Source organism: Enterococcus saccharolyticus subsp. saccharolyticus (genome assembly GCF_029023825.1).
GTDB lineage: Bacteria > Bacillota > Bacilli > Lactobacillales > Enterococcaceae > Enterococcus_F > Enterococcus_F saccharolyticus.
In genome coordinates, this window is record NZ_CP118957.1 from 1,332,213 (window position 1) to 1,793,585 (window position 461,373).

Below are 461,373 nucleotides of genomic sequence, written 5' to 3' on the forward strand. Positions count from 1 at the left end.
CAACATACAGCAAAAAAATCATTATCTCTTTCATTAATTGAAGAAATAGGGATTGAAATTCAACCAAAAATTGCCCCTCGTATCCCCTATTTGGATGCTGTAAGCCACTATTTACAAGAAAAGGAGAAAATTTAGCTATGGCAAATCAACAAAATTCTCGTGTTTCACGCCATAAAACCAAGGCATCTAAACCTAGCAAGCGGAAAACACCAAAACAAAAGAACAAACGATCGATTGGTTCCATTATCTTAAAAGTTATCATGGTTCTGGTCTTTCTGGCTTGTATCGGTATCCTGTCAGGAATGGGACTATTTTGGTATTATGCCAAAGACGCGCCTAAATTAAATGATAAAGAACTTGAATCAGCAAACTCCATTCAATTTTTCGCAGCTAATGGCGAAGCCTTTCAAGATTTTGACATTGAACGACGTGAAACCATCTCTGCAACGGAAATTCCTAAAAAATTAGAAGATGCTATTGTATCTGTGGAAGATCGTCGTTTCTATAACCACATTGGAGTTGATCCTGTTCGTATCCTTGGTTCGGCAGTGTCTAACTTGATGAGTGGCGGCAAACAAGGTGGGAGTACCTTAACGCAACAATTAATCAAACTTTCTTACTTCTCGACTAAAGTGGAAGATCAAAATTTACGTCGAAAAGCCCAAGAAGCTTGGATGGCTGTTCAATTAGAACAAGAAAAATCAAAACAAGAAATTTTAACGTACTACATCAATAAAGTCTATATGTCTAATGGGGTTTACGGTATGGAGACAGCTTCGGAAATCTTCTATGGAAAACCATTGGATGAACTTTCAACTGCCCAGACAGCTTTAATTGCTGGACTACCAAATGCTCCCAATTATTATGATCCATATGTCAATAAAGATGCGGCAAAACAGCGTCGTGATACGGTCTTAATGACCATGCTAGATAATGAAAAAATCTCGCAAAAAGAATACGATGAAGCTGTGGCAACACCGATTGATGACGGCTTACAAGAATTAAACGATACGGAAAACGATTGGCGTTATTACGACAACTACTTAAAAGAAGTACTGGCTGAAGTTGAAGCGAAAGTCGGGAAAGATAGTATGCAAAACGGTTTAGATATTTACACAAACATTGATTTAGCTGCTCAAAAACGTTTGTACGACATCGTGAATAGCGATCAATATGTCCAATATCCTGATGACGAAATGCAAGTTGCTGCTACGCTAATTGATACCAATACAGGGAAAGTAACTGCCCAACTTGGAAAACGTAATGTGGAAGAAGATGTCGTTTGGGGATCAAATTACGCAGTAAATACTGGTCGTGACTTCGGATCGACAGTTAAACCACTCGTTGATTATGGGCCTGCTTTTGAATACTTAAATTATTCAACTGGAAAAACAATTGTTGATGAGCCTTACAAATATGAAGGCACTGATATTAATATCAACAACTGGGACAATCAATACATGGGAACCATGACTTTACGCAAAGCTTTAGCATTATCTCGTAACGTTCCAGCTGCGAAACTTTTTGCAGAAGTTGGTGCTGAAAATATTGAAAAGTTCTTAGAAGGTGTTGGTATTCAATACGACACCCTTGAACAATCGAATGCTATTTCTAGTAACACAAGTGTCCAAGAAGGTACAAAATATGGCGTATCTAGTCTGAAAATGGCTGCTGCTTATGCGGCATTTTCAAATGGTGGAACCTATTATGAACCACAATATGTCAATAAAATTGTCTATCAAGACGGTACTGAAGAAGTTGACGCCTTCCATCCAGAAGGGTCACAAGCGATGAAAGATACCACTGCTTATATGATTACGGATATCCTAAAAGATGTTATTACTGATGGAACAGGAACCAATGCAACTATTTCAGGTCTTTATCAAGCTGGAAAAACTGGCACATCAAACTATACCGATAGTGAAATTGCACAATTAGGTCCGGTAAACTCTCCAGCTCCAGATATTAGTTTTGTTGGGTATACCCCACACTATTCTTTAGCAGTCTGGACAGGCTATGAAAATAAATTAACACCTGTAACTAGTGAATCTTCACATGTTGCCACAGATGTCTATCGTAACTTAATGCAGTTTGTCTCTGCTTCCGTTGAAAATGAAGATTGGGAAATGCCGGATGGATTAGTTCGTGTTGGAAATGAGTTATACTTAAAAGATGAAGTAGAAGCAAAACCGACACCATCTTCTTCTATCAGAACAACACCATCCTCTAAAGAAGTCATTGAAATACCAGAAGTGGAAGAAAAAGAATCTGTTCCATCCACTGAAAGCTCAAAAGAAGTCGAACCGAGTGTTTCATCTGAAACTGTGGAGGAATCAACCTCTTCGACAGTCGATCCGACACCGGAGCCGGAACCGAGTGAAAGTAGTACACCAATAGAAACAATACCGGAGACTACGCCAACAGTCGATCCAGAACCGGAGCCGACGACACCATCGGTACCATCTTCAGAAGCACCACCTGTGTCATCGGTACCACAGGAAACAACACCACCGGTATCTTCTACACCTACTGAAACCCCTGTAACAAGCCAATAAAAATAAAACCAATCGACTTATCTATTATTTGTAAGATAAGTCGATTGGTTTTTATTTTTTCTTCATGCGGGTTTTTCCTTCTTGGCACATATCTAATAATGGACAAACATCACATTTCGGTGCACGCGCTGTACAATGATACCGTCCAAAGAAAATCATGGTATGGTGTGTTTTGACCCACAATTCTTTCGGGACTTTTTTCATTAAGGTTGCTTCAACTTCAGAAACATTTGCATCTAATTTACAAATCCGTAAACGTTTGGCAATACGCTCAACATGCGTATCTACTGCAAAAGCAGGAATCCCAAACGCTTCACCCAAAACTACATTGGCTGTTTTGCGACCAACACCTGGTAAAGTAACTAATTCCTCTCTTGTCTGAGGAACTTCTCCACCAAAGCGTTCTAAAATTTGTTCTGCACAGGCTTTAATATTTTTCGCTTTCATGCGGTATAAACCAATAGTACGAATTTTCTCAATAATATCTTCTATCGGTGCCGCCGCTAAAGCTTCTGGTGTAGGAAAAGCCGCAAATAAACCTGGCGTGGCTTTATTCACCGAAACATCCGTAGCTTGCGCACTCAAGGCAACAGCGACTACTAGTTGAAAGGGCGTGTCGTAATTTAACTCACAATGAGCATCGGGAAACATTTCGTACATTCGATTTAATGCAATCATCGTTTTCTCTTTGCTAATCATGTCTACTCCTCTTCCAGCCAATTATGCATCGATACACGTGGTAGTTGACGTGTCGATGTTGGCGCTTCTTTTTGTAACATCTGTCTTTTACGACGTTTCTGTTCTTCTTCCACTTGTACTTTTGATGTAATATTTTTGCGTTCCCATGAAAGTAAAATTCGATCGATATAATTCAAACTATACGCTTGATTGAGCACAGCTTCTTTTAAAGCGAATTGAATTAACTCAGGGTGATAATGATCTTCTTCAATCCATTGACCAATCCGTTGGTATTCAATCGGTGAAAGTGCCCGTCCGAATTCTGATTCAAACATGCGATAAAGCGATTGAACTTGTTGTTCAAAATTTTGTGTTTCAGTCTGCTTCTCTTGTTGTTTTTGTAACAGTTCAAGCTTCTCAAACACACTATTAAATTCGTAATAATCATTCATACGTCCATTCAAATCTTTTTTAGAGTCAATGATTAATAACTTTTTTTGAACTAATTGGTTGAGCAAGAGATACAATTCATTTTGTGAATACCCCATATTTGCTGCAATGGGTGCCAAATCTGGAAAGACATCGCCAGCTTCATGGTAACGATATAATTGAAGCCACAATAAAAATTCGTCGTTAGACATTCCTAAACGGCGATAATTATCCATTAATAGATTAGACAGTGTCGTTTGTCCACTCTTTAAATAATCTTGTAATGAAAGCATGTAAATTCCCTTCTTTTTAACTAAATTTTCACATAAAAAAGCTGTCTCTACAAATAGAAACAGCTTCTTGCACTTACGCTTCAGTAACAGAAGCAATAATTTCGATTTCTACTAATACATCTTTTGGAAGACGTGCTACTTCGACTGCTGAGCGAGCAGGCAAAGCCTCATTAAATAAAGTGCTATACACTTCATTAAATGCCACAAAGTCATCCATGTTTTTTAAAAAGCAAGTCGTTTTCACAATATGATCCGCAGTAATGCCTGCCTCTTCTAAAATTGCCGAGATATTTTTTACTACTTGAGTCGTTTGTTCTTGAATTGTTGTCCCCACAACTTCACCAGTCTCTGGACTTAATGGTACTTGACCAGACGCAAATAAAAAGCCATTGGCAATTCGCCCTTGTACATAGGGTCCAATCGCTTGCGGTGCTTTTTCAGTTTGAATGATACGCATAATTAATTATTTCCTCCTTTTTGACAATCCGGACACACCCCATAAACTTCTAAGCGATGTGAACTAATTGTATAACCAGTTAATTGTTGAGCGGCCATCTCAACATCTTCAAGTCCTGGATAATGAAAATCTGCAATTTTTCCGCATTGTTTACAAATAGCATGATAATGAGGATCTGTATGAAAATCAAAACGACTAGAAGCGTCACCATAATTCATTTCTTTGACAAAACCAATCTCGGTAAATAATCGCAAATTATTATAAACCGTTGCAACGCTCATACCTGGAAATTTCACAGCAATTGCTCGGTAAATATCTTCTGCAGTTGGATGAGTTTTGGCATTTGCTAAAAATTCTAAAATGGCAATCCGTTGTGGTGTGATGCGGATGTTTTCTTCTCTTAAATGGTTCAATGCATCATCAAACGTCGTCACAGGATTCCCTCCATTCTTCTATCTTTTTTTATCATACTATGACTTCCCCTTTTTTTCTAGCAATTTATATCAAAAAAACGCTATTCTTGCACAAACAAGACTAGCGTTTTTAAAGGTTTAACAATTAGGCTTCATCAAACTGATATAGAGCCGTTGATAAGTAACGTTCTCCATTATCTGGAGCTATCGTTAAGACTTTTTTTCCTGCACCTAATGTTTGTGCTACACGTAGGGCTGCATTGATCGCGGCGCCTGACGAAATACCGACAAGAATGCCTTCTTTTACACCAACTTCACGTGCAGTCGCCATCGCATCTTCACTAGATACTGCTAACACTTCATCAAAAATTTCAACGTCTAAAACAGCAGGTACAAATCCTGTACCAATCCCTTGAATTTTGTGTGGACCTGGTTGATTCCCACTTAAGATAGCCGATTCAGCTGGTTCAACGCCATAAATTTTAATTTCTTCATACGCCTTTTTCAAGGCACGTCCAGCGCCTGTAATCGTTCCACCTGTTCCAATTCCAGCAACAAATGCATCTAATCCTTGATCACCAAAGGCTTGTACAATTTCTTGGCCCGTTGTCTTTTCATGAATCGCTGGATTTGCTGGATTATCAAATTGTAACGGCATAAAGTATTCATTTTCTGCCGCTAGCTCTTTCGCTTTATTAATGGAACCAGAAATACCTTCTGTTCCTGGGGTAAGCACTAATTCGGCACCGTATGCTTGCATCAGTTTACGACGTTCAATACTCATGGTCTCAGGCATAACAAGTACCACACGATATCCTTTTGCAGCACCAATCATTGCTAAGCCAATGCCTGTATTTCCAGAAGTTGGTTCAATAATCGTATCGCCTGCTTTTAAAAGTCCCTCTTTTTCAGCCTGTTCAATCATACTTAATGAAATTCGATCTTTCACACTACTCCCTGGGTTAAAAGCTTCCAATTTCAAATAAACATCGGCCGCTCCTTCAGGTACAATATTGTTTAATTTTACGATAGGGGTGTTGCCAACAAGTTCTGTAATCGATTGATAAATCTCGCTCATTTCGACTCTCCTCCTTTATTTACAGCTTATTGTAGCGAATTCGTCTCTTGATAGCAAATTCTTTTCAGAATAATTGAGGCGAAATCCTGTTATTTCTCTCATGTGATAGTCAATATCTATCATTTTCTAATCGTATCAACTAAACAAAAAAGCAATTTAAGAGAATTAAAAGTAATCCTCTTAAATTGCTATGATTGTTTTTATTATTCACCTATATTAAATGACTAACTGTTGACCTGCGACAATAAAACCATCTGTCAAACCATTATTTACCATTAATTGATCGACAGAAATCCCATATGCACTTGCAATTCCCCATAACGTATCTCCTGCAACGACAGTATATGTGCCACCACTTGTATAAGCTGTTTCAGTATACGTTGTTTCTGCTACTGTTTCTGTTGCATTGCTTGTTGGTTCAGGTTCTGTATAAGCTGGCGTCACTTGTGATGGTGTGTCATAACGCGTCAACCCATACGTTTCAATCAACCAGTTTAATTTTTGATTATATGTTGGATCTGTCGCGTAACGTCCAGTTAAATAAGCTGTTGCATCATAAAAACTAGTTGTTTGACTCTTCCATGTACCACCATAATTTGCAACACCTGTCGAATAACTTGTGCTTCTTAATAATGCTGCATGGTCTTGTAACGACTCCCAATAAGAACCGTAAACTCTGAACGGCTCATTCATTGATACCCATTGCCCATTAATAAATTCTTGTGTACCCAACCAAATAGATGGTTCAGAACCATACGCTTTGATACCAAACAAGTTATAATGTGGTGCTGAAGATAATAGTGATGTGCCATTGCCACTTTCTAATAAAGCTTGTGCAATCATGACAGATGCATACAAATCATTGCTTGCTGCAATTTGTTGCGCCGTTGCCCCGATGTGATTAATTAGTCCTTGTGCACCACTTTCAGCGACATATTCTTGCGCTTCCACTTGCTGAGGAACCATTGCCATAGTAGTCGGAGCTAACACCAAACCTGTGCCAAATAAAGGTAATACTGCTTTGCGATTTAATGTATATTTCCTTTGATTTTTTTGATGGCGCTCACTACGTGTTTTGTAAGTCATAACATCCTCCTAAAAAGCTTTTCGAAAACCATATGTAACTAACATACAATTTAATGCTAGGGACATTGTATGATAAAACACCAATGAAAACAATTTTTTTGTTTAAGTCTTTTAAAAAAAGTAAGCATCGTTTTTTGTTAGATAAGGCTTTTCAGCACTTAAAGTTTTTAAAAAAACTTTAAAAAAACCGATTTTTTCTCTTTTAAAACAAAAAAAGAGGGCCATTTGCCCTCTCAGACTGTAGACAAATAGAATGAATAATCCTAAAAAATAGTGATTATTCATTCTATTTTTGTTTTTTCTTAAAAATAAGCGAAAAAAAAAGAAAGGCTTTCTGCCTTTATCTAACCATGTAGCTAATTTTTTTAGATTCATGGCAGCAAACGTAAGCATCGTGTGTACGGCAACTTTTTCTAAGGAGCGATACTTGGTCCACCGTAACCCATGCTTTTCTTTCGCATCTGCAAAGACACGTTCAATTGTTTCTTTCCGCCGTTTATAAATCTGACGATTTATAGCTGTGTGACGTAAGTGTTCTACTTGATCCAGATAGTCCTGCCATATATGCCGAGTGACAACTTTTTGATAGGATTGACTCGTGGTACATTGCGGACGTAAGGGACAGTTCTGGCAAATGACAGGCGTTGATTTGTATTCACGATATCCTTTTCGATTAATAGTGGAGAAATGTAAAGGTTGGTTTTGAGGGCATAAATAACAATCAAAAAATTCATCATAGACAAACTCATTTTTCCGAAACAACTGTTTATCTCCACGAGGTCTGGTATAAGGTAAAACTGGACGTAAATGATTGGTGAACAAGTAGCGAACAATGGCTGGAGTTTTATAGGCAGCATCTGCAGCAACCGTTTGACTATCAGGAAACGCTTCGCGTATCTTGTCTAAGAGTGGAATCGCTACTTGACTGTCATGAATATTGCCAGGAGTAACAATCGTTCCTAAAATAAAGCCGTGGTCGTCGCACACGGTGTGTGCGGAGTAAGCAAATTGTTTTTCTCGTTCGCCCTTTACATAATACCCACTTTCGGGATCAGATGGACTCATTTTTCGTTCTCTCAACTCACTTTCCATGTCCCATATAAAAGGGCGTTTTCCTGCTTTGATACGTTCTTCATTAATTTCGTTCTCTAATTCTTTCTGATAAGCTTGCGCTTCAATATGTGTTAATGTTTTATTGAACTTATGTTTATTCGCATTTGCTTTTATATGTGTCGAATCCATGTATAAGTGATTTTCTGTCACCAATCCCGCTTTGACTGCTTGTTCTAAAATATAAGTAAAGATTTCCTCAAATAAAGTGGTTTCTCGAAAACGACGGGCATAGTTTTTTCCAAAGGTAGAAAAATGGGGCACTTTTTCTGTCAAATCTAATCCTAAAAACCAGCGGTAAGCGATATTCATGTCCACTTCTTTGATTGTTTGTCTCATGGATCGAATACCAAATAAGTATTGAAGGAAAACTAATTTAATCAAAATAACTGGGTCAATACTTGGACGACCAAGGGTTGAATAAGTGGATTCTACGATTGGATAGATAAAATCAAATGAGATGGCTTGATCAATTTTTCGGACTAAGTGATCTTGGGGAACTAATTCGTCAATACTAATGACAGTGGATTGCGTACGACCTTCCATTGAATGTTTGGACATCATGTCTCCTCACTCCTTTGTATTCGTTTTCAATTCTTATTATAAAAGAAAAGACTGTAGATTGCATCCAATTTCTTGGACTTTGTCTACAGTCTGAGAGGGCCATTTGCCCTCTTTAACTTTAAATAGATTTGAATGTATTTACAACATTTTCAACAGTGAAACCAAATTCAGCTAAGACTTTGTCACCAGGAGCAGATGCACCAAAATGATCAATCGTAATTGTCTTACCATGACATTTCACATATTTTGCCCAACCAAATGAAGAACCTGCTTCAATTGCCACGCGTTTTTTCACACCAGGAACTAAGACAGATGCTTTGTATTCAGGTGATTGTGCTTCAAATAAATCAAAGCTTGGTAAAGAAACAACAGATACGTCAATACCTTCTTCAGCCAATGCTTTTTGTGCTTCAACAGCCAAGTTCACTTCTGAACCTGTTGCAATTAAGATTCCTTCCGGTTTGTCCCCTTTTTGAGCCGAAATCACATATCCGCCTTTGGCAACATTTTCATCCGCATGTTCTTTGGTACCTTCAATCACTGGTAAGTTTTGACGGCTTAATACCAAAACAGTTGGTTTGTTTTGTGTCGTTAACGCTAATTTCCAAGCCGCACGTGTTTCATTTCCATCTGCTGGACGAATCACTTGGACATTTGGCATGCTGCGTAAGCTTGATAATTGTTCCACAGGTTCATGCGTTGGACCATCTTCACCAACCGCTACTGAATCATGTGTTAAGACATACGTCACTGGAATGTTTTGAATAGCAGATAAACGGACTGCTGGACGTAGGTAATCTACGAAAACGAAGAAGGTTCCACCATAGACACGTGTTCCACCATGTAATTGAATCCCGTTCATCGCTGCTGCCATTGCAAATTCACGAACACCGAACCAAATATTTCGTCCTTCGTATTGTCCTGGTTCGAAATCTTTTTCCGCTGCAACCATTGTGTTGTTTGAAGCTGATAAATCGGCTGACCCACCCCATAGACTAGGAACAGCTTTAGATAACGCTTGAATCATTTCTTTACTTGATACACGGCTTGCTTGACTTGAACCCACTTCATACGTTGGTAATTCTGCCTCCCAGTTTTCTGGAAGTTCGCCAGCAAACGCTTGTTTAAATTGGCTGGCTAATTCTGGATAAGCTGTTTCATATTCTGCAAATAAAGCATTCCAAGCTTCCTCTGCTTGCGCACCTTTATCGACCATTGTTTCTTTAAAGCGTGTAGCCACTTCTTCAGGAACAGCGAATTCAGGATAGTCCCATCCGTACGCTTTTTTCGCTGCTTGAATGCCTTCTGCTCCTAATGGCGCGCCATGTACAGAAGAGGTACCCGCATTTGGTGCACCGAAACCAATCACTGTTTTCACTTCAATCAATGTTGGTTTGTCTGTTTCAGCTTGTGCTTCTTCAATTGCTTTTGAAATAGCTACTAAATCGGTTCCTTCTGTTACAAGGATATGTTGCCAACCATATGCTTCAAAACGTTGACCAACGTTTTCTGTGAAAGCTTTTGAAGTTGGACCATCTAAAGAAATATCATTTGAATCATATAAAACAATTAATTTTCCTAATTTCAAATGACCGGCCATTGAAGCTGCTTCTTGAGAAACACCTTCCATTAAATCGCCATCACCACATAAACTATATGTGTAGTGGTCTACAACATTAAAGTTCTCACGGTTATATGTCGCAGAAAGGTGTGCTTCAGCCATTGCCATCCCTACAGCCATCGCAATCCCTTGTCCTAACGGTCCAGTTGTTGCTTCGACACCATCTGTATGCCCCACTTCTGGATGCCCTGGTGTACGGCTTTCCCATTGACGGAAGTTTTTCAAGTCGTCCGTTGTGACATCGTATCCTGCACAATGCAATAAGCTATATAATAACGCCGAACCATGTCCTGCAGAAAGTACAAAACGGTCACGATCGACCCAATTACGAGAAGTTTTTGGATTCACTTTCAAATATTTCGTCCATAATGCATAGGCCATTGGAGCAGCACCCATCGGTAATCCTGGATGTCCAGAATTCGCTTTTTGTACAGCATCAATACTTAATGTACGTAAGGTATCTACACCAAGTTGATCAATTTTATCAAACAATACTAACGCCTCCTATTTAGGTTTTTTTTACCTATATTACACACCTATTATAAAAGATACCTTTGCAATTATCAACACTTTTTGCATCGGTATCTTTTATTTTACTTTCTATTGTGTAATCCTTTAGCTTTTTGAATTTGTTTTAATTTCTCAGGAGTCACATCATTACCTTCTGGATCAACCACTTTCATCCCTTCAATATGATGCTTCATCCCACCACGAAAGGCCTTAATATATTCTTGTCTTAAAGCCTGTTGTTCGTTTTGTTCGTCTTCTGTTAGACCTTCTGCTTTTTTCTTTCTGGCTAACTCATTAATTCGCTCGATTTTTTCTTTGGATAACATGATTTCAAGCCCCTTTCTTCTCCATCTTATACAAAAGAACCGAAAAATACAATCAAAACAGAAAGCGAACGTTTGTTTGATTTTTTTTTTACCCTATGTTACACTACGTTTAAGAAAACTAGTCATATTTTTCATTTTGATAAATGATTTAAATAAAGGAAAGAAGGTGTTCGTTTTGGCAAAACGTACAGAAAACCGACAACTTGAAGTGTTAAAATTTATTCATACTCGTGTCAGTGAAAAAGGATACCCTCCTACCGTGAGAGAGATTGGCGAAGCTGTTCAACTTTCCTCTACCTCAACTGTTCATGGACATCTATCACGTTTAGAGAAAAAAGGCTTAATTTTAAGAGACCCTACAAAACCACGTGCAATAGAATTAACTCCACTTGGATTAGAAACAATTGGTGCACAACAGCAACAAATTCCTTTATTAGGGGTGGTGACCGCTGGAGAGCCCATCTTAGCAGTTGAAGATGCTTCTGATTTCTTCCCAATCCCACCAAATTTAATGGAAGACAATGGGCAATTATTCATGTTAACCATACGTGGTGAAAGCATGATAAATGCTGGTATCTTAGATGGTGACCAAGTGATTGTCAGAAAACAAGACATCGCTGGCAATGGCGATATCGTTATTGCGATGACCGATGAAGATGAAGCAACATGCAAAAGATTTTATAAAGAAAAAACACATATTCGTTTACAACCAGAAAATGATTATATGGACCCCATTATTTTACCAAGTGTTAAAATCTTAGGGTTAGTTGTTGGTTTGTATCGTCATTTTTAAAAGTTAGATAAAAAATATCCAAACGAGATTCTCGTTCGGATATTTTTTTCTTATTTCAACGAATACCATAACCGTTTTTGTTTAGTTTGAAAGAATTTCTGCGACCAAACCACTGATAAAATCAGGATGCGTATTGGGCATATTTAAACGGCCATATATACCGCCTAATTCTTCAACTAATTCTTTACATTCGATGTCATTGTCATATAGCGTTTCTAAATTATCGGCAACAAAACCAAATGGTAGATAAATAATTTCTTCATAGCCCTCTTTCAATAATTCTTCGGTTACATCTTCTACTCGAGGTCCAATCCATTTATCCGCAGTCCGTCCTGCACTTTGCCACGCATGCCCAAAGTCTAATACACCATGAACACGGCCAGCAATGGCTTTTGCTGCATTCGTAATTTCATCGACATAAGGATCGCCATTTAACAACAAACGTTCTGGTAAACTATGCGCGGTAAACAAGAATTTTTGTTTTTTCTCTGTATCTAGTGCCGCTTGAATTTGATCTGACCAAAAAACTTGAAAACCATCTTGTTGCCAAAAATGACGATGTGCAGTGTATGAAATTTCTGGATACGCCGTCAATTCTTTTTCTACGCGATCATGATATTGCTTGATAAAACTAGAGTCATGTGGTGCTAGTACCATTCCATGAATCACTGTAAATCCTTGGTTCACAATTTCTTTGACTGTATCTTCAATAAATGGCTGAATATGACGTAATCCAGTAAATACGCGATACTCTACCTCACCTATTTCGTTCAATTTTTCTTCAACAGCAAGACGTTGTGCTTCAGTAATTTGAGCTAATGGAGAAACACCCCCAATTTCTTCGTAACGTCCAGCTAATTCATCGTAAAGTTCTTGTGAAGGTTCTTTTCCATGACGAATATGGGTATAATACTCCCAAATTTCTTCTGTATTATTTGGTGTTCCGTAACTCATTAGTAAAACTGCTTGCTTTTGCATGACAACTTATGCCTTCTTTCTCATATAAAAAATAAAAATCAGTGTAACAACCATTAAACCAAGTAACATTTGTGAAAATCCTAGTGAGCCTGTCGCATGTGCTAAAACACCAATTAAGGTAATACCAATTGTCATTCCTAATTTTTTACAGACAGACAATAAGCTCAACGAAGCATTGCGATCTCTAGGTGAAGCTTCAACAACAAGCACTTGTAAAGGAACTGTCATTAATGAACCAATTGCAATCCCAAAGAATAATAACGCAAATAAGAAAACTTTAAACGATGTAACTGAAAAATACATCACAACCAAGCTGATAAAAACGAGCCCCATCGTTCCGATAGTGGAATGGCTTGCTCCTTTTCTATCTGTCCAAATACCAGCAATCTTAGAACCAAGAAAGGTACCAACTGCCATAACAGTCATTAACGAACCCGCTTTTCTAGCATCTAAATGGAATGTCATTTCAATAAAAGATGGTAAAAAGGCAAATAAAGACATGACTAATCCTGTAGTGATTCCTCCAATTAAACTTGTACGATACGCAGGAACTTGCCATAAATTTCGTGAAAATAATACAGCTAATTGGTCCTTTTCTCTTGCTGCTTCAACTTTCATAAATAATGTAGCTGAAATGATAAGAATCGCTGCATATACGACTAATTCTACAATATGTCCACGAGAAAACCCTCTAGTCAATAATAAATTAAAGGCTACTAGTGCTAAAACAAATAAACTATTTCCTTTGATATCAAAGGATTTCGCCTCTGAGTTTGTTACTTTTGGCACAATAAAGAATGCAAGTAAGAAAATAATCGCAATTAAACATGCCATAACGAAATAAATATTGCGCCAATCGTGTGTTTTAGCCAAGCTAATAACACTGATAATCGGTGCGAAAATTGTTGATAAAGCAATCAAAGCACCAATATTTCCCACTCTGCCACCAATTTTTCTTTCTGTGTTAGCAAAAACCAATGAAAGTGTCAATGTTAATAATGAACTACTACCGAATGCTTGTAAGGCACGAAAAACTAATAGCATTGGAAATGTTTGACTTAAAGCGATTCCTAACACACCGACAAAATAAAAAGCCAACTCTGTTAAAAAGACCATGCGATAACCAAAACGATCAATCATACTACCCATCACAGGTGTGGCAAATAATAATCCTAATGTATAAATAGACACAATCCAACTTTTTTCAGCTGGTGTTAACATTAATCCTCTAGCCATTGAAGATAAGTTTGTACTAATAATTCCCGAATCTAATTGTGTAATAAATAAACTAATCACTAATAATGGTGCAAACCATTTTTCTGACTTTGTGGCACGTAACTCCATTGAATAAATCCCCCTAAAGCAATCCTAAATATGTTTGTAATTGTTGTGTTGTGTTTAATGACGTGCCGACCATAAAATATGGAAAATCAGAATAGACACTACTTGCTTCTGAAAAACGCATTTCATAAATAATTTTTTTGAATTCTAATGGATCTTCTGCAAACAATGTTACGCCCCATTCATGATCATCAAAACCGATTGATCCTGTAATAAATTGACGAATTTCCCCTGCATATTTCCGACCAATTAATCCATGTTCTTTCATTAATTCCCGTCTTTTTTCATAAGATAATGTATACCAATTCACCTCACCTGAGCGCACTTTATTCATTGGATAAAAACAAATGTAGTCCTCTTTTGGTAACTCTGGATAAAGATTTTTATTTGTTCTTGCCCAAGCCGTTTCTGTTTTCGGCATCCCACTGTAGGTACCTAGCTCAATAACCGAAACATAACTATGAACCGGAGTTAGGTATTGATAGATTGCTAAAGTATGCCATACGTTCTCTGCAATATTTAACTCTTTTAGTTCTGGGCGCAAAAGCATAAAGCCAAAATCACCTTTATGACCCGTGATATTCCACAAATAGTGGCTACCTTTTTGTGATTTTTCTACTTCTTGCCAATCTGTCAATAACTCAGACAATTCATTGAACATTGCTTGTTTGGTTTCTGCAGATTCTTTTTGCCATGCAGCCCAATCCATTCGAAAAACGAGATGCAAACAATACCAGCCATCTAAGGTTTCCACCTTTTCTGTAATCATGTGTATCCTCCCTTAAGTTTAATTATAATTATTACCGTTATTCGTTATATCATATTCAATAAAATTAAGTAGAGATTTTGCTTGTGAAATTTTAAAAGGGCATAAAATGAATAATAGTGACCATAAAAAAACAGGATGTACCACAAAGGGACATCCTATTTTCTATCTCGTTGATTCTTTTAACAGTAAGTATAAAAAGTATGGTGCGCCAATGATTGCCACAACCGTCCCTGCAGGAATCTCGCCGCTTCCTGGTGATAAGCGCCCTATTGTATCACTAATTAATAACAAGACACTACCTATTGCTGCAGCCACTGGTAAAAGTTGCCAATGTTTTTTAAAACCCAATCGACGCGTAATATGGGGAGTAATTAACCCTAGAAAACCAATGCCTCCTGTCACAGATACCGCCGCACCAGTTAAAGCGACTGCTGCAATAATTAATTTTATCCGTTCTCTTTGAATGTTCACACCTAAAGAAATTGCTGCGGCACCGCCAAATTGTAAGATATCCAATTCGCGATGTTTAAACAATAACCACGGAATCAAAACAAGCATCCACGGTAACAAAGCCAAAACAAAAAACCAATTACTGCCCCAAATGCTCCCAGCGTGCCACATCGTCACAAATCGATAATTTTCACTATCAATTTTGGTAATCAATAGCAAGGTTAACGCCGAAATCCCTGTGCTAACCACGACCCCTGTTAACACTAAACGCACAGGAATAATGCCCACTCTTTTTTTGTAAGCAAAAACAAAAATAATGACCGCAGTCAATAATGCTCCTGCTAAAATGGCTAAAACAATTCGTGGTAGTCGAAAATTAAATAAAAGTAAACGTTTCGCAGAAGTTCCCCCACCATTCACGATTTCCCAAATTTCACTCCAGCTTAAAGCTAATTTTCCATGAGTCAAAGCAAAGGATACCAGTAGAACAAGCACGACCAACAACACCGGAAAAATGGTTTATTTTCTCATAAACGTAGCCCACCTTTTCTTGAAAGATAAATAAAAAATGGAATACCAATTAATGCCGTAATAATTCCAAAAGGTGTCTCAAATGGTGGATTAATCGAAAGAGCGACTAGATCTGCCCAAACGACTAACAACGCACCGCCTAATCCAGTCAAAGGAATTAAATAGCGGTAATTTTCTCCAACAAAATGGCGTAATAAATGAGGGACAATCAATCCGACAAAACTTATCGAACCAACTACTGCTACAGATAAACCGGATAACACTAGCACAATAATTGCAGCAATCATACGTGTTTGTTGCGGTTTCTTTCCTAGACTAATTGCCGTGTCATCGCCAAATCGTAAAATCGTAATCGCTGGACTATTGATGATTGCTGCTATTAAAGCGACAGCAAAAAACGGCACAATCAAACGCAATTGACTCCAAGAAATCGTACTAATTCCACCAATTGACCAAAATGTAATGTCTTGACTAAGATGAAACTGTAAAGCTATTGCTTGGCTCCCAGCAATAAACAACGAGCTAATAGCTGCTCCAATAAAACATGCCAACAAGATAAACCAATAACTCGCATCAGAAAAAAAAAGCAAACATCTTGAAAAACATAGGACACCAAATTCATTAAGTCTTGATTTCCAATATTCTTAACATCCACTCCACCAAGGGTTGCTTGCCCATTGGTTACGGAACCAAACGCGCAATGGTTGTTTTCCCTGCACCAGATTCGCCCACTAGTGCAGTTAAAGTGCCTTCTTTTACTTCAAATGTGATATTTTTCAATACCTCTCGTTCTTCGTTGTAAGCAAAAGAAACCTGTTGAAATGCAATTGTTGCGCCTTGCGGTTGTAATGTATAGAGCAGTTGAACTAACTCTGCTTCATCTAGCATTGCCGTAATTTTGCGCGTCACACCTGCTAAACGAAACGACATTTGGCCATTGGAACGAAATGCTTTAATTAATGTATTGCCAATACCAATCGTCAACATGATAAATAAAACAAATAACGATAATGAAATTTCTTCCATACTATACAACCAAACGCCCATTGGAATCACTATTAATAATGGCATTTGAGCAAGCGCTACAAAATTGTTTTTCCTTCAAGCGTCTCTTTTTCAATCTCCACACTTAAATCTGCGGCTTTTTGAACGATCGTAGCATATTCTTCAAAAGCTTTTTCCGATTGCGAAAAAACACGTATAACTTTCATACCATAAATGTAACGCAAAACAGCGATTGGAATTAAACCACCGACTTCTATTTGTCTTGGAACTAATGGCTTCATCTTTTTCATAACATTCGTATAAAATAAACCTAATAATGGAATGATTAATAAAGCCGCAATCGCCATGCGCCAGTCTAATAGAAACATTGCTAAAAATGTCAAGATTGGAATTGAAAATCCGGTAGTAATATCAGGAATTAGATGGGCAATTCCTTCTTCTAATTGCTCGACATCTTCGTTCATTGATACTTTAATTTTCCCAGTATCATGTGTATCAAAATAACCTAAAGGTAGTTTTGTTAATTGTTCGGCTAGGGCAATGCGAATATCGTATAAGATATCAAACGCTGCTTGATGTGCAAAATCACTTGATAATTTATAACAAATTCCTTTTAACACAATCGCCAAAAATGCAATCCCCGCATATAAAATAAAAATATTTGGATTATCTGTCGGTCGCTCTAAAATTTCGATACTAAATAAATAAACAATACCGTATGGCACTAAGCCAAAAAGTGCTGCTAAGACAGACATCACCATCGAACTGTAAATAAACAATTTGCGCTTCCCTAAAAAAGGCTGCAATTTCTTCAATACAGAAGGTTGTTTTTCTTTTTGCTCATAATCTCGCTCCTTCCAAATGAGAATGATTCTCAGTACCGATTATAGCTGTTCGTTAAAGAAAAGCAATATCTTTAAAATATTTTATCTTTTGACATCTTTAGGATAACCACTTCTATTTTATTTAGGAACATTTTGTGAAAACCCTCTTGACTATCCTTTGAAGATATACTATCATTTGATACACTTAGAAAAATCAAAATTTTCTGAATATTACTCACTAAGAGCAGAAGAAAATGTTAGTTAAGGAAGGATTGGATTACATGAGTCAAGATAAATACATTTCATGGACAGGTGCCCCTACGCAAGAGGCCGTTGATTTACTAAAAAGCGGAGGCAAAGTTGTGGTTTGTCCAACAAAAGTTGGTTACATCATCACTGTAGCGGATAAAGAAGGATTAGAAAGAAAATTCTCTGCAAAAAATCGTAAAAGAAATAAACCTGGAGTCGTATTATGTGGCTCACTTGAACAACTTTTTGAACTAGCAGATATGAATGAAGAAATGGCTGCAGTTTACAAAAAATGTTGGGAAGAAGATGTCTTATTTGGTGCCATTCTTCCTTGGAAAGAATCTGGAAAACAATACATTCCTAACGACGGATCAGATGAATTGATGACAGATACGCGTGGAACAAGTTGTTTTGTATTAAAATTCGGTACACCTGGTGAACAAATTGCACAATCACTTTGGGCAGATGACAAAACACTATTATTCGCAAGCTCTGCAAACCCTTCTGGTAAAGGAAATCGCGGACTTGTTGAAGGTATTGGTGAACAAATTGAAAACGAAGCAGATTTAATTATTGAAGGTAACGATTATGTTGCTTCTATTCAGCCAGACAAAACAATTGAAACACGTTACGAACAAGGCGTTATGGTTTCATTTGTTGATAAAGAAGGAAATTTAGTACCAGAACAAGGAACAGAGCGTTCAATCTCTCCTGCGCCAGTCGTTATTCGTAAAGGTCTTGATATTGATAAAATTATGATGTATTTAGCAGACCAATTCAATTCTTGGGATTACCGTCACGGAGAATACTATTAAAAAAGACAAACAAAAGCTCGATTACGTAACTGTAGTCGAGTTTTTTTATCTGTCAGTAATTATCTATTGATAAATTCCATCAACACTCGATATTATAGACACATAGAGTCTGTAATTGAAAATGAGGGCATATTTATGAAATATTCAAAAGCAACTGATTATGCATTACACACGATGGTTTTATTAGGAGAAAAACATCAAGAACCGCCCATTAGTGTCGTTGAATTAACAGAAAGCCAAAACATCTCACCTACTTATCTTTCAAAAATATTAACCAAATTATCCAAAGAAGGACTGGTAAAAGCAACTTCAGGAACAAATGGTGGGTATTCGATTCGAAATGATTGGGAAATGATTTCTTTTCTGGATATTATTCAAGCAATCGAGGGGAAACAATCCATTTTTGAATGTTATGTGCACGACAATCCAAAATGTGTCGTTAAAAAAATTATGTTCGAAGCCGAATATTTGATGGAAAACTATCTCAAAAACCAACGTTTCGATGCTGCCGTTCGACAAAAGAGAGCGGTTTTCGGATAAACAAAAAGAGAAACGCAAATGTTTCTCTTTCTTTTATCACTTTATTAAGGATATAAACTATCTTTAATCACTCTTTTTGACAATTATTTTTAGATAGTGAGGTGTAAATGAATGATTATGTATCTAATAGGTATCCTCTTTTTAGGTTTTTGTGTTGGCCTTGTTTCAGGTATGTTTGGTTTAGGTGGCGGTGGACTGATTGTTCCAGCTCTTTTATTTTTACTACCAATGATTCAAGTTCCCTCTTCTCATATCATGTTTATGACAATGGGCACAGCTTTTGCAACCATGATTATTAGCACGAGTGCTTCCGCATATACGCATTATAAAAATCAGAACATTGATTTTAAACGAGTTCGTTTTTTCTTATCGATTTTGTTACTCACAACGTTATTCATTAGCCAATTTGTCACATCGATAAATCCTAATTTTTTAAAATTTGCCTTTTCAACTTTTTTAATTTATTTAGGGATAAAATTGCTCTTTCAATCAGACAGCTCAACCATTGTCAGTCCAAAAACAATCAATAAAACAAAAGATACAATGTATGCTTTTTTGATTGGAACTATTGCAACTTTAGGTAGCATTTCGGGAGCAGGGTTAATCATTACTTATTTAAAAAAAACGGGTATGTCTTAAAAAAAAGCCATTGGTACAGCTTCTTTTTGCGGTGTATTCTTAACAACTTTTGCTTCAATAGGTTTTATTGTTAGTGGTTTTTTTCAACCTAATTTACCGTCTTATTCCTTAGGTTATATTCATGTCCCCACTGTGTTTGTGTTAGCCTTGTTATCGATTCCTATGTCAAAAATTGGCGTGCAAGTGATGTTAAAATTACCTGAGCGCAAAGTCAAACTGCTATTTGCCCTCTTTTTAATTAGTTTAAGTCTTTACATGTTATTCAATAGTCTACAAGCTATTTTTTAATTTAATACTAAAGGAGAATGTTACTATGTTATATGATTGTATTGTAGTTGGTGGCGGTCCTGCAGGGGCCAATGCTGCCTTAGTTTTAGGTAGAGCAAAGTTAAACGTCTTGCTCATTGATGATGACCAAGCGCGTAACAAAGTGACACATGAATCACACGGATTTATCACAAATGATCGTTTATCACCTACTGAAATAAAAAAACGTGCCTTCAATGATTTATTGAAATATCCAACCATTCATTAATGGATCACGTTGAAACCATTGAAGATCAAGGAGAATTTTTCACGGTCAAAACAACAACTCAGGAATTTTCGGCTACACGGATTGTTTTAGCAATTGGGTTAAAAGAAACGTTACCAGATATTCCTGGATTATCGTCTTTGTATGGACAGTCCTTTTTTAATTGTTCGTTCTGTGACGGCTGGGAAATGAAAGATAAAAAATTAGGAGTAATTATTGAGCAAGAGGAATTTATTTTACATTTTGTGCCTATGATTTTTCATTGGAATCAGACAATCACCGTTTTGACTAACGGAATATCGGTGAATAAAGAAATCAAGCAGCGCTTAAATGAAAAAAAAATCTCTTTGATTGAACAGCCGATTCAAAAAATAACCAATCAAGGAGTTTACTTTATATCTGACACGAAAAAAATAATTGATGGTGGATTTGTCATGCCGACATTCAGTGTCAATACATCTTTTATTCAAGGATTTTCCTTATCCTTAAATGAATGGTCGTATCGCTACGGACGACTTCGGACAGACTTCCTATCCACGTATTTATGCAGCTTGCGATAGCCATGCAGCCTTTGCAGAACAATTGGTACACGCCGCTAGCTCAGGTAGTAAAGTAGCTTCTGGAATCGTGCGAGAAATTGCCTTTGCGAACTTCGGCTCCTTCGAGTAAAATAGAACTGTACTTCTTAGAAAGAAAGGAGCGTGGAGAATGAAAAAATTAGTTGGCTTTCTCTTAGGTTTTCTTGCATTAATTAGTTGCAATGCGTATGTATTATCGAATAAAACCGAAGCAATGCCTGAACAACTAATCTATGCTAAAGAAATAGAAAAAGAACCTACTGTCACGACGACTTCCACAGATACGACCACTACAGAAGAAACAAAAGAAGCAGCGCCTACAAAAACACTGAAACAAGAAGCAAAAATTGATTGGCGCGCCCCTTCAGAAGATAAAGCCTATCCTGCTTTACGCAGTAGTGATGTTTTATTAGTCGATACACAAAAACAACGCGTCTTCATCCAACGAGAGGACAAAACAATTTATACCATGTATTGTTCAACTGGTGCTGAAGAAACACCGACTCCTAAAGGCGAATTTGTGATTGAGCCAGAAAAAGGAGAAACATTTTTCAATGCAGATTCTGGTGAAGGTGCAAATTATTATGTTTCTTTTAAAGATCATGGCGTTTACTTATTCCATAGTGTACCTGTCGACAAATCCGGTGAATACATTGTAGAAGAAGCTGAAGAACTAGGGCATAAAGCCAATTCGCATGGTTGTGTACGCCTTTCAGTTCCTGATGCAGAGTGGTTTTATGAAAACTCCATCGTTGGCATGAAAGTAATCATCGTCTAACGTATAGAAAAAACTGGGCAACTAATAGCTAGTTGTCCAGTTTTTTTGATTGTTAGTTTATAAAAAGACACCAATAATTTGGGTCGCTAACACAATCGTAATAAGTGCAATTGGGTACGTAGAAGCATAGGGTACCGCCACTTCATCTGTTCCAGAAGAAGAAATTAACACGCCTAACGCTGGTGTGCTAGTTAACCCACCACATACTGCACCTAATGCTAAAAGCAAGTCTAACTTAAAGACTTTACGTGCAATCACATAGCCCACAACAATTGGAACTAACGTCATAATTGCGCCTAATAAGAATAAGACGACACCATATTTTTGAAGCGTTTCGACAAACCCAACACCTGCACTAGCACCTGCTCCCATTAAAAAGAGCACTAAACCAAATTCACGCATTACATTCAACGTATCTTGAGGAACGAGGATCGAGACACGTCCTACAAAACGGAAATGTCCTAAAATCAACCCAGCTAACAAAGGGCCTCCTGAAATACCTAATGAAAATTCTGCGCCTCCAGGTAAAGGTATCGATACGGAAGCAATCAACAGCCCCAACAAAATGGCTAGCGAGAAAGAGAAGAAGCCAATTCGATCAATCGTAATGAACTTGCGATTTTCGCGTCTTGTTTCTTTTGGTGCAGTCAGACCTTCTGTTAATTTTTCTCGTTCGACCTTCATATCAGCTCCTAAAATTTTAGGAATCATTTGAATCGCAATTACTTTTCCAACTACTGCAAAGGGGTACGCAATCCCATAACCAATGGATGCTAAATTATCACCAGTCGCTTCTAATGCGGCTGCTAAACCTGGTGTACTGGTAATCGCTCCTGTATATAGCCCTAAAGCTAATGCAGTAGGAAGGTTGAATAATTGTAAAAATGCCAAACAACTTAAGACACCCGCTAAAACGGTCAATACGCCTAATAAAATATATACCCAAGCTTTTTGTTTAAAATTTCTAAAAAAGACGGGACCTGCCGTATACCCTACTGAAGTTACAAAAAAGATTAAACCAATGTTACGAATAATTTCTGAAATCTCAAAACCAAAATGACCGAAAACCAAAGCAATCAGCAAGACACCAGAGCTTCCCAAACGGATACCCCAAAAGTTAATACTGCCGAGCCCATAGCCTAACACTAAAATGCTAAAAATAGTAAATAATTCTTCCATCGTCTCTCTCCTATTATCGATTGAGTCATGCAAACTGGCTCAATTTTTAACGTACCATCACAAAAACAACATAAATCTCCCCATCTATTAAAAGACGAGAAGATTCTGTTTTTGAATCATACTATGATTTAGTTTAACCCAAATGAGTAATGAGTCAATCGTTTATTTCAAAACACTTAAAACAAGTGCTTCAAAATATTTCACTGCTGGAAATAATGCAGTGTCATCCACTCTAAATTTTGGATGATGTAGTTCATAAGGACCTCCTGAACCAATCATCACAAAAGAGCCTGGAATTTTTTCTTGATAGTATGCAAAATCTTCACCGATTGCTGATTCTTTAACGATTCGTGTTTCATAACCAACTGCTTGGGCTGCTTCTAAAGAAACAGTCGTCCATTTTTCATCATTGGTGACTGAAGGACAGCTCGCATGCCAAATTAAGTCAATCTCAATCTCATTTGCTAAAGCAATTCCTTCTAAAATTTTACGAATCCGTTGTTCAACTTTTTGGCGATTCTCTGCACTAAAATTACGAACAGTCCCTTCTAAATAGGCACTTTCGGGAATAACATTCCACGTTTCACCACTGTGTACTTGGGTAATGCTTAAAACTGCATGTGAATCAGGGGCTAAATTACGACTAACAATAGGTTGAAACGCTTGAATAATCTGTGCTAAAACGATGAGTGGATCAACCCCTTCATGAGGTTTCGCGCCATGCGCCCCTTCCGCTTTTACGATAATTTCAAATCGATCGACTGCCGCTGTTAATTCGCCAACTTTGGTTCCTAATGTACCAACAGGTAAGGATGGGTCATTGTGGAAGCCAAAAATTGCTTCGACATTTTCCAAAACACCCGTTTCTAGCACTTTCCCTGCACCTTGAGCCACTTCTTCAGCAGCTTGAAAAATAACTAGTACCGTTCCTTTTAACTTATCTCGTTGTTGATTCAATAAAATAGTTGCTCCTAAGACAACTGATGTATGAAAATCATGTCCACAAGCGTGCATGGCACCTTCGTTTTCAGAAACAAATTCAACGCCTGACTGTTCAACAATTGGTAAAGCATCAATGTCTGCGCGCAAAGCAATTGTTGGCCCTGTTTCTGCACCGGTTATTTGGGCAATTAGTCCTGTTTCTAATGGTGTATCAACAATCGTCACTCCATGAGAGAGTAATAATTGACGAATATTTTCAGTTGTTTGATATTCTTGATGTGATAATTCAGGATAACGATGCATATTGCGTCGATATTCAATTAAAAAAGTTTCTAGTTCTTGTAAATCTACCACGTTATCGCTCCCTTAGTTAATACTCTTTAAAAATTGATTCATTCGTGCATTAGTTGTCGATGAAAGAACTTCTTCCGGTGTTCCTTCATGTAAGATTTTGCCGTCTTCCATAAAAACGACACGATTGGCCACTTCTTTCGCAAATTGCATTTCATGTGTCACAATCACCATGGTCGTTTCTTGTTTAGCCAATTCACGAATGACTTGTAATACTTCTCCAACCAATTCTGGATCTAAAGCAGAAGTTGGTTCATCAAATAATAAGGCATGTGGCTCAACTGCTAATGCTCGAGCAATACTCACACGTTGTTGTTGTCCGCCTGATAGCGTAACTGGGTATTGTTTAGCTTGTGCTGACAATCCAACTCTATTTAACAAAGCTAAACCATACGTTTCCGCTTCTTTTTTAGACATCTTCTTATTCGCTACCAGTGATTCTGTTACATTTTCTAACGCTGTTTTATTTCGGAACAGATTATAGTTTTGAAAAACCATCGCTGTTTGTTGGCGCAATTGATATTCTTCTTTTTTCGTATATTTGCTCGTATCCAGTGTGACCTCGCCAATCGTAATCACTCCTGAATCAGGTTCTTCCAAAAGTGGAAAAAAGAACAGCACTGGGATGCCCTCTGACATTTCCATGCGTGTCATCCATATCTAATAAATGTGCTTGAAAGCCATTGTATAAAGCAGAAAATGATGAACTTGCTGTCCTCTCATCACCAATTAGTACACAATCGCCTACTAATTGTTCGGAATATGCCTTTTTTAATTGATGTAACTCAGGTGAGTCTCGTGCCCATAGAGAAGCCGACACATAATCGAGTAAAGCAAGTTTCGCTTTTGGCATCGCTTCTTTTGAAACTTCGACATCTAAAAAATGTTGAACAAATTGCTGTGACTTCACCCTTTCACCTCCATTGAATCAAAAAGTCCTTCCAGAAATTGCTTTCTGGAAGGACGAAATAATCGCGGTACCACCTTCATTATTCTTTGATTTATCAAAGAATCACTCGAATATTCATATGACATGAATCGATGGGATAACGGACATCTCCGTTGACTGCTCGTTTGTCAACTCACAACCAAAAGCTCCAAGACCATTTTCCATGTTTTATCATTCCTCTTTTTCACCGACCAGAGTTCTCTATCTAAATGATGCATGCATGTACTTATCTTATCTACGCAACGTCTATTTCTTAATTAGCAAAAGAATAGCTTTCCTGTAGGGTAAAGTCAACGAATGTTGCGATAGAAATTTCTAATCACTTCTAGTCACTTTCAAAAAATAAGTCAATTAAAATTAAAGAAAACACGATAAAAACACATCATTTTCTAATTTTATAACCATAGATAAAAACGTTCACGATTTGTTTTATTCAGAGTATTCAGAAAAATAATTGCTTTCATTTTTATCATGAGAAATTATTTTTTTCACAATTCTATCAGGACGCTTCCTATTTATAATTAGTTTAATTTAAATGACAAACAAATTATCTAAACGAGAATAACTTCTGCTAAACACTTTAGAATTATCAAATATTTCAGTATTAAAATTGAAGTGAGTACCTTCCTAGTTTATAATTATTATAAACTAGGAGGTAATTACATGACAAAAAATTATTTAACCACTGCTCAGGGTGCTCCTGTTGCAGATAATCAAAATTCTTTAACGGCAGGTCAAAATGGCCCCGTTTTAATACAAGATGTTCACTTATTAGAAAAACTTGCACACTTTAATCGTGAACGTGTCCCTGAACGAGTGGTTCATGCCAAAGGAGCTGGCGCACATGGTGTTTTTAAAGTGACTAATGATGTCTCTGCGTATACAAAAGCCGATTTTTTATCAGAAATTGGAAAAGAAACACCTGTATTCACGCGATTCTCAACTGTTGCCGGTGAATTAGGTTCTGCAGATACATTACGTGACCCACGCGGTTTTGCTGTTAAATTCTATACAGAAACTGGAAACTATGACATTGTAGGCAATAATACACCTATTTTCTTTATTCGAGATGCAATCAAATTTCCAGATTTTATTCATACTCAAAAACGTGATCCTCGAACACATTTAAAAAATCCTAATGCTGTCTGGGATTTTTGGTCCCTTTCGCCAGAGTCACTACATCAAATTACTATTTTAATGAGTGATCGTGGTATTCCAGCAACCTATCGCCACATGCACGGCTACGGTAGTCATACTTTTTTATGGGTCAATAATAATGATGAGCAATTTTGGGTAAAATATCATTTTAGAACCAATCAAGGCGTGAAAAATTTGTTAGCAGATGTTGCCACAAAAATTGCTGGTGAAAATCCTGATTATCATACAGAAGATTTGTATCATGCGATTGAAAATGGAGATACGCCTTCTTGGACCTTACATGTACAACTTATTCCATTTGAAGAAGGCTTAGAAATGAAAGAATTATTATTTGATGTCACTAAAACCATTTCTCAAAAGAAATATCCATTAATCGAAGTTGGAACGATGACATTAAATCGTAACCCAGAAAATTATTTTGCTGAGGTGGAACAAGTAACCTTTAGTCCTGGTAATTTTGTCCCTGGTATCGAAGCTTCTCCTGACAAATTGTTACAAGGACGTTTATTCGCTTATGGTGATGCTCATCGTTATCGAGTGGGCGCAAACAGTTCACAATTACCAATCAACGCACCAAAAGTAGCTGTACGAAATAATCAAAAAGATGGTGCCATGCGCATGGATAACGGAACGAGTAGTGTGAACTACGAACCAAATAGTTTTAATAGCGTGAAAGAACAAGCTGCTGCCAAAATTTCACGTTATGCGATTGAGGGATCAATTGGAAATTACACATACGACGACAATTACTACAGCCAAGCAGGTGATTTGTATCGTTTGTTACCTATCGATGAACAACAACGATTAGTTGAAAATATCGTTGCATCGTTAAGTCAAGTCACTTACCCTGAAATTCAACAAAGACAATTACTACATTTTTATCAAGCAGATGAAGCCTATGGACAAGCAGTTGCCGATGGTCTAGGTCTTACTGTAAAAAACAAGTAGAAAAAATAGCCGGACGATCGTAAAAATTCGTCCGGCTATTTTGCTATTACAGAGACTGAAGTTACAGCCATTTTTTATCATTCGACATACACTTTACGAAATCCTCTAACACCTTCTGTAAATCCTACACTTTCATAAAATTGATGGGCAGCTTTACGATAACCAGAAGATACTAAAACAGCATATGCGCAATTATTCTTCGTAGCAAAGTCATCAAGCGCCATCATTAATTGACGTCCAACGCCTTTCCCGCGAGTTTTTTCTTTAACAATCACATCTTCAATCACTAAAAAAGGAACGGTCACTGTTTGACAACAAATTCCTAGAGCAGTCCCTACTATCTCTTGATTTTCTTTAGCAACTGCTAAAAAATAAGTTTCATCGCGAATCATTTTTGCTGTTGTTTGTTTAGCCTCAACTAACGTCATTTCAAAAGGAAGTAGTTCTTGATATAAAGTTAATAGTTCTGGAACATCGGTTAATTCCGCTTGTTTAATTATCATTATCTGTTCACCTCTTGCTGACATTGTAACATAGTCAGTACGGCTCGTTAGCAGTCTAATTTAGTATTTCTACAACTATTACATTTGCGATAATAGTTGCGGAAATAAAAAAATTCTTCCAAATGATACGCAACCATTTGGAAGAACCAGATATTATGCACGATTTTTTTTGAAATATACCATACTTTGTAAAAAGATAACGAGTAATAAAATGAGTAACACGACCATCGCTATTTGTGAGCCTTTGATAGTGGAATCAATGATATTGGTTCCATTTTGTTGGACTAAACTAATGATTGTTGCCACAACAGCAGTTGACACGGCACCCGCAAATTGCTGCAACGTATTAAAAATCGTATTGCCATCGCCATATTCTCTTTGTTTTAATTGGTTCATTCCAGTAGTCATCATATTACTATAACATAAACCAATCCCAATCATATAAACCACGTGACCTGCGATTAAAGTCACTAACAAAGGTTGTTTCAACAAGATGGTTAATCCTGTCCAGCCAATAATCGCCAATGTTAGTCCGATTAAAATAGGCTTTTTACTACCAAATCGATCCAATAAATTACCTGAAATCGGTGCTAAGACTGCACCAACTGTTGCCCCTGGTAACATTAATAACCCTGCAACAAACGCATCTTTTCCTAAAACAATTTGAACAAAATTCGGTAAAACAAATGACACACCTAATAACAATGCCTGACAAACTAAAAAACCAAATAAAAAGACTCGAAATTGCTTTTGTTTCAAAATATCTAAATGAACGAGCGGCTCTTTCGCATGTTTCGATTGATAATAAAATAAAACTAATCCAGCGATCCCAACAACCAACCAAATGAGTGCTTGCCATTGATGAATCTGATTTAAAAACATTAAAAATCCAGTAAATAGTAACGTTACTCCAAGTAATCCTAAGACGTCCAATCGACTATTTCCTTGTGGGCTGGTTTCAGGAATAGCGATAACCCCCATCACCAATGAAACCAGTAATATCGGAATCAATAATAAAAAGATATAATGCCATGATAAATGCGCCGTTAAAATCCCTCCATACGTGGGTCCTAAAGCTGGAGCAATCGAAGTAGTCATTGTGCCAATTCCCATCATGGTTCCTCGCTTTTCAGGGGAACTAAATGTCAAAATAATGTGGAACATCAACGGTAAAGCAATCCCTGTACTCACGCCTTGTAAAAAACGTCCAACTAGTAATATCGGAAAATTAATCGCAAAAAAATCAATTAATAGACCCAAGATAAAAAAGAGATTGGCGATTGCAAATAATTTGCGAATCGAGAAATTTTTTAACAAATAGTTTGAAAAAGGAACAAATATCGAAATAACTAATAAATAAATAGTCGTTACCCACTGGACTTGCCCAGTTGTGATTCCGAATTCGTTAATTAAAGTTGGAAAAGTCACGTTCATTGCGGTTTCAATCAAGACACCTGCAAACGACATCATTCCCGTAGCAATAATTGCTGGTAATAGTTTGATATTTTTTTCTTGCATGTACTCTCTCTCCTCCAATTTCATCGAAAAAAAAAGAGAGACAGTTTCTAAATGAATAGAAACCGCCTCTCTTTCGACACACCTACCAAAGTAAATGTGTTATCTGTACGATTTATTGAACTTAATCATAAAATAGAACTCTTTTTTCGTCAAGTATCTCTAACGATTTTTTTCAAAAAAGTCAAATCCTTGTTTTTGCAAGAAATCTGTTACTTCTGGACGACGGTTTATTTTAAAATGTTCTTGAATTTTTTGACTCCATGTTGCTTGCTGTGTATTATTCGACCGTTGTTGATAGTAGGTTTGCATGACAGCATCATAATTATCAAGAGTCACTTCCTCCATCTCTTGATAACCATCAATCTGAACAATTACATCTTGAAATAGCCGTGGTTTCACTTCATTTTTTTCGTTTGGATACCCCACAATCATTCCAAAAAGCGGCACTGTGAGCTGAGGTAAATTGAACATTTCTGCTACACGAAAAATATCGTTACGAATTCCCCCGATATAACAAATACCCAAATCTTGTGATTCTGCATAAACTGTCATATTTTGAGCCGCAATTGTTGTATCCACAACAGATACCAAGAAAGATTCCATTGATGCAAAAGCAGCTAAGTCACGATTGGCACGTTTTGCAATTTGATAGTTACGATTCAAGTCTGCTACAAAAAGATAAAAGACACCATGTTCTGCACCATAGCCAGAAAAATTAGCAATTGTTGCGATTTCTGCTAATTTTTCCGGGTTTTTCACTTCAATAATCGAGTAGGCTTGAACAAAATTTGAGGAAGAACCACTTTGCGCAGCTTGTATTAATTGTTGTTTCAATTGTTCTGACAGTGCTTTCTCACGGAAAGAACGAGCTGAGGTGTGACTGGTCAATTGCTCTAGAAAATCCATTGTTTCTCCTCCTTCCCATAATTAGAAACCATTCTACCGTCAATTGCTTCCTTTTTCAAATAACAAGTATTACTGAAATGCACCTAAATGTATTTTTTGATTTTCTACTCGTTGTTTTCCATCTAAATCAGCCGTGCCTCCCCACTGATTAACGATTCCTTGATTGCGAGCTGGAGATTGAGTCGACAAATGAAAATCACCTGTTTCTTCATCAACAAAAATTGGGTCTCCTATAAAATTCATTGTTTGTTCAATAGCTGTCAGGTCTCCTTCATAAGGCTCTCCTTGATAAAGAATATTATTGACAATTTCGTTTGAAGGAACTTGGGCATGTTCTTGTACTAAAATATGAACCAAGTTGTTTACTAATGTATTATTGTAAATTTTAATCGCAGAGGCACTTCCCCGCTCGTGATCATAGCCACCAAAAGCAATGCCCGCAATTTCTTTACAGTCGTAAATCAAATTATTCCGAATCACAATCTGCTGTGTTGCTTTTTTGTAATGTTCACTTGCTGCTTCAATTTCAATATCTGATTGCCAAATAGTATTTTATTGAATCACAATATCGCGACCACCATCGACATAAATACTTGCCGATGATGCTTCTTGGTAGGAAGGATTGCGCGTGGTCGAATTATTCCAAAGTTCATTTTGTTCACAAATGCCTTCTCTGACAAAGTCATTTTTAGGCGCTGTGCCTTCAAAACCAATCATATCAATCCCAATATTGTCATTGTCACGAATTTTATTTTTAGCAATTGTAAATTTTTTGACGTTACCATTTAACACTAGCGCTTCACTCAAACCTAAACTATTTTGAAAAAGATCACAGTTCGTAATGTCCAAATGATAGATTGGCACTTCCTGATCACCATACACAGCTAAAGCATGGGTATTGGCTTGTTTAGCATTCGGATTTTTGGTTTGAATGTGTGAAATCTGGCAATCGTTGATTAAGATGTCATGACTTTTCCCTGTAATAAGTAAACCAGTGGGAACATCGTCATTGTTTGAAGAAAAATTTTGAAAGCGTAATCCCTCAATCCTAAGATATGCTTTATCAGCAATAACTAATAGACTATCCAGTTCAGTAGTTGTCTTTTGCCGACTGCCATCAATGATAACTGTTTCGGTTATTTAGTTTATATCCATCAGTTGTTTAACCTAGCTAAAGCGAGGTCACAACTGATGCCGATTCATCCTATGATTGAAATCACGGGTGTTCTAGGCTAATCCATAAAAAATACAAGGTTACACCACAAAGACCGACAATCGATAAAATCAGCTCTCTCCGCCAGCCTGTCCAACGAAAACGTTTAAATACTAAAAGTGACAATGCTATCAAACCAATAAAAAAACGACAAAATAAAATTTCAATGGGCGAAAAATCACTTAATAATAATTTTGTTGACACAAACGTGGTTCCCCAAATAAAAATCGTCAGCATTGCTAAGACATGACCTTTTACTTCTTCATTCATCTGTGTCCCTTACCACCCTTTCGAAACATCAATCCATTCCGTAACATTCGCGTATTTTTCTAACTCGTCTAATGTTAACTCAACAGCACTATGGTCATTACCAGCTGCAGGATACACTACGTCAAAGCGTTTTAGAGATTCATCTAAATAAACCGCCACATTTTCATTAATCGCAAATGGACAAACCCCTCCTGGTTGATGACCGATAGCAGCTTCTACTAAATCTCTAGCCAGCATTTTCGCACGTGTTCCAAAAACAGACTTATATTTTTTATTATCGACTTTTGCATCGCCAGCCATCACTATTAAAATAGGATTTTCTTCTGTCACGGCAAAAGACATTGTTTTCGCAATTTTTTCCGGTAAACAACCTAATGCGTGCGCTGCATCTTCCACTGTTGCACTTGAATTCTCTAATATTTTAATTTTGTCTGCTAACCCTAAAGTTGAAAAATAAGCTTGAACATTTTCTAATGACATAAAATACCTCCTGTTGTTTCTGTTTAAAAAGTAGTCCATAGTAAATGATAAAATAATTAAAATTAATCTTTCTTATAAATAGATAAGAGGTGCTTATACAATGAACCGATTCATTGCGTTACAAAAAATTGTAGAGACTGGCAGTTTCACAAAAGCTGCGCAAAGTTTAGGATATACACAACCTGCTATCAGCCAAATGATTGCCTCTCTTGAAGAAGAATTTTCAATCCAATTATTGTATCGAACACGTGCAGGTATCCAATTAACGTTAGAAGGAGAAAAGCTCTTTCCTTTTATTCAAAATACAATTTTACATCAACAACTTTTAGAAGAAGCGGTTGAAGAAATCAAAGGATTAAAAACTGGTGTCATTCGTATCGGAACAATTTCTAGTGTCTCTTCACAATGGCTACCTTCATTAATCAAACAATTCCAACAACACTATCCAAATGTCGAATTCATTTTATATCAAGCGGATTACACGACAATTCCTGAATTGATTAATAAAGGCGAAATTGATTTTGGTTTTATTAATCCAGATGCTGTCCCTCACCAAGATACTATTTTTTTAAAAGAAGGCGAATTAAAAGCGGTTCTTCCTTGCAATCATCTATTAGCGACACTTCCTAGTGTCACTTTAGAAGAATTGTCAAAAGAACCTTTTCTACTACTCGAAGAAGGCAGTTTAAGTGAGCCATTGGAAGCTTTCAAGAAAAAAGATTTACAACCAGATATCCGTCTGAGGGTTCATGATGATTATTCAATTTTAGCTATGATTGAAGAAGGATTAGGCGTAAGTATTTTACCAGAACTGGTATTGAAAAGAACCAATTACCAGGTCACTATTTTGCCAATCACACCTACAATTACACGAAAAATTGGGATTTTATCTAAAGAAAAACAAATGATTCCTCTAGCAAGTAAATATTTTATTCAATTTATTCTAGATCATATTGATTTATTATCTTAAATAACCCCCACATGTCTATCAATAGACATATGGGGGTTATTGACTAATCTAAACTAAAATCAATTATTGGCCCTTTCGATACGATGCCTGTTGGATTAATAAATTTATGAGACCTATAATAATGTTGTTTGATATGATTCATATTGACCGTTTGAGCAATTTTTGGCCAATGATAGAGTTCTCTCGTATAACGCCATAAATGTTTATACTCTCTAATTTGGCGCAAATTACATTTGAAATGCCCCACATATACCGCATCAAAACGCACCAATGTTGGAAATAAACGCCAATCAGCTTCTGTCGGTTTATCCCCAATTAAAAAGCGACGTTGTCCTAAAATCTCTTCAATTTCATCCAACCGTTTAAATAACTGCGTTACTGCTTCTTCATAAACTGGTTGTTTGGTCGCAAAACCAGCTTTATAGACACCATTATTGATATCATGATAAATTTTTTCATTCCATTCATCAATTTCGGATAACTTGTCTTTTGGTAAATAATTAGTTGCATTCGCTCCTACTTCATTAAATGCGTCATTAAACATGCGAATAATATCTGATGATTCATTACTAACAATTTTATTTTGTTTTTTATCGTATAGCACTGGTACAGTCACACGTCCACTGTACTCCTCATCAACATGGGTATAAATTTCATAAAGATACTTCGCATGAATAACAGGATCAGGAATCACGCCATCAGCTTCTTCAAAAGTCCAACCATTATCAAGCATTAAGGGATTGACAACCGAAAACGAAATGCTTGTTTCTAATCCTTTTAAACTTCGCATCATTAATGCGCGGGATGCCCAAGGACACGCATATGAAACATATAAATGATAACGATTCGCTTCCGCCTTAAATCCACCTTCTCCTGTCGGCCCTGCATGACCGTCCGGTGTAATCCAATTACGAAATTGCGAATCTTTACGAACAAATTCTCCCTTATCATTGGCATATTGACTATCTGGATACCATTGTCCTTTTAGTAAAATTCCCATTTATACTCCACCTTTCTGATTAAAATGACTCAATATTATTTAATACATAGGCAACCCCATGTTCGTCGTTTGACGGAACTACATGGGTACAAAAATCTTTCACTTGCTCACTTGCATTTCCCACAGCAAACGACACATCTGCAACGGCCATCATCGGTAAATCATTAGGACTATCGCCAATCGCTACTTTTCTAGTATCAGAAAGATGAAAATAATCCAACATTAAGTCATAGGTTTTACCTTTATCCACGCCTAAAGGTAATAGTTCATAATCACTCAATCCAGAAGATGTCATCGGTAATTGAAATTCTGTTTTGATTGTCTGATAGAATTGGCGACTCAGCTCACTTTCTGGTAGATAAATAGCTAATTTGTATACTTCTAACTCCTCATCATCCAATAATCCTGGTTGATAAAGTTCAGAATCGGTACTTTTTTCATACGCACGCAGATACGTTAAATTATTTTGTTCTCGTTCTTGATTGGCAGCTTCACCATATTTTTGAAAAAAATCTTGCATGCATTCGATAAAATTCGGGGCATTGTAATTGCCTTTATTCGTAAACAATTTAAACGGCAGCTTTTCAATATGTTGGAACATCGCGCGTATTTCTCTATTTGTAAACGGATTCGAAAAAATTTTCGTATCACCATCTAAAATAAGTGAACCATTCAATGAGGCAACTGGAATCTGCAAATTACTTCGTTTTAAAATAGTACGAATATCAAACGAATCTCTTCCTGAACAAATATACACTAAATCCTGTTTAGCACGTTGCTTGATTGCATCGATATTTTCCTGGGAGATTTGCTGTTGCTCGTTCAATAACGTGCCATCCATATCAATTGCAATTATATTTTTTGTCATATTTTTCTCCTTTCTTTATAAGTATAACATGACAAACAAGCATGTAACATTTAGCCAATACCTTTCATTTTAAATATACTCATTCTAACCTATAAAAAAATGCTAGATGGATTATCCAGCTAGCATCTACAAACAGTCATTCGTTTTATTTATTATAAATCTTTGGACCTTTGCGCATGTTTTTACGATCATTTTTTGGCGTTTCCATCTGTTTTGATCTTCCGCCACCTTGTTTCTTTTTAATTAATTCGAGCATTTTTTCTTTTGAATTCATTATTTCCACCGCCTTTATTTACACGACTACTTAAATAGCACGCTTCCCATCATAACGTTCAACGTCATTTTTTTCAAGAATTCTTTTCTTTCAATCTACAAAATAATCTCTAATTAATGAAATACCTAATCTATTATGGGTTCCTATTTTGATACACTCAAGTATAGTATTGTGAAAATCAAAAATAATCCTGTAAAATATACAGCAGAATAACTGAACAATAAATCAAAACGTGTGATTTTCCCTATTACACTCATGATTCGATAGAAAGGAAAAAGTATGTCTAAAACTGAAGTCGAAAATTTTTTATACGCCAAAAATATTCCATTTGAATCTTATTTATTTTCCGAAGAACGCAATCAAACAACTACACCTATTTTTAAAACATTAGTTTTAAAAGGAAATAAAACAGGTCCCATCATTGCACTAGTCCCCCTAAATAACCGATTAGATTATAAGAAAACAGCAAAGCTTACAAAAAATCGCAAAATAGGATTGCCACCTATCGAAATAGCTTTTGAACTAACTGGTTATCCTCATGGCGCCAATACGCCCGTTGGTATCTTTTTACATCATCCCGATTATCTCTTCTTATTTGATGCTACTATCTATCAGTTTAATAAAATTGCTATTTCTGCTGGTGAGCGTTATAAAGGCATCATCATTGCTGTAGACGAATTAATTAAATTAATTCAGCCCATAGTTGCGGACTTATTACAAAGTGAATAAATGAAAAAGAGGCTAACTATGCCTCTTTTTCATTTATTAAGAATATTTAAAATCAAACAAAATATGTAAGAATTTAGCAATGTTTGCGTCTAATAAATAGGGGGTGAAAAAGTGACAGAGCTTGAAAAAATATATAATGATTATTTTGGTGATATTTATCGCTTTTTATATCGCCTCTGCGGAAACAAACATCTTGCAGAAGACCTAACATCGGAAACTTTTTTTAAAGCGATACAATCAATTGATTCCTTCAAAGGGGAAAGCGACATTAAAACTTGGCTCTTTCAAATTGCTAAAAATACTTATTTTTCTTATACCCGTAAAAATAAAATTTTTGTCAATATTGCAGACATTCAAACAGAAGCCAATATTAACATTGAGAAAACAATACTACAAAAAGAATCCTCTGAACAAATTATTCAAATACTTCATCATTTTCCAGAAACTTATAAAGAAGTCTTTTATTTACGGGTCTTTGGTGAATTAGATTTCCAACAAATTGGACAATTATTTGGTAGAACAAATAATTGGGCTTGCGTCACTTTCCATCGTGCTAGAAAAAAATTAATAAACGAAATGAGGGAACAATAATGACACTTACTTGTAATGTCATAAAAGATTTATTACCTTTGTATGTAGAAGACTTGTTAAACGAAGATTCTATAGTATTTGTAGAACAGCACCTTCAATCTTGTAAGGAATGTCGTCACGAATTAGAGTTAGTAAGACAGTCCGTTATATTACCTATAGAAACGAATCCTGCTCCTTTCATCACCATTCAAAAAAATATTCAAAAGAAAAAACGACAAATCGGGATTTTTTCTTGTTTACTTACGTTGATTTTAACGCTTGTAATTGGAGGATTTCTAACCGCTCCCAATTATTTACCTTACCAGCAGGAAAATGTTCAATTGAACACTACAGAAAACGGCTTAGTTGTTGCACAATTTTCTGATACAGTAGCAAATTTTCAAGTTGAAAAACAACTAACAAAAGACGGTTTAAATTATATCTATCACATCACAGCATGGAATAATTCTTGGAATCAATTATTCCCGTCCAAACAAAGGAAAAACACGATATTGAACCCCAATAGTGAAAAAATTAAAGCTGTTTATTATTACCCTGGAAACGATTATCAAGATCAATTAATTTATGGAGATACACCTTATCTTGATGGCAGTGTGACTACTTTACCTCGATTAGTTTTAGCTTATTATTTAGTAGGCGCTTTTTTATTGATGATTATCAATGGTATTCTAGCAATTGTTTTACGAGATAAAAAATGGGCAACTATTTTCAAACATATCTTTCTGATATCTGTCAGTTATCTTTTGAGTCATCTACTCATAAAAGGACTATCGACCACTTCTTATAGTGCAGCGCGTGATTTTTATCTCATATGTTTACTCACAGGGGTATTATATGGTGGGTATCTCTTGCTAAATCAATTATTTTCAACTAAAAAAACCTAAGGGCATGCTAATTGCTTCCCTTAGGTTTTTGACTAATTTAACTGCCCTATATTGCCTCCTATTTTCAAATAATTATTCTATTGCACCACGCCAGGCAGACATCCCACCCATTACGTTGATGACTTGATAACCTTGGCTACTCAATAGTTGACACGCACGTTCAGAACGAGCGCCTGCTTGACATAGGACATAGTGTTTTTCTTGCTTAGGTAAGGTTTGTTCATTTATTCCTAGCTCGCTCAAAGGATAATTAACTGCCTGTGGAAGATGTCCATTTTGAAATTCTTCTGCTTCACGAACATCAAGAACCGATACTTGCTTTTGTTTGATTATTTGTTCAAACTCAGCCATCCCAATTGAATTATACATAAACAATCGCCTCCGGTCTGACCATTTGATAAAGTGCAAATGCACCATCTAAATTTTTCACTTGAATATTCGCTTGTTTTAAAATCCGTTCAGCAATATAACTACGTAGCCCACTATGACAACTGACAATATATTCTTTATCAGCATCTAATTGAGTAATATTTTGACGCAAATCGTTTAATGGCAAATGATAAGCTTCTTTAAATTTGCCACGAGTCAGTTCTTCGTCTGTACGAACATCTAGCAAAACTTTTCCATTCGCCAGTTCTGTTTCCAATTCATACCATTGAATCGACTCACTTAATCCTTCAGCAAGATTCATGGCGGCATACCCTAACATATTTACTGGATCTTTCGCAGAACCAAACGGTGGTGCATACGTCAATTCTAACTCAGGTAAGTCAAAAATGGTTAATTTCCCTTTAATCGCAGTCGCTAAGATATCAATTCGTTTGTCAACACCTTTGGCACCAATTCCTTGTGCACCATAAATTTCGCCCGTCTCTGCGTTAAATATTAGTTTCAAAGTGATATCTGTTGCACCAGGAAAATATCCAGCATGATCTTTTCCCGTAATATGCACCACAGATACAGGTAATTGCGCTAATTTTGCGGTGCGTTCACTTAATCCTGTAGTCGCCGCAGTAACATCAAATACACGTACAATTGCGGTTCCAATACTTCCTTGATTTTTTCTATCTAATCCTGCAATGACATCTGCGACTTGTCTGCCTTGACGATTTGCTGGAGAAGCAAGCGAAATCAATGCCTCTGTATCAGTGATTTGTTGACGAACGACAATTGCATCGCCTACAGCATAGATATCTGGATGACTCGTTTGATAGTGCTCATTCACCAAAATTCCTCCACGCAATCCGGTATCTAATCCTGCTTCTAACGCCAAGTGATTTTCTGGTGCTACACCTACAGATAATAACGTCAAATCTGAAATTAATTCTTGACCATTTTCTAAAATAATTTTTTTACCAACCTCTTCAAACCGAACTGCTGATTGTGCAGTAATTACCGTGACTCCTTGTTTGCGTAATTCTGCTTCGACAAATGCTGCCATCTCTTCATCTAATGATGGTAATACTTGTGGCGCCTTTTCAACAATCGTCACTTCTAAACCACGTTTTCTCAAATTTTCAGCCATTTCCAAACCAATGAATCCTGCACCAATGACTACTGCATGTTTTGTCTGACTCGTAATCCCTGCCATAATTTGATCTACGTCAGGAATGCTTCTCAAACTGTATATATTTGACGCTTCATGCAAGCCTTCAATTGTAGGGACAAAGGGTTTTGCTCCCGGCGATAAAATTAATTTATCGTAAGATTCTGTTTGCTCTTGGCCATTTGTCCGTATCGTTACTGTATGAGATTCTGGAGAGATAGCAATAACTTCATGAAAAGGGCGCACATCAATATTAAAACGATTTTTCAACGCTTCTGGCGTTTGCACAACTAGTTGTTCACGTTCTGCAATTTCTCCAGACACATAATAAGGCAAACCACAATTCGCAAAAGAAACAACTGGTCCCTTTTCTAATACAATAATTTCTGCCTTTTCCATTAGACGACGTAAACGTGTTGCTGCCGACATTCCACCAGCAACGCCTCCAATAATAATCACTTTCATCTTATTTTCCTCCTCGTATTTTCCCTGTCCATTGATTCATTCCTCCACGAACATTAATTGCTTCATAGCCTTTTTTACGTAATTTTTTAGTCGCTTGTCGACTGCGTACTCCCGATTGGCAAATAATATATATTGTTCCTACTTGCTCGTTATATCGATCAATTTTGTTTAAAGGAACATTTTTAGCCATAGGTATATGCCCTCCACCGTATTCACTTGATGTCCGTACATCCAAAATGGTAATTTCTTTTGATATACGACTATTTAGCTCATTAACACTAATTGAAGGTATCCGATCCATTAGCCAATTAAACATTTTTATCACCTCACAAACATACCTTATGGGGTATATTAAACTATCGATTAAACACTTTGTCAAGCTATTTTTATACAATTCAACATTTGACTAACATACCCATAAGAGGTATATTGAAAATAAATAGATTTTAAAGGTAGGGGTTACTATGGAAGAAAATAAAAAAAAAGTCATTCATCGGTTACGACGAACAGAAGGACAAATCCGAGGTATTCAGAAAATGATTGAAGACGAAAAAGAGTGTATCGACGTCATCACACAATTGAGCGCCGTTCGTTCTAGCATTGACCGCGTGATGGGGATGATTGTGGCAGAAAACCTTAAAAATTGTTTTGTTTCCCCTGATGATGATCCTGAAGAACAAGAAAAAAAACTAACACAAGCTATCAACATGATTATAAAAAAATAATTACACCATAAAAAAATGCAAGAAACTTTGATAACAAAAGCTTCTTGCATTTTTATCGATTAATTTTGGGTATTCTCTCCATACAGCTGATTGCCTAACATTTCTAATGTGTCAAAAATTCGCACACCGTAATCCATAAAATCATCATATGTCGTTGTATAAACGCAGCTTTCTTACTTGTAAATCAACGCTATTGATAATTTTTTTTGCCCCTAAAAAGATTTCGAATTTTTCAACTGTTAAATCCATCCTGCTCTCCTTTATTCTTTAAATTGATAATTTTTACGAATAATAATAAATGCAAAAAATGGCGCACCAACAATCGCTGTAAAAATCCCAATCGGCAACTCATTGTTTTCAATCATCGTTCGAGCAAGAATATCTACTGCTGCTAAAAAGGTGCTACCGATTAAAATAGCCACCGGAATCAATTTCCGATGATCTTGGCCCTACAAGTGCTCGCGCAATATGTGGAATAACTAGACCAACAAAACCAATAATGCCACACGTTGCCACCAAAATCCCTGTTAAAAAAGCTACCAGTAAAGTATAAATTTTGCGATAAAAATTTAATCGAATCCCTAATGTGATAGCAATTTCTTCACCTTGTAACATCGCATTTAATGTCCGATATTGCGTTAAAAAATACGCTGTAACAGTACCAACCGCAATCGTTGGTAACAATAAATTATCCCATTTAGCTGAAGATAAGGAGCCCATTGTCCAGTAGGTCACACGAGCAATCGTATTATCTGTTCCAGAAAAAACAATAATAAAATTGGCAATCGCTGTAAATAACGCATTCGCAATCGTTCCCGATAAAATTAATTTCGTCGTGGTAATGCTACTACGAAAAGAAGAGAGAAATAGCACACAAACAGCAGCACTCAATGCGCCTAAAAACGCCGTAAAGGCTAAACCTAACCCACTCACTAATCCAAGTACCCCACTACCTAAATACCCGCCAGCAGAAATTCCTAATAAAAAGGGTTCCGCTAATGGATTTTGAACGACCGCTTGCATAACAATGCCACATAGGGATAAACCGGCACCGACAACAACGCCCATTAGCACACGCGGCATACGAATTTTCCAAAGAACACCGGAATATGTTACATTTGATGGTTCTAAATCCAACAACTTTTCAACAAAGATAGTATATGTTTGCTCAAAAGGAATTCTCAATGTTCCTACACTCACCCCAATAATAATGGTGAAGAATAGTAAAATAATTAATCCGATTAATACAACATAAAGGTTTATTTTTTCATCTTTTTCCCTAACATTCATGGTTAGCATTCATAGATGTTTTATTTTGACCCTTTCTTTTTTTATTTTTTTGTATTACAATTTCAATTAAGAATGATTCTCATTATCAAACATACATGCAAGAAATTCTTTTTATCAAGGGTAAATTTAAATCTAGTGACATTGGAGGAATTCGCTTGCTACAAATTAGAACAGAAATCATTCATGATTATCCAGTGACAATCGTCTTACCTACGGGATACGATACATCGAAAAAATATGCCACTATTTATATGCATGATGGTGGTAATGCAGCTAAACAAGCCTTAAATTATATTGACCATCTCGTAATTACTAAGCAAATCGAACCAATTATTATTGTGGGTATTACACCGATTGACCGGAATGATGACTACACGCCGTGGGAGACTCCGCCTCTTTTTCCAAACCAACCAACACCAAGTGGCAAAGCGGAAGAATATCTACATATTCTCGTTCATAAAATCAAACCCTTTATTGATGCAACTTATGCAACCAATCCCTCACCAGAGCATACAGCTATTGCTGGTTGTTCCTTTGGTGGATTAGTTTCCATCTTTGCTTCTTATTACTATCCAGAAATTTTTCATAAATACATTATTTTATCGGCCTCTTTTTGGTATGAAGATGTTGTCCCATACATGCAAGGAGAAACTATCATTCGTTTCGGAAAAACATATCAAAAACCACAAATTGATCGTGATAAGCATCAGATGTATCTTTATGTTGGCGCATTAGAAGGTATTTATCGTGAGACGGCACAAAAAGAGATGGTTACGTACACTAAGCAAGCATATACTGCCTTACAGCAAGAAGGTTTCTCACCTTCTCAATTGTTATTTGAAACACATCCTGAAGGCACACACGATGTTTACTTTTTTAGCCCCCATTTTATCCATGCGCTTCGTTGGCATTATGGAAAAGAACAATAAAAGGAGAAACACAAATGCAAATTTATTGGACAAAAATCAAACAAATTATTGAAGAAACCCCTGAAGTTAAAACATTCTTATTGGATTGCCCAGTAGATTACACTTGGAAAGAAGGCTCGCATCTTCATCTAGCATTAAAAGGATTTAATACTGGAGAAAAACCCAATCGTAGCCTTGTCCGTCATATGTCAATTTCTACTTTGCCAAACGAAGAAGCAGTAGGGATTACCACACGGATAAAAGAACAATCCTCTGAATTTAAAACTATTTTGAAAAATATGGGGATTGGTGAAGAAGTCGCCCTTTTTAAAACACATACACACGTCCCTCTAAAACGAGAGGATAAAACGATTTATCTCCTTTCAGCGGGTGTTGGTTTAGCTACTTTCCGTACACTTGTCTTAGAGTATTTTGAACGTACAGACGGCGTTCAAAATATTCATTCGTTAAATATTGATTCTTCAGGAGACTATTTATTTACGGATATTTTTACTTCAACAGCAGAGAAAAATTTCACTGCCCAATTCGTGAATAATCGCCCTGCGTATTACGAACAAGTCAAAGATCTAGCCACTGATAAAAATGGTCTGTATTATGTTGTAGGTAGCGATGAATTTTTGATTCAAACAATTACTGTCTTACGCGAGCAAAATATTCAACCAGAACAAATAATGTTAGATAAACATGCGCATCAATTACTTGATTTTTTACCAATTGCTGAAAAATAAAAGAGTTTGGAAGAGCTCCCTTTCTTCCAAACTCTTTTATTTTGATTACGTACCTTTGCAAGTTTATAAACTATCTTTTTCTAACTATTGAACAATGAAAACGTCCCAACAAGTGAAACCCTTTCATTTTTAAACATTACGACATCAATTTTTAGCCATTCTGTAACATATAAATAAAAAATTTCCGTTATAATTATCCTGTACTCGGCGGAAAACAAGTGCAGTCAATAGGCGTACTCAGTGGTCGAGTACGCCTTCTTTTTATCGTTATTTTACTTTTCGCATGACCAAAGTGGCATTATGTCCACCAAAGCCAAAACCATTACTCATGACAATACTAGTATTTTTAGCTATTTTTTCATTTGGTATATAGAATAAATCACATTCTTCATCAGGTTCATCTAAATTAATCGTTGGTGGTAAAATATTATTTTCTAATGCTTTCAAACAAATGATTGATTCTATTCCGCCTGCTGCACCCAATAAATGACCCGTCATGGATTTCGTGGCGCTAATAGGTAGTTCTTTGGCGTATTCACCAAATACTGCTTTAATTGCTTTGGTTTCACCAATATCACCTACACCCGTACTTGTTGCATGTGCATTTAAATAATTAACTTCATTAGGCGCTAGTTGTGCCATCTCCAATGCCAAACGCATTGCGCGAATGGCTCCTTCTGAACTCGGAGCAGTCATATGATACGCATCAGAAGTCATGCCATAACCGACGATTTCTCCTAAAATGGTTGCACCACGTTTCATAGCATGTTCGAATTCTTCTAAAAATAAAACACCGGCACCTTCAGACATAACAAAACCATCTCTTTTTTTATCAAAAGGTCTCGAAGCTTGTTCAGGTTGCTCATTATTGGTCGACATTGCCTTCATATTACTAAAACCAGCATACGCTAACGGTGTAATCGAAGCTTCTGTCCCTCCTGCCAAAATAGCATCGCTCAAGCCATATTTAATATTTAAAAAAGCTTCTCCAATAGCTTGATTACCAGTTGCACAAGCAGAAATTGGACACATGGTCGCTCCTTTAAACCCTGTTTTGATGGAAACAAACCCAGCTGCCATATTCGCAATCATTTTAGGAACAACTAAAGGTGAGACACGACGACTCCCTTTTGCATCCAAAATATGTTGATTTTCTATTAAAGAATTAATCCCACCGATTCCTGTACCGATAAATACACCACAACGATTCAAGTCAAAATCTGCTTCTTTAAATTGTGCTTGTTCTAAAGCTTGTAGACTACTGATAGCTGCAAAATGTGTAAAGCGATCGGTTTTCTTGCTTTCTTTTTTGTCTAAATACGCATCAATATCATACTCTTTAATTACGCCACCTAGTTTTGTTGGCGAATCGTCAAAGTTTGAATCCGTTAATGCCTGAATCCCACTTTTGCCTTGTGTCATATTCTCCCATAATTCTTCAGAATTTTTCCCGCTAGATGAAATTGTGCCATAACCAGTTATAACTACTCTTTTCATGTTCTTTCCACCTCATTAATTTCTTTTTTTACTCTTTCCAAAATCGTTTGCTCAAATGGAATTGCTAGCGTTCGATTATAAATACGTGCACCTTTGATACTTGCTAAATGCGCTTGTGCCAATATTTGGGCTTGTTCTAAATCCATTTTTCTAGCTAAAATTTGGACATACGTATGATACTCGACTTCGGCTAATTCAATGACCTTTTTTTGTAAGGCTTCATCGTATTTATTTAAATCAGATTGTAAGCTGACTGCTGGACAAATTTCTCCGTCAGATAAAAAAGCAATGCGTTTTTCAAGTGATTGATATGCCGATAATTCTGAATGCTGCTCAAAATAAAGTTGTTGCTGCTTAAACGTTTCTTCTAAATGTTCACAGATAGCAATGCCTAAATCAGTTTTGTTTTTAAAGTAATAATGAATCGCTGCTTTGGTAATGTTTAATTGTTCCGCTAAATAACCAAAACTAAGTTCTTGAAAGCTATATTTTTTTATAAAAGAAATAGCTAATTGAATGATTTCTTCTCTTTTATTCATCAACACACTCCTTACTTACCTGAAAGTAAGTTTATAAGAATTCCCATTATTTAGCAAGCTTTTATCAAATAAAAAGTTGTGACTTAAATGACAGACCTCCATCGAAACGATATACTAGACCTATAAACAATCAAGAACAGGAGCAAAAACATGCAGAATATTGTGGTGACTGGTGGCAATCGTGGATTAGGTTATGAAATTGCACAAGCTTTATCCGATCAACAAAATCATATAATTATCGCCTGTCGAGATGTGGCACATGGCAATGCAGTTGCCAAAAACTTCGCAGGCAGTTCGGAAGTTCTTGAGCTGAATTTGTGTTCAGAACAATCCATTACTTCTTTTTCAGAATATTTAGCACATCATTACTCGCAAATTGACGTATTAATGAATAATGCCGGAATCTTTGATAATTCTGGACAGCAACTTCCTTTTATGGGGCAACACTTTAGTAATGTATGGGTCACGAACACACTAGGACCATATTTATTAACCAAACAACTGACTCCTTTATTAGAGCGTGCGCAACAGCCTAAATGTGTTTTTATGAGTAGTGTTGTAGGTCATCACAAACGGTTGAATCTCCAAGCAGTCACAGAACAAGGACATTCAGAAATGTATGGACAAAGTAAATATGCAGATTTATTACTAACTGAGTTATTTTCGAAAAAACAACCAAATTGGCAAGTTCTGGCAGCTCATCCGGGTTATTCTAACACAGCCATTTTTGATGGTAGAATTTCTGGATGGAAAAAACAAATCATCCGTCACCTCACAAATCGACTGGGTCAATCGCCTAAAAAAGGAGCACAATCAGCTATTTTAGCCATCAAACAAGATTTGCCCTCTGGTAGCTATATTGGACCCAAATATTTAAATGAATTATACGGACCGCCTCGTGTGCAACACATTCAAAACTATATTCATCAAGAAGATTTGCCTTTACTCAACCAATTTCTTAATGAATTAAGTAAATAAACAAAAAAAGAATTTCTTGGTTATGAACATCCAAGAAATTCTTTTTCATTTACTAGCGATTACACAGAATATACCTTCACACAATTTCTTCCAGAATTTTTAGCAAGATACAACGCTTCGTCAGCTTGATGGATGGATTGATGAATGGCAGTGACATTCGCTAGTTTAGTCATCCCTATCGATATCGTAACGGTGACGGTCTCACCATGTTCATCCTGTAAGTTCGTATTTATTTGTTGTACAGATTGCCGAATAGTTTCCATTAAATCATAAGTCTCATCGCATGAACATTCTTCGACTAAACAAGCAAATTCTTCTCCACCGATGCGATAAAATCTAATTTTTGCAGATTCTTGCTGATGAAATAGTAGAGAAATTTTCTTTAATAGATCATCACCAGATTGATGTCCAAATGAGTCATTGATTTTTTTAAAGAAGTCAATATCAAGTATACACAAGTAATAGTCTTTTTCTTCTTTCAGTCTCGCAATATCTAAGTAAAATTTCCGACTATTTTTTAATTGTGTCAAAAAATCCAATTCTGATTCTTCGCGAATGTTTTGAATTTTTTGGATAATCCATAAGAAAATACCAATCATCATACAACTTGAAATAATTAAAATGAGGTACATTTGACTATCTTTAAAAAAATTGCCATGTACAATTAAATTGATACTTGCGCCAACAAATAATGTGTAAAAAACCAGCAGTAATAGATGGACAAAATCATTTGAAAACTTTTTTAATACTCGGCTTACACTAGAAATTGTTAAAACTAAAATAGTCCCATATAACAATGACGTACATGCCGCAATACCCGTTCCCCAAAAGAAGCGCACCATACTAATAATGACTATACTCGGTAATGCGACTTTTGGTCCAATATATTTAATCGTCAATGCGTACAGTAGAAATCGGTAATCATAACGTGCACCTTGTACCACTACTGAAAATTGAAGCAACAACATTCCTACAATTACGACAAAAAATATATATTGTAGTCGTTCTCTAGGAGAGTCTTCAATATAATCTGTTTCTCCACTTTTTATCAGAAAGAAAAATAAAACAGCTATCAGTAAGACTGATAAATCTGCCAATATACTTACTTCCATTTTCCTAGCCCTCCAATTAGACAATAACAACATTCCTTTGTTACCTATCAATCATCTCTACTCTTATACTAACCATAACAAAATAAGTGTGCTTTGGAAGAGGAGGAATATTTCGTTTCGGCTTAGTAAAATTACGCATCCCTCCAATTGAACGAGTATTCCCTGTTTATTCCTTACTCGCAGGTAAAGAATCGCCGTGTTTCACCTGCGACATTGTAATAAATGCTAAGAAAGCAAAAAACGTTACATATGGAAATAAGATTTTATACCCCAAATAATCAAAAAGTATTCCAGATAAAATTGGCGGAATAATTTGAGCCAACAGCGCAAAAGTAAAATACAATCCAGTATATTTACCAATATTTTTACTATCAGACATCTCCAATATCATGGGCAATGAGTTCACATTGATTGCTGCCCAAGCTAAACCAGCCAACAGAAAATTAATGTACATGAGTGGACTAAATTGCTGATAAAAAAACGTTGTAAAAAAAAATAAACGTCAATAGCGCAACACCTAATTGTATCGTAAATTTACGTCCAAACTTAGAAGAAAAAATCCCGATTGGAATAAACGAGACAATTGCTCCTAGATTGGCAACCAATAAAATAGCGGAAGATTGTACTCCAGTTAAACCAATTTGAATTGTAGCATAACGTGAAAAAGCGGACATTATTGCATTATATCCCATAAACCACAGAGCGACTGAAATTAAAAGAAAAAGAAGCGAACGTTTTACAGTTCGAGGAAGTTTCTGTGTGCGGATTTTCTTTAATTTCTACCACATGATACCTCGATGTATCTTCTAACATTTGTTTGGTCCATTGAGGTTCTTTCACAGTCAGTATCATCACCACAAGACCTACGAACATCATTCCTGAAATCAACATAAAAATGGGAAAATATCCCAATATTACAGGATTAAGCAGCGTTAAACCAATCAACGACACCACACCGCCAACTGCGCCCAAGAGATTGATAATAGCATTTCCTTTTGAACGCAATGGCTTAATTGTGATATCTGGCATTAAAGCAACTGCCGGTGTACGATAAACAGACATAAAAAACAACACAATCCCTAAAGCAATAACAAATAGCACTAGATGATGGGTTCTGACAGCCTAGGGTAATAATAACATCCCAGTTGATACAGCTAATGTGCCTACAATAATAAAAGGCATACGTTTTCCAATTTTTGTTGTCGTTCGATCAGAAAGTGTACCGAAAAAGGCAACATGACTAACGCTAACAAGTTATCAAGTGACATGGCAATTCCTGAAAATGTATTCGGCATATGGAATTCTTGGTACAACATCAAAGGTATGGCAAAATCATACAATTGCCAAAACGCTGAAATTGTCATAAATGAGATTCCGACAAGTAGTGTTCTTTTTACATTTAATTTCATTTTCTCTCTCCGTACTTAATGTATTTTAGCACACATCATTAAAATAAAATTAAAAAAAAGTGTGAATTATCTGTAAATATTTTGAAGGACAACAATAAAATATTGCTGATTCAATAAAAAATCTCAAGACAAAAACGTTTGTCTTGAGATTCCTTCTTGTTCTAATTAAATTTTCTTTCAAATGTACCATAAATGCGTACTTCTTGATTTTCTACCATAGTTTGCCCTTTCGCAATAACCGTGTCAATCGCTAGCGATTTTTGATGTAACAAACAAAAATCAGCGTCTTTTCCAACAGCGATATGACCTTTATTGGGAAGCTTTAAAATATCTGCTGGATTTTTGGTAATGGCACGAAGCGCAATCTCTAATGGAATCTGTTCTTTCAACACAGCTTCTTGAATATTGATTAACAATGATTTTGAACTGCCTACACCTAATCCAATAAATTCTCGCTTTTCATTGAAATACGGTAAACTACCTTGTCCATCGGAGGTCATTGTAAAACAATCCTGCGAAACACCTTCTTCTAACAAACGTTTTAGTCCTTTACTAAAACGAACTTCACCGTCTGTTTCTTCCCAAAAGTCGGGGTCTTCACTACCAGTAAAATCAATATAACCACCACGTTTCGCATACGCAACACACGCCTCAAATACTTCTGGCGTCCGATTGGCATGTGTTGGCCAAAACTGAGTCATAGGAATTTCAGTAGTAGCAATCGTTTCTTCAATCAATTTCAAGCGATCTTTGCCGTCACCTAGATGGACATTCATAATCCCTGCTTTTCCTGAAAGCATCCCACCCACTCGAGCATCAGCAACTGCTCGGGTAAATTCTTCAAAAGAAGGTTGCGAAGAACGATGATCAGAAATTGCAATCTCACCAATCCCAATGATTTTATCAATCGTTAGAAAATCTTTGATGATCGAACCAGTAACAGTTTTAACCGGTAATCGGTAAGATCCTACATAGACATACGTGGAAATCCCTTCTGCTTCTAATCCACGTGCTTTACTGATTAGAGCAGTCATATCTCGACCTTCACCATCGGTTCCTAAACAACCCACAACCGATGTCACGCCTGCTGTCGTTAGGTTCGTTAAGGTCACTTCAGGTGTTCGATTTTGAAAACCACCTTCACCGCCACCGCCTAAAATGTGAAAATGACCATCAATAAATCCCGGTGTCAACAGTTTATTTTGACCATCGATTTCCTCGATGTCACAACCTGTTATTTGTAGTTCGATATGATCCTCAATAGCCAAAATTTTATTTTCTGTGTAGAGTACATCCTTAATTCCTAAATCATCTGGCGCATACACATGCGCTTGACGTATGATTTTTAACATAAAACCGCTCCTTACTGTAAGCCAATCATCACTGCAATGACAATGAAGATGGTTCCTAACATAAATAAGAATCCTTGCATCTTAATTTGGAATCTTGCCCATTTAATCCAGTCAATACGTGCAACCCCTAAAACACCAATCAAACTTGCTGAAACTGGCGTAAAGGCATCCATAAATCCAGAACCTAATTGATACGCTAAAACAGCAATTTGACGAGAAATGCCTAATAAATCCGCTAATGGTGCCATAATCGGCATCGTTAAGGCTGCTTGCCCAGAGTTTGAAGTAACGACTAAATTAAATAAACTTTGGAAAATATACATCGCCCATGCACCTACGACTGCTGGAACACCTGATAACGCCGAACCAATACTATGCAAGACCGTATTTAAGGTAGAATATTGACTAGCATCTGCACCACCTAAGACTAATAAAATTCCTTTGGCCATTCCTACCACAACTGCTGTACCAGCCAAATCGGCAGCACCACTTTGGAAAGAAGTCGCAATATCGTTAATTCCCATGTCATTTACTTTAAAGATAACTGCAAAAATCCCCGCCAATAAGCCCATAACAAAGAATTGTGAGGCAATTTCTGGGATATAATATCCTTTTTGTGTCACGCCCCAAACAATCCAAATTAAAACCAGAAACATTTCCACTAAAATAACTTTATGTCCTAATTTAAATTCCTTACTTTCATTAACATTGTTCTCAATATGTTTACGGAAATAAGCATCCGATTTGTAAACAATCGAAGACTCAGGATTTTTGCGAATCCGTTCTGCATAAACCATCATGTAAGCTGCAGCTAAAGCCGTCACAACCACCCACATAATCAAACGGAACGTCGCACCAGATAAAACCGGAATTCCGGCAATCCCCTGCGCTACCGCAACACTAAATGGGCTCATCCAAGAAGTTGCATTTCCGACTTGCGAGGCTACATAAGTCACCGTTACAGCAACAATCGAGTCATATCCCAACGCAATAACAAAAGGGACCATAATCATTGAAAATGGAATTACTTCTTCGGCCATCCCAAATGTTGCTCCTCCAAAGGAAAACGCAAAAAAGAGCAATGGTAATGCAAGACGTTCCAAACCTTTTGTACGATTAATAAATGCATAGATGCCTGCATCAATTGCTCCAGTTCGCATGATAACTCCAAATGCTCCACCAACTACTAAAATCAACGCAACAATTCCAACTGCGGAACCATATTTGTCACCTGAAACTAATCCTTCAAAAATGAAGTTTAAAAAACCAAAACCACCGAAATCATCTGTCCCCCAAATTTTAGCAGTATTGTGCAATTTTTCTGATGTATCATAAATTGCCTCTCCATATTCTGCATAGAGCACATCGTCAGTTAACGCAATTTCATCGAGCGTTTTTTGTGAAAGATTCTTTTCACCATCTGCTAAAACAGCTGCCAAACTTTCTTTTTCTACCCCTAATGAATCTAATGTCTTTTGATTGTCTACCAATTCTTCTAACTGATCAAAAACAAACGCCTGATCGAGATTGTAAGCATAACGAAAAGAGTCTTGTTCTAAAACGGTGCGCGAAGCAACGCCTCCGTTTGCATCTTCATATTGAATTTCTTTTGTGCTGAATTTTCCAGCAGGAACTAAAAACGTCAATAACCATGCAAAAATAACGACACAAAAAATAATGACATATGTATGTGGCGTTTTTAGTTTTGTTAAATCTTTGCCTTTCTTCATTTTTTACCCTCCTATTGTTCTATGAATAAATAATCATAAACGAATAACATTATACATTAAACACACACAATTTACACCCTGAATGAAAGATTTTTTAGATAAGAGAAGACGTTTGTTGAATATTTTTTCAGAGCAGCTGACTGTTTGTAATAAAAAAACTTTAAGAAGAGCTTGTACTCTCTCAAAGTTTATCTACGTATTAATCGATCGATTATCAAACTTGATTGTAATTGTAATATAGTAGAGTGCTTATTCCTCATATACGCTTTCTACTAATTCTATAAAGGCATCTGTATCTAAAAATACTAAGTCAATTCCCTTAATATAAATTTTTAAATCTTCAGCTGATAGTTTCTTATTTTGTGATACGACATATATCGTTTTTCCTAAAGAACTTGCAATACCTAGTTCTAGATAACTCCATTCATCTAAATCTCCGATAGTAAAAACAATTTTCGCTGTTTGAAGTGCCTGCTTTATATCTTCCAAGCTGTTGTACATTCCTGTTTGAATACAATTAGTAGCTATGGAAACAGCAGTTACTTTGCCTTCATCGTCTTCAAGAAGAGCGGGATTTACCAAAGAGGGACTGTTAATAATGGGATTCGTTGTTATTCGGTACGAAAAGACAGTTGACATAGTTTTCCTCCTAATTAGTGACCTGTACTATAAGTATAACATCTAACAAACACGCCAAGAAAAGATAGTGAACCTAACTTTTCTTGGCGTGTTTGTTCTTAATTTCTTGTAATCACTAGCTCCTTAAAAAAGCCTTCCGTCCCAATATCGACAAATAATCCGATGGCGCCTTTATTATTTGCACCGTGTTTCAAATCGTTCACCACTAATACAGGTTGTGGAGCATAATTAAGATATAATTTTGCACAACTTTCTTCAACCACAATTTTCATATCAATCCATTCATTTAAAGTAATATCTGCATAGCTTTCGTATTCACCAGGATTGGTTTCTCTTGAATGAAAATATTTAAAATTGGGATAGGAAAAATATTGTGTGGTACGATTTCTTCGTAATTGAACGTCACATCGGCTATTTGTTGGTCGAATATAAAAAGATTCAAATGCATGATTGTCCTCGCTCACTCTAAATGTTACACCTATAAATCCTCTTGCATGCTCTGGGGCAGTTGCTAAAAGTCTGCTTAATACTTTTAAATCAATTATCCCATCTTGAAATTCAATACCAGCTAATTTCGCAAAAGTTGCTTCATCTTCGCCATCAATCACAGGATCTTTTATCACTCTTAAAACAGTTTCCCCATTCATTTCGACATCTTTCATAAAAACATCGACTTCTTCAAAAGCTTGTGCCTTAACATCTATATATTGCTGCTTTTCTGTCATGTACTCATCTCCTTAAATATGTTTTATGCTTTAAACATATTTTACTTGCAGAGACAACCAATAGAAAGTAGGTACTTTTTTATTAGGTAGTTACTTAATGGTAACTATTGAAGGTAGCTTACTTTTTATTATCCAAATTTTTGTGTAGATATTCTATTCCCCACACATCGGGCGCAAACTGTTTCCTAATTCACTTAATGAATATTCGACTTTAGGAGGAACCTCTGCAAAAACTGTTCGAGTAACAATACCGTCTTCTTCCATTTTTCTCAAGTTTTGTGTTAATACTTTTTGACTAATTCCATCGATTGCACGATGCATCTCATTAAACCGTTTTGTTCCCCCTAATAACTCACGCAGAATTAACAGTTTCCACTTATTTCCGATTAAATCAACTGTTGTAGCAACAGGGCAAAAAGGTAATTCTTCTTTGGTTAACATTCTTCCACATCTCTCCTAACATCAATTATTATTTCTTTCCAATCTAAATGATCCGCTTTCATATCTTTCACAACTATGATAAAATCGTTTTCATAAGGAGGGATTTTATTGACTAGAAAAGTCGTTGTAGGAACCCAAGTTACTTCATCCGGTCCCTATTCGCACGCTGTAGATTCAGGTGAATATGTCTTTTTTCAGGACAGACCGCGTATAATGCACTGGACTATATGGGAGAAAAATTAGATATCACTGAACAAACAAAAAAATGTTTTGCCCATTTGCAAAATGTCATGGACGAAACAGAACTAACTTTTGACGATCTTGTTAAAGTAAATGTTTATTTAACGAGCATGCAACATTTTAAAGCGATGAATGCTGTTTATGAACAAGCCTTCGCTGCTCCTTACCCTGCTAGAACTTGTGTTGCTGTTCTTGAATTACCTTTAGACGCTGACGTTGAGATTGAATGTATCGCGAAAAAATCGTAAGAGTAAACATTTTCAATTACTTTTAAATCATTTATAAAAAACCTTGTAAATTCGATCGAAATTACAAGGTTTTTTAGTATGTCTCTTTATTCAGTTACCAACCAAATCACTTGTTGTATGTTTTGTAAAAATTCATCAATAATCAAACGTTCTTGTAATTCATGCCCATTTTCGCCACCAGCAGCTAATACAATCGCATCAATACCATTAAAGGTCAATCCACTCACATCGGTGCCGCCGCGCATTACGATACCTTGATAATCAAGATCATGACGTGCACACATTGCTTTAAAACGTTTGATGACAGGGTTGTCATCGGTATGATGATATGCAAAGAGACTTTGATTTACATCATATTCCAATGTTGCACCAAATTTAACCACTGCTTTTTCTAGTTCTTCGATAATATGATTTAATTGTCGTTTACCACTTTCACGATCCAGACTACGCACTTCCATCGCAAAGGTGGTAACTTCTGGAACAACATTGGTTGGGTAGTTACAAATAACTTTCCCAATATTGGTCGTTGTATTTTCGTCGATTTTTAAAAGTGTCATATTAGAAATCGCTTCTGACATCACTTGTATCGATGAGATTCCTGTATCTGGAGACACGCCAGCATGCGCCGCTTTTCCGATAATTTTACCAGTGATGTCATAATAATCGGGACCGCCAATAATTGCCGTTCCAGGACCACCACCTCCATCTAACACGAAAGCAATTTTTCCTTGCAATAAATCAGTATCTACTGCAAAAGCCCCTAATATTCCAACTTCTTCTCCAATGGTAAATAAGAACTCTAATGGTGGATGGTCTAAATTATTTTCGCGAAGAACTGCCTCAACCTCAAGGATTTGAGCAATGCCTGCTTTGTCATCTGCACCTAAAATCGTTGAGCCATCGGAAACAACATATTTACCGTCTGCAGTAATCGAAGGCTTTACGCCATTTCCTGGTTCAACCGTATCCATATGGGCTTCAAGAATCAGCGTCTCTTGATGCGCCAACGTTCCTTTTCCAGGTAGTTTCACGATAACATTTCCTGCGTTTGCTAATGGGACTTTTTCGTTTGATCCTTTATCTTCAAGAACTTCATACCCTAAATCCGTAAAGTAATGAATTAAATAATCTGCCATTTCTCGCTCATTGTAACTCACACTATCAATTTGAACCAGTTCCAAAAATTTGCTAATAGCACGTTCTTTATTTACCATATTATCCCTCCTACATCTAGTCGTCTAAATTAATTTCAAGCAACAGCGGCGTATGATCTTGTCTCACGCCTGAATCAATCATTTCAGAAGCGACTACTTTATCTGCTCCACGATCACTCACCAACCAGTAATCGATTCTCCATCCAGAATTGTTTTGTTTACTTGTTCGTACACGCTGATTCCACCAACTATACTTCCCTGTGACTTCACCATGCAAGTAGCGGAATGTATCTGTAAATCCAGATGCTAAAAGATTGGTAAAACCTTGACGTTCTTCATCGGTAAAACCAGCTGAAAGATGATTTCTATCCGGATGTGCCAAATCAATTTCTTGATGCGCCACGTTAAAATCCCCTGTTGCTAAAACAAGCTTTTTATTATCTAAAGAAGTTAAATAGGCTGCATATTTTTCATCCCAAAGTTGACGTTCTTTCAAACGAACCAGCTCATTTCCAGAATTAGGTGTATATACTTGCGTTAAATAAAATTTCTCAAATTCCAAAGTTAAAATTCGCCCTTCTGCATCCATGGTACTTGGGGCACCAATTTCAGGGAAGGAAATCTCTGGTGTCAAATGATTTTTATATAAAAACATCGTTCCCGCATAACTTTTTCTAGCCGGTTCGTGTGAACTATTCCATGCCACGTTATATTCAGGAAATTTTTCGTTTAAAATTTCGATATGTTTTTTTGTGGGACCTTTCGCAGATAATTTCGTTTCTTGAATGGCGATGACTTCTGGGTCAAGCGCGATAATTGTCTCAATCACCTCTCGTGATAACACTGCTCTCGCAGAATCACTGGTTAAAGCTGCATTTAATGAATCAATATTCCATGAAATAAATTTCACTGTCATTCTCCTCGTCATATAAAATAGTTATTGCTCCTACTAACAATACGTTAATAATAGTTTTTCTACAAATTTTCTACACCAAACTTAATCGTCCTCTATCATTGCAACCGCTCGGACAGGAGAGCCATCTCCTGCTTGTATCTTTAACGGAAATCCATAGAACATAAAGCTTTTTTCTCTCGACAAACTTTCTAAATTAACTAATCCGGTATACGTAATGATTTTTTTACCTAACAAAGTCCGTTCCAATTCTTCCGTAATATTTCCACCGACAAATTTCGGTTGTGAAGCGATAATTCGAGAGGCTTCTTCTATACCCACTTCGTCGATAAAAAACAATCCCGTTTTCTGAGGCCACAGCTGGTTTATCGTCACCACTTGTGCTGTTCCACAAAAGTTTTCAAGTGGCATAGCATCTAAATTTTCAGCTCCCTGATGCATATGGGAAAAAGCATCCACATGTGTCCCTGTGTGTGACCCCATACTTAGATGTCGTAATTCCCACGTTTCCTTGTCATGCGTATGTATGACTTCAATTTTTACTACTGGATCTCCTGGAAAAACATTCATATCTGTAAATAATGGCGTGGATAAATCAATGATTTTCATACTAACACCTACTTTTTTGAGAGATAGGGTTATTATACTAAATTCTTTTCTTTTTCATAAACCTGAACGCAACATTTCCTATTTCACTATCTAATTATACAGCCAATAACACTAAGTTAAAAATCATCATTTAATTCGTTTTTTTCGTATTTCACTACTCGTTGCTCATACCCATCGATTTTCTTATCAAGACGATCCAATACTTCCTGCATACTAGCGATACGTTCAGCAAGTTCTTTTCTTTGTTCTAGAAGCAATTCCTTTCTTGTGGGAATAGTTTGAATTCCTTGTTGGAATAAAGTCACATATTCAATTAAAGTCTCAATCGACATCCCAGCATCTCGCATTGATTTAATATAAAAAATCCAATTTTCATCATACTCTGAATATACGCGATACCCACTATTGTTTCTTTGAACTTTAGGTAATAATCCAATTCTTTCATAGTATCGAAGTGTATTAATTGTGATAGCATATTTTTCACTCACTTCTTTAATCGTTAATGTATTTGCAGTTGCGCTCAATTTTCTACCTCCTCAATTCTTCTACAAACTAATTATAAACCCTAGAGTTAAGACAGAGGCAAGAAAAAATGAAAAAAAGTTCTTGCACTGAAGTGAACTCCATAGTTTATGCTAAGAGTAGATTATAAAGATTGGAGAGAAAAAAATGAAGAAAAGAACTTTAGGTCACACAAACATTGAAGTTTCGGCAATTGGTTTAGGAACGATGGGGATGGATCATGCTTATGGTCCTCAAAAAGACCGGAAAGAAATGGTTGCGCTTTTACGCAAGGCTGTCGAATTAGGCTGTAATTTCTTTGATACTGCGGTTGTGTATGGTGAGGAGAATGAAATGTTATTAGGTGAATCCTTTGAACCTATTCGCGAGCAAGTTGTTCTAGCAACTAAATTTGGGATTGTTGGGCAAGAAATTGTAGATGATAAACCTCAAAATATCTTAAACAGTCAACCAGAATCAATCCGCGAGCAATTGGAAGGTTCATTAAAACGTTTGCGTACAGATGTCATTGATTTGTATTATCAACATCGTGTTGATCCAAATGTGGAGCCAGAAACCGTCGCTGAAACGATGAAAGAATTAATTGAAGAAGGAAAAATTAAAGCTTGGGGACTATCTAATGCACCAATTGATTACATTCGCCGTGCCCATGCTGTTTGTCCTCTATCTGCCATCGAAAATCAATATTCAATGGTTTGGCGCGAACCAGAAAAAGAATTATTTGCTTTATGTGAAGAATTAGGAATGTCCTTTGTCGCTTACAGTCCTCTCGGTAATGGATTCTTGACAGGGAAATATACTAAGGATACAAAATTCCCTGAAGGAGATTTTAGAAACTTTATGGGTCGTTTCAAACCTGAAGTTCTAGATCATAACCAAGCTCTATTAGATGTCATTGCTGATGTAGCAAAACGCAAAGATGCCACTTCTGCTCAGATTGTATTTGCTTGGGAGTTAGTTCAAGAACCATTCATTATTCCAATTCCTGGTACAACAAAACTACATCGCTTAGAAGAAAATTTAGGAGGAGCAGCAATTGAACTCAGCGATTCAGAATTAAAAGAAATCAATGACGCATTAGATAAAATTGGTGTTGATGAAACTCATTTTTAATATTTAGAAAAAATAAAGGGACTTATGTCACAGCCCCAATCCATAAAACAAATGAAACAAAACTTTTTCAGAGTGCGTACTGCTACTGTAATCAGCGTTTTCTAAAAGTTCTTTTGTTGTTCTAAAACTGTTTTTCGAACGAGAAATCGATTGAACTCTTTGTCTACAATAATGACTGTATTTTGTAAAATTTTCTCTATTGTTCCAGTTACATATGCTTCATTTGAATCTTTCGCTTCAATGAATTTTCCAATTTTTATTTCTGTCATAGATTCTCTCCTCTTTCTGTTCCTACTTCAACAATTATTTACTCGCAGTTTAACATATTCTTCATCTCTGAAACTGTTTATTGCACAAACGTTGCTTTTTCTGTCCCAAACGTCGATAAGGTGAGATAACAGGGATTTTATTCTTATTAAGAACACGAATAATCTACTCATATTGTCTAAAATTAATCAAAACCTCCAGTGTGAACTGGAGGTTTGTTCTTCGGCTGAAAGCCTCTTTTACCGGCCATAGCCTAAAAGGCTTCCTGAACGGTTTCCCACTTGCACCACTTTTACTCACTGATCCTTAAAGAATCTCTTTCACTTCTTCTTGTTTTTTTGTCCTGTAAACGGATCATACTCTTCAAACAATGTTAGCTGATCTGCTACATAATCTTCTTGTACTTGATTCCGAATGTATTCTTCGATCTGCTTCTTATTTCTTCCTACTGTATCCACGTAATACCCTCTACACCAAAATTTTCGGTTCCCATACCGATACTTCAAATTCGCATGTCTGTCAAAAATCATTAAGCTACTCTTGCCTTTTAAATAGCCTACAAAACCTGATACACTATATTTTGGTGGGATACTTACGAGTAAGTGGATATGATCTTTGCACGCATTTGCTTCGATGATCTCCACTCCTTTTCTTTCACATAATGTTCGGATGATCTCACCTATACTTTTCTTATACTTTCCATAAATCACTTGTCGTCTATATTTTGGTGCAAAAACAATGTGGTACTTACATTTCCATGTCGTGTGTGATAAACTTTCATTAGCCTTTTTCATAATAGGCACCTCCTAAATTGATGGATGTGGTGGTCGGGAAACCAATTTCATCTTATCATTTTTGGGAGGCTTTTTTAATACCTCGCTGGAAGCTCTTTGGAACCCCCGGCTTAGCCAGGGGTTTTCAATACACATAAAAAAACTGAACCAACTTTCTCATAAGTTGGTTCAGTTAAAAATGTCGTTTCAAATTTATACAGTTTTTTTTATTTCACTTCAAATTCAGTTTGCCATTCATTTGTCATTGAGAAGTAAGTCCTAAAACTCCTGACTCAATAGTCAAATCTCTAAAGTCTGGATTAGCATAATGCTCTTTCCACATTCGATAGCGATTCGTGTACATTGTCCCTCTAAACTAAATAGCCTAGCTACAAATACAGTAGAACATACAATTGGTCAATAAGAAAAAATTTATTCTCGTTTATTTATTAATTCATACTTCTTTTAAATACTGTTCTAATTTATCAAAAAATACTTCATTTTGAATATGTTCCAACTCATCTAGAATTCCTTCCATTTCTTCTTCAGAACACTTTAGACTATTTTCAAGAAAACAACTCAATAGCATTTGTTTTTTATTTAGATAAGTAATATATCTAACCCCTTTTTCAGTAAGGTAGACCCCTTGATAAGGTACATATTTGACAAAATTTTCTTTCGATAATTTTTGAAGCATCTCTGTTACAGATGATTTAGTAATCGATAATTTTTTTGCTAAATGTCCTGTTCGAGCTATACCATTTTGGTTTTGATAATGACTAATCAACTTTAAGTATTCTTCTTTTTCTGCTGAAAAAGTCCCCATTGGCTAACCTTCTTTCACCTTTATTCAAGAATTATATTTCTTCTAACTGTCCATTACTAATATTGTCAAATAAAGGAATTACCAAATTTTAATACCAAATAATTCCTTAATACCTGATAAGATAAGTGTTGGTAAAGCGGGAAGAAACAACACCAATAGATAGATATTCATTGTCAATGGTGCTGTTCCCATAACAACGTTGAAAAATGGAATAATTGTAACTAAAAATGAAGAAATACCTGCGAATATTACTGCAGCAACTAAATATTTATTCTCAAAAGGATTTCTACGGAATAATGTTTTGGCACTACGCGCATCAAACACATGCCACAATTGACCATAAACCAACGTTAAAAATGCGACCGTTTGCGCTTGATTACTACTCAAACCTTGATAAGCTGCCCAAAGGAAGGCGAAATACACCAACACCCCCATAAAGATTCCTCGGATTAACACTCTTGACCAAGTATAGTTCGCTAATACTGACTCATTTGGATTTCTAGGCTTTTCTTTCATAATATCCGATTCAGAGACATCATATCCTAATGCAAATGATGGGACAGCATCACTAATCATATTCACCCATAAAACCATTAATGCAGTTAGTGTTGGCGTCGCAGCAGAAACATTTCCAACAGATTGTGTAAAGAAAATCAATCCAATAAGTAAAGCTAACACTTCAGCTACATTCGTTGTAAGTTCGTGACGCATAAAATTCTTGATATTCGCATAAATGGTTCTACCACCTTGAACTGATTGCTCGATAGTTGTAAATTTGTCATCTAACAAAATCAAATCTGCAGAATCTTTTGTCACTTCTGTACCAGCAATCCCCATTGCAATACCAATATCTGCTGCTCTAAGTGCTGGTGCATCATTCACACCATCTCCAGTCATTGCAACAATTTGTCCATGTTTTTGTAATTGCTTTACAATTCGTTGTTTATGTTCAGGAGAAACTCTAGCATAAATATTTGTCGTTTTTACATTACGAAACAACTCATCATCAGTCATTTCTTCAATTTCTATCCCTTTAATTACTGGAGCCGTTACTTGTTCTACAATACCCAAATCTAGTGCAATTGCTTTGGCTGTTTTTTCATGATCCCCTGTAATCATGACTACTTCAACATTTGCTTGTTTCAGTGTTTGTACAGACTCTTTTACTTCTTCACGAGCAGGATCAATGATGCCTGCAACACCTGTGATCACTAAATCTTGTTCCAAGTCTTCTATAGTGCCGTTATCTGCTTCATCTTTTGTTAATTCTCGATACCCCACAGCTAGCGTTCGAAGCGCCTGCTCGGCATATGTTTCGACAGTGCGTGTAAATTGATTTTTAATTTTCACCTCACTATTTATCTGATTATCAATTAGAACTCCTCGACTTTTTTCAATTAAAACATCAGGTGCACCTTTTGTATAAAGTGTATAGATATTATTTTCTTTAACAATGACACTCATCATTTTGCGGCTACTAGTAAATGGCAGTGTGCGAACAATTTCTTTGTTATCCAACATTTCTTCTTTACGAATACCAGCTTTCAATCCAAGAACAGTTAATGCAACCTCAGTAGGATTCCCTAAAGGTTTGTAGCTACCTTGCACTTCTTGAATTTTGGCATCATTACATAAAACTGCACCTGTCAAAAACTCATTTATACTAACTTCTTTCGAGTGTTCTATTGGCTCAATTGTACCAACAGGCTCATATCCTAATCCCGAAACATTATAGTAATAGCCATTACTATAGAATTTAACCACTGTCATTTCATTTTTTGTTAATGTTCCGGTTTTGTCGGAGCAAATATAAGAAGTAGCTCCTAATGTTTCAACACTTGAAAGGGATTTAATTAGCCCATTATTTTTAGCCATTTTAGTAGCGCCAATCGTTAGCACAATTGATAAAACAGCAGGAAGTGCATCTGGAATCGATGCTACTGCAAGTGCAATAGAAGTTGATAAAACTGAGCCAATAGATTCAAAGCTAAGATCGCCTGCTTGAATAATTCCTGTGATAAATGTAAATACAATAACACCGGCTGAAATTAACATTAATGTTTTTGTTAATTTATTAACAGTATTTTGTAATGGCGAAGGTTTAGATGCAACTGACTGAATCAATTGAGCAATATTTCCCAACTCTGTTTCAGAACCTACTGCTACAACCAGACCGATACCTTGTCCATTCGAAACTGTTGAACCAGAGAATCCCATATTTTTCCGATCACCGACTTCAACATTCTCTAAAATAGTCTTGGTATTTTTTTGAATCGCATCTGCTTCACCTGTTAAATGAGATTCAATCACCTGTAATTCATCTGTAGTTATCCAACGAACATCCGCTTCCACAAAATCTCCTACAATAACCTTAACTAAATCACCTACAACAACATCCGTTACATCTACTTTTTGCCAGTCTCCATTTCGTAAAACCATGGCTTGTCTACTATTCATTTCTTTTAAAGAATTTAGGCTTTTCCGTGCACTAATTTCTTGCCAAAATCCCAAACACGCATTGACGATAATTAAAATAATTACTGCTGCTGCTTCGTATAACGATTCTCTCCCATGTTTTAAATCCCCTTGAATTTGAATCGAATAAAACGCACTTAATAATGATAAAACAACTGCACCCATCAATACAATGACAATCGGCTCCTTAAAGTTCTTCAAAAATACTTTCCAATAAGGATCTTCCTTGTCTTCTGGTAATCGATTTTCTCCATATTTTTCTCTCAAACTAGCTACTTTAGTATCTGTAAGACCATTCTCTAAGTCTACTTGGTACTTTTCGATTAATTCCTTTTTTCCTTTTTGATAAAACTTCATGCATCTCCATCCTTTCTTTTTCTCATAAAAACGCAAAAAAGGCATAAGCAATCAAGACTTTCCTCACCCTTGGAAAGTATGTCTTGAAAGCTTACGCCCAACCTGTCTATTTATGGAATTAATAATAATGTACCAAATAGATATTCTTTTGTCTACCTTTAATTTTAAAAATATGAGTTGGATAGGCTACAATAAACTAGACAGAAAAGATAAGGTGTGTAAACTATCAGAAAACACACTGGAAGAATCATTTCATGTCGCAAAGAAGAGAACGCAGAACCTACATGCAAGAATTTAAACAACAAATGGTCGACTCATTAAATTCGGGGGAAACCAAGAGCCGACATCATCAGAGAATATGAACTAACACCATCGTCCTTTGACAGAGGTCGTGCTATTGCACGTTCTAATCTGGTTGGAGGACATGCAGGAGGTTTGGCAGGTATTGAAGGAGTGAATACACATGATAGCCAATCAAAAACGAACGAAAAAGGAATTTCATGAATACAATGACTATCATGATCGTCCATTTGCTTTAAAATGGGGCACAGCTTTTGCAATGGAAGAGTTGATGACCAATATTCATACAAACGAAGAATTTGCTGTAAAGGACAATCAACCTTTTGAACAAATGTCTCAAGAAGAGATTGACTTGTTGTTAGTTGAATCATTCACCTATTCGAAAGAAGTGGAGATTCAGCTAAATAGCAGGGATGGATTTGGTCGTCTTGTAGACAATGTTACGGGTTTCTTTTTAGGTGAAGTGTCTGACGATTATCTTATTATAGATAATCAAAAAATTTTTTGGGAAGATATTCGGCATATTAACATTAAAAATCCAAAAAAATGGTTTGAAGTTGACGTATTTACAAATGATTCTCAAAAGAAAGAAGTCTTAACTACAGAATACGTAGAATATATTGTTGATGATAGCTATCAGCCTTTTTTTGAAGAACTTGATTAAATAGTGTGATAAGTTTTTTTTAACCATTTATACTTACTGAAAATTCTGTTTAATTGGGAAACAAAGATAAATCCAAATAAAAGGTTATATGTACATAGCCTCTTATTTGGATTTATTATTCGGACTGGTATATCCCATGTAAGTATAAATAGATTCTTTTAGAGAAATCTTCACTTCTATCCGTGCTATCTAAGTATGCTGCCATCAATATAAATAATTGACTTACTGCAAAATCAATATCCACTGAATGTTGTAGATGATTTTTATTTTCTTGTAGTAGCTGGATAAACGGAGATTTATAAGATTTTAAAAACAATTGATACAGTTTCATAGAAGTTTCTTTAGATACTGTATGCTGTATATCATGCATCATTACAAATAAATTAAAAGGATGCTTAGCTTTTAAAAATTCAACCATCTCTAATAATTTTATCTCTAAGGCAGAATTTGACGCGTTTGCAATTTTTTTTAAGTTAATCTCTACGTCATTTGATAAACGCAACATAACTTGATAGTAAATATCTTCCTTCTTTTTAAAATGATAGTAAATTGTCGGTTGTGTTACGCCCAAAATTTGTGTGATTTGTCTGGTAGATGTAGCTTGATATCCTTGAGTCATGAATAGCTGTTCGGCTACATCTAAAATTTCTTCATACATAAAATCACCTGAATTCTTAATTTTACATGTTTCTTTTTAATGCATGAATTAACTCAATTTTTCTACGAGTACTAACCACGTGTTTCTTTTCATAAATATTATAGTGGTTTCTTCTAATTTCAGGGAGTAATTCTTTGTAAATCATAAGTGCACTTAAGAGTGCGTGACGTGCGTCATTTGCAATAAAAGGAATCATTTCTAAGGATTCATTATACAGTTTTTCTGCTTTTTTTGCTAGTGCTTCCCAAAGATTAATAAAATTGTCTGATATAATTTGTTTTTCTAAATGTGTTGTTGTAATTTGGTAACGAAGCATATCTTCTTTCGGAAGATAAATTCTACCTAAACGATAATCTTCTCCAATATCTCGCAAAATATTCGTCAACTGCATTGCTTCGCCTAATTTTTTTGCAGGTGTGATAATTTTAGTTGGGGTAGGAGATAGCACAGGTAGAAGCATTAACCCTACACTACCAGCTACATAATAGGCATAATCTAATAGTTCTTGTTGTGTTTTTGGCTGTTGAAAATTCAAATCCATTCGTTGTCCTATTAACATATCATAAAAGGGGCGGATATCCATTGGAAATTCACTAAAAACGGCCTCTAAGGCTAGCCACATTGGATGATTGGGAACTGATCCTGCTTCAAATAATTCTAATTCTTGAAAAAGTTGTTGTAATTTTTGAGCATCTTTCTCTTCGTCTACTATATCATCAGCTACTCGACAGAATGTATAAATTGCATAAATACTTTGAGCTTTCTTTTTTGGTAGTTGAGAAAAAGCTGCATAGAAAGACTTTGAATGTTGTTTGATAGTTTGTTCGCAAATTTTAAATGCTTGTTTGCGATCTTCAAAAATATTTTGCTGATTAATTTTCATCTCTAACTAACTCCTCTACTGCCAGTTTTGCACTTTGCATAACAATGGGAACACCGGCTCCTGGATGGGTACTACTACCACAAAAATAAAGATTGTTAGCATAATTAAACTTGTTATGCGGACGATAGTAATTACTTTGAGCTAATGTTGGTTTTAAACCAAATGTTGCACCATAATAGGCATTGAAATTTTTTTCAAACTCTTTTGGCGTATAATAAGTTTCCATGACAATATGCTCATCAATGTCTTTAAATACCGAACGCTCCTTAATTAATTCAATGATTCGATTACGGAATAATTGTATACTATCTTCTGACCAGTTTTGATATTTAGATAATTCTGGCACTGGTACTAAAACATATAATCCTTCTTGATTTTCTGGAGCTAACGTATCATCCATTAAAGATGGTCGATACAAATAAAATGATGGGTCATCGGGTAAGACGCCATCTTCAAATAAATCATCAATATTTTTTTTGAAATCATCTGCAAAATAGATACTATGCAATGTATTGTCGGGATACTTCTTATCCAACCCTAAGTAAAGCAAAAAGCAGGAGCAAGAATAATCCATATTAGCAATTTTTTTATTCGTATATTTTCCGCGTTGCTTTTCATTTGGAATCAAATGTTGCATAGCGTAAGGAAAATCAGCACCGCAAACGATGGAATCTGCTTCAATAAACTGGCCAGCCACTTTAACTCCTATTGCTGTTTTATTTTCAATAACTATCTCATCAACAGGTTCCCCATAGTGACAAACACCTCCAAGTTTTTTAAATAATTGGTTCATTGAAGTTGCTAAGGTATACATACCACCCTTAATAAAATAAACTCCATAAAATAACTCAATCATAGGAATAATTGTATATAAAGAGGGACCTTGGTAAGGTGAAACACCAATATATAAAGTTTGAAACGCCAAAGTTTTTCTTAAACGCTCGTCTTTAACAAATTTTGAAATAGACGAATAAGCATCACTAAATGTTTTCAAGCGTAAACCTGCATATAACGACTTTGGATTGTAAAAATCCCAAAAATTTCGAAAGGACCTTGTAATAAAATGCTTTTTGGCAATCAAATATCTTTGATAAATACTTGCTAAAAAAGCAAAGTAACCTTTTGCGTCCTCCTCGGATATAGATTCTAATGATTGTGTTAATTCTACTAAATCGTTAGAAAAAGCTAATGGATCTTCATTGCGAAAGAATAATTTTAACATAGGATCTACTTTTTCCATTGGAATGTAGTGATCGGGATTTTCTCCGCAAAATTCAAAAATTTCGCGATAAATTTCAGGCATCATCACAATGGTTGGCCCAACATCAAACGTAAAACCACCTTGTTTGATTTGATTCATTTTCCCACCAGGTTGATGCTCTTTTTCGTATAGATGAACATTGTATCCTAATTTTTGTAAACGAACTGCAGCTGAGAGCCCTGCTACGCCAGCTCCTATAACGATTATTTTTTTCATAGTTTTTCCCTTCTAGTCAATATACCATCTTTCATAATAAACACACGGTCACAAAAATCAGTCATTCTTAAATCATGAGTGACCATGATGGTGGCTTTTTGTTTTTGTTTCGTTTCATTCGCCAGTATTTCTACTACTTCGTATGCTTTTTCTGTATCCAAACTGGCTGTGGGTTCATCTGCTAAGATAATAGACGGATCATGATACAGCGCACGAGCGATGGCCACTCGTTGCCGTTCACCTCCAGATAATTCTTCAGGATATTTATTAACTAATTTTTCAATACCTAAATCTTGAAACAATTGATTTTCTATATGTTTTTTTTTGCGAACCTTGTCCACTAAAACTAATTGATCTTGTACGGTTAAAAAAGGTATCAAGTTTGAAGCTTGTAAAATAAAACCAATTTCTTTAAATCGTATTTTTGCACGTTCTTTTTCTTTTTTATCACTAAAAGATTGATTGTTAATTAATACTCGTCCTTTACTAGGAGATTGTAATCCGCCCGCAATCGTTAGAAAAGTACTTTTTCCAGATCCTGATGGACCAATTATTGCAACAAATTCACCTTTCTCGACAGAAAAATTGGTTTCTTTTAAGGCTTCGATTGTATTTGCCCCATCTTTAAAAATTTTTTTCACTTGCTGAAATTCAATTGCACTCATATTTTTCACTCCTATCCAATAGCCTTTAAAGGATCAATTTTTACTACTGCTCGTACAGAAAAAAATGCACCTAAGATAGCAAAGAGTACCATCAAACTACTAATTGCTGCTAAAAAACTACTATTTGTTTCAAAAGGTACTTGAGCTGGTAGGAGATAAGACGTGCCAGTAGCAGCCAATAATCCTATTCCTACACCTAAAAATGCTAATATAAAGGTCTGTGAAATGACTGATCTAGCAATATAATTACTCGAAATTCCTTGTGCTTTCATCACCCCAAAAATGTCAGTTTTTTGCATCGTTAAAACATAAATAAAAATGCCGATTACAATGGCAGCAATGATAATTAAAAAACCAATCATAAAACCAAATGTTAGCACTTGTGCGTTATAACCAGGCAAATTATTGATAAATGTAGCAATAGATATTTTCTCTAAGTTATCAGGCAGATTACTGACTTTACCTTTCGTTACAATTGCGTTAATTGATACATCTTCGGGCTGATTTACGCTTTCAAAACGAATTTCTTGGTATGTCTCCATAGAAATATAGAAGACTGGTGCAACATTGAATTTAGCATTTTCTATAAACCCAACTATTGTTATTTCTGTATTACTTCCAGATACCTTTAATTGATCGCCAATTTGTAAACCATATTGATTTCTTAGACTATCATCAACGACTGATTCATTTTTTGTTTCAAACATTCTTCCTGTTTCAATTTTAGGAACTAAAAATTGATCAGGTGAAATGCCAAAAAAGATAGCGTTAATTGTCTCTTTTGTTCCTTTTTTTGAAACAACAGCAGGGAGTTGCGCAAGAATCGCTTTTTCTTCTGCGTTGACTTCCTCATAAGTTTTAATAGGAAACATTGACATATTTAAATTATCGTTAGCGTCTTCGGCAATTAAAATATTATCTGCTTTCCACTGATCTACTGCGTTTCGATTATCTTGTGCTAATCCGTATGCTAAGCCAGTCAAAAAAAAGACAAGATAGGCGATTAGAAACATGACACCTATCACTAAAAAATAACGTAACTTAGAATGTTTAATTTCTCTTATAGCTAAAAACATAAAATTCTCCTTTTTACTTATCAGTTGATAAGTAAATTCTAGCACAAATATAATTAGATATTAAATTATCTGCTTTTTATTATAAAATTTGCGATTTGTTATTTTATATTTTTATTCGTAAAAACAAAAAAAGACGCTCTGAAATGAACGTCTTTCTCCCATATATATAATTCAATTTTTTGTATTCCCACTTACTAGGTCGACCATACAGAAACTCTGTAGTGGTCTTTAAGCACTTTATTTCTTATTTTTCCACCTTCAGAAGTGAAATTAATATACTTGTAAAACAGCTTGAAATAAAGGATTTCTAAAAGTTTTTCTTTTGTAGCAACGTAATAGTCTCGACGTGTGTTGAGAAACCCACGTATCTGTCGAAAATTAGAAGGCTGAATATTTTTATGAGACATTCCCTTTGAGGAAACATATCCAAGATTGAACCTTGTATGTATTCATTACATAATACCTTTGATCAAGTGCTTAAGTGATGACAAGCATGGGAGCGAATGGATGTTAAAAGCCAAAAATAGCATTACAAAGAAGGATATCAAAATTCTTTGGCGTATGTATGGTCGAACAATTGAGTTCCTTGGCGTGCGTGCTGAACGGCGCTTCAGTATCAACTTCACTTTGATTTTCTTGGCAATATTTAAAGGCCGCCCTTTTGTAATTTTAGGCATTTTATGCCCAAACTTATCTTACAAAAGTTTGGCCGTAACTAGATCTATACGGATATTCACAGACTTTTACAAAACTAAATCTCAATTGCGTTTCATAGAAGCTGTAAGTAGTATATAATCATTTCGTAAAAAATAACACAGAAAACATTGTTTGCGCACGTACCTTCGTCCTAATTTACTCTACTCTAAATGGCGAAATGGAACTAAGTATTAAAGTACATTATCAACAAAAGTATAAAGATAATCATTCAACGACTTCTACTATACAGACTTAACTGATTCGCCACTTTAAATTTTTTTTACTTGGGATTTTAGTACTTCATATCCTAATTTATCAATAGAATTTTCGATATCTTTTATCGATACTTTTTCATCGTCAAATTCTGCTCTTACCTTGCTTGAATTAAATAGTACCTTTACGCTCTCTTTATTTACCCCTTCTAAGGATTTCACACCGTTTTCTATTTTTTGCATACAAGATGGACAAGTTAATGTTTCTAATTGAATCGTTGCTTTTTGCATATTTCATTTCTCCTTTGATATATTTATCTATTTTAAATTGATTTAGATTAAAAATTTTACGAAAATTTTATTTTCATAATTTATAGCGAAGAAGTCTCATAGCATTTAGAATTACTACTAATATACTCGCTTCGTGTACTAACATACCGATTGACATATTCATCCATTCACTAAAGAATACGCTGGCAAGCAGGACTAATACAACTCCTACTGCAATAATTATATTTTGAAGCATATTATTAGCTGTTGCTTTTGTTAAACCTAGTGCATGTGGCAAGCGGCTGAAATCAGAGTTCATTAAAACAACATCTGAAGTTTCAATGGCTACATCTGTTCCACTTCCCATAGCAATTCCTATTTGTGCTAGAGCTAGTGAAGGACTATCATTTACTCCGTCCCCAACAAATGCAACAATTTGACCTCTTTCTTGCAGTGCTTTAATATATGCTGATTTATCTTCCGGCAACATGTGCCCGTGGGCTTCGGTGAGTCCAAGTTCACGCGCCACCAAATCCACGGTTCCTTGATTATCACCTGAAAGAACGACTAGATTTTTAACACCAAGTTTTTTCAGCTGTTGAAGATTTTCTTTGACACCAGGACGAATTTGATCACGAATTCCTATCAATGCCTTTAATTCACCATCAACGGATGTTAGAACCAGTGAATTTCCATTCTCCTCGAATCTGGCAATATCTCCTCGAACTTTTTCACTTAAAAGAACATTTTCTTGTTCCATCAATGCGACATTCCCGACCGCAACTCTATGACCTTCTACATGAGCTACAATTCCTCCGCCTTTGACAACCACCGTTTTTTCAACGGTATATGATTTTGTATCTCCAATATATTCCACAACCGCTTTTGCTAATGGATGATCGGATTCCTTTTCAACACTTGACAGATAAGCTAATACTTCGTCTACATTATCTGCATAAATTTCTTTATCCGCTACTTTAGGATTTCCTATTGTTAATGTTCCAGTTTTGTCAAATACCATGGTGTCTAGTCTGCTAAAATCACTAATTACCTCGCTACCTTTTAGAAGAACACTATGACGTGCTCCATTACCAATACCTGCAACATTTGAAACAGGGACACCGATTACCAATGCTCCTGGGCATCCTAAAACTAATATCGTGATTGCAAGTTCAATATCCCTTGAAATGAGCCCTACAATAAAAGAGAGACCTAAAACAGTAGGGGTATAATATTTAGAGAATCTATCAATAAAGCGTTCTGCCTCTGATTTTGAATCCTGTGCTTCTTCCACTAACTCAATGATTTTACCAAAAGTAGTGTCTTCACCTACACGGTCAGCTGTGATTTGCAGTGTGCCATTTTCTAAAATTGTTCCAGCATATACTCCTGAATCTTTCTTTTTGCTTACTGGAACTGCTTCACCTGTAATACTTGCTTCATTAATATGCCCTTCTCCTGTCAACACTGTACCATCAACTGGAATTTTTGCGCCCGTTTTAACAAGTAAAATATCACCGACATCAACCTCTTCTATTTCGACTTCTTCAAACTCACCATTTTTCAGTTGCTTTAGAGCAACTTCTGGCGCCATTTCAGTTAATTCTTTTATTGCAGAACGTGTTTTATTAAGTGTCCTTTGTTCTAAATAAGCTCCAAATAGAAATAAGAACGTAACGATTGCCGATTCTTCATAGTTCTTGATTATAAAAGCTCCGATAACTGCAATAGTAACTAAAACATCGATACTGACAACTTTGACCTTCAATGCTTGATACGCTTGGATAGCAATCGGTATAACTCCTAAAACGGAGGCAATTATTAGTGACCATATAGCTATAGGTTCGTTTTGAAATCCTAATTTACTAACATATGCAATTATTATTAAAATTGCACTTACTATTGTAATATGATTCTTTCTTCCTAAAATTAATTTTTGCATATACATACTCCTTCCTATTATGATTTTTATTAATTGTATCACTTGTTTCTTTTATGATTCATATGCTTTATCTAATTCTGCCAACAGGTTATATACAGCTTCATAGCTTTCACAAACATCATCTGGAACTGTATAATTGTCTGTAATTTTACGTAACTTTGCAAATTCATCTACTAAATCAGGTTTTCCACTTCCTGTATCTTTTAATTTTTTTGCAAGCTTATCATATACTTCACGAACTTGGTGAAATTCTGGATGATTGCCGCCATGAACTCTTGCTACAATTGGTACATACTGTGCCAATGTTTCTAAATCTGTTTCCTTGACTTGATTAAAATCTAATTTTTTCGACATGCTTTTTCCTTCTTTCTTTTTCTTTGGGTTGATTACATTATATAAGGGATTAAAAGATATTAACTTGATCTACATCAAGTTTGTTCTTTTTACGCAGAAAAATAGAACAGTTAGTATTTTTAACTTAATACCAACTGTTCTATTTTTTATTTTAAGATTATCTGCTATATCAGCAACAAACCATCTAAATCTAAAATCTCAATCTTTCTGTTTCTTTTTTGCTTTATATAACCTGCATCTTCAAAATCAACCAACGTTCTACTGATCGTTTCTGGCGTCGTTCCTAAATAAGAGGCTAAATCCTTTTTACTCATCGGTAATTCAATTTCTATTGGACTAACTCCGCCATCTGTACACTCTCCAAGAAACAACGCTAATCTAGCCGCCACTTTTTCGGTGACAAATCTGGTTGTTTGTTTTTCTGATATTTCCAGTCGGTTAGAAAACTCAGCTAAGATCTTCAAAGATATCGTAGGGTACTTTAATAAAAATTCTTGTAAGTCATTTTTGCTAATCACACATACATTGGTATCAATCATTGCTTCTGCATACGCTTCATGGATTGATTCACGAAACAGAGCTAATTCTCCTGTAAAATCTCCTGGATTTAAAATTCTCAATAATTGCTCTTTTCCAGACTCAGATAAACGGTAGATTCTAATTTTACCCTTACTTACAACATATAAGACATTAGATGTATCTCCTTCTCGATAAAGCACTTCACCTTTTTTATATGAAATGGACTTCATGACTTTCATTATTTCTTCCATCTGCTCTGCTTCAAGATGATTAAAGATTGGTACAACACAGATACATGAATTCTTTGAATTTGGCTCATGTCTGTGATGATGAATGTGTGAGGAAGTATTATGAGAACATTTCCTGATATCTTGTTTGCAATCCTTCTTCGACATTCAGATACTCCTTTCATAACATATTTTGGGACTTGTTTATTTATTTCCAAGTATATAATCAAAACAAGTCGTAGAATAATCAAGTGTAAGAAACTTACCGTTCTTCTTTAATAAACTTTCTATTAAATTTGCTATCTCTGCAAGTTTTTCATCTGTACTCATATTATTGAATGATGCTTGTCGGTTTGATATCTCAATAAACTTTTGATTGATTGAATCATCTATATCAACAGTTTACTAATATCATGTTTATGATAATCTGATTTAATAAAACCTTTATTTCTGATACTTCTATCTAACAAATATCTTATTGCAAATAAAAGATTTGTTTTTCCCGAATCGTTCATCCCGAATATCACATTTTTATTTGATAAGTCAATTTCAATAGAACTAAAATTACGAAAGTTTTCAATTACTAACTTTTTAAATTCCATAGTTACTCTCCAGCAAATTCTTATTATTCAGTTTAACTAACCGTTCCCGACCTAACTTCAACATCTCCTCCTCGACCTTACTCCATTCTCCGAAGAGGCAGTCTTGAAGAACTTCTGCTGCGGAATCTTTATCAGTTTCAGAATCATAGATACAAGCCCTATCTCTTTGGTAAATTTGAATTTGTTCAAAGAGTTTCTCACTTTCTAACTCCCTCAAGTTATCAACCAAGTTCTCAACAATCCCATCGTGGTGTTCTTTTGGTGTTGCTCTGGCCTGATTGGGATCGATGGCATAAAGTTCTTCGTAACGAATCAAGGTGCTGAGATAAGAAAGCTCTGATTTGGTACCAATTACAGCTAAAGAAACTTGGTAACCTTTAGAAGCTAATAATTGAGCAGTCTGACGAGGAACTTGAGTGGTACGCAAAGTCCCTTCAATCAGCAAATGATAGCCTTGCGTGCTGAGTTCATCAACCAACTGTTCTACCATTTTTCCTGCAAATCCCTTGGTATAGTCCACGCTGTCCTTGCCATACTTTTCTTGCAGGGCTAAGTAATTGGGATGCTGAGAACGGTAGCTGTCACCATCGATGATAATGATATTACCTTGAAATTCCTTCTGCTTGATACGATGTATCGTTGTCTTACCTGCCCCGCTTTGTCCACCAAGCAAGATAGCTTTCGGTTGACCTGGAATCGTCTTTCCTCGGGTTAAGGCCCGAATGGTTCGCTGCAAGGCCTTCTGAAACTCTTCCTCACTAAATTCTTCCAATCTCATTAAGCCACCACCCGATGATGCACCATGTCTAACATTCGCTCTATACCGTCTAAATAGCCATTGTAACGCTCAATTTCATCGAAGGTGTCAACTAAATAAATTTTCGTATTGATTAATTCAGCCAAATCATCACTCATGAGAATCCAAGGGTTGGCTTCATCATCAAAAGCAATATCCTGACTATCTTGATATCGATAGAGCTGCGATAAAATGGCTGCTCCACGTTCTTTTATCACTTCTACTTTTAAAGTCAATTGATAATCTTCAACAGGTGTTAACATCTTGTCCTCCCCTACAATATCGATATAAGAGACATTAAATTTCTGACAAATACGGTCGATAAGCTCTGTTGAAACCGTACTGGTCCCATTTTCATAACGACTCAGGCTATTGCGTGAAATCCCGACCATTTTCGCAAATTCTGGTTGTGTTAAATCGTGTGTATGGCGTAGTGATTTGATATTGTCTCCAATCATAGATAAAGACCTCCTCATATTTAATTTCATTATACCATAAAAAACGGATAACGCACCAAATATGGTGCGTTATCCGTTTTTAGGTTTCTTCGATTGCTTAAACTGCTCTATTCGCTTCTCAAACTGCTCAGTATTCAGTTTATTTTTCACTTCCTGGATTGACTTATCAAGACTTTGTTCCTCATCGGTTATAACGCTTTGAGATATTTCAACTCTCCTATCAGGCTTGAAATCTGGATCAAAAAACACATCTAGGAGTTTCTCTACTTTAGTTAGTTCAATATCTGACATGTATGCTTGTTTGCATCAATCACTTGTCTTTTCGTCCGAATATCAGCGCTGCTTGCTTTAAAATATCATTCTCCATCTCAAGTTGTTGGTTTCGTTTGCGTAAGGCTATAAGCTCTTTTTTCGTTGGGGTCAGATTATCGGCTTCTTTGAATGAACCTGTCTTTTTTGCCTGACGGACCCATTTGTCAAAAGACGATGGTGTTAGTTCATATTCTCTGATGATGTCGGCCCTTGGTTTTCCAGAGTTTAGTAAATCGACCATTTGTTGTTTAAATTCTTGCGTATATGTTCTGCGTTCTCTTCTTTGCGACATAACATGATTCCTCCAGTGTGTTTTCTTATAGTTTACACACCTTATCTTTTCTGTCTAGTTTATTGTAGCCTATCCAATATATTCTTCACGAATCTGAGACAGAGTTTTTCCAGTTTCTTTATGTACAGCAAAAACATAAGTCTGAACACTAGACCATCCATAAATCTCTTTCAACCATGCTTGCATAGACTTTTCTTCTCCGTTGACCATTACATTGCCATTGGAAAGAAGCCGCCCCTCATCTTCCCTCCCTTTAGCAACTATAATGTCTCCTTCTTTAACAACACCCCATTCAAGCATTAAATCTATTTTCGGTAGAGACCTACGTATAATTTTCTTTTCTCCAGATGCTGTTGCAATGAGCGATTTATCCATAAGATTCACATAATAATCATCATAATTAGTAACTGGGAGTAGCTTTTCTACATAGAAAAATAAATCTTCATTCAGCTTATACGGTGTTAGTCTATAACAACTCATATCAACATTGTTACTATTTAGCCAAGCAACTGCAGACAACGTTTGTTCATCAAAATCAGATGCCACCAGAATAATTCTTTGCTTTTCATTGAAATTTTTCTGTGCATCATTGACCTGAAGGAATTCATTCAACTTACGAATACCAAGTTCAAATGAAGTTAACTCTCCAAGTTCAAACTCACTTCTATATTTTTCAATGTATGGAGCATAAACTTTTTTTACTAAATCGTCGGTCTTTTCAATTGTTGCATAGCTCGCAGCATATCTTATTGCCTGAAACTCAAAAGCTTCTCTGCGATGCTCAATATCCTTGCGATCTCTCTTAATTTCAATAAGCACAATATTTCCGCTGTTATCTACCGCAGTCAAATCACTTCTTCCGTTCTTTTCATTTCTAACTTGCCTGCCAACAATAAGCATAGATTCCTCTTCATCACAGATCATATCAATGCTGTTTCTTAAAATTTCTTCTATGTCATTTTCTGTCATATTTAGTTCTGAAAAAGTGACCGGTTCTATTCTAGCGGCTTGCTTACCTTTAATACTGTACATGATCTCCCCCTCCTTAAAGTTCTATTTCATTCAGTAAATCCCTTAGTTTCTTAAGTTCGTCTGCACTTAAGGTTACACCCTTGCCCATCTTCTCATGTTCAGGTGCCCAATCTCTGATGTCATATTTAGGTTCCCTGTCATTCCAGCTGATTAAATTCAGTTCCTTTGACCAGCCCTTATTGTTTTCTGAAAGAGTGCCCACAGTTTCTTTAATTTCGTATTTTATTTCTGCCATATAATTCCCTCCGTTAATTATAGTTCTGTGTACTTCTTCGAATTTCCAAAGCTCTTTTCAACTGGATACTTCTGGTTGTTTTTTCCCAATTTATTTATGACCGCTTCATCCAAATTTATATTCATACTTCTGCACAGACTAATAAGATAAGTATAAATATCAGCTATTTCATCTGCAACAGCTTGTGTATCATTCGTATCAATCATATCATCTATCTCTTTATCAGTTTTCCATTGGAAGCACTCAAGGAGTTCACCTACTTCTGCACCTATTGCAATTGATAAATTTTTTGGAGTATGAAATTGCTCCCAATTTCTCTCTTTAATAAATTCAATAATTTGATCTTCAACTCTTTTATTCATAGAACCTCCATTAGATGGCACAATTTTTAATAATACGTTTTTTACTCCACATTTAGCAATCCATTAACAATATAATTTTGAGGTCTAAGACATAATTTGTTACTTAAATGACCTTTAATGTAATAAAACTTCCCTTGATTTTTTTCTTTATTAAATTCATAAACTCTGTAGAGATAGTAATTTGAATCTTGTAGCCCAGAAAATTCTAGTTCACTATCTGTAATATTAAAAGGAGTGTCACTATCACCTGTTGTAGTTTTAACTTCAATATGTTTCTCTCGGCCATCTAGCTCATATGATAAAATATCGTAACCTGCTCCATCACCTTCATCTTCAGAAATATGTTTTACTTTTTGTGCTAGATCTGCTCTACCATTCTTATTTAATAAATCAAATTCATAATTTAAAACCATTAATTCACCAGCATAACCAAGTTTCTTTTGATTTTTTGCCTTCTTTAAAAAATCGGTTTTTTTAGCAACAAATTCTCTTGGTTTTTGGTCTTTTGCAACAAAAGATGTTGGACACTCTTCTCTTTCAAGCAATGACTTAGTATAGTTTTCAATACTGCTTTCAATACCATCTAAATCATCTGCATCTTCTACTTTTTCAAATAGTCCCAGATCGGAGTTTACTATCAAATAGTCGTTTGTTTTTTCGATTGAGGATTCTCTTAATCTACCTTTTAATTCTCTATATACACCCAGTAATTTCTGCAAGTCCTGAATCAATTCTTTATCACTTAGTATATCATTAATATCATAAAATTTTCCGCAAATATGGCCCAATTCGTATCCTTCTGCCAAATTATTGTTTTTAATTCTAAGATCAATCGAATCATAGGAAAAATCAGTTAATGTCGATGATAATATATTTTTCCATGCACTTGATACCTGCTCAATCTTTTTTCGTCCCTCTTTAATTCCATATTTTTCTTTGAAATACGTCCAGCCCTGATTAAGTGAAATATATACGCCACTCATATCGGCACAAAATAGATACACAATGTCATAACCTTTGGTTGCAGTCATTGTAATGTCTTTATCAAAAATAGCAATCCACGGAATATCCGCCCAATTGCCTTTTCCAGGAGATCCTTCAACTTTGTATTTTAAAGTATCAATAGACGCTTCCTTTTCAATAATTTGACCAGAATTGACTCTTAGGTAATTTGCTAATTGATGCGCCTTAAATGATTCTTTTTTTGCACTATTGTACTCATCTAATATTTTTAATAATAGTTCTCTCAAAACCCATTCCTCCTAACCTTAGTTTAAAGGTTTATCACTACCTATAATGTTCAATCCTTTCATCAATCCGTTGTGAATTTCCCAGGCTCTTCTGCAACTCTGTCGGACCAGATAACTTCTTCATAAACATTTCCAGCCATTTTCTCTGCTTGCCTCATGACAATATTCATCGCTTTTAATGCTTGATCTGGTGGATAGTCATACTTGCTAAGAAGCCTCTTAATTACACGTCTCATGCTCGCTCTTGCACTTTTTCGAACACTCCAATCAATGGTGATATTATTTCTTATAGCCAAAGTTAATTCATGAGCGATTTTCCTAAGCGTTTCATCTTCCATGAGTTCTTTAACGATATCATCCGCTGTCAGTGCATCATAAAAAGCAATTTCATCGTCGCTTAGACCCAGTTCTGCCTCTTCCTCACGCATTTTTTTAATGTCATGGGCCATTCGTATAAGCTCTTCAATGACTTCAGCATTTGTAAGTGCTTGATTTCGATACTTGTTTAGAGCCTTCGTCAGCCTTTCAGAGAATTTTTCGGACTTCACAAGATTTCTCTTTTCCATGGTTTTGATGTTACCTTCTAATAGTTTCTTCAGCATTTCCACTGCTAAGTTTTTCTGTTTCATTTCCTGAACTTCTTTTAAGAACTCTTCAGAAAGGATTGAAATCTCAGGCCTCTTGATTCCCATAGCATCAAATACATCAATAACATCTTCTGAGATGATGGAGCGTTCCAGCATTTGATGAAGTCTTGCTTCCACTTCTCTTTTTGATAGGGGTGTATTTTCTTTTTCCTTTAGTTTTACAAGGCTGGCTTTAACTGCTTTAAAATAGCTGATTTCAAGAGCCTTTTCTTTCCCTTTATCAGTTGCAGCACATAGTGCATGAGCCTTTCCTAATTCAAGAGCTGTCTTTTTAAATTCCTTTTGGTCTTCTTCTTTCTTCCCAAGTATAAAGTCCATACCACCCACAATAGTTCTCATTCTTTCCACTTGAGAGTTGCCCATATATTTTGAGTAATCATAGCCATGCATCATGTCTCTTAATATTTCCAGTTTTTCAAGCATAACAGCAACCGCAACATCGGTATCAATACCGGTATTTTGACGATCCGTATTGGTGTATTGTTTTAAGGCGCTCTTTAAACTTTCTAAAATCCCGATATAGTCAACCACTACACCGCCTGATTTCTCTTTAAAGACGCGATTAACCCTTGCAATTGCTTGCATCAGGTTATGCCCCTTCATTGGCTTGTCAATATACATGGTATGCATAGATGGCACATCAAATCCAGTGAGCCACATGTCACGAACTATCACTATTTTAAGTTCGTCACTATTGTCCTTCATACGTTTGGCCAATAAATCCCTACGCTGTTTACCTCCTAGATGCTTCTGTAGCTTTTCATTATCTGCAGCACTACCAGTCATAACAACTTTTATTTTCCCTTTATCAATATCATCATGATGCCAATCAGGTCTCAGTGCTGTTATCGCCTCATAAAGCTCAACACAGATTCTTCGACTCATACAAACAACCATGGCTTTACCATCGATGCTCTTTGCTTTTTCTTCGTAATGATTGACGATATCTTCAGCAAGCTTTTTGACTCTGTTTGGAGAACCCACAATGGATTCCATTCTGGACCATTTGGCTCTGTTTTTATCCTTCTCAAATTCTTCCTGACCTTCTGTGATCTCTTCAAACTCATCATCAATTTTTGTCAGCTCTTCTTCATCTGTTTCCAGTTTAATAATGCGGTTTTCATAATAAATCCGAACCGTTGCTTCATCTTCTACCGCCTGGGTCATGTCATATGTATCGATGGTATGACCAAATATGGCTACAGTAGATCGATCTTCAAGATCAATCGGTGTCCCTGTAAAGCCGATAAAAGACGCATTAGGTAGTGCATCTCTTAAGTATTTAGCATAACCATAATTCACTTCACCGGTTTTAGAATCCACTTTGGCCTCTAATCCGTATTGGCTTCTGTGGGCTTCATCTGCGATGATGATGACATTCTTACGATCAGTGAGTACTAGCATCTCGCCATCTTCTGGTTTGAACTTTTGAATGGTGGTGAAGATAATCCCACCAGACTCTCTATCATTTAAAAGGTCATAAAGCCCATTAACCTCAGTGCTATTACCACCCACATAATTCGTTCTCTGGCTATCTGAAAGTTTTCTTACTGTTGCTTGTTTTGGAGTCTGACGCAGGATATCTTTTGATTTAGAGAAGGTTGTGAAAAGCTGATCGTCCAGGTCATTTCTATCAGTTATAACCACGATGGTTGGATTATTCAGTTCTCTCACAAGTCCACCGGTATAAAACACCATAGAAAAGCTCTTTCCCGAACCTTGTGTATGCCAAACAACACCGATCTTACGATCGCCGTCTTCCTTTGTCGCTTCTTTTGTTTTTTCAATCGCTTTCTTAACAGCAAAGTACTGATGATAGGCTGCTAGAATTTTAATGATGGATTTTTTATCCCCTATTCTCTTGCCTTCAAAATCCTTCTCCGCTTCTTTCGACTCCTGGAAAAGAATGAAGTTTTGAATAATATCTAATAATCTTTCTCTTTGGAACATGCCACCCAACAGCACTTCATACTGAGGCTCAGATAAAGGTGCAATATTCTCGCCATCAACGGTTCTCCAGTTCATGAACCACTCTTCATTGGAAGTAATAGTTCCAGCTTTTGCATTGATTCCATCTGAGATTACACAAAAAGCATTGTAATTAAATAGCGAAGGAATATCTCTCTTGTAAGTCTGAATCTGATTATAGGCACCCTCAATCCCTACATTTTCATCACTCGCAGACTTTAACTCAATGACCACAAGTGGCAGTCCATTCACAAAGACGATAAGGTCCGGTCTTCTTTCTTCATTTTCTATAATAGTAAATTGATTAACGACCACGAATTCATTATTGCTCATATTTTCAAAGTCTATAATATAGGCTCTTTTGGTGCGAATGTGGCCACCTTCATTAAAGGATACTTCTATCCCTTCTGTCATTAACTGATGAAAATATCGATTGTTTTCTTCCAGCATTGGGCTGTTGAATGTGATCAGTTGACGATAAGCATCATCAAGTGCTTCCCTTGGAATATCACGATTGATCTTAAAGAGTGCATCTTTAACTCTATGTGAAAGGATCACCTCACGATAATCTTTTCGCTCCTCATAATCCCCACCTAAAGAGATGTCTGGACCGAAGGCATAATCGTAGCCAAGACTTTCTAATATTTCAATAGCTGCTTCTTCAAGCATCGCCTCTGTAAAAATACCATTTACACTACTCATCACTACCACCTCCCAGACAATCTTTCATTTCAATTTGCATTTCCAATGCAGTTATTTGATTTATTTCTATTGTTTTATTAATCACCCCGCACCTCCACTTCTCCATTCATCTAACTAATCTTTAATGCGTACTATTTGAACAGCTTTTTTAGTGTCTTGAATATATCAAAGGATGTCCGATTGTATACTTTGTTGTAAACTGCTTTCTTAGGATTCCTCAGAAATCTATATCCCCTAGGCATCTTTATTCCTGCTCGGTGCACAACCTGTCTTTTGATGCTGGTTCTTGCAGAGATTCTTCTCTTTAAACTAGGTTTTCTAAAGCCAAACTTCATGATACGTCACCTTCCTCATTAAGTGGAACCCTGATTTCTCCGGACATAAGTTTGGGGAGGAGAGAGTCCCTTATTTTTATCAAGCTTTCTGTTTCTTCCTGCTTATTATTAATAAGTTCATACATATCGATAAACTTCTTTTCAAAATTTTTAAATATCTCTCTATTCGTTGGAAAAACTAGCTTTAGTTTCTTCACTTCGTCAAGAGTTACATATTCTTGTACAGAAGCTTTTTTTATCCCATGATACTGAGATTGAAAAAAATCTGACTTCAAAGTAAAATAAAAAAATTGAAATGATACATCTTTAGTTTTAAAGTTTATAAAATTGTAGTGTACTGCAATTGGTAAATCTCGTTTGCGAATCACAGCAACTAGACCGAGTGTTCCAATTCTTGATATAAGAACATCATTTTCTTCTGGCACCCAGCTCTTATGAACATTTTCAAAATCTTCTTTTGAAATATATTTCACATCTGTAACATCAATATGCCCCTTATTGATATTCCTTACATTCAAGAATGGAATTCCAAGATCAATTCTTTTAGGTTGATAGTTCGTACCTGGTTTTATATGTCTACACAACGAATCTATTTGCACTACTTCCCACCCCTTAGGAATCATCCCAAGCTCACTTTCAACCATCTCGCCGCCACTAGACTTATATGGTTCTCCGTCTTCATTGGGAAATTCGAAATCTACGAACCATTGCTTGAAAATTGTCTGTGCCATATTCTCAAGGGTTCTGTTTATTTGGTTGTTGACTTCGATTTTATCGTCCAGAGTTGAGAGGATATGGGCGATGGCTTTTTGTTCTTCTAATGGCGGCAAAACCATTCTTATACTATTTAGATTTGCTTTATTTAATTTTGGTTGTGCCGAACCAGTGATATACCCTGATAAATCCGATTTGTTCAAGAAATACTTAATATATCTGATATCTGAATTCTCATTTGATCTAAGTATATGAGCATGATTATTCACCCAAAATTGTTCTTGGTTTTTAGTCAATCGTGCAATATCTTCGTTTCTTGTCTCCAAGTTTGCTCCGTCTTCAGCAACTAATAAATACTGCCCTTCAAAAATAAACTTATCAATAAAATCTATTACTCCTTGGGCTCCATAATATGGATACTTACCTTGCCTTAATTCTCTTTCTTTACTTGATAGTGGTACCCGTTTTGAATTGTAATTTATGGTTACATCTTCTAGTTTATACTCTCTCCATTCACTAAAACTCATAGCCAATACCTCCAAGATTCTTTCTGATCTCATCTTCTAACTTTCGGGATTTAGCAAAGAGTTCTGCCAACTCAGCTGTCATATTTTCCATTTTTTCATCAAATGGGATGCCGTCATCTTCCACATCTTCAATTCCAACATATCTTCCTGGGGTTAACACATATTCATGCTCTCTGATGTCTTCGATACTAGCGGACTTACAGAAACCCTTGATATCTTCATACTCCCCATCGATATTTCGCCATTCATGATAGGTTTCAGAAATCTTACTAATATCTTCCTCTGTTAGCTCTCTGTGTCTTCTATCTATCATTTCTCCCAATTGTCGTGCATCAATAAAGAGGACTTCGTGTTCTCTTGATCTGTACTTCGGATTATCCTTCTTGTTTCTGTTAAGTATCCATAGCGATACGGGAATACCTGTAGAATAGAACAGTTTATCGGGAAGAGCTACTATAGCATCGACCATATCCCCTTCCAATAAATTCTTCCGAATTTCACCTTCGTTTGAAGTGTTCGTGCTTAGTGATCCATTAGCAAGAACAATTCCTGCGCTACCATTAGGTGCAAGATGATAAACCATATGCTGAAGCCATGCATAGTTGGCATTTCCTGCAGGTGGAATACCAAATTTCCATCTCACATCATCTGTAAGTTGATTGCCACCCCAATCACTAATATTAAATGGCGGATTAGCAAGGATGAAGTCTGCTTTTAATGTTTTATGGAGATCGTGATGGAAAGTATCATCATGGTGTGGTCCTAGATTTGCATCAAGTCCTCTGATAGCTAGGTTCATCTTGCAAAGCTTCCATGTGGTTGAATTCATTTCCTGACCATAGATGGATAGGTTTTCAACCCTCCCTTGATGATCTTCCACAAACTTTTCACTTTGCACAAACATACCACCCGAACCACAGCAAGGGTCATAAACTCTGCCTTGGTATGGCTCAATCATGTCAACCAAGGTCTTAACAACGCTAGTAGGGGTGTAGAATTCTCCACCGCCTTTTCCTTCAACACTGGCAAACTGTCCAAGGAAGTACTCATACACTCTACCCAGTAAGTCCTTTTCTCCATTTTGATGAAGCTTTATCGTTGAAATTAAGTCAATCAGTTCTCCCAGTCTTCTCTTATCAATTTCGGGTCTTGCATAACGCTTATCCAGTACACCCTTTAGGGATGTATTCTCTTTTTCAATAAGAATCATGGCATCATCAATAAACTGACCGATTTTGGGATCTTTTGCATTATCCTTGATAAAAGACCATCTCGCTTCTTTAGGAACCCAGAAGATGTTCTCTGCTTCGTATTCATCTCGGTCTTCTTCAAAGCCTGCACCTTCTTCAATAAGTGCGTCAAATTTTGTTTCGAATTTATCGGATATGTACTTCAAGAAGATAAGCCCCAGTACCACGTGTTTATATTCACTGGCATCCATACTGCCTCTTAATTTATCAGCCGCTTTCCAAAGCGTTTCTTCAAATCCAATGTTTCCTGTGTTCTCAGTCATTAATATTCCCTCCAAATGTTTAATAGTTATGATCATCAAAGACTTCAAATATTTCACCTTCAAAGCCTTCTTGTTCTGGTTCGCTACTTACCCAATCAGGTAAGACTTCGTAATAGTGTGCCAACGCTTCAATCGTTTTGTGTAAAACAGATTCATGCTGGACTTTTTCAAGTAGTTCTACGATGAGTTTATAGGTCTCTAAGTATGGATTATTATCTACTATATCCATTGCGGCCTTAAATCTTGATACCAATTTCGCTTTTTCAATATCTCGTTCGATGGCATTCATTTCTTCTTTATCGTAAATGGGAACTTCAACGAGATCATTCATCTCACCCAAAGAAAACTGCTGCTCTTGCCTTTTGATTACAGGCTTAAGCTCTCTTTTCAGCTTTTCCTTCTGAATCTCCAACTGATCAATTTCTGTAAGCTCACGTCCAAAATAGGACTGATCAATTCCAAAAAGTTCTTCTAAAATCGGTAGATATTTTTTTGGAATGTTCTGTCGCCCTTTCACCCACATGTTTATATTTTGTTTTTTAATACCAAGTTTTTCTGCAAGTTCTATATGCTGAAGATTAAAGAGGTTTAAAATGTACTCTAATCCAATCAAGTGCTCACCTCCTGGTGCAGGGCAATGTTCCAACTTAATATTTATTATAATTCATTTTATTGACTGGGTCAATAACTAATGTAAATGTTTTCTATTCTTTTGACACTAATTCTATCCACTCATTACATTTTTGACATCTATTTTGTCAACTCACAAGCCCTAAAGTAAATCTAACCAATCAACCCTACACTTTGCTAGTTTTAGATAAGTTCCCACATAATAAAAAACCGTGATTCTCCTCCAGCTTAAAGCCAGATTTCAAATCACGGAAAGTGCTTATTTACACACGTTTCTGTACTTTTACTTTTCTATCCTTGACATCAATACTACCGTCTCAACATGCGTCGTTTGAGGGAATAAATCTACTGGTTGTACGGTATCAGTCGTATAACCTAATTCTGCAAAGTGTGTTAAGTCACGCGCCATTGTAGCTGGGTTACAAGAGATATAAACGATTTTTTCTGGTTTCATATCGCAAGCTGCTTGGATGAAAGTTTGATCTAAGCCTTTACGTGGTGGATCTACAAAGATAACATTTGGTGCGATGTCTTCTTTTGCCCATTGTGGCATCACTTTTTCTGCACGTCCAACTAGATAGGTCGCATTGTCAATAGCATTTAATTTGGCATTATCACGTGCATCATCGACTGCTTCGCTAATTGTTTCCATTCCATACACGTGGTCTACTTTATCGGCAATTGATAAACCAATGGTGCCGATTCCAGCATAAGCGTCAATCACTACGTCTGTTGCTTTTAAATCAGCTAATTCAATTGCTTTTTGGTAAAGAACTTCTGTTTGTTTCGTGTTTACTTGGTAGAAAGATTTAGCAGAAATATGGAATTTTTTCCCTAATAATTCATCTTCAATATACCCTTTTCCAAATAAAACTTTTTCTTCTTTCCCTAAAATCACGTTTGTTTTTTCTTCATTAACATTTTGGACAACTGAAACAACTTCTGGTAATTCGTCATGAATGACTTGAGCGATTTCTTTTCCTTTAAAGAATTTAGCTTTTCGCGTTACCAAAACAACCATCATTTCATGAGAATAGTGACCACGACGAATCACGATATGTCGCATAAATCCTTCGTTAAATTCTTCGTTATACGCTTTGATATTGAAGCGTTGTAAAATGTTGCGAACAGTAACTATCGCCGCATCAATTGCTGGGTCTTGGATAAAAAAGTCTTCGATTGGAACTAATTGATGACTGTTTTTACGATAAAAGCCTGTAGCTAATTGACCATCGATTTTACGAACTGGAATTTGTGCTTTATTGCGATAAGCATAAGGTGCTTCCATTCCTAAAGTTGGTAAAACAGTAATTTCAGGCATTTTAGCGACTTTAGTTAACACATTTTGGACTTGTTGTTGTTTAAATTCTAATTGTTTTTCATAACGTAAATGACTTAATGGTGCAATCCCTGTTCGTAGCAAATCCTCATTTTCAACTGTTTGACGATCTGGACTAGGCTTTAAAATTTCCATGACTTTACCAAAACCAAATTTATTGCCAACTTTTAAAATTTTTACTCGCACTTCTTCTTCTGGCAAGGCATTTTCAATAAAAATAGGATAGCCGTCAACTTTTGCGATGCCCATTCCCTCATGTGATAAATCGATGATTGTTGCTTCGATTTGTTGATTTTTCGTTACTGGATATTGTTTCATTCTTTTTCTCCTTCATATTTAAGCTTTTCTACACTTACTCACAACTTTAAAAAACTAGAACATTCTAAAAAACGTTCTAGTTTTAAAGTTTATCATCTATTCTTTTTCATCTGCGATCTGGCCATCACCGTCAATATCTTCGTCGTTTAAACGTTCAACTTCAAGAATTAATTCTTTACTAATCACGTCAAATGGATCGATTGCACCGGTCACAGATTCATCTGGGATTTGATCGACATTGGCATAAAACTCGATATGCTGATGAAGATTTTCAAATTGCATGGGTGCATCACCACCATATTCACCATCTAAATTAATCATTAAACGTTCATTCGTATCCGATGTTGACACTTCTAAGAACGAGGTTTTGGTATAAATAATTCTGGGATCATTGACGTGTTTCCCTTTATTCAACATTAAACCAACTAGATGAACAATTTCAAAAATATTTGCTGTTTTAACAATAATTAATGAAAATTTACCATCATCTAATTTTGCATCTGGAACAATTTGTTCAAAACCACCCACAGAATTCGTTAAACCAAGGAAAAACATAGACGCATTGCCATTGTATTCACCAGTATCGTATTTAAAATGCATATTAATTGGTTTAATACGTGGTAATAATTCGGCACCTTTAGCTAAATATGCTAAATAGCCAAAAATACTTTTTAGCTCAGAAGGAACATCATAAGTCAGTTCAGTCAAATGCCCACCAGCTGCGATATTAATAAAATACGAGTTTGGTGTCTTACCAATGTCCATTTTAACTGTCTGGTTTTTCAAAATAACTTCTGTCGCAGCTTTAATATTATCGCGCGGTATCTTTAATGCCCGGGCATAATCATTGGTCGTACCACCAGGAATAATGGCCATTTTAGGACGTTTTTCCAAAGGAGCAATACCATTAACTACTTCGTTAATGGTACCGTCTCCTCCAGCAGCGACGACCAAATCAAAACCAGCTTCTCCAGCTCTTCTTGCTTCGTCTCTAGCAGAAAATGGAGTGGGGGTTGTTGCAAATGCACTTGCCTCATAACCAGCTTTTTCTAAAACATCTAATATATCTGCTAGACTTTTTTTCACCAATTCTTTTCCTGAAGTGGGGTTATAAATGACGCGTGCTCTTTTCATTACATTCCCTCTTATCGTTTTGCTAATTCTTCTTTTAACAATTTATTCACAACGCCTGGGTTCGCTTGTCCTTTAGTTGCTTTCATAATTTGACCAACTAAGAAACCAACTGCACGATCTTTTCCGTTTTTAAAGTCATCAACGGATTGTTGGTTATTATCCAACACTTCATTAATGATTGGTAATAACTGTGCAGGATCAGATAATTGAACCAAACCTTTTGCTTCAACTACTTCTTTTGCATCGCCACCATTTGTAATTAACTCACGGAAAACTTTTTTCGCAATTTTAGAACTAATCGTTCCATCAGCGACTAATGTAATCATACCAGCTAAATTACTTGGCGTTAATTTTGTTTCAGGTAATTCTAATTTTTCGCTATTTAAGTAGGCTGATACTTCGCCCATTAACCAGTTTGATGCTTGTTTTGCATCAGCACCTGCAGCAACTGTTTGATCAAAGAAATCAGACATTTCTTTGGTTAACGTCAAGACCATGGCATCGTATTCTGGTAAACCTAAATCGTTCATATAACGTGCACGACGAGATTGTGGCATTTCTGGTAATGTTTCACGAACACGTTCAATCCATTCGTCATCAATCGCAAAACGAGGAATATCTGGTTCTGGGAAGTAACGATAGTCAGATGAACCCTCTTTCACACGCATTAAAGCTGTTTTGTTCGTTGTTTCATCAAAACGACGTGTTTCTTGTTGGATTTCGCCACCTGAAAGCAAGACTTTTGCTTGACGTTTTTCTTCAAAAGCCAAACCTTTTTTAACAAAGTTCATCGAGTTTAAGTTTTTCAACTCTGTTTTTGTTCCGAATTCTTCTTGCCCATAAGGACGCAAAGAGATATTTGCGTCACAACGCATAGAGCCTTCTTCCATCTTCACATCAGAAACTTCTGTAAACAAGATAATTGAACGTAGGGCTTCTAAATACGCATACGCTTCTTCTGGTGAACGCATATCGGCTTCAGAAACGATTTCGATTAGCGGTGTGCCTTGACGGTTCAAGTCAACATGTGAATAGCCACCAATTCCGTGCATGTTTTTACCAGCATCTTCTTCTAAATGAACACGTTCGATACGGATTTTTTTCTTTTTACCTTCTACTTCAATTTCAATCCAACCGTCATGACCAATTGGTTGATCGAATTGAGAAATTTGGTAAGCTTTTGGATTATCTGGATAGAAGTAGTTTTTACGGTCAAAATGGGTATCTTTTGAGATTTCACAGTTTAATGCAAGAGCTGCTTTCATACCAAATTCTAACGCTGTTTGATTCATTACTGGTAACACACCTGGATAACCCCAGTCAATAATATGTGTGTTGCTATTTGGTTCTGCTCCAAAATGTGCTGGAGCAGGCGAGAAAATTTTTGAGTTTGTTTTTAATTCTACGTGGACTTCAAGCCCAATGACTGTTTCGAAGTTCATTAGCTATTTCCTCCTAAAATCACTGGTTTTTTCGTATGGAAGTCAGTCGCTTGCTCAAACGCATACGCTGCTTTATACATTGTATTTTCATCAAAATGTTTACCAATTAATTGTAACCCAATTGGTAGACCTTCTGAGAAGCCAGCTGGTAATGACATACCTGGTAAGCCAGCTAAGTTTACTGGAATCGTTAAAATGTCACTCATGTACATTTTAATTGGATCATTGATATTTTCACCAATACCGTAAGCGACGTTTGGTGAAGATGGACCCATGATTAAGTCATAATCTGCAAAGACTTTATCAAAGTCTTGTTTAATCAACGTACGTACTTGACCAGCTTTTTTGAAGTAAGCATCATAATAACCAGCACTTAGTGAGAATGTTCCTAACATAATACGACGTTTTACTTCCGTACCGAAACCTTCACTACGAGAGTTTACATAAACATCATCTAAGCTATTCACATTTTCTGAACGGTATCCATAACGAATGCCATCAAAACGTTGTAAGTTTGAGCTTGCTTCAGAAGAGGCAATAATATAATAAACAGCAACGCCATATTTTGAATGTGGTAAGCTGACTTCTTCAACAGTTGCACCTAATTCACGGAATGTATCTGCTGCTTTAAGAATCGCTGCTTTAACATCCTCATCGACACCTTCACCTAAATATTCTTTTGGTAAGGCAATCTTCATTCCTTTGATATCGCCAGTTAAGCCCGCTGTAAAATCAGGAACACTCACGCCTGCTGATGTTCCATCTTTTGGATCATAACCACTAATTGCATTTAATGCTAAAGCATTGTCTTTAACGTTACGTGTCAATGGTCCAATTTGATCTAATGACGAAGCAAATGCAATTAAACCAAAACGTGACACACGTCCATAAGTTGGTTTCATCCCAACAATCCCATTAAATGAAGCTGGTTGGCGAATGGAACCACCTGTATCTGTACCTAAAGCAACCGGTACTTGCCCTGAAGCAACTGCTGCTGCTGAACCACCTGATGATCCACCAGGAACTTTTGTATGATCCCAAGCATTTTTTGTTTTCTTAAAGTAAGAAGTTTCAGAACTTCCACCCATCGCAAATTCATCCATGTTTAATTTACCAACTGGAATCATATCTGCTTGATAAACTTTATCCATGACCGTTGCATCATAAATTGGATCAAAGTTGTAAAGCATTTTTGATGCCGCAGTTGTTAAAATATCACGTGTTACGATGTTATCTTTAATCCCAATTGGAATACCTGATAAAGTCGCTTCCTCTGTTACGCCTTTCAAATCAATCGCTTTTGCTAATTCTAAAGCTTTTTCTTCGCTAATTGTAATAAATGAGTCTACTTGAGGTTCTGTTTCTTTAATGCGATCTAATGTCGCATGCGTTAAGTCAGTCGCAGTGATTTCTTTAGAAACTAATAAAGAATGTAATTCTTCTAGACTTTTATCGTATAATTTTGTCATTATGCTCCTGCCTCCCCGTTGTCGATGATTGCAGGTACTTTAATAAAGCCATTTTCTGATTCTGGTACATTGCGCATTAATTCTTCACGATTCCATCCTTCAGCCGCTTCATCTTTTCTTAATACATTGATTGTATCTACAACATTTGAAGTAAATGGGACACCTTCTGTATCCACTTCTCCTAATGTTTCCACCATATCAATAATTTTACCTAATTGTACGGTAAAGTCTTGAAGCTCATCATCTGAAAAAGATAATTTTGCTAACTTGGCAACATGTTTTACTTGTTCTTCACTAATCGCCATAATGTCCTCCTTTTAGTTTCCATGCATTTATTGCGCATGTTGTTTTCACTGTATTGTATCACTTTATTGAAAATCAATAAATAACTATCATGAATGTTTTCCGATTAATTGTAAACATATAAAATAATCGGTTTCTGTCTTACTATATTGGCAAGCGTGTCGAATTGTCAACGGTTGTCGCTTATTCTTCTAGATTGCTTTATGAGCTTCCTTCAATGGCTTCCACCATTTGTGCTTCGTCCCACACAGTTACACCTAAACTTTCGGCTTTCACCAGTTTACTGCCCGCTTCTTCACCAGCAACCACAATATCCGTTTTCTTAGATACACTTCCTGTGACTTTCCCACCAAGATTTTCAATTTTCTCTTTGGCCTCTTGACGAGTATATGTCGTTAATTTCCCTGTCAATACAACTGTTTTATCTTTAAACGGAGATTTAACAGCTGCAATTTGACTCGTTGTACGACCTAAATAATTAAAATTAACGCCAGCTGCTTCTAATTCATCAAGCAATTCATGTACCTCTTGATTTTCGAAGTAAGTGACTAGACTATCCGCAATCGTACTACCCATGCTGTGTAAATTTAAAATTTCTTCTTCCGTTGCTTGACTAAGCGCGCGAATCGTTTCAAAATGCTCCATTAAAATTTTAGCCGCCTTCGCCCCTACATGGCGTATGCCCAAGCCAAACACTAAACGTTCTGCAGAATTTTTCTTACTCGCTTCGATGGCGGTCAAAATATTATTGGCTGATTTTTCTTTAATCTTGTCTAAGGTTAGTAATTCTTCCTCTTTTAAAAAGTATAAATCAGCCACATCTTTGACTAATTCGTTATCATACATTTGTGCTAAGACACGTGGTCCTAATCCTTCGATATTCATCGCATTTCGTGACACAAAATGACTAAGTCCTTCTTTCATTTGCGCTGGACATTTTGGATTAATACAACGCAAAGCGACTTCTTCATCTAAATGAATCAATTCACTCGCACAGATAGGACAATGACTTGGAATTTCATATGGCACGCTTTCTTCCGGTCGTTTTTCAAGAACAACTTGAGCGACTTCTGGAATAATGTCACCGGCTTTATAAATAATCACAGTGTCTTGCAAACGAATATCTTTCATTTTGATGTAATCACTATTATGCAAACTCGCTCGACTGACTGTCGTACCCGCAACACGAACTGGAGTCATCACCGCAGTCGGCGTTACAACTCCCGTACGACCAATTGTCCATTCAATGTCTTCAATCATGGTTTGTGCTTCTTCAGGAGGAAATTTATACGCCGCTGCCCAACGTGGTGCTTTGACTGTAAAACCTAGTTCTTCTTGTAAGTGAAACTCATTGACTTTAATCACAACACCATCAATCTCATACGGTAACTCCATGCGATGTTCATGTAATTCTTCAATATAGGACCAAACTTCCTCAATTGTTTCACACAAACGACTTTCTGTATTGATTCTAAAACCGAGTTGATCCAATTCTGTCAGCATATCATATTGCGTCTCAGCTTCTAATGGTGCCACATCTGCCACAGCATATAAAAAGGTGCTTAAATTACGTTTCGCTGTCACACCAGAATCTAACTGGCGCAAACTACCTGCCGCAGCATTTCGCGGATTTGCGAAAACATCTAAGCCTGCTTCTTCGCGTTCTTGATTCAAACGTAAAAACGAAGCTTTGGGCATATAGCATTCTCCACGAACTTCAATCGTGATTGGCTCACGTAGTGTCATGGGAATAGATTTCACTGTTTTTAAATTTTCAGTGATATTTTCACCGACACTACCATCGCCCCGTGTCGCCCCGCGGACAAATTTCCCCTCTTCATAACGTAAAGAGATAGAGAGACCATCAATTTTCAATTCACATGTATACGTAACTGGATGACCCACTGCTTTTTGAACACGTTGGTCAAACGCCAAAATTTCTGCTTGGCTAAAAACATCATTTAAGCTATACAATGGAATGTCGTGAACGGCTTTTTCAAAACCTTCCAAAATAATCCCTCCGACACGTTGCGTCGGAGAATCTTCAGTAATCAAGTCAGGATGTTTCGTTTCTAATTCAATTAATTCTCGGTAAAGAGCATCGTACACGTGATCTTCCACAGTTGGTTGGTCTTTCACATAGTACTCATATGCATATTGGTTTAATTGTGTTTTTAATTCTTCTATTCTTTGCGCAACTAAAACTTCTGCCATTTTATTGTGCTCCTTTACTTATATTTTTTCGATTGGTGCAAATGCCGCTAGGAGACGTTTCACTCCTTGTTGTGCAAAGGCTACATCTAATTCCATATCTTTGGCTTTTCCACTGACACGTACTACAGTTCCTGTGCCCCATTTTTTATGACTGACTTTATCGCCAGCTTTCCAATCACTCGTATCGCCACCCGTTTCTTTTTTTGTAGAAACAGCTGGTTTTGCAGACTGTGCTTGTTGGTAAACAGGTTTAAATACTTTAGGATTAAACGTACCACGTGACGTATTTGATTGGATTGGTTGTGCTGGTCGTGCACTAGTTCCTTCCAATAAATCGGACTCGATTTCAGCTACAAAACGAGAAGCTTGGTTGTATTGCGTACGTCCATATAATGTACGAGAAAAAGCATTCGTAAAGTATAACTTTTCTTCTGCTCGAGTAATTCCTACATACGCCAAACGTCGTTCTTCTTCCAATTCACTTTCCTCCATTAAAGAACGAGAAAGTGGAAACAAGTTTTCTTCCATTCCAACTAAAAAGACTACTGGAAACTCAAGACCTTTGGCTGCATGCAATGTCATCAAGGTGACTTGCGTGGTTTCTTCTTCATAGTTATCCAAATCGGAAAAGAGCGCAAGATCATTTAAGAAAATCGACAATTTATCCTCTGGTGCATCGCCTTCTTCTTCTGAACGATTGGCGTATTGCTTATCAAATTCTTTGGTAACCGTCAAGAACTCTTCCAAGTTCTCCAAACGTGCTTGCGATTCAAGGGTATTTTGAATCCGTAATTCCTCTTTATAACCACTTTTTTCTAAAACTTCTTCTGTTAATTCAGTAATCGTTAAATATGGAATCATTTGATGGAATTCCGCCATAATTTGACCGAATTTGCCAAGTTCTTTGGCCGCTTTTCCGGTTACATTGCTTAACTCAATGTTTTGAGCAGCTTCCAATAGTGGAAACCCGTGTAATTCTGCAAATTGACGTAATTTATCCAACGATCCGGGACCAACACCACGTTTTGGCACATTAATAATTCGCTCTAAGCTGATGGAATCATCTGGATTCGCAATCGCACTTAGATACGCCAAAATGTCTTTAATTTCTTTTCGATCGTAGAATTTATGTCCACCAACCATTGTATAAGGAATATTCGACTTCACTAAAATATCTTCGACAGCACGTGATTGCGCATTGGTTCGATAAAGTACCGCAAAATCACCATAATCGCGTCCTTCATTAGCAATTTGATTTTGAATTTCGCGAACCACAAATTGTCCCTCATCACGCTCTGTTTGCCCACGATAATATTTAATCCGTGGCCCTTCATGATTTTCTGTCCATAAACTTTTGTCACGACGATTACGATTATTTTGAATCACTTGGTTCGCCGCTTCTAAAATAGTTTTGGTTGAACGATAATTTTGTTCTAATAAAATCACTTCGGCTTCGGGATAATCTTTCTCAAAATCCAAAATATTTTGCATGTCTGCTCCACGCCAACCATAAATACTTTGATCGGCATCACCCACGACACATAAATTTTTAAAACGAGCAGCTAACATGTTGACCAACGTATATTGTGCATGGTTCGTATCTTGGTATTCATCCACGTGAATATACTGAAATTTATTTTGATAAAATGCCAATGCTTCAGGATTTTCTTTAAACAAGCGAATCGTATTCATAATTAAATCATCAAAATCCATACATTGATTTTGGCGTAATTCTTTTTGATAGATTTCATAACAACGCCCCACAATTTGTGTGAAAAAATCACCTTGTGTTTCTTGATAGTCTGCAGGAGTTAATAATCCATTTTTTGCATTGGAAATAGCACCTAAGATTGAGCGTGGATCATATTTTTTAGGATCAATATTCAGCTCTTTTAGTACCCGCTTCATTAACGTTAATTGTTCCGATGAATCAATAATCGTAAAATTACGAGAATAGCCAATATGATCGACATCGCGTCGTAAAATACGAACACACATCGAGTGAAAAGTGGATACCCAGACATCTTCGCCTTCAATCCCCATTAATCCTTTCACACGTTCTTTCATTTCCTTTGCTGCTTTATTGGTAAAGGTAATGGCTAAAATATTCCAAGGATTGATTCCTTTTTCTTCAATTAAATACGCAATGCGATGAGTTAATACACGCGTTTTTCCACTTCCGGCACCAGCCATTAATAAGAGCGGGCCTTCTGTACAGACAACCGCTTCTTTTTGTTTGGGATTCATTCCATTTAATAGTCTTTCTTTGGATGACATTCGACAAACATCCTTTCTTTATCAATCCTCTCAATTATAGCATTATCCACGATTTCATAAAACCGAACAACATGATTTACAAGAAAATTTACAAAAAAACTGACTATTTCTTAGGAAAATAGTCAGCTTCTAGTTATTGCCATTGTTTGGCAACTTCTTCTTGTACATAGACAGACACTTGTCCATCATTTACTGGAAAGACACCTTTCCCATTTTTATCTAACACTACTTTTGTTTCGTTGTTTCCTAATATATCCACAAATGTTTTATCGCGATGAATCGCACTGACGGTCATTTCTTTTTCGCCGCCTTTGCCATTTGTCATCACAACAGCCACTCCCGAATTCGGATCTTCAAAATCACCTGTCAAGACCCAACCGATACAATCAGGATTATCAAAATAATCAATTTGATTTCCAAAATCTGTTTGGTTACGTAATTTTAATAACGCGTGTAAATCATCGCCTACAGGTTGAACCTCTTGTTTCGGAATACCGTATAAATCACCCCAGAAAACAACAGGAATCCCTTGTTTACGAAGTAACGTTAATGTATAGGCATGGACTTTAAACCAGCCGTCAATCCATGATTCTAAACTTTGTCCTTTTTGCGTGTCATGGTTATCAACAAATGTTACAGCAAAATCCTCGCGTGAATCAACCAACGTATTGGCAAAAATCTGCGTCATGTCAAATTCACCATTCGAATTAGCTGCTTCATAAAAATTAAAATGCAACGGTACATCGAATAAATAAATCAAATTACCAGATGAATCTAAATACGTTTCTAATTTTTCCAACTCATTTGACCAGTACTCGCCCACAACAAACAAACTTTTTCCTTTTTCTTCACGACGATTGATTAACCAATCAACGTAGTAATCAAATTGAATATGTTTGACTGCATCCAAACGATACCCATCTACTTCTGTCAATTCTTGGTACCATTTTCCCCACTTATCTAATTGCTCAACTGTTTCAGGATTTTCCATATCTAAGTCGCAACCCATTAAATAGTCAAAATTGCCATCTTCTTTATCTACTTCTTGGTCCCAACCTTTGTCTGCAAAATTAAAAATTGCGTGTTCTTTGGTACGCGCATCATAATCAACACCAGAAAAGTTTTTCCATGTCCAAATATAATCATTATACTGTCCGTTTCGTCCAGGATACGTAAATTTCGTCCATGCTTCAATTTCTTCTTCGCCACTGACAGCTTCTGTTCGATCATCTGCATTGTACTGAACGGCAGGTACCGTTTCTGTTTCGTCCGCTCCCATCAAATGATTAAAAACAATATCTGCATACACTTCTAATTCATTGTCATGCAAAGCTTGAATCGCTTGAATGTAGTCATCTTTGGTGCCGTATTTGGTAGGAACAGTTCCTTTTTGATCAAATTCGCCTAAATCATAATGATCATAAACACCATAGCCGACATCTTCAATACCTGAGGATGCTTTATAGGCTGGTGGTAACCACACCGCAGTAAATCCTAAATCATGTAATTCTTTTGCTTTTTGTTGCATCGTTTGCCAATGCGTTGCATCAGCAGGTAAATCCCATTCGAAACCTTGTAAAATTGTTTTGTTTTTCATCTGATGACCTCCCTTATCTTCATTAAGCAAATTTTCGCTTTATTTGTCAAATGATAGCTTACTTGCAGGAAATGATTTATTTTGACAGATTTCTACTGTTTTTGATTGATTTAAGAAAATAGGCATGTTAAAATACTCGATGAAGAGGTGAATGAAAATGCTTACAGAAGAGAGATATCAACATATCTTGACGAAAGTGGAAGAAAATGAAATCGTCACGATTAATGAACTTCTGCTCACCCTCAAAGCATCGGAATCTACCATTCGTCGAGATTTACAAAATCTGGAAAATCAAGGATTGCTCACTCGCATACATGGTGGTGCTAAAAAACGGCCACGGCTGAATTTTGAAGCCACGATGAATGAGAAACAGCAACAGTTTCACGCGGAGAAAATTGCTATCGCAAAAGCGGCAGCAAACTTGATTACCAAAGAAGATGTGATTTATTTAGATGCTGGCACAACAACGATTGAAATGATTCCATTTATTCCAAATGATTTATCCATTAAAGTTGTGACAAATTCTGTAAAACATGCGTCTCTTTTGGTTGATCGAGAAATCGAAACGATTATTCTTGGCGGTGCGATTAAACTTTCGACAAATGCAACACTAGGACATGAAACATTGCGTCAATTGCAACAATTTCATTTTAGTAAAGCGTTTATGGGAATGAATGCCGCACATTTAGAAGCTGGTTTTACTACTCCTGATCCAGAAGAGGCTGTCGTTAAGAAACTTGCTATGTCACAAAGTCAAACTGCTTTTGTTTTGTTGGATTGCTCCAAATTTCAACAGACAACCTTTACTCAAGTTGCACCATTAAAAGCAGCTGAAATTATTACGAATAAATGTCCACGAGATATTTATCGAAAATTTCAACTGCAAACAAAAATTATGGAGGTACAATCATGATCTACACAATGACTTTAAATCCGTCTATTGACTACATCGTTCATGTGAAGGATTTAAAAATGGGTGATGTCAATCGTATGTCACAAGACTTCAAACTTCCTGGTGGAAAAGGAATCAACGTTTCTCGTATTTTACAACGAATTGATTCTACTTCTACAGCCCTTGGATTTTTAGGAGGATTTACTGGTTCTTTTATCGAAAATTGGATGAAAGAAGAAGGCATTGATTGCCAATTCACACCTGTAAAAGAAGATACACGTATTAACGTCAAACTAAAAGCAGAAGAAGAAACAGAAATCAATGGCTTAGGCCCTGCCCTTTCTGACGAAGAAATTCAACACTTGAAAGATGCTCTTTCAGTCGTTTCTTCTGGCGATATTGTCGTTCTTTCAGGAAGCACTCCAGCAGGCTTGCGCAAAGGTTTTTACCAAGAATTAATTCAGTTAATTGAAGAAAAAGGCGCAGAATTTGTGATTGATACAACAGGAGATGATTTATTACAAGCATTGAGTCATCATCCATTATTGGTAAAACCAAACAACCATGAATTAGCTGATTTATACCATACGACATTTGAAACAATGGATGACATTATTGAACATGGTAAAAAATTATTAGCAGATGGCGCTAAAAATGTTTTAATTTCAATGGCTGGCGATGGTGCCCTACTGATTACCGAAAATGGTACGTATCAGTCAAACGTTTTAAAACGTGAATTGAAAAATTCGGTTGGTGCTGGTGATTCTATGATTGCAGGTTTTATCGGACAGTATGCGAAAACACAAGATCCAGTTGAAGCATTCAAATGGGGTGTTGCTTGCGGAAGCGCTACTGCTTTTTCTGATGACTTAGCTGAAGCAGCCTTTATTCAGGAACTACTTCCAGAAGTAGAAATCACAAAATTATAGGAGGTCTATAACATGCAAATCAATGACTTATTGATCAAAGACGCGATGATCATGGATTTACAAGCAACTGATAAAAAAGGTGCTATCGATGAAATGATCCAAAAAATGTACGACGCTGGCAGAATTACAGATATTGAAACTTATAAAGAAGGAATTCTGGCTCGTGAAGCACAAACTTCAACAGGTTTAGGCGATGGTATCGCAATGCCTCACGCAAAAAATGCTGCTGTTAAAGAAGCAACTGTATTATTTGCAAAAAGTAACAAAGGGGTCGATTATGAAGCATTAGATGGTCAACCAACTTATCTATTCTTTATGATTGCTGCTCCAGAAGGCGCTAACGACACACATTTACAAGCTTTAGCAGCTTTATCTCGCCAATTAATCAATCCTGATTTCGTTGCGAAGCTAAAAACAGCAACAACACCTGAAGAAGTGCAAGCAACTTTTGCTGAAGCTGAAAAAGCAGAGGCAGAAGAAAAAGCGGCAGAACAAGCTGCTGAAGAGGTTGCAGTTGAAACAACAAGCGATCGTCCATTTATCGTAGCTGTGACAGCCTGCCCGACTGGTATTGCCCATACTTACATGGCAGAAGATTCATTGAAGAAAAAAGCCAAAGAATTAGGTATTGATATTAAAGTTGAAACAAATGGTTCTGAAGGTATCAAAAATCGTTTAACGACACAAGATATTGAACGTGCAGCTGGGGTTATCGTTGCTGCGGATAAAAAAGTTGAAATGGCTCGTTTTGATGGCAAACATTTAGTGAATCGCCCTGTTGGTGACGGTATCCGTAAAACAGAGGAGCTAATCAATCTTGCTTTAAGTGGTTCTGCACCAATTTATCATGGTGACGGTAGTGCTTCTTCAGAAGAATCTAGCGAAAAAGGTTCTGTTGGACAAGAAATCTACAAAAACTTAATGAATGGTGTTTCTCATATGTTACCATTCGTTATTGCTGGTGGTATTTTAATCGCCATTGCCTTCATGGTAGATAACTTCTTAGGTGTTCCTCAAACGCAAGAAGCGTTATCTCAACTAGGTAGTTATAATGAAGCAGCAAGTTGGTTTAAACAAATTGGTGATGCTGCCTTTGGATTTATGTTACCTGTCTTAGCTGGTTTCATTGCAATGAGTATTGGTGATCGACCTGGTTTAGTTGCCGGTTTTGCAGCTGGTGCTTTAGCAAATGCTGGTGGCGCTGGATTCTTAGGTGCCCTACTTGGTGGTTTCATCGCCGGTTACGTGATTGTCTTCTTACGTAAAGCCTTAAAAGGTTTACCAAAATCATTAGACGGTATTAAAACTATCTTGTTCTATCCTTTCTTTGGTTTATTAATTACTGGATTTATCATGTTATTAGTAAACGTACCAATGAAAGCTATCAATGATGGCTTAAATGGTTTCTTACAAAGTTTAGATGGCGCAAATGCTGCCTTATTAGGTGCTTTATTAGCTGGTATGATGGCTGCCGATTTAGGTGGACCAATCAACAAAGCTGCTTATGTATTTGGTACAGGTACAATCGCTGCAACTGTTGCTCAAGGTGGTAGTGTCGTAATGGCCGCTGTTATGGCGGGTGGTATGGTTCCACCATTGGCAATCTTTGTTGCAACTCGTTTATTCAAAAACAAATTTACTAAACAAGAAAATGAAGCTGGTTTAACAAACATTATCATGGGTCTATCTTTCGTAACAGAAGGTGCAATTCCATTTGCTGCCGCTGACCCATTACGTGCCATTCCAAGTTTCGTTGTTGGTTCAGCATTAACTGGTGGTCTAGTTGGTGCATTCGGTATCCGCTTAATGGCTCCTCACGGTGGTATCTTCGTTGTTCCATTGTTATCAAATCCTTTATTATACTTAGGATTTGTTGTCGTTGGTGCGATTGTGTCTGGTATCTTATTAGGATTCTTAAGAAAACCAATCGAAAAATAACAACAAATAAAAGCGTCGCGTTCATGATGAATGCGACGCTTTTTCTATGGGATAAATTGAACTAAGAGGTAAAAATTCTACTTGAAGTTGAACTCCTCCCTTTTTTACAGAACAAACGCTTTTTTTCCTCCCTACTTTCTCTTTACTGAATAATACATCTGACATACGTTCTTTAAGTTTAACCAAAGGAATGCGAATCACATATTCATCAGGCAAGAAAAAAATCACAACCGGCGTATATTGTTGGTATTTTTTATCCTGCACATCAATGGCTAAATACTGGCGCAAATAAAATTCATACGCATCCAATCCTTCATCAATTGTCTGATCTACAAATAATGTAATCACCGTCTTCATTTTTCGTTGCCGTTCATTAATTAAAGGGAAATAAGCTTGTGTGTTTAGGGTTCCTTTGATTCGTTCAACTTGCTCTTCTTCCGTCACTGGATTATACATACGTGTCACAAAATGAGTTGCTTGACTTTTAGGTACGGGTTGCAAATAATCATTTTGGTATTGAATGATTTGCAATGTATTAAAAGACGTACGATATTCCACGTAAGGTTCGCGCAAAACGCCGACACCAGTTAACCAACTCAATTGATCGATACCTAATTGGTTCCGAAACATACGTTGAAAATGCAAGTTCGCAGGGGAATTCCAACGATATGGATCTGGATACAATTCCACAAAAATAGTGCCATTTTCTAATTCCACTACTCTCTCAACTTGTTGCACTTCTTTAATCAGATTCAATGGCAAAATCACACGATACGCTGAGCTAAAATACATCCGCCAACAAGACGTTAAACAAAAACCGGCATGGAAAATATCAAATCCGGCAAAATAATTGCCATCAATGATTACTTCACCTTGAGAATTTCTCTTTTTAGGATAGTCAATCATTTCTTCTTCTGGTTCAATCATTTTTCGATAATTTGGTTGTTCTAAATTATGATATAAAAATTCATCGTAGGAACGAATATAAGCGAATGTCGCTTGCTCCATACGAATAGTTATATAGTCAAACAGCAATGCTCTATTTTGTTCAAATTGCTCTTTCGTAAAATAATGCCGTTCAAAAAGAATCCCATTATGACATTGAATCACCGTTTCACTCCATTGATCATGCATCCGCAACATAAAATTTTCAGTTATCGGTAAAGTTTCAAGTATCTTTTCTTGAATAGCAACTGAAAATGGTAAAATTTGCTGATTGAATTCCATATATAATGGATCAAATACAATCCGACCTAAAGATAATCCATCTCTTATCCAATCCTGATACCGCTTTCCTTTTTGTGGTACAGTTTGTATATAGCAATAAATTTTTTCTGTCCATTGCATCTGATCACCCCCTGAATGGTTCTTTTATATTTATTGTAACATATGTCTATATGAAAAAGATTTTTTACGTGTATCTTGCAACGTTTCATGCTAAACTTTCTGTAGTGGAGGTGACTATTATGAGTTTAAAATTCCAACGAGACGATTCTTTAGATAAAAAATTTGAAGAATTCGCGTTTTTTCCTGATGAGAAAAAAGAAGAGAAACCCGATATTGAGCGTTTCTTAAACCCAACACCAAAGAAAAAAGAGTCTGATAAAGAAGATAAATAAAAAAGAAGTGTTACAAACAGATTTTTCTGCATGTAACACTTCTTTATTTGATTGCTGCTTCAATCGCTTGCCAAGCTTCTTCTTTTCCTTGTTTTGTAACAGAAGAAAAGAGAATAAACTGATCTGTTTGTTCAAAATGCAATGCTTTTTTGATGACACTCTCATGTTTGTTCCATTTACCACGTGGAATTTTATCTGCTTTAGTCGCTACCACAATAACAGGAATCTCATAATATTTCAAAAATTGATACATCTGGATGTCTTCTTGTGTGGGTGCATGACGTAAATCAATTAGCGAAACAACTGCTCGTAATTGCTCACGTTGGGTTAAATAGGTTTCAATCATTTTTCCCCATTTCACACGTTCCGTTTTCGATACTTTCGCATACCCATACCCAGGGACATCGACAAAATGTAACGCATCTTCAATTAAATAAAAATTCAACGTTTGCGTCTTTCCCGGTTTTGAAGAAGTCCGCGCTAAATTTTTCCGATTAATTAATGTGTTAATGAAAGAAGATTTCCCTACATTTGAACGACCAGCTAAGGCAATTTCAGGTAAATCTGTTTCTGGATATTGTGCTGGTGCAACGGCACTGATCACAATATCAGCTGAATGAACTTTCATAGTGTTCTTCCTTGTATATTATATTTAAGGTTTTAATCTTCCGATTTTTAGAGGAGAACCTTAGGAACCTTTTGTTATTTTTTTATTTGGTATTTACTCAATTATTTGAGAAAATATACTTAATGGATTGAGAGGTAGATTGTTTCTTCCTTGAGTTTTCAAACTCGTAATCGAAAGACTAATCCCTCTCTCTGTTAAGCTGTTTACGAATGAGTTAGATGTTGAAGGCACATGCCTTACTCCGTATCTAGAACAAGGTAGTGACGCTTTTCAGTTGAGTGGCCATCAATCCAAATTTTGTAAAGAAGGTGTGCTTATGTTTTATCTAGGTATTGATATTGGCAAACGAACACACGTCGCTTCCGTCATGAATGACGAAGGAAAAGTCCTACTTAAAGGTTTCTCTTTTGTGAATTCTTTGGACGGTACTCACGCTCTTTTAGAACGACTTACTTCTTTCTCTGATTCCACAGAGGACTTTCTTGTTGGTATGGAATCCACCGGACACTATTGGTTAGCCCTTTTCTCATTTCTTGATGAACAACAGTTTCTTGTTCACGTCATCAATCCCATTCAAACAGATGGCTGGAGAAAAGGAACTGAAATTCGTAAACGAAAAAATGATAGTATCGACTCAGTATTAATTGCTGACTTAATTCGCTACGGTTCATTCAACGAAACAGCTTTAGCGGACGAAACCATGTTCTCCTTACGTCAATTGACTCGTTATCGTTCATATCTTGTTGGCACAGCTGGCGACTTTAAACGAAAAGTCATTGCCATACTAGACCAAATCTTTCCTGAGTACGAAAAGGTGTTTTCAAAAGTTGGCATTTTTGGCAAGGCCTCCAAAGCCGTCCTATCTGAGTTTTCGTCTCCTGATGAATTCAATCAAGTTTCTGCCGAAACATTAGCTGAAACACTCCGTGTAGCGAGTCGAAGTCGTGTTGGACAAAGCAAGGCAGAGGCACTGAAAACAGCCGCCGCTCATTCTTTTGGTGTTCGTTTTGCTCAAGATGCCTTTGTTTTTCAATTACGTTCTATGATTGATCAACTCAGCTTTTTAGAAGAACAAATTAAACGAACAGAAGAAGAAATTGCACAATTAATGGCTTCTCTTCATTCGGTCATAGAAACCGTTCCTGGTATTGGAACTGTCCTTGGTGCGACGATTTTAGGTGAAATTGGCGATATTCAGAAATTTTCTACGCCTAAAAAACTAGTAGCTTACGCAGGAATCGATGCGTCTGTCTCAAAATCTGGTGAATATGAAGCCACTCACAACGTGATGAGTAAACGTGGCTCTCCCTACTTAAGAAAAGCACTGTTTCAAGCAGCACTCATTGCGTCCAGATATGATCCAGTTTTCAAAGCCTTTTATGATAAGAAACGAGCAGAAGGAAAACACCATCTTACAGCGATTGGCGCTGTTTCAAGAAAGCTATGCTCTATTATTCATGCCATTCTAACAAAGAATGAACCGTATGAAATTCGTCAGTAGTGAAAAAAATAATCTTTCTGAGGTTTATTTGTGATGCACTTATTCGTTATTTTTCAATCAGAAGATTTTATTTATTTTCACTTGACTTTATATAGTTAGTCTTTCTTAAAAACAGGAAACCGGATAGGAAAATCACTATCCGGTTTATGACACTACCCTGCTTTTTTTTCTTCTTTATAACTGATTACAGGTTCGGCTTCCCCTTTGGCTGCTTCTTCAGTAATCGTTACTTTCTCAATTTCTGCTTTTGATGGTGCTTCAAACATAACATCCATCATAATATCTTCAATAATTGAACGTAAACCACGCGCACCTGTATTGCGTTCGATGGCTTTTTGAGCAATGGCTTTTAGAGCACCTTCTTCAAATTCAAGTTCAGTATCATCTAATGACATTAGTTTTTTGTATTGTTTGACTAAAGCATTTTTAGGTTCTGTTAAGATATGAACCAAATCATCAGCCGTTAATTTATCTAATGCTGCCATGACTGGTAAGCGTCCAATAAATTCTGGGATTAAACCGAATTTCAATAAATCTTCTGGAATGATATGTTTCATCACACTCTCATCGTCAGCAATTTTTTGATTGTTTGATCCAAAACCGATTGTTTTTTCACCCATACGGTTTTTAACAATTGTTTCAATCCCATCAAATGCGCCACCAACAATAAAGAGAATATTTGTTGTATCAATCTGAATCATTTCTTGATGTGGATGTTTACGTCCACCTTGAGGAGGAACGCTTGCTGTTGTTCCTTCTAAAATTTTAAGTAAGGCTTGTTGCACACCTTCACCAGAAACATCACGCGTAATTGAAACATTTTCGCTCTTACGGGCGATTTTATCAATTTCATCAATATAAATGATCCCTTTTTCAGCGCGCTCTACATTATAATCCGCTGCTTGCAATAATTTCAACAGAATGTTTTCAACATCCTCACCTACATAACCAGCTTCTGTTAAGCTTGTCGCATCCGCAATCGCAAATGGAACATTTAAACTTCTTGCTAATGTTTGGGCTAAGAATGTTTTACCAGATCCTGTTGGTCCGATAAGACAAATATTACTTTTTTGTAGTTCCACATCGTCTTCTTCTGTTTTTTCTACGTTTACGCGTTTATAATGATTGTAAACGGCAACGGCTAAGGCACGTTTTGCACGGTCTTGTCCAATCACATATTCATTTAAGACATCAAGAATTTCTTTTGGTTTTGGTACTTCCATAAATTCACGAATCGCTTCTTCGTAGAACTCTTCGTCAATGATTTCTTTACATAATTCAATGCATTCATCACAAATGTAGACACCAGGACCAGCTACGATCTTCTTCACTTCTTCTTGGGCTTTTCCGCAAAAAGAACAGCGTATCGGTTCATTTCCGTTAGTATTGTCGTACATGGTGTTCACCCCTTGATTTTTCTTTCCGACTGGAAAAAAACATTTCTGACTTTAACAGTCTTTAACCATTTTAGCATAGTTCGCTAGAAAGAAAAAGCCTTTAAGCCTTGAGAAGTAAGGTTTCTTAAAGTAAAAATTTTCTGATAATAATTGCGTATGACAAAAAAAAATCGAAGACATATTTCTACGCCTTCGATTTTTATTAATTTGTAATCCAGACTTCGTTCACACCATTTCCTTTTGCTGAACCGTCCGTTAATACTAAACGAGAAGTAAATGATGTATAACCATAGAACACTTGGCTACCACCTTTCTCCCAAGTAATCGTTATGCGAACATTTGGATGGACTGTCTTTGTTGCGGGCATTTTCGTTGGGTTTTGTTCATTGGTTTCATAACTCAAGACATCGCCACTATAACTTTCAACAGTTGCCTTTCCAGTTTGTGACCCCTTAGATACTTTACCGTCTACGCCAATCGTTAATACCGATTGGCCTTGCCCTTCTGCGAAATAAACACCGTATCCCGTTGCCCATTGTGCAAATTCACCAACGAATACTGGGTCTGTTGGTTCTTTTTTCTCCGCTTTTGCTTTCTTCTCTTGCTCTTCTTTGGCTTTACGTTCTTGTTCGGCTTTGGCTTTTTGTTCCTCTTCCACCTTTTTTTGTTCAGCTTCAGCTTTCGCTCTTTCCGCTTCCATCGCTGGTTGGTTCTGAGCATGAATTTCATCAACGATTTTTTTCACTGACGCATATTCTGGACGAGCCAAGACATCTTCTGGAATCGTACTTAATTCTAGTTCAGATTCTGAATAATTTCCTTCATTGGCAAAACGTTTGGCATTTTCAATAATGTCATCATATTTAGCAGTAACTGGTTCTTCTGAACTAGAAGCAATGGTTTGTGCTGTCGTTTCAGCAGTCGTCATACTTGTTGTTTCAACAACTGCTGATGTATCGGTTCCTTCAGTCACACTGGCTTCTGGTTTGGTAGTAAAGACCGACATTAAAAACCAGACAGCTAAAAAGATGCCACAAATAATTAAAATCAACGTAATCACTAAAGGATTAGGACGCTTCTTTTTCGTTTTTTCTGATCGCTCCGCTTTTACTGGAGAAATCTTCTTGGCGACTACTGGTTTTTTCGGAGTTTCTTGAGATATTTCTTTTGTCTCTTCTTTGGGAATTTCTTTCTCTATTTTTATTCCACATTCACCACAAAAATTTGCCCCTTCAAGTAATTCCTTGCCACAATTCGGACAATATTTCATTGTTTACACTTCCTTTTATTTTTACTCTAATTCATCGTTTTTCATCAATCAGAATTTCCAGTTAAACTGTATTGTCAGCGTCAAGTAGAATTGAACAGTTAACGCCAATTAATTTTGAACACTTTCGCTCACAAACATGCTCTGGCGATGTTTCATACGGTAGCTAGCTTCATTCATGTGAACGACCTCCGCTCGATGCAGAATACGGTCTAAGATAGCCATTGCGACTCCCTCATCGCCCAATAATTCTCCCCATTGGTCGGGGCTCTTATTGGAGGTCAAGATGATTGAACTCCGTTCATATAGATGATTGATCAAATGAAAAAACAGGGTAGCTTCCCTTTGATCCATTGCCATATACATCAAATCATCAATAATCACTAAATCAGATGCTCGGATCCGATTGAGCTGGACCTGCGATTTCCGCGTGAATTCTTCAGTTTTCAGAAGGGAGAGTAGTTCTCCCATTGTCACGAATGTTACCTGAAACCCCTTCTGGATGGCCTCCATGCCTAAGGCAATGGACAAGTGCGTTTTCCCCACACCGCTCGGACCCAAAAAGATGAGATTATACTGCTGCTCAAGCCAAGTAAGCTCTTGGAGCTGGGTAAGCTGCCGTTTGCTCAGAGAAGTCTGATCTGATAGGTCGAATTCCGTCAGTGTTTTGTGGTACGGGAACTTAGCCCATTTCAATCGTTTCTGAACACTTTTTTCCTCGCGCTTCCTTAATTCGAAGCACACAATCTCCTGCACCAGTTCCCGGTAGGTCCAGGAGGCTTGTTCGGCTTTACGTAACAGCTCGGGCAACTCGCTCGCAGTTTCCACCAACCGCAACTGTCTGAACTGGCTTTGCAGCGCGTCCATGCTATCATTCATGAGGCGGCACCTCCCAGAATTTCCGTATAGGTACTCATCGGATGCGTCTCCACGTTGATATCAGCGCAATCCGCTCGGACTGCTTGTACGGGTGGAACAGGCGGCGTCTCTTTCCGAGGGGCAGCCAAGTATTTAGCCACATCCGTAAAGTCATTCGCACTCATCAGATGTTCAGACATACACTTCTGTAGGGCCTCATCAATGACAGTGGGGTATTCGAGGGCCGCTTTCTGTAGAACGGCCAGTTGGTCTCTTTTATAGCGCGGATACTTCTCCATCAAGATATCAATGTATCGTGAGGAAAGCTCCAAATCTTTGAACTGCTGCGCAACGGTTTCCTTATAGCTTTGAATGCCCTTCGAACGATCGCGCCCATGGTTTTTATTTTTGATTAGTTTGCCTGTTGAAGTTTCCAGAGGATGGTTCGCCAGAATTTCCCCATCGGGCTGTTTTCTGATAATAAGCCGTTGTTGATTGTTCGTATCTTCCTTGATTTCAATAGCCACTGTATTCAGGCCTTTCGGTCTGTAAGTGCCTAGTGGCACGGAATAACGGTTTGATTTATAAAAAACTGTATTGTCCTTGTTTACCGTTCTTGTTATACTTGAACCGGTGATACTCTCGGTTGAGAGTAGTTTAGAGACTGGTTTTAAGTGTTGCTTTTCGAGGAGAAACACTTCTACCGGTCTCTTTTTTGTTGTTCCATGAACCCTTCGGTTGCCCGTTCTTTCCAACCAGGCTAAACAGCGCTCATTCCAGTTCTCGATTGTCGTATAAATCCGGCTATCGGCGAAATTTCGTTTCACATACTTTACCGTACTCTCCACTTTTCCTTTGGATTCGGGGTCGGCTTTGCGGCATAAATGGACTCTGAACTTCCGTTGCTGTTTGTACGCTTGAAATTCAGCGGTCAGAATCATGTCTCCAGCGTGCTCACTCACAGTGATGAGGTGGTCCTGATCATAAACGATTTCTTCCGGCATGCCACCAAAGAATTCAAAGGCATTCTCGTGGCTTCGAATGGCATCACGAGTCGTAAAGGGGCGATTTTGCCATTCCACATAGCGGTAGCGTGAATGGGAAAGTAAGAAACAAATGCAGTATAATTTGATTTCTCTTTGATCCTGTGTCTTTTGACGCGTTTCGCCCCAATCGACTTGCACCTGTTTTCCCATCGGTTGTTCTTCGACCGCCTCGTATTGCCTCACAACTTTAGTTTTAGCTATCTGATATTCTTCGCGTATTTGATTCACATATAACCGCATCGTACTTTCACCAACGGTGAAGTCGGGGAATTTCTCAAGCAGCCAATCCTGTATTTGAGACGCATTCAGATGCGGATACTCTTGAAGCCAAGCAACAATCCAATCCTTGTATGGGTCCAATTTCTTCTTCCTCGAACCTAATGAATTGACCCATTCGAAAGCTTCTTCCGGTGTCTTCTCCATGTAGTTATAAACCGTTGTGCGGGATACCTTCAACTGCTTTGCGATTTGTTGGATGGAAAAGCCCCGCCCCTTCATCTGTTGAATTTCCAAATATAACATTAACTTCTTCTTCACCTTTCGTCCTCCAATAACCTAAGATACCTTTAAAAGTATACAGGATTGGAGTATTTTTTGGCGAAAGTGTTCAATCTTGTTCATCGAAAACTGTTCAATTTAGTTTAGCACTGACATGTATACACCTCTTGATGTATCTTCTTTATGCTCCATACATCTACTAAAAAATCATTCGCCTTGAATTATACCGTAAAAAAACAATGAAAAGCAATGTGTTCTCTCGTTTTGTAAAAACAAAGAAATATTCCTACGTATTCATGTAATAGTCTTGCGTTTTACACATTCCGATTATTTATCGCTAAAAACGACAAAAAAAGCCATTGAAAGACCTTTGTACTCTTTCAATGACTCAAACGATTATTCTGATTCTTCTACATAGGCAGCATCAAATTCAAGCCAGTCGCCTTTGATTTCTGAACCATCTTTCTTTGAAAATAGTCGTATATATTGATCGTCTTCTTGAACAAGAATATATTCATCTGTCGCTGTCACAAAAACAGCATGTTCACTCAACAAATGACCAAAGCGATCAAATACAGTGAACACTGTTGTCTCAGAATCGGAAGAGGTAGCAATCAGAATGTAGTCTCTTGGATAATCTTGACTCCCACCATAACTTTCTCTTCTTAATAGTTCTTCACCCTCTTGGTTATATAAGAATGTTTCATCTTCGGTCTGTAGTAAATAAACCTCCGTCTCTCCTAAACGATTAAAATAATTATAGGTGCTAGAAGATGGGGCATTGTCTTGAAAGAGATAATTTCCCTCTAAATCCATCACACCAAATTCATTATTTATCATGTATGTTAGATATCCGTCTTTATCAGGTAGACTTAAATTAGTATATCCATTAGAAACAATCTCTTCTCCTGAACGATTATACAGCATTTCTTCCCCGTTATCATCATTAAATACAACGAAATATTTTCCATCCTCAGATGCTATCGGAATTGCTTGGAACACATTATCAATCACTACATTCAGTTTAGCGTCTAACACGCTATATTTTCCGTTCAAATTTTGGATAGCAAAATCACCACTAGCTAAATTATAAAAGCCGGTTCCAGAAATATCCTCCTGAATTTCTTCACCTTTAGCATTTATAACCTGAAATTGACGGCTTTCGTGAGAAGTTTTTACTACAAACGTATTCTCATTCACAATCACAATTTGGTCATAAATCGGTTCAATAATTGTTTCGCCATTTTCTGATAAAACACCCATTTTTTCGCGGCTAGTGTTATAGAAGGAGGTGACTTTTTTTCCTGAGAAAGGATAAATGTGAATCGGGCTCGCTTCCCTCACTACCTCCCCTTTAGAATTAATTAATCCTGTATCTGAATCGTCATTTGTAAAATCAAACACACCATTTTCTGACTGCAGACTTTCTATCGAGTTCGTTCCTCCATTGACAGAAAATGTTCCTATTGATGAATACTCATCTGAAATAATGTCCCCTTTTTCATCAATTAAAAAAACAGACGTTCCTTCCTCACCATAATTGTAGGCTATAGCTACCCCATGCTTGTTAAATTTAGTGACATTTCTTCCAACTGTTTCCTGCACAATTTCAAATTTGTCGTTCATCAATCCAACATAATCCCCATTTTTAAAAGGCATGACATTTTGTTTTACTTGATCAATTTTTGTTGCTTTCGCTTTGGAACTATTAGAAGCGCTCATGTTAAACAAAACATCTTTTTTTAAGAACACGAAACCACCAATCAGCAAAACAACAGCAATGATACTTACAATCACGACTTTTGATTTTGAATTTGTTTGCACCTGCGTTCTTACTTGCTCGACCGGCTGACTTGAATGATTTGTCTCACTTTCTTCTTGTTTCGTTCCACACTTTGGACAAAATTTAACTCCCTGATTTAATTCTGTTCCACAATTTCCACAAAATTTCATTCTTTTCCTCCTATTTCACTCGTCTCATTCGCTGCATTAAAGGCTGCTGAGGCAAACTCACCAATAGCCTCTCGCATCTGTTGAGGCACCTTCACACCATTAGATAAAACCACTATGACAAATGGCTCTTTCGCAAAAACAATACCAACATCGTTTTCTACAGTATCTAACTCCCCTGTTTTATTTGCTACTTCAATAGTTTCAGGCAATTGACTAGGAATTTTAGTTTGAATAGTTTGTCCTTTAAGAATTGTCAACATTGCTTGATTCACTAATTGATCTTTATGTTCATAAAGTTTTTTTAAGTAACTTACACAATCATCTAAAGATGTATAATTTTCTAATCCTTGACTACGAGCTGTTTCATCTAACATTAACCGTTGTAACTGAGTGTCTGAATATCCACTTTTTTGAAAATACGCATTCAATGTGTCCATACTGAAATAATTAATTAACACATTCGTTGCTTGATTATCACTTAGCTGAATCATTCGCTTCGTTAAAGCATCCAGCGACTCTCCTTCAATACTTGCTTCCATGGTAATGGATCCCTGTGCTACCAAGTGATAAATATAATCCATAATAAACAACTTAATCACACTTGCTGCAGGTGTTGCCACAGAATTCTGACTAGAAACATGTCGCTTAGAATCAAGAAAATAAACTTCATAATATAGATCAACAGCATGCGCTTGTAATTTTGACGTATCCAATTCTAAAGGTTCTGATACAAGTTCGACCGCATCACTGCTACTCTCAGTTGTAGTAGTCAAACTTTCTTCTATTGCCGTTGTTGTCATTGTTGTTGTCATCGTTACATCTGTGCTTATGTCTGTCTCTTCTTTATTGTTCTCTTTCTGCTTCACGAGAAAAAACAAGAGTATGCTTAATACCCCAATGATGCCTAGTAATAAACCCATCCACTTATTTTTCAATGACCCGTCATTCCTTTATGCACTTCAGCTAAAATATCAGAAATCATTGGTACTGCTACTGCTTGTGCCTCTTTATTGTTTGAACCAGTGTGAGCTGTCATAATAGCAATACCATACTTCACATCATCTGTTTCAATAATTGCAAAAACATTGTAAGCAGCACCGATTCCTTGTCCACGATGTGCATACGTTTTTACATTTGCTGGTAATACAATACCATCTTTTGTTAAATCCCAATTCATATTTTTATAGCCATCATTATCATAAATGTCTCGCAAAATTTTTGCAGAATCAACCGCACTCGTATAATTTTCATTACCAGCTTCACTTGCTTTGACATCACCGAATTTCCGATTAAAGGTTGTTTGTGTGTATCCTTGATCGCTTAAGGCATCCGTTACACTAGACAGACCACCAAATTCATCAATTAAAGTATTCCCCGCGTCATTATCCATTGTTTTCATCATCTGATCTGCAACATCCTGGTCAACGGTTGATGCTACCGTATAAATAGGCGCATAAAAACCAGAAGCGACATAAGATTGGCGGGCATTTCCTACTCGAAATTCAACATTTGTCTTTAAATCAACTATTGCTACGGCTACATTTTCAACATCAGTTTTTGCTTCAATAATATCTAAAATGTTACGATTATCTATTGCAGCAATATTATCTTGAGGCATATATTCCAATTTGGCTTGCCCATTAAATGCACTTTTTTTAGCTGCTGAAACACTCACGGTATAATATTGGTCTAATTTATCATTGGCTTTTGAAGTGTACGTCACCTTGTATAGGTCTTTTTGTTGGCTATAAATATCTTCATAAATATCTAATAACACGGTCGAAAGGTCTTCCACTTCTGCTGAATAATAATCTCCATTACAAGAAGCCGTAAATGACTCCAAATAAGCAGCATTAATATCCGAACCAATACCAATAATATACACTGGAATCCCCGTTTGTTTTGACAACTCAATTACTTCATTTTCTGAATGTAAACTAGCATTCTCATCTCCATCTGTGAATGCAATAACAAAGCGAGCCCCCGTAGTTTGATTGGTTTGAATAAGCGCGTCATATAACGCATCGTACAAAGCCGTTTGGTCGCCTAACTCAATGGAATCAATCGCTTGCTTTAGTTTTTGATTATCTGATGAAAAAGCTTGCACATTATGGACATAACTATCAAAAGATGTAATTTCGACATGGTTATTCTGGTTACTTAAAATCTCATCTATAAATTTACTGGCCGCTACTTTTGCATTATTAATTTTATTATCTTCGTCCATACTTCCGGACTGATCCAATACCAAATTAATATTCATTTCAGTTGATTCTTCAACTGGCAATATATCTTTAATGGCCAAGTTTTGCTCTTTGCCATCAGGACCAATTTCTTTTACCTCAAAGGTATCCTTTTTAATATCTGCGATTGTTTGGTTGTTTCGGTCTTTAATTTGTGTATATAACGTCATTGTTGGAAATGCGCTATTGTCAATTTGAGAAATTTGCATGCGCAATGCTTGTTTGTTTTTGACCGTCTTCGTATCATTTTTTTCTTCTATTTCTTCAGTCGACTCTTTTGTCGGTTTTTTCTTCGCTTTTTCTTGCGTTTCTTCTCGAGACGTTTCCTCAGATTCTTCGACCAAATTGAAAGATTCCCCTTCTGTCTTCGATGACATTGGAGACTTATCTTGCGATTGGAAATACCAAATTCCACCAGCAGAGAAACATACAACTAAAATCAGTGCACTGATTACTATAGGTCGTGACTTTTTATTCCCTGTTTTTGTTGTGGGTGTCACGGGTGGGGGGGCCTGGTTCAAGCTCTGAGTAGTAGGTTCGTCTTGCATTGGTTTCCCACAATCTTCACAAAATTTCGCATGCTCATCATTTTTATGACCACAATTTGTACAAAACATGTTTTTCCTCCTTATAAACCATTTTTATAAAAAAATAGTGCAACACCTACTCAAGGTTTTACACTACTTTTCTCACTAAACTATTGGCGACTAAACATTAATTGCTCATCTTCAGAACTTTGATTTAAAGGTCTGATTACTAATTGATCTTGCTTTGTGACGTACATACGAATATTAGTGAACTCTTCTTCAAATGTAGACAGATCAACCCCTCCTAAGTTGGGCATAGGAAAATCTCGTAACTGAGTCTCCAAATTACGTATTTGTTCCATTGTTACATCTATTTTGATGCGATTGTCAGTAATTTTGACCATCTTACGAGCAACGGTTGTCGGTATTCCTTCGCTTTCTAATTCTCCAAATAGATAATCATCTAGATACTCCTCGAAGGAAGATGCATCAGAATACTCTAGGAATTCTGCTATCGCGTTCTCTGAAAAGTCAATCGTTACAGCCATTTTTTCTAACTGTAAATTATAATTTTGTTTATTTTCTTCAATTTTCCCAAAAAACTCAGCATTGTAACTTACTTCTTCATAATCATCATAGCCATATACCATGAACTCAAATAAATTATTTTTCTTAATATTTAATGTAAAATCAACATCATCTGTTTGATAATCATCCGCTAATGTCCATTGTCCAGCAAATGGACTTTGGTTTGACAGAAAATAAAACATTCCCAAAACAATCACTGCTATCACTGTCCCGAACACAATCAACTTTTTCTTTTGTGCATTCATCCCTGTTTTGGGTGCATCTGCTAAAACAGAGGTTTCTTGTTGAACTTTCGTCCCACACTTCCCACAAAAAAGGACATTTGGTGCAAGTTCTTCCCCACAATTTCTACAAAATTTCATACTCTACTCCTTTATGTTCCACTTAAGAAAGTAGTTGAATAATAACAAAATCGACTAATCCAATAAGGGCTAACGTTAACGTAACACTATAAAAAGGTGTCCAGTTCGTTGTTTCTAAATAATTTTCACGTTTAGCAATCATGAAAATAATCGCTATGACAGTGACAAAAAAACCAGCACCTAACGCAATAGCACTTAACCAAGCTGGTGTTAAGTCAATCAATGCGCCCATCGAAATAACGAACGAAATAATAATAATACCTGAAAAGACCGTAGCAAATTTATTCATAAAATCATTCAAAGAAACATTGATTTTCAACACATAATTAACCACAAAAAAGGTTACGCCTAAGCTGACAGCCAAGAATAACAGCGCATAAATAAAAATTCTTAAAAAGTCTGCTAACCCCAAACTATAAAAGTTACCTGAAGATGGTAAAGTAAGTGCTAAAATTGAATCAAACACACTGCTCCAACGCTTCATTTCTGAAAAAATCACTAACGTTTGAGTTAAAGCAAATAAGAGCATCGTAACATAACCAAAATAATTGCTTGCTTGATCGATGGTTAATGTTGGTTTTCCTAATTTTTCTACAAAGTAGCTCGCATAGTTTTTCCCAGCTGAAATTGTTTGTTGCACGGTATCATTAGTCATCACTGACTGAGTTTGATCTTGTCCACACTTTGGACAAAAACGTGCCTCCTCTTTCATTTCATTTCCACATTTCACACAATATTTCACTATTAATACGCCTCTCTTTCTGACACTTCTTCAAAATTATCTGCCCCACCTAAGTCACGAATGAATAATTTTTCATTATCGTCTAACACAAATGTTGCTTTTTTATATCTAAAATACTGATCTTTATTCGCTGTATCATTGTTGTATACTGTATAATAATTAACAATATATTTAACCTCATAAATATTTGATCCTACACGTTTAACTGATTCCACTTTGCTTAACGATGTAGAAATATATTCTTTTGTTTCGCTTGCTCTAGCTGGCAAAATATAATTATCTTTAAAGTCAACAAATTCATGATTTGCATCGCCATTTTCAAAGTAACTTTCTAGAGTAATTATTTCACTGTTTCCAAAGCTGTAGTCTTCGTCTGTATAGTCAGTTACATGATTATACAATTCATTTAAGAAGCTCGAAATATCATATTCTTCAATTTCTGTTGGAAATTCTAAATAAACATCTTGATAGCCATCATATCTTTCATAATCAAATATTTCTGAATTTAGTTCACTACCATCTTCAAATTTTTGTTTTGCTTGTAGCTTCAATGGCTGTTCAGTGATAACAAATGTTAAATGGTTTAATCGACCATCTGATAATTTACCGATAGAGTGGTCATTCACATAAACATCCCCTGATGAAACATTAGACGAAATACTAAAGTCATGGATTGGAATATACATTTTTGAATGTTCTGTGGAATAGTTTTCTGCTAAGTAATCTTCTGGATAAAAATCAAGTGGTTCAGAGATTAATTCAAGCTCTCCATATTTTTGCTTAATTTGCAATTTTGCATCATCACGCCAAATCAATTCTAATGGTGTGACTTTGCCACTATCCAATGACTCAACCGTATGACCATCGACTAAAACTTCCCCTTCAGAAAGCTCACTAACAATATCCATCTTAATTTTAGTCAATTCAAAAGAAAGATTGCGAGTGTTTTTTCCGTTAATGTCAACTCGATCAACTTGTTCAATTGATTGACTAATAGTGTTTTCTTTATCATTATAGTCAAAACTTCCAATAAACTCATATGCTCCTGGAGACAAGGGGCCTATTTTCCAAGTATATTTTTCACTATCTGACACAGCTTTTTCTACTTGTTTATTTATAGCTATCTCCATGCCAGAAGTATTTGTAGAAATATTGAAATATACTGGCTGAATCATTAAATCATACTTGTCATATAAAAAGAACTTTTTGCCATTTTTTTTGATATATATATCATTTTTAGAGGCATTAGAAAAAGGTAATTTATCTACCATGTTAGTAAGATATGCTTTATTGTCTTTTAAATATTTACTATAAACTTGAATATTTTCTTTCGTCACTTTAAAATGGCTATCTGTAGAGCTTAAAACATTTGCTATTCTTTCACCATCTGTGGATAATAACGCTTCTTGATAGCGCTTAATCTGATTATTTTTAGAATAATAACTCTCCCCCAATTTATATGTCCCAAACAATGTCATTAACACAACGATGATGACACTTGTTATGATAAAGTATTTCTTTTTATCTTTTGCAAAAATGCTTTTTTGGAGATTTCCTGATTCATTAGAGGCTATGTCTATACCAAATTCATGGCCACACCCTTCACAAAATTCCCCGGAAATTTCTTGCTTTAATCCACAAGCTTCACAAAAAATAGATTCTTTCATACTTCTTTCTTGATCCTCCTCTGATGTTACAGAATCAGATTTATCTGTTGAAACCAACGAAATACCACAATCTTCACAAAAATGATGCCTATCTTCATATTCTTTGGTACATTTTGGACACCTCTTCATTTCTTTTCCTCCTAAAACCAAAATTCAACACCTACACTAATTCACTACCAACTAGTATTGTTCTCCTTTCCGATTTATAATCTATTTTATGTAATCCAGTAGTTATAGTAATAGTGTACCTGTACTAAAAATATTTGACAACTCTTTTTTTAAGTACATTTCTTTCATATTAAACCGCGAATTTTATAATCAAGTTAGCCACTTGAAAAATAAAAAAACATCATAGTGAAAAATCATGTATTATTAGGGTTCCGACACCAACTAATAAGGAGATTTTCACTATGACGTATTCAAATTTTACCACAACTCGTTTAAAAGGTCAGCACCTAACAGCCATTGAACGTGGAAAAATTGCCGCTTGGCATAGCGAAGGAATATCCAATCGGCAAATTGCCAAAAGGTTAGGTGTGGTTCCTCAAACAATTAACAATGAGTTGAAACGTGGGAAATTGAAACAAGTGAAAAAGAGCAATGGGAAATGTCATTATTTCTTCAAGTATAATGCAGAATTTGCTCAAAATCGGTATAGAAACAACCGACAACGATGCCATCGGAAAGAAAAATTTTTTCAAGTCCGTACCTTTTTGGCGTACTTTATCGAACTGTTTAAAACAAAGAGCTATTCTCCAGATGCAACGGTTGGTTTTGCACGAGTCCATCGACTCTTTTCTCCAGCTGAAATGGTTTGTACGACCACCCTCTATAAGTATATTGACAAGCAACGTCTTGAAATCAAAAACATTGATTTACTGATGAAAACAACACGTAAACCAGCACAAACCAAGCAGGTAAAAAATCGAAAAGTTCTTGGAAAGAGTATCGAAGCACGACCGACAAGTGTTGAAACACGTGAAGAATTTGGTCACTTTGAAATTGATACAGTCATTGGTAAACGGAATGGTTCAGAAACAGCGCTCTTAACTTTAACGGAACGAAAAACACGTTTTGAAATCATTCGTGTGCTTGATGCCAAAGATGCAGACTCTGTCAGTTATGCCATCAACCGATTAGCTAAAGAATATGGGAACAATTTTTCCGCTGTATTTCGTTCGATTACAGCTGATAATGGTTCGGAGTTCGCTCAGTTGTCAGAAACGTTAAATGGATTGACAGAAATTTATTTTACCCATCCGTATACTTCTTGCGAACGTGGAACGAACGAGAATCACAATGGCATCATTCGTAGATATATTCCCAAAGGCGAAAGTATGGACAGCTATCATCGAAAGGAAATCGAGCAAATTGCCAATAAAATGAATCAACTACCCAGAAAGATCTTAAACTATGCGACACCCCAGTCTTGTTTTGAACAAGAACTAAATAAAGTAGTTCGTTGATTTGACAACGAGCCTCTTGCGCCATGGGTATCGTCTGGGCAAGCTGGCATAGCAGCCCGTCAAATCAGACTACCATGCCGCAACTCATTATCAAATCAACATCGGAACTTACAGATAACACATGATTTTCACGTTTTTCAAAAAGTGGCTAACTTGTTCTTGAAATTTGGGCATATTAATAAACTAAAATAAATTGTTTATATATCGAATAAAATAAATGAAAAACACCCCACAAGAAAGATTTTTAATCACCTCTCTTGTCGGGTTTTTCTTATATTTTGGAAAATTATTTTTAAGCTTCAACAGCAGTAGAAGTAATTACATCTACAGCTTTCTTCATGTTGATGTCATGTTTTAACATGTCTTCTGTAAGTACACGACGTACTTGAGCTTCTGGCATGTTGTAGCTTTCTGCTAACTCTTTGATTTCTGCTTCAACTTCTTCTTCAGTAGCTTCCAAGCCTTCAGCAGCAACGATAGCTTCAATTACAAGGTTTGTTTTCACGCGAGTATCTGCTTCGCCTTCAAATTGTTTATGCAAGTCAGCTTCAGTAGAACCAGTTAATTGATAGTACATTTCTGGGTTAATCCCTTGACGTTGCATATTGTTTAAGAATTCATCCATTGCACGGTGAACTTCATCGTGAACCATTACGTGTGGTAATTCAACGATTTCAGCATTTTCAACCGCTTGACGAATTGCTGCTTCTTCAACTGCTTCTTTTGCAGCTTTTTCTTTATTTTCTTGGATTTCAGCACGGAATTTTTCTTTTAATTCTGCTAAAGTTTCAACGCTATCGTCAACATCTTTTGCAAATTCATCGTCTAATTCTGGTACTTCTTTACCTTTTACTTCATGAACAGTTACTTTGAAGACAGCTTCTTTGCCAGCTAAATCTTCTGCTTGGTAATCTTCTGGGAAAGTCACAGTTACTTCTGTGTTGTCGCCAGCTTTTTTACCAACTAATTGTTCTTCAAATCCTGGAATGAATGAACCAGAACCTAATTCAAGTGAATAGTTTTCGCCTTTTCCACCTTCAAAAGCTTCATCGCCTAAGAAACCTTCAAAGTCAATCACTACTGTATCACCTTCAACAGCAGCATCTTCTTTGATTACTAATTCAGCTTGTTGTTCTTGTTCGCGTTTTAGACGAGCATCTACGTCTGCGTCTGTTACTTCGCGGTCTTGTTTTTCAACAGTTAGGTTTTTGTATTCACCTAATTTTACTTCTGGTTTAACTGTTACTTCAGCTTTAATTACCCAATCTTTACCTTTTTCCATGCTTTCAACATCGATTTTAGGTTGTGCAACTGGATCAATGCCAGCTTCTTTTACAGCTGCTTCATAAGCTTCTGGTAAGACAGCGTTTAAAGCATCTTCATATAATGCTTCTTCACCGTACATACGGTTAAATACTGTACGAGATACTTTCCCTTTACGGAACCCTGGTACGTTAAGGTTTCCTTTCACACGATTAAAGGCTGTAGTTAAACCTTTTTGAATTTCTTCTTGAGCAATTGAAAAAGTTAATACACCATCATTGGTGCCTGTTTTTTCCCATTTTGCAGTCATGTATTTCCCTCCGAGTTAACAAATAAATTTACATATGAAATAGTTTCATGCATACCTTTAAATAGTACACTATGCCTTGAAAAATGTAAACATTTTGAATGCAAACTTCCAATTTTTCTACATCAATTTTTGATAAATTTGTCTAAGCACTTGTTTTCTTTGTTGAATCGCACCATAATGTTGTAATTTTTCACCAGCTGCTTCATCTCCAAATAATTGTTGGTATTCTAATAAATAACTCTCTATCCATGCAGATATTTCCTCTTCATTTGGTAGAAATGGATACATCAATGCAAAGTGCGCATCTATTTCGGCTGTGATCATTTCTTCTAATTGAACATCTTTTAATTGCTGGTGTTGGATACATTCATGGGCACGTCGAAGTGCGGCGGTTTCTTCAAGCAAAGTCAATTCTGATAAATGAACGGTTTTTCCTTGAATGATTACTTCACCAGTCGCACCTACTTTTACTAATTCTTCTACTAATTTTGGCAAAAGAAATGGATTTTTAGCCGTAGGAAGAAATTCTTGTGCTAACTGCAAAAATTCTGTCAATGAGCTATTTTTCAACCAATTATTCCATGCTTTCTGGGGCACAGGATGATTCGTCTGATCCCATTGTTGCAACTGGTTCTTTTTAATAACCCGTTCATTGGCACCAATTAACGCTTGAGCATACTCTAGTTTTTGTAAATCTTGTTGGATTTGCTCAAAAGAACGGGAAGTTTGTTGTAACCAACGATGCACAGCTAAATATTGTCCATCTAGCATTAATAGACGCAAATACATTTCAAAACTAGTTGGCTCATTTAAAAAATCATCTAAATAATCTTCTGCTACTTCAAGCGCTTGTGGAAATTCACCTAAGTCTTGTAATATTTGGACTAATTTTTGACAATGCTGAAAGTTGGGCTCTAAACGATATAGTTGTTCAAACAATTGTTTCGCTGCTAAAAATTCTTGTTCTGCTAATTTTTTATTTCCATTTGCCCACAGGCGCTCGGCCTCATTAGGAAATGACAAAATATCTGACATCGATTTCCCTTCTTTCTAAAAAATTAGGTCTGGAAAATTTCCAGACCTTACACTTGAACCTGCTTATTAAAAGCTTTAATCATATTTAACGTTACCACACTCGTATCCGTTAAATAATCTCCTGCATGCTGTTTTCGTTTGGTAAAGGCAGTCGGCAAATAGCCTACATACAAAAATGGATTGGCTTGTAAAGCAAAACGACAAGCCACTTCGCGGACTAACACGGTTTGCCATGATAATTCTTCTTCATTTAATCCAATGACACGAATACCAAAAATCATCTTACCGATTGTTTGACCACGATTTAACTTTGTTAGCAAGGTAAAATACGCTAAATAAATACTGATACTCAATAAACCATACACGCTAAATAGTTCAGGAGACATGGAGAGATTCAGTGCGCGAAAACCTACGTCTAGTAAAATTTTGGTAATTGCTGTAATACAAAGCATATCAATTAAAAACGCCCAAAAGCGAATCCAAAATCCTGCGTAAAAATAGGTCGGAAAATCATTCACGACGCTTTTTTTCATTGGCTCTTCAAATCGCTGCCATGCGGCTTGTTTTTGTTCAATTTCTTCCTCTGTATAGTCTTTGTCTTTAAAAGAAGTCAGCACTTGTTGGTAAAAATCATCTGGATGATAGTGTGTCGGCTGTTTATCTTTCAATGGTTCACTCATCTTACTCACCTCCATAATAATACAAAGGTTTCGGTGCATCTGGTGTCCCAATACTTTCAAGAATAGTTAAGACACGTGTGCTTTCTGATGGTTTCAATCCTTGAACTTCGGCTAACTTTGAACCAAACCACGTATTGGCAAAGCCTGTTGCTGACAAATCATATTCAATTAATTCGGCATTATCTAAGTCTTGCTCTGTACGTAGTGCGGTTAACGCATCTTCTGGAAATCCTAATTCATCCACTAAGCCATTATCCAATGCTTGTTGGCCATCATAAATACGACCATCAGCAATTTTTCGTACTTGTTCTTCTGGCATTTGACGACCATCAGAAACAATTTTGACAAAACGATCATACGAATTATTAACGAATGTCTGTAACACTTCTTTATCACCTGCTGTTGGTTTTCTGGCACCAGACCCAACATCTTTTAAGGCACCACTTTTATACGTAGCATCTTCAATTCCTAATTTTTCAAATAATCCCGCATAATTAATGCCACTCATAATCACACCGATTGAGCCTGTCACCGTTTCCTCGGTTGCAAAAATTTTATCCGCCGATGCCGAAATATAATACCCGCCACTGGCAGCCATTTGCGTCATCGTGACATAAATCGGCACTTCTAACTCTTGAATTTTGCGAATTTCTTTGGCGATTTCGGCACTTTGATAAACCCCACCACCTGGTGAATTCACTTCTAATAAAACACCAGCAATCGTTGGATCATTTTGGATCTGTTTTAATTCTTCCAAGAACATTTGATGATTGTATCCTTCTGTTGCAAATAAACTACTCCCTGTATCAGAAATTTCTCCTTCTACATATAGATGTACAATTCGGCGCTGTTCATCTCCAGGTTCAACCACAAATTCGGCTAGTTCATTTGTGCCGTAAAGTAATGCATTTAACCCACTTAATGTATCCGTCTCTTCTTGTTTGGGTTGTATCAACGCAGCAATTCCTGAAAAAATAAATAATCCAACAGCAATCGCAACCGCTACCCATCTTCTTGTATTCATAGACGCTCTCCTTCAATTAATATAAGTTTTCAATCACAATTACATTTTCAACTGGTCCATCGGCATTCATTTTTTCTGCTTTGTCCACCAACGCATACCCACCAAAAAATTCTTCTGTTAAAACGTCTTGCACTTGAAAAGCACGTGCTTCTTTCACTTGAATAGATGCTGGTAAAATTTCTTGTAAACTATCCCAACCAGTATCTAACATTACTTTTGTATCATCTGACACATTTGCCTTTTCTAACTTTCGGACGACTTCTTTTAATTCTTTAAAAGTCATTGCTTGAACTTCTGACATATTATCCCCTCTTTCTCTTCCATTGTATCGAATCCAACAAAAATTTGACAGAAAAAACTTGTTTTTCTATACTTTCCAACCGTTTTCGTTAGACCAATTTAATTTTATTTATTTTTTTGTTGACTTATAACGTTTTTATGTATATGATTACCAATGTATTTCTAAACTAAGCAACACACAAGATAAACTATACCAATTTAAAGCGCCAGATCTATTGAGACTACTTCAAATAGATGACGAGGACAGAGCTTATCGAATATTCGGCGGGTGGCTCTAGGGTCTGCACTCTACAGACAAGGACAAAACAAGACTGTGAGGTCTACACAAAACACTTGTCATGCAGTTAGAAATACATAATGACAAACAGAAAGAAAGTAGGAAACTCATTATGTGCGGAATCGTAGGAATCGTAGGAAAAGAAAATGCAGAAAAAATTATTATCAACGGATTGGAACGTTTAGAATATCGTGGTTATGACTCAGCGGGTCTATTTGTTTCTGATAAACAAAACCATCATTTGATTAAAGCGCAAGGTCGCATTAAAAATTTAGAGGAAAAAATGACAGATGATGTCAACGGAACTATTGGTATTGGCCATACACGTTGGGCAACACATGGCAAACCATCTGAAGAAAATGCTCATCCTCACACTTCTCAAAATGGTCGTCTAGTTCTTGTTCATAACGGCGTCATTGAAAACTTTGAAGAAATTCGTCAAATGTACTTAACAGATGACACTTTTTATGGTGAAACAGATACGGAAATCGCTGTTCATTTAGTTGCAGCTTTAATGGAAAACGAACAACTTTCAACAAAAGAAGCATTCCAAAAAGCATTGACAATCATTCAAGGTTCATATGCTTTTGCTTTAGTCGATAAAGAAGATGGCGAAACAATCTATGTTGCCAAAAATAAAAGCCCACTATTAATTGGTCTTGGTGATGGCTTCAATGTTATTTGTAGCGATGCTTTAGCAATGCTAGATCAAACAAGTCATTTTGTTGAAATCGTTGATGGTGAAATGGTTACTGTAACTGCTGAGGGCATTCAAATTGAAGACGAAAAAGGCAACAATGTTTATCGCGAATCTTATGAAGCACAATTGGATTTAACAGATATTGAAAAAGGAACTTACCCTTATTACATGTTGAAAGAAATTGACGAACAACCGGCTGTTATGCGTCGTCTTGTCCAAGAATATCAAGCAGAAAATGGTGCAATCAAATTAGATCAAGAACTAGTTGATGAGGTCATCACCAGCGATCGTATTTACATCGTTGCTTGCGGTACAAGTTACAATGCTGGTTTAGCTGCCAAACAACTGATTGAAAAAACAACAGAAATCCCTGTTGAAGTACATTTATCAAGTGAGTTTGGTTACAATATGCCTTTGTTATCACAAAAACCATTCTTTATTTTCTTAACGCAAAGTGGTGAAACAGCAGACAGTCGTCAAGTATTAGTTCAAATTAACCGTTTAAATCACCCCTCATTAACTATCACAAACGTGGCAGGATCAACACTTTCACGTGAAGCAAAATATACATTATTATTACATGCAGGTCCAGAAATCGCAGTTGCTTCAACCAAAGCGTATACTGCACAAATCGCTGTTTTAGCTTTATTCGCTAAAGGAATTGGTGAAGTCAAACAAATTGCTGCAGCCAAAGACTTTGATGTTTTCCATGAATTAGCATTAGTTGCTTCTGCTATGGAGACAATGATTAGTGAAAAAGCAGTCATCTCTCAATTAACAGAAGATTATTTGACAGGCACACGTAATGCTTTTTATATCGGACGTGGCAATGATTACTATGTTTCTTGCGAAGCTTCATTGAAATTAAAAGAAATTTCATATATCCAAGCAGAAGGTTTTGCTGCCGGTGAATTAAAACATGGAACAATCGCTTTGATTGAAGATGGTACACCAGTCATCGGTGTGATTACTGAAGCTCATACTGGCGCACATACACGTGGAAACTTAAAAGAAGTTGAAAGTCGTGGTGCAAAAACAGTCGTGATTGTTAGCGAAGAACTAGCACGCCCAACTGACCAGTTGGTTTTACCAAATGTCCATCCACTCCTAACTTCATTAGTTTCTGTTATTCCAACACAACTAATTGCTTACTTTGCTACATTACAACGCGGTTATGATGTTGATAAACCACGTAACTTAGCAAAATCTGTCACTGTAGAATAACAAAAAAGCTTGTCGGCAAATATGCCGACAAGCTTTTTTTCACTTAAAACAACCATCCACGACGGTATTGTTTGGGCGCTGCAATCTCTGTTCGTAATTCTTTCGCTGCTTGATAAGGCCAATAAGGATCACGCAACAATTCTCTTCCTAAGAAGATCAAATCTGCACGCTCGTTTTTTAAAATTTCTTCGGCTTGAATACCGGTATGAATTAAACCAACTGCTCCAGTGGGTACACTTGCTTCTTGACGAATCAATTCAGCAAAAGGTACTTGATAGCCTGGATAAACATCAATAGGTGCTGTAACAACTGCTCCTGAACTAACATCAATTACATCTACGTCTTGTGCTTTTAGCCATTCTGCTACAGGAACATAATCGGCTGGTGTCATCCCACCTTCTGTATAATCATGCGCAGAAATACGTACAAACACTGCTTTGTCCCACACTTCTCGAACAGCAGATACTACTTCTTTTAACAGACGATAACGATTTTCTAAAGAACCTCCGTAGCCATCTTGACGATGATTCGCTAATGGCGATAAAAATTCATTAATTAAATAACCATGTGCCGCATGAATTTCAATCATATCAAAGTTTGCTTGTTGCGCACGGACGGCAGCTTGCTGAAAAGCAGCAATCACTTCTTGTATATCCGCTAAGGTCATTTCTTGTGGTGTCTTTGATTGTTCATCAAAAGCAATTGCAGAAGGTGCAAAAATTTCTTCTGGTACCTCTGCTTTTCTCCCAGCATGAGCAAGTTGAATGCCGACCGCTGCGCCACTTTGTTTCACAAGACTAGTAATGTTCTGTAAACCTTCAATGTGTTCATCTGACCAAATACCTAAGTCGTTCACACTAATACGACCTTCTGGTTTGACCGCTGTTGCTTCTAAAATAATCAAACCAACTTGCCCAACTGCTCGCGAATGATAATGTGTCACATGCCATGGCGTCACTTTTCCGTCTTCTGCGGCTGAATACATACACATTGGTGACATCACAATTCGGTTTTTTAATGTCAAATTGCGAATCGTCATCGATTCAAATAATTTTTTTACCATTTTAATTCCTCCCAGTGATGGAAAAACACTCCCCGTATCGTTTGTAGGAAGTGTTCGATTGTTTATTTTTCTTTCAAGCTTGTACCATTTGTTTCAATTACTTCTTTATACCAATTGAAACTCTTCTTTTTATAACGATCTAGTGAACCTGAACCATCGTCGTTACGGTCAACATAAATAAATCCATAACGTTTCGACATTTGTGCTGTCGATGCACTGACTAAGTCAATACAACCCCAAGACGTATAGCCCATTACTTCAACACCGTCTTCAATTGCTTTACCAACTTGAACCAAGTGGTCATTCATGTAATCAATACGGTAATCATCAATAACCGTTAATTCGCCATCATCGCCTTCAACTAGTTTATCCACCGCACCTAAACCATTTTCAACGATGAACAATGGTATTTGATAACGGTCATAAAACTCATTTAAGACAATATATAAACCTTTTGGATCGATTTGCCAGCCCCATTCAGAAGCTTCTAAATATGGATTTGGGAAGCCACCTAAGATGTTTCCACGTCCACGTTCATATTTTTCAGGTGTTGCAGTTTCAGTTGTACTCATATAGTAACTAAATGAAATGAAATCTACTGTGTGTTCTGCTAATAATTCAGCATCGCCTTCTGCAAACTGAATCTCAATATTATTGTCGGCAAAATATTTTTTAATATAGCTTGGATATTTTCCACGCACATGAATATCTGAAAATAGATAGTTTTGACGATCTGCTTCTAATTTCGCAACCACATCATCTGGATTAGGTGTCATTGGATAGGTTGGCATTGCTAACACCATACAACCAATTTGGAAATCAGGATTGATTTCATGACCAATTTTCGTTGCTAATGCACTAGCTACTAATTCATGATGAATGGCTTGATATAAATCTTGTTTTGATAGTTTTTCAGGTGGTGTAGCAATCCCCCCACTCATAAATGGTGCGTGTAAAACAGAGTTAATTTCGTTAAATGTTAACCAGTATTTTACTTTATCTTTATAACGTGTAAATAAAGTACGCACATAATTTTCATAAAAATCAATTAATTGACGATTTGTCCAACCATCGTATTCACGTGCTAAATGAAGTGGTGTTTCATAATGAGAAATTGTAATTAACGGCTCAATTCCATATTTTAAACACTCATCAAAGACCTTATCATAAAAGGCTAAACCCGCTTCATTTGGTTCACTTTCGTCTCCTTTTGGAAAAATACGAGACCATGCGATAGACGTACGGTAAACCTTAAAACCCATTTCTGCAAATAATTTAATATCTTCTTTATAGCGATTGTAAAAATCAATCCCTACTAATTTTAAATTATCTTCTGTTGGTTCCTCTGTAACAACACCAAAACCACCTTTAGGCGTTACATCTTGAACTGACCAACCTTTTCCATCTGCGTCATACGCACCTTCATATTGGTTAGCCGCAGTTGCGCCACCCCATAAGAAGTTTTCTGGAAATTTTTTAACCACATTTTTCACGTCCTTTCAAAATTCGACACATTGTAAACACATTCATTATAACTATTTTCTAATAAATATTCAAAATTATTTTTTCCTTCTCCCTTTCCTATAATGTGTTAAGATATTTGATATAAAGATGCCAAAAAAATGCTACATAAGGAGAGAGTGATATGGAATCTATTACAAATTTTCGTGATTTAGGTGGCTTAAAAAACCGACATGGACAAACAATTATCCCTAAAAAATTATTGCGTTCAGGTGAATTATCACGCGTTTCTTTACATGATTAAGAACGCTTACTGAATGATTATCACCTAGAAACAATTGTCGATTTACGTTCATTGGATGAAGTGAGTGAACGTCCCGACAAAGTTTTTAATAACACTTATTATGTTCATATTGATATTTTCAAAAGTATTCATGATGAAGGTGCAGGTTTGGAAGATTTCATTAAAATCGGTTCTGCAAAACGTGCACGCGCATACATGCATGACATTTACTATACAATGACAATCAATCCCGGCGCACAGGCCGGCTTTACCAAAATGATTGAAACTGCCTTAAGTGTCTCAGAAAAAAATAGTTTCTTATTTCATTGTTTTGTCGGAAAAGATCGTACAGGTATCTCTGCTGCCTTATTATTAGAAATTTTAAACATCCCAAAAGAAACGATTTATCAAGATTATTTAGCAACCAATCAATTACGGGTGCAAGAAAACCAAGAAATACTCCAATTAGCAAAGGACAATGGTGCGACACAAGAAATTACCGAAACCTTACAAATTGCCTTAAATGTTGAATCAGAATTCCTAGATACTTTCTATCAAACAGTAACGAAAGAATTTGGCAACATCGATGCTTACTTAACCAATGTCTTGCATATTTCACCAAGGATGCAACAAGATTTACGCACGTTATTGCTTGATTGATTTATTGTATAACCTCCTACACGCTACTTTATAACGAAGAGAATTTTTTTAGACTATCTGTTTATGTGATAGTCTTTTTTTCACGATAAACAAAAACTATCATCGGGTTAAAAAGCCTAATACTGACCGGTGAATGCGTTGACACGTCGTTGGGCCTTTGCTATGATTCAAATCAAATCAACAAACACGTTGATAAAGAGAGTACCACCTATTATTTTTCTAACAGAGAGTCTCGGTAGCTGAGAAGAGATGAAAAGATAGGTGCGAAGATGGCTTTTGAGTGATTGCGATGACTCTATATAGACAGTCGCAAGCGGGTGCTTCCGTTATCGAGTAGAAGTAACACGATTACTTCATGAGGTGCGTTATTGTGAAAAACGCATAAATCAAGGTGGTAACATGTCTCGTACATCCTTAGAAGAATAGACTCTTCTAGGGATTTTTTTATTACACAAGGAGGAATTTGAATGAAAAAATCAGTGTTAAGTGGTGTCATTGGGTTAGTTGGTGCGGTCTTGTTACTAGCAGGATGCGGCAAATCAAACGAAGCGGAAAATACAACCATTCGGGTAGGAACTTCGCCGGGACCTTATAGCGAATTATTTTTAGAAGGAATTAAACCCATTTTGGAAAAAGAAGGATACACAGTCACAGAAACGGCTTTTGATGCCCTTTTACAAGCCGATGTTGCCTTAAATGAAGGAGAAGTTGATGTCAATGTTGATCAACATACCGCTTATTTAGAAAATTTCAACGAAAATAGTGATGCTAATTTAGTTGGATTAGTTTCAATCCCGACTGTTCCAGCTGGTATTTTTGGCGGACGCAAAGACAGTTTAAAACAAGTTGAAGAAGGCGATACTATCGCAATTCCTGAAGATGCGTCCAATACAGCTCGTGCGTTGTTGCTGTTAGAAAAAGTGGGTTGGATTAAATTAGATGAAAAAGTAGAACCTATTGCAGCCACTACGAGTAATATCGTTGAAAATCCATTGAACTTGGACGTAGTCGCAATGGATTCTGCACAAATCCCACGCAGTCTTCAAGACATTGATTTTGGGGTCATTCCAGGTAGTATCGTCTACAGCGCAAATATTCCAGCTGAAGATAGTTTATTAAGCGAAGATATTTTAAAACAATATGAACTTGTGGTCACTGTTGATAAGAAAAATGCCGAGCAACAATGGGCAAAAGATATTGTTGCCGCTTATAAATCTGATGAATTTGCAGAATTTTTAAAAGGAAAAAATAAAAATAATTACTGGTTCATTCCAGCTGATTTACAAAAGTAAGGAGCCTAAATAATGGTAGTTGACACAGCTTTTTTTGACAAATTAACCGCTATTCGTCATCATCTCCATCGATATCCTGAACTATCTGGACAAGAATTTGAGACGACAGCTTTTATTAAGAAAATCCTTCAAGAGCATCATATCTCTATTGTTGAGACAACATTAAAAACTGGAGTCATTGCTGAAATTGGAACAAAAGAAGAAGTCATCATTGGTTTACGAGCGGATATCGATGCTCTACCAATTCTTGAAGCAACCAATTTAGATTACGCATCAGTAAATGCTGGCGCAATGCATGCATGTGGGCACGATTTCCATACAACTTCTTTGTTAGGTGCAGCCATTTTACTCAAACAATACGAAGACCAATTACCAGGGAAAATTTATTTGATTTTCCAACCTGCCGAAGAAATTTTCCAAGGTGCCAAAGAAGTCATCGACGTGCTTGATTTTAGTCATTGGTCAGGATTAGTTGGTTTCCATAATGCTCCTGACTTACCTTTAGGTGCGATTTCCGCTCGCCTTTCACGTCAAATGGCGAGCGTAGATCGTTTCCATGTAATTATTCACGGTACAGGAACGCATGCCGCACATCCAGATCAAGGAAACGATCCAATTGTCACAGGTTCACAAATTATCACCAATTTACAAGCAATTATTAGTCGTCATGTACCCGCAAGTGAACAAGCAGTTCTATCGATTACTCATGTGGAAGCTGGCAGTACTTGGAATGTGATTCCAGATACATTCCAATTTGAAGGCACCATTCGTACTTTTGACGAAACCGTTCGTGAAACCATCATCCAACAAACGAAAAAAATCATTCAAAACACTGCCGACAATTACAACCAAACAGTGACGATTGATTGGATTACTGGACCAGGCCCCGTCAACAATGATGAAGCATTATATCAATTGATAACACCTGCTGTGACTTCTATTGGAACAGAATTTATTGCAGCCAAAAGTAATTTGGGTGGCGAAGATTTTGCCTTTTATCAAGAACATGTCGCAACTTATTTTGCATCAATTGGTACTGGCAAAGGAATCCCCTTGCATCACCCGGCCTTTTTAATTGATGACCATGCCTTAACGTATAGTGTGCACTATTATTTAAAAGCCGTCGAAACACTATTACAAATCAATTTAGGTGTAATTTAAGTAGAATTTTTAAACATTATTGGATACAATAAAACTATTCCAATAAAGATTGAAGGTTTTATCATGTCTACCAAACGTTTTGTTCAATTATTTGTTTGCTACTTTCTTTCCATTGTTATTGCTATTGGATTAGCAAATTTATTTCCTATTACCAATCAATGGATCTATCTCTTGGTAGTGAGCATAATTGGTTATGTCGTATTAACCATTCCGCTAACTATCATGACAATCATGAAGAAAAAATAAAAAGAAGCTCTTCCGAATTCATTTTCGAAAGAGCTTCTTTGTTTATTTCACTTCTAAAATATCTTCCACACAGGCTTTCATATCACCGGATGCAATGACACGATTATGACGAATTGGTGCGTCATCCAATTCTGTCACAGCAGTTGGAATTGTAACGTTTGATAATTCATTCAATTCATGAACTAATTCAAAATCGTCTTTATCGGTTTCAGTATTCGTTAAGGCTTCTACGACCACACGCGGGAATTTATATGGACTTGCAGTAGAAACAACAAGTGACGGTAAATCTGATTGTGCTTGATATTTTTCTAACACACTTGCAGCAACAGCAGTATGTGGATCAATCACATAATTTGCTTCTTTGTATACTTTTTCAATCGCTTGTTTCGTTTCTTCTTCTGTTGCGAAATCACCATAAAAATCAGCTAATTTTGCTTTCATCTCTGGTGTAATTTCATAGCTACCTGCTGAACTTAATTGTTCCATCAATGTTTTTGTTTGAGCAACATCATCGCCTGTTAGATGGAAAATCAAGCGCTCTAAGTTACTTGAAATTAAAATATCCATTGATGGTGAAGAAGTCACATAAAACGGACGATTACGATCATACACACCTGTTTGGAAGAAATCAGTTAACACTTTATTTGGATTCGATGCACAAATTAATTGATTAAATGGTACACCCAATTGTTTTGCGTAATAACCCGCTAAAATATTTCCAAAGTTTCCAGTTGGCACGGACACATTAATTGAATCACCATTGTTAATTTCACCTGCTTTTACCAATTGTGCGTAAGCATACACATAATAAACAACTTGTGGAATCAAACGACCAATATTAATGGAATTAGCAGAAGAAAATTGCTTGCCGTTTTCTGCTAATTTTTGTTTTAACGCATCATCATTGAATAATGCTTTTACTGTTGATTGGGCATCATCGAAGTTTCCATCAATCGCAACAACATACGTGTTCTCACCTTTTTGTGTCACCATTTGTTTTTCTTGAATTTTGCTGACGCCATCTCTTGGATAAAAGACAATAATTTTTGTTCCAGGAACATCTGCAAAACCAGCCATCGCTGCTTTTCCAGTATCACCAGATGTTGCAGTTAAAATAACGATTTCTGAATCAACGCCATTTTTTTTCGCAGAAGTTGTCATCAAATACGGTAAAATAGATAATGCCATATCTTTAAAAGCAATCGTTGAACCATGGAATAATTCTAGGTAATAGTCATTGCCTTTTTTCACAACTGGCGCAATCGCTGCATCATCAAACTTATCATCATAGGCTGAATCGATACAGTGACGCAATTCTGCTTCTGTAAAATCAGGATAAAATGCACTCATAATTGTAAATGCGACTTCTTGGTAGCTTTGTGTCGCTAATTCATCAAAATCTAATGTAAGTTTTGGTAATTCTGTTGGTACATACAAACCGCCATCTGTCGCTAATCCTTGTAGAATTGCTTGCGAAGCTGATACGATGTTTTGTGCGTCTCGTGTACTCTTATATAGTAAAGTCATACATTGCTCTCCCTTAGAAAAAATTTATTTTAATTATTTTATCATTTTTTAGTAGAATAGACTACATCGAATCAGTTTTTTTATGAAAAAGTTTTATTTTCTTTTCATTTCTCTTTTCTTAATAAATACACATCTAGCTCATCTTTCATCTTTTGAGAAATCTCGCGTGCAATCGGTAGAACCGTTGCATCAATGATTCGTGTAGTAAAAGTAATAATAAACGCCACGCTTTTATTGAACGAAGTCTCACTCAGAAAATCAATCACATCTTTTTTCGAATGAATCACTGGACCACCGACTGCTGCTCCACGCGCAAATGTTATCGCTGGTACACCCCCCAAAATGGTGTAGAATCACTCAGATACACCCCTTGGCTTGTTTTGATACCATGACCTAATTCGTTTGCAACAAAATCAACATAATGAATCAAATCCTCGGTCGCAGTAGCACAAGCCACACCATGCCCTAAGACAGCGCCTAGCATATCTACATTAATGACTAAACGATACGCAGATAATTCATTTTGATGCGCTTGGACATAAGCAGTTGATCCACATAACCCTCGCTCTTCGGCACCACACCAAATAAACTTCAATGTCCGTTTTGGTTTTGTTGTAACAAAGTGTTTGAAAAAATCTAAAACTGCCAAAACACCTGTTGCATTATCATAGACCCCTTTAGAATGGCGCACAGAATCATAATGCGCAGTAAAAGCCACAATTTCTGCTAATTCACCGGGAATTGTTGCTACAAGATTGTGGGAAGTACGGGAACTTTCTTGCCCTTGCACCTGTAATTTAACTGTTTGTGGATTCATCCGCACAAGTTTTTCTGCCTCGCGAATACTCATCGTCATCCCAGGAATTTTACCCAATGCTTGAAGTTTTGGACGGAGATATCGTTCTTCAATATCCGTCTGTTCATCATAACAATCCCCATTAAATGTGACAAAACCTGCGACTTGCGCTTCGATAATTTTTTTATAAGAAGCATACGTAATCCCGCCATTAAACAATACGATTTTCCCTTTGGCTTGCGCTAAGCTAATTGGATCTAAGGCATCAATGTACAGAAACGCTGCTTCTACTTCACCCGTTCCACCCATGCCAACACCAGTAACTTCAAAAGTCTCCTGTGTAGCTGGAATTTCAAATGTCGCTGTCACCTCTTCTACAAAGTCAATGGTAAATTCTTCTATCTCCACTTGTACATCGTATGTTTCTATTTCTGCTTTAATTACTTCCATAGCACGATACTCTTCTTGTGAGCCTACGACACGTTCAAAAGATAATTTCTCTAATAAATCAAATTTTTTCATGCTATCCCCTCCTCACATTTAGTATACGAAGCAAAATTTTGGTAAACAATGTGTTTTTCAAGGATAGAATCAAGCAATCTATGATATAGTTAGTGAAGAAATTAAACAAGATGGAGTGTTTTCGATGTTAACCTTAAAAGAAAAAATTATTGCTGAAAGTAAAAAAATTGGCATTGATAAAATTGGTTTTACCACAGCTGAGCCGTTCGATTATTTGAAAGACTCATTGATCGAACAACGTGAAGCTGGACATACATCAGGTTTTGAACACCAAGTCATCGACGAACGAATTTATCCTGAAAAAACCTTTGAGAATCCCAAAAGCATCATCGCGATCGCGTTAGCTTACCCAACGCGCATTCATGAAGAAGTTCCTCGTGATGAAAAACGTGGGCAATTTGCACGCGCTTCTTGGGGGATCGATTATCATAATATTTTAAAAGACCGTTTAGAGCGTTTAATTGATTTTATTCAAACGGAAGCAACTTCTGAACAAGAAGCGGAACAATGGCGTTTTGCGCCCCAAGTCGATACTGGTGAATTGGTGGATGTTGCGGTTGCCCAACGCGCTGGATTGGGATTCATTGGAAAAAATGGGTTATTGATTACTGAAGAATATGGTTCTTTTGTTTATTTAGGAGAAATCATTACCAATATTCAATTTGAACCCGATAAACCCGTGCCAAATGGTTGTGGTGATTGTACGCGTTGTATTACCGGATGTCCAACAGGCGCTTTATTAGGTGATGGCCGAATGAATGCGAAAAAATGTCTGTCTTATCAAACACAAACCAAAGGAATGATGCCCAAAGAATATCGTCGCAAAATCCGCAATACCATCTATGGATGCGACATTTGCCAACTTGTCTGTCCGTATAACAAAGGCAAAGATTTCCATTTCCATCAAGAGATGGAACCCAAACCTGATGAAGTCTTCCCCAAATTAGTTCCGATGCTTTCCATTTCTAATAAGGAATTTAAAGCACAATTTGGACATTTAGCTGGGTCTTGGCGTGGCAAAAAACCACTACAGCGGAATGCTTTAATTGCCCTAGCAAACTTAGGTGGCCGAGAAGCATTGCCTGATATCGCTAAATGTTTAGACGATCAACGCCCCGTTATTCGTGGAACAGCAGTTTGGGCGATTGGCCAATTAACAAAGCGAAATCCAGAACAATACCTCGAACGTTTACAAGCGATGCAAGAAAAAGAAACTGATGAAGATGTTTTACTAGAACTAGAAGAAACCATCACATTTCTTACCGATCCAACAAAAAAGAAGGCCTAATCAAGCCTTCTTTTTAATTGCGCAAATAATTTCTGAAAAACAGGTGCTAACAACAAATAAAAAATACCATTCCCTACACCATGTAAGAAATCAAAATAAAGTCCTGCCAAATAATATGGCCAAAACTGTGGCATACCGTAGAGTTGAACATCTATCCCAGCAATCACAAAACCATATAAAAAGCCAGCAACTACACTAAACGCAACTTGCAAACTACGATGCTGACGAAACATTTCCCAGCGACACAAAACACCCATACATAAAATAACGACACTGAATGATAGAATTTGAGAAACTGTCCAAATCCCCATTCCCATATACATATTCGTGATGATCAAAGCTAACACGTTGACAATCAGGCCACGTGTAACGCCCAATTGATACGTTAAAATTAAAAAAATAGCTGTCATTGGTTGAATATTAGGAATAAATTGAAATAAGGTTCTCCCAACCACACAAGCTGCAACAGTCATTGCTAAATAAGCAATTTCATAGGTTGAAAAAAAGGGTTCCTGTTCCTTTTTCATTAAATCATCCTCTCATCACTCGGTTTTCTTAGTATAGCGTAGATTTGAAGACTATGCATCCTATCTAATTAAAAAAATATGGTATGCTAATGATAACAAATAACTAAATGAGGTGAGTAGATGTTAGCCTATTATACGATTGATAAAGACAATGGTTTACAAGAAGGCTCAAAAGAGCAACATAATTGGTTAGTTCTTGATCAAGAAGAACATGAATTGGTTGAAAAACTATTGACCGATTTTTCATTACCCGACGATATCTTTATCGGTGCTGACGATTCAGGAGAAGTGTCTCGCATCGAACATTTAAAAGATACCAAGTTATCCAATCCTATATCAGTCGTCTTGTTGAATCTATCTTCGAAACAACAAAGTATTGAACAACGCATTGAACCGATTTCGTTTATTTTATCAGATGATCTTTTAATTACTTACATTGGTAACAATAGTCAATTTATTCAACATTTGTTAAAAAAAGAAACCGATTTTTATTCTTTTGAACAAGTCTTACTTCTCTCACTTTTAACTAGTTACCGTCATTTTATCGCTGGATTGAAAGAATTAAAGACCGAGATTGATGACTTAGATGCTGCCGCTAGACAAACGACTGATAGCAAACGCCTATTTCAACTAGCGGATGTCGATCGTGCCATTATATTTATTGACCACACACTTGCCGATCAAAATCAAATGCTTGATCGTTTGTGGGAAGAAGAAGCATTACTTGAAAAAGTGAATGATCCTGCCTTAATTCATGACGTAAAATTACGCCAAAAACAAGCATTAAAATTAGTTGAAATCTATCACGATTTAATCAATACAATTGGTAGTCTTTTTGCAAGCATGATTGATAATAACCTCAATCATTTGATGAAATATTTAGAATCAGCTGCTCTTGTCCTAACAATCCCCACTGTTATTGCAGGAATTTGGGGAATGAATACTGGTGGATTGCCTTGGGAAAAATCCTCCTTAGGATTTGGTATCGTTATGTTATTAACCGTCATTCTAACTATTTTCACAGGTATTTACTTGAAAAATAAAAACTATTTCAAATAAAAAGAAAACCCTTTCTTTTGTCATCTACTGACTATTTTGTTATGATAAAAGAAAAGGAGGAATTGATAATGACGAACTCTGAAGATAAATTAAAAGCATTAGCAGAAGAACGTAAAGAGCATAACCCCTTTGAAACAATCGATGAGCTTGAAAAAGAGTATAATTTAGAGGAAGAGACACCACCTTCTGAAGAAGATCAAGTCGATGAGCATTTAGACAAAGTACCAATTGAAGAAGACCCCATTGTAAAATTAGCAATGGCTGAACAACGCTTACACAACAATCAACCACCAAAATAAAACGAAGGTCTGAATACTCAGACCTTCGTTCATTTTTTTATAAATTAATCGCCGTGCCGCCAGTGACGCCATAAATTTGTGCCGTAACATAACTTGCTTCGTTTGAAGCTAAAAAAACATATACAGGCGCTAATTCTACAGGTTGTCCAGCACGTTCTAGTAACGTATCTTGACCAAATTCTGGTAAAGTACCTGGCAACTGCCCTTCATCTAATTGTAATGGTGTCCAAATTGGACCTGGCGCAACGCCATTGACACGAATTCCTTTTTTAGCAAATTGTGCCGCTAGATTAACCGTAAAATTGCTAATCGAAGCTTTTGTTGCTGCATAATCTAATAAATTATCACTTGGATCTGTTGCTTGGAGTGAAGTCGTCGTAATAATCGCACTACCTGCTGGTAAATGGGGTTCCGCTTCTTTCACTATAGCAAACATGGAAATGATATTAACTGTAAACGTATCTCTGACTTGTTGAATCTCTAGTTCACTAATGGATTCACGAGCAAATTGTTGTGCCGCATTTAAAACTAAGGTATCTAAACCACCTAATTCTTCTACTGCTTGTTTAATGATCTTTTGCGGTGAATCATCTTCACGTAAATCATAGGGAAGTAAGCTAACTTTTCTACCTGCTTTTTTGATATAATCCGCCACTTCATTGGCGTCTTTTTCCTCACCTGGTAAAAAATGCAAAGCAATATCGGCACCTTCTCTAGCAAACGCAATTGCAACTGCTCGACCAATTCCTGAATCGGCTCCTGTAATTAAGACACGACGATTTTCTAATCGATGATTTCCTTGATAACTTTCTTCTCCACAATCAGGTTGAATCGCCATCTCTTCTTCTAAGGCTGGAGTGTCTTGATCCTGTTTCGAAAATTTTCCTGAATGATACATCTTTCTTGGGTCTTTTAAAACTGGTTCTGTCATACGGTGTCTCCTCCTTTTTGGTGTTAGTTTTATTGTAACGAAAATAAATTTAAATGCCCACTAATCATAATGTTCACTTTTTACCCTACACTAGACAAAAGGTGACTAATCTTTTAAAAGACTAGTCACCTTTTTTATTTGATTATTTGAATTTGATACCCTTCAAAATACTTTTCATTTTTACGATGTTGATTCCAAGAAAAGACACCCATAATGACCGCACCAATGGTATTAATTAATAAATCCCCCATCGTATCTGATAAAGCAGCACGCCCAACAAATTCTACACCATCAATAGTCATATAGCGTTGTAGATTCATGTTGCCAACCGCGTCCCACGACCATTCCCAGAATTCCCAAAAAACACCACACACTCCTGCGAAAGAAAAGCCAAACAATAAAAAGACCCACGGAGAAATTTCGCTCACTTCATTATCTAAACTTCCTAGTAAAGTACATAAAATACCATACCCCACTGCTGTTAAAATCATTGGACTTGTCATATGCAAAATTTTATCCCAAAACGGCACGATGTCCATCATATGCAAACATGTTCCAATAAATACTGAAATTAATAAGAAGAACCAATAAAAATAAACGATTGACGGTGGAAAGGCAATTTTGAAAAATCTTTTTAAAAACTGTGGGCCATAAATCAATCCAATCCCCATTAAACATTCCATAATCGTCACCAATGCTGCCAATGGTGACACAGCACCTAACACTAATTCACCAAGGTTAAATGCTAAAGTAAGGAGACCAACAACTAATAGACTACGTCTCAGTTTGGTTTCAAATGCCATTGTACTACCTTATCACTTTCCATATACGTAGCTAAACCTTTTAAAAGTTCTTCTTCTGATGAATAGATCTCACCATTGAGTTTAACCAATCCAACAGTGTATAAATTTAAATAATGAAACTGATTCTCACCAACCGTTTGTAGCGCTGCTAATTTTTGAGGGTGTTCGCCCCCTTGTTGACGTGTATCCGTATATAATCCTAAGATAGGAATATTTTTCGCATACGCAATACCAATTTCTGAAGCAACGCCCGCATCAATAATTAACCCATCCAATAAGGCAATCATCAATTGACTATCTACTACTTTCTCTGTATCAGCCAATGCAATCATTTTGCTATCAGCATACGCAGTTTTATCATTAATTGCTTCATTTTCTTGTGGCAAATAGATACTTGCTTGTGGGTATTTTTCTCGTATTATTTTAACTAAGTAAGAATTGTAAACTAAATCGCTTTTCGCAAACATAGGTGCTGCAAAATAAATATTCATCCTTTTTCCTCCAAAATAAAAAGTTTTTTAAAAGTCATCACTGAAATACGCTGCCATATCAGGGATAATTCGTTCTAATGTACGTAAGGTTTCTTTATCAGTCTCAATCCGTTCTATACGAGCTAAGTAAGCTGCACGACGATAGTTCATCAGTAGACAGGTTAATGTTTGAATATCTAAATATACAGGCTGTCCAACTGCTTCTCGCGTAACGGTCAATTGTTCATCTTCCCAGATTAATCCAAACACACCGTTGTTCCATTTGGCTAAAGGATCACTCACAACAAAATGGAAATTTTTACGAAACGGCTTAAACGGAAATGATTTTAAAAATTCTTCCACATCCACAATACGTGCCATAAAATAAGGTTCAATTGTTTCACGGATTTGTCCATCTTCTAATAAGAATGCGAGGGGTTCATTTTTATAAATATTTCCTTGAATCCAATAAACCATTGAAAAATGCGCAGTAATAAAATTCCATAAACCATTCCGGGCTTCTTGATTCAAATAAAACATTTCTTTGATATGAAATACTTCTTCCGCAATCCAATAAAATAAAACACCTTTTGGTTCGCCATCTGTCCCATAATAAATAGCTGCTGTTCGTTGCTCTTCATTTTCATAGCGCCAATATTCTTCCCAATTAAATTTAGTCCGTTGTAATGCACCATGATTTTCTTTGGCAAATTGATTGTACACTTTGTACACATCTTCATGATCCACTTCTTGCCGTTCTACCATACCAGGAACATCTACATTTTTGGGTAATTGCGTATCACGAATTTTAAAGGTTAATTTATCCGACATGATTTCCCAACCTTTACGTCGATAATAAGGAATACTGTACGGATACAAATAAGAAATCCATTGTTGACTCTCACGCATATTTTCCAAAGCTACACGAATTAATTCATTCATCAAACCATGCCCGGCATATTCGGGATATGTTCCTACTCCTGTCACACCTCCCATTTTATACAGTGTGCCATGAATATTGACTTCACACGGATAAATGGCAATTTGGGAAACTAGTTGCTCCTTATTAAACCATCCGAAAACTTTTGACAGCTCTAAAATTGGTTTTTTTGACTTAATCATTTCTCGTTTGTTCTCGAATCCACTTTCTTCAATGTCTGATTTTGTCACTTGAAAGACATAACTCAGTAATTCATTAAATTGCGCCACGTCTTTTTCTTCAACGGGGCGAATCGTTAAATTATGATTGAAAGGTTTATCCATAGTTCCAACTCCATCTCTTGTTTTTTATAGTATAACAAACTCAAAGAAATTTTGTCTGTTTAAGCTATAACAAAACTCTTTAAATCTACTTCTTTCGTTGGTATAATATAAAAGCTGACTAAAAGAAATGAGGAATTTATCCATGCATAATTTAGAAGAAATGAAAAAGCGTCAGGAAAAGATCCGTAACTTTTCCATTATTGCGCATATTGACCACGGAAAATCGACTTTAGCCGACCGTATTCTAGAAAAAACAAATACGGTAAGTTCTCGTGAGATGCAAGCCCAACTCCTTGATTCCATGGATTTAGAACGAGAACGTGGCATTACGATTAAATTAAATGCTGTCGAATTAAACTATACTGCACAAGATGGGGAAACTTACATCTTCCATCTAATTGACACTCCTGGACACGTCGATTTCACTTATGAAGTATCACGAAGTTTAGCTGCCTGCGAAGGCGCAATTTTAGTTGTTGATGCTGCCCAAGGAATCGAAGCACAGACTCTTGCCAATGTTTATTTAGCCTTAGACAATGATTTAGAAATCCTACCTGTCATTAACAAAATTGACTTACCTGCCGCTGATCCAGAACGCGTTCGTAAAGAAATTGAAGATGTGATTGGGATTGATGCTAGCGAGGCTGTTTTAGCTAGTGCTAAAGCAGGGATTGGTATTGAAGATATTCTTGAACAAATCGTCGAATACGTTCCACAACCACAAGGCGATTTAGATGCCCCTTTAAAAGCCTTAATCTTTGATTCGGTTTACGATGCTTATCGTGGGGTTGTTTTAAATGTCCGTGTCATGGACGGTGTCATTCGTCCAGGGGATAAAATTAAAATGATGAGTAACGGCAAAACTTTCGATGTTACAGAAGTTGGTGTCTTCTCACCCAAAGCAATCCAACGCGATTACTTGATGGTTGGTGATGTTGGTTATGTGACCGCCGCAATTAAGACCGTTCAAGATACACGTGTGGGTGATACAATTACGTTAGCAAATAATCCAGCAACTGAAGCACTTGAAGGATATCGTCAAATGAATCCTATGGTTTATTGCGGATTGTACCCTATCGATACTTCTCGTTACAACGATTTACGTGAAGCCTTAGAAAAATTACAATTAAACGATGCCGCCTTGCAATTCGAACCAGAAACATCGCAAGCACTTGGATTTGGTTTCCGTTGTGGATTCTTAGGTCTTCTGCACATGGACGTTATCCAAGAACGTTTAGAACGTGAATTTAATTTAGAGTTAATTACAACTGCACCATCAGTAATCTATCATGTCAACAAAACAGATGGGTCTACAGTAATTGTCGATAACCCTGCTGAGTTCCCTGAACCAGTTACCATTGATAGCGTAGAAGAACCTTACGTAAAAGCCCAAATTATGGTACCAAATGATTATGTTGGTGCTGTAATGGAACTTGCACAACGTAAACGTGGCGATTTTGTGACAATGGATTATCTAGATGATTATCGTGTCAATGTTGTTTATGAAATCCCCCTATCAGAAATTGTTTTTGATTTCTTTGATAAATTAAAATCAAGTACCAAAGGCTATGCGTCATTGGATTACGAAATGTCCGGATATCGCACCAGCCGTCTTGTGAAAATGGATATCTTGTTAAACAGCGAAAAAGTCGACGCATTAAGCTTTATCGTTCACCGCGATTTTGCATTCGAGCGTGGAAAAGCCATCGTTGAGAAATTGAAAAAATTAATCCCTCGTCAACAATTTGAAGTCCCTGTCCAAGCAGCAATCGGCCAAAAAATTGTCGCTCGTTCAGACATCAAAGCCTTACGTAAAAACGTTTTGGCAAAATGTTACGGTGGTGACGTTTCTCGTAAGCGTAAATTACTTGAGAAACAAAAAGAAGGTAAAAAACGAATGAAACAAATCGGTTCAGTCGAAGTACCACAAGACGCATTCATGGCAGTTCTTAAGATGGATGATGATGCAAAGTAGATATATCAAGGGTTTAGCAAAATTGCTAAACCCTTTTTTCTTTATTTTAATATGCTAAAATCAGCAATTTATAAAAAATACGACGTTCAGGCATAAAAACACAACGCTTAGGATGAAAACGGTTTCTAACTTCTTTTTCATGATATAGTCATTGTGAAAAAACAAATCAAAAGTGAGGTATAGTGCAGATGAAAAAAATAAAACTTTATCAAGTTTATCCATTAATTTCAAGTTGCAGTTTTATCCTAGCTCAAGTATTCATAACTAATTATAACCTTAGAGAATTCCAACCAATCTTTCAATATCTATATTTTAATATTCTATTTCCAGTAGCTTATATGTTTTTTATGGGTTATCTTATTCCTTTGTTTTTATCAATAAAAGTCACAAAACTTGTTAAACGTATATTAATGGCCAGTACATCAGTCTTTTTACTAGCATGTATGATTATATATATCTACTTCTTTTTCAATAATCATGGGGTTATCTTTACGAATCACCAAGATTTGTTACTAGGGATTTTTAGTGGGCTATTGTTAGGGATTACAAGTGCTTGTTATACAGATGATAATCCTTAAGGAAAACAATATGGACATTAAGTTTATTCTTGTTGAGAATCGTACAGTTGAAGAAGAAGCTTTAAGAAACACACTCAATGAAATGAAAACTTCTGATGAAATACAATTAGGATTTTTAAAATACGGCATTCAATAAATTCCTTTTTTCTAGAACTTTATCCTTTGTTCGCTTTACAGCAAGCACAAATGCTCTTATTGTAGAACTATACTACTTCGAATACTTAAAGGAGCAAACAACCATGAAATCAATCCCTATCCTAAATCATGTATTGGGACCTTTCGAAATCATAAAGCATGAGCATTGGAATAGTGACTACGAAGCTATGATTATTCAATTAAAAGATTCAACTAGAATAAGAACACGTATCGCCAAAAGCACACCTAAAAAGGAAGGATATTTTACAGTGTTTTGGGAAAAAAACGACGTCAACAAAAATATTCCCTTCTCTGATACAAATTCTCCTGAATTATTAGCAATCATTGTCTGTGATTCAAATAGAAAAGGTCTTTTTTTATTCCCCAAAGAGATTGCAATTGAAAAGAAAATCGTATCTACCAATAATGCTAAAGGAAGAATGGCGATGCGTGTGTATCCGACGTGGTGTTTACATTTAAACAAAACAGCAACGGCCACACAAAAATGGCAAATAAACTATTTTAAAGACTTATCAGAGTAAATCCAGTCTACGTTCAGTCATAAATATACTACGTTTTAGACAAAAAAACGTTACCTGATGAAAAACATGTTATGATAAAAATAAAAACGATAAGGAGTTGCTGAAAAATGATTGCAATTATTTTCGACTTTGTTGGTCAACTATTTTCAGGTATTAGTTTTGGAAAAATGAAGGATATTCATGAGGAAGAAAATCAAACAAAATAAGCCATGTAAGAAACGAATCGCTATGAGAAATCCTCTTTTCTTTTAGTTTACTTGTATTTGTCATAGTGCTCTCTGTTTGAAAAAGCATTAATTTAGATAAGCTTATAAAAAAGATGACGAGTTCCATAGTTTCAGTCTGTATGTAGATAACTAGTTTTTTCAAACTATTAACGAAAGAGAGCGCTGGATACAGCCAAATGACCTATCGCTCTCTTTAAACTTTTGTCCCCCTTCATCACCTCAACTATAATCAACGGTATAATAACCAAATCCATGGGTCGAATCACGACCAATATGCAGACGTTTTCCTGCCTCTAACAATGGGGTAAAAGGGGTAATTTCTCCTTTAAAACTGAAGGAACCGATAATATTATCCATACGAAGTTCATTGTCTTTTTGATTCATTGAATAGCGTCTAAATTTATCTCTTTGCCAATTATGATCAACCATTTGCACTTTTTCTACTTCTGCTAACATTGTTTCAAGATTCCATTCCATTTGATGCTTTGTATAAGCCTGCGAAATCAAACTCATTCGCCGTGCAAGTGCCCGAATGATATCCGTAAAAGAAGGCTCTTCAATTAATTCATGACTTTTCTCTAATCGTAGTGGCGTGACAAAATCCATATAAACAAAAGAAGTGTCGACTTGATTGCAGATAAGTGGTTGTGGTCTAGCATTTTTAAGCCACAACTGATTTTCACGCCAAACCAATTTCTGAGTGACAGGATTGGTAATTTTTAGTAACTCAAAAGAAATTTTTTGTACTCCCCATCCCGTATAGTTCATTTGCTGAATAGCATGAATAATTAAACTTATGCCTTCAACATTGATACCAAAGTATGTTAGATCAAACACACATTGGTCGCCTTTATGCCAACTTGTTTTATCTTGTGTCGATACATAGATGACAAAAGGTTTGACTGAGCCTGCAGATGTTTTAGTATCACTAAAATATTTTTTATACGTTTGTAAGTCAACCATCCTATGCAACGTATGGCCAAATATCCCTCTGATTGTTGAGCCAAGATAAGGTGGTAAATTCCCACTTTCTTTTGCAACAAACGTCGCTTGCAGTGTAATCGAATTCATATATTCAAACATTCTCTTCCTCCTAAAGCTAATTTTGGCGCACTTTTTAAAAAAAGCACATTATATATTTTATAGCTTAAAAATGTATAAAATATTCTGATATTTATTGTAATATCCTCTATTATACGCTATTGTATATAAATAAAATAGGAGGTTTACCTGCAATGAAAGTTGATCGTCTTGAATTTAAAAAAGTAGTCAATGATGCTGCTCACCTTCGCTTTAATTATAGCCAAATGCGTATTGCTGATGATAGTGCAGACATTCGGGAGGATGAAATTGAATATTTGATTGATAATAATATTCATCATCGCGTGATGGAGAATTCAAAACGCAGCCTCTTTGGAGACAAAGTTACTATTAATCCGACTGTAGAAAAAGACTACTTACTTTTAAAAAAATATACAGAGTATTTCCGCTAAAAAGAAAGGCAATGAACAGCTAACTATTCATTGCCTTTCTTTTTATTCTTCTATTTTGCCAATCGATACGGTTTTTTTATTATTATACACATCTTTATCTAATGCATCCGCACTATTCGCAACTAATAATGAGACAAATACATCATTATTTACATTTAAGAATGTCCGGAACATCCCCGCAAACCAATCGACACCAATCAATAGCGCAATCGATTCTAATGGTAATCCCAGAGAAGTTGCTAAAAATGTTGCAACAACGGCGGCACTACCTGGCACGGTAATCGTTCCTAACGTCAACATAATTGACAAACCAATACCAATTAATAATTTCATTAGTGGTAGTTCAATGCCTGCGCTTTGTTGCATAAACAAAATCATCACCACATAACACATCGCCGCTCCAGCACTTCCCATAGTCATTCCGACACTCATTGTAAAATTCGTAACATCGCGACGAACGCCAAATTTTTCAACACAATCTTTTAACGCTGTTGGGAATGTGATTGCCGAACTTGTTGTTGTTAACGCCACAATCGACATATCCACAAATTTTTTCGGTAGTAACATTGGATTGACCTGACAGCGAATAGCGACTACTGTTGCCATAATCAACATCATCAATACTACACCAATCAACAAAATACCTAAATATTTAATCATTGGGAAAATAATTTGTAAGCCTGTCGTTCCTGCCACGTTAGCTAATAGACAAAATACCCCAATTGGCGCAACTTTCATCGCTAACTGAATAATATTTAAAATAATCGTATGCACTTCTTTCACACCGTCTAAAACCAATGTGTTGCCTGTTTTTTTAACGAGCATATTTAATCCTGCACCAAAGAAAACTGAAAAGACAATAATTGGAATCATATCTGCAGATGCCATAGATTGAAAGATATTTGTTGAAACAAAATTTGTCACAGTCTCTTGAAACCCTAATGCTTCAGGAACTTCAACAGTCAGATTTTCAGCAGTCATCATGCCTTTCCCAGGTTGAATGATGGTGGCTAACAAGAACCCCAGTGTTGAAGCAATTACTGTGAAAAATAGAATCCATTTGAACGTATTCAACCCCATTTTCACGCCAAATGTGTTGTCTTCTTTTTGTCGTGCCATTTCACCAATCGCAGAAATGACTGATGCCATCACTAAAACAACAATCGACATTTGAATCAAACGAATAAAAATATCTCCAATAAATTTCAAATTGCCTGCCCATTCGCCGACAACCGTTCCAAAAACCATGCCGCCAACTAATGCAATAACCATTTGCGTCGTTGTCGATTTCGTTATAAATGATAATCCCTTCATAACCCCACACTCCTATTTTTTATTAAGAATATTATAACTAAAATTTCTTTATAAAGAATTAGTCATCAAGTATGAGAATAATTCTTTATTTGTCTATTTTAACTAAAAACCAACAAAGGATTTCTTTTTAATTAAACGTGCTTTTTCTTTGCCTTATTTGTTTATTTCTCACAATTATTACATTTTATCCAGACAAGAAAGAAAAACAAAAGATACCTCTTTTTGTTTCTGACTATTTGGTCTAGTGCTGCCGTTCAAACTGCGCTGTTAAACAATATTTACTTCAATAGTCCATGAATTGCGTTAAATCAAATCTGACTTGCCATTTTGTATATTGTATAGTATAACTCTATACAAACAATAAGACATTGTGCTGATATACCAAAAATTTATTTTTTTCGTGCGCAATGTACAAAAAAAGGAGTCCTTATGCAACTTCACGCCTTATTAAATGCAGATGAAACCCATTATATTCAAATTGCTAACCAACAAGCAGACCTTTCTAGAGAAGTGACGACTGTCGGAATGATGGAAGCCCCTGACATTATCGACTTCTTAGTAGAAGGACAACTATTGGTAACAACAGGTTTTCATTTCTATCAAGATATTCCTGCACTAACGAGTTTAATTCAAGAGATGCACCAGCGAAAATGTGCAGCTATCGGTATTAAAGATCAACGCTACTTCAAGCAAATTCCACAAGAAGTATTAGCGATTGCTGATGAATTACAATTTCCCGTACTATTGCTCCCAAAAGATGTTGGTTTATCTGTTGTTGTGCGTGATTTGTTGCATCGCTTATTAGAATCACAATCAAACGCACTGACACGCATTATCGAACACACCAATAAGTTATCAACTTTTATTTTAGAAGAAGGTCACACGAGTCTGTTCTTAGAAAAAATTGCTACGATTATCAATAAAGAACTTTTTTTGATTAATTCGCATTATGTCGTGACCTATACAAGTAAAAATATCCATGTTCATGCCCAACAAATTGGACAAACGTTAAAAACGTCATTCACACAAAAATTATTAGATTTATCCGAACCCTTAATTGGCATGTATGAAAATCATACTGTGGCTATATTGCCGATTAATACTGATTTTCAATCCGATAGCTTATTTTTGGGTATCTTAGATTATGAGCAAGGGAATAAAGAAGCCACACTCTTATTACAACAAATTGTCAACTTGCTGGGTTTCTCTACTCTACGCACATTAATTAACGAAGAAGCCCAACGACAAATTAAAAATGATTTATTTGCATCAATTATTTCTAAAAAAATTGATGCCTCTGTTTTAGCTGAACAATTGCGTTTACAAGAAATTGATACACTCACTTCTCACAAATGTGCCATCCTTTCGATTCATCAACCGTCTACCATGCAGCTAATTAGTTATAAAATGGTTCGCAAAGTTCATGATTATTTAAAATGGTTTTTAGATGAAGAACAATTAGACTATCAATTAGTAATTAATGGAGAAGAATTGGTTTTTCTCATTCCTGCACCCGATATGACGCGTGAGCGATTGCATCAATTACAAGTATTTTTGGCTGAACAAATTCCGACTCCTTATACTTTTGTAATTGGCTATTCCCACAGTGACTTACCTTTAACGCAAACCCACATCTTGGTGAAAGAAGCTAGCGAAGCATTGACCTTACTGACAAATCATCCTGAATTAACGCTGATTGAATATCGTCCTAAAGTAATTTCTGAATTACTGCAATTAATTCCAGCTAGCGAACAAGCAAGTTATATAGAAGATAATTTACTGGCGTTACTTCAATTAGAAAATTCTGTCGAAAAAACTGAGTTAATTGAAACCTTGTATCAGTATTTCTATCATTCACGAGCGATTAATAAAGTTGCTAGTTCACTCTTTTTACATCGGAACACGGTAATTTATCGTTTGAAAAAAATAGAGCAAATTTTAGGTGTTTCTTTAGAAGATCCCGAAGTCCGTATGCGATTGACTGTTGCTATCTTATTACTCAGAAATCATGAGCTCTCTTTATTAGATTCTTCAAATTAAAATGTTTTCCCTCTTTCATGCAACATTTATGTTAAAATAAGAAGAAATGAACAATGAAGTTGAGGTGTCACTGATTGAGAAAAATCAAAATTGATTGGAACTATTGGATTATTCGTTTTCTATTTCTGATGGCGGTTATTTTGGGTTATAAATTCATCTCCAATTATCAAATTGCTGTGAATTCTTTACAGAATTTCCTCCATGTATTGTCGCCATTTATCATGGGATTTATTCTTGCCTATCTCCTAAATGGGGCACAAAAAAGAATCGAAAATTTGTGTCAAAAATTTGGTACCCCCTTTATAAAAAAGAGAAGTCGTGGACTGAGTGTCTTAATTTTATATCTCTGTGCCTTCTATTTGATATTTATTGCCTTAAATTATCTCGTACCACTAATTATCAATAACGTGATTGATTTATTAACACTATTGCCCACGTTCTATAACTATTTAATTGATTTAGCAACTAATTTAGAGGACCAAGGCGTCATTGAATTTATTCGTTTAGAAGAATTACTCACCAATTTAACAGCAGATTATTCTCCTGATAAATTATTATTACAATGGACACAAGCATTAACCTCATTGGGCGCTTTCACCAAAGGCGTGTCTTCATTCGTTATTAACTTCTTCTTATCGGTGATTATCTCCATTTATACCTTGTTGTTTAAAGATTCTATTTTGACTTTCATTGCGCAAGCCTCACGTAAAGTTATGTCTGAATCTGTGTTTAACAGCAGTAGACATTGGATTCAAACCACCAATCAAATTTTTTATAAATTTATTAGCTCGCAATTTATTGATGCGTGCATTGTTGGTGTTTCTGCTTCGATCTTACTCTTATTGATGAATGTAAAATTTGCCATTACCTTAGGATTATTACTAGGTATTTGTAATATGATTCCTTATTTTGGTTCTATTTTTGCCTCGGTTGTCACAGCTGTGATTACGTTCTTTACAGGTGGATTAAGTCATGCGGTTTCTGTCTTATTTGCGTTGATTGTCTTGCAACAAATTGATGGAAATATCATTGGACCACGTATTATGAGTGGCGCGTTAAACTTAAATCCTATTATTATTATTATTTCCATAACTATTGGCGGCGCCTATCTCGGTATTCTTGGTATGTTTTTAGCCGTACCGATTGCGGCTATTTTAAAAATTATTGTGACCAACTGGTTAGACGATTCTATGAAAGAAACAAGTCTGTGACATCTATTTCTTAAGAAGAAAATATCCGAACTATATAAAATGAGCGGTGTTACGCTCTCTATAGTTCGGATATTTTTGTCTTGTTTTTACTTAGATTACACGATTGTGCTAAATTACTTCTTCTGAGCGTTTTTTCGCTTCTTCAACAAATTCAGTCATTTGCTGGGCAAGATTTTCTCGTAATGTCGTGACTGACTGCGCGACTAACTGTTTGTTGGCTACTAATTGACGACCATTGACCCAAACATCAGAAACATTGCTAGCATTCGCAGAATAGACCAGAGCAGAATACGCATCAAAAATCAAAAACATATTTACTGAGTCTGTTTCAATAAGTGTTATATCCGCTTTTTTGCCGATTTCAATGGTTCCGCCTAGCACTTTCGCGCCCCTTTTAGTTGCTAATGCGACAATTTCTTTTGCCGGAAATAGTCCCCGATCGTGTTCATATGTTTTGTGAAAATTAGCAAACATCCGCATTTGAGTAAATAAATCCAATGTATTGCCACTACTTGGTCCATCAGTTCCTAACCCTACTTGCCATTGATGAGCCAACATTTCTTTGACTGGTGCGACACCTTTGGCAGATTTCGTATTAGCACCAATACAATGCGCGACTTTCACTAAATGAGCTTTACTTTGCAATAGTTCCAAATCACTCGGTTCAGTAAAAATAGCATGCGCCATAATAAATTATTGTTCGAAATAACCTAAATCATTTAGAAAAGCTATTGGTGTTTGTTGGTAACGTTGGGCAAACTCCTCCATCTCGTATGTCATTTCTGCGACATGCATGGTAATTGGAATGGCATAACGTTTTGCTAACACCACAATCTGTGCCAAGTCTTCTGGCGTATTGGTATTTGTGGCATGAGGCGCAATCGCTGGGGTAATTAACGAATGGTTGTGCCATTTTTCAATAAATGATTCACACCAAGCCAAAGCCGCTTTTGGAGTCGCAAAATCACACGTGGGCATATCAATAATCGTTTCACCAAGAATGGCGCGTGCCCCCATTTGTGCTACAACTTCTGCAATTGCATCTTCAAAATAATACATATCACAAAAACTAGTCACACCACTTAGCAGCATTTCCGCCACCGCATATTGCACCGAAGCTTGTGCTAATTCTTTCGTCATGACTTGTTCTAAAGGAAAAATGTTGATACCACTAAAGCGTTGCTTCCTGAACTTTCATTTCCGCTACTTTTTGATTCTTGTGTTTTCGCGTCTTCACTATTACCACATGCTCCTAAAATAAATCCCGACACCAATAATAAACCGACCATATACTTTTTCATTGTGTTCTCACCTTTCTAAAATGACTAATTTTTCAGCTGGGAAGTGTAATTGGATTTCTTCACCAGTTTGGTAAACTTGTTGATCACTACCGTTGACTAACAATGTTCCTAATTCCGTTGTGACTTCATATTGGTGGCTTTTTCCTAAAAACGTACGAACGACAACGGTTCCTTTTACTGCACCATCTTGGACAATTTGAATATCTTCTGGACGAATGGTTGCAACTGCCTGTTCAGCTGATGCCGTTGAAAGCGTTGATGAAAGTGTTATTTGATTGGCCGTTTGATAGCCTGTAGCTGTTTTTGTCACATCAAAGAAATTTTCAAAACCAATAAATTGTGCCACAAATTTTGTTTTTGGTAAACGGTAAATATTTTCTGGAGTATCGTATTGTTCAATGACACCATTATTCATAATCGCAACTTTATCAGAAATCGAGAAACATTCTTCTTGATCGTACGTAACAAAGACAGTTGTAATTCCTAGCTGTTGTTGGATACGTTTAATTTCAATTCGCATCGCTACCATCTAAGTTTGATAACGGCTCGTCTAGCAGCAATAATTTAGGTTCAATAATCAATGCCCGTGCTAGTGCCACACGTTGTCGTTGTCCACCAGATAATTGCTTTGGATAACGGTCGCCTAAATTTTCTAAACCACAAATCGCTAACATTTCTGCTACACGTTTTTCGATGACTTCATTCTTTTCTTTTCGCAGTTTTAAACCAAAACCAACATTTTCCGCAATTGTTAAATGGGGAAATAAGGCATAACTTTGAAAGACCATCCCAAAATTACGTTTGTGGACAGGAACTTTTGTTAGATTGTCGTTATCCAAAATAAACTCCCCATCGTTTGGTTTGATTAAACCAGCAATCACACGTAATGTCGTCGTTTTCCCACAACCACTTGGACCTAATAAAGAAACAAGTTCACCTTTTTCCATTGAAATATTCATTTCTTCTAAAATATTTTGTTTTCCGTCATAACTAACACGGATATTCTTTAGTTCAACAAATGACACAGTTTTTTCTCCTTTACGCAATAGACGCTAAGCCTAGCGTTTTTTCAATTAGATACATCAAGCCAATCGTCAATAACATCAACATCACTGAAATTGCAGAAACGGTTGGGTCATAGTTGTATTCCATGTAACTTAATAAAGAGGTCGGTAGCATCGTCACACCAGGACCGGATAAGAACATCGATACCGGAACATTGTTAAATGAGTTAACAAACGCCAACATAAACGCTGCAAAAATCCCTGAAGAAACATTGGGTAATACAATTTGCATGAATGCTCTGAAACGTGTGCAACCTAACGTCCAAGCAACTTCTTCAATCGAATAATCCAATTGATCCATACTAGAACCAACCACACGAATAATATACGGTAAACTAATTAAAAAGTGACCAATTAATAACCCTTGGAATACCGGTAACCCTAGTGCAACAACAATAAATTGAAAAAGTGTATAACCGACAACAATTCCTGGAATCACAGTTGGCGATAAGAAGAAACTTTTAATTAAGTTTTTCCCTTTGACAGAGTATCTTGCTAACGCATATGAAGCAGGAACGCCTACTAATAAAGCTAAAACTGTTGCAAGTAAACCGATGATTAAGCTTATTTTAAAGCTTTCTAACATTGTTTCTGAACGCAACGCATTCCCATACCAATCTAGGGAAATTGAATCGCAGCAGCTGTTCCAAATGATGTAATGAAAATTAATAGCAAGGGTAAAAATAAAAAGGCAAATACTAAAATCGCAATAATCGTCATTCCTTTTTGTTTACGCATGGTTCATTTCTCTCCTATCCATTCGACTTGCAATAATATTTAAGCCTTTCATCACAATTAAAGTAGTCACAATCAACGCAATAATGGCAACGGCATTCCAATCACCTAGTCTAGACGCTTTTTGATAAAGGAAGGTTGCTAACAGCATTTTTTGATTCCCCCCAGTAATTGCGGTGTTGTATACGCTGTTAATGTTCCAGTAAACACTAAAATACTCCCAACAATCGCACCGGGAACGGATAGTGGCAACACAATTTTGACAAAGGCAATAAACGGGGACGCACCTAACGTTTCCGCAGCTTCTAACATCTCACCTTCGATATTTTCCATCACACCCACCAGTGTCATAATCATCGTTGGTAAGAATAAATAAACGGAACCAATAATAATGGAAAATTCGGTATAAAGTAAGCTTAACGGCTGTTCAATAATTCCTAATGAAACTAAAAAATTATTAATCACGCCATTTTTTCCTAAAATATTAATCCAAGAAAAACTACGAATGACAGAGTTGGTTAATAAGAGAAATAACGTCATCGCCATTAAAATTCCTCGCCATTTTTTCTGTAAACCAGCAATAAAATACGCAGTCGGGATACCTAGAATTAACGAAATGACGGTGACAATTCCCGATACACGAATCGTCCGCCAAAAAATACCACGGTTGTATTCATCTTGAAAGAAGGCGATATAATTACTAAGACAACATCCAAAAACCTAATCTTATACTCATCGTTTCCTTCTCATTCCTTTATCGTTCGTAAAAAAACAGACTTGAACGCCTAGATAGGAATTCAAGTCTATTTTTTATTCTTCTATTGGTTCATTTTGAAAGACCAATTGATCATTTAGTAAACTAATTGTGACATTCGTTTTTGGTAATACACGACCGGAAACAATTTCTTTTGCCAATGGCGTTTCGACTTCACGGGTAATGAAACGACGTAATGGACGTGCACCATAGGCTGGTTCATACGCTTGTTCCGCAATCCAAGATTTGGCATCGTCAGCAATGCTCAAATAAATTTCTTGAGCGACTAAACGACTTGCTAATTGTGCCACAATCTTATCAACGATGCCTTTCACATTGTCTAAACTTAATGGTGTAAATAGAATCGTATCATCAATACGGTTCAAGAACTCTGGTTTGAAATGCCCTTTTAGAATCGTCATCACTTGTTCTTCCACTGATTCTGGAATTGTCCCCTCTGCAGTAACACCTTCTAATAACAATTGTGACCCAATATTACTTGTCATAATTAAGACTGTATTTTTAAAGTCGACAACGCGGCCTTTTGAATCAGTTAAACGACCATCATCTAATACTTGTAACAAAATATTGAAGACATCTGGATGGGCTTTTTCAATTTCATCCAATAAGATAATCGTATATGGATTCCTACGAACAGCTTCGGTTAGTTGTCCACCTTCCTCAAAACCAACATATCCTGGAGGTGCCCCAACTAAACGCGACACAGAATGTTTCTCCATGTATTCACTCATATCAATTCGAACCATATGATCTTCAGAATCAAACAAGTTTTCCGCTAACGCTTTGGCTAATTCTGTTTTACCTACTCCAGTTGGTCCTAAGAATAAGAAAGAACCTAACGGACGATTTGGATCTTGTAAACCAGCGCGTGAACGAATAACCGCATCACTCACAGCATTCACCGCTTCTTCTTGACCAATGACACGTTTATGAAGGGTCTCATTTAATTTCATTAATTTTTCGCGTTCGCCTTCGACTAATTTTGTTACAGGAATTCCTGTTAAACGTCCGACAACCGTTGCAATTTCATTTTCAGTCACTGATTCTTGAACCATCCGTAAATGATCGTGCGTATCTTTATTTTCCAATGCTTTTAATTCACGTTCTAGTTGTGGAATTGTACCATGACGTAAGACTGCTGCACGTTCTAAGTCATAATTGTTTTCTGCATCTTCTAATTCATGTTTGGCACGATCGATTTCGGCACGTTTGTTCGAAATCTCGTTCACTTCTTCTTTTTCAGTTTCCCATTGCATCTTCATCGCATTTGCTTCTTCACGTAATTCAGCTAATTCTTCTTGAAGAGAGGCTAAACGTTTTTTCGATGCGTCATCAGTTTCTTTTTTTAGTGCAGCTTCTTCAATTTCCAATTGCATTAAACGACGAGTCACTTGGTCTAATTCAGTTGGCATAGAATTCATTTCAACACGAATGGTCGCACACGCTTCATCGACTAAGTCAATCGCTTTATCAGGTAAGAAACGGTCTGTAATGTAACGATCAGACAAGGTTGCTGCAGCTACTAACGCATTATCATGGATATTTACGCTATGATGGATTTCAAAACGTTCCTTCAAGCCACGTAAAATAGAAATTGTGTCTTCAACGGTTGGTTCTTTGACTAGTACCTTTTGGAAACGACGTTCTAACGCTTTATCTTTTTCCATGTATTGACGATACTCATCTAATGTCGTTGCACCAATGGTATGCAATTCCCCACGTGCTAACATTGGTTTTAATAAGTTTCCAGCATCCATACTACCTTCTGTTTTACCAGCACCCACGATATTATGAATTTCATCGATAAATAAGATAATACGTCCATCTGATTTTTTCACTTCTTGTAAAACCGCTTTTAAACGCTCTTCAAACTCACCACGGAATTTTGCTCCCGCAATTAATGCACCCATATCTAACGAAAAGATTGTTTTGTCTTTTAAATTTTCGGGAACATCTTTACGAACGATACGTTGGGCTAATCCTTCGACAATTGCTGTTTTACCAACACCAGGTTCACCAATTAAGACAGGGTTATTTTTTGTTTTACGAGATAAAATACGAATCACATCGCGAATTTCTTCATCACGACCAATAATCGGATCCATTTTTCCATTTTTCACTTGTTGAACTAAATCAACACCGTATTTTTCTAATGCTTTGTATTGTTCTTCTTGGTTTTGTGAGGTCACTCGATCTCCTCCTCTCATCTCTTCTATGCTTTTACGTAATTCTTTTTCGTTAATCCCTTGTTTTGTTAAATACTTGGTTAGTCGATAATTTTTTAATTTCATTAAAGCCAGCAAAACGATTTCTGTTGATAAAAATTCATCTTGAAAAGACTCTCTTAATTTATCCGCTTCATTTAATAAGTGATACAAATTTTGACTCATACTTTGTCCATATTGAACATTTCCGCCTTCAATACTTGGGTATTCATCTAAGGCACGATCAACTTCTGTTTCAAAAGCATCGACGTCAATTCCTGCATCTGTGTAAAAATTTCTGGCAAAATGATTTGGTTGTAAAAAGATTTTCCATAAATGGGCAATATCGATTTCTTGATGGTGACGCGTCACAGCGATTTGTTGTGCTTCTGCAATTGCGCCTTGAAGTGTCGTCGTCATTTTTTCTATATTCATATTATTTCCTCCCATCATTTGACTAAGGCCTATCGCCTTACAAGAACTATTATACGACTATGGTCAGTAAAGGTCAAAAAATAACCCTCCAAAGTTAAAAGATTTCTTCTCTTTATTATCTATCTTCATTTTGTTTTCTTATTGTGGTGGTATTCCCTTTGTCATTATGTCCTCGATAGCTCTGATATTGCAAATGCAAGGAAAATTCTATGAAGCTAAAAGTACATTTGTTGTCGCTGTAATTTGTCGGTTTGTTGGTGCTGCAACTGTCATTTATCAACGCAATTCGTGGACACTTGCTAAACAAACCCTTGTACATTTTTTCGTTATGTTACTCACAGTCTATCCCCTTTTATTATGGAGTGATTGGTTTAAGAGGGATACGTTTGTAGATATGTTTATTGTTCTGTTACTTTTCGTACTTGTTGGTGTGCTCTTATGGTGTGGCATTATGGTATTTCGAAAATTATTTGACTTACATTAACAAAAAGCTTAGACAACTTTTCTCTGCTGTCTAAGCTTTTGATTAACATTTAAACAAATTTTTTTGTTGTTTCTTTAATTGATAGCTGCTTTCTGTTTCATTTATTTGATGCAATGCGAATCAATTTGTTGGTTGCATTGCACGTAACATCGTTTACCTTCGCATTTTATTTAGGAAACTGATTTTTTATTTTTTCGGCATACGCTGCTTTTTTTGTGTATAACTTAAATAAAATATGGAAAACACCACAAGCTACTAATAAACCGCCATACATCATATTTCCCTGCCAGAGAACATACGTATTAAATACCGCAATTAGAACTAACGAAACGAAAAAAGAAACCATCATTCGCATCATTAATCCTTTTGCTTTAATCGTGTTAAAATACGCAATCCATTTCCCTTCATCCATGTGCTGTATAATTCGTTTCATATGAAAAAAGAGCATCAATAACAACACTGAGACTAATAAAGCTAAATAAATAGACGCTAAGACCGTAATAAATAAGCTTAAAATATCTAAAATCAAATAGACATCTCCTTGAATTTTTATTTCTTTCAAAGTCTACCATAGAATAACTATTGTCTCAATAATAGAAAACCAGTTATCTGTGACGCTCAAGATAACTGGTTTTCATTCATTTATTTTCTTTTTTATTTAGCCATTTTACACTAAAGAAGAACGAAGAGACACTTAAAACAAAACTACCAATTAAACAATTAAAGCCAAGTTTTAAAATAAAGAGATCCACATCTTCCCATCTAGTCAAATCAAAATTAGGTGCCCCAACTTGTTTTACAGATTTTGATGCCACTACAAATAGAATAATTGCTCCAATCATTAATAAAATTGAACCGAGTTGTAACAAATGATTAATTTTTTTCATTGTCCCTCTCCCCTTTGACAAACAATCTGGTAAACGCTTTGCTTGATTTTAACATATCCTCTGTCATACAACCAAAATTGACCCTTACTACTATGAAAATATCAGCAGATACTAATCAAACATTCACACGAATAAAACGTTTGCAGTACAATATATACAAGGAGGGAAAATAATGACAACAATTTACGATTTTACAGTAACCGACCAAGCTGGTAATGATTTCCCATTAAAAAATTACCAAGGCAATGTGTTGTTGATTGCAAATACTGCGACAAAATGCGGATTCACCAAACAATATGACGCATTAGAAGAACTCTATAAAGAACTAGCAGATCAATCATTTGAAATACTCGATTTCCCATGTAATCAATTCATGGAACAAGCACCTGGAACGAGTGAGGAAATTAATCAGTTTTGTGCATTGAATTATGGAACGACTTTTCCTCGTTTTGAAAAAATTGATGTGAATGGTTCCCAAGCAATCCCTTTGTACCAATGGTTACGAGAAACAAAACCGATTGATGAAGGCAAAGACGCGCAAGCATTTACTGAAAAAATGCAGGCTTTTAATCCTGATGCAGAAGCAAATGCCATTCATTAGAATTTCACAAAATTTTTAGTCGACCAACAAGGCAATGTGGTACATCGCTATTTACCAACTGTTGAACCTTCAGAAATAAAAAATGATATTTTGTCCTTATTAGGATAAAAAAAATCCTCACTGATGAATGCAGTGAGGATTTTTTTACATTGTTTTTCAACCAACATTGCGTTTGCAATAATAATTGCCATTACTTACTGATGAAATGACTTCTTTTTTGCTAATTTATCTTGCACATCACGTATCAGAGTCGCGTCAAAATCTATTCCCCTAATAATGATGCGCAAATACTCAATGATCCTCTTCATCAATTATTAATTCCGCTTGATAATCACACCGTTCATATTCATCAATATCAACCGGCACTTCTTGAAAACCAAACATTTGATAAATGTGTAGCGCTGATTTCAAGTTTTTATTTGAATAAATGACAACTTTTTTGGTCTTTTTATCCTTAGCATAATCCAAAGCAGCAGCAAATACAGCTTTGCCCGCCCCTTTTCCTTGAAATTTTTCGTTGGTAGCAAATTTACAAATTTCCCAAATATCTGGTTGCAATTCAATTACCATGCAAGTGGAGAGAACTTGTTCACCATCAATTGCAAAAAAAATCATGCCTCCTTGTTCTAAGTAGTGCGCTACATTTTCAAGCTGTTCTAAATCATGGGATTCAATTTAAAAAAATTTATCAATCCAATGCTTATTTAAATCGATGAATTCTTGCTTATATTGTTTATCATAACGAATAACCTTCATCTTATTTCCACCTTTTTTAGTTGTGTTTCCATTCCCACTTTTCATCCATTACTTCATGTTCTTTCCATTTTTTCGTTGGAATTGCTTCGGTTAAAGTAAAACCACTTCTTACATATAAATTTCTAGCTTGCGTTAATTCATTAATAGTCCATAGATAGACATGTAATAATTGTTTGGTTGCTACAAAATTCATTAGCGTCTCTAATAATTGTTTGCCTAATCCTAAATGTTGATATTTGGCATCTACAGCAAACCAATGAATTTCCCAATCCGCTGTGTCATTTTCAACAATGCCAATCGAACCTACACGCACACCGTTTACTTTGGCAAGCCAAATTTTTCCAGAGTGTGGCTGCTCCGTATAATGACTTAAAGAATTTAAAATATGTGTTTGAATGGCATAATGATACCCTAATTCGCTATAAACTCTGCTATGCAAGTCTGCAACAAAACCTATATCCTGAATTTTGGCTTCACAAATTTCAATAAGATTGTTTTTTTCATACGTATTCTTAAAAACAGTCATCGCACAATCTAGTCGCTGAATTTCTTGTTTAGAATAAGGAACCAATTCTTCTCGCAATCCTGCGCGAACAATCTCCGTTTGTTCTAAATACATCTGTTTCCCTTTTTCAGTTAGCGATAAAATAAATGACCGCTTATCTTCTTTATCTGGTACACGAATAATAATGCCATTTTTTTCAAGTTTATTTAACATTTTACTTAATTGACCTTTATTCATTGTTAAATTCTCACTAATATCTTTAGCACTCAATGCATGGTTATTGTAAATTTCTGCTACAACATTGGCTTCACCAATAGTAAAGAGTTCCCCATAAAATTTAAAATCAAATTTACCTAATAAGTTCGCATAAAATCGGTTAAACCCTCGAAATTTATCTATAAATTGCAAATTAGTCATTGGCTTTCCCTCCTATATTTCTACTTTACACATTTTAGTTTAACTTGCAAACTAAAATATTTCAACAATTAAACTATTTAAAAAATAAAAAAGGTAGAAAGTCCATCCTGACTTTCTACCTTTTTTCTCATTTTTCGTTCTTTTTCTGATTATCTAAACCTGCACCGATTGCCACTCCTAATGCGACGCCTAAAGCAATACCTAAAGCTAAATTATCAAACAATAAACCAAACACCACACCAAAAGCGGGACCTAATGAGACACCAAGAGCTGTATAATTCACATCATCTTTTTTCTTCATGTTCTCCACTCTCTTTGGTTTTCTTACTTTAAGCCTAACAAAGAATACATACTGTAGCAATTATTTTAAATAGATTCGGGTAAATCCTTGCGATACATTTCGGAAATGTTTGTTGCTTCTTCGAGTGCAAACATCGTTTTTTCATTCAGTTTTGCGTAACAAATACCGTATCATTTGTTTGAAATAGTTTCTCAGCTAATGCTGAAATCTCATCATTTATTCTGGTAAGTCTTCTAAATAAACCTTTCTATCAGCAATTTCTACTGTCATATTATTCATTTCTCTCTGCTTTCAATTCTTCCAATTCATTGGATAGAGCATTTTTACGATCGACTAACACGCCGACGAAACCGAGTAAAAAGGGTAAGACGTATGAAGCAAAACGATACAACAACATCGACGATACAGCATCCACGGTTCCCACAAGCGGACTAAATAAAAAGAGATACACAAATTCAAAAGCACCGATACCTGCGGGTGAAGGCAGTACACCGGCTAAGACTAATGTAAAACTAATCAATGAAAAGACCAATAAAAAATCCACATTCGGATGATTATCTACTAGACAAATATACGGTATCAGATACCACATGCCGAGTTTTATTACATTTAACAAATAAATTTTAACCAATGCTGTCCGATCTGTTAATACAGAAGAAACTGTCTCTCTTAGTGAATAAATTTGAATATTACAACGATCCACCAAATCACGCATTTTTTGCGTTTTCAAAAAACGATGACAGAGAGTGACAAACCCAACTTGCAATTTTAAACTCAATGAAATCACTAAGAAAAAGGAAATAATAACACCAGTCATCAACATACCGAGCAAAATTAAAGGAATCATTTTAGGTGCATGTTCATAAAACAATGAAAATTGAATAATCAATGCGAAAATAGCATAAGTCAAAATAGCCCCTTTATACATAATCATATGTAAAGCAGCGACACCCATTCCTTGTGATACTTTCAACCCTTTCCGATTGTAATAATTTACTTCCGAAATCAATGTTCCCATTCCAAACGTAATAACACGATAAAAGGCCACATGAAAAGCTGTTAGCATACCATCAAAGATACGAAACTTCTTCGAAAAGCCCGTAACAATAGAACGAATTGACCAGCCTTCAAAAAATTGATAGGCGATGCCTAAAAAGACCACACCTGCTAAAACAAGTAGTGACGTTTCTTTTAATTCTGCCAAAATATCGGCCAAAGAGTTTTTAATTAAATAAAACATTATCCCAAAAATCAAAACTAGCGCTAAAATATTCAAGATAAATTTGGTTTTCGCATTTATTTTCATTTCAATCTCCTAACTAAAAAAGAGCAAGAAACCATCAAAAATTACACCAATGAGAAAATAAACGAGAAACTTTCGTTTGCGCGTTTTATGATGAAATATGCTACGTGCTAGTAAACCACCTAGTCCACCACCCACAATGCCCATCAATAAAAGATTGGCTTCGGGTACACGCCATTGTTTTTTTCTTGCTTGTTGTTTATCATAGCCCATTAAACAAAAAACATAGATATTGACCAGTAGTAAATAGACCCAGACTGGATTTTGAATTATTTCTGACATATAAACCTCCATAGTTATAGGATACCTTACAACACAGCTTATCGTAAAGAATTTACCAATAGAAAAGCAGACAACTCTCATCGTCTGCTTGCCTTTTATTCGGTTGGTGGTGTAAATATTTCTAATTTTTGATGAACTACTTTTAATTCAACTGGTAGATCATCTGTTGGATCGCCATCTGTCCGGGTAATGATTTTTTTCTCGTCGGTCAATGGTTTCAGTATTGCTTTGTGTGCTGAAAAATATGTTACTCCAGGGATTTTATGAAATTGCCCTTTAAAAATGCGCGGAATATTATAGATAAAACGGAAAAATTGCAATTTAGGAATAATCGTAATGTGCATTTGCCCATCATCAGGTGTCGCTGATGCATCAAATTGCGTGAAACCACCTACAGAATTGGTCATTGTAATCGTCACTAGATGTGCCTTTCCTTGCCAAAAATCATCCTCTGTTTGAATTGATAACGGATATTTGCGTCGTTTAAATAAAATTCGGAAAAAACGTTTTGTAAAGGCTAATGGGCCATATTTTTGCTTTTCTTCTTGACTCACTTTTGATGCCGTATCTGCTAAAATTCCTACTGTCACAGTTGAAATCATGACATCATCATTCATTTTGCCATAATCAATTTTTCGTGTATGTTGATTGACAATGACTTGAAAGGCCTCTTTTTGATTCAACGGAATTTCCAACACACGAGCTAAATTATTCACCGTGCCCCCTGGAATTAAACCAACTTTATATTGATCAATCGTTTCTTGAAACATACGAACAACATGATGAACCGTACCATCACCACCAATTACTACGAGTGTGTCGATTTGATGATCGTTTGCTTTTTGAAGAATTTTCTTTTCATCCACATCGGGATTTGTTACTTGGAGGATGATTTTTTCGATATCTTTGTTATTTTTTGCAAACTCTTTAAAGTCTTTTGCAATTTTTTCACCTTCATTTTTTCCAGATGTATCATTATAAATGACCATGATTTTCATCTTCATCACTCCTAAAAAAAGATAGTAAAGATCACTTCGACTTTACTATCTTTTTTGTTATTTTGCCACTAATTCAGCGATTTTAACAATAACATCTGTTGCTTTTTCCATAGCTTGTAATGAAACATATTCAAAACGACCGTGCATGTTTTCGCCACCTGCAAAAATATTTGGTGTAGGAATCCCCATATAAGAGATTTTTGAACCATCTGTGCCCCCACGTACAGGTTCAATAATTGGTTCAATACCTAATTCGTGCATCGCTTGCTCAGCAACGTCAATGATGCTCATATCTTGCTCAATGATTTCTTTCATATTGTAATATTGATCATACATATGAACTGCGATACGTTCTTGATCGAATGAACGATTCATTTTCGCTTGAATTTCTGTTAGTAAGGCTTTACGTGCTTCAAACTTTTCACGGTCGTGATCACGAATGATATAACTCATTTTTGCTTCTTCAACAGAACCTGAAAAACCCATCAAGTGGAAAAAGCCTTCATAACCATCTGTTTTTTCAGGTACTTCGTCAGCTGGTAATTGATTTTGGAAATCAATCGCTAATTGCAAAGCATTAATCATTGTATCTTTCGCAGTACCCGGATGAACGTTTTTACCGTAGAAAGTAATATCTGCTTGTGCCGCATTAAATGTTTCATATTGCAATTCACCCACAGGACCACCGTCCATCGTATAAGCGAATTTCACATTAAAATCTTCAACATCAAATTTATCTGCTCCGACACCGATTTCTTCATCGGGACCAAATGCCACTTTAATTTCACCATGAGGAATAGCAGGATTCGCCAGTAAAATTTCCATCGCGGTCATAATTTCAGCGATTCCTGATTTGTCGTCCGCACCTAATAAAGTGGAACCATCTGTCGTAATCAATGTTTGACCTGCGTAATTTTTTAAATTCGGAAAATCTGTCGTCGTTAAAACGTATTTCCCTGCTTGATCCAAGGGAATATCTGATGTTCCATCATAATTTTCAACGATTTGTGGCTGAACATTTACTGCATTAAAATCAGCTGTATCCATATGTGCGATAAAACCAATCGCTGGCACTTCTTTGTCCACATTTGCTGGTAATGTTGCGACTACAAAGCCATTTTGTTCATTGTGATGCACATCAGATAATCCTAATGTTTCCAATTCTTCTTTCAAGGTATGCGCAAAAGCAACTTGCGTTTGCGTAGAAGGTGTTGTGGTGCTTTCTGGATTTGAGCGTGTTTCTGTTTTTACATAACGTAAAAAACGAGGTAATAAATTTTCGTACATCTGTCATTTCTCCTCTTATCTAAATTGGAAAGGATTGGTATTTGTTTCAGAAGAAATAAATTCAATATCCCAATTCTGTTCTTTTTTCCATTCTTCCATTTTTTCTATGAATTTTGGTACACAGACAACTTCAATGTTATGACCAGGGTCGATAACTGTCAACCCATTTGTTTGCATATCATGGGCTGTATGGTAATAAACATCGCCGGTAATATACACATCGGCACCTGCTTTTAAAGCATCTGGATAGAAATTGCCACCCGAACCACCACAAATTGCAATCGTTTGAATCATTTTTTTTGGTTTTTGAGGTTCAATTAGGCGTAATCCATCCAATTGAAAAACTTCTTTCACTTTTTGTGCAAACGTCTCAATCGACATTGGTTTCGCCAATTGACCGACACGACCTAGTCCAAATGTTTGAGGTGGATTGTCTAATAGTAAGATATCATACGCAGGTTCTTCATAAGGATGCACGTCAAACATTGCTGCCAACACTTGTTGTTGTAATGTTTCAGGATACAATACTTCAATCCGTGTTTCTTGCACTTGTTCTGCTTTATTTGCTGAACCAATCGCGGGATTAGCTGCTGCAGTTGGTGTAAACCGTCCCGTTCCAATCAACGAATAACTGGTATGATGATAATTGCCTTGTGATCCCGCACCCGCATCGCCTAAAGCTTGGCGCATCGCAGCACTATCTTCCACAGGGACATAAACCACTAATTTTTTAAAACGTACTTCATGTGTTTTTTTCAAATAACCTGTCACTTGAATATCCAACATCTCACAAAACCAATCGTTTAAGCCGTCTTCGATAATATCCATGTTTGTATGTGCAGCATAAACAGAAATATTATGACGCAATAAATCAATATACATTTTCGTTTGTAAATCATCTTCAATTAAACGTTGAACAGGCCGAAAAATAGGCGGATGTTTGGCAATGATGAAGTCTACCTTTTTTTCAATCGCTTCTTCCACCACTTCTGGACGAACATCCAATGTCATCATGACACGATTGATTTCACGGTTCAAGGTACCAATATGTAACCCAACTGGATCTCCTTCTTCAGCTAACCATAACGGACAATATGCTTCAAAACGACGAATCAACTCTTTGGCCGATAAACTCATGCCAAAACCTCCTTGATCCAAGCAAGTTGTGTTTGAATTTCTGCGACTTTTTCTAATGGTTTTTCTTCAGCTTTTTCCAATTGCGCTAAAACACGCTCTTTGCCAGCAATTTCACGTTGCCATTTTTGAATAAACACGTCGTTTTTTTCTTTTAATAAGTGCGGACCAAAAAATAGTTCTTGATCACTATAAGACACAGGTTCCTGTTTTTCAGCAACAATAATTTCGTAGATTTTTTTATTTTCTGCTAAAATTTCTTCTTCAATAATTGTATACTCATTCTCAACTAACCATTCACGCAACGTTTTTTCCCCCACGTTTGGTTGTAAAATGAGCCGTTCACTACCATTTATACGACCATGCTGTTTCCCAGCTTCTAAAATAGAACGGATTAACGTCCCACCCATTCCAGCAATCGTAATAGCATTAATACGGTCAGTTTCTTCAATCGCATCTAAACCATCTGCTAAACGCACCACAATCTGATCAGTCAATCCACTCTTGCGGACTTGTTTTTCTGCTGATTGAAAAGGACCTTTGACAACTTCTCCTGCGACCGCAAATGTAATTTTATTTTTTAACATTAATGCAACGGGTAAATACGCATGATCTGAACCAATATCTGCTAAACGAGCATCTTGGGGAACATGCGAACCAACACGTGCTAAACGTTGTGATAATTCTTGTTCATTCATGTATTTTCCTCTTTTCTCAAGAAAAATTCTCTTAAAAATGGTAACTGACCACGTTCAAGAGAATATTCAATCTTTATGGTAGTAAGGTAATGTTCTCAAGCGCATTACCAGCGACTTGTGGTGGTATCGATGCAGTCGTTGCTGGAAGTCCTTTTAAAGTTACTTCCACTTTGCTTCCTTTACGCCACGCACGCCAATAAGAAATATCTTCAGTATCTACATTTATCCCTACGCCCATTTCAGTAAATGTCGGAACAATGTTTTCTGGGTCTTCAATTGCTTCGACATTTTCTAAAAATAATAAGACATTTTTAGCGTCTAATGCTGATTCTTCCAAATTTTCTGTCAGAGTTCCAGTAAAGACCGTTTTTGATTCCATCGCTTCACTGCTTTGTGTACTTTCTTGTGATTCAGGTGTGTCATTGTTTGTACCACAGCCTGCCACAAAGACTAAACTTAGTCCTAAAAGACTACCGAGTAGCCATTTCTTCATGTTGTTCACCTCTATTGATTTCGTCGATTACGCCCGCTCATCCCAATTTCTTTGGTCAGATAACGGATACGTTCCATGATGCGTTTGGCTTTTAACGGCTCTTCTTCGCCACGTTGCGTAACAGACAAATGTTTTTCTAATTCGAGCATTGTAAAATTAGAGGTAAAAAATGTCGGAAGTTGCTCTTGCATTCGATATTGCAAGATAACGCCAAATACTTCATCTCGAATCCAACTACTCATCGCATCTGCACCAATATCATCTAACATTAAAATCGGTGCTTTTTTGATTGCTTCCATCTTTTCCGCCACTTGATCTTTCCCAATCGCTTGTTTCATTTCAACTGCAAAAGAAGGAAAATGTAACAAGGTTGATGAAAAACCAGCTTCGGCTAAATCGCGTGCAATTGCACCTAACAGATACGTTTTGCCAATACCAAAACTTCCTGATAGATATAATCCTTTATGGAAATTTTTAGGTGCTTCGCGATACGATTCGATAAAATCAATCGCCGCCATCAACGCTTCCCCACGTCCCGCGGTTCCTTCATAGGTCGCAATCCGAGCTTCTTGGATATCTTTCGGCATATTCAATGCTTGAACACGATTACGCACTTCTTCTTGATGTCTCCTTGCTAATAGTTCTTCCGTTGGGATATACGTCACATCCACTGAATGAAAATTTAACATCAACTGTGGCTCATACCCAGGAGCAATTTGGGCAGGGTCGTTTAATTCAAACTTGCGCTTTTCTTGGACAAATTCATATAGTTTGGCATAACTACGCTCAATATCGTCTTTGGTTAGCCGTTCTTTGTTGGCATCTAAAAAATTGCGCACATCCGAATCTTGTAAAACTTCTTGCATCATTTCTTCAAAACGTGTGCGGTAATTTTTTTGATCTAATAAGCGATTTAAATTCTTCCCTACATCTTCCATCATTTTTCACCTTCTTTGCGTCGTAAATAATCTTGCAATCGTTGATTAATTGCGGCTTGTTTCTCACTATCTTCAACCTCTTCAACTGGATTGTCTACCCAGTCAGGCAATGTTTCTTTACGAATTGGTTTGCGGTAATTGGTACGTTGCGTTTCGCGTTTTTCTTTGGCTTCTTTTGATTCTTTAACCAATTGACGAACATGTTTAATCGCATCTTCTGGACTTTTAATGCCCATCTCTGACCAGTTTGTTGCAATTCGATTCACAAAGCTTGCTTGTAGCGCACTATTATTCTGAACAACTAATACATAATGCATTAATACATTGATGACGCTGTTGGCCAACGGACTTTTTTCAATTAATGATTTCAATAGCCAAGTCTCTGAATCTGTCACAAAGCTATGTTTTTCTTGTTTAATAGCTTGTAAAAAATCAGCTGGTGCGGTCGCTTCACTCATTTGAATTAATTCAATATCTGGTTCGGAAAATCCGGATTGACGAAGTGTGTTAAAGCGACGTGTCTCCGCATCTTCCGAAACATAAATGCCCATCTTTTTCTGCGGTGTTTGTTTCGTATAACGTGTCACTACTTTCGCGAGTTCTTTTTCATTGACCTTTCCATCGACAAAAGAAACGGCTTCGGTCATTAAATCAACTAACTCCATCTCATCAAAACCATATAAATTTTGATAAAGTAACAATTGATGATTAAAATCAGCGGTAAAATTAGCACGAGAAATATATTTTTTCTCTGCTAGATTCACCAAGAATTCCCAATCGATTTGTGTTGCATCCAATTGAATCCCCGTCGTTTGTGGCATATTATAGGCTTGTGCTACTTGTTCTAATTTCGCCGTTTTGCGCATAAAAGACTCTTCATTAATTGATCCGTAGACTTCAGTAAATGGACGTGTAATTTCTTGATAACTAGAGATATCAAGTGTTTTAGGTTTAAAGCGTTCAACCATTTGATTGAATTTGCGTTCTCCGATGACACTCCACAATAAAAAGCTATACGTTTCATCTTTAAAAAAGGCACATGGATGTAGCGGTTCTTCCAAACGATACAAAAACATTCGACCGAATTCTAAATCTTCTTTCATAAAAACAGATAGCAACCCCATTCCTTCCAGCTGTTTACGAGCTTTCAAAAAATCAGGTAAACCAATGTTTAGCGCATTTAGCATATCAATATGTGCAAATTCATTTTCAAATGAATCTTCCTCATCGCCCAATAAAGCATAATACAACGCGAGAGCTTGCGCGCCGATAATTGGTTGGTAAAGGTATAATAAACCATCATTGCCTTCTTTGGTTAAAGGTAGGCTCTTGAACACTTGATAAATATGATTTGGTTGAACTTCATCCCAAGCGGTATTCACAAAAGCCCCTCCTTTAAATTATTCATTTGCTTCTTTGGCCTTATCAACAATGTCTTGTAGTTCCTTTAAGAAGACCGACATATCTTTAAATTGACGATAGACACTTGCAAAACGAATATAAGCAATTTCATCTAAATCGACTAATTCTTCCATGACATATTCACCAATTAAAGTTGATGGAATTTCATTTTCACCACGTTCACGAATACGTGTTTCAACATGATCGACAATTTGTTCCATTTGTTCCATCGCGACTGGACGTTTTTCAGCAGAGCGAATTAAGCCACGTAAGACTTTTTCACGATTAAATTCCTCACGAGCGCCATTTTTCTTAATGACTAAGAGAGGTGTTTCTTCTAATCGTTCAAACGTTGTAAAGCGAAAGCCGCAGTGTTCACATTCTCGTCTACGGCGAATCGCACGACCGTCATCGGCTTGACGGCTATCAATAACACGAGAATTATTATGATGACATTTTGGACAGTGCATATTTCCACCTCATTTATCTCTATTTATTTTTAAATTTTCTCAACGAATAAATTAAATTTCTTTCTATATTATAACACGTTTACCAGTTCTTCTGACAGAATAGATAAGAAAAAACTCTAGAAAACTCTAGAGTTTTTAATCTTTTTAAATAAATTTTTGTGCTTCTAACCAACTTTTAACGTTCTCTTTTGTTTGAGCGATAGAACCTTGGTTATCAAACACTATATCTGCACGTTGTTTTTTCTCTTCGATGGGTAATTGACTAGCAATTCGTTGTTGGGCTTGTTCTTTGGTCAACGTATCACGATTCATTAGACGTTCAAGTTGCACAGTTTCCGGAACATACACCACTGCAATTTTATCCATAAACTGTTCATAATTTGCTTCAAACAGTAAAGGAACATCTGCAATGACTAAGGGCGCATCGTGATACTGATGAATTTGCGCTGTAATGCTTTGTCGCAAAATTGGATCAAGCAACGCATCTAATTGTTGTCGTTTTTGTTCATCCGCAAAAATGATACTACCTAATTGCTTACGATCCAAATGGCCATTAGGTAATAAGATTCCTTCACCAAAATGTGCAACAATTGCTTGTAAGCCTGCTTGGTTTGGTTCGACGATTTTTCTAGCAATCACATCGCCATCGACAATTGGAAAACCATAGGCACGAAAAACAGACACCACGGTACTTTTGCCAGTTGCAATGCCGCCAGTAAGACCTAAAATCATGGTTGTCTCACCCTTTCCGTTTTTGACACGTTGGACAATAATGCGTCCCGCGTTGCGCCACTTTGGTTTTCACAATCGGTGTTTGACAACGTGGACACGGTAGATTGGTTTGTCCATAGGCATTTAACGCCACTTGGAACGTGCCAGCTTCACCTAACGCATTCGCATATGAACGAATCGTGGTACCACCTGCTTCGACTGCTCGTGCTAAGACATCGATAATTGCTTGATGCAGACGGGTCGTTTCCCCATCATCTAACACGTTAGCTGGCGTTTCAGGATGAACTTGCGCTTCCCAGAGTGCTTCATCCACATAGATGTTGCCTAAACCTGTCACAAGCTTTTGATCTAGCAATAATGGTTTAATTGCTTTAGATGAACGTTTTAATTTTTCTTGGAAAGTTTCCAAATAAAAGACATCTGGTCGAGGTTCGGGACCTAATTGTTTAATCCCTTTGTATTCGCTACTTTCATTTTTCAGAACCAACACCATCCGGCCAAATTTACGCACATCATTGTAAGAAAGACGTGAATGGTCAGTAAAATGAAAAATGACGTGTGTGTGTTTATCAATCACATCTTGTTGGTCAGTATCAAATCCATATTTTCCTTCCATACGTAAATGCGAAATCATATCAAAATTCGTCAATTTAAAAATTAAAAATTTTCCACGACGCTGAATATCTTCAATAGTTTGACCCACTAAATTATTTTGAAACAATTCTACTTCGGGAGATTCAATAATTCGTGGCCAACGAACATCCACTGATTCGATTGTTTTTCCTTTAACTAAATGTACAAGTCCTTTGCGAACTGTTTCTACTTCTGGTAATTCTGGCAAATTTGGTCACCTCTTTATTTTGCTTCATACCATGTTTTTCCCCAACTACTGTCGGTCACTAATGGTACGTGTAAAGACACTGCTGTCTCCATCACTTCTTTTACAAGTTGATTCAATTGTTCTAATTCAGATTCGGGTACTTCAAATACCAATTCATCATGTACTTGTAAGAGCATGGTCGCTTCTAATTTTTCTTCTTTCATGCGACGGTCCAATTCAATCATCGCAATTTTCAAAATATCAGCCGCACTTCCTTGGATTGGCGAGTTAATTGCTGTGCGTTCTGCAAACGAGCGTAAGTTGAAATTACGTGAATTAATATCTGGTAGATAACGACGACGATGATACAACGTCTCAATATATCCTTTATCTTTGGCTTCTCGAACCACTGTTTCCATGTATTCTTTTACACCGGGATAACGATCAAAATAGGTATCAATGTATTGTTGCGCCGCTTTTCGAGTAATGCCTAAGTTTTGTGACAAACCATAATCGGAAATGCCATACACAATTCCAAAGTTAACCGCCTTAGCTTGACGACGCATATTCGGTGTGACATCTTCGGCTTTTTCAATACCAAACACCCGCATAGCGGTACTTGAATGAATATCTTGTCCTTCTAAAAAGGCTGCTTTCAAATGCTCATCATCAGAAATATGCGCTAGTACGCGCAATTCAATTTGTGAGTAATCGGAAGAATAAATGACCCAATCTTCTTTTCTCGGTACAAAAGCTTCACGAATTTTACGACCTTCTTCTAAACGAATCGGAATATTTTGCAAGTTTGGATCCACTGAACTTAAACGTCCGGTTTGCGTTAAGGTTTGGACATAGCGCGTATGAATTTTCCCATCACCTTGAATCATTTTTAGCAGACCTTCAACATAAGTCGATTGAATTTTTGAAATCTGACGGTAAACCAAAATATCTTCAACAATTGGGGCTTGTTCTTTTAATTGTTCCAAGACATCTACTGCAGTCGAGTAACCTGTTTTGGTTTTCTTGATAACAGGTAGACCCATTTTTTCAAATAAAATAACTCCAAGTTGTTTCGGTGAATTCAGATTAAATTCTTCGCCTGCTTGCGCATAAATTTTTTGTTCAATTTCATGCAATCGCTCTGCAAATTCACCTTTCATTTGGTTCAGACGTTGCGCATCGACTTTAATACCAGTAATTTCCATCTCTGCCAAAATATTAGATAATGGAAATTCTATTTCGTAAAATAGTTGTGTCTGACCTTTTTCTTCTAATTCTTCCACTAACTTTTCACTTAACCAGTCAATGGCTACAATTTTACGTGCTAAGTGCGCAAAGAATACCTCTTCATCTTCTGGTAAACCTTTTTTCGCACCACGTCCGTACACAACATCATCGGATTGAATTTCGGTATAACCATAATGTGCTGCCACAGCCGCAATATCATTGCTATTGTCATTTGTATCTAACAGATACGCTGCTAATAATACATCATAAGACAACCCTTTCGGACGACCAATATAACGATTTAACGCTACTTGTGTTCGCTTAGCATCATAGACCTTTTTCTTTTTCGTTTCATCAAATAACCAGTCCTGAAACGCTGCATCTTCAAAAACTGCTTCGTTACGAGCAACATAAATCTTTTCTTTTGTTCCCCAAGCAATTCCGACAATATCTTCAATATGATAATTATCGCCTAACATTTCAATATATAAAGCAGATTCTTCTGTAAACATCTCTGGGGTTGTTTCTTCGACGACTTCAAACAAAATATCCGTCATCTCTTGATCATCAACTACGTTCAAACGCTCTAAGAAAGTTTTAAAGTTCATTTCTTTATAAAAAGGAACTAATTTGTCTAAATCTTTGCCTTCATATTTTAGAGAATCAATATCGACTTCTACGGGAGCATCAATATTAATTGTAGCTAACTGTTTTGAAAGAAAGGCTAATTCACGATCGTTTATTAAGTTTTCTTTCATCTTGCTTTTTTTCATCTCATCAATATGTTCATAAATTCCTTCCACGGAATCATATTGCTTCAACAATTTAATCGCAGTTTTTTCACCAATTTTGGTTACGCCAGGAATATTATCAGAAGCATCTCCTGCTAAACCTTTCATATCAATGATTTGTAACGGAGTTAAACCATCGTATTTTTCCGCAATGTGTTCAGGTGTGTATGATTCAATATCACTTACACCTTTCACTGTAATGTCGACTTTCACTTGCTCAGTCGCTAATTGCGTTAAATCACGGTCACCGGTTAAAATCACGACATCAAATTGTTCTTTATCCACGCGATTGGCTAACGTACCGATAATATCATCCGCTTCGTAGTTATCTAATTCATAATGTTTCACACCTAATCCATTGATTAATTCACGAATATATGGCATTTGTTCTTTAAATTCACCTGGTGTTTTTGCACGTCCACCTTTATATTCTTCGTACATCGCATTACGGAATGTCGTTTTCCCTGCATCAAAAGCCACCAATACATGCGTTGGTGCTTCTTTAGCCATCACATTCTCAAACATATTATTGAATGCATAAATCGCATTGGTGTGCAGTCCATTATTGTTTTTAAAGCGTTCTAGCGAATTATGTAACGCAAAAAACGCACGAAACGCGACGCTATTGCCATCCACTAATAATAATTTATTTTTTGTCATTTTTTTGGCTCCTCACTTGAAACATTCTCTCTTATTCTAACAAAGAAATCTGGGGAATGCGATTATTTGAGTACAAAAAAACGAACATTGGTTTGCCAATGTTCGTTTGCTTGATTAGTCTCTTGAAAAGATACGTAATAGCGATAGGAAGAGGTTGATAAAGTCTAAATACAGTTGCAATGCCATGAAAGCCGCTAACCCTAGATTATCTTGTCCTTGTGAAGCAAAGTAGACCTGACGGATACGTTGGTTATCGTATGCTGTCAAACCAACAAAGATAAGCACTGTCACATAAGATAAGAAGTAATCGACACCAGAACTTTGCAAGAACATGTTAACGATAGTTGCAATAATCACACCGAATAATAAACCAATACCCGCACGACCAATACCGCTTAAATCACGTTTCGTAAATGCCCCATACAACGCCATTACTAAGAAAGTAATTGTCGCTACAACGAAGGCCTTACCTGCATTTCCTACACCGTAAGCTAAAATAGTAACGGATAAAACAATTCCATTGAGTAACGCATATACAATAAATCCAGCCAATGTCAAAGATGGATTTTTTTGTGCTTTGGCACTTAGAACAATCACTAAGATAATCTCAGCAATCCAAATTCCAGTTAATCCTAATGGGAAGTTTTGAATAAACGCTAGTGTTTGTTCTAGAAAAATGCTACCGCCTAAAAAGGCAGCTAATGCGCTAATTCCTAAGCCCATTCCAAAGATACTATACACTTTTGCATAAAATTTATTTAAACCAGTTGTCTCTTCAATGACTTGATGATTATTCATTTGTTTCCTCACTTTCTTCAATTAAAATTGGTGGTTGAACCATCACAACCGCATCTAATACACGGTCATTTTCCGTATTCACTGCTTCCACAGAAATGGTAATGACATCTTTCATTTTATCTACTTTGATGACTTCAAAATCAAATGTCAATGTTTCGTAATGGTAGACAGGTTCCACAAAGTTCACAGAGAAATTCACCACATGTGAGCCTGGTCCAGGTAAATGTTTTGAAATAGCGCTTGTGACAATCCCCATCAACATAATTGATGGAACAATTGGTCGTTCGTACGCTGTTTGACGCGCATAATCATGTTGTACATACAACGGATTGGCATCATTTGTTAATCCTAAATACAACAGCAATTGATTGTCTTCAATTGATTCTGTAACGGATAACGATTCACCTTCCTCAATCTCATCAATGGTTTTTCCTAGTTTTCTTGGTTTACCTATATCCAAAATAGCAGACCTCCAAATTATATAGTTTCTCTTATTTTATCAAATGCACAGAAAAGTGCAAGTTTCCTTGCTTTAAAAAAAAACGAATGATAGCAACTGCTACCATTCGTCGAATTTCTTACAATACGTTACGTGTTGTGCCACTTAATAATTTTTCATAGGATTGTTCAAATTTTTGCACATCGCCGGCGCCCATAAAGATAATCACGGCATGTTCATGATCTAATAGTGGTGAGACATTATCTTCTTTAATGACTTGTCCACCTTTTGTAATTTTTGCACCCAAATCTTCAATTTTTACATCGCCTTGGGTTTCACGAGCAGAACCGAAAATGTCACATAAATACACTTGGTCGGATAAGTCTAAAGCTTCCGCAAATTCATCCATTAAAGCAATCGTTCTAGTGAACGTATGTGGTTGGAATACCGCAATGATTTCTTTATCTGGATATTTTTGACGTGCACCATCAATCGTTGCTCTAATTTCAGCTGGATGATGTGCATAATCATCAACAATCGTCATATCCGCCACTGTTTTTTCGCTAAAGCGACGTTTCACACCTTTAAATGTCAACATTTCTTGCGCAACTTTTTCCATATCAAAACCTTCTAAATGAGCTGTCGCAATCACGCCTAATGCATTGTTAATATTGTGTTGTCCAAATGCTGGTAAAGCGAAATGGCCAATCAATTCATCGTGAAAATACACATCGAATTCAGAACCTTCTGTTGTACGAACGATATTACGTGCTTGAATATCATCATCTTCATTGACACCATAATAATAAATTGGTGCTTCTGCTTCTAATTTGCGCAAGTATTCATCGTCACCAAACGCTAAAATACCTTTTTTTACTTGATGCGCCATTGTTTGGAATGCTGAGAAAACATCTTCAATGCTTGTATAATAATCTGGATGATCGAAATCAATATTTGTCATAATCGCATAATCTGGTGAATATGCTAAAAAGTGACGACGATATTCACATGCTTCAAAAGCAAAGAATTCTGCATCTGGTTCACCATGACCTGTCCCATCACCAATCAAATAACTTGTTGGACGAATCCCTGTCAAGACATGTGCAAGTAAGCCTGTTGTACTTGTTTTTCCATGAGAACCAGTGACAGCAATACTTGTAAATTGTTGAATAAAGTCACTAATAAAATCGTGGTAACGAATTACTTCCAAACCTAATTCACGGGCACGTACCAATTCTTCGTGAGCATCCGTAAACGCATTTCCAGCAATCACTGTTAACCCTTCATGGATATTTTCGGCATCAAAAGCATACAAAGGAATCCCTGCACGTTCTAACTCACGTTGGGTAAAGAAATATTCTTCTACGTCAGAACCTTGTACTTGTAACCCTTTTTCGTGCAAAACAAGTGCTAAAGAACTCATACCTGAGCCTTTGATTCCTACAAAATGATAGATTTTTTTATCTGGATTTGTCATAATTCATTGTCCTCATTTCTCAAACATTGTCTATATAAAGATTTATTTATCGTAATTAAGTATATTGAACCAGGATACATTATCTTACAAATTCTCAAAAATAGCAACGAGTTTTAACTTATAATAGACAAGATTTAATTTTCTCTCATTATTTTCCTAAAGAAAGAACCCTTGTCTCAACGTAGGTTAGCTTCCCATGACAACTAGCACAAACATAGCGTTGAGTATTTATTTTGCGGCGACGTTGCAAAGATTTTCCACATGTTTGACAGTGATAAATGATCACTTTGACTTCTTGAGAGACACGTGGCGCAAAGCACAAACCACCCGTTTGCATCAACAGTTCTTTAAATGATGCATCCTGATGTTGGTACCCTTTTCCTTCCAAATGCAAATGATAATGACACAACTCATGTTTAATAATGCCAATTAAGACGTCTTCACCATGTACCAGCATTTTAGGATTAAAATCTAAGTGGTGGTCGTTTAAATGATACCGCCCACCTGTGGTTTTTAACCGTGCATTAAAGATGGCCTGATGACAAAATAGTTTTCCAAAAGAATCGAGTGAAACTTTTTCTACTAATCGTTGTAATTCTTCTGACGTCATTTAGACGCTCCTGGATCTAGCATTGTCAAACTGATGCGCCCTTTAGTCACATCTACTTGATCAATCCAAACGGTGACCACATCACCAACCGATACAATATCTTTTGGATGCTTGATAAATGTCTTACTCAACTTAGAAATATGAACCAATCCATCTTGTTTCACGCCAATATCAACAAATGCGCCAAAATCAATCACATTGCGGACAGTTCCTTTCAATTCCATGCCTGATTTTAAATCTTCCATAGAAAGCACATCTTTTCGTAAAAGTGGTGCGGGCATCTCGTCACGCATATCTCTTCCTGGTTGCAATAATGCTTTGATACTATCCAAAACAGTTTCTTTACCGACAGCTAATTGCTGGGCTGTCTGTGAAACATTTAGTTGATTCAATGCGTCTTTAGCAGTGTCCGTTCCTAATTGTGTGAAAGACAACTCAGCCAATTCAAGAATTGCTTTGGCAGTATCATAACTTTCCGGATGGATACCAGTATTGTCTAAAATATTTTTCCCACCTGGAATACGCAAAAATCCAATGGCTTGTTCGTACGCTTTGGGACCTAAACGCGGCACTTTTTTCAGTTGATTACGTTGTACAAACGCACCATTTTCTTCACGATAGTTCACAATATTTTGAGCAGTTGTTTTATTTAATCCAGAGACATGTTGCAATAGCTGTGGACTAGCTGTGTTAACATCAACTCCCACTTGGTTAACCACTGTTTCGACAACAAAATCCAATTGTTCTCCTAAACGTTTTTGCGATACATCATGTTGGTATTGTCCCACACCCACTGCTTTCGGTTCAATTTTTACCAACTCTGCTAAAGGATCTTGAAGACGACGAGCAATACTAATTGCACTACGTTCTTCTACTGGTAGTTTCGGAAATTCTTGACGTGCGGCATCGCTTGCTGAATAAACTGAAGCGCCGGCTTCATTGACAATCACATAGAAAACATCACGAGAAATTGTCTTTAATTGTTCTGCAACAAATTGTTCCGATTCGCGACTCGCTGTCCCATTCCCGATAGCAACCATATCTACTTGGTAGGTTTCAATTAGTTTTTTCAACGCAGGACCAGCTGCCTGACGTTTGTCTGCGGATGCCGGTTTATGTGGATAAATGACTTCAATCGCTAATAACTTGCCTGTTGCATCGACAATTGCCAATTTACAACCTGTCCGGTAAGCTGGGTCAAATCCTAAGACAACTTTTCCTTTTAATGGCGGTTGCAATAATAGATTCCGTAAATTTTCACCAAAAATTGCTATCGCTTGTTCATCGGCTTTTTCTGTCAATTCGTTGCGAATCTCGCGTTCGATTGCTGGACCGATAAAACGTTTGTACGCATCTTGGTACGCTTCAATAATGAACGGTGTTGCTGTTGATTGTGGTTGTTGGATTAATTGGCGGTGAAAATAATCAAAAATTTTCGTTTCATCTGCTACTAATGAGACTTTCAAAATATCTTCTTTTTCACCACGATTTGTTGCTAAAATACGATGAGAGACAATTTTATGAATCGGCTCTGAGAAATCATAGTACATTTCATAGACACCTTTTTCATCTTTTGCAGCATCTTTGACTTTACTGGTATAACTACCTTTATTAAAAAGGTAGCTACGAATCCATGTCCGGAAAGTAGCTGAATCACCAAATTGTTCCGCCAAAATTTCATGTGCGCCTTGTAACGCTTGTTCCGGTGTTTCAATTATTTCATTCATAAAGGATTGCGCATACTGATATACATCGTCTTTTGGAAAAGCCAATAACCAGGTCGCCAGAGGTTCTAAGCCATTTTCTTTTGCAATTGTCGCTTTTGTGCGTCGTTTTTGTTTAAAGGGACGATACAAATCTTCCACTTGTTGCATTTTTGTTGCTGCCAAAATAGCCGTTTGTAATGCTGGTGTTAGTTTCTCTTGTTCTTCAATTAAACGAACCACTTCTTCTTTACGTTTTTCTAAGTTTTCTAAGTACGTGTACCGTTCGTCAATCTCACGAATTTGGACTTCATCTAATCCACCTGTCATTTCTTTACGATAACGAGCAATAAAAGGGACTGTATTCCCTTCTCCTAATAATTGCAAGACTTTCGTTAGTTGGTTCCCACGATACTGGGTAAGTTCGTTTTGTAATAACTGAATAATTTTATCGTTCATTTGCTAGATTCCTTTCCTCAAATATCCTCTTTAGTGTAACACAAAATAAACGCAGATGGATATGTTCCCATCTGCGTTTAAAGGTTAAAAATCAGGACGCCATGGACCTGACATATTTTGATATTCGATGTCTTGAACAATGCCTTTTTGATCAAAAATAACACCATGAACCGAGCCGCCAAAGACCGCTCCCCCATCAATGCCAATCTTGTTATCCGATAACCATAAATCGGTTGTTTGCATATCTCCATGCAACATTGGTGTGATTGTATGACCAAAAACAATCACTTTTCCTGTAGTATTTTTTCCAGTATGAAATGCCTCTCGAATCCAAATAAAATCGCGTGGATCGGTTTCTTGCCAATTCTTTTTCGTCAAATCAACTCCAGCATGAACAAATAAATACTTGCCCCATTCAAAACTCAAGGGACGATCCATTAAAAAATCAACGAGTTCTTTATAACGTGAGCGAATCATCATGGCAATTTCTGTAGGCGAATATTCTTCGGTCGCTCCTGAATGCAGTAAACTATCAATCGTTTCTTTACCACCATTACGAACATAACCCGGCATCCAATCTTCTGGTGCATGTAAAAATTGCAAGAAATATTCTTCATGATTGCCTCGCAAGTAAATCGCGTCATACTTTTCCACTAACGATTGACCTAATAAAAAACATTCTTTACTCTTTTTTCCACGGTCATTCAAATCGCCAATTAAGACTAATTGATGATTAATTGGATCGAAATCTTCTAATAACTTTTGAAACAAATCAAGTTGACCATGAATATCACTAATTACATAGATATATGACTTCATATTGTTCATCCCCTTTCCTTAAGTATACGCCTTTTTTCAAACGAATTCATGGATAATCGTTGCGCTTTATTTAAGAACTAGCTATACTTGAACACAAGGATGTGAGCGTATTGACGAAATGGACGCACTATTGGTTACAATTTAAAGCTGACATGAAAGAAGTAATTCGTACAGGCGCTATTGCAAATGATTGCCAAAAATAAAAAATGATCCATCGTATAAATACACGATGAATCATTTTTTTATTTACCAGAAACAGCGTAATAATTACCATCCGGATCAGCGAAATTAAAGACCATTTGCTCTTCCATTTGAATTAATTCGCCGACTTCAACGTCCATTGTTACTAATTTTTTATATAAATCAACAATCTGATTTGATACAAACATAATAGATGGTGAATTTGTTGCAACTTCTGGTGAATGACGTTCGATAAATTCACGATCATATAACACAAAATGTGTTTGCGCATCGTTTGAAGCTGCGATTTCTACCACCAAAGTACCATCTAATTCTTGTTTTTCAATAATGATAAAACCTAGCTCTGTCCAAAAATCAATGGCTGCAGACACATCATTAACATAAATCATTACTTGCATTTCATTTGAAAACATCTTGTTTAGTCCTCTTTTTCTTGATTATTAAAATTTAATTTAATTCCCGGCTCATCAGTCACAACTTCTGTCACTTCATATGTTAAACGTTGTAACATTTCAAACAATGGCTCGACTAATTCATCTGCTTCAACTTTTGATAAATCGTTAGGACCCGCAATTTTACGGTTCACAATGTGGTTTACTTGTCCAATGGCACCACTAATAATAAATTCAGGGAAAACAACTTCAAATTGCAAACGAGCACCTAAGATAGTGTTTTCTTCTGGATAGTTTTCTTGCGGTTTCAATGGCGCAAAGCCCACATTTAATTTTGTTTCTGCTTCTTGTTCTGGGTTACGCATATCAAAGTGATACGCTTCAACTACTGGTTTTTGTCTTTTGATTTCCAAACTTCTCACGCTCCTTAACAAAAGTATATCATAATTTAAAGTTGGAACCTATTTGTAACTTTTGTTTTCCATAAAACAAAAATAGGCTAGAACCTAAACCTCTGTCAACGTAAAATATCCGAACGACTTCGCTATCGTCCGGATATTTTACATGCTGTTGCAACCACTTTTTATTATGATTTCATTTTTTCAAGATAAGTTAACGCATCTTGTAGCGTTTTGACTGGTACAATTTTCATATCTGATTTCATTTTTTTCATCGCATCTAACGCTTCTTCATAATTGGACTTCAATTCTGGATATGCTGCTTTTTGTTCTTTGGTAATTTCATCATCTGGGGCAAAGAAGATTTCAACCCCTTCTTGACTGGCGCTTGCGACTTTTTTATCAATGCCACCAATCCGACCAATCGTACCATCATTATCCATCGTTCCCGTACCAGCAATCTTTTTCCCTTTGCGTAAGTCTTGATTTGTTAATTGTTCATAAATTTCTAATGTAAACATCAGCCCTGCGGAAGGCCCTCCAATATTTTCAACATGAAAATCGATTTTATCCTCGGATTCAATTTCGGTATGATCTACTAGTGTAATACCAATACCAGCTTTCTTATTGGATTCTAAGGTAATCAATTTGGCGGTTGCTTCTTTTTCTTTACCATCTTGAAGATAGGTGATTGTCACTTCTTCATCCACTTTTTTACTTTGAACATACGTCATAAATTCTTGCGTGTTGGTAAATGTTTTACCATCTACTTTAGTCACAGTGTCACCCACTGAAATCTTGTCAATAAAATTTGATTTGGGATCAATTCCCATGACATAGACACCCTTATACTCAAAATGATATGGACGCTTGGCTTGTTTCAAAGCTTGTTCAATCGCATTGTTTTGCGAAGATGTCATATAGTATTGCTGAATGCGGTCGTATTCAGCACCGCTGGAACCACCGAATAATTCTTCTTCACTCACTAAGTCTTCAAAAGGATCAAACTTGGCTTTCAGTGCTGTTACAGCCGTTGCTTGGCGAATTCCCACTGAAGTTAGTGAAAATGAACCCGGATTATCATCTTTTTGGTCATTTACTGTAACGAGTTCTTTTAAATCAATCGTTGAGCCTGGTTGCTCAATGTAATAAGGCAACGGAATAAATACACTTGCCACAATGGTCAATGCGACAACAATTGCTAAAAGATAATTGACAGAACTTCTATTTTTCATTTTCATCACCGCTTCTTAATCGCTTCATAGACATTCTTTGGAAGATATTTTTGAACATCTCCTCCAAATAATAGCACTTCTTTAATTAAACTAGAACTGATATGACTATACTCCGATTTCGCTACTAAGAAGACTGTTTCCAAGTCAGGATCTAAATGACGATTCATCTCCATAATTTCGCGTTCGTATTCATAATCTTTCATACTACGCACCCCGCGTAGTAAAAAATTTGCACCTAAACGTTTTGCCGTAGTTACCGTCAGTTCTGTTTCTTGAGAAATCACCGTAACATTAGGTAAATGTGCGACCGCGTCTGTTACTAACTTGACTTTTTCTTCTACTGAAAAAAAAGAATGCTTATTCGTGTTGACGAAAATCCCTACATAAAGTTCATCAAAAAGTCTTGCTCCTCGTTCGATGGTATCTAAATGTCCCATCGTTAACGGATCGAAACTGCCTGGAAATAATGCGATTTTTTTCATATCACTTAGGCCTCATTTCTATAAATAGTTACTGCAGTCATCCCATAGACTTGATGCCTAATTTGAACCAATGACTGCAATTCTTCTGGTAAAACAACACCTTTATCTGTTTCACAAACCACGAGACAATCTGATTTTAACAAATTTAATGTGAGCATTTGTTCTAGTTGAGCAACAATTTGTTGTTTCGCATAAGGTGGATCTAATAAAAGCAAATCAAAAGCTTGTTCTTCAGCAGCTAATTTTTGAATCGCTTGATTTGCATCCATCTTTAAAGTGATAAATTTTTGTGGTTCTTTCGTTATTTTAATATTTTCTTGAATGACTTTCATGGCAGGATAACTACGATCCACACAAACAGCTTGATCCATTCCTCTTGAGATTGCTTCAATGGCTAGTCCACCACTGCCTGCAAATAAATCTAAGACTTGTCCTCCGTCAAAATAAGGACCAATCATGTTAAAAATCGATTCTTTTACTTTATCAGATGTTGGTCGTGTATTATCGCCATCCAAACTTTTTAAACGGCGACCACGATAATCTCCCGATACTACGCGCATATGGTTATTCCTTTCACTACTTTTATTTTTCCGTTTCGCTATGTTTGACGAATCGCTGTGATTCGAAACGACGGACACTACCTTCGCTTCGCTCTGCTAGTACTGTTCAGCATCAGCTTTCGTACTCCCACTGGTCGACGAATCGCTGTGATTCGAAACGACGGACACTACCTTCGCTTCGCTCTGCTAGTACTGTTCAGCATCAGCTCTCGTACTCCCTCTGGTCGACGAATCGCTGTGATTCGAAACGACGGACACTACCTTCGCTTCGCTCTGCTAGTACTGTTCAGCATCAGCTCTCGTACTCCCTCTGGTCGACGAATCGCTGTGATTCGAAACGACGGACACTACCTTCGCTTCGCTCTGCTAGTACTGTTCAGCATCAGCTCTCGTACTCCCTCTGGTCGACGAATCGCTGTGATTCACAGCAAATAGGTTGGGCTTTGCAGTCCAACCTTGTTTGCTATACGTTTTCGGCTAGGCGAATGGTGGCATTTCTTTCTTCAATGTCGTCCTTGTCTTCCATTACTTGGAAGGCAGCTTTGGTGCCGATTTTCTCAGCAAAGTTCATTTCAATATCTGGACGATGCGAAATATCAACATGGCGCACAAAATGCAGGCGCTCAATTTTTTCCATATTTTCTACAACATTTTCCTCGTTCACATACATTAAGACATATTTCATCCGTCTTGATACATAATGAACGAATCCGAAACGACGTAAGTTTTTTAACTGACGCAAACTATACACCCAGACAATAAGTCCTCGTCTTTTTTCCATCGTAAATTCTTCAGAATTAACCGACATGGCATTTCCCTCCACAACTTGATCTTGTTTCAAAGAATGGATTTCCGGTATCAACTTTAATATCATCCGAAATGCAATGAGCAATTTTGATACCCATTTCATCTAAAATTCCTTGTAACTCTGTTTCTGAAAATCGAAATTCTGCAACTAACGGATGCAAATCCAACACACGTTTTGATTTTCTTAACGCACGTTGTTTCTCACGATGATCGGGGGCATAACCACCATATGCTGCCACACGATCAAAGGCATCTTTTTTACTTAAAAAATCAGTACGAATAGCTTGAACTTCCGAATTTTCATATAATACTTTTTTATTTCCAATATAAGATTGAAATGTTTGGCTATTTTTCAAACATGACAACACTTTCTGTACTTGGTCTTCTATCTCAAAAAATTGATCATCGTAAATCAATTGGCGTCACTGTCCTCTGTTTTATTTTCTAATTGCTGTAATAAGACTACCACATTCTCTTTTGAAAAGGCAATCCCTAAAGACTCAGGTTCTTGATGCATAAACCGAGTATGCAAATAAGGTGTACTATACCATGTCAAAATCGTAAACATCGGATCATAGACGGGTAATTCCAAATAAACATTTGCCGTATCTGTCGAAAATTCTTTGAGTACATCTTCCATTTCCGTACGAGACAATGTAAAGCGACCATCTTCTGTGCCATTTTGAATTCTCTTCAACTGCTGTGTACGTTCAGTCGTTAAAAATTCCTCCGTTTTCGCGAAAAATCCGCCTAAAATTTGCTCACCAAGCATTTGATTTTTCGCATCCAATATAAATTCCGGTAAACGATCATAATTTCTTAAAAATTGAAAGAGATATTTGCTTTGTTCTTGTTTGTTTTGATTAATAACTTCCCAATCAGCAGTTTCTTCTGTGGTAAAACGTGGCGATACACCATCTGTTACTTGATAAGGTGCGAGCTTTAATAACGTCTCTTTGTCCAAATACATGACACTATATAACGAACTTTCCCCTTTTTTCTGACTGAAAAATAAAATAGCAAACGTCCTATTATCAAAAGCAATCAATGGACGATAATTCATATCATCTTCCATTAATTCAAAAGCAATCGTTTTCCCTTCATAATTCAACGTAAAATTGGGATAAATCATGGTAATTTTTGCCAATTCATTCATCGTCATCCCGAATCGAAAAGGCGCAATCGTGTCATTTTCTTTTCCTAAAAATTTGATACTAGTAATACGTTTATCTTCTGTGTTGACTTCTACATATGTCTGATCGTCTATTGTATAGCGATGTATAACAAAAGAAAATCCAGAAGAATAAACCTCTTCTGGATTTCCATAAACCGTTTCGAAATCCGCTAGTTTTTGCCCAATCCATTTGGCAAATCCATCCGTCGCAATTGGTTCATAGTTCCAAGATGTCGCCGGTGGTTCTCTACGAATTTCATTTTTATTAGACGGATCAGAGGAAACTTGAGGAAACCACACAGGATACATATACAATAGGAAAATACACCCTATGAAAATCACACTAAATAAGATTCCTCGATGTTTCATGCTGATTCCAGCCTCTCATTATTTTTCTGCTACTTCGATTAATAAATCTCCTGATGAAATTGGTTCACCTTCTGTAACATATACGTGATCAACTGTTCCGTCAAAACGTGCTTCAATGGATGTTTCCATCTTCATTGCTTCTGTAACTAACAATGTGTCGCCACGTTTTACTTGGTCACCTTTTTTCACTAAAACTTGTAAAACAGATCCAGACATTGTTGCACCAATTTGTTCTTTGTTTGTTGGTTCAGCTTTACGCTTAGCAACAACAGTGCTCTTAATTGAGGTATCTTTCACTGTAATTTCACGACGTTGGCCGTTCAAGTTAAAGAATAATGTACGGTTTCCTTCAATATCCGCATCGCCAATTTCATCTAAGCGAATAATCAAGTTTTTACCTTTTTCGATTTCAACATTGATTTTTTCACCTGGACGCATCCCATTAAAGAATGTTGGTGTATCCAATACTTTAATATCAGCAAATTGATCATACGCTTTACGATAAGCTAAGAAAATTTCTGGATACATCAAGTAGCTTAATACTTCATCATGCTGTGGTTCATAACCGATTAATTCAGCTAACTCTGCTTTAACTTCTTCAAAATCAACTGGTTTTGCCAAAGCACCTGGACGCTCTGTATATGCTGGACGGTCTTTGATGATAATTTTTTGTAATTTCTCAGGGAATCCACCAGTTGGTTGTCCTAATTCTCCTTGGAAGAAAGTAATCACTGATTCTGGGAAGCTAATTGACTCACCACGTTCATACACATCTTCTTCTGTTAGATCATTTTGAACCATGAATAACGCCATATCGCCTACTACTTTAGAAGAAGGCGTTACTTTTACGATGTCACCAAACATCATATTCACTGTATGGTACATTTTCTTAATTTCATCCCAACGATCGCCTAAGCCAACCGCTTTTGCTTGTTGTTGCAAGTTAGAATATTGTCCACCTGGCATTTCATGCATGTATACTTCTGTTTGAGGAACGTTCAAGCCACTTTCAAATGGTTGGTAATACATACGTACATCTTCCCAATAATGGTTTAACTCTTGAACATTTTCAATATTAATATCTGGTACACGTTTACCATTTACTAATGCGTAGTATAAACTGCTCATGCTTGGCTGACTAGTATTACTACTCATCGCACTCATTGCCACGTCAACAATATCAACACCGGCTGTTACAGCTGCAGAGTAAGTGATAATCCCATTTCCGCTTGTATCATGCGTATGCAAGTGAATCGGTACATCGACTGTATCTTTTAATTCACTAATTAAACGATAAGAAGCTTGAGGTTTTAACAATCCTGCCATATCTTTAATAGCAATTGTATGTGCACCTAGCGCTTGTAACTCTTTTGCCATATCTTTGTAGTATTGCATTGAATATTTCGCTCTAGAAGGATCATTAATATCTCCTGTATAACAAATGGTTGCTTCAGCAATTTTTCCAGCATCGCGAACAGCTTGAATACTTTTCTCCATTTGTGGAATCCAGTTCAAGCTATCAAAGATACGGAAGACATCAATTCCTTGATGTGCTGCTTCATTGATAAATTCAACTAACACGTTATCTGGATAATTTGAGTAACCTACAGCATTTGAACCACGGAACAACATTTGTAGCAATGTATTTGGCATTTTTTTACGTAAAATACGTAATCTTTCCCATGGATCTTCTGTTAAGAAACGATAAGCTACGTCAAATGTCGCGCCACCCCACATCTCACTTGAGAATAATTGTGGAATTGCTTCTTCTGTTTTGCTAGCAATTTTTTCTAAATCATGGGTACGTACACGTGTTGCCAATAAACTTTGATGCGCATCACGGAACGTTGTATCTGTCAACAAGACATTTTTTTGTTCTTTAATCCACTCAACAACGCCATCTGCACCTTTTGTATCCAAGATGTTTTTAGCCGTTACTAAGTTTTCAACGCGCTCTAATTTTTTCGGCATACGTGGTTCATCAAAGAAACGTTTTTGTTGTTTCTCGATACCAGGGAAACCATTGACTGTGATTTCACCAATGTATTTCATTGTTTTATTTCCGCGGTCACGAGTACGTGGGAATTCAAACAGTTCTGGTGTTGTATCGATGAAAATCGTTTTTGCATCACCGGAACGGAATTGAGGATGACGAACAACATTACGCATAAATGGAATATTTGTTTCCACACCACGGATACGGAATTCTTTCAAGCAACGTTCCATTTTATTAATTGCTTGTTGGAAAGTGGAACCATGTGTACATACTTTTACTAATAAAGAGTCAAAGTAAGGTGTTACAACCGCACCAGCGTATGCATTTCCCACATCTAAACGCACACCAAAACCACCTGGTGAACGATACGTATCAATTTTACCTGTATCCGGCATAAAACCGTTCAATGGATCTTCTGTTGTGACACGACATTGAATGGCTGCACCTTTAAATGTAATATTTTCTTGCGTTGGAATACCGATTTCTGTATGCAAGTTTTTGCCTTGCGCAATTAAAATTTGTGTAGTTACAATATCAATATCTGTAATCATTTCTGTAATTGTATGCTCTACTTGGACACGTGGGTTTACTTCGATGAAATAGAATTTATCATTTTCTACTAAGAATTCCACTGTTCCAGCATTCACATAATTGACATGTTTCATCAATTGAACCGCTGCATTACAGATTGCCGCACGTTGTTCATCATTTAAGGAGACACATGGAGCAACTTCTACAACTTTTTGGTGACGACGTTGAACCGAGCAATCGCGCTCAAATAAGTGAACAACATTTCCATGAGAGTCCCCTAAAATTTGTACTTCGATATGCTTTGGATTACCGATATATTTTTCAACATATACTTCATCACTACCAAAAGCTGCTTTCGCTTCACTTTTCGCACGTTCATAACCATCACGTGCTTCTTTTTCATCATGAGCCACACGCATTCCGCGTCCGCCTCCGCCAAGAGCTGCTTTAATCATAACTGGATAGCCATGATTATTGGCGAATTCTAAAACACCTTCAACGGTTTCAACTGGACCATTTGACCCAGGAATGGATTGAATACCTGCTGCAATCGCTGCCTCTTTGGCTTTAATTTTATCCCCAAAAATATCTAAATGATGTGGTGTAGGGCCAATGAAAATAATTCCCTCTTCTTCACAACGTTTAGAAAATTCTAGGTTTTCTGATAAGAAACCATAACCTGGATGAATCGCTTCAGCGCCTGATTCTTTTGCAACACGAATAATATCTTCAATATCTAAGTAAGCATCAATTGGGCGTTTGCCTTTACCGACTAAATACGCTTCATCTGCTTTAAAACGATGAACAGAATATTCATCTTCCTCTGCATAGATTGCTACTGTTTTTATTTTTAATTCTACACACGCTCGAAATACTCGAATCGCGATTTCTCCACGGTTCGCAACAAGAATTTTTTTCATCAAACCACTCCTCTTTCACTTCTATATCAATAATTTAATTGATAGCTTTTTTTCTTTTCATCCGCACTAATATTCAGTACAAAACCAATACAGATAGAAAATACCAGTAAACTGGAACCACCCTGACTGATAAACGGGAACGTAATTCCGGTTAAAGGAATAATACCCGTAATTCCACCTAGGTTGATAAATACTGAAATTAAAAACAATGAGCCAATTCCGATACACATCATCGAATTGAACGCATCATTTGAACGAATGCCAATTAATATGATACGTGCAATCATATAAAATAATAAACCTAAAATAATGATTGCCACGATTAGTCCTAATTCTTCCACCACTATTGAAAATGCAAAATCGGTATGGGCAAATTTAAGGAATCCTTTTTTTTGAATACTATTACCTAAACCACGACCTAATAGTCCACCATTAAACATCGCGTAATAGCCATGAATTAGTTGGTGACCTTTCCCAAATTCATCACCGAATGGATCGCGAAAAATCGCAAAGCGGGATATAACGTGTGCTGGTAAAAAATATTTCCCGACAAGATTAACTAAAGTGACAGTCAAAAAACTACCCACTATCCCAATAATGCCAGTATATAATGTATAGAGGTAATTAACCCCACTACTTAACAACATAATCATCACTAACAAAACAATAACTGCTGCGTTCCCAAAATCGGGATAACACATGATGACAACAATTTGAAGTCCAATAATCATTAACAAACCTTTGACACTGGCAAAAAAATCTTCATGAATCATATGTTGACGTTGTGCTAGATTGGTAGCTAAAAACCATATCACGATCAATTTCAGAAATTCTACCGGCTGAATGGTTCCTAGACTTCCCAGTTTAATCCATCCATACGCTCCATTTGTTGCTTCTTTATCAAATAAAAAAACCACAAATAACGAAAGGGTGACAATAATCATCACGATTTGTAACAATTTCTTATTTTTTAAAAAATCTGTCTTCATCTTGTAAATAACAAAAATCGTAAATAAACTTAACAGCCAAAAAGCAAATTGTAATAATGCTTGACGGGTTGTACTCTGTCCACTTTCTAGCATAACATACGTTGTAGTACTATAAACCATCATTAGCCCAACAACGCTCAAAATAAGATACGGGATCAGGATACCTAAGTCTAACAGGTGCCGTTTTTTTATATCTTTAGGCAAGTCCTAAACCTCCTTGCCTATTTCGTTTGCCCGTGTTTCCTCGTATACTTCATTGTATAGTTGATTCAAGTCTTTTTCTAAATCACTTAATAATTGTTGACCTACTTCATTTGCGACAATTCCTAAACGAATAGCGAATGTAACCTGCCTTGACAAACCATACATTTGAGTATCTACAACTTCTTCAAAAGCCTTACATTGAGAAATACATAAGCTATTTTTTTGATTGCGAATTAACATACGAATACGATCTGCTTCTTGTACAAGAAGATCTAATGCTAGTTCTGGAGAAATAGATCCCATTTTCGCTCCCTCCTATCTTTCGTTTCATTATTATAGCACAACTTTCTATAGAATTGGATGTTTCAAATCACTAAGTTTTAACAAAAAATTGATAAAAACGAACAAAATCTTTGTAAATCACGTTTTTTTAAGAAGTTCAAACAAAATTCCGCTATATTTTTTTTATTCATTCGCTTTTCTTACAACCATTCAAACAATTTGTGAAACATCAACCGAATATGAAACATTTAGCCGCTTTCTATTGTAACTAAAATAAATCAAAACCTTATTATATCAACTTTTTATTTAGTCAATTCTTAAAGTTTCCCACAGATTGACAAAAAAAGCCATCGAAATTCCTTCGATGGCTTTTTTAAAATAAAATTATTCAGCTTTTTTCTTTTTCTTCGCTGCTTTTTCACGTTCGTTTTTGTTTAAGATTTGTTTACGTAAACGAATGCTTTCTGGCGTTACTTCACAGTACTCATCGTCATTTAAAAATTCTAAAGACTCTTCTAAAGATAAAATACGTGGTTTTTTGATAACTGACGTTTGGTCTTTATTAGCCGAACGCACGTTAGTCATTTGTTTTGCTTTTGTAATATTAACTGTTAAGTCGTTATCACGAGAATTCTCCCCAACAATCATACCTTCATATACTTCTGTTGTTGGTTCTACAAAAACTGTTCCACGTTCTTCAATACTCATAATAGAGTAAGTTGTCGCTTTACCTGTATCAATAGAAACTAACGCACCGTGGTGACGACCACCAATTTGTGTTGGAATCATTGGTAAGTATTGATCGAATGTGTGGTTCATAATTCCATAGCCACGTGTCATTGATAAGAATTCATTTGTATAACCGATTAATCCACGAGCTGGTGCCAAGAAGACAAGTCTTACTTGACCATTTCCTGTATTAATCATATCTTGCATTTCTGCTTTACGTGTACCTAAAGATTCGATAACTGAACCCATATATTCTTCTGGTGTGTCAATTTGTACACGTTCAAAAGGTTCACATTTCACACCGTCAATTTCACGTTCGATAACTTCAGGGCGTGATACTTGTAATTCATAGCCTTCGCGTCGCATATTTTCAATTAAAATTGATAAATGCAATTCACCACGACCAGAAACTGTCCATGAATCAGGTCCAAGTGGTTCAACACGTAAAGATACATCTGTTTGTAATTCTGACATTAAACGTTCTTCAATTTTACGAGAAGTGATATATTTACCTTCACGACCAGCAAAAGGAGAGTTATTTACTAAGAATGTCATTTGTAACGTTGGCTCATCAATATGCAGAATTGGTAACGCATCTTGATGGCTTGCAGGTGTTACTGTTTCTCCTACAAAGATATCTTCCATACCAGAAACAGCAATTAAGTCACCCGCTTGCGCTTCTTGAATTTCGACTTTTTGTAAACCGAAGAAACCAAATAATTTTGTTACACGGAATTGTTTAACAGAACCGTCTAATTTCATTAAGGCTACACTGTCGCCAACTTTAATTCTTCCACGGAAGACACGACCAATACCAATACGTCCTACGTAATCATTGTAATCTAATAAAGATACTTGGAATTGTAATGGTTCATCGCTATTATCAACTGGAGCAGGAATGTTTTCTAAGATAGTATCAAAAATTGGTGCCATTGTTTTTTCTTGATCTGCTGGATCATCTGATAAGCTAGATGTTCCGTTTAATGCTGATGCATAAATAACTGGGAAATCTAATTGATCATCATCTGCACCTAATTCAATAAATAATTCTAATACTTCATCAACAACGTGTTCTGGACGAGCAGAAGGTTTGTCAATTTTATTTACAACAACGATTGGTGTTACGCGTTGTTCCAAAGCTTTTTTCAATACGAAACGTGTTTGAGGCATTGTTCCTTCGTAAGCATCTACGACTAATACTACACCGTCTACCATTTTCATGATACGTTCAACTTCTCCACCGAAGTCCGCGTGTCCAGGAGTATCCATGATGTTGATACGAGTTCCTTTGTAATCTACAGCAGTATTTTTTGCTAAGATTGTAATTCCGCGTTCTTTTTCAATGGCATTAGAGTCCATTGCACGTTCTTGTAATTGTGTACGCGCATCCAATGTATCGGATTGTTTTAATAATTCATCTACTAATGTTGTTTTACCGTGGTCGACGTGGGCAATAATAGCTACGTTTCTAATATCATCTCTATGTTTCAATTTTATTTGCTCCTTTTAATTTGGCTTTACACTTGACGAGTAATTATAACAAATAATCTTTCTGAAAACTAGTGAAAAGTTTTCAGTTGCACATTTTTTTTCAAAAAAAGAAAAAACTTCAAAGTTAGGGGTTGCTAACTCTGAAATTTTCCATCTTAATTATTCGCTTGTTGTGATAATACTAACATTTCTTCGTATGCGTGAGGAGTTCCTGCTAAGAAACGCTCACGACCATCTAATTTTAATTTTCGACCAGTGATATGGCTCATTTTCATCCCTAAGGCTTCAATTAAGACACCACCGGCTGCATAATCCCAAGGAGCAAGATTTGAAACATAACCAACGCGACGGCCTAACACCATCCCCATTAATTCTAATCCAGCACACCCAGACATACGAACGCCCATCGAACGATCTCCCATAATTTGTGCATTATGACTATTTCGGGCATACATTGCAGCATTCATGCCCAATAAGCCTTCACTTAAAGGAATATCTGCTGGTTGAGGAACGCGTTCTTCATTTAAGAATACTCCGATGTCACGACCACCCCATAAAAGTTGTCCTTTCATCACGTCATAAATAAATCCTAATATACCTTGACCTTCTTCATAAACTGCTAGCATGATACAAAAATTTTCGCGTTCTAATACAAAATTCATTGTACCATCAACCGGATCAATAATGAATACACGACCACTCCATTTGTCCAAATGATCTTGTCCATTCTCTTCGCCTAAAATTCTAGCTTGTGGATCAAAAGCAACAATTTTTTTCACAAAATAATCTTGTGTCATTTTGTCAACATTGGTGACTAAATCTTTGCGATCCGTTTTAGTATCAACTGTTAATTGATTAGCCAAAAGTGCGGTTTTAATCATTTCACCTGCTTCAGTCATCCAGTGCTTGATTTCACTAATTAATATTTGCATGATGGTTATCCTTTCATTTTCAACTTACCAGTAGAATTATTTTTCGCTTCTTGTACTGTTCGATACAACGAATAACCAGATAACTCTTCAAATTCTCTACCTAAGCGACGTTCTTCACCAATGCTACGAACGACTGTTTTAAATGCTTGATGTGTTTTCAAAAATTTTTCTGTAGGTATACCTTTTTCATAAGCTTGTTCTAATGCATCCCACATGTTCATGACTAGCACCATTTCATCTGTTGTCCAGTCTAAATTTAAAGGATATTGATACTCTCTCATATAGTTCCCTCACTTTACTCTCTTCTTGTTTAGTTTATCATAGATATCTTACGAGTAAAACAATTGTCTTGAAAATGAAAAAAAGCTGATTTTCTCAGCTTTTTACTCTAATTTTTCTAATGCTTTTTGTGGTACTTCTTCTTTTGATATTTCTTCATAGGTTTCGACGTGAGCACCTTTATTGGTTAATTTTAAATAGTGCCCTACTTTTAATTCGGAAATCCCATTAAAAGCAATCGGTCTTGTTTTGCCATTCTCATCGACTGCTACTTGTTCATAAGAAGCTGTCCCATAACCATTTACACTATCTGCTTTTTTGGTTTTTACATACACATAGCCTTCTTTCACCATAGGATTCAATTGATCTAAAATACCAGCAAGCTATCCGGATGATTGATTCGTATAAAGCGTTGTAGCAAACAATCCTCCTACCGCTAATAAAAGAATACCACCAATTTTTGCCATTAATTTCATTATTGTTTCCTCCATCTTCGTTTTGATACCTTTATTTTAATAGAAGAAAAATAATTATTATTCAGTCTCTAGTCCGAAAAAATTCTTAGGGTTTTGTCACGACAATCGATGACGAAAAACATTTTTATTCCAACAATGCTCTATCATAAATCGTGTAATCACAACGATAAACAAATAAATATTGTCCATCAATCAATAATCCCGTACTCTTTGGCACGTCTGTTTTGTATAACGAGACATTATTTCCACCATAAGTAGCAAGCGGTGTCCCGTTTTGGCTACGAATTAACACAACTTTTTCTTTACCTGAAAAAGAATTTTTAAAGTCATTAACTAATGAATTAATGACTGGTACACCTCGTTGAATAGTTTGAGCATCGACCGTTTCCGCATACTTATCAAAAACATTTTCTAATCCTTTTTCAGCAATAATCATTGATGAACCGACATGATGCATTTCTTTATTGCCAATCGTAATTTGGATAACTGAAGAATCCGCTGTCTCTGCATTTGTATCAAAGGTTGTATCGCGTTCAATTAAGACGGATTTCCCAGTAATTTTATCAATTAATTGACTTTGTTCATCATATGTCTGAATAACCATTTCAAGCCCTTTAAAACTTTCCTCAAATCCTTTAAACCACATTTTAATATCTTGACAACCAGCAAGAAACATCATCGATAAGACCATTGAGATAATTAGTGTTTTTTTCTTCATTGTTTTTGCTCCTTTATAAAAATAAGTACTTGCAACTTAAATATAGTTGAATTTACTTATTTATTCATCCGCCTAGAGAACGATTACATGTATGGGAAAACAAAAAAAGAGCTATCGCAACACGATAGCTCTTTTTGATTCATCTTACGCGTGAATTGGTAAACCTAAAGCCAATTCAGAAGCATCCATAACGATTTCACCTAATGATGGGTGAGGATGGATTGTTAATGCGATATCTTCTGCATTCATACCTGATTCAATAGCTAACGCTAATTCAGAAACCATATCTGATGCACTGATACCAGCAACTTGAGCTCCGATAAGAACGTGATCTTCAGTAGTTGCAACTAGACGGATAAATCCTTCTGTTTTACCTAATGATAATGCACGGCCATTACCAGCAAATGGGAATTTGAATGCTTTTGCATCGATTCCAGCTTCTTTTGCTTCTGCAATTGTCATACCTACTGAGGCCAATTCAGGATCAGTAAAGGCAACAGCTGGCATTGCTTTGTAGTCAACTGCTACTTTTTTACCTGAAATTGCTTCAGCAGCAATTTTTGCTTCATAGCTTGCTTTATGCGCTAAAGCTGCACCAGGAACGATGTCGCCAATCGCATAGATGTTTGATACATTTGTACGGCATTGTGCGTCAACGTTGATTAATCCACGTTCACCGATTTCAACACCAGCTTGCTCTAAGCCCATATCATCAGTGTTTGGACGACGACCTACAGTAACCATTACGTAATCAGCAGTGATTTCTTCTTCTTTACCATCTACTGCATATTTCACAGTTACGCTATCACCGTTGTCAACAGCTTCTTTAGCCATTGCATTAGTAATAACTGTCATGCCTTTTTTATTGAATTCCGCTTCAACAATTTTAACCATATCTTTTTCGTAAGTTGGTAAAATTTGTGGAGAACCTTCAAGGATAGTTACTTCAGAACCTAAGTTAGCATACGCGCCACCTAGTTCAGCACCGATAACTCCGCCACCGATGATAACTAATTTTTTAGGAACTTCCGTTAATGCTAAACCACCAGTTGAATCGATTACGCGTCCAGCGAATTTGAAACCAGGAATTTCAATTGGACGAGAACCAGTTGCTACAATCGCATTTTTGAATTCATACGTTTGTGCAGAATCAGGATGGATAACACGTAAAGTATGGTCATCTACGAAGAAAGCTTCCCCTTCAATGATTTCTACTTTATTTTTTTTCAAAAGCATACCTACGCCTGAAGTTAATTTATTAACAACACCGTTTGTTTTCCACTCTTGAGTTTTTGCAAAGTCTAATGTTACGTTCTCTGCAGTCACACCAAACATTTCTGAATGTTGTGCTTCTTGATAATGATGTCCCGCAGCGATTAACGCTTTTGAAGGAATACAACCAACGTTTAGACATACGCCACCAACGTTTTCTCTTTCAATAATCGCTACTTTTTGACCCATTTGAGCAGCACGGATGGCAGCTACATAGCCGCCAGGTCCCGCACCGATTACTACTGTATCTAATTCTAAGGCAAAATCTCCAACTACCATTTGTTTATCATCCTTCCATTAATAGTAACTCTGGATCTGCTAACAAACGTTTGATGTTATTCATCGCTTGTTGAGCAGTTGCGCCATCAACGATACGGTGGTCGAAACTTAATGATAATTTCATCATACGACCTACTACGATTTCGCCTTCTGCATTGACAACAGGTTGTTGAGCAATTGTACCTACACCTAAAATTGCAACTTCAGGGTAGTTGATTACTGGTGTGAACCAAGCTCCACCAACTGAACCAATGTTACTGATTGTAACTGTTCCGTTACGCATATCTTCAGCAGCTAATTTACCTTCATGAGCTAAAGCAGCTTTGCCGTTGATTTCATCAGCGATTGCGAATAGACCTTTACGATCTGCATCTTTAACGTTTGGTACGTATAGACCGTTCGCAGTATCTGTAGCAATACCGATATTGTAGTAGTTTTTGTAAACTACTTCTTGAGCAGCATCATCAATTGATGCGTTCAATACTGGGTATTTCTTCATAGTTGCAGTTAAAGCTTTAACAACATATGGCAAGAAAGTTAATTTAGTATTTTGAGCGGCAGCAACGTCTTTGAATTTCTTACGTTGATCCCATAGTTTAGAAACTTCTACTTCATCATGTAATGTTACGTGAGGAGCAGTGTGTTTGCTGTTAACCATTGCTTTAGAAATTGCTTTACGCATTGGTGTTAATTTTTCACGCGTTTCTAATGCGCCTAAATCAGAAGAGTAAGGTTTAGCTGGAGCTGCTTTCTCTTCTTTTGCAGCTGGTTTTGCTTCTGCTACTGGAGCTGCTGCTTCTTGTGCTGGAGCTGCCGGAGCTACTGAACCACCAGAAATAAAGCTTTGGATATCTTCTTTTGTTACGCGTCCACCTTTTCCAGAAGGAGTAACTAAAGTAATATCAACATCGTTTTCACGAGCAAATTGGCGTACAGATGGCATTGCCAATACGTTTTTGCTTGGTTTACCAGTTGGAGCTGCTGCTTCAGCTGGAGCAGATGCAGGTGCCGCTGCTTCTTGTGCCGGAGCTGCTGCAGGTGCATTGTTATGGCCTGGTGCGTCGATTTCGACTAACACGTCACCAACGTTTGCTACAACGCCCTCTGCTACAACAACACGTACAACTGTCCCTGTAACTGGTGATGGAATTTCTTCCACTGATTTATCGTTTTGTACTTCTAATAAAGTATCATCTTCATTAATAGTATCGCCGGCTTTTACAAACCATTTAACGATTTCGCCTTCTGCAATTCCTTCACCAATATCTGGTAATTTGAATTGGAAGACACCTTGTCCGCCAGCTTCTGGTAAAGCTGCTGGAGCTGCAGGTGTTTGTTCTTGAGCTGGAGCTGCTGGAGCTTCGTCTTCGTAACCTGGTGCGTCGATTTCGACTAACACGTCACCAACGTTTGCTACAACACCTTCTTCTACAAGAATGCTTTTAACTGTTCCTGTAACTGGTGATGGAATTTCTTCCACTGATTTATCATTTTGTACTTCTAACAAAGTATCATCTTCATTAATAGTATCGCCTGGTTTTACAAACCATTTAACGATTTCGCCTTCTGCAATTCCTTCACCGATATCCGGTAATTTAAATTGAAATGCCATGTTTGATATCTTCCTCTCTTATGATCTTAGAAGTTTGCGATTTCTCTTACTTTTGCTTCAATGTCTGATGCATTAGGTAACCAAGCATTTTCAGCTTGACCAAATGGGAATACAGTATCTGGAGCAGATACGCGTCCGATTGGAGCTTCTAAAGAAAGGATCGAACGTTCAGAAATTTCAGATACTACTTGTGTAGCTACGCCTGCTTGTCTTTGTGCTTCTTGAACAACTACAACACGGCCTGTTTTTTCAACAGAAGCGATAATAGTTTCAATATCAAGTGGAGCTACTGTACGCAAGTCAATAATTTCAACGCTGATATTTTCTTTTGCTAAGTTATCAGCTGCTTTGATTGCTTCACGAACCATTGCACCATAAGTGATGATAGAGATATCTGTACCTTCACGAGTGACAGCTGCTTTATCCAATGGAACTGTGTAAGATTCTTCTGGCACTTCTTCACGGAATGAACGGTAAAGTTTCATGTGCTCTAAGAAAACAACTGGGTCGTTACTTCTGATAGCAGAAATTAACAAGCCTTTTGCATCATATGGGTTTGATGGAATAACTACACGGATACCAGGAGATTGAGCAATCAATCCTTCTAAGTTATCTGAGTGTAATTCTGGTGTGTGAACTCCACCACCAAATGGTGAGCGAATTGTAATTGGCAAGTTTCTAGTGCCACCCATACGGTAACGAGTACGTGCCATTTGTGCTACAACTTCATCCATTGCTTCAAATACGAAACCGAAGAATTGTAGTTCAGGAACTGGACGGTAACCTTCTAAGGCTAAACCAAACGCTAAACCAGCAATACCTGATTCTGCTAATGGTGTATCGAATACACGATCTTCACCAAATTTTTCTTGCAAGCCTTCAGTTGCACGGAATACTCCACCGTTTTTACCAACGTCTTCACCAAACATCACTACGTTTTCATCGCTGGCTAACTCACAAGCTAGGGCATCAGTGATTGCTTGAATCATTGTTTTTTGTGCCATGATTATTTCGACTCCTTCGCTTCGTAAATTTCAATTTGTTCTTTGATAGTTTGTGGTTGATCTTCAAACATATTTTTCAAGAAATCAGAAACTTTTTGTTTTGGAACTTTATCAGCTTCAGCAATTGCTGCTTTGATTTCTTCTTTTGCTGCTTCGATTACTTCTTCTTCTTTAGCTTCAGTCCATAGACCTTTCGCTTCTAAATATTTACGGAAACGAACCAATGGATCTTTTGCAGTCCATTCATCGTCCATCTCTTTAGAACGGTAACGGGTTGGATCATCACCAGATAATGTATGTGGACCATAACGGTAAGTTAATGCTTCGATTAATACAGGGCCGTTTCCAGCAATTGACCAATCACGAGCCATTTTAGATACAGTATACATTGCTAATGGATCCATACCATCAACTTGGATACCTGGGATACCTGCAGCTACTGCTTTTTGAGCTAAAGTTGTTGCTGCTGATTGTTTGTCACGAGGTGTTGAAATCGCAAATCCGTTGTTTTGAATGAAGAATACAGCGTTTGCTTTATATGCACCTACAAAGTTAATACCTTCATAGAAATCACCTTGTGAAGAACCACCATCACCAGTATAAGTGAATGCAACATTTTTCTTACCGCGCATTTTTAGTCCTAAAGCAACACCAGCTGCTTGAACATATTGTGCTCCGATAATAATTTGTGGTGGTAAAGCTTTCAAATCTTCTGGGTAGTGGTTACCAGCTACGTGGCCACGAGACCATAAGAAAGCTTGAGTTAAAGGTAAACCATGTTGGATTAATTGAGGTACATCACGGTATCCTGGTAATAATACGTCTTCTTTTTCAAAAGCAAAATGACTTGCTAATTGACTTGCTTCTTGTCCAGCAGTTGGAGCAAAGAAACCTAAGCGACCTTGGCGGTTTAAAGCAGTTGAACGTTGGTCAAGTACACGTGACCACACCATACGAGTCATTAATTCAACTAATTCCTCATCACTTAAATCAGGTACTAAAGCTTCGTTTACAATGTTTCCATCTTGGTCTAATGCCTGATAAGTTGGAAATTGAGCATCGACGTTTTCTAGCAGTGCTTGAAAGTCAATTGTTTTTTTCTTTGCCATCTTGTCACACTTTCCTCTCTTTGTTAGGTTAATTCTTGTATATGATAGATTGTAACAGCGATTCTCTTCTGTATCACTTGTCAGAATCATTTACAGTTAATAAGCTATCATTTTTACAAGAGAAAAACAAGTAAAAAGTTTATAAATCTTTTATTTTATTTCTTGCCAATCCTTATTATACTAACTCTTTCTCGTGAAATCAATCACATTCACAAAATAACCTACTCAAAAGTAAAACGCTTTCGTTACGTGCTAATCTATATTAGTACAGATAATTTTTATTCACGAAACAGTTTTTCTCTTTTGAATAAATTATTCTTCTTTTTTATCTTAGGAAATAATCACAAAATTATGAAAGTTTCAACAAAAAAAGAACAGAAAAACTCCCCAAAATATGAGTTTCTCCGTTCTTTTAACAAATTTTTTTTATAACCATTCCTTCGTTAAATGAATATAAAATCGCTTAGCAATTTCGACTGCAACTAGATAAGCTATAGTAATACAGATAAAACCAAACCAATAGTTCGTTGGCAAGGCAGCAAAATCAAAAAATTCTTTCATAGGCGATAAAACAAGCATAATTCCAGTAAAAATAGCCAATCCACTTGCCATGATGACTGGAAGAGATGCACGACTTTGAATAAACGGCAGTTTTTTCGTACGAACAATGTGTACAACGAGTGTTTGTGTCACTAATCCGACCACAAACCAACCAGTTTGAAAGACCGCTTGTTCAGCAACCGTATTCGCACCAATGACAAACCACATCATTAGGAAGGTTAAAATATCAAAGACACTACTTACTGGTCCAATACATAAAGTGAATTTTAATAATCCCCCGACTTGCCATTTCACAGGCTTAGCAATTTCTTCTTCATCTACGCGATCCCAAGGAATCGTTAATTGCGCCATATCATAAATCAAGTTTTGTACAAGTAATTGAATCGAAAGCATCGGTAAGAACGGTAAGAAAGCACTAGCTACTAAAATTGAAAAAACATTTCCAAAATTGGAACTAATCGTAATTTTAATGTATTTCATCATATTACTAAATACTTTTCGTCCTTCTACAACACCTTTATCTAAGACATTCAAACTTTTTTCTAATAAAATAATGGAACTCGCATCTTTCGTAATATCTGCTGCTGTATCCACAGAAATACCTACATCAGCACTTCGCAAAGCAGGCGCATCATTAATCCCATCTCCCATAAAACCAACTGTGTGACCATCTGCTTGTAACGCTTGAATAATTCGTGATTTTTGCATCGGATTTAATTTAGCAAAAAGATTGATGGTTTCTGCTGCTTTGGCTAACTCATCATCTGACATTTGATCAACATCCGTTCCCAACAAGGCGTGATTGGCATCAATTCCTACATCACGGCAAACTTTCTCTGCAACAATTTCATTGTCACCTGTTAAGACTTTAACTGATACCCCGTGTTGGTGAAGTGATTGAATAGCTGTTGCTGCTGATTCCTTTGCTGGATCAAGAAACCCCATGAACCCAATTAACGTCATCTCTTTTTCATCAGCTACCGAATAAACGGCATCTTGGTGTACATCTTTTTTGATAGCTACTGTTAAGACCCGCATACCTTCTTTATTTAAACGACGATTGACTTGGCGTAGACGTTTTTTCAAAGGTGCTGTCAATGGTTGGATTTCGCCATTAATTCTCACATGAGAACAAATTTGTTCCATTTCTTCAACGGCACCTTTTGTGATCATCCATTGATGGTCATCCGCATGAACGACAACCGTTAAACGCCGACGAGAAAAATCAAACGGAATCTCATCGACTTTCACTACTTCTTTAAATGGTAGCTTTCTTGCATTTTCTTCAAAATAATTAATCACCGCAATATCCATTAAATTCTTCCAACCTGTTTGATAAGAAGAATTTACAAATGCCATATCCAGCACTGTTTCATCATCTTCACCGAATGGATTTAAGTGTTGAACTAACACGACACGATCTTCGGTAATCGTTCCTGTTTTGTCTGTGCACAACACATCCATACTGCCTAAATTTTGAATAGAAGGTAATTCTTTCACGATAACTTTTTCTTTCACTAAAGTCATCGCGCCTTTTGCTAAGTTACTAGTAACAATCATGGGTAACATTTCAGGTGTTAAACCTACTGCGACTGCAATCGCAAAAAAGAATGCTGCGCTCCAATCACCTTTTGTCAAACCATTGACTAGAAAAACAATTGGAAATAAGACAACAACCATTCGTAAGAGCAATCGACTAATTTTGGTTAGCCCTGTGTCAAAAGCTGTTTTTCCTCGTTGTTTGGTCGCATTTTTAGCAATATCACCAAAAAATGTATGTTGCCCTGTTTTTAAAATGATAGCTTTTCCTTGCCCACTTAAAACATCCGTCCCCATAAACACCAAGTTATTCATATCTAATGCAGAAAGAGATTGCTCCACAGGCATCCCCGCATCAACAAATTTTTCAATGGGCATTGATTCGCCAGTTAGAGACGATTGATTCACAAATAAATCTTTCGTCCAAATTAAGACAGCGTCTGCGGGAATCATATCACCGGTTGCTAACGTGACAATGTCGCCTGGAACTACTTCATCCATAGGAATTTCTTTCGTTTGGTTATTTCGTGTGACTGCACACGTATTTTCGATTAACTCTTTCAATTCTAAACTCGCTTTTTGTGAACGATATTCTTGAATAAATGAGATGGTTGCACTAGCAGCAATCATAACTGCCATCACAATCGCTGCTTCGTAATCTTTGGTTACGAAAGATACAATCATCAACAATGCTAACACTAAAACGAATGGATCTTTAAAGGCATGGAGAAAAATCAACCATGCTGGTGTTGGTTTTTCCGCATCAATTTGATTTAACCCGACTTCTTCCAAACGTTTTTGAGCATCGGCTGTTGATAACCCACTTAAGGAAGTTCGCAACTCCATAAATAATTCTCGATCTGATAATATTGCTAATTTTTTTAATTCTTGTTCTTTTGTTTGTGGTTGTTTCATCATATTCTCTTCCTCCTAGTGATTGTCTAGGAGTTTTATTCCTAGACAATTAGTTTATTAAGTTCCTCTCGGGTGCAGGGTGATCCATCATAAACCTTCCTTTCTGTCTAGTGAAGATACGTTTTGTTTCAAACACAACAAAAAAACGCATACTCAACAATGAGCATGCGCCAAATAGTAGCTAATTCATAGTCATCGTTGAGCTTTAGCACTATAGGGCGTAGACAAATAAGTATTTGTCAGCTACGTTATGAATAACCTTCAACGATTATTCCTGTTTTACCAAACTAAGGGTCTCTCGATCCTTTCGCGGCAGCAGCCTGTGTCCATATAGGAGCCTCACCTAACAATTATTTTATTTCTTCTTCCATACTACTCACTTGTTATTTATCTGTCAACTAATTTACTGTTGTGCAAAATAATCCGCAATCGCATTTAAAATATATTCACTTGCATGACCGTCGCCATAAGGATTTTTAGCTTGTGCCATTTGTTGATGCGCATCTGAGTCAATGAGTAGCTGTTTGGTTTCCGTATAGACTTTCTCTTCGTCGGTTCCAATTAACTTCAATGTTCCCGCTGCTACTCCTTCTGGACGTTCTGTCGTATCACGCAACACCAAAACAGGTACTCCTAAAGAAGGCGCCTCTTCTTGTACGCCACCTGAATCGGTTAGAATTAAATGACTACGAGCAATCACATTATGAAAATCAACTACATCTAATGGTTCAATTAACTGGACGTTCGCCAGATTCCCAAGCAATTCTTGTGCAATCGCACGAACTTTGGGATTCTTGTGCATTGGAAAAATTAATCGTACGTCTGGAAATTCATTAGCAATTCGCTGTAAAGCAGAGAAAACCTGTGCCATTGGTTCCCCTAAATTTTCGCGGCGGTGCATGGTTACCACAATTTGTTTTTGATAATCTAACACCAATGTAGGATTCTCGTACGCTTCATTGACCGTATAGTTCATCGCATCAATTGCAGTATTTCCTGTTACATAAATTTGTTCTTCTGGATGATTTTCTTTTAATAGATTTTCTTTGCTTTGTTCAGTAGGAGCAAAGTATAAATCAGCTAACGCATCCGTCATTTGACGATTTGCTTCTTCCGGAAACGGTGAATATTTATTCCACGTTCGTAATCCTGCTTCAACATGGCCAATCCTCACTTGTTGATAAAAAGCAGCTGTGGCAGCAGCAAAAGTGGTCGTTGTATCGCCGTGTACCAACACAATGTCAGGTTGTTCTGCTTGTAAAATTGGTTGCATTTCTAGCAGTACTTTTGTTGTAATATCAGTAAGTGTTTGGCCACTCGCCATAATATTCAAATCATAATCCGGAATAATTTCAAAAATCGCCATTACTTGGTCTAACATTTCGCGATGTTGCGCTGTAACAATGATTTTCGACTCAAAACGATCATCTTGTTCTAACGCTTTGACTAATGGCGCCATTTTGATTGCTTCAGGTCTTGTACCAAATATCGAAAATACTTTAATCCCCATTTTCCTTCACCTCAATTGTATTGTAACAAACCATTGTCGAGTAGACCATGAAAAAAAGAAGTAAAATCAGCATGACTTTACTTCTTGAAAAATTTTATTTTTAGATTGTGTCGCCATTAAAGATTGAGTTTTTAACAATCACATAATCGACTTTACGGATGGCTTCTAAATCTTTGCCACCTGCATAAGAAATAGAAGATTGTAAGTCTTGTTGCATTTCAACTAACGTATCTTTTAATGACCCTTTGTGAGTCACCCAAATTTTCTTACCTTCAACGTTTTTCTTTTCACCTTTTTGGAATTCAGAAGCGGAACCAAAGTATTCTTTATAAAATACACCATCTTCCACTTTTGTTTCACCTGGTGATTCTTCATGGCCAGCAAACAATGAACCAATCATAACCATTGTTGCACCAAAACGCACTGATTTTGCGATATCGCCATGTGTACGGATACCACCGTCAGCAATAATTGGTTTACGGGCAGCTTTTGCACACCATCTTAACGCAGCTAATTGCCAACCACCTGTACCAAAACCTGTTTTGATTTTTGTAATACATACTTTACCTGGTCCAATGCCGACTTTTGTCGCATCTGCACCAGCATTTTCTAATTCACGAACAGCTTCAGGCGTCCCAACGTTTCCTGCGATAACAAATGTATCCGGCAAATGTTTTTTAATATGTTGAATCATACGAATAACAGAGTTCGAGTGCCCGTGTGCAATATCAATTGTAATATAATCAGGAACTAAATTTTGTTTCGCTAATTCTTCAACAAATGGGTATTCATTTTCTTTTACACCCACACTGATAGAAGAAATCAAACCACGTGCTTGCATTTTTTGGATAAACGGCACACGTGCATCTTCATCAAAACGGTGCATAATGTAGAAATAGCCATTTTCTGCTAAAAATTCGGCAATTTTTTCGTCAATGATTGTTTGCATATTTGCAGGAACCACTGGCATTTTAAATTTGTGTTTTCCTAATTTTACAGTTGTATCACATTCTGAACGACTATTTACAATACATTTATTAGGGATCAACTGAACATCTTCGTAATCAAAAACCGTTAAATCAAACATTGAAAACATCCTCTCAAATCTTCACTTATTATCGAAGCATTAAATATTGTTATACGTATTTTATTTTTAACACCTTCAATAATTTAGCCGATAAAGGGAAAGAAAGCAACCATATTCTTTCGTTTTATAAAAAGAAACGAGAAATCGTTCGTGTTTTACGAACAATCTCTCATTTCAATTTATGGTAAAATATTTCCAGCTGCCATATAGACACGGTACCAATCTTCTCTGCTCATTTGAATATCAGAAGCTTGCGCAATTTCTTCAATGCGTTGAATATTCATGGTTCCGGCAATCACTTGCATGTTTGCTGGATGACGTAAAATCCAGGCAGAAGCAATTCCAGTTGGTGTTGAATGATATTTTTCAGCCAATTCTTCTAACACTTTATTCAATTCAGGGAATTTTTCATGCCCAATAAAAACACCTTCAAAAAAACCATATTGATAAGGTGACCAAGCTTGAATCGTCATATCATGTAAACGAGAATATTCCAAAATTTCACCGTCATGGTCTAATGAACCTGCATCTGTCATATTTACATGAATGCCTTGGTCAATCATGCCTGTATGCATAATGCCAAATTGTAATTGATTGGCAACTAAGGGTTGTTTCACATATTTTTTCAACAATTCAATTTGACCTGGTTTTTGATTACTCACACCAAAGTATTTCACTTTTCCTTGTTGTTCCAATTGATCAAAAGCTGCCGCAACTTCTTCTGGTTCTACTAATGTATCTGGACGATGCAATAATAACGCATCTAAATAATCAGTATCCAAACGTTTTAAAATACCTTCTACTGAGGAAACGATATGTTCTTTTGAAAAATCAAACATTTTTCCAGGGACAATCCCACATTTTGATTGAATAAATAAATCGTCACGTTTAATTTCAGTTTTTGCTAACGCATCAGCAAAAATACGTTCACAGTCACCACCACCATAAATATCTGCGTGGTCAAAAAATGTAATTCCGTTATCAACAGCCGTTTCAATCACTTTCACTGGATTTTCAGCATTATTGATACGCATACAACCAAGAATGACGCTTGCAACGTCAAGATTCGTTGTACCAAATTTAACAGTTTTCATAAGTTAAATCTCCTCCTTTTACGTTTTTATTTTAGCACAGTTTAATGGAAACGCTACACTGAATTTCACCAATGAAAAACTGGGTGTCCTTTTTTACACCCAGTTTTTGACTTATAATGCTTTATTACCAATATCATGCCGATAAAATAACTGTGGCAATTCTACTTGATTTAATAATTGATAGACTTTTTGTTGCGCTTGTTCTAATGTCTGTGCTTGTGCTTCCACTAATAACACACGACCACCCGCACTCACTAAACCACGCTCTTCAGCAACACCAGCATAATAAACATGACAGTCGTCACTTATGAATTCTGGAATCGTTTGACCCGTCACATACGTGCCAGGATACCCTTGAGCAGCAACGACCACGCCTAATGTTGCTTGATTATTCCACTGAATTTCGGGTTCTTCACCTTTTAAAAGTGCCGTAATAATGGCCGCTAAACTGCTATCCAAACGTGGTAAAACAACTTGCGTCTCTGGATCGCCAAAGCGCGCATTGAATTCAATCACTTTCGGACCATTTTTGGTAGCAATTAATCCCGCATATAAAATTCCTGTAAATGGCGTACCTTGAGCAACCATCCCTTGAGCTGCTGGTAATAACACTTCTTGCACAGCTTGCTCGACGATTTCTTCAGAAATTTGTGGTACTGGTGAATAAGCACCCATACCACCAGTGTTTGGTCCTCGATCCCCATCAAACGCTCGCTTGTGGTCTTGGGCAATGACCATTGGATAGACTTTTTCTTCCCGGACAAACGCTAAAAGTGAAAATTCTTCTCCTGCTAAAAACTCTTCGATGACAACTTTCGCACCACTTGCACCAAATTTATTGTCTTCAAGCATCTCTTTCAAAGCAGCAATCGCTTCAGCAATCGTTTCAGCAACAACGACTCCTTTACCAGCAGCTAATCCATCGGCTTTAATGACAATCGGTGCCCCTTGCTCTAAAACATAGCTTTTGGCAGTTTCAAAATCAGAAAAACTTTGATACGCCGCCGTTGGAATTTGATTGTTCACCATTAATTCTTTGGCGAATTCTTTGGAACCTTCAATCATTGCTGCGGCTTTTTTAGGGCCGAAAATTTGTAGTCCTGCTTGTTGAAAATCGTCCACAATGCCATTTAATAAAGGAATTTCTGGACCGACAAATGTCCAATCAATGGCTTGATTTTTTGCAAATTCAATCAGTCGTTCGTGATTGTCTTCGGCAATATCCACCAGCTGAATGCCATCTCTAGTCATACCAGGATTTCCTTTGGCACAAAAAACCGCTGTGACTGCTGAATCGGAAAGAAATTTCTTAGCAATAGCATGTTCACGACCACCACTGCCAATTACAAGTATCTTCATTGATTTACTCCTTAAGATTAATGTCTGAAATGACGGACGTTTGTAAACAGCATCGTAATGCCATATTTATCTGCCATATCAATGGATTCTTGATCTTTAATACTACCACCAGGTTGAATAATTGCTTTAATACCATGTTCTGCAGCATATTCGACACTATCTCCCATTGGGAAAAAGGCGTCACTTGCTAACACCGCTCCTGCAATTTTTCCAGCTGCTTCTGCTTGATCGATTGCAATCCGGACAGAACCAACACGATTCATTTGTCCCGCACCAATCCCAACAGTTTGTTTATCATTTGCTAATAAAATAGCATTTGATTTAACGTGTTTCACTGCTTTCCAAGCAAAAGTTAACGCGTTTAACTCCATTTCAGTTGGTTGACGTTTCGTCACGACTTGCCAATCAGCTGGATTTTCTTCAATCAAATCTTGATCTTGTACTAATAGACCACCTAAAACAGATACTGTTTCGGCTTGCGTGGATGATTGATCTGTAAAGTCCAATGTCATTAAACGGATATTCTTTTTCTTCGTTAAAATTGCCAAAGCATCCGCTTCAAACGCAGGTGCAATAATAATTTCTAAGAAAATTTTGCTCATCGCTTCAGCCGTTGATGCATCAACGGGGCGATTTAAAACAACAATACCACCAAAAATAGAAACAGCGTCTGCTTCATAAGCAGCAGTATAAGCCTCAAAAATAGTTGCTGCTGTCCCAATACCACATGGATTCATATGTTTTAACGCAACAACAGTTGGTTCTGTGTATTCTCTAGCGATACGAATCGCTGCATCGGCATCGCGAATATTATTATACGAAAGTTCCTTACCATGTAATTGTTTTGCCGAAGCAATCGAATAAGGTTTTGGTAGAGCATCAGCATAAAAAGCGGCTTCTTGATGACTGTTTTCACCATAACGTAACGATTGTTTTAAATCATAAGTCAATGTTAGTTTTTCTGGTTCTTCTTCGCCTACTAATTCGGTTAAATAATTGGCAATGAGGGCATCATAAGCTGCCGTATGACGAAATACTTTTGCTGCCAAGCGTTTTCTTGTCGCTAACGTTGTTTGTCCTTCAGCAGTTAATTCATCTAGAACAACAGCATAATCAACTGGATCAACTATCACAGTTACCGAAGCATGATTTTTTGCGGCAGAACGTAACATGCTTGGTCCACCAATATCAATATTTTCAATCGCATCTGCTTCTGTGACATCTGGTTTCAAAATTGTTTCTTTAAATGGATACAGATTTACCACAACAAAATCAATCGGTGCAATACCATGTTCGTTCATTGCCTCCATATGCGTTACCAAATCACGACGCCCTAATAATCCACCATGAATTTTAGGATGTAATGTTTTCACACGACCATCCATCATTTCCGGAAAACCAGTAACTTCATCAATTGAAATCGTGGGAATTCCCGCTTCATCCAAAGCTTTTTTTGTTCCTCCGGTTGAAATAATTTCAATACCTTTTGCGACTAATGCTTGCGCAAATGCTTCAATTCCTGTTTTATCTGATACACTGATTAATGCTCTTTTTGTCATGACTTACTTTACTCCTTTTTGTGTAATATCCGCAATTACTCGCGGATACCAATGATGTTCTAGTTGATGGATTTTTTCTTCCAAAGTTGCAAGTGTGTCTTCGTTCGTAATTTCAACCGCTGCTTGCGCAACAATTGGTCCAGTATCGACACCCGCATCCACAAAATGAATCGTAATTCCTGTCAGTTTTACGCCATAGTCATACGCATCTTTAATTCCATGCAATCCTGGAAAACTTGGTAATAAAGAAGGATGAATATTCAAAATCCGATTGGGAAAGGTCTCTAATAAGTCTTGGCCAATAATGCGCATATAACCTGCTAAGACCACAAAATCAATTTGATTTGTCAGTAACAGATCACGCAACGCTGCTTCATATTGTTTTTTTGAAGCAAAATCTTTTGGCGAAAAACTAAACCGTGGAATCTGATATTTTTTGGCACGTTCTAAGACATACGCATCTTTTCTATCTGAAAAAAGCAGGACCAACTCACCTTGGATTGCTTGTGTTTCAAAGGCTTGGGCAATCGCTTCAAAGTTGCTGCCATTTCCAGAAGCTAAAACCGCCACTCTCATACGTGAACCTCTTTAAAAACGATTGGTGCTTCAGCTTTCTCAATCACTTGACCAATCACATAGCTAGCTTCGTTTTGTTTTTGCAACAGTACTTGAACGTCAGAAACTTTTTCTGGTGCAACAGCAATAACCATCCCGATGCCCATATTAAAAATTTCATACATTTCCTGTTTTGGAAGTTTACCATAAGAAGATAACACCTCAAAAATTGGTAGAATTGGCCAACTATTCTCGTGAATTTCAACCGCCAAGTTTTCTGGTAACATGCGCGGAAGATTTTCGACAAAACCACCACCAGTCACATGAGCAATACCATGAACCAATTCTTCTTTAACCAATGGTAAAATTGCTTGGACATAAATACGGGTCGGTGTTAATAATTCTTTCCCCAATGCTTGTGACAACTCTGGTAATTGATCCTCATAGGTAAATTGATGCTGTTCAAAGAAAATCTTACGTACTAAAGAAAAACCATTAGAGTGAATACCAGAAGAAGGTAAACCGATTAAAACATCGCCCGCTTTGATTTTTTCACCAGTTACTAATTGACTTTTCTCAGCAATCCCCACAGCAAATCCCGCTAAATCGTACTCGTCTTCCTTATACATTCCAGGCATTTCAGCTGTTTCGCCACCAATTAAAGCCGCCCCAGCTTGAACACAGCCATCTGCAACACCAGCTACCACTTTTTCTAACCGTTCCGGGACATTTTTTCCAGTTGCAATGTAATCAAGAAAATACAAAGGCTCTGCACCTTGGGCAACAATATCGTTGACACACATTGCCACACAATCAATTCCTATCGTGTCATGCGTCTCCGTTTGAATCGCAATCATTAATTTTGTTCCGACTCCATCTGTTCCTGAAACTAAAACTGGTTCCTTAACCGACAATGTACTTAAATCAAAACAGCCACCAAAACCACCTAAACTTCCTAAGACGCCTAAGCGTTCTGTTTTCTTCACATGTTTTTTAATTCGTTCCACTACTTCATAGCCTGCTTCTACATCCACACCGGCTTTTGAATATGCGTTTGTCACTTGTTTTCCTCCGTTTAAAAAAATGATGTTTGTTCTTGTAATGAGGCACGATACTGCTCTTCATAATCATAAAGTGGTGTTGGATAATCACCATTAAAATAAGCCATACATAATCCAGAATAAGGTGCATCAAAAGTTAAACCAATCGAATCGATTAATCCTTGTTCACTTAAAAATGCTAAAGTATCCGATTCTACACATTCACGAATTTCTTCGACTGAGTGATTCGCTGCAATGAGTTCTTTTCTTGTTTGAATATCAATTCCATAAAAACAAGGATATTTCAAAGGTGGCGAGGCTATGCGTAAATGCACTTCTTTAGCCCCAGCTTCTTTTAATAATCCCACAATCCGACGACTGGTTGTCCCACGTACAATCGAATCATCGACTAAAATGACGCGTTTGCCTTCAACCACACCACGAACTGCTGACAATTTCATCCGAACACCTTGTTCACGTAATTCTTGGGTTGGTTGAATAAAGGTTCTAGCAACGTATTGATTTTTGACTAATCCTAATTCATAAGGAATCCCCGAATATTCTGCATAACCACTAGCAGCCGATAAAGATGAATTGGGTACCCCAATCACCATATCTGCTTCAACGGGTGCTTCTTTTGCTAAACGACGCCCCATTTCTTTGCGAGCTGTATGCACATTCACCCCCGCAATGTTTGAATCAGGTCGAGCAAAATAAATATATTCCATCGCACAAATGGCAGGTTGAGTCTCTGTTGTGTACTTTTCAATTGTAATGCCTGTATCATTAATAATGACCAACTCCCCAGGTTGGACATCACGTACAAAAGCAGCCCCACTAACTTCCAACGCACATGTTTCTGAAGCAATCACATACGCCCCATTTTTCATTTGCCCAATAGATAACGGTCGGAATCCATTTGGATCAAGTGCTGCAACAATCGCATCTTCCGTAATTAATAAATACGCAAAACCGCCTTTCACTTGATTCAAAGATTCTTTTAGTCGTTCATTAAACGTGGGTTGTTGACTTCTACGAATTAAGTGCATCAAAATTTCCGTATCTGAATTAGAATGAAAAATAGCGCCATCTTTTTCTAAGTCGCGTCGTAACGTCTTAGCATTGGTTAAATTCCCATTATGTGCCAAAGCAATCTGACTATCATAAAATTTAAACAAAAAAGGTTGAATATTATCAACACTCCCATTACCAGCCGTTGCGTAGCGCACGTGACCGATTGCTGCGGTGCCTTTTAATTTTGTCAGTTTATTTTCATCCGAAAAAACTTTTGATAACAAGCCTAAGTCGCGATGTCCACGTAATTTCCCTTGATCGTTTGACACAATCCCAGCACCTTCTTGTCCGCGATGTTGCAAACTATGCAAACCAAAATAAGCAACGCGGGAGGCATCTGGATGCCCCCATACGCCGAAAACCCCACACTCTTCATTTAAACTTTTTACTTCATAAGACATGGAATAGCTTCCTCCCATAATCGTTTCGCTACGTGTGTGTCTATAGTTATTTCGTCTGCTTGAGTGGCCATTTTTAATTGTCCATCAGCGGTTACTTTGCCAATATATTGGGCTAATCCTCCAGCTAATGTTTCAAAAGCTGTTTGATTTTCAGGTGACACACTTACGATAAAGCGTGATTGTGTTTCTGAAAACAGCCATTCTTTTGGTACATCCACTGAAACATCGATTCCTAATTCGTTCTTAAAAGCTGATTCAGCTAGAGCAACTGCCAATCCACCTTCTGCACTATCATGTGCACTTGCAAGTAAACCGGCTTGAATCGCTTGTAAGACAATATTTTGAACTGCTTTTTCAGTTGCTAAATCAAAATCCATTAATTTCCCTTCAATTTTTCCAAGTTGCAATTTTTGAATTTCACTACCGTTAAAATCAGCTTTTGTCTCCCCGATAACATAAATGAAATCTCCAGCTTGTTTAAATTCTTGCGTCGTAATATGCGCTAGTTTTTCAATCAAACCAACCATTCCAATCATCGGTGTTGGATAAATGGCTTTTCCATTCGTTTCATTGTATAAAGAAACATTTCCTGAAATAACAGGTGTATCAAGTACCCGACAAGCTTCTGAAATACCATCCGCAGACGTCCACAATTCCCAGAATCCTTCTGGTTTATCCGGCGAACCATAATTTAAACAATCAGTAATTGCTAATGGTTTTCCGCCGCTAGCAACAATATTACGTGCAGCTTCCGCAACAGCAATTTGCCCACCAACTTCTGGGTTCAAATATAAGTAACGACTATTACAATCCGTTGTCATTGCTAAAGCTTTTTCAGTGCCACGGATACGTAAAACAGCGGCATCACTACCTGGAGGAACGACAGTATTGGTGCGAACTTGTGAATCATACGTTTCATAAATGGATTTTTTAGACGCAATAGTGGGTTGTTGTAATAAAGCTAATAACGTTTCTGCAGCATCTTCAATGGTTGGTACAAAATCCGATAGCGCTGCAAATTCTTGAATACGGGCTGGTTCTTGACGTTCTTTGTGGTATGTCGGTGCATCTTCTGCTAACGCATCTACTGGTAAATTCGCAACTTCTTCCCCATGATGATAGAGGCGATATAAGCCATCATCAGTTACTTCTCCAATAGATACAGCATCTAACTCATATTTTGCAAATAAAGCAACTACTTCTGCTTCATGTCCTTGCTCCACACAAATGAGCATTCTCTCTTGTGATTCAGACAACATCATTTCATAAGGAGTCATCCCCGTTTCACGTTGCGGGACATCATCTAAATACAGCTTCAACCCTGAACCAGCTTTAGAAGCCATCTCAGAACTTGACGACACTAAACCAGCCGCGCCCATATCTTGGATACCCACCAGAATATCACTATGGTCTAAAATTAATTCTAAACAAGCTTCTAATAGGAGTTTTTCCATAAATGGGTCACCTACTTGAACCGCCGAACGTTGTTGTTCTTCCCCTTCAACAAATTCTTCCGAAGCAAACGTTGCCCCATGGATACCATCACGACCTGTTTTGGCACCGACATACATAATCGCATTCCCAACACCTTTAGCTTGGCCTTTTTGAATATCTTTATGATCGATTAGTCCAACACACATGGCATTCACCAAAGGATTTCCTTCGTAACAAGCGTCAAATTGCACTTCGCCACCAACTGTGGGAATCCCAATACAATTGCCATAACCACTAATGCCAGCAACCACTTCTTCTAATAAATATTTGGTGCGCTCATTATCTAACTCACCAAAACGCAAGGAATCTAAAATAGCAATTGGACGTGCACCCATACTAAAAATGTCACGGATAATACCGCCAACACCTGTTGCTGCACCTTCATAAGGTTCTACTGCTGAGGGATGATTGTGACTTTCTGCTTTAAAGACCACTGCTTGTCCATCACCAATATCAACAATTCCCGCTCCTTCGCCAGGACCTTGTAACACTTGTGGACCACTTGTCGGAAATTTACGTAATACAGGTTTGGAGTTTTTATAAGAACAGTGTTCACTCCACATCACAGAAAAAAGTCCTGTTTCTGTATAGTTGGGCAGACGACCAAGAATATCTTCTGCAATCATGCGATACTCTTCATCCGTTAACCCCCATTGTGAATAAATACGCTGTTCTTTAATCTCTTGAGGAGTTGGTTCTACTTTTATCATTTATACAGACACCTTTCCGAAATTTTTCAAAATAGAGGCAAAAAATTTCTTGCCATCTTCTGATCCTAATAATGATTCCATCGCCCGTTCCGGATGTGGCATCATTCCTAAAACATTGCCTTGTTCGTTACAAATACCAGCAATATTAGCTAAACTACCATTAATATTTTCTTCATACTTGAAAACGATTTGTTTGTTTGCTTCCAATTTTTTTAGAGTTTCTTCATCACAGTAGTAATTTCCTTCACCGTGAGCAACGGGAATTTGAATAATATCATTTTCTTCGTACTCTGAAGTAAATTTCGTTTGGTTGTTAACGACTTTCAGTGGTGTCGTTTTACAAATAAAATGCAAGGATTCATTACGACGTAACGCGCCTGGTAACAAACCCGCTTCGGTTAACACTTGGAAACCATTGCATGTGCCAAAAACAGGTTTTCCTTCTTCTGCAAAACGAATCACTTCTTGCATAATTGTAGAAAAGCGCGCAATAGCCCCACAACGTAAGTAATCACCATAAGAAAATCCACCTGGTAACAACACACCATCAAATCCTTCAAGTGATTCTGCATCATGACGAACATATTCCGCCTCAGCACCCATTACCTCTTTAACTGCCCAAAGCATGTCCATGTCACAGTTTGAACCCGGAAAAACAATGACTGCAAATTTCATTTTTAGACTTCCTCCGTAGCTACAATTTCATAGCGATAAGTTTCCATATTGACATTGGCTAATAACTTGTCACAAATTTCTTCAATCGCTTCTTCTACGGGACGATCAGATTTCGCGACTTTAATTTCAAAATATTTTCCAATACGAATTTCTTCAATTTCGTTAAAGCCTAAACGATGAACAGCGCCTTTAACAGCTTCTCCTTGAGGGTCTAAAACTGATTCTTTATATGTGACAAATACTTTTACAAAATACATAATTACGCTCCTTTTTCTTCTAATCGTTGTAATACTTCCTCATAAACGGGAATTAAATCGCCTAGATCACGACGATATACATCTTTGTCTAAATGCTCATTGGTTTCAATATCCCACAAGCGACAAGTATCTGGAGAAATTTCATCCGCTAACAAAATTGTGCCAGTTTCTGTTCGTCCGACTTCAATTTTGAAATCGATCAAACGAATGTCAATTGAAACAAATAATTCTTGTAATGCTTGATTGACTTGTAAAGCAAGTTCTTTGATTTTTTTCACTTCTTCTTTGGTCGCAACTTGTAAAAAAGCAACATGATCTTCATTGATGAATGGATCATCTAAACGATCTTCTTTATAATAAAATTCGGTGATTGGAAACGGTAAGAGTGTCCCTTCTTTGATAGCCAAACGTTTTGAAAAGCTTCCCGCAGCGACATTACGCACCACAATTTCTAAAGGAATCATTTCCACTCGCTTTATCAATTGTTCGTTTTTAGAAGTTTTTTTGATAAAATGGCTTGGAATACTTTTGTCTGCTAATTTTTCAAAAATAAGGGCAGTGATTTGGTTATTCATTTGGCCTTTCCCTTTAACAGCATCTTTTTTCGCACCATTCAAGGCAGTTGCTTGATCTAAATATTCAACTAAAAACACTGATTTATCCTCTGTTTCATATAATTTCTTAGCTTTACCTTCATAAGCTAATGCTTTTCTTTCCATGTCACACCTCGTTTTATTTTTTTACTGTTACTTCTTTTTGTGTACTATTATTCTAACAATACTCATTTCTCATCGTCAACGATAACTTTACATTAATTAACTTTATTTTTAAGATAGTTCGTGTTTAAGCCAAGAGATTTATCTTTATTTTACACTCACAAAAATAAAGCGTTTACAACAAAGAACTTGGGTGTTATTATAATGGCAGATGATAGTCTGGTTTCAAGGAGGACGACGAGTATATGATAACGTTTTATGAAGAAGCTCAGCATTTTGTGTCATATTTAACACCAGCAGAAAGAAAAAAAATGTTTTATGACCTTTCCAAAGTTTTACAACAATGCAGCGACACGCAAAAACGAAAACTTTCATGGAATGAACGAATGGTTTTTTTGACAAAACCTTATCGTCGTTGTAAACAACTTTTTCAATTTACCAATCATCATAATGAAGAGATTGTGATTCGAGAAGTCTATCAGTCACATTTTTTTCAACGTCAGTATCACATCGAAGTATTTTTAAATTTTAAAGAGACGTCGATTGAATTCGTCCAAACACTTTTTCTCATTTTAAAACGAGAGCTTTATACAATTAGTTTTATTACCCAAAGATGAATCAAAGACAAAAAACCCAATTCCCAAAAAGTTTGGAAATCGGGTTTATTTTTATGCGGAAAATTATTCAGCTAGACCAACACGCTCAAAAATAGTATCAACATTTTGTAAATGATGATTATAATCGAAAGCATCATCTAAGTCTGCTTTTGTTAAAACATTTGTCACTTTTTCGTCCGCTTCTAATAATGGACGGAAAGCCGTTTGCTCATCCCAAGCTCTCGCTGTGTGTGGTTGTACTAAATCATAGGCTTGTTCACGTGTCATTCCGTGATCGATTAGTTTTAACATCACACGTTGGCTATAAATCAAGCCAAATGTTGCATTCATGTTGCGTTTCATATTTTCTGGGAAGACCGTCAAGTTTTTCACGATGTTACCAAAACGGTTTAACATGTAGTTTAATAAAATAGTTGTATCTGGAATAATAATACGTTCTGCTGAAGAATGAGAAATATCGCGTTCGTGCCATAATGACACGTTCTCATAAGCAGTAATCATATGCCCACGAACCACACGAGCTAGACCAGACATATTTTCAGAACCAATCGGATTACGTTTATGTGGCATTGCTGATGAGCCTTTTTGACCTTTTGCAAAGAATTCTTCGACTTCGCGTGTTTCTGATTTTTGCAACCCACGAATTTCTGTTGCAAATTTTTCAATACTTGTCGCAACTAATGCCATGGATGCTAAATATTCAGCATGTAAATCTCTTGGCAAGACTTGTGTTGAAACATCTTGGGGACGAATCCCTAATTTTGTACATACGTATTCTTCAACAAATGGCGGAATATTTGCAAAAGTACCTACTGCACCACTGATTTTCCCAGCTTCAACACCTTTCGCAGCATGTTCAAAACGTTCGATATTACGTTTCATTTCAGAGTACCACAAGGCTAATTTCAATCCAAATGTAGTTGGTTCGGCATGAACACCATGTGTGCGCCCCATCATTACAGTGTATTTATGTTCTTTTGCTTTTTCGCCAATAATGTCTGTTAAGCGTTGCAAATCTTGACGTAAAATATGATTGGCTTGTTTCATTAAATAACCATAAGCAGTATCGACCACGTCAGTTGACGTCAAGCCGTAATGTACCCATTTGCTTTCATCTCCTAGTGTTTCAGAAACGGCACGCGTAAAGGCTACAACATCGTGTCTTGTTTGTTCTTCGATTTCTAAAATGCGTTGAATATCAAATGAGGCATTCGCACGAATTTTTTCAACGTCTTCTTTTGGGATTTCACCAAGTTCAGCCCAAGCTTCATCTGCTAAGATTTCCACTTCTAACCACGCTTGATAGCGATTTTCATCTGTCCAGATTTGCCCCATTTCAGGTCGTGTATAACGTTCTAACATAATTTATCTCCTCTTAATCCCAAATTTTCGTTTTTTTGATTTCTTCTAATGTTCGGTCGATATTTTCAGTAACAATGGTAATATGTCCCATTTTGCGTCCTTTTTTCGCTGCGGATTTTCCATAATAATGGAATTGCCAATGCGCTTTACGACCAATCATGCGATACGTTTCTTCCAAATGTTCCCCTAGCACGTTGACCATGACAGCGTCACTGAGTAGTCGCGTTTTGCCTAATGGCCAACCACAAATTCCACGAATATGCGCATCAAATTGACTCATATTACACGCTTCAATTGAATAATGACCGGAATTGTGTGGACGAGGCGCCAATTCATTCACATAAATACTTCCTGCTTCGGTTAAGAACATTTCAATTCCCAGCACTCCTCGCAAGTCTAATGCCTTAGCAATGACTGTCGCAATTCGTTCTACTTCTTTCACAACATCTTGCGGAATATTTGCTGGTGCAATCGTTTCATGTAAAATATTATTACGATGAATATTTTCAACAACTGGGAAAGTGGTATACTCACGACCATTTCCGGCAACCATAATGGATAATTCTTTCTCAAAAGGAATCCACGCTTCTAATTCACACGTTCCTTCACGTAGTAAATTCATCGATGAAGCAAGGTCTGTACGACTCTTTAAGACATATTGTCCTTTCCCATCATACCCACCACGTGTCGTTTTTAAGACACATGGATAACCAATATTCTCAATCGCATCTTGAATATCTGTAGGGCTAATAATTGTAGCATATGGTGCAATCACAATATTATTTGCTTCCAAAAAAGATTTCTCTAATAAACGATCTTGAGTAATTGCTAATAAATCGGTTCCTTGAGGCACCTCACAAAATGGCAAAATGGCATTTAAAGCTTCTACACTGACATTTTCAAATTCATAGGTCATGACATCACTGCGTTTTGCCATTTCTTCTAACGCTAAAATATCATCATATTCAGCGATAATATGCCAATCAGCAATTTGTGCTGTCGGACAGTTTTCCATAGGGTCTAACACACCTACACGAAAACCCATTTGTTTTGCACTCATGGTCATCATTCGACCTAATTGGCCGCCACCAACGATTCCAATCGTTGCACCCGGCATCAACGGTTTAACCAAGTTGATCACTACTTTCCATTACTGATTCTTCCATTTGTTTACGTTTTTGAGCAAGTTTATCTGCTACCTTTAAATCATACATTGAAAGCATCTGTGCCGCAAGTATTCCTGCGTTAATTGCGCCAGCTTTTCCAATCGCTGTTGTAGCAACGGGCACTCCTCCCGGCATTTGAACAATTGATAATAATGAATCTAAACCATTTAATGTTCGTGATTGCACTGGAACACCAATCACTGGTAAGGTCGTTTTTGCAGCAATCATCCCTGGTAAATGTGCTGCTCCTCCCGCTCCAGCAATAATAACTTTCAATCCATTTTCACGAGCATTTTCAGCAAAAGAAAACATAAAATCAGGGGTACGATGTGCAGAAACAACTTTTTTTTCATACGACACGCCAAGTTCATCCAAACTATCACACGCACCTTTCATTGTTTCCCAATCAGACGTACTCCCCATCACAACAGCAACTAAAGGTTTCATTTTCCAAACTCCTTCTCATTTATTCTTTTTCATTTTAGCAATCGAAAAAAACAAAGTCAAAACTTTAACGAATAATTATAAATCTATTTTCAAGAACGTTCGTGAAATACTGAAAAATGTTTTTTTAATGCTTCTGAAGAAGAAAAGATCTGTTGTTGATATTTTTCATTGTAAAGTTGTATGACCTCACCCATTGATAATTGTGGGACAATCATCATTTCAGTAGTCGCCAGTTTTTTCAACGTGGCAATGATTTGTTGATGATGTGCCTCTAAATCTCCTCGCAGATACCATTCAAATACTTCGTCAATAAAAACGATATTGATTTCTTGAAGCCACGGGCAACTGCGAGAGAGTCGTGCAGTCGTCCCCGAAATTGTTTTTTCGTTGGTAAATAATACTGTCACGGAAGTCGTCTGTGGTAATTGTTCAAACAGAATTTCATCAATTTGTAAAATAGGAATCGGAAATATCCGCTGAATTTTTTCAATAAAAACAATATAATTTGTACACGTCACTAGAATCGCATCTGGTTGATACTGCATTAATTCATCTAATTGTTTTTCAACATACTCTTTAATCATTTCTTCGTCTTCATTGTCTTGAATTTTAGATAGTAACGCTTCGTCCACTTTATGAATGCGTTCTAAGGGAACTGTTTGAAGTGCATTTTCTACAATTTCACGATTATTCAAATTCGCGTGTAAACAAACAATCCGCATACGATTCTCCCCTCTAATTAGTAAAAAACATGCAGTAGTTTTTAACCACCGCATGTTTTTTATTCTTTCGTTTTCAACCCATTTAAGACTAAATTTAAAACGACTGCTGTTAAACTACTCATCACAATCCCGTTACTCGTAAATAATTGTAGTGTTTCTGGTAAACGATCAAATAGTTGAGGAATCATATTGAACCCTAAACCAAATCCAATCGAGACAGCTACAATTAATAGGTTCTTATCATTATTGTAGTCAACTTTTGATAACATACGCATACCTGCAACAGCGACCATACCGAACATGACTAACATACCGCCACCTAAAACGGCTTCTGGAATGACTTGTGCCAAGGCACCGATCTTAGGAAATAAGCCTAGAATAATTAAAAAGATTGCTGCAAAATAAATTGGTAATCTCGTCTTAATCCCTGAAAGTTGGACTAAACCAACATTTTGTGAAAACCCTGTATGAGGGAATGTGTTAAAAATCCCACCTAATAAAATAGCTAAACCTTCTGTACGATACCCTCGTTTTAAATCTTCTCCTGTGACTTCTTGCTCAGTAATTTCTCCTAAAGCAAAATACACACCAGTCGATTCAACCATACAAACAATCACAATAATAATCATTAAAATAATTGAAACAATATCAAACGTTGGCATCCCAAAATAAAATGGATGTGGTACTTGAAATACAGGTGCTTGACTAATCGCAGAGAAATTGACATCTCCCATAAAATAAGCTAATAACGTTCCGCCTGCTAAACCAATCAAAACAGCAATGGAGCGAATAAAACCACGGCCAAACGCTTGAATACCAATAATCAGTGCAATCGTTACAAAGGCTTGAAGTAAGTAACGTGGCTCACCAAAATTGCTCATTGAAACATCGCCGCCACCCATTTTACCGATTGCCACAGGAATCAATGTTAACCCGATAACTGTAATGACTGTTCCTGTCACAATGGTGGGGAACAAAACTTTAATTTTAGAAAAAATACCGGCTGTAACCATTAAAAACAATCCTGCAACAATAATTGAACCAAAAACAGCTCCGATTCCTGCTTGTGAACCAATCATAATGGCTGGTCCAACCACTTGAATCGCACAACCTAAAATTACAGGTAATCCAATTCCGAAATATTTCGTCACAGTTAATTGTAAAAGTGTAGCCAAACCACACATGAAAATATCCATTGAAATCAAGTACGTCATTTGCTGCGCATCCATGCCCAACCCTGTACCAATCAATAGCGGAACAGCAACTGCACCTGCGTACATCGCTAAAAGATGTTGCAGACCTACTAAAGCTGCTTTACCATTTTCTTCGTTCATTTGATTACGCATCTGCTTCACGGAAGGCTACCTCCCCATCAGCTAATGACGCAATACGAGCTAGTGAAACAACGCGAATGCCCATATCTTCTAATAGTTGACGACCATCTTGGAAAGACTTTTCAATCACAATACCAACGCCTTCAACTTGCGCACCTGCTTGACGACACAATTCAATTAAGCCCTTCGCTGCTTGCCCATTTGCTAAGAAATCATCAATAATTAATACTTTATCTTCGTTATTTAAAAATTTACGTGAAATTGAAATGGTACTTGTTACTTGTTTTGTAAATGAATAAACAGAACTAGTTAATAATTCCTCATCCATTGTTAAACTTTTGGCTTTACGCGCAAAAATCATTGGAACATCCAACTGTTTTGCTGCATATAATGCCGGAGCAATTCCAGATGCTTCAATTGTGACTACTTTCGTAATGCCACTTTCTGTAAACACTTCTGCAAAACGCGCACCAATTTTTTCCATTAATTCAGGATCGACTTGATGCGTAACAAAACTGTCAACTTTTAATACACCTTCTCCTAAAACATTGCCATCCTTTTGAATACGACTAACTAATTCTTCCATCTTTACAAACTCACTTTCCTTCACTTTAATAAAATAAAAAGAGCACCTCTTTGCGAATACAGCAAAAAAGGTGCACAAACAAACACTTTTTTACCTATAGTCCGATATTCCGGTATCGGGTAGAAACTGTCGACCTATTACGACGATATATAAGTAAGAACTAATTATGAAAAACACAACCATCATTATGCCTATAAATTGGATAAAATACAAGTAAACTCAATCATAAATTTGGATTTTCTCATTTTTCGTTCGATTTTAGTGTGATTTTTTAAATTCATTTCGTTCACGTTCACGATAAAAGTCCATTTTCTTACTGAACAATTTCCCATTAGAAGGTGGTGTGTACGTAATTGCATTTGCGCCGGCTTCAATCGTTTCACAAATACTTTCTTCATTTGGACCACCCGTAGCAATAATTGGCAATTCTGGATAAAGTTTTCGGAAATGGCGGACTGTATCTGCCGTCTCTTTTCCTGCGCTAATATTAATAATTTTAACGCCCGCCTCAATTTTTTCATCAATCGGCGTATATTTACTCGTCACAGTACTGACTACAGGAATATCTACTACACTGCATACTTCTTGAACTGTTTCAATAGGTGTCGGTCCGTTCAAGACGACCCCTATCGAACCTTGCGCTTCTGCAAAAAGACTCATATAAGAAGCACGTGTTCCTTGGGTTAGTCCTCCACCAACACCAGAAAAGACTGGAATATCAGCCGCTTCAATAATACTCTTTGTAATCGCTGGATGCGGAGTAAATGGATACACTGCAATAACAGCATTCGCATTTGTATTACGAATAATCGCAATATCTGTTGTAAAAATAATCGACTTAATTTTTTTACCAAAAATAATAATACCACTGGCTTCATCAATTATTTCTGGTACCTTCACAATATCTTTTCTTAACTCAGTGGTAATATTGGGAATAAATTGTTTGCTCATCGAAAATCAGCTCCTTTTAATCGTATTGATTAAGTTGATAGGTTTCGATTACATCTTTGATTTTTGCTGCATAACCTGGATCAGTGGCATAACCTGCTTCTTGCAAGGCATCTGCAGCAACTTGATAATTTGGAGCAGTGAGAACTTTTTCATATTTTTCAGGACTCCAGTCCACACCATTAACAAATAACATGGTATGATCATCCATTGACTCTTCCCAAGAATTGTACACACGAAAATCACCTTTAATCGTAATCCATTGTTCATTGACAAATTCTTGTGTGTCTAACGTGACTTTATTTTGGTTTCCATAAGCTTTAATACCAAATAAGTTATTGTACTCTTTGGCTAATTGACTATTGCCCCAATTCGATTCTAAAATCGCTTGTCCAATCACAATACTTGGTAAAATGCCATAACCTTCTTGTAATTCTTTGGCATGAGGCAATAGATGATTGATAAATTCTTCTTTGGTCATATCTGGATTTTCTTGATATGCATACATCGTCTGTGACAACATGGGATTGGCTAAACTTCTTAATGAAAAAATAAATGCCGCCCCAATCATCACAAAACCGATTAAAATGGCTGGTAAACGCAGCGCTTTTTTCTTTCTTCTATTCATATACACCCTACTTTTCTTTTAATAAGTCAATGTACTCTTCTAGTGTCAGGTGATGTTCTTCGATATACTTCGCATGCTCTACGCCAACATAACGAAAATGCCAAGGTTCATAGGTAATTTTAGTAATGTCTTCTTTGCCGTCTGGATAGCGAACGATAAATCCGTATTCTCTCGCATGTTCTGCCAACCATTTTGCTCCTGGTTCATCGCCGTAAGCAGGTTCTAACAAAACACGTGGATAATTTTGTTGCCAATTGGTGTCTACTACATCGATAGCTAATCCTGTGTGATGTTCGCTATAACCTGGTTCAGTCGACGTCTTTTTCGTCTCTTTAATCGCTGCTTCTTCTGTCATTCCTTGTGACATGTATTGATACACAGCATCATTAAATACCTGTTCTTGATAAGAGACCGAACGATATGAAGACACTAATGCTAAAGGATACCCTGCTTGTGCCGCCGCTTGTGTTAATTTTTCATAGGGTTCAATTACTCGACGATCTAGTTGCATCACGCTGCCTGGAATTTCCACAAGGTTTTCTTGTGGGATATCTTTTTCTAAGGGATGTTCTGGTCCCACTAAAATTAAATTCCAATCATCTATTGAACCTTCAGGAAATGTCTCTTTCTTTTTTTCTTTTGCCTTTTGCTGGGTGGTTTCTTTTTCAGAAGCCACAAAAGACGAATCAAGGTCTTCGATCACGACTTTTCGTGTGACAAAACGATTAATTCCATAAATAACAACAATGCCAATTATCATTAAACTAATCGTTCGTAATGCTTTTTTCAACAACCTGTCCCCTCTCACTTTACTTATTATATGTTTCTTCTAAGTTTTCATTTACCCAATCTAATAAAGCAACTTGCTCATTTTCTAATTGTTGTTGAATATAAGCTGGCAAGCGGAAAGTGAGAATATCATCAAAGCCCCATTCATCATAGGCAATTCCTACACGTAAGTTTAAGTATTGACTTGAACTATTTTCCTCTTTTGATTGAATCATTTCAACCGTCCCAAGACCGATGTTTAACCATTTACGAGCAATCGCAGTTTTCATTTTACGATATTCACTCACAGCAACACCACGTTTTTCCGGATAAATGATGGTTTGACGCAAAATCTTTTGCAACAACATCCATTCATAGTCACTAAACAGATTTTTTACTTTTTGATTCTCTTCGGGTGCCAATGACCCCACCCCTTGTTTCCACTTCTCCCATTGTTCAGAAGAAATTCCTAAGTTATTCTCATAAAATAACGTTTCTGTGCCATATTGTTCATAAACAGCACTTAAAATTAATTCAATATATACATCATGCATAGACAATCCCTCCATCTTCCATTCTACTCAAATTTTATGATAAAAGAAACTTTTTCGCTACTACCTTTTCTCAATTTTAAACTAATTCTGTTATACTAAGGATATCATTAGTCAAAGGAGAAGATAAAATGACACATTATCATTGGGGCATTATCGGTTTAGGAGACATCGCACATCAATTTGCTGCAGATTTTAAGAGTGAAAAAAGTGAAATTTATGGTGTCGCAGCAAGACGTTTACCAAAAGTTCAAGCATTCGCAGAAGAATTTTCGATTCCTACTGTTTATGAAACAGTGGAAGACTTATTAGCAGATGATGTCATTGACTTTGTGTACATCGCAGTACCAAACAATGTGCATCATCAATATATTATGGCAGCGTTACAAGCTGGCAAACACGTATTATGTGAAAAAGCAATTACCATGAATAGTGCAGAATTAACAGAAGAAATCGCTTTGGCAAAAGAAAAAAATCTGGTGCTACAAGAAGCGATGACGATCTTCAATATGCCATTATACCTTGAATTGAAGAAGATTGCAGATAGTGGCACATTAGGTAAACTAAAACTAATTCAAGCACCTTTTGGAAGTTACAAAGAACCTGATCCAACAAATCGTTTCTTCAATCCAGAATTAGCTGGCGGAGCATTATTAGATATTGGGACGTATGCTGTTTCTTTCGCACGTTTCTTCTTATCTGCTACACCAGATGTTTTATTCAGTAACGTTTTACCATTTGAAACGGGTGTTGATGAACAATCCATCACCGTCTTGCGCAATCAAAAAGATGAAATGGCTACAGTTAGTCTATCTTTCCAAGCGAAAATGCCGAAGCAAGGGATTGTTGCTTACGAAAATGCGTACATCACAGTCGATGAATACCCCCGTGCAGACAAAGCCGAAATCGTTTACCGTGACGGCCATAAAGAAATCATTGAAGCTGGAAATACCGCAGAAGCTTTAAATTACGAAGTCCAAACACTCATTGAAACAGTCGAAGGAGCAGAAAATCGCACCTTACCACTAACCATTGATGTGATTCGTATCTTAGATGACATGCGTCGTTTTTGGTAAAAAAATCAGAGACAGCTGTTTAAATAGCTGTCTCTGATTTTCATTTCGTAACCGATTTTGAAAATTCTGCCTTGATTTCAATAAAACTTTTAAAAGACTGTAGAAATTGGAACAAACGTGCGCGATTTTCAAATTCTTCTCGATTTTGTGGCAACGTTTTCGAACGATAAACTTGATAAACTAAATCAATTCGTTTCAAAATTTCAGTACCATCATTATCTTCATCAAAAGTTGCGGCTGTAAAGTTTAAAAGCAGACGTAAATCTTCCACGAGCACTTCTTCCACTTGAATCCCATCCAATAATTGAACCATATCAGATAACATCCTGACTTGTGTTCGTCGCATCGAGAAATATTCTTCATAATAGGCATCTTCCACTTGCCATTGGTTCTCTTGATACATTTGTGCCCGTTGTTGCCCTTCACGAATAAAAATTAATAATTTATCACAGGATTTTTTTAACGTGTCTCGCGGAGGATGATTTAACATCGCTGCCATTCCTGATAGAATATGACGAAAACTATCCTCTATTTTTTCTTGATCTTCTTTCAATTGTTTCTCAATATTTGGCATATACAAATTAAAAGCTAATGCAAACCCCACACCAATACTCATCAAGAGTAATTCATTAATTAAAAGTGGGACAGAATAGGAACGCTCCATCATATAATGTGTCACAAGGACTGAATTAACGACAATGCCATCTGTAAGATTAAATGTGGCAGAAATAGGAATAAAAAATAATAAATAAATACCAAAAGCAATTGCGTTATAACCAATGACTTGAAAACACACAAAAGAAATCGCCGTTGCAATAGCCAAAGAAGCGAGACGTCCTAGACCTGTATACAGCGAAGCTTTTTTCGTATTCCCCACACTCAAAATAGCAATAATCCCCGCTGCTGGTGCATAAAGTAAATTTAGTGCATTGGCTAAAAGCATCGATAAAATAGATGCGACTGCCGTTTTAATTGTCCGCAAACCAATTCTCATATAAGTTCCTCCCTATATGAAAATTATACTAAACCTTTTGTGTTTTCACTAGAGATTCGTTATTATTAAATCAAAGGAGGCTACTATCGTGCATATTGGCCGTTTTAGACTAGGCATGAGAACGTTCAAATCGGCATTGTCGGTGTTAATTTGTATTTTAATCTTTGAATTTTTCAACCGTGGAGAACCTTGGATTGCAGCATTAGCGGCTGTCTTTTCTTTACGTCAAGATTTAACCACTACGTTTAGTTTCGGTAAATCTAGAATTCTTGGCAATACTATTGGTGGCATTGGTGGTATTTTGTATTTATTACTCCAACAACGTTTCCATGAAAGTTTTCTCGTAGAAATCATTGCTTTACCCGCACTAGTGGCATTGGTCATTATCTTATCAGATGGAATTAATAATAATGCAGGGATTATTTCGGCCATTGCAACTATTTTATTAATTACTTTAAGTGTTGACCCTGGTGACTCTGTTGGCGTAGCCGTCGACCGTATTTTCGATACATTTATCGGAACCGCTGTTGCGATTGGTATCAATTTCATTTTACGTCCACCTGAACCAGAAGTCGAAGAAGAACTCAAAGAAGACCTTGCTGTATTAAAAACTAAAGAAGCCGAACTTCAACAACAATTACAAGAAATCCAAACAAAAATTAAAAACCATGAAAAATAAGAGACTGAAATTTCAGTCTCTTATTCGTTTGATTTTAGAGCTTCAATCATATCTACTTTTTTCAATTTCAAATACATCACAATCCCCACTACTAACGTGAAGAAAATGGTAATACAGCTTGCGTACACATAACTAACGGGATGAATGGTTGGTGAAAACATCAGCATGTCCATTTCGACAGTTTGTAACACATAGCTATGCAATAAAATCCCCATCGCTAAACCAACCAACACACCAAAGAATGTTAGAAAAATATTTTCTCGATAAATGTACATCGTCACTTCTTTATCATAAAAGCCTAATACTTTAATCGTAGATAATTCGCGAATCCGTTCGGAAATATTAATATTGTTTAAGTTGTACAACACGATAAATGCTAACAATCCTGCTGAAATAATCAAGACCCAAACGACGATGGTCAAAGTCCCAGTTGTTTCATCTAAAGCAGTCGACGAATCCGACAAGAAACTCACATTAATGATTTCATCTTGGGCCATCAATTTTTCGGCAATTTGCTTTTCTTGTGCTTTGGTTCGATCACCTTTGAACACGACTAAATCCGTATTATAGATAGGTTCTTTATCAAAAACCTTTTTAAAAGTTTGCGGTGTTAAATAGGCAAAATGCCCAACATAGTTTTCAACAATCGCTGAAATTTTCACATCAAAGGTTTGATTATCCGCATTTTTCAATGTCAATGTTTCACCTACAGATAAATGGAATAATCCAGCTAGTTTTTCATTAATAATCGCTCCTTCATCGGTTAAATAAGAGACCTCTTTCGTTTGACGGTCATTAAATAAAACAAAATCAGGTAATTCCGTGACATTTTCGGGTACATATACGGTAACATCCTGACTAGCTGTTCCTTTTTGTTCTGTCGTGAATGTCTCAGAACCAATGGCTAAATGCGTTTGATAATCGTCAAATTTCGCTAATTCATCCAGATATGTCTGATAGGCTGCTTTTGTTGGTTGTTCTTTAAAAGATACAATTCCTTGATAATGCCAAATTTTTGAAAATTGAATAGGCACGACATCACTAATTGAATCACGTAACCCAAAACCTGTGAGAATCATCGCTGTGCATCCTGCAATCCCAAAAATTGTCATGAACATCCGCGATTTATAACGAAAGAGATTACGCATGGTGACTTTTTGAATAAAACTCATACGTTTCCATAACGGTGTGAAATATTCTAATAAGATACGTTTGCCTGCTTTAGGCGCTTTAGGACGCAATAATGCAGCTGGCGAACTGAATAAATCAACCCGTAAAGCAACCAGTGAAATCCCGACAGTACAAACCAACGCTACGACTATCCCAATACTACTATAGCCTACATACCAAGGTGTCACAAATTCTTTAATATTATATAACTGTCCATATGCGCTAATAATAATCGTTGGAAAAAGATAAAAACCGACTGCTAAACCTAATAGACTTCCCAATAGACCTGCTGATAAAGAATAAAGTAAAAATTTTTGAGAAATTTCGCCATTTTTATAACCTAAGGCTTTTAATGTACCAATTTCCACTCGTTTTTCTTCAATCATTCGACCCATCGTTGTCAAACTCACTAAAGCTGCAATTAAAAAGAAGATGGTTGGAAACACCGTCGCAATCGATGAAATACGATTGGCATTTTGTTCATATTCTGCGTAACCTGGATTACTCTCACGGTCAACAACCGTAAAAGCAGCTGGTTTCAATTCATCAATTCGTTTTTGTTCTTTTGCTAGTTTTGCTATCGCTTCTCTTAATTTTGGTAACTCTGTTTCTTTTTGTTTCGTAAATTCTGCTAACCCATCTTCATATTGTTGCTTTCCTGTTTGCCATTCTTTTTCAGCTGCTTGTAGTTGATTGGCACCACGTTCTTCCTCGATTGCAAGTGTCTGTTTGCCTTCTGCTAACTGTCGTTTTCCCTCATCTAATTGTTGTTTTGCTTGCTCAATTTGTTGTTTTCCGTCATCTAGTTGACGCTGCCCTGCTTGGATTTGTGCTTGACCTTGAGTAATGTCATTCATTCCTGTACTCATTTGCGCAAGGTTATCTTCAATGGTCGCAATTTGGGCGTCAATCATGCCACCAATCCCCTGAATGTCTTGGACAAGTGTTATGAGCGTTTCCGGAGACAGTTCATCAAGAATTTGTTGAATGGTGCTTTTCCAGTCATTTTCTGCTGGTAATTGCGTTAACAACAACTGTAAATTCATTTTAATATCATTTAATACTTGGACCAATTCTTCTTCTGGTACCGTATTCACTTGAGCAGTTAACGTTTCAATTTCTCGAAAGGTTTGCTGCGCTGTTTGTAACTGATACAAGGTAGCTTCTAATTGTTGACGTTGGGTCTCTAATTGTGAAAGTTGTGTTTCATACGCATCCAAAGAGCCGGCTTGACGATCAACTTCACGTTGCGCATCTGTTAACGTTCTTTCATTTGTGGCTACTTCTCGTTCACCTTCTGCAATTTGTTGTTCACGTAATTGGATTTCAGCTTTGGCAGCGGCTATCTTATCATTATATGTTTGTCTTGCTACTGCTAGTTCACGCTGTCCTTGGTCTAATTTTTCTTTCGCCTGTTTTAATTCTTTTTCGGCTTTTGCTAATTGTTCTTCGCCCTCTTGAATCTTTTTACGATTTTTTGCTAACTCCCGATTGGCAGTTTCTTTAATTTCGGACAAACGTGCTTCTTTTCGAGGCTCCAACCACTGATCTAATCGGTCTTGATTCTTGTCCATTTGTGCCTCATACGTTTCAGAATAAGCCGTTGTTGAACGTACATTTTTAAATGAAACTAACATACGTGCATAGGCATCCATTTGAAATATTGCTTCTGGCAGTAAAGCAAAATAATCAATCGCACCATTGCCCACATTCGTATTCCCACGCTTGGCGTTATCTATAAATTCTGGTGATGTAACAAATCCGACTACTTTAAATTCATATTTTTTTAAATTTTTTTCAGAATCATCACTTTCTTGAATCTTAAAAATATCGCCAATTTTATAATGTTCTTTCGCACGGATATCTAAAACAATTTCATCATTTTTTGGTAGTTTACCTGAATCTACTATCGGTTGATTTAACGTATCTGTCAAACTATAAAAACGGACCACTTCATTTTTATCAGCTAATTGAATATCAGTTACATACTGCGGTGCGATAGTCTCCAAATTTTTTTGATTTTCTAGATAGGTCTGGTCTTCTTTAGAAAATCCGAGACTGGAATAAATTGCAACATCTGATAACTGTTGCTTCTTATAATAATCATCTGCCGATTGGATCATATCTGGTCCAGTCGCACCAATACCTACAAAAAAAGCGACACCTAAAAAAATAATTCCTAAAATGGAAAAAAAGCGTGCCGGCGATTGTTTGATTTCTCGAATGCTACTTTTAAGGAGAGCTGTCTTTTTCATTTGTGTCCTCCTTACCATTCAATTTGAGCAATTGGTATTGGTGTTTCATTATGCTCAATACTACGAACTTTTGCATCATTGATTCGAATCACTCGATCTGCCATCGGCGCAATTTGCGAATTATGCGTAATGATAATAACTGTAGTCCCAGTGTTTCGTGCAGTATCTTCTAAAATTTGTAAGATTTGTTTTCCTGTCTCGTAATCCAACGCCCCCGTTGGTTCATCACATAACAAAAGTTTTGGTCGCTTTGCTAATGCACGTGCAATCGTGACACGTTGCTGTTCACCTCCAGATAATTGAGAAGGAAAATTATTCATCCGATGCCCTAACCCTACCTGTGTTAAAATCTCTTCTGCATTCAACGCATCTTCTACAATCTGAGCCGCCAACTCTACATTTTCTTTTGCAGTTAAATTAGGAACTAAATTGTAAAATTGAAACACAAACCCGACATCATCTCGACGATAAGCGGTTAGTTGTTTGGCATTGTAATTTGCAATATCAACACCATCAATAATAATTTGACCACTATCACAACTATCCATACCACCCAATATATTTAAAACTGTCGATTTTCCCGCACCACTTGGTCCTAAAATCACAGCTACTTCCCCTTTTTCAACACCAAACGTGACACCATCATTAGCCATAATCATCGTATCACCCATTTGGTATTTTTTCACTTCATCGATCACATCAATGTAACTCATTTTACCTCCTCCTTTTTCTTTAGTGTAACACAAACAAATAAGAATACAGACGTTTTTCCGCAATAAAAAAACGAGACATAAGACTGTGCTCGCTTTAAAAATGATATAGAAGAGTAATGATTTTGTCTTTTGTTTAGTAGTGAGGAAGAGTGCGACATAAAAAAGTAGCATGTGTATGACGCATTTTATGATTTCAATCCATGCAGTCATGAAGACTGCAACAGAGTAAAATCCTTCACATCTTCATCACTAAAACATTTCAGTCCATACAGTCATGAAGACTGCAACACCCAGTGAACACAGCAGCATTACCTGTTTTAGCAATTTCAATCCATGCAGTCATGAAGACTGCAACACGGCGATTTATTTTTGTACAAAATCGAATATAATCACATTTATTTCCTCATCGTTTTATCATTTAACATCATTTTTATGATGCGAATCTCCTAGGGATTTTCTGGGAGCATGGGATTCGCACCAAGGAATAAAACACTTTATCTTACTTAATTATACCATCTTTTATTATTATTCGAAATAAAAAAACGAAGTGAATATTCTTCACTCCGTTCCAATTTTTATTTAGATGCATTAAAACGTTCTACACCATCTAAGTAAGTTGCAACTAAAGTCATATCAGGATTTAAAACAATGAAATCGGCATCGCGACCATTTTTTATCATCCCACAAACATCATCAATTTTACAACTAACTGCTGGAATTAAACTTGCCATCATAATTGCTTGTTCTGGAGTTGCTAATTCCCAATCAACAACATTTTTAATAGCTTCTTTTAATTTTAAAATACTTCCTGCTAAATTACCTTCTTGTAAGCGAGCTGTACCATTTTCAACAACAACTGGAAACTCACCTAATACATAATTACCATCAGGCATACCACCTGCCATCATACAATCTGTAATCAACGCAACATGATCGTGACCTGCTTTTTCCATCAATACACCGGCAGCTGCGGGATGAACATGATGACCATCACAAATCAGTTCAGAAAAGACATCTTGCAAGCTTAGTAGCGCACCAACCATCCCAGGTTCACGATGATTTAAACCACGCATTCCATTAAAAGCATGTACAAAAACACTTGCTCCAGCTTCCACAGCTTTAGCCGCATCTTCTAATGTACCATTACTATGCCCTAAAGAAACCACAACACCTTCATCAGTTACTTGCTGAACAAATTCTTGAACTCCTTGACGTTCTGGTGCCAAAGCAATTTTTTTGATAATTCCGCCAGAAGCTTCTTGCCATTCATGGAAAGTATCGATATCTGGATTTCCGAAATAAGAAGGATTTTGTGCTCCTTTGTATTCTTCTGTAAAGAACGGACCTTCAAAGTAAATACCTTGAATTTTTGCACCTGTTACCGCTTTATGAACGCTTCCAATCGTTTCTGCTACATCACGCAATAATTCTTTACTTGACGTTAGAGTGGTTGGTAGAAAAGAGGTGACTCCACAAGATAACAGGGCATCTGACATCACTTTAATTCCTTCAGCATCATTATCCATTACATCATGATTCATATAGCCATGAATATGTGTATCAACCAATCCTGGTGCAATCCATTTACCAGAATGATCAATTAGATCTACTTCTTCCTCAGGTAATTCAGACGTATAATCTCCAAATTTCCCATCAACAATTTCTAAATATCCGGAACCTTTTACCATTGATTTTAAGAAAAATTTATCTGCGCTTATAAAAGTTCTCATTCAACTCTCTCCTCTGTATTCTTACTATCCTAAAATTACTCCTATTTGCTTTAGAAGTCAAGAAAGGTCTACACCATTTAGCGTATTTTTGATACATAAGTAGATAACGTCAAGTACTCTTTTGATTCTTCTACTAAATGCATTTTTTGACAGATCAATCCAGAAAGCGAAAAAAGCTCTTCTAAATAATAATAGCTACGCCGTTGTTGTGCCCATAAAATTCCTTGTTCCGAAACTTCTAAGGCTTGATCATATTGCTTCATTTGGAACAAAAAACTACCATAATTGTAAAATGCTTTTATCAATTCAAAATGTGTCAGTTCACCAGGTAATAGCTCAATCAGTTCATAGCTTGTTTTTAAATAAAACTCGGCTTTTTCAATATTCCCAGTATCTCCAAATACTCGACCTAAACAACTTAGTAATTGAATTTCAATAGGAGAAATATTCTTCTTTCCTTTATTATAAGTATAAGATAATCCTTTTTTTAATGACTGAATGGAGGCATCGTAGGATTGGTATAAAAAGTATTCACAACTGCCTAAATAATAATAGTAAAGCTGAAATTCTGTATCTAAATACAAATGATCAATTAAATGAGAACTTTTTAGTAATTCTTCCATTTTTTGATACTCTTGATGAATTAAATGATAATGCACTTGACTAAATAAGAATTTAATTCGTTGGATCTCGTCAGATTCTGAATGCAGAACCTGGTCCAACGTGACGTTTAAGCGTTGACAGATACTTTGTAAAACAATCACATTGGGAACTTCTACACCATTTTCAATGCGACTTAAAACACTTTGCGCACAAATCCCTTGTGCTAACATTTTTTGAGTCATTTTCCGCTCTTTCCGTAAGCGTTTTATCGTCTCGCCAAAAGTTTCAAATTGCTTTGACATATATCCTCCAAAATATGCGAATTCGCATTTTCTTTTTTATTTATTTTAACACATAATGTTAAAAAAAGAAGATTTTACCGAAAAATGTTCGGAATTCTTTATTATTTAGACTGGAGTGACACGTATGGAAACGAAAACAAACGTAACATTTAAATGGGAAAACCTCACTTTATTTGGATTTATTGAACGAGAATACGAAAATTCATTTTTAATACAAGTTAACGACCCTTCTAAAGAAATTATGGACAAATTTAGTGGTCGCATGGTGATTAGTAAAAAAGTATGCGAAAAAATCTCTGATTAAAAATGGAGAAGCGATTACTCGCTCCTCCATTTTTTTATTTTTGTTTGTAAGTTGATAAAAATTCACGCATTTTATCTGCTGTTAACTTCAATTCTTCAATATTTGGTAAATACACAATTCTAAAATGATCCGGTTGTTGCCAATTAAACCCACCACCATGAACCATCAAAACGTGATGCTCATGTAGAAAATCTAATACAAATTTTTCATCATCTAAAATGTTAAAACGTTTCGTATCAATTTTAGGGAACATATAAAAAGCAGCTTTGGGTTTCACTGCTGAAAGTCCCGGAATATCATTAATCGCATTGTAAATGAATTCACGTTGCTCATAAATACGACCACCTGGTAATAATAATTTATCAATACTTTGGTAGCCACCTAATGCTGTTTGCACAATATGTTGTGACAATACATTTGAACATAAACGCATTGACGACAGCATATTTAACCCTTCAATATAATCTTTAATGTGTCGTTTGTCACCACTAAGAACCATCCATCCAACACGGAATCCTGCGACACGATGAGATTTAGATAAACCACTAAACGTCACGACTGGACGATCAGGGGCTAAAGTTGCGATCGGAACATGTTGGTGACCATCCATCAATAAACGATCATAAATTTCATCAGAAAAGATAATTAAATCAAATTCACGTGCAATATCAACGATTTGTTCTAAAATTTCTTTTGGATAAACAGCACCGGTAGGATTATTGGGATTGATTAAAACAATCGCTTTTGTTTTAGAAGTTATTTTTGAACGAATATCTGCAATATCGGGATTCCAATCGCTTTCTTCATCACAAATATAATGAACCGGCTTACCTCCTGCCAATGAAACAGATGCTGTCCATAATGGATAATCTGGCATCGGCACTAAAATTTCATCTCCATTGTCACATAACCCTTGCATAGACATTGTAATTAGTTCACTAACACCATTTCCTGTATAAATATCATTAATCGTCACATTCGGGAAATTTTTCAATTGGCAATACTGTTCAATTGCTTTACGTGCTGAAAAAATACCTTTCGAATCAGAGTATCCTTCTGACTCTCTCACATTCATAATCAGATCACGAATAATTTCATTGGGTGCTTCAAAACCAAATGTTGCGGGATTACCAGTATTTAATTTTAAAATACTGATTCCTTCTTCTTGCATGCGATCTGCTTCTTCTAAAACAGGACCACGCACATCATAACTAACACCTTCAAGTTTACTAGATTTTTCAAAATTTCTCATAGTAAGATCCTCTTTTCATGAATATACACAGGGTATATTAAACTGTATTTCTGCATTTTCCATAGAACTTTTTTTCAGTGTACTTATTATAGCAAATTTTCTGAAAAAACGGGAAGTATTATTATTCATTTTTACTAAAAAAGTAAGAACTGGAGTATTGACAAACCTTGAAATAACAAGTAAGATTTTAACTGATTACTGCGGATGTGTTGGAATGGCAGACAGGTAACTTTTCATATGTACTTATGCGGATGTGATGGAATAGGCAGACATCTACGATTGAGGGTCGTAGGAGTTTCGACTCGTGCGGGTTCAAGTCCCGTCTTCCACATTTATTATAACCTACTATCTTTTAAATCGATAGTAGGTTATTTTTTCATTCAAAATTTAACCTATGTATATAATAGGAAACTTTGTAATAAGCGTGATCAATTTGCGGTTAAACGGTATTGTACTATAATAAATAAAGCGTTCAGGGTATAAGTGGTTTCTAGGGTTTATTTTGTGGTATATGTAAAGGGAATCTTCTCCAAAATGAAAAAAGACCTTAGCTAAGGTCTTTTTTTACGTTCAGAAATAAATTCAAATTTCGTCTCTCCTTTTATGAAAGCATAAATGTTTTATACAACAGTAAATACTTAAGATAGTTCAGAACAATATTTTCTATATTATATAAAAAACAAACAATTTTCTCTTTTTAAAGGAAACTTAATAAATAATGAACGTTCAGGACAAGATATTCAACGTTTGGGCTATAAATGGTTTCTAGGGTTTATTTTGTGGTATATATTATTCATTAGTTCAAGGAGGTTTTATATGAAAAAATTATTATTGTTATTTGCTTTTACTACTTTCACTGTTTTTGGTGTGCTATCTGAGGTAAATGCAGAAGAACTATCTGTAGATTTAAACAGCAGTTATGCTTCTACAGATATAAAAAATGATGAAGGTGAAATTATTGGTCAATTGGTAGTTTCTGAAGAAATTCCATCTACGAGTTTTTCTACCAGAAGTTATATTGATCAAGCATTGTCAAATAAAACATTTGACGTTAAGTTTATTGGTGTAACAGCAAATTTTGGATACAAAGTAACTGTAAAGAACAAAAAAATTACAAATGCTTACGGGGCTTGGTCAAACGGTATTATTTGGAGTACTGACTTAGGAAAACCTTATTTTACCTCAACTACATCAGGCGTAAAAGGTAAAACCAGTTTCGGTATCAGCGATTTTAGTTTCAATACAACAGTTAGGCTCAAAGGAAATATTGTTGACAATCGACTAAAAACATACCTTTCATTTTCATAACTAGAAATTGGTGGTGTTAAAATGATTTATGCTTACATTACAGGGCTGATTATAATTCTTATTCTAGTCTTCGTATCATTTAATTTAAAACAGAAACATCAAAATAAAGGATTCACAGTGCTATTTTATCTAGTTTTAGTTGTCTTGGTAGCCTATTTGTTACCATCAGTTTCTTATCTTTTTCTATAATATAAACAACCTCCACGCCTTTATCATCAGCGTGGGGGTTTTTATAAGCAAAACACAACACGGTTATTTTATTAAACTACTGCGACATAACGCACTTTACCACTACCACTAATATATTTAAGCCATACATACCCATCCGCAATCACTTTTCCTATATAAGTTATAGTATCACCTGAATGATACACAGCTACCACACTATGCCCCAATCCAGGTTTTGTTCTTACGTTGGTAGCCACTGTAAATTTGTAGGTGCCTTTATTAGGTAGATTTTCACCTTTTAACAATGGTCTGCTAGGTGTGTTTGTCTTTGACACACCTTTATTAACAATTTTTCATAAATATACATAATGTATATTGAACTGTATTGCTGCGTCTTCCATAGAACTTTTTTCAGTGTACCTATTATAGCAAATTTTCTGAAAAAACGTGAAGTATTATTATTCATTTTTACTAAAAAAATAAGAATTGTAGTATTGACAAATATCCAAATAAAAAGTAAGATTTTAACTGTTATTGCGGACGTGTTGGAATGGCAGACAAGCATGATTGAGGGTCATGTGAGCGTACGCTCGTGTGGGTTCAAGTCCCATCGTCCGCATAGTAAAACCCCATTACTTATAAATTAGGTAATGGAGTTTTTATTTTTTCTTATATATAATCTGATAGCACTTTTTTAATTTGGTATTGTTTTTCTAAAATGGAATCATTTTTTTATGTAAGCTATCTTATTTTCTTGTAGTTGTCGTAAACATAAACAAACATACCTTGACCATAATAATCATCGCTACTAGATTCTTCTCTCATAAAAGTAAAGCCATTTTTTCTAACACTCGCTGTGATCCCAAATTTCCTTTTAATACTCTTCCCTGTAAATACATTATTTTCAATTCTTCTGAAACAAATTCCACCATTGCTTGAACTGCTTCTGTAGCATATCCTTGGTTACAATAAGCTTCGCAAATACTGTAACCAATCTCTATTTGATCTGTTATTCCATCAACAACATTCATTCCAATATTCCCAATTAATAGTTTATTTTCCTTACAAAAAATCCCTAAAACATATGGCAGCTTCTTCTTATTCACACAATCAGAAAAAAATCAATTGCGTGAGCCGCTTCATCTAAATCTTGGTAAACTTTATTAGGTATCCAATGTTTTAAGGAGGGGTCACGATGATTTTGATAAAATGGGACGACTTCTTTTTTCGTTAATTGCTTTAACACTAAGCGTTTAGAGACAAGCATAACTCAACCTCCTTATATAGACAATTTTACATAGGTAATTGTCTATATAAGTAAGCAATGTAAGTAACACAACGAATGCTAAGAGCATTGGAATAATGATATCAATTATTGGTTTTATCAATAGAATCAGTTGACTTCTCTACGAACACTGTTGTTCTCTATTGTATATAATTATCTTTTTGCACGTTTCATTATCCATTATATGATATTTTGCTAAATTGAACGAATCATATTTTTTAGTTAATACTTATGAATTTGAAATCAAACAATTGTATGACGTTCAGGCATAAATTTACGACGTTTACGACATAAATAGTTTTAAGACTCCAAAACATGGTAATCTGAACAGTAAGATACCTTTATTAAGCATTCGATAACATTTACACTATACCTAACCTCTCACATTTCGAAAAATACTCCACTATTATCCTAATAAAGAAACGAGGTTTTTAAATGAAAAAAATTTTTATAAGTAGTTTGTTAATAACTTTTGCTACCGTTTTCTTGGTCGGTTGCGATAAAAACGAAACAGTGAACAACTCCGCCACAAATTCAGCCATTTCTGTAAGTGATCATTCAAGTGAAGAATCAACTACTACAGAATCAATTACAGCAACAACCATGAATTTGGAAAACAAGACGATCGAAACAACTATTCAAAAATCAACTGTACAATCAACCGTTGCATCTTCAACGATTGAACCAACACTTGCTGATTTTGTCGGTGGCTGGGGACTTCCTCAAACAGATATATTATTTTTCATAGCGAATGACGGATCGTTTGCTACTGCCACTGCTGGTCCTAATGATACTCCCCCATCTTATCCGAATTATTCATTTCGTTTTAATACAGATGGCAAACCAGTAATGACCATGACAAGCGACACTGGAACAACAGATTTTATTTTAGAACCCGATGGTACGTTAACTATCGATGGTAACACTTATATTTATCTAGGAAATTATACTCGTGAGGGATTTACAGCTGCCAAAATTGCCGAATACCAAGCAGCTGAACAAGAACATGCAGCTACTGCAGACTCCACTTCTTTTAATGAAGTGCCGATGGATTCGTTTGGTGCAATTGAGTCAGCCAAAAGCTATCTGGCTGGTGGTGGTAACACGACGCAATTTGATAATTACACATTTACTGATACTAATGGTTTAATGACTGATGAATCTGGTAGATCCTATTATTCCATTATGATACGTCAAAATGGTGGAAATGGGATGAAATCGATGGCTATTGGTATCATCAACGTTTATACTGATAACGGTGAATGTGTTTGGCAATAAACTAAAACAAGACTTCCAATGTAAACTGGAAGTCTTGTTTTTTTCCATAAAAAAGTCAACTACCTAAATGATAGTTGACTAGAAAATTAACCTTTAACGATGTTTGTTGCTTGAGGTCCACGTTGACCTTCTTCAATATCAAAAGTCACTGCTTGACCTTCTTCTAAAGTTTTGAAACCTTCACCTTGGATAGCTGAGAAGTGTGCAAACACATCTGTTCCATTTTCTGCTGTGATAAAGCCAAAACCTTTATCTGAGTTAAACCATTTTACTGTACCGTTATTCATAACGTACCTCCAAATTACACATCATGTGTGTTTATTTTGTAATAACGAGTGAAGTGCAAATAGAAGTGCGTATCATTTTTTATAAAGATAAACATATTATAGTTACATATCAAAAAGTATTACTTACATAGTATAACATGGATATTTAGCGAATGCAACTTAAATCGCTTTACTTCTTCTTATTTTTTCTTTGAATTCGCACGATACTGACTTCTTGTCATTTTAACGGACGGATTAGAATTAAACTTACGAACAGCTGGATCAGAATCTTTGCGTGCTTGATAGGCAGCAGGTTCTGTATCAAATAACATGTATTCTTCTTTCTCCATCGATTCCATCAATTCTTCTTCTGAAACAGCCGAAGTGTGTTCATCAGGTATGATGGATGCAGGAATGTATTTAGGAACAAACGGAGACTTTTCAACTGGTTCTTTCGTAATCGTTGGTCGTGTTGTTTCTGTACGCTTCTCTGTCACTTGATACGTACTATGCGCCACTGTATCACCAAATAAACGTTTTTTCCCTGTTGGTGTAACTTCTGGTTGATAGCGTTTATTATAGTCTGGGAGATTTTTACGATGCTTGCTTAGTTCTTCTTTTTGGCGAATACTTTGCCCTGCTTTCCCCTGACTCACACGAGGTGAGCGACGGAGAGCACGTTCTGCCGTACTTTCAACAGGTTGTGGATGCTTGGCAGCTTCAGTAATAATCCAATTATCATCACTTTTAAAAGTTGGACGATTATTTTTAGGTTGTAATTTCACACCTGCATCGTCTGCATAGGCTGGAAAACGAGCATGCTTCCGTTTAATTTCTTCATATTTGACCATTTCTTTCATTCCTTTTATCACGATTTTTTTTAATGATACCACAAATAATAAGGCTTCAACAGTTCTAATCCCAAAAAAACAGAGGCAGATAATTTGTCTGCACTCTGTTTCATCTTATACAAGTTGTAATTGTTCTTGATTCATATGGAATCGTTCCATTTTTTCTTTTTTCTCTTTACTGCTGATAAAAATATAACTATTTTCAGCAACTGCACGGCCCGTTAACCGACGACGAACTTCTTGAATTAGTGGTGTTTCCTCTGCAATAAATGTCAATTCTTCTACAACACGTTTTGGATAGTTTGTTGGATTCATTAACGCTGCCACATACTCGTCACCATCTCTTCTTAAAATCCCAAATAACTCGTCCGTGAAAAAGAAACTTAAATCACCATGAACCAATACCTCATAATCGTTACGACGTTCTACCCATTTACGACAACTGTCATAAATTTCACGATTCATTTGATTCCATGGGAAAAATTTACGATTTTCAGGATCTTTTGCACCAGTCAATCCGGCTTCATCCCCATAATAAATACAAGGTACACCAGGAGACAAGAACATAAATCCAAAGGCTAAATCTAATTTTTTCGTATGATTGCCAACCATTGTTAAAATACGCTCTGTGTCATGCGTACCAATGTTATTTAGATTGTTATAAAAAATATCACGTGGATAATTTTCATATAATCGTGTCAATGATTTAGCAATTTGTTCTGGTGAGCTTTTTTCATTAAGCAAATCAATGGCACTATCACGTAATGGATAGTTCATGACACCTTGTAAATGATCTCCTAGAATATATTCTCGGCGAACATCGTAAGATACTTTATTCGAAGCATCTTCCCAAACTTCACCAATCAACACTCGGTCTTCATAATTGTTTAAATTTTTTCGAATTCCGGCAATAAATTCATCGGGCAATTCATCGGCAACATCTAAACGCCAACCATCTACACCAAATTGATTCCACTTTGTTAAGACACTATTTTCTTCTCCAAAAATGAACTTTTGGAATTCTGGATCATGTTTATTGATTTCTGGTAAATCCTTAATTCCCCACCATGATTCATACTCTTGAGGATAATTGATAAAGTTAAACCAAGAGAAATACTCACTGTGACGATTTTGGAACGCACCTATATTTGTTCCATATGAACCACTTGCATTAAAATAACGACTATTTTGTCCGACATGACTAAATACACCATCTAAGATAAGATGCATGTCATTTATGTGTAAAGCATCGATTAATTCTTTAAAATCTTCTTCTGTACCTAAAACAGGGTCAATTTTAAAGTAATCAGATGTATCGTAGCGATGGTTGCTACAAGCTTCAAAGATAGGATTGAGGTAGATACCTGTAACACCTAACTCTTTTAAGTACGGAATTTTTTTTATGATTCCTTGAAGATTGCCTCCAAAAAAATCCCAACGTAAAATATCGCCATTTGAACCTTTAACATATAAAGGTTCGTCTTCTTCTGTTGCATAAATAAATGTATTGGGTTTTGGTGAATTCACTTTTTTATCTGGATTCCCGTTGTAAAAACGGTCTGGAAAAATTTGATAAAAAACACCATTACGATACCAATCAGGTGTACATTCTGCCGATTGGTAACAAGTAATTTGAAAATCCCAAATAGTTGCAGGACGATCATATAAACGACCTTCTCCACCTTGTTCACTTGCGCCATAATATTCAATAAATACCTGATCATTGACTTTTGTATGCACTTCAAAATGATAAAAGTAAAGTCCTTTTCCTTGATTGAAAAAGTACTCATACGAATATAGACCTTCTTCTTGTTTTTCCATAAAAATACGTTGCTCTGGTTGATGATCCTTGTGCATGACCAAATACACTTGTAAAATGTCCTCGGCGATTACCTCAATAGATAATCGCGCGAGTCCGTTTTCTTTTACTGCTCCAAAAGGGTGTTTATAGTAACTTTGCCAAGGATTAAAACGAATTAAAGACATTGCTGGTTCCCTCTTTTTCTGTATGGGCAAAAATTGGTTCAATTTGCCAAATATCTTCTGCATATAACCTTACCGTATCATCAGAAGAAAAACGGCCGGCATTTGCAATATTTACTAGACTGATTTTACGCCATAACGCTTGATCTTTGTACGTCGTATCAATGCGTTCTTGCGCTCGACAATAGTCATCAAAATCGCGTAATAAGAAGTATTCATCATTGTAACGAATTAATGAGTCATAAATCTCACGACCTTCATAACCGATGTTTGGAATCGTACCATCCACAAAAGAATCTACCACTCGTCTAATGACTGGGTTTTCATCATAAATTTGTTTAGAATAATACTCATGATTTTCATAATAAGCATATACTTCTTCTTCAGTTAAACCAAAGATACAAATATTCTCATCACCAACAGCATCACGAATTTCAACGTTCGCACCATCTAATGTCGCCACTGTAACCGCACCATTTAACATTAATTTCATATTACTTGTACCAGATGCTTCTTTTGATGCTAATGAGATTTGCTCACTCACATCTGCAGCTGGAATAATACGTTCTGCTAAGGATACATTGTAGTTTGGTAAGAAGACAATTTTAATTTTATCTTGAATTGATGCATCATTGTTAATCATATTCGCCACTTCATTAATTGTTTTAATGATTGCTTTGGCATACGTATAACTTGGCGCTGCTTTGGCACCAAAAATGAAGACACGTGGGTGAATATCCAACTCAGGATTATCTTTCAAGTCAAAGTATAACTTAAGAATATGCATCAAGTTTAGCAATTGACGTTTATACGCATGAAGACGTTTAATTTGTACGTCAAAAATTGCATTTGGAGACACAGTGATTCCTGTTGTTTCTTGAATATATTCTGCTAACTCTTCTTTCTTCTGGTGTTTTGCTTGTGCTAATTTCTCTAACACTTTTTCATCATTCTGATAGTTCATCAATAATTTCAAATCAGAAGAGTCTTTACGCCATGTTTGACCAATCGATTCATCTAACACATTAGATAAAGGTTCATTGGCTAATTGTGACCAACGGCGTTGTGCAATTCCATTTGTTTTATTGTTGAAACGATCTGGATAAATAACATAGAAGTCATGTAAAACGACTGATTTCAATAAGTCTGAATGGAGTTTCGCTACACCATTTGTACTATGACTACCAATAATTGATAAATTAGCCATGTGTACTTGATCACCTTGAATGATACGTGTACGTTGAATTAAATCTTCTGGATGAATACCACGCATTGATTCAACATAACGACGATCAATTTCTTCAATGATTTGATACATACGCGGAACGATTTGTTTCATTAAATAAACTGGCCATTTTTCTAGCGCCTCTGCTAAAATCGTATGGTTTGTATAGCTCATTACTTTTACAGTGATATCCCAAGCTTGTTCCCAAGTCACATCGTTTTCATCGATTAAAATACGCATTAATTCAGGAATACACAGTGCTGGATGCGTATCATTAATATGAATCGCTACTTTTTCACTTAATGCAGACCAAGGTTTATTTAATTTTTGGAAATAACGAACAATACTTTGCACACCTGCTGAAACAAAGAAGTATTCTTGAATCAAACGAGTCATACGACCTCTTTCATTTGAATCATCAGGATATAATACTGCTGTTAAATCTTCATAAACACGTCGTTCTTCGATACTCTTATATTTGCCCTCTTCTGAAGCTGGAATTTCGACACTCCATAAACGCATTGTATTAACAATTCCGTTTTGGTAGCCTACCATCCCTGTATCATAAGGAACAGCACGTAAGATAATTTCGTTTTCTGCAACTGGTTTTAATTGTCCATTTTCATTTTCTTTTAAATAGACATCTCCAGCAAAATGCACGTTCACCGCTTTACTTGGACGACGAATTTCCCAGACGTTTCCGTTATTTAACCACTCATCAGGTAATTCTACTTGATGTCCGTCTACAAATTGTTGTTTAAATAAACCGTAATCGTAACGGATACCGTTTCCGTTTCCAGGCAATCCGCTTGAAGCAATAGAATCCATAAAGCATGATGCTAAACGTCCTAAACCACCGTTACCAAGCGCCATATCTTTTTCAACATCTGCTAAATCGTCTAAGTCTACATCTAAGTCTGATAATGTATCACGTACTAAATCCAATAGGCCTAAATTTAACAAATTGCTTTTTAGCATTTTCCCTGGTAAAAACTCAATGGAGAAATAGTAAGATTGTTTTTGTTCTTCTTTTAAATAGTTTTTCCATGTTTCACGCCAGTTATCATTATAAATAGCTTTTACTAAACTACCTAATGTAAAAAACAATTCATCTGCTGAAGCATCTTCTAATTCTACTGCGTAACTTTCTCTTACGCGCTGTCGTAACTCTTCTTTTAAATTTTCCTTCGTTAAAATGGTCATTACCCCCTTTTTTTAAAAACAGGCTGAAACATTGAATAATTCAACGCCCCAGTCTGCTTGTTTCTAAAACTTTTTATTTAATTACACTATACTTTCATATAAAGCTAGGTAGCCTTCACAGCTAGTTTCCCAACTGAAATCTTTAGACATCGCATTGCGACGTAATTTATCCCAAGCTTCTGGAGAAGAATAGTATAAATCAATAGCTTTTTTCAAACATTGCATCAAATTATATGATGTAAAGTCTTGGAATCCAAATCCTGTGCCAGTACCTTCTACTGGATTAAATGGTTCAACAGTGTCACGCAAACCACCAATTTCATGAACAACTGGCAATGTGCCGTAACGCATTGAAATCATTTGTGATAGCCCACAAGGTTCAAATGCAGATGGCATCAAGAAGATATCTGCACCAGCATACATTTTTTGAGCAAGTTGAACATCAAACGAAATGCTAACTGAACATTTTTCAGGATATCTTTCAGCAATCGATTGGAAACGATTTTCAAATACTGGATCACCGGTTCCTAATAAAACAAACTGAACATCAAATTGTAATAAGTTTTCTAACTCGTCTAATACTAGATGGAAGCCTTTTTGATACGTTAAGCGACTAACAACAGCAATCACTGGTACTTCCTTAATTGGACGTAAGCCCATTAAACGTTGTAAGTCTTCTTTATTTGCTTCTTTACCTGATAAATCGTCTACAGAATACGGGCTAACTAGTGCTGGATCTGTTTCCGGATTGTTGATGTCATAATCAATTCCATTGACAATTCCACTTAATTTGCCACTTTCCATACGTAAAATTACATCTAGTCCAGAACCAAATTCTGGCGTTTTAATTTCATTCGCATACGAAGGACTTACAGTATTTACACGATCAGCGTATAAAATACCAGCTTTCATAAAGTTCAAAGCATCACCCATACGGATTGTGCCATCATCATAACGCTCTCTACCCATGCCGAATAAATCTGGTAACACATTCCCACTATATTGCCCTTGGAATTCAATGTTATGAATCGTTAACACTGTACGAATATTACTATACGCTTCAATCCAGTTATATTTTTCTTTTAGTAAGAACGGAATCATTGCTGTATGATAGTCATTAACATGAAGAACATCTGGAATAAAATCAATTTTTTCCATTAATTCAATCACTGCCATTTGGAAAAAGGCAAAGCGTTCCCCATCATCATAATAGCCGTATAAACTTTCGCGATCGAAATAATACAAGCTATCAATAAAGTAATAGGTTACTCCGTTTAATTCCAAACGTTTCACACCACAATACTGCTTACGCCATCCAACAGTTACTGTAAAGTTTAAAACGTCTTCACATTGCTCTTTATATTTAGGAGGCATTTTAGTGAAATAAGGTAAAACAACAACCGTTTCAGTTTCTTTTTTCGTTAATTCCTTTGGTAGCGCACCTGCTACGTCTCCTAAACCGCCTGTTTTGAAAAATGGCGCACATTCAGATGCTGCAAATAGAAGTTTCATTGTCTAACCTCCAATAATATCTGCTGTTACATGCGTTCCTTTTTTAACAACGACAGGTTTTTCTGGCGTTCCAACAATTTTCACGCCTTCTTCTACGACAATATTTTTATCTAAAATTGCGTAGCTAACTTCCGCATTCGCTTTGATTGTATTGCTTGGGAAAATTAGTGAACCACTAACTTTGGCACCTTCAGCAATATCACTCCCACGACCAATAATTGAATCTTCTACGTTTCCTTCAATCATACAACCCGTCGAAAATTGACTGTTATTAACAACTGATGTTTCAGAATAATAAGTTGGTACTTCATTTTTCAATTTTGTATATACTTTTTGACTTGAATACAATAATGAATTGAATTTTTGCGTATCCAACATATCCATATTTGCTTTATAGTAAGAAGGAATGTCGTAAATATTGTTTAGGTAACCAGTATACTCATATGCATACGTATCTTTTGAAATACGCTCACGTAAGAAACTCTCTACGTTTCCTAAAACATTTTCAGATTGTTTTTCACGTAAAATTTCAATTAATTTTTCTGTTTTAATGATAAAAATATCTGTACATAAGTTTGCTACATCTTGTACTTCTGCATTTTTCACTAAAGCTTTTTTTTCAATTAAGTTATCTTCACCTAATTTGATAATGATATCTTCTTTATATAACAAATCTTTAGGTACACGTTTATACACCACTGTCATTTCATTGCCATGTGCTTGATGAATGTGTAACAATGCACGTAAATCAATGTTCACTAAGATTTTGCTACCCATGTAAACAGCATATTCAGATTTTGATTTTTTCAAATAATCGATAACTAAATCATAGTAGCTGCTATTGTTATCGGCGCGACGGATAAAGTCTTGGTAGATATGAATGAAGAAACGATTTTGAATACCGTCTAAACTCCATTCTTTCCCGCCACCAATATGGTCAAATACAGATTGCGTTTCACCTTCATTAAATACCATGAACAATGATTTAATATTCGCATTTGCAATACTTGATAAATTAAAATCAAGCAAGCGGTACTTTCCATCAAATGGTAAAGTAGATAGTGGACGATTCGCAGTTAACGGTAATAAATCATCATAACGATGCAAATTTCCAACAAGCGCACACATTTTATTAGTCCTCATCAACAGTCACTCCAATCACTTCAGAATAGCCAACCACAGCAATTTCTTCTGTTCCATCGATTACTGCATTATCTCCAATAATCGCATCTTCCCCAATAATTGCTTTATGGATAGATACATTTTTACCAATCGTTGCACCAGACATGATAACACTGTCTGTAATTTTCGCACCTTCTTTGACTTGTACGTCATCTGATAAGACACTATGATCAACATCGCCGGCAATATAACAACCGTCAGAAATCAATGAATTTTTTGCTGACCCGGTCTCAGTGACAAAGTGTGGTGGCGAAATAGGATTTTTTGAATAAATACGCCATGCTTTATCACGAATGTTCAATTCCATATCTGGACGTAAGAATTCCATATTTGCTTCCCATAACGAATCGATAGTACCTACGTCTTTCCAATAACCATCAAAACGATACGCGACAACTGTTTCGCCGCTATCTAAGTAAGCAGGAATAACATGTTTTCCGAAGTCATTCATTGAACTATCTTTTGCATAACTCGATGTTAAAATACTTCTTAAACGCCCCCAATTGAAAATGTAAATCCCCATTGATGCAAGGTTGTTCTTTGGCTCTTCTGGTTTTTCATCAAATTCAATAATACGATTATTATCATCCGTATTCATAATACCGAAACGAGAAGCTTCTTTCATTGGTACTTCGATAACTGCAACAGATAAAGAAGCATTGTTACGTTTATGGTTTTCAAGCATTTCTTCATAATCCATTTTATAGATATGGTCTCCAGATAAGACTAAAACATATTGTGGATCTAATTGATCGATATAAGAAATATTTTGATAAATCGCATGTGCTGTTCCTTCAAACCATTTACTACCTTCTGAACTTGAGTAAGGTTGTAAAATAGTTGCGCCAGCATTAATACCATCTAACCCCCAACTTGCACCATTTCCAATGTGACTGTTTAACGCAAGTGGTTGATATTGTGTTACTACCCCTACGTTATTAATTCCTGAGTTTGCACAGTTACTTAAAGTAAAATCGATAATACGATATCTTCCTCCAAAAGGAACTGCGGGTTTAGCCATATTTTTGGTTAATTTGCCAAGTCGCGTACCTTGCCCTCCCGCAAGAATCATGGCTACCATTTCTGTTTTCATTTTTTCGGTGAAGAATCCACCTTGCCCCCTTTCAACTTACTTGCTTGTATTTCTTTTTTTGTTTCTTCTGTGGTTACTTTTGTGGCTTTTCTTACTTTTTTCTGCACTCGTACATTAATATCTTTTGGACGAATGATTAAAGCGCCTAATGATGGTAAAACTGTTTGAATTTGATAATCAAATTTCTTAAATGATTGCTCGATTGTTTGTACATCGCTATTATGTTTTGTCCACGTGCCGCCAAATTCCTCCATTTCTGTATTAAGTATTTCTTGATACGTACCTGGATAAGGAACACCTATTGTAAAATCATGTCGTTCCACTGGTGCAAGATTTAAAACGACAATCAAGAAATCTTTTTTCATTTTGCCTTTGCGAATAAACGAAAGCACGGTATCGTTGAGATTATCAGCATCAATAATCTCAATTGTTTCGCGACTATCCTCTAATTCCCATAAGGCAGGCTCATTTTCATAGAATTGATTCAATGTACTCGTAAAGTGTTGCATTTTGAGGTTCATCTCATCGTCTAAGTTGCCCCATTCCAGTTGTTCGTCATATTTCCATTCAAGAAATTGACCAAACTCACTTCCCATAAAGAGTAATTTTTTTCCTGGATGAGTCATCATATACGTATACATATTACGCAAATGCGCAAATTGTTTGTATCGATCGCCCCACATTTTATGCATCAAACTTTTCTTTCCATGAACAACTTCATCGTGAGAAAAAGCCAATATATAGTTTTCATTCATCATATACATAAATGAGAATGTCAATAAACGGAAGTTATCTTTTCGGAACAATGGATCCATTTCGTAAAAACGTAAGACATCATTCATCCAGCCCATGTTCCACTTGTAATCAAATCCTAATGAACCATTTTCAATTAGCCCAGTAATTTTTGTCTCTGAGCTACTTTCTTCAGCCATCATGATTGTTGCTGGATGCGCCAATTTAATAACGGCATTTAATTTTTGTAAGAAATAAAATCCTTCAAAATTCCGATTGCCACCTTCATGGTTCGGTGTCCATGGACCATCATCATAGTCCAAATACAACATACTTGAAACTGCATCAACACGGATACCATCAATATGGTACATTTCAAGCCAAAATAGCGCACTTGAAATTAAGAAACTTTGGACTTGTGGTTTTCCTAAGTCAAAACAAATAGTTCCCCAACGATTATTTTTTGCTCGATTTGGATCCTCATATTCAAATGTTGGTGTCCCATCATAATAGGGTAATGTATCATCATTGATACAAAAATGGCCTGGCACCCAATCGACGAATATACCTATATTATTCAGGTGACATTCTTCAACAAAATCCTGAAATTCTTTTGGTGTCCCATAATATGAAGACAAAGCAAAATAACCGGTCAGCTGGTAGCCCCATGACATACCTAATGGATGCTCCATTAAAGGCATAAATTCAATGTGGGTATATCCCATTTTTTTCACATAAGGAATGAGTTCGTCTTTTAAGTCAGCAAACGAATACGGTGTCCCATCTGGATGTTGTTTCCATGAACTTGCATGAACTTCATAGATGTTTAATGGTCGTTTAAACGTATTGCGTCGTTTTTGTCGCCCACGCCACAAACCATCTTTCCATTTTTTAGTTGGAACCGTATGCAAAAGCGCAGCCATACCAGGACGTTCTTCAAATCGAATGGCAAATGGATCAATTTTCATGATTTCTCGCCCATTCGCTTGACGAACTTTAAATTTGTATTTTTCGCCTTCTTGAGGAAGTGCTGTTTTTACTTCCCAAATCCCTGATACTTCGCGTATTTCCATGGGAAGCGAATCATCCCATTCGTTAAAATCACCAACTAACCATACTTTTTGCGCATTTGGTGCCCATACACGAAAAATATAGTCGTCTCCTTCTTTATGCACGCCCAATAAATGTTGTGCGTAAAAATTCTCTCCGGTTAAAAATCTTTGTTCAGCTTCTAAAAACTTTTTGTCTTTCACACTCATGACAAAACTCCTAACCGTATATAATAAATAACTAATAACGCTAAAAATAAAAAAACTGAAAAGTCGTGTAACCCTTTTGTCTTTTGATTTCTAATACAATTATATCATGTTTTTAATCTTTTAAAATAAAAATCAACAACATTATTTAAAATAACACAGGAATAATATTATTTAAAATTCTCAAGAAAAAAATGTTATTTACGGAAAAATTTTCATTCTTTCACAACAGCTTTTAAAAGTTTTTTCCTTTCATTTTCCACAAAGAAATCCAAAGAAAACACTATCAAAACAACTATTGAAAATATTTTCATTTCAAAAATAGAAAAATCGAGCGAAAATCCGAACATTTTTTCTCAATTTTTTTCACAAAATAATAAAACTATTGCGAAAATTCATTTTTCTATGAATAACTTTTTATGATAAAAATAACTAGAAAAAACGAATTTCCTCCTAAAATACCAATTAGATAACACTTTGTAGAGAAAACCATTACATTAAAATCAGATTAAAAAATTAAAAACAAAAAAAAGAACGCCTTAGCGCTCTTCCTTGATAAAAATAGTTGATATAGTTTTCATATCTAACTCGTCCATTACTCTTGCAAGAACTATTCGTCTGGTCATGATTGATAATTGCTCAAATTCAGGAAAAGAATCTACCACATATGGTCTTGTATAAACGGGCACACATAATTCAAGCGTCTCATTTTTGTTAGCTAACCCAAACATCGTCAGCGATTGGACAAAGATACTATCTCGAATACGACGACGATTGGCCAAAAGCTTCTCCACAATCACTTCTATTTGGTCCAAGTAATAGGCAACCGAAACATCGCCCAACAACTGCATCGTGGTTTGATAAACCGGTATTGGCTGCATAGTACGTAAAGAACGAAAATAACGTGGCAATGTGAGCGGCCATTCATCAACAGACAACGACGTCACCGCAAATGTTTCCGTTGACATTCGATCATAATAAACTAATGGTACAGATTCATCGATTCCATAAATCATATCTACTCTTTCTTTTGGAAATAGACTCTCTAAAAAAACAACACGATCACTTTCCTTTATTCCCGTTAAGCTTGCAGAAAGCTTTGAAGACCAACTAGCTATTTCAGTCTCATTGACTTCAATGATGGGAAAATTAAGCAAATAGCGTCGGTCTTTTCGTTGAATGATTTCTTTTTTTATTAAATGATTCAATTGTTTTTCTACTTTTGCTCCAAATACTTCTTTTAAGCGACGAAGTGTCGGTGTTTCTTTTTGTAAAATAAGAACTAATTCTTCAAAAAAAGGACTTCTCACTAGCTCAGCTACTCCTTCATCTGACGTTTCAAAAATAATTTTCATCGCTATCTCCTACGAAAAAACACTTCGGAAGATTATTCTTCGCGAAGTGTTTTTATTTTACTTAATTAAAGCTTTCAGTTAATTGTGGTACGACTTGTTTTTTACGAGAAACAACGCCTTGTAAGAACGCACGGTTATTTTCTAATGCCACGTTGAATGCTTGCTCAACATTGGCTTTTGGCTCACCCACTACTAATAATTCAGAATCACTATCTAAAATATTTGTGACCACTAATAAGAATAAGTCATAACCATTGTCTGTATTCGCTTTGTCCATCGCTGCTTCTAGTTCTGCTTGACGTTCAAATACTTCAGCCAAGTCAACCGTATTCACTTGTGCAATACGAACGTTTTTATCGCCCATTGGGAAACTTTTAGCATCTAAATCCAATAACGTTTCCACCGTTTTGTCGCTTAATTTTGTACCAGCTTTTAACATTTCTAAACCGTATGCTTCTAAATCAACATCAGCAAGCTCTGCTAATGCTTTTGCCGCTTGGATATCTTCCTCTGTGCAAGTTGGAGATTTGAATAATAATGTGTCTGATACAATTGCAGATAACATCATACCTGCTACTGCTTGAGGAATATCAATCGTATGTTCTTTATACATTTTGAAAACAATGGTACTTGTGCAGCCTACTGGTTCTGCACGATAGTATAAAGGGTTTGCTGTTTCAAAATTGGCAATTCTATGGTGGTCAACCACAGATAGGATATTCACCTCTGCAATATCTGCCACACTTTGTTGGAATTCGTTGTGATCCACTAACATCACGTCAGTTGTTTCATTTGCAACTGTTTCAACAATACGTGGTGCAGTTAAACCAAAATGATCCAAGGCATATTGTGTTTCCTCACTTGGTGCGCCTAATGCAACAGCTTCTGCATCTTTTCCTAACGCTTTTTGTAATTCTGCAAAGGCAATTGCTGCCCCGATTGCATCTGTATCCGGATTTTGGTGTCCAAAGACTAAAATTTTTGACATATGCTTCGCTCCAATCTTTCAATTCATTGTTAATCATAGCAAAATCACACAGAAATTTCCATATCTTTCCTTGAAAAGGCACGTATTATTTTGCGGCACAAAAAGAGAGTGTACCATCCATCAAAGCAAACTAAAAATATCATTCAGATATTTTAAATTGAAATAGACGGATACCACAATCTCTTTTCATTACCGCGTTAAATACTTTGTATATTGATCGACATGCAACAAGTCTTTGGCATTTTTGACACGATCTTGTCCAGGTGGCTCAATTCCTTCTAAAGGATATTTAAGCCCTAATTCATCCCATTTGTATTTTCCCATCGTATGATAGGGTAATACTTCTACTTTATCCACATTATCTAATGTTTGGATGAAATCATCTAAACGAATCAAAAATTCATCGTAATCGCTACGTTGAGGGACTAATACATGACGAATCCAAACGGGTTTGTTAATCTCAGAAAGATATTTAGCCATTTCTAAAATATTTTCATTGCTTTGTGTCGTTAATCGTTTATGCGCATCATTATCAATGTGTTTAATATCAAACAACAATAAATCAGTATAATTCATTAACTCTTCAAATTGGCTAAAAAATGGTTCTTCTCTGGTAAATGGTTTGCCACATGTATCTAGGGTCGTATGAATTCCTTGCGCTTTTGCCTTTTTAAATAAATCAATCAGAAAGTCTACTTGAAGCAAAGGTTCACCACCACTTACAGTGATACCACCTTTTTCTCCCCAATAAGCACGATATTTTGCCGCTTCTTCAAGAACATCATCTGCCGAACGCAAAGATGCTTTTGGATCATTAATCTTCCAAGTATCTGGATTATGACAAAATTGACAACGCATCCGACATCCTTGAGTGAATACGATAAATCGGACGCCAGGTCCATCAACTGTTCCAAAGCTTTCTGTAGAATGTATTCTTCCCATCACTGGAGTCGTCATAAAAATCCCTCTCTCTTTACAAAAGAGAGTGACTTCGCCACTCTCTTATTCTTTTATTCTTACAATTTGCTGTGTGATGTTCTTGCGATAACATCTGCTTGTTGTTCTGGTGTTAAGTCACGGAATTTGACAGCATAACCAGACACACGAATGGTTAAGTTTGGATATTTTTCAGGATGTTTTTGCGCATCTAATAATAACTCATTTGTAAACACGTTGACATTCAAGTGGTAACCACCTTTGTCAAAATAGCCATCCATGACATTACGTAAGTTGTTAATTCTTGTTTCTTCATCTTTTCCTAACCCATTTGGATTAATTGTCTGTGTATTTGAAATACCATCTAACGCATGTGTATATTCTAAACGAGCAGTTGAATTTAATGATGCTAATAAACCATTTTTCTCTCCTAAGAATTTACCATCTTGATAACTTGGATTTGCACCTGGAGCAAGTGGTTTACCTGCACGACGTCCATCTGGCGTATTCCCAGTCGCTTTTCCATAAACAACATTTGACGTAATCGTCAATAGGGATGTTGTTGGACGAGAATTACGGTACGTATGTTGACGTTTAATTTGTGTCATGAAATAATCTAAAATCCAATTTGCCATTTCGTCAGCTTCTTCATTATCATTACCATATGTTGGAAATTCATTTTGAGGAACATAGTCCACTGCCATACCATCTTCATCGCGAATCACTTGAACATGACCATGTTTAATCGCCATCACACTATCTGTCGCATGAGAAATTCCAGCAATACCTGTCGCAAATGTACGTTTCAAATCCGAATCCATCAATGCTAATTGCGCCGCTTCATACGCATATTTATCATGCATGTAGTGAATCACATTTAAAGTATTCACATATAACTCAGCTAACCAATCCATAATATCTTTGAAGCGTTCCATGAATTCATGGTAATCTAACGTTTCACCTGTCATTGGACGATATTTTGGCCCTACTTGCATTTTTGTTTTCTCATCGATACCGCCATTGATTGCATACAAGACAGCTTTTGCCAAGTTGGCGCGAGCACCAAAGAATTGCATGTCTTTTCCAGTAACAGTCGCTGATACACAACAAGCGATTGCACAATCATCTGAACCCCAATTTGTTCGTAACAAATCATCATTTTCAAATTGGATAGAAGAACTTTCTTTCGCAATTTTTGCTGCGTACGTTCTAAATCCTTCTGGTAAATGAGAAGAATACAACACAGTCAAGTTGGGTTCTGGTGATGGTCCCATATTTGTCAATGTGTGTAAAATACGGAAATCACTTTTCGTTACCAATGAACGGCCATCCATCCCCATACCAGCAATTGATAATGTTGCCCAAATTGGATAACCAGAGAACAATTGATTATAGTCTGGTGTCCGTGCAAATTTCACCATACGCAACTTCATAATTAAATGATCAATCATTTCTTGTGCTTCAAATTCAGTAATAACACCACGTTCTAAATCACGTTGAATATAAATATCTAGGAAAGCAGAAATACGTCCAATTGACATCGCTGCACCATTTTGTGATTTTATGGCACCTAAGTAACCGAAGTATAACCATTGAATAGCTTCTTGCGCATTTTCGGCTGGACGAGAAATATCAAATCCATAAGAAGCAGCCATTTTTTTCAAATCATTTAAAGCACGATATTGCTCAGTAATTTCTTCACGTAAACGAATCACATCATCTGTCATTACTTTATTTCCTGTATTATCGTGATCTTTTTTCTTTTGCTCCATTAAGAAGTCCACGCCATACAATGCGACACGTCGATAATCCCCAATAATACGGCCACGACCATATGCATCTGGCAAACCAGTAATAATTTTATTTTTACGAGCTAATCGCATTTCTGGTGTGTAAACATCGAATACGCCTTGATTGTGTGTTTTTCGCCATTCACTAAAAATTTTTGTCATTTCTTCATCAGCTTCATAACCATTTGAAACCAAAGCATTATTTGCCATATTGATTCCACCAAATGGTTGGAAAGCTTGCTTTAATGGTACGTCAGTTTGCAAACCAACAATTTTTTCTTCTTCTTCAATTAAATATCCTGGTGCATGTGAAGTCAAAGTAGATGGAATATTGTTATCCATATCGTAGACACCATTTTGTTGATGTTGCACTTCAAATAATTCTTGTAATCTTGTCCATAATTTGTCTGTACTAGGAGCAATACCGGCTAAAAAACTATCATCTCCGCGGTATTCTGTGTAGTTTGCTTGAATAAAATCACGTGTGTTAATTTCTTTTTTCCACTGGCCGCCTTTAAAACCTTCCCAAGCAGTATTTAATTGTTCTGTTTTGTTTGTTACTGATGCCATTTTATGTTCCTCCTTATGTCCTGTTCATTGTAACAGCTCTACGTGAATAGTATAACACGTTAACAAAACTTTGCAAGTGTTTACATATATTTTTGTTAACAATAAAATATTTTTTTACATTTTTTTTAAAACAAATACTAATTTAACAGCATTTATTAATTGTGATTTATTTATCAATTAACATTTTTTAAATTTGAAAAAAAGTGAACAAACACTTATAAAAAAGAGGTTCTGTATTGTTACAGAACCTCTTTTTTATATTAATTATACAACAGCGTTTTCACTGATAATCGATGGATCGGTCATTTCAATAACCGACGTTACTTCCCCACCTTGTTTTTCATCCATCACAAATGACCCATTAGATGTTCGTTCATTAATCGCATACGTATCGGATAAAATCAATTGTTCTTCTCCTTTTTGATTTTGAAGACGAAGCTGCTTGGTTTCACCATTGCCCATATAAACAACGCGATGTGGATTTGCTTTCAATTCTCTTAAAATCATTAATCCACGTTTCGCACGACCTAATTGCGTTAACTCTTGCGCTAGCATCCGTTTCACAGCACCACGCTGAGTCACTACGATTATTGGTGTATCTCCTTCAGAATAAACAAGCGTCCCATTAACGACGAAATCACTTTCTTTGAGATTCATCGATTTTACACCGGCAGCTTTAGGACCGACAACGGGAACTTCAGTTAATGGATAACGTAAACCAAAGCCCATATGACTTGCTAAAAAGATATCTAAATTTTCTTCTTGATTCACTAAAAAGACATTGGTTAATTCGTCTGTCTCTGATTTAAATTTGATAATAGCTGTCGGACGGCTCTTATACGTGCGCCATGGTTCAAATTCAGTCATTCGGGTTTGCTTAATCAAGCCTTCTTTGCTAATCAATACAAAGTTCTTTAATGGATGTAATTCATTATACGTAAATACGCCTAAAATGGATTCATCAATTGAAAAATTCAAAATTGTTTGAGAAATATGCTCGCCAATTTCTTTCCAACGCATATCCGGTAATTCATGTACTGGACGATAAATGACATTTCCTTTATTGGTAATCAATAATAGATGATCTAATGTATTGGCTTGTCCGGTATATAAAACATAATCGCCTTCTTTCATCCCCAGTTCTTCTGGTTTAGAAGCCGCATATGAACGTAAACTACTACGTTTGATATATCCTTCATGCGTTACTGAAACGACAACATCCTCTTGAGGAACCAACACTTCTGTTTCGATTTTGATTTCTTGAATTTCATCTTCAATTCTTGTCAAACGAGGTTGTCCATATTGTTTTTTGACTTCACGTAATTCTTTTTTCACCACTTTTAATAATTCTGATTCGTTATGAATGATATTTTGTAGATGAGCAATTAAAGCCGCAAGTTCTTCGGCTTCTGCTTTTAATTGCGTGATATCTGTATTTGTCAAACGGTACAATTGCAACGTAACAATTGCTTCAGCTTGTACTTCTGTAAATTGATGTTCAATAATTAAATTATTTTTCGCATCTTTTTTATCTTTACTGCCGCGAATCGTGGCAATCACTGCATCTAAAATCGACAAAGCTTTAATTAAACCGTCCACAACATGTTGTCTGGTTTCGGCTTTTTCAAGATCATAACGACTGCGCTTTAAGATCACGCCACGACGATGCTTCACATAGCTTTCTAAAATACGCTTCAATCCAACTTGTTGTGGACGCATTTCATCAATAGCTACCATATTGAAATTATAGTTAATTTGTAATTCAGTATTTTTGAAAAGATAATTTAAAATTCCTTGCGCATTCACATCTTTTTTCAATTCCACAACGATTTGCAATCCTGTACGGTCACTTTCATCACGCACTTCAGCAATCCCTTCGATTTTTTTATTCAATCGAATTTCATCCATTTTTTTCACAAGGGTAGCTTTATTTACTTCATAAGGAATTTCATTAATAATAATTTGTTGTTTTCCACCACGAATGGTTTCAATACGTGTTTTTGAACGTAAAATAACTTTTCCTTTACCTGTCTCATACGCTTTCTTGATTTCTTCTTTTCCTTGTAAGATACCACCTGTTGGAAAATCAGGACCTGGAATAAATTCCATTAATTTTTCTAAAGAGGCTTGTGGATGATCAATTAAATAAATGGTTCCATTGATAACTTCTTCTAAATTATGTGTTGGAATTTCTGTTGCGTAACCAGCTGAAATTCCTGTTGAACCATTGACCAATAGATTGGGATATTTTGCAGGTAAAACAGTCGGCTCTTTTTCAGTATCATCAAAGTTCCAAACAAAATCGACTGTTTCTTTTTCGATGTCTTTTAACAATTCACCACTTAATTGTGATAAACGCGCTTCTGTATAACGCATCGCAGCCGGTGGATCACCGTCCATACTTCCGTTATTTCCATGCATCTCAATTAAGATTTCACGCAGTTTCCAATCTTGGCTCATTCGAACCATTGCTTCATAAATACTGCTATCTCCATGAGGATGGTAATTCCCCATAATATTTCCGACTGATTTTGCTGACTTTCTAAAGCCTTTTTCATGGGTATTACCGTCTTTATTCATCGCAAATAAGATTCTGCGTTGTACTGGCTTTAACCCATCACGAATATCAGGTAAAGCACGTTCTTGAATGATATATTTAGAATATCTTCCAAAGCGATCTCCCATGACTTCTTCCAATGTTAATTCTTGAATATTGTGTGTATGTTCCAAGAGATCACCTCCTAATCGTCAAATAAATTTAACTCTTGAACTTCTTGAATAGTTTGTGTTTCGATTTCAGGTTCGTCTTCTTTTTTCTCAAGAATACTTCCTTCTTCTTCCAACGAAAATTGAACATGTGCTTCAATCCATTTTCTTCTTGGCTCCACTTTGTCTCCCATTAACGTTGTCACACGACGTTCAGCTTTTGCAGCATCATCAATGCGAACACGAATTAACATTCTTGTTTCTGGATCCATTGTGGTTTCCCATAATTGCTCAGCATTCATTTCACCAAGACCTTTATAGCGTTGAATCATATAACCACGGCCGACTTTTTTCGTCATTTGATCTAACTCTTCATCAGTCCAAGCATATTCAATGACTTCTTTTTTTCCAGACCCTTTAGAAACCTTATAGAGTGGTGGCAAAGCGATATACACTTTTCCTGCTTCAATTAATGGTTTCATATAACGGTAAAAGAACGTTAATAATAAGACTTGGATATGCGCACCATCGGTATCCGCATCGGTCATGATAATGACTTTATCGTAATTACAATCTTCAATAGCAAATTCTGGTCCAACACCTGCACCGATTGTATAAATCATTGTATTAATTTCTTCATTTTTTAGAATATCTTGCATTTTAGCTTTTTCTGTATTAATTACTTTACCTCGTAACGGCAAAATGGCTTGGAATTTGCGGTCACGACCTTGTTTCGCAGAACCACCAGCTGAATCTCCTTCGACAAGATACAATTCATTTTTCTGAGGATTACGTGATTGCGCAGGAGTTAATTTACCAGATAGCAAAGATTCGCCTTTTTTACGTTTTTTGCCTGTTCGACTTTCTTCACGTGCTTTACGCGCTGCTTCACGTGCTTCACGTGCTTTAATCGCTTTACGAACAAGCATTTGGCTCATTTCACTATTTTCTTGTAAATAAAATCCTAATTGTTCACCTAAAACTGAATCAACTGCTCCGCGTGCCGCAGGTGTTCCTAATTTTTCTTTGGTTTGGCCTTCAAATTGTAAAAGATTTTCTGGAATACGAACCGATAAAATAGCCGATAGTCCTTCACGGAAATCACTACCTTCTAAGTTTTTATCTTTTTCTTTTAATAAATTCACTTTGCGTGCATATTCATTGAAAGCTTTGGTCATCGACGTTTTCAAACCAACTTCATGTGTCCCACCATCTTTAGTCCGCACATTATTAACAAAAGACAAGACATTTTCCGAATACCCATCATTATATTGAAAGGCTACTTCAACTTCGATGCCTTCACGTTCACCAGAAAAGTAGGCAACTGGTGTTAGCGTATCTTTTTCTTCATTTAAGTAAGTAACAAATTCTTTAATACCTTCTTCATAAAGGAAAGTTTCTTCGACTTTCTCTTCACCACGAAGGTCTGTTAACGTAATTTTTACACCACGTAATAAAAATGCTGACTCTCGCAAACGCTCTGCTAACGTCGTATACGAGAATTTCGTTACTGAAAAGATACTCGCATCTGGTAAAAAGTGCACTTGTGTACCATTAGGTTTTCTTGTTTTACCAATTTTTTGTAGCGTCCCATCTGGTTTGCCGCCATCTTTGAATTTTTCTTGGTATTCAATGCCATCACGCACAATCGTTACGTTTAGCCATGTGGATAAAGCATTGACTACACTGGCACCTACACCGTGTAAGCCACCAGATGTTTTATATCCACCTTGACCAAACTTACCACCAGCATGTAAGACAGTAAAAATAACTTCAACTGTAGGAATTCCTGAAGCATGCATTCCCACCGGCATACCACGTCCACTATCTTGGACACTAATACTATTATCTTCATGAATAGTGACATGAATTTCATTTCCATAACCTGAAAGAGCTTCATCGACAGCATTATCAAAAATTTCATATACTAAATGATGTAAGCCTCGGCCATCTGTCGAACCGATATACATCCCGGGTCTTTTTCTTACCGCTTCTAATCCTTCTAAAACTTGGATCGACGCGTCATTGTATTCATTGGTTTGTTTTTTTACCAAAGCTAGCGCTCCTTTTTCAAAATTTACTCGAATCATTATACATCATATTTGTTCGACTAAGCAAAAAATTCGTGAAGAACAAGAAAAAAATTCTAAGAAGAAGCTTTCTCTTAGAACTTTTTTTCATTCTTTACTTACGCCATTTTTGCTAATTCGATTTTAATGCAACGATTCATTACAATATCTGTACGACCTGCCGCTTGCAATATTTCTGCAGCTTCATCATTTTCAATTCCTAATTGCGCCCAATAGACCTTCGCATTTGTTTCTAAAAATGCCTTAGCGATGTCAGGTAAAAATTCACTACGTCTAAAAATATCTACAATATCAATTGTTTCAGTAATATCTTGTAACTGTTCATAAACAGGTTCACCGAGAATTGTTTGTCCTGCTAATACTGGATTTACCGGAAAAATTCGGTAACCATGCTCTTGTAAAAGTTGGGCAATTTGATAACTTGTACGATCTTCTTTATTACTTAAACCAATAACTGCGATATTTTTCGCCTCTTTTAAATATGCTTGAATCGTTTCTTCACTTGGATTTTGAAAACTCATCGTACTTCCTCCTCTGAATATTTCGTTCTTTTTTATTGTTGCAATGCGTAATTCATGCTAAAATTGCTCTAGTTCTTTTAAGAAAGTTGGTCATTATGAAAATTATAATTTTATTGGTCATTGCTTATTTACTAGGTTCAATTCCTTCAGGTGTATGGATTGGCAAACTCTTTTTCAAAAAAGACATTCGCCAATTTGGTAGTGGAAATTCTGGCACCACAAATACCTTTCGTGTCTTAGGAAAAAAAGCAGGGATTATCGTCTTATTAATGGATATTTTAAAAGGTACACTAGCAACTAGTTTACCCGTTATTTTTCACATTACAACCATTAACCCTTTATGGTTTGGGGTTTGCGCTATTTTAGGGCATACGTTTCCAATCTTTGCTGGATTCAAAGGTGGAAAAGCGGTGGCAACTAGTGCGGGGATGCTGTTAGGTTATCAACCACTGTTCTTTATATACTCAACAGTCCTCTTTCTTATCTGTTTGTTCATTACCAGTATGGTAAGTTTAGCAAGTATGATTGCCGCTGTACTCATCACGTTATCAACATTTTTTATCCCATATATTGCGCCAATGATTTTAGAAAAGCAAGACTGGTTATTAACCATTATCGCTATTTGTGTGACAACCTTTATTTTTTATCGCCACAAAGATAATATCAAACGCATAAAAAACGGAACAGAAAACAAAGTGCCGTTTGGATTAAACAAACCGAAAAAATAAGCTGGGTGTATCCACCCAGCTTATTTTTTATTTCACTGTAATGGAGTACTTCGTTTCAAATACCTCTTGCGCATCTAATTGACGAATACCTAATTTTTCTGTTAATTCACCGCTTGCATCGTGAGTATCCGCAATACCTTCCCAAGGTTCAATGCACACAAAAGGAGACGCAACTGGATAGGTTGACCAAATCCCTACATACGGCATATTATTATACGTCAAAGTCACACTATGTGGTGAATTTTCACTACGAATCGAAAATGAATTTAATCCTTTTGTTTCGAAAATCAAGGCATCATTTTTAAATAAATCGTGAGTTAAAGCTATATTTGTATTCGTTTGTCCAAGTGTACGTTGTTCTAAATCTACATACCGACCACGTAACGGCAACGCAACACGAGATTTCATTGGTGAAGGTTCTAGATAATAATCTTCAAACTTTTCCCCTTCTTCCAACGGCACATTAAACGCCGGATGTCCACCAATAGAAAAATACATTTCTTCTGATGAGGGATTTTCTACACGGTATTTGACAACAATCCCGTCACCGCCTAATTCATAGGTCAAAATTAATTTAAAATCAAAAGGATACACTTTTTTGGTTTCTGGTGTACTTTCCAAAATAAAACTAGCGGCATCCTCTTGTTGTTCAAGTACCTTAAATTCCATATCGCGAGCAAATCCATGTTGTGGTAGTTCATATGTTTCCCCTTGATACGTGTATTGATTGTCTTTTAATGAACCAACAAATGGAAATAAAACTGGCGCATGACGAGCCCAATGTTTGGGATCCGCTTGCCAAATGTATTCAATCTCTGTTTCTTTACTTTTTAAGCTCTTTAACTCGGCACCATGCGTTGAGATAATCGCTTTTAAGTGAGGTGTTTCAATTGTAATATCCATTTTATTTCCCCCTTAGAGTTTAAAAATTTATGCTTTATCTAACTCATCTTTAAAACGATGATTTAATACTTTCAAATACGTTCCTTTCATCCCCAATGAACGTGATTCAATAATACCCGCAGATTCTAATTTGCGTAATGCATTCACAATCACAGAACGAGTAATACCAATTTCGTCAGCAATATTTGATGCAGTTAAACGTCCTTCGTCACCTTCTAACGCATTGAAAATCGCTTGTACGGCTTTTAATTCGCTATAAGATAAGGTATTCACAGCCATTTGAACTGCTGTTGCGCTACGAATATCTTCTTCGATATTACGTGATGTTTGGTATAAAATTTGCATCCCAACAACAGTTGCACTATATTCTGCTAAAACCAAATCATTGTCATCAAATGAATCATCAATCCTTGAAAGAATGATTGTCCCTAGACGTTCACCAGCACCAAAAATTGGCACAACTGTCGTTAAACCATTTGGATAAAGTTCACGTGATTCAATCGGAAAAGCAGTCATATCACTATCGATGGTAATGTTTGCTTCTGTTGCATGTAAATTATCTACCATGTCGGTATAAGTTTTGGGAAATTGTTTTTCAACAAACATATTTTTCACACGCGCATTGTTTACATCATGCTTTTCATTAAAGCCTAATAAGCTGCCATTGCTACTAATAATATACGCATTGCTATCTAAAATATCTCCTAAAATAATCGCCATTTTATCATAAGGCAAATCAGAATCCATATTAAATGTGTTTTTTTGTTGTAATAATTCATTAATTTGTCTTGTTTTATCTAAAAGTGTAGTCATTGCTTTCTCCTTTATTATAAAATATAACGACTTAAATCTTCATCTTTGGCAATATCTGCTAATTTTTCATCAACATATGCTTCTGTAATTGTAATTTCAGCCATTTGCATATCAGAAGCTTCAAAAAGAAGATCTTCTAGAAGTTTTTCCAAAATAGTGTGTAGACGACGCGCGCCGATGTTATCTGTATCACGATTCACTTGGAAGGCAATTGCAGCAATACGTTCAATTGCTTCTAACGTAAACGTGACTTGGACATTTTCGGTACCCAATAATGCGACATATTGTTTCACCAAGGCATTGTTTGGTTCTTTTAAGATTTTAACGAAATCTTCGGCTGTTAAATCATCTAATTCCACGCGGATTGGGAAGCGTCCTTGTAATTCTGGAATTAAATCACTTGGTTTCGATAAATGGAAAGCACCTGAGGCAATGAACAAAATATGATCTGTTTGTAACGCACCATATTTTGTATTCACTTGAGACCCCTCAACAATTGGTAAAATATCACGTTGCACACCTTCACGAGAAACTTCTCCTGATTGTTGTGATTTAGATGTCACTTTATCAATCTCATCAATAAAGATAATTCCACTTGATTCAGCTAAGCGTAAAGCTTCACTGTTAATGTCCGCATCATTGACTAATTTAGACGATTCTTCTTGAATTAATAATTCACGGGCTTCTTTGACAGTAACCGTACGTTCAACTTTTTTCCGTGGCTTTAACGCACCTAATGTTTCGTTTAAATCAATCCCCATTTGTTCCAAGCCATTATTCATCATTGGGGCTTGTGTTTTTGGTTCATCAATTTCAATCGTTACTTCGCGGGAATCCAAAGCACCACGTTCTAATTGGTCAAAAATTGATTGGCGATTGACGCGAATTTCATCAGTTAATTCTTCTTTTGGTTCTTCTGGTTGTTGCATCGTATTAAACATGCTCATCATTTGTTCATATGGATTAGTAGATTGTTTTTGCTCTTTTTTAATTCCTGGAACTAAAACTTTTGCTAAACGACGATTGGCTTTTTTCTCCGCTTGAATGCGTACACGAGTGTATTGTTCTTTTTGGACGATTTGAATCGCATTTTCGACTAAATCTCGAACCATCGACTCTACATCACGGCCAACGTAACCAACTTCGGTAAATTTAGTTGCTTCAACTTTCACAAATGGGGCTTGGACAATTTTGGCTAAGCGACGGGCAATTTCTGTTTTACCAACACCTGTTTGTCCGATCATTAAAATGTTTTTTGGTGTCACTTCTTGTTGCATTTTTTCATCCAATTGCAAACGACGATAACGGTTACGCAATGCAACAGCTACTGATTTCTTAGCAGCTTGTTGTCCGACGATATACTGGTCTAACTCAGTAACAATTTCTTTTGGTGAAATATTTTGATTCATCATAAAACTAACATTCCTCTACAATAATATTATGGTTGGTAAAGACGCAAATATCTGCGGCTATATTTAATGCATTTTCAGCAATTTCTTTTGCTGTTAATTCGTTACTAGCATATTTTTTCATAGCACGGGCAGCGGATAACGCATAGTTTCCACCTGAACCAATGGCTAAAATACCATCATCTGGGGCAATCACTTCGCCAGTTCCCGAAACTAATAACATTTCATTTTTATTCATAACAATCAACATTGCTTCTAGTTTTTGCATAGATTGTTTTGTACGCCATTCTTGTGCTAATTCTACAGCAGCACGTTGTAAGTTTCCGTTGTATTCATTTAATTTACCTTCAAATTTTTCTTCTAAAGTAAATGCATCCGCAACACTTCCCGCGAAACCGACAACGACTTCGCCATTGTAGATACGACGAACTTTACGCGCAGTGCCTTTCATGACGATTTGTTCGCCCATTGTTACTTGACCGTCACCGGCCATTGCAAATTTACCGTCTTTTTCAACGGCACAAATAGTGGTTGAATGAAATTGTGATTCCATGAATAATTGTCCTCCTAAATAACTTTAAATAAACAGTGATTATGCTCTTGGATGAAACTGTCGATAGTTTTTTTGCAAACTTTCCTTCGTTACATGCGCATAAATTTGTGTAGTTGATAAATTAGCATGTCCTAGCAATTCTTGTACCGTTCGCATGTCCGCACCATTATTCAATAAGTGTGTCGCAAACGTGTGCCGTAACATGTGTGGGTGAATATGACTATCGAGACTACTTTTACGAATTACTTGATTGAGTGCATATTCAATTCCCGTTGAAGTAATGGGATCACCTAAACGGTTTACAAAGACAAATGAATGTTCTTTGTGATATTTTTCCATCAAAAAGCGGCGGCCTTGTTCAAAATAAGTCTGTAACGCTTCTTGTGCATAAGCTCCAAAAGGCACGTAGCGTTCTTTATTCCCTTTTCCGAGAATCAATAAGACCCCATTTTCCCAATCGATTTGATTGACCTCTAAATTGGCGCATTCACTTACACGTAAACCTGAACCATATAATATTTCTAAAAGTCCACGATTACGCTGTTGCAAAGGTTCTGAACCTTGTACGCTTTCAAAAAGAGCTGCCATTTCATCTTCATAAAAGAAACGAGGAAGTTTTACACCTTTTTTCTTTAAATGAATATATGAAAATGGGTTTTCAGAAATGACCTCTTGTTTCAACAAATACTGATAAAAAGAGCGTAAACTAGCAATTTTTCGACTGATTGTATTGCGACTATATTGTTTCTCGTTTAATTCACCGAGATATATTCGAACATCACGATGATCAATCGTTAAATACTCTTTGTTTTTCGCTTCCAAAAAAGCAAAAAAGACCTTCATATCTTCTTGATAGGCTGCTTGCGTTTTTTCAGAGTAGCCTCGCTCTACCATGAGATAGCGGAAAAATTCAGCGGGCCAATCTCTTGATACCATTGCTTTTCCCCCATTCTTGATTCTCTTAACTTTAGCATAGACCAAAAGAAAAAACAAACGAATTGTCAGAATTTAATCAATATTTCAAAGTAACTTCACAATTGAGAAAATTTGCATATAATTTTCTAAAAATTTTCTAAAACAACTTTTCATTTTTCTTACTATTTTGTTATTTTATAGAAATCATTTAAAGAAAAAAGTCTGTTGAATAAATAAATTATCCAACAAACCTTCAACTATACGTTTATTTTTCTTCTTCGACTAATACGGGTTTTGGTTCTTGATTTTTTGCTTCGATTGCTTGAACAATTTCTTTATTGCCTTGTTTCGTTGCCATTGTTTCATTAATTAATCCAACTAAATCGAGACCTGTTGTTTCTTTGATGGTATCAAAAGTTCGCGCTAGTCCAGCTTCGCCCATTTCGTGTAAACCATCGCTTCCACCAAAGCTAACAACTTTGTCAATATTGCTGATTGGTGCGTTGACTTCCTTGGCAATTTCTGGAAGAACTTTAATGAATTCCATTAAAATACCTGCTTCGTTGAGTTTTTGTAAAGCCAATGCCATTTTTTCTTTACTTTCAGCTTCGGCTTGACCAACCTTCGCAATTTTATCCGCTTCAGCTGCCCCAAGTTTTTCAACTCGTTGTGCTTCAGCTTCTGCTGCTAAACGAACTTTTTCAGCATCTGCTTCCGCTTTCGCAATTTCTCTCGCTTTTTCAGCCAAGGCATTTTGTTCCATTACATATTTATCCGCTTCGGCTTTTTTACGAACCGTCGCATTTAATTCTTTCTCGCTTAATTCTGCTTGTTTTTCTTGAATTTCGATATTTTTTTCTTGTTCAATTAAACGAACTTTCATTTTCTCGCCAGTCGCTATTTGCTCTGCCTTCGCAACCGCCACATCTTGTTCTTGTTTATATTGTGCTTGTTTTAATTGCATTTCTTTGGTCGCTTCGGCAATTTCTGTTTTACGACGAATTTCTTCATGCTGAGCTAACTGTTCATTTTCCGCTTGTTTAATTCGTGTTTCACGTAAAGCATTTGATTCAGCCACTTCAGCATTTTTCTTCACTTCAGCAATTTGTGGACGACCTAAAGCATCTAAGTAACCATTTGGATCCGTAACATCTTTAATTGTAAAAGAGACAATTTCCAAACCCATTTTTCGCAAGTCAGTCGATGCCACTTCTTGAACTTGTTCTGCGAAATCATCACGGTTTTTATAGATAGCTTCAACAGTCATTGTTCCTAAGATAGCACGTAAATGACCTTCTAATACTTCTTGCGCTTCATCTTCTAATTCTTGTGTTGATTTTCCTAGATATTGCTCAGCCGCTGTTTTAATGGATTCGACACTATTCCCTACTTTAACTAAAACAGTCGCACTAGCTAAAATTGGTACCCCTTGTTCCGTATAAACTTCTGGTGTACCGATTTCTAATTTATGTGTTAATAAGCTTAATTTATGTGCCTTTTGCACAATCGGAATTACAAATGTCCCACTATTTTTTAAAATTTTGATTCCTTCTTTTCCTAAAAAAGAACCTGTTACAATTAAAGCTTCATCGGGTTTTCCAATACGATAACGAACCATTAAAAAGGCTAAAATTGCAATAAAGGCAATAATTCCCCAAAGAATAGGACTACTCAAAACTTCTAACATTTAAACCACTCTCCTCTTTAAAAATGATCGCTTTTAACAACTAAGGCAATGCCCTGTTCATCAAAATCAATAATTAACACTTTGGTTCCTATAGGTAAAACGACATCACTATTTCGATCTTCTTCACGATAAAATTTAGCAGGATAAACTGAAATTGCTGTTTCACTTCCTATCTCAATTACTTCACCGATAGAATTCCCTCGAAGTCGTGTAGTCAATTCGCCAATTAAATAATCTTCTTTTCCTAACACATTGCTTTTATTTTTATCAGTTAATTGATTGTATAAAAACATTAAAGGAAAAAAAATTAGCGAAAAAAGTAAATATAATATGAAAATAACAAGAAGAAAAAAGAGCAACCATAACAATGCTTGTATAAAGATAGGTTGACTTGCTCTAAATTGGTTTAATTGTTCAATAAATCCAAACATCTAATAACCCACCTTTCGTTATTTCATACTTTAATGATAGCGCATTCCCTCATTAGGTTCAAGAATATTTCCAAAGATAGGTCTTAAGACCGATAATCAAAACCTCCAGTGTGAACTGGAGGTTTGTTCTTCGGCTGAAAGCCTCTTTTACCGGCCATAGCCTAAAAGGCTTCCTGAACGGTTTCCCACTTGCACCACTTTTACTCACTGATCCTTAAAGAATCTCTTTCACTTCTTCTTGTTTTTTTGTCCTGTAAACGGATCATACTCTTCAAACAATGTTAGCTGATCTGCTACATAATCTTCTTGTACTTGATTCCGAATGTATTCTTCGATCTGCTTCTTATTTCTTCCTACTGTATCCACGTAATACCCTCTACACCAAAATTTTCGGTTCCCATACCGATACTTCAAATTCGCATGTCTGTCAAAAATCATTAAGCTACTCTTGCCTTTTAAATAGCCTACAAAACCTGATACACTATATTTTGGTGGGATACTTACGAGTAAGTGGATATGATCTTTGCACGCATTTGCTTCGATGATCTCCACTCCTTTTCTTTCACATAATGTTCGGATGATCTCACCTATACTTTTCTTATACTTTCCATAAATCACTTGTCGTCTATATTTTGGTGCAAAAACAATGTGGTACTTACATTTCCATGTCGTGTGTGATAAACTTTCATTAGCCTTTTTCATAATAGGCACCTCCTAAATTGATGGATGTGGTGGTCGGGAAACCAATTTCATCTTATCATTTTTGGGAGGCTTTTTTAATACCTCGCTGGAAGCTCTTTGGAACCCCCGGCTTAGCCAGGGGTTTTCAATACACATAAAAAAACCGAACCAATTTAATCTTGGTTCGGCGTTATTTTTAATGATTAATCTCTACTTTTTTTGCTTCTAAACTTTCTAATGCACGATTGGCAATCGCTTCATAACGCGATTTTTTGTCTCTAATACGTTCTGGTAATTCAGGGAATAATCCAAAGTTTGCATTCATTGGTTGGAAATGTTTACCAGAAGCATGTGTAATATAATATGCCATGCTACCAATGGCTGTTTCTTGTGGGAACGTAATTAATTCTTCTTCTTTCGCCATACGAGCTGCATTAATTCCTGCTACTAAACCACTAGCTGCACTTTCAACATAGCCTTCGACTCCGGTCATTTGACCAGCAAAGAACAAATCATCGCGTAAACGAGATTGATATGTTTGTTGTAACAACTCTGGAGAATTCATAAAGCTGTTACGGTGCATCACACCATAACGAACAATATCAGCCTTTTCCAAACCAGGAATCATGCGGAAAACACGTTTTTGTTCGCCCCATTTTAAATGTGTTTGGAAACCAACAATATTATATAACGAAGCTACTGCATTATCTTGTCTTAATTGGATGACAGCATACGGACGTTTTCCTGTTTTTGGATCTTCCAATCCAACTGGTTTTAATGGTCCAAATAGCATTGTTTTACGGCCACGTTTTGCCATTACTTCAATTGGCATACAACCTTCAAAGAATTTTTCTTTTTCAAACTCTTTTAATGGTGCTACTTCAGCAGCAACTAATTCATCGTAAAAAGCATTAAATTCTTCTTCAGTCATTGGACAGTTTAAATATGCAGCTTCTCCTTTGTCATAGCGAGATTTCAAATATACTTTATCCATATCAATCGTTGCTTTATCAATGATTGGAGCTGCTGCATCATAGAAATAAAAGCCTTCTGAACCATTAAAATCTTTAATTGCTTGCGCTAAAGGTGCAGAAGTTAAAGGACCTGTTGCAATAATTGTAATCCCTTCTGGAATTTCTGTAATTTCTTCTTCAACAACTGTTACTAATGGGTGTTCTTTCACTCGTTTCGTAATTAGCTCTGAAAAAGAATCACGGTCAACTGCTAAAGCGCCCCCCGCTGGTACAGCCGTATCGTCAGCCGAAGTAATAACAACTGAATTCAATCGACGCATTTCTTCTTTTAATACGCCAACAGCATTTGCTAAACTATTTCCACGTAATGAATTTGAGCAAACCAATTCAGCAAAATTGCCTGTATGATGGGCTTCTGTTGATTTTTTAGGACGCATTTCAAATAAACGCACGGGTACTCCTGCTTGTGCTACTTGCCAAGCAGCTTCACTTCCGGCTAGGCCGGCACCAATAATATTTACAGTTTTCATGATAAATCTCCTCTAGAATGAAAAAGGCTTAAGCCTTTTTCTATTTTTGTACATCCTCTTCGTAGTCACCATTCGGACACACAATTTGTTTGCCACCTTTGACTTTTTTCTCTACTAGATAGTGATCACATTTTGGACAATTTCGTCCAATTGGCTTATCCCAAGAAGTGAATTCACATTCAGGATAACGATCACAACCATAGAAGATGCGATTTTTCTTAGATTTTCTTTCAACAACTTGTCCTTTATGACAAATTGGACATTCTACACCAATTTCTTTAACGATTGGTTTTGTATTCCGGCAATCTGGGAAGTTACTACATGCATAAAATTTCCCATAACGTCCTAATTTGATAACCATTGGATGACCACATAATTCGCAATCAAAACCAGCTGGTTCATCTTTGATTTGAATTTTTTCGATTTTTTCTTCGGCTGTTTTTAGCTCTTTTTCAAATGGGCGATAGAAATGATCGACAACCTTAATCCAGTCCTCTTTTCCTTCTTCCACTTTATCTAAATTGTCTTCCATTTCAGCTGTAAAATGAACATCAACGATTTGTGGGAAGAAATCTTCAATCAACGTATTAACAATCTCACCTAACTCGGTTGGTTCAAAACGTTTTTGAGCTAACTTCACATAATAACGACGTTGGATTGTTTCTAATGTTGGTGCATATGTCGATGGACGACCAACTCCATTTTCTTCCAATGTGCGAATTAAGGTTGCTTCACTAAAACGTGCAGGTGGTTGTGTAAAATGTTGTTTTGGTTCAATATCAACAGATTGAACCATTTCGCCAATTTCTAACTCAGGTAAGATATTTTCTTTCTCTTCTTTCCCATCATCACGGCCTTCAACATACACTTGCATAAATCCTTTAAACTTCACTTTAGAACCATTCGCAATAAATTGGACACCGTTATGATCCAATGTCACTTTCATCGTATCTAAAATAGCAGGAGTCATTTGACTAGCAACCAAACGTGACCAGATTAAAGAATATAATTTTAATTGATCTTTGTCTAGATATTTCGCCATTTCATCTGGTGTACGTAATGCACTTGTTGGACGAATCGCTTCATGGGCATCTTGTGCACCTTGGGCATTTTTCAATTTTTTGACATCATGTGCAGCAAATTCTTTTCCATAAGTTGATTCAATAAAATCAGTTACTTCGGCTTTTGCTGAATCTGAAATACGTTTCGAATCTGTACGCATATACGTAATTAAACCGACAGTTCCTTGTCGACCTAGCGAAATTCCTTCATAAAGCTGCTGCGCAACCATCATTGTTTTACGAGTTCTAAAGTTTAATTTACGTGCTGCCTCTTGTTGTAAGCTACTTGTAGTAAACGGAGCTGCTGGATTACGTTTACGCTCTTTTTTCTCGACGTTTTTTACTTCATAATCTTTACCTGTAATACGGCTAGTAACTTCTTTGACACTTTCAGCATTTGGCAATTTCTTTTTCTTTCCATCAATTCCCCAGAAATTGGCCTTGAATTTTTTACGACCTTTTTTAAAATTGCCATCAATACTCCAATATTCTTCCGGTTTGAATTCACGAATTTCTTTTTCGCGATCAATAATAATTTTTAAAGCGACCGATTGAACACGTCCAGCACTCAACCCTTTTTTGACTTTACGCCATAAAATTGGGCTAATTGAGTACCCCACTAAACGGTCTAAAACACGTCGCGCTTGTTGTGCATCCACTAAATCAAGATCAATCGTTCGCGGTTCTTTAAAGGCTGCTTTTACAGCATCTTTGGTAATTTCATTAAACACCACTCGATTTTTTTCATTTAAATCTAGTCCTAACAAATGAGCTAAATGCCATGCAATGGCTTCCCCTTCTCTATCCGGGTCACTTGCAAGATACACTTTTTGTGCTTTTTTTGCTGCAGAGCGTAGACTTTTAATGACATCGCCTTTTCCACGAATAGAAATATAATGTGGTTCATAATTATTTTCAACATCGATTCCCATTTTACTTTTCGGTAAATCACGAATATGTCCTACACTGGCAACCACTTTGTAATTTCGACCAAGATATTTCTCAATCGTTTTTGCTTTCGCTGGTGATTCCACAATCACCAAATATTTATAGGCCATGCACAAATGGCTCCTTCCTAAGAAAATTTCCTACTATATAAAGTGCTATCAATTAACAATAAATCGTAGCCTATCATATCTATAAGAAAATCTTTTGTCAAGGAGAGACCTACTATCAAGTTTAAAAAATAACTGAATAATTCGGAAGTTCGTCAAAAATATCTTGAATAGAATACACACATTTGGCACCATCTTGAATTAAACGATGGCACCCATTTGATTGCCCACTGACGATTTCTCCAGGAATAGCAAAAACTTCTTTTCCGTACTCTAATGCAAGTTGTGCAGTAATTAATGATCCACTTCGCTCTTTTGCTTCGATGACACATGTTCCTTGCGTTAACCCTGCAATAATCCGATTACGCATTGGAAAATGATGTTTTTGTACACCCACACCTTGCGGATATTCGCTTAAAATCAACTGATTCTTGCGCATTTCTACAAACAATGCACTTACTTCACGCGGATAACACCTATCCAGTCCACAGCCAACCACACCAATCGTATGCCCTCCGCCAATAATTGCTGCTTCATGACTATAACGATCCACACCTTTTGCTAATCCACTGACAATGACCACATTTTGTTCGACTATTTTAGGAATAAAACTGCTTAGTACACGCAGCGCATAAGGTGTTGCCTCTCTAGCACCGACAAAAGCTAATTTAGAATAACGCAATAAAGATAAATTACCTACGTAAAATAAAATTAATGGTTGTTGATACAATTGCTTTAATTCTTGTGGATAATCGTTGGATAGCCATGTTACAAATCGCTGTTTTTCTGCTTGCTCGACTAACCAATCTTCAGAAATAGCTTGCCAGCTTTTTTTAAATTGCTCTTGAAATCGCTGAATGCTGGCAATCCGAATAATTTCATTCTCTGAAAAAGTGGCACGTTGCATTTCTTGCGCACAATGCACGACTTTCCATTTACCAATCAACCCAATTCCTTTGCAATAGGTTAATTTAAAAATCAAACGTTCAATTTCGCTTAGTTGCCAAAAATCCAAGTTGTTCCGCCTCCTGTTCTTCTCACTAACTAGATACGCAAAAAAACGCCTCTTTTTTTGCGCAACAAAAAACTTGAGTCCCTTTGCAAAAACGTTTATGATTGACGTTGTGTGAAATAAATGAAAAATTTTATCCATAATTACAAAAAAGGAGTGATAGATATGGCGATTCAATGGTTTCCTGGCCATATGGCAAAGGCAAAAAGAGAAGTAAGCGAAAAATTAAAATATGTCGATATTGTTTTTGAATTAGTTGACGGACGTTTACCTTTATCCTCTCGAAATCCGCTGCTTGACCAAATTTTACAACAAAAACCACGTCTTGTTTTAATTAATAAAGCGGATCTAGCTGATCCCAATCAAACAAAGCAATGGGAAAACTATTTTATTGAAAAAGGATTTGCTGTACTAGCAATTAACGCCCAAGAAAATAAAGGTGTCAAAGCGATTGTTGCAAAAGCAAAAGAAGCACTAAAAGAAAAATTGGAACGTGACCGTAATCGGGGATTAAAACCACGCGCGATTCGGGCAATGGTTATTGGTATTCCTAACGTAGGTAAATCAACTCTTTTAAATCGTTTAGCAGGTAAGAAAATCGCACAAACCGGAAATAAACCTGGCGTAACGAAAGGCCAACAGTGGATTCGTTACGGAAAAGAATTAGAATTATTAGATACCCCAGGGATTTTGTGGCCAAAATTTGAAGACCAAGAAATTGGAAAGAAACTAGCTTTAACTGGTGCAATTAAGGATCAACTGTTACATTTAGATGATATTGCCATTTATGGCTTAGATTTTTTTGCCCGCTACTATCCTAAGCAACTCATCCAACGTTATCATTTATCGGAAGAGGAAGTTTTGCAATTAGCACCAGAATTGTTAATGACTATTACTGAAAAACTCGGTTTCCGTGATAATTATGAACGTGGAAGCGAACGTGTGATTCATGATATTCGCCAAGGAAAATTAGGTCGGTATACACTTGATCGTTCTAATGAAATTGGAGTCGATGAAGATGAAGCCTGAGTCAATTGCTACTATTAAAGAACGTCTCCAAAACCTGTCTTCACTAGACGATCCGTATGTCGAAAATTTGCGCCAAGATACGCGTTTAGGTGTACAGAAATTAGTGGGACAATTTGCGAAACGTTTGGAAAAAGAAGCACAATTAAAAGCAAAATACGCAGAAATGCAAGTCTTTGAACATGCTTGCTACGCACAAGGACATACACTCATTGCAGGTATTGATGAGGTAGGTCGTGGTCCTTTAGCTGGTCCTGTCGTTTCTGCTGCAGTTATTTTGCCCCAAAATTGCGAAATTTTAGGTTTAAATGATTCTAAACAACTTTCGGAAAAGAAACGTGATGCGCTCGCAAAAGAAATCCGTGAGCATGCAATTGCCATTGGTATTGGCATTCTTTCACCTGAAGAAATTGATCAACTAAACATCTATCAAGCAAGTAAACAAGCTATGATGCAAGCTGTGACACAATTGACACCACAACCAGATCATTTACTGATTGATGCCATGACCCTTGATTTACCTTTCCCTCAAGAAAAAATTATTAAGGGCGATGCTCGTTCGATTTCAATTGCTGCCGCTAGTATCATTGCAAAAGTGTATCGCGACGACTTAATGAAAGAGTATCACAAATTATATCCATATTACGGCTTTGATAAAAATGCAGGTTATGGAACGAAAACTCATTTAGAAGGCTTAGCAACACACGGTATAACCCCTATTCACCGTAAAACGTTTGCACCTGTCAAACAATATCTACAATAAAAAACATCGGAACGATAACGTCTCAATCGTTCCGATGTTTTCACTTGTCACCATTTCTTTTACTGGCTCAAATTAAGTGACTATCTTTTAATAGCTCCTCAATGAATGTCCCTTCAATTTTTTTCATCCCACGTTTCTCTAATACTTTGATAATCCAAGGGGCTTGCATATCTGTTATTTTTTTGCCATCCATTAAGCGATTTGTTGATGACAACAAGGTACGAATATCATATGCAGAAGCGAATACTTCTGGAACGCCCCGATCAATATCTAGCAACGTATACACAGCTTCCATCGCTGTGCGAACAGAATATTCCGTTGTAAAAACAGTATCTCGTTCTGTTTCGCTAAAGTTCCCAATAAAGGCTAAGTTTTTAGAACCTTCTGGGACAACAAGTGGGCGATCCCCATTCGCACGTGGCATAAAATAAGACGTAATATACGGCATATAACAAGGAATAGTATTGGCTGAATGACGAGCTAATTGAGGAATTTCTTCCACAGGCACACCCATGTGATACAACCATTCTTGGGCAATTTCATTACCTGAACATTCTGTAATACTTTTCTTAATAAAATCGCCATTTTTCGCAGAAAGTAATCCGTAAATCCAGACAACTAATTGATCGTTTGGTTGATTTTTAAAGTGTGGTTGACGATTTAACGTGTAACTCATTAACCAGCCAGAATCTTTCACCGTCACAATCCCACCAGTTACCACTTTTCCAGCATAAGGATCACGTTTACTAATTTTTTCAATATATGGCGCAATTTTATCATCCAACGTAGTTAAAGTAGCTGAAACAAACCAACTTTCTTCTGGTAAGTTGTCACAGAATTTACTTGGATTTCCTAAGGCAGCATCTTGTTTTGCCAAATTTTGCCACAAACGCCAACTGCCACCAGGTTCATGGGTAACCGGTGCAGGATGATCGTTATCTCCATAAGTGGTACTTTCAGTAATACTGCCATTTGTAACGAACACCAAATCATTCGTAGTCAGAAGAATATGTTGTTCCTCACCTTTAACATCTACAATGATTTCTTTTGCAAGCAAGCCTTCTTCGCGCGCAACAATAATATTTTTAACAACTGTATCATATTGGAAATGAACATGATGCGCTTCTAAATATCTAACTAATGGTAAAACTAAGGATTCATATTGATTGTATTTTGTAAATTTCAATGCAGATAAATCAGGTAGTCCATCAATATGATGAATAAAACGCATGATGTATCGGCGCATTTCCATAGCAGAATGCCAAGTTTCAAACGCAAACATCGATGACCAATATATCCAAAAATTAGACTCAAAAAATTCTTCAGAAAAGACATCGGTAATTTTCTTATCTTGTAGACTATCTTCGGTCATTAGAAACAAACGAACAATTTCTTCTGATGCCTGATCAGACAAAGTAAATTTTCCATCTGTTGAAATACGTTCTCCACGATTTTCAATTACTCGGCAATTTGAAGAATTCGGATCTTCCTTATTTAACCAATAGAATTCATCTAAAACCGAGGCATCTTCGACTTCTAGTGAAGGCACTGAGCGAAATAGATCCCATAAACATTCAAAATGATTTTCCATTTCACGACCACCACGAATAATGAAACCTCGAGTTGGGTCTAACGTCCCATCCAAACTTCCACCAGCAAGTGGTAATTCTTCAAAAATATGGATATTTTCACCTTTCATTTGACCATCACGAACTAAAAATGCAGCAGCTGACAAAGAGGCTAACCCTGACCCAACTAAATAAGCTTGTTTACTATCGACATTGGCTGGTTTTTTAGGACGCGCAAACGCTTCATAATTTCCATTACTTCGATACATAGAAACATCTTCTTTCATTAAGTAGTTAAATACATCACTATTATGGAACGTTTTTTGTTATTTAACAAACAGAAACCCTTCTCATTTGTAAGACAAATACCCTTTTTTGACAAAAAAACCGAACTATCTCAGGACAAATAGCCCTCTATGATAGTTCGGATTAATGTTTAGATAAATTTCATATGAGCAAATGGATAATAGACGAACCGGGCTTTTCCTAAAATATTTTCTTCAGAAATAGCTCCAAAAGAACGACTGTCTTTTGACAATCGACGATTATCACCTATCACAAAATAACTGTCTTTACCTAATTTTTCGACACCCATTAACTCTTCAAATGTGAAATCATACGTAAATGGTATCGGTTCATCATTTTCTTCTAAATTTTTTTCTAAAAATGGTTCAGCCACTTTTTTGCCATTAATATACAATTGGTCATTAGCATAACTAACTGATTCACCAGGTAGACCAATTACTCGTTTAATATAAGTCGTTCCGTCAGACAGTTGAAAGACAATCACGTCAAAACGTTTAATCTCTGATATTTTTTCAACAACTACCATATCGCCTTGCTGTAAAGTCGTTTCCATTGAATTTCCTTCAACAGGTACAGGAATCAATAAAAATCCGCGAATCATCAGCGCAAGCGCTCCTGCCACAAATGTATACTTTAGAAACGTCCAAAAAATCTCGAAAAAGCGGTCTTTATTTACATCTTTTTTCATTTAGCTAACTCTTTCGTCAGTACATCCACTGCTTTATCATACATTTGATCGCTTTTACGCAAAACATCCGTGATTTTCAGTTCGATAACAACTGCTGTTTCAGCATCAACTTCGCCAGTTTCTTTTAGTTGATTTGATTTTTGAACGTCTTTGACCGCCTGTTCGGTTATCTCATTAAACGTATCACCTGTTGTTTGATAATTCAACACATGTAAAAAGGTATTTAAATTCTCAACTTCTTCAGAGGTCATTCCTTTTTTCAGTGATTTATTTTTAGGTAATGGTGGCAAATAAGCATATTCGGGGAAATCAACTTGAATGGTTGGTTCAAGACCTGTTTCATTAATCCATTCCCCAGATGGTGTTAACCATTTTTGCACAGTCATTTTTAATTCGCTTTGATCACCAAAGCCATTCACTGTCTGCACAGTACCTTTTCCAAATGTTTTTGTACCAATTACCGGTGCTTTTGCGGATTCTTTTAATGCAGCTGCAAAAATTTCTGATGCAGAAGCACTTCCTCCATCAACCAAGACCGCAACAGGTTCAGTAACTTTAAAGCCACCATCTAAATCTTTTGATGCTTCACTTGCACCGACAATTTGGTCATCCGTGGCAAACTGGACAATTGTTTGGCCATCTTCTAAAAACATACTCGCCATTGCTTCGACTTGACTCAAATAGCCTCCAGGATTTTGTCGCAAATCGATCACAAAAGATTTTGCGCCTTCTTTGCGTAGTTTTTTTATCGCTTCTTGTAATTCACGAGCAGTACTTTCATTAAAACTAGCAATTTGTATATTGCCGATTGGCTGTTTGTTATCCATCTCAGCGACTAACGACGCAATTGGAATTTCACCACGTGTAATTTCGACATCAAATGTCTTTTCTTCACGTTGAATAGTTAGCGTTACTTTGGTTCCTTTTTTGCCTCGAATCGACTGTACCACTTCAGTTAATGTTTGCCCAATTGTATCATTGCCATCAACTTTTAGAATTTTATCATGAATCTTCACCCCTGCTTTTTCAGCAGGACTATCTTTCACTGGAGCCTGAGCCACTTCTGGAAGGTTATCGACCAATGTTAACGTTGCACCAATTCCCTCAAAGCTATCAGATAGTGAATTAGACAACTGTTCAGCTTCTTCTTTTCCTAAATAAGTTGTATATGGATCATTTAATGCTTCGGTCATTCCTTTTAATGCACCTTCAATCAAGGTATCTTTATCAACTTTTTGATAGTAGTCTTCTTGTAAGGTGTGATACAGTGTATGCACTTTTTGCAATTCATCCTCATCATTGGAAGCTAATGTTGCTCCTGAATGACTGGCTATATACACACCCCCACCAGAAATAATTGCCACACAAACGAGTGAAATAATATATCTATGAAAAGGTATTTGTTTATTTTGCATGTAGTTCCTCTACTTTCATATCGATGAGCATTTCTATACTTTGCATCATACCATAAGAAAAAAGAAGACGGTACAAAAGTCTATTATGACTTTTCCGCCTCCTTTTTATTATGCATTATTCTCAAGATATTTCTCCCAAATACGGTCAAAAATATCCATGTTTTCTAAATAATTACTATTCATTTCTAAATAGTTAGAGACTTCATCATAATCATCCGTATGTTTTGGAAATTGACTATCATGACTTGCATTTGTTGCAAAAATTTGTTCTTCATCTATATGACTCGGTCCTTTTAACGTCATCAAATACTGATAGAAACTTCTTCTCATGTTCTCACCAATTCTCTTTTAAAAATGCTTCTCGACGAGCATGATTACGCTCAAAATTTGCCGGATTTTTTTTGTAATAATCTTGATGGTACAATTCTGCTGGATAAAACGGATGTGCCGGTTCAATACTTGTCACAATTGGTTTAGTAAAGCGTCCAGAATCTTGTAATGCTTGTTTGCTTGCCTCAGCAATTTTCTTTTGTTCTTCATTAAAATAGAAGATTACTGGACGATAATTATCTCCACGATCTTCAAATTGACCAAACGCATCAGTTGGATCCGTTTGTTGCCAATAAATTTCCACTAAGTCTTTAAAAGAAATTAATTCGGGATCAAAAATAATTTCTACGGCTTCTGTATGCCCTGTCGTATGACTACATACTTGCTCATACGTTGGATTTTCCACATGACCTGCTGTATAGCCTGACATGATTGAATGAATCCCTGGTAATTCATCAAAAGGTTGCACCATACACCAAAAACAACCTCCTGCAAAAATAGCTCTTTCCATTATTGTCACTCCTTTTCTTTCGATTCAGGTAAATAAAGACTTACTTGAATCTCATCGTCAACCAAATTTATTTTGTCTGCTTTTAAAAACAGACCATTTTGCATCCGAAATTGATCTAAACGTAACATCACAGTTTCTTCTTTCGGATCAATTTCAATCCATTTTGGCATATCGTAATTTCGTTGAATCATTTTCATGACTTCCGTAATCGGTACACCAAGAGTGCCAACTGATAAACTTTTCGCTTTCAACTGAACATTTCCATTATCCATCACATACGGATCAAAATAAAGATAAAAAGTGACCGGAAACCCTAAAATTTTAAATTCACCAGTTAATAAGGCTTCATTTTCCAAACGAAAATCATATTTTACGTCAGAATCTTTTTGGTATTCATCTAAATAAAAATCGATTAGCGAGTTAATTTGTTCTTTATTACTTCGAATATTTAATACTGGATTTCCTTCACGCTCTACTAATGCAGGAATGTCATGTTTGGCAAAATCTCTTTTTTCCGTAATTCGTGTGAATAAAAAGAACGTACTCCCTACTACCATACCAATCAATACAAAAAAAGCAACTTTCCATTTATTTAAGTCTTTCCATGAAAAAGTTTTTTTCGGTGCTGGTTTTTCTTCTGGTGTCATTTACTCACCCTCCTTTAGTAACCATTCATTTTTAGTTTGAGTTATTTCATCTTTAACTGCTTTGGCTATTAATTGGTAGCCAATATTATTCGGATGAAATTTATCTTTATCATACAAGACGTTATTTTGAACAATACTCAAATCATTGCCTGTTTCACTAGAACTTTCTTCGGTTTGTGCAGCCGTTGTTGGTTGTCCTAGACCCGAGGCAATGACATCATTGATGGGAATAAAATACGTGTTTTCGTTTTCTGCGACGATTGCTTTAGTTCCCTCATTCCAATTATCAACAATGGTCTGCATGTCAGTAATCTCAGGAAAATTCACATAAAACGGATTATACACGCCCACGACATAAATAGGTGCATCAGGATTTAAGTGTCGGAGTTCTGCTAGTAATTCAGTTAATTGTGTTTGATATTTCTTTAATGGTTTATTAAACGTTTTGACTGATAGCCCAAAAATATTATTTTGAATGACTTTCATCAAATCATTCCCACCAACTGTTAGCGTAATAATATCTGATTCCGACATACTTTTTTGAATTGCCTCTTCTTTTTTCAAACGTTTAAAAATTTGATCGCTACGTTCACCCGCCACACCATAATTTTCCACTTCCACACTGGTTAATTGGAATTCTTCTTGTAAATCATTGGCGACAATCGGGACAAAACCGCCACGTTTCGTATCATCTCCAACACCCTCTGTTAATGAATCACCTAATGCGGTATAACGAATCGTTTCTTTATATTTTTCAGTAGCAACTTGAATCGTTCCATTTAATCTAGGCTGTGCCTTAGGAAACACTTGTTGGAGGACCAAAAATGTTAAAAATGCCAGTAAAGCAACAGCAAAAATAGGTCCTAATATTTTTTGAATCTTCACATTTGTGCCCCTTCCTCTTCTGATTTCTCTGCTATTTTAGCAGAAAATAACGAAAAAACATACTAAGCGTTCTTTTGATAAACGATTTTTAAACAAAAAAAGCACCTAAAAAGATGCTTCTTGTAACTATTCCGTATAATACATAACCGCAAAGGCGCCTTCACCGGTATGCGTTGCAATAATTGGTGTCGTGTGAAGTAAACAAATATCCATTTTAGGGAATATTTCTTGAAGTTCACGTTTGAATTTTTCTGACTGCTCTAATCCACCCGCGTAAGAAATCCCAATTTGTTTGACGGCGGGATTATTTTTTAGTTCATTTTTTAGTTCTTCAAACCATTTATTGAATGTCTTTGCACCACGGCCTTTAACAACTGGCACCAATTCAGAATTTTTCAATTCCATGATGACACGCATGTTTAAAAAGCTAGAAAGCATGCCTTTTGCACGACTAATTCGACCACCTTTTACTAAATTTTCCAATGTCGATAAGCCAATAAATAATTTTGTATTACTTAAAATATTTTTAACAACTGGTAAAACTTCGTCTAATGTCTTACCTTCTTGTGCTAATTCCGCTGCTCGAATCACTGCAAAAGATAGTCCTTGGTCTGTCATATCTGTTTCAACAACAGTTACTTTACTTTTTGAAAGATTACCAGCTTGTCTCGCTGCTTCAACAGTTCCACTCAATGCTTTTGTCATATGAATCGATAAAATTTCACTACCGTCTTTTCCTAATTCATCATATAACTCTGCAAATTCACCAATTGGTGGTTGACTTGTTTTTGGTAATTCTTTGGAAGTTGACATCATTTCCATGAATTTTTCTCCAGGTAGTTGATCGTCATCGCGATACACCACACCATCAATCATCACGGATAATGGCACTACATGAATATTCAACTGATCTCTTACACTTTTTTTCATTGTACAAGATGAATCAGTAACTATCTTAAGATTTCCCATTCTTCTTTCACTCTCTCTTTAACACTGGTCCTATTTCATGTTAGAATACTATTGAACCATTTCTTGTCTTTAGTATAACAGACAAAAATTGATTTTTCATCTAACTTAACTAATTTCCAAATGAAAAGAGGAAGGCGTTTATGGAAACATCTAAATTTACTCGAAAATATCTTATCGTGAATGAGGTCTTAAATGCTATCACACACGGTGTCGGATTCGGGCTCAGTATTGCAGGTTTAGTCATCTTATTGGTCAAAGGTGCCCACTTAGGATCACCTATGTATATTGTTTCTTATGCTATTTACGGTTCCATGATGATTTTGTTATTTTTATTTTCCACACTATTTCACAGTTTAATTTTTACAAGAGCGAAAAAAGTCTTTCAAGTCTTTGACCATGCCTCTATTTTTTTATTGATTGCAGGTAGCTATACACCATTTTGTTTATTAAGCATTCGTGGATGGTTAGGCTGGACATTATTTGGGGCTATTTGGTTGTTAGCCATTAGTGGCATTGTTTATAAATCAATCACGCTTCACAAACAAGAAACAGTATCAAAAATTTCTACAATTATCTATATTATGATGGGATGGTTGTGTTTGCTCGCATTTCAACCATTGACTCATTCTTTAGGGCTTTGGGGAACCATTTTATTAGCTAGCGGTGGCGTTTCTTATACAGTGGGTGCTTTATTTTATAGCTTAAAAAATGTCCGCTTCATGCATGTAGTTTGGCATTTGTTTGTCATGTTAGGTGCCGGACTGATGTATTTTTCAGTATTGTTTTTCACATAAAAAAGCAGCAGTTCACTAAACGAACTGCTGCTTTTTACTTACGAGCAAAGGTTTGATAACGATGTGCGTATCTATTTTTTTCATCAACGATACCTTCTGTTGTTTGCACAAGTTGCCATTGTGACCAATCAATAGTAGGCATGTAGATATCTCCGTCAAATTCTTCATCAATCAGTGTACATAATAGTTCGTCACAATAAGGTAAATAGTCCTTAAAAATTAAAGCACCACCAATAATATAGACGGGATGGTTCACCTTATTTGCATAATCTAGTACTTCTTCGACAGTATGCATCACGAGAACCCCATCACTTTGATAATTTTCATCACGAGTTAAAACGATTGTTTGGCGATTTGGCAAGACACGTTTTCCCATTCCTTCAAATGTTTTTCGGCCCATTACAATGGTTTTACCAATTGTGGTTTCTTTAAAAAATTTTAAATCTGCTGGTAAATGCCATGGCAATTGATTATCTTTTCCAATTAGACCATTTTTATCTTGTGCCCAAAGAGCTACTAACATGTACGTTCCTTCTTTCCTTTACACTGCAATCGGTGCTTTAATTGTTGGATGTGGATTGTATCCTTCAAGGGTAATATCTGTCATTTCAAAATCAAAAATCGATTGTTTTTCTTGATTTAAATGTAACTTTGGCGCTGATCGCACCTCTCGAGTAAGTTGTTCTTTCATCTGTTCAAAATGATTATTATATAAATGAGCATCGCCTAATGTATGCACAAATTCACCAACAGCTAGACCTGTTTCATGCGCAATTAAATGAGTTAACAACGCATAACTTGCGATATTAAAAGGTACGCCCAAAAAGACGTCTGCACTACGTTGATACAACTGGCAACTTAATTTACCATCATTTACATAAAATTGAAACATCGTATGGCAAGGTGGTAAAGCCATCGTTGGAACATCTTCTGGGTTCCAAGCGGAAACAATCAAACGTCTTGAATCTGGTGTCGTTTTAATCATTTCCACCACATCTTGAATTTGATCGATAAACCCGCCATTAGCTGTTTCCCAATGACGCCATTGGTAACCATACACTTTTCCTAAATCGCCATATTGTTTAGCAAAAGTCTCATCTTCAACAATTTTTTGACAAAACATTGCCAATTCTTTTTGATACACCTCGTTAAATGCTTCATCGACTAAACAACGGCGACCAAAGTCAGTCATATCGGGACCTTGATAATCTGCACTTTTGACATAACGGTCAAATGCCCATTCATCCCAAATATGATTGTTGTGTTGTAGTAAATAACGAATATTGGTATCTCCCTTTAGAAACCATAAAAGTTCACTTTTGATGAGACCAAACGGCACTCGTTTTGTGGTTAATAAAGGAAAACCTTGACTCAAATCAAAACGCATTTGATGACCGAAAATGCTCTTCGTTCCAGTCCCTGTGCGATCGCCTTTCTGATTGCCTTCTTCAAGAATTTTTCTACCTAAATCAAGGTATGCTTGTTCCATTGATGTTCCTCCTACTCGTCTGCTAACTCACTCAAATATGCCCAACGTTCCATTTTTTCATCTAACAATGTTTCCGTTTCGGTGAGTGCTGTTTGCAATTCTTGTAACTTTGTAAAATTATCTCCTTGATGATTCATTTCTTCCGAATAGTGCGCCATTTTTTCCTCTAATTCGGCAATATCTTCTTCAATGGTTTCCCATTCTTTTTTCTCCATATAACTGAGTTTTTTCTTCACTTTTTGTTCAGGTTGTTTTTCTACTGGTTTACTTTTTATGGTTACTTCTTTTGGTTGTTCGACTAAATAATCATTGATTGAACCAAAATAAGTCTCAATTTTGCCCGCTCCTTGAAAGACAAGTAACTTTTCAGCAACTTTATCTAAGAAATAACGGTCATGTGACACGGTAATGACCGCACCCGGGAATGACTGCAAATAATCTTCTAGGATGGTTAATGTATCAATATCTAAATCATTCGTTGGTTCATCCAATAACAAGACATTGGGCTGACCAATTAATAATTTCAATAAATATAAGCGCCGCTTTTCTCCACCAGATAGTTTACCAATTTTAGTTCCATGCATAAAACGTGGAAATAAAAAGCGTTCCAACATCTCGGCCACGCTAATTTGTGTACCATCACTACGTTTTACTTCTTCAGCTGCTTCTTGCAGATAAGCAATCATGCGTTGTTCACTATCCATGGCTTCATTTTGTTGCGTATAATAAGCCAAACGAACCGTTTCACCGACGATTAATTCACCTTGTTCTAAAGGTAAGCGACTCGCTAGAATATTTAATAATGTCGATTTTCCTGCACCATTTTCTCCTGTAATACCTAAACGTTCTTTTGATTGAATCAACAAATTAAAGTTATCTAAAATCAATTGCTCTCCAACATGATAAACGCCCTCTTTAATTTCAAGCACTTTTTTGCCTAAGCGTTTGGTTGCAATATCAATCTCAACTTCTCCATTGGTTTTCACTTGATGAAGATTTTCTTTTAATTCGTCAAAACGATTGATCCGTGCTTGTTGTTTTGTCGTTCTCGCTTTGACACCTGCACGCATCCAAGACAATTCCTGTTTATATAATTGCTGACGTTTTTGTTCTTGTTCACTTTCAACACGCTCACGTTCAGCGCGTGCTAAGACATAGGCTTCATAATTTCCTTGGTATTCGTATAATTTCCCAAAAGACAATTCAAAAATACGATTTGTCACACGATCTAAAAAATAACGATCATGGGTAACCATTAATAATGCGCCACGGTATTGGTTCAAATATCCTTCTAACCATTGAATCGCTTCATAGTCTAAGTGGTTGGTTGGCTCATCCAATAACAACAAATCAGGTTCATCAATTAACACTTGTGCTAAACCAACTCGTTTTTGCTGACCCCCAGATAATTCACTGACACTTTTGTCTAACTGATGGATACCAAGTTTTTGCAAAATAATTTTTGCATTAGTATCTGTTAACCACGCATCTTTTTCATTCATCGCTTCTTCGGCTAAGGTGTATTCTTTTTGTGCCTTAACATCTGAACCATCTATTTCTAATTGTAATAAAGCTTGCTCATAGCGTTTGACAGTTTTTAACTGTTCACTTTCGCCTTGGAAGACAGCTTCTAAAACCGTTTGTGTCGTATCAAAAACGGTATCTTGTGACAAATAACCAATGCGATAATCACTTGGATAAAACACCTGTTGACGGTCACCATCGCCACTATCTTTACCTGACAAAATTGCTAATAAACTGGTTTTTCCAGTTCCATTTACTCCGATTAATCCAATACGATCACGCGCATGAATTAAAAAGGAAATCTGATCAAAAAGCGTTTTTTCTCCGTAAGTTTTTGTCAACTCACTGACTTTTAATTCCTTCACAGAATCCCCTCCATTTCCTTTCGTTATTGTAACATAAATCATGGAACTATGACGGCATAAATAAAAGTCAAAAAGACTCGAACGATAAATGAAAAAGCTAGGCTTTTTCTCTTATCGTTCGAATCTTTCGAATACTGCATGATATCTCTAATGCAGATTTTTACTAATCGCAAATGACTCCAATAAATTTACTTTTTGTCGATACGTATTCGCTGATAAAGAAGAAATTTTATCCTCACGTTCGTATTCATCAATTGTGCGACGCTCAAATGTATAACCGTTTAATAATTCGCGTTCATAAATTGGACTTTTTTCAATGGAAACCATCGACAATACGTTACGATGATACATCCGTTTTAACAACATTTCTCGACGACCAGCTAAAAATGATAAAACTGTTTTGCTGACATTTTCTTCTTTTGCTTCTAATCGTTGATGTATACGTAAACTATTGGCATCATAAATGTATTTCAATTCATGCACATTAATTTTAGAATTTTTCGGAAAATCATGTTCACGTTTTAGGCGCCAGAAACGTTTTGGATGTAACAAAATCCGTAACAATCGACGACCAATTAATAACCATAAACTAATAAAAGATAAAAATTTCTTTTGATTAGCAAACTCATACCGATCTAACAAACGATTATAAATAACATAACTAGTATGACTAATTTCACCTTTTTGATACATTTCATCTAATCCTTGTTGTTCAATCGTTAGCATCCATGCTTGTAATTCTTGCACTTTTTTCTGATCGGTCTCCGTCATTCCTTCTGTTGTGATTTCCCAAATACGCATCCGATACTGATCAATAACCGCTTCGATGGCGGTTTCTTCTTCTTCAGAAAGGTGGTTATTGGCTAGCTTATGTTGCATATGTTTAATCACCTTATTTAAGACTTCTAATTCTTTTAAGTCAATTGGTTTTTCATATTCACCGTCAGATAAGAGCGGTAAAATTAACATGCCCATTGTTAAACTGACGAAGATCACACACGCAGTTAAAAAGAGCAATAAAGCTCGTTGTTCAAATGCCACACCATTTACAGATAATGGCAAAATAAAGATTGCCGCCAAGCTGACCGTTCCTTTGACACCACCAAAAGTTAACAATAAAATTTCGCGGAATGTCGTCTTTTCTGTCGCCTTATATTCTTTGATTAAATAAAAACCACGTACAAATAAGAAACGAACTAAGAAAACAACCACTGTAATCAACAGAACAATCATCAACAACCAGCCATTTGAATACGTACGGTCTGTCCAAACTGGTGAAATAACTTCTGATAACTCAATTCCTAAAAATAAAAAGACGAGCGCATTTAGTGTAAAACCAATCGTACTCCAAATATTCTCAGAAACATTTGCTAGCTGTGCATCAAATAATGTGATGCGATGATGACTTTTTGATTGTAAAACACCTGCTACCACTGCCGCAATAATGCCTGATACACCAATAATTTCAGCAATTACGTAGACTACAAACGGCAATAATAGTTCAATTAACAAGTAACTAATAACATCTTTTGCCGCTGCCTGCTCAATGAAGTGAAGAATTCGGTTTTTTATCCAAACGACAACTAAACCGACTAAAGCTCCGCCAATACTAGATAAAAACAAAGTAACTGATGCATTCACAACAGAAAATGTTCCTGTTAATAATGCCGCTACTGCAAATTGAAATGCTGTTACACCTGACGCATCATTTAATAAGCCTTCACCATTTAAAATGTTGATTACTTTATCTGGCATTTTGAGTTTTTTTGACAATGAACCCACTGCAACTGCATCAGTCGGACCTAATGCCGCCCCAAATGCAAGACAAGCCGCAAGGGGAATGGTTGGGAAAAATGTGTGGAGAGTAAATCCTACTGCTAATAACGTTAAGATAACACCTCCGAAAGCTAAAAATAAAATAGTTGAAAAATTCTTAGCAATCGAAGAAATATTCGCTTCTTCGCCTTCTCTAAATAAGAGCGGCGCAATAATCATGACTAAGAAAATCTCTGGCTCAAACGTAATTTCATGCCCGTATTTCGACATCCCTAAGATAATTCCTAGAAAAATTTGGGCGAAAAAAATTGGGATTGTTGGCATCACTTTACTTAAAACGTTGGAAAAAGTAATCGTTAATGCAATGATAATCAGTAGTTCAATAAATTCCATTGTACCATCTTCTTTCCTTAAGTTTTACATCTAATTTATTATACTTTATACCTCTTGTTTTCACGAACAGAAAGAAACAATTTTTCACAAATAATCCCGAAACTAGGCTATTTGGGTATAATCTTTTTAACTCTCTCTATTTATTTAGGTACCTAACATTTATCCAAGAACTATTATAGTTCGGTACCTAACTATTTGTCAATAACTTTCGTTGTTTTCTTTCAATGACATAAAAAAGATAGACACCCGAACAAGTGTCTATCTTTTGGATTATTCTGCTAGATATAAATCATAATAAGCATCCATAATTTGACGTGTTAAGTCAAGATTGGGTGTGCCACGATTTTCTCCTTTTAATTGCGGAATGACTACAGATACAGCAATTTCAGGATCTGCATACGGTCCATACGCAACCATGTTCAAGTTGTCCACATCAATTGCTTTACCATTAACATAGATTACACGTTCAGCCGTTCCTGTTTTAGCAGCTACATCCATCTTAGCTGCCGTTAATGAGCGTGCAGTGGTATAAGGATCATTTCCATGAACGACTTGATAAAAACCTTCTTGCAGTAATTTCATATCTGATTCCGGAATATCAATTTCATTTAAAACAGTCGACGCAATTTCTTTCTTTAACTCACCTAAATTCCCATTTTGGTCATTGCCATAGATACCTGATACTAAATGTGGTTGCATACGCTTGCCACCATTCGCTACGGTTGAAACATATTGGGCAAGTTGCATGGCTGTATACGTATCAAACTGGCCAAAAGCTAAGTCTAGCACTTTCCCTGCATCATTGTTTTCATCTGATAGACTAGACACACTTGGTCGTAATCCAGTTTCTTCATTTGGTAAATCAATGCCCGTCTCTACGCCTAATCCATATGAGCCCATAGCATCACGTAGTTTTTTATAAACGTCTTCTTGGCTTGTGACACCAGGGATATACAAATCGCCCCCTTTGTAATCAATATCCATTAAACGAAGAGCAATTTGAATCATATAAGAGTTGGAAGATAATTCAAGAGCTTGAACAACATTCAAATTACGGTTGTTGTACCCTAATTTATTAAAAATAGAGGCTTTGGTACTTCCTGGCAAATAAATTGGTTGATCATAAATGACCTCATTTCCTTTAATCACACCATTTTCCCAACCCGCAGTAATCGTTGCAGCTTTCATCACAGATCCGGGTTCAAATGCTGCTTGATACGTGCCAATTGCATTTTCAGTTAATTCATTGGTTTCAATGTCATGATGATAACCCGACATAGCCATAATCCCACCCGTCTTAGGATTCATTGCTACCACATAAATTCCTGGAGAGTATTCTGCTACTTTTGTATCAATTAAATTTTGATACAGATTTTTAACCAACTCGTCTACTTTGGCTTGGAAAGCTGTATCAATTGTTAATACTAAATTATCGCCTTTTTCTCCAGGTGAAAGTTCTTTTTGACTTTCGATGGTACCATCATTACTGATTTTCACTTCTTGCTGTGATTTCACACCTTGAAGAACATCTTCATATTGCTTTTCCAAAAAGCTTGTACCAACTCGGTCGTTGAGCGCGTAACCTTTTGCTAAATATTCTTCCGCATTTTCTGCTTGTAATCCTTCTGTCGACACTCGACCAATCACACTTTTCAATGAATTGTTTGCTGTCCGTAACGATCTTGTCCAGTCTGTCCCTGTTGATACTCCAGGTAGTTCTTGGACACGTTCAGAAACCAAAGCTAATTCTTTGTCGGTGACATCTTGGTTCTTTATAAAAACTGTTTTTAATTGTTGTGCGCTATTCAAACGTTTAAATAAAGTCGCCACTTTTAATTGCTCATCATCAAATTTGATTTCATCATCGGTAACTTTTTCAACTAAAAAATCATATTCTTTTGAAGTACCTGCAAGTTTTTCCTTAGCAGTTAATCGGTCTCTTGCCTCATTTAAATGTTCTTTATCTGCTAACCAAAAATCTTTTAAATCTCGTTTGGTCAATGAATCCTCGGCTTCAATATCAATTAATTCATTTAAACGCGTCGCAATATCTAATAAATCATTGGCAGTCATTTCAATGCCACGTGTAAAAGTAATCGCCGCATTCGCTTTATTTTCGACTAAGGCTTCACCTGAAGCGTCATAAATCATTCCTCGAGGGGTACTTCCTTGAATAGTAATAACGGAAGAAGCTTTTAATTGTTGTTCAAGATGATTGCTGTTTATAATTTGTAAATGTCCTAATTGTGCAATTAAGATCACAAATAATGTAAAGATAACAAAAAATAATAAATTTAATCGAAAAGGAACATGTGATTTCCGATTGGCATTTCCAGAGAAGTTCTTTTTAAATTTCTGCATGATGACATTCCTTCCATACTCAAGCTACTGTCTTATTTTACCAAAAAAAAAAATTAAAAAAAGAGAAAAACGCGATACTTATGGAAAAACCAATATTTTTTACAAAATACCCATTTGTTTCACAGAATGTTTAAATCCTCTGTTTTTTTCTTATAAATAAGCATTTGCACGTGAAACATTACAGACTGTCCGCTCATTTGTGGACAACTAAAAAAAGCGACTCATCGCGAGCCGCTTTTAGCTTTCTTAATATGCTACTTCTATTGTTTCTTCTACATCTGTATCATTATAATAAGGTTCATCTTCAGGATCAGCAACAGAAGTATGATCGACACCATCTACAGAATCATCATAAAATTGATTGCCAATATACCCATTGTAAGAATATTGGAACTGTGAATCAATCTCAAGCGTTTTACTTGTTGGTAATTCCAACTGTTCTTTCAATATATTTTGGACATTCAATAACTCAGTGATACCTAAAATTTGATAATACACATCATTGATCATTTGTCCGTTACCTTCTAATTGATGTTGCTTAATCGTATTAAAGGCTGGATAATAGTTGGTTGCGATATCTAACATATCATTCCAAGTTAAATCAGTCTTAGAATTTTTCTCTACAGCTTTTAAAATTTCTTGATAGTTACTAACACCATCTAAACTTAATACTTTTTGAACAATTTTTGTCACAACTTCACGTTGACGACGTTGGCGACCAATGTCACCATCTGGATCATCATAACGCATACGCGCATACGCTAATCCTGTTTTCCCATCCAAGGTAATCTTCCCTGCAGGAACGTGAACTTTTTCTAAAGTAAAATCAATTTTATTATTTACTTCAATCCCACCGACTGCATCAATTAAATCACGCATGCCCTGCATGTTGATTGTGACATAATGGTCAATAGGAATATCTAATAATTTTTCTACGGCATCCATTGCAAGTTCTACACCGCCGTATGCATAAGCGTGGTTCAACTTATCAAACGTTACACCATCTAACATATCAGCCAAAATATCACGATCTAAACTAACAATTGTGGACTCTTTTTTCTCAGGGTTGACTGTTACCACCATCATACTGTCTGAACGGCCTTGGTCAGTTCGACCAAGTGCTCCTGTGTCAATCCCTAATAAAAGAATTGAAAAAGGATCTCGATCCTCAATACTTACTGCTATGTCTCGTTTTTTGGTCTTTCGATTGGCAGCTTGACTAATATTATCAATGACATCATTAATGTCATCAAACGCTCGCATGCCATAAATCGTGAATCCAATGACAATTGCAGCTAATATGCCTAAAATTCCTATAACTATTTTTTGATATAAACGCATCCTGCACCTCTTTCTAATAGAGCAACCGTTTAAATTTTGCCACAATTTAGAATTTGTATCAATATTACAATAGTTTTATTACATAAACTTAACAATTCTGAAACATAAATGAAAAGGAAATGGAACCCCATCTCCTTAAATATAATCTACAAATTTTGCACGGAATTTCATGTGTAAATGGCTGCCCAAGATGAGTAGAATCAATACCATGCCCCAGAAAATAAAGCCATACGTCGTTTTTTCCCAAAACCAAGCACGATTTAAGAAGGTATCTCTAAAGCCTTCAATAATATAATAAATGGGATTAATTCGTAAAACTTTCACTAATACAGGCGGTAAGTTTCTATTTTGAATATCCCAAATTGGTCCAGAAACATAAAATAGTAAACGTAACACCGATTGTAAGAAAATATGATAGTCACGAATTAAAACTGTAATCGTTGCATTTAATAAACCAAAGGCAAATAAAAAGACAAACATACAGAAAAAGTAATAAATGTATTGTAACCAATACAATGACGGTGTTCCTCCAAAACCTAAAACCGTCACAATTACGATAGCCAGCATTGGAAAATACGACGACAAATTACTTACAATATTAATTGTTGGCAAGACACTCACTGGAAACTTCATTTTAGCCACCATACCGACTTGGCGATGGATACTATTTGAAGCACCTAAAATGGATGAATTGACATAAAACCATACGGTGATCCCAATTAACATCCAGACAATAAATGGGACGCCGGAAATTTCTCTTCCTTGGTTAACACCTACACCGAACACCAGATAATAAATACCAATTTGAATCACAGGATTCAAAATTTGCCATGCTAGACCCAAATAATGGCTTTGATAAGTCGCTTTGTCTTCATAGCGAGACATACGAAAAATCATGCCCATATGTTGGAACTGTTCTTTAATAACAGCGACAATTTCTTTCACAAAACTCTTCCTTTTCTATCTAAATTGAGTAATCAATTTATTTCTATTATTTAAAAATACTGGTTATAACCTCTATAGGATGTCCGATTGAATAACTCAATGAACGTTCGCTAAATGATACCAGGGTACAAAACATCGTTGCTAGAATTGTTCCAGTCAATAACAGCTTTGTTCCTACGGTCATTTTCTCTCCTAAAGGTGTACGTTTTAAATTTTTATCGATAATTTTTGCAGAAAGTTGCTGCGATTTTAATTCGGCATCACCTTGTGCCACACGTTGAGTTAACTCTTCCAAGTCAAAGGCTTTCTGGGCTTCTTTTTGATCATCTTGATATTTCTTTTGTTCTGCTTTGGGTTGTTTTTTAAACCAATCGATAAATTGACGATATTCTTTCATCACTTCATTGGTTGGTCCAAACATGCGTAAATCACCATAATGCATCCAAATAGTTTTGTCACATAATTTTTCAACTTGCCCTAACGCATGGCTTACAAAGAAAATTGTTTTGCCTTGCTCTTTAAATTCCATAATTTTATCAACACATTTTTGATAAAAGGTTTCGTCTCCTACAGACAATGCTTCATCAATAACTAAAATGTCAGGGTTATTATGAACAGCAATCGCAAACCCTAAACGAGAACGCATCCCACTAGAATAACTTTTAACTGGTTGATTGATAAAATCACCTAAATCCGCAAAAGCGATGATGTCATCTAGCTTCTCATCAATTTCTTTATTAGTCATTCCTGACATTAAGGCTTTCAAACGAATATTTTCCATTCCTGTTAATTGAAATTTCAATCCAGCACCAATCGAAATAATCGATGTTTCACCATTCACTTCCATGGTTCCAGATGTCGGTGGAATAATCCCACTAATCACGTTAGATAACGTTGATTTACCAGAACCATTAATTCCGATAATCCCGACAGATTCGCCTGCTTTTACTTCAAAATTTACCCCTTTTAATGCCCAAAAGCGAGGAACATTTCGGTGATAAAATTTAAACAGCGCTTTTATTTTATCTGATTTTTTCTTATACAGATCGTACTCTTTAGTTACGAGAGTACTTCTTACTTTGATTTCATTATTTTTCAATTTATTCATCCATCCTCAAAAACTCTTCTAAACAATAAAAAATCATAGTTATCATACCACATTTTTTTACGAAGGAACATTTATCCTTTAGAAAGTAAAGGAAACATTAAAAAAGTCGAGGAGTCTCGACTTAGTTTTCATTTAATTTTAAATCTTTTTTGATTTGTGTTGTTGAAATTTCTGGTGTACGAGCTAAATAAATGACTTCTGCCTCTGTTTGTTCTTGGATAAAGTCAAATTCACCTGCCCAATCATCGCCCATCACAAAGGTATCGATATGATATTCTTTAATATCTGAAACTTTTTGCTCCCAACTATTTTCAGGAATCACCAAATCTACATAACGAATGGCTTCTAATAATTGTTTTCTTTTTTCAAAAGAAAAATAGCATTTCTTTTGTTTTTTATCCCAATTAAATTCATCTGTCGACAAAGCAACAACTAAATAATCACCTTGTTCTTTTGCACGACGCAATAAGTTTATATGACCATAATGCAACAAATCAAATGTTCCATACGTAATTATTCGTTTCATAATTAAAACCTCATTTATTATTTAATATAATTGAAGATAACAAAAAAACGCTAAAATAGCAACAAAAGAAAAACCACAAAGAGCGTTCTTTGTGGTTCAGTTCTGATTAAAGTTTTGTTACTTCTGCCGCTTGAGGACCGCGAGAACCTTCAACAATTGTAAATTCTACTTCTTGTCCTTCTTCAAGTGCTTTAAAACCATCACCTTGAATTGCTGAAAAATGAACGAACACGTCGTTGCCATTATCCGCAGTAATAAAGCCAAAACCTTTTTCATTGTTAAACCATTTCACTGTTCCATGTTCCATATAAATGATGCCTCCAAAATAGTAAAATAACGAATATTTTCGTCACAAATATTATAACAAAAATGAAAACGTTAGCAACAGTTTTTTTCAAAAAGATAATCTATCATCAAAAATCCTTGACCAATATCTGCAATATCCTCTTTGATTAATTTAAATCCACGATGTTGATAAACAGCAATTGCCTGGCTATTTTTCTGATTCACTCGCAAGCGCTGTTTTAATTTCAATTCTTGGCTTAATTGATCGTACCAATCAAAAACTTCTCGCATAAGTCCTTGGCCACGATATGCTTGATGAATATAAATTTTACTTAAATACAAATAGTCTGGTTTCACTTCATATGCCGTATAGCCGACACATGTATTTTCTAAAAATAACAGATAATACTGCGTTCCTTGTTGCATCTCTTGGCGAATATTTTCAGGCCCCTGATAAGTTTCTAGCATATAAGCCACTTGTGAACTACCAATAATTGGCGTGTACACTTCTTGCCAAATTTCAGTAATAATTGGATGAATAGTTTTAATATCTGCTTCAGTTACTTTTCTACGTTCTAACACGTTCTCTCTCCTTACAATAACACTCAATCAAAAAAAGCAGATAGAATAATTCTACCTGCTCGAACGATTTCAACAATTATTTTGCTGCGTTGTATAATTCGTTTGCTTTTTCCCAGTTCACTAAGTTCCAGAAAGCATCAATATAGTCTGGACGAACATTTTTGTAGTTTAAGTAATACGCGTGTTCCCAAACGTCTAAACCAACAATTGGTGTACGACCATCCATTAATGGAGAATCTTGATTTGGTGTAGAAGTCACTTCTAATAACCCATTATTTAAAGCTAACCAAGCCCAACCAGAACCAAATCGGCTAGTCGCTGCTGCTTTAAATTCTGCTTTGAATGCATCAAAGCTACCAAATTTTTCGTCAATCGCTGCTTTTAGCTCGCCTACAGGTTCGCCACCAGCGTTTGGTGCCATAATTTCCCAAAAGAATGTATGGTTTGCATGTCCACCACCATTGTTGCGTACGGCTGTGCGAATATCTTCAGGAACTGCTGCTAAATCAGAAATTAAATCTTCTACAGATTTTTCGCCTAATTCAGGATATTTTTCAACTGCTGCATTTAAGTTTGTCACATAAGTGTTATGGTGTTTGTCATGATGTAAATGCATTGTTTCAACATCAATGTGTGGTTCCAAAGCATCGTAAGCATATGGTAAATCTGGTAATGTGTAAGTCATAGAATAATTCCTCCTAAATAGTTATTTACATTGTAAGATTATCAGAGAAAGCGATTTTCTTCAAAAAATATGCTTAGTTTTTTTCTCATTTACGTGTGAAAATTAAAAACTTACTGAAAACATAATTTGCAACAACTACTAGGACTTGCGTAAAGATTTTTGCGACGATATCTCCAGTATGAATGAGTTCAATTAACACATACATACTTCCCATGTCCATCACTAATGATAACAAACGATAAAAAACAAACTTTGAAAATTCCATGACCCATTCTATGCTTGTTTCTGTTTTAGAATGAAAAACCCAACGTTTATTCGTGACAAAAGCAAATAAAATCGAAACAACCCATGAAACAACCGTAGCGACCATATAATGCCAACCAAATACATCTAAACAAGTAAAATGAACAGCAATATTAACAATTGTTGTTAAGACACCAAAAAAAAGATAAATAAAAACTTCCCATAATTTTCTTTCTTCTAATCGTTGTTTCCATTTCACTAAAAAATTCATAACTTCTTCTCCTTATTTGCTTTTTTATTATTTTGTTTCTATTTATCTTCTGATACAATAGACTTTAGTATTTTAAACTATTCATGTTATGAAGGGATTGTATCATGTCATTAATTCAACTTGCAAAACACTCTTTTTTTAATTTCCCTCAATTAAAAGAGGCTCGAAAAGTCGGCTTAGGGAAAATTATCTTTTACATCTTTTTATTAAGTGCACTATCTGCGATTCCAATTACCTTTCAAGTCCTACAAATTTTTAAGGACATTCAAACTGATGGGCAAGAAATCGCCAATCAAATTCCTGATTTTACCATTGAAGATGGAAAACTAAAAACTGAAAATGCTGAAAAAGGGTTTATTTACCAAACCAACTCCATTATTTTTACTTTTGATCCTGAAGGTCGCCGAACACCAGAAGATGTTTCAAAAGATATGGTCGGCAACTTTTTAAGCGTTGGTTTACTTTCAGAAGAATTGATTGTCACCTTGCCCTCAACTGACGCCACTAGTTCTATTTTAGGTGGAAACAAGTTAGAACTACTTTATACAGATCTGACTAATCCTCAACTGCTTAACGGAAAAATGCTACGAGATATGTTAGAAAATCATCAAACACCTTGGTGGGTCTTTGTCATTATCTTTGCAGTTGCCTTGTATCCATCATTTTTGAGTTTGATTACTTCTATTTTGATTGCAACTTTATTTGGCAATATTTATTGTCGTTTCCGTCAAGTCCGTTATTCTTTTATCGATAACTTAAAAATTGCCACACTTTGCGTCACCTTGCCGGTTGTCGTCGCAACACTGGTTCATGCACTAACGTATACCTTTGATAGTAGCACCTTTATTTTATTAAGTACCTTATTCATTTTCACACGTGCTGTGCGTCCAGAAAAAAATATTACCTGACATTTCCATTTTGGGAATGTCTTTTTTTATAAAAGTTTGCTAGACTGAAAGAAAAGGAGGTATCATTTATGATTAAATATATTTTATCTACACGCTCATTTCGCGAAGAATTTATTCGTCAAATGCGGGAAATTTCGACTGACTATCAATTTATCACTACCGAAGAGATTCAGTCTTCCTTTGAATGGAACAAAGTAGAAATCACCCTTGGATGGTCGAAAGATTGGGCAGATAAATTACTTGTTCCTTCCACTTCATTAAAGTGGGTACAGGCTATTTCTGCAGGGGTCGACACCTTACCTTTAAATGAATTTGCAAAATATCAGATTAAATTATCTAATGCAAGTGGAATCCATGCACAATCAATTACAGATCATATCTTAGCCATTTTATTTATGCAAAGTCGGGGGATTTTTGAAGCAATTAATAGCCAGCAACAAGCCCATTGGCAACAAGATGTGACCATTAATAATCTACAAGATTTACGTATTTTGATTGTCGGCACTGGAAAAATCGGACAACGCTTGGCAAAATGCTTAGAATTTCTTCAATGTCACCCTATTGGTATTAACACTAATGGTCGAGCAATTGAGCATTTTCATGAAACATATTCGATTGTGGAATTGGCACCTCAAACGCAAAAAGCAGATGTCATTATCAATATTCTACCATTAACCGAAGATACCCATCATCTATACGACGACGATTTCTTTGCAACAATGAAAAAGTCAGCTACTTTTATTAATGTTGGTCGTGGTGCAAGTGTGGATACTACGGCCCTTTATCAAGCATTACTTGATCATTCGATCCATTTTGCCGCACTCGATGTTTTTGAAGAAGAACCTTTACCAAAGGAACATCCTTTATGGACCTTAGACAATGTACTAATTACGCCACATATCTCTGGATATACTCCGCATTTTCAAAAGGCGTTTATGCGAATTTTTATCGAAAATTTCAAGTCATTCGCTACGACAGGTCATCTCACTAAAAATGCCGTGAATATTCAATCTGGATATTAAAAAGAAGATGGTGCAAACCATCTTCTTATTTTTCTTCGGTTTCTTTGACAATGTAAATCGGACGTTTTTTAGTTTCTAAGAATATTTTCCCAATATACTTCCCAATAATCCCGATACATAACAGTTGAATACCACTTACAAATAAAATAATGGATACTAACGATGGCCATCCTTCTGTATGATCACCAAAAATTAATGCCCGAAACACAATAAATAGCAACGCAATTCCAGCTCCGATACACGAAATTGCACCGATGACTGAAGCAATTGTTAATGGTGCGTCTGAAAAATTAACAATACCATCTATTGAATATTTAAATAAGCTCCAAAAAGACCACGATGTTTCTCCAGCTACACGCTCACGGTTTTCATAAGATAGATATTCGGTTTTGAAGCCTACCCAACTAAAGATACCTTTTGAAAAACGATTGTATTCTGTCACTTCTAAAATAGCATCTACCATTTGTCTAGTCATCAAACGAAAATCACGTGCGCCGTCTACCATTTCAGTGTCACCAAATTTATTCACTAATTTGTAAAACATTTTAGCAAAAAAACTACGAATTGGTGGTTCGCCTTGACGATCAGCACGTCTAGTACCCACACAATCAATATCTGATTCCTCAATCATTTGAATCATTTGGGGTAATAGTTCTGGAGGGTCTTGCAAATCAGCATCCATGACAGTAATTAAGTCACCTTTTGCCGCTTGTAATCCAGCATATAACCCTGCTTCTTTCCCAAAATTCTTTGAAAAAGAAATATATCTCACCTTATCAGGCATTTGTTTGTGGAGATTTCGCAACACTTGTAATGTTTGATCTTTCGATCCATCATTCACAAAAATATATTCCAATTTATGTTCGATATTCACAGCTACTTTTTCTACTTCGTTAATAAATAGGGGAAGAGATTCTTCCTCATTATAACAAGGGACTATAATTGATAACATGTCTGTTTCGACCTCCTAATTCTCAAAAATTATAGCACATTTTTTAGAAAGGTAGAAAAAAAAGCCAAATTCTAAGATTAATTTAGCTTTTCACATTCAATTATTATAACTCTGTAAATAAATATTTTGGTTCGTTTAATTTTTCATCATAGTCAACAGTCATTTCTACCCCTTTAAAGAACCAATCATCACTTTCTTCAGCAAAAAACAAAATGCCATCAACAGTTTCTTCAAAAAGTGGATGTTCTGGACGATCAACTGACATCCCTACTGAAAATCCATCATGAACTTGAGTATTTCCATAAATTTTTCCAAAGAAGCGAATACCTGTTCCTGGTTGTAAGACCACTTCTTTTTTAAACCATGCTAATGCTGTATCTGTAATTATCATTTTCATTTGCTGCACTCCTAGTCATTTAATTTATCGTCAAGTAAATCTACTTCATCTGTATTTCCAATGACAAGTAAATTATCATTTTCGCGTACGATTTCGCTTGCGGAAGGTGAAACAACAACTTTACCATTCCCTCGACGAATAGCGACAACCGTTAAACCAAATTTCTGACGAAAATTCAATTCTAGCAATGTTCTATTGAAGAAACGTTCATTGTTTACACGAATTTCAGCCAATGAAAATTCATCCGAAAGTTCAATGAAATCTAAAATATTTTTAGATACCAAATTATGAGCAATACGAATGCCCATATCTCTTTCAGGATGGACAACACGATCCGCACCAATTTTTTCTAACACACGTGCATGATACTCATTTTGTGCTTTAGCCAAAACATTAGGTACGCCCATTTCTTTTACCATTAAAGTTACCAAAATGCTCGCTTGAATATCCTCACCAATGGCAACAATGACATGGTCAAAATTTCGAATACCTAATGAACGTAAAGTCATTTCATCTTGCGCATTTCCGACAACGGCATGCGTAGCAATATTCATATATTCATTGACACGATCTTCATTACTATCAATTGCTAAAACCTCTTGTCCTGATTCTATCAAAGTTCGGCAAATACTCCCACCGAAACGACCTAAGCCAATAATGGCATAATTTTGTCTCATTCTTTTCGCTCCTTTAAGCAAGGTTTATCTACAAATTATAACAAATGTTTGATTTATTTCTATCAGAAACGATTATTTTACTAACTTATGCTTAAATGCATAAATAGCAGCTTGTGTACGATCTTCTACTTCAAGTTTTGATAAAATATTCGAAACGTGGGTCTTAACTGTTTTCAAAGTAATAAATAATTCATCTGCGATTTCTTGATTACTTTTCCCTTGTGAAATCAACATCAAGACTTCACGTTCACGATTCGTTAATTCTTCATGCAATTGCATCGTTTTATTGGTCATGCGATTGACCATTTTAGTCGTCACTTCGGGTTCTAACACACGTTCTCCGCGTTGTGTGGCACGAATAGCATCGGCAATTTCATGAGCAGTTGACGTTTTTAACATATAACCTGCCGCACCCGCCTCAATCGCTGGATATACTTTTTCATCATCAATAAAACTGGTTACGATAATAATTTTAGCTTCCGGCCAGTCTTTTAAAATCGCTTTTGTCGATTCAATCCCGTCCATTTCATCCATAACTAAGTCCATCAATATGACATCTGGACGTAACTCTAACGCTTTTTCATACCCTATTATGCCGTTCTCCGCTTCGCCAACTACCTCAATATCATCTTGAATCAGTAAATACGAAGAAACACCTAAACGAACCATTTCATGATCATCGACCAACAATACTCGTATCATTAACTAACAACCTCCTTCAACAAAGGAATTTTAATTTCTACACTTGTTCCTTGATTTTTAAAACTAATAATTTTTAATGTACCACCTACACCAGTAATTCGCTCACGGATGTTCATTAAACCATAACTTCCTGCTTTTTGCTGTTGTTTTTCTGGATCAAAACCAACCCCATCATCAATAACGCGCAACAAAATATTTTGATCAATTAAATTCAGATACACTTCTAATTCTTCTGCTTTTGCGTGGCGTAATGTATTAGATAACAGCTCTTGAACAACACGAAACAGTTGGTCTTCAATGCTATTAGGCATCACTAAATCTTCAATCTCCCATTTTAAAGAAATTTTGATTTTCGTTTGCAATTCTCGCAACAATTGTTCAATGCCCTGTTTTAAACTCTTACCTTCTAACGTAACTGGTCGCAGATGTAGCAGTAATGCACGCATTTCTGACTGTGAAGCATTAATAATATCTGAAACCATTGCTAATTGTTTGCGCTGCACTTCTGGTGCATCTGTTTTAATAGCTTGTTCATTTAATGCTGACATCATCATCATTGCAGCAAATAGCTGTTGTGAAACCGAATCATGGAGTTCTCTTGCTAAACGATGACGTTCATTTTCTAAAATCTCTTCTTTCGTTTGTCCATCAACCACTTGAGGACGTGCATTTAAAATTTGCAACTCACTCGACATCTCTTTTAGTTTTTCTTTGATTTGATGAATGTCATTGTCCATATTAAATAATTCTTTATTTGAAGCAGATAATGGCATATTCTCATTCAATGTTTTACTTTCTAAGTTACCATTTGCTAATAAGCGCATTTTTTCTTCAATTGGTGCCAGTAATCTTTTTTGGGTAAATGATAGTAACACAAAAATAGAGATACCTACTACAATCGCAATGGCTAATAAATAAAAAATCATGGGGATAAATAATACTTTAACTTGAAATAATTGCAACCACCAGTTTTTTTGACCAGTGGCAAATAAATAGGTAAATAAAACAAAAACTAAGATGAGTAAGGTCGCAATGCCACTATACAATGCGAGCATACTTCGTGAGGTTTTAGCAATCATACACGAATCACCTCTAAATCTCCCACTAAGGTGTTAGATACAATTTTTAAACGTCGTGGACTAGTACTATAATCACTACTTACAACAGTTAATACTTCATTTCGCAATTCCGTTTCTTTTTCTTCAAAAGTCACTGAACCAACAAATGCCGCATGTTCTAGTTGAACACCAATCCCGGTTGGAATCAAAATTCGTGTCCGACCAAACCCTTTTCTTACTAATACAATATTATCATTTTTTGGCAAGATTGTATTCCCTAAATCAATGATTGTATCGCCGGATAAAATACTGAGATTAATATCGTCCCATTCATATACTTGATTGCCAATACGTTCGTTGCCAAACCATTGTTGTTTTTTCTTTTTGCCGTCGTGGTTTTGTGGTTCATCTGTTTCCACCATGATGATTTGTTTTTTGCGCCAAAAAGAATGTTTTGAAAAATCAATTCCTGAAATTTCTACTCCTTTTAGTCCAATAAAAAGAATCGCAAAAACAATCATTAACCATAAAGCTGGGCTATTTAATAAACTAACTAGAATCATCAAACAACCGACAATTAATTGAAAATTCTTTGTACGTAAATGTTTTTTACGTTTCATTGCTAAATAAACATTTAACATTCCAATGCCCAATAAAATTAATAACGGTGTATTATTAATAATTTGCCACACAGCAAGTAAAAACAATAATGCTTCTACGACAAAAAAGAACCGCCATGGACTATTCATAGAATTTCCTCCTCTACTCCAATTTCTCTGCTTATCATACTCGTTTTTATCACAAACTACATCCGTCGTGAGGCTGAAAATAACAAATAAATAGGAATAAACCCTTATGGTCTATTCCTATTATCAGTGCTACTTATTTTACATCCACGATTTTAACTAACATGTCTCCACCAGGTGTTGAGATAGTTACTTCATCATTAATTTTTTTACCAATTAAAGCTTGCGCAATCGGTGAATCATTTGAAATCTTACCAGAGAATGGATCTGCTTCGGCACTACCGACAATTGTATATTCTTCTTCCTCTTCGTCTGGTAATTCTTTAAAGACAACTGTTTTACCGATGGATACTTCATCTTGATCTACGCCATCATTATCAATGATTTGTGCAAAACGAATCATTGTTTCTAACGTAGTAATACGACCTTCTACAAAAGCTTGTTCATCTTTTGCAGATTCGTATTCAGAGTTCTCAGATAAATCACCGAAACTACGAGCAACTTTGATACGTTCAATAATTTCGCCACGTTTCACAGTTTTTAGTTCTTCTAACTCTTGTTCTAACTTCTCTTTTCCTTCTATCGTCATTGGATATACTTTTTCTACCATAATAAAATCTCCTTTTACATCTCATCATTTCGCATCTCTAGAATAAACCTAGGTGTAATAAAATGGTAATCTTTTGTATAGAATCCACAAAAGATTACCACGCTTTTCAATAATTGTAAACCACTTTCTTTTAGAAAATAAGTTTAATCCGTTTTATTTGTTTTATTCACGTATTCATCAACTAATTTATTATGTTCATCTAAGTTTTCTGCATAATAAACTTTACCAGTCTCTAAATCAGCAACAAAATAATAATAATTATTTGGTGTTGGTTCTAACACTGCTTTAATTGCTTGCTCACTTGGATTATCAAATGGGCCTGGTCCATATCCTGTGTTTTTATATAAGTTATACGGTGAATCGACTTCTAAGTCTTCATAAAGAACCATCTCTTTATGCACACCTAACGCATACAAAATAGAAATATCTGATTGCAGTGGCATCCCTACTTCTAAACGATTGAAGAATACTTGTGCAATCTTCTTACGATCGTCTTCTGTAACGCCCTCTTTTTCAACTAACGACGCAATTGTTAACACTTCATGGACGTTCAATCCAGCATTTTCAATTTGTTCGTAATATTCAGCTAGCACATTATTGGTTGCTGAAACCATTTCAGTCACTAGTGTTTCAAGAGACGTACCTTTGTAAAAATCATATGTCGCTGGGAACAGATACCCTTCTAGACGATAACGAACGCCTTCAGATTTACTTGCATCTGTTAATAAATCTGGGAATTGTTCCAATAATTCATCAAAGAATTTTTCGTCTTTCATTAAAGCAATAAAATCTTTCTTCTTCAATCCAGTATGTTTTTCAATCGTATCGCCAATTTGGTCAATATCGTAACCTTCTGGAATTGTTAAACGTGCATCTGCTTGATCTGCCGCCAATCCACCATTTTGCAATAATTCGCCAATTTCATCTAATGTCATATCTGGTGATAATTGATATTTTCCAGCTTGAAAACCAGTTAAATTATTAAATTTTGTATAGTAATTAAACACCATACCACTTTTAATCACTTTTTCATCTTCTAAAATTTGACCAATCATTTTGTTGGATGAGCCACTTGGGATATCTACAACAACTTTTTTCGAATTGTCTGGGTCTAAGGGTTTGATGCTAGATGCTACATATCGATACGTAGAAAAGCCAAACACCCCACCAACAATTACTAATGCTAGCACGACAATAGCTACAATTCGTGTAACTATCTTGTCTTCTTTTCGACGTTGAGATTTTCGTAAATTCTCTTCTTTTCGATCCACTACATCTGCCTTCTTCCCATCTGGATTTGAAGAATGAAACGTTTCTTCTGCTTTATTATTTTTGTTATTTTCTCCAAGGAATTCCGATTCATTCGAGTGTTGTTCTCGTTTCAAAACAACGCCTCCTTACTTTCTGTTTCTAACTTGTATCATTATACACGAAAGTAAGGAGAAGGGGAATGATTTTGAAAAATGATTTGCACTATAGTACAATTTTTTAATTGTTTCTAAATAAACTTTCCCAAACTTTCATTGATTTCTTTTCTTTTTCCTCAAAATCAAACGACACAACCTTACTACCTTCTATCAAATATTTCTGCATGCCTTTTAGTAATCCGTCAGTTGAATTCTCTACAATAATCGCTTTTTCTCTATCTCCTAAAACATCTAATGTTTCTGGAATATTCGTCATAATAACTGGAGTTTTTACAGCTAAAGCTTCAAAAACCACCATTCCTAACCCCTCATATCTACTACTGAAAACAAATGCATTCGCTTTTTTCACTAAATTATATGGTTGAACCAAGTTTTCTAAAAGATATATTTGTTTTTTGACAGAGCTACTATTGATTTGTTCGGTTATCGCCTCTTTTTCAGGACCATATGAACAAATTAATACTAAACGTGTGTGAGGATTATTGAGCTGTTCAAAAGCTGAAATCAAACGATCATAGCCTTTTTGTTTTGAAAATCGACCAACACTCACAAAAACGGTTATCTCTGAATGATTGAAATCCTGCAACAATTCGTTAGGGATTGTTTGATCCAATGGTTTTTGTGCTATTTTTTGTATCAACGATGGATTTATTAAAACTTCCATCACTAGGGTATTCGCAGTTGGAGTAAGCGATAAAATCTTTGTTTCAATCGGTCGAGAGACACAAACAACATGGTCAGCTTGTTTATATGCTTCAAAAATAATCTTGGGCTTTAAGCTTGGATTAATTTTAAATTCTTTTTCCATATCCGTATGAACAAAAATAGTGGTCTTAATCCCTAATTTTTTCAGCGCCCATACCCATACAGCATATGAACGATCATAGCCTGGATAATGGATAAAATGTGTCACTTGTAAATTAGGAAAAGTTCGTTCAAAATCTCTCCGATACATACAAGCAACGCTTTCTTTATTTGCTGGTAATTGCTGCATATATAACGATGTATGCAGCATTTCAGCCAATGTGCACTGAACTTTTCCTGTCTGAATAAAGGTGTACATCTCTTTTGGTAAATTTTGAATTTTATATTCTAATTCAGATGGAATCATTCCCTCTTGCCAAATTAAAATATAATTACGCAAGGATAAATCTGCTTCATCTAAAATATTTAACAAAGAAGAAGTTATCCCATTATCATTTAGTTGATATGCATAAATCAACACATTTTCTCGTCCATTCCAATTTGAATACGCATAGATAGATGGGTGCAACTTATTTTGAAATAAATAATCTAAAACAATTTTTGTTCCTTCTTTATCATCTAAAGAGGTATAGTTTTTATGAACTATTTCATAATTTGTCACAGACTGGTTTTCAAGTAGAGACGCCAATTTTTCGGCATTCGTTACCTTTGTAAACGGCAACTCATCTAACGAAAGATACATTCCTCTTTCCTTTAGATATTCCTTTTCATCAAATGTCCATAAAATAATTGGGCGATTTGTAATTGCAAAATCAAACATAATAGACGAATAATCGGTAATTAATTTCTCGACAGTTTGTAAAAAATCATATAGTTCTTCATTTTCGGGATAAAGCTTCAAATGACAGTAATTTTGCTCTGAAAAATTTAATAAAGACGCTTCATATGGATGTAGTTTGACATATACCTCCGTATTTTCCGATAATAATTGGTCTAATTTTGCAAGTTCTTGTAACATTTTCTGTGAGACATGAATGTTCGAAACATCTTTGCCTCGCCACGTTGGCATGTAAAGATATCGTCCTTTCACAACACGATTTTCAAATAAGGAACTATTTCGAGGTGATGGGGCAACAACAATTTGGTTGTGCGTAATATCTTTAATTCCAAAATCTGCTATTAATTTTTCTTTAGTAAAATCATTACTGACAAAAATTTTATCGGCAGCTGCTAAATTTCTTTGAATATTTCCATATCCTTGTAGCTGTGTCGATTTACCTAAATACTTCAAGGGTGTCCCATGCCAAAAAATAAAGTATTTTTGCTCGGATCTTTTGTGGAAAAACTCCCAAAAAGAGGTGTCATTTATCAAATATTCACAAGTAGCCAACAAACGTAAATATTCCGCACTCATGTGTTCAACGATTTTGCCCGTAAAACACTCTGGTGATATTCTATTTTTTCTTAAGACAAGATATATTTTATATTCTGGATAATCAAGCATTAATTGTTTAGCTAAAGAATAAATATGTCCTGATAGTTCACGACCATGTGTACTTTCCAATAATATCGTCTTCTTTAAAATTGGTTTGCTACGGCTATGTAGATAACGCAATTCATTTGGAGACATAAGATTTTTTTTAAGTTGATTGATCATTGTCAGTTCTCCTTCAAAAAAAGAGTAGAATCTTAGATAGATTATACTCTCTTTTTGTTATTTATTTCTCGTTCACTATTTTATGCCATGCACTCAAAGATTCTGATTCTTGTGTATCAAAATCATATGGAGGAAGTACAGGCGTATCCGACAGATAATTTTTCCAACCATCAATAATTCCTTCTAGTGAATTTTCCACAATGACTGCTGCAGGATTATCGATAGAACTACCTCTTATTATACCTTCTGTTGTAGCGGGAATATCTACTGTAATTACATCAGTTCCTACTGCAAGAGCTTCAAATACAACTAATCCTAGTCCTTCATACAAACTAGTAAACACAAATGCATCAGCTAGTCTCAATAAAGAGTATGGATTATCCATACCACCTAGTATTGTAATACATTCTTTTACTCCAGAATTACGAACTTGTTGGATCGTTTTCTTTTTCAATGGTCCATGGGGAGCAACAATAACTAAACGTGTGTTTGGATATTCTTTATTAATTTCTACAAATGCATCAATCAAACGGTCATGTCCTTTTTGGATATCAAAGCGTCCAATATTAATAAACACTTTAATCTCAGGATTTAATAAGTCATCCATTAATTTTAATTTACTGACACCATAGAGATATCCTAATTCATTGTAGTTAATTTTTACTAACGAAGAATGATCGATTAATCCTGTAAAAGGCATATTTATGCCTTGATTCAATTCTTCAAAATGTTCTTCTACATAAGGAAAAAGACCTTTAGTGCTTAATTTATGTTTCCTAATCGTTGGTAAAAATTTGTTAGCAGCTTTAATATTATTTTTTTTCAATTTATTAAAATCACCCATAACATCATTTACTATCTCTTCTGCATAGCCATATTGTAATGGTACACCTAAAAATGACGTGAAAATACTTTCTCTACTTAACTCTCTGATCTCTTGGTAACCTAAAAAGTTATCTAAAACAATAACATTATTTAAGTTAGGATAATTTTCTAACAAACGAACTTCTAATTCTTTATTAACAATAATTAATTGATCCACTAATTCATAGGTTCTTTTTAATGTCTTCATACTAATGTTTCTTTTAGCTTCATATTCTTCAAACATATCTGTATGATAAAAAATTGACGTTTTTATATTGGAACCAGATAAAGCACTTAACATAGCTGCCAATGACCGTTCAAAACCAGTGTAATGGATAAATTGATTAATTTCTAATCCATTGAACATACGACGAAAATCTCGACGATACATTTTGAAAATAATTTTTTCAATCCATTTTTTACCAATACTTCTACCAAACCACTCTTTATTAAGATACAAATAAGTAAGAATACCTTCAATAAAATTGTATTGGGCAATACCTGCACTAAGTACATACGGAATTTCTAACTCTTGTAATTTATACTTGTGTTCCTTTTTCACAGCTCTGTCTTTAACATACAAAATATAATTTTTTTCAGATAAATCAATTGAGTTCAATGTATTAAAAAAAGCCCGACTAATTCCGTTATCCCACAAACCGCCTGCAAAGAAAACGACATTTTCTTTTTCATTTCTTAAGCTATATTCAATAATATTTTCATTCACCTTATTTTTAAATACATAATCTAACAATTGCTTTGTACCATTAACATTGTCTGAAGCAACAAATCTATTTTTAAATAGAGTTAAATCATTGATATCTTGCATTTTAGGATAAAGCATTTCTTGATACAATTCTTCTTTAGTTTCTACTTGTGCAAAAGGATACTCATCTACATCTTCATATAACCCTCTAGACTTATAATAATCTTCCTTATCATATGTATAAAGAATGATTTGTCTATCTGTACAAGAAAAATCATACATAATTGAACTGTAATCAGTAATTAGTGTATCAACTGCTGTTAAAAATTCATATGTCTCTATCCCATCTGGATATTCTGCAATGTGTTTAAATTCAGACAAATCCATTGTCAATTTCTCAGCATCAAACGGATGTAATTTCACAAACAAACATTCATTTTGTGTCAATTGCTCATCAATATACGCTAGTGTTTCTTCTATAACTGCTGTCGAAGTCCCTGTATCTCGATATGTTGGCATATATAGATAGACTTTTTTATCATCAACATTCAATTCACTTCTCATTTGTTGACGTCTTTTTACATCAAATAAAATACTATTTCTAGGAGAGGGGCCTACAACAACTTTTGTACTACTTATATTTTCTAAATTATATCCTGTTACCATCTTTTCTTTGGTATATTCATTACTTAATACAAATAAATCTGCACTTAAAAAATTCTTTTGTACATTACCAAAACCATCTAATGCCATATCTTTACCCAAACATTTTAAAGGCGTACCGTGCCAAATATTAATATAGGTTTGCTCAGGACGTTTATTAAAGAAATCCCAGAAAGTGGTATCATTAACTAAATATTCAGCTGTTGCTAAAGCCAAAATATACTCTTTAGATAAGTAATCTACAATTTTTAAAGAATGCAGATTATGTTTTTGAAATAATTTTTCAAGTTCTTCTCTTTTATCATTCTTAATTCCAACAACAATACTCATTTCTGAAAATTGTTCTTGTAACTGTTTCGCCATATAAAAAACATGTCCACTAAAATCTCTACCATGCGTTGATTCAATCAGAATCGTGTTTTTTTCAATTGGTTTTTTTAAAAATTTTAGGTATTGGAATTCGTATTTTCGATTTAATTTTCTTTTTAAAACTTTTTTTACTCTTGGTGTAATTATTTTTGCCACAAGTTTCACTCCTAAAATATGACTAAAATTCTTTCTTACTTATTTTTTTACCTGCCACCACAAACTCTTCACAACAAAAAGCGGCAATTGAAATATTCGCCCAATTCTTTTTGGATTACTCAATGAACGATACAACCATTCCAAATGATAGTCAATAAAAATTTGGGGTGCTCTTTTAACATGCCCACTTAGTACATCAAAACTCCCACCCACATCTTGAAAAACATTTGCTTGCACTTTTTCAACATTTTTGCTTAACCATTGTTCCTGTTTAGGAAATCCTAAAGCGACAAATAAAAAATCAGTTTGTGCAGCATTTATTTTCTCGATTATTTGTTCTTCAGTCAACTTCGTATATCCATCTATTTTTCCAGTCACTATCAAATGAGGATATTCCTTGCGAATGTTTTTTATTGCATCATTTAATACATCAGGTTTTGCTCCATAAAAAAAGACTCGTTGATGATGTTCGTTAGCATACTCTAAAAATTTAACCATTAAGTCAAATCCCGCAACGCGTTCTCGAATTTTACCACCAAGTATTTTTGAAACCATAACAATTCCGATTCCATCAGGGATACGATGTGTACTATTCTCAATAAATTTGATAATTTCTGGATAGTTTTGCCCTTCTACAACTATTTGAGGATTAACACTAATGACAGTCATTTTCTCACCAGATTTACAATAGTTAGGTACATCCTCTAAAATATCTGCATAAGTTATCCTATCAACAGGAATTCCCATTATTCTTTCAGTTTTCATATTTGTTATTCACCCATTCTACTAGCTGGTTTGCGGCTTTTCCATTCACATATTCATTCCATAATTGATTGAAAGTATCTAATTTTCGATAGTTTGAATGTTGAATTTCTTGTAATAACTCTTTTTCATTTTTTACAATTCTCCCCGGTGCCCATGTAGTAAAATCTTTTTCCAATCCAACTGAGTTTTGATATTCTAATAAATCATAACAGAAAAAAATAATTTTTCCATTAGGATTAGCTAAAGAATACTCAAAAGGGACGGAAGAATAATCCGTAATCAAACAATCTACGGATGGCAATAATTCCTGTAAACTCATTCCCTTAAAATCAGTTATTATTGTTTTCTCTTTCCTTAACTCGTTTTCCAATTGTTTATCATGGGGATGAGCTTTGACAAACAATAACCACTCCGATCCAAGAGTATTGCTTATCTTTGAAAAATCTAAGGGTATTTTGGCATACTTTTCTCTATATGTAGGAACGTATAAAGCTATCTTTTTTTTTGTTAGAAATTGCGTATCAAACTTCTTTTTAGAAGTAGCAAGCCAAGTATCATCAAAGTAATAATCTGTAGGTAAATAACCAAAAGGTAAGCTAACAATAGGTTGTTGATAATTATTTGCAAAAACTTCGGACATTTTTTCTGAACTAACAACATAATGCGTAAATTTTTGATAGACATCTAAATAACGCTTCTGATCTTTTGAAGAGACATTTTTTGTATAATTAGCACTTAAGCCAAATGATTTTATTGCACCATTTGCATGCCATAATTGAACTACCACAGTCTCGCTAGATAACCTCACTCCTGCTAAAAAAGCATAGTAATTATCACATAAAATAACCTTACTTCCTACAATTATGGGCACCACATCTTTCAGCAACGTAGGAAAATGATCAATATTATAAATTGTACATCCTTTATTTTTATATTGCTGAGCTAATTCTAAACCATCTTTTGTATAACAAATAAGTAATTTATTTCCAAATTTTTCATATAATTTTTTCAAAACATAGCTACTTGTAGATGGAAAACTCAACAGATATACAATCTTTTGATGTGGTAGTTTAGTTTTATCAGCACTTTTTTTTACAAGCTTTAAATAAATATCTTTGCTTAACGAAGTTATTACTCTCATCAATTATCTCCCATCCTATATAATCATTGTTTATTTTAACTGAAAGCTTATAAAAAGAAAACATATATATATCTTACAAAAATAGATAGCATAAATTTCAGAAGGTAACTACGGTCTGTATCATAGTAAAGCTTTTTTCACTAGCTTTGAGAGAAAACAAAAATAGAATGAAACGTATCTATTTTAGATTTTCCCATTCTATTTTTCTTTAATTTGATATTATAAATAATCAGTTCTCCTATAAAATAATCTAATAGAGAGTCCTATAAAAACAATCCAAGAAACCACAGATACAATAAATAAATAAGAAAATAAAGGTGACGATTTATAACTAACGATTAATACATTACTCCCTTTTTTGCTATCAATTATCAAAGCACCTATATTATTTGTTACAATATTTTTTTTGTCTAGTAGTTTACCATTTAAATAAAGTTGTGTTCGATGATAGACAAATATGGGTAAGGTTTGCTGTTCAATATTATCAGACTGCCATTTAAGAATTAATTTTTTATTTTCAACTGATTTTTCTATTCTTGAATTTAAATTATTATCAAGTATTGTTTGACGATATTCTTGATAGGGATGAAAGTTAGCATCCGTAATCAATTTTTTGTTTTTTAATGGAACATAGTCTGGAGTAGGTTTCACAAATAACTTTAGAGGTGCGTCCAGAGATGCTTTCGGACTAAAACTATTTTTTAATACACTTGAATCTTTTTCCATAAGAATAGTTGTCCTGTCCATAGATATGACAGTTTCCGAATTCCAAGTAGACAAACGATTTTCTGTAGCAATAATATGCTGAGTTACTCCACCTGTAACAATCATTATCAACAATATATACATAACATTTGTATATATTTTTTTCTTATGATAGATTAATTGCTCTATAGAAAGACCTAAACCTAACACAATAAAAACAATTGCTACTACTAAAAAACGAGATGGAAATTGGAGAATTGAAATCCCTGGAACTTTTTCTAGTATTTCATTCCATGGAAATACTTTTGTAGCCATCAAAAAAAATAGTAATCCAAAAATTGTTGCTAAGCGATTTATTAAATTGACTCGCAAATATAACACAAAAAGAAATTGTAATATAAATAACAGAAATACAATAATTGTAATATGTGCAGGTAATTTGAATAAGCTCACTTGTAACGCCGAGGAATCAAAATCATAGCTTAAAAATGGTGGATTCATAACATTTTCGAAGTTTAATTCTATTAATGGATACCATACATTTGCAGTCATAGCAATTGTAATAATAGCCGCTATAATCACTGACTTCATCAAATTGAGTTTATTTGAAGATATCCACACACCTATTAAAAAAAATACCCCTAATATAACAATTAAAAATAAGCTCGTTAGTATATGAATTTGTATAGAGAGCGTTACTACAAAAGCTAATAAAAAAGTAAGTTTCCAGGAAACATCTTTTTTCAAAAAATTAGTAGCTACTAAAATACCAATAGGCAGTATGACTGCCCCCCAAGTATTAAAAGTTTGATTAAACAACCACCCCTGAACAATATTGAAAGTAGTATAAACAATAGCCAATAAAATACTTACTAAGCTACGAACTTCATTTTTCTTGAGTAAGAAAAACATCGATACAGCTGAAAAAAAAGTAATGAGAAAATTAGTAAATAGTTGATACTTGAACCAGGATCCACAAATTAAAAGTAATAGTCCATTAAAATAAGCAAACATAGGACCATATACTGCATTAATAATTCTACCCGATTGAGAGAATCCATACATTGAAATAAAGTATTGGAAATTCCCTTCTTTTATCTGTTGAGCAGCATCATAAAAGCGATTGTAGTGAAATATCCAATCATACCCTAAATATAAATTTTTATTTTGTATCTGAACGAATTGTAAACATAAAGATACAATAACTAAAATTAAAATAGATACAAAAGTTGGATTTAGTACACCCTTGGTAGTTCTTTTTATCATATTGATATTAGCCTCCGCATTAATGACTATAAATTTTAGTTTTATAAAAAAAGCTTATTACTTTAATCTGTCATATATTTGTTTAGATAACTGGGAAATAACTTCATAACCCACACCATTTTCTGTCATTACAACTAGTATATATGGTTGTTCTGCATAAATAATTGCTGCATCGTGTGCAAGTGAGTTTAAATCACCAATTTTATGAGCTACTTGAACAGGTATATATTTAGGAATACGTTGTTGATCATATACAGTATTTGATAAATCTGTAATTAGTTTTCCACCTTGATGATAAATCGCTTGCATCATAAATGCATTATCTTTTGCACTAACATAAAAAGGATTTGTCCAATTACGTTTCATAATGGCACTAATCTCTTGTTTCATCGTTGTATCATATTTATTTGCACCATAATATCCTAAAAAATTAGCTCCCTGATTATCAGAATACTTAGCAGTCCAGTTCATGATAGTATTTAACGAATATTTCTTACCAAAAGATTGACCTTGTAAAATCCCTGCTCCACCACGCATATAAGAATTTGACATAGTATTGATGGAATCTGTGTAAAGATACAATGTTTCTCCATTTAATTTTTTATCACTAATCATTTTTTGTGTATAGTATAACGCTGGTAATTTCCCCGTACTTGCTGCATGAAAAATTTTACTTCCATGTTTTTGAGCAACAGATCCATCTATTAAGCTCATTACATAAATGCCATAATTAGCTGAATAGTATTGTTGATCTAATAATTGTTGAACTTCTGCCATTTTTTCTTTAACTTCAGGTCCTAATTTCGTACCGGTTTCGTTAATATAGCCAATCCAATGGCCGTTGTTTTCATATAAACTTAAGTATCGCGCCCCATTAAAATGATCGTAGTAACCACGAGCTAACACTGTTTTCCGTTGGTACTTTGAGGAATGACTTCGTTTTTGCCAATCAAAATTTTGCCAAATATCGTAATTGCCAGATTGAATCGTGACGTATTTGTTGTATGCATGATACTTGCCCCCGCCACCGTTGCTTGATAATTTGGTCGCTGTGGCATTGATGTAGCCCACCCATTTGCCATTTTTATCATATATGGTCAAGTAACGAGTCCCATTGAAATGATCGTAATAGCCACGTGCTTGTAGCAATTGCCCGTGATAATTGGCGGAATGACTCCGCTTTTGCCAATCAAAATTTTGCCAAATATCATAATTGGGTGACTGAATGGTGACATATTTGTTGTAGGCATGGTACTTGCCCCCGCCACCGTTGCTTGATAATTTGGTCGCTGTGGCATTGATGTAGCCTATCCATTTGCCATTTTTATCATATATGGTCAAGTAACGAGTCCCATTGAAATGGTCGTAATAGCCACGAGCTTGTAGCAATTGCCCTTGATAATTGGCGGAATGACTGCGTTTTTGCCAATCAAAGTTTTGCCAAATATCATAATTACCGGATTGAATGGTGACATATTTATTGTAGGCATGGTACTTGCCCCCGCCACCATTGCTTGATAATTTGGTGGCCGCCACATCAAGATAACCCACCCATTTACCAGCTTGATCATACAAGGTTAAATAGCGTGTGCCATTGAAATGGTCGTAATAGCCACGAGCTTGTAGCAATTGCCCTTGATAATTGGCGGAATGACTACGTTTTTGCCAGTTGAAATTTTGCCAAATATCGTAATTACCAGATTGAATAGTCACATATTTATTATATTTTTTATATTCTCCATAGGCATTATTCGTTCCTTCTACATCATTCGCTTTCACATAACCTAATAAATCTCCTGTATTGGTTTCTAATAAATAATAAAGCGTTTGATTGGAATCTCTACGCAATGAATTGATTTTTAGCGTTTGATTTAGCAAATTCTGTGTATTCCCTATAGAACTAACTTCTTGATTGTCAAGTTGCCAAAGAGGGACATTTTTCTTAATCATTGCATAATTGAACTCCTGGAAATCAGTTATTTTTTCATCTTCAATAACTAATTGATTGATAAAATCCTGATGATAATCAGAAGAGATATCAAATATTCCTGGAACATTTGGAAATGTCATCTGTGAAGACCATTGCCATGCTCCATATTCTGTATATCTTTGCGTAGTGCTTAGTACATATGGATATGCAGCAACCCATAATTTTCTATTGCCCAATATGTTCGAATCAATTTTTCCACTAGTAATCCAATGCATCCCTACATAATGATTCACATTCATAAAACCTAATTCATTCAATCGTTGTTCAAACTCTAATGAATTTTGCGTATGATTATTACCTTCTGCAATTTTAGGTTCTTCAATATCATTGACCATCAAAGTATCTTTCGGTAGCCCTAAAGAATTAGCCATAGCTGCAAAATAATCCGCTTCTTTTTTTGCTTGGTCTTTTGTTTTAAACCAGCTGTAATGATAAACAGAAACTTTCATTCCTGCAGCTAAAGCATTTTTTATTTGATCTTTAGCATATGGATTCTGATAACTGGTTGCTTCTGTCAACTTTACAACAACACCATCTACTCCATAAGACTTAATAATCTTAAAATTTTCTACACTTATATAGCCATTATGTGAAGAAATATCAATAAAACTTTTTTTAGGTAGATTTGTATCAGTAGCACTAACATGTGGAATTGCTAACGATGCACTAAAAGCTTGCATGTTGTTTAAATCAGAACGTCCACTTGGGAAAATATACTCTTCATCGCTCTTTAGCTCAGGGATTGTCGTTTCTGTAGTTGATTCAATCGTTGCTGATTCTTCTGTTTTTTGGGAGTCATCCAAAACTGTATGGCTTTCATCCAAGCTTTCCTCTGATGCAGAACCAGTAGACTCTGTCAAAGAAATTTGTTCTGATTTTATTGATTCCATCTCTTGCTCCACAATAGAACTATCTGAAATCGACTGTTGATTTATTTCTCCCGTTTCATCCACCTCAAATGATTTTTCTATTTCTGTTGACATAGTTGCTTCATTTGTCGATTCTGTTGCATACACATTTAATAACGGTTGCAACATTAACACAGAACAAGCACTAACAACTATGATTCTTTTTCTCTTTTTCATATTAGCTACTAAACTCCCCATAATTTGTTTCTTTATATACATTTAAAATGACACACTATCAATAAAGCTACCATATTTTTTATTTAAAATAAATAATTATCTCAATTTAATTTATTCTATAAAAAAGGCACTGTATTATATAAATATGATATAGTAGAATTGAGAATATTTTTAGGGGGAGAAAACAATGAAAAAGAATTATTTTTTGATTTCTAGTGTCAGTTTAATAGCAACACTCTTTTCTATCAATACATCCACACCTGTCTTAGCCAATGACACCTCATCTGTAGACTCAGTCATTGCAGAAACTACTGAGTCTACAGAAAGTTTGCCGTCTGTATCTGTAGCAGAAACTATTGAATCAGTTGGAGACCTATCTAGTGTAGACAATGAATCTATCTCAAGTAATTCGACAATGATTGAAGATTCAACTACTGAGTCGACAATTGTAGAAGATTCGTCAACAGCTGAAACACAATCAAGTGAGTCTCAATCACTTGAACCAACGTATACTGTCGAAACTATTGATAAACAAGGTATTCTAAAAAATACTTCAAATGAATATTGGCAAACCTTAGAAAATCTCATCACTTCTAAAGAACAAACTAATTTACAACTAAAAACTTATCAAGAACAACTAATCGGTAATACAATTTATCAAATAAGTGAAAAAATTGTATTTAATGACCAAACAGCCTACTACAAAATAAGCAATACAAATGAACAAACAGTCGCATATATTTCCGAAGAAGCAATTGAATTTGTTAATGCTCCACAAACTGTTAAAAAATATATCACAATAACTTCAAATAATAATGTCGTCTATCAAGACATTTATTTAACACAAAAAATAGATTCCACTAAATTACTAAATAAAACTTTTTACGTTCATGAACGTATCACTGCTTTAGATGGAAAAACCTATTTAGTACTTTTTAATAATCAAGATAATCAAGTAGGCTATCTAAAAGATGAAAACTTATCATTAACAGATACCCCTTTAGGAACACCTGAAGCTATCAATAATTATATTACTGTCCACGCTTCGAATAAAACTTTCTATCAAGATACACTTTTACAAAACGAGCAATCAACAAATACGTTATTAGATACGACTTTTCTAGCAAAAAAACTTTATCATCATTTTGATGGTAACCAATACATCTCTATTGAAGACAATAATAAAAAGGGCATCGGTTATATTGATAAATCTTACACTAAAAGTGTAGCTGAACCTCAAGGCACGTATCATGCCTACAATAAGTATGTCACCATCCAATCCGGTAATTACGATATTTGGCAAAATTTCAATTGGCAAAAACGCAGTCATTCTGCCAATTATCAAGGGCAATTGCTACAAGCTCGTGGCTATTATGACCATTTCAATGGGACTCGTTACTTGACCGTATACGATAAAAACGGCAAATGGGTGGGCTACATCAATGCCACAGCGACCAAATTATCAAGCAACGGTGGTGGGGGCAAGTACCATGCCTACAACAAATACGTCACGATTCAATCTGGCAATTACGATATTTGGCAAAATTTTGATTGGCAAAAACGCAGTCATTCCGCCAATTATCACGGACAATTGCTACAAGCTCGTGGCTATTACGACCATTTCAATGGGGCGCGTTACTTGACTGTATACGATAAAAACGGCAAATGGATAGGCTATATCAATGCCACAGCGACCAAACTATCAAGTAATGGTGGCGGGGGCAAGTACCGTGCCTACAACAAATATGTCACCATTCAGTCACCCAATTATGACATTTGGCAAAATTTTGATTGGCAAAAGCGGAGTCATTCCGCCAATTATCACGGGCAATTGCTACAAGCTCGTGGCTATTACGACCATTTCAATGGGGCGCGTTACTTGACTGTATACGATAAAAACGGCAAATGGATAGGCTATATCAATGCCACAGCGACCAAATTATCAAGCAACGGTGGTGGGGGCAAGTATCATGCTTACAACAAATACGTCACGATTCAATCTGGCAATTACGATATTTGGCAAAATTTTGATTGGCAAAAACGAAGTCATTCCTCAAAGTACCAACGGAAAACAGTGTTAGCTCGTGGTTACTACGATCATTTTAATGGGGCGCGATACTTGAGTTTATATGAAAACAACGGCCATTGGATTGGCTATATCAACGAAACTGGGACAAGTTTAGTTAAAGGTGCTGGTGCTTATCTAGGTATCAATCGTAGTAACATTCTAAATGAATTAAATAATAATAGTGGGATGTATCTTAACACACCATTCAGAGGTTCCCTTGCTATTCCAGCGAGTGTGATGAGTCCAATCGGTAATCCAAATCAATATGGTCCAGGATTCAACTGTACAGGTTTTATTGCTACAGCACTTAGAAATAGTGGTGCAAATATTAATAAAGTAGCTAACGCGACGAATGGCATTGGTGGTGTAGCAAATGCATACAATTGGCGTGATGCTTTGACGGCTAACACTGATTATTACACGTTCTATTCGATTAATGCTTTGCTAAAAAGTGGGAAAGCCAAAAAAGGTGATTTGATTTATTTCGAAGCTGATTTCACCAAACCTAATTATGATTGCCATATTGGCTTTTTCTGGGGAAATACACCAAATCAAAATCGCTTCTGGCATTCAACATTAGCCGCAGGTGGTAATAAAATTACTCATATTTTTTCAGGAACACCCTTTTCAAAAATTTTACTAATACCAATGGATTAGCCGAAAACAGGGAATATTTCATGTATTCCCTGTTTTTTTTGCACCAAAAAACCATCTTTGAAGAATTACTTCCCAAAGATGGTTTTTACTTAACTAAAGAAACAACTATCATCAATCAAATACTTAATGTCACTTGTATTTATTTCTAATAATCGATCTGGATTTACTTTACCACGATCACAAATATCATAATTTTCTACTTTAATAACAATGGAACCATCTTCTACGCGGTTAATTGTACCAATGACACCACGATGAAAATTTTTAGGTTGTACTTCATAACGATTGCCTACAACAATTTCTTTCACTTGAACCATAATAATGTCCCCCTTTTGAATAAAGCAAATAACTATTAATTCTATACTCTATTCATAACACGTATTCAAAAAACATACAAGTATTTCGGTTCAACAAAAGTAAGTTTTTTTAAAGTGGTAAGATATTAAAGACGCCTGCTGCCACGGCACCACCAATAATTGGTCCAACGATTGGCACCAAACTATAGCCCCAATCAGAGTTGCCTTTATTAGCAATTGGCAAGAGTTGATGTGCTAAACGCGGGCCTAAGTCACGTGCTGGATTAATAGCATAGCCAGTCGGTCCACCTAGAGATAAACCAATTGCTAAAATTAAAATTCCGACAACCATCGGATTTGTACCATCAGCAAATGTTGTTTCACCAAAAGCTAATAATGCAAACACTAATACGAATGTCCCAATAATTTCAGTCACTAAGTTAGCTGGAAGATTACGAATAGCAGGTCCTGTCGCAAATGTACCTAAAATGGCACCTTGATCTTTGGTCTCTGCCCAATGTGGTAAATATGCTAACCAAACAAGTGTAGCACCAACCATTGCTCCAATAATTTGAGCAATGATGAATGGAAAGACTAAGTTCCAAGCAAATTTACCAGCAATAGCCATACCAATTGTTACTGCTGGGTTCAAATGTGCAGGCCCCATAAAGCTAGATGCATATACAGCAATTGTTACGGCTGTTGCCCATCCTGCAGCAATCACGATCCAGCCTGATGCTTGAGCCTTACTTTTAGCTAAATTGACAGCAGCACATACACCACTACCTAATAAAATTAACATCGCTGTTCCTAAAAACTCACTAAAAATCTGTGTCATATCGCTCATTGTCCTAACTCCTCTTTCAATTGTTTTAGATCAGATTCTGCAATTACTGCTTCTAATTCCGCACGTTGTTTTTCCGTCTCTTCATCTGTCCAGCCAAAGAACGCTTGCATCTTGTTAATAACCGGCTCTTTCATAGCATCTACTTCATCACGAATGAACAAAATAAAGTTGGTGCGACGCATTAAATAATCGGCAGGCGTCAAGACGGCTTCTTCATGCAGCGCATAATTTAACGAGTAACTATCACGCACTGATAAACCGGCAATTTTTTCGTCATACTGCAAGACTTTTTCCAGATTAGAACCATATAGATTAGCTAAATGCAATGCGTCTTTTTCGTTCAATCCTTTGTCTTCTGCTAATTTCGCTAAATTTGCTAATTCTTCATCAACTTTCTGATGATTGATTCGTCCACCTGAAACTGGATAGTTTACAGAGTCAATTAAAACGAACCTTTTTTGAAAATCTCCTGCTAGAATTTCTTGAATTTTTTGTAATGCTCCTTCAGCCATTAAACGATAATCTGTAATTTTGCCGCCTGCTAGCGTGAGTAATCCATCGGCCGAACGATCTAAACTACTACCACGAGATACTTGCGAAGGATTTACCGTATTATCAATGGATACTTCGACTTCATTAATTGCTTTCTCTACTTTTTCACGAGCCGATGGATCATCCAAATACTCTTTAACAGCGCTTACAACGTCTTGGAAACTCTCTTCTGACAAGGCCCCATTATTGCCACCATTATAATCTGATCCACCATTACCGGAAATTAATGGACGCAACCCAGCCCAACTCGATTCAATATCTTGAATGGTTAATTTTGCTTCTGGAAAACGATGATTCACAATGTCTAATAAGTAAGCAACATCGCTTTGTTCCACTTTAGGATGTTTCAAGTCTCCACGATAATCCGTATCTGTTGTACCAAAATAAGTTTTTTCTTCACGAGGTACCACAAACACCATTCGGCCATCATTTTTGCCAGTATCAAAATACGTTGGTTGTGGCACATTTAATTTACTACGATCGACAACTAAATGAACACCTTTCGTTGGACGCATTTGCGGCGGTAGTTCATTTTTACTGTCCAATTGACGAACTTTATCTGACCAAGGACCTGTTGTATTGATAATCACACGGGCAGCGATTGTAAAGATTTCTCCTGTCAATAAATCTTCTACTTTTGCCCCATTCGCTTGTCCTTTTTCATCATGAACAATTTCAAGTACTTTTACTTTATTGAGCATGTACCCGCCATCTGCTTGCGCTTGTTTGATATTTTCAATCACTAAGCGTGCATCATTGTTGCGAAAATCAAGATAGACTCCTGCACCTTGTAAATTCTCTTTTTGTAATTGGGGTTCTCTAGCTAATACTTCTTCTTTACTTAAAAGATAATTCGCATATTTTGTGCCAGTAACACCTGCTAATTGATCATATAAATCCATCGCAACTTTCACTGAAAATAGATTGAAGGTTGCACCAGGTTCATCATAAATTGGTAGTAACATCGGATCTGGTTTAGGAATATGTGGCGCAATTTTTTGTACATTCGCACGTTCTTTCACCGTATCTGCAACGACTTCGACATCAAAGGTTTTTAAATAACGAATACCTCCATGAACCAATTTAGTTGAGCGTGAAGAAGTGCCTTCTGCAAAATCTTGCATTTCAACTAAGGCAGTTTTCATACCGGCAGCGGCAGCTTGAACAGCTACCCCTGCACCAGTAATTCCCCCACCAATAATCAACAAATCAACCGTGCTTGTTTTTAATTCTTGAATATTGTTACGTCTTGTTTCAAATGAAAATGTCATGTTATTGACCTTCCTTCTTTTTGCGAGGTTTAAACGTTTGTGTAGCAGCAACTGCTGCTTGCCAATTTTCATATAACTCTTCACGTTCATCATCAGCCATTTGAGGTGTAAAAATTTCGCCTTCTTTTTGCATTTCTTTTAATTCATCTAAGTCTTTCCAGAAACCAACTGCTAAACCAGCTAGATAAGCCGCACCTAAAGCTGTTGTCTCTAAATTGGCTGCACGTTGCACTTGTGTATTTAAAATATCTGCTTGGAACTGCATTAATAAATTATTTTTAGCAGCACCACCATCTACTTTTAATAATGGAATATCAATACCAGAATCTTTTTTCATGGTTTCTAAGACATCGCGTGATTGGTAAGCGACTGCTTGAAGCGTTGCACGAACAAAATCTTCTTTCGTTGTCCCACGTGTTAAGCCAAAGACTGCGCCCCGAGCATCGGAATCCCAATAGGGTGCTCCTAATCCAGTAAATGCAGGCACAACATACACATCGTTTCCACCTGTCGCTTTAGCTGCAACTTCTTCTGATTCTGGTGACGTTTCAATCATACGTAAACCATCACGCAACCATTGAATTGCAGAACCAGCTACAAATATACTTCCTTCAAGTGCGTAATAAACTTTTCCATTAATACCATAACCGATTGTTGTTAATAAATTATTTTCTGATAATTGTGGTTCTTCTCCTGTATTCATTACAATAAATGAACCTGTACCATACGTATTTTTAACCATACCTGGTTCAAATGCCATTTGGCCAAATAAAGCAGCTTGTTGGTCACCGGCCATTCCTGAAATAGGCACTTCACTGCCATAAAAATGATACCCTTTTGTATATCCGTAAATTTCTGAATTACTTTTTACTTCTGGTAACATCGCTTGAGGAATATTTAATAGTTCTAAAATTTCTTCATCCCAAGTTAAATCATGAATATTGTATAACATCGTACGACTTGCATTGGAATAATCCGTTACATGTGCCTCTCCATCCGTTAATTTCCAAACCAACCAAGAATCAATGGTTCCGAATAATAATTCGCCTTTTTCAGCGCGTTCTTGTGCACCTTCAACATGATCTAAAATCCAACGAATTTTTGTTGCTGAAAAATACGCATCGACAATTAATCCCGTTTTGGAATGAATCATTTCTTTGTAACCATCTATTACTAACTGATCAGCAATACCAGAAGATTGACGAGATTGCCAAACAATGGCATTGTGAATTGGACGACCGGTTTCTTTCTCCCATACCACAGTTGTTTCACGTTGGTTGGTAATTCCGATACCTGCTACTTCATCCGGATGAATGCCTGATTCAATGAAGGCGCCCGCAATCACCGATTGAACAGAGTTCCAAATTTCATTCGCATTATGCTCTACCCAACCAGAATTTGGGAAATGTTGTGTAAATTCTTTTTGGGAACTCCCAATATTTTTACCTTCTTTATTAAATAAAATTGCTCGTGAACTTGTTGTTCCTTGATCAATTGCCATAATGTATTTTTTCTCTTTTGTCGTCATATTTATCTGCTCCTTTGATAGCGTTTTCTTTACATTCATATCTTACCTTTTTTCCTATGTTTTATTTTGTCATCTTTTTTTCTTTTTTTAGATTTTTTGACAAAATTCAATCACAGCAAGGGTTTTTCTACAATTTACGAATCAGATTTTTTATTTCTTGAATATCATAATTGGTTCCTAACTCTGACAAACGATAATACGGTACGTTTTCATGAGATTGATTGCTAATAATTAAATCATAGTGGTGTTCAGGAATATAAACTTCCACAACCACGCCATTAATCATATTTAAATGCAACATGTACATGTTGATTGCCGCTTCTTTAAACAACGGGTCCATCTTTAAATCAATACCAATTCGAATTTCGCGATTCATTTCTACATCTAAAATAGTGACAATACTTAAATACTTTACTTCTGTCATCGCTAATAAACTATTGTCTGCCTCATCTGGAATCGCTAATGTTTCTTGCGCTAAATGCAACAATTTTTTGGTATATGCTTGAATATTTCGGCTAGATAGTTTGGCTTCGAGTTGCCAAATATTTTCTCGATCATACACTTCGACATCCCCTTGGAAAAAATACAACCGTAGATGCACTTGGGATAAATGATAATAACAATTTGCTTCCCATTCTGAACGAATTTTAGGACGAGGATACAATCGTAAAATGTTTTCTAAAATTAAGGTGTCCGCAATACTACTTGGTGTAAAACGCGAGCGTTGTAAGGAGTATTGATAGAAGTCTCGTTCATTTAAAATCGACATACTAATTAAAAAGATAAAATGCAACATAATTTCTTCTTCTCTAATTTCTACTGCATAATAACTAAAAAAGCGGTGAAAAATAGGCTTTAATTGAAGGTAAAAGCGATCTTTTTGGTAGGGTTCAAATTTCTTATAAAATGTTTGAAAAGATAATTTGGAGATTGAAATGCGATATTTTGTAATTTTCATCCATAAATTAATTCGTTGATGCGCTTCTGCAGTAAATGTTAAGCCAAATCCTCGTTCAAATTGTTCAATCAATTGTTTTTCTTTTCCTGTTAACTGTTGTGGATACTGATCTAAATACCACATTAATTGAAAATAAAAATAACGAATCTGACTCTCTTCTCCTTCAAGTTTCCCTTGCCAAATCATTAATTTGAATTCTTTTAATAAGACATTAATTTCTTTTATTTTTCGTGATAAAGATGATTCACTAATCGCTAATTCTTGGGTTAAGCGGATAAAAGCCATTTCTTTATTTTCTAATAGATGAATTAAAATTTGATATTTAGGTGCTTCTTGATACCAAGACAACTCTAATTCTCGTAAAGAAAACGCCGGTACTTTCCAAAATTGAATGCTATTTTTATCGTAAGTCAATCGGCATTGACCTTCATAACGCGCTAAATCATCCATTAATTCTTCTAAATAATTTTCGACAGATTTTTTGGAAATTTGTAATTTGTCCGTCATTTCTGTCATTGTCGTTTGACCGCCCGAAAGCAATAAGTTTTTTAAAAGACACATTTTCTTAGCTTCTTTTTTCTCTAACAATTCTTCAAATTTCATCGGCATCACGTCCTGCGAATAAGTCATTTAAAAAAGCTAACGTTGTACTATATTCTGATTGAAAAAAGAAGTCTTGTTCTAATAACGCCTCCATAGTCATTTCCTGTTGAATGGCCCAACCACAACGTTCAATAATCGGCAAGCAATTGTTTCGTGATAGTAACTGAACCCCTAACAAACGTTGCGTCTGCTTCTCAAGAATTAACTTACAATACAACATCTCTTTAGAAGTCGTGGATATAGGTAAGGTCAGATTTTTTACTTGAATCACTTGGGGATATAAAAAAGCGTCTGACTCTAATAAGCCAACACTTGCCAGATACCAATCAAATAATTTTGTGCCAATCATACGTAAGCCCCCCTGAAACTTTTTAGTGGGTTGAACCAAATTAGCAGCTACTACCATACCAGAACGCACAGCATGGTTGATTTGCGGAAGATAAATTTTCTCGTTGGTCAACGCAAAAGGGATTTGAATTAAATCACCTACTGCAAAAATATCTTTTTCTGATGTCTCTAAAAAATCATTGGTCTGAATGGTTAAATCACTATGCGTTACTAACTCGTTCATGGTTTCAGTTGGATGCACATTCACTGTCGTTAGAATTAAGTCGCTTGTTGACTCTTCTTGTGTCACGTGTGCAATTCGTTGATTTAATCGTAAATCTAAATGAGGGATTGTCGCCAGATCAGTTAAAAAAGGCGTTAAGAAGTCTTGATCAAAATACTTAAATAATGGATACTCCATAGCTTCAAAGACTTGTACCTTTTTTCCTAGCCCAATAAAAACACTTGCTGCTTCCATGCCAGCTTGTCCGGCACCAATCAAGGTAATCTCTTGTGCTTGTTCAATTTTCGGTAGCAAATAGTTTGCAGCTTGATATGTTTTATAGTGATAAATTTCCTCTTCTGCTAATTCAATTACTTTGGATTGTTGTGTCGAACCAGTTGCTAAAACTAATTTGTCATACGTGTAACTCGCACCATTTGTTTGGATTGTCTTCTTCTGACTGTCGCACGATAAAAAGACTTCGTTTAAATGCAATTGAATATCATTTTTCTCTAAAACTTCTTTTGAAATAAAGGTTGCTTCTTCTAATGATTCATAAATTCCTTGAAGATATAACAATAATCCATTTGGTAAAAAAGCAAATTGTTCATTTTTCTCAATCACAATAATTTCTGCATCTGGATGTAGCTTACGTGTTTGTAACGCACAATATACGCCCGCAAATGACGCGCCAATAATGATAACTTTCATCGATACACCTCTATTTTTTCGTGAAAAAAAAGTGTAAAACGGCAAATTTACACATTTGTTTTCACTCTTCTTTTGTCTTTAGTATAACAAAAAAACGCCCAAAAAGCGGGCGTTTTGTAGTGTTATGGATAAATACGATTCAACAAACGTGGGAATGGACTGGCTTCACGAACATGTTCGATACCTGCTAACCAAGTCACTGTTCGTTCTAATCCTAAACCAAAACCGGAATGAGGAACAGAACCATATTTACGTAAATCAAGATACCAAGAGTATTCTTCTGGATTTAATCCATGACGTTCGATTTCACCTAATAAATGATCGTAATCTACGTCACGTTCAGAACCACCAATAATTTCGCCATAACCTTCTGGCGCAATCATATCGGCACAAATGACAACATCTTCACGTGTTGGATGTGGTTTCATATAGAATGGTTTAATTGCTTTTGGATAGTTTAAGATAAAAACTGGACGGTCATATGAATTCGCGATAAACGTTTCATGTGGTGAACCGAAATCATCGCCCCATTCAATATCATCAAACCCATTTTCTTTTAATAAGTCAATTGCTTCATCATAAGAAATACGTGGGTAAGGCAATTTTGTATATTTTTCTAAAATTGCACGGTCACGCCCAAGTGTTTCTAACGCTAATTCACAATTATCTAAAACGTTTTGCACTAAAAATGCAACATATTGTTCTTGAATTTCTAAACTTTCATCTTGGTGCATGAATGCCATTTCTGGTTCCATCATCCAAAATTCGATTAAATGACGACGTGTTTTTGATTTTTCAGCACGGAAAGTTGGTCCAAACGAGAACACTTTACCAAATGCCATCGCTGCAGCTTCCATATACAGTTGTCCTGATTGAGAAAGATACGCTTTTTGATCGAAATAATTTGTTTCAAATAAATCAGTTGTTCCTTCTGGTGCAGAACCAGTTAGAATCGGTGGATCAATTTTAATAAAGTTGTGTTTGTTGAAAAATTCGTACGTTGCACGAATAATTTCGTTACGAATTTGCATAATCGCATGCTGTCTTGAAGAACGCAACCATAAATGACGGTGATCCATCAAAAATTCTGTGCCATGTTCTTTTGGTGTGATTGGGTAATCATGACTTTCGCCAATCACTTCGATGCCTTGTACACCAATTTCGTAGCCAAATTTTGAACGGCTGTCTTCACGGATTTCACCAGTCACCCAAACTGAAGTTTCTTGCGTTAAGTTTTTCGCTGTTTGGAAAATTTCTTCTCCGACTTCATTTTTTACAACAATTCCTTGAAACATTGCTGTTCCATCTCTTAGTTGTAAAAAGGCGATTTTTCCGCTTGAGCGTTTGTTCGCAATCCATGCACCGATTTTAACGGTTTCTCCGACATGTTTTTTTGCATCAATAATTTGAATTTGTTCCACGTGTGTCTCTCCATTCTATAATTAAACATTCTATGACAGTGTATTACTTTCTGCGATTTTTTTCAACAAATGCCTTGATTCGATTGACAGTTTCTTCTAAGGTTGCCCAGTCTGAGGCATAACTTAAACGGATATTTTCATTGGCACCAAAACCAGCACCGGTCACTACTGCAACATGCGCTTCATTTAATAACGCATCGGTAAATTCAGTAACATCCGTATATCCACAAAGTTCCATCGTACCTTTAACATTTGGAAACAAATAAAAGGCACCTTGAGGTTTAGCCAATTTCACACCTGGAATTTCTAACATTAACGGATACAAGCGATTTAAACGTTCCTCGAAAGCTTGACGCATTTCTTCCACAGTATCTTGTGTACCTGTTAATGCTTCTACAGCTGCATATTGACTAACCGCTGTTGGATTACTTGTTGATTGAGAAGCAATATCTGTCATCGCTTGAATCAATTCTTTGTCGCCAATCGCAAAACCAATGCGCCAGCCAGTCATTGAATAACTTTTTGAAACGCCATTGATAATCAGTGTTTGTTTGCGAATTTCTTCAGAAATCGTCGCAATCGGTGTAAACTCGTTACCATCATAGACTAAACGACCATAAATATCATCTGCTATAATTAAAAGGTCATGTGCAACGGCCCATTCACCAATTGCTTGTAATTCATCTTTTGTGTAAATCATACCAGTAGGGTTAGAAGGTGAATTTAAAATCACCGCTTTTGATTGCTCTGTGCGGACTGATTCTAATTGTGCAACAGTCACTTTAAATTGATTGTCTTCACTACCTTCAACAAAAACAGGTGTCCCATCTGCTAATTTGACTTGTTCACCATAACTTACCCAATACGGTGTAGGAATAATGACTTCATCGCCTTCATCTAAAATCGCTTGGAATAACGCATACAAAGCAAATTTAGCTCCATCTGTTACTAATGTTTGAGAAACATCATACGTTAAACCATAAAATTTTTCGATATAATCAACAATCGCTTGACGTAGTTCCGGAATACCTGCACTTGGTGTGTAGAAGCTAGCTTTTCCAGATTCAATCGCCGCAATGGCTGCTTTTTGAATATTTTTTGGTGTTGGAAAATCCGGCTCTCCTAATGTCACACTTAAGACATCAACGCCTTGGCTTTTTAATTCTTTCGCTTTTGTCGAAGCAGCTAACGTTACAGATGGTTCTAATGTTTCTGTTCTTTTTGATAATTTCATCTCATTCACCCTTTCAATTTACACCTTAAATATTTCGAATTACTTTGACTTCTTTCCCGTCTTTGAAGTCTAAAAGATAATAGTTATTCCCCTTATTACCTTTTGTCATCACTTCCCAAACAGGTTGGTCTTCAAACATACCTAGAGTCGCTTTTCGTAACGTTTCTCTTGGGTAGTCTTTAAAAATCTTCTCTTTCGCTTCGTCTTCCGTTAACCCTTCATCTTGTGCCAGTACGGTCACGTTTTCTCCTGATTTAGGAATGATGGCCACAACATCTTGTTGTTCCTGATTCTTCCCTAAGACAGAAAAATACGTATCTTCTCTAGTAAACCAATAAAAACGATCGACTTCTTCAATACTTGCATATTGTTTAGCAAGCTGAGTCGCTTCAGCTTTGGCTTGACGGATTGAACTGGTTGCACGAATGTAAGAAAGCGAAGAAAAGAGAATAATAAGCAGCAGGATAGTAATTCCTATCAACAATGCAATAATTTTTCGTTTTTCTTTTTGATCATCGGCTGTCACTTCTTTTGTTCACTTCCTTTCTTGCTAGGTCTCATTATACAAAAACTTTCGCTGAATCTGTACTATTTTCATTTAAATCTTTGGTCTTTTCTAAGAACTGAACCGTTGCCTCACGAATTTCTTCGACGGAAGCTTCTTGTAAAAGTAATTCTTTTGGTAACGCACGAGCCATTTTTTTCCCGTATTTGGTTGTCACAATCCGACGATCTAAAATAATCATCGTACCTTTATCTTCTTGAGAACGAATCAAACGCCCCAACCCTTGACGTAATTTCAACGCTGCTTTCGGAATGGTTTCTTGGATAAAAGGATTGATTCCTTGTTTTTCTAAATAGGCTTGCCGAGCTTTCACCATTGGACGCTCAGGATTTTCAAAAGGCAAACGTGTAACAATCAATAGTTGTAAAGAGTCTCCGGGTAAATCGACACCTTCCCAGAAACTATCTGCACCAAATAAAATACTATCATTGGATTGGATAAATCGTTTTAAAAGTTTTTCACGACTACCGCCCATTCCTTGCGCTAAAATTTCACGACCATTTTCTAAAAATTTCATGTGCATACGACTATACACTTTTTGTAAAATATCATGAGAAGTAAACAAAACCAACACAGGTTGCTTCGTATCTGCCAATAAAGTCGTCAGGGTGTTTGCTAAGTATTTCGCATACTCTGACGCATCGTAGTCATGAATTGCAATGCCTTTATCGAGTGTAAATAATTGGGCTTGTTTGGCATAATCATAAGTTGTTGGTATCACTTTTAATGGCGCCTCAGGAATACCTAATTTTTTCGCAAAATAACTACGATCCCCCGACACGCGTAACGTACCACCAATATACAAAATATGTTCGTAGCGCTCATACCAACGTGTATTAGGCAAAATAGCAGCATCAAAATCAATTAATTGTAATTTCACCGTTCGTTGATTACCATAAATCGATAAAAAATGAACATAATTTTCTTCCCAATTTGAAAACCAATGATCCATTAATTGATATTGACGAACCATTTCATCAAAGAAACTTAACAAATCCCCAAACAAAATGCGCTGGCGATTTAACCAAGAATGATTCATACGATGCATCAGGGTCGTTAATTGTTCTTGTAACACTAGTAACTCTTCATAATACAATAGCAAACGTTGAATATTTTTCTCACACTGGCGAGAAACAGCTTCTCGTTGGTCTTTGGTCACTATATTCTCTTCTCTAATCCCTGTTGTTTGTGACCATTCATAAAAAATATCTTCTTGTACTTCAACAATAGCTGTCAATTCATCACGATACAATTGGAATAAGCGTGATGTTTCATAATCTTGATCAACCATTAATTGAATTAAATCAAATAATTGTCCTTCGTCTTGAAATTGTCCTAACTTGCGTTGAAAAGCACTCGTATCAACAAAAAAATTAGAGACTTGTTCCATAATGTCTGGTAAATGATGGGCTTCATCAATAATTAAATAGGGACTATTTGGGATTAATTGTTGTTGTCGCTGGGTTTCTTGTGCTAACAACGCATGATTAATAATCAAAACATTGCTTTGTTTCATTTGAGCATACAAATGACGCAAGAAATCTTCTTTGTAAAGTGCTTGTGATTTCGCTAGATTCTCTACCCCACGATGCTTGATTTCTTGGAATAATAGATGATTCAGACGAACTAAATTTAGCTCATCAAAATCACCTGTGACTGTTTGCGTTAACCACACTAATATTCCCATTTGATATAACGCGTACTGTTTTTGTTGTACAGGAATATTTAACGTTGCTTTAAATCGTTGCAAATCGATATAGTGATTCTTACTCTTAACAACAGTCGCTTGAATGGGTTGCTCTAATAGTGTATTCAATAAAGGAATATCCTGATTAATCAATTGTTGCTGCAATAAAATAGACACCGTACTAATAATGACAGGCTTTTCTGGCGTAGCTAAAAAATGTGCGGGTAACAGATAACCAATTGTTTTCCCCATACCGGTGGATGCTTCAACCAATAAATCTTTTTGCTCACTGGTAGTAAAATGACGATAAATAATATTCATCAATTTACTTTGCTCTTTACGATAGGTTAATTTCTCTTGATATAACGCCATTTTTTCTTTTTTAGTCGTTGGATAGGGTTTAGCAAAATGTTGTTCTAAAAATAATTTCACTTCTTTTTTTCGTAAAGCAATCCCATCAACAATTTCCAAATTGTCTGATAATGGTTGGGGATTGTCACGCATTTCTTGCATAACAGATTGAATGTACTCGCTCGTTTGCATGCTAGTTACCGTACTTAATTGAGCAATTTTTTCCATTGTCACTAAGGGCAATGCTTTCATAATGTGTTCCATATAAACTAATAACGCAGCCGTCACTTCCGCATCACTATCTGCTTGATGAGGCGCATCATGTTCTAACCCCAGACTTTCTGCCAAATCGCCTAAACGAAAACTAACTTCCGTTGGTAAAAAGATTTGAGCTAATTCTACGGTATCAATTCCTGGAATTTTTAACGGCGGCATGCCACAACGCTCTAATTCATGATTTAAAAAATGATAATCAAAATGGATATTATGCGCCACAAAAACCGTATTTTCTAATAAGTTATAAATAATCGGGGCAACATCTTCAAAGAGCGGGGCTTTTTTCACTCGTTTATTAGAAATATGCGTCAAGTTTTGAATTTGTTTGGAAATCGGCTGCATCGGATTGATGTCGGTCGCAAATCGACTAACGATTTTATTATTTTCAACTAAGACACAACCAAATTGGATGATACGATCGCTTTTAGGATCGGTGCCTGTTGTTTCAATATCTACAATTGCATAAGTGGTCTTCATCCTCTTCCTCCTCACACATGCTCTTTGCATTATACTACAAAGATTTTTATTCGCCCACCTTTGCCCAAACAAAAAAGACCATCCGTGAAGATAATCTTTTTTGATTTTATTTTGTTTCAGGAATTAATTTATTCATGGCAACCGCAACAATCGCACTCAAAGCAATCGGTGAATCTAATAAATATTGAATGAATTGTGGCGCACTTTGTTTGACTTCAGCTGGCATAAATAATAAACCAATTGCAAAAATTAGTGGCACACCAATAATGTATAATTCACGCTCAGAGAACTCTTGGTTCTTAATCACGCGGAAACCACTTAGCATGATAATGACACATACCACAGAGAAGACACCACCAATGACAGCCGATGGAATTGCATGAATCAATGCGGATAATTTACCTAAGAAAGATAAAATAATAAACCACACCGATGCCATAACAAAGACTTTTTTACTTGCTACACCAGTGATGGAAATGATACCTGCATTTGTTGAATAGCCAGTTACCGGTGTTGTTCCCACTAAAGCAGCAGTTAAACAGCCTAATCCTTCACCGATCACGCCTTTATTAATTTGTTCATCCGTCACAGATTCTTCGGTTACGGCGCTGACAGCATACCATGTGCCTGTTGTTTCAGCTAACAATACCATATAAATCACTAACATCGTTAAAATAGCAGATGAGTTAAACTTCAACCCAAAGTCAACAAATGCTAAATTCGGTAAACTTAAGAAAGAAGCTTCTGAAACAGAACTAAAATCTAAGCCGCCCATGAAAGAAGCAACCACTGAACCTAAAGCTAAAGCAATAATAACAGAACTAATACGGAAAATTTTGCCTAATCGAGGGAAATACTCACCCAACATAGAAAAAATGATTAACGTTGCTGCTGTAATTGCAGCTAATAAAATATTTTGATTCACACTTAAACTTTCACTTGAAACATAAATGTTCCCCGTAAAAGCAGAAGGTAGGAGCGTTAAACCAACAATCATAATAATGGTCCCACTCACAATACTTGGAATAAATTTCCGAACAATATATTTATAGACACCTGTCAAACCTAACAATACGACAGCTAACGCACCAATGACACTGGCTCCTAACACAGTATCCATGCCTTTTGACCCCAGATAAATTCCAATAATCGCTCCTAATGGAACAAATGACGGACCTTGGCAAACAGGTAATTTCAAGAAAAATAAAACTTGAATTAACGAAGCAATCCCTGCACCTAAGAAGGTCGATTGGATTAATCCGGCGGCCTCAGGTGACGACATCCCTACAGCTGTTGCAATAATAAATGGTGGGACATACACATCCATCGCCAACACATGTTGTAACCCTAAAATAAACGCTTGACCAAAGGAAATATCTTCATTTACACCCACGGTTAGGCCTTTTTTCTCTACTTTTGTTTCCACAAATTTTCCTCCTAGTACTTCTCGTGTACAAGTTTTCCTTGTACCCAAACTTGTTTAATATTGGCAGGTGTTGCTAAATAAAGTAATTTTTGCAATTGTTCCGCTGGTTCATTAAACACCCCAAAACCAGATAACGATGCGCCTGTGGCATTCATATCAATCACTTGTACATCACAGGCATACCCTTTAGCGATGACGCCAATTGGCAAGCTTAATGCCTCGCCGCCACCTTGTGTTGCTAAAGAAAAAGCTTCGATGACCGAAATACGTGAATCTGGCACACCACGTGTTTCTTGCGCACAAGTGACATCGACACCGTCTTCTAACATGCGTGAAGACATGACTGCTTGTTTGATGTTATCCCATAAACTTGGTGAAAATCCGCCAGAAATATCCGTACCTAAACCAATCTCCACACCTTGTTCTTTCAAACGTTTGATTGGAATCACGCCATTCGCAAAGTAAGCATTTGAAATCGGACAATGAGCCACTGCTGTCCCTGTCTCAACAAAAATTTCGCCATCTTTTTCATTGATGAAATTACAGTGTGCCATCACGGATTTTTCGGTTAACAAACCAAAATCACGCAATACTTCGGTATCTGATTTACCAAAACGTTCTTTCACATGATCGTGTTCCCATTGACCTTCACTACAATGAGACTGAACATGTACATGATATTTCTCAGCTAATTGCCCCAATCCAGCTAGCCCCTCGTCTGTACAACTCGGTACAAAACGTGGCGTAATCACTGGGTATACACCTTGCGAGACATTTTTCCCTAGTTCTTTTACCGCTACAATAAATTCTTCGGTATCTGTTAATGCTTGTTGTGTTGAAGCATCGCGATAAAAATCAGGGTTCATGTCTGGATGATCCATAACAACTTTCCCTACTAATCCACGTTGTCCTTGTTTTGCACAAATTTCAGCCAAAGCTAAACTTGCTTCTAAATGTACTGTTGCAAAGTATAAAACAGTAATTGTTCCACGTGCTAATAAGTTCTTCACTAAGTCTTGATACACCGTTTGAGCAAAAGTGCTGTCTTGATATTTTGCCTCTAGAGGAAAGGTACATTCATCTAACCACTTATTGAGTGGTTCATCTAAGGCAATTCCAGCTTGTGGCCATTGCGGAGCATGGACATGTAAATCAATAAAACCTGGTAAGAAATATTGTCCGTCTTCTAACTCTACAAATTTATCGCTTGCCTGAGCTTCTTTTAATTTGGTTTGATACAATGTATCTTTTGTTTGGAATACATTTTGGATAATTCCTTGTTCATCCACTTCAATAAGTACATCTTATAAAAAAAAACTAATTGACCATAGCTTGGCGTATAGAATACAGCCCCTTAAAAAAACATGATTGTTTGCTCCTTCTTTTTTATTCTTTTTAATTATAATAGAAAACCTATCACCCACAAGATTCTTCCGTAAGTTAACAACCAAAATTATATTACCGTTCATTTTTAACCGCTTACAATAAAAGGTACACAAAAAAGACGAAGTCGTTCAACTTCGTCTTGTAAATTCATATAGAATTAAGCTTTAACAACGTTAGTAGCTTGAGGGCCACGTTGTCCTTCTTCGATATCAAAAGTTACTGCTTGACCTTCTTCTAAAGTTTTGAAGCCGTCTCCTTGGATAGCTGAGAAATGTACGAATACATCGTTACCATTTTCTGCAGTGATAAATCCAAAACCTTTGTCTGCGTTAAACCATTTTACTGTACCTGTTTCCATATTAAAAAATCCTCCTTGTGTATAAACACATATTTTGCAATTACTTGTTAAGGTGAAAATTTGGAAGATGTTTTAAAATGAAACAAGCTACCATATTTACCATTACAAAAACTACATTTTCATTATAACACACTCATTATAAAAATATCTACCTTTTTTCAGAAGATTTCAAAACTAATAGCGTAAAATAGCAACTAATTCCTTCTCACCTGGTGCATCTTTTTGATCCAAAACAAAAACATCGCCACCATTACGAATGGTATCATTTGTTAACGTATTTAATACTTGTCGCCAATCATATTCCTCTTCTGGATTATCGCCATAGCCATCAATCAAGTTCGAAGTTGAGATAAATAGATGCGAAACACGCCCTTCTGATGCAGCTTGACGAATATCTGCTAATTGATCAAAGAATTTACGCTCAATCAACTCTTTATAATTTTTTACTTCTTTTGCTGTTAGCTTATCGACAATTACTTGCGTGCCTTTTTCAATTTCATTTACAGACAATTGTGCGGGCGATGAAGATACTGCAATCGACGAATCATAATAAGGATATTTTGCCACTTTTTTAAAGGTTGTTTGATTTTCTGGAAGTGCAAAAAGATAAAGTGGTAACTTCTCGCCATTTTCCAATTCCTCTTTCAAGAAAGTATCCACTGCTTGGTAGTAGTTCACCCAATCAATTTCGACTTCCTCATCTTTTGCACTGACACCGTGATAAGCAGCACTTGAATTTCCTTGTGTGCGGAAGTTTAAGTTGCCACCTGTAATTTCTTCACCCAGTGCTTTTTTAATATCTGTTGGTGCCCCTTCTGATAAAGAAACTTCAGAAAGTTGCTTATTTTCCATGTAATACAATTTCATTGAATCGCGATTTAAACCTAATAGATGGTAATTATAATTGAATTGGGCATTTTTAATAATCGCCAATAGATAAGGTGTATCCCCAACATAATATTGGTCATCTACAGCAATACTTAAACGGTGAACATAGGTTTCTTCGGTTGTTAAAATAATCGCAACACTAGCTGTTGCACTACGCCAAAAGTTTCGATCATTCAATAACGTATCTGTTTTTTCCTGAAATTTTTGCCAGTCGTTTTCAGAATAACGTTTATTAAATCGTTTTTTTGCTTCTTTAACAAAGTTCTTGAATTTTAATTGATCTTTTTCGATGTCTTGATGAGCCACATGTGTATTTAACATGATTGTTACAAATGGTCCTTGTACACCTTCGGAAGTGAGTTGATCCAATAATTCTTTACCAATTTTCGCCATAATATTCCCTCCTACAAAATTATATATTACACAATTAGTGTATCATGCCTCAGAGTGCTTTCCAAATAAAACGGTTACGTAACTAGTAATAGCCATTTTAAAAAATAAATGAAGAAAAGGCTTGACTTTCATTTTACTCTTATGATAAATTAGGCACTGCCTTAAATCGTAACAATTACGATTTACAAAAAATAATAAGAGAGATTCTTATTAAGGTAGAAAGTGAGTGAAGAACGTGAAAAAAGGAAAATTAGGTATGTTGTTAGTCAGCACACTCTTATTAGGGGCTTGTGCAAGCAACACAACGGATAAAACGGATAGTACATCATCAAAAGAGGAATCATTAGAAATTGTTACTACCTTCTATCCGATGTATGATTTCACAAAAAATATTGTTGGAGATGAAGCCAACGTCGAATTATTGATACCGGCTGGAACAGAAGCACATGATTATGAACCGTCTGCCAAAGATATCGCTAATATTCAACAAGCTGATGCCTTTGTTTATAACAATGAGAATATGGAAATGTGGGTTCCTTCTCTTGAAGAATCGTTAAAAGATGGTGACGTCAACGTCATTAAAGCAACTGAAGGCATGTTATTGTTACCTGGTTCTGAAGATGATCATGACCACGATCATGGACATGGCGAAGAAAGACATAGTCATGAACTAGACCCTCATGTTTGGATATCTCCTTATCGTGCCATTCAAGAAGTTGAAAGTATCCGTGACCAATTGATTGCTGCATATCCAGATAAAAAAGAAGCGTTCACTACAAATGCTGAAAAATATTTAACAAAATTATCTACCCTTGATGAAAGCTATCAAGAAGCATTTGAACAAGCAAAACAAAAAAGCTTTGTCACACAACATGCAGCTTTTGGTTACTTGGCTTTAGATTATGGTTTGACACAAGTCTCGATTGCTGGTCTTTCTCCAGATGAAGAACCTTCCCCTGCTCGTTTAGCAGAACTAAAAGAATTTGTTGACGAACATGGCGTAAAATATATTTACTTTGAAGAAAATGCGAATGATGCTATCGCTCGTACGCTAGCTGATGAAGCTAAAGTAGACCTAGAAGTTCTAAATCCACTTGAAGGTTTAACCAAAGAAGCCATCGATAACGGTGAAGACTATGTTTCAGTAATGGAACAAAATTTAGTAGCCTTACGTAAAACAACCGATACAGAAAATCCAAAAGAAGAAACAGCTAAAGCAGAAAAAGAAAAAACTGTTTATAATGGCTATTTTGAGGATAATGATGTCAAAGATCGCCCATTATCTGATTGGAGTGGTGAATGGCAATCTGTTTATCCATTACTTGAAGATGGTTCATTAGATCAAGTCTTTGATTACAAAGCAAAACTGGACCCAAGTCAAACAAAAGAAGAATACAAAGAATATTATACAGTTGGTTACCAAACAGATGTCAAAGAAATAACTATTACCGATGACACCATGGAATTTATTTTCGACGATAATTCGTCTGAAAAAGCAACGTATCGCTATGCTGGAAAAGAGATTTTAAATTATAAAGCTGGAAACCGTGGCGTTCGTTTCTTATTTGAAGCAACAGATCCAGATACGAAAGCATTTAAATATGTTCAATTTAGCGATCATTCAATTTCACCAACAAAAGCCGCTCACTTCCACATTTATTTTGGAAATGATAGTCAAGAAGCTTTGTTAGAAGAAGTAGATAATTGGCCAACGTATTACCGGACTGATTTATCTGCAACTGAAATTGCTCAAGAAATGTTAGCACACTAATCGTTTAGAAAGACTAACTATATAAAGTCAAGTGAAAATAAATAAAATCTTCTGATTGAAAAATAACGAATAAGTGCATCACAAATAAACCTCAGAAAGATTATTTTTTTCACTACTGACGAATTTCATACGGTTCATTCTTTGTTAGAATGGCATGAATAATATAGCATAGCTTTCTTGAAACAGCGCCAATCGCTGTAAGATGGTGTTTTCCTTCTGCTCGTTTCTTATCATAAAAGGCTTTGAAAACTGGATCACATCTGGACGCAATGAGTGCCGCTTGAAACAGTGCTTTTCTTAAGTAGGGAGAGCCACGTTTACTCATCACGTTGTGAGTGGCTTCATATTCACCAGATTTTGAGACAGACGCATCGATTCCTGCGTAGGCTACTAATTTTTTAGGCGTAGAAAATTTCTGAATATCACCAATTTCACCTAAAATCGTCGCACCAAGGACAGTTCCAATACCAGGAACGGTTTCTATGACCGAATGAAGAGAAGCCATTAATTGTGCAATTTCTTCTTCTGTTCGTTTAATTTGTTCTTCTAAAAAGCTGAGTTGATCAATCATAGAACGTAATTGAAAAACAAAGGCATCTTGAGCAAAACGAACACCAAAAGAATGAGCGGCGGCTGTTTTCAGTGCCTCTGCCTTGCTTTGTCCAACACGACTTCGACTCGCTACACGGAGTGTTTCAGCTAATGTTTCGGCAGAAACTTGATTGAATTCATCAGGAGACGAAAACTCAGATAGGACGGCTTTGGAGGCTTTGCCAAAAATGCCAACTTTTGAAAACACCTTTTCGTACTCAGGAAAGATTTGGTCTAGTATGGCAATGACTTTTCGTTTAAAGTCGCCAGCTGTGCCAACAAGATATGAACGATAACGAGTCAATTGACGTAAGGAGAACATGGTTTCGTCCGCTAAAGCTGTTTCGTTGAATGAACCGTAGCGAATTAAGTCAGCAATTAATACTGAGTCGATACTATCATTTTTTCGTTTACGAATTTCAGTTCCTTTTCTCCAGCCATCTGTTTGAATGGGATTGATGACGTGAACAAGAAACTGTTGTTCATCAAGAAATGAGAAAAGGGCTAACCAATAGTGACCGGTGGCTTCCATACCAACAAGAAAGTCCTCTGTGGAATCAGAGAAAGAAGTAAGTCGTTCTAAAAGAGCGTGAGTACCGTCCAAAGAATTCACAAAAGAGAAACCTTTAAGTAGGACTTTTCCTTCGTCATTCATGATGGAAGCGACGTGTGTTCGTTTGCCAATATCAATACCTAGATAAAACATAAGCACACCTTCTTTACAAAATTTGGATTGATTACCACTCAACTGAAAAGCGTCACTACCTTGTTCTAGATACGGAGTAAGGCATTTGCCTTCAACATCTAACTCATTCGTAAACAGCTTAACAGAGAGAGGGATTAGTCTTTCGATTACGAGTTTGAAAACTCAAGGAAGAAACAATCTACCTCTCAATCCATTAAGTATATTTTCTCAAATAATTGAGTAAATACCAAATAAAAAATAACAAAAGGTTCCTAAGGTTCTCCTCTAAAAATCGGAAGATTAAAACCTTAAATATAATATACAAGGAAGATTTACATGGAAAAGCAAGATTTATCGAGTGCTTACCGTCGTCTAAAAAGTCCTAATATTAAGACACGCAAACGGGCATTGAAAATCATTCACCAATACAAACGCAACAATAAAAAATAAAGGAGTCCTTTTAAATGGCAAAAAAATCAAAAATTGCAAAATACAATAAACAACGTGCATTAGTCGAACAATATGCTGCCTTACGCCAAGAGTTAAAAGCAAAAGGCGATTATGAAGCATTAGCAAAATTACCGAAAGATTCACACCCAAATCGCTTAAAAAATCGTGATGTGATTGATGGACGACCACATGCTTATATGCGTAAATTTGGTTTATCAAGAATTAATTTCCGTAAATATGCACATCTTGGTCAAATCCCGGGTGTCAAAAAAGCTAGTTGGTAAGCGATGAAAAAACGCTTGAAACAAATGAGAATCAAGCCATTCGATCTCCCAATTATCCTTTTGTTGATTCTCTTTTCGTTCGCTCCCTTAGTTATTTTCGCTGCCCAACAGCAACCCGAATCTGATACACCTTCTGCCCGTTATGCGATTATTCGAATTAATGGGCAAGAAGTCGATCGCTTTAATTTAGACGAAACACAAGATTTTGAAAAAACATACTATCCTGCAAAAGATCAGTACAATATTATTCAAGTAAAAGAAGGACGTATTCGCGTTCGTGAAGATAATAGTCCAGATCAAATTGCAGTTAAAACAAGTTGGATTGCTAAAAATGGCGAAACAAGTATCTGTCTCCCCCACAAATTAGTCATTGAAATCCAACAAGAAGGCGCAGAAGATGCCTTTATCAATTAAAACGAGGCTGTAATCTGTAAAAATAAACTATCCGAACGATAGAGAGAAATCCCTTCTGTGGGTTCTAATCGCAAATTCACTTGAATTAGCGTTTCTCATTTTATATTGTTCGGATAGTTTTTTACTTATATTGTAATCAATATGAATCGTCTCTTTTGGAATACCTAGCAGTGCTGTTTCTACAGAATAAGCCTTATCTTCAAATGATTGGCTAAGAAAATCAAACCAATGCGTAAATAATGGTTCCCCAAAACAAAGCCAAGAAACCTAAGATAAAACGCCATGCAACATAAGATTTCATTTTCGTTATTTTCATATAGATTCCTCCTAATCTTCTGTATCTTACAACTTAAATGTGTTCTTTTTTATAACAAATTATAAAAGAAACCTTAAATTAAAGATAAGATAGGAATAAAACAAAAAATCTTCTATAATAGAAAGAAACTTACACGAAACGGAGGCATTTTATGATAGACAAGGCATTATTACTCATCGATGTTCAACAAGCATTCAACGATCCAAAATGGGGCCCTCGCAACAACCCCACTGCAGAAGAAAAGATGCAACAGATTTTAACGGAGTGTCGAAAGAACCATTGGACAATTATCCACGTTCAACATGTCTCACAATCACCAGATTCCGTTTTCTATGAGCAAGGCACAGGATTTGCTATCAAAGAAATTGTTGCTCCACAAACAGGCGAGAAAATCATTCATAAACAAGTCAATAGTGCATTTATCGGCACTGATTTGAATGACTATTTAAACGAGCAAAAAATTAATACTTTAGCAATTGTTGGCTTAACCACACCACATTGTGTATCAACCACAACAAGAATGAGTGGAAATTTAGGTTATCGCACGTACTTAATTGCCGATGCTACAGCCGCATTTGGTATGAATGACCATCACGGTAATTTCATTGATGCCCAAACCATTCATCACTACTCGCTAGCAACCCTTCATGAAGAATTTGCCACCGTCCTAGATACGAATCATTTTCTTCAAAAAATACAAAACGCAACAGTTTAATCTCCTGTTGCGTTTCTTTTTATCGAATATCTTTTTTCATAAAAGTAATAAGAAGATACGTTGTCAATAAAAGAGACAGAACCATGAGCATTAGGGTGACAATCATAATTAATGCGCCAATAAAGAGCGCACGTTTATCCAAAATAGGAACAATCTTTTCACTCATGTTCTTCTCTTGCTGAAGCACTTTTGCTACCTGATATGGATCTGGTCGTAAAAAAACAAACCACAGAATCCCCGAAGCTAAATATGCGCATGCGGACAAAATAAATGCCCCTGTTAAAGGTGGCAAATGCCATGTGATAGCAAGATTTGACATCGTCGCACTCAAATTCGGCCCGACAACTGCACCAAAAGTGGTCGCCACCATTGCAATACTAATCGCTTTTGAACGATCTTGTGGTTCTGCTAAATCCGAACTAGCATAGCGTGCTTGCAAATTCGTTGCAGTACCAAAACCATAAATAAACAACGACAAAAAGAGAAAATAAATGTTCTCTACTGCAGTCGCAAAAATAACCCCTAATGCACCCATTCCGCCTAGAAGAAATCCCGTTGCCAATCCTAGTCGTCGCCCATTCTTTTGAGTCAAGCGTCCAAACATAAATGCTGCAAATGACGATCCTAACGTAAAAATAGCGGACGGAATACCTGCTAAGTTATCCGTGCCTAATATTTCTTGCGCAATTAAAGCACCAACAGTGATACCTGCCGCTAACCCTAATCCTCCTAATGTTTGTGAGAGTATGACAACTAACAATGTTCACCGATGAATTCTCTTTTTATCTGCTAATGTATAAATAACCCTTCCACTCCTTTTTCACCTAACCTTCTTTTCATAGTAAACTATTTTGCAAGCAGCAGCAAGACAGCATATTATACCGAAAACAACTATATCAATTAAAAATTGAGCTGTTTTAAATGAAAAAATTTGACTAAAAAAGAATACCTACACCTGATGGGGCAATCAATTATGCCACAAAGCATAAAAATCAAGATTATTCTACTACTTATAATGAAGGACTATGTGTACAAATGATGCAATGTCTCCATTCCAAAATTTGGCAAATAAATTTCTTTGCCCGCTGCAATATCTTGAAATACTTGATCATCCAAATTTCCTAGAGGATTAATCATTGACCAACCAGGACCTGAAATCTGTCCTGGCATAATGACCGTGGCAGGAAATTGATTCGTGCGATACTCTTGTTTTAAATATTTTTCGCTTGCATATTTTTGACTTCCATATTCATCTAATGGAAATTTCCGACCATTTGGATCAGCAGGTAAAGATTCCGCTCTACCATGGGCCCAAATAGAGGAACAATACAGGTAATGCGAGAGTTGCGTTTTTTTCAATGCTTGCACCAGACCTTTGACTTCATCCAATGTAAAACAGATTAAATCAATCACGACATCCGCAGCAAGAGCGGCAATTTTTTCATTAAATTGCGGATCTTTTTGTCTATCCAGAATAACATGTTCTACTTTCTGCCAAGTCCAGTCTTGATAATATGGCTGACTCTTGCCACGAGTAATTACTACAACGTCATGTTGCGCTTTCACTAATTTAGGAATTAAGAACGAACCAATATGTCCGCCTCCACCAATCACAACAACTTTCATTTCTATCGACCTCCTTGTTTGAGTCTATCTTAGCATGTCTTTTCTCAAAAAAGAGCAACATTTTGTATCTTGGAAAAGCTTTCCAAAATAAAGGATTATCAGCGCCCTCTTTTGTAAAAACTTTTTACAAAAAAACAGGCAAACGTATGATGTCTGCCTGCTTTTCATTATTAACTTCTTAATCCACGTCCACGTTCAATTAAATACCAACAAGCAATGTAAATCACGATAATGAATAACACTAAAATAGTCATCGACAAAGCCAGTGGAACATCAATTGTCCCTAAAAAGCCATAACGGAAACCTGAGATCATATAGACAATTGGGTTGACTTTTGAAACAGTCTGCCAAATAGGTGGCAACATTGAAATGGCATAGAAAACGCCACCCAGATAGGTCAATGGTTGCAAGACAAAGGTTGGCACAATGGATACATCATCAAATGATTTGGCAAAAATTCCGTTTAATAAACCAGCCAGTGAGAACAGCGTGCCCGTCATCAAAAGTGTGACCACAACAATTCCCCATGAATACACATGTAATGGGACAAAAAATAAAGAGATTAATGTCACTAAAGCACCGACTAAAATACTTCTACCTAATCCACCAATCACAAATCCCCAGATAATGACGTGTGTTGGTACGGGCGCTACGAGCAATTCTTCAATGTTTTTTTGAAATTTTTGTGAGAAGAATGAAGAGGCAACATTGGAATATGAACTGGTAATGACTGACATCATAATCAAGCCCGGGACAATGAATTCCATATACGAAAATCCTGCCATCTCTCCAATACGACCACCGATTAAATTACCAAAAATCACAAAATAAAGTGATGTCGTAATAACTGGTGGAACTAACGTTTGGATCCAAATACGCATATAACGGTGTGTCTCTTTCACCGCAAGACTTTTTAAAGCTGTAAAATAAAGATTAAACATGTTTCTCCCCCACTTGATGGTTTTCTTCTGTAATTTTTAGGAACAACTCTTCTAAACGATTCGACTTGTTACGCATTGAAAGTACTTTAATTCCTTGATTGGTTAATTGTTCAAACAGTTCGTTGATTCCTTGATTACGTTCCACTTCTACGGCAAGGGTTGTCTCGTCTTCAAAAGAACTGTGATAACCAACAATTTCTGGTGCTTTTTCAAAAGGTGCCAAATCAAATAAAAACGTCTCAAACTGTAATTTTGATAACAATGCTTTCATGCTCGTATTTTCAATCAAGCGTCCTGATTGAATGATACCGATATTGCGACATAACATTTCGGCCTCTTCCAAATAATGCGTCGTTAAAATAATCGTGGTACCTTTTTCATTTAATTCCCTTAAGAAATGCCACATTTCACGGCGCAATTCAATATCAACTCCTGCTGTTGGTTCATCTAAAATCAACAGTTTAGGCTCATGCATCATCGCACGTGCAATCATCAAACGACGTTTCATTCCGCCTGATAACATACCCGCACGTTCATCGCGTTTTTCCCATAAATCAGATTGCTTTAAATATTTTTCACTTCGTTTAAATGCTTCTTTACGTGGAACACCATAGTATCCTGCTTGATTCACCACAATTTGTTGAACTGTTTCAAATGGATTGAAGTTAAATTCTTGGGGAACAAGTCCAATTTGTTGCTTTGCACGAACTAATTCTGTATCTAAATCATAATCAAAGATTTTCACTTGTCCTGATGTTTTATTGACAAGAGAAGTCATAATTCCAATCGTTGTCGATTTTCCTGCCCCATTTGGACCTAGAAGCGCATAAAAATCACCTTCTTCAACCGTTAAGTTAATCCCCCGTAAAGCTTCCACGCCAGATGCGTAGACTTTTTTTAATTCTTTTATTTCTAATGCATAGCTCATTCCATCTTTTTCTCCTTTGGTTATAATTTGCCCTACTATCATAACACGTTTTATTTCTAAGGTTAAAATGATTGATTTCCAAAACAAAAAAAACTACCTACCGAAAAATCGGTAAGTAGTTATTCGGTCGTATCAAAAAAAGGATGTCACTATGCTGAAATATTTTGGGCTATCGTCTGGAACAGCTACATCAACTTTACATTAGACTTGAGTAGAATCTTATTCTTTGGTTTGATTTTAAAGATAAAAGACAATGCGTATCCAAACTTATCTAGCTATTACTAGTAATAAGCAAATTTTGAATACCATTATAACATCAAAATACTGATTTATAATGATTCTGATAATTATTAGAGACGTTAGTGAAAATAGCAACATAAAGAAATGATCTATTCAAAACTTCTTAAATCTTTTGAAATACTTAAGAATAAAAAATTTAGATTAAGAAATACTATTTTTCATTTTTTGTTATAATTGTTTTAAGCTAAATCACTAAAGGAGGTTTCATAATGAATAAATTAATCTTTTCACACCGTTCAAATTTTTTCCAAATACTTGTAGCGAGTATTCTATCAATGATCATTTATCTATTTCTTGTTTTTAATGATGGACTAATTGGTTATATAGCTATACTTATGATGTTTTTTGCCTATATTGTCGTTTTTTCTTTAAGCACTATTTTATTTATGAATAGTATTAAAGAAGGTGCGGTATTCTCAATAGTCATTTCTGTTATTTCTTCTTGTTGGGTTATCTATGGTTTAGGAAGTGAATTCTTTTCGAATGGTATTAATTTTAAAATAATGATGGGCCTATTATTACTCTCTATAGTGATTAATTTTTATGGCTATATGAAGCAGCACCGACTATAGCAAAAAAGGATTCTCACATAAAATTATGGTCAATCCCCCTTAAAGTTTCCACGCCAGATGCGTAGATTTTTTTATTTCTAAGGTTAAAATGATTGATTTCCAAAACAAAAAAACTACCTACCGAAAAATCGGTAAGTAGTTATTCGGTCGTATCAAAACTCACGCCTCTAGGACCCACGCTAGTCGAAAAGACGATGTGAGTTTTTGTATCACCAAATGTTTGTAATTCGTTAATAAATTCATCCAAGGCGATGGTATTTTGAAAAAATACTTTTAAAAGCATCGAAAAGTCACCTGTAATGCAGTCACATTCAACGACATTGGGGATCTTCTCAATATAGCGATAAAAATCATGTTTGATTTTTGCATTCACTGCACATTGAATATATGCTTTAATTGAAAAGTTTAATTTTTGATAATCAACAATTGTTTGATAAGACTTAATAATCCCTTGATGTTCAAGATTTTGAAGCCTTGTTGAAACAGATGGAGAAGAAATAAAACACTCTTCGGCAATTTGTTTAACAGTGACACGCGCATTTTTTTGTAAAATATTTAAAATTTTGACATCTAGCATATCCATGTTGCTCTCCTCCAATTTCTTTCGTTACTTTATTTTAACGAAGGAAAGAGTGCAATGCAACTGATTTTTATTTTCCATGTTATATTTTATAACATACTAGATTCGATTTCGCCAAATTAAATAGACCATTCCGGCAAAAACGCTACACATTGTACAAATCAGATACATCGTCGAGAAACCAACAAAAGTTGCTACAACGCCCCAAACCATCGCACCGCCACCATAGGCTACATCTAAAGATAATAAAAAGATTGCGGTTGCTTTTCCACGTTGCTGCTCAGAAACGCTTTGCAACACAATCGTATTCATTATTGGCATCAAATTGGCGTAACCAATCCCATATAATATGGCTGATAACAACAAGGTGATCAAACCCGTTGAAAATGCCACCAAACCAAATGCTACCGTTACAAATAAAATACTACTAATAATTAAAAACTGTTGATTGATTTTTTCTAGTAATACTGGAAAGCAAAGTCGTACTAAGACCGTCACAATAGACATTACTGTAAAGTAATAGCCCGCACCAGAAATATGACGTTCGATAGCGAATTGCGCAATAAACGCAACTACTCCAGATTGTGCCAAAAAAATCAAAAACATAATGATACTAGGAATGACAACTTCAGGCTTCTTTAACAACCCTACATCTAAATCGTTGGTTTTCTTAGAAGTCACAACTAAACTTTCACTGACAAAGAGACTTAAAAAGAATGCCAGAGCAGTCAAAACTAAGGCAATGCGAAAAAGTGCATCAAATCCGTAATTTTCAACTACTGTCAATCCGATTAACGGCCCAATCGCACTGGGAACGGATTGGGCAATACTAAAATAGCCAAGTCCTCGTGATAATTTGTCTTTGGGAATTAAATCAGCAGTCATGGTTGCCGAAGCTGTCGCTTGAATACTATTGCCAACACCTTGTACTAAACGCAACAAAAATAATGAAAGGAGTGTTTGCAAAAAATTCAACAGTGTAAAATCAATCAGTAGGATCAATAAACCTGTGATAAGTAACAAGCGCCGACCATATTTATCAAGGAGAAAGCCAATTGGAAAACGGACAAACAAGGCAGAAATTCCTAAAATTCCAACGACTCCTCCTGACACAGCGCTTGTTCCTCCTAATTCAGATACAAATAACGGTAGTGTCCCCATTTGAGTGGTAATGGCGGTCATCGCCAACATGGTAATGACCATTAATAAAATAAAATCTTTGGTCCACAGTCGAGCTGTTTCTTGAGAATATTCCATCGCTAAACTCCTCTATGCCGTTTTGAAATTAATTTGCGATAAAAATTTCTTTGTTCGATCTTCTTTTGATTGTCGAAACACTTCTTCAGGAGTTCCTGCTTCAACGACGACACCATCAGCCATAAAGATGACCTTATCCGCAACTTCATATGCAAATTGCATTTCATGGGTCACAATAATCATTGTCTGTCCCGTGTCAGCTAATTGACGCATGACTTTTAAAACATCACCCACTAATTCTGGATCAAGTGCCGAAGTTGGTTCATCAAATAGCAAAAGTTCAGGACTTAATGCCATCGCACGAGCAATTCCGACCCGTTGTTGTTGCCCACCAGATAATTGAACAGGATACATACTTGCTTTATCTGATAACCCCACTTTTTCAAGCATTGTTAAGGCGATTTGTTTGGCGTCTTTTTTAGAAAACTGGCGAGGTGTCACCAATCCTTCCATCACATTTTGCAAAACCGTCATATGTTGGAATAGCTCATACGATTGAAAAACCATCGCTGTCTTTAACGCAATCTCTCGTCGTTGCTTACTGCCGATACGATGCAGCAAATAACTTTCAGAACCTAGAACATAACGTCCTGCATCTGGTCGTTCCAATAAATTTAAACAGCGTAAGAAGGTTGTTTTGCCAGAACCACTAGGACCGATAATACAAATTACTTCGCCATGATGGACTGTCATATCGACTCCTTTTAAAATTTCATTTTTACCAAATTGTTTTTTCAATCCTTGAATTTGCGCTTGAACCATTGCGATCCCTTCTTTCTAAATTTAAACGGATATTTTGTTCATTGACTCTCCTTTCTGTAAAATTTCTTTGGCATTATTCAATGCTGTTTCCGTAATTTCTTTTACAGCCAATTCGGTATGAAAAGCAATGTGTGGTGTTAAGAACACATTTGGAAATTGACTTAATTGCGTATAAAAGGGGTTCTTCTTCCAATCATCATTGAAATATTTTTCTTCATTTTCAATTGCATCTAGTGCCACACCGCCTGCTTTCCCTGAGGCTAACCAAGCAACCATAGCATTTGTATCAATGATTTTGCCACGTGCCGTATTCACTAAACAGGCATTTGGTTTCATCATTGCAAACACCTCTTCTGAAAATTGGTACAACGAGCGATCGTTTAACGGAATATGAATCGATAAAACATCCGATTGTTTGACCAATTCTTCAAAAGAAACATATCGAGCAATACCATTTAATTGAGGATTTTGACGTGAGCTGGAAGCAAGCACATGACCACCTAAAGCGTGAATGCCCTCTGCAACGACACAGCCAATCCGACCCGTTCCTAAAACCCCAACGGTCACATCTTGTAATTCACGACCAATAGCTGTTTTTCGTTGGGTACTTTCGTGCGTCAGTGTCGGCACATTACGCAATAGCAACATAATTGACATAATCGCAAAATGACCAACCGAAGTAGGGCTATATCCCGGAACATTGGTGACTGTTAGCTTATATTTCGTTGCCCAGTCAAAATTGACACCATCAACCCCTGTTGATTTAATGGACAATTGTCGAATGCCATAATCACTCAAACGTTTATAAATCGTTTCATTTTGTCGCATTTCCACACTGGGATACAGACAAATACCATCGCATCCTTTGACAAGTGCAATATTTTCACTAGAGATTCCTTCTGCAACCATTTGAACAGGAATTTGATTAACGAACGACCATTTTTGAATAAATGGTCGTTCCTCTTCACTTACATTGTAAAAAATTAACTTCATCGTCATCCTCCTCAACTCGCGCGATAAATTTCCTTCATATCAGCTTTATCAACCGCTTTTCCTAGTCGTTCAATTCCTGTAATAATTTCTTCGACAGTTGGTTTTGTAAAGTTTAAACGGATATAGTGGTCATACCCTGCGCCCTTCACACTCATAATATTTCCAGGAATGACAACCACTTTGTCTTCTTCTAAATACTGATAGAATTTTTTCATATCAATCGTATCGGTTAACTTGCAACAGATAAAATAACCGCCTGTTGGTTTGATATAACTAATTTTTTCTGATGGTAAACGATCTAAGCCATCCATCATCGCCGTTAAATTTTCTTTATACAACGCTTTTAAGAAATCAACATGCGCTTCAAAATTATAATGCTGCATAAATTCCGCTAGCATGACTTGCCAATAAAAATTACTGTGTGAATCTGAGACTTGTTTGGCTAAAATCAATTTTTCTAACAATTCATCCGGTGCCATAACGAAACCTAACCGCGTACTAGGTGCTAAAATTTTCGAAAATGAACCGGCATAAATGACTCTGCCATCTGTATCCATTTCTTTGATTTTAGGAATCGGATCACCTTCATATAACAAATCACCGTATGGATCATCTTCAAAAATAACTACATCATATTTCTGTGCAATGTCATAAATTGCTTGACGTTTTTCTAAAGGAATCGATGTTCCTAAAGGATTTTGAAACGTAGGAATCAAATACAACATTTTAATCCGGTGATGAATATCCATACGTAACATTTCTTCTAATACTTCTAAATCAATAGACTCTTCCTCTATTTTCATCGGCACCGCTTGTGGAACGGCTCCGTAACCTCTAATAGCATTGACCGCACCTGAAAAAGTCATCTCTTCACATAACACAATGTCTCCTTCGTTACACAACACTTTCACTGCGACATCCATCGCTTGTGTCGAACCAGAAACCACCATCACCTCTTCGTCGTTCTCGATATGATTGATTGTCGCCAATCGCTCTTTAATTAATTCACGCAATACTGGATAACCTTCCGTTGCGCCATATTGTAAAAGCAATTGCGGATCGACTTCAGTGTAAATTTTTTGGGAAATTTCTTGCAACGTCTCCATTGGAAAAGCTTCAGTTGGCGGAAAACCATAGGCAAAAGAAATCACTTCTGACTCTTCCATATTTTTCTTGGCATTTTCTCTTAAAGGGGATGTCTGCATCCCTAACATGCGATTTGCAAAACGATAATTCATCTATTTTTCCTCCTACCCAGCTAATTGACTTGTAAAACGAGCGAGAAAATCTTTGGTTCGCTCCTCTTTCGTTTGTTCAAAGACTTCTTTTGGTGTGCCTTGCTCGACAATATGACCATTTTCCATAAAAATGACTTTATCTGCGACATCATAAGCAAATTGCATTTCATGGGTAACCAATACCATCGTCGCTCCTGTTTTGGCAATTTCTTGCATTAAATGTAAGGTTTGTCCAACTAATTCTGGGTCCAGCGCAGAGGTTGGTTCATCAAACAAGATAATTTCTGGATTTAACGCTAATGCTCGTGCAATCCCGATTCGTTGTTGTTGCCCACCTGACATTTGACTAGGATAAAAATCAGCCCGATCAGCTAGTCCTACTTGTTCCAAAAGTTTTAAGGCAATCTTTTCTGCTTCTTCTGGTGATTTTTTTTGTGCTAAAACCATCGGCAGAGCAATATTCTCTTTTGCCGTTTTATTTAAAAATAATGCGTAATTTTGGAAAACCATCGCCGTTTTTCGTTGATGCTGTAAAATTTCTTTTTTCGTGGCTGTTTCAATAGTTGTTTTTACACCACCTAACATCAACGTTCCTTGATCGGCATGTTCTAAAAAGTTTAAACATCGCAAAAAGGTGGTTTTCCCCGAACCACTCGGCCCTAATAACACGACTACTTCCCCTTTTTTGATATCCATATCAATGCCTTTTAACACTTCATTTGAGCCAAAGCGTTTATGAATATTACGTATCTCCATGGTAATCATGTGACCGACCTCCTTAATTTACGTGTCATTCGTTCTTCTAAAAATCCGGTTCCTTTTTCAATGACAAAACTCATTGCCCAGTAGACAATCGCTACCGCAATATATGCTTCTAAAAAACGATAATTTTGTTGCGCAGTAATCTTCGCTGCTGCAAAGACGTCTACAACACTAACCATAGATCCCAATGCCGATGCTTTAATTAAATTGATTAATAAGTTACTAAACATCGGCAAAGAGACCGGAATTGCTTGGGGGAGCAAAACACGCTGAATGGTTTGAAAAGGAGATAAACCAATCGAATGCGCTGCATCAAGTTGCCCTTTTTTTATGGATGCAAACGCACCACGAAAGATTTCACTACTATTAATTGTTGCTAAGATACTCAATGCAACAATCGCAATCCAAATCATATGGAAGTCTTTAAAGCGTAAAGACCATCCGAATGATTCTGCCCAACCATCAAATTGTTTTGAGGCGACAAGATACATCCCTAAAATAATCAAAACAATGGGGACTCCTTTTAAAAGCGTGATGATTGTTTGAAAAATAGGTGACAATATTTTCACTTTATATAATCGAATCAGCGCAATGCCTAGCCCTAAGACCATCCCAATGACTAGAGATACGATTGCCATAAATAGTGTGGTACCAATATATTGACTGGCAACTTGCAATGATCGAAGCATCGTACTAAAATCAAAACTCATGACTCTCACCTCTCTTATTTAGGAACGTAATCTCCTTTTAAGTATTGCTCAGAAAGTTTTTTAACTGTTCCATCATCAATTAATTCTTGTAAACTTGTATTGACTGCTTCAATTAATTTTTCATCGGCTTTTTTGTTAAACAATAGAAAGGCATTTGAGTTGTGAACTGGATCGCTCCCTTTTTCTAATGATGTACTAAACGATTCATTCCAATTATCTAACTGATATTGCGGACCTAACGTGGCATCAACTGCCCCGGAAGTCAACGCCTGTACAATTTGTTCATTGTTGTATTCGCCATAAATCAATTCAAAGGCATCGGGATGCTCAGATAAATATTTTTCAGCCATGACTGCTTGGTTCGTGGCAGTCGTCACATAGATTTTTTTACCAGCTAAATCATCAAAAGTATCATAAGTTTCGCCTTTGTCTGGATCAAAAATAATATACGTATCCCATACAGAGTATCCGACATCGCCATAGATAAATTTTTCTTGACGTTCGTCATTTATTTCATATTCATATGCCGCAATATCAACTTTTTTACTTTCTAAGTTTGATAATGTCGTTGGAAAATCAGCTCCTTCTAAAACAAAGCTATAATCCGTTAACTTTTCATCAATTGCTTTTAACACTGCAACATCATAACCATCTAATTCGCCATTTTCATTTAAATAAGCATAAGGAAGGGCATCATTACCAGTTCCTACTTTCACTGTAGTTCCTTTTTCTTCACTTGCAGCAGAATTTCCTCCACAAGCCCCTAATAAAAATAGTGTTGCTGTTAATAATCCACTAGTCACCCATTTTGATTTTTTCATCCTAGTTCCTCCCTTAAATCAATTCCGTTTTTTTTCGTTTAAATAAAAGTAATTTTGGTAATGAGACATGTATCGTTCGCTTTTGCTCAAAACTCATATTGCGTTCCAATAAAGCAAACACGCGTTCAAGAATCATGCTTAGTACAATGAAAATAATTGCGGCACCAACATATCCTTCTAATGTATGGAACGTCACAGCGCCAATTGCTCGTGCTTTACCGACGACATCAATAACACCGATGGTAAATGCGAGGGACGTATCTTGTAATAATGCAATTGTCGTTGTACCAAATGCAGGCAAGGCAACGCGAACGACTTGAGGAAAAATGACTCGTGTGTACATTTGATATTTGGTTAACCCACAAGCAATACTTGCCTCTTTTTGTGTCGCTGGGACGCTTAAAATTGCGGCTCGGATGGTCTCCGATTGGAAAGCAGCGGTATTCAATCCATACGTAATGTAAATAAAAATAATTTTATTCCACGAACTGACATCAATTTGAATCAATTGTAGTAACATCGGTACACCGTAATAAACGACATACAATTGAACAAGAATCGGCGTGCCTCGAATAAATGAAACAAAAATTGCGCCTAATTGACTAAGAACGGGAATGTTTTCAATACGAATGAATGCTATCACCCCTCCAAAGAGCAAACCCACCAATGTCGCGATTGCCACAATCATTAGCGTAACTGGTAGTGCACTGAGAATATTAGGAAAATATTCGACTACCAAATTCCAACTAAAAAAGCTCGTCATAGTATTTCCTCCTTTCGTTCAGTTTTATCTGAATATTCTGAACATATGAATACAATACCGACCAATCAGATAAATAACAATACTCCGTTGCTTTTTCCTTCAACCATTTCGCAAATGATCCCTTTTGCCGAAGAATCTAAAAAATAAAGCGGATTCACATTTATTTTCTAAAATCCGCTCTCAATCAAAATAAACGAATAATCTGCTATTTTTAATAAAATCTATAGCAAATCATTCGTTTATTTAATAAAAAATCATTTTTCCAACTAGTAATTATCCGTTATTATCAGATACTTCTTTTTCATTCCTAAAAGAATGTTATACTAAAAAAATAGTTAGCTTATCTATCATTTTATTAGGGAGGAAAAAATGGCAACCAATTTAAAAGATATTTATTCCAACGAATTTTTAACTACTTTTAGTCAAAAAGTAACAAAGATCTATCCGCATTTTGCAAACGAACAATTTATTCTAGCCGTTTTAGATGAGACGTGGGAAGACTTATCGGTTCGTGCACGCGCCAAACATATTGCCACAACATTAGGATTGTTTTTACCAGCCAAATATGACGAAGCTTTAGATATTTTGTTTCAACTCACTGAGACCTGTCAAGGATTTGCTTATCTCTTCTTTCCCGATTTTGTCACGATTTACGGGAAAAACGAAACCGACTGGGAATTGTCAATGACGGCTCTCGAAACGTTTACTTCAGCTTCTTCTTCAGAATTTGCTATCCGCCCCTTTTTATTAATGGATTCCAAACGAACGATGAAACAACTGACACAATGGGCATTGCATCCCAATGAACATCTCCGTCGCTTAGCAAGTGAAGGCTGTCGTCCAAGACTCCCTTGGGCGGAAGCATTGCCTATGTTCAAAGAAAATCCACAACCCGTCTTGGACCTTTTAGAATTGCTGAAAGATGATTCTTCGTTGTATGTCCGTAAAAGTGTGGCCAATAATTTGAATGATATTTCAAAAGATCATCCGGAACTTGTCCTAAATTTAGCAGAAAATTGGTTAGGTACCAATGAAAAGACCAATTGGATTGTTCGTCGTGCCTGTCGTACACTAATCAAAGATACCCATCCACAAGCGATGCGCTTATTTGGATATGCATTAGACGAACAAGCAGTTAGCAAAGCTGCGATTGGCACAACGCCTACTACAATAACGATTGGTGAAACATGCGAACTTGACTATACCGTGCATCTTTCCACCAAACAAGCAACGCAAGTTCGTATCGAATATGGCATTGATTTTGTCAAAGCCAATGGAAAAACAAGTCGCAAAAAATTTCTTTTATCTGATAAAAAAATACAAGGCGAATACTGTTGGACAGGTACACGTACACACAAATGTGCCAATTTGACCACACGACGCCACTATCCAGGAAAACATGTGATTGTGCTGTTAGTCAATGGCGTCAAAGTAGCACAGACAGCGTTGGAATTAAGATAGCAAAAAAGCTGAAACTCTAATCAACAAAGTTTCAGCTTTTTTCAGTTTTAACGATGTTTGTCTTTCGCTTCTTTCGTACGTGCTGTTTCTAAATGAGTCACGTAATCAAAATCATCTGTGTAAGTCGTCATTCGTTCTTGAAGCATTCCCCACCATTCTGCACCTTGAGGAATAGTATATTTTTGATAATCTGCATACGGAACAACTTCATACATTTTTTCATTTTCAACGCCTAAAATAAATAGCGGCATAAACTTAGGATTCGTTACCATCACTTCACCATCTTCTTGGCGTTTAAAAGTAACTTCCGTAATCCCACCTTGTTTGTTTTCGATATTGACTTGTCCCGTTAAAAAGCTCGCTTGAGAATAAATCGCAAATGTCTCTTTGCCATTGTACCAATCCATTGGTTGTAACACATGCGGGTGTCCACCTAAAATTAATTTTACACCAGCTTCGCTTAACATCTCAAAAACATAGCGTTGATTATCATCTGGTAAGGTTTCATATTCCTGCCCTAATTGCAATGTCACCACAACAGCGTCGACTTCTTCTTTAAGTTTGGTCACATCCGCAACCATTTTTTCTACATCCACCAAACTAATCGTGTATTCTTTCCCTGGATCCACTGGAATCCCATTCGTACCATAAGAGTACGTTAAAAAACCTAACTTAATCCCATTTTCATCAATAATTCGTGGTGTTTGTTGGTCTTTTTCACTCGCGTAACTACCAGAATACATCAATCCTGCTTCACGAATATGTTCAATAGACGTAAGCGCCCCTTCGCTAAACCAATCAAGGGTATGATTCGTGCCATTACTAACAATATCAACCCCAATGTTTTTGATATTATTTAATAGTGAACTCGGCGCATTAAATTGCGGATAACCTGAAATAGGTAATTCTGGATAGGCTGTAATTACTTCTAGATTCGCAATCGTTGCATCTGCATATTCTGTAAACGGCGCAATTTGTGCCAACATTGGAGAAAAATCATAATTCACTTGTTCTGTTTCACTCGCTTTTGTTTCATTCCCTGCTGCTAAAGTATCCACATCAATTCCATCAGTCTTTAATGATGCCATCGCAGATTGATACAATGGGTTACTTGTATCTGCCATATAGGAGACTGTTTCATGGATTAATAAGTCGCCAACAGAGCGTAAGACAAACTCGCCCTCTTTTGCTGGAGTGCTCTTTGTTTGTTCTTTTTCTTCTAAGTCAAGTAACGGTTCAGTTAACGGTTTGATTTTTTCCTTTTGTTTCTTTTCAACTGCTTCAGATTTCGCTGCATTTTTAGCAGATACTTCTTTTGTGTGGCGCATCACCATGACAATCGTGAACATGCAAGATATGACTAATGCGATTAACAAACCAGCCACTGTCAAAATACGATATTTTCTTCTTGTCGCTCTATTCATCTATTACACCCCGTTTTTTATTTAACTCCTTTTTATATATTCTATTGTAACAGAAATCGCTTTCTTTTAGGTAGTTATTCAAAAATGACGCTGATTTCATTATTAGACTGTGTGGCGGTGCCAAAGACCATCGCTCTGTCGTCTTCATTGGGGCATTAAAACAAGGGTCTGTGGTATAATCGATGACCACAGACTCTTTCAGATTCACATGTAGAGTTAAAGATGCATTATTTGCCAATGCGCTTACTTTGTTCTTGATTATAACGTTCGCCTACAATTTCTAACTGCTCAACGGCTTGGTTAATCTCACTTAATTCGTTTTGAGAAAAAGAAATTGCTGTCGAACCAATATTTTCATTCACTCGTTGACTTTTGGTTGTTCCTGGGATTGGAACAATCCAATCCTTTTGTGCCAACACCCACGCCAGCGATATTTGAGCAATCGTCGCATTTTTTTCAGTAGCAATTTTTTGTAATAAGTCTAGTATGACTTGATTTGCTTGAAACGCTTCTGCTGTAAATCTTGGCAAGTCAGCACGATTATCATTATCAGAAGAAATAGCTTCTCTAGTCAATTTCCCTGTAAGAAACCCTCTTCCTAAAGGACTATATGCAACTAAACCAATTTGCAATTCCTCCAATGTTGGTATCACTTCTTTTTCAAGTTCTCTCCACCAAATGGAATATTCGTATCAATAGTAAAACCATTCGCCTCAAACTGGGCAACTTCATGCGTGAACGCATACATAAATTCTTTCCAACCGGAGTACTCAAAATATTTAGCAAAACGCACCAGAGTTGCTTTAGACGTATGGGTTAATTTAGCAATATCATCCATCGTATATTGTGTGAGTTACTCACGATTAGCTAAAAGAAATTCGCCAATGGTACGTCTCGCATCATATTGCTTAAAAACAGCTTCTTCAATTTTTTGAAAGAGATACATGATTTTCTACTCCTCTATCATCTGTTTTCTCTACAATTTGTTGCTGATGCTGTACTATTTTTTTATCATAATTTTTTATTTTCTTTTCCAGTTTTGAGACAGTTGTATTGATTTGTTGCTGCTTTTCAAGTAATTTTTCATATTCAATTAATAGAATATCTTGCCGTTCTTTCAAAGTATAGTCGCCTTTTTGATATAAGTCTGTATACTTCGCTAACGATTCAATCGATAATCCCGAGTCACGCATACATTTAATAAATTCAATCCAATTTAAATCCGCCGTAGTATACACCCGTCTTCCAGATGCGTTGCGCGTAATCGGCGGCAACAACCCTTGTTTTTCATAATACCGTAATGTTGCCGGTGTTAAATTGTAACGCGTAGCTACCTCTGAAATATTCATATGAGATTCCTCCTAATCTATGTAGCTTAAGAGGCTGACATACGTTTCTATAATCCTAACCGTACCCTTTGCCTCAATTTTACTTACGTCACAGACTCTGAAGTCTTATGAAAAACCAACAATTTTATGTGGAACATATTCCTCTTCTAAATAAACGACTTCTTCTTTTGTCAATTTAAACTCAACAGCTTTCACTGCTGTTTCCACATGACTTAATTTGGTTGCACCAATAATCGGCGCCGCTAGATTTTCCTTTTGTAATAACCAGGCTAGTGCCACTTCTACGCGGCTCACTGCGTGGTTTGTAGCAATCTCCGCAACTCGTTCGATAATCACTCGATCTTTATCTGCGGTTTCACCGTATTTTGCTTTTTGGACAACATCTGTTTCTCTTCGTAAAGATGTCTCTGAAAAAGGCTTCACTAATTTGCCAGAAGCAAGCGGACTATATGGCGTTAATGCAATCCCTTGATCGACACAATAAGGAATCATTTCTCGCTCTTCTTCTCGGTAAATTAAATTCAAATGATTCTGCATCGAAACAAATTTTGTCCAACCATTTTTTTCAGCAATGTTATTTGCTTTTTGAAATTGATAAGCGTACATCGCGGATGCACCAATATAGCGAGCTTTGCCAGCTTTAACGACATCATGTAATGCAGCCATTGTTTCTTCAATTGGTGTGTCATAATCCCAACGATGAATGATGTATAAATCAACATAATCCGTTTGTAGCCGTTGTAAACTCTGATCAATTTGAGACAAAATAGCTTTTCTTGATAATCCTTGTCCATTAGGTCCATCAAACATTTTTTGATGAACCTTGGTTGCTAAGACGATTTCATCGCGGTTGGCATAGTCTTTTAAAGCTTTCCCTAAAATTTCTTCACTACGACCTAATGAATAAACATTGGCTGTGTCGAAAAAATTAATGCCTAAATCAAGCGCACGTTTAATAATCGTCCGACTTTCTTCTTCTTCTAAAACCCATTTATGCAACCAATTTTCAGGATCACCAAAGCTCATTGCACCTAAACAAATTCTTGAAACATCCATTCCTGTATTGCCTAATTTGACATATTTCATTGAAATCCCTCCTAAATAGTCACCTTTTTATTAAAAAACGCTAGCATCAAGCCAATTCCACCTAATAAGATTCCAGTAATCAGTATTTGATTACTCGCATGTTGATTTCCACTGAAAAAAGTGATCGCTTGTGACGCATAAGGTGCCAGTGTTGCCCCTAAGTTATACGCAACCAACACCACCGTTGTTCCAAATTTCGCCACTGCTTCTCCACCAGTTGTAAAGGTATGCATGAAATAGGGCATAATGTGTCGAAAAGCAAATCCTAACACCAAAGAACATACCAATGTAAAAAATGCAGAAGTGGATAGATTCGTTAAAAAGATACTCATTCCCGCAATATTTGTTGCAATCGGCAATAACCAACGTTGCAAATAACGATACGTAATTCCAAAGACATTTCCTGCTAGAAAAGCACCTGTCGCAATGGCCGCAATCATATGACTGCCGTTTGTTGCATTGCCAATTCCTTGTTCGATTAACAGTGGCGTAATTTGTAAATTGTAATTGATGAACAACAACACAATACAAAATAAAATACCACCTAATAAAATGGATTTCAGTTTTCGCCCTTTGGTAATCGACACGTCCAACTTATCTTCCACCGGTCTTGTATTCAATCGTTCATTGGGAATCACCAACAAGACAAACAGAAAACTAACCATCGCAAAAGCATAGATTATCAACGATATTTCCCAATTCATTTTAACTAATTGTCCGACTGCAAGCGTCATAAAGATGCCACCTAAACCTTCACAGGCACTTTCTAAACCTAACGCTCTTGCTTTTTTTTGATTGTCTTTTTGAAATACGTGACTAATCATTTGAATCAACAAACGATTAAACAAACCAATGCCTAAGCCTAATAAACATCTTGAAAGAAACAGCCAAGCAAAACTCCCTTGATACCAAGCGGGTAGTGTGCCAAAAATCCCGACAATCATCAAACCTGTCAAAATTGTTTGTTTTTTTCCGATATACTTTTCAAGTACACTAGTTAAAAAAACGCCAATAATCAAAAAGAACGATGGAATAGTAGTCAATAAGCCCACATAAATTGGATTGATTTCTGGAAAACTTTTGGTAATCTCTGGAATATTCGCTGAAATAGCTGGTGCCGAATTAACAACTAAAGCCACTGATAGCAAAGCAATTAGTTTCATTGAAAAAAATCGCATCATTTCTCCTTTATCATCGTATCGATTCATTATTCACTCTCATCAAAAATTTCTTTCGCTAAGTTAAATGCCGACCACGCTTTTGGCCACCCAGCATAAAAAGCCAAATGGGTAATCAGTTCCACAATTTCTTCTTTGGTTACGCCATTTTGTTTGGCAATCGTCAAATGTGCTTCTAATTGGGGAACGCCTTGTGTTAATAGACTTGCCACTGTAATTAAACTACGGTCACGGAGAGACAATTGTTTTTCTCGATCCCATACCTCACCAAATAATACATCGTCATTTAAGGCCGCAAATTGTGGGGAAAATTCGCCTAAATTATCTCTACCAGCCGTTTGTTTTGCCATCGTCTTTTTCCTTCTTTCTTATTTTTTTAAATTTGAATAGTGTTCATCTGAAACAGGTTCCAACCATTCAGGTCTTCCCGCAGTAATTGCCAAGTGTTCAAACCAACTATCTTCAGTAGCACCATGCCAATGTTTGACACCATCACGTGTCACAATGACATCACCTGCTTGTAAAAATTGCGCTTCTTTTCCTGCTTCTTGGTACCATCCTTCACCACCAGTCACTAATAGAATCTGAAATCCATCGTGATGAATATGCCAATTATTGCGACAACCGGGTTCAAAAGTCACATTCCCAACACCTACATTTAACGATGGATCAGCCACCAACGTTTTCAAATAACTTTGTCCTACAAAGTATGGTGCAAATGCGTCATTTTTTTCTCCACTTGGAAAAATCACACCATTTTTTACTTCTTCAAATTTTGCCATGTCTCTCTCCTCCATGATTAAATTATTGTACCAACCAATGTGAAATAGCGTTATCTGCTTTCTCCACTCTGGAACCTCTAACTGGTAAACCTAATTTGATAATCGCGTGAGGGCACCTTTGCTTTAATTCGATGAGACTCAATCCAAACGCGCTTCCTTCGTGGGTACAAAATGGATAAATGATTTTCCCAGACATATCGACCGACTCTAAAAAATGACTCACAACTTTAGGCATCGAACCACACCAATTGGGAAAACCTAAAAATAATGTATCAACATAATGCCAATCAATGGGTAATTCATAAAAAGCTGGTTTGAGATTTTCCAGCTTTTCTTGTTCGACCACATGGATGGTTTCTGTATAACTATAGGGATAAGGTATTTGGGGCCGAATTTCAAAAATAGGTGCCTGTAATTGTTGACCAATTTTTTCTGCCAAAATTTCAGTATTTCCTTTGGTTAGTGGCGTGATTTGTCCATTCAAAAAGTTTTCATTTTTTCTAGAAAAATAGATTATAACTGTCATTTTCTCACCTCAAAAAAGCTGTACCATTTACTCGAACGACTTACAAGTTCATGGTACAGCTCTTTTTATTTTCCGTCCAATACCTATTAAGCTTCGTTTCATGCCTTCAAAGCATGTTCAATTTTCTTAATAAATGTTCGTACGGTTGCACTAAGGATACCTTCTTTTTTCCAGACAAGGACACAATTAGTCGTCATTTCTGGCACAAACGGTAAAAATTTAATCTTATTTTTGCGCTCTGCGACAGCTCCTTTAATTGCGATTGCAGCCCCGACTTTATTTTCAACAAGTGAAATGACATTAAAGATTAAATTGTATTTACCAATAATCGTTAGTGCCTCTTCGTCAAATCCACCCCACGAACAAAACATCGTGCGCACTTCTTTGCGACTTGAACAAATTAATGGCATTCCTAAAACATCTTCTGCCGAAACAGTTTCTCGATGAGTCAAAAAGTGTTCCGTTGAAACTAATAATCCCCAAATTTCTTTTTCAGGTAAGATTAATTTGTGGTATTTTTCGATGGGAGCGGGTTCGATTAATACCGCCATATCTAACAATCCTTTATCTAATTTTTCGATAATATCATTACTCGTTCCACTAAAAATAGTGAACGTCACTTGTGGATGATCTGCAATCATTTCTTCCAACATTTCTGCTAAAAAATGTGAACTTTCCGCTTCTACACAACCAATAGAAATTTGACCATTTAAAATCGTCTGTTGGTAGTTGGCAAGTTCTTGTTCCGTTTTTTCATTCAACGTCAAAATTTCTTCTGCTCTTTTTTTCAAAAACAAGCCTGATTCTGTCAGATACAATTTTTTATTTTGACGGACAAACAACGTCATTTGCAAACTTTCTTCAAAATCACGAATCTGACGACTTAATGTTGGTTGCGTGATGTGCAATTTTTTTGCTGCTTGGGTAATATTCTGTTCTTCTGCAACGGTTAGAAAGTATTTTAACATTCTAATTTCCATTCATCAGACTCCTTTAGTTTAAATGAGCGAAATCATGATTAATAATTTCCAATAATTCGAACGTTTCATCTTCATGATACGCAAACTTTAAAATACAGCAATTGCTAATTTTATTTGAATCAATTTGACTTGTATGACTCCAATAACGCATAAAATGGCGACAAGATGCACCATGTGAGACCGCTAAAATCGTCTGGCCTTTTGTCGTGCGCATGAGTTGTGCGATTGTTTCAGCGACACGATTTCTTAAATCAACTTCTCGTTCGCCACCGAATGGAACAAAAAAATCACCATAGGGCAATGCAGGATTCAAAAATTCTGGTTCGCCTTCAAAACGGCCAAAATTCCATTCTTTTAATCCCTTTAAACGTGTATAAGGAATATCTGTGATACATTCCAATGTATCTGACGTTCGTTCTAAGGTTGAGCAATAGGCATCATCAAAAACAATCTGATTTTCTTTAAAATAATCGCCCGCAATTTTTGCCTGCTCGATTCCTTTAGTCGTTAGCGGAGAATCACACCAACCTTGAATTTTATGCAACTGATTAAACAATGTTTCACCATGTCGCATCAAATATAATACCTTCTTCATTTTATCACCTCATCATTATTATACATGTGAAAGTACACTTTAAGACAAGAAGAAAAATGAAATGATTGTTTATTTTAATTGACAACTAGTCAGTCACGCTATATAGCTAAGATATACAATTAGACTGACTAGTTGAACTACACAAAGTGAGGTGACGTTATGAAAAGTAATCAATTACCTTTAACTGAAACGGTTTTTTATTTGTTAATTGCTTTTTCTGAACCTATCTATGGCTACTTGGCAATCAAAAAAATTGAAGAATTGAGTCAAAGAGAGGTTCGAATAGCTGCCGGTACAATGTATGGTGCTATTGAAAATTTTCTTAAATTAGATATGTTGCAACAACTATCTTCTAACAATGAGCGCAGAAAAATATATCAGACGACAAAATATGGCAAACAAATTTTGGAAGCAGAAGTGTTAAGAATGCAACATTGTATCAATATATTTGATTCAAATAATAGGGGTGAAAAAAATGAAGAGACAATTTAAGTTTTTCTTATCGTTAGAAAAAGAGGAACGGTGGTTAAATAAAGAACTTGCCAAAGGTTGGCAACTTGTTGATGGCACGACAGGGTATACGTTTGAACAATCTACGCCAACTCACAGAATCATCCAATTAGATTACCGTAAGTTTCCTACAAAAGATGCGTTTGAAGAATATGTCCTATTTATGTCAGACAGCGGCTGACAACATATCCGGGGTTCTAAAAATAGTGGCAAACAATATTTTATTGGTTCTAGTTCTCAAAATCATGAAATATTTTCAGATAATGAGTCCAAAATCGAACGGGAGAAAAGAAACCGAAATGCTTTACTTGGTTCGCTTGCTATTTTTATTGCACTATTCATTATCTTTCGAACGTCAAATAATACGGCTATCGATTTTACGCTATTGACACATCCACAAAAAGCCTTCTTAACACCTGGATTATGGAATGCAACTGGCAAAGATTTTATCTTTTCTTTCTTATTTGAACTTCCCTTTGCATTCGCTCGCTTTTTGGCTGTGGGTAGTATCCCCTTGATAATTATCATCCTGACTATCTTAATAATCCAAAGACAACTAGTTATCCGCCACTATAAAAACGCTGAAATAAAATTTTAAATATACAAAAAAACTGCCACTGCTAGAAAGTGACAGTTTTTTTCGCACTCTATTGGACTGACATCAGTTTTTTCAAAATAATTTTTCGCTTCAATATAAATGCAGTTCCTCTAAAGCACTTGCTATACCACCTTCATCGTGTGTAAGTGTCACAATATCTGCAGCCTCTTTTAAAACAGCTTGCGCATTGCCTATCGCAATACGAAGTTCAACTGCTTCAAACATCGATAAATCATTATGCCCGTCGCCAAATGCAATGGTGTCACATTTTTCTTTTTTTAGATACTGAATAACGGTTTCAATGGCTATTTTTTTAGTAATATTTTTGATACCAATCTCTCCACTATCTGGACCAAAAATAGGAACGGTACTTCGTAACATATAGAACTCACCATCATATTTCTCATGAATTTTTTCATAAGGCACTGTCTGATTTACAAAAGAAACCTTATTAACGTCTTCATAATCAATTTGTGTGTGATCTTCAATTAAAAGATCTAAAAACCAAGTAATATCTTGTAATTTTGTTTGTCCTTCAATTGAGTCTTTTGGCGTTCCATTTAACACTAAGCTTTGTAACTTCTGTTTAAGATTTTTACTAGCAAATAATCCTTGATTCGATTCTAAATAATACTCTACTGCATTTTCTTCAAGAAAAGTGACGATTTTTTTTAGTTCAATAGCATCAAAAACTTCATGTAAAATAATTTCACCATCAACTTCGCAATAACCACCACCGGCACCAATCATACCTCTAATTAGTAAGTTGAACACTTCTTCAGGAATTTCCGCTTTTGAACGCTCGGTACATAAAAAGAAATCGTGACTATTTTCATACGTTTTTATAATTGCTTGTTTCGCACTTTCGGGTACTCTTCCTGCCTCATTACACAACGTTCCATCAACATCTAAAAAAATTATTTTTCCCAATATTCCTCCTTATCTAAACAAAAATTCAAACACATTTATTATCTTTAGTAGCAACATAAACACTAGTAATATCATCTAAAATAGTAGCTAATTGTAAATAAAAAGCTGAAATCTTGCATCACAAAGATTCCAGCTTTTTTCTAACGTCCCCTGCCGGAATTGAACCAGCAACTAAGTCTTAGGAGGACCTTGTTATATCCATTTAACTAAGAGGACGAGTGACAAAAAGTCTGTTATTATTTTATCGCTAACCTTCCAAAAACGCAAGGTTAGCGATAAAATAACTTCTTAGAAATAATCTTCTAAAACAGGCGTTTCTTTCGGTAAAATCGCTTCAATCACAGGCATCAATTTTTCATCCACTGTTACTTCATTGAAAAAGACGAGCTGTTGTAAAGATTGATAACCTAAAAATAGTTGCGTAAATCGTTGCACAGAAAGGGTTAAAGTCGGTAGCTTGGTTTTCGCTACTTTATTTATGGTTCCATCTGTATTGATTTCAAAAATTCCTTCGTTCCATGAAGCATAGCTGTCTTCAGGGATCTGAATCGCAAATGATTCTTGTAAGTTATCAAATGGATAAATGGTTAAAAATGCTTCTACATCAACAATACGTACCATCATTTCTGGACGAATCGTCGCATTGACAAGTGGTTTTTCTTGTAAAAAGAACGCACTATTTTTATTATATCCTTGTTCGTAACGAATTTCACTCACTGACTCTTTATGTGTCGCAATATAACGATTTAGCGCATGATATGCATGACCACTCAAGACTTCCCATTCTGCACAATGGAATTTCCCATTTAGAATTTGATAAACTAAATAGCCTTCTGCCATTCCTGCTTCATTGTAATAAATCGCAAAATAATACGGGCGCTGAATACGGAATTTATAGTCATACCACCAGTCTTCTCTTTGTAAACCACCATGTTTGTTACGGTTAGAGGCTTGATAGACTGTTTTGATGTCTACTTTCGCATCTTCCCATGTTTGACGACGAATTTTCCCTGGCACCCGTTTACTATCTGGCCATTTACGACTTGGAACATCATAAGCAATTCGTTCAAAAATTAGTTCGTAGCCGTAGCGACGATAAAAGGGATATGAAAATGGTGCCAGATAAGAAAACAGAACCTTATTTTCTTTGCAGTCATTTAAAATATCCGTCATCAACTGATCAATCCGTCCTTCACCGCGATAACTTGGATCAGAAGAAACAAATCCAACACCCGCCATTTCGAATACTTGATTAAAAAATTGGACTTTTAAGGGCGTGGCAAGAATCTGACTGGCTAAGGTTTCACCATCATATGACCCATAATGTTTGGAATGTTCCACAATGTAGTTTAAACGATTTTTATATTCTTCACTTTGATTAAATTGAAACGCATAGTGGGCAAGTTGATAGATTGCTTCTGCTTTCGTTGTTTCTTGCATTGATTTCCCCCCTCATTAAAAATGAAAAAAGAGTCCGTGTTGACTCTTTTAACACGACTCTTCTATCATGGTGAGCATACGTTTAAATTGACGTTTTTTGAAAAAGCCTAAGATGATTCCAAAAAGCATGTCATTCATTTTTTGCATTGTACCAAATGACTCCATCGTTTCTTGATAACGGACTTCACAGGTATGCTCATCAATCGAAACAATATCATATTTTACATGAAAATCATTTCTCGTTGTCGATGTGCGAAAATGGTACGCTTTGTTTGGCACAACTTTTTCAATTTTAATTTTTGCACGATTTAATTTAGAAAATTCTTTGACGTATTCAAATTGATTCAATTGTTTCACACTTAATTTTCTACCGGTCGCACTATCAATATCATATAATACTGAATCAATAATTTTATTGAAAAAAACTGGTGCTAAGATGAATGGGATAAACATGATTGCATTTAATACAACCGGTAAACCAAACATAACAGGTTCATTGATATTGAATAAACCAGGTCCAATTGATAGTTTTGCTACTGTTAAGTAATCTGTGCGTTAATCATTACGGCTACTGAACCAGCCATTGTTGCTGGTAATGTACCGATAAAAGCATCACGTAACGCAACTAAATGTTTTTGTCCCCCAATTTTAGCTGCGACTGGTAGAATGGTTCGTTCCATCCATGCTGTCAATCCGTTCATTCTTATTTCCTCCTATAAGTTCATATAAATATACACAGTTTCAATAATTTTTCTATCCGTTCAAAAATAGTAAAAAATGAAATTACTTCGCGTCTACATGACGATATAAATCAACAATTTCTTTTGCTAAGTCAGTAAATGCAATAGATGTCATCAAGTGGTCTTGCGAATGTACCGTTAATAAGGTAACTGTCATATGATCCCCTTGCGCTTCTTTTGTTAATAAACCTGTTTGAGAATGATGTGCTTCTACTAAGGAAGCTTCAGCGTCTTTGATTTTTTGATCTGCTAATTCAAAGTCACCTTTTTTAGCAGCGGCAATCGCTTCCATTGCATCGCTTTTTGCATTACCGCCATACATAATTAATCCCATGATGGCTTCTAAATTTTTCTCATCCATAACTTGCTCCCCCTACGTTTCTACTTCATTAATGCTTCGGCTTGCGCTAACACTTTTCCACCATTCATCATGCCATAATCAGCCATATTGATTACATCTAATGGAATTCCTTTTGGTGCAAGTTTTTCTTCAAATTGGGCTTTCATAAAACGAACTTGTGGGCCTAATAATAAAACGTCCACTGGTTTTGTTTCTAAATGATTGTCCGCATCTGAAGCTGATACTGCAAAGATGTCTGCTTCCATTCCTTTGTCTTCCGCTGCTTTTTGCATTTTAGTTACTAATAAACTAGTGCTCATTCCAGCAGAACATACTAACATGATTGTTTTTTTTGCCATGTTTGTTCATCTCTTTCATTTTTTTCTTTACACTTAACTATAAAGCAAGAAGCGTGCCAAAAATAAAATAGACCAAAAACTGATAAATCTAGCTTTTGGTCTATACAGAATGTTACACAGTGTGCAATTCCACACTACACACTGTCTCTAAGTGTGTAATTATTGTAGTGTGTATCTACTTTGTTCTCAATGAACATTTGTGTTAAAAAGGCAATTTCATCTTCTGGAATCCGTACCGTATAATTTTTTTCAATCAACATTAAACTTGTCCGCAATTGATCGGCTTCTAAGCGATATTGCTTTTGAAAGTTTGCTAAATTAGGAAAATGGCGCGTTGGTTCTTCTTTTAAGAGACTTTCTATTAAAAAGGCTAAGTGAATAACAATACCTGCTTCGGCACTTGGTTCAATAATTAAATGCATCTGGGATTGAATTTGCTGTACGGCTTTTTGCAAATCAATAATCAATGACTGCAAAGAAGCCACATGCGTAATCGTTCCTTTCAATGATTCAACAATCGTTTCAATCGGTACATCGTCACTCACAATCCGTTTCAACATATTTAGTTGGTCATGGTTGAAAATATCATACGCAGAGAAAAATGGAATATTTTGGTACTCTACCTCAACCGTTCCAGCAATCGCACGAATTTCATACTCTTCCAATAAACCATCAATATGTTTTTTAAATGTTTCCCGTTCGATAAACTGCATTTGAATAATTTCCACTTTCGATTGATCGACAACTGGCGCAATCCGCTGATACAGCTTTGCCGCAACACCTTCGCCAGTAAAGCAGGTAACCACGATGGCTTTTTTCGTGCGCTTGGTTTCATGTAACGAACGAAACTGCTCACGCACAATACTTTCAAAAGAGATTTGAATATTTTGATACATATCTTCCAAACTACGCCCTGCATCCGACATACGCAAGGCTTCAATCACAATCATTGTACTTGCCATTGAAATTGCTTTCGTACGAATACCAGTTTCTTCATAGATTAAGTTCACAAACGAATTTAACGAACCCATATCAGTTAACAACAATACCCCATTGGATAGTTCGTCTCGTGATTCAGAAATATACGCCAGTAAGTCTTCATACATGTCTTGGACTTCGGTTTCTAACGACATATTCATCGCTTGACCGGTCGTTGTTCCTAACAATTCTTGGGCTGTTTCTAACATGCTACTAGCCGTTGCACGCCCATGCATTAGCACAACAACGCCCACTTTATTCAAGGGTAATGGTTCATATTCACCCACTTGTATGGATAAAAACATACTAATAAAGCCAATTTCATCAAAAGGAATTTCGACATCGCATTCTTCTTCGATAATACTGGATAAATCTAATGCCACTTGAAATTCAGACTTCAATTGTTTGCGCACCGTATTCAAGTCTGGATGAACAATCATATGCCCTTCTGCTACGCGATCAAGAGTACTTTGTAAATGCATGGCAAAGGCAAAGCGTGCTTTTTCGTTATATTTGCGGTCCAATTCTTCTTCGGCAATATCATATAACCGATTGGTGAGTTTCCATAATTCTGGTGGAATCAATTCTTTTTGCACGGGGGTTTGTGCTAACTCTTCGACATATGTCTCAAAATAGGCATCCACATCACGTGAAATTAATTTCTCCAAATCCACACTTGCAACACCTGTTTCACTTAGACTGGACACTTTTTCTTCAATATCATTATACACTTGCATGTTTCGCTCGGGATCACGTGACCAAACAACATCGGCTTCGCCCGGTTCAAAGCTCAAAAATTCGCCTTTCCCTTCTAAGAAACGATCCAAACGATCAGCCATTTCTTTGACTTTTAAAAGTCCTTTTTGAACTTGGAGTGAACAATCTTTTTTGCGAATCAACAAGGTCTTTTGACGATGCGTCCGATAATGAAGAAATGCTTTAGCACAAACCAACTTCAAATCACGTTTAATTTGCCCAATATTCGCTTCGGCATCATATAACATAAAGGCTAAAATTGCTTCTTTCTCCACTTGAATCCCTTGATTTAAACGATTGGCTTCTTGTTTGATAAACAACGAAATAATTTCATACCGTTCATCTAATGAACGTGCCGCTAAGCTAGGTAACGTAATCGCCATCGGAATTCGACGATTAAATGTTGTTAAAAAAGATTCCGAAGATTCTGTGGTTGCACCAATAATTTGTACTGAAGCTTCATACACTTGGGCGCTTTCCCCTAGTGGACGATATACGCCTTTATCAATAAACGTAAAGAGCATCTCTTGTCCTTCTGGAGGTAAACGATGAATCTCATCTAAGAATAAAATACCCCCGTCTGCTTTAGCAATTAATCCTGGGCTGTCTTCAGTTGCGCCAGTATATGCTCCTTTACGAATACCAAAAATATGCCCAAATAACAATTGTGGATTTTGCGCATAATCAGCACAGTTAAATGAAACAAACGGCGCATCTCTTTTTAACATACTCGATTGAACCGCAAAATGATACATACACTCTGCAAACATAGATTTCCCCGTCCCAGTTTCACCAAAAATAATGGTATGCAACCCTCTTGGCGGATATAAAATGGCGGCTTTCGCTTGTTGAATGCTAACTTTTAGTGATGCATTTTCGCCCACCAAGGTTTCAAACGTGATATCAGTAGAAGTATCCACATGTACTTGGTCATCAGAAATCGCTTCGTAGATCACTGGTCGTCCGGAACGTTTTTGAATTTTTTCTTCTTTATACAGTTCACTCAAATAGCGACTAGCGTTACTGCGGTCAATCTGCAAAATATCTGCGACTTCCGCAGCAGTCAGACCTTTTTTATGCAGTTCAATCGTTTGCAAGATTTCTTCTTTTCTAGAGTACATGTCTCTCTTCCTTTACTTTTTGCTTTTTCGTGCGCCTTTGTTTTTTTGTGCTTTTTTACGATTTTTCACTTTTGGTTTGGCTTTAACGGGTGTTTGTTTCGCTCTTGTTTCAGTCTTTTCTTTCAGTGGTTTGCGTTCTTTTGGTTGATGGACTTCTTTTTCGGGTTGTTCATCTAATAACGCACCGCCATGTAAAAAGACTTCTGTTAATGGAAGGTCTAATTCTTTTGCTAATTTTTTCAAACGAGGTAACGTATTTTCTTGTACGATGGTCACCACTTGACCAGAAGCACCCATACGCCCCACACGACCTGCACGATGTAAGTAGCTTTCTTTGGTCAGAGGGACTTCTGCATTAATCACATACGGCAAACCAGTGATGTCCAAACCACGAGAAGCGACATCGGTGGTTAATAATTCGACAATCTTTCCTTGTTTGAATAATTCAAGTGCCATTTTACGCAATTCTTTCGATTGATCCGATGCCAACGAAGCAACGCGCAAATGATGGAACAATAATTTTTCTTCCGCGCTACCTAAATCCTGTAATTGATTGAAGAAAACTAAGCCTTGAAAAGCTTCAATATGTGCCAAGCGGCGTAGACCGTCCACTAAACGACGACTTGGATAAATCAAATACGTATGTTTGACCACACCTTTACTACGGTCTTCTTTTGTTACATCAAACACTTGAATATCTGGTTGAATCGCTTGAATCGCTGGTAGTGCTTGATCAGCTGTTGCTGAAAAGAATCCAAATTGGACTTCTTGTTGCAGACTTCTAACAATTTCTTCCACTAAATGACTCGCACCTGGTAAAAATAATTGATCCGCTTCATCAAAAATGATCGTTTTTAATTGATGAGATTTAATCTTCTTTTGTTTGATTAACTCCACAATCCGTCCGGGTGTACCGATAAGCACTTCTGGTTTCGTTTTTAATTTTTCAATTTGGCGTTTGACGTTGGCGCCACCAATAAATGGTTGCACATTTAAACCTAAATCTTTGCCCCATTGACGTGCAACTTCGGCTACTTGAATGCCCAGTTCTTGAGAAGACGTTAAGATCAATAATTGATTGCCTTCATCGGGTGTCACATTTTGCATGGTTGGCAAAAGATAAGCCAACGTTTTTCCTGAACCAGTCGGAGAAATCCCAACTAGATTCTCTCCTTTGACTAATGGTCCATACACTGTTTCTTGGATGATAGATGGTTCACTAAACCCTTGTTCATCCCAGCGTTGTTGCCATTTTTCAGGCAGTTTAAATTCTGTTATCACGTACGTTCCTCTATTCCTTATCCGCATCAAATTTGATGTCAGCTTGTTTTCTCAATTCATATAATACATTGTTCACATCGCGAGCTAAGTCAACCCAAGCTTCGTAGCGTGCTACATTCGCTGGTTCAGTTGGTTGCTCAATCACTTCAGCAAAATCTAACGCTTCTTCAATCATTGGATTTGCTTTTGCAGATACTTCTATTGTCGTTGTTCCGTTTTGACGGTCGTGCAATTCCGCTGTTTCAATCGCATTGATGCCGTTTAACGCCAATGTGCCATTGTCAAAATAAAGTTCTGATGGTAAGTCTGAATTGCCAATTTTTCCATGTTGAATCGTCACGTCAAACGTCGCATAGCGTAAAATGACAGTTCCGATTCCATCTACGCCGGTAGCAATTTTGCGCGCAAAGTGATGCACTTCTGTCGGTTTACCAAACCAACCTAGTGCTGCATAGACAGCATAAACACCTAAATCAGATAATGATCCACCAGAAAAACGGGGTGAAAAGATATTTGGCTCTTCTCCTGCTAATACTTGGTCATAGCGTGAAGAATATTTCATATAAGTAAAATTGGCTCCAATAATGTGTTCTGGTGTCGGTAAGACATTGGCAATCGTTTGGAAACTTTTTTCGTGGATATTACGAGCAGCTTCAAAGAAAAAGACTTGTTGCTGTTTCGCTAAGTCAATAATTTCTGCCATCTCTGTTGGATTTGAAAAAGCCGGTTTTTCTACAATCACATGTTTGCCTGCCAAAATAGCTGCTTTAGCTTGACTAAAATGAAGACTGTTTGGCGAAGCAATATAAACTGTATCCAAGACTGGTGTCGCAAAGAACGCATCTAATTCTGTTTCACAAACGATGTCACCTTCGTATTGACGAGCAAATTCTTGCGCTGTTTCGACTTTTCTTGAATAGACAGCAGACAACGTATAACGACCTGTCTCTAGTGCTGCTTGCACGAATTGATGGGTAATCCAATTTGTTCCAATAATCCCTAAATGAACCATTTATTTTCCCTCTTTTCTATAAATTCACCTGTACATAAGTTTCTTATCTACTTAGGGAAAGTTTAACATATAATCACAAAAACTTCTTGAAAAATCCAACCTTAGTCCCAGTTATTTTCTTAAAACACATGCTATAATCAAGGTACTTGATAAGAGAACAGGAGTGATTATGTGAACGCAAGAGTGCTTCTGCTTGGTATTTCTTTAGTGACTGGTATCGTAGGTTCTACGTTGATCCGTCGAAAAAAGACTACCGATAGCAAGCAACATCCTTTTGTCGGCAGCTGGATGTATCTCCGCCAAAATAAAAAAGGCAAAGTCTATGTTACAGTAACAACTGATTTACAGCTTTATATTCAAAATAAGCTACAACCAACGACTGTCTTAGATTATTCGACTGAACGTCTCGCATTAATCGATTCGATGGGGTATCATATTGTGTTTGAGAAAAAAGACGAACACGTAAATTTTTATGACGAAACCGAAGATACTTCTTTTCCATTAATTGAGTGTTAATTTTTTGTGGATGAACAAGGTTTGTTCCGTTAAATAAGGAGTACTTATTTATATTTCAAGGTGTGGGTTCGATTCCCATCTTCCACGTATCAACTATGAAAGGTGTGCTGTCTATGTTAACCACATTTGTTTCATTATTATCTATTGTAGGATTAATGGGATTATTGGCGTTGTTTTCTTACCTCGCGTATCACATTAGTCACACAGAAACGCCAGCAAGTGTTCCTGTTCGAGTAGAATCTTCTTCAGAGTATTCTCGCAGAGTTTAGTTGTAACTAAACTCTTTTATTTTTGCTTTGAATTTGATACACTCTTAAGTTGAGACTATTTAAAGGAGAGTATTTATGAAGAAAAAACATCGCTTTCTCCCCTTACTAGCGGGAATCTTGTTCTTCCTTTCATCGGTTGTTCCACTTTTTAGTGTACAAGCAGATGAATTGTCTGGCGATTTCAAAGTGGAAGCAAAAGCTGCCCTTTCGATTGACGCAGATACAGGTAAAATTTTATACGATCAAAACAGTGACGATGCCCTAGGAATTGCCTCTATCACCAAGATTATCAGTCTGTACTTAGTAGAAAAAGAAGTAGCAGAAGGAAAACTTGCATGGGACGATGAAGTAGAAATTTCAGATTTTGTTGCAGAATTAAGTGTTCACCCTGAACTTTCTAATGTTCCCTTAGAGTCAACTAGCAAATACACCGTCAAAGATTTATTTGATTCTGCGTTTATTCAATCATCCAATGCATCCACAATGGCGCTAGCAGAAAAAATTGCTGGTACCGAAGCAGCCTTTGTTGATTTGATGAAAAAACAATTGGAAGATTGGGGCATTAAAGATGCCAAAATCGTCAACTCTACTGGATTAAATAATGTTTATCTTGGAGAACAGATTTACCCTGGCTCAAAAAAAGATGACGAAAATATTTTATCTGCGAAAGGTGTTGCAATTGTTGCACGTCATTTAATTCATGACTATCCAGATGTATTAGAAGTAACAGCTACCCCAAAACAAGAATTTGGTGCGCATACCTTCTCACCAATTGAAATGGTCAATTGGAACTGGATGTTACCTGGTATGATTTATGAAAAAGCTGGAGTAGATGGTCTAAAAACAGGAACCACTGATTTAGCAGGTGCTTGTTTTGTTGGTACCATGACTAAAGATGGTCAACGTATTATCACGGTTGTTTTAAACGCAACGAATCATGAAACAGATCCTGGTGCTCGTTTTGTTGAAACTGGCCGTTTAATGGATTATACCTTTGATAATTGGAAAAAAGAAGAAGTCTTAGCGCAAGGTGCGACTGTTCCAGAATTTAAAACAGCGCCTGTGCATCAAGGGAAAGAATTAACTGTCCCTGTCCAAACTGAAAATGCGGTCACTGTTTGGTTACATTCATCAATGACTAAAGAGGATGTGACATTTAAAACAACGTTAAACGCCAAACGTGTCACTGACAAAAATGAATTACAAGCACCTATTGAAAAAGGTGAAAATGTAGGAACCGTACAAGCAACGACACCAGACAAATTAGGTTTCGTTGAAGCAAGCGATGAAGAATCTGTTCAAACACCGCTTGTTGCCAGTCAAGAAATGGCAAAAGCGAACATCTTTGTGCAAGCATGGCGAGCAGTGAAAGGTTTATTTAATTAAAAAAGTAGGTGTCATTTTTCTGTTAAGAAAGTGACACCTACTTTTTTATAACATTTGCACAGGAAAATATAGTTCAACTTCTCCTGGTTCAAAGCTTGGCAGATAATGTTCTTGAATCGCTGCAACTAACTCTGCGTTTTCTTGCGGTAAAATTTCTTCAAACATTTTTTCTGTCATCATCTCTAAATTGGCTTCATTGGTTTTGACAACCAGATATTCCATTGCTGGAACCAACCAACGCTGCCAATCATGTGGTGGAGTAACTTCATGTGGCAATTGCATTCCTGCCAAATAACGTCCCTCTTCTTGCCATGGATCTAACCAACGTTTCGCATCACTCATCAAACCCCATAAATGAACAGAATCGACTTCCCATTCTTTTGCTGATTCTGCTAATTCTTCAAAATCACGATTTGCTAGTTCCCATAATTCTGGAACCCAAGAGGATGCTTCTGTTGCTAACCCACGCCCTTCTTTTCCAATTACGGCAAATTCAGGTAATCTTTTACGTATTACTTCACCTAGTTCCAATCAAATCTCCTCCTACTCATCTCTTTTTTATTGTAACGGATTTTCACAAATAAATAAAACAAGATTTTTTTAACAAAATTCGTTATACTAAATCTATTAATGAATGGAGTGATTGTATGGGGATAATGCAATTATTAATTTTTGGAATTCCTTACTTAATAGGTGCTAGCGGCATTTATTTATGGCGTAAGAAACAGCCACAGCCCGACAAATTTTTCTTTTTAACAAGTTGGACACTATTGGCGCTTTCCGTGTATTTAGGGATACTTGAAGCTAAAAATGGTACTTATTATTTAGTAATTCCACTATTCTTTTTCGGTTTATTTTTCTTTTCGTATCGTTTAGAAAAAACCAGATTAATTAACGGGTTTTTGTTTAATTTATTTGTGGTCGTCTTTGGTAGTTACTTAGTGATTAATTTTGTTCAAACACCAAACATTGTCGTCTTTTTATTGTTAGCAGGGATTGGTGTCTGTCTATTATTGGTGCTAGCATTTGGTTTTACTGGACTCATGTTGTTATTGTATTGGAATGCAGTGGTCGTTATTCGTAAGGAATCACGTTCCTTAGCAAATTTGCTAACCTTGATTTTAGCAATTTTAATGACGTTATGGCTGATTTATGACCATTTCATCGCCAGCAGCTTACCTGAATGGGCAACACTCTTGTTATCCATTCTACCAATGACACTCTTTTATTTTGCCTTTGTTTTCTTGAATTTCTTAACAGTTTCTGTGTTGTATCAATTCAATCATCCACGTTACAAACAAGATTGTATTATTATTTTGGGTGCTGGTTTAATTAATGGCGAACGTGTTTCTCCATTATTAGCACGACGAATTGATAAAGCAATTGCGTTTTATCATCAACAAAAACACGCGACTGGAAAAGCACCTAAACTAGTTATGTCAGGTGGACAAGGTCCAGATGAGAAAGTTTCTGAAGCAGTAGCGATGAAGCAATATGCGTTAACACAAGCAATTCCCGAAAGTGATATTTTAGTTGAAACCAATTCCACAACAACGTTAGAAAACATGCAATTTTCAAAAGAAATCATTCAACAAACTTTTGGTGACCAAGCGAATGTGATTTTTTCTTCGAATAATTATCATATTTTCCGTGCAGGTATTTTTGCTCGTTGGGCAGGTTTAAAAGCAGACGGTATTGGTTCTAAGACAGCATTGTATTACTTACCAAATGCGTTTCTAAGAGAATTCATCGCTATTGTAGCGATGAACAAAAAACGTCATTTCATCATTGTTGGTTTATTAGCAGCGATGATTTTAGCGTTAACTTTAATTTTGCTGATTGGTTCTTATTTTGTAAAATAAAAAAACAGGTAATAGCATATTTGCTATTACCTGTTTTGGTTTTCTTACATAGAATGATTTCTTGCAACGGCACGTTGAAGGCTTGATTTAAAGCGTTTCACTAAGGGGCTAGTGGCCTCTTGAACCGCACAATATTTATCGACCATTGTTACAATATAACTCTCTTTATAACGTGGTGGTGCGATTGTTGCTCCCCACATATGTTTGACAATAATGTCACGTTCCAAATCAGAAAGTTCGGTCAGTTTCTCGGCATTTTGTACAGCAATTCTTGGATGCATGTACGCATGAGATCCTTCATCGAATTTCGTTGTACGCCAATCATAATAAAACAAATCATGTAATAGTCCTGCACGCGCTGTTGCACGAGCATCACCATTCCAACGTTTTGCTAGTTTATAACTGTTATAAGAAACACTAATTGAATGATCTAATCGAGTTGAATGCATATGTTGAACAAATTCTGATAATTTTTGAACTTCGTCTGTCGCAAGTAAATCTTCTACATAAGAAAGATATTCTGTATCTTTTTGCCATTCTGCTGTCATATGAATCTTTTGGCCACCTTTTACTTTGCATTTTTTTGTATCTAATAAAAGTATAGCACGCTGATTTTAAATTTCTAGGATATCATCAGATTGTCAAAAAACTTTAATAGTTCCTTAAAATTTGTACTTTTTTCACACAATAATTACACAAAGGCATACATTAGGACCCCTGCTGCGACACCAACGTTTAGAGATTCCGCTTGACCATAAATCGGGATATACAAATTTTTCGTTGTCATTTGTAATAATTCAGTCGCGACACCTTGCCCTTCATTGCCTAAAATTAATGCCACGTGTGCGGTTTTTTCTACTTGATTAAACTGAACAGCATCAACATTTAACTCTGTACCATAAACAGGGATATGATTTTCTTGAAATTTAGGAACTACTTCTAGTAAGTCGCACGCAATCACAGGTAAATGAAATTGGCTACCTTGCATGCTACGTAAGACTTTTGTACTGTAGATATCTGCAGTACCTTTCCCTAGTAGGACACCTGTAAATCCTGCAGCATCCGCTGTTCGAATCATCGTGCCCACATTTCCTGGATCTTGGACATTATCTAACAATAACCATTTTCCTTGATAGCTTATTTCTGTTGCTGGTTCTTTTTGAACAACTGCAATCATGCCTTGGGGGGTTGGTAAATCAGATAATTGTTTCATTACTTCATCCGAAACAAAATACGTAGTGCTCACTTGTTCAGTTACCCATGTGCCCCATTCCTTTTGTCCACGCGCATCAATAAAAATTTCTTCGACGTTTGCGCCATATTTTACAGCTTCTTCAACTAAATGGAATCCTTCAAGTAGATATTTGCCTTCTTGTTCACGATATTTGCGTTTATGTAATTTTTTACGTTCTTTAATAAGTCCATTTTTTGTGGATAGAATTTCTTTCATGCTTTCACCTCGGGTTTCATTATAGCACGAAAGAATTTACAAGGCTTGTTCAAATCTATAAAAAGCGCTATCATAAAAGAAAAAAGGAGTGATGAATATGAAAAAAATTCGCATGAACGTTCAAGGTCGTGTCCAAGGTGTCGGTTTTCGCTTCACCACTAAAATGTTAGCCGATGAATTAGGCGTTTACGGTAGCGCAATGAATGAGGATAACGGATCAGTCACTATCGAAGCGATGGGTGAAGATGATGCGATGGATACCTTCATTGAAAAAGTCAAAGCCTCTCCTGCCCCCTATGGACGGGTCACATTTTACACGATTGAAGAAAATGCAACCATCACCGAACGCGACCGTTTTATTACAAATTAAGTTCTTCACACTTCTTTCACATTTAATTTTGACCTTGTTCATTGAAAAGAGACCTGTTTTTTAGTATAGTTAACTTTGTCTAAATTTAATAAGTAGAGGAAGAAGTAAATGAGAAAAATGAAAAATTGGCTGGTTGGCTCCGGTCTTTTCGCGCTTTTAATCACATTATCTGGGTGTGTAAGTCGTTTGGAAGATGGTTCACCTGATCCAAATGGGCTAATTTATCGCACATTGGTACAACCATTAGGAAAATTCCTTTCGTATGTCGCTACCGACTTAGGTCTAGGATTCGGTTTGGCGATTATCGTTGTAACAATTATTGTTCGTTTGATTATTTTGCCATTAGGGATTAGCCAATCAAAAAAAGCGATGGTCCAAAGTGAAAAAATGCAATTCTTAAAACCACAAATTGACGTGGTTCAAAAGAAATTAAAGGCAGCGACAACTCGTGAAGAACAAATGCAAATCCAAATGGAAATGCAAAATATCTATAAAGAAAACAATGTCAGCATGCTTGGTGGTATCGGTTGTTTGCCAATGTTAATTCAAATGCCGATTTTTACTGCGCTCTACTTTACAGCGCAATTTACACCAGGAATTGATAAAGCAACATTCTTAGGAATTTCGCTTGGTTCACCTAGTATCGTGCTTGTCATTATTGCAGGTCTTTCCTATGTCTTACAAGGTTACCTATCATTAATTGGTATTCCGGAAGAACAAAAGAAAACAATGCGTAGTATGTTAATTGTTTCTCCATTGATGATTGTGATGGTTTCATTCGCTTCTCCTGCTGGAGTAACATTATACTGGGTAGTCGGTGGTATCTTCAGTTGTGTGCAAACATTTATCACAAATGTCATTATGAAACCAAGAATTAAAGCACAAATTGCTGAAGAAATGGAAAAAAATCCGCCAAAAACTGTCGTAACACCAATGAAAGACGTGACGGATTCTGTTGAACCTACGAACGACACTATTCCAGCTCCTAAGAAAAAACAAGAGCAATCAGGAAATGGACGCAACGCAGGTAAACAACAAAAAAGAAAATAATCAAATTGTTCTTTTTCTTCCGTAGAAAAAGAACAATTTTTTTACCCAAAGGAGGAATCAGGTTGTTACAAGCATATCTCAATATTTTTGTTATTTTCTTATTGATGTTTGTTGGTTATTGGTTATCTTACAAACAATGGTTCACCAATCGAACAGCAGATGTCTTTTCCAAAATTGTTTTGAATTTATCGTTACCGTTTAGCATGTTCTTAAATATTACCGCTAATTTTTCTCGGGATGAGTTTCTATCATTGTTTTCAGGAATGATTATTCCCTTACTTTCAATGCTGGTTACATTGGGTGTTAGTTTTATTTATCGTAAACTTTTCCGTATCACAACCACACGACAAGGAACTTTTTCAACGATGGTGACGTGTTCAAATACTATTTTTATTGGATTACCCATTAATTTAGCCATTTTTGGAGAGCCTTCGATTCCTTATGTATTACTGTATTATATTATTAACACGACAATTTTTTGGACAATTGGTATTTATTTAATTGCTACAGACCGTCCACAAATCAAAGAAACACGCGTCACTTTTCATCCACTCGTTGCGTTAAAAAAGATTTTCTCGCCTGCTTTATTAGGTTTTATTATCGGATTAATTTGGATGATTCTAGCACTTAGAGTACCGATTCTTGTCAAAGGTTTTGGGACCTATTTGGCTGATTTAACGACGCCATTATCCATGTTTGCTATTGGTATTATGGTTTATTTTAACGGCGTGAAAAATTTGAAGATGAATAAAGATATTGCTGGTGTTTTAATTGGACGTTTTCTCTTATCACCACTCATCGTTTGGTTAATCGGACAATGGATCCAGGTTCCCACTTTAATGCTGCAAGTATTTATTATCCAATCCGCAATGCCTGTACAAAATTCTGTGCCTATTTTGGCAAGAACATATCATGCAGATGAGGAATTTGCAGCTTCAAGTATGGGCTATTCGGTATTAATTTATATGCTTTACATTCCGATTTTATTGAAAATTATTTACGCTATGTAATTAAAGTTTCCATACAATTTTTGTATGGAAGCTTTTTTTGCTACAATTGACTAAAAAGGAGAAAAAAGATGCAGACACTCAAATTTAGTAATTTAATACTCGCTTTTTTACTAGAATTAATGGCCTTATTGATTCTAAGCTATTGGGGATTTGTCTACACACCGCTACCGTTTATGATAGGTATAGGCGCACCAATCCTCTTTATAGTCATTTGGGCAAAATGGTGTGCTCCCAAAGCGACACACCGCCTTGAAGGAAACGCCCTCCTCTGCTTAAAAAGCTTATTATTAAGTATTCCTGTTTTATGCCTCGTGTTGCTCAATCAATTGTTTTTTGCCTTTATTTTTGCCTTACTTATTCTACTCCATTTATCATTAAGTAGTTATTTTAAAACAGTATAAAAAAATAGATTGCCTCTGTTAGACAATCTATTTTTTTGTTATTTTGTAATTAATGTATCTAAGCTAGCTAAAGCTAAAGACATTTTAGAAATTTTACGTAATTGTAAAAGACGATTATTGCGAATAGCCTCATCTTCCACCATAACCATTGTTTGATCGAAATACGCTTCAATCAATGGGCGCAGCGCAACAAGTGCCGCATAGTTTTCTTCTACGGTTTGATTTGCAACGTTTTCCTCTAAACGAACAGTTGCTTCATACAAAGCTTTCTCTGCATCATTTTCGAATAGCGCCGGATTAATCGCTGCTTCTTCATTTTCCACTTTTTTCGCTAAATTAATCACACGAGTTAAAGCTTCCATGGATGGTTTAAAGTCCTCATCTTCTAAATGAGCCTTCAACATGTCGGCTGTTTCAAATAAACGATAGAAATCTTCTTGCTCAGCATGAATGACCGCATCAATCACATCATGACGAATATTTTTTCCTAAGAAGAATTGACGAAGACGTGCATGTAAGAAGTCTAATACTTGTTTGTCTTCATCTGTTAATTGAATGCCGTATACTTCTTGGTCAGCATTGATTTTTTCTTCAATCATTCGTTGTAACCCTAAGAATGGGAAACGCCATTGTTTGTCAGCAACAATTCGCACGATTCCGTATGTTTGACGGCGTAACGCATACGGGTCATTTGAACCGCTTGGACGCATTCCTACAGCAAAGAATGATAGCACGCTATCTAATTTGTCAGCAATCGCTAAAACAGCGCCAACATTTGATTGTGGCAACTCACCTTCACTTGAAATTGGCATGTAATGTTCACGAATCGCTTGTGCCACGGCTGGTTTTTCACCTTGTAATAAGGCATATTTTTCACCCATGATTCCTTGTAATTCTGGGAATTCACCCACCATATTGGTTACTAAATCAAATTTGTAGATTTCTGTCGCACGTTGTAAATCAGCTAATTCTTCTGTTGTTAGGCCAACATTTTCACCAATAATTTGTGCTTCCACACCTACACGTTGCATTTTTTCATAAATTGAACCAATTTTTTCGTGGAAAGTAACGTTTTTCAATTTATTGACACATTGATCGATGGTTAGTTTTTGATCTTCGCTGTAGAAGAATTCCGCGTCTTCCAAACGAGCAATCAACACTTTTTCATTTCCTTTAATAACGTTTTCGATTTTAACACTATCGCCATTACGTACAGAAATAAAATGTGGTAATAACTGACCTTCTGCATTGCGGACATCAAAATATCGTTGGTGTTCTTTCATTGAAGTCACTAATACTTCTTCAGGAACAGCTAAATATTTTTCGTCAAAATTACCAACAAAAGCCGTTGGATATTCCACTAAATTGTTTACTTCTTCCAATAACTCATCATCTAATTCAATTGTCCAATTGTTTTGATTTGCAATTTCTTTGATTTGTGTAGCAATAACTGCTTCACGCTCTGTAGAGTCTGCTAAAACACATTGTGCTTTCAATTTTTCAAGATATTCGTCTGCATGCGCAAAGGTAACATCTTCACCTAAGAAACGGTGACCACGAGAAGCACGTCCTGTTTGGACATCTAAAATTTCAAATGGAATAATTTCATCACCTAATAAAGCAACAATCCAGTGAATTGGACGAATATATTCAAAGTCGTACTTGCTCCAGTGCATCGTAACTGGGAAAGTTAAACTGGTAATTACATCTTTTAAGCCCATTAGCACATCAATTGCAGATTTTCCTGGTGTATGTTTTGTTACATAGACATATTCTACCCCTTTTAACTCTTTAAATGTAATGTCTTCAGTCGTTAATCCTTGCCCACGAACAAAGCCTTGCGCTGCTTTTGACCAATTGCCTTCAGCATCTAACGCGATTTTTTTCGCAGGACCTTTCACTTCTTCTTCCATATCTTCTTGTTTTTCATCAAGGTTCGTTACGTAAATTGCTAAACGTCGTGGAGTCGAAAAAGCTTGGATTGCCTCGAAATTCAAATGATTGTCTGTTAAAAATTGACGTGTTTTTTCTTCTAGTTGTTTCATGCTTGGTACCACAACGTGTGCCGGCATTTCTTCTAATCCAACTTCAAATAATAGATTTTTTGCCATCTTATTTCTCCTCCTGTAATAATTTCTCTGCTTCTTCGCGATCTAATAATGGGTAACCCAATTTTTTACGCTCGTCCACAAAGATTTTTGCTACTTCACGTGCCATATTACGGATACGTGCTAAATAACCGGCACGTTCCGTTACTGAAACAGCACCACGCGCATCTAATAAGTTAAAGTTGTGGCTACATTTTAAAATGTAATCATACGCTGGATGCACTAAGCTTTCAGCAATACAACGTTTTGCTTCTGCTTCAAATTTTGTAAAGTTATCTAATAACATCTCTTGGTCGCTGATTTCAAATGAGTATTTTGAATGTTCATATTCTGGTTGTTTGAAGATTTCTCCGTATTTCACACCTGGTGACCATTCTAAGTCATAGACGCTTTCCACTTCTTGAATGTAAGATGCTAAACGTTCTAATCCATAAGTTAATTCAGCTGTTACTGGATGACAAGCTAAACCACCTACTTGTTGGAAATACGTAAATTGAGTGATTTCCATCCCATTTAACCAAACTTCCCAACCTAAACCAGCACAACCCATAGAAGGATTTTCCCAGTTGTCTTCAACAAAACGGATATCATGTTCCAATGGATTAATTCCTAATTTTTCTAAACTCTCTAAATATAGTTCTTGAATATTTTCTGGTGATGGTTTCATAACTACTTGGAATTGATGGTGTTGATACAAACGGTTGGGATTTTCTCCATAACGACCATCAGCTGGACGACGTGAAGGCTCTACATAAGCAGCATTCCAAGGCTCAGGACCAATGGCACGTAAAAAGGTGTATGGGCTCATTGTACCTGCTCCTTTTTCTGTATCATATGCTTGCATTAGCATACAACCGTTGTCAGACCAAAATTTTTGTAATGTTAAAATCATTTCTTGGACAGTTAATTTTTGACTCATGATTTTGCTCCTTTTCTTTTGTGTTTTTGGCTAATTTTTTTCATTGGGTGGAGATTTTCATACGGTGTTTCGGCGCTTTGGTAACTACGCTTTCTCTGGTCGCCTAGTACTGTTCAACATCAGCTCTCTGCTTCGCTTTGCTCAGCGAATCGCTGTGTTTCGGTGCTTTGATAACTACGCTCCCTCTGGTCGCCTAGTACTGTTCAACATCAGCTCTCTGCTTCGCTTTGCTCAGCGAATCGCTGTGTTTCGGTGCTTTGATAACTACGCTCCCTCTGGTCGCCTAGTACTGTTCAACATCAGCTCTCTGCTTCGCTTTGCTCAGCGAATCGCTGTGTTTCACAGCAAAAAGTCCCTATATCTATACACTTAGGTACAGATATAGGGACGAATAAGTTCGCGGTTCCACCCTACTTCCGATTGCTCGGCAGCTTCGTTTTCTCTGTGCTCACATTGCCCTCGGTAAAAAGTTCTTTATTTGGCTCCCACTCTCCCAAACTCGCTCAAAAAGGTTGGCTTTTTCCTTTTGATGCTCATTGCACTATTTGAATATAACTATAATAATTCGTTATTCCATTGTTTGTCAAACGAAAGATGAAAATTTTCGCAAAATTATTTCATCGTTTCTTGTTTTACTTTATGGTCAACCACATGACGCTTAGCTAGTTCTTCAGCAACTTCTTTTACTGAAATATTCATCTCATTCATCAAAACTAACACATGGTACGCTAAATCTGCTACTTCATAAACCGTTTCTTCACGGTCTTCTTTCATAGCACCGATGACCACTTCGGTTGATTCTTCCCCAATTTTTTTCAAGATTTTTTCTTTGCCTTTTTCGAATAAATAACTAGTATAGCTACCTTCTTTAGGCGTATCTTTTCTTTCTTGAATTAAATTATATAATTGCGTCAATGAAAATTTTTCAGGAATGTTTTCTTCATAAATTGTTTCAAAGAAGCAGCTTTCTGCGCCGGTATGACAAGCAGGACCATCTTTTTTGACTAATGCAACTAGGGCATCTTGATCACAATCGGCTTTTAGAGAAACTAAATGTTGGTAATTGCCACTTGTTTCACCTTTGCGCCATAATTCTTGACGACTACGTGAATAAAATGTCATCAATTTGTCTTTTAAAGTTAATTCAATACTTTCTTGGTTCATATACGCAACGGTTAAGACTTCCTTTGTTTCTACATCTTGTACAACAACAGGAATCAAATTATTTGCGCCAAATTTTAATGTTTGGATGTCCATTTTTTCATCTCCTATAATCGTACTGCGATTTTCTCTTCAGCTAATTGTGCTTTTAAGTCAGGAATTTTCACTTCGCCATAATGGAAGATTGACGCCGCTAATCCCGCTTCGATATTTGGTAATTGGAATAACTCCGTAAAGTCAGCTACCTTACCCGCACCTCCTGAAGCAACAATTGGTAAAGAAGAAACTTCGGTAATAGCTTTTAATAAAGGTAAATCAAATCCTTCTTTTACGCCATCGGTATCCATGCTATTGATAACTAACTCTCCAGCACCTAGTGTTTCTCCTTGACGAATCCATTCTAAGGCATCAATGCCAGTATCTTCACGGCCACCTTTGGCAAAAACATGCCATGCATCGCCCACGCGACGAATATCCACAGATAAAACGACACATTGACTGCCATAGCGTTTCGCACCTTCTGCAATTAATTGTGGGTTACGAATCGCCCCTGAATTGACACTGACTTTATCCGCACCACAATTTAACACACGCTCAAAATCTTTTAGTTCATTAATCCCGCCTCCAACAGTGAGCGGAATAAATACTTCTGAAGCCACCGCCTGTAAAATATCGGTAAACAAGCCTCGTCCTTCTGCAGAAGCTGTAATATCGTAAAAAACTAACTCATCGGCGCCTTGTTCATTGTAAAATTTAGCCAAGGTTACCGGATCATTGACATCTTTTAAACCAGCGAAATTCACACCTTTCACTACACGTCCATCGCGAACATCTAAACAAGGAATAATTCGTTTTGAAATCATGTTATTCCTCCGCTTCTTTTAAGACATCTTCTAATTTTAAGTCACCTTTGTACAATGCTTTACCGACAATGGCACTTGGAATACCGATTTCTTTTAATGCAGTAATATCATGTAATGTTGCCACACCACCTGAAGCAACAAATTCGACACCCTCAATTTCTAATAATTGTTGGTACAAAGGAATATTAATTCCTTGACCTGTCCCATCACGAGAGATTTCGGTAAAGATAATCGTTTTTGTCCCCCATGATGCTAATTCTTTACAAAAATCAAAAGCATCTGTTTCAGTGGTTTCTAACCATCCTTCAACCGCCACTTTCCCGTCGCGAGCATCGACTCCGACAGCAATTTTATCGCCATATTTTTGAATGAGTTCTTTGGCTAATGTCGGATTTTTTTGTGGTAGTGTCCCGATAATCACGCGATGAACACCCGCCGCTAAACAACGTTCAATCGTTTCTTCATCACGAATACCGCCGCCCACTTCGACAAATAAATTCGTGTTTGCCACAATTTTTTCGGCTGTTTTGAAATAACGTAACGCACCATCTTTGGCACCGTCTAAATCAACTAAATGCAAATATTTTGCGCCTTTTTCTTCAAAGGATTGTGCAAAGGCGACCGGATCTTCCCCAAAAACTTCTTGTTGGTCATAATCACCTTGGTACAAACGCACAACTTTCTCATTTAATAAATCAATCGCTGGAAAAATTTTCATCCTTTCACCTCCGAAAATGCTTGAAGCATTTGCAAACCAACTGTGCCACTTTTCTCTGGATGGAATTGTGCACCATAAACATTGTCTTTTTGCACCAAACCGGGCACTTCTATCCCATACTCACTGGTTGCGACTAAACTATCTTCACAATTTGTTGCATAAAAACTATGCACATAATAAACTTGCTCGCCTTTATTAAAGTTCTCCAATAAGACACTTTCTTTTTTTACAAGTAATTCATTCCAACCAATATGAGGAACTTTTAGGGATAAGTTTTGTGCTTGTAGCGCTTCTTTTAATGAAACGATTTCGCCTGAAAGTAGTCCCAGTCCACGGTGTTCACCAAATTCTGTACTCTTTTCAAATAACAGTTGCATCCCTAAACAAATACCCATTAGTGGTTTTCCTTCTTCGACCAACTGTTTAATCGGTGCTTCTAATTGATGTTCACGTAATTTTTGAATCGCATCACCAAACGCACCGACACCTGGTAAAATAATCTGATCTGCTGCTTTTAATTGAGCAATGTCATTTGTAATGACACTCTCAATTCCTAAATATTCTAATGAACGAGACAAACTAAAGAGATTGCCTACACCGTAATCAATAATCGCAATCATTTTTTGCCTCCTAGATAATTGTGCCTTTTGTCGATGGAATCTCATCGGGTGCGACTTCATCAATACTTGTTGCTTGCCCTAATGAACGGCCGAATCCTTTAAAACAAGCTTCGACAATGTGATGGCTATTTTTACCAGCAATTTGATGCAAATGAATCGCCGCGCCTAGCTCACGTGCAAAAGCAATGAAAAATTCTTCGACTAATTCGGTATCAAATTGAGACCCAATTTTTTCACTTGGAATGTCTAAATTTACAACAGCCATGCCACGTCCACTGATATCAATTGCGGTCATGACCAAACTTTCATCCATTGGCAATAAAAAACTACCATAACGTTTAATACCGCGGCGTTCACCTAAGGCTTCTGAAAAAGCACGGCCCAAAGCAATTGCGACGTCTTCTGTTGTATGATGGGCATCGACATGTACATCGCCATCACATACAAGTTCAATATCGAAACGTCCATGACGACAAAATAGTTCTAACATGTGATCTAAAAAGCCCACTCCTGTTTGAAATTTTTGTTGTCCCGTTCCATCGATGGTTAACGTTAGTTGAATTTTGGTTTCTGTGGTATTTCTCGTCACGGAAGCTGTTCTCATAAGTCCACTCCTTCAATCTCTTTTATTGCTTGTAGCAAGGTTTCCATTTCTGCTTGTGTTCCAATTGAAATACGTACATAATTGGCAATTCGTGGATTACTAAACCAACGAACCAAAATATTTTGGGCTTTCAACTGCTTAAAAATAGTTTCTCCTGCAACACGCGGATGTTGGCAAAACACAAAATTCGTTTGACTTTTAGTCGTTTCAAAGCCTAATTTTTGTAATTCTTGCTGCGTCCATTCACGTGTCGCAATAATTTTATTCGTACATTCATCCACATAATCTTGTGCTTGTAGAGAAGCTTCTCCACACGCTAAGGTCATCGCATTCACGCTATAGGGATTATGACTAAATTTCAGTTTATTTAAGTCTTCAATTAATTCTTTTGAACCTACCGCATAACCTAAACGTGCGCCAGCTAAATGACGAGATTTCGAAAAAGTACCGACTACTAAAATATTTGGGTGTTTATCCAAATAAGGTACCAAAGATGCTTCACTAAAATCACTATAAGCTTCGTCAACAATAATTAAACGATGCGGATGTTGCTCCGCAAAGGCACAGATAACTTCTGGTGCTATTGCTAAACCCGTTGGTGCATTTGGATTAGCAATAATGACTGTCGCATCCCCCGTATATTCGGCTAAATCAATTGATAAATCTTCTTTTAATGGGATGACTTGGGTATTTAAATGAAATAAATCGCTATATACTTCGTAAAAACCATACGTAATATCAGGAAATTGGACGCCTTTTTCCATAAATCCTTGAAAAAGAAAGAATAAGACTTCATCACTCCCATTGCCTAGAAAAACATTTTCTGGTGCTACTTGAAAATGCTGGGCTAACGGCTCAATGACTTGGTGACAAGTTGGGTCCGAATAACGGCTGAGTGTAGTGGCAGCTACTTTGGCAGCTTCAATCACACGTTGTGGTGGATCATAAGGATTTTCATTGGTATTTAGTTTGATGACTTTTGTACGTGTCTGTTCACCTGGTACATAAGGTACGAGATGTTGAAACTGACTATCTAAAAAACTCATTGCTTCGACTCCTTTCGCACAGCCATTGAACGAGCATGTCCGTCCAAACCTTCCATTTCAGCAAAAGCAATCACTTGATCGGCAGATGCTTGGAGTGCTTCTTTGGAATAGTATAAATAACTACTTTTTTTGATAAAGTCGTCAACCGAAAGTGGTGAATAAAAACGTGCCGTTCCTTCTGTGGGTAATGTATGATTAGGTCCAGCAAAGTAATCACCCAACACTTCAGGTGTATGATGACCTAAAAAGACACTGCCTGCATGTTTTACTTTTCCTAACAAAGCAAATGGTTCTGCGACACATAGTTCTAAATGTTCCGGTGCAATCCGATTCGCTAACGTCAACGCTTCTTCTAACGATTGGGCAACAATAATTTTACCATTATTTTCAATCGATGCTTGGGCAATCTCTCGTCGTGGTAACACTGCTAATTGCTGACGGAGTTCGGCTTGAACTTCTTTGGCAATTGCTTCGCTTGTTGTCACTAAAACAGCTTGCGCTAATGTATCATGTTCAGCTTGTGCTAATAAATCAGCAGCTAACCATTTTGGTTGCGCTGTTTCATCTGCGACAATTAAAATGTCACTTGGTCCAGCAATCATATCAATATCGACTAAACCATAAACCATTCGCTTCGCAGTTGCTACATAAATATTCCCTGGTCCCACAATTTTATCCACACGTGGAATGGTCTCTGTACCATACGCTAAAGCAGCTACACCTTGCGCTCCTCCCACTTTGTAAATCGCATCGACTCCTGCAACTTTCGCTGCTGCTAAAATCGCTGCTGGAATTTTGCCTTCTTTATTCGGTGGTGTAATCATCACAATCTGACTGACACCAGCAATTTTAGCAGGTAAGACATCCATTAAAACAGTGCTTGGATACGCCGCTGTCCCACCCGGAACATACACGCCTACTGTCTCTAAAGGCAATACTCGTTGCCCCATAACAATCCCTTGTTCATTGGTTGAAACAAAGCCACGTTGTACTTGTTTTTCATGGAAATTCGTAATATTTTGTTTGGCTTGCTCTAAAATCGCTAAAAATTCTGGTGTAATCTCAGCTAAAGCTTCATCGAATTCAGCGGCACTCACTTTAAATGTGGTTAAATCGGCATGGTCAAATTTTTTCGTGTATTCTTTTAATGCCTCGTCGCCACGCGCTTTGACTTGTTTCAAGACATCAGCTACGACAACTGAAACATCTTGACTCTCGCCAGCTTGGCGTTTGATCAACTGTTCCATCGTTTCTTCTTTTGTTGTACGAATGTTTATCATAATTGTTCTTTCACCTTCTCTAACAAAGTCTGAATCGTCTCTTCTTTAAATCGCCATGTCGAATGGTTCACTACCAAACGTGCAGATGATGGCGCAATATCTTGAATGACTGTCAAATCATTTTCACGTAACGTTGTCCCAGTTTCAACGATATCGACAATCACATCTGATAAATTCAATAAGGGGGCTAATTCAATTGAACCGTGTAAATGAATCAATTCTACCGCTTGTCCTAAACGACTAAAGTATTTACGCGTGGTGTTCGCATATTTGGTCGCTACGCGTAAAGTACGTGTATTGTCTTGTTTGAAATCTTTATGGGCTGCTACTGCCATCTTACATTTCGCCATACCTAAATCTAATAATTCTAAAACGTTCGGTTCTGTTTCATCCAACACATCTTTCCCAATCACACCAATATCCGCAACGCCATGTTCAACATAAATAGCGACATCACTTGGTTTCACAAGGAAGAATTTTAGTTTTTTCTCTTCATCGACAAAAATTAACTTGCGGTTGTCTTCAAAAATGTTTTCACTTGCTAGCCCAGCATTAACCAATAATTGGTACACAGAATTCGCCATACGCCCTTTTGGCAAAGCAAAGCATAAATAATCATCTGTTGTCTCTTTGGCTTCTACAGAACGTTCTAGGTTGTTTAAATACATCCCAAAACCAATGCCGCCTTGTGCTTTATCTTGCTTTTGTAAAAGATAATCGTAACGCCCGCCAAACAATACCGCTTGGTTGACTTTACGGACAAATCCTTGGAACAACAATCCACTATAATAATCGGCATCATTGACAATTGAAAAGTCCAAACGAATCTTCACATTCTTAGGAATCCGACCTTCTTTTTCTAGCAAATCATACAACTGCTTTAATTCTTCAATCGCCGCAATCGCCACAGGATTCGTAAAAATCGTAGAAGCTTTCGTATAGGTTTGTTGGAAATCGCCACACAGGGTAATCAATTCTTCCAATAATTTTAACTTTTCTTCTGGTACGCCTGTTTTTTCTCCTAAGCTACGGATAATATGCGGACTTTTTTGTTGTAGTGCTTTGATAACATCCTCATGGTTTTCTTTAGGAAATAATCCACAGATGGCTTTTAAAACACCGATATGAGAAATATCTAAAACACCGCCACCAGCAACCGACAAACTTTCTAACGCTAGATGTAACACTTCTAATTCTTCTTTTTGACCAATTTCTCCAATATATTCCAAACCAGTTTGATGAATGCGTAAATATTCTCCATTTTGACGATCATGGCGATACACATCTTCATAGTAATAAACTTTTCGGGTTTCTCTTGGTGGCGTATTTTTAACAATTGACAACGTGATGTCTGGTTTCAAGGCCATAATTCGACCATCGCCACCAGTAAATGTAATCACTTCTGCTTCGTTGATAAATTTTTTATTTTGGCTATATAACTCATATTCTTCAAAGCTGCTAAGATGGTAAAGTTGAAAACCATGCCATTGATACAATCCTCTAAGTTGTAGTGCTATTTGTTCCTCGGGTCTTAATACTGAAAACAGATTTTCCAAAATCCCACTCCTAACAATTAAAATTCAATAAAAATGTATTAAGAGTATCATAAATATAAATGAAGGAAAGGTCAATAATTACTCATTAAATTTTGTGATTTTCTGTAAATTCATTCGTTTATTCCATGAAAAAAACGTTTCACACAATTATTCATTGTGCGAAACGTTAGTTGTCGGCTTCTTAGGTTGTAAGACAGTTTCCCATTTCCCCATTTGGTCAATAAAGGTTTTACTTTTTAAATGAACACCCACATATTCGTCATACAACGCATCGATGGTTTGCCGAATCAAAGATTTTGTCTCGGCTTTTAATTCAATCGATTGGATATGTTCATAAGAGATTTGTGAAAAAAGGCGAATAAAATGAATCGCTACTGGATCAGCATGGTAACGATGAGGATCTTTCTCCCAATGGCGTTCACATAACACCCCACTGTAAGTAGAGGAATAGTCAAATTTCCCATGCGTTTCTCCGCAAATGGCGCATTTTTGCCAATTAATAGCGATACCAAATCGTTGCAATAATTGAATTTCAAAAATATTCGTTAAAATTTCGCCATCGTTTCCCTGCTCGAGCATCAACAATGCTTGTTCTAAGAAATGAAACAAGTTGGGGTCATAGACATGGTCTTCAATCGCAGCATCAGCTAAATTCATCATATAGGTCGCATAACCTGCTAAAAAAATATCTGCTTGAATGTTGCGATACGGTTGCACATTTTTAGCCGCATTTAAAAAAGACAACCCTTCACTATTAAATTTCCCAATGTAAACAGCTTCGGTATATGGTAATAATGCCGGAGCAAGCGGATTATTTTTGCGATGCGCGCCTTTGACGTAAAACATTTGTTTGCCCGCAGACTCGGTAAAAATCTTTACTAATTTATCTTTTTCTTTGTGATTCTTACTAAAAAGTATAATTCCTTTTGATTCAGCAATCCCCATCATTTCCCCCTCCTTTGGAAAGAAAAGCGAGATAAATCCTCAGTAGAGATCTATCTCGCCGTAACAGATTAATAATTGTCTTCGCGGTAACCGTAATCTTTCAAGTAGGTTTGTTTGTCACGCCAATCTTTTTGAACTTTTACCCAAAGTTCTAAATAGACTTTATCGCCCAATAAACGTTCAATATCTTGACGTGCTTTGGTACCGATAATTTTCAGCATTTTACCGCCTTTACCAATGATAATCCCTTTTTGACTATCACGCTCTACAATAATTGTTGCTTGAACATGAATTTTATCATTCTCATTGCGTTTCATTGAATCCACCACAACCGCCACTGAATGGGGTACTTCATCGCGTGTTAACAATAAGACTTTTTCACGAATTAATTCAGAAACGATAAAATACTCGGGATGATCTGTAATTTGATCGTCAGGGAAATATTGTGGCCCTTCTGGCATTTGTTCCACTAATACGTCCATTAACGTCTCAAAATTGTTTCCTTCTGTCGCAGAGATAGGCACCACTTCAGCAAACTCCATTTGACTTGTGTAATCTTGAATGGTTGCTAATAACGCATCTGGATGAACTTTATCAATTTTATTGACGATTAAAAAGACTGGTACATCACTTTTTTTCAAACGTTCAATAATAAAGTCATCGCCTTTGCCACGTTTTTGATCGGCGCTAATCATAAATAAAATCACATCGACTTCACGCAAAGCACTATAAGCTGTTTCTACCATAAAATCGCCCAAGCGATGTTTTGGCTTATGAATACCAGGCGTATCAATAAAGACAATTTGTGTGTCGGGTGTTGTATATACCCCTTGAATTTTGTTTCTAGTTGTTTGTGCTTTGTCACTCATAATCGCAATTTTTTGCCCAACAATACGGTTTAATAGCGTTGATTTTCCAACATTTGGGCGACCGACAATGGCAACAAACCCTGATTTGTGTTCTGTCATAAAATTTTTTCCTCTTTCCTAATGAAAAACTAGCTGAATCACCTTTGGCAGAAAGATAATCGCGCCAATTAATAAAGCAAATAATGACGTGATTAATACTGCCCCTGCAGCCATATCTTTAATTTTTTTTCCTAATGGATGAAAATGCTTGTTCGTAACCATATCCACGACATTTTCAAAAGCTGTGTTGATGATTTCCATAATAACCACCAAAAAGATACTTAAAAGTACCCACAACCATTCTTGTTGGTTTAAGCGAAAAATAAAACCCAACAAAATAACTACAGCACCCACAATCGTATGACTGCGCATGTTTCGCTCGTCTTTATACACCGTTTTAATTCCTGTTAACGCAAATTCAACTGAATTAATAAAGTGTTTGTTTTTTTCAACATTTTGGTTTTTATCTTTCAAGTCCATAGGCATCCAAGATTTCCTTTTGTAGTCCAAACATTTCCTTCTCATCTTCAGGTGTCATATGATCGTAACCATTGATGTGTAAAAAACCATGTAAGGCTAGAAAACCAAGTTCACGATCATAACTGTGTCCATACTCTTGGGCTTGTTCTTGCGCCCGCTCAGTTGAAATCATAATATCGCCAAGGGTACGAGGCATCTCTAAGTCAAAATCATCCTCTTCGTCAAAAATAATCGGCAGTTCGTCTTCGCCTTCTTCTTCCATTGCAAAGCTAATGACATCTGTTGGTGCGTCTTTGCCACGGTACGTACGATTAATCACTTGAATCGCTGCATTATCCATAAAAGTGACGGACATCTCAGTTTCTTCTGGCAATTTTAAATAATCGGCAGCAAATTGGAGCAAAGACTCAATATCTGCAACTTTGTCATTTGAAACAGCATTTGTTTCATCAATAAAGGTAATCTCCATCATTCTTCTCTTCTTTCTTGTTCTTCTTTCATTTTCTCTGCTTCTGATTTCATTTTTGGATATTTGATTCTTGAATGGAACGTACTACACAACCCATTGACCAAAGAATTTTCGATAATACGAATTTCTTTTAATGTTAATCCTGAATCATCTAATTGACCATCTAAGATACGACCAGTGATTAAATTAGAGACAAATTGACGAATTTTTTCATTGGTTGGATTTTCCATCGCACGAACGGCTGCTTCACAACTATCCGCAATACTCACGACTGCTGCTTCACGTGTTTGTGGAATCGGTCCTGGATAGCGATATTCGGCTTCTGTTACATCGGGATTTCTTTCTTGTGCTTTGACATAGAAAAACTTCATTAAAGTCGTGCCATGATGCTGACGACAAATATCAATCACCATTTGTGGCATATTTTTTTCTTCTAGCAAAGCAGCACCATCAATCACGTGACCAAAAATAATTTGCTTACTATCAGCTGGAAGTAAGAAATTATGTGGATTTTCAGCACCTGCAGGTAGATTCTCAACGAAGAAATTCGCATGTTTTAATTTCCCAATATCATGGTAATAACACGCGACACGCGTTAATAGCGAATGCCCACCAATTTCCGCAACAGCATTGGCGCTTAAATTAGCCACCATCATACTGTGATGATACGTTCCAGGTGCTTCTTCTAACAATTGTTTCAACAATGGGTGGTTAGGATTACTTAGTTCATTCAAAATAATCACACTATCATCTGTAATCAATAATTCAATATACTGATGCAACCCAATCGTCAATAATAAAGAGAAAATGCTGCCGGCTAATCCACAGGCTAAAGCAATCCATGTACGACCATTTGAAAAGCTCATTCCTTGGAAAATAACCAAAATCAAATTAATTAAGAATGGGAAGATAACAACCCACATCAATGCTTTCATTCCTTGATCCACAATTCGCTTACGTGCTAAAACAGTGCCCATAATCCCTGAAAACATATAAGAAACTAAAATGATGGTTAAAATATTGGTACCAATTGATTGATAAAAAATAAATGTGGCTGTCACTACTTGAAATGCCGCTGCTAAAATACCCAAACGTCGGTTTAAAAATAAACTTAAAACCAATGGGACAAACGCAGCAGGATAAAATAGTGGAATGAATGGCATCGTTTCGGTTTGAAACACTTGGAAAAATTTCATAACCAAAACACTCAAAATCATCGTGATTGCATAAAACGTAAGATAGTTTTCTCGCTTTTCACGATCCGTCCATTGTTTAACAAAATAAAGCAACACCACAATTTGCAATAAAATTGCCATGACCAATGCTACCATTGGAAACAACGATGCATTAGAGCTTGTCATGCCAAGTAAATTTAGTTTTTCAATGGCGTTCGCATCAATTTGTGAGCCTTCACGAACAATAATTTCCCCTTGATAAATCATCACAGGTTGGACAGCCTCTTTAGCGGCTTGTTGTAAATCTTGCGTCTTACGTTCATTTAAGAAGGTATTCACCACAATACCTTGATTAATCATCAAACGAATGGCTTGCGCTTGATTACTTGTTACATTTAACAATTCAATTTTATCTTCAGCTGTTTTGCGTGTTTCAGCCAGATTTGCTTGACGAACTTGTTTGTTCATTTGCTCATCAATTAAGGCTAAGCTCTCATTTTCCACCGTATTTAACGCATCTGAACTCATTGAAAAAACTAATTGAAAAAAAGTATTACTGACACGTTGATAGAAACTTAAATCGTCCGCATCAATCTGTTCAAACTCTTTTTTTAATGCCGCAATTTGTTCATCCACAGTCACTTTTTGGACTTCTTGGTTGTCTTTGGCACTTGCTTCACGTTTTTTATTTTCTACTTCACTGTCTTCTTTCACTTTTTCAATTAGTTGAAAAAGATGCTGAATCATTTCATGTTGCTTTTTCGCCATATCTTCTTGATACGTATATTCTGGAATCACGGCTTCAGCCGCAATTTTGCGCTTTTGTTCCGTCGCAGACGTATTTTCAATGGTTTTATTTGCGCGAATACTTGATTCAGCTACTTGTCCTTCTTTATAATCAACGGCTCGCTGTTGCACACTGGAAAAAACCAGACCAATCATAAAAATGAAAAAAATTAGGAATACCAGCGGTACGAAAAATCTCCCTAGTTTTTCACGTATTTTTCTTAAAGGTTGAATAATCATCTATTTTCCCTCCTAGATAACAAAACTATTTCACTTCTCGTATTTCCGCCTCATCGTACGCTTGAATAATTTCTGCCACAACTGGATGACGTACAACATCGCTCGCTTCAAAAGTGGCAAACGCAATTTTACGAATGTTGTGTAAGGTGCGTTCGGCATGAACCAAACCACTCGTCACGCCTTTTGGCAAATCAATTTGGCTTGTATCACCATTAACAATCATTTTTGAGTTATAACCTAAACGTGTTAAAAACATCTTCATTTGGGCAATTGTGGTATTTTGGGCTTCATCCAAAATAACAAAAGCATCTTCCAATGTTCGTCCACGCATGTATGCCAATGGAGCAATTTCAATCACACCACGTTCCATTAAACGGTTCGTATGCTCCATGCCAAAAATTTGATATAACGCATCGTAAACTGGACGTAAATAAGGGTCCACCTTCTCTTTTAAATCACCTGGTAAGAAACCTAAATTTTCACCCGCTTCGACAGCTGGGCGCGTTAAAATAATTTTCTGCACTTGTCCTTTTTTCAAAGCCGCAATCGCTAAAACAACAGCTAAAAATGTTTTCCCTGTCCCAGCAGGTCCAATACCAAAAGTGACATCGTGCGTGCGAACAGCGTCAATGTATTTCTTTTGGCCAACATTTTTTACACGAATGGGTTTGCCATTACGATCTTTGATAATTTCTTCTTCATACATATCGATAAAGGTAGTCAAATTGCCTTTGGATACCATTTTAAGTGCTGTGACAACATCAGGGGTGTGGACTTGAATCCCACGTTTAATTAATTCCTGTAGTGAACGAATCACCGCTGCTGCTTGATCGACTTTTTCTTGTGTTCCTTTAATTTGTATCATTTCCCCACGAGTTCGAATAATCGTTTGGGTGGTCTCTTCAATCACTTTGATATGTTTATCGTGTGTTCCAAATAACATGCTGGCGTCGTCAGCTTCTGTTAGTTTAATTTCTAAAGATGCTTGCTCTTCTGTCAAAAAATTCTCGCTCCTTTTTCTCTACATTCATTCTAATAATACCATACAATAGATAAAAGAAAAATCGCTTCTACTTTTTGTATGAGAGTCTTTTAAGGATTTTCTAGCAAAATAAAAAAAGCCGTAGACAATTGCTTGTCTACGGACGGATTCATTACTTTTCAGTTAATAATTCTTTCACGACTGCATTGACTTGGTTCCCGTCAGCTTTGCCTTTCACTTGAGGCATTACTAGACCCATTACTTTACCAAATTCTTTTGGTGAAGTCGCACCAGTTTTTTCAATCGCATCTGCGACAATTTGACGAATTTCTTCATCAGTTAATTGTGCAGGCAGATATTGTTCAACGATTGTAATTTCACCTTTGACTTTTTCTGCTAGGTCTTCACGACCTGCTTTTTCAAATTCGGTCAAAGAATCACGTCGTTGTTTCATCTCACGAGATAAAACAGTCAACTCTTCATCTTCTGTTAAGTCACGACCAACCTTGATTTGTTCATTTTGTAACGATGCTTTCAGCATGCGAATGACTTGCAAGGTCTCTTTCTCCTTTGCCTTCATCGCCGTCTTCATATCATCGTTCAGTTTACTAAGTAGTGACACACTACCAGCTCCACTTCTTACAACAGAAAACTAAAAAATTAAAAATTAGAATTTCTTGCGTTTTCTAGCTGCTTCAGATTTTTTCTTACGTTTCACGCTTGGTTTTTCATAAAACTCACGTTTACGTGATTCTTGTAACGTACCTGCTTTTGAAACGGAACGTTTGAAGCGACGAAGAGCATCATCAAGAGATTCGTTTTTACGAACGACTGTTTTTGACATGTAAATTCCCTCCCTCCGAGCTCAAATAGTAACCGTTTTTGTCATAGAATTAAAATATCTTATAACAATACTGTCCTTTAAAAATTATAGCTAAGTGAAGAAAAAGTGTCAAGCCGTTCTATCAAAAACTTCTGATAAATAATGAGATTTTTCAACATTTTTTCTGAATCCTCTCATTATTTATGAAAAAGTAGCTGAATTACACCGGTTGACAGTCTTCACAACGACCAAATATTTCAAAACGATGGCTCTCAATCGTACAACCAGGTAATTGGTCTTGGAAAAAATCCATGGGACAAATCGATAATTCTTTCGTTTTGCCACAAATTGTACAAATAAAATGATGATGATGATGTTCGACACCATGTGAACAACAATGGAATCGAAATTTCATTTCGCCATTTAATTCTGTTTCTTCTAAAATACCAATTTCTGAAAAGTCATGTAAATTACGGTAAATCGTATCATAGCTCAAACCTGGATATTCTTCGGACATATACTCATGCAACTCTTTTGCAGGGACGTAACGATTGGCTTTTGCCAGATAAGCAATCATCGCTTCTCTTTTTTTTGTATATTTCAAGCCATTTTCTTTTAACGTCTGCAACGCTTGTTCTATGGATGGTTGATTTTTCACTGTGCATCCCTCCAAACCAAAATCATTCCGATTATTTTTAATGAGTGTATGGTATAATAAGATTAATTAAAATGCAAGTGAGGGATCGTTTTATGACAGAAGAAAAAAAAGAGTCCGCGCTAACCTTTTTCGTTATTTCAGACTCTGCTGGAGAAACAGCTTCTAAATTAGCGCAAGCAACGATGGCGCAATATCCATCAGTAAAATTCGAAATGTTTCGTCGCACATTCGTTACGACAAAAAGCGCACTGCTTAAAACTTTAGCAGATGCCAAAAAACATAATGCCGTCATTTTACACACCTTAATCAATGAAGAACTCATTGATTTAACTCATGATTTTTGTGAGGAAAGTGGGTTATATCATTTTGATGTGTTAACGCCGCCAGTTGCTGAAGTCGAACGTCGGACAGGGGTTGCGCCAACACGTGAACCCGGTGCCTTACACCATTTAAACAAAAACTATTTCAAACGGATCAAAGCAATGGAGTTTGCTGTAAAATACGATGACGGAAAAGATCCACGTGGCTTTTTAGAAGCCGATGTCGTTTTATTAGGGGTGTCGCGTACCTCTAAAACACCTTTAAGCTTATTTTTAGCCAATAAAAATTTAAAAGTAGCCAATTTGCCACTTGTTCCTCAAGCACATATTCCCAAACAATTATGGGAAATTGATCCTAAGAAAATCGTTGGTTTAACAAACGATCCTGATGTCTTGAATGGCATTCGTAAAAAACGGATGATTGCCTATGGACTAAATCCAGACACTGCTTATTCTGATATTGAAAAAATCAAAGAAGAATTAGATTTTGCCAACGATTTATACCATAAATTAGGTTGCGAGATTATCAACGTAGCTACTTTATCAATTGAAGAAACAGCTTCTATTATTTTAAACAAATTAAACCTTGAAGATCATAGTTATTACGTCACTGATGAAGATTAACTAAAAATCCCATAAGACAACGTGTCTTACGGGATTTTTTTATGCTTGTTGCGCACGCATTTTAGGAATATCTGCCAAATGATACGGTGTCATTTGATAGACATCATTTAACCAATTATGATAAAGCAAATGAGCATTCCCTCGCCAACAATTAGTTACTTTCGATAAAGCAGCATCTTCAAAATAATTTACAGGTATCTGGGTATCTAACCCTCGCTCTTGGTCACGTAAATATTCTCGTTTCAAGCTATCCGTATCGTATTCGAAATGACCTAACAAGAAAATATCGTGATCATCTGCTGAAATTAAAATCGTGGCTCCAATCGTCTCATCGGCTGCGACAATGCGTAATTGCTCTTCTTTAATCTGACTCTCGTTAATGCCGGTATAACGAGATTGTGGTCCCATAAAGACATCATCGAATCCACGGAATAAGCGATGACTAATATTCAAGCGTTGTGGATAGATGCCAAATAATTTCTGATCGTATTGAACTTTCTCAATACCGTGATGATGATACAATCCCGCTTGTGCTCCCCAACAAATATGAATAACCGAAGTCGTATTGGTTTGACTCCAATCCATCACTTGAACCAATTCTTGCCAATAGTCGACCTCTTCAAAGGGCAGCGTCTCAACTGGAGCACCTGTGATAATCAAACCGTCATAACATTGATTTTTAATTTCTGCAAAAGACAGATAAAATTTTGATAAATGATTGGGACTCGTATTTTTATGCGTATGCGAAACTAACTTCAAAAAATCAACATCAATTTGCAAAGGACTTTGGCTAATTAAACGCAACAATTGAATTTCCGTGTCAATTTTATTTGGCATTAAGTTTAATAGTAATAAACGTAGTGGACGGATATCTTGCTGTTTCGCACGTTTTTCTTCAATCGCAAAAATGTCTTCTTTTTCTAAAATGGATTTAGCAGGAAAATCATTTGGAAGTTTAATTGGCATCTGTTATCCCTCCAATTGTTCCAAAGCTTGCTGTAAATCAGCAAGAATATCATTAATATTTTCAATCCCACAAGAAATACGAACTAACCCTGCTGAAATGCCGACTTCGTTTAATTCGGTTTCTGATAGTTGTCGATGTGTCGAAGTTGCTGGATGAAGCGCACACGTCCGAATATCCGCCACGTGAACTTGTAAAGAAACGAGGGTTAAAGCATCTAAAAATTTAGCTGCTTGTTCTTTTCCAGCCGCTATTTCAAAAGACACAACCCCACATAAACCATTTGGTAAATATTTTTGCGCTAATTCATAACTAGGATCTGTTGCCAATGTTGGATAACTAACGGTACTAACTTCTGGACGTTCTTGCAAAAATTCAGCAACTTTCTTGGCATTCTCAAAATGTCGATCCATCCGCACTGCTAAAGTTTCCATTCCTAAATTTAATAAAAATGAATTTTGAGGAGACGGGGTCGCACCTAAATCACGCATTAATTGAACACGTGCTTTAGCTAAATAGGCAGCCGGACCAAATGCTTCGGTATAAACCAAGCCATGATATGTCACATCTGGTGTCGACAATTGAGGGAACTTCCCATTTGTCCAATCAAATTGACCACTATCGACAATCACACCACCCGTTTGTACAGCATGTCCGTCTAAATATTTTGTCGTACTATGAATCACAATATCTGCACCGTATTCAATCGGACGGCAGAAATACGGTGTCGCAAACGTATTATCAACCAACAACGGAACTTGATTATCGTGAGCAAACGTAGCAAATTTCTCAATATCCAACACATGCAAGGCTGGATTGGCGATTGTTTCAGCAAATACCGCTTTTGTATTTGGTTGAATCGCTTGTTGCAATTCTTCTAAAGATGCCCATTGATCCACAAAAGTGACCGCAATGCCCATTTTTTTGAAAGTATGTGCAAATAGATTATACGTACCACCATAAATTGATGTTGTTGAAACAAGATGATCGCCTGCTTCTAAAATATTGAGGACAGCAAAAAAGGTTGCTGCTTGTCCAGAAGACGTACATAAGGCTCCCACCCCTCCTTCAAGTGCCGCAATTTTTTCTTCCGCTGCATTTGTCGTCGGATTTGCTAGACGAGTGTAAAAATAACCAGATGCTTTTAAATCAAAGAGTTGACCAATCTCTTCTGCTGAATCATATTTATACGTGGTACTTTGCACGATTGGGACCACTCGAGGTTCACCATTTTTCGGTTCATAACCAGCATGTAAACACTTTGTTTCAAATTCCATATCCATTTCTCCTTTTTTGTATAATAAAAAAAAACGCACCCTTTCCATTACAGAAAGGACGCGTTTTGATTGCGTGTTACCACCTTTTTTCGCTAGTGCTTCACAGCAAATAGCCTCTACCAGTACCAACATACTGAGGAGCTATAACGGGCTCACCCGACAACTGCTTCTCACACTTGTTTGCTCAAAGACCATCTTCCAAATCGATTCCTTACTTCTTCCCACCAAACGAAGCTCTCTTTAAATTTCTCAATTTGTACTCTTCTTTTCAAAGCATTTTTTATTTAAATTACTTTAAGTATAGCGTGTAATTCCGGTTTGTCAATTTTTTTCTAAAAAACTTGAACCCCTTCACGATCAATCGATAAGTGCTCTACTTGAGCTCGCGAGTCAAGTGCATTTAATATTTTTATAATACGTTCTGTTTTCTCTGCAGGAGTCAAAATAAGAATTGTTGGACCAGCACCACTTAAGAAACAACCGTAGGCGCCCTCTTCTTTACAGATTTGACGAATACCTGATAAATGCGGCACTAATTTGCCACGATAAATTTCATGCCAACGGTCTTCTTGCATCATTTTCCCAGCCAATGGTAAGTTCCCATTTAACACTGCCGCAATCATCACATTCGCAACGGCACTTGCTTTCACTGCTTCTTTGTAAGGCAAGTTTTCTGGAAGTACACCGCGGCTTTTGCTAGTCAATAATTCCGTATTGGGAATAAATGCAATAATGTCACATTCTGGAAAATAATGTTTCACATAGTTCACACTATTTTCTTTGCGTTCAGAAAAATGACAAGCGACGACAAAATCACCACAAATGGCTGGTGCCACATTGTCTGGATGTCCTTCAATTTGTGTTGCTAGTTCAACTTTTCTCAGCTCAGATAGATTTAAATTCCCTAACCGATTCGCCAATTCAATACCGGCTACAATCACAGAAGAACTACTTCCTAATCCACGCGTTAATGGAATAGTGGAAGTCATTTTTAATTTTTTAGGCGCTAAAGAAGGCGCTAGCTTCAACGCTGTTTGTACTAATAAATTTTTCTCATCCGTTGGAATATCTTCCCCTAAAGTATGAATGATTTCCCATTGCTCACTATCACCTAATACTTCAACTGACAAGTACATCGATAGTGCGATACCACATGAATCAAAGCCTGGACCTAAATTGGCACTAGTAGCTGGAACTCGAATTTTCATCTTTATGCCTCCATTACCCTCATTCTTCGTTCTAGTGTTCCATGTTTTGCAATTGTTGCTTCAATCGCTGCTAATTGTAGACGATTCATCTTTTCAGTAATTACTGTTATCCGGTTTATTTCACCGATTTCTTGGGCAATTTCACTGACTTGGACATCTTCACTCGCCAATAAAGCTGGTAATACCTCTGCAGTTAACTCTGCCGATGTGATTGCTAGATAATACTTGGCATAATTCGCTTCTGGTGCAGTTAATTGTAACGAGCGACGGTATTCATTAAATTGTGGTGCAGCAATACCTAAGCGAATATTTTTTGCAATTGCCGCTACATCTGAAATAACGCTTGTTGCAGTTGGTAAAGAACCCGCGCCTGGCCCATAAAACATTGATTGATCAATCCCAGTACTATTGATAAAGACCCCATTGAATTCATTTTTAATCGATGCCAATGGATGGGTTTGTGGTACCAATGCTGGTCCTACTGAAACAGAAATTGAGTCATTCGTTTTAACAGATTCACCAATTAATTTGATTTCATAACCAAACTTTTGAGCTTGTAAAACGTCTTTGTCCGATAAACCACGAATGCCTTGAATTTCTAAATCGTCTAGTGTGACATCCATTCCATAAGCAAATTGCGTTAAAATAACCATTTTGTAGGCTGCATCAATTCCATCTACGTCATTTGTAGGATCAGATTCGGCAAAACCTAGTTCTTGCGCTTGAGTTAATGCGTCCTCATAAGAAGTCCCATTTTCTAACATTTTCGTTAACATATAGTTGGTTGTTCCATTAACAATTCCACGAATATTGGTAATATCATCAGCTAAGTAATTCGTTGTTAATGTGCGTAAAATTGGGATACCACCCGCAACACTTGCTTCATAAAATAAAGAAACGTTGTTTGCTTTCGCGATGTCTACTAATTCTACACCATGTTGTGCAATCAAATCTTTGTTGGCCGTCACAACATGTTTTCCATTTTCTAAAGCTTTCGTGATAAATTCTTTTGCTGGATGAACTTTACCAATCAATTCAATAATGACATCTAACGTTGTATCTTCGACAATATCTGCTAATTCCGACGTTAATTCGATACCATGTTCATCTGCGAATTGTTTTTTATCTTCTGCTGGTCGTACTAAAGCTTTGACGATAGACACATTCATCCCGGTTTGTTCTTTTATTTTCGCTCGTTGCGCAGCTAGCACTTTGACTGTGCCGCTCCCAACAACGCCTAATCCTAAAATACCTATACGTAAATGATCCTTCATAAAAACTCCTAACTGAAAGCGTCATTAAAACACTTTCATTTTTTTCTCATAATTAACTACTAGCATACCAAATATCGCGTAAAAAAAAAAGAACTTTCTGTTACCGAAAGTTCCCTTTATTTTAAAGATGGCGAATATGACGGAAGGTCTGTTCTAAAATATCTAAGACATGATGATCGTCCAAACTATATAAAATTGTCTTTCCTTCACGTCTGGATTTAACGACATTATTTTCACGTAAAAGCTTTAATTGATGTGAAACCGCCGATTGTTCCATTTCAACCGTTTCAGCAATCGACGTGACATTTCGTTCGCCCTCTTCCAACGATAAAACGATTTTCAAACGAGTCACATCACTCAGTACCTTAAAGATTTGACTAACACGTTCAATTTCAGAAATAGTCGGTTTTTCCATACAGTCCTCCTCGTTTCAAAAACTCTGGGACAATAATCAAAATGATTGTTGTCCCAGAGTTTTTTATCATTCATAACTACAACAATTCAACAAATATTCCTGCTTATTATACTACTAAGCGCCAGTAATTTCATTGATTGCTGCTTCTAAATCAGCGATTTTTTGATTCGCATTCTCATCGCTATCTGCTTTTACGCCGATATAGAATTTAATTTTTGGTTCTGTTCCAGAAGGACGTACAGCAATCCAACTTGCATCTTCTAAGACATATTTCAATACATCTGAAGGTGGTGTTGTCATTTCTTCTGTAGAACCATCTGCTTTTTGACGAGTCAATAATTTGAAGTCTTCTGTTTGTGCTACTTTCACACCAGCAAATTCTGTTGGTGCTTTTTCACGGAACGTTTTCATTAAGGCAGTAATTTTCGCTGCACCTTCTTGCCCACTCATTGTCACAGAAATTGTTTTCTCTGCAAAATAACCATATTCTTCAAAGATTTCTTGTAATGCATCATAGACTGTTTTGCCTTCTTTTTTGTAGTAAGCGGCAACTTCTGCAAATAATACTAAAGCTTGGATGGCATCTTTATCGCGTACAAATGGTTTTACCAAATAGCCGTAGCTTTCTTCAAAACCAAACATAAAGGTATGAGAATGGTCTTCTTCAAATTGTTGAATTTTTTCTGCGATAAATTTGAAACCAGTCAATACGTTGAACACAGTCGCACCATAGCTTTGTGCAATCGCAGTTGGCAATTCGCTAGATACGATTGATTTCAAAACAGCAGCATTTTCAGGTAAAGTTCCTGCTTGCTTGTGCGCTTCTAAAATGTAACGTACTAAAATAGCACCTATTTGGTTCCCACTTAATACTTGATATTCACCATTTGGTAAACGAACAGCCGCGCCTAAACGGTCCGCATCAGGGTCAGTCGCAATTAATAAATCTGCGCCTTCTTTTTCACCTAAGCGAATCGCATATTCAAAAGCTGAATGCTCTTCTGGATTTGGTGATTTCACAGTGCTAAAGTTTGGATCAGCAACTGCTTGTTCTGGCTCTAAAACAAATTGATTGAAACCAGCTTGTTTCAATGCTTTTTCGCCTAACATTTTGCCTGTACCGTGTAATGGTGTATAAACTAATTTTAAGTTATCGCCCATTTCTTCAATTAATTCATGGTTAATAGTCACGCTCTTCACTTCTTTTAGATAAGCGTTATCCACTTCTTCACCGATGATATTGATTAAGCCACTGTGTTTTGCTTCTTCTTCTGATAACACAGGAACTTCTAATGGGTTTTCAATTTCACGTACAAAAGCTGTCAGTGCATCTGCATCTGCTGGTGGCATTTGTCCACCATCTTCACCGTAAACTTTGTAACCGTTATAATTTGATGGATTATGGGATGCCGTAATCATAATTCCTGTAAATGTTTTTAAGTAACGAACAGCAAAGGATAATTCTGGCGTTGGACGTAAGCTTTCAAATACATACGACGGAATGTCATGTTTGGCTAACGTTTTTGCTGCCTCCATTGCAAATTCTGGTGAGAAATGTCTTGAATCATAGGCAATTGCTACACCACGACGTCTCGTATCGGGGTCTTGTTTATTCATGAAGCGAGCCAATCCTTCTGTTGCTTGACGGATGGTATAAAGGTTCATACGATTAATTCCAGGTCCAAGTACGCCACGCATCCCTGCTGTACCAAATTCTAAAGGTGCGTAAAACGCATCTTCCAATTCTTTTGTTTGACCTTCCAAATCTTGTAACTGTTTCTTTAAGTTGCCATCAAGATCTTCTTGATTTTTCCATTGTTCATAAGTTACTTCCCAAGACATACAAAGCACCTCTTCCAATTTAATTTTTCATAACGATTATATCATTATTGATAGGCGACTAAAAGCCTTGTCGCGCAATTCATACAAAAAAAGTAGGATGTTATTTGAAAAACGATTTTTTCATCGTTTTTTCAGATAACATCCTATATTCTTTCTAAATTCTTTCAATTTTTCCTATTTTTTCACATCTTTTTGCGCTTCAAGATAGTTAAATACTTCTTGACCAGCGACACTTCCGTCACCCACTGCTGTGGTAATTTGACGTAAGTTCTTTTCACGAACATCGCCGACTGCAAAAACACCTGGAATTGAGGTGCGCATTTCATCATCGGTTGGAATCCAACCTTCTTCATTCGTAATTCCGCTTGATTGGAAGGCTTCTGTTAATGGATCTAATCCTACATAGATAAAGATACCATTAGCAGATTCTTCATGTACTTCGCCAGTTTTAACATTTTTGATTGTAGCACCTGTCACCACCATGTCATTTCCAACGATTTCTTCAACAACTGAATCCCATAAGAAAGAAATCTTTTCGTTTGCAAACGCACGGTCTTGAATAATCTTTTGGGCACGTAATTCATCACGACGATGCACAATAACCACTTCTGAAGCAAATTGCGTTAAGTAAATCGCTTCTTCTACAGCAGAGTCGCCTCCACCGATAACCAATAATTTACGGTTACGGAAAAAAGCACCATCACAAACAGCACAATAAGACACACCACGACCAGCAAATTCATCTTCACCAGCAACGCCTAATTTGCGATGTTCACAACCCGTTGCGATAATCACTGTTTTTGCTTGGAATGTTTTATCGCCAGTGACTACTTCTTTATAGTCGCCACAATCTTTAATTTCTTGCACGATACCATAGGCGTTTTCAGCACCAAATTTTGTCGCGCCATCATACATTTTTTCTGCTAATTCTGGACCTAAAATCATTTCAAAACCAGGGTAGTTTTCCACTTCCGCTGTGTTATTCATTTGACCACCAGGTGCACCACGCTCAATCATCACAACTGATAAATTTGAACGAGACGCATATAATGCAGCAGTCATCCCTGCAGGACCTGCTCCAATCACGATTACATCATACATTTTATTTTCCCTCCGCTTTTCAACTAAGTAAGTCATACTTTACTGCCTTCTCTTTTTTCTGTCTAACGTTTTGCTTTCTAACAAAAAATAAGAAATTAAGAATTACATATTGACTTTTAAATTGTATCTTGTAAAATTTCCAAGACATCACAAATATTAACTATAAGAGAGGCGCATGTTTTTGACAAGAAAAAGATTTTTTAACGCTTCAGATAGTGAATTGTTCTTTTTAAGTTGGCCAATTTTTATTGAATTATTTTTACGAGTTGTAATTGGTAATATCAACGTCTGGATGATTTCTCATTATTCTGAACCTGCAGTCGCATCAGTCGGAGCCGCAAATCAGCTACTATACTTGGCGGTTTTTGTTTACGGATTTATTACAGTTGGGACCCAAATTATTATTGCCCAACTAATCGGTGCCAAAAAACGCAAGGAAATTCAAGAAGTAATTAACACAGCATTGTTTGGTTCATTAGGTATCGGTTTGCTTATTAGTCTCGTTTTTATTCTCTTTTCGCCAATGTTGTTACGTTTTATGAATTTGGATATGGAATTAATTGAAATTGGTAAAGGGTATTTGCAAGTCTATGGTGGTAGTTTATTTATTTCAGCCATTACTGCTGTGATTATTGCTGTTTTACGTACACATAGTTTCACAAAACCAGCATTGTTGGTTCCTATGACAGCAAGTATCTTAGCGGTTATCGGAAACTATTTTGCGCTATATCAGCCGTTTGGTTTACCCAATTTCGGTGTGACGGGCCTAGGTTTTGCGAGCGTCTTTGGAAATACAATTGGGTTAATTATCGCTTTTGTTCTATTGAAAAAGCATATTGGCTTTTCGATTCGTTCACTTCGCCCCCAAAAAATATCACTACCTATTCTAAAATCGATTTTAGCCTATGGATTACCATCATCTGGTGAAACACTTTCTTATCAAGGTGCACAAATTGTCGTAACGATGATTGTCGCTTCATTAGGTTCCAGTGTCTTGATTGCAAAGTCTTATATCACAGCTATTTCGCAATTTGTTTATTTAGTCGCTGCTTCTCTTAGCCAAGGAAACCAAATTATAGTAGGACGTAATGTCGGTGCTGGTGAATTTGATCGTGCCTCCAAGCGGGGAATGCGTACGGTAATCATCGGGATGATTGTTTCGTTAGCCATTTGTTTACTGACATTTGTGTTCATTGAACCAATCATGCATATTTTTACGACCAACGATGAGATCATTACGATTGCACGCGAAGTTTTCTTAGTAGAAATCATTTTAGAAACTGCTCGTGCGGTCAATATGATTTTAGTGGGCGCATTGAATGCCAGTGGCGATGTGAAATTCCCACTCATCTGCAGTTTGATTGTTTTGTGGGCAGTTAGCTTACCGTTCTCTTATGCTTTAGCGATTGTCGCACATTGGGGTTTGGTCGGCGTATGGATCGCTTATGCCATTGACGAAGCTATCCGAGGCGTACTAATGATTCGGCGTTGGCGTTCCGGTATATGGCAAAGTAAAGCAGTCATTCATAAAGAAGAACCTGTCGAATAAACAGTTTAAAGAAGCGACCCGTCATCGGGTTGCTTTTTTTGCTTTCTAGCACCAAATGAATTACTCTTACAAAAAAGGAGATGATGACGCATGACAATTTACGATTTTGACGTAACTACTGCGGAAGGTAAGACATATTCATTGGAAAAATATCGAGGCAATATCCTAATTATTGTCAATACTGCCACAAAATGTGGCTTTGCTCCTCAATTTACCGAATTAGAAGCTCTTTATCAACGTTATCAGGCACAAGGACTTGTTGTCTTAGGCTTTCCTTCCAATCAATTCAAACAAGAGCTAGACAACGCGACAGACGCTCAAGCAACTTGTCAGTTAGATTATGGTGTCACTTTCCCCATGCATGAATTGGTCACTGTCAATGGGTCACATGCTGCACCACTTTTTCATTACCTCACAAAAGTAGCACCAGGAACGTTAGGAAAAAGCATTAAATGGAACTTCACAAAATTTTTAGTCGATCGCGATGGACAAGTCGTTGAACGTTTTGCACCTAAAACAGCGCCCGATAAAATGATTCCTTCAATTGAAAAACTATTATGAGAATGAAAAGAAGCGAGGATGACATCCATCCCCGCTTCTTTTCTTTAGTTATTTGTTAAATCTTCGCCGTTTGAAGCAATGACTTGTTTGTACCAGTCAAATGATTTTTTCTTCGAACGTTTTAAGTCACCATTTCCTTCGTTATCTAGATCAACGTAGATGAAACCATAACGTTTTTTCATTTCACCTGTTCCAGCAGAAACCAAATCGATACAGCCCCAAGTTGTATAACCTAATAAGTCTACACCATCTAATTCTACGGCATCTTTCATTGCTTGGATGTGTTTTGCTAGATAATCAATACGATAATCATCTTCAACATAGCCATTTTCATCTGGGACATCCACTGCACCTAAACCATTTTCAACAATAAATAATGGTTTTTGGTAACGGTCATAAATATCATTCATTGTGATACGTAGTCCTAGTGGGTCAATTTGCCAGCCCCATTCGCTTGCATCTAGGTAAGGGTTTTTCACTGATGCAAAAATATTACCAGACGTTTGCTCTAATAATTCAGGATCAGTTGTTGCTACACGTGATGAGTAGTAAGAGAATGAAATAAAGTCCACAGTGTGTGCTTTTAATAATTCTGCATCGCCTTCTTCCATCGCAATTTCAATCCCTTTGCGTTCTAAATCTTTTAAGAAGTATGCAGGATATTCACCGCGTGATTGTACATCAATGAAGAAATAGCTTTCACGGTCTTTTTGACGAGATTCAAAAACATCTTCTGGACGACAACTATATGGATAATAACCACCCGCTGCCAACATACAACCCACTTGATTTTCAGGATCAACTTCATGTGCAATACGTGTCGCAATCGCACTTGATACTAATTCATGATGTGCCGCTTGATATTTCACTTGATCTTCATTTTCACCTTCTTCAAAGTAAAGACCAGCGCCCATAAATGGTGCATGTAAGATCATATTGATTTCGTTGAAGGTTAACCAATATTTAACCAATCCTTTGTAACGGTTAAAAATAACAGTACATAATCTTTCATAGAACTCTACCATTTTACGATTACGCCAACCACCGTATGCTTCAATTAAATGCATTGGGCAATCAAAGTGAGTGATTGTTACTAAAGGTTCGATACCATATTTATGGCATTCTTTAAATAAATCTTCATAGAATTTTAGACCTTCTTCATTCGGCTCTGTTTCATCACCGTTAGGGAAGATTCTTGTCCATGCAATAGACAAACGATATGTTTTGAAACCCATTTCGCCGAATAAAGCAATATCTTCTTTATAACGGTGATACATATCGATCCCAACTTTTGCTGGATAATGATAGCCTTCTTCAAAATCAAACATTTTTGTTTTACCAGTGATGACGCCTAAACGTGCTTCACCAATTGGCACGACATCGACGTTTGCTAGTCCACGTCCACCTTCGTTATAGCCGCCTTCACATTGATTGGCAGCTGTTGCGCCACCCCATAAAAAGTCTTTACGAAATCCCATTTATTTATCCTTCTTTCCGATTATATTAAGTCTTTTGCCACTTCGTCGTGTACTTCAACGCCTTCTTTTTCTAAGCGCTCAATCGTTTCTTTAAATTGTGGCAGATGTGCTTTATGTGCAATAAATAATTCATGCATCACTTTACGTGCAGTATCTCCTGATGGTACTAATGGATTGATTGTAAATGCTTGTAACGCAGTGCCATAATCACCAGTCACCGCCGCTTCAATCGTTAATAATTCCATCGCTTTCATCACTTGCAACCACCCTTTTTCAGCAGTTGGTAATTCACCAAAGGCTACCGAACGAGCACCGTCTGCTCCTAAATATGCCATCACTTCAACAACGCAATCAGCTGGTAGATCTGGCACTGCGCCATTATTTTTCGTAGAAACAACAATTTGGGTATTTTTATTTGCGTAAATTGATGCGATGGTTTCACATGCTGCATCTGAATAGTGTGCGCCGCCACGTTGTTCTAATTGTTCTGGTTTGTGATCTAAATTCGGATCTTTATATAGTTCAAATAATTCAGCTTCCGTTTTCTTCACTTGTTCAGCACGAGTACCAATAGTTTTGTACTCTTCTAACGCATGGTCTAGCATTTCTTCTTGGCGATAGTAATAACGATGATAACCACAAGGGATCATCTTCATTTGGTGCAGTTGTTCTTTATAGAATGGAATATCATGGATATTTTTCGGTAAACCATTGTCTTCCTTAAATAGCTGATCAATAATGTCTAATGTCACATCATTTCCTTCTAAGTCTGCCACTTTATGCCAGTGGAAATGGTTCACACCTGCAAATTTATAAATCAATTCATTTTCTTTTTTGCCTAATAGGCCTGGTTCAACCATAATTGCACCAACTGGCACATTACATAAACCAATTACGCGGTCCCATTTTCCGTAACGAACAATGGCTTCGGTCACCATACCTGCTGGATTTGTAAAGTTAATCAACCAAGCATTGGGACAAAGACGTTTCATATCTTCCACAATACCTAAAATAATTGGAATTGTACGGAACGCTTTAAACATCCCACCAGCGCCGTTTGTTTCTTGTCCTAACATACCATAGTAAGCTGGAATACGTTCATCTTTGACACGAGCATTTAATAGACCAACACGAAATTGAGTTGTAACAAAGTCAGCATCTTTTAGTGCTTTTTCCCGATCTAATGTTAAATGTATTTTAACATCATACGGTGAAGCATCCCACATCCGTTGCGCCATCTCACCAACGATTTCTAATTTTTCTTTTCCCGCTTCAATATCTACTAACCAAATTTCTCTGATTGGTAATTCTTCATAACGTTTAATAAAACCTTCCATCAATTCCGGTGTATAGCTACTTCCGCCACCAATTGTTGCAATTTTAACTCCAGTCATCTGTCAAATCGCTCCCTTAATATTATTTACATTTTGATTATCTATCATGTAAATAAAACAATCAAGACGTTTGCGAACGCTTTCAATCCTTTTTACAAAATTAACCAAAAAAAGCGGAATTTTTTGTGAATAATATTTACAAAATAGAAAAAAAACGAATTCCAGCTTGCGTAAACGTTCTCTTTTATTTACAATTTATTTAATAATTTTGTAAACAAAGAAAGGAAATCCTATGTTATTAGTCGAAAAAATTCAAGAAACGAACTTTTCACCTGCCGAACAATCCCTCATTGATTATATACTTGAAAAAAATACTGCCATTGAAGAACACACGATTAAAGATATTGCCGAAGCAACGTTTGTCCATCCTTCCACGTTAATTCGAATTGCTAAAAAATTAGGTTTCAGTGGTTGGTCTGATTTAAAACTGGCCTTCTTAGAAGAACAACGCTATTTGCACAGTCATTTTGAAGAAATTGATGCTAATCTTCCTTTTGCCAAAACAGATGGTCTTGTCACCGTTGCCCAAAAAATGGCAGCCTTAGAACAAACAACCATTGAAGATACCTTGTCCCTTTTGCATCATGATACGTTAAAAAAAGCGACGGATTTATTATATCAAGCAAAAGAAATCAAAATTTTTACGTCAAATGCCAATATTTTTACCGCACAAGATTTTGCTTTAAAAATGCGTCGGTTAAAAAAACGAACGACTATTGCGGAAATTATTGGTGAACAAGCTTATGAAGCTCATAATACTGACGAAACGACCTGTGCACTTTTAATTTCATATACGGGTGAAAATCAATTAATCAAACAAGTTTTACCGATTTTAAAAGAACAAGGTGCACATATTTTAAGTATTACTAGTATTGGCGAAAGTACGATTAGCAAAGAATCTGATTGCAATCTTCAAATGACCACCCGAGAGCGTTTGTATTCTAAGATTGGTGATTTTACGACCAGTATGTCAATTTCCTACTTATTAGATGTCTTATACACAACGGTCTTTTCTAGAAATTACCAGCAAAATCTCAATCATTTAATTCATATGGGCGAAGAATTTGATAATCGAACCAGTACCTCACCGGTTATGCAAGAACATCCGATTGAAAACCGGTTGCAAATTACCGATTCATTTTTGCCAAACTAAAAATAAGACATTCCCAGTCAAATGTTAAAAATAAAGAAAATGACTTGGTATATTTGTTATTAAATAGGTCGATTCATGTTAAAATATAGATTCCCAAAGACAAAATACAAGGTTTTCTATAAAAAGAAAATTTCACGAACTTGTTTTTATAATCTTTGTTTCGAAGGGAAGACAAACATGATTAGACAGATGAAGCAAATGTTAGATGCACATACTTTCGCTAATGCTAGAGTCGCTGAAATTAAAAATGAATACGCAAAAATTGATAAGGATTGGTTAGTGGTTCATTTTAAGATTACTGTATATATGGCGATAACCAATTTTCTGATTGAAATCGTTTTAAGTTTATATGTGATTCAAACGCAGTTATTAACCACGACTTTACCCATGTATTTCTTAAAATATTTAATCGTTCCTTCAGTAGCTAATAGTTGTTTGTTGCTTACAGGATATTTTTTTATGACATCCCAGCGCCATTCTGCTATTCAAAAAATTTATGGCATTTCCATTATGTCGACATTCGTCGCGTTTGTCATCACAACGATTCATAATATCTATAGCCCAATCTATATGATTTATTTAATCTCAATTGTGTTAACGTCGATTTACTCCAACCATCGCTTAACGAAAAGCATTGGTTTTCTGAGCATTGGGTTATTTTTACTTTCAGAATTTGTTATCACTTGGGATCCAGTCAAACAGTCGATTTTTGATAGTCCCTTTGAAATTGTTAGATATTCCATCGGTACATCTTCCAATAACTCCTGAAATTTCTGTGAGACCTCTCCACTTGCTAGACGATAGATTTTATCAATCTTGGTTTCGTCTAACGCGTCACCAATTTTTTTATTAAAAGCAATCCCTTTTCCCATCGCAATGAGTTCATTTGATTTATCATTCGTCACAACGACATTATTGTTCAATATTTTATCAATATACATCCCAATTCCTCCGTAGAGTGACTGTCCTGCTTTTAATAACCAACATTCTCAACTCGCTCCTCCTTTTTTATCGCTAGTGAAAGGTACAAAAAAACAGGCAACAATCAAATTGACTGTTGCCTTTGCTCTTAAGGATTCATGCTTTGTAATTTGTACATATCTGCATAAAGTCCAGCTTGTTGAATTAATGACTCGTGATTGCCTCGTTCAACAATGTTCCCCTTATCTAAAACTAAAATTAAATCTGCATCGCGAATTGTTGATAAACGATGGGCAATAGCAATCGTTGTCCGCCCTTGACGCATATTTGCTAAACCTTCTTGAATATACCCTTCTGTTTCCGTGTCAATATTAGCTGTCGCTTCATCCAACACTAAAATTTTCGGTTGCGTCACCATTGTTCGAGCAAACGAAATTAATTGTCGTTGTCCACTAGAATAACTAGCACCGCGTTCAATCACTTTGGCATGATAGGCACCAGGTAATTGTTCGATAAATTTATCGGCTTGAACAAATTTTGCCGCAGCAATAATTTCTTCATCAGTAATGGTTTTATTCAACAAACGAATATTGTCCGCAATATCACCATAAAACATAAACGCGTCTTGTAACACTAAGCCCATTTTTTGACGCAATTCTTCTAGTGAAAAGTCACGAATATCTTTGTCATCAATTAAAATTTGCCCTTCACCAAACTCATAAAAACGCATTAAGACATTAATAATCGAACTTTTCCCACTACCTGTATGGCCAACAAGAGCCACCGTTTCTCCTGGATGAGCGACAAAGGAAATATTTTGTAGCACATTGTGTTCACCATCATAAGAAAATGTGACATTCCGAAATTCAATTTTTCCAGCTGTAATTGTTTCATTGGCAGTTGGGTGTTGTTGCGGTGTGTATTCTTCATCATCCATAATTTTTAAAATACGACTCCCCGCAACGACACCATCTGTAAAGGTACTTAAAAAGTCCATCATTTGTGTCATTGGATTGAAAAAACCTTGCACGTAAGTTGTAAAGGCATAAATCAAGCCCACTTCAATGGGTGAATGTAAGGCATCAAAACCAAACACAGTTAAGGACATCGCCACTGCAATAGCATACAAGAGGTTAATAATTGGTGCCAGTAACAATGAATTGGTACGAATCATCGCATAACGAGTTTCTAAATAATCATCATTGGTTTCTTCAAATTCACGATTTAAACGACGTTCTTGTCGAAATTGCTGCACAATTTGCATCCCAGAAATTGATTCATTTAATTTGGTATTTAATTGACTTAATTTCTCACGCATTTGGCGATAGATACGAGAACTAAATTTTTGGTAATACCAAATAACAATCCCCAAAATCGGTAAGAAAATCAAATTAATTAACGCAATTTTCGCATTGATTTGAAACATCGCCGCAAAAGAAGAAATAACAGCGAAAATCCCCGTCAATACTGATAAAAAAACATACCAAAATTCAAAGAGTGTTTCGGTATCATTCGTCACACGCGAAACAATGGAACCTGCGGGGGTCCGATCAAAATAACGCATCCCGAGCGTATGCAATTTCTCAAATAACTTCACACGAATATATTGATACGTTTTCAGCGATGCCATCGAATATAAAAACCATTGGAAAAACCAAATAATCGCCTTCATCACTGTACCAAACAAATACAGCGCCGCGAAATATAAAATCACTTGCATCGTCGCCGTTTGTTTCATTAAATAATTGTCAATTAAGGTTTGTAAGACCCGTGGCAATAAAATATTGACAACTGATAGTATAAAAGCAAATGCAATAGCCACCATAAAAGTGCGTCTAAAAGGTTTCGCATACGTTAGTAAACGACGAATAATCGTTGCTTGTTCTTTTAATGGTATTGATTTTGCCCATTCAGATTGTGATTTTTCCATTACGCCTCACTCCCTTCAATTTTTGCTTCTAATTGTTGTTTCTCCCACATTCGTTTGTACCAACCATCAAAGACTAATAATTCTTCATGCGTCCCGCGTTCCACGATTTTCCCTTCATCAACCACTAGAATTTCTTTGGCATGCATGACACTACTTAAACGATGTGCTGCAATAATGGTCGTTTTATCTTGACGAAAAGTTTTTAAATTATGCAAAATCGCTTCTTCGGTTTTCGCATCGACAGCGGATAAGGCATCATCTAAAATCAATAATTCTGGCTCGACAATTAAGGCTCTAGCAATCGAAATCCGTTGCTTTTGTCCACCGGATAGTGACACGCCACGTTCGCCAACCATTGTGTCATATCCTTCTGGAAAGCCTTTAATGTCTTCATCGATAAACGCCAATTTTGCGGCTTGTTCAATTTTCTCTTGTGAAAAATGAGGATCAGCAAAGCGAATATTGTCGCGAATCGTCATAGAAAACAAGAAATGGTCTTGGGGCACATACCCGATTGATTGCAACAAAGCATCCAGTGAATAGTCTTTGATTGAATGTCCACCAAATTGAATCGATCCTTGATAATTATCATATTCACGCATTAATAATTTTAATAACGTTGTTTTACCTGAACCAGTTTTCCCCACAACACCTAAAACTTCTCCTTCATTTAATGAAAATTGGATATTGTCTAAAGCGATGGTATCATCTTCAGGATAGTGAAACTGATCAATATGAACGGCTAATTCTCCTTTAGCGGGTGTCGTAATTGCATCAGGTGCTTCAATAATATGGGTCTTTTCTCTTAATAACTCAGAGACACGGTCATAACTAGCATTCCCACGTTCTAATACATTAAATAAACGACCAATCGCAAACATCGGCCAAATTAACATCCCAATATAACTGATAAATGACACGAGTTGCCCAATGGTGATTGTCCCATTCATAATGAAATTCCCACCAACAATAATCGTCAAAACATAAGACAACCCAATAATCAATGTAATAAATGGATCAAATAATGCATCTAAAAAGTTTACACGACGATTTTTAGCAATTGCTTGATCAATTTTTTCTGAGAAATCGGCTAAATCTTCTTTTTCTTGGCCAAAAGTTTTAATCACTTTCATCCCAGTGATACTTTCTTGCGCTTTGTCATTGATATTGGAAAAGGCTTCTTGAGAATCGCGAAACGCATCGTGGAGTTTAGAACCTAAAATACGTGAAGTCAGTGCCAGCAATGGCAGAGGAATCAAAGCAATCAGCGTCAAACGCCAATCGATAAAGAGAATCATGGCTAGAATCGTCATCCCTCCAGAAATAAACGAATCCGCAAACGTCAAAATACCTGCACCAGCTACGTTTTGAATGGCATTTAAATCATTGGTTGCATGTGCCATCAAATCGCCTGTCCGGTATTTTTGATAAAAAATATTATCCATTTTGGTAAAGTGGTCAAATAATTGACGGCGCAAACTTTTTTCTAAACGTGCGGCACTTCCCCAAATATGCGTGCGCCAAATATAACGAAAAATGTATTGTCCTAATGCGGCAGCACATAAAATAGCGACCCAAAATAAAATGGTCGTCATATGAATGTTTTGATCGGCGATTTCATCAATGATAATCCCGATTACTTTTGGAGGAACCAATTGCATAATTGCAACTAAAATCAATGCCGTTACACCAATAATATAGTTCTTTCTCTCTTGTCTAAAAAACCAACTTAATTTTTTGAATATTGACATACCTAACCTCCTATTATTTTATAGCAAACAAAAAAACGAGCTGAATAAATCAGCCCGTTTAAAAAACCAATGGTTATTTTTGGTTTTTCATTTGTTGCATCATTTGACGAATTTTTTTCTCAGAGGGTTTTTGCCCCATTGACATCATCATCATGCGCAACATATCCTCATTAACGGGAGGATTTTTCTTCAAGTAATCTTGCATATATTTACGTGCTAAAAAGAAGCCGCCTACAGCGCCTATAACTAAAGCGATAATCGCAATTAAAACAACAATTCCTGTACTCATAATTATCTTCTCCTTTCCCTGTTCTCAATGAATTATTGTACTAGAAAAACAGAAAAAAGAAAAGGAAGTTTTACAATTTACTTCCAATTCCCTTTTTTTGACGTCATTATTCCTTATTGTGCAACAATTTTTTCTAATAAGTGTGGATCAAAAACCCCAGCTTTTAACATCTCAATTTCAAAACGATACGGTGGTTTCTTGTTCTTTTTATCCTCACCAACCATCACATACGGTGTTTCGAGAATTTTTGGCAATGTCGCTAATTTTTCATGATGCACGATATAATTGAGCGCATCAAAACCAATCGTGCCAAAACCAATATTTTCATGACGGTCTTTATGTGAGCCTTGGGGATTTTTTGAATCATTGACGTGAACGACTTTCAAACGATCTAAACCGATAATTTTGTCAAATTCTTCCAAAACACCATCAAAATCTTCTTTGATATTATACCCAGCATCATTGGTATGACAGGTGTCTAATGTCACCGATAATTTTTCATTTAATGTCACACCTTCAATAATAGTCGCTAATTCTTCAAAATTACGGCCAAGTTCTGTGCCTTTACCGGCCATTGTTTCAAGCGCGATTTGCGGAATTTGATCTTTATCCAAGACTTCATTTAATCCTTTGATGATTTGTGCAAGACCAGCATCTACCCCCGCACCCACATGTGCACCGGGATGCATAGTAATTTGCGTAGCACCTAGCGCTTGCGCACGACGAATTTCTTCACGTAAAAAATCAATGGCAAAGCCAAAATTTTCTGGTTTGATGGTATTTCCTAAATTAATAATATATGGCGCATGAACGACCATATCCGATAGACCATGCATTGCCATAAACGCTTGTCCCGCTTCAATATTCATATCTTCTAAAGGTTTCCGACGCGTATTTTGTGGTGCCCCTGTATAAATCATAAACGTAGTTGCTTGATAGCTAGCCGCTTCTTCTGCCGCTCCTACTAACATTTTCTTTCCACTCATGGAAACGTGTGAGCCAATTAACATAAATGTCCTCCTTCAATTTCTTCTTTTCTAGTATTGCGGACTCGTCTCCAGATTGCAAGAATCGCGCTTAAACATTAATTCCTAATAAGAGAACGACAATCGTCATTAGTGGCAAACTCAATAAAAAGCTAATCGATGAAGCAAAACCAACCACTTCTTCTTTGACACCCGCTAACACAGAGTTAATGACACCAAACAAAGGAATCGGTGTTAAAGCTAACAATGATAAGGTTATTTTATATAAATGAGGAATCGGTAAAAAGAAAACAACCGCAATCACTGCAAATCCTAAACCATATCGCATCGCCAATAATTTGACAACGTCTCTCATCGCCCCTTTCGGTAAACGAAACTCTAAGTACAATCCAATCATAAACATTGATAAAAAGACATTCGCTGACGCTACTGGATGAAGCATGGTCAATAGTGATTCTGGTAAATTAATTGTAAAAATCCTTAAAATCAACATCAACATATAACAAGTAAAAGGAATCGAGCGTAACAGTTGTAAAGCAATCTTTTTTGGTTCAAAAGTTGTTTGATTCCCCACGAGACGGTTGACCACAATATTCGTCCCACCACACAACATAATACTATTTCCCATATCAAACATAGATAAAAACGGCACGCCTAACGGTAAAAAACCTTGGACAAAAGGCAAGGTGAAATTTCCGATGTTAAATCCTGACGCACAATACATAAATAATTGCTGATTTTTCGTTGATTCTTTACGAGACAATAGCCAGGCCAAGGCAATTTGGAGAATGGACCACACAAAACCAATCAGAATAAATACTACCAAATCAATTTTTAAAGATACCTTTGCTAAATTCACAATCACCACAGCAGGCAAGGTGATGTTGACAATAATGACCGATAATGTCGTACCATCGGCTTTTGATAAGAGCCCAATCCTTTTTAATACAAAACCTAAAAAAATCATCAAAAATAAGCCAAGTGCCTGAACAATAATTGCAACCATTTCGTTCCCTCCACAAAAAAGAGACTGTTAAAAACAATCTCTTTTGATTTTCTATTTAGTTTAGAATTTTAATAAGAAATATTTTTTCTTTCCTCGACGCACAACGGTAAAGTGGCCATCAATTTTGTCTGCATCGCCCATTTCATATTCTAAATCTTGTACGCGATCGCCATTAATGTAGATTGCGCCATTTTGAATATCTTCACGTGCTTGACGTTTTGATGGTTCAATTTTAGCTGTGATTAATAATTCGACTAAATTCAAGTTATCATCGGCTTGGACTTCGTATGTCGGTACACCTTTGAATCCTTGTTTGATTTCTTCGCCAGACAAACCTTTGATCTCTCCACTAAATAAAGCTTGTGAAATGCGAACAGCTTGCTCGTAAGCTTCTGCACCATGAACTAGCGTTGTCACTTCTTTGGCCAATGCTTTTTGTGCCGCACGTGTTTCTGGTGCTTGCTTGAATTCTTCTTCGATTGCAGCAATCTCATCTAAAGATAAGAAAGTGAAATATTTTAAGAATTTAATGACATCACGATCGTCAGTATTAATCCAGAATTGATAAAATTCGTAAGGTGTTGTTTTTTCAGCATCTAACCAAACCGCATTTCCTTCTGTTTTACCAAATTTTGTACCATCTGCTTTAGTAATCAACGGCATCGTTAAACCAAAGCCTTGCACTTCTTTTTCACGACGTAATAATTCGATTCCAGAAGTAATATTGCCCCATTGGTCACTTCCACCTAATTGTAAAAGACAACCATGTTGTTCGTATAGTTTTAAGAAATCGTAGGCTTGTAATAATTGGTAAGCAAATTCAGTGTATGAAATACCCGTCTCAATTCGACGTTTCACACTTTCTTTACTCATCATGTAATTAATCGTAAAGTTTTTACCCACATCACGTAAAAAGTCAATTAATGAAATAGACCCTAACCAGTCATAGTTGTTCGCAATAACCGCTGGATTTTCTTCACTGTAAAAATCAATAAAACGAGATAATTGATTTTTAATACTTTGTGACCAATTTTGAACCGTATCTAACGTATTTAATTGACGTTCTTGGTCTTTAAATGATGGGTCACCAATCATTCCTGTTCCCCCACCAACCAAGGCAATCGGCACATGTCCATTTTGTTGGAAACGACGTAACATTAAAATTGGTAATAAATGACCGATATGTAAACTATCGGCAGTTGGATCGAACCCGACATATAATTTAACAGACTCTTCATTTAATTGTTTTTCTAATGCTGTTTCGTCTGTTGCTTGATGCACTAAGCCACGATCTTTTAGTTCTTGAAAAAAGCCTGAACTCATATCATTGTTCCTCCTCAATAAAATACTCATTGTTCATATTAACTGAAAATCGTGACAAAGAAAAGAAGTAAGCTAAAAATAAATGGTACTTCTTTTATTTTTTTCTTAGTTTTTTCTCTTAAAGATTCGGTAATCTATTCAATCGAAGCTTTTTTTGCTATAATCAAGCAGAATCAAATTAAAAATTGAGGTGGCTATTTTGTCCGAATTGGAAAAAAAAGCAAAAAAATTTATTAAACGTTTGAAACGTTCCTCTGGATGGTTCTATTTTAATATTGTCGTAAGGGTCCTACAATCATTACTTCTTGTAGGTGTTTCCTTACTTGTTCTTGGTGGTTCATTAGGATTAGGAATTGGGATGGGTTATTTTGCTTATCTCGTTGGCGATACCAAAGCTCCTACGAAAACTGAATTACAGCAAGATTTAGGTGATATTACTGAGACATCCAAAGTGGTGTATGCGGACAATAGTACGATTGCGACAATTCGTGCCGATTTGATGCGTACCACCGTGCCAGCAGATCAAATATCTGATTTGGTAAAAACAGCCGTTGTAGCAACGGAAGATGAATACTTCTATGAACATAAAGGGATTGTACCCAAAGCTGTCTTACGTGCCTTAATTTCAGAAGTAACAGGTATTGGTAGTAGTGGTGGTTCCACGTTAACGCAACAGTTAGTCAAACAACAAATTCTAACTGATGAAACAACGTTCAAGCGAAAAGCCAACGAAATGCTTTTAGCAATGGAAGTGGAAAAGAACTACTCAAAAGATGAAATTGTCGCGCTTTATTTAAATGTCTCACCTTTTGGACGTAATAATTTAGGCCAAAACATTGCCGGTGTCCAAGAAGCAGCCAAAGGAATCTTTGGTGTCAATGCGAGTGAATTAAATTTACCACAAGCTGCTTTTATTGCCGGATTACCACAAAGCCCGATTGTTTATAGTCCATACACAAATACAGGCGAACTCAAAGAAAACTTTGACGCTGGTTTGCAACGAAAAGATTTTGTCTTATTCAGTATGTATCGCAATCATGATATTTCGAAAAAAGAATACGATGAAGCTGTTGCGTACGATTTAATTGCTGACTTTAAGCCAAAAGAAACAGCCAATCAAGAAAGTCATGAATTCTTGTACGACGCTGTCATGAATGATGCTTATAAAATTGTAGCGAAAAAACTCGCACAAGAAGATAAAGTCAGCGATGAAGATTTCGCGAAAGAAGATGTCTACCAAAACTATCTCTATCGTGCCCAATCTAAAATTGCCAATAGTGGTTACACCATTCACTCAACTGTGGATAAAAATATCTATCAGGCAATGCAAGATGCTGTGACAAATTATGGGTATATGTTAGACAGTGATTCTTCTGTTGAAGTCGGAAATATCCTCATGGAAAATACAACTGGAAAAATCTTAGGCTTTGTTGGTGGACGTAATTACGAGCAATCGCAATACAACCACGCCTTTAGTTCGAAACGACAAGCTGGGTCAGCCATCAAACCTGTATTGGTTTATGCACCAGCAATCGACCAAGGACTAATGGGTAGTGAATCACGCGTCTCAGATTATCCAGCCAACTGGAAAGCCGGTGAGGATAAAGGAAAGAAAATTGTCAATGCAACCAACTCTGGTTCAAGTACCTTCCAAACGATTCGCGAATCATTGATTCATTCAAACAATATTCCTGCGTATCACATTTATCAAAAAACACTAGACGAAATGGGTTCAACCTCGGCTGTTTACGATAATTATTTGAAGAAAATGAATTATCCAAATCTGCCATCTTGGGAATATGAATCCGCACCTTTAGGAGTACCAGAAGTTACTACATTAGAACAAACCAACGGCTTCCAAACGTTAGCTAACGGTGGTGTTTATCAAGAAGGTTACTTGATTGAATCCATTACTGATTCACAAGGAAACAAATACTATCAACATGAAGCAAATCCTGTTCGAGTCTATTCAAAAGCGACTGCATCCATTATGAATGATATGATGCGTAGTGTAGTTGAAGAAGGTGTCACAACTAACTTCCTATCAAACGTCAACAATATCAGCTGGAATTTAGGAAATGCTGATTGGGTTGGTAAAACAGGAACAACCGATGAATATGTCGATTCTTGGTTAGTTGTTTCAACACCAAGCATTACCTTAAGTAGTTGGGCTGGACGTGATGATAGTCAACCAACAGATTCAAATGCAGGTCAACGCACGGCGCAATATATGGCGTATCTAGCTAATGCGATTTATCAAGTTAATCCAGATGTGATTGGTGTCGATAAAGAATTCAAACTAGATAAGAGTGTCAAAGAATACAAAGTTTCTGACTTAACAGGAGCTAAACCTGGTGGACGGATGACGGTTAATAATACAACATTCAACATTCCAAGTAACACGACGACTTCTTATTGGGCTAAAGGTGGTCCAGCGAAAGTCAGCTTCCGTTTCGGAATTGGTGGTACAGATTCAAATTATGTTGATTATTGGAAATCAGCGATTCCAAAAGCACAAACCAATACCCGTAGACGTTAAAAAAATCTCGTAGGCCGTTATGGTCTACGAGATTTTTTGTTTAGTTTGATTTAGTTGAACCTTTTTCTAAGATATTATAAGGTAAAACAATCGTTTTTTGTTCCACTTCTTCTTTATTCATCATTTTTGTCAATAGACGCATAGCAACTGCACCGATATCATATAACGGTTGACTAACACTTGATAATCTTGGACGAGAAACATCTGTTAATAATGAGTTGTTGCTTGTTAAGATTTCGAAGTCTTCTGGCACTTTCACGCCACGATCGTATAATCCATCTAAAATACCAATCGCTAATTCATCATCCGTTACATATGCAGCTGTCGCACCGCTGTTTAATAAACGATCAACAATTGCTAAACCATCTTTGAATGAATAAGGTGCTTCAAAGATTAAGCCTTCATTGTATTCTAAATTGCTTTCTTTTAACGCTTCTTTGTAACCATTTAAACGGTTTTGGCCATTAATCGGGTCAATTAATGCCCCACTTACAAAAGCAATTTTCTCATTGCCGTTTTTAGCTAACAAGCTAACCGCATCTTTTGTGGCTGCTGTATAATCAATATTTACACTACCTACTTGTTCATCTGGATCAATTGAACCAGCTAAGACTACAGGTGTTTTTGAGCGTGAAAATTCACCACGAACTTCATCAGTAATACGATGTCCCATAAAAATGACACCATCCACTTGTTTCGCTAATAAATTATTCAACACATTCACTTCTTTCAAACTATCGCCGTCTGAATTTGCCAAAATGATGTTATATTTGTACATTGTTGCCACATCATCAATCCCACGTGCTAAAGAAGCAAAAAACATGTTACTTACATCCGGAATAATGACACCGACTGTAGTTGTTTTTTTGCTAGCTAATCCACGAGCAACTGCGTTTGGACGGTAATCAAGACGATCAATGACTTCAAGTACCTTTTTACGAGTGGCTGGTTTGACATTGGGATTTCCGTTAACGACACGAGAGACGGTAGCCATTGATACATTGGCTTCACGAGCAACATCATAAATAGTAATCGTTTGTTTCTCCATATTGTTTTTTCTCCTATCTACTTTCATTTTCTGAAAACCTTGCTTACATTTCTTAGATAGAATAGCAAATTTCTTTCACATTTGCAACCGTTTTAGTTTCATTTTCATGAAAATAATTTTACTGACATCATTTTGGCAGAATAGTGGTACAATAATAAATAATTGTAAAAGAAAGAAGGCACACTATGAATCAAGAAAAAGTGAACGAATTAACCCGATGGATGAAAGCTAAAAAAATTGATGTCGCCTACGTCACCAATCCGAACTCAATTGCGTATTTATCTGGTTTTACCAGTGACCCTCATGAACGTGTAATGGCGCTCTTCTTCTCGCCAAACCAAGATCCTTTTTTATTTACGCCAGCTTTAGAAGCGGATACCGCTCGTCAAAGCAATTGGCCTTACGATGTGGTTGGTTATTTAGATACGCAAAATCCATGGCAAGTAATTGCTGAAGAAATAACCACTCGTTATGGAAAACCACAACAACTGGCAATTGAAAAGTCAGCGTTTACATTAGATCGTTTTGAACAACTAGCTAGTTATTTCCCAACAACAGATTTTTCAAATGACTTAACAACTGTGATCCAACAAATGCAATTACGTAAAACAACAGCCGAAATTGAAACATTAATTGAAGCGGGGAATTGGGCAGATGTGGCATTTGAAGTTGGCTTTGCTGCGATTAAAGAAGGCGTAACCGAAGCCGAAATTGCTGCTGAAATTGATTACCAATTAAAACGTCAAGGCGTTTCGCACATGTCCTTTGATACGACTGTTTTAGTGGGTGCCCATGCCGCTAGTCCACATGGTGCGCCTAATCAAACAACCGTTAAAGCGAACGAACTTGTGTTATTTGATTTAGGGGTGATTTGGAAAGGTTATTGTAGTGATGCGACACGCACCGTTGCTTACAAAGAACCAACCGCGTTTCAAGAAAAAATTTACAAAATTGTCTTGGAAGCACAATTAGCCGCTCAAGCAGCGGTGAAACCAGGAATTACTGCCAGTGAATTAGATAAAATTGCACGTGATATCATTACCGACTATGGCTATGGTGATGCCTTTAATCATCGCTTAGGACACGGCATCGGCACTTCAATTCATGAATTTCCATCGCTCGTTGCAGGCAATGATTTAGTTATTGAAGAAGGTATGTGCTTCTCGATTGAACCAGGAATTTATTTGCCAGACCAAGTTGGTGTCCGTATTGAAGACTGTGTCTATGTCACAAAAGACGGCTGTGAAGCTTTAACAAAAACACCAAAAGAACTGTGTATCATCGACTAAAATGGAGACAAAAAAATAGCCCCGTGAGAAAAGGCAAGTTCGCTTACCTATATCACAGGGCTATTTTTTATGCCGATGCTCATCCGATTTCTTTAACAAATAATAGCTTGGCTTTTTGCACGATTGTTTTAGTCGTCGAAACAAATTCATAATGCACAGAAAAATGATAAACTTCATCTTCTACCATCAATTTGCCGGTACAAGAACCATATTTCCCATGACTAATACTAGCAATAACAGTCATTTCTTGTATTTGTTGGGGAATTTGTTTTCCTCCTGCAATAACGAGTTGCCAATCCGCTGCGACTACCTCTTTTGAGAGATTATTTTGTATTAAAGCGATTGTAAAGTCTTCAATAAATTGATTTTTCGGTGAATTGCGACATGTTTGACTTCTATGAATATTCATCGTTTCTCCTTCAAAAAAGACTGTGCCATAAGTCTATGCAATAGGACACCATCTGAACAATTAAGGAACAAAAAATTTGTTCGGATAAGGTTGTCTCATTTTGACTTATGTCACAGCCCATTCAGCTTTTTATGCTTCTGGATTATTTTCTTCAATTTTTTCTTTTAATTCTTCTACTGTTTCTTCAAAATCATCTTTGGCGATTTCTGTAGTTTCAGCAGCTTCTTCTTTCGCATCGATGACGATGTCTTTGGCTTCATCTACACCTTCAGCAACTGTTTCTTGAACATCTTCTGCGGTATCTTTCACGTCGATAATAATATCATCGGCAGCATCAGAAGCTTGGTCAGCTACCTCATCTGCTGTTTTTTTGAAGCGATTTGCAAATTCGCTCGTTTGATCTTGGACGATGTCAACAAAATCTGAAGAAGTATCTTGGAAATCTTCATATGAATCAACTGCTTTTTCTTTTAAAGATTGGGCTAAATCTTCTGCTTGTTGACCAAATTCGCTCGCTTTTTCTTTCGCTAAATCTGTTAGGTCTTCGCCTTTTTCTTTCGCAATATCTGTATAATCAGATGCAGCATCTAATAAATCATCAATTTGTTTTCCTAATTTATCACGTAATGCTTTTCCTGATTCAGGAGCTAATAATAATGCTGTTACGGCCGCAGCAGTACCACCAATCACTGCACCTAATAAAAATCCGCCTTTTTTACTCATATGATTCCCTCCAATTATTCTGCGTTTTCTTTGTTTTTGTTAAAAAATTTCATTGCTGTTTGTCCTACTTTCCCAGCAATTGTTGCTTGAGCTGTTGTACGTCCTAAAGTTCCCAAACGTGAAACAAGATTACGTCCAGAATAGTTCAATTCTGACACGCTTGTACTTAAGTCCGCCACCGCTGTAAATAATGGATCGATAGTTGCTACTTTTTGATTCACATCTTGTAGCAATTCATTACTTTTGACTAGTAATCCTTCCACTTCTCTCGAAAGAATATCTACATCTCTAGTCACTACTTTGATTGTGTTATTGGCTTCTGAAATAGTTGTTTGCACAGATGAGACCGTTTTATCCACTTTAATCAAGACACGAACCAAGAATAAAACAAGTACCGCAAAAGCAATAGCTGCAATCAATCCTGCAATTCCCCCAGCAGTCATAACAAAACTCCCTTCAAACTTTCTAGTTCTTACATTGATAAGCATATCATTTCAAAATTTATTATACAAATAAAAGCGATATCACTGACACAATTTTTTTAAAGAAAAACCCCTTTTTTTCGCTTGTCTTCGAAAAAAGGGGGCTTGTTATGTGTATTGAAAACCCCTGGCTAAGCCGGGGGTTCCAAAGAGCTTCCAGCGAGGTATTAAAAAAGCCTCCCAAAAATGATAAGATGAAATTGGTTTCCCGACCACCACATCCATCAATTTAGGAGGTGCCTATTATGAAAAAGGCTAATGAAAGTTTATCACACACGACATGGAAATGTAAGTACCACATTGTTTTTGCACCAAAATATAGACGACAAGTGATTTATGGAAAGTATAAGAAAAGTATAGGTGAGATCATCCGAACATTATGTGAAAGAAAAGGAGTGGAGATCATCGAAGCAAATGCGTGCAAAGATCATATCCACTTACTCGTAAGTATCCCACCAAAATATAGTGTATCAGGTTTTGTAGGCTATTTAAAAGGCAAGAGTAGCTTAATGATTTTTGACAGACATGCGAATTTGAAGTATCGGTATGGGAACCGAAAATTTTGGTGTAGAGGGTATTACGTGGATACAGTAGGAAGAAATAAGAAGCAGATCGAAGAATACATTCGGAATCAAGTACAAGAAGATTATGTAGCAGATCAGCTAACATTGTTTGAAGAGTATGATCCGTTTACAGGACAAAAAAACAAGAAGAAGTGAAAGAGATTCTTTAAGGATCAGTGAGTAAAAGTGGTGCAAGTGGGAAACCGTTCAGGAAGCCTTTTAGGCTATGGCCGGTAAAAGAGGCTTTCAGCCGAAGAACAAACCTCCAGTTCACACTGGAGGTTTTGATTTTTGTTAGTCTTCTTCTACAACTGTTTCTTCCACTACTTCTTTAACAACCGGTTGTTTTTTAGCAGCTAACTCTTGACCAATTTCAATTAAAAATGCTTCTAAGTTATCTTTGACTTCTGGGTGAACCAAGCCATATTCAATACTTGTTTTCAAGAAACCAAATTTATCGCCAACATCATAACGTTTTCCTTTGAATTCTCTTGCAAACACGCGTTGTGTTTGGTTTAACGTATCAATTGCGTCAGTTAACTGAATCTCATTACCCGCGCCTGGTGTTTGATTTTCTAAAATATCAAAAATTTCAGGTGTAAGTAAGTAACGACCAATAATCGCTAAATCACTTGGTGCTTCTTCAGGCGATGGTTTTTCCACGAAGTTTTTAACGTTATATAAACCATCTTCCACTTGATCACCTGGATCGATAATGCCGTATTTTGATGTTTCTTCATGAGGAACATCCATTACCGCAATTGTCGACGCATGCGTGCGCTCATAATCATCAATTAATTGTTTGCTTAATGGCACCGTATCTTCCATCAAATCATCGCCTAACATCACGATAAAGGGTTCATTTCCCACAAAAGCTTTGGCTTGCAATACCGCATGTCCTAGACCTCTTGGATGCGATTGGCGAATAAAATGCAAATTAACATCAGTCGTTTCTTCCACTAATTTTAATAATTCATCTTTGCCTTTTTCTTTTAAATTCATTTCTAACTCTAAGTTAGCATCAAAATGATCTTCAATTGGACGTTTAGCTTTTCCAGTGACAATCAAAATATCTTCAATCCCTGATTTCAAGGCTTCTTCCACGATAAATTGAATCGTTGGTTTATCAACGATTGGTAACATTTCCTTTGCCATCGCCTTTGTTGCAGGTAAGAAACGCGTTCCTAAACCTGCTGCAGGAATAACTGCTTTTTTTACTCTCATTACGGTGTTCTCCTCCATACAACTATTTTTGTGAAAATTCATTTTCCACTTTCCCATCTCGTAACATAATATCTCTTGCGGCTTGTTGAATATCTTTTCCTTCGTATAATACGCTATAAATTGTAGCCGTGATTGGCATATCAACATTCAAGCTTTCTGCCAACTCCATGGCCGCTTTTGTAGTCGCCACACCCTCTACAATCATACCCATATTATCTAAGACTTCATCTAAATTTTTGCCTTTTCCTAATAAATTACCTGCCCGCCAGTTACGTGAATGGACACTTGTACAAGTAACGATTAGGTCACCGACACCACTTAAGCCAATAAAAGTTAATGGGTCTGCGCCCATCGCTACTCCTAAGCGACTAATTTCTGCTAAACCACGTGTCATAATCGCAGCTTTCGCGTCATCACCAAAGCCTAAACCAGCGATAGCACCTGCACCAATGGCAATGATATTTTTTAAAGCGGCACCTGTTTCAACACCAATGACATCATGATTCGTATAAATACGGAAATAATCATTCATAAAAAGGTCTTGCACATATTTCGCGGCTTCTTCGACTTCACTCGCAGCAGTGATCGTCGTAATATCGTGAACTGCTACTTCTTCAGCATGACTAGGGCCAGATAATACCACAATCTCTTTGCGTTTGTCTTCTGGAATTTCTTCTGTAAGCACTTCTGAAATGCGTTTATGCGTCCCTTGCTCTAATCCTTTTGACGCATGAATAATGTACGGATTGCCTGCAATATGTTTGGTTACTTCTTGCGCTACGCTACGAATCGCTTTTGTTGGTACGACAAATAAAATAGCATCTACACCAGCAATTGCAGCTTTTAATTCTTTATAACCAACAATGCTTTCTGGGATTTTAATGTTTGGTAAGTAATGTCTGTTTGTATGATACGTGTTAATTTCATCAATTTGTGCTGGATTATGCCCCCACATCGATACATCATGGCCATTTTCAGCTAACACTTGAGCCAAAGCAGTTCCCCAAGAACCCGGGCCTAAGACGGCAATTTTCTGTTTCACGATGGAAACCTCCTCTATTTATAACAAAATTTTCTTTTGCACTCTCTAAAGTCTATCATATTTCCATGTATTTGTCGTTTAGATTAAGTATTCATTATCACCACGAGAACGGTTGTAATCTTTTAAATCTTTCACTTTTTTACGGCGCCAAATAAAGACTGCCCAACCACCAACAAATAACACAAATGACAACAATTGTGACACACGGATTGGTCCAAATAAATACAGACTATCTGTTCGCATCCCTTCAATAAACATGCGACCAAAACTATACCAAATAATATAACTTAAAAAGACTTCGCCTTGTTTTAATAAACCTGTTTTTTTCCGTAAGAAAATCAATAAAAGAAAACCCAGAACATTCCATACTGATTCATATAAAAAAGTTGGTTGACGGTATGCATCATCAATGTACATATTGTCGATGATAAAATCAGGTAAATGTAATTTTTCCAAAAAGGCTCGTGTCGTTTCGCCACCAAAAGCTTCATGATTCATAAAGTTGCCCCAACGACCAATTCCTTGTGCTAAAATCACGCTAGGTGCAGCAATATCTAAGAATGTCCACGTCGAAATAAAGTTGCGTTGACAATAAAAATAAAGCCAAATACCACCTGCAATTAATCCGCCATAAATTGCTAATCCACCAGAACGAATATTGAAAATTTGCATCGGGTCTTGAAGATAAGGTTCTATATTGAATAAAACATAATATAACCTCGCTCCAATAAACGACAACGGCAAAGCCGCCAACATAAAATCAGACACATCATCTGAACGTAATCCTGCACGAACGGCTTCACGTGAACTTAACCACATAGCAATGACTACACCAGAAATAATAATAATCGCATACCAATAAATGGCGATGCCAAACAATTCAAAAGCGACACGATTGACTGTACCTACCATATTAACGCCTCACTTCCTAAAGAGCTGAATTCTCTTCAATTAATTGACTTAAACGGTCTTCAAAAGCTTGTGTTGCATCATAGCCCATTGTCTTCGCACGGAAGTTCATTGCAGCAACTTCAATGATAATTGCGACGTTTCGACCTGTTTTGACAGGAATTTTAATTTGAGGAATCGCTACTTCACCCAATTCCACGACTTCATCAGACGAGCCTAAGCGATCATATTTTTTATCTTTGGCCCAAGCTTCTAAATAAACCGCTAATTGGACTTGCATCGAACCACGTACTGCACTGGCACCAAATAAGTTCATCACATCAATAATACCAATTCCACGAATTTCAATTAAATGTTCTAAAATTTTTGGTGGTTCACCGATTAACGTTAAATCATCTTGCTTGTAAATATCTACTCGGTCATCCGCAATCAAACGATGCCCACGTTTGATTAATTCTAAGGCTGTTTCACTCTTACCAATGCCACTATCTCCCTGAATTAAAACCCCTAAGCCATAAACATCCACTAATACACCATGCACATTCGTACGCGTAGCCAAACGACCATCCAAATAGCTCGTAATTTGACCTAAAAGGCGAGATGTTGAAATGGTTGAACGTAAAATAGGAATTTGTTTCTCATTACACGCTTGAACCATTTCATCCGGAACATCCAATCCACGTGAAATAATCAAAGCTGGGGTATCTTCTGCACATAAACGACGCACAACCATCAAACGTTCTTCTGGCATCATACGACGTGCAAATGTCACTTCTTTACTACCAAATAATTGTAATCGATCATGTGAATAATAATTAAAATAACCGGTTAATTCTAAACCTGGACGAGAAACATCCGCTGTACAAATATCACGATCTAATGCTTCTTCTTCACCAGTAACTATTTCTAAATTTAAAGCCGTAGCTAATTCTTTTACTTTTATGGTTTCTGTCATGCTTTTCCCTCTTTTCTAAACCTTGGTTCCGTTTTATTTTATCATTCTACAAGCAAAGTTACTACCAAAGTAAAAATTTTCTCAAAAAAATCAATATTTTTGTGCATGTTTCAAACAAAAAAATCCCTTAGATTCGTCAAAATCTAAGGGATTACGATGTACGATATTTTTCCATATGATGTTCTGTTACAATCATATTGACGATTGACATGATAATTGCAACCAGTAATGCTGCACCAAATGATGAAAAACCAAAGTTGTGTGCACCAACAAAACTTGAAGTAAATTGCAACATCAAAGCATTAATGACAAAACTGAAAAAACCAAGTGTCAACAACGTTAAGGGGAAAGAAATAATTGTGAGAATTGGTTTAATCAGAGCGTTCAAAATTGAAAGCACAAAACTTGCCAATAATGCCATCATAATACTTTGTACATGAACCATTTGTGGTAACAATACCGACAAGGAGATAAACGTCAACATATTAATGATGAGTCGTTGGAAATAGGTCACTAGAAATCACTCCAGTCCTCTTCATCGACTTTTTCAGCTTCTTTGCGAGGACGGTTAGATGTTCCTTTGCCACGATAATTGTTATTTGTATAATACTTATTATCATTACCATAACGTTTTGGACGTTCAGAGTTATCAGATGGAATTAAAATTGCCATACCGATATAAAGTAATACTGGTGCGCCAAATCCCATTAATGCTATAAATACATAGATAATACGAACGATTGTCGGATCGATATTCATGTATTCTGCCAAACCAGCTAAAGTACCTGTTAAGACGACATTATCTCTTGATTTTGTTAATTTTTTTCTCATGATTTTCACCATCCTTCATTTCTCACTAGGCAGAGAAGATGCTAGGAAGCATCTTCTGCCTCTCTTTATTTTACCCTTATTTATCAGTATCTTTCAAATAAACATTACCAGTTGTGGTTGAAAGATCAATTTGTGCGACGTTTTCAGTCACACGACGGAATTGCAATAATTGGTTCATGCGTTCTTTCTTTTGACGAACAATTTCGTATTCAGATAAACGACTATTGATTGAACCCAAACTTGTTTTCGCAGTACCTTCTAAACCTAATGTTTCTGGGAAAGCAACTTTCACATTTCCATTCACTGAATTAGCATTTAAACGACGCAATGTGTCTTCTTTTAAAGTTAAACGAACGTCACCATTGACTAAAGAAATACCAATGTTTTGTGGTGTCGCACTCATTGTGACACTACCATTGACAGTTTCAATGATGGAGTCTAGAATTTCGCCAGCTCTCACTTCGATATTGCCATTGACACCTTCAATTTCTAACATTGACGCATTGATTTGCTCAATTTCAATATTTCCATTGGTTGATTTTGCGTAAATATCTTTTACATCTAATTCATTGATTAGAATATTACCGTTCAATAATTTAATCGATACATGGTCATACGTACGTTTTGGTAAATAGAATACTAAATCTGCACGGACACGTTTATTCGGAATTTGGAAAGACATATGGTCATCATCTACATTGATTTGACTACGTTCGTCAAACGCTGCTTCTGGTGAGACAGCATCCATTTTTCCGTAAAGTTTGATTTTTGCGTCCACTTTGACACCAGGTTCATCCCATGCTTCAAATTGAACATTTCCGTTTGCTACTTTAATATCTAAAATACTTGCTTGTGTTTCTGGAAACTCAAACGTTTTTTCAAATTTTTGTGTTGCTACACCTGGGACACGTAAATTAACATCTTTCCATTCGACGTTATCACCAACTGTTTCTGAAACAGCTTGGAATGTCTTTTTCAAGAAATGGCCTAAGTGCGTGCTTGCTTCTGCTACTTTACCACCTACTTGATTTAGCGTATCCGTTGCTTGTTCTTTCCAGTCTTCTGGAATATCCATTTTTTGGCTAATTTTTTCTTTTTTGTGATTCCATTGATCACGGCGAATATTTTTTAGTTGATCTTCTAAACCTGCACGTTCATCTCTCAAAGCATCTAATGATTCTTCTAACGTTTTTACTTCTGCTTCAAGTTCTTGGCGTGTGGTTAAATCCGCTTCATTTAACTCGCCTAATTCTTCTTTTGTATTTAATTCCATTAAGCGTTCACGTACTTCTTTTAATTCTGCGTTTACACCTTGGATTTCAGCATTGACTTCATCTAATTCAACAGATGCTTCATTCGCTTCAGTTGCTAATTCATCTAAAATTTGTTCCAGACGCGCTTTGTCTTCTGCTTCTTTTTGACGGAACTCGTCTTCTCCATTAGATAAATCTTTTTCTAAATCAAAATCTTCTATATCGTCAATCAATTGGCTTCTGTCTTCTTGTTTTTCTGCTGTGACTTCATCGGCAGCTCGTTGAATTTGTGATTCGTCTTTCGCCTTTGCAATTCCTTCTAGCAAATCCAAGGCTTCTTCCGTAGAAAGCACACCTTTTTTTACTAAATCCAAAATTCGTTCTCTTTCGTTCATGGAAATTGCCTCCTTAAGCAAATTTATTATATGCAAGTTTTCCTTACATACATATTATGCCTTCTTTTAAACTAAAATGCATAGGTCTTAAGTACCAACTTTCACTCAATCTTAAGAACAATAAAAAAAACAAGGCGAATCTGCCTTGTTTTTTACTTACTATAATGATTCATCACGATTTGAACTTAATTCGCTAATTTTACCTGTTGCCAAGTAAACAATCCATTCACAAATATTCGTCACATAGTCACCAATACGTTCTAAGTATTGTGCTACATTAATATAATCAGTTCCACTGACAACTGTTTCAGGATTAGCTTTCATTGCCGCAATTGTTTCATAATAAATTTTTTCATAGTATTCATTCACACGTTGATCCATTTTTGCAATCATTTTCGCATCTTCTTGGTTTGTTTTCACATACGCAACTAAAATGTTATCCACCATTTTTTTTACGTAATCCGACATATCTGAAATATCTTTTTCTACTTCAGCAATACGTTCTTGCCCCTTCACGCGAATTGTTGATTTTGCAATAGATACGGCATGATCACCCATACGCTCTAAGTCAGAACTAGCTTTCATGACTGTAATAATTTTACGCAAGTCAGTCGTTACAGGTTGTTGTAAAGCGATCATTTCAAAACTTTTTTTCTCTAGTAAAATTTCAAGATCATTAATGTGTTCATCTTGTTCAATGACTTCTTTTGCTAAAGCTTTGTCATGTTTCACATATGAACGAACTGATTTATGGATTGCTTTACTTACCATCATACCCATTTCATAAAATTGGTTATGCAAGTTTAATAAATCTTCTTCAAATTGTGTACGCAACATTTGATTTTCTCCCCTTTAAGTTTTCATGATTTATTTCATTAAAACAAATTTTATTATCCAAATCTACCAGAAATATAATCTTCTGTCTCTTTTTTGCTTGGGTTTAAGAAAATTTTCTTCGTATCATTAAATTCAATCAAATCGCCGTTCAAGAAGAAGGCTGTTTTATCAGAAATACGAGACGCTTGGGACATATTATGTGTCACCATAATCATTGTATATTTCTCTTTTAATTCTAATAAGGTATTTTCAATTTTTCCTGAAGAAATTGGGTCTAACGCACTTGTTGGTTCATCCAATAAGATGATTTCTGGATTGACTGCCAATACACGTGCAATACATACCCGTTGTTGTTGACCGCCAGATAACGCTAACGCACTTGTATGCAATTTATCTTTGACATCATCCCAAACAGATGCCGCTTTTAAACTTTCTTCAACAACTTGGTCAAAGACTTGTTTATTGGTTTCGCCTTTTAATTTCAAGCCATAAATAATGTTTTCATAGATTGAAAATGGAAACGGATTGGGTTGTTGGAAAACCATACCGATTTCTTTGCGTAAATTTACTGTATCTGTTTTAGGGCTATAAATATCTTTTCCTTTGTAAACCACACTACCAGTGATGGTTACATTTGGAATTAAATCATTCATACGGTTTAAACAACGTAAATAGGTTGACTTTCCACAACCAGAAGGGCCAATCATTGCTGTGATTTCTCCCTGGTTAATCGTCATATCAATTCCTTTTAACGCTTCTTTTTCACCATAATATAAATGCAAATCTTTTGATGAAATAATTTCTTGTCCCATTGTTTTACCTCCGTTTCCCATTAACCAAAGTGTCCTGATACATAGTCTTCTGTTGCTTGAATTTTCGGACGTGTAAAGATTTTTGATGTCACATCATATTCAATAACATTCCCTAAATAGAAGAAGGCTGTATAGTCACTGATACGCGCCGCTTGTTGCATATTGTGGGTTACGATAACAATTGAATATTCTTCTTTTAAATTGATTAAAGTTTCTTCTACTTTACCTGTTGAAATTGGATCCAACGCACTAGCCGGTTCATCCAATAATAAAATATCTGGTTTCATTGCAATTGCACGCGCAATACACAAACGTTGTTGTTGTCCACCAGATAGTGCATGTGCACTCTTATGCAAGGAGTCTTTAACTTGATCCCAAAGAGCGGCTTGTTTTAAGCTAGTTTCTACAATTTCGTCTAATTTATGTTTATCTTTTTCGCCATGACGCTTCAATGCAAACGTAATGTTTTCATAAATTGACTTACTAAATGGATTCGGACGTTGGAACACCATGCCAATTCGCTTTCTCATTTCATAAACATCGACATTTGAAGAATTCACATTCACGCCTTTGTACATGATTTCGCCCGTCACTCTTGTATTTGCAATACCGTCATTCATACGGTTCAAAGAACGTAAATACGTTGATTTTCCACAACCTGAAGGACCGATTAAAGCAGTGATTTTATTTTTTTCAAATTCTAAGTCAACGCCTTTAATTGCTTCGTTATTGCCATAAAAAACGTGTAAATCGTTCGTATGCACAATCACTTCTTTATCTTCCATCGTAATAATATTACGTTCGTCCAAATTATATTCTTTCATGGTAATTCTCCTTATGCTGACGTCATTTTCTTATGCAATCTCTTGCCGACTGCACGTGCGCCGAAGTTGAAAGCTAAAACAGCGATAATTAATACGGCTGAGGCACCTGCGGATACAGCAACACCATCTGGCATCGTACCTTCCGTATTGATTTTCCAAATATGAACGGCTAAAGTTTCCGCTTGACGGAAAATACTAATCGGACTTGATACACTTAATGGATTCCAGTTACTGAAATCTAATGCTGGAGCACTTTGACCAGCTGTATAAATCAAGGCTGCCGCTTCACCAAAAATACGTCCTGAACTCAAGATAACCCCAGTTAAAATACCCGGAGTTGCTTCTGGTACAACAACGCGTAGCACCGTTTCCCAACGAGATAACCCTAATGCTAGACCTGCTTCACGTTGCGTATAATGAACCGCACGTAAGGATTCTTCCACATTTCTTGTTAGTAAAGGTAAGTTAAAGAAAGTTAATGCCAAAGCACCTGAAATGATTGAAAAACCATATTCAAACTGAATAACAAACACTAAGAAACCAAACAAACCAACAACAACTGATGGCAAAGAACTCAAAATTTCAATTGAAGTACGAATGACATCTGTTACCCAGTTCTTTTTCGCATATTCAGATAAATAAATACCCGCACCTAACGAAATTGGGAAGCTAATAATCATCGTAATAAACAATAAGTAGAAGGAGTTAAATAATTGAATACCAATCCCCCCACCTACTTGATAGGCTTTCGATGGTTGTGTTAAAAATCCCCATGAAATGTGGGGTACACCACGAACAAGGATGTAAGCTAATAATGACGCTAGAATTAAAACGATAATACCTGAAATTACGTATAAAATTCCTGTAGCGATTTTATCTGCGCGTTTTGCGTTCATTATTTCAACGCTCCTTTCTTCCCAATGATACGAATAATAATATTAAATAGTAATGACATTAATAATAAGATCAATGCTAGTGACCATAACACATTATTTTCAACAGTACCCATAATTGTATTTCCGATACCCATTGTTAAAATAGAAGTTAAGGTTGAAGCTGGTGTAACTAAACTTGTTGGTATCAACGCTGCATTACCGATAACCATTTGAATAGCTAAAGCTTCACCAAACGCACGTGCCATACCAAAAACCACCGCCGTTAAAATACCCGGAACAGCCGCACGCAAGACCACTTTATAAATAGTTTGCCAACGAGTCGCACCTAAGGCTAACGAAGCTTCACGATAATAACGTGGTACAGCTTTTAAGGCATCTACTGTCATGGTTGTTACAGTTGGTAAAATCATAATAAATAAGACAAATGTTCCGGCTAAAATACCAAAACCTGTTCCTCCAAAGATCGAACGAACAAATGGCACAATAACAGATAAACCAATAAAACCATAAACAACAGAAGGAATACCTACTAATAATTCAATAACTGGTTGTAAGATTTTTTGTCCTTGTTTCGGTGAAATTTCTACCATAAATACTGCAGCACCAATAGCAAATGGTGTAGCAATAATCGCTGATAAAAACGTCACTACAAATGAACCGACAATCATTGGTAATGCACCAACCATCGGCTGTCCATCAGGTCCAACTTGACTTGGATTCCAATTTGTTCCAAATAAAAAATCAAAAAGATTTACTTTGTCTGTAAAAAATGTTGCCAATCCTTTACTTGCCACAAAATAAAAAATAGAAACTACTACCAAGACGATTAAAGCAATACATAAAAAGCTAATAAAACGACCCCTTTGTTCCATCTTGGCACGTTTTGATTTTTTTGTTAACAATTCTTTTACATTTTCTTCCACGAGGGTTCCTCCTCAAAAACTAAGATTTTCGCTCTCACTTAGTGTACCGTTCCAACGTCAATTTTAGTTTAACGTTTTGTAAAGATTAAGCGAACTTTGTAAATTTTGTGTAAAGTTATTGAATAACATTACCTTCCCAATCGCGTTCAACTTCCATTCTAGAAACAGGAATATAGCCTAATTCACCAACCACACTTTCTTGTACCTCATCTGAAAGAATATAATCTAAAAATTCTTTGGTTAATGCTTGTGGTTCACCTTTTGTATACATATGTTGATAAGACCAAATAATCCATTCATTTGTGGTCACATTCTCATCTGTTGGTTCAACACCATCAATTGATAGAGTTGCGACATCATCTGTCACATAAGAAAAAGCGACATAGCTAATTGCTCCTGGCGTATCGGCAATAATTTGACGGACCATCCCACTAGAATCTTGTTCTTGCGCGCGTTTTGCTGTTTCACCATCTAGTACCCATTTTTCAAAGGTACCACGCGTGCCACTTCCTGCTGCACGGTTTAAAAGAACCACTTCTTGATCTTTTCCACCGACTTCTTTCCAGTTGGTAATTTCACCTAAAAAGATTTTTTTCAAGTTTTCTAAGGAAATATCTGACACACCTACCCCTTTATTGACAATGGGTGTGATTCCGACTGCTGCAACTTTATGGTCAACCAACGATGCTGCATCAATTCCTTTTTTTTCTTCAGCAAATAAATCCGAGTTACCAATATCCACTGCACCAGATTGAACTTGGCTTAAACCAGTCCCACTTCCGCCACCTTGAACGTTGATAAATTCCCCTGGATTCTCTGTTTGGTAAGCTTCCGCTACTGTCTCAACTAATGGTTGTAGCGCAGAAGATCCGACTGCTGTCACAGATTCGCCACGGTCAATCCATTTAGCGCAACCTGTCATTAAAAGTGATAGCCCGATAAGCGGGAGCAATAATGTTCTTTTTTTCATCTGTAATCCCTCATTTTTTCATAATCATACATTACCATCATTTCTATTTTACCATCATCTGAAAAACTTGGAAAATACTTATTGATAAAAATGAGGTAATTCTTTTTTTTAACATCAAAAAACTCCAAGTATACCATACGAATCGCATACTCGGAGTTGTGTAAAATTAAATTTTTAAGAAACGTCTCATTGAAATAATTGATCCTAATGAACCAATCGCCATCCCAATGATTGCTAATAAAATACAGATTTGAATCGTAAATGTCCCTGGTGCTAATAAACTATAGTTTGAACGCAACAGTACTGGGTTGATAATATTGAAGAATCTTGGATACCCAAAATACATCAATGCAACTGGAACGGCTGCTCCAAACAAACCAATCCAACCACCTTCTAAGAAGAACGGCCAACGAATGTACCCATTTTTTGCGCCAACCAGTCGCATAATTTGAATTTCACGTTGACGTGATAAAATCGTAATACGGATTGTATTTGAAATTAAAAACATTGCAACCAATAATAAGAGTGCTGAACCAATTAAGCCCCATGTACGTACGCCTTGAGCAATACCAAAGATACGGTCAGATAAATCTTCTCCATAACTTGCTTTATGCACATATTTCGTAATCTGTTCAGCTTCTTCAGTAATCCCTTTTACATAACGAGGTTCGGTCGCACTTACGACAAAGATATCTAACAATGGATTATCTTGATCAAATAGTCCCCAAACATCTCCATAAGATTCTTTAATACGATCTAATTCTTCATCTTGACTGGAATATTTTACTGATTTCACATGTGGAATTTCTTTTAATTGTTTTTCTAATTCTTCTTTACCCTTATCGTCTGTACCGTAAGTAACAAAGACTGAAACATCCACGTTTTCTTCCATGTCTTGTGCTAATTTTACTGTATTCATAATGACAACTAAGAAAACACCTAATAGCGTCAGCGTAATCGTTACCGCACTAATGGAAGAAACTGTCATCCATCCATTACGACGTAAACTCTTCAAGCTTTCTAAAATGTGTCGGAAAAAAGTTCTAATCATCGTAGCCGTACTCTCCTTCCGCTTGGTCCCGAATAATACGTCCATTTTCAATCGCAATTACACGATGACGAATCGTATTTACAATTGTACTGTTATGTGTTGCCATCACAATTGTCGTTCCTTGCCCATTGATACGTTCTAGTAATTTCATGATTTCCCATGAATTTTCCGGATCAAGGTTTCCTGTTGGTTCGTCAGCAATTAATACTTTCGGCGTATTCACAATCGCACGAGCAATCGATACACGTTGTTGTTCCCCACCAGAAAGTTCACTTGGAAAAACGCGGACTTTATGTTTCAAACCTACAAGATCAAGGACTTCCATTACACGTTTTTTAATTTCACGTGGTTTACGACCAATTACTTGCATAGCATAGGCAACATTTTCGTAGACTGTTTTTTTCGGTAATAATTTGTAATCTTGGAAGACTACTCCAATTTCACGACGCAATAATGGTACATCACGACGTTTAATTTTTGTTAATTCATAGCCTGCCACACTCAAGATACCTTTCGTGGCTTTTTCTTCTCGATACATTAATTTGATAAAGGTTGATTTCCCTGCGCCGGATGGACCTACGACGTAAACAAATTCACCTTGATTAATCGAAACCGAAAGATTACGGATAGCTGTTGTACCATTAGAGTACTTCTTCATTACATCTTGCATTTCAATCATGGCTATCTCTCCAATCATTTTTATTCATACTGGCTCATTATAGCATGCCTATATTGCAGAAAGCTTTCAGTAAGTTACATTTTCATTTCATTTGAATGACTTTTAGTTATTTTGATTTAATTTAAATTTCAAGTACGCATCAATAAATCCGTCTAAATCGCCATCCATTACCGCTTGGACATTTCCCGTTTCAAAATTCGTACGATGATCTTTTACCATTGAATAAGGATGGAAAACATACGAACGAATTTGTGATCCCCAACCAATTTCTAGCTGTTCGCCACGTAACGCAGCAGCTTCTTGTTCTTGTTTTTCCACTTCTAATTGATACAATTTTGCTTGCAACATGCTCATCGCTTGTTCACGGTTTTTCAATTGTGAACGTTGCGCTTGACTAGCAACAACCGTGCCTGTTGGAATATGCGTGATACGTACAGCCGATTCGGTTTTATTGATATGCTGCCCACCTGCACCGCTTGCTCGATAAGTATCTATTTTTAAATCATCTGAATTAATATCTACTTCAATAGCTGAATCTAATTCTGGCATGACATCAACTGAACAAAATGACGTATGGCGACGTTTCGCTGAATCAAACGGTGAAATTCGTACTAAACGATGAACCCCTTTTTCTGATTTCAAGTAACCATAAACATTATGCCCTTTAATCATTAAAGTCACACTTTTAATTCCGGCTTCATCCCCAGCTTGATAATCCAAGACTTCTACTTGGTAGCCATGTTGTTCCGCCCAACGTGTGTACATGCGCAACAACATACTTCCCCAGTCTTGTGACTCCGTACCACCTGCACCAGGATGTAATTCTAAAATCGCATTATTGCGATCATAAGGGCCATCTAATAACATAGATAATTCATACGTATTCATTTCTTCACGTAATTTTTTCATTCCGGTGACTAATTCTTCTTCAATTTCTGCATCTGGTTCTTCTTGCAACATTTCTAATAATACTTCTAATTCTTCCACACCATTTGCTAAATGATTAAATTGATCATAGGTTTCTTTATTGGCATTATTTTCATTAATGACTTGTTGCGCAGTTTCTGCATTGTCCCAAAAACCGGGTTCTGCCATGCGATGTTCTGCTTCTGCAATATCTTCTTCTAATTGTTCGAGGTCAAAGAGACCCCCTAAAGCTTGTAATTTTGGCGTTCATTTCTTCTAATTGATTGCGAATTTCTGCAATTTCCATTTTGTTTCCTTCTTTCTGATGATTATACAATCAAAGGGCTGGACAATTTATATGACCAGCCCCCCGAAGAGTACAAATAAATTGTCTCTTTATTTCATTTTTTGTCTATTTCCCTTTACCATGGCAGTTTTTGTATTTCTTACCACTACCACAAGGACATGGATCATTACGTCCAACTTTTGTTACTTGAACAGGACGTTTTTCAGCTGTATTGGTATCTGCTTGTTCAGTTGGTTGGACTTCTGGTTGAGCAACTTGCTCACGTTGTACGTTTTGACGAATTTCTGCTTTCATAAATAGACGAGTAACGTCATATTCAATCGCACCAATCATGTTTTCAAACATTGTGTAGCCTTCTGTTTGATATTCAACCAATGGATTATTTTGTCCATATGCACGTAACCCAATCGATTGACGTAATTGATCCATTGCATCAATGTGATCTGTCCATTTTGAATCTACCACACGTAGAATAACTACTTTTTGGAATTCTAATAGTTGTTCTGGACTGTTTAATTGTGTCACTTTTTCATCAAATTTTTCTTGCGCACGTTGCATTAAGTAATCTTTCACTTGCTGTGGATCTTTTCCTTCAAGATCAGCAACAGAAATAGAATCTTCATGAACTAAAACACTACCTGCAAAATCGACAATGCCGATACGGTTTAATTGATGTGCTTCAACATCTGTATGACCATCTACCACACGTTCAATAGTACGTTTTACCATGTTCATCAACACATCTGACAATGAAGATTCTTCCATAATCACTTGTTGACGTTGACCGTAAATCACTTCACGTTGTTCACGCATTACATCATCGTATTGTAAAACATTTTTACGGGTATCGTAGTTGTTTCCTTCCACGCGTTTTTGAGCAGACTCTACTTGGCGTGAGAACATTTTGCTTTGAATCACAGAATCTTCTTCATCAATATTCAAACGGTCTAAAAATGCTTTAATTCGTTCCGAACCAAAACGTTTCATCAAATCGTCTTCTAGTGATAAATAAAATTGAGAAACCCCTGGATCACCTTGTCGTCCGGCACGTCCACGTAACTGATTATCAATACGACGTGATTCATGACGCTCTGTACCAATTACAGCTAGACCACCCACTTCAGCAACACCTAGGCCCAGTTTAATATCGGTCCCACGACCAGCCATGTTGGTAGCGATTGTAACGGCACCCTTTTGCCCAGCATTTAGGATAATTTCTGCTTCTTTAAAGTGATTTTTCGCATTTAATACTTCATGAGGAATGCGTTCTTGATCCAACATATTTGATAATAATTCAGACGTTTCAACAGCAACTGTTCCGACTAAGACAGGTTGCCCTTTGCGATGACGCTCTTTAATATCTTGCACAACTGCCTTAAACTTACTGCTTAATGTTGGGTACAATAAATCAGCACGGTCATCACGAATTACTGGTTTATTCGTTGGAATTTGGAATACTTGAATATTGTAAATTTCACGGAATTCCTCTTCTTCTGTTTTCGCAGTACCTGTCATACCAGACAATTTTTTATACATACGGAAGAAGTTTTGGAAAGTAATTGACGCCAGTGTTTTTGTTTCATCTTCAATTTCTACGCCTTCTTTGGCTTCAATTGCCTGATGTAAACCATCTGAATAACGACGACCATCCATAATACGACCTGTAAATTGGTCAACAATCATTACTTTATTCTCTTGTACCACATAATCAATATCTCGAATCATGATATAGTTGGCACGCAATGCTTGATCTAGATGGTGTGTCAATGCTGTATTTTCAATATCATATAAATTGTCTAAACCAAATGTTTCTTCGGCTTTTTCAATCCCTGTTTCTGTCAAACTAATTGTTTTTGATTGCACGTCAATTTTATAATCTTCTTCGGCTTTTAATCGTTTGATAAAATTATCCGCACGTACATATAAAGCTGTTGATTTTTCTGCTTGTCCAGAAATAATTAACGGCGTTCTTGCTTCATCAATTAAAATAGAGTCTACTTCATCGACAATGGCATAATTCAATGGGCGTTGCACCATTTGATGACGATACACAACCATATTGTCACGTAAATAGTCAAATCCTAGTTCGTTATTGGTACTATATGTGATGTCACACGCATAGGCTGCGCGTTTTTCTTCTGAAGATTTGGCATTGATGTTTAAACCAACTGTCATCCCTAAGAAATTGTATAATTCACCCATTTCGGTTGAGTCACGTGTTGCTAAGTACTCATTTACGGTTACAACGTGGACACCTTCACCTGTTAGGGCATTTAGGTATACTGGCATTGTTGCCGTTAACGTTTTCCCTTCACCTGTACGCATCTCTGGAATGTTCCCGTCGTGTAACACAATCCCACCCATTAACTGTACATGATAAGGATATAAACCTAAGACACGTTTTGCTGCTTCACGGACAACCGCAAATGCTTCTGTTAATAATTCGTCTAAGGTTTCTCCTTGTTGATAACGTTGACGAAACTCATCTGTTTTCGCACGTAATTCTTCATCTGATAATGCACTCATTTGATCTGCTAACGTTTCGATCTTGTTTGCCATTTGATCTAATCGTTTAATTTCTTTTTTATCGTTTTCAATCAGTGTTCTAAAAAAGTTGGCCATCCTTTTACGATTCTCCTTTTAAACATTGTTCCACTTCCTAAGATAACATAGGAAAGTCCTCAATCCATTTTATCACTTGTTTCCTTTGATTGCTACTTTTTCCGCTAATTCACTTATAGGGATTTTCCATTTTAAGGAAAGCATAAAAAAATCTAGGTGTCTCCACCTAGATTTCTACATTTCAATTATTAATCTGTTTCAATCAAGCCATATTTGCCATCTTTACGACGATAAACAATGCTAGTACCATTTGTTTCTGCGTCTTCAAAGATGAAGAAGTTATGACCTAGCATATTCATTTGTAATACAGCTTCTTCACTGTCCATTGGTTTTAATGAAAGACGTTTTGTACGAACAATATCTAATTCAGAACCATTGTCTTCTTCTGCTTCCTCAGTCGCTGAAAAAATTGCTGCTTGTACATCAGGTAATGCTGTCTCTCTAGATTTACGGTTAATTTTTGTTTTGAATTTGCGGATTTGACGCTCTAATTTATCGACAACCAAATCAATACTTGCATATAAATCTGGTGATGTTTCTTCCGCGCGTAATACAAGATATGGTAGTGGGATAGTGACTTCTACCTTCGCTTTTTTATCTGTATAAACCTTTAAGTTTACGTGAGCTGTTGCATCTGGTGCATCACTAAAGTAGCGTTCTAATTTCCCTACTTTTTTCTCCACATAGTCGCGAATTGCCTCAGTAACTTCAATATTTTCTCCGCGTACATTATATCTAAACATAACAATTGCCCCTTTCATCTACCAATTAAAGAGGAATAAGGACCACTCTGTATTCCTCTTCTTATTTCTATTATATCGAACTTTACTATAAATGCAAAAGAAATCGGTATCAAAAACAGAAAATATTTTATCTAGCTAAAGATAAAGTTCTTATTTCGCTTGGCTGATAAAGATTTAGTACCTCTGATGCATGAAATAAAGTTCGTCCTGTTGTGTACACATCATCGACTAATAAAATTCGTTTTCCTTGCACGTCTTCTTTGGAGACGATTACTTCAAACGGTTGTGGTGTCATCAGTCTTTCTGCACGATTTTTCTGTGTTTGTGGGACTGTATTCATTTTTTTCACCAATAGTTTTTGGGTCTTAATATTAGCCCCTGTTAAGAACGCTTCCACTTGGTTGAATCCTCGTTTAAGATAACGTTCTTCAGATAGTGGAATAGCACAAATCACATCAAATTTCTCTTTTTTTAAAAACTTTCGTAGTTCTGCCATAAATGTTCTTCTCAATTGATAATCGCCTAAAAACTTATATTGGTGAATCCACGCTTGAAAGGCATCATCATATTGAAAAAAGGCATGATGTTGAAATTTATAATCAGGATATACGTCTTGCCAATCCAAACAGTCTTGACATTGACTAGCTTGTCCCATTTTTTGACAAGTCGGGCAACAAGGCTCTGTAATTGGAGATAATAATTCCGAGCAACTTGGACAACGCTCAGCTTGAAGATAAAAAGGCCACAGTATTTCTTGCATAGTCAGATTACGAATAATTTCTTTTTGGCACCAACTACAACGCATCTTTTCGCCACCTTTTTGCCAAATGGTTCATTTCCTTAATTTCCTGACACGCTTTGCGAATAGCTACCGTTTGTTGATTCAAAAAAAAGATTACTCGCCCATGATTAAAGGCTCCTTTTCGATCTACTCGACCAGAAATCTGCACCAACGCTGATTTCGTATAAACAGGATGATTCGCTCCCATAATAATGACTGAAACATGCTCAAATGTTACGCCTCTTTCTAAAATCGTGGTAGTGAAAAGCACCCGATACGACTTATCACGCATCGCTTGTACTTTAGCTTCTCGATGTTCATCTTGCGAAGAGACACAGGCAACTTCCCCTGTAGCAAAATACTGTTTGACAGCTGCATAGACTTTTTTCATATATGCAATACTAGGACAAAACACCAATACGGCATTCGCTTTTAGCAATTCATTTAATAAACGAATCAGTTTTCGCAAGTGCCATTTTCTTTGGTAACAGCTTGCCCAATGTTCATACCAGTGAAGTTCTGGAACAATTAACGGTCGTTGATGATAACGAATAGGTAATTGTTCAATGGCAAATTCTTCTTGAATTTCTGCTATTAACTGTTGCGGTGGTGTTGCAGTTAAATAAATATATCGGCCATTTGGTTTAATTGCTTGAGATACAGCAAAGCGTAATTGGGGATTACCCTCATAAGGAAACGCATCGATTTCGTCCACAATCAATAAATCAAATGCTTGATAAAAATGAATTAACTGATGTGTTGTGCAAACAGTTAATTTACTATATCGATACTTCTCTTCTGAAGCCCCATACAGCAATAATGTTTTTTCTTTCGGGAATGCTTGATGAATACGTGGAAATAATTCGCGGCACACATCGATTCGAGGAGATGTGACGCCCACACGGCCACCGAGCGACAACACTTGTTGAATAATCGGGAAAATCATCTCTGTCTTGCCTGCCCCTGTAACAGCCCAAATCATGGTATGCTGTTGATTTTCTAACAGATGATCAGCCACTGCTTGTTGGGGTGGTGTTAACTTTCCTTGCCACGTAAGAAGAACCTCACGTTTTTGAATGGTCGTTTCTTGCTTTGAGACTAGAAATTCCTCGCTAGTCAAACGACCAAATTGGACACACGCTCCACAATAGTATTTGCCACTTGGTAACAATTGTTCTTTTTTAGAAAATAACGTCCCACATCTTTGACACTGTCCAGTCTTTAAATCGAGTGCTTCACGCACCACCATGGCATCATCATCGACTGTCGGTAATTCACTTTTAGGAATAGCCACTTGTCTACCTAACCATTCGTTCATATTCTCACCTCTCATTGAGAAATACGCAAAAAAGCGAGAAAATAATAGCTATTTTCTCGCTTTATCTATTTTATTTATGAAGGGGGAATTATTCGCCAATCAAATCCAACGCTTGTTGCAAGACTTTCTCACCATTCATCATGCCATAATCAGCCATATTGATTACTTCTAAAGGAATACCTTTTGGTGCTAAGCGTTTTTCAAAATCGCCTTTCATAAAGCGAACTTGAGGACCTAATAATAGTACATTTACATCTTTATTGGCTAAATGATTGTCCGCATCTGAAGCTGATACTGCAAAAATATCTGTTTCTAATCCTTTCGCTTCTGCTGCTTGTTGCATTTTTGTTACTAATAAACTTGTACTCATACCTGCTGAACATACTAACATAATTGTTTTTTTCGCCATAATAAATCTCCCCTTAATCATTCGATTATCTTCTATTAATAAACCATACTTCTATTATAAAATAAACTTATTCTTTGTCAACGCTTCCTTTTAATTTCGCTCTAACCAAGTTGATTTCACCAACGGCCGAAAAACAGCATATTCTTTTTCTAAATTTACATAGACAACTTCATACTTGGCATTAATCCACGCATAAGCACCTTTTTCAGGATGTTTGTAATCATTGGTCCACCAATCAAGCGTTATGCGGGCTGTTTTAGGCAAACCATTGGCTGGAAATAATAATTCATCAAACTGGGTAAACGTTAATGTCACTTGCGAACCACCGTTATTTTTCAAGTACTTTGTAATGACATCGTATTTCTTTTTTCTTCTCGCCATCGCTCACCCTCCTTTTACTTATTATTACGCTTTCATCCGTAAATTGCAAGACTAGTCACCATTTGAAAATTCATCCATTTTTTTCTATACTAGAGAAAAGGAGTGCATGATTTTGATTGATACTTATTTAACCATCAAAGAAGATGGACAAAGTGAAATAGAAATAAAAAAATCTCGTTTTATTTGTTCTTTAAAACGAGTTGAAACAGAAGAAGAAGCCAAAGAATTCATTCAATCCTTAAAAAAAGAACATTGGAAAGCCAATCATAATTGCAGCGCCTTTGTCTTAGGAGAAAAAAATGAGATTCAGCGTTCGAGTGATGATGGTGAACCTAGTGGTACTGCAGGCGTACCAATGTTAGAAGTTTTAAAGAAAAACGACTTGATGAATGTAGTCGCTGTTGTTACTCGCTATTTTGGTGGCACCAAATTAGGCACTGGTGGGTTGATCCGTGCGTATTCCAGCGCTGTCTCTCATGCACTAGAAGACATTGGTATTGTTGAAGGCAAACGCCAAAAAGAACTATTCGTCCAAATTGATTACTCTTCATTGGGTAAATTACAACATTATTTGGAGCAACATCACTTTGTTATTAAGGATACGCAATTTTTAGAACACATCACTTTATGTGTAATGGTTCAAGAAGAAGAACACTTTAAAGAAGCCATCACGGATCTACTAAGTGGTCAAGTATCATTTGAAGAGGGCGACTATTCCTATGTAGAAACACTCATTAAAAATAAAACAAGCTGAAGCATGCTCCAGCTTGTTTTTATTTTTCCAAGAAGAATTCAAAACGATTCCCCACATATTGGCTACGTACGTATTCAAATGGTTGACCATCTGACAAAAAGGATACTTGGCGCATACGTAAAATAGCATCGCCTTTTTTAATATCTAAATAATCGGCAATCTTTTCTGATGCAATCATTGCTGAAATTGTTTGATTCGCGCCACCAATCTTTTTTTGGCCTTTCTCTTCTAGTGTTCGATAAAGAGACGAGGTAATTTCTGATTTACTATAATCACGAATTAGTTTTTCAGGAACACTGGCTACTTCAAAACAAATGGGGATGTCATCGGCTAAACGCACACGTTCCATTCTTAAAATAATATCATCTTTGCTTAATTGTAGTTTTTCCATTTCACTTGAACTTGGTGACGTAAAAAAATAAGAAACCGCTCGACTAGACGGTACGCGTCCTTGCGAAAGCATAATATCTGTAAAACTTGTTGTACCAGTCATTTTTTCTTGGACTTTTCGACGTGCCACATACGTCCCTGAGCCAATTTTTCTTTCAAGAATTCCTTCATCAGCTAAAGTTTGAATGGCTTGACGCAATGTCATACGGCTCACGCCAAATTGTGTCGATAATTCTCGTTCTGAAGGAAGACGATCTCCTATTTTCCAATAATTCGCTTCAATTTTCTCTTTAATTGCATCATGTATCTGAATATATACAGGCAATGTATCTACCATTTTTTTTACCCTCTCCTTCTTTTCTCTTTATTATATCTACTATCCTTCTAAATTCAAACAAAACTCGTCATAAAAAAACTTTCAACACAAAAGGTTGAAAGTTTTTTCTAGTTAATAGTTTTTAGAACGCCATTTAATGGTATGTTTGGTTTTACGTGGCTGTGTTACTTTCACACCATCTTTGTTCAAATTAACTGTGACATCTTTTTTCGTAATTTCATGAATATGCTCAGCAGCCTCTGTTATTTTTTCTTTTAAATTAAATGGTAATTTCATCATAAACACTCCTTTTTATTTTAGAGTATCGCAAAATCAGAATTTATTCAAATAAAAAAAGACACGTCTTAAACGTGTCTTAAAACTGGGGTAGCTGGATTCGAACCAACGCATGAGGGAGTCAAAGTCCCTTGCCTTACCGCTTGGCTATACCCCAATGGTGGAGGAGAGTGGATTCGAACCACTGAACCCGAAGGAACGGATTTACAGTCCGTCGCGTTTAGCCACTTCGCTACTCCTCCAAAAGGTTGTTTAATCAACCTGACTTAGTTATAATACAATATTATTTTTAACTTTGCAATACTTTTTTTCAACTTTTTTTGTTTTTTTCTAGAAATTATTCATGTAAGTTCCATTGACGAATAATTGACTCAATTGCAAGATCTAAACTCTTACTTGCACCAAGTTCTTCATTGTCCATAAAGCTTTGGAATTCTTTCGGACCATATGCTAATACTTCACCAATTTTTTTCTTACCAATATACAATTCTGTCACATCATAGGTTGAACCACTAATCGTTTTCTTGGTTTCTTCAATACGTACTTCAATATCTTTATTTTTTTTCACAATTTTCACCTCGAGTTCCATTCTATCATAAATTTATTTATTTCCTAGTAGAAACTTCCTGACTTTACTATTTTCATAAAAAAACCACTTCTCAGGAAATTCTGAGAAGTGGTTTTCTCTTATTGGTTTGTTAACACCGCATTGGTAACTGTGTAACCAGCTGTTTCCAGTGCTTGTCGAATCGTTGTAACTGCTGGAGATTCCACTTGAATTTCAATAATAGTTGCACCATTCACACGATTTACCACAATCGTCGCAATACTAAAATCATTATCAGCTAATAGTTTCGCAATATTTGCAAGAATTCCTTTTTGATCTTCTGCAATTTGAATCGTGACACGTGTACCACCATTATTGTAGCCAGTTATTTTTAAGAATGCATCAAAAATATCATTATTTGTGATAATTCCTTTTAAATCTGAGCCTTCAACAACAGGTAAAACCCCGATATTTTTCGTACGCATTAGCGCAATCGCATCTTCTAGTAAAGCATCCGGCGCAATCGTTGCTACATTTTTAATCATGACATCACGAACAGTTGTTTTATTTAATAAATAATTGACCTCATAAACACTTAAACTGGTTGCTTTAGAAGGCATGGCTTCTTGAATAATTCCTTCTGTAATCAATCCCACTAATTGCCCATTTTCCAATACTGGCAAACGATGAATATCATGGTGTTTCATCAAATCTACTGCGTCAAAAATCGGTGTGTCTGGTGTTACTGTTACTAAATCTGTGGCCATAAAATCACTTACGCTCATTTTTTACCCTCCTAAGTATGCTTTCTTGACAGCTTCACTAGATAATAATTCCTGTCCAGTTCCTTCAAGAACAACTTTACCTGTTTCTAATACATATCCTCGATCAGCAATCGATAAAGCCATATTTGCATTTTGTTCAATCAACAAGACAGTTGTTCCTTGTTGTTGAATTTCTTGAATAATCGAAAAAATTTCACGGATGAAAATCGGCGCTAACCCCATTGATGGTTCATCTAACAACAATAGTTTCGGTTTAGACATCAATGCGCGTCCCATGGCTAACATTTGTTGTTCTCCACCTGATAAAGTTG

Annotated in this window: 443 protein-coding genes, 5 tRNA genes, 16 pseudogenes, 2 riboswitches and 4 other annotated features (2 of these 470 running past the window's edge); of the genes and pseudogenes, 87 read left to right on the forward strand and 377 right to left on the reverse strand. The window is 36.4% G+C overall.

Going from position 1 to position 461,373, the window contains the following annotated elements:
- Both recU and PYW32_RS06890 read left to right on the forward strand, forming a co-directional pair.
- On the forward strand, positions 1 to 135 hold the final stretch of the coding sequence (gene recU, locus PYW32_RS06885) for a Holliday junction resolvase RecU (RefSeq protein WP_016175053.1). Its footprint begins 486 nt before the window's first position; only the last 135 of its 621 coding nucleotides appear in the window; its start codon lies off the left edge, out of view; it ends in the stop codon at positions 133 to 135.
- 2 nt (positions 136 to 137) lie between these two features.
- Positions 138 to 2,555: a PBP1A family penicillin-binding protein gene (locus PYW32_RS06890; RefSeq protein ID WP_016175052.1), complete on the forward strand. Its 2,418-nt coding sequence runs from the start codon at positions 138 to 140 to the stop codon at positions 2,553 to 2,555.
- Positions 2,556 to 2,606: 51 nt separating this feature from the next.
- On the opposite strand, the gene nth is transcribed toward PYW32_RS06890, so the two are convergent.
- From nth to PYW32_RS06935, 9 genes are all read right to left on the reverse strand, one after another.
- On the reverse strand, positions 2,607 to 3,254 hold the full coding sequence (gene nth, locus PYW32_RS06895; protein WP_016175051.1) for an endonuclease III: 648 nt from the start codon (positions 3,252 to 3,254) through the stop codon (positions 2,607 to 2,609).
- 2 nt (positions 3,255 to 3,256) lie between these two features.
- The gene (locus tag PYW32_RS06900) at positions 3,257 to 3,955 is read right to left on the reverse strand and encodes a DnaD domain protein (protein ID WP_016175050.1); all 699 of its coding nucleotides are present in this window, start codon (positions 3,953 to 3,955) and stop codon (positions 3,257 to 3,259) included.
- A gap of 73 nt (positions 3,956 to 4,028) precedes the next feature.
- Positions 4,029 to 4,412, reverse strand: a complete 384-nt coding sequence (locus tag PYW32_RS06905) for a RidA family protein (RefSeq protein WP_016175049.1) — start codon at positions 4,410 to 4,412, stop codon at positions 4,029 to 4,031.
- 2 nt (positions 4,413 to 4,414) lie between these two features.
- Positions 4,415 to 4,846, reverse strand: a complete 432-nt coding sequence (locus tag PYW32_RS06910; protein ID WP_016175048.1) for a Fur family transcriptional regulator — start codon at positions 4,844 to 4,846, stop codon at positions 4,415 to 4,417.
- Between the two features lie 124 nt (positions 4,847 to 4,970).
- Positions 4,971 to 5,903: a cysteine synthase A gene (gene cysK, locus PYW32_RS06915; RefSeq protein WP_016175047.1), complete on the reverse strand. Its 933-nt coding sequence runs from the start codon at positions 5,901 to 5,903 to the stop codon at positions 4,971 to 4,973.
- Positions 5,904 to 6,119: 216 nt separating this feature from the next.
- The gene (locus tag PYW32_RS06920; RefSeq protein ID WP_016175046.1) at positions 6,120 to 6,989 is read right to left on the reverse strand and encodes a glucosaminidase domain-containing protein; all 870 of its coding nucleotides are present in this window, start codon (positions 6,987 to 6,989) and stop codon (positions 6,120 to 6,122) included.
- Positions 6,990 to 7,100: 111 nt separating this feature from the next.
- Positions 7,101 to 8,663, reverse strand: a complete 1,563-nt coding sequence (locus PYW32_RS06925; RefSeq protein ID WP_016175045.1) for an IS1182 family transposase — start codon at positions 8,661 to 8,663, stop codon at positions 7,101 to 7,103.
- A gap of 118 nt (positions 8,664 to 8,781) precedes the next feature.
- Positions 8,782 to 10,776 (reverse strand): transketolase, encoded by a 1,995-nt coding sequence (tkt, locus tag PYW32_RS06930; RefSeq protein ID WP_016175044.1) that lies wholly within the window; start codon positions 10,774 to 10,776, stop codon positions 8,782 to 8,784.
- A gap of 101 nt (positions 10,777 to 10,877) precedes the next feature.
- The gene (locus PYW32_RS06935) at positions 10,878 to 11,120 is read right to left on the reverse strand and encodes a DUF896 family protein (protein ID WP_016175043.1); all 243 of its coding nucleotides are present in this window, start codon (positions 11,118 to 11,120) and stop codon (positions 10,878 to 10,880) included.
- Between the two features lie 175 nt (positions 11,121 to 11,295).
- Here PYW32_RS06935 and lexA point away from each other — a divergent pair, with 175 nt between their 5' ends.
- Positions 11,296 to 11,913 (forward strand): transcriptional repressor LexA, encoded by a 618-nt coding sequence (gene lexA, locus PYW32_RS06940; protein WP_016175042.1) that lies wholly within the window; start codon positions 11,296 to 11,298, stop codon positions 11,911 to 11,913.
- Between the two features lie 81 nt (positions 11,914 to 11,994).
- Here the strand turns inward: lexA and hemH are convergent, their stop codons facing one another.
- The 7 genes from hemH to PYW32_RS06975 form a co-directional block, all read right to left on the reverse strand.
- Complete coding sequence (gene hemH / locus PYW32_RS06945; protein WP_016175041.1) at positions 11,995 to 12,891, reverse strand: ferrochelatase; 897 nt, start codon at positions 12,889 to 12,891, stop codon at positions 11,995 to 11,997.
- A gap of 6 nt (positions 12,892 to 12,897) precedes the next feature.
- On the reverse strand, positions 12,898 to 14,235 hold the full coding sequence (locus PYW32_RS06950; RefSeq protein ID WP_016175040.1) for an MFS transporter: 1,338 nt from the start codon (positions 14,233 to 14,235) through the stop codon (positions 12,898 to 12,900).
- A 13-nt stretch (positions 14,236 to 14,248) separates the two neighbouring features.
- The gene (gene hemQ / locus PYW32_RS06955; protein WP_016175039.1) at positions 14,249 to 15,001 is read right to left on the reverse strand and encodes a hydrogen peroxide-dependent heme synthase; all 753 of its coding nucleotides are present in this window, start codon (positions 14,999 to 15,001) and stop codon (positions 14,249 to 14,251) included.
- Between the two features lie 162 nt (positions 15,002 to 15,163).
- Complete coding sequence (locus PYW32_RS06960) at positions 15,164 to 15,946, reverse strand: FecCD family ABC transporter permease (RefSeq protein WP_245558571.1); 783 nt, start codon at positions 15,944 to 15,946, stop codon at positions 15,164 to 15,166.
- A gap of 32 nt (positions 15,947 to 15,978) precedes the next feature.
- Positions 15,979 to 16,536 carry a FecCD family ABC transporter permease gene (locus PYW32_RS06965; RefSeq protein WP_249023803.1) on the reverse strand — a complete coding sequence of 186 codons (558 nt, stop codon included), beginning with the start codon at positions 16,534 to 16,536 and terminating at the stop codon, positions 15,979 to 15,981.
- A gap of 127 nt (positions 16,537 to 16,663) precedes the next feature.
- Complete coding sequence (locus tag PYW32_RS06970; RefSeq protein WP_016175036.1) at positions 16,664 to 17,053, reverse strand: ATP-binding cassette domain-containing protein; 390 nt, start codon at positions 17,051 to 17,053, stop codon at positions 16,664 to 16,666.
- 11 nt (positions 17,054 to 17,064) lie between these two features.
- Positions 17,065 to 17,766 (reverse strand): ABC transporter transmembrane domain-containing protein, encoded by a 702-nt coding sequence (locus PYW32_RS06975; protein WP_248636474.1) that lies wholly within the window; start codon positions 17,764 to 17,766, stop codon positions 17,065 to 17,067.
- Positions 17,767 to 18,092: 326 nt separating this feature from the next.
- Here PYW32_RS06975 and PYW32_RS06980 point away from each other — a divergent pair, with 326 nt between their 5' ends.
- The 6 genes and pseudogenes from PYW32_RS06980 to PYW32_RS07005 all read left to right on the forward strand — a co-directional run bounded on the left by PYW32_RS06980 (position 18,093) and on the right by PYW32_RS07005 (position 21,942).
- The gene (locus PYW32_RS06980) at positions 18,093 to 18,875 is read left to right on the forward strand and encodes an L-threonylcarbamoyladenylate synthase (protein ID WP_016175034.1); all 783 of its coding nucleotides are present in this window, start codon (positions 18,093 to 18,095) and stop codon (positions 18,873 to 18,875) included.
- A gap of 135 nt (positions 18,876 to 19,010) precedes the next feature.
- Complete coding sequence (locus PYW32_RS06985; protein ID WP_016175033.1) at positions 19,011 to 19,415, forward strand: Rrf2 family transcriptional regulator; 405 nt, start codon at positions 19,011 to 19,013, stop codon at positions 19,413 to 19,415.
- 117 nt (positions 19,416 to 19,532) lie between these two features.
- Positions 19,533 to 20,342 (forward strand): annotated as a pseudogene (locus tag PYW32_RS06990) (sulfite exporter TauE/SafE family protein).
- Between the two features lie 25 nt (positions 20,343 to 20,367).
- Positions 20,368 to 20,589, forward strand: a complete 222-nt coding sequence (locus PYW32_RS06995; RefSeq protein WP_016175031.1) for an FAD-dependent oxidoreductase — start codon at positions 20,368 to 20,370, stop codon at positions 20,587 to 20,589.
- Positions 20,589 to 21,146 (forward strand): NAD(P)/FAD-dependent oxidoreductase, encoded by a 558-nt coding sequence (locus tag PYW32_RS07000; RefSeq protein WP_016175030.1) that lies wholly within the window; start codon positions 20,589 to 20,591, stop codon positions 21,144 to 21,146. The genes PYW32_RS06995 and PYW32_RS07000 overlap by 1 nt, the downstream gene beginning before the upstream one ends.
- A 148-nt stretch (positions 21,147 to 21,294) precedes the next feature.
- A complete protein-coding gene (locus tag PYW32_RS07005) occupies positions 21,295 to 21,942 on the forward strand; it encodes a L,D-transpeptidase (RefSeq protein WP_016175029.1) in 648 nt (215 codons plus the stop codon).
- A gap of 57 nt (positions 21,943 to 21,999) precedes the next feature.
- Here PYW32_RS07005 and PYW32_RS07010 read toward each other — a convergent pair whose 3' ends face one another.
- The 4 genes from PYW32_RS07010 to PYW32_RS07025 form a co-directional block, all read right to left on the reverse strand.
- Complete coding sequence (locus PYW32_RS07010; RefSeq protein ID WP_016175028.1) at positions 22,000 to 23,121, reverse strand: aspartate-alanine antiporter-like transporter; 1,122 nt, start codon at positions 23,119 to 23,121, stop codon at positions 22,000 to 22,002.
- Positions 23,122 to 23,283: 162 nt separating this feature from the next.
- Positions 23,284 to 24,417 carry an amidohydrolase gene (locus PYW32_RS07015; RefSeq protein WP_016175027.1) on the reverse strand — a complete coding sequence of 378 codons (1,134 nt, stop codon included), beginning with the start codon at positions 24,415 to 24,417 and terminating at the stop codon, positions 23,284 to 23,286.
- 12 nt (positions 24,418 to 24,429) lie between these two features.
- A complete protein-coding gene (locus PYW32_RS07020) occupies positions 24,430 to 25,059 on the reverse strand; it encodes an amino acid ABC transporter ATP-binding protein (RefSeq protein ID WP_016175026.1) in 630 nt (209 codons plus the stop codon).
- Positions 25,001 to 25,324: an MmgE/PrpD family protein gene (locus PYW32_RS07025; protein ID WP_016175025.1), complete on the reverse strand. Its 324-nt coding sequence runs from the start codon at positions 25,322 to 25,324 to the stop codon at positions 25,001 to 25,003. Before PYW32_RS07025 ends, PYW32_RS07020 begins: the two co-directional genes overlap by 59 nt.
- Before the next feature lie 46 nt (positions 25,325 to 25,370).
- Positions 25,371 to 25,610, reverse strand: a binding site (T-box leader).
- Positions 25,611 to 26,026: 416 nt separating this feature from the next.
- Here PYW32_RS07025 and PYW32_RS07030 point away from each other — a divergent pair.
- Positions 26,027 to 27,469 carry a catalase gene (locus PYW32_RS07030; RefSeq protein ID WP_016175024.1) on the forward strand — a complete coding sequence of 481 codons (1,443 nt, stop codon included), beginning with the start codon at positions 26,027 to 26,029 and terminating at the stop codon, positions 27,467 to 27,469.
- Positions 27,470 to 27,546: 77 nt separating this feature from the next.
- On the opposite strand, the gene PYW32_RS07035 is transcribed toward PYW32_RS07030, so the two are convergent.
- The 7 genes from PYW32_RS07035 to PYW32_RS07065 all read right to left on the reverse strand — a co-directional run bounded on the left by PYW32_RS07035 (position 27,547) and on the right by PYW32_RS07065 (position 32,359).
- Entirely contained in the window at positions 27,547 to 27,972 is a 426-nt protein-coding gene (locus PYW32_RS07035; protein WP_016175023.1) for a GNAT family N-acetyltransferase, read from the reverse strand.
- Between the two features lie 153 nt (positions 27,973 to 28,125).
- Positions 28,126 to 29,490, reverse strand: coding sequence for an MFS transporter (locus PYW32_RS07040; protein WP_016175022.1), 1,365 nt, complete (start codon positions 29,488 to 29,490; stop codon positions 28,126 to 28,128).
- 159 nt (positions 29,491 to 29,649) lie between these two features.
- The gene (gene nfsA, locus PYW32_RS07045; RefSeq protein WP_016175021.1) at positions 29,650 to 30,396 is read right to left on the reverse strand and encodes an oxygen-insensitive NADPH nitroreductase; all 747 of its coding nucleotides are present in this window, start codon (positions 30,394 to 30,396) and stop codon (positions 29,650 to 29,652) included.
- A 69-nt stretch (positions 30,397 to 30,465) separates the two neighbouring features.
- Entirely contained in the window at positions 30,466 to 30,876 is a 411-nt protein-coding gene (locus PYW32_RS07050; RefSeq protein ID WP_071859200.1) for a hypothetical protein, read from the reverse strand.
- A gap of 72 nt (positions 30,877 to 30,948) precedes the next feature.
- On the reverse strand, positions 30,949 to 31,260 hold the full coding sequence (locus PYW32_RS07055) for a hypothetical protein (RefSeq protein ID WP_248636472.1): 312 nt from the start codon (positions 31,258 to 31,260) through the stop codon (positions 30,949 to 30,951).
- Between the two features lie 352 nt (positions 31,261 to 31,612).
- A complete protein-coding gene (locus tag PYW32_RS07060) occupies positions 31,613 to 31,879 on the reverse strand; it encodes a DMT family transporter (protein WP_016175018.1) in 267 nt (88 codons plus the stop codon).
- 9 nt (positions 31,880 to 31,888) lie between these two features.
- Positions 31,889 to 32,359, reverse strand: coding sequence for a YbaK/EbsC family protein (locus PYW32_RS07065; RefSeq protein ID WP_016175017.1), 471 nt, complete (start codon positions 32,357 to 32,359; stop codon positions 31,889 to 31,891).
- A 100-nt stretch (positions 32,360 to 32,459) separates the two neighbouring features.
- On the opposite strand from PYW32_RS07065, the gene PYW32_RS07070 reads away from it, so the two are divergent.
- Complete coding sequence (locus PYW32_RS07070) at positions 32,460 to 33,329, forward strand: LysR family transcriptional regulator (RefSeq protein WP_016175016.1); 870 nt, start codon at positions 32,460 to 32,462, stop codon at positions 33,327 to 33,329.
- Between the two features lie 43 nt (positions 33,330 to 33,372).
- Here the strand turns inward: PYW32_RS07070 and PYW32_RS07075 are convergent, their stop codons facing one another.
- From PYW32_RS07075 to PYW32_RS07085, 3 genes are all read right to left on the reverse strand, one after another.
- Entirely contained in the window at positions 33,373 to 34,329 is a 957-nt protein-coding gene (locus PYW32_RS07075) for a glutathione S-transferase family protein (RefSeq protein WP_016175015.1), read from the reverse strand.
- Positions 34,330 to 34,348: 19 nt separating this feature from the next.
- Positions 34,349 to 35,197, reverse strand: a complete 849-nt coding sequence (locus PYW32_RS07080; protein ID WP_016175014.1) for an HAD family hydrolase — start codon at positions 35,195 to 35,197, stop codon at positions 34,349 to 34,351.
- Between the two features lie 145 nt (positions 35,198 to 35,342).
- A complete protein-coding gene (locus PYW32_RS07085) occupies positions 35,343 to 35,471 on the reverse strand; it encodes a hypothetical protein (protein WP_016175013.1) in 129 nt (42 codons plus the stop codon).
- Positions 35,472 to 35,750: 279 nt separating this feature from the next.
- Here PYW32_RS07085 and PYW32_RS07090 point away from each other — a divergent pair, with 279 nt between their 5' ends.
- From PYW32_RS07090 to PYW32_RS07100, 3 genes are all read left to right on the forward strand, one after another.
- Positions 35,751 to 36,200 (forward strand): YbaK/EbsC family protein, encoded by a 450-nt coding sequence (locus PYW32_RS07090; RefSeq protein ID WP_016175012.1) that lies wholly within the window; start codon positions 35,751 to 35,753, stop codon positions 36,198 to 36,200.
- Positions 36,201 to 36,311: 111 nt separating this feature from the next.
- Complete coding sequence (locus PYW32_RS07095; protein WP_016175011.1) at positions 36,312 to 36,791, forward strand: RNA polymerase sigma factor; 480 nt, start codon at positions 36,312 to 36,314, stop codon at positions 36,789 to 36,791.
- On the forward strand, positions 36,791 to 37,675 hold the full coding sequence (locus PYW32_RS07100) for a zf-HC2 domain-containing protein (protein WP_016175010.1): 885 nt from the start codon (positions 36,791 to 36,793) through the stop codon (positions 37,673 to 37,675). Before PYW32_RS07095 ends, PYW32_RS07100 begins: the two co-directional genes overlap by 1 nt.
- Before the next feature lie 72 nt (positions 37,676 to 37,747).
- Here the strand turns inward: PYW32_RS07100 and PYW32_RS07105 are convergent, their stop codons facing one another.
- Genes PYW32_RS07105 through PYW32_RS07115 form a run of 3 tightly spaced genes read right to left on the reverse strand, consistent with a single transcriptional unit; the run spans position 37,748 to position 40,002 of the window.
- Positions 37,748 to 38,044, reverse strand: coding sequence for a rhodanese-like domain-containing protein (locus tag PYW32_RS07105; protein WP_016175009.1), 297 nt, complete (start codon positions 38,042 to 38,044; stop codon positions 37,748 to 37,750).
- Positions 38,037 to 39,686: an FAD-dependent oxidoreductase gene (locus PYW32_RS07110; protein WP_016175008.1), complete on the reverse strand. Its 1,650-nt coding sequence runs from the start codon at positions 39,684 to 39,686 to the stop codon at positions 38,037 to 38,039. The genes PYW32_RS07105 and PYW32_RS07110 overlap by 8 nt, the downstream gene beginning before the upstream one ends.
- A 1-nt stretch (position 39,687) precedes the next feature.
- Entirely contained in the window at positions 39,688 to 40,002 is a 315-nt protein-coding gene (locus tag PYW32_RS07115) for a rhodanese-like domain-containing protein (RefSeq protein ID WP_016175007.1), read from the reverse strand.
- A gap of 148 nt (positions 40,003 to 40,150) precedes the next feature.
- Here PYW32_RS07115 and PYW32_RS07120 point away from each other — a divergent pair, with 148 nt between their 5' ends.
- On the forward strand, positions 40,151 to 40,411 hold the full coding sequence (locus PYW32_RS07120) for a metal-sensitive transcriptional regulator (RefSeq protein ID WP_016175006.1): 261 nt from the start codon (positions 40,151 to 40,153) through the stop codon (positions 40,409 to 40,411).
- A 260-nt stretch (positions 40,412 to 40,671) separates the two neighbouring features.
- Here the strand turns inward: PYW32_RS07120 and PYW32_RS07125 are convergent, their stop codons facing one another.
- Together PYW32_RS07125 and PYW32_RS07130 are read right to left on the reverse strand one after the other, a co-directional pair.
- Positions 40,672 to 40,833: an iron chelate uptake ABC transporter family permease subunit gene (locus PYW32_RS07125; RefSeq protein WP_169627242.1), complete on the reverse strand. Its 162-nt coding sequence runs from the start codon at positions 40,831 to 40,833 to the stop codon at positions 40,672 to 40,674.
- Positions 40,814 to 41,701 (reverse strand): FecCD family ABC transporter permease, encoded by an 888-nt coding sequence (locus tag PYW32_RS07130; protein WP_249023804.1) that lies wholly within the window; start codon positions 41,699 to 41,701, stop codon positions 40,814 to 40,816. Before PYW32_RS07130 ends, PYW32_RS07125 begins: the two co-directional genes overlap by 20 nt.
- A 155-nt stretch (positions 41,702 to 41,856) precedes the next feature.
- Here PYW32_RS07130 and PYW32_RS07135 point away from each other — a divergent pair, with 155 nt between their 5' ends.
- Together PYW32_RS07135 and PYW32_RS07140 are read left to right on the forward strand one after the other, a co-directional pair.
- Positions 41,857 to 42,630, forward strand: coding sequence for an alpha/beta hydrolase (locus PYW32_RS07135; RefSeq protein ID WP_016175003.1), 774 nt, complete (start codon positions 41,857 to 41,859; stop codon positions 42,628 to 42,630).
- A 14-nt stretch (positions 42,631 to 42,644) separates the two neighbouring features.
- Entirely contained in the window at positions 42,645 to 43,358 is a 714-nt protein-coding gene (locus PYW32_RS07140) for a hypothetical protein (RefSeq protein WP_016175002.1), read from the forward strand.
- Between the two features lie 267 nt (positions 43,359 to 43,625).
- On the opposite strand, the gene fabF is transcribed toward PYW32_RS07140, so the two are convergent.
- Together fabF and PYW32_RS07150 are read right to left on the reverse strand one after the other, a co-directional pair.
- Entirely contained in the window at positions 43,626 to 44,855 is a 1,230-nt protein-coding gene (gene fabF / locus PYW32_RS07145) for a beta-ketoacyl-ACP synthase II (RefSeq protein ID WP_016175001.1), read from the reverse strand.
- Positions 44,852 to 45,394: a TetR/AcrR family transcriptional regulator gene (locus tag PYW32_RS07150; RefSeq protein WP_016175000.1), complete on the reverse strand. Its 543-nt coding sequence runs from the start codon at positions 45,392 to 45,394 to the stop codon at positions 44,852 to 44,854. Before PYW32_RS07150 ends, fabF begins: the two co-directional genes overlap by 4 nt.
- Positions 45,395 to 45,544: 150 nt before the next feature.
- Here PYW32_RS07150 and PYW32_RS07155 point away from each other — a divergent pair, with 150 nt between their 5' ends.
- Positions 45,545 to 46,372, forward strand: a complete 828-nt coding sequence (locus PYW32_RS07155; protein WP_016174999.1) for an SDR family NAD(P)-dependent oxidoreductase — start codon at positions 45,545 to 45,547, stop codon at positions 46,370 to 46,372.
- Positions 46,373 to 46,431: 59 nt separating this feature from the next.
- Here the strand turns inward: PYW32_RS07155 and PYW32_RS07160 are convergent, their stop codons facing one another.
- The 10 genes from PYW32_RS07160 to PYW32_RS07205 form a co-directional block, all read right to left on the reverse strand.
- Positions 46,432 to 47,484 carry a GGDEF domain-containing protein gene (locus tag PYW32_RS07160; RefSeq protein WP_016174998.1) on the reverse strand — a complete coding sequence of 351 codons (1,053 nt, stop codon included), beginning with the start codon at positions 47,482 to 47,484 and terminating at the stop codon, positions 46,432 to 46,434.
- Positions 47,485 to 47,650: 166 nt separating this feature from the next.
- The gene (locus tag PYW32_RS07165; protein WP_016174997.1) at positions 47,651 to 47,938 is read right to left on the reverse strand and encodes an MFS transporter; all 288 of its coding nucleotides are present in this window, start codon (positions 47,936 to 47,938) and stop codon (positions 47,651 to 47,653) included.
- Positions 47,939 to 47,945: 7 nt separating this feature from the next.
- Positions 47,946 to 48,158, reverse strand: a complete 213-nt coding sequence (locus PYW32_RS07170; RefSeq protein WP_016174996.1) for a hypothetical protein — start codon at positions 48,156 to 48,158, stop codon at positions 47,946 to 47,948.
- A gap of 7 nt (positions 48,159 to 48,165) precedes the next feature.
- Positions 48,166 to 48,546, reverse strand: coding sequence for an MFS transporter (locus PYW32_RS07175; RefSeq protein ID WP_154649297.1), 381 nt, complete (start codon positions 48,544 to 48,546; stop codon positions 48,166 to 48,168).
- A 101-nt stretch (positions 48,547 to 48,647) separates the two neighbouring features.
- A complete protein-coding gene (locus tag PYW32_RS07180) occupies positions 48,648 to 48,893 on the reverse strand; it encodes a hypothetical protein (RefSeq protein WP_016174994.1) in 246 nt (81 codons plus the stop codon).
- Positions 48,894 to 49,054: 161 nt separating this feature from the next.
- A complete protein-coding gene (gene iadA / locus PYW32_RS07185) occupies positions 49,055 to 50,245 on the reverse strand; it encodes a beta-aspartyl-peptidase (protein ID WP_016174993.1) in 1,191 nt (396 codons plus the stop codon).
- Positions 50,246 to 50,256: 11 nt separating this feature from the next.
- A complete protein-coding gene (yfcC, locus tag PYW32_RS07190) occupies positions 50,257 to 51,975 on the reverse strand; it encodes a putative basic amino acid antiporter YfcC (RefSeq protein ID WP_016174992.1) in 1,719 nt (572 codons plus the stop codon).
- A 249-nt stretch (positions 51,976 to 52,224) separates the two neighbouring features.
- A complete protein-coding gene (locus tag PYW32_RS07195) occupies positions 52,225 to 52,614 on the reverse strand; it encodes a hypothetical protein (RefSeq protein ID WP_016174991.1) in 390 nt (129 codons plus the stop codon).
- Positions 52,615 to 52,712: 98 nt separating this feature from the next.
- The gene (locus PYW32_RS07200; protein WP_016174990.1) at positions 52,713 to 53,339 is read right to left on the reverse strand and encodes a hypothetical protein; all 627 of its coding nucleotides are present in this window, start codon (positions 53,337 to 53,339) and stop codon (positions 52,713 to 52,715) included.
- Between the two features lie 153 nt (positions 53,340 to 53,492).
- A complete protein-coding gene (locus PYW32_RS07205; protein ID WP_016174989.1) occupies positions 53,493 to 53,780 on the reverse strand; it encodes a winged helix-turn-helix transcriptional regulator in 288 nt (95 codons plus the stop codon).
- A 227-nt stretch (positions 53,781 to 54,007) separates the two neighbouring features.
- Between PYW32_RS07205 and PYW32_RS07210 the strand changes: the two genes are divergently transcribed.
- Positions 54,008 to 54,268 (forward strand): Rid family hydrolase, encoded by a 261-nt coding sequence (locus PYW32_RS07210; RefSeq protein WP_016174988.1) that lies wholly within the window; start codon positions 54,008 to 54,010, stop codon positions 54,266 to 54,268.
- Between the two features lie 86 nt (positions 54,269 to 54,354).
- Here the strand turns inward: PYW32_RS07210 and PYW32_RS07215 are convergent, their stop codons facing one another.
- From PYW32_RS07215 to PYW32_RS07230, 4 genes are all read right to left on the reverse strand, one after another.
- A complete protein-coding gene (locus PYW32_RS07215) occupies positions 54,355 to 55,482 on the reverse strand; it encodes a M20/M25/M40 family metallo-hydrolase (RefSeq protein ID WP_016174987.1) in 1,128 nt (375 codons plus the stop codon).
- Positions 55,483 to 55,498: 16 nt separating this feature from the next.
- Entirely contained in the window at positions 55,499 to 56,332 is an 834-nt protein-coding gene (locus tag PYW32_RS07220; RefSeq protein WP_016174986.1) for an exodeoxyribonuclease III, read from the reverse strand.
- Positions 56,333 to 56,419: 87 nt separating this feature from the next.
- On the reverse strand, positions 56,420 to 56,944 hold the full coding sequence (locus PYW32_RS07225) for a cyclase family protein (protein ID WP_016174985.1): 525 nt from the start codon (positions 56,942 to 56,944) through the stop codon (positions 56,420 to 56,422).
- 116 nt (positions 56,945 to 57,060) lie between these two features.
- Complete coding sequence (locus tag PYW32_RS07230; RefSeq protein WP_016174984.1) at positions 57,061 to 57,468, reverse strand: MerR family transcriptional regulator; 408 nt, start codon at positions 57,466 to 57,468, stop codon at positions 57,061 to 57,063.
- Positions 57,469 to 57,613: 145 nt separating this feature from the next.
- Between PYW32_RS07230 and PYW32_RS07235 the strand changes: the two genes are divergently transcribed.
- Positions 57,614 to 58,579, forward strand: a complete 966-nt coding sequence (locus PYW32_RS07235; RefSeq protein WP_016174983.1) for an aldo/keto reductase — start codon at positions 57,614 to 57,616, stop codon at positions 58,577 to 58,579.
- 101 nt (positions 58,580 to 58,680) lie between these two features.
- Here the strand turns inward: PYW32_RS07235 and PYW32_RS07240 are convergent, their stop codons facing one another.
- The 4 genes from PYW32_RS07240 to PYW32_RS07255 form a co-directional block, all read right to left on the reverse strand.
- Positions 58,681 to 58,848 carry a hypothetical protein gene (locus tag PYW32_RS07240; RefSeq protein WP_016174982.1) on the reverse strand — a complete coding sequence of 56 codons (168 nt, stop codon included), beginning with the start codon at positions 58,846 to 58,848 and terminating at the stop codon, positions 58,681 to 58,683.
- Between the two features lie 318 nt (positions 58,849 to 59,166).
- Positions 59,167 to 59,640, reverse strand: a complete 474-nt coding sequence (gene tnpA, locus PYW32_RS07245) for an IS200/IS605 family transposase (protein ID WP_016174131.1) — start codon at positions 59,638 to 59,640, stop codon at positions 59,167 to 59,169.
- A 433-nt stretch (positions 59,641 to 60,073) separates the two neighbouring features.
- Entirely contained in the window at positions 60,074 to 60,445 is a 372-nt protein-coding gene (locus tag PYW32_RS07250; RefSeq protein ID WP_016174981.1) for a metal-dependent transcriptional regulator, read from the reverse strand.
- A gap of 78 nt (positions 60,446 to 60,523) precedes the next feature.
- Positions 60,524 to 63,277: a cation-translocating P-type ATPase gene (locus PYW32_RS07255; RefSeq protein WP_016174980.1), complete on the reverse strand. Its 2,754-nt coding sequence runs from the start codon at positions 63,275 to 63,277 to the stop codon at positions 60,524 to 60,526.
- A 57-nt stretch (positions 63,278 to 63,334) separates the two neighbouring features.
- Positions 63,335 to 63,380 (reverse strand) — a sequence feature (sodium ion sensor (DUF1646 type); this cis-regulatory element may regulate processes involved in with the transportation of sodium ions).
- Positions 63,381 to 63,531: 151 nt separating this feature from the next.
- Between PYW32_RS07255 and PYW32_RS07260 the strand changes: the two are divergent.
- Positions 63,532 to 63,664: pseudogene (locus tag PYW32_RS07260) on the forward strand (transposase); the annotation flags it as partial.
- A gap of 76 nt (positions 63,665 to 63,740) precedes the next feature.
- Entirely contained in the window at positions 63,741 to 64,241 is a 501-nt protein-coding gene (locus PYW32_RS07265; RefSeq protein ID WP_016174979.1) for a hypothetical protein, read from the forward strand.
- 115 nt (positions 64,242 to 64,356) lie between these two features.
- Here the strand turns inward: PYW32_RS07265 and PYW32_RS07270 are convergent, their stop codons facing one another.
- Genes PYW32_RS07270 through PYW32_RS07290 form a run of 5 tightly spaced genes read right to left on the reverse strand, consistent with a single transcriptional unit; the run spans position 64,357 to position 69,000 of the window.
- Positions 64,357 to 64,899, reverse strand: a complete 543-nt coding sequence (locus PYW32_RS07270) for a TetR/AcrR family transcriptional regulator (protein ID WP_016174978.1) — start codon at positions 64,897 to 64,899, stop codon at positions 64,357 to 64,359.
- A 22-nt stretch (positions 64,900 to 64,921) separates the two neighbouring features.
- Positions 64,922 to 65,782, reverse strand: a complete 861-nt coding sequence (locus PYW32_RS07275; protein ID WP_016174977.1) for a phytoene/squalene synthase family protein — start codon at positions 65,780 to 65,782, stop codon at positions 64,922 to 64,924.
- On the reverse strand, positions 65,772 to 67,259 hold the full coding sequence (locus PYW32_RS07280; RefSeq protein WP_016174976.1) for a phytoene desaturase family protein: 1,488 nt from the start codon (positions 67,257 to 67,259) through the stop codon (positions 65,772 to 65,774). Before PYW32_RS07280 ends, PYW32_RS07275 begins: the two co-directional genes overlap by 11 nt.
- On the reverse strand, positions 67,256 to 67,924 hold the full coding sequence (locus tag PYW32_RS07285; protein ID WP_016174975.1) for an ABC transporter ATP-binding protein: 669 nt from the start codon (positions 67,922 to 67,924) through the stop codon (positions 67,256 to 67,258). Before PYW32_RS07285 ends, PYW32_RS07280 begins: the two co-directional genes overlap by 4 nt.
- 11 nt (positions 67,925 to 67,935) lie before the next feature.
- Positions 67,936 to 69,000, reverse strand: a complete 1,065-nt coding sequence (locus tag PYW32_RS07290; protein ID WP_016174974.1) for an ABC transporter permease — start codon at positions 68,998 to 69,000, stop codon at positions 67,936 to 67,938.
- A gap of 507 nt (positions 69,001 to 69,507) precedes the next feature.
- On the opposite strand from PYW32_RS07290, the gene PYW32_RS07295 reads away from it, so the two are divergent.
- Positions 69,508 to 69,795: a hypothetical protein gene (locus tag PYW32_RS07295; protein WP_016174973.1), complete on the forward strand. Its 288-nt coding sequence runs from the start codon at positions 69,508 to 69,510 to the stop codon at positions 69,793 to 69,795.
- A 170-nt stretch (positions 69,796 to 69,965) separates the two neighbouring features.
- Here the strand turns inward: PYW32_RS07295 and PYW32_RS07300 are convergent, their stop codons facing one another.
- The 25 genes and pseudogenes from PYW32_RS07300 to PYW32_RS07425 form a co-directional block, all read right to left on the reverse strand.
- On the reverse strand, positions 69,966 to 70,199 hold the full coding sequence (locus tag PYW32_RS07300) for a heavy-metal-associated domain-containing protein (RefSeq protein WP_016174972.1): 234 nt from the start codon (positions 70,197 to 70,199) through the stop codon (positions 69,966 to 69,968).
- Between the two features lie 73 nt (positions 70,200 to 70,272).
- On the reverse strand, positions 70,273 to 72,120 hold the full coding sequence (locus PYW32_RS07305) for a heavy metal translocating P-type ATPase (RefSeq protein ID WP_016174971.1): 1,848 nt from the start codon (positions 72,118 to 72,120) through the stop codon (positions 70,273 to 70,275).
- A 51-nt stretch (positions 72,121 to 72,171) separates the two neighbouring features.
- Positions 72,172 to 72,474 (reverse strand): hypothetical protein, encoded by a 303-nt coding sequence (locus tag PYW32_RS07310; protein WP_016174970.1) that lies wholly within the window; start codon positions 72,472 to 72,474, stop codon positions 72,172 to 72,174.
- A 164-nt stretch (positions 72,475 to 72,638) separates the two neighbouring features.
- Positions 72,639 to 73,388 carry a Crp/Fnr family transcriptional regulator gene (locus tag PYW32_RS07315; RefSeq protein WP_016174969.1) on the reverse strand — a complete coding sequence of 250 codons (750 nt, stop codon included), beginning with the start codon at positions 73,386 to 73,388 and terminating at the stop codon, positions 72,639 to 72,641.
- Between the two features lie 221 nt (positions 73,389 to 73,609).
- On the reverse strand, positions 73,610 to 73,822 hold the full coding sequence (locus PYW32_RS07320) for an AAA family ATPase (RefSeq protein WP_016174968.1): 213 nt from the start codon (positions 73,820 to 73,822) through the stop codon (positions 73,610 to 73,612).
- The gene (gene pezT / locus PYW32_RS07325) at positions 73,812 to 74,600 is read right to left on the reverse strand and encodes a type II toxin-antitoxin system toxin PezT (protein WP_016174967.1); all 789 of its coding nucleotides are present in this window, start codon (positions 74,598 to 74,600) and stop codon (positions 73,812 to 73,814) included. The genes PYW32_RS07320 and pezT overlap by 11 nt, the downstream gene beginning before the upstream one ends.
- A complete protein-coding gene (gene pezA, locus PYW32_RS07330; RefSeq protein WP_016174966.1) occupies positions 74,600 to 75,076 on the reverse strand; it encodes a type II toxin-antitoxin system antitoxin PezA in 477 nt (158 codons plus the stop codon). The genes pezT and pezA overlap by 1 nt, the downstream gene beginning before the upstream one ends.
- Before the next feature lie 69 nt (positions 75,077 to 75,145).
- Positions 75,146 to 75,367 (reverse strand): annotated as a pseudogene (locus tag PYW32_RS07335) (hypothetical protein); the annotation flags it as partial.
- A pseudogene (locus PYW32_RS07340) lies at positions 75,358 to 75,680 on the reverse strand (transposase); the annotation flags it as partial. The pseudogenes PYW32_RS07340 and PYW32_RS07335, both read right to left, overlap by 10 nt.
- Before the next feature lie 69 nt (positions 75,681 to 75,749).
- Positions 75,750 to 76,712, reverse strand: coding sequence for a hypothetical protein (locus PYW32_RS07345; RefSeq protein WP_016174964.1), 963 nt, complete (start codon positions 76,710 to 76,712; stop codon positions 75,750 to 75,752).
- Positions 76,713 to 76,725: 13 nt separating this feature from the next.
- Positions 76,726 to 76,947, reverse strand: a complete 222-nt coding sequence (locus tag PYW32_RS07350) for a YdbC family protein (RefSeq protein WP_016174963.1) — start codon at positions 76,945 to 76,947, stop codon at positions 76,726 to 76,728.
- Between the two features lie 17 nt (positions 76,948 to 76,964).
- On the reverse strand, positions 76,965 to 77,309 hold the full coding sequence (locus tag PYW32_RS07355; RefSeq protein WP_016174962.1) for a nucleotide pyrophosphohydrolase: 345 nt from the start codon (positions 77,307 to 77,309) through the stop codon (positions 76,965 to 76,967).
- A 41-nt stretch (positions 77,310 to 77,350) separates the two neighbouring features.
- A complete protein-coding gene (locus tag PYW32_RS07360; protein WP_016174961.1) occupies positions 77,351 to 78,559 on the reverse strand; it encodes an MrcB family domain-containing protein in 1,209 nt (402 codons plus the stop codon).
- A gap of 62 nt (positions 78,560 to 78,621) precedes the next feature.
- Positions 78,622 to 81,876, reverse strand: a complete 3,255-nt coding sequence (locus PYW32_RS07365) for a type I restriction endonuclease subunit R (RefSeq protein ID WP_016174960.1) — start codon at positions 81,874 to 81,876, stop codon at positions 78,622 to 78,624.
- A 331-nt stretch (positions 81,877 to 82,207) separates the two neighbouring features.
- A complete protein-coding gene (locus PYW32_RS07375; RefSeq protein WP_016174959.1) occupies positions 82,208 to 83,452 on the reverse strand; it encodes a restriction endonuclease subunit S in 1,245 nt (414 codons plus the stop codon).
- Positions 83,442 to 84,965, reverse strand: coding sequence for a class I SAM-dependent DNA methyltransferase (locus tag PYW32_RS07380; RefSeq protein WP_016174958.1), 1,524 nt, complete (start codon positions 84,963 to 84,965; stop codon positions 83,442 to 83,444). Before PYW32_RS07380 ends, PYW32_RS07375 begins: the two co-directional genes overlap by 11 nt.
- A gap of 19 nt (positions 84,966 to 84,984) precedes the next feature.
- On the reverse strand, positions 84,985 to 85,578 hold the full coding sequence (locus tag PYW32_RS07385) for a helix-turn-helix domain-containing protein (RefSeq protein WP_016174957.1): 594 nt from the start codon (positions 85,576 to 85,578) through the stop codon (positions 84,985 to 84,987).
- Positions 85,579 to 85,878: 300 nt separating this feature from the next.
- Positions 85,879 to 87,252, reverse strand: coding sequence for a 23S rRNA (uracil(1939)-C(5))-methyltransferase RlmD (rlmD, locus tag PYW32_RS07390; protein WP_016174956.1), 1,374 nt, complete (start codon positions 87,250 to 87,252; stop codon positions 85,879 to 85,881).
- 96 nt (positions 87,253 to 87,348) lie between these two features.
- Complete coding sequence (locus tag PYW32_RS07395) at positions 87,349 to 88,386, reverse strand: diacylglycerol kinase (protein WP_016174955.1); 1,038 nt, start codon at positions 88,384 to 88,386, stop codon at positions 87,349 to 87,351.
- A gap of 11 nt (positions 88,387 to 88,397) precedes the next feature.
- The gene (gene gatB / locus PYW32_RS07400; protein WP_016174954.1) at positions 88,398 to 89,828 is read right to left on the reverse strand and encodes an Asp-tRNA(Asn)/Glu-tRNA(Gln) amidotransferase subunit GatB; all 1,431 of its coding nucleotides are present in this window, start codon (positions 89,826 to 89,828) and stop codon (positions 88,398 to 88,400) included.
- Positions 89,828 to 91,297: an Asp-tRNA(Asn)/Glu-tRNA(Gln) amidotransferase subunit GatA gene (gatA, locus tag PYW32_RS07405; protein WP_016174953.1), complete on the reverse strand. Its 1,470-nt coding sequence runs from the start codon at positions 91,295 to 91,297 to the stop codon at positions 89,828 to 89,830. The genes gatB and gatA overlap by 1 nt, the downstream gene beginning before the upstream one ends.
- A complete protein-coding gene (gene gatC / locus PYW32_RS07410; RefSeq protein WP_016174952.1) occupies positions 91,297 to 91,602 on the reverse strand; it encodes an Asp-tRNA(Asn)/Glu-tRNA(Gln) amidotransferase subunit GatC in 306 nt (101 codons plus the stop codon). The genes gatA and gatC overlap by 1 nt, the downstream gene beginning before the upstream one ends.
- Positions 91,603 to 91,801: 199 nt before the next feature.
- The gene (gene ligA, locus PYW32_RS07415) at positions 91,802 to 93,814 is read right to left on the reverse strand and encodes an NAD-dependent DNA ligase LigA (protein ID WP_016174951.1); all 2,013 of its coding nucleotides are present in this window, start codon (positions 93,812 to 93,814) and stop codon (positions 91,802 to 91,804) included.
- An 18-nt stretch (positions 93,815 to 93,832) separates the two neighbouring features.
- Positions 93,833 to 96,091: a DNA helicase PcrA gene (pcrA, locus tag PYW32_RS07420; protein ID WP_016174950.1), complete on the reverse strand. Its 2,259-nt coding sequence runs from the start codon at positions 96,089 to 96,091 to the stop codon at positions 93,833 to 93,835.
- Positions 96,092 to 96,224: 133 nt separating this feature from the next.
- Positions 96,225 to 97,688 (reverse strand): alpha-amylase, encoded by a 1,464-nt coding sequence (locus tag PYW32_RS07425; protein ID WP_016174949.1) that lies wholly within the window; start codon positions 97,686 to 97,688, stop codon positions 96,225 to 96,227.
- 157 nt (positions 97,689 to 97,845) lie between these two features.
- Here PYW32_RS07425 and PYW32_RS07430 point away from each other — a divergent pair, with 157 nt between their 5' ends.
- Genes PYW32_RS07430 through PYW32_RS07440 form a run of 3 tightly spaced genes read left to right on the forward strand, consistent with a single transcriptional unit; the run spans position 97,846 to position 101,447 of the window.
- Positions 97,846 to 98,601 (forward strand): DeoR/GlpR family DNA-binding transcription regulator, encoded by a 756-nt coding sequence (locus tag PYW32_RS07430; RefSeq protein WP_016174948.1) that lies wholly within the window; start codon positions 97,846 to 97,848, stop codon positions 98,599 to 98,601.
- Positions 98,598 to 99,509, forward strand: a complete 912-nt coding sequence (gene pfkB, locus PYW32_RS07435; protein WP_016174947.1) for a 1-phosphofructokinase — start codon at positions 98,598 to 98,600, stop codon at positions 99,507 to 99,509. The genes PYW32_RS07430 and pfkB overlap by 4 nt, the downstream gene beginning before the upstream one ends.
- A 12-nt stretch (positions 99,510 to 99,521) precedes the next feature.
- Positions 99,522 to 101,447 carry a PTS fructose transporter subunit IIABC gene (locus PYW32_RS07440; protein ID WP_016174946.1) on the forward strand — a complete coding sequence of 642 codons (1,926 nt, stop codon included), beginning with the start codon at positions 99,522 to 99,524 and terminating at the stop codon, positions 101,445 to 101,447.
- 21 nt (positions 101,448 to 101,468) lie between these two features.
- Here PYW32_RS07440 and PYW32_RS07445 read toward each other — a convergent pair whose 3' ends face one another.
- On the reverse strand, positions 101,469 to 102,794 hold the full coding sequence (locus tag PYW32_RS07445) for a hypothetical protein (RefSeq protein ID WP_016174945.1): 1,326 nt from the start codon (positions 102,792 to 102,794) through the stop codon (positions 101,469 to 101,471).
- Between the two features lie 119 nt (positions 102,795 to 102,913).
- Here PYW32_RS07445 and PYW32_RS07450 point away from each other — a divergent pair, with 119 nt between their 5' ends.
- The gene (locus PYW32_RS07450) at positions 102,914 to 103,066 is read left to right on the forward strand and encodes an SPJ_0845 family protein (RefSeq protein WP_016174944.1); all 153 of its coding nucleotides are present in this window, start codon (positions 102,914 to 102,916) and stop codon (positions 103,064 to 103,066) included.
- 43 nt (positions 103,067 to 103,109) lie between these two features.
- On the opposite strand, the gene yihA is transcribed toward PYW32_RS07450, so the two are convergent.
- Entirely contained in the window at positions 103,110 to 103,694 is a 585-nt protein-coding gene (gene yihA, locus PYW32_RS07455; protein WP_016174943.1) for a ribosome biogenesis GTP-binding protein YihA/YsxC, read from the reverse strand.
- Between the two features lie 316 nt (positions 103,695 to 104,010).
- Between yihA and PYW32_RS07460 the strand changes: the two genes are divergently transcribed.
- Entirely contained in the window at positions 104,011 to 105,195 is a 1,185-nt protein-coding gene (locus PYW32_RS07460) for an IS110 family RNA-guided transposase (protein ID WP_016174942.1), read from the forward strand.
- A gap of 152 nt (positions 105,196 to 105,347) precedes the next feature.
- Here PYW32_RS07460 and clpX read toward each other — a convergent pair whose 3' ends face one another.
- The 10 genes from clpX to PYW32_RS07510 form a co-directional block, all read right to left on the reverse strand.
- The gene (clpX, locus tag PYW32_RS07465) at positions 105,348 to 106,592 is read right to left on the reverse strand and encodes an ATP-dependent Clp protease ATP-binding subunit ClpX (RefSeq protein ID WP_016174941.1); all 1,245 of its coding nucleotides are present in this window, start codon (positions 106,590 to 106,592) and stop codon (positions 105,348 to 105,350) included.
- Positions 106,593 to 106,794: 202 nt separating this feature from the next.
- Positions 106,795 to 107,862, reverse strand: coding sequence for a zinc ribbon domain-containing protein (locus tag PYW32_RS07470; RefSeq protein WP_016174940.1), 1,068 nt, complete (start codon positions 107,860 to 107,862; stop codon positions 106,795 to 106,797).
- 108 nt (positions 107,863 to 107,970) lie between these two features.
- Positions 107,971 to 108,738 carry an IS21-like element helper ATPase IstB gene (gene istB, locus PYW32_RS07475; RefSeq protein WP_016252696.1) on the reverse strand — a complete coding sequence of 256 codons (768 nt, stop codon included), beginning with the start codon at positions 108,736 to 108,738 and terminating at the stop codon, positions 107,971 to 107,973.
- Positions 108,735 to 110,300 (reverse strand): IS21 family transposase, encoded by a 1,566-nt coding sequence (gene istA, locus PYW32_RS07480; protein WP_016174938.1) that lies wholly within the window; start codon positions 110,298 to 110,300, stop codon positions 108,735 to 108,737. The genes istB and istA overlap by 4 nt, the downstream gene beginning before the upstream one ends.
- A 357-nt stretch (positions 110,301 to 110,657) precedes the next feature.
- Complete coding sequence (locus tag PYW32_RS07485; protein WP_016174937.1) at positions 110,658 to 112,214, reverse strand: zinc ribbon domain-containing protein; 1,557 nt, start codon at positions 112,212 to 112,214, stop codon at positions 110,658 to 110,660.
- Positions 112,211 to 113,149 (reverse strand): serine hydrolase, encoded by a 939-nt coding sequence (locus tag PYW32_RS07490; RefSeq protein WP_016174936.1) that lies wholly within the window; start codon positions 113,147 to 113,149, stop codon positions 112,211 to 112,213. The genes PYW32_RS07485 and PYW32_RS07490 overlap by 4 nt, the downstream gene beginning before the upstream one ends.
- Positions 113,146 to 115,074, reverse strand: coding sequence for a VWA domain-containing protein (locus PYW32_RS07495; RefSeq protein ID WP_016174935.1), 1,929 nt, complete (start codon positions 115,072 to 115,074; stop codon positions 113,146 to 113,148). The genes PYW32_RS07490 and PYW32_RS07495 overlap by 4 nt, the downstream gene beginning before the upstream one ends.
- An 80-nt stretch (positions 115,075 to 115,154) precedes the next feature.
- Positions 115,155 to 115,934, reverse strand: coding sequence for a zinc-ribbon domain-containing protein (locus PYW32_RS07500; RefSeq protein ID WP_016174934.1), 780 nt, complete (start codon positions 115,932 to 115,934; stop codon positions 115,155 to 115,157).
- A 22-nt stretch (positions 115,935 to 115,956) separates the two neighbouring features.
- The gene (locus PYW32_RS07505; protein ID WP_016174933.1) at positions 115,957 to 116,676 is read right to left on the reverse strand and encodes a zinc ribbon domain-containing protein; all 720 of its coding nucleotides are present in this window, start codon (positions 116,674 to 116,676) and stop codon (positions 115,957 to 115,959) included.
- Between the two features lie 2 nt (positions 116,677 to 116,678).
- Positions 116,679 to 118,493, reverse strand: coding sequence for a TcaA 3rd/4th domain-containing protein (locus PYW32_RS07510; protein ID WP_275066180.1), 1,815 nt, complete (start codon positions 118,491 to 118,493; stop codon positions 116,679 to 116,681).
- 260 nt (positions 118,494 to 118,753) lie between these two features.
- Here PYW32_RS07510 and PYW32_RS07515 point away from each other — a divergent pair, with 260 nt between their 5' ends.
- Positions 118,754 to 119,809, forward strand: coding sequence for an IS30 family transposase (locus tag PYW32_RS07515; protein WP_016252695.1), 1,056 nt, complete (start codon positions 118,754 to 118,756; stop codon positions 119,807 to 119,809).
- A 292-nt stretch (positions 119,810 to 120,101) separates the two neighbouring features.
- Here the strand turns inward: PYW32_RS07515 and tig are convergent, their stop codons facing one another.
- From tig to PYW32_RS07540, 5 genes are all read right to left on the reverse strand, one after another.
- On the reverse strand, positions 120,102 to 121,382 hold the full coding sequence (tig, locus tag PYW32_RS07520; RefSeq protein ID WP_016174930.1) for a trigger factor: 1,281 nt from the start codon (positions 121,380 to 121,382) through the stop codon (positions 120,102 to 120,104).
- Positions 121,383 to 121,499: 117 nt separating this feature from the next.
- On the reverse strand, positions 121,500 to 122,417 hold the full coding sequence (locus PYW32_RS07525) for a hypothetical protein (protein ID WP_016174929.1): 918 nt from the start codon (positions 122,415 to 122,417) through the stop codon (positions 121,500 to 121,502).
- A 47-nt stretch (positions 122,418 to 122,464) separates the two neighbouring features.
- A complete protein-coding gene (locus PYW32_RS07530) occupies positions 122,465 to 123,097 on the reverse strand; it encodes an RDD family protein (protein WP_016174928.1) in 633 nt (210 codons plus the stop codon).
- A 1-nt stretch (position 123,098) separates the two neighbouring features.
- The gene (gene sppA, locus PYW32_RS07535) at positions 123,099 to 124,121 is read right to left on the reverse strand and encodes a signal peptide peptidase SppA (protein WP_016174927.1); all 1,023 of its coding nucleotides are present in this window, start codon (positions 124,119 to 124,121) and stop codon (positions 123,099 to 123,101) included.
- 16 nt (positions 124,122 to 124,137) lie between these two features.
- A complete protein-coding gene (locus PYW32_RS07540; RefSeq protein WP_016174926.1) occupies positions 124,138 to 124,422 on the reverse strand; it encodes a hypothetical protein in 285 nt (94 codons plus the stop codon).
- 388 nt (positions 124,423 to 124,810) lie between these two features.
- Between PYW32_RS07540 and glmS the strand changes: the two genes are divergently transcribed.
- Entirely contained in the window at positions 124,811 to 126,622 is a 1,812-nt protein-coding gene (gene glmS, locus PYW32_RS07545) for a glutamine--fructose-6-phosphate transaminase (isomerizing) (RefSeq protein WP_016174925.1), read from the forward strand.
- A gap of 43 nt (positions 126,623 to 126,665) precedes the next feature.
- Here the strand turns inward: glmS and namA are convergent, their stop codons facing one another.
- Positions 126,666 to 127,685 carry an NADPH dehydrogenase NamA gene (gene namA / locus PYW32_RS07550; protein ID WP_016174924.1) on the reverse strand — a complete coding sequence of 340 codons (1,020 nt, stop codon included), beginning with the start codon at positions 127,683 to 127,685 and terminating at the stop codon, positions 126,666 to 126,668.
- Between the two features lie 62 nt (positions 127,686 to 127,747).
- Positions 127,748 to 129,169: a glycoside hydrolase family 1 protein gene (locus tag PYW32_RS07555; protein ID WP_016174923.1), complete on the reverse strand. Its 1,422-nt coding sequence runs from the start codon at positions 129,167 to 129,169 to the stop codon at positions 127,748 to 127,750.
- A gap of 161 nt (positions 129,170 to 129,330) precedes the next feature.
- Here PYW32_RS07555 and PYW32_RS07560 point away from each other — a divergent pair.
- From PYW32_RS07560 to PYW32_RS07575, 4 genes and pseudogenes are all read left to right on the forward strand, one after another.
- Positions 129,331 to 130,089, forward strand: a pseudogene (locus PYW32_RS07560) (tyrosine-protein phosphatase).
- A gap of 180 nt (positions 130,090 to 130,269) precedes the next feature.
- Positions 130,270 to 130,508 (forward strand) — a binding site (T-box leader).
- A 48-nt stretch (positions 130,509 to 130,556) separates the two neighbouring features.
- A complete protein-coding gene (locus tag PYW32_RS07565; protein WP_016174920.1) occupies positions 130,557 to 131,381 on the forward strand; it encodes a MetQ/NlpA family ABC transporter substrate-binding protein in 825 nt (274 codons plus the stop codon).
- Positions 131,382 to 131,393: 12 nt separating this feature from the next.
- Positions 131,394 to 132,542: an amidohydrolase gene (locus PYW32_RS07570; protein ID WP_016174919.1), complete on the forward strand. Its 1,149-nt coding sequence runs from the start codon at positions 131,394 to 131,396 to the stop codon at positions 132,540 to 132,542.
- A 63-nt stretch (positions 132,543 to 132,605) separates the two neighbouring features.
- Complete coding sequence (locus tag PYW32_RS07575; RefSeq protein WP_016174918.1) at positions 132,606 to 132,788, forward strand: hypothetical protein; 183 nt, start codon at positions 132,606 to 132,608, stop codon at positions 132,786 to 132,788.
- A gap of 42 nt (positions 132,789 to 132,830) precedes the next feature.
- On the opposite strand, the gene thrC is transcribed toward PYW32_RS07575, so the two are convergent.
- From thrC to PYW32_RS07590, 3 genes are all read right to left on the reverse strand, one after another.
- The gene (gene thrC, locus PYW32_RS07580) at positions 132,831 to 134,315 is read right to left on the reverse strand and encodes a threonine synthase (RefSeq protein WP_016174917.1); all 1,485 of its coding nucleotides are present in this window, start codon (positions 134,313 to 134,315) and stop codon (positions 132,831 to 132,833) included.
- Positions 134,316 to 134,419: 104 nt separating this feature from the next.
- Positions 134,420 to 134,656 (reverse strand): hypothetical protein, encoded by a 237-nt coding sequence (locus tag PYW32_RS07585; RefSeq protein ID WP_016174916.1) that lies wholly within the window; start codon positions 134,654 to 134,656, stop codon positions 134,420 to 134,422.
- A complete protein-coding gene (locus tag PYW32_RS07590) occupies positions 134,635 to 135,633 on the reverse strand; it encodes a M28 family metallopeptidase (protein ID WP_016174915.1) in 999 nt (332 codons plus the stop codon). The genes PYW32_RS07585 and PYW32_RS07590 overlap by 22 nt, the downstream gene beginning before the upstream one ends.
- Before the next feature lie 124 nt (positions 135,634 to 135,757).
- Between PYW32_RS07590 and queG the strand changes: the two genes are divergently transcribed.
- Positions 135,758 to 136,921, forward strand: coding sequence for a tRNA epoxyqueuosine(34) reductase QueG (gene queG, locus PYW32_RS07595; protein ID WP_016174914.1), 1,164 nt, complete (start codon positions 135,758 to 135,760; stop codon positions 136,919 to 136,921).
- On the opposite strand, the gene PYW32_RS07600 is transcribed toward queG, so the two are convergent.
- Positions 136,918 to 137,448 (reverse strand): hypothetical protein, encoded by a 531-nt coding sequence (locus PYW32_RS07600; RefSeq protein ID WP_016174913.1) that lies wholly within the window; start codon positions 137,446 to 137,448, stop codon positions 136,918 to 136,920. The two genes, queG and PYW32_RS07600, sit on opposite strands and share 4 nt — an antisense overlap.
- A 120-nt stretch (positions 137,449 to 137,568) precedes the next feature.
- Between PYW32_RS07600 and PYW32_RS07605 the strand changes: the two genes are divergently transcribed.
- Entirely contained in the window at positions 137,569 to 138,507 is a 939-nt protein-coding gene (locus PYW32_RS07605; RefSeq protein ID WP_016174912.1) for a magnesium transporter CorA family protein, read from the forward strand.
- A 68-nt stretch (positions 138,508 to 138,575) separates the two neighbouring features.
- Positions 138,576 to 138,806, forward strand: a complete 231-nt coding sequence (locus tag PYW32_RS07610; protein WP_016174911.1) for a hypothetical protein — start codon at positions 138,576 to 138,578, stop codon at positions 138,804 to 138,806.
- Positions 138,807 to 138,843: 37 nt separating this feature from the next.
- Here the strand turns inward: PYW32_RS07610 and PYW32_RS07615 are convergent, their stop codons facing one another.
- The 4 genes from PYW32_RS07615 to PYW32_RS07630 all read right to left on the reverse strand — a co-directional run bounded on the left by PYW32_RS07615 (position 138,844) and on the right by PYW32_RS07630 (position 142,273).
- Positions 138,844 to 139,737, reverse strand: a complete 894-nt coding sequence (locus tag PYW32_RS07615; RefSeq protein ID WP_016174910.1) for an SDR family oxidoreductase — start codon at positions 139,735 to 139,737, stop codon at positions 138,844 to 138,846.
- A gap of 134 nt (positions 139,738 to 139,871) precedes the next feature.
- Positions 139,872 to 140,540: a DUF2238 domain-containing protein gene (locus tag PYW32_RS07620; RefSeq protein ID WP_016174909.1), complete on the reverse strand. Its 669-nt coding sequence runs from the start codon at positions 140,538 to 140,540 to the stop codon at positions 139,872 to 139,874.
- The gene (locus PYW32_RS07625) at positions 140,519 to 141,031 is read right to left on the reverse strand and encodes a nucleoside 2-deoxyribosyltransferase (protein WP_016174908.1); all 513 of its coding nucleotides are present in this window, start codon (positions 141,029 to 141,031) and stop codon (positions 140,519 to 140,521) included. Before PYW32_RS07625 ends, PYW32_RS07620 begins: the two co-directional genes overlap by 22 nt.
- Positions 141,032 to 141,058: 27 nt before the next feature.
- A complete protein-coding gene (locus PYW32_RS07630; protein WP_016174907.1) occupies positions 141,059 to 142,273 on the reverse strand; it encodes a GNAT family N-acetyltransferase in 1,215 nt (404 codons plus the stop codon).
- 142 nt (positions 142,274 to 142,415) lie between these two features.
- On the opposite strand from PYW32_RS07630, the gene lepA reads away from it, so the two are divergent.
- The 4 genes from lepA to PYW32_RS07650 all read left to right on the forward strand — a co-directional run bounded on the left by lepA (position 142,416) and on the right by PYW32_RS07650 (position 145,503).
- The gene (gene lepA / locus PYW32_RS07635; RefSeq protein WP_016174906.1) at positions 142,416 to 144,248 is read left to right on the forward strand and encodes a translation elongation factor 4; all 1,833 of its coding nucleotides are present in this window, start codon (positions 142,416 to 142,418) and stop codon (positions 144,246 to 144,248) included.
- A gap of 443 nt (positions 144,249 to 144,691) precedes the next feature.
- Entirely contained in the window at positions 144,692 to 144,826 is a 135-nt protein-coding gene (locus tag PYW32_RS07640; protein WP_275066182.1) for a hypothetical protein, read from the forward strand.
- A 10-nt stretch (positions 144,827 to 144,836) separates the two neighbouring features.
- On the forward strand, positions 144,837 to 144,962 hold the full coding sequence (locus PYW32_RS07645) for a hypothetical protein (protein WP_016174904.1): 126 nt from the start codon (positions 144,837 to 144,839) through the stop codon (positions 144,960 to 144,962).
- Between the two features lie 103 nt (positions 144,963 to 145,065).
- Positions 145,066 to 145,503 (forward strand): MepB family protein, encoded by a 438-nt coding sequence (locus PYW32_RS07650; protein WP_016174903.1) that lies wholly within the window; start codon positions 145,066 to 145,068, stop codon positions 145,501 to 145,503.
- Positions 145,504 to 145,949: 446 nt separating this feature from the next.
- On the opposite strand, the gene cas6 is transcribed toward PYW32_RS07650, so the two are convergent.
- Complete coding sequence (cas6, locus tag PYW32_RS07655) at positions 145,950 to 146,813, reverse strand: CRISPR system precrRNA processing endoribonuclease RAMP protein Cas6 (RefSeq protein WP_016174901.1); 864 nt, start codon at positions 146,811 to 146,813, stop codon at positions 145,950 to 145,952.
- A gap of 152 nt (positions 146,814 to 146,965) precedes the next feature.
- On the opposite strand from cas6, the gene PYW32_RS07660 reads away from it, so the two are divergent.
- Entirely contained in the window at positions 146,966 to 147,223 is a 258-nt protein-coding gene (locus tag PYW32_RS07660) for a hypothetical protein (RefSeq protein ID WP_016174900.1), read from the forward strand.
- 42 nt (positions 147,224 to 147,265) lie between these two features.
- On the opposite strand, the gene PYW32_RS07665 is transcribed toward PYW32_RS07660, so the two are convergent.
- Positions 147,266 to 148,537 (reverse strand): dicarboxylate/amino acid:cation symporter, encoded by a 1,272-nt coding sequence (locus PYW32_RS07665; RefSeq protein WP_016174899.1) that lies wholly within the window; start codon positions 148,535 to 148,537, stop codon positions 147,266 to 147,268.
- Positions 148,538 to 148,966: 429 nt separating this feature from the next.
- Between PYW32_RS07665 and PYW32_RS07670 the strand changes: the two genes are divergently transcribed.
- Positions 148,967 to 150,577, forward strand: a complete 1,611-nt coding sequence (locus PYW32_RS07670) for a PucR family transcriptional regulator (protein WP_016174898.1) — start codon at positions 148,967 to 148,969, stop codon at positions 150,575 to 150,577.
- Positions 150,578 to 150,651: 74 nt separating this feature from the next.
- The gene (locus tag PYW32_RS07675; RefSeq protein ID WP_016174897.1) at positions 150,652 to 151,788 is read left to right on the forward strand and encodes an AI-2E family transporter; all 1,137 of its coding nucleotides are present in this window, start codon (positions 150,652 to 150,654) and stop codon (positions 151,786 to 151,788) included.
- 108 nt (positions 151,789 to 151,896) lie between these two features.
- On the opposite strand, the pseudogene PYW32_RS07680 reads toward PYW32_RS07675, so the two are convergent.
- From PYW32_RS07680 to clpB, 6 genes and pseudogenes are all read right to left on the reverse strand, one after another.
- Positions 151,897 to 152,949: pseudogene (locus PYW32_RS07680) on the reverse strand (amidohydrolase); the annotation flags it as partial.
- Complete coding sequence (locus PYW32_RS07685) at positions 152,937 to 153,089, reverse strand: hypothetical protein (protein ID WP_016174894.1); 153 nt, start codon at positions 153,087 to 153,089, stop codon at positions 152,937 to 152,939. The pseudogene PYW32_RS07680 and the gene PYW32_RS07685, both read right to left, overlap by 13 nt.
- 7 nt (positions 153,090 to 153,096) lie before the next feature.
- A pseudogene (locus tag PYW32_RS07690) lies at positions 153,097 to 154,114 on the reverse strand (ABC transporter ATP-binding protein).
- 13 nt (positions 154,115 to 154,127) lie between these two features.
- Positions 154,128 to 154,891: pseudogene (locus PYW32_RS07695) on the reverse strand (ABC transporter permease).
- Positions 154,884 to 155,584, reverse strand: a pseudogene (locus PYW32_RS07700) (ABC transporter permease); the annotation flags it as partial. The pseudogenes PYW32_RS07700 and PYW32_RS07695, both read right to left, overlap by 8 nt.
- Positions 155,585 to 155,698: 114 nt before the next feature.
- Positions 155,699 to 158,302 carry an ATP-dependent chaperone ClpB gene (gene clpB / locus PYW32_RS07705; RefSeq protein WP_016174887.1) on the reverse strand — a complete coding sequence of 868 codons (2,604 nt, stop codon included), beginning with the start codon at positions 158,300 to 158,302 and terminating at the stop codon, positions 155,699 to 155,701.
- A 130-nt stretch (positions 158,303 to 158,432) separates the two neighbouring features.
- Here clpB and PYW32_RS07710 point away from each other — a divergent pair, with 130 nt between their 5' ends.
- On the forward strand, positions 158,433 to 158,786 hold the full coding sequence (locus PYW32_RS07710; RefSeq protein ID WP_275066183.1) for a DUF3021 family protein: 354 nt from the start codon (positions 158,433 to 158,435) through the stop codon (positions 158,784 to 158,786).
- Positions 158,787 to 158,952: 166 nt separating this feature from the next.
- Here the strand turns inward: PYW32_RS07710 and PYW32_RS07715 are convergent, their stop codons facing one another.
- Together PYW32_RS07715 and PYW32_RS07720 are read right to left on the reverse strand one after the other, a co-directional pair.
- On the reverse strand, positions 158,953 to 159,315 hold the full coding sequence (locus PYW32_RS07715) for a hypothetical protein (protein ID WP_016174886.1): 363 nt from the start codon (positions 159,313 to 159,315) through the stop codon (positions 158,953 to 158,955).
- A 109-nt stretch (positions 159,316 to 159,424) separates the two neighbouring features.
- Positions 159,425 to 159,673, reverse strand: a complete 249-nt coding sequence (locus PYW32_RS07720; protein WP_016174885.1) for a hypothetical protein — start codon at positions 159,671 to 159,673, stop codon at positions 159,425 to 159,427.
- Between the two features lie 172 nt (positions 159,674 to 159,845).
- Here PYW32_RS07720 and PYW32_RS07725 point away from each other — a divergent pair.
- Positions 159,846 to 160,382, forward strand: a pseudogene (locus PYW32_RS07725) (glutathione peroxidase).
- Between the two features lie 183 nt (positions 160,383 to 160,565).
- On the opposite strand, the gene PYW32_RS07730 reads toward PYW32_RS07725, so the two are convergent.
- From PYW32_RS07730 to purC, 55 genes and pseudogenes are all read right to left on the reverse strand, one after another.
- A complete protein-coding gene (locus PYW32_RS07730; protein ID WP_275066197.1) occupies positions 160,566 to 160,949 on the reverse strand; it encodes a GNAT family N-acetyltransferase in 384 nt (127 codons plus the stop codon).
- 97 nt (positions 160,950 to 161,046) lie between these two features.
- Positions 161,047 to 161,952, reverse strand: a complete 906-nt coding sequence (locus PYW32_RS07735; RefSeq protein ID WP_016174882.1) for a bifunctional helix-turn-helix transcriptional regulator/GNAT family N-acetyltransferase — start codon at positions 161,950 to 161,952, stop codon at positions 161,047 to 161,049.
- Between the two features lie 127 nt (positions 161,953 to 162,079).
- Positions 162,080 to 162,253: a glycine zipper domain-containing protein gene (locus PYW32_RS07740; protein WP_016174881.1), complete on the reverse strand. Its 174-nt coding sequence runs from the start codon at positions 162,251 to 162,253 to the stop codon at positions 162,080 to 162,082.
- Positions 162,254 to 162,524: 271 nt separating this feature from the next.
- Positions 162,525 to 163,559, reverse strand: coding sequence for a lysylphosphatidylglycerol synthase transmembrane domain-containing protein (locus PYW32_RS07745; RefSeq protein WP_016174880.1), 1,035 nt, complete (start codon positions 163,557 to 163,559; stop codon positions 162,525 to 162,527).
- Between the two features lie 9 nt (positions 163,560 to 163,568).
- Entirely contained in the window at positions 163,569 to 163,838 is a 270-nt protein-coding gene (locus tag PYW32_RS07750; RefSeq protein WP_016174879.1) for a DUF1294 domain-containing protein, read from the reverse strand.
- Between the two features lie 95 nt (positions 163,839 to 163,933).
- A complete protein-coding gene (locus PYW32_RS07755) occupies positions 163,934 to 164,842 on the reverse strand; it encodes a diacylglycerol/lipid kinase family protein (protein WP_211210780.1) in 909 nt (302 codons plus the stop codon).
- A 51-nt stretch (positions 164,843 to 164,893) separates the two neighbouring features.
- Entirely contained in the window at positions 164,894 to 166,123 is a 1,230-nt protein-coding gene (pepT, locus tag PYW32_RS07760) for a peptidase T (RefSeq protein WP_016174877.1), read from the reverse strand.
- A gap of 15 nt (positions 166,124 to 166,138) precedes the next feature.
- Positions 166,139 to 167,260 carry a Nif3-like dinuclear metal center hexameric protein gene (locus PYW32_RS07765; protein ID WP_016174876.1) on the reverse strand — a complete coding sequence of 374 codons (1,122 nt, stop codon included), beginning with the start codon at positions 167,258 to 167,260 and terminating at the stop codon, positions 166,139 to 166,141.
- Positions 167,257 to 167,955 carry a tRNA (adenine(22)-N(1))-methyltransferase gene (locus PYW32_RS07770; protein ID WP_016174875.1) on the reverse strand — a complete coding sequence of 233 codons (699 nt, stop codon included), beginning with the start codon at positions 167,953 to 167,955 and terminating at the stop codon, positions 167,257 to 167,259. The genes PYW32_RS07765 and PYW32_RS07770 overlap by 4 nt, the downstream gene beginning before the upstream one ends.
- 73 nt (positions 167,956 to 168,028) lie before the next feature.
- Positions 168,029 to 168,448 (reverse strand): hypothetical protein, encoded by a 420-nt coding sequence (locus tag PYW32_RS07775; RefSeq protein WP_016174874.1) that lies wholly within the window; start codon positions 168,446 to 168,448, stop codon positions 168,029 to 168,031.
- An 11-nt stretch (positions 168,449 to 168,459) separates the two neighbouring features.
- Positions 168,460 to 169,386, reverse strand: a complete 927-nt coding sequence (gene dnaI, locus PYW32_RS07780) for a primosomal protein DnaI (RefSeq protein ID WP_035010287.1) — start codon at positions 169,384 to 169,386, stop codon at positions 168,460 to 168,462.
- Positions 169,386 to 170,768, reverse strand: a complete 1,383-nt coding sequence (locus tag PYW32_RS07785) for a replication initiation and membrane attachment family protein (RefSeq protein WP_016174872.1) — start codon at positions 170,766 to 170,768, stop codon at positions 169,386 to 169,388. The genes dnaI and PYW32_RS07785 overlap by 1 nt, the downstream gene beginning before the upstream one ends.
- A gap of 18 nt (positions 170,769 to 170,786) precedes the next feature.
- Positions 170,787 to 171,257, reverse strand: coding sequence for a transcriptional regulator NrdR (gene nrdR / locus PYW32_RS07790; protein WP_016174871.1), 471 nt, complete (start codon positions 171,255 to 171,257; stop codon positions 170,787 to 170,789).
- Positions 171,258 to 171,401: 144 nt separating this feature from the next.
- A complete protein-coding gene (gene coaE, locus PYW32_RS07795) occupies positions 171,402 to 171,989 on the reverse strand; it encodes a dephospho-CoA kinase (protein ID WP_016174870.1) in 588 nt (195 codons plus the stop codon).
- Between the two features lie 7 nt (positions 171,990 to 171,996).
- Positions 171,997 to 172,830 carry a DNA-formamidopyrimidine glycosylase gene (gene mutM, locus PYW32_RS07800; RefSeq protein WP_016174869.1) on the reverse strand — a complete coding sequence of 278 codons (834 nt, stop codon included), beginning with the start codon at positions 172,828 to 172,830 and terminating at the stop codon, positions 171,997 to 171,999.
- Positions 172,831 to 172,844: 14 nt separating this feature from the next.
- Entirely contained in the window at positions 172,845 to 175,487 is a 2,643-nt protein-coding gene (gene polA, locus PYW32_RS07805; RefSeq protein WP_016174868.1) for a DNA polymerase I, read from the reverse strand.
- A 114-nt stretch (positions 175,488 to 175,601) separates the two neighbouring features.
- Entirely contained in the window at positions 175,602 to 176,285 is a 684-nt protein-coding gene (locus tag PYW32_RS07810) for a Bax inhibitor-1/YccA family protein (protein WP_016174867.1), read from the reverse strand.
- Complete coding sequence (locus PYW32_RS07815) at positions 176,278 to 176,745, reverse strand: MaoC family dehydratase (RefSeq protein WP_016174866.1); 468 nt, start codon at positions 176,743 to 176,745, stop codon at positions 176,278 to 176,280. Before PYW32_RS07815 ends, PYW32_RS07810 begins: the two co-directional genes overlap by 8 nt.
- A 118-nt stretch (positions 176,746 to 176,863) precedes the next feature.
- Positions 176,864 to 178,201, reverse strand: coding sequence for a UDP-N-acetylmuramate--L-alanine ligase (gene murC, locus PYW32_RS07820; protein WP_016174865.1), 1,338 nt, complete (start codon positions 178,199 to 178,201; stop codon positions 176,864 to 176,866).
- A gap of 148 nt (positions 178,202 to 178,349) precedes the next feature.
- Entirely contained in the window at positions 178,350 to 178,811 is a 462-nt protein-coding gene (locus PYW32_RS07825) for a SprT family protein (protein ID WP_016174864.1), read from the reverse strand.
- Positions 178,808 to 180,973: a Tex family protein gene (locus tag PYW32_RS07830; RefSeq protein WP_016174863.1), complete on the reverse strand. Its 2,166-nt coding sequence runs from the start codon at positions 180,971 to 180,973 to the stop codon at positions 178,808 to 178,810. The genes PYW32_RS07825 and PYW32_RS07830 overlap by 4 nt, the downstream gene beginning before the upstream one ends.
- 84 nt (positions 180,974 to 181,057) lie before the next feature.
- Positions 181,058 to 181,792: a metallophosphoesterase family protein gene (locus PYW32_RS07835; RefSeq protein WP_102035474.1), complete on the reverse strand. Its 735-nt coding sequence runs from the start codon at positions 181,790 to 181,792 to the stop codon at positions 181,058 to 181,060.
- A gap of 242 nt (positions 181,793 to 182,034) precedes the next feature.
- Complete coding sequence (locus PYW32_RS07840) at positions 182,035 to 182,406, reverse strand: VOC family protein (protein WP_016174861.1); 372 nt, start codon at positions 182,404 to 182,406, stop codon at positions 182,035 to 182,037.
- A 5-nt stretch (positions 182,407 to 182,411) separates the two neighbouring features.
- Positions 182,412 to 182,798, reverse strand: coding sequence for a DUF1149 family protein (locus tag PYW32_RS07845; protein WP_016174860.1), 387 nt, complete (start codon positions 182,796 to 182,798; stop codon positions 182,412 to 182,414).
- Between the two features lie 173 nt (positions 182,799 to 182,971).
- The gene (locus PYW32_RS07850) at positions 182,972 to 184,018 is read right to left on the reverse strand and encodes a SepM family pheromone-processing serine protease (protein ID WP_211210779.1); all 1,047 of its coding nucleotides are present in this window, start codon (positions 184,016 to 184,018) and stop codon (positions 182,972 to 182,974) included.
- Positions 184,019 to 184,023: 5 nt separating this feature from the next.
- Complete coding sequence (gene coaD, locus PYW32_RS07855; protein ID WP_016174858.1) at positions 184,024 to 184,500, reverse strand: pantetheine-phosphate adenylyltransferase; 477 nt, start codon at positions 184,498 to 184,500, stop codon at positions 184,024 to 184,026.
- 5 nt (positions 184,501 to 184,505) lie between these two features.
- Positions 184,506 to 185,060, reverse strand: coding sequence for a 16S rRNA (guanine(966)-N(2))-methyltransferase RsmD (gene rsmD / locus PYW32_RS07860; RefSeq protein ID WP_016174857.1), 555 nt, complete (start codon positions 185,058 to 185,060; stop codon positions 184,506 to 184,508).
- Between the two features lie 463 nt (positions 185,061 to 185,523).
- On the reverse strand, positions 185,524 to 185,868 hold the full coding sequence (locus tag PYW32_RS07865) for a YlbG family protein (protein ID WP_016174856.1): 345 nt from the start codon (positions 185,866 to 185,868) through the stop codon (positions 185,524 to 185,526).
- On the reverse strand, positions 185,858 to 186,283 hold the full coding sequence (locus PYW32_RS07870) for a YlbF/YmcA family competence regulator (RefSeq protein WP_016174855.1): 426 nt from the start codon (positions 186,281 to 186,283) through the stop codon (positions 185,858 to 185,860). Before PYW32_RS07870 ends, PYW32_RS07865 begins: the two co-directional genes overlap by 11 nt.
- Entirely contained in the window at positions 186,280 to 187,410 is a 1,131-nt protein-coding gene (locus PYW32_RS07875) for a CAP-associated domain-containing protein (protein ID WP_016174854.1), read from the reverse strand. Before PYW32_RS07875 ends, PYW32_RS07870 begins: the two co-directional genes overlap by 4 nt.
- Before the next feature lie 18 nt (positions 187,411 to 187,428).
- On the reverse strand, positions 187,429 to 190,857 hold the full coding sequence (locus PYW32_RS07880; RefSeq protein ID WP_016174853.1) for a pyruvate carboxylase: 3,429 nt from the start codon (positions 190,855 to 190,857) through the stop codon (positions 187,429 to 187,431).
- 26 nt (positions 190,858 to 190,883) lie between these two features.
- Positions 190,884 to 192,050 carry an FtsW/RodA/SpoVE family cell cycle protein gene (locus PYW32_RS07885; RefSeq protein WP_016174852.1) on the reverse strand — a complete coding sequence of 389 codons (1,167 nt, stop codon included), beginning with the start codon at positions 192,048 to 192,050 and terminating at the stop codon, positions 190,884 to 190,886.
- Positions 192,051 to 192,053: 3 nt separating this feature from the next.
- The gene (locus PYW32_RS07890) at positions 192,054 to 192,353 is read right to left on the reverse strand and encodes an Fpa/YlaN family protein (RefSeq protein WP_016174851.1); all 300 of its coding nucleotides are present in this window, start codon (positions 192,351 to 192,353) and stop codon (positions 192,054 to 192,056) included.
- Between the two features lie 363 nt (positions 192,354 to 192,716).
- Entirely contained in the window at positions 192,717 to 194,552 is a 1,836-nt protein-coding gene (gene typA / locus PYW32_RS07895; protein WP_016174850.1) for a translational GTPase TypA, read from the reverse strand.
- A gap of 155 nt (positions 194,553 to 194,707) precedes the next feature.
- Positions 194,708 to 195,484 (reverse strand): inositol monophosphatase family protein, encoded by a 777-nt coding sequence (locus PYW32_RS07900; RefSeq protein WP_016174849.1) that lies wholly within the window; start codon positions 195,482 to 195,484, stop codon positions 194,708 to 194,710.
- A gap of 5 nt (positions 195,485 to 195,489) precedes the next feature.
- Positions 195,490 to 195,765, reverse strand: a complete 276-nt coding sequence (locus tag PYW32_RS07905; RefSeq protein ID WP_016174848.1) for a UPF0223 family protein — start codon at positions 195,763 to 195,765, stop codon at positions 195,490 to 195,492.
- A gap of 102 nt (positions 195,766 to 195,867) precedes the next feature.
- Positions 195,868 to 196,239, reverse strand: a pseudogene (locus PYW32_RS07910) (YxeA family protein).
- A 124-nt stretch (positions 196,240 to 196,363) separates the two neighbouring features.
- Entirely contained in the window at positions 196,364 to 196,957 is a 594-nt protein-coding gene (locus tag PYW32_RS07915; RefSeq protein ID WP_016174845.1) for a DUF5052 family protein, read from the reverse strand.
- A gap of 144 nt (positions 196,958 to 197,101) precedes the next feature.
- Positions 197,102 to 198,508 (reverse strand): dihydrolipoyl dehydrogenase, encoded by a 1,407-nt coding sequence (gene lpdA / locus PYW32_RS07920; protein ID WP_016174844.1) that lies wholly within the window; start codon positions 198,506 to 198,508, stop codon positions 197,102 to 197,104.
- 7 nt (positions 198,509 to 198,515) lie between these two features.
- Complete coding sequence (locus PYW32_RS07925; RefSeq protein ID WP_016174843.1) at positions 198,516 to 200,120, reverse strand: 2-oxo acid dehydrogenase subunit E2; 1,605 nt, start codon at positions 200,118 to 200,120, stop codon at positions 198,516 to 198,518.
- 26 nt (positions 200,121 to 200,146) lie between these two features.
- Complete coding sequence (locus PYW32_RS07930; protein WP_016174842.1) at positions 200,147 to 201,124, reverse strand: alpha-ketoacid dehydrogenase subunit beta; 978 nt, start codon at positions 201,122 to 201,124, stop codon at positions 200,147 to 200,149.
- A 2-nt stretch (positions 201,125 to 201,126) separates the two neighbouring features.
- The gene (gene pdhA, locus PYW32_RS07935) at positions 201,127 to 202,233 is read right to left on the reverse strand and encodes a pyruvate dehydrogenase (acetyl-transferring) E1 component subunit alpha (protein ID WP_016174841.1); all 1,107 of its coding nucleotides are present in this window, start codon (positions 202,231 to 202,233) and stop codon (positions 201,127 to 201,129) included.
- A 426-nt stretch (positions 202,234 to 202,659) separates the two neighbouring features.
- Positions 202,660 to 205,251, reverse strand: a complete 2,592-nt coding sequence (mgtA, locus tag PYW32_RS07940; protein WP_016174840.1) for a magnesium-translocating P-type ATPase — start codon at positions 205,249 to 205,251, stop codon at positions 202,660 to 202,662.
- 181 nt (positions 205,252 to 205,432) lie between these two features.
- Positions 205,433 to 205,606: riboswitch (M-box (ykoK) riboswitch) on the reverse strand.
- 45 nt (positions 205,607 to 205,651) lie between these two features.
- Complete coding sequence (gene wecB / locus PYW32_RS07945) at positions 205,652 to 206,758, reverse strand: non-hydrolyzing UDP-N-acetylglucosamine 2-epimerase (protein WP_016174839.1); 1,107 nt, start codon at positions 206,756 to 206,758, stop codon at positions 205,652 to 205,654.
- A gap of 100 nt (positions 206,759 to 206,858) precedes the next feature.
- The gene (guaC, locus tag PYW32_RS07950) at positions 206,859 to 207,845 is read right to left on the reverse strand and encodes a GMP reductase (protein ID WP_016174838.1); all 987 of its coding nucleotides are present in this window, start codon (positions 207,843 to 207,845) and stop codon (positions 206,859 to 206,861) included.
- 179 nt (positions 207,846 to 208,024) lie between these two features.
- The gene (locus PYW32_RS07955) at positions 208,025 to 208,939 is read right to left on the reverse strand and encodes an aldo/keto reductase (RefSeq protein WP_016174837.1); all 915 of its coding nucleotides are present in this window, start codon (positions 208,937 to 208,939) and stop codon (positions 208,025 to 208,027) included.
- 111 nt (positions 208,940 to 209,050) lie between these two features.
- Positions 209,051 to 210,298 (reverse strand): phosphoribosylamine--glycine ligase, encoded by a 1,248-nt coding sequence (gene purD, locus PYW32_RS07960; RefSeq protein ID WP_016174836.1) that lies wholly within the window; start codon positions 210,296 to 210,298, stop codon positions 209,051 to 209,053.
- A gap of 17 nt (positions 210,299 to 210,315) precedes the next feature.
- A complete protein-coding gene (gene purH / locus PYW32_RS07965) occupies positions 210,316 to 211,857 on the reverse strand; it encodes a bifunctional phosphoribosylaminoimidazolecarboxamide formyltransferase/IMP cyclohydrolase (RefSeq protein ID WP_016174835.1) in 1,542 nt (513 codons plus the stop codon).
- 3 nt (positions 211,858 to 211,860) lie between these two features.
- The gene (purN, locus tag PYW32_RS07970; RefSeq protein WP_016174834.1) at positions 211,861 to 212,433 is read right to left on the reverse strand and encodes a phosphoribosylglycinamide formyltransferase; all 573 of its coding nucleotides are present in this window, start codon (positions 212,431 to 212,433) and stop codon (positions 211,861 to 211,863) included.
- Complete coding sequence (gene purM, locus PYW32_RS07975; RefSeq protein ID WP_016174833.1) at positions 212,430 to 213,473, reverse strand: phosphoribosylformylglycinamidine cyclo-ligase; 1,044 nt, start codon at positions 213,471 to 213,473, stop codon at positions 212,430 to 212,432. The genes purN and purM overlap by 4 nt, the downstream gene beginning before the upstream one ends.
- Positions 213,474 to 213,487: 14 nt before the next feature.
- Complete coding sequence (purF, locus tag PYW32_RS07980) at positions 213,488 to 214,927, reverse strand: amidophosphoribosyltransferase (protein ID WP_016174832.1); 1,440 nt, start codon at positions 214,925 to 214,927, stop codon at positions 213,488 to 213,490.
- Positions 214,912 to 217,131 carry a phosphoribosylformylglycinamidine synthase subunit PurL gene (gene purL, locus PYW32_RS07985; RefSeq protein WP_016174831.1) on the reverse strand — a complete coding sequence of 740 codons (2,220 nt, stop codon included), beginning with the start codon at positions 217,129 to 217,131 and terminating at the stop codon, positions 214,912 to 214,914. The genes purF and purL overlap by 16 nt, the downstream gene beginning before the upstream one ends.
- Complete coding sequence (purQ, locus tag PYW32_RS07990) at positions 217,132 to 217,806, reverse strand: phosphoribosylformylglycinamidine synthase subunit PurQ (RefSeq protein WP_016174830.1); 675 nt, start codon at positions 217,804 to 217,806, stop codon at positions 217,132 to 217,134.
- Positions 217,807 to 217,808: 2 nt separating this feature from the next.
- Entirely contained in the window at positions 217,809 to 218,063 is a 255-nt protein-coding gene (gene purS / locus PYW32_RS07995) for a phosphoribosylformylglycinamidine synthase subunit PurS (RefSeq protein WP_016174829.1), read from the reverse strand.
- A gap of 2 nt (positions 218,064 to 218,065) precedes the next feature.
- Positions 218,066 to 218,782, reverse strand: coding sequence for a phosphoribosylaminoimidazolesuccinocarboxamide synthase (gene purC, locus PYW32_RS08000; protein WP_016174828.1), 717 nt, complete (start codon positions 218,780 to 218,782; stop codon positions 218,066 to 218,068).
- 242 nt (positions 218,783 to 219,024) lie between these two features.
- On the opposite strand from purC, the gene PYW32_RS08005 reads away from it, so the two are divergent.
- Positions 219,025 to 219,396, forward strand: coding sequence for a hypothetical protein (locus tag PYW32_RS08005; protein WP_016174827.1), 372 nt, complete (start codon positions 219,025 to 219,027; stop codon positions 219,394 to 219,396).
- Between the two features lie 63 nt (positions 219,397 to 219,459).
- Here PYW32_RS08005 and purB read toward each other — a convergent pair whose 3' ends face one another.
- The 10 genes from purB to PYW32_RS08055 all read right to left on the reverse strand — a co-directional run bounded on the left by purB (position 219,460) and on the right by PYW32_RS08055 (position 227,911).
- The gene (gene purB, locus PYW32_RS08010) at positions 219,460 to 220,758 is read right to left on the reverse strand and encodes an adenylosuccinate lyase (protein WP_016174826.1); all 1,299 of its coding nucleotides are present in this window, start codon (positions 220,756 to 220,758) and stop codon (positions 219,460 to 219,462) included.
- A 13-nt stretch (positions 220,759 to 220,771) separates the two neighbouring features.
- Positions 220,772 to 221,890, reverse strand: coding sequence for a 5-(carboxyamino)imidazole ribonucleotide synthase (gene purK, locus PYW32_RS08015; protein ID WP_211210778.1), 1,119 nt, complete (start codon positions 221,888 to 221,890; stop codon positions 220,772 to 220,774).
- The gene (purE, locus tag PYW32_RS08020; protein ID WP_016174824.1) at positions 221,883 to 222,371 is read right to left on the reverse strand and encodes a 5-(carboxyamino)imidazole ribonucleotide mutase; all 489 of its coding nucleotides are present in this window, start codon (positions 222,369 to 222,371) and stop codon (positions 221,883 to 221,885) included. The genes purK and purE overlap by 8 nt, the downstream gene beginning before the upstream one ends.
- A gap of 89 nt (positions 222,372 to 222,460) precedes the next feature.
- Positions 222,461 to 223,093, reverse strand: a complete 633-nt coding sequence (locus PYW32_RS08025; RefSeq protein ID WP_016174823.1) for a hypothetical protein — start codon at positions 223,091 to 223,093, stop codon at positions 222,461 to 222,463.
- Between the two features lie 59 nt (positions 223,094 to 223,152).
- On the reverse strand, positions 223,153 to 224,427 hold the full coding sequence (locus PYW32_RS08030; RefSeq protein WP_035010284.1) for a nucleobase:cation symporter-2 family protein: 1,275 nt from the start codon (positions 224,425 to 224,427) through the stop codon (positions 223,153 to 223,155).
- A gap of 4 nt (positions 224,428 to 224,431) precedes the next feature.
- Complete coding sequence (locus PYW32_RS08035; protein ID WP_016174821.1) at positions 224,432 to 225,013, reverse strand: xanthine phosphoribosyltransferase; 582 nt, start codon at positions 225,011 to 225,013, stop codon at positions 224,432 to 224,434.
- 77 nt (positions 225,014 to 225,090) lie between these two features.
- Positions 225,091 to 225,186: riboswitch (purine riboswitch) on the reverse strand.
- Positions 225,187 to 225,271: 85 nt separating this feature from the next.
- Positions 225,272 to 225,964, reverse strand: coding sequence for a beta/alpha barrel domain-containing protein (locus PYW32_RS08040; RefSeq protein ID WP_016174820.1), 693 nt, complete (start codon positions 225,962 to 225,964; stop codon positions 225,272 to 225,274).
- Between the two features lie 16 nt (positions 225,965 to 225,980).
- Positions 225,981 to 226,589: a glycoside hydrolase family 73 protein gene (locus PYW32_RS08045; protein WP_016174819.1), complete on the reverse strand. Its 609-nt coding sequence runs from the start codon at positions 226,587 to 226,589 to the stop codon at positions 225,981 to 225,983.
- Positions 226,590 to 226,596: 7 nt separating this feature from the next.
- Positions 226,597 to 227,379, reverse strand: a complete 783-nt coding sequence (locus tag PYW32_RS08050) for a M15 family metallopeptidase (protein ID WP_016174818.1) — start codon at positions 227,377 to 227,379, stop codon at positions 226,597 to 226,599.
- 19 nt (positions 227,380 to 227,398) lie between these two features.
- Entirely contained in the window at positions 227,399 to 227,911 is a 513-nt protein-coding gene (locus PYW32_RS08055) for a hypothetical protein (RefSeq protein WP_016174817.1), read from the reverse strand.
- A gap of 128 nt (positions 227,912 to 228,039) precedes the next feature.
- Here PYW32_RS08055 and PYW32_RS08060 point away from each other — a divergent pair, with 128 nt between their 5' ends.
- The gene (locus tag PYW32_RS08060; RefSeq protein WP_016174816.1) at positions 228,040 to 228,984 is read left to right on the forward strand and encodes a Gfo/Idh/MocA family protein; all 945 of its coding nucleotides are present in this window, start codon (positions 228,040 to 228,042) and stop codon (positions 228,982 to 228,984) included.
- 40 nt (positions 228,985 to 229,024) lie between these two features.
- On the opposite strand, the gene PYW32_RS08065 is transcribed toward PYW32_RS08060, so the two are convergent.
- Positions 229,025 to 229,978, reverse strand: coding sequence for an aromatic acid exporter family protein (locus PYW32_RS08065; RefSeq protein WP_016174815.1), 954 nt, complete (start codon positions 229,976 to 229,978; stop codon positions 229,025 to 229,027).
- An 88-nt stretch (positions 229,979 to 230,066) separates the two neighbouring features.
- Between PYW32_RS08065 and PYW32_RS08070 the strand changes: the two genes are divergently transcribed.
- Complete coding sequence (locus tag PYW32_RS08070) at positions 230,067 to 230,657, forward strand: FUSC family protein (protein ID WP_016174814.1); 591 nt, start codon at positions 230,067 to 230,069, stop codon at positions 230,655 to 230,657.
- A gap of 20 nt (positions 230,658 to 230,677) precedes the next feature.
- Here the strand turns inward: PYW32_RS08070 and PYW32_RS08075 are convergent, their stop codons facing one another.
- From PYW32_RS08075 to PYW32_RS08090, 4 genes are all read right to left on the reverse strand, one after another.
- A complete protein-coding gene (locus PYW32_RS08075) occupies positions 230,678 to 234,082 on the reverse strand; it encodes an FtsX-like permease family protein (protein WP_016174813.1) in 3,405 nt (1,134 codons plus the stop codon).
- 11 nt (positions 234,083 to 234,093) lie between these two features.
- Positions 234,094 to 234,795 (reverse strand): ABC transporter ATP-binding protein, encoded by a 702-nt coding sequence (locus tag PYW32_RS08080; RefSeq protein ID WP_016174812.1) that lies wholly within the window; start codon positions 234,793 to 234,795, stop codon positions 234,094 to 234,096.
- Positions 234,796 to 235,370: 575 nt separating this feature from the next.
- On the reverse strand, positions 235,371 to 236,525 hold the full coding sequence (nagA, locus tag PYW32_RS08085; RefSeq protein ID WP_016174811.1) for an N-acetylglucosamine-6-phosphate deacetylase: 1,155 nt from the start codon (positions 236,523 to 236,525) through the stop codon (positions 235,371 to 235,373).
- A gap of 77 nt (positions 236,526 to 236,602) precedes the next feature.
- Positions 236,603 to 237,430 (reverse strand): helix-turn-helix domain-containing protein, encoded by an 828-nt coding sequence (locus PYW32_RS08090; RefSeq protein ID WP_016174810.1) that lies wholly within the window; start codon positions 237,428 to 237,430, stop codon positions 236,603 to 236,605.
- A gap of 124 nt (positions 237,431 to 237,554) precedes the next feature.
- Here PYW32_RS08090 and PYW32_RS08095 point away from each other — a divergent pair, with 124 nt between their 5' ends.
- A complete protein-coding gene (locus tag PYW32_RS08095) occupies positions 237,555 to 237,734 on the forward strand; it encodes a hypothetical protein (protein WP_016174809.1) in 180 nt (59 codons plus the stop codon).
- A gap of 34 nt (positions 237,735 to 237,768) precedes the next feature.
- Here the strand turns inward: PYW32_RS08095 and PYW32_RS08100 are convergent, their stop codons facing one another.
- Positions 237,769 to 238,986 (reverse strand): pyridoxal phosphate-dependent aminotransferase, encoded by a 1,218-nt coding sequence (locus PYW32_RS08100; RefSeq protein ID WP_016174808.1) that lies wholly within the window; start codon positions 238,984 to 238,986, stop codon positions 237,769 to 237,771.
- Between the two features lie 247 nt (positions 238,987 to 239,233).
- Here PYW32_RS08100 and PYW32_RS08105 point away from each other — a divergent pair.
- Positions 239,234 to 239,317, forward strand: a tRNA-Leu gene (locus PYW32_RS08105).
- 485 nt (positions 239,318 to 239,802) lie between these two features.
- A complete protein-coding gene (locus PYW32_RS08110; protein WP_016174807.1) occupies positions 239,803 to 240,294 on the forward strand; it encodes a DUF5626 family protein in 492 nt (163 codons plus the stop codon).
- Between the two features lie 260 nt (positions 240,295 to 240,554).
- Here the strand turns inward: PYW32_RS08110 and PYW32_RS08115 are convergent, their stop codons facing one another.
- Positions 240,555 to 240,797, reverse strand: a complete 243-nt coding sequence (locus PYW32_RS08115) for an SH3 domain-containing protein (protein WP_016174805.1) — start codon at positions 240,795 to 240,797, stop codon at positions 240,555 to 240,557.
- Between the two features lie 201 nt (positions 240,798 to 240,998).
- Between PYW32_RS08115 and PYW32_RS08120 the strand changes: the two genes are divergently transcribed.
- A tRNA-Leu gene (locus PYW32_RS08120) sits at positions 240,999 to 241,081 on the forward strand.
- A 202-nt stretch (positions 241,082 to 241,283) separates the two neighbouring features.
- Here PYW32_RS08120 and PYW32_RS08125 read toward each other — a convergent pair.
- A complete protein-coding gene (locus PYW32_RS08125) occupies positions 241,284 to 241,568 on the reverse strand; it encodes a GNAT family N-acetyltransferase (RefSeq protein WP_245558527.1) in 285 nt (94 codons plus the stop codon).
- Positions 241,565 to 241,729 (reverse strand): hypothetical protein, encoded by a 165-nt coding sequence (locus PYW32_RS08130; RefSeq protein ID WP_016174803.1) that lies wholly within the window; start codon positions 241,727 to 241,729, stop codon positions 241,565 to 241,567. Before PYW32_RS08130 ends, PYW32_RS08125 begins: the two co-directional genes overlap by 4 nt.
- A gap of 453 nt (positions 241,730 to 242,182) precedes the next feature.
- Between PYW32_RS08130 and PYW32_RS08135 the strand changes: the two genes are divergently transcribed.
- Positions 242,183 to 243,025, forward strand: coding sequence for a DUF4950 domain-containing protein (locus PYW32_RS08135; protein WP_016174802.1), 843 nt, complete (start codon positions 242,183 to 242,185; stop codon positions 243,023 to 243,025).
- An 86-nt stretch (positions 243,026 to 243,111) separates the two neighbouring features.
- Here the strand turns inward: PYW32_RS08135 and PYW32_RS08140 are convergent, their stop codons facing one another.
- The 15 genes from PYW32_RS08140 to PYW32_RS08210 form a co-directional block, all read right to left on the reverse strand.
- Complete coding sequence (locus PYW32_RS08140; protein WP_016174801.1) at positions 243,112 to 243,312, reverse strand: cold-shock protein; 201 nt, start codon at positions 243,310 to 243,312, stop codon at positions 243,112 to 243,114.
- A 179-nt stretch (positions 243,313 to 243,491) separates the two neighbouring features.
- Complete coding sequence (locus tag PYW32_RS08145; protein WP_016174800.1) at positions 243,492 to 244,142, reverse strand: hypothetical protein; 651 nt, start codon at positions 244,140 to 244,142, stop codon at positions 243,492 to 243,494.
- A gap of 114 nt (positions 244,143 to 244,256) precedes the next feature.
- Complete coding sequence (locus PYW32_RS08150) at positions 244,257 to 246,128, reverse strand: glycoside hydrolase family 13 protein (RefSeq protein WP_016174799.1); 1,872 nt, start codon at positions 246,126 to 246,128, stop codon at positions 244,257 to 244,259.
- Positions 246,109 to 248,553, reverse strand: coding sequence for a glycogen/starch/alpha-glucan phosphorylase (locus PYW32_RS08155; RefSeq protein WP_016174798.1), 2,445 nt, complete (start codon positions 248,551 to 248,553; stop codon positions 246,109 to 246,111). Before PYW32_RS08155 ends, PYW32_RS08150 begins: the two co-directional genes overlap by 20 nt.
- Positions 248,554 to 248,634: 81 nt before the next feature.
- Positions 248,635 to 250,065 carry a glycogen synthase GlgA gene (glgA, locus tag PYW32_RS08160; RefSeq protein WP_016174797.1) on the reverse strand — a complete coding sequence of 477 codons (1,431 nt, stop codon included), beginning with the start codon at positions 250,063 to 250,065 and terminating at the stop codon, positions 248,635 to 248,637.
- A gap of 3 nt (positions 250,066 to 250,068) precedes the next feature.
- A complete protein-coding gene (gene glgD, locus PYW32_RS08165; RefSeq protein ID WP_035010102.1) occupies positions 250,069 to 251,208 on the reverse strand; it encodes a glucose-1-phosphate adenylyltransferase subunit GlgD in 1,140 nt (379 codons plus the stop codon).
- Positions 251,198 to 252,340, reverse strand: a complete 1,143-nt coding sequence (locus tag PYW32_RS08170; protein WP_016174795.1) for a glucose-1-phosphate adenylyltransferase — start codon at positions 252,338 to 252,340, stop codon at positions 251,198 to 251,200. The genes glgD and PYW32_RS08170 overlap by 11 nt, the downstream gene beginning before the upstream one ends.
- Complete coding sequence (glgB, locus tag PYW32_RS08175; protein ID WP_016174794.1) at positions 252,337 to 254,331, reverse strand: 1,4-alpha-glucan branching protein GlgB; 1,995 nt, start codon at positions 254,329 to 254,331, stop codon at positions 252,337 to 252,339. Before glgB ends, PYW32_RS08170 begins: the two co-directional genes overlap by 4 nt.
- A gap of 536 nt (positions 254,332 to 254,867) precedes the next feature.
- A complete protein-coding gene (locus PYW32_RS08180) occupies positions 254,868 to 255,683 on the reverse strand; it encodes a DUF1803 domain-containing protein (protein WP_016174793.1) in 816 nt (271 codons plus the stop codon).
- 61 nt (positions 255,684 to 255,744) lie between these two features.
- Positions 255,745 to 256,671, reverse strand: a complete 927-nt coding sequence (locus PYW32_RS08185) for a manganese-dependent inorganic pyrophosphatase (protein WP_016174792.1) — start codon at positions 256,669 to 256,671, stop codon at positions 255,745 to 255,747.
- Positions 256,672 to 256,860: 189 nt separating this feature from the next.
- Positions 256,861 to 257,628, reverse strand: coding sequence for a pyruvate formate-lyase-activating protein (gene pflA / locus PYW32_RS08190; protein WP_016174791.1), 768 nt, complete (start codon positions 257,626 to 257,628; stop codon positions 256,861 to 256,863).
- 59 nt (positions 257,629 to 257,687) lie between these two features.
- A complete protein-coding gene (gene pflB, locus PYW32_RS08195) occupies positions 257,688 to 259,967 on the reverse strand; it encodes a formate C-acetyltransferase (RefSeq protein ID WP_016174790.1) in 2,280 nt (759 codons plus the stop codon).
- A gap of 264 nt (positions 259,968 to 260,231) precedes the next feature.
- A complete protein-coding gene (parC, locus tag PYW32_RS08200) occupies positions 260,232 to 262,697 on the reverse strand; it encodes a DNA topoisomerase IV subunit A (protein WP_016174789.1) in 2,466 nt (821 codons plus the stop codon).
- A gap of 11 nt (positions 262,698 to 262,708) precedes the next feature.
- Complete coding sequence (parE, locus tag PYW32_RS08205; RefSeq protein ID WP_016174788.1) at positions 262,709 to 264,727, reverse strand: DNA topoisomerase IV subunit B; 2,019 nt, start codon at positions 264,725 to 264,727, stop codon at positions 262,709 to 262,711.
- Positions 264,728 to 264,861: 134 nt separating this feature from the next.
- Positions 264,862 to 265,284, reverse strand: coding sequence for a CoA-binding protein (locus PYW32_RS08210; RefSeq protein WP_016174787.1), 423 nt, complete (start codon positions 265,282 to 265,284; stop codon positions 264,862 to 264,864).
- A 95-nt stretch (positions 265,285 to 265,379) separates the two neighbouring features.
- On the opposite strand from PYW32_RS08210, the gene plsY reads away from it, so the two are divergent.
- Complete coding sequence (gene plsY / locus PYW32_RS08215; RefSeq protein WP_016174786.1) at positions 265,380 to 266,012, forward strand: glycerol-3-phosphate 1-O-acyltransferase PlsY; 633 nt, start codon at positions 265,380 to 265,382, stop codon at positions 266,010 to 266,012.
- Between the two features lie 27 nt (positions 266,013 to 266,039).
- Here plsY and PYW32_RS08220 read toward each other — a convergent pair whose 3' ends face one another.
- The 11 genes from PYW32_RS08220 to dprA all read right to left on the reverse strand — a co-directional run bounded on the left by PYW32_RS08220 (position 266,040) and on the right by dprA (position 278,039).
- On the reverse strand, positions 266,040 to 266,915 hold the full coding sequence (locus PYW32_RS08220; protein WP_016174785.1) for an aldose 1-epimerase family protein: 876 nt from the start codon (positions 266,913 to 266,915) through the stop codon (positions 266,040 to 266,042).
- 27 nt (positions 266,916 to 266,942) lie between these two features.
- Positions 266,943 to 267,728: a GTP-sensing pleiotropic transcriptional regulator CodY gene (gene codY / locus PYW32_RS08225; protein WP_016174784.1), complete on the reverse strand. Its 786-nt coding sequence runs from the start codon at positions 267,726 to 267,728 to the stop codon at positions 266,943 to 266,945.
- Between the two features lie 14 nt (positions 267,729 to 267,742).
- Positions 267,743 to 269,140 carry an ATP-dependent protease ATPase subunit HslU gene (gene hslU, locus PYW32_RS08230; RefSeq protein ID WP_016174783.1) on the reverse strand — a complete coding sequence of 466 codons (1,398 nt, stop codon included), beginning with the start codon at positions 269,138 to 269,140 and terminating at the stop codon, positions 267,743 to 267,745.
- Between the two features lie 4 nt (positions 269,141 to 269,144).
- Positions 269,145 to 269,690 (reverse strand): ATP-dependent protease subunit HslV, encoded by a 546-nt coding sequence (hslV, locus tag PYW32_RS08235; RefSeq protein ID WP_016174782.1) that lies wholly within the window; start codon positions 269,688 to 269,690, stop codon positions 269,145 to 269,147.
- A gap of 39 nt (positions 269,691 to 269,729) precedes the next feature.
- On the reverse strand, positions 269,730 to 270,626 hold the full coding sequence (gene xerC, locus PYW32_RS08240) for a tyrosine recombinase XerC (protein WP_016174781.1): 897 nt from the start codon (positions 270,624 to 270,626) through the stop codon (positions 269,730 to 269,732).
- 244 nt (positions 270,627 to 270,870) lie between these two features.
- Positions 270,871 to 272,292, reverse strand: coding sequence for a flotillin family protein (locus PYW32_RS08245; RefSeq protein ID WP_016174780.1), 1,422 nt, complete (start codon positions 272,290 to 272,292; stop codon positions 270,871 to 270,873).
- Positions 272,293 to 272,309: 17 nt separating this feature from the next.
- Positions 272,310 to 272,723 carry a hypothetical protein gene (locus PYW32_RS08250; protein ID WP_016174779.1) on the reverse strand — a complete coding sequence of 138 codons (414 nt, stop codon included), beginning with the start codon at positions 272,721 to 272,723 and terminating at the stop codon, positions 272,310 to 272,312.
- A gap of 228 nt (positions 272,724 to 272,951) precedes the next feature.
- The gene (gene tnpA, locus PYW32_RS08255) at positions 272,952 to 273,425 is read right to left on the reverse strand and encodes an IS200/IS605 family transposase (RefSeq protein WP_016174131.1); all 474 of its coding nucleotides are present in this window, start codon (positions 273,423 to 273,425) and stop codon (positions 272,952 to 272,954) included.
- Positions 273,426 to 273,600: 175 nt separating this feature from the next.
- Positions 273,601 to 274,908 carry an FADH(2)-oxidizing methylenetetrahydrofolate--tRNA-(uracil(54)-C(5))-methyltransferase TrmFO gene (gene trmFO / locus PYW32_RS08260; protein WP_016174778.1) on the reverse strand — a complete coding sequence of 436 codons (1,308 nt, stop codon included), beginning with the start codon at positions 274,906 to 274,908 and terminating at the stop codon, positions 273,601 to 273,603.
- 40 nt (positions 274,909 to 274,948) lie between these two features.
- Entirely contained in the window at positions 274,949 to 277,027 is a 2,079-nt protein-coding gene (topA, locus tag PYW32_RS08265) for a type I DNA topoisomerase (RefSeq protein WP_016174777.1), read from the reverse strand.
- Positions 277,028 to 277,148: 121 nt separating this feature from the next.
- Entirely contained in the window at positions 277,149 to 278,039 is an 891-nt protein-coding gene (dprA, locus tag PYW32_RS08270) for a DNA-processing protein DprA (protein WP_016174776.1), read from the reverse strand.
- 162 nt (positions 278,040 to 278,201) lie between these two features.
- On the opposite strand from dprA, the gene ylqF reads away from it, so the two are divergent.
- Positions 278,202 to 279,065: a ribosome biogenesis GTPase YlqF gene (gene ylqF / locus PYW32_RS08275; RefSeq protein ID WP_016174775.1), complete on the forward strand. Its 864-nt coding sequence runs from the start codon at positions 278,202 to 278,204 to the stop codon at positions 279,063 to 279,065.
- A complete protein-coding gene (locus PYW32_RS08280; protein WP_016174774.1) occupies positions 279,055 to 279,825 on the forward strand; it encodes a ribonuclease HII in 771 nt (256 codons plus the stop codon). Before ylqF ends, PYW32_RS08280 begins: the two co-directional genes overlap by 11 nt.
- Before the next feature lie 67 nt (positions 279,826 to 279,892).
- Here the strand turns inward: PYW32_RS08280 and PYW32_RS08285 are convergent, their stop codons facing one another.
- The 8 genes from PYW32_RS08285 to PYW32_RS08320 all read right to left on the reverse strand — a co-directional run bounded on the left by PYW32_RS08285 (position 279,893) and on the right by PYW32_RS08320 (position 287,144).
- Positions 279,893 to 281,662: an oleate hydratase gene (locus PYW32_RS08285; protein WP_035010098.1), complete on the reverse strand. Its 1,770-nt coding sequence runs from the start codon at positions 281,660 to 281,662 to the stop codon at positions 279,893 to 279,895.
- 167 nt (positions 281,663 to 281,829) lie between these two features.
- Positions 281,830 to 282,387, reverse strand: coding sequence for a signal peptidase I (gene lepB / locus PYW32_RS08290; protein ID WP_016174772.1), 558 nt, complete (start codon positions 282,385 to 282,387; stop codon positions 281,830 to 281,832).
- Positions 282,384 to 283,802, reverse strand: a complete 1,419-nt coding sequence (locus tag PYW32_RS08295) for a S41 family peptidase (protein WP_016174771.1) — start codon at positions 283,800 to 283,802, stop codon at positions 282,384 to 282,386. The genes lepB and PYW32_RS08295 overlap by 4 nt, the downstream gene beginning before the upstream one ends.
- Positions 283,803 to 283,910: 108 nt before the next feature.
- Positions 283,911 to 284,132 (reverse strand): YozE family protein, encoded by a 222-nt coding sequence (locus PYW32_RS08300; protein ID WP_016174770.1) that lies wholly within the window; start codon positions 284,130 to 284,132, stop codon positions 283,911 to 283,913.
- A 4-nt stretch (positions 284,133 to 284,136) separates the two neighbouring features.
- A complete protein-coding gene (gene msrA, locus PYW32_RS08305; protein WP_016174769.1) occupies positions 284,137 to 284,643 on the reverse strand; it encodes a peptide-methionine (S)-S-oxide reductase MsrA in 507 nt (168 codons plus the stop codon).
- Between the two features lie 5 nt (positions 284,644 to 284,648).
- A complete protein-coding gene (locus PYW32_RS08310) occupies positions 284,649 to 285,290 on the reverse strand; it encodes a YpmS family protein (protein ID WP_016174768.1) in 642 nt (213 codons plus the stop codon).
- On the reverse strand, positions 285,291 to 286,175 hold the full coding sequence (locus PYW32_RS08315) for an SGNH/GDSL hydrolase family protein (RefSeq protein ID WP_016174767.1): 885 nt from the start codon (positions 286,173 to 286,175) through the stop codon (positions 285,291 to 285,293).
- A gap of 126 nt (positions 286,176 to 286,301) precedes the next feature.
- Positions 286,302 to 287,144 (reverse strand): DegV family protein, encoded by an 843-nt coding sequence (locus PYW32_RS08320; protein WP_016174766.1) that lies wholly within the window; start codon positions 287,142 to 287,144, stop codon positions 286,302 to 286,304.
- A 140-nt stretch (positions 287,145 to 287,284) separates the two neighbouring features.
- Here PYW32_RS08320 and trhA point away from each other — a divergent pair, with 140 nt between their 5' ends.
- Positions 287,285 to 287,938 carry a PAQR family membrane homeostasis protein TrhA gene (trhA, locus tag PYW32_RS08325; protein WP_016174765.1) on the forward strand — a complete coding sequence of 218 codons (654 nt, stop codon included), beginning with the start codon at positions 287,285 to 287,287 and terminating at the stop codon, positions 287,936 to 287,938.
- A 34-nt stretch (positions 287,939 to 287,972) separates the two neighbouring features.
- Here trhA and PYW32_RS08330 read toward each other — a convergent pair whose 3' ends face one another.
- The 13 genes from PYW32_RS08330 to PYW32_RS08390 all read right to left on the reverse strand — a co-directional run bounded on the left by PYW32_RS08330 (position 287,973) and on the right by PYW32_RS08390 (position 301,832).
- On the reverse strand, positions 287,973 to 288,461 hold the full coding sequence (locus PYW32_RS08330; protein ID WP_016174764.1) for a dihydrofolate reductase: 489 nt from the start codon (positions 288,459 to 288,461) through the stop codon (positions 287,973 to 287,975).
- Between the two features lie 18 nt (positions 288,462 to 288,479).
- Positions 288,480 to 289,427: a thymidylate synthase gene (locus tag PYW32_RS08335; RefSeq protein WP_016174763.1), complete on the reverse strand. Its 948-nt coding sequence runs from the start codon at positions 289,425 to 289,427 to the stop codon at positions 288,480 to 288,482.
- Between the two features lie 11 nt (positions 289,428 to 289,438).
- On the reverse strand, positions 289,439 to 291,316 hold the full coding sequence (locus tag PYW32_RS08340; RefSeq protein ID WP_016174762.1) for an ABC-F family ATP-binding cassette domain-containing protein: 1,878 nt from the start codon (positions 291,314 to 291,316) through the stop codon (positions 289,439 to 289,441).
- A gap of 147 nt (positions 291,317 to 291,463) precedes the next feature.
- Entirely contained in the window at positions 291,464 to 293,485 is a 2,022-nt protein-coding gene (locus tag PYW32_RS08345) for a cation:proton antiporter (RefSeq protein WP_016174761.1), read from the reverse strand.
- Between the two features lie 270 nt (positions 293,486 to 293,755).
- Entirely contained in the window at positions 293,756 to 295,846 is a 2,091-nt protein-coding gene (locus PYW32_RS08350) for a peptidoglycan D,D-transpeptidase FtsI family protein (RefSeq protein WP_016174760.1), read from the reverse strand.
- A gap of 246 nt (positions 295,847 to 296,092) precedes the next feature.
- Positions 296,093 to 297,187 (reverse strand): LCP family glycopolymer transferase, encoded by a 1,095-nt coding sequence (locus PYW32_RS08355; protein WP_016174759.1) that lies wholly within the window; start codon positions 297,185 to 297,187, stop codon positions 296,093 to 296,095.
- 135 nt (positions 297,188 to 297,322) lie between these two features.
- On the reverse strand, positions 297,323 to 298,132 hold the full coding sequence (locus tag PYW32_RS08360; protein WP_016174758.1) for an ABC transporter permease: 810 nt from the start codon (positions 298,130 to 298,132) through the stop codon (positions 297,323 to 297,325).
- A 46-nt stretch (positions 298,133 to 298,178) separates the two neighbouring features.
- Positions 298,179 to 299,240 (reverse strand): ABC transporter ATP-binding protein, encoded by a 1,062-nt coding sequence (locus PYW32_RS08365; protein WP_016174757.1) that lies wholly within the window; start codon positions 299,238 to 299,240, stop codon positions 298,179 to 298,181.
- A 121-nt stretch (positions 299,241 to 299,361) separates the two neighbouring features.
- Positions 299,362 to 299,766, reverse strand: a complete 405-nt coding sequence (tagD, locus tag PYW32_RS08370; RefSeq protein WP_016174756.1) for a glycerol-3-phosphate cytidylyltransferase — start codon at positions 299,764 to 299,766, stop codon at positions 299,362 to 299,364.
- A 106-nt stretch (positions 299,767 to 299,872) separates the two neighbouring features.
- Positions 299,873 to 300,073 carry a cold-shock protein gene (locus PYW32_RS08375; RefSeq protein ID WP_016174755.1) on the reverse strand — a complete coding sequence of 67 codons (201 nt, stop codon included), beginning with the start codon at positions 300,071 to 300,073 and terminating at the stop codon, positions 299,873 to 299,875.
- A 71-nt stretch (positions 300,074 to 300,144) separates the two neighbouring features.
- A complete protein-coding gene (locus PYW32_RS08380) occupies positions 300,145 to 300,633 on the reverse strand; it encodes a GNAT family N-acetyltransferase (protein WP_016174754.1) in 489 nt (162 codons plus the stop codon).
- Between the two features lie 76 nt (positions 300,634 to 300,709).
- On the reverse strand, positions 300,710 to 301,318 hold the full coding sequence (locus PYW32_RS08385; protein ID WP_016174753.1) for a superoxide dismutase: 609 nt from the start codon (positions 301,316 to 301,318) through the stop codon (positions 300,710 to 300,712).
- 85 nt (positions 301,319 to 301,403) lie between these two features.
- Entirely contained in the window at positions 301,404 to 301,832 is a 429-nt protein-coding gene (locus tag PYW32_RS08390) for a GtrA family protein (protein ID WP_016174752.1), read from the reverse strand.
- A 104-nt stretch (positions 301,833 to 301,936) separates the two neighbouring features.
- Here PYW32_RS08390 and PYW32_RS08395 point away from each other — a divergent pair, with 104 nt between their 5' ends.
- Both PYW32_RS08395 and PYW32_RS08400 read left to right on the forward strand, forming a co-directional pair.
- Positions 301,937 to 302,740, forward strand: a complete 804-nt coding sequence (locus PYW32_RS08395; protein ID WP_016174751.1) for a DUF1189 domain-containing protein — start codon at positions 301,937 to 301,939, stop codon at positions 302,738 to 302,740.
- Between the two features lie 68 nt (positions 302,741 to 302,808).
- The gene (locus tag PYW32_RS08400) at positions 302,809 to 303,762 is read left to right on the forward strand and encodes a phosphoglycerate dehydrogenase (protein WP_016174750.1); all 954 of its coding nucleotides are present in this window, start codon (positions 302,809 to 302,811) and stop codon (positions 303,760 to 303,762) included.
- Between the two features lie 25 nt (positions 303,763 to 303,787).
- Here the strand turns inward: PYW32_RS08400 and PYW32_RS08405 are convergent, their stop codons facing one another.
- The 14 genes from PYW32_RS08405 to PYW32_RS08470 form a co-directional block, all read right to left on the reverse strand.
- Positions 303,788 to 304,714, reverse strand: a complete 927-nt coding sequence (locus PYW32_RS08405) for a glycosyltransferase family 2 protein (RefSeq protein ID WP_016174749.1) — start codon at positions 304,712 to 304,714, stop codon at positions 303,788 to 303,790.
- A gap of 103 nt (positions 304,715 to 304,817) precedes the next feature.
- Positions 304,818 to 305,111, reverse strand: a complete 294-nt coding sequence (locus PYW32_RS08410) for a HesB/YadR/YfhF family protein (protein ID WP_016174748.1) — start codon at positions 305,109 to 305,111, stop codon at positions 304,818 to 304,820.
- 11 nt (positions 305,112 to 305,122) lie between these two features.
- Positions 305,123 to 305,788, reverse strand: a complete 666-nt coding sequence (locus PYW32_RS08415; protein WP_016174747.1) for a potassium channel family protein — start codon at positions 305,786 to 305,788, stop codon at positions 305,123 to 305,125.
- Positions 305,789 to 305,860: 72 nt separating this feature from the next.
- The gene (locus tag PYW32_RS08420) at positions 305,861 to 306,490 is read right to left on the reverse strand and encodes a response regulator transcription factor (protein WP_016174746.1); all 630 of its coding nucleotides are present in this window, start codon (positions 306,488 to 306,490) and stop codon (positions 305,861 to 305,863) included.
- On the reverse strand, positions 306,490 to 307,569 hold the full coding sequence (locus PYW32_RS08425) for a sensor histidine kinase (protein ID WP_016174745.1): 1,080 nt from the start codon (positions 307,567 to 307,569) through the stop codon (positions 306,490 to 306,492). The genes PYW32_RS08420 and PYW32_RS08425 overlap by 1 nt, the downstream gene beginning before the upstream one ends.
- Positions 307,566 to 308,297, reverse strand: coding sequence for a cell wall-active antibiotics response protein LiaF (gene liaF / locus PYW32_RS08430; protein ID WP_016174744.1), 732 nt, complete (start codon positions 308,295 to 308,297; stop codon positions 307,566 to 307,568). Before liaF ends, PYW32_RS08425 begins: the two co-directional genes overlap by 4 nt.
- Positions 308,298 to 308,430: 133 nt before the next feature.
- Complete coding sequence (gene greA / locus PYW32_RS08435; RefSeq protein WP_016174743.1) at positions 308,431 to 308,904, reverse strand: transcription elongation factor GreA; 474 nt, start codon at positions 308,902 to 308,904, stop codon at positions 308,431 to 308,433.
- A 143-nt stretch (positions 308,905 to 309,047) separates the two neighbouring features.
- Positions 309,048 to 310,289 (reverse strand): endolytic transglycosylase MltG, encoded by a 1,242-nt coding sequence (gene mltG / locus PYW32_RS08440; RefSeq protein ID WP_016174742.1) that lies wholly within the window; start codon positions 310,287 to 310,289, stop codon positions 309,048 to 309,050.
- A 103-nt stretch (positions 310,290 to 310,392) separates the two neighbouring features.
- Positions 310,393 to 312,693, reverse strand: coding sequence for a glycosyltransferase (locus PYW32_RS08445; protein WP_016174741.1), 2,301 nt, complete (start codon positions 312,691 to 312,693; stop codon positions 310,393 to 310,395).
- 61 nt (positions 312,694 to 312,754) lie between these two features.
- Positions 312,755 to 315,451, reverse strand: a complete 2,697-nt coding sequence (locus PYW32_RS08450) for a CDP-glycerol glycerophosphotransferase family protein (protein WP_016174740.1) — start codon at positions 315,449 to 315,451, stop codon at positions 312,755 to 312,757.
- Positions 315,452 to 315,490: 39 nt separating this feature from the next.
- Positions 315,491 to 316,216, reverse strand: coding sequence for a WecB/TagA/CpsF family glycosyltransferase (locus PYW32_RS08455; protein ID WP_211210776.1), 726 nt, complete (start codon positions 316,214 to 316,216; stop codon positions 315,491 to 315,493).
- A complete protein-coding gene (locus tag PYW32_RS08460; RefSeq protein ID WP_016174738.1) occupies positions 316,206 to 317,357 on the reverse strand; it encodes a CDP-glycerol glycerophosphotransferase family protein in 1,152 nt (383 codons plus the stop codon). Before PYW32_RS08460 ends, PYW32_RS08455 begins: the two co-directional genes overlap by 11 nt.
- A gap of 219 nt (positions 317,358 to 317,576) precedes the next feature.
- On the reverse strand, positions 317,577 to 319,328 hold the full coding sequence (locus PYW32_RS08465; RefSeq protein WP_016174737.1) for a hypothetical protein: 1,752 nt from the start codon (positions 319,326 to 319,328) through the stop codon (positions 317,577 to 317,579).
- A 57-nt stretch (positions 319,329 to 319,385) separates the two neighbouring features.
- The gene (locus PYW32_RS08470; protein ID WP_248636469.1) at positions 319,386 to 322,403 is read right to left on the reverse strand and encodes a GH25 family lysozyme; all 3,018 of its coding nucleotides are present in this window, start codon (positions 322,401 to 322,403) and stop codon (positions 319,386 to 319,388) included.
- A 187-nt stretch (positions 322,404 to 322,590) separates the two neighbouring features.
- Here PYW32_RS08470 and PYW32_RS08475 point away from each other — a divergent pair, with 187 nt between their 5' ends.
- A complete protein-coding gene (locus PYW32_RS08475; protein WP_016252694.1) occupies positions 322,591 to 325,128 on the forward strand; it encodes a hypothetical protein in 2,538 nt (845 codons plus the stop codon).
- 89 nt (positions 325,129 to 325,217) lie between these two features.
- Here the strand turns inward: PYW32_RS08475 and PYW32_RS08480 are convergent, their stop codons facing one another.
- From PYW32_RS08480 to PYW32_RS08545, 14 genes and pseudogenes are all read right to left on the reverse strand, one after another.
- Complete coding sequence (locus PYW32_RS08480; RefSeq protein WP_016174733.1) at positions 325,218 to 325,445, reverse strand: hypothetical protein; 228 nt, start codon at positions 325,443 to 325,445, stop codon at positions 325,218 to 325,220.
- Positions 325,446 to 325,554: 109 nt separating this feature from the next.
- Complete coding sequence (locus tag PYW32_RS08485) at positions 325,555 to 326,271, reverse strand: MIP/aquaporin family protein (RefSeq protein WP_016174732.1); 717 nt, start codon at positions 326,269 to 326,271, stop codon at positions 325,555 to 325,557.
- Positions 326,268 to 328,094 carry a type 1 glycerol-3-phosphate oxidase gene (gene glpO, locus PYW32_RS08490; RefSeq protein ID WP_016174731.1) on the reverse strand — a complete coding sequence of 609 codons (1,827 nt, stop codon included), beginning with the start codon at positions 328,092 to 328,094 and terminating at the stop codon, positions 326,268 to 326,270. Before glpO ends, PYW32_RS08485 begins: the two co-directional genes overlap by 4 nt.
- A gap of 1 nt (position 328,095) precedes the next feature.
- Positions 328,096 to 329,622, reverse strand: coding sequence for a glycerol kinase GlpK (glpK, locus tag PYW32_RS08495; protein WP_016174730.1), 1,527 nt, complete (start codon positions 329,620 to 329,622; stop codon positions 328,096 to 328,098).
- Positions 329,623 to 329,749: 127 nt separating this feature from the next.
- Complete coding sequence (locus tag PYW32_RS08500) at positions 329,750 to 331,183, reverse strand: AcpB/EbpR/MafR family transcriptional regulator (protein WP_016174729.1); 1,434 nt, start codon at positions 331,181 to 331,183, stop codon at positions 329,750 to 329,752.
- On the reverse strand, positions 331,173 to 332,444 hold the full coding sequence (locus PYW32_RS08505; RefSeq protein WP_016174728.1) for an FAD-dependent oxidoreductase: 1,272 nt from the start codon (positions 332,442 to 332,444) through the stop codon (positions 331,173 to 331,175). The genes PYW32_RS08500 and PYW32_RS08505 overlap by 11 nt, the downstream gene beginning before the upstream one ends.
- 122 nt (positions 332,445 to 332,566) lie before the next feature.
- The gene (gene asnS / locus PYW32_RS08510) at positions 332,567 to 333,865 is read right to left on the reverse strand and encodes an asparagine--tRNA ligase (protein ID WP_016174727.1); all 1,299 of its coding nucleotides are present in this window, start codon (positions 333,863 to 333,865) and stop codon (positions 332,567 to 332,569) included.
- A 43-nt stretch (positions 333,866 to 333,908) separates the two neighbouring features.
- Entirely contained in the window at positions 333,909 to 335,099 is a 1,191-nt protein-coding gene (locus PYW32_RS08515; RefSeq protein ID WP_016174726.1) for a pyridoxal phosphate-dependent aminotransferase, read from the reverse strand.
- A gap of 25 nt (positions 335,100 to 335,124) precedes the next feature.
- The gene (locus PYW32_RS08520; RefSeq protein WP_016174725.1) at positions 335,125 to 335,625 is read right to left on the reverse strand and encodes a cell wall elongation regulator TseB-like domain-containing protein; all 501 of its coding nucleotides are present in this window, start codon (positions 335,623 to 335,625) and stop codon (positions 335,125 to 335,127) included.
- 34 nt (positions 335,626 to 335,659) lie between these two features.
- Positions 335,660 to 338,455 carry a helicase C-terminal domain-containing protein gene (locus PYW32_RS08525; RefSeq protein ID WP_016174724.1) on the reverse strand — a complete coding sequence of 932 codons (2,796 nt, stop codon included), beginning with the start codon at positions 338,453 to 338,455 and terminating at the stop codon, positions 335,660 to 335,662.
- Positions 338,456 to 338,561: 106 nt separating this feature from the next.
- Entirely contained in the window at positions 338,562 to 339,881 is a 1,320-nt protein-coding gene (locus PYW32_RS08530) for a uracil-xanthine permease family protein (protein ID WP_016174723.1), read from the reverse strand.
- An 11-nt stretch (positions 339,882 to 339,892) separates the two neighbouring features.
- Positions 339,893 to 341,235, reverse strand: a pseudogene (gene guaD, locus PYW32_RS08535) (guanine deaminase); the annotation flags it as partial.
- Positions 341,236 to 341,424: 189 nt separating this feature from the next.
- Positions 341,425 to 341,625: a cold-shock protein gene (locus PYW32_RS08540; RefSeq protein ID WP_016174721.1), complete on the reverse strand. Its 201-nt coding sequence runs from the start codon at positions 341,623 to 341,625 to the stop codon at positions 341,425 to 341,427.
- A gap of 174 nt (positions 341,626 to 341,799) precedes the next feature.
- Positions 341,800 to 342,906, reverse strand: coding sequence for a baeRF6 domain-containing protein (locus tag PYW32_RS08545; protein ID WP_016174720.1), 1,107 nt, complete (start codon positions 342,904 to 342,906; stop codon positions 341,800 to 341,802).
- A gap of 235 nt (positions 342,907 to 343,141) precedes the next feature.
- Between PYW32_RS08545 and PYW32_RS08550 the strand changes: the two genes are divergently transcribed.
- A complete protein-coding gene (locus tag PYW32_RS08550) occupies positions 343,142 to 344,677 on the forward strand; it encodes a zinc ABC transporter substrate-binding protein AdcA (protein ID WP_245558523.1) in 1,536 nt (511 codons plus the stop codon).
- A 112-nt stretch (positions 344,678 to 344,789) separates the two neighbouring features.
- On the opposite strand, the gene PYW32_RS08555 is transcribed toward PYW32_RS08550, so the two are convergent.
- On the reverse strand, positions 344,790 to 345,974 hold the full coding sequence (locus tag PYW32_RS08555) for an IS110 family RNA-guided transposase (protein ID WP_016174718.1): 1,185 nt from the start codon (positions 345,972 to 345,974) through the stop codon (positions 344,790 to 344,792).
- A gap of 315 nt (positions 345,975 to 346,289) precedes the next feature.
- Between PYW32_RS08555 and PYW32_RS08560 the strand changes: the two genes are divergently transcribed.
- The 4 genes from PYW32_RS08560 (at position 346,290) to PYW32_RS08575 (ending at position 348,132) form a co-directional block, all read left to right on the forward strand.
- Positions 346,290 to 346,403 carry a putative metal homeostasis protein gene (locus tag PYW32_RS08560; RefSeq protein ID WP_016174717.1) on the forward strand — a complete coding sequence of 38 codons (114 nt, stop codon included), beginning with the start codon at positions 346,290 to 346,292 and terminating at the stop codon, positions 346,401 to 346,403.
- 14 nt (positions 346,404 to 346,417) lie between these two features.
- Positions 346,418 to 346,687 (forward strand): 30S ribosomal protein S14, encoded by a 270-nt coding sequence (gene rpsN / locus PYW32_RS08565; protein WP_016174716.1) that lies wholly within the window; start codon positions 346,418 to 346,420, stop codon positions 346,685 to 346,687.
- Positions 346,688 to 346,690: 3 nt separating this feature from the next.
- The gene (locus PYW32_RS08570; protein ID WP_016174715.1) at positions 346,691 to 347,101 is read left to right on the forward strand and encodes a NusG domain II-containing protein; all 411 of its coding nucleotides are present in this window, start codon (positions 346,691 to 346,693) and stop codon (positions 347,099 to 347,101) included.
- Between the two features lie 467 nt (positions 347,102 to 347,568).
- A complete protein-coding gene (locus tag PYW32_RS08575) occupies positions 347,569 to 348,132 on the forward strand; it encodes a cysteine hydrolase family protein (protein ID WP_016174713.1) in 564 nt (187 codons plus the stop codon).
- Between the two features lie 19 nt (positions 348,133 to 348,151).
- On the opposite strand, the gene PYW32_RS08580 is transcribed toward PYW32_RS08575, so the two are convergent.
- The 4 genes from PYW32_RS08580 to PYW32_RS08595 form a co-directional block, all read right to left on the reverse strand.
- Positions 348,152 to 348,892, reverse strand: coding sequence for an MFS transporter (locus tag PYW32_RS08580; RefSeq protein ID WP_016174712.1), 741 nt, complete (start codon positions 348,890 to 348,892; stop codon positions 348,152 to 348,154).
- A 263-nt stretch (positions 348,893 to 349,155) separates the two neighbouring features.
- Positions 349,156 to 349,758 carry an NAD-dependent epimerase/dehydratase family protein gene (locus tag PYW32_RS08585; protein ID WP_016174711.1) on the reverse strand — a complete coding sequence of 201 codons (603 nt, stop codon included), beginning with the start codon at positions 349,756 to 349,758 and terminating at the stop codon, positions 349,156 to 349,158.
- Positions 349,759 to 349,928: 170 nt separating this feature from the next.
- Entirely contained in the window at positions 349,929 to 350,699 is a 771-nt protein-coding gene (locus PYW32_RS08590) for an ABC transporter permease (RefSeq protein ID WP_016174710.1), read from the reverse strand.
- The gene (locus PYW32_RS08595; RefSeq protein ID WP_016174709.1) at positions 350,692 to 351,627 is read right to left on the reverse strand and encodes an ABC transporter ATP-binding protein; all 936 of its coding nucleotides are present in this window, start codon (positions 351,625 to 351,627) and stop codon (positions 350,692 to 350,694) included. The genes PYW32_RS08590 and PYW32_RS08595 overlap by 8 nt, the downstream gene beginning before the upstream one ends.
- Before the next feature lie 509 nt (positions 351,628 to 352,136).
- On the opposite strand from PYW32_RS08595, the gene PYW32_RS08600 reads away from it, so the two are divergent.
- Positions 352,137 to 352,499, forward strand: coding sequence for a hypothetical protein (locus tag PYW32_RS08600; protein ID WP_016174708.1), 363 nt, complete (start codon positions 352,137 to 352,139; stop codon positions 352,497 to 352,499).
- Positions 352,500 to 352,638: 139 nt separating this feature from the next.
- Here the strand turns inward: PYW32_RS08600 and PYW32_RS08605 are convergent, their stop codons facing one another.
- The 9 genes from PYW32_RS08605 to PYW32_RS08645 form a co-directional block, all read right to left on the reverse strand.
- Positions 352,639 to 353,082, reverse strand: a complete 444-nt coding sequence (locus PYW32_RS08605) for an Lrp/AsnC family transcriptional regulator (protein WP_016174707.1) — start codon at positions 353,080 to 353,082, stop codon at positions 352,639 to 352,641.
- Between the two features lie 96 nt (positions 353,083 to 353,178).
- The gene (locus PYW32_RS08610) at positions 353,179 to 354,336 is read right to left on the reverse strand and encodes an MFS transporter (protein WP_016174706.1); all 1,158 of its coding nucleotides are present in this window, start codon (positions 354,334 to 354,336) and stop codon (positions 353,179 to 353,181) included.
- 12 nt (positions 354,337 to 354,348) lie between these two features.
- The gene (locus PYW32_RS08615; protein WP_016174705.1) at positions 354,349 to 355,098 is read right to left on the reverse strand and encodes an amino acid ABC transporter ATP-binding protein; all 750 of its coding nucleotides are present in this window, start codon (positions 355,096 to 355,098) and stop codon (positions 354,349 to 354,351) included.
- Positions 355,099 to 355,119: 21 nt separating this feature from the next.
- Positions 355,120 to 356,091: an NAD(P)-dependent oxidoreductase gene (locus tag PYW32_RS08620; RefSeq protein ID WP_016174704.1), complete on the reverse strand. Its 972-nt coding sequence runs from the start codon at positions 356,089 to 356,091 to the stop codon at positions 355,120 to 355,122.
- 11 nt (positions 356,092 to 356,102) lie between these two features.
- A complete protein-coding gene (locus PYW32_RS08625) occupies positions 356,103 to 357,329 on the reverse strand; it encodes an aminotransferase-like domain-containing protein (protein WP_016174703.1) in 1,227 nt (408 codons plus the stop codon).
- A 12-nt stretch (positions 357,330 to 357,341) separates the two neighbouring features.
- Positions 357,342 to 358,094, reverse strand: a complete 753-nt coding sequence (locus tag PYW32_RS08630; protein ID WP_016174702.1) for an amino acid ABC transporter ATP-binding protein — start codon at positions 358,092 to 358,094, stop codon at positions 357,342 to 357,344.
- Entirely contained in the window at positions 358,091 to 358,801 is a 711-nt protein-coding gene (locus PYW32_RS08635) for an amino acid ABC transporter permease (protein WP_016174701.1), read from the reverse strand. The genes PYW32_RS08630 and PYW32_RS08635 overlap by 4 nt, the downstream gene beginning before the upstream one ends.
- A 14-nt stretch (positions 358,802 to 358,815) precedes the next feature.
- Positions 358,816 to 359,622, reverse strand: coding sequence for a transporter substrate-binding domain-containing protein (locus PYW32_RS08640; RefSeq protein WP_016174700.1), 807 nt, complete (start codon positions 359,620 to 359,622; stop codon positions 358,816 to 358,818).
- 13 nt (positions 359,623 to 359,635) lie between these two features.
- On the reverse strand, positions 359,636 to 360,385 hold the full coding sequence (locus PYW32_RS08645; protein WP_016174699.1) for an amino acid ABC transporter permease: 750 nt from the start codon (positions 360,383 to 360,385) through the stop codon (positions 359,636 to 359,638).
- A gap of 369 nt (positions 360,386 to 360,754) precedes the next feature.
- Here PYW32_RS08645 and PYW32_RS08650 point away from each other — a divergent pair, with 369 nt between their 5' ends.
- Complete coding sequence (locus PYW32_RS08650; RefSeq protein ID WP_016174698.1) at positions 360,755 to 361,846, forward strand: DNA alkylation repair protein; 1,092 nt, start codon at positions 360,755 to 360,757, stop codon at positions 361,844 to 361,846.
- Between the two features lie 47 nt (positions 361,847 to 361,893).
- On the opposite strand, the gene PYW32_RS08655 is transcribed toward PYW32_RS08650, so the two are convergent.
- From PYW32_RS08655 to PYW32_RS08705, 11 genes and pseudogenes are all read right to left on the reverse strand, one after another.
- On the reverse strand, positions 361,894 to 363,270 hold the full coding sequence (locus PYW32_RS08655) for a CapA family protein (RefSeq protein WP_016174697.1): 1,377 nt from the start codon (positions 363,268 to 363,270) through the stop codon (positions 361,894 to 361,896).
- Positions 363,271 to 363,497: 227 nt separating this feature from the next.
- Positions 363,498 to 363,911, reverse strand: coding sequence for an aldo/keto reductase (locus tag PYW32_RS13380; RefSeq protein WP_248636467.1), 414 nt, complete (start codon positions 363,909 to 363,911; stop codon positions 363,498 to 363,500).
- Positions 363,912 to 363,937: 26 nt separating this feature from the next.
- Positions 363,938 to 364,216, reverse strand: a pseudogene (locus PYW32_RS13385) (MurR/RpiR family transcriptional regulator); the annotation flags it as partial.
- Entirely contained in the window at positions 364,194 to 364,619 is a 426-nt protein-coding gene (locus tag PYW32_RS08670) for a MerR family transcriptional regulator (protein ID WP_016174694.1), read from the reverse strand. The gene PYW32_RS08670 and the pseudogene PYW32_RS13385, both read right to left, overlap by 23 nt.
- Positions 364,620 to 364,724: 105 nt before the next feature.
- Positions 364,725 to 365,705: an aldo/keto reductase gene (locus PYW32_RS08675; RefSeq protein ID WP_016174693.1), complete on the reverse strand. Its 981-nt coding sequence runs from the start codon at positions 365,703 to 365,705 to the stop codon at positions 364,725 to 364,727.
- An 11-nt stretch (positions 365,706 to 365,716) separates the two neighbouring features.
- Positions 365,717 to 366,883, reverse strand: coding sequence for an MFS transporter (locus PYW32_RS08680; protein ID WP_016174692.1), 1,167 nt, complete (start codon positions 366,881 to 366,883; stop codon positions 365,717 to 365,719).
- Positions 366,884 to 366,912: 29 nt separating this feature from the next.
- A complete protein-coding gene (locus PYW32_RS08685; RefSeq protein WP_016174691.1) occupies positions 366,913 to 367,233 on the reverse strand; it encodes a carboxymuconolactone decarboxylase family protein in 321 nt (106 codons plus the stop codon).
- Between the two features lie 18 nt (positions 367,234 to 367,251).
- Entirely contained in the window at positions 367,252 to 367,665 is a 414-nt protein-coding gene (locus PYW32_RS08690; RefSeq protein WP_016174690.1) for a cupin domain-containing protein, read from the reverse strand.
- A 22-nt stretch (positions 367,666 to 367,687) separates the two neighbouring features.
- Positions 367,688 to 368,191 (reverse strand): flavodoxin, encoded by a 504-nt coding sequence (locus tag PYW32_RS08695; RefSeq protein WP_016174689.1) that lies wholly within the window; start codon positions 368,189 to 368,191, stop codon positions 367,688 to 367,690.
- 98 nt (positions 368,192 to 368,289) lie between these two features.
- Positions 368,290 to 369,171: a LysR family transcriptional regulator gene (locus tag PYW32_RS08700; RefSeq protein WP_016174688.1), complete on the reverse strand. Its 882-nt coding sequence runs from the start codon at positions 369,169 to 369,171 to the stop codon at positions 368,290 to 368,292.
- A gap of 13 nt (positions 369,172 to 369,184) precedes the next feature.
- Positions 369,185 to 369,766, reverse strand: coding sequence for a histidine phosphatase family protein (locus tag PYW32_RS08705; RefSeq protein WP_211210775.1), 582 nt, complete (start codon positions 369,764 to 369,766; stop codon positions 369,185 to 369,187).
- 159 nt (positions 369,767 to 369,925) lie between these two features.
- Between PYW32_RS08705 and PYW32_RS08710 the strand changes: the two genes are divergently transcribed.
- Complete coding sequence (locus PYW32_RS08710; RefSeq protein WP_016174686.1) at positions 369,926 to 370,258, forward strand: PadR family transcriptional regulator; 333 nt, start codon at positions 369,926 to 369,928, stop codon at positions 370,256 to 370,258.
- Positions 370,242 to 370,457, forward strand: a complete 216-nt coding sequence (locus PYW32_RS08715) for a DUF2812 domain-containing protein (RefSeq protein ID WP_016174685.1) — start codon at positions 370,242 to 370,244, stop codon at positions 370,455 to 370,457. The genes PYW32_RS08710 and PYW32_RS08715 overlap by 17 nt, the downstream gene beginning before the upstream one ends.
- 507 nt (positions 370,458 to 370,964) lie before the next feature.
- Here the strand turns inward: PYW32_RS08715 and PYW32_RS08720 are convergent.
- The 10 genes and pseudogenes from PYW32_RS08720 to PYW32_RS08765 all read right to left on the reverse strand — a co-directional run bounded on the left by PYW32_RS08720 (position 370,965) and on the right by PYW32_RS08765 (position 379,831).
- Positions 370,965 to 371,804 carry a Cof-type HAD-IIB family hydrolase gene (locus PYW32_RS08720; RefSeq protein WP_016174684.1) on the reverse strand — a complete coding sequence of 280 codons (840 nt, stop codon included), beginning with the start codon at positions 371,802 to 371,804 and terminating at the stop codon, positions 370,965 to 370,967.
- Between the two features lie 144 nt (positions 371,805 to 371,948).
- A tRNA-Arg gene (locus PYW32_RS08725) sits at positions 371,949 to 372,020 on the reverse strand.
- 72 nt (positions 372,021 to 372,092) lie between these two features.
- A complete protein-coding gene (locus tag PYW32_RS08730) occupies positions 372,093 to 373,244 on the reverse strand; it encodes a GNAT family N-acetyltransferase (protein WP_016174683.1) in 1,152 nt (383 codons plus the stop codon).
- Positions 373,245 to 373,292: 48 nt separating this feature from the next.
- A pseudogene (locus PYW32_RS08735) lies at positions 373,293 to 373,769 on the reverse strand (DUF3284 domain-containing protein); the annotation flags it as partial.
- Positions 373,770 to 373,789: 20 nt separating this feature from the next.
- Positions 373,790 to 373,945 (reverse strand): annotated as a pseudogene (locus PYW32_RS08740) (PTS sugar transporter subunit IIC); the annotation flags it as partial.
- An 82-nt stretch (positions 373,946 to 374,027) separates the two neighbouring features.
- The gene (locus tag PYW32_RS08745; RefSeq protein ID WP_016174680.1) at positions 374,028 to 374,345 is read right to left on the reverse strand and encodes a PTS lactose/cellobiose transporter subunit IIA; all 318 of its coding nucleotides are present in this window, start codon (positions 374,343 to 374,345) and stop codon (positions 374,028 to 374,030) included.
- A gap of 20 nt (positions 374,346 to 374,365) precedes the next feature.
- Positions 374,366 to 374,683, reverse strand: a complete 318-nt coding sequence (locus PYW32_RS08750; protein ID WP_016174679.1) for a PTS sugar transporter subunit IIB — start codon at positions 374,681 to 374,683, stop codon at positions 374,366 to 374,368.
- 134 nt (positions 374,684 to 374,817) lie between these two features.
- Positions 374,818 to 377,538 carry a sigma-54-dependent transcriptional regulator gene (locus tag PYW32_RS08755; protein ID WP_016174678.1) on the reverse strand — a complete coding sequence of 907 codons (2,721 nt, stop codon included), beginning with the start codon at positions 377,536 to 377,538 and terminating at the stop codon, positions 374,818 to 374,820.
- A 12-nt stretch (positions 377,539 to 377,550) separates the two neighbouring features.
- The gene (locus PYW32_RS08760; protein WP_016174677.1) at positions 377,551 to 378,819 is read right to left on the reverse strand and encodes a DEAD/DEAH box helicase; all 1,269 of its coding nucleotides are present in this window, start codon (positions 378,817 to 378,819) and stop codon (positions 377,551 to 377,553) included.
- 10 nt (positions 378,820 to 378,829) lie between these two features.
- Positions 378,830 to 379,831 (reverse strand): Gfo/Idh/MocA family protein, encoded by a 1,002-nt coding sequence (locus PYW32_RS08765; protein ID WP_016174676.1) that lies wholly within the window; start codon positions 379,829 to 379,831, stop codon positions 378,830 to 378,832.
- 171 nt (positions 379,832 to 380,002) lie between these two features.
- On the opposite strand from PYW32_RS08765, the gene PYW32_RS08770 reads away from it, so the two are divergent.
- The 3 genes from PYW32_RS08770 (at position 380,003) to PYW32_RS08780 (ending at position 382,002) form a co-directional block, all read left to right on the forward strand.
- Positions 380,003 to 380,347, forward strand: a complete 345-nt coding sequence (locus PYW32_RS08770) for a DUF4828 domain-containing protein (RefSeq protein ID WP_016174675.1) — start codon at positions 380,003 to 380,005, stop codon at positions 380,345 to 380,347.
- A 113-nt stretch (positions 380,348 to 380,460) separates the two neighbouring features.
- Positions 380,461 to 380,616: a hypothetical protein gene (locus PYW32_RS08775; protein WP_016174674.1), complete on the forward strand. Its 156-nt coding sequence runs from the start codon at positions 380,461 to 380,463 to the stop codon at positions 380,614 to 380,616.
- 75 nt (positions 380,617 to 380,691) lie between these two features.
- Positions 380,692 to 382,002: a serine hydrolase gene (locus PYW32_RS08780; RefSeq protein WP_016174673.1), complete on the forward strand. Its 1,311-nt coding sequence runs from the start codon at positions 380,692 to 380,694 to the stop codon at positions 382,000 to 382,002.
- Between the two features lie 45 nt (positions 382,003 to 382,047).
- Here the strand turns inward: PYW32_RS08780 and PYW32_RS08785 are convergent, their stop codons facing one another.
- Positions 382,048 to 382,533 carry a GyrI-like domain-containing protein gene (locus tag PYW32_RS08785; protein ID WP_016174672.1) on the reverse strand — a complete coding sequence of 162 codons (486 nt, stop codon included), beginning with the start codon at positions 382,531 to 382,533 and terminating at the stop codon, positions 382,048 to 382,050.
- A gap of 116 nt (positions 382,534 to 382,649) precedes the next feature.
- On the opposite strand from PYW32_RS08785, the gene PYW32_RS08790 reads away from it, so the two are divergent.
- Positions 382,650 to 383,864 (forward strand): YdcF family protein, encoded by a 1,215-nt coding sequence (locus PYW32_RS08790; protein ID WP_016174671.1) that lies wholly within the window; start codon positions 382,650 to 382,652, stop codon positions 383,862 to 383,864.
- A gap of 44 nt (positions 383,865 to 383,908) precedes the next feature.
- Here the strand turns inward: PYW32_RS08790 and PYW32_RS08795 are convergent, their stop codons facing one another.
- Both PYW32_RS08795 and PYW32_RS08800 read right to left on the reverse strand, forming a co-directional pair.
- Positions 383,909 to 384,412, reverse strand: coding sequence for an HD domain-containing protein (locus PYW32_RS08795; protein WP_016174670.1), 504 nt, complete (start codon positions 384,410 to 384,412; stop codon positions 383,909 to 383,911).
- Between the two features lie 143 nt (positions 384,413 to 384,555).
- Positions 384,556 to 385,314, reverse strand: coding sequence for a TrmH family RNA methyltransferase (locus tag PYW32_RS08800; RefSeq protein WP_016174669.1), 759 nt, complete (start codon positions 385,312 to 385,314; stop codon positions 384,556 to 384,558).
- Between the two features lie 97 nt (positions 385,315 to 385,411).
- Between PYW32_RS08800 and PYW32_RS08805 the strand changes: the two genes are divergently transcribed.
- The 4 genes from PYW32_RS08805 (at position 385,412) to PYW32_RS08820 (ending at position 388,145) form a co-directional block, all read left to right on the forward strand.
- A complete protein-coding gene (locus PYW32_RS08805) occupies positions 385,412 to 385,684 on the forward strand; it encodes an acylphosphatase (RefSeq protein ID WP_016174668.1) in 273 nt (90 codons plus the stop codon).
- Between the two features lie 108 nt (positions 385,685 to 385,792).
- Entirely contained in the window at positions 385,793 to 386,734 is a 942-nt protein-coding gene (gene yidC, locus PYW32_RS08810) for a membrane protein insertase YidC (protein ID WP_016174667.1), read from the forward strand.
- A 62-nt stretch (positions 386,735 to 386,796) separates the two neighbouring features.
- The gene (locus PYW32_RS08815; protein ID WP_016174666.1) at positions 386,797 to 387,744 is read left to right on the forward strand and encodes an AEC family transporter; all 948 of its coding nucleotides are present in this window, start codon (positions 386,797 to 386,799) and stop codon (positions 387,742 to 387,744) included.
- A gap of 68 nt (positions 387,745 to 387,812) precedes the next feature.
- Positions 387,813 to 388,145 (forward strand): YrdB family protein, encoded by a 333-nt coding sequence (locus PYW32_RS08820; protein WP_016174665.1) that lies wholly within the window; start codon positions 387,813 to 387,815, stop codon positions 388,143 to 388,145.
- Between the two features lie 38 nt (positions 388,146 to 388,183).
- Here PYW32_RS08820 and glyS read toward each other — a convergent pair whose 3' ends face one another.
- The 19 genes from glyS to PYW32_RS08915 all read right to left on the reverse strand — a co-directional run bounded on the left by glyS (position 388,184) and on the right by PYW32_RS08915 (position 406,486).
- Complete coding sequence (gene glyS, locus PYW32_RS08825) at positions 388,184 to 390,256, reverse strand: glycine--tRNA ligase subunit beta (RefSeq protein WP_016174664.1); 2,073 nt, start codon at positions 390,254 to 390,256, stop codon at positions 388,184 to 388,186.
- Position 390,257: 1 nt separating this feature from the next.
- The gene (glyQ, locus tag PYW32_RS08830) at positions 390,258 to 391,172 is read right to left on the reverse strand and encodes a glycine--tRNA ligase subunit alpha (protein WP_016174663.1); all 915 of its coding nucleotides are present in this window, start codon (positions 391,170 to 391,172) and stop codon (positions 390,258 to 390,260) included.
- 612 nt (positions 391,173 to 391,784) lie between these two features.
- Positions 391,785 to 392,429, reverse strand: a complete 645-nt coding sequence (gene hisIE / locus PYW32_RS08835; RefSeq protein ID WP_016174662.1) for a bifunctional phosphoribosyl-AMP cyclohydrolase/phosphoribosyl-ATP diphosphatase HisIE — start codon at positions 392,427 to 392,429, stop codon at positions 391,785 to 391,787.
- 11 nt (positions 392,430 to 392,440) lie between these two features.
- Entirely contained in the window at positions 392,441 to 393,196 is a 756-nt protein-coding gene (gene hisF, locus PYW32_RS08840; protein ID WP_016174661.1) for an imidazole glycerol phosphate synthase subunit HisF, read from the reverse strand.
- Position 393,197: 1 nt separating this feature from the next.
- Entirely contained in the window at positions 393,198 to 393,914 is a 717-nt protein-coding gene (hisA, locus tag PYW32_RS08845) for a 1-(5-phosphoribosyl)-5-[(5-phosphoribosylamino)methylideneamino]imidazole-4-carboxamide isomerase (RefSeq protein WP_016174660.1), read from the reverse strand.
- Positions 393,911 to 394,534, reverse strand: a complete 624-nt coding sequence (gene hisH, locus PYW32_RS08850; protein WP_016174659.1) for an imidazole glycerol phosphate synthase subunit HisH — start codon at positions 394,532 to 394,534, stop codon at positions 393,911 to 393,913. Before hisH ends, hisA begins: the two co-directional genes overlap by 4 nt.
- Positions 394,535 to 394,544: 10 nt before the next feature.
- Positions 394,545 to 395,138 (reverse strand): imidazoleglycerol-phosphate dehydratase HisB, encoded by a 594-nt coding sequence (hisB, locus tag PYW32_RS08855; protein ID WP_016174658.1) that lies wholly within the window; start codon positions 395,136 to 395,138, stop codon positions 394,545 to 394,547.
- Positions 395,135 to 396,184, reverse strand: coding sequence for a histidinol-phosphate transaminase (gene hisC, locus PYW32_RS08860; RefSeq protein WP_016174657.1), 1,050 nt, complete (start codon positions 396,182 to 396,184; stop codon positions 395,135 to 395,137). Before hisC ends, hisB begins: the two co-directional genes overlap by 4 nt.
- On the reverse strand, positions 396,181 to 397,464 hold the full coding sequence (gene hisD, locus PYW32_RS08865; RefSeq protein WP_016174656.1) for a histidinol dehydrogenase: 1,284 nt from the start codon (positions 397,462 to 397,464) through the stop codon (positions 396,181 to 396,183). The genes hisC and hisD overlap by 4 nt, the downstream gene beginning before the upstream one ends.
- Positions 397,461 to 399,020: an ATP phosphoribosyltransferase gene (gene hisG, locus PYW32_RS08870; protein WP_016174655.1), complete on the reverse strand. Its 1,560-nt coding sequence runs from the start codon at positions 399,018 to 399,020 to the stop codon at positions 397,461 to 397,463. The genes hisD and hisG overlap by 4 nt, the downstream gene beginning before the upstream one ends.
- A 147-nt stretch (positions 399,021 to 399,167) precedes the next feature.
- The gene (gene recO / locus PYW32_RS08875) at positions 399,168 to 399,965 is read right to left on the reverse strand and encodes a DNA repair protein RecO (RefSeq protein ID WP_016174654.1); all 798 of its coding nucleotides are present in this window, start codon (positions 399,963 to 399,965) and stop codon (positions 399,168 to 399,170) included.
- 68 nt (positions 399,966 to 400,033) lie between these two features.
- Positions 400,034 to 400,933, reverse strand: a complete 900-nt coding sequence (gene era / locus PYW32_RS08880; protein ID WP_016174653.1) for a GTPase Era — start codon at positions 400,931 to 400,933, stop codon at positions 400,034 to 400,036.
- Between the two features lie 18 nt (positions 400,934 to 400,951).
- A complete protein-coding gene (locus tag PYW32_RS08885; protein WP_016174652.1) occupies positions 400,952 to 401,359 on the reverse strand; it encodes a diacylglycerol kinase family protein in 408 nt (135 codons plus the stop codon).
- The gene (ybeY, locus tag PYW32_RS08890; RefSeq protein WP_016174651.1) at positions 401,337 to 401,822 is read right to left on the reverse strand and encodes an rRNA maturation RNase YbeY; all 486 of its coding nucleotides are present in this window, start codon (positions 401,820 to 401,822) and stop codon (positions 401,337 to 401,339) included. Before ybeY ends, PYW32_RS08885 begins: the two co-directional genes overlap by 23 nt.
- Complete coding sequence (locus tag PYW32_RS08895) at positions 401,822 to 404,023, reverse strand: HD family phosphohydrolase (protein WP_016174650.1); 2,202 nt, start codon at positions 404,021 to 404,023, stop codon at positions 401,822 to 401,824. Before PYW32_RS08895 ends, ybeY begins: the two co-directional genes overlap by 1 nt.
- 25 nt (positions 404,024 to 404,048) lie before the next feature.
- Positions 404,049 to 405,023, reverse strand: a complete 975-nt coding sequence (locus PYW32_RS08900; RefSeq protein ID WP_016174649.1) for a PhoH family protein — start codon at positions 405,021 to 405,023, stop codon at positions 404,049 to 404,051.
- Positions 405,024 to 405,177: 154 nt separating this feature from the next.
- Entirely contained in the window at positions 405,178 to 405,627 is a 450-nt protein-coding gene (locus PYW32_RS08905) for a GatB/YqeY domain-containing protein (protein WP_016174648.1), read from the reverse strand.
- Positions 405,628 to 405,672: 45 nt separating this feature from the next.
- A complete protein-coding gene (rpsU, locus tag PYW32_RS08910; protein ID WP_002356740.1) occupies positions 405,673 to 405,849 on the reverse strand; it encodes a 30S ribosomal protein S21 in 177 nt (58 codons plus the stop codon).
- A gap of 199 nt (positions 405,850 to 406,048) precedes the next feature.
- Positions 406,049 to 406,486 carry a Fur family transcriptional regulator gene (locus tag PYW32_RS08915; protein WP_016174647.1) on the reverse strand — a complete coding sequence of 146 codons (438 nt, stop codon included), beginning with the start codon at positions 406,484 to 406,486 and terminating at the stop codon, positions 406,049 to 406,051.
- A gap of 92 nt (positions 406,487 to 406,578) precedes the next feature.
- Here PYW32_RS08915 and PYW32_RS08920 point away from each other — a divergent pair, with 92 nt between their 5' ends.
- Positions 406,579 to 407,430 (forward strand): pyruvate, water dikinase regulatory protein, encoded by an 852-nt coding sequence (locus tag PYW32_RS08920; protein WP_016174646.1) that lies wholly within the window; start codon positions 406,579 to 406,581, stop codon positions 407,428 to 407,430.
- A gap of 39 nt (positions 407,431 to 407,469) precedes the next feature.
- Here the strand turns inward: PYW32_RS08920 and PYW32_RS08925 are convergent, their stop codons facing one another.
- The 7 genes from PYW32_RS08925 to trxB all read right to left on the reverse strand — a co-directional run bounded on the left by PYW32_RS08925 (position 407,470) and on the right by trxB (position 415,511).
- On the reverse strand, positions 407,470 to 408,396 hold the full coding sequence (locus PYW32_RS08925; protein WP_016174645.1) for a homoserine O-succinyltransferase: 927 nt from the start codon (positions 408,394 to 408,396) through the stop codon (positions 407,470 to 407,472).
- A gap of 3 nt (positions 408,397 to 408,399) precedes the next feature.
- Positions 408,400 to 409,671 carry an O-acetylhomoserine aminocarboxypropyltransferase/cysteine synthase family protein gene (locus PYW32_RS08930; RefSeq protein WP_016174644.1) on the reverse strand — a complete coding sequence of 424 codons (1,272 nt, stop codon included), beginning with the start codon at positions 409,669 to 409,671 and terminating at the stop codon, positions 408,400 to 408,402.
- Between the two features lie 51 nt (positions 409,672 to 409,722).
- Positions 409,723 to 409,952: a binding site (T-box leader), on the reverse strand.
- 51 nt (positions 409,953 to 410,003) lie between these two features.
- Positions 410,004 to 410,879 carry a homoserine kinase gene (gene thrB / locus PYW32_RS08935; protein WP_016174643.1) on the reverse strand — a complete coding sequence of 292 codons (876 nt, stop codon included), beginning with the start codon at positions 410,877 to 410,879 and terminating at the stop codon, positions 410,004 to 410,006.
- Positions 410,880 to 410,881: 2 nt separating this feature from the next.
- A complete protein-coding gene (locus PYW32_RS08940; RefSeq protein WP_016174642.1) occupies positions 410,882 to 412,153 on the reverse strand; it encodes a homoserine dehydrogenase in 1,272 nt (423 codons plus the stop codon).
- A gap of 121 nt (positions 412,154 to 412,274) precedes the next feature.
- The gene (locus tag PYW32_RS08945) at positions 412,275 to 412,568 is read right to left on the reverse strand and encodes an ArsR/SmtB family transcription factor (RefSeq protein ID WP_016174641.1); all 294 of its coding nucleotides are present in this window, start codon (positions 412,566 to 412,568) and stop codon (positions 412,275 to 412,277) included.
- Positions 412,569 to 412,682: 114 nt separating this feature from the next.
- Positions 412,683 to 414,410: a phospho-sugar mutase gene (locus PYW32_RS08950; RefSeq protein WP_016174640.1), complete on the reverse strand. Its 1,728-nt coding sequence runs from the start codon at positions 414,408 to 414,410 to the stop codon at positions 412,683 to 412,685.
- A gap of 174 nt (positions 414,411 to 414,584) precedes the next feature.
- Entirely contained in the window at positions 414,585 to 415,511 is a 927-nt protein-coding gene (gene trxB / locus PYW32_RS08955) for a thioredoxin-disulfide reductase (protein WP_211210789.1), read from the reverse strand.
- Between the two features lie 175 nt (positions 415,512 to 415,686).
- Between trxB and PYW32_RS08960 the strand changes: the two genes are divergently transcribed.
- Both PYW32_RS08960 and PYW32_RS08965 read left to right on the forward strand, forming a co-directional pair.
- Positions 415,687 to 417,060 (forward strand): MATE family efflux transporter, encoded by a 1,374-nt coding sequence (locus PYW32_RS08960; protein ID WP_016174638.1) that lies wholly within the window; start codon positions 415,687 to 415,689, stop codon positions 417,058 to 417,060.
- A gap of 90 nt (positions 417,061 to 417,150) precedes the next feature.
- Positions 417,151 to 417,621, forward strand: coding sequence for a glutathione peroxidase (locus tag PYW32_RS08965; protein WP_016174637.1), 471 nt, complete (start codon positions 417,151 to 417,153; stop codon positions 417,619 to 417,621).
- Between the two features lie 44 nt (positions 417,622 to 417,665).
- Here PYW32_RS08965 and PYW32_RS08970 read toward each other — a convergent pair whose 3' ends face one another.
- Both PYW32_RS08970 and PYW32_RS08975 read right to left on the reverse strand, forming a co-directional pair.
- Positions 417,666 to 419,099 carry a 6-phospho-beta-glucosidase gene (locus PYW32_RS08970; protein WP_016174636.1) on the reverse strand — a complete coding sequence of 478 codons (1,434 nt, stop codon included), beginning with the start codon at positions 419,097 to 419,099 and terminating at the stop codon, positions 417,666 to 417,668.
- 20 nt (positions 419,100 to 419,119) lie between these two features.
- Positions 419,120 to 420,493, reverse strand: a complete 1,374-nt coding sequence (locus tag PYW32_RS08975) for a 6-phospho-beta-glucosidase (protein WP_016174635.1) — start codon at positions 420,491 to 420,493, stop codon at positions 419,120 to 419,122.
- Positions 420,494 to 420,725: 232 nt separating this feature from the next.
- Between PYW32_RS08975 and PYW32_RS08980 the strand changes: the two genes are divergently transcribed.
- Together PYW32_RS08980 and PYW32_RS08985 are read left to right on the forward strand one after the other, a co-directional pair.
- Positions 420,726 to 421,646, forward strand: coding sequence for a MurR/RpiR family transcriptional regulator (locus PYW32_RS08980; RefSeq protein WP_016174634.1), 921 nt, complete (start codon positions 420,726 to 420,728; stop codon positions 421,644 to 421,646).
- Positions 421,647 to 421,823: 177 nt separating this feature from the next.
- A complete protein-coding gene (locus PYW32_RS08985; protein ID WP_016174633.1) occupies positions 421,824 to 422,414 on the forward strand; it encodes a hypothetical protein in 591 nt (196 codons plus the stop codon).
- A 26-nt stretch (positions 422,415 to 422,440) separates the two neighbouring features.
- Here the strand turns inward: PYW32_RS08985 and PYW32_RS08990 are convergent.
- The 7 genes and pseudogenes from PYW32_RS08990 to tyrS form a co-directional block, all read right to left on the reverse strand.
- Positions 422,441 to 422,587: pseudogene (locus tag PYW32_RS08990) on the reverse strand (CAT RNA binding domain-containing protein); the annotation flags it as partial.
- 128 nt (positions 422,588 to 422,715) lie between these two features.
- Entirely contained in the window at positions 422,716 to 424,497 is a 1,782-nt protein-coding gene (locus tag PYW32_RS08995) for an ABC transporter ATP-binding protein (protein ID WP_016174631.1), read from the reverse strand.
- Positions 424,497 to 426,248, reverse strand: coding sequence for an ABC transporter ATP-binding protein (locus tag PYW32_RS09000; protein WP_016174630.1), 1,752 nt, complete (start codon positions 426,246 to 426,248; stop codon positions 424,497 to 424,499). The genes PYW32_RS08995 and PYW32_RS09000 overlap by 1 nt, the downstream gene beginning before the upstream one ends.
- A gap of 73 nt (positions 426,249 to 426,321) precedes the next feature.
- Complete coding sequence (locus PYW32_RS09005; protein WP_211210788.1) at positions 426,322 to 426,540, reverse strand: YneF family protein; 219 nt, start codon at positions 426,538 to 426,540, stop codon at positions 426,322 to 426,324.
- 110 nt (positions 426,541 to 426,650) lie between these two features.
- Complete coding sequence (locus tag PYW32_RS09010) at positions 426,651 to 427,547, reverse strand: deoxyribonuclease IV (RefSeq protein ID WP_016174628.1); 897 nt, start codon at positions 427,545 to 427,547, stop codon at positions 426,651 to 426,653.
- 67 nt (positions 427,548 to 427,614) lie between these two features.
- Positions 427,615 to 428,529 carry an AEC family transporter gene (locus PYW32_RS09015; protein WP_016174627.1) on the reverse strand — a complete coding sequence of 305 codons (915 nt, stop codon included), beginning with the start codon at positions 428,527 to 428,529 and terminating at the stop codon, positions 427,615 to 427,617.
- A gap of 60 nt (positions 428,530 to 428,589) precedes the next feature.
- Entirely contained in the window at positions 428,590 to 429,852 is a 1,263-nt protein-coding gene (gene tyrS / locus PYW32_RS09020; protein ID WP_016174626.1) for a tyrosine--tRNA ligase, read from the reverse strand.
- 208 nt (positions 429,853 to 430,060) lie between these two features.
- On the opposite strand from tyrS, the gene PYW32_RS09025 reads away from it, so the two are divergent.
- Positions 430,061 to 432,391, forward strand: a complete 2,331-nt coding sequence (locus tag PYW32_RS09025) for a transglycosylase domain-containing protein (protein WP_420828462.1) — start codon at positions 430,061 to 430,063, stop codon at positions 432,389 to 432,391.
- A 40-nt stretch (positions 432,392 to 432,431) separates the two neighbouring features.
- Here the strand turns inward: PYW32_RS09025 and ccpA are convergent, their stop codons facing one another.
- A complete protein-coding gene (ccpA, locus tag PYW32_RS09030) occupies positions 432,432 to 433,439 on the reverse strand; it encodes a catabolite control protein A (protein ID WP_016174624.1) in 1,008 nt (335 codons plus the stop codon).
- A gap of 185 nt (positions 433,440 to 433,624) precedes the next feature.
- Between ccpA and PYW32_RS09035 the strand changes: the two genes are divergently transcribed.
- Positions 433,625 to 434,728, forward strand: coding sequence for a M24 family metallopeptidase (locus PYW32_RS09035; protein ID WP_016174623.1), 1,104 nt, complete (start codon positions 433,625 to 433,627; stop codon positions 434,726 to 434,728).
- A gap of 79 nt (positions 434,729 to 434,807) precedes the next feature.
- Here PYW32_RS09035 and PYW32_RS09040 read toward each other — a convergent pair whose 3' ends face one another.
- The 3 genes from PYW32_RS09040 to PYW32_RS09050 form a co-directional block, all read right to left on the reverse strand.
- The gene (locus PYW32_RS09040) at positions 434,808 to 435,137 is read right to left on the reverse strand and encodes a hypothetical protein (protein ID WP_016174622.1); all 330 of its coding nucleotides are present in this window, start codon (positions 435,135 to 435,137) and stop codon (positions 434,808 to 434,810) included.
- Between the two features lie 129 nt (positions 435,138 to 435,266).
- Positions 435,267 to 435,860, reverse strand: coding sequence for a YtxH domain-containing protein (locus tag PYW32_RS09045; RefSeq protein ID WP_016174621.1), 594 nt, complete (start codon positions 435,858 to 435,860; stop codon positions 435,267 to 435,269).
- A gap of 14 nt (positions 435,861 to 435,874) precedes the next feature.
- Positions 435,875 to 436,303, reverse strand: a complete 429-nt coding sequence (locus PYW32_RS09050; RefSeq protein WP_016174620.1) for a DUF948 domain-containing protein — start codon at positions 436,301 to 436,303, stop codon at positions 435,875 to 435,877.
- A 284-nt stretch (positions 436,304 to 436,587) separates the two neighbouring features.
- Between PYW32_RS09050 and tnpA (PYW32_RS09055) the strand changes: the two genes are divergently transcribed.
- Positions 436,588 to 437,061 carry an IS200/IS605 family transposase gene (gene tnpA / locus PYW32_RS09055; protein WP_016174131.1) on the forward strand — a complete coding sequence of 158 codons (474 nt, stop codon included), beginning with the start codon at positions 436,588 to 436,590 and terminating at the stop codon, positions 437,059 to 437,061.
- Between the two features lie 138 nt (positions 437,062 to 437,199).
- Here the strand turns inward: tnpA (PYW32_RS09055) and galU are convergent, their stop codons facing one another.
- From galU to PYW32_RS09165, 22 genes are all read right to left on the reverse strand, one after another.
- Positions 437,200 to 438,129 carry a UTP--glucose-1-phosphate uridylyltransferase GalU gene (gene galU / locus PYW32_RS09060; protein WP_016174619.1) on the reverse strand — a complete coding sequence of 310 codons (930 nt, stop codon included), beginning with the start codon at positions 438,127 to 438,129 and terminating at the stop codon, positions 437,200 to 437,202.
- A gap of 22 nt (positions 438,130 to 438,151) precedes the next feature.
- Positions 438,152 to 439,171, reverse strand: a complete 1,020-nt coding sequence (locus PYW32_RS09065; RefSeq protein ID WP_016174618.1) for an NAD(P)H-dependent glycerol-3-phosphate dehydrogenase — start codon at positions 439,169 to 439,171, stop codon at positions 438,152 to 438,154.
- A 78-nt stretch (positions 439,172 to 439,249) separates the two neighbouring features.
- On the reverse strand, positions 439,250 to 440,083 hold the full coding sequence (lgt, locus tag PYW32_RS09070; protein ID WP_016174617.1) for a prolipoprotein diacylglyceryl transferase: 834 nt from the start codon (positions 440,081 to 440,083) through the stop codon (positions 439,250 to 439,252).
- A gap of 16 nt (positions 440,084 to 440,099) precedes the next feature.
- The gene (gene hprK / locus PYW32_RS09075) at positions 440,100 to 441,035 is read right to left on the reverse strand and encodes an HPr(Ser) kinase/phosphatase (RefSeq protein WP_016174616.1); all 936 of its coding nucleotides are present in this window, start codon (positions 441,033 to 441,035) and stop codon (positions 440,100 to 440,102) included.
- Between the two features lie 151 nt (positions 441,036 to 441,186).
- Entirely contained in the window at positions 441,187 to 441,549 is a 363-nt protein-coding gene (locus PYW32_RS09080) for a phage holin family protein (protein ID WP_016174615.1), read from the reverse strand.
- Entirely contained in the window at positions 441,549 to 441,866 is a 318-nt protein-coding gene (locus tag PYW32_RS09085) for a PspC domain-containing protein (protein WP_016174614.1), read from the reverse strand. Before PYW32_RS09085 ends, PYW32_RS09080 begins: the two co-directional genes overlap by 1 nt.
- Before the next feature lie 76 nt (positions 441,867 to 441,942).
- Positions 441,943 to 443,514 (reverse strand): daptomycin-sensing surface protein LiaX, encoded by a 1,572-nt coding sequence (gene liaX, locus PYW32_RS09090; RefSeq protein WP_016174613.1) that lies wholly within the window; start codon positions 443,512 to 443,514, stop codon positions 441,943 to 441,945.
- A 159-nt stretch (positions 443,515 to 443,673) separates the two neighbouring features.
- Positions 443,674 to 444,351, reverse strand: a complete 678-nt coding sequence (gene phoU, locus PYW32_RS09095) for a phosphate signaling complex protein PhoU (RefSeq protein ID WP_016174612.1) — start codon at positions 444,349 to 444,351, stop codon at positions 443,674 to 443,676.
- Positions 444,352 to 444,404: 53 nt separating this feature from the next.
- A complete protein-coding gene (pstB, locus tag PYW32_RS09100) occupies positions 444,405 to 445,163 on the reverse strand; it encodes a phosphate ABC transporter ATP-binding protein PstB (RefSeq protein WP_016174611.1) in 759 nt (252 codons plus the stop codon).
- A gap of 20 nt (positions 445,164 to 445,183) precedes the next feature.
- Complete coding sequence (gene pstB / locus PYW32_RS09105; RefSeq protein WP_016174610.1) at positions 445,184 to 445,987, reverse strand: phosphate ABC transporter ATP-binding protein PstB; 804 nt, start codon at positions 445,985 to 445,987, stop codon at positions 445,184 to 445,186.
- 11 nt (positions 445,988 to 445,998) lie between these two features.
- The gene (gene pstA, locus PYW32_RS09110; RefSeq protein ID WP_016174609.1) at positions 445,999 to 446,883 is read right to left on the reverse strand and encodes a phosphate ABC transporter permease PstA; all 885 of its coding nucleotides are present in this window, start codon (positions 446,881 to 446,883) and stop codon (positions 445,999 to 446,001) included.
- A complete protein-coding gene (gene pstC / locus PYW32_RS09115) occupies positions 446,883 to 447,755 on the reverse strand; it encodes a phosphate ABC transporter permease subunit PstC (RefSeq protein WP_245558569.1) in 873 nt (290 codons plus the stop codon). Before pstC ends, pstA begins: the two co-directional genes overlap by 1 nt.
- Positions 447,756 to 447,921: 166 nt before the next feature.
- Positions 447,922 to 448,776, reverse strand: coding sequence for a phosphate ABC transporter substrate-binding protein PstS (locus tag PYW32_RS09120; RefSeq protein ID WP_016174607.1), 855 nt, complete (start codon positions 448,774 to 448,776; stop codon positions 447,922 to 447,924).
- Positions 448,777 to 448,942: 166 nt separating this feature from the next.
- Positions 448,943 to 449,827 carry a permease-like cell division protein FtsX gene (gene ftsX, locus PYW32_RS09125; protein ID WP_016174606.1) on the reverse strand — a complete coding sequence of 295 codons (885 nt, stop codon included), beginning with the start codon at positions 449,825 to 449,827 and terminating at the stop codon, positions 448,943 to 448,945.
- The gene (gene ftsE / locus PYW32_RS09130) at positions 449,820 to 450,506 is read right to left on the reverse strand and encodes a cell division ATP-binding protein FtsE (protein WP_016174605.1); all 687 of its coding nucleotides are present in this window, start codon (positions 450,504 to 450,506) and stop codon (positions 449,820 to 449,822) included. Before ftsE ends, ftsX begins: the two co-directional genes overlap by 8 nt.
- 102 nt (positions 450,507 to 450,608) lie before the next feature.
- Positions 450,609 to 451,719 (reverse strand): peptide chain release factor 2 gene (gene prfB, locus PYW32_RS09135; RefSeq protein ID WP_169627239.1). Its coding sequence is split into 2 segments (ribosomal slippage): positions 450,609 to 451,646 and positions 451,648 to 451,719, totalling 1,110 coding nucleotides; the frame shifts between segments, so codons are not numbered across the junction.
- Positions 451,720 to 451,824: 105 nt separating this feature from the next.
- Positions 451,825 to 454,341, reverse strand: a complete 2,517-nt coding sequence (gene secA, locus PYW32_RS09140; RefSeq protein ID WP_016174603.1) for a preprotein translocase subunit SecA — start codon at positions 454,339 to 454,341, stop codon at positions 451,825 to 451,827.
- Positions 454,342 to 454,529: 188 nt separating this feature from the next.
- The gene (gene hpf / locus PYW32_RS09145; RefSeq protein ID WP_016174602.1) at positions 454,530 to 455,084 is read right to left on the reverse strand and encodes a ribosome hibernation-promoting factor, HPF/YfiA family; all 555 of its coding nucleotides are present in this window, start codon (positions 455,082 to 455,084) and stop codon (positions 454,530 to 454,532) included.
- Positions 455,085 to 455,211: 127 nt separating this feature from the next.
- On the reverse strand, positions 455,212 to 455,889 hold the full coding sequence (locus tag PYW32_RS09150) for a ComF family protein (protein ID WP_016174601.1): 678 nt from the start codon (positions 455,887 to 455,889) through the stop codon (positions 455,212 to 455,214).
- Positions 455,879 to 457,183, reverse strand: a complete 1,305-nt coding sequence (locus tag PYW32_RS09155) for an ATP-dependent helicase ComFA (RefSeq protein WP_016174600.1) — start codon at positions 457,181 to 457,183, stop codon at positions 455,879 to 455,881. The genes PYW32_RS09150 and PYW32_RS09155 overlap by 11 nt, the downstream gene beginning before the upstream one ends.
- Before the next feature lie 88 nt (positions 457,184 to 457,271).
- Complete coding sequence (locus PYW32_RS09160; protein ID WP_016174599.1) at positions 457,272 to 457,592, reverse strand: PTS sugar transporter subunit IIB; 321 nt, start codon at positions 457,590 to 457,592, stop codon at positions 457,272 to 457,274.
- A gap of 90 nt (positions 457,593 to 457,682) precedes the next feature.
- Complete coding sequence (locus tag PYW32_RS09165; protein WP_016174598.1) at positions 457,683 to 457,973, reverse strand: DUF7662 domain-containing protein; 291 nt, start codon at positions 457,971 to 457,973, stop codon at positions 457,683 to 457,685.
- A 112-nt stretch (positions 457,974 to 458,085) separates the two neighbouring features.
- Between PYW32_RS09165 and PYW32_RS09170 the strand changes: the two genes are divergently transcribed.
- Positions 458,086 to 458,727: a YigZ family protein gene (locus tag PYW32_RS09170; protein ID WP_016174597.1), complete on the forward strand. Its 642-nt coding sequence runs from the start codon at positions 458,086 to 458,088 to the stop codon at positions 458,725 to 458,727.
- A 19-nt stretch (positions 458,728 to 458,746) separates the two neighbouring features.
- On the opposite strand, the gene PYW32_RS09175 is transcribed toward PYW32_RS09170, so the two are convergent.
- The 7 genes from PYW32_RS09175 to PYW32_RS09205 form a co-directional block, all read right to left on the reverse strand.
- Entirely contained in the window at positions 458,747 to 459,454 is a 708-nt protein-coding gene (locus PYW32_RS09175; protein WP_016174596.1) for a GntR family transcriptional regulator, read from the reverse strand.
- A gap of 111 nt (positions 459,455 to 459,565) precedes the next feature.
- Positions 459,566 to 459,733, reverse strand: coding sequence for a hypothetical protein (locus PYW32_RS09180; RefSeq protein WP_016174595.1), 168 nt, complete (start codon positions 459,731 to 459,733; stop codon positions 459,566 to 459,568).
- Positions 459,734 to 459,815: 82 nt separating this feature from the next.
- Positions 459,816 to 459,887 (reverse strand) — tRNA-Gln (locus PYW32_RS09185).
- Position 459,888: 1 nt separating this feature from the next.
- A tRNA-Tyr gene (locus tag PYW32_RS09190) sits at positions 459,889 to 459,972 on the reverse strand.
- Positions 459,973 to 460,067: 95 nt separating this feature from the next.
- Positions 460,068 to 460,301, reverse strand: a complete 234-nt coding sequence (locus PYW32_RS09195; protein ID WP_035010280.1) for a DUF2969 domain-containing protein — start codon at positions 460,299 to 460,301, stop codon at positions 460,068 to 460,070.
- A gap of 116 nt (positions 460,302 to 460,417) precedes the next feature.
- Complete coding sequence (locus tag PYW32_RS09200; RefSeq protein ID WP_016174593.1) at positions 460,418 to 461,062, reverse strand: CBS domain-containing protein; 645 nt, start codon at positions 461,060 to 461,062, stop codon at positions 460,418 to 460,420.
- Positions 461,063 to 461,065: 3 nt separating this feature from the next.
- Positions 461,066 to 461,373, reverse strand: the final stretch of a protein-coding gene (locus tag PYW32_RS09205) for an ABC transporter ATP-binding protein (RefSeq protein ID WP_016174592.1). It continues 394 nt past the right edge of the window; 308 of the gene's 702 nt are visible here — the last part of the coding sequence; its start codon lies beyond the right edge, outside the window; the stop codon is at positions 461,066 to 461,068.

Excerpts from the sequence above, each read along its gene's own strand:
- guaC (WP_016174838.1), bottom strand. The coding sequence starts at position 207,845 with ATGTTTGATTTAACGGTTTTTGATTACGAAGATGTTCAGTTGATCCCT.
- PYW32_RS07835 (WP_102035474.1), bottom strand. The coding sequence starts at position 181,792 with ATGAAGTCATATATCTATGTAATTAGTGATATTCATGGTCAACTTGAT.
- recO (WP_016174654.1), bottom strand. The coding sequence starts at position 399,965 with ATGGGGATTGCTGAATCAAAAGGAATTATACTTTTTAGTAAGAATCAC.
- purC (WP_016174828.1), bottom strand. The coding sequence starts at position 218,782 with ATGGAAAGAAAAGCATTAGCTTATGAAGGTAAAGCTAAGAAATTATAT.
- PYW32_RS08045 (WP_016174819.1), bottom strand. The coding sequence starts at position 226,589 with ATGAATAGAAGAAAGAAAAAAGCGCTGCGTTTACCAGCCATTTTAATC.
- PYW32_RS08965 (WP_016174637.1), top strand. The coding sequence starts at position 417,151 with ATGACAATTTACGATTTTGACGTAACTACTGCGGAAGGTAAGACATAT.
- PYW32_RS08970 (WP_016174636.1), bottom strand. The coding sequence starts at position 419,099 with ATGGGATTTCGTAAAGACTTTTTATGGGGTGGCGCAACAGCTGCCAAT.
- PYW32_RS08625 (WP_016174703.1), bottom strand. The coding sequence starts at position 357,329 with ATGAATTATCGTTTTGCAAATCGCATGTTAGGGATGCAGACATCCCCT.
- nth (WP_016175051.1), bottom strand. The coding sequence starts at position 3,254 with ATGATTAGCAAAGAGAAAACGATGATTGCATTAAATCGAATGTACGAA.
- PYW32_RS08780 (WP_016174673.1), top strand. The coding sequence starts at position 380,692 with ATGAAGAAAAAACATCGCTTTCTCCCCTTACTAGCGGGAATCTTGTTC.
- yihA (WP_016174943.1), bottom strand. The coding sequence starts at position 103,694 with ATGAAAGTTCATTCAGCTGATATTGTGATCAGTGCCGTTGCACCAGCA.
- PYW32_RS06925 (WP_016175045.1), bottom strand. The coding sequence starts at position 8,663 with ATGATGTCCAAACATTCAATGGAAGGTCGTACGCAATCCACTGTCATT.
- cysK (WP_016175047.1), bottom strand. The coding sequence starts at position 5,903 with ATGAGCGAGATTTATCAATCGATTACAGAACTTGTTGGCAACACCCCT.
- PYW32_RS08055 (WP_016174817.1), bottom strand. The coding sequence starts at position 227,911 with ATGCATGATGTATATATTGAATTAATTTTAAGTGCTGTTTATGAACAA.
- thrB (WP_016174643.1), bottom strand. The coding sequence starts at position 410,879 with ATGAAAATTCGAGTTCCAGCTACTAGTGCCAATTTAGGTCCAGGCTTT.
- PYW32_RS07625 (WP_016174908.1), bottom strand. The coding sequence starts at position 141,031 with ATGAATATTTATTTTGCAGCACCTATGTTTGCGAAAAGCGATTTAGTT.
- PYW32_RS06950 (WP_016175040.1), bottom strand. The coding sequence starts at position 14,235 with ATGGAGTTACGTGCCACAAAGTCAGAAAAATGGTTTGCACCATTATTA.
- PYW32_RS07060 (WP_016175018.1), bottom strand. The coding sequence starts at position 31,879 with ATGAATGAAGAAGTAAAAGGTCATGTCTTAGCAATGCTGACGATTTTT.
- PYW32_RS08980 (WP_016174634.1), top strand. The coding sequence starts at position 420,726 with ATGTTATTAGTCGAAAAAATTCAAGAAACGAACTTTTCACCTGCCGAA.
- PYW32_RS08985 (WP_016174633.1), top strand. The coding sequence starts at position 421,824 with ATGATTAGACAGATGAAGCAAATGTTAGATGCACATACTTTCGCTAAT.
- tyrS (WP_016174626.1), bottom strand. The coding sequence starts at position 429,852 with ATGAGTTCAGGCTTTTTTCAAGAACTAAAAGATCGTGGCTTAGTGCAT.
- PYW32_RS07275 (WP_016174977.1), bottom strand. The coding sequence starts at position 65,782 with ATGAAAATTAATCAGCAAAATATTTTTGAAGATCGCAAACAAGCATTT.
- PYW32_RS08515 (WP_016174726.1), bottom strand. The coding sequence starts at position 335,099 with ATGAAATTATCAAAAAGAACAGAAACATTAGAACCATCTGTAACGTTA.
- PYW32_RS08775 (WP_016174674.1), top strand. The coding sequence starts at position 380,461 with ATGTTAACCACATTTGTTTCATTATTATCTATTGTAGGATTAATGGGA.
- PYW32_RS08605 (WP_016174707.1), bottom strand. The coding sequence starts at position 353,082 with ATGGATATGCTAGATGTCAAAATTTTAAATATTTTACAAAAAAATGCG.
- PYW32_RS08680 (WP_016174692.1), bottom strand. The coding sequence starts at position 366,883 with ATGCGATTTTTTTCAATGAAACTAATTGCTTTGCTATCAGTGGCTTTA.
- PYW32_RS07735 (WP_016174882.1), bottom strand. The coding sequence starts at position 161,952 with ATGACTAATTTGCAATTTATAGATAAATTTCGAGGGTTTAACCGATTT.
- PYW32_RS08650 (WP_016174698.1), top strand. The coding sequence starts at position 360,755 with ATGGCAACCAATTTAAAAGATATTTATTCCAACGAATTTTTAACTACT.
- PYW32_RS07810 (WP_016174867.1), bottom strand. The coding sequence starts at position 176,285 with ATGAATAATCATCAAGTCATTGAAGAGACAACTGGTTTAAATAAATTT.
- PYW32_RS07205 (WP_016174989.1), bottom strand. The coding sequence starts at position 53,780 with ATGTTAACCAAAGAAGAATTACCTTTTTGCCCTGTTGCTACAACAGTT.
- PYW32_RS08480 (WP_016174733.1), bottom strand. The coding sequence starts at position 325,445 with ATGGTTCAAGTGAAAGAAATTGTTGTAGGCAATCGTTATGAAGTACAA.
- PYW32_RS08710 (WP_016174686.1), top strand. The coding sequence starts at position 369,926 with ATGAAAAGTAATCAATTACCTTTAACTGAAACGGTTTTTTATTTGTTA.
- PYW32_RS08595 (WP_016174709.1), bottom strand. The coding sequence starts at position 351,627 with ATGAGCTATGCATTAGAAATAAAAGAATTAAAAAAAGTCTACGCATCT.
- PYW32_RS08645 (WP_016174699.1), bottom strand. The coding sequence starts at position 360,385 with ATGACGAGCTTTTTTAGTTGGAATTTGGTAGTCGAATATTTTCCTAAT.
- PYW32_RS07930 (WP_016174842.1), bottom strand. The coding sequence starts at position 201,124 with ATGGCACAAAAAACAATGATTCAAGCAATCACTGATGCCCTAGCTTGT.
- PYW32_RS08640 (WP_016174700.1), bottom strand. The coding sequence starts at position 359,622 with ATGAAAAAATCAAAATGGGTGACTAGTGGATTATTAACAGCAACACTA.
- PYW32_RS09180 (WP_016174595.1), bottom strand. The coding sequence starts at position 459,733 with ATGATGAAATTACCATTTAATTTAAAAGAAAAAATAACAGAGGCTGCT.
- ybeY (WP_016174651.1), bottom strand. The coding sequence starts at position 401,822 with ATGGAGATTACCTTTATTGATGAAACAAATGCTGTTTCAAATGACAAA.
- PYW32_RS07395 (WP_016174955.1), bottom strand. The coding sequence starts at position 88,386 with ATGAAAAGAGCACGCGTCATTTATAACCCCACTTCAGGAAAAGAATTG.
- PYW32_RS08700 (WP_016174688.1), bottom strand. The coding sequence starts at position 369,171 with ATGGAAATTAGAATGTTAAAATACTTTCTAACCGTTGCAGAAGAACAG.
- glpO (WP_016174731.1), bottom strand. The coding sequence starts at position 328,094 with ATGACATTTTCATTTGAAACAAGACGTAACAATATTCAAGAATTAAAA.
- nrdR (WP_016174871.1), bottom strand. The coding sequence starts at position 171,257 with ATGCACTGTCCAAAATGTCATCATAATAATTCTCGTGTTATTGATAGC.
- PYW32_RS07115 (WP_016175007.1), bottom strand. The coding sequence starts at position 40,002 with ATGTTTAATTGGCTAATGGATCGGATACCTTCAATTAGTGTTAATGAG.
- PYW32_RS07350 (WP_016174963.1), bottom strand. The coding sequence starts at position 76,947 with ATGGCAGAAATAAAATACGAAATTAAAGAAACTGTGGGCACTCTTTCA.
- era (WP_016174653.1), bottom strand. The coding sequence starts at position 400,933 with ATGACAGAACACAAATCAGGGTTTGTTGCCATTGTCGGTCGCCCAAAT.
- PYW32_RS08705 (WP_211210775.1), bottom strand. The coding sequence starts at position 369,766 with ATGAAGAAGGTATTATATTTGATGCGACATGGTGAAACATTGTTTAAT.
- PYW32_RS08170 (WP_016174795.1), bottom strand. The coding sequence starts at position 252,340 with ATGAAAACAGAAATGGTAGCCATGATTCTTGCGGGAGGGCAAGGTACG.
- PYW32_RS08060 (WP_016174816.1), top strand. The coding sequence starts at position 228,040 with ATGACACATTATCATTGGGGCATTATCGGTTTAGGAGACATCGCACAT.
- PYW32_RS07660 (WP_016174900.1), top strand. The coding sequence starts at position 146,966 with ATGAAAGTTGATCGTCTTGAATTTAAAAAAGTAGTCAATGATGCTGCT.
- PYW32_RS08765 (WP_016174676.1), bottom strand. The coding sequence starts at position 379,831 with ATGGTTCATTTAGGGATTATTGGAACAAATTGGATTACCCATCAATTC.
- PYW32_RS07210 (WP_016174988.1), top strand. The coding sequence starts at position 54,008 with ATGGGAGAAAAATTAGATATCACTGAACAAACAAAAAAATGTTTTGCC.
- PYW32_RS08025 (WP_016174823.1), bottom strand. The coding sequence starts at position 223,093 with ATGCGGATTGTTTGTTTACACGCGAATTTGAATAATCGTGAAATTGTA.
- purL (WP_016174831.1), bottom strand. The coding sequence starts at position 217,131 with ATGATAAAAGTAGAACCAACTCCTCAAGAGATTAAAGAACAGCGTATT.
- purF (WP_016174832.1), bottom strand. The coding sequence starts at position 214,927 with ATGTCTTATGAAGTAAAAAGTTTAAATGAAGAGTGTGGGGTTTTCGGC.
- PYW32_RS09120 (WP_016174607.1), bottom strand. The coding sequence starts at position 448,776 with ATGAAAAAAAGAACATTATTGCTCCCGCTTATCGGGCTATCACTTTTA.
- trxB (WP_211210789.1), bottom strand. The coding sequence starts at position 415,511 with ATGTATGATGTAATCGTGATTGGAGCAGGTCCTGCAGGGATGACTGCT.
- PYW32_RS08820 (WP_016174665.1), top strand. The coding sequence starts at position 387,813 with ATGCAGACACTCAAATTTAGTAATTTAATACTCGCTTTTTTACTAGAA.
- pstB (WP_016174611.1), bottom strand. The coding sequence starts at position 445,163 with ATGGGACAAGAAATTATTTCATCAAAAGATTTGCATTTATATTATGGT.
- PYW32_RS07170 (WP_016174996.1), bottom strand. The coding sequence starts at position 48,158 with ATGTCCGCTTTTTCACGTTATGCTACAATTCAAATTGGTTTAACTGGA.
- coaD (WP_016174858.1), bottom strand. The coding sequence starts at position 184,500 with ATGAAAAAAATCGCATTATTTCCAGGCAGTTTCGATCCGTTAACGATG.
- PYW32_RS06920 (WP_016175046.1), bottom strand. The coding sequence starts at position 6,989 with ATGACTTACAAAACACGTAGTGAGCGCCATCAAAAAAATCAAAGGAAA.
- PYW32_RS08635 (WP_016174701.1), bottom strand. The coding sequence starts at position 358,801 with ATGAGTTTTGATTTTAGTACGATGCTTCGATCATTGCAAGTTGCCAGT.
- murC (WP_016174865.1), bottom strand. The coding sequence starts at position 178,201 with ATGACAAATCCAGATAAAAAAATCTATCATTTTGTAGGAATCAAAGGC.
- hisF (WP_016174661.1), bottom strand. The coding sequence starts at position 393,196 with ATGATTTCAAAACGAATTATTCCTTGTTTAGATGTTCGCGATGGACGT.
- PYW32_RS08245 (WP_016174780.1), bottom strand. The coding sequence starts at position 272,292 with ATGTTAGAAGTTTTGAGTAGTCCTATTCTTTGGGGAATTATTGCCTTT.
- rsmD (WP_016174857.1), bottom strand. The coding sequence starts at position 185,060 with ATGCGCGTAGTATCGGGAGATTATCGTGGTCGCCGTTTAAAAAGTTTG.
- PYW32_RS08220 (WP_016174785.1), bottom strand. The coding sequence starts at position 266,915 with ATGGATATTACAATTGAAACACCTCACTTAAAAGCGATTATCTCAACG.
- pdhA (WP_016174841.1), bottom strand. The coding sequence starts at position 202,233 with ATGGCAAAGAAAAAAACAATTGACTTTCAAGCACTGCTAGAAAACGTC.
- PYW32_RS07615 (WP_016174910.1), bottom strand. The coding sequence starts at position 139,737 with ATGACAGAACCAGTTTTAAAAGACCCAAGAAAGATGTATCATTCAGGA.
- PYW32_RS08590 (WP_016174710.1), bottom strand. The coding sequence starts at position 350,699 with ATGTTTAATCTTTATTTTACAGCTTTAAAAAGTCTTGCGGTGAAAGAG.
- PYW32_RS08465 (WP_016174737.1), bottom strand. The coding sequence starts at position 319,328 with ATGATAAAAAGAACTACCAAGGGTGTACTAAATCCAACTTTTGTATCT.
- PYW32_RS07685 (WP_016174894.1), bottom strand. The coding sequence starts at position 153,089 with ATGAAAAAGTATATGGTCGGTTTATTATTGGTGTCGGGATTTATTTTA.
- tnpA (WP_016174131.1), bottom strand. The coding sequence starts at position 59,640 with ATGAAAAAGGCTAATGAAAGTTTATCACACACGACATGGAAATGTAAG.
- PYW32_RS08140 (WP_016174801.1), bottom strand. The coding sequence starts at position 243,312 with ATGAATAACGGTACAGTAAAATGGTTTAACTCAGATAAAGGTTTTGGC.
- glgB (WP_016174794.1), bottom strand. The coding sequence starts at position 254,331 with ATGAGTGTGAAAGACAAAAAGTTTTTAGAAGCTGAACAAAGATTTTTA.
- yfcC (WP_016174992.1), bottom strand. The coding sequence starts at position 51,975 with ATGAAGAAAGGCAAAGATTTAACAAAACTAAAAACGCCACATACATAT.
- pezT (WP_016174967.1), bottom strand. The coding sequence starts at position 74,600 with ATGAGATTGGAAGAATTTAGTGAGGAAGAGTTTCAGAAGGCCTTGCAG.
- PYW32_RS07280 (WP_016174976.1), bottom strand. The coding sequence starts at position 67,259 with ATGAAAAAAATAATCGTTATAGGAGCTGGCGTAGCAGGGCTCTCAGCT.
- PYW32_RS08730 (WP_016174683.1), bottom strand. The coding sequence starts at position 373,244 with ATGCAAGAAACAACGAAAGCAGAAGCAATCTATCAACTTGCCCACTAT.
- PYW32_RS08385 (WP_016174753.1), bottom strand. The coding sequence starts at position 301,318 with ATGACTTACACATTACCAGATTTACCATATGCTTACGATGCTTTGGAA.
- PYW32_RS07830 (WP_016174863.1), bottom strand. The coding sequence starts at position 180,973 with ATGAACGATAAAATTATTCAGTTATTACAAAACGAACTTACCCAGTAT.
- PYW32_RS08425 (WP_016174745.1), bottom strand. The coding sequence starts at position 307,569 with ATGATTGCTAAAACCTCACGAAGTATGCTCGCATTGTATAGTGGCATT.
- PYW32_RS07305 (WP_016174971.1), bottom strand. The coding sequence starts at position 72,120 with ATGCAAAAATTAATTTTAGGAAGAAAGAATCATATTACAATAGTAAGT.
- PYW32_RS06935 (WP_016175043.1), bottom strand. The coding sequence starts at position 11,120 with ATGTTATCCAAAGAAAAAATCGAGCGAATTAATGAGTTAGCCAGAAAG.
- PYW32_RS09155 (WP_016174600.1), bottom strand. The coding sequence starts at position 457,183 with ATGAACGAATGGTTAGGTAGACAAGTGGCTATTCCTAAAAGTGAATTA.
- PYW32_RS07225 (WP_016174985.1), bottom strand. The coding sequence starts at position 56,944 with ATGAAAATCATTGATTTATCCACGCCATTATTTACAGATATGAATGTT.
- ccpA (WP_016174624.1), bottom strand. The coding sequence starts at position 433,439 with ATGGAGAAACAAACGATTACTATTTATGATGTTGCTCGTGAAGCCAAT.
- liaF (WP_016174744.1), bottom strand. The coding sequence starts at position 308,297 with ATGAATAGTCCATGGCGGTTCTTTTTTGTCGTAGAAGCATTATTGTTT.
- pstB (WP_016174610.1), bottom strand. The coding sequence starts at position 445,987 with ATGAAAGAATATAATTTGGACGAACGTAATATTATTACGATGGAAGAT.
- PYW32_RS07265 (WP_016174979.1), top strand. The coding sequence starts at position 63,741 with ATGATAGCCAATCAAAAACGAACGAAAAAGGAATTTCATGAATACAAT.
- wecB (WP_016174839.1), bottom strand. The coding sequence starts at position 206,758 with ATGGGGATTAAAGTATTTTCGATATTTGGTACAAGACCTGAAGCAATC.
- purB (WP_016174826.1), bottom strand. The coding sequence starts at position 220,758 with ATGTTAGAACGTTATACACGACCTGAAATGGGGCAAATCTGGACAGAT.
- sppA (WP_016174927.1), bottom strand. The coding sequence starts at position 124,121 with ATGAATACAAGAAGATGGGTAGCGGTTGCGATTGCTGTTGGATTATTT.
- glyQ (WP_016174663.1), bottom strand. The coding sequence starts at position 391,172 with ATGAGTCAAAAATTAACTGTCCAAGAAATGATTTTAACATTACAAAAA.
- PYW32_RS07290 (WP_016174974.1), bottom strand. The coding sequence starts at position 69,000 with ATGTTTTTAGCTATAAGAGAAATTAAACATTCTAAGTTACGTTATTTT.
- PYW32_RS08690 (WP_016174690.1), bottom strand. The coding sequence starts at position 367,665 with ATGGCAAAATTTGAAGAAGTAAAAAATGGTGTGATTTTTCCAAGTGGA.
- PYW32_RS08800 (WP_016174669.1), bottom strand. The coding sequence starts at position 385,314 with ATGAAAGAAATTCTATCCACAAAAAATGGACTTATTAAAGAACGTAAA.
- PYW32_RS07285 (WP_016174975.1), bottom strand. The coding sequence starts at position 67,924 with ATGAGTGCAATTGAATTTCAGCAAGTGAAAAAAATTTTTAAAGATGGG.
- PYW32_RS08310 (WP_016174768.1), bottom strand. The coding sequence starts at position 285,290 with ATGACACCAGAAGAAAAACCAGCACCGAAAAAAACTTTTTCATGGAAA.
- PYW32_RS08600 (WP_016174708.1), top strand. The coding sequence starts at position 352,137 with ATGAATAAATTAATCTTTTCACACCGTTCAAATTTTTTCCAAATACTT.
- pflA (WP_016174791.1), bottom strand. The coding sequence starts at position 257,628 with ATGACGACTCCAGTGATGGGAAGAATACATTCTACAGAAAGCTTTGGA.
- PYW32_RS06905 (WP_016175049.1), bottom strand. The coding sequence starts at position 4,412 with ATGCGTATCATTCAAACTGAAAAAGCACCGCAAGCGATTGGACCCTAT.
- PYW32_RS07165 (WP_016174997.1), bottom strand. The coding sequence starts at position 47,938 with ATGTACATTAATTTTCTGTTGGCTGGTTTAGCTTGGGCAGCAATCAAT.
- PYW32_RS08500 (WP_016174729.1), bottom strand. The coding sequence starts at position 331,183 with ATGAAATTTGAAGAATTGTTAGAGAAAAAAGAAGCTAAGAAAATGTGT.
- PYW32_RS08405 (WP_016174749.1), bottom strand. The coding sequence starts at position 304,714 with ATGTTATCAATTATAGTCCCTTGTTATAATGAGGAAGAATCTCTTCCC.
- fabF (WP_016175001.1), bottom strand. The coding sequence starts at position 44,855 with ATGAAAAGAGTAGTTATAACTGGTTATGGCACAATTTCATCTAGCGGG.
- PYW32_RS07645 (WP_016174904.1), top strand. The coding sequence starts at position 144,837 with ATGGACATTAAGTTTATTCTTGTTGAGAATCGTACAGTTGAAGAAGAA.
- PYW32_RS08210 (WP_016174787.1), bottom strand. The coding sequence starts at position 265,284 with ATGAGTTTTCAAAATCCAAGTGAAGAAACGATTCAAGCATATTTAAAA.
- PYW32_RS07770 (WP_016174875.1), bottom strand. The coding sequence starts at position 167,955 with ATGAATGAACAAGAATTATCACAACGTTTAGCACGTGTTGGTTCGCAT.
- PYW32_RS08320 (WP_016174766.1), bottom strand. The coding sequence starts at position 287,144 with ATGGGAAATCTTAAGATAGTTACTGATTCATCTTGTACAATGAAAAAA.
- PYW32_RS06995 (WP_016175031.1), top strand. The coding sequence starts at position 20,368 with ATGTTATATGATTGTATTGTAGTTGGTGGCGGTCCTGCAGGGGCCAAT.
- PYW32_RS08545 (WP_016174720.1), bottom strand. The coding sequence starts at position 342,906 with ATGGCGAAAATTGGTAAAGAATTATTGGATCAACTCACTTCCGAAGGT.
- PYW32_RS08470 (WP_248636469.1), bottom strand. The coding sequence starts at position 322,403 with ATGAAAAAGAGAAAAAGAATCATAGTTGTTAGTGCTTGTTCTGTGTTA.
- PYW32_RS07295 (WP_016174973.1), top strand. The coding sequence starts at position 69,508 with ATGTTAAAAGCCAAAAATAGCATTACAAAGAAGGATATCAAAATTCTT.
- tig (WP_016174930.1), bottom strand. The coding sequence starts at position 121,382 with ATGACTGCAAAATGGGAAAAAACAGGCACCAATGATGGTGTATTAACT.
- hemQ (WP_016175039.1), bottom strand. The coding sequence starts at position 15,001 with ATGATTACAGAAAAGGTGGAAACCTTAGATGGCTGGTATTGTTTGCAT.
- PYW32_RS08040 (WP_016174820.1), bottom strand. The coding sequence starts at position 225,964 with ATGAGCAAACAATTTATTCCCAATATTACCACTGAGTTAAGAAAAGAT.
- glmS (WP_016174925.1), top strand. The coding sequence starts at position 124,811 with ATGTGCGGAATCGTAGGAATCGTAGGAAAAGAAAATGCAGAAAAAATT.
- PYW32_RS07955 (WP_016174837.1), bottom strand. The coding sequence starts at position 208,939 with ATGAAAACTGTTAAATTTGGTACAACGAATCTTGACGTTGCAAGCGTC.
- galU (WP_016174619.1), bottom strand. The coding sequence starts at position 438,129 with ATGAGAGTAAAAAAAGCAGTTATTCCTGCAGCAGGTTTAGGAACGCGT.
- PYW32_RS08615 (WP_016174705.1), bottom strand. The coding sequence starts at position 355,098 with ATGGTTCAAGCGCAAATTCAAGGATTGAAAAAACAATTTGGTAAAAAT.
- PYW32_RS08745 (WP_016174680.1), bottom strand. The coding sequence starts at position 374,345 with ATGGATGAGAAAAATTTAGAAGCCATCATGGGATTAATTATGTATGGC.
- mgtA (WP_016174840.1), bottom strand. The coding sequence starts at position 205,251 with ATGATGAAACAACCACAAACAAAAGAACAAGAATTAAAAAAATTAGCA.
- coaE (WP_016174870.1), bottom strand. The coding sequence starts at position 171,989 with ATGATTTTAGGTCTTACTGGCGGCATTGCAACTGGCAAAAGTACCGTG.
- PYW32_RS08295 (WP_016174771.1), bottom strand. The coding sequence starts at position 283,802 with ATGCAAAATAAACAAATACCTTTTCATAGATATATTATTTCACTCGTT.
- purN (WP_016174834.1), bottom strand. The coding sequence starts at position 212,433 with ATGAGAGTGGCGGTTTTAGCTTCTGGAAATGGCAGCAACTTTGAAGCG.
- PYW32_RS08885 (WP_016174652.1), bottom strand. The coding sequence starts at position 401,359 with ATGCCTATGGACTTGAAAGATAAAAACCAAAATGTTGAAAAAAACAAA.
- PYW32_RS07030 (WP_016175024.1), top strand. The coding sequence starts at position 26,027 with ATGACAAAAAATTATTTAACCACTGCTCAGGGTGCTCCTGTTGCAGAT.
- tnpA (WP_016174131.1), bottom strand. The coding sequence starts at position 273,425 with ATGAAAAAGGCTAATGAAAGTTTATCACACACGACATGGAAATGTAAG.
- PYW32_RS08345 (WP_016174761.1), bottom strand. The coding sequence starts at position 293,485 with ATGGAATTTATTGAACTACTGATTATCATTGCATTAACGATTACTTTT.
- PYW32_RS08375 (WP_016174755.1), bottom strand. The coding sequence starts at position 300,073 with ATGGAACATGGAACAGTGAAATGGTTTAACAATGAAAAAGGTTTTGGC.
- PYW32_RS08750 (WP_016174679.1), bottom strand. The coding sequence starts at position 374,683 with ATGGCAAAAAAAACAATCATGTTAGTATGTTCTGCTGGAATGAGCACT.
- PYW32_RS07565 (WP_016174920.1), top strand. The coding sequence starts at position 130,557 with ATGAAAAAATCAGTGTTAAGTGGTGTCATTGGGTTAGTTGGTGCGGTC.
- PYW32_RS08420 (WP_016174746.1), bottom strand. The coding sequence starts at position 306,490 with ATGATACGAGTATTGTTGGTCGATGATCATGAAATGGTTCGTTTAGGT.
- PYW32_RS07080 (WP_016175014.1), bottom strand. The coding sequence starts at position 35,197 with ATGACAAAAAATATAATTGCAATTGATATGGATGGCACGTTATTGAAC.
- PYW32_RS08080 (WP_016174812.1), bottom strand. The coding sequence starts at position 234,795 with ATGAGTTACATTGATGTGATCGATGAAGTGAAAAAATACCAAATGGGT.
- PYW32_RS07925 (WP_016174843.1), bottom strand. The coding sequence starts at position 200,120 with ATGGCATTTCAATTTAAATTACCGGATATCGGTGAAGGAATTGCAGAA.
- PYW32_RS08610 (WP_016174706.1), bottom strand. The coding sequence starts at position 354,336 with ATGGAATATTCTCAAGAAACAGCTCGACTGTGGACCAAAGATTTTATT.
- hisD (WP_016174656.1), bottom strand. The coding sequence starts at position 397,464 with ATGATAAACATTCGTACAACAAAAGAAGAAACGATGGAACAGTTGATC.
- PYW32_RS08155 (WP_016174798.1), bottom strand. The coding sequence starts at position 248,553 with ATGACCATTTTAACGAAGGAAAATTTAAAAGAAGAGTTACGACAGCGC.
- PYW32_RS08940 (WP_016174642.1), bottom strand. The coding sequence starts at position 412,153 with ATGAAGGATCATTTACGTATAGGTATTTTAGGATTAGGCGTTGTTGGG.
- PYW32_RS08445 (WP_016174741.1), bottom strand. The coding sequence starts at position 312,693 with ATGATCAATCAACTTAAAAAAAATCTTATGTCTCCAAATGAATTGCGT.
- hslV (WP_016174782.1), bottom strand. The coding sequence starts at position 269,690 with ATGGAATCACAATTTCATTCAACCACTATTTGTGCCGTTGAAAAAGAC.
- PYW32_RS08460 (WP_016174738.1), bottom strand. The coding sequence starts at position 317,357 with ATGAGAGTAATAACTTCGTTAAGCAAAGATATTTATTTAAAGCTTGTA.
- PYW32_RS08960 (WP_016174638.1), top strand. The coding sequence starts at position 415,687 with ATGTTTTTGACAAGAAAAAGATTTTTTAACGCTTCAGATAGTGAATTG.
- PYW32_RS07540 (WP_016174926.1), bottom strand. The coding sequence starts at position 124,422 with ATGTCAGAAGTTCAAGCAATGACTTTTAAAGAATTAAAAGAAGTCGTC.
- PYW32_RS07840 (WP_016174861.1), bottom strand. The coding sequence starts at position 182,406 with ATGTTTTCAAATGAAATGCAAGTAATGATTTATGTTAATGATGTGTCT.
- PYW32_RS07075 (WP_016175015.1), bottom strand. The coding sequence starts at position 34,329 with ATGGGAATTTTACTAAAAGGACAATGGTATCCAGATAGTCAATATGCC.
- PYW32_RS09050 (WP_016174620.1), bottom strand. The coding sequence starts at position 436,303 with ATGACTGCTGGGGGAATTGCAGGATTGATTGCAGCTATTGCTTTTGCG.
- pcrA (WP_016174950.1), bottom strand. The coding sequence starts at position 96,091 with ATGTCATCCAAAGAAAGACTATTAAATGGAATGAATCCCAAACAAAAA.
- hslU (WP_016174783.1), bottom strand. The coding sequence starts at position 269,140 with ATGATGAATCAAAATATTTCACCAAAAGAAATTGTTACTGAGTTAGAC.
- liaX (WP_016174613.1), bottom strand. The coding sequence starts at position 443,514 with ATGAACGAAAGAGAACGAATTTTGGATTTAGTAAAAAAAGGTGTGCTT.
- clpX (WP_016174941.1), bottom strand. The coding sequence starts at position 106,592 with ATGTACGACAATACTAACGGAAATGAACCGATACGCTGTTCTTTTTGC.
- PYW32_RS07900 (WP_016174849.1), bottom strand. The coding sequence starts at position 195,484 with ATGCAAATATTAATTAGTGAAATCAAGCACTGGATGACTGAAGCAGGT.
- PYW32_RS08250 (WP_016174779.1), bottom strand. The coding sequence starts at position 272,723 with ATGTTTGGATTTATTGAACAATTAAACCAATTTAGAGCAAGTCAACCT.
- PYW32_RS08925 (WP_016174645.1), bottom strand. The coding sequence starts at position 408,396 with ATGCCAATTAAACTTCCAAATGATTTTCCTGCTAAATCCATTTTAGAA.
- glpK (WP_016174730.1), bottom strand. The coding sequence starts at position 329,622 with ATGACGACAAAAGAGAAAAAATACATTATGGCAATTGATCAAGGAACA.
- PYW32_RS08135 (WP_016174802.1), top strand. The coding sequence starts at position 242,183 with ATGAAAAAAATTTTTATAAGTAGTTTGTTAATAACTTTTGCTACCGTT.
- PYW32_RS09045 (WP_016174621.1), bottom strand. The coding sequence starts at position 435,860 with ATGAGTAAAAAAGGCGGATTTTTATTAGGTGCAGTGATTGGTGGTACT.
- PYW32_RS07515 (WP_016252695.1), top strand. The coding sequence starts at position 118,754 with ATGACGTATTCAAATTTTACCACAACTCGTTTAAAAGGTCAGCACCTA.
- nfsA (WP_016175021.1), bottom strand. The coding sequence starts at position 30,396 with ATGGATTTTCTAGAGCAATTGACCAGTCACACCTCAGCTCGTTCTTTC.
- lepA (WP_016174906.1), top strand. The coding sequence starts at position 142,416 with ATGCATAATTTAGAAGAAATGAAAAAGCGTCAGGAAAAGATCCGTAAC.
- PYW32_RS06970 (WP_016175036.1), bottom strand. The coding sequence starts at position 17,053 with ATGCCATTATTAATAGTGATTCCAATGGGCGTTTGGTTGTATAGTATG.
- PYW32_RS07720 (WP_016174885.1), bottom strand. The coding sequence starts at position 159,673 with ATGAAAAAAATTAATCATTTGTTACAACTCGGTTCAATTTTATTAATG.
- secA (WP_016174603.1), bottom strand. The coding sequence starts at position 454,341 with ATGGCCAACTTTTTTAGAACACTGATTGAAAACGATAAAAAAGAAATT.
- PYW32_RS08300 (WP_016174770.1), bottom strand. The coding sequence starts at position 284,132 with ATGAGAAGAAGTTTCTATCAGTATTTGATGACGTTAAAAGGACCGAGT.
- PYW32_RS08975 (WP_016174635.1), bottom strand. The coding sequence starts at position 420,493 with ATGACTGGAGTTAAAATTGCAACAATTGGTGGCGGAAGTAGCTATACA.
- rpsU (WP_002356740.1), bottom strand. The coding sequence starts at position 405,849 with ATGTCAAAAACAGTCGTTCGTAAAAACGAATCTCTTGATGATGCTCTT.
- PYW32_RS07670 (WP_016174898.1), top strand. The coding sequence starts at position 148,967 with ATGCAACTTCACGCCTTATTAAATGCAGATGAAACCCATTATATTCAA.
- PYW32_RS07300 (WP_016174972.1), bottom strand. The coding sequence starts at position 70,199 with ATGCAAAAAGCAACGATTCAATTAGAAACATTAACTTGTCCATCTTGT.
- polA (WP_016174868.1), bottom strand. The coding sequence starts at position 175,487 with ATGACAAAAAATAAATTATTATTAGTGGATGGCAATAGCGTCGCGTTT.
- iadA (WP_016174993.1), bottom strand. The coding sequence starts at position 50,245 with ATGTTAAAAATCATACGTCAAGCGCATGTGTATGCGCCAGATGATTTA.
- PYW32_RS07765 (WP_016174876.1), bottom strand. The coding sequence starts at position 167,260 with ATGAGTTTATCGGCCAAAGAGTTGATTCGTCGTTTTGAAGCATATTGT.
- PYW32_RS07375 (WP_016174959.1), bottom strand. The coding sequence starts at position 83,452 with ATGAGTTTTAGTGAATGGAGAGAGTATAAACTAGAAGATGTAACCATA.
- PYW32_RS08525 (WP_016174724.1), bottom strand. The coding sequence starts at position 338,455 with ATGAAGACCACTTATGCAATTGTAGATATTGAAACAACAGGCACCGAT.
- PYW32_RS09175 (WP_016174596.1), bottom strand. The coding sequence starts at position 459,454 with ATGGTAGATACATTGCCTGTATATATTCAGATACATGATGCAATTAAA.
- PYW32_RS07215 (WP_016174987.1), bottom strand. The coding sequence starts at position 55,482 with ATGGTAAATAAAGAACGTGCTATTAGCAAATTTTTGGAACTGGTTCAA.
- hisH (WP_016174659.1), bottom strand. The coding sequence starts at position 394,534 with ATGATTGCGATTATTGATTACGGTGTAGGCAATCTCTTTAGTTTGTCT.
- PYW32_RS08570 (WP_016174715.1), top strand. The coding sequence starts at position 346,691 with ATGAAAAAACGCTTGAAACAAATGAGAATCAAGCCATTCGATCTCCCA.
- PYW32_RS08895 (WP_016174650.1), bottom strand. The coding sequence starts at position 404,023 with ATGATTATTCAACCTTTAAGAAAAATACGTGAAAAACTAGGGAGATTT.
- rpsN (WP_016174716.1), top strand. The coding sequence starts at position 346,418 with ATGGCAAAAAAATCAAAAATTGCAAAATACAATAAACAACGTGCATTA.
- namA (WP_016174924.1), bottom strand. The coding sequence starts at position 127,685 with ATGGTAAAAAAATTATTTGAATCGATGACGATTCGCAATTTGACATTA.
- PYW32_RS08805 (WP_016174668.1), top strand. The coding sequence starts at position 385,412 with ATGAAAAAAATTCGCATGAACGTTCAAGGTCGTGTCCAAGGTGTCGGT.
- PYW32_RS09015 (WP_016174627.1), bottom strand. The coding sequence starts at position 428,529 with ATGGTTGCAATTATTGTTCAGGCACTTGGCTTATTTTTGATGATTTTT.
- PYW32_RS08350 (WP_016174760.1), bottom strand. The coding sequence starts at position 295,846 with ATGCAGAAATTTAAAAAGAACTTCTCTGGAAATGCCAATCGGAAATCA.
- hprK (WP_016174616.1), bottom strand. The coding sequence starts at position 441,035 with ATGACAGAAACCATAAAAGTAAAAGAATTAGCTACGGCTTTAAATTTA.
- PYW32_RS07665 (WP_016174899.1), bottom strand. The coding sequence starts at position 148,537 with ATGAAGGGATTATCATTTATAACGAAATCGACAACGACGCAAATGGTT.
- PYW32_RS07100 (WP_016175010.1), top strand. The coding sequence starts at position 36,791 with ATGACACTTACTTGTAATGTCATAAAAGATTTATTACCTTTGTATGTA.
- PYW32_RS08995 (WP_016174631.1), bottom strand. The coding sequence starts at position 424,497 with ATGGAAAAATCACAATCTGAATGGGCAAAATCAATACCATTAAAAGAA.
- PYW32_RS07070 (WP_016175016.1), top strand. The coding sequence starts at position 32,460 with ATGAACCGATTCATTGCGTTACAAAAAATTGTAGAGACTGGCAGTTTC.
- PYW32_RS08095 (WP_016174809.1), top strand. The coding sequence starts at position 237,555 with ATGGAAACGAAAACAAACGTAACATTTAAATGGGAAAACCTCACTTTA.
- PYW32_RS08035 (WP_016174821.1), bottom strand. The coding sequence starts at position 225,013 with ATGGAAGAATTAGTTAGTCGTATTCAAAAGGATGGCAATGTTTTAGGA.
- PYW32_RS08620 (WP_016174704.1), bottom strand. The coding sequence starts at position 356,091 with ATGAAGTTAATTTTTTACAATGTAAGTGAAGAGGAACGACCATTTATT.
- glyS (WP_016174664.1), bottom strand. The coding sequence starts at position 390,256 with ATGGCAAAAAATCTATTATTTGAAGTTGGATTAGAAGAAATGCCGGCA.
- PYW32_RS07470 (WP_016174940.1), bottom strand. The coding sequence starts at position 107,862 with ATGAAATATTGTCCGAATTGTGGCAAGGAATTACTTGAAGGGGCAAAT.
- trhA (WP_016174765.1), top strand. The coding sequence starts at position 287,285 with ATGGAAACATCTAAATTTACTCGAAAATATCTTATCGTGAATGAGGTC.
- PYW32_RS07495 (WP_016174935.1), bottom strand. The coding sequence starts at position 115,074 with ATGTTTTGTACAAATTGTGGTCATAAAAATGATGAGCATGCGAAATTT.
- PYW32_RS09035 (WP_016174623.1), top strand. The coding sequence starts at position 433,625 with ATGAATCAAGAAAAAGTGAACGAATTAACCCGATGGATGAAAGCTAAA.
- istB (WP_016252696.1), bottom strand. The coding sequence starts at position 108,738 with ATGAATGATAGCATGGACGCGCTGCAAAGCCAGTTCAGACAGTTGCGG.
- PYW32_RS07250 (WP_016174981.1), bottom strand. The coding sequence starts at position 60,445 with ATGGGGACTTTTTCAGCAGAAAAAGAAGAATACTTAAAGTTGATTAGT.
- PYW32_RS07500 (WP_016174934.1), bottom strand. The coding sequence starts at position 115,934 with ATGAAATTTTGTAGAAATTGTGGGGAAGAACTTGCACCAAATGTCCTT.
- PYW32_RS07355 (WP_016174962.1), bottom strand. The coding sequence starts at position 77,309 with ATGAATAAAAGAGTTGAAGATCAAATTATTGAATTTATTAAAGAGAGA.
- purQ (WP_016174830.1), bottom strand. The coding sequence starts at position 217,806 with ATGAAATTTGCAGTCATTGTTTTTCCGGGTTCAAACTGTGACATGGAC.
- PYW32_RS07270 (WP_016174978.1), bottom strand. The coding sequence starts at position 64,899 with ATGTATGAAGAAATTTTAGATGTAGCCGAACAGCTATTCATGACTCAA.
- pfkB (WP_016174947.1), top strand. The coding sequence starts at position 98,598 with ATGATCTACACAATGACTTTAAATCCGTCTATTGACTACATCGTTCAT.
- PYW32_RS07875 (WP_016174854.1), bottom strand. The coding sequence starts at position 187,410 with ATGAAACATCGAGGAATCTTATTTAGTGTGATTTTCATAGGGTGTATT.
- PYW32_RS07745 (WP_016174880.1), bottom strand. The coding sequence starts at position 163,559 with ATGAAAATAAATGCGAAAACCAAATTTATCTTGAATATTTTAGCGCTA.
- PYW32_RS07150 (WP_016175000.1), bottom strand. The coding sequence starts at position 45,394 with ATGAATAAAAGAGAAGAAATCATTCAATTAGCTATTTCTTTTATAAAA.
- purD (WP_016174836.1), bottom strand. The coding sequence starts at position 210,298 with ATGAAGATACTTGTAATTGGCAGTGGTGGTCGTGAACATGCTATTGCT.
- PYW32_RS07085 (WP_016175013.1), bottom strand. The coding sequence starts at position 35,471 with ATGAATTCAAAAGAAAAAATGCTCGAATTAATTAAAAAGAAACAAGGT.
- clpB (WP_016174887.1), bottom strand. The coding sequence starts at position 158,302 with ATGAATATAGAAAAAATGACGACGACACTTCAAGGCGCAATTGCAGAA.
- purE (WP_016174824.1), bottom strand. The coding sequence starts at position 222,371 with ATGAAACCTTTAGTTGCTGTTGTGATGGGGAGTACGTCTGATTGGGAA.
- PYW32_RS08330 (WP_016174764.1), bottom strand. The coding sequence starts at position 288,461 with ATGTTAGTAGCTCTTTGGGCACAAGATAAAAATGGTCTAATTGGAAAA.
- hemH (WP_016175041.1), bottom strand. The coding sequence starts at position 12,891 with ATGCAAAAGCAAGCAGTTTTACTAATGAGTTACGGAACACCAAATAAT.
- PYW32_RS08145 (WP_016174800.1), bottom strand. The coding sequence starts at position 244,142 with ATGGTCAAATATGAAGAAATTAAACGGAAGCATGCTCGTTTTCCAGCC.
- PYW32_RS07525 (WP_016174929.1), bottom strand. The coding sequence starts at position 122,417 with ATGTCAGATATTTTGTCATTTCCTAATGAGGCCGAGCGCCTGTGGGCA.
- PYW32_RS07650 (WP_016174903.1), top strand. The coding sequence starts at position 145,066 with ATGAAATCAATCCCTATCCTAAATCATGTATTGGGACCTTTCGAAATC.
- topA (WP_016174777.1), bottom strand. The coding sequence starts at position 277,027 with ATGGCCTATAAATATTTGGTGATTGTGGAATCACCAGCGAAAGCAAAA.
- PYW32_RS07600 (WP_016174913.1), bottom strand. The coding sequence starts at position 137,448 with ATGAAAAAGGAACAGGAACCCTTTTTTTCAACCTATGAAATTGCTTAT.
- PYW32_RS07140 (WP_016175002.1), top strand. The coding sequence starts at position 42,645 with ATGCAAATTTATTGGACAAAAATCAAACAAATTATTGAAGAAACCCCT.
- PYW32_RS08715 (WP_016174685.1), top strand. The coding sequence starts at position 370,242 with ATGAAGAGACAATTTAAGTTTTTCTTATCGTTAGAAAAAGAGGAACGG.
- PYW32_RS08695 (WP_016174689.1), bottom strand. The coding sequence starts at position 368,191 with ATGACAGTTATAATCTATTTTTCTAGAAAAAATGAAAACTTTTTGAAT.
- PYW32_RS09040 (WP_016174622.1), bottom strand. The coding sequence starts at position 435,137 with ATGAATATTCATAGAAGTCAAACATGTCGCAATTCACCGAAAAATCAA.
- PYW32_RS07825 (WP_016174864.1), bottom strand. The coding sequence starts at position 178,811 with ATGACGTCAGAAGAATTACAACGATTAGTAGAAAAAGTTTCACTCGAT.
- PYW32_RS07365 (WP_016174960.1), bottom strand. The coding sequence starts at position 81,876 with ATGAGTAGTGTAAATGGTATTTTTACAGAGGCGATGCTTGAAGAAGCA.
- PYW32_RS06890 (WP_016175052.1), top strand. The coding sequence starts at position 138 with ATGGCAAATCAACAAAATTCTCGTGTTTCACGCCATAAAACCAAGGCA.
- PYW32_RS08945 (WP_016174641.1), bottom strand. The coding sequence starts at position 412,568 with ATGGAAAAACCGACTATTTCTGAAATTGAACGTGTTAGTCAAATCTTT.
- PYW32_RS07175 (WP_154649297.1), bottom strand. The coding sequence starts at position 48,546 with ATGTCTGTTTATCGTACACCGGCAGTTGCTTTAATGCCAGATATCACA.
- yidC (WP_016174667.1), top strand. The coding sequence starts at position 385,793 with ATGAGAAAAATGAAAAATTGGCTGGTTGGCTCCGGTCTTTTCGCGCTT.
- PYW32_RS08005 (WP_016174827.1), top strand. The coding sequence starts at position 219,025 with ATGATAACGTTTTATGAAGAAGCTCAGCATTTTGTGTCATATTTAACA.
- PYW32_RS08410 (WP_016174748.1), bottom strand. The coding sequence starts at position 305,111 with ATGAAAATGATAATTACAGATACAGCATTAGCATGGTTTAAAAAAGAA.
- PYW32_RS08585 (WP_016174711.1), bottom strand. The coding sequence starts at position 349,758 with ATGAAAGTTGTTGTGATTGGTGGAGGCGGACATATTGGTTCGTTCTTA.
- PYW32_RS09200 (WP_016174593.1), bottom strand. The coding sequence starts at position 461,062 with ATGAGCGTAAGTGATTTTATGGCCACAGATTTAGTAACAGTAACACCA.
- PYW32_RS07880 (WP_016174853.1), bottom strand. The coding sequence starts at position 190,857 with ATGAAAAAAATTCTTGTTGCGAACCGTGGAGAAATCGCGATTCGAGTA.
- PYW32_RS07755 (WP_211210780.1), bottom strand. The coding sequence starts at position 164,842 with ATGAAGATGAAAATCATGGTCATTTATAATGATACATCTGGAAAAAAT.
- PYW32_RS07315 (WP_016174969.1), bottom strand. The coding sequence starts at position 73,388 with ATGTCGAAGAAGGATTGCAAACAAGATATCAGGAAATGTTCTCATAAT.
- PYW32_RS07740 (WP_016174881.1), bottom strand. The coding sequence starts at position 162,253 with ATGAAGAAAAAAGATGATGTGAATTATACAGCTCTTGGTGTCTCATTA.
- PYW32_RS08415 (WP_016174747.1), bottom strand. The coding sequence starts at position 305,788 with ATGAGACAAAATTATGCCATTATTGGCTTAGGTCGTTTCGGTGGGAGT.
- PYW32_RS07590 (WP_016174915.1), bottom strand. The coding sequence starts at position 135,633 with ATGAAAAAATTTGATTTATTAGAGAAATTATCTTTTGAACGTGTCGTA.
- msrA (WP_016174769.1), bottom strand. The coding sequence starts at position 284,643 with ATGGAAAGAGCTATTTTTGCAGGAGGTTGTTTTTGGTGTATGGTGCAA.
- PYW32_RS07450 (WP_016174944.1), top strand. The coding sequence starts at position 102,914 with ATGAGTTTAAAATTCCAACGAGACGATTCTTTAGATAAAAAATTTGAA.
- PYW32_RS07130 (WP_249023804.1), bottom strand. The coding sequence starts at position 41,701 with ATGAATGTTAGGGAAAAAGATGAAAAAATAAACCTTTATGTTGTATTA.
- pepT (WP_016174877.1), bottom strand. The coding sequence starts at position 166,123 with ATGTACGAAAATTTATTACCTCGTTTTTTACGTTATGTAAAAACAGAA.
- PYW32_RS08065 (WP_016174815.1), bottom strand. The coding sequence starts at position 229,978 with ATGAGAATTGGTTTGCGGACAATTAAAACGGCAGTCGCATCTATTTTA.
- PYW32_RS08355 (WP_016174759.1), bottom strand. The coding sequence starts at position 297,187 with ATGCGTTTATATCAAAAAATAGTTATAGGAATTTTAGGCATATTAGCT.
- PYW32_RS06900 (WP_016175050.1), bottom strand. The coding sequence starts at position 3,955 with ATGCTTTCATTACAAGATTATTTAAAGAGTGGACAAACGACACTGTCT.
- ligA (WP_016174951.1), bottom strand. The coding sequence starts at position 93,814 with ATGGCAGAAGTTTTAGTTGCGCAAAGAATAGAAGAATTAAAAACACAA.
- PYW32_RS07890 (WP_016174851.1), bottom strand. The coding sequence starts at position 192,353 with ATGGGATCTATTTCTCCAGAACTAGCATTAGATCTTCTTGTACAAGAA.
- hisIE (WP_016174662.1), bottom strand. The coding sequence starts at position 392,429 with ATGGACATCCAAACATTAAAATTTGGCGCAAATAATTTGATTCCTGTT.
- PYW32_RS08400 (WP_016174750.1), top strand. The coding sequence starts at position 302,809 with ATGATTAAATATATTTTATCTACACGCTCATTTCGCGAAGAATTTATT.
- thrC (WP_016174917.1), bottom strand. The coding sequence starts at position 134,315 with ATGACTTTACTATATAAGAGTACACGAGACGCACAAAACATCGTATCA.
- PYW32_RS09000 (WP_016174630.1), bottom strand. The coding sequence starts at position 426,248 with ATGTCAATATTCAAAAAATTAAGTTGGTTTTTTAGACAAGAGAGAAAG.
- PYW32_RS08555 (WP_016174718.1), bottom strand. The coding sequence starts at position 345,974 with ATGTTTTATCTAGGTATTGATATTGGCAAACGAACACACGTCGCTTCC.
- PYW32_RS07020 (WP_016175026.1), bottom strand. The coding sequence starts at position 25,059 with ATGGAAATGTCAGAGGGCATCCCAGTGCTGTTCTTTTTTCCACTTTTG.
- PYW32_RS08110 (WP_016174807.1), top strand. The coding sequence starts at position 239,803 with ATGAAAAAATTATTATTGTTATTTGCTTTTACTACTTTCACTGTTTTT.
- PYW32_RS08560 (WP_016174717.1), top strand. The coding sequence starts at position 346,290 with ATGGAAAAGCAAGATTTATCGAGTGCTTACCGTCGTCTAAAAAGTCCT.
- PYW32_RS07320 (WP_016174968.1), bottom strand. The coding sequence starts at position 73,822 with ATGGAATTTAAAAAGTTAGTAATTGAAAACTTTCGTAATTTTAGTTCT.
- PYW32_RS07905 (WP_016174848.1), bottom strand. The coding sequence starts at position 195,765 with ATGAGAGAGTATCAATATCCTTTAAATTTAGACTGGACAACAGATGAA.
- rlmD (WP_016174956.1), bottom strand. The coding sequence starts at position 87,252 with ATGAAACAATATCCAGTAACGAAAAATCAACAAATCGAAGCAACAATC.
- PYW32_RS07120 (WP_016175006.1), top strand. The coding sequence starts at position 40,151 with ATGGAAGAAAATAAAAAAAAAGTCATTCATCGGTTACGACGAACAGAA.
- PYW32_RS09160 (WP_016174599.1), bottom strand. The coding sequence starts at position 457,592 with ATGGCGAAAAAAACAATTATGTTAGTATGTTCAGCAGGTATGAGTACA.
- PYW32_RS07235 (WP_016174983.1), top strand. The coding sequence starts at position 57,614 with ATGAAGAAAAGAACTTTAGGTCACACAAACATTGAAGTTTCGGCAATT.
- PYW32_RS08335 (WP_016174763.1), bottom strand. The coding sequence starts at position 289,427 with ATGGAACAAGCATACCTTGATTTAGGTAGAAAAATTCTTGAAGAAGGC.
- codY (WP_016174784.1), bottom strand. The coding sequence starts at position 267,728 with ATGACTACACTTTTAGATAAAACAAGACAAATTAATGAATTATTACAA.
- PYW32_RS08670 (WP_016174694.1), bottom strand. The coding sequence starts at position 364,619 with ATGAATATTTCAGAGGTAGCTACGCGTTACAATTTAACACCGGCAACA.
- PYW32_RS07605 (WP_016174912.1), top strand. The coding sequence starts at position 137,569 with ATGTTAGCCTATTATACGATTGATAAAGACAATGGTTTACAAGAAGGC.
- PYW32_RS08790 (WP_016174671.1), top strand. The coding sequence starts at position 382,650 with ATGGGGATAATGCAATTATTAATTTTTGGAATTCCTTACTTAATAGGT.
- lepB (WP_016174772.1), bottom strand. The coding sequence starts at position 282,387 with ATGAAAAAAGATGTAAATAAAGACCGCTTTTTCGAGATTTTTTGGACG.
- trmFO (WP_016174778.1), bottom strand. The coding sequence starts at position 274,908 with ATGAAAACTGTAAATATTATTGGTGCCGGCCTAGCCGGAAGTGAAGCT.
- queG (WP_016174914.1), top strand. The coding sequence starts at position 135,758 with ATGTTAACCTTAAAAGAAAAAATTATTGCTGAAAGTAAAAAAATTGGC.
- PYW32_RS08285 (WP_035010098.1), bottom strand. The coding sequence starts at position 281,662 with ATGTATCGAAGTAATGGAAATTATGAAGCGTTTGCGCGTCCTAAAAAA.
- PYW32_RS08030 (WP_035010284.1), bottom strand. The coding sequence starts at position 224,427 with ATGAACGAAGAAAATGGTAAAGCAGCTTTAGTAGGTCTGCAACATCTT.
- PYW32_RS07750 (WP_016174879.1), bottom strand. The coding sequence starts at position 163,838 with ATGTCAGAAATAATTCAAAATCCAGTCTGGGTCTATTTACTACTGGTC.
- PYW32_RS08395 (WP_016174751.1), top strand. The coding sequence starts at position 301,937 with ATGTCATTAATTCAACTTGCAAAACACTCTTTTTTTAATTTCCCTCAA.
- pstC (WP_245558569.1), bottom strand. The coding sequence starts at position 447,755 with ATGGAACAAAGGGGTCGTTTTATTAGCTTTTTATGTATTGCTTTAATC.
- PYW32_RS07105 (WP_016175009.1), bottom strand. The coding sequence starts at position 38,044 with ATGTATAATTCAATTGGGATGGCTGAGTTTGAACAAATAATCAAACAA.
- PYW32_RS07460 (WP_016174942.1), top strand. The coding sequence starts at position 104,011 with ATGTTTTATCTAGGTATTGATATTGGCAAACGAACACACGTCGCTTCC.
- PYW32_RS07485 (WP_016174937.1), bottom strand. The coding sequence starts at position 112,214 with ATGAAATTTTGTGGAAATTGTGGAACAGAATTAAATCAGGGAGTTAAA.
- PYW32_RS08485 (WP_016174732.1), bottom strand. The coding sequence starts at position 326,271 with ATGAGCGATATGACACAGATTTTTAGTGAGTTTTTAGGAACAGCGATG.
- PYW32_RS07530 (WP_016174928.1), bottom strand. The coding sequence starts at position 123,097 with ATGAGTGAACCATTGAAAGATAAACAGCCGACACACTATCATCCAGAT.
- PYW32_RS09150 (WP_016174601.1), bottom strand. The coding sequence starts at position 455,889 with ATGCGTTGTAGTTGGTGCCAAAAAGAAATTATTCGTAATCTGACTATG.
- PYW32_RS07065 (WP_016175017.1), bottom strand. The coding sequence starts at position 32,359 with ATGTCATTAGAAAATGTTCAAGCTTATTTTTCAACTTTAGGGTTAGCA.
- PYW32_RS07775 (WP_016174874.1), bottom strand. The coding sequence starts at position 168,448 with ATGAAGAAATGGCTACTCGGTAGTCTTTTAGGACTAAGTTTAGTCTTT.
- PYW32_RS08100 (WP_016174808.1), bottom strand. The coding sequence starts at position 238,986 with ATGAGAAATTTTGAAAAATCTAGTAAACTTGAAGGTGTTAGTTATGAT.
- hisA (WP_016174660.1), bottom strand. The coding sequence starts at position 393,914 with ATGAAAATTTTTCCAGCGATTGATTTATTAAATGAGAAAGTTGTGCGT.
- PYW32_RS08920 (WP_016174646.1), top strand. The coding sequence starts at position 406,579 with ATGACAGAAGAAAAAAAAGAGTCCGCGCTAACCTTTTTCGTTATTTCA.
- PYW32_RS07570 (WP_016174919.1), top strand. The coding sequence starts at position 131,394 with ATGGTAGTTGACACAGCTTTTTTTGACAAATTAACCGCTATTCGTCAT.
- lpdA (WP_016174844.1), bottom strand. The coding sequence starts at position 198,508 with ATGGTAGTTGGAGATTTTGCCTTAGAATTAGATACAGTAGTAATCGGT.
- PYW32_RS07865 (WP_016174856.1), bottom strand. The coding sequence starts at position 185,868 with ATGTCGGTTAATTCTGAAGAATTTACGATGGAAAAAAGACGAGGACTT.
- PYW32_RS08455 (WP_211210776.1), bottom strand. The coding sequence starts at position 316,216 with ATGAAAACTGAAAGAATAATGGGAATTCCTGTTGATAGGATAACTTAT.
- PYW32_RS08795 (WP_016174670.1), bottom strand. The coding sequence starts at position 384,412 with ATGACAGCAGAATGGCAAAAAGATACAGAATATCTTTCTTATGTAGAA.
- nagA (WP_016174811.1), bottom strand. The coding sequence starts at position 236,525 with ATGAGAACTTTTATAAGCGCAGATAAATTTTTCTTAAAATCAATGGTA.
- PYW32_RS08540 (WP_016174721.1), bottom strand. The coding sequence starts at position 341,625 with ATGGAAACAGGTACAGTAAAATGGTTTAACGCAGACAAAGGTTTTGGA.
- PYW32_RS07180 (WP_016174994.1), bottom strand. The coding sequence starts at position 48,893 with ATGAAATTAAATGTAAAAAGAACACTACTTGTCGGAATCTCATTTATG.
- PYW32_RS07255 (WP_016174980.1), bottom strand. The coding sequence starts at position 63,277 with ATGAAGTTTTATCAAAAAGGAAAAAAGGAATTAATCGAAAAGTACCAA.
- PYW32_RS08180 (WP_016174793.1), bottom strand. The coding sequence starts at position 255,683 with ATGAAAATTATTTTTGAAACGTCAGATGAAGGAGTAGCTGAGCTAGTG.
- PYW32_RS06980 (WP_016175034.1), top strand. The coding sequence starts at position 18,093 with ATGAGTCAAGATAAATACATTTCATGGACAGGTGCCCCTACGCAAGAG.
- glgD (WP_035010102.1), bottom strand. The coding sequence starts at position 251,208 with ATGAGGACTAATAAAATGTGTGCGCTTGTTGGAAATTTGCATCGTTAT.
- PYW32_RS07200 (WP_016174990.1), bottom strand. The coding sequence starts at position 53,339 with ATGACAGAAAAGCAGCAATATATAGATGTTAAGGCACAAGCTTTTGAA.
- PYW32_RS07345 (WP_016174964.1), bottom strand. The coding sequence starts at position 76,712 with ATGTACAGTATTAAAGGTAAGCAAGCCGCTAGAATAGAACCGGTCACT.
- PYW32_RS07010 (WP_016175028.1), bottom strand. The coding sequence starts at position 23,121 with ATGGAAGAATTATTTACTATTTTTAGCATTTTAGTGTTAGGCTATGGG.
- PYW32_RS08675 (WP_016174693.1), bottom strand. The coding sequence starts at position 365,705 with ATGAAATATGTCAAATTAGGCAATACAGGAATGGATGTTTCAAGAATT.
- tnpA (WP_016174131.1), top strand. The coding sequence starts at position 436,588 with ATGAAAAAGGCTAATGAAAGTTTATCACACACGACATGGAAATGTAAG.
- glgA (WP_016174797.1), bottom strand. The coding sequence starts at position 250,065 with ATGAAACTTCTATTTGCAGCATCTGAATGTGCGCCATTTTTCAAAACA.
- PYW32_RS07110 (WP_016175008.1), bottom strand. The coding sequence starts at position 39,686 with ATGAAAGTGATTATTATTGGAGGCGTTGCTGGTGGAATGTCGGCAGCA.
- hisB (WP_016174658.1), bottom strand. The coding sequence starts at position 395,138 with ATGAGAACAGCTTCCGTGACGAGAAATACCACAGAAACCAAAATTCAA.
- lgt (WP_016174617.1), bottom strand. The coding sequence starts at position 440,083 with ATGGTAGGTACAGTCAATCGTGTCGCTTTTGAATTGTTTGGCATCGCC.
- PYW32_RS07575 (WP_016174918.1), top strand. The coding sequence starts at position 132,606 with ATGTCTACCAAACGTTTTGTTCAATTATTTGTTTGCTACTTTCTTTCC.
- purH (WP_016174835.1), bottom strand. The coding sequence starts at position 211,857 with ATGACAAAAAGAGCATTAATCAGTGTATCAGATAAAACAGGAATTGAA.
- phoU (WP_016174612.1), bottom strand. The coding sequence starts at position 444,351 with ATGTTGCGTACACAATTTGAAGAAGATTTATTAAACTTGCATAACCAA.
- ftsX (WP_016174606.1), bottom strand. The coding sequence starts at position 449,827 with ATGATTAGAACTTTTTTCCGACACATTTTAGAAAGCTTGAAGAGTTTA.
- PYW32_RS08090 (WP_016174810.1), bottom strand. The coding sequence starts at position 237,430 with ATGTCAAAGCAATTTGAAACTTTTGGCGAGACGATAAAACGCTTACGG.
- PYW32_RS08075 (WP_016174813.1), bottom strand. The coding sequence starts at position 234,082 with ATGAAAAAGACAGCTCTCCTTAAAAGTAGCATTCGAGAAATCAAACAA.
- PYW32_RS07035 (WP_016175023.1), bottom strand. The coding sequence starts at position 27,972 with ATGATAATTAAACAAGCGGAATTAACCGATGTTCCAGAACTATTAACT.
- PYW32_RS09165 (WP_016174598.1), bottom strand. The coding sequence starts at position 457,973 with ATGGCGAGAAGAAAAAAGAAATACGATGTCATTACAAAGTACTTGAAA.
- gatB (WP_016174954.1), bottom strand. The coding sequence starts at position 89,828 with ATGAACTTCGAAACAGTCATTGGGCTTGAAGTCCACGTAGAATTAAAA.
- PYW32_RS07915 (WP_016174845.1), bottom strand. The coding sequence starts at position 196,957 with ATGAAGAAAAAAACACTAATTATCTCAATGGTCTTATCGATGATGTTT.
- PYW32_RS07090 (WP_016175012.1), top strand. The coding sequence starts at position 35,751 with ATGTCTAAAACTGAAGTCGAAAATTTTTTATACGCCAAAAATATTCCA.
- PYW32_RS08475 (WP_016252694.1), top strand. The coding sequence starts at position 322,591 with ATGAAAAAGAATTATTTTTTGATTTCTAGTGTCAGTTTAATAGCAACA.
- pezA (WP_016174966.1), bottom strand. The coding sequence starts at position 75,076 with ATGATTGGAGACAATATCAAATCACTACGCCATACACACGATTTAACA.
- pflB (WP_016174790.1), bottom strand. The coding sequence starts at position 259,967 with ATGGCATCAGTAACAAACAAAACAGAACAATTAAATACTGCTTGGGAA.
- PYW32_RS07425 (WP_016174949.1), bottom strand. The coding sequence starts at position 97,688 with ATGAAAAACAAAACAATTTTACAAGGTTTCGAATGGGATTTACCTGCT.
- PYW32_RS08950 (WP_016174640.1), bottom strand. The coding sequence starts at position 414,410 with ATGTCTTGGGAAGTAACTTATGAACAATGGAAAAATCAAGAAGATCTT.
- PYW32_RS08755 (WP_016174678.1), bottom strand. The coding sequence starts at position 377,538 with ATGTACTCTAGAAAAGAAGAAATCTTGCAAACGATTGAACTGCATAAA.
- PYW32_RS07630 (WP_016174907.1), bottom strand. The coding sequence starts at position 142,273 with ATGGATAAACCTTTCAATCATAATTTAACGATTCGCCCCGTTGAAGAA.
- PYW32_RS08930 (WP_016174644.1), bottom strand. The coding sequence starts at position 409,671 with ATGGAATTTGAAACAAAGTGTTTACATGCTGGTTATGAACCGAAAAAT.
- plsY (WP_016174786.1), top strand. The coding sequence starts at position 265,380 with ATGAAAATTATAATTTTATTGGTCATTGCTTATTTACTAGGTTCAATT.
- PYW32_RS07040 (WP_016175022.1), bottom strand. The coding sequence starts at position 29,490 with ATGCAAGAAAAAAATATCAAACTATTACCAGCAATTATTGCTACGGGA.
- PYW32_RS08185 (WP_016174792.1), bottom strand. The coding sequence starts at position 256,671 with ATGTCAAAAATTTTAGTCTTTGGACACCAAAATCCGGATACAGATGCA.
- PYW32_RS08685 (WP_016174691.1), bottom strand. The coding sequence starts at position 367,233 with ATGGCAAAACAAACGGCTGGTAGAGATAATTTAGGCGAATTTTCCCCA.
- PYW32_RS08150 (WP_016174799.1), bottom strand. The coding sequence starts at position 246,128 with ATGTCTTTAATTCGTTTTAATCCTTGGCAAAGTTACTATAAACACCCT.
- PYW32_RS07620 (WP_016174909.1), bottom strand. The coding sequence starts at position 140,540 with ATGGCATTTGAAACCAAACTGAGACGTAGTCTATTAGTTGTTGGTCTC.
- dnaI (WP_035010287.1), bottom strand. The coding sequence starts at position 169,386 with ATGGAAGATGTAGGGAAGAATTTAAATCGCTTATTAGATCAAAAAAAT.
- PYW32_RS08630 (WP_016174702.1), bottom strand. The coding sequence starts at position 358,094 with ATGATTACCATGGAGATACGTAATATTCATAAACGCTTTGGCTCAAAT.
- PYW32_RS08130 (WP_016174803.1), bottom strand. The coding sequence starts at position 241,729 with ATGCTTGTCTCTAAACGCTTAGTGTTAAAGCAATTAACGAAAAAAGAA.
- gatA (WP_016174953.1), bottom strand. The coding sequence starts at position 91,297 with ATGACAAAATTATACGATAAAAGTCTAGAAGAATTACATTCTTTATTA.
- PYW32_RS07380 (WP_016174958.1), bottom strand. The coding sequence starts at position 84,965 with ATGACTGAGAACACAGGAAACATTGGATTTGAAGAAACGCTTTGGAAA.
- hpf (WP_016174602.1), bottom strand. The coding sequence starts at position 455,084 with ATGTTTAGATATAATGTACGCGGAGAAAATATTGAAGTTACTGAGGCA.
- pstA (WP_016174609.1), bottom strand. The coding sequence starts at position 446,883 with ATGAACGCAAAACGCGCAGATAAAATCGCTACAGGAATTTTATACGTA.
- PYW32_RS09010 (WP_016174628.1), bottom strand. The coding sequence starts at position 427,547 with ATGTTAATTGGCTCACACGTTTCCATGAGTGGAAAGAAAATGTTAGTA.
- purS (WP_016174829.1), bottom strand. The coding sequence starts at position 218,063 with ATGTATTTTGTAAAAGTATTTGTCACATATAAAGAATCAGTTTTAGAC.
- PYW32_RS08575 (WP_016174713.1), top strand. The coding sequence starts at position 347,569 with ATGATAGACAAGGCATTATTACTCATCGATGTTCAACAAGCATTCAAC.
- PYW32_RS07195 (WP_016174991.1), bottom strand. The coding sequence starts at position 52,614 with ATGTCAACTGTCTTTTCGTACCGAATAACAACGAATCCCATTATTAAC.
- ylqF (WP_016174775.1), top strand. The coding sequence starts at position 278,202 with ATGGCGATTCAATGGTTTCCTGGCCATATGGCAAAGGCAAAAAGAGAA.
- PYW32_RS07445 (WP_016174945.1), bottom strand. The coding sequence starts at position 102,794 with ATGCAATGGACAGAAAAAATTTATTGCTATATACAAACTGTACCACAA.
- PYW32_RS08390 (WP_016174752.1), bottom strand. The coding sequence starts at position 301,832 with ATGAATTTTTTAGTGAAATGGAAACAACGATTAGAAGAAAGAAAATTA.
- greA (WP_016174743.1), bottom strand. The coding sequence starts at position 308,904 with ATGGTAGAAAAAGTATATCCAATGACGATAGAAGGAAAAGAGAAGTTA.
- PYW32_RS07440 (WP_016174946.1), top strand. The coding sequence starts at position 99,522 with ATGCAAATCAATGACTTATTGATCAAAGACGCGATGATCATGGATTTA.
- PYW32_RS07610 (WP_016174911.1), top strand. The coding sequence starts at position 138,576 with ATGACGAACTCTGAAGATAAATTAAAAGCATTAGCAGAAGAACGTAAA.
- PYW32_RS07155 (WP_016174999.1), top strand. The coding sequence starts at position 45,545 with ATGCAGAATATTGTGGTGACTGGTGGCAATCGTGGATTAGGTTATGAA.
- PYW32_RS07430 (WP_016174948.1), top strand. The coding sequence starts at position 97,846 with ATGCTTACAGAAGAGAGATATCAACATATCTTGACGAAAGTGGAAGAA.
- PYW32_RS07640 (WP_275066182.1), top strand. The coding sequence starts at position 144,692 with ATGATTATATATATCTACTTCTTTTTCAATAATCATGGGGTTATCTTT.
- PYW32_RS07310 (WP_016174970.1), bottom strand. The coding sequence starts at position 72,474 with ATGTCGAAAAAATTAGATTTTAATCAAGTCAAGGAAACAGATTTAGAA.
- xerC (WP_016174781.1), bottom strand. The coding sequence starts at position 270,626 with ATGGTATCAAGAGATTGGCCCGCTGAATTTTTCCGCTATCTCATGGTA.
- PYW32_RS09085 (WP_016174614.1), bottom strand. The coding sequence starts at position 441,866 with ATGAGAAAAAAATTAACAAAATCAAGAGATAATGTCGTCTTAACAGGT.
- PYW32_RS08365 (WP_016174757.1), bottom strand. The coding sequence starts at position 299,240 with ATGAATAAATTGAAAAATAATGAAATCAAAGTAAGAAGTACTCTCGTA.
- PYW32_RS07240 (WP_016174982.1), bottom strand. The coding sequence starts at position 58,848 with ATGACAGAAATAAAAATTGGAAAATTCATTGAAGCGAAAGATTCAAAT.
- PYW32_RS08280 (WP_016174774.1), top strand. The coding sequence starts at position 279,055 with ATGAAGCCTGAGTCAATTGCTACTATTAAAGAACGTCTCCAAAACCTG.
- ftsE (WP_016174605.1), bottom strand. The coding sequence starts at position 450,506 with ATGATTGAAATGCAAGATGTAATGAAGAAGTACTCTAATGGTACAACA.
- tagD (WP_016174756.1), bottom strand. The coding sequence starts at position 299,766 with ATGAAACGAATAATTACGTATGGAACATTTGATTTGTTGCATTATGGT.
- gatC (WP_016174952.1), bottom strand. The coding sequence starts at position 91,602 with ATGGCGATTAGTGAAGAACAAGTAAAACATGTTGCCAAGTTAGCAAAA.
- PYW32_RS07850 (WP_211210779.1), bottom strand. The coding sequence starts at position 184,018 with ATGAAAAATAGAAGTTCTGTCAATTATCTTTTAGCAATTGTTGTCGCA.
- PYW32_RS07000 (WP_016175030.1), top strand. The coding sequence starts at position 20,589 with ATGGATCACGTTGAAACCATTGAAGATCAAGGAGAATTTTTCACGGTC.
- PYW32_RS07005 (WP_016175029.1), top strand. The coding sequence starts at position 21,295 with ATGAAAAAATTAGTTGGCTTTCTCTTAGGTTTTCTTGCATTAATTAGT.
- cas6 (WP_016174901.1), bottom strand. The coding sequence starts at position 146,813 with ATGTTTGAATATATGAATTCGATTACACTGCAAGCGACGTTTGTTGCA.
- PYW32_RS06985 (WP_016175033.1), top strand. The coding sequence starts at position 19,011 with ATGAAATATTCAAAAGCAACTGATTATGCATTACACACGATGGTTTTA.
- hisC (WP_016174657.1), bottom strand. The coding sequence starts at position 396,184 with ATGAGTTTTTTAGATAGTCAGTTTCAACATCTCGTACCTTATGTACCA.
- PYW32_RS08655 (WP_016174697.1), bottom strand. The coding sequence starts at position 363,270 with ATGAATAGAGCGACAAGAAGAAAATATCGTATTTTGACAGTGGCTGGT.
- PYW32_RS08505 (WP_016174728.1), bottom strand. The coding sequence starts at position 332,444 with ATGAAAGTTATCATTATTGGCGCGTCATTTGCGGGCGTATATTGTGCG.
- PYW32_RS07160 (WP_016174998.1), bottom strand. The coding sequence starts at position 47,484 with ATGGAAGTAAGTATATTGGCAGATTTATCAGTCTTACTGATAGCTGTT.